Raw genomic sequence first — 461,373 nt, forward strand, 5'->3', positions numbered from 1 at the left:
ATCCAGCAGGGGATCGCGCAGGGCGCCGACGCGATCCAGGTGGACGGCCCCGAGCCGGCGACCTACGCCGAGTCGCTGACCGCTGCCGAGAAGGCGGGCATCCCGGTGCTGTCCGGAGCCGCGGTCGACGTCACCACCACCGACCTGGCCGACGGCCTGGCGGGCCAGACCAGCCAGCCGTTCGGCCTCACCGGCGAGCTGGCCGCGGACTGGATCGTCAAGGACTCCGGCGGCAAGGCCGACGTCCTCTTCCTCACGACGCCGGACGTCGTCGGCTCGGTCTCGGAGCAGGAGGCGTTCGAGGCGCGGATCGAGGAGACCTGCCCGGACTGCTCGCTGACGGTCAAGGGCGTCACGCTGGCCAACTGGGCCAACGACCTCGGGACCACCACCAGCTCGGAGCTGGTGAAGAACCCGGAGCTCACCTACGTCGTGCCGGCCTTCGACCCGATGACCCAGTTCACCAACCCGGCGATCCTGCAGGCCGGCCGCAGCGACGTGAAGGTCGTGACCGTCAACGGCAACCTGCCCTTCCTGCAGGAGCTGGCGAAGGGCTCGTCGATCAAGGCGATGGTCGGCATCGACCTCGACGCGCTGGCCCACCTCGAGGCCGACCAGCTGCTGCGCGCCATGGCGGGCCAGGACACGCTGCCCGACGTCGTCGCGCCGGTGCGGATCTTCGACCAGGACAACGTCGGGGACCTGGACCTGGAGGCGGCCGCCGCCGACGACGGCTCGTGGTACGCCGGCAGCGGCGCCTACGCCGACCTGTTCGCCGGACTCTGGGAGCAGTGAGTCCGATGGGGGCGGTCATCGAGCTGCGCGACGTGCGCAAGTCGTACGTGCCGGGCGTCCCGGTGCTGCAGGGCGTCGACCTCGACGTCCGCGCCGGTGAGGTGACCGCGCTCGTCGGGGCCAACGGCAGCGGCAAGTCCACGCTGGTGAAGATCCTCAGCGGCTACCACGAGCCCGACCGCGGCTCGCGGATCCGCTTCGGCGAACGGCTCGTGGAGGGGCACATCCATCCGGCCCGCGCCCGCGCCGCCGGGGTCCGCTTCGTTCACCAGGAGTCACGGATGGTGGCCGGGATGTCGGTCCTGGAGAACCTCCTGGTCGACCGCCTCGGCACCGCCTCGCTCGGCCGGCTGGACTGGCCGGCCGAGCGGCGCCGGGCCCAGGCCTTCCTCGACGAGCACGGCATCGACGTCGACGTCCGTGACGACGCGGGCGCGATCACGCTGGCCGACGCGGCCAAGATCGCGATCGCCCGGGCCGCCGACCCCGCGAGCGACACCGACCTCCGGGCGCTGATCCTCGACGAGCCGACCGCCGCGCTGGGCCGCGACGACGCCGCCGAGATGCTCGACTGGGTCCGCACCCTGGCGCGCGGCCGCGACGTCGGCGTCCTGTTGATCGGCCACCGGCTCGAGGAGATCCTCGCGACCGCCGACCGCGTCGCGGTCCTCCGCAACGGCAGGATCGTCGCCGACACCCCGGTGACCGAGCTCGATCACGACCGGCTGGTCGAGCAGATCGTCGGCAGGGCGATCGACGCGTACTACCCCGAGCGGGGCGCCGAGACGGGGCAGTCCGTGCTCCAGGTGCGCGACCTGCGCGGCGGGGCGGTGCGAGGGCTCTCGTTCTCGGTCGCGGCGGGGGAGGTGCTGGGCATCACCGGCCTCCCGGGCTCCGGCTTCGAGGACGTGCCCTACCTCCTCATGGATCCCCGGTCCGGTGCGGGCGGCGAGCTGACGTTGGCCGGTCGGGAGATCCGGGTCGCGACGACACCGGTCCGGGCCCGGGTGCAGGCGGGGCTCGCCCTCGTGCCTGCCGACCGCAAGCGACGGGGCCTGGCCACGTCGGTGTCGGTCGCGGGCAACATCGGGCTGCCCCACCTCCGGCGGTTCCGGAGGTGGCCCGGCCTGAGCGCCCGCGCCGAGCACCGGCTCGCCGGCGACGTCGTCCACGAGTACGGCGTCTCGCCGGCCGATCCGGACGCGGTCACCGGCAGTCTCAGCGGCGGCAACCAGCAGAAGGTCGTCATCGGCAAGTGGATGTCGACCCGGCCGCGGGTGCTCGTCGTCCACGAGCCCACCCAGGCCGTCGATGTCGGCGCCAAGGCCGAGATCTTCCGACTTCTCGCCGACGCGGCCGCGGACGGCATGGCTGCCGTCATCGTCAGCGTCGAGTACGACGACCTCGCCCATCTGTGCGACCGGGTGCTCGTCATCGGGTCCGGTCGGATCGTCGCCGAGCTCGCCGGCGACGCGCTCGGACCGGAGTCGCTCGCCACCGCCGCCTACCGCTCGGGGATCGAACCCCTCGCCGAGCCGGCCTCCATGCGTTGAACTAGGAATCGAAGGAACCGAGGAATGACCATGACCACTCAGCACGACAGCGGCCCCGGCCCGGGCCAGGACCTCTACGTCGGCGTCGACACCGGCGGCACCTTCACCGACATCGTGGTGATGGACGCCGTGGGCAGCGTCTATGCGACCAAGGCGCCGACGACGCCCGACTCCCTGGACGTCGGCGTCTTCGACGCCCTCGCCCTGGTCGCCGAGCACCGCGGCGAGACCGTGCGGGAGCTGCTGGCCAAGGTCGTCACCTTCGGGCACGGCACCACGCAGGCGACCAACGCGCTCATCGAGCGCCGCGGACGGCCGACCGGGCTCCTCACCACCCGGGGCTTCGGCGACACGCTGATCATCCAGCGGCTGATGGGCTTCACCGCCGGCGTCCCCGTGGAGAGGCTCGGCGACTTCAGCGAGCGGTCCTACCCCGACCCGATCGTGCCGCGCGACCTCATCGCCGAGGTGCCCGAGCGGGTCGACCACGCGGGACAGGTCGTCCTGCCCCTGGACGAGGAGGCGGTCCGCGTCGAGGTGCGCCGCCTGGTCGACGCAGGCATCGCGTCGTTCGCGGTGTGCCTGCTGTGGTCGTTCCGCCACCCGGCGCACGAGCAGCGGATCGGGGAGATCATCCGCGAGATCGCCGGCCCGGCGGCGTACGTCAGCCTGTCGAGCGAGGTGAACCCGGTGCTCGGCGAGTACGAGCGCACAGCGACCACGGTGCTCAACAGCTACCTCGGCCCGGTCGTCGAGCGCTACCTGGAGAGCCTGGAGGCGCGGCTGCGCGAGGAGGGCCTGGCCGGCCGGTTCAGCGTGCTCAACAGCATCGGCGGCGTGATGAACGCGCGGGACGCGGCCCAGCGCGGCGTCCTCCTGCTCGGCAGCGGCCCCACCGGCGGCGTGCTCGGCTCGCATCACCTGGCCGCGCAGCTCGGGCACCGCAACATCATCACCTCCGACATGGGCGGCACCAGCTTCGACGTCGGCCTCGTCGTCGACGGCAAGCCGGTCGTCAAGGCGGTCACCGAGGTCGCGAAGTACCACGTCGCGACGCCGATGGTCGACATCACGGCGATCGGCGCGGGCGGCGGCTCGATCGCCACGGTCGTCACCGGCAAGCTCCGCGTCGGCCCCGCCAGCGCCGGCTCCTATCCCGGACCGGTCTGCTACCAGCGGGGCGGCACGCAGGTGACCGTCACCGATGCCGACGTCGCCCTCGGCGTGATCGACCCCGACAACTTCCTCGGCGGCCGGATGGCGATCGACAAGGCTGCCGCGGAGGAGGCGATCCGCACCCAGATCGCCGAGCCGCTGGGCATCAGCGTGGTCGAGGCGGCCGCCGGCATCCGCGAGATCGTGGACGCCCGGATGGCCGACACGCTGCGCGAGCTGACCGTCGGCCGCGGGCACGACCCGCGCGACTTCGTCCTCTACGCGTACGGCGGCGCCGGCCCGATGCACTGCGCGGGCTTCGGCGCGGAGCTCGGCGTGGCGTCGATCGTCGTGCCGGCGACGTCGATGGCGCACAGCGCGTACGGCGCACTGAGCGCCGACATCCACCACGGCGCCGAGCGGTCGGAGTCGCTGCGCAGCTCGCGGGCGAGCGCCGCGCCGTGGGAGGAGTTCGACCGCTCGCACGTCGAGGCGATCTTCAAGGAGCTCGAGGCGGAGGTGCTGGCCAAGCTCGCCGGCGACGACGTCGCCGAGGCCGACATCGTGATCGACCGGTCGGTGGACATGCGCTACCGCAGCCAGACCCACGAGCTGATCATCCCGGTGGCCGGCGACCTCGCCGATCCGGACTGCCTGCGCGAGCTGGTGCTGCTCTTCGAGCGCACCTACGAGGAGACCTACGGCAAGGGGTCGGGCTTCCGCGAGGCCGGCATCGAGCTGACCACGTTCCGGGTGGCTGGCATCGGCCGCACGGTGAAGCCGGCCTTCCGCGCATTCGTGCCGCGGACCGATGACGCGGCACGGACCCGGCCGGTGTTCGACGTACGGGCGGGGGACTGGCTCGACGCGGCTGTCGTCGACTGGGACGCGATGGTGCCGGACCGCCAGCTGGCCGGACCGGTCGTTGTCGAGCACCCGACCACCACGGTCTACGTCGCCCACGGCCAGCAGGTGCACGTCGACGCGATCGGCAACCTGCTGATCACCCCCGAGACCACCCCGCAGGGCGGCGCGGCCGCCGGCACGGCAGGAGCAGACGCATGAGCACCACCGCACTCGACCCGATCACCTTCGAGGTGATCCGCAACAAGCTCTCGGCGATCACCGAGGAGCAGGCGATCACCCTCAAGAACGTCTCGGGCTCGCCGGTGGTCACCGAGGCCACCGACTTCAACGTCGGCATCTACCTCGGCGACGGCTCCGTGGTCACGATGGGCCCCCAGGTGCTCTTCCACTCGGGCTCGATGGCCAGCGTCGTCCGCAACATCATCACCGACTGCGAGGACAACCCGGGGATCGAGGAGGGCGACATGTTCGTCCTCAACGATCCCTACAAGGGTGCCCTGCACCAGATGGACGTCACCTTCGTCGCGCCGGTCTTCGCGGAGGGCCGGCGGGTCGCCTGGGTCGGTGCGTGCGCGCACCAGATCGACGTGGGCGGCATGAACTTCGGCAGCTGGAGCCTCGGAGCACGCGGCATCCAGGAGGAGGCCATGCTGCTGCCCGGCATCAAGCTCGTCGAGCGGGGCGAGATCCGGTCCGACCTCTGGGCGATGCTGATGGGCATGACCCGGATGCCCACCACGGTGGGACTGGACTTCAAGGCGATGATCGCGGCCAACAACGTCGCCGCCGGACGGCTCACCGAGCTCTTCGAGCGCTACGGGCTGGAGACGGTGCTGGAGGTGATGGCCCACGAGCTCGACCACTCCGAGCGCGAGCTGCGCCAGGTGCTGGGCGCGCTGCCCGACGGCGTCTTCCGTGCCGTGGACTGGATCGAGCACGACGGTCACGAGAACAAGCTGTACGAGTTCCGGCTCACGGTGACCAAGACCGGCGACGCGCTCGACTTCGACTTCACCGGCACCTCGGAGCAGGCCCCGGGCTTCATCAACTGCACCTGGTCGGGCCTGGTCGCCGGCGTCTTCACCGCGCTGCTGCCCACGCTGGCGCCGAACCTGCGCTGGAACGAGGGACTCCTGCGCCCGGTGTCGATCACCGCTCCGAAGGGCACGGTCGCCAACGCCACGTGGCCGGCACCGGTCTCCAGCGCCACGGTCTCGGCGGTGTGGGTGGTCACCAACGTCTCGTTCGCCGCGCTCTCGCGCCTGGTGACGACCTCGCCGGAGGTGGCGCGGCACGGCGCGGGCGTGACCAAGGGATCGATGAGCGTCATGGTCCTCAACGGCCTCTACCCGGACGGCGACCCCTACGGCACCTTCCTGCTCGACTCCACCGCCGGCGGCGGTGGCGCGTACGGCGACCACGACGGGCTCACGGCCTCGGGCGACTTCTGCGTCCCGCGTCCCGCCATCGCCAATGTGGAGTCGCACGAGGCGGACGGCCAGATCCTCTTCCTCTACCGGGGGATCGTGCCCGACTCGTCGGGTGCCGGCCGGCAGCGGGGTGGGTCGACCGTCGGCCTGGCGCTCACGCCGCACGGCACCGACCAGCTGCAGGCGATGCTGATCGGCCACGGGGTCGAGGTGCCCAACAGCGCGGGCATCTTCGGCGGCCTGGAGGGCTCGTGCAACCGCAACGAGCTGCTGCACCGGGTCGAGGGGGTCTCGCCCGTCGGCCTGGTGCACTCGGCCGCGGACCACGGGGCCTGGGCCGGCGAGCGGGAGGTCATGAACGCCAAGCCGGGCTTCTTCACGCTGCGCCGCGGCGATGTCGTCGCCTACAGCTTCCAGGGCGGCGGTGGGTACGGCGATCCGGTCGACCGCGATCCCGCCCTCGTCGGCCAGGACGTGGCGACCAGGCAGGTCAGCCGCGACTCGGCGTCGGCGATCTACGGCGTCGTGCTCGACGAGCGGCTCGAGGTGGACGCTGCCGCGACCGCCGCGCGGCGTGCCGAGATCCGCGCGGACCGGCTGGGGGAGCCGGTGTCGACCACGGCGTCGACGAGCGACCGGGCCGACCCCGACGGCGCCTGTCTCACACCCGACCTCACGGTGGGCGCGGACGGTCACGTGCGCTGCTCCTGCGGGCACGACCTGGGCGCGGGGCCGGACTGGAAGCGGAGCGCGCGCCGTCGTACCGTCGCGCCGGAGTCACACGGCCCGCTGCTGCGGCTGCACGAGGAGCTCGAGCTGCGCGAGTACGTCTGCCCGTCGTGCGCCCGGCTGCTGGAGTCCAGCGTGTGCCGGACCGGTGCCGCCGACCTGATCACCTCGGAGCTCACATGAGCGCGACCTTCCCGCGGTACGCCGTCCGGACCGAGGTGGTGACCGGGCTGGGCAGCCTGGCCCGCCTCGACGCCCTCGTCGCGGGCTTCGGGCACCGCGAGGTCGCGGTCGTCGCGGACACCGCGCTCGACCGGGCCGGCGTCCTCGACCGGGTGCTCGGCCACGCGCCGGAGGCGATCGTGGTCAGCACGGCCCTGGTCGACCCGGACCCCGACGTCGAGGTGGCCGAGCAGGCCGCAGCCCAGGCCCGGGCGGCCGGCGCGCGCTGCGTGCTCGCCATCGGGGGCGGGTCCGCGCTCGGGGTGGGCAAGGCGGTCGGCATCCGGCTCACCAACGACCAGCGGATCGACGCCTACGAGGGCCGCGACAAGGTGGGCGAGCGGCCGGCGCCGACCATCGCGGTGCCGACCACGGCCGGCAGCGGCAGCGAGGTCTCCAACGCCCTCGTCCTCCACGAGGCCGGGCGCGACAACGAGATCGTCGTCCGCGGGGAGCTCTGCGCGCCGCGAGCGGCGGTGCTCGACGCGACGGTGCTCCGGACGCTGCCGCGCGGTCCGCTCGTCTACTCCGCCCTCGACGCGCTCTCCCACGCGCTGGAGGCGCTGTGGGCCCGCGGCGCGAGCTACTTCACCGCCGCCACCGCGATCCCCGCGGCGCGGTCGATCATCGCGCGGCTGCCCGCCGCGGCCGCGGGGGCCGAGGACGGCCGCAACGCCGCCGGTGCCAACGACGAGGCGCTGCAGGAGCTGCTCGAGGCCAGCTGCGCCGCCAACATGGCCTGCGGCAACAGCGGGCTTGCGCTGGTCCACGCGCTCTCGTCCTCGCCGGCGGTGCGGGTGCCGCACGGGCTCCAGAACGCGGTCCTGCTCCCGCACGTGGCGCGCTTCAACGCGCCGCTGCTGGGCGACGACGTGCTCGCGCTGCTTCCCCTGATCGACACCCTGCTCGACGAGCTCGGCCTGGTGCCGTCGTTCGCCGCCATCGGGCACGGGCCGGTCGACGGCCCGCGCATGCTGGAGGCGAGCACCCGCAACCCGTTCCGCGCCAACAACCTGCGCGCGACGTCCGACGACGACCTGGCCGCGCTGCTCCGCGCGGCCGGCGCCACCTTCGAGGAGGGCCCACGATGACCGATGCGGACCTGCGGATCCAGCTCGCCCAGGCCAACCACATCCTGTTCGACCAGGGCGTGCTCGACGCGTTCGGGCACGTGAGCGTGCGCAGCGCCGAGCGTGCCGACCGGTTCCTGCTGGCGCGCAACATGGCGCCCGTGCTGGTGACGCCGGCGGACGTGCAGGAGTACGACCTCGACGGCATCACGAGCGACCCGGCGCCGTCGTACCTGGAGCGGTTCATCCATGCCGAGATCTATCGCGCCCGGCCCGACGTGCACGCCGTCGTCCACAGCCACTCGGCGTCGGTGATCCCGTTCGGGCTCTCGTCGACACCGCTGCAGGCGCTGTTCCACATGGCCGGGTTCCTGGTCGGCGGCGTCGCCCGGTTCGAGATCCGCGACGTCGCCGGCGACGCGACCGACCTGCTGGTCCGCGATGCCGCGCTGGGGGCCGCGCTGGCCGCCACGCTGGGGGACGCGCCCTTCGCGCTGATGCGCGGTCACGGCTCGGTCGCGGTCGGGGCGTCGCTGCCGCTGGCGGTCTATCGAGCGGTGTACGCCGAGGAGAACGCGGCGCTGCAGCTGCGCAGCCGGCACCTCGCCGACGTCGTACCGCTCACGGACGGCGAGGGCCGCTCGGCCGCGGAGACCAATGCGGGCCAGGTCGGGCGCGCCTGGGACATGTGGCGTCGGCTCGCCGCTCGCCACGACGGGCTCCGGGCGGGCTGAGGCCGCTGGGGCTCAGGCCGGGTCGGTGCCGGCGAGCGTGCTGAGCCACTTGCGCAGCAGGGCGACCTCGGCCCGGCCGAGGTCCTTCTCGGCCCCGGACAGGGCCTGCAGCATCTGGCGGGCCTGCAGGCGTCGGGTGTCCGGGGCGGCCGAGGTCGGTGTCGCCACGCCGGTGATCGCGGCGACCGTGGCGTCGCGCACCTGCGCCGCCAACGCGAGGTCCGGCTCCTCGGCGGTGATGAGGAAGAGGGTCACGCCGACGTTGGCGGCGAGCACGTGGTCGGCCGCCCCCGCGGCCGGCACGGCCAGCCGGCCCTGTGCCTCGGCGTCCCGGCACAGCCGGAGCAGCGCGGCGTGCGGGCCGGCCGCGGCCGCGGGACGGCGGTGCGGGGTCACCTGTCCGTACATCAGGGCGTAGAAGCCCGCGTTGTCGAGGCCGAACCGGACGTGGGCGTCCCAGCCACGCCGGATGTCCTCGACCGGGTCCCCGGTCGGCTCGGTGGCCTTCTTGAGCGACAGGTAGCTCTCGAAGCCGTAGTCGATGACGGCCTCCAACAGGCCGTCCTTGCTCCCGAAGAAGTGGTACAGCGTCGGCAGCTTCACGCCGACCCGTTCGCAGATCGCGCGCAACGGCACGTCCTGGCCCGGTGCGTCGCTGATCAGCGCGGCAGCCGCCTCCAGGAGCTCTTGCCGTGTATCGCTCTTGCGTTCTGCTGTCACATCGATACAGTAGCCACTGAAGAGCGATACAGGAATGCTGTATCGCTGAGATAGGAAGGAAGTGGCCCATGCCCGTCCCCACCCTCGAAGGCAAGAACGTCCTCGTCGCCGCCGGCGCCAAGAACCTCGGTGGCCTGATCAGCCGGCAGGCCGGCGAGGCCGGTGCGAACGTCGCGATCCACTACAACTCCGAGTCGACCCGCCCCGCCGCCGAGGAGACGCTGGCAGCGGTCGAGGCCGCGGGCGGCAAGGGTGTCCTGCTCACCGGCGACCTGACCACGGTCGAGAACGTCGAGCGGCTCTTCGCCGACGCGGCCGCGGCCCTCGGGCCCATCGACATCGCGGTCAACACGGTCGGCAAGGTCCTGCGCAAGCCCATGGTCGACACGACCGAGGCCGAGTACGACGACATGCTCGACGTGAACGCGAAGGCGGCGTACTTCTTCCTCCGCGAAGCGGGCCGCCACCTCGCCGACAACGGCAGGGTGATCACCATCGTGACCTCGCTCCTGGCCGCCTTCACCGACGGCTACTCCACCTACGCCGGCGGCAAGTCGCCGGTCGAGCACTTCACGCGGGCCGCCGCGAAGGAGTTCGCGCCGCGCGGCATCTCGGTCAACGCGATCGCCCCCGGGCCCATGGACACCCCCTTCTTCTACGGCCAGGAGACCCCGGAGAGGGTGGCGTTCCACAAGTCGCAGGCGATGGGCGACCAGCTCACCCGGATCGAGGACATCGCTCCGATCGTGCGCTTCCTCGCCACCGAGGGCGGGTGGATCACCGGCCAGACGATCTTCGCCAACGGCGGCTACACCACCCGCTGACCGGCGACGGCTCACGGGCAGGTCGGTACGGTCCGAGTGTCGATCTGCCCGCGAGCCCGACCGTGGACCCACTACCGAGGAGGACCAGATGACCATCGAGATCCCCGAGCCCGCCGCGTCCATGGTGGCGGCCATCAACGACCAGGACGAGGCGCGCTTCCTCGACTGCTTCACCGCCGACGGCTTCGTCGACGACTGGGGCCGCGTCTTCAGGGGCCGCGAGGCCATCGACGGCTGGAGCAGCCGCGAGCTGATCGGAGCGCGGGGCACCCTGACCGTCGAGTCGGTCAGCACCCCGGAGGACGGAGTCGTCGTGGTGATCGGCGACTGGCGGAGCAGCCACGCCAACGGGCGCAGCCGCTTCGATTTCGCCGTGGCCGGCGACCGCGTCGAGTCGATGACGATCAGCGAGGGCTGACCGGCGCTGCCACCGCCGTGATGTCGGCGTCGTTGACTAGCGTCACTGTCATGAACGAGCTAGGGGGACAACGCTGGGCGGTCACGGGCGCGGCAGGAAACATCGGGCGCGCCCTCCGCGAGTTCCTGTCAACTCAGGCCGTCGAGCTCGTATCAATCGATCTCGCTGAGATCACCGCAGTGTCCATGTCGGATCATCCCGTCCGCGGCGATGTTCGCGATCTCGCCGGTCTGGAGACTGCTTTCGCGGACTGTTCAGGTGTTGTGCACCTGGGTGGCCTCCCCGATGAAGCGGACTTCCACGACCTCGCAGAGGTCAATATCGTCGGCACCTACCACGTCCTCGAAGCGGCGCGACGAGCCGGTGTCAGCCGGGTCGTCTACGCCAGCAGCAACCGGGTGACCGGCTTCTACGACACCGACACGACCGTCGACGAGAGCATGCCCCCTCGCCCTGACGGGTTCTACGGAGCATCGAAGGTCGCAGGTGAGGCGCTGTGTCGTCTTTACGCGGACAAGTTCCACCTCAGCACCATCGTCATCCGGATCGGCAGCTACGAACAAGCGCCGGGATCCGCACGAGAACTACACACCTGGCTCAGTCCTGACGACGCGCTCCGGGCCTTCCAGGCCGCAATGACCGCTCCCCAGCAACACGCCACCTTCTACGCCGTCTCCCAGAACACGCAGCGTTGGTGGAGCCTCGCATCTGCTCGCACGGTCGGATTCGTCCCGGTCGACAACGCCGAAGCTCACGGCGACCACTACTCGGACCTTCCCGCTGGGCAGCCGCAGGGCGGTCTCTACGCCAGCGCGGAATACTCGCTCGACCGGATGCGCACGGACTGACCAGGGACGGGACTGCTTCTTCTCAGGGGCTCTGCTCGAGGTGTGTGAGCAGCAGCTGCGCCACGATCTCGGGCTGCTCCAGCGCGACCGAGTGTCCGGCGCGCGGGACGGTCTCTTCACGTCCTCCCGTGGCCGCCGCGATGTTGCGGCCTGAGATCGGCTGGGGGTAGGCGTGATCCTCGTCGCCCGCGATCGCGAGCACCGGAACCGTCACGCCGTGGAGCTCCTCGTAGATGCGACCCCGGTGGATCACCTGGTAGGCCGCGTCCCCGATCGTGGTGTCCAGCGCCGACATGGAGGAGCGCCAGTGCTCCACCACGGTGTCGTCGCTCGCGAGGCTGGTGTCTCCGAACATGATGTGCAGCAGCGTCTCGACGTTCGCCGCGGCTCCGCCCTGCGCAGCGCGCAGGGCGCGTGCAGCTGGTCGACTTCTGGTCCGACGCCATCGCCTACGAACGCCGGTCCGTCGAGGTCGACCGCGATGGCGAGGACAGCCTGGGTGTCAGCAGGCACGATCCCTCGACCGCGACTCGTTCGTGGACGCTGCCGAGCGGGCGTTCGAGCTCATCGCCCGCGCTGACGCCGGCCGGGCTCACCGGCTCAGGGAACAGGCCGGCGCCCTGGTACGCCACAGTTGTGCGGACCCGGCATACGACCCGGGAGCGCTGGCCCGAGAGCTCAGCCTCTCGTTGCGCACCCTTCAACAGCGACTGAGCCAGGAGGGCAGCTCGCCGGCGGCACTGATCCGCGAGGCCCGACTCGCCGTCCTCGGCGTGAGTGGGACGCCGGCGTCCCGTGCAGGACAGTTTGCAGTATGGTCATACTGCTATGATGGCAAACCAGGCCCCGGAGGGGAGCCATGGCGAGGCATGGCCCGCGAGCACAAGATCGCCGACGACGCCACGTCCACGCGCAAGCATCACCAGGAGACCTCATGAGAGCTTTCGTCGTCCGGCAGTACGGCCCCGACGGGCTACAGCTCGCGGACGTGCCGACCCCTGTGCCGGGACCGCGGGACGTGCTGGTCGACGTGCGTGCCGCCAGCATCAACCCGCTCGACAAGATGGTCCGCAACGGTGAGTTCAAGCAGCTGCTGAAGTACCGGCGACCCTTCGTCCTCGGCCACGACGTCTCCGGCGTCGTCACGCAGGTCGGCTCCGGGGTACGGGCCTTCAAGCCGGGCGACGAGATCTACGCCCGACCGCGAGACCTGAGGATCGGGACGTTCGCCGAGACCATCGCCATCGACGTCGCGGATGTCGCGCTGAAGCCGTCCTCGCTGTCGTTCGAGGAGGCGGCCGCCGTGCCCCTCGTCGCCCTCGCGGCGTGGCAGGCCCTGGTGGAGGTCGCCAAGGTGCGGCCGGGTCAGAAGGTGCTGGTCCACGCCGGGGCCGGCGGTCTGGGCTCGACCGTGATCCAGGTCGCCAGACATCTCGGTGCCCATGTCGCCACCACGGCGCGCACCAAGGACGTCGACAAGGTCCGTGCGCTGGGTGCGGACGAGGTCGTCGACTACACGCAGCAGGACTTCGCCGAGGTGCTGTCCGGGTACGACGTCGTCCTCGACTCGCTCGGGCTTGCCAGCCTTGAGAAGTCCCTGACCGTCCTGGCGCATGGCGGCCTCGCGATCAGCGTCGTCGGACCGCCGGACCCGGACTTCGCGTCCCAGCTCGGGAAGCCGCTGCTCAAACCCGTCATGGCGCTCCTCAGCCGCAAGCTCCGGCGCCGGGCCCGCAAGATCGGTGTGCGTTACGCCTTCTTCTTCATGCGGGCCAGCGGTGCCCAGCTCGCTTCCCTGGCCGCGCTCTACGACGACGGCACCCTGCGGCCCGTGCTCGACCGGGCGTTCCCGTTCGACCGGACACTCGACGCGATGGCCTACGTCGAGCAGGGCAAGGCGAACGGCAAGATCGTCGTGACCCGGTGAGCAGGCTCGCGTCCGAGCACACGGCCACGCCTTCGCCTCGCGGAGGCGGTGGACGCCCGGTTCGACGATCGCGAGCTCGGCCCGCGTGGCGGCGTACCGCTCGTCGTCCAGCACCACTTCACCGAGACGGAACTCCATCCCAACGAGCTTGAGGGGAACCACATGCCATCGGTACTCGTGACAGGCGCCAGCCGAGGAATCGGACTGGCCATCGCTCGGCACCTGAGTGGTCGGGGCTGGGACGTCTACGCCACCGCGCGCTCAGCCGCCGACCTGCAGGACCTCGGCCGGCTGCCGAACGTGCATCCCCTCGAGCTGGATGTCACCGATCGCTCTGCCGTCGCCGGTCTGCCCGACCATCTCCCGGCCCGTCTGGACGGCGTCGTCAACAACGCCGGGATCATCGTCCAGGGTCCCGTCGAGGGGCTGGCGCTCGATGACCTGTCGCGTCAGCTGGAGGTCAACGTGACTGCTCAGATCGCGGTGGTCCAGGCCGTGCTTCCTCGGCTGCGTGCGGCCCAGGGACGGGTGGTGTTCATGTCCTCGGTCAGTGGGCTGATCACGCTCCCGGGCACCGGTGCCTACAGCGCCTCGAAGTACGCCCTCGAGTCCCTGGCCGATGCCCTGCGGATCGAGCTGCGCCCATGGAGGATCCCGGTGTCCCTGATCGAGCCCGGCCCCACGCGCACCGACATGTGGGGCGGAGCTCTCGACGACTACGACCGCATGACGAGTCAGCTCAGCCCTGCCCATCGCGCGCTGTACGCATCGCACCTCGTCGGCAATCGGAAGCTGCTGGGCCGTATGCAGAGGCTCGCGGGCGATCCCGGCAAGGTGGTCAAGGCCGTCGACCGCGCACTCACCTCCAGGCACCCGAGGCGCCGCTACCGGTGCGACAACGTCAGTCGCGCGCAGTTGGCACTCGTGTCCATCACCCCGACCGCCGTCAACGACGCGGTGTTCGCTGCTGCCACCACGTCGAGATGAGCACCACCATGGTCCACTCCGCACCAGCGATGCGTAGCCGCCGACGTCTCCAGTGGACCCTGGGGGTCCTGGCGGCGGTACCGATGGCCAGCGCCGGCCGCGAGATCGTGCTGGGCCCCCGAGGGGTGCCGGGCGGGTCGCCGCAGGTGACGCCCACGGTGGACAGTGCCCTTCGGTACGCCAACGTGTTCAAGTTCGCCGTGGGGCCCGTCGTATGGTCCCAGCTCGGGCGGGTGGAGAGGTCGCCCGCCGTGACCTATGCACTCTCGAGCCTCTTCGTCGGCGGCCTCGCGCGCCTGCTGTCCTGGCGGCAACGAGGACGTCCCCACGCGGTCACCGTGGGCGCGGTCGCCCTCGAGCTCGCAGCGCCACCGTTGCTGGTCGGGTGGCAACGGCGCGCTCGCGCGCACACGATCACATCACGTAGGGGAGAGCCGTCATGAGTACCAGCGAGGGACCGACCATCACGTCGTACGCCGAGGCGCCGACGCGCACCATCACGGCCGGCGAGGTGAGCTACGCCTATCGGGAGCTCGGGCCGAAGGGCGCGATCCCTGTCGTCTTCCTCGTGCATCTCGCCGCGACCCTGGACAACTGGGACCCCCGCATCGTCGATGCGATTGCCGAACGCCGGCACGTGATCGCCTTCGACCAGCGCGGCGTCGGCGCCTCGACCGGGACGGTTCCCGACACCATCGAGGCGGCTGCCGATGACGCCTACGAGTTCATCGCGGCGCTCGGACTGGAGACCATCGACATCTTCTCGTTCTCGATGGGAGGCTTCATCGCCCAGGACCTGATCGTCAAGCACCCGGACCTGGTCCGCAGGCTGGTGCTGACGGGGACCGGACCGCGGGGTGGCAAGGACATCGACAAGGTCGTCGGCGTGACCTACTGGGACATACTGCGCGCCACCCTCACCCGGTCGGACCCCAAGGAGTTCTTGTTCTTCAACCGGGATGCGATCGGGAAGGCCGCTGCGAAGGAGTTCATCGAACGGCTCGAGGAGCGCACGGTCGACCGGGACCGACCGATCACGTTCAAGGCGCTGCGCACCCAGCTGAAGGCGATCCAGAAGTTCGGCCGATCCGCGCCTTCCGACCTGTCGACGTTCCCTGCGTCGGTCCTGATCGCCAACGGTGATCATGACCGCATGGTGCCCACGGCGCTCTCCGAGGACATGCACCGCCGCATCAGCGGCAGCGAGTTGATCATCTATCCCGACTCCGGCCACGGCGGGATCTTCCAGTACCACGAGCAGTTCGCCCCGGTGGCCGCCGCGTTCCTCGCCGACTGACGAGCTGCGACCTCAGGCTCGGGGCCCGTCGCTGGTCCCCGGCGGCGGTCCCATCCAGTGCAGGATCTCCAGCGCGACGCCGATCTCGAGTCCGTTGGTCGCCAGCGGCGCCGGGAGCATGGCCTCGGCACGCTGGATGCGATTGAGGACCGTGTTGCGATGGGTGAACAGGACCCGTGCCGCCCGCGACGCGTTGAACTGCTCGCGGATGTAGGTGCGCAGCGTGGACTGCAGCTCCGGGTCGGCCGTCGCCAGCCGGCCCAGTGACCGAGAGACGAAGTCGCGGGCTCGGACGTCGTCGTGGGTCGCCAGGGCCACGAGCTGTACGTCGGCGAACGTGGCCACCCGCAGTGTGGGGAGTCGCTGGACCAGGCGCTGGGCCTCGACCGCGTCGAGATGGCTGCGCCGGAAGCCATCGACACCGGTGTCGTCGGGCCCCACGGCGATGCGGACTCCCTGGAACTGCGCGGTCGCGGCTTCCAGTGCGCTGGCCTCGACCCGGTCCGCGTTCGCCAGCCAGGTCCACGTCGAGGAGGAGCTGGCGATGACGCTGAGCACCTGACGCGCCCGCGTCGCCGTCCCCACGGCCTCGGCGGCACGCCGCAGGGCGCGCGGATCCGGCTCGCGCGGATCCATCCACAGCACCACAGCCGTGTGGCGACGGTCGAACCGATAGCCCAGGCGCTCGCTCGCACGCTCCGTCGTCATCGGCGCCCCCTCGAGGAGCAGGCTCACGGTCTCGAACCTCTGTGCGTGCGTGCCCCTGGTCAGCTCGGCGCTCTCCGACTCGAGCAGCTCGGTCAGAGCCGCAAGAGTGTCGTCGATGTACCGGTTCAGCGAGCCGACGGCCACGTCCAGGGCCTCCTGGAGGGGCGCCGGGGCGGTGGACACCGTGAACGCCAACCTCATCCAGTTCCTCCACAGCGCGCTCTTCCCCGCGTGGTACGCCGCAGGGAGGTCGTGCGCCACGCCCAGGCGGAAGGCGTCGCGTGCGATGCCGACGACCTCGGTGCTCAGGTTGACCGCGACCGGCTCTCCCGGGTCGCGCAGGAGTGACGCGGCCCAGTGGAGGTTGTGGCCACGAGAGCTGGCCATCACCTCGGCAGACAGAGAAGGCTCCGAGCGGAACATCTCGCGGATGGACGCGAAGACGGCGTCGTGCTGATCCGCCAGCACGGCGGGGGGCTCGTCCAGCAACAGCTCCGAGACGCCGCGGATGATCGCCGCGGCGTCGGGCGACAACCTCGGGGCGCGCCTCACAGCCGCAGCATAGCGGTCCGGCTTGGGCATTGTGCCCAACTGCGCCCGAAGGCTTAGGCAGAGCGCCGTTGTTCGGCCGCCCCGCCGGCCTGAAGGTTGTGATGACCACCACACCGGCCTTCGAAGGGCTCGAGGAAAGAAGCCGCAACATGTCATCCCTCCATAAGCTGACCGTCCTGGGAGCAGGAGTCCTCGGCGGCCAGATCGCCTGGCACAGTGCGTTCAAGGGCAAGACGGTCGTCGTCTACGACATCACCGCCGACGCGCTCGACCGTTGCCGGGCCACGCACGAGCAGTACGCCGAGATCTACCTGTCCGAGGTCGGTGCGAACGAGGTGGAGATCGCGGCGACCAGGCAGCGCCTGAGCTTCACGACCGACCTCGCCGAGGCGGTCGGCGAGGCTGACCTGGTCATCGAGGCGGTCCCTGAGGTGCCCGACATCAAGGCCGATGTCTACCGGAAGATGTCCGGCATCCTGCCGGCGCACACCCTCGTGGCGACCAACTCCTCGACCCTGCTGCCGAGCGACTTCGCGCCCGACACCGGTCGTCCCGAGCAGTTCTGTGCCCTGCACTTCGGCAATGGGATCTGGGCCATGAACTTCGCCGAGGTGATGGCCCATTCCGGAACGGCGCGGGAGACGCTCACGCAGGTCACCGAGTTCGCCATCGAGATCGGCATGGTGCCGATCCCGGTGCTCAAGGAGCAGAACGGCTATGTCGTCAACAGCTGGTTCGTTCCGTTGCTCAACGCGGCCCAGACGCTGGTGACCAACGGCATCGCGCGGCCCGAGGACGTCGACCGCACGTTCATGATCGGCGGGCGGACGATCGGGCCGCTGGGCCTCATGGACATGGTCGGCATGAAGACCAGCTACGACGTCCTCGCGCACTGGGGCAACGAGCTCGGCGACGCGCAGATGACCGCGAACGCGGCGTACATCAAGGAGCGTTTCCTCGACAAGGGCCTGTACGGCGTGCCCACGAACGAGGGCTACTACGTCTACCCGGACCCCGCCTACGCGCGCCCCGGCTTCCTCGACCTTCCCGACATCTCGGTTGTTCCGCACCTCGTGTCTCTCCTGTCGCCGCGCTAGTCCACGCACCCACGTACATGAAAAGAGGAACCGACATGAACCGCGACTCAGCAACGCCCCCGACCTTCGAGCACGTCGACGTGCTGGTGGTGGGCGCCGGACTCACCGGCATCGGGATGGGCTACCACCTCAGGACCCTGCAGCCGGACAAGACGTTCGCCATCGTGGAGGCGCGAGAGGCGATCGGCGGCACCTGGGACCTCTTCCGCTATCCGGGGATCCGCTCGGACGCCGACCTGCACACGTTCGGATTCGGGTTCAAGCCGTGGACCCGCGACAACGCGATCGCGAACGCCGACGAGATCCTGGACTACTTGCAGGAGACCGTCGATGAGTTCGACCTGTCTCAACACCTCCACCTCGGCCACAAAGTGGTCGCAGCGAACTTCTCCACGGAGGAGGCCCGCTGGGTGGTCACGCTCGAGCGAAGCGGTGACGGCGAACGGTTCGACGTTTCGTGCGGCATGTTGTTCTCCGCCGCCGGCTACTACGACGTCGACAACGGCTACACCCCGCACTTCGAGGGGCGCGAGCAGTTCGAGGGCGACATCGTGCACCCCCAACACTGGCCGGAGGACCTCGACTACACGGGCAAGAAGGTCGTGGTCATCGGCAGCGGCGCCACGGCGGTCACCCTGATCCCCGCGATGGCAGAGACCGCCGGTCACGTCACGATGCTGCAGCGCTCGCCGTCGTACGTGCTGCCGGCCCCGCGGCAGGACCCGATCGCCAACACCCTGCGCCGACTGCTCCCGGAGCGGGCGGCGTACGCGGTCACCCGATCGATCAACGTCAACAAGCAGGACCTGCTGTACAAGGCCAGCCGCCGGTTCCCGAAGCAGATGCGGGCGCTCGTCCGTAGGGTCAACATGGGCGCCCTCCCCGAGGGCTACGACGTGGACACGCACTTCAAGCCCAGCTACGCCCCGTGGGATCAGCGGATGTGCGTGGTGCCGGACTCCGACCTGTTCAAGGCCATCTCCAGCGGCGCCGCCTCGGTCGTGACCGACCGCATCGAGCGCTTCACCGCACAGGGGATCCGGTTGGCGTCGGGAGCGGAGCTCGAGGCCGATGTCATCGTCACTGCAACGGGCCTGAACATGGTGCCGTTCGGCAAGATCCCGCTGCAGGTGGACGGCACGAGCGTGAACCTGCACGACCACGTCGCCTACAAGGGCCTGATGGTCAGTGACATCCCCAACTTCGTGTTCACCGTCGGCTACGTCAATCACGCCTGGACGCTCAAGGCCGACCTGGTCGCTCAGTGGTTCTGCCGGCTGCTGGCGCACATGGACCGGAACGGGTTCGCCACCGCCACCCCGGTCGTCGACGACGCGACGATGACCATGGCGCCGCTGATCGACATGGGCACGGGGTACGTGAACCGGGCGATGCACCTGTTCCCGCAGCAAGGCTCGCGCGGCCCCTGGAGGCTCGACCAGGACTACAAGGCGGATCGAACCATCCTGGGCACGGACCCCATCGAGGACTCCGGGCTGGTGTTCTCCGAGGCAGCCGGACACTTCGCCCAAGTGGCCGAGGCCGCTGCGCTCGGCTCATTGGCGGCGAGTACGGCCCGATGAGCACGCCGACCTTCGTCACCGTCGCCGGTCGACGCACCCGTGTGCGCATCGAAGGCGATCCGGCGCGCCCGCCGGTCGTGTTGCTGCACGGCATCGGGCGCAGCCTCGAGGACTGGGGACCTCAGTTCCCGCGTCTTCGCGACACCCACCGGGTGATCGCCCTCGACCTCCCCGGCTCCGGATTCTCAGCGCGGTCACGCCAGCCGACGACGCTGGAGGTCCTGGCCGGCGGCGTACTCGAGACCCTCGACGCCGTTGGCGAACAGCGGCCGGTGCACGCCATCGGGAACTCGCTCGGGGGTGCGGTCGCGATGCAACTCGTCGTCTCCGCGCCCGACCGGGTGGCCAGCCTCGGCCTCGTGAACAGCGCGGGCTTCGGCGCGGAGGTCGCGCTGCCGCTCCGTCTGCTGGCAGCCCCGGTGCTGGGCGGCCTTGCGGTGCGCCGGACCACGCGGGGGAGTGCGCTGATGGCCGAGCGGCTCAGCTTCGCGGACCCGGCGCTGGCGACCTCGGCGCGCGTCGACCACGCCCTGGCGATCGCCGCTCAGCCCGATACCGCGGCGGTGCTGCTCGAGACCGTGCGAGCGCTCGCGACCGTGCGCCGGGTCAGGAGCGACTGGCGCGATCGGCTGACCGGCTCGGTCGCGACGCTGTCCTGTCCCACACTGGTGCTGTGGGGCGACCAGGACCGCGTCCTGCCACCACACCACCTCGAAGCGGCGCGGCGGCTGTTCCCTCATGCGGAGACGGAGCTGTTCGCCGGGGTCGGTCACATGCCGCAGATCGAGTGCCCCGACGTCTTCGCTAGCCGCGTTCTCGCGTTCCTCGCGGACACCGACCGCGCCACATCGTCGGCGAAGCCTCGGGCCCACCCGTCGTCCAAGCGCGGCTCTCGCCGCGGCGTCGCGTCCCCCGCCTGACCGGGCCCTTCGAGGAGACCGCCCGGCCCGGCCGGCCGCCCGGCACCTGCCACAGATGCTCATCGACAACCCGGAGCATTCCTTCGTCGACCCTCTGGCTCTAGAGTCTAACGGATTCCAGTAGCACTCTACGTAAATGCGGAGAACGAGGTGAGATGGTTGCGGACCATGGTGGTGACCGGTGGTGCGAAGGGCATAGGGCGCGAGATCTGCCTGCAGGCCGGGGGTGAGGGCTACCGCGTCGTCGTGGCCGACCTTGACGAGGGTGGGGGCCGCGCGACCGCCGAGGATGTCCGGGGGCGCGGCGGCGCGGCAGCCTGGACGTACGTCGACATGGCGGATCCGGCCTCGGTTCGGGCTCTCGTGGACGGTGTTGTCGCGGCGCATGGCCGTCTCGATGTCCTCGTCAACAATGCGGCGGTGACCCGAGGGCTCGGCTTCTTCGAGGTCGGCGTCGACGACTGGAACCTCTTCTTCGACACGAACGCCCGTGGCTGCTTCTTCGCCATGCAGCGAGCCGCCGAGGTGATGGCCGACCGCGGGGGTGGCGCGATCGTGAACATCGCGAGCATCGCGGGCAAGGGATGGTCGGGTACGTCGAACATCGCCTATGCCAGCACCAAAGGTGCGGTACTCGCCATGACCCGAGTCGCGGCGTCCCAGCTGGGCCACCTGGGCGTCCGCGTCAATGCGGTCTGCCCCGGGGTCACCGACACCGCCCTCCTCGATCAGGTCGTACGCGAACGCGCCGAGCAGGGGGGTGCCCCGGTCGAGGAGCAGCGGGCGGCCCTGGCGTCGCTATCGAGCCTGCGGCGTCTCACCGCCCCGCGCGACATCGCCGGGGCGGTCCTCTATCTGGCCTCCGACGCCGCGCAGGGGGTGACGGGACAGTCTCTCAACGTCGACAGCGGCATCATCTGGGACTGATTACGTAACTACGCATAATCGTATGGGATTGCGTAGAAAGGTGATCTGGTGCCATAGTGGTGCGCGTCACGAGAGGGGTCGCTGTGAAGATCTACGAGCAGGTCTCGGCGTTGCTCGCCAAGCACGGGACCGACACCATGTTCGGGCTGATGGGTGACGCGAACATGTATGTCGCCGGAGCGTTCGAGAACGGTGGCGGTCGCTTCGTGCGTGTCGCCCACGAGGCGGGCGCGGTCGCCATGGCCGACGGGTACGCCCGCATGTCGGGACGGCCCGGCGTCGCCACGGTCACACACGGTCCCGGCGTGACCAACTCGCTCACCGCGCTGATGGAGGCACAGCGCTTTCCCTCGCCCGTCCTGCTCATCACCGGAGACACACCTCCTGAGGCGACGCATCTGCAGCGGATGGACATCGCTGCGGTGTGCGCATCGCTGGGCGTGGCACACGAGTACGTCCACCGTCCCGAGTCGGTCGGGCGCGATGTCGGCCGGGCGGTGCGCCGGCTGCAGGACGGGCCGGTCGTGCTCAACCTGCCGCTGGGCCTGGGCAAGGGAGAGGCGACGCCGGGCGCCGCGACAGTGCAGCCGGCGCCCGCACCGGCTCCCGCGGAGCCGTCCGACCTCGACGCGGCGCTCGGCCTCATCGCTTCCGCGTCCCGCCCGGTCGTGCTCGCCGGCCGTGGAGCACTGGCTGCCGGGCCGCCGCTGCAGGAGCTTGCGGACCTGCTCGGCGCTCCGCTCTTCACCACGGCGCTGGGGCGGGGCCTGTTCGCCGACCACCCGCGTCACCTCGGCATCATGGGCAGCCTCTCGCACGAGCTCGCGGTACAGGTCTTGGCCGACGCCGACTGCATCGTCGCGTTCGGCGCGACGCTCAACAAGTACACGACCATGGCCGGTGAGCTGGTCGCCGGCAAGCACCTGGTCCAGGTCGATACCGATCCGGTGAAGCTCGGGTGGCTCGTCGAGCCGGACGAGGCGGTCGTGGGCGACGCCGCCATCGTGGCCTCACGCATGGTCGAGTCGTTGCGCGAGGCGGAGGTGGAGCCGGCGCGTGCGTGGTCGGCCCAGGCCGAGCAGACGCGACGGTCCGTCGGGGCGTGGGTCCCGGACGACCAGGGGACGGCATCGACCGTCGACGTCCGGATCGCCAGCCGGGTGCTCAACGAGGTGCTGCCGGATCACGCCGCCGTGGTCAGCGACGTGGGTCGCTTCGTCGCGGGCGTATGGCCCTATCTGGATCGTGTCGGGCCGGGCGACTTCACGGCGATGACCGGTTTCGGGTCGATCGGGCTGGGGTTGGCGGCCGGGACGGGGGCAGCCATCGCGCGCCAGGGCCGCGGACCGGTCGTCGTGCTCGTCGGTGACGGGGGATTCATGATGAACGCCTCCGAGCTGTCCACGGCGGTGAGAGAGCGGTTGCCCCTCGTCGTCGTCGTCCTCAACGACGGCGCCTACGGCGCCGAGTACATGAAGCTCGTGGCCGAGGGGTTCGACGCCGCGGCAAGCTACAACGTCTGGCCCGACCTGGCCGAGGTGGCTCGCGGACTCGGTGCCGCCGCCCACACCGCGCGCTCCGCTGACGAGCTCCGCGAGCTCGCGCCCGCGCTGCGCCGCCCGGAGGGGCCGGTCGTGGTCGACGTACGCCTCGACCCCACCCACCACATCCCTTTCTAGAGAAACCCGATCGGAAGAGAACCGTGCCCCCACCGCTACACATCGCCCGCGAGGGCGCTGTCGAGACCTGGACGATCGACGTACCCGATGCCGGGAACGCCGTCTCCGGCGCCGACATCGTCGCCTGCCTCGAGAGTGCCATCGACCGGGTCAACCGTGACGTCGAGGTCGGCGCCGTGATCTTGACCGGTGCAGGCCGGCTGTTCTCCTCGGGCGGCAACGTCAAGGAGATGGCCGAGCGCCGAGGGGTCTTCGCCCTGTCACCGCTCGACCAGCGCCATGCCTATGTCGACACGATCCAGCGCATCCCGCGTGCCATGGTGCGGTGCGAGGTGCCCGTCATCGCGGCGGTCAACGGGCCCGCGGTCGGAGCGGGTTGCGACCTGGCCATGATGTGCGACCTCCGCATCGCGGCCAGCGGCGCCTTCTTCGCCGAGAGCTTCGTCCAGGTCGGGCTGATCCCGGGAGACGGTGGCTCGTGGTTCCTGCCCCGCGTCGTCGGCGAGGCGCGGGCCGCCGAGATGACTCTGACCGGCGACCGGGTGCCCGCCGCCACGGCCCTCGAGTGGGGGATGGTCAACGCCGTCGTAGCGGCCGAGGAGCTCCTGCCGGCCGCCCACGCCCTCGCCGAGCGGATCACCAAGAACCCCGTCCACTCCGTCCGCATGGCCAAGCGCCTCCTGCAGGCCAGCCGGACCGACTCGCTCGACTCGGTCCTCGGCCTGGCCGCGGCCCTGCAGCCCCTTGCTCATGGCGACCCCGAGCACCACGAGCGGGTCGACGCCTGGCGGCGCGCGCGTGCCGACAGGAGCGGCGCATGACCCACCACACGCACGCCGAGACGAGGAAGACGACCACGATGGAGCCAGGTGCCCTGGACGGACTGACGGTGCTCGACCTCACCACCGTGGTGATGGGTCCCTACGCGACCGCCATGCTCGGGGACCTGGGCGCCGAGGTGATCAAGATCGAGTCGCTCGACGGCGACATGTCGCGCAAGATCGGCGCCAGCCGGTCTCCCGGCATGACCGCGCTGACCATGAACCTGCAGCGCAACAAGCAGAGCCTGGCGCTGGATCTGAAGTCGGTGGACGGTCGCGAGGTCCTCGAGCGCCTGGTCGCCCAGGCCGACGTCGTCGTCACCAACCTCCGGCCCCGCTCGAGGAAGTCCCTCGGCCTGACCTACGAGAGGCTGCGGCAGATCCGGCCCGACCTCATCTTGTGCACTGCACAGGCCTACGCAGAGGCCAGCGAGCGACGCGACTACCCGGCGTACGACGACATGGTGCAGGCCGCCTCAGGCGCCGCCGCGCTCGCCGGCCGGATCGACGGCTCACCGAGGTACGCGCCCTACGTCGTGGCCGACAAGGTCAGCGGCCTGCACATCGTCATCGGGATCCTCGCGGCGGTCGCCCATCGGCACTCGACCGGAGAAGGTCAGCACGTCGAGGTTCCGATGGTCGACACCATGATCCACTTCAACCTGGTCGAGCACTTCGGCGGGCACACGTTCGACCCGCCGGCGGGTGACTTCGGCTGGTCGCGGGTGCTCGTCCCGGAGCGGACGCCCTACCGGACCAAGGACGGCTTCGTCTGCATCCTGCCGTACTCCGACGCCAACTGGTCCGACTTCTTCGAGGCCGCCGGGCTCGGTCACCTGGCCGCGGACGTCCGCTTCTCCGACGTCGCGTCGCGCCACAAGCACATGGGCGACCTTCTCGCGCAGGTGCACACGCGCACGCCGCAGCGTACGACCGAGGAGTGGCTCGAGCTGTGCCGCGGACGCAACATCCCTGCCGCCGCGCTGCTCGAGCTGGGCAACGTCATCGATGACGACTACGTGCGCGAGCAGCGCATCGTCACCGCACAGGAGCACCCGACGGAGGGGGCCTACTTCAGCACCATCAGCCCGCTGCGACTGAGCGCCTCACCCGTGCGCCTGCGTCGCCACGCCCCCGCCCTCGGGGAGGACACCGTCGCGCTGCTCAAGCGGGCCTCCTACGCCGACGACGAGGTGCGGGCGCTCCTCGGCGCCGGTGTGGTGCGCGCCGCCAGCGACCCCCCGGAAACCAACGTCGAGGAGGCCGCGCGGTGACCACGACGGCGCACCCCGGTATCGATGAGCGCGCGCTGCTCGAGCTGCGCGGCGAGGTGCGTGACTTCATCGCCGACCAGCTCAGCCGCGGCACCTTCACCCCACGCCCCGACGCCTGGCTGACCGCGTGGTCCGCCGACTTCAGCCGCGCGATGGCCGAGCGCGGCTGGGTCGGCATGACGCTGCCACCGGAGTACGGCGGTGCCGGCCGGTCCTTCCTGGAGCGGTTCGTCGTCACCGAGGAGGTGCTCGTCGCCGGCGCACCCGTCGCCGCGCACTGGGTCTCGGACCGCCAAGCCGGCCCCAGTCTGCTGCGCTTCGGGTCCGAGGAGCTCAAGCGTGAGCTGCTGCCCCGCATCGCTGCCGGTCGCTGCTTCTTCGCCATCGGCATGAGCGAGCCGGACGCGGGCTCGGACCTGGCCAGCGTCCGCACGAAGGCGACCGCGTGCGACGACGGATGGGTGCTGAGCGGCACGAAAGTGTGGACGACGGGGGCGCACCGGGCGGACCACATGATCGTCCTCGCCCGGACCAGCGGTCGCCACGGCGACCGCCACCAGGGACTCTCCCAGTTCATCGTCGCTCTCGACGCGCTCGGCATCCGCGTGAGCCCGATCGTGTCCATGAACGGCGACCACCACTTCAACGAGGTGCTGCTCGACGACGTCCACGTCCCGAGCGGCCGGCTGCTCGGCACCGAAGGGGAGGGCTGGCGCCAAGTGACGTCCGAGCTCGCCTTCGAGCGCAGCGGACCCGAGCGGTTCCTCTCTGTCGCCCTGCTCGTCTCCCACCTCCTCGCCGCGGTGCGGCGCGGTGCGCTCTCGCCGACGGCGGAGCTGGGACGACTGGTGGCGCGCCTCCAGGCACTCCACCACATGTCCTTCGCCGTCGCTCGAACGTTGGACGCGGGGTCGCCGGCCGACGTGCCGGCGGCGATGGTCAAGACGCTCGGGACGACGACCGAAGGGGATCTCGTCGAGCTCGCGGCGCTGCTGACCGCGTGCTCGACCCGGCACGACGATGACCTTGACGCCGCTCTGCGGATCGCGACCGCGCAACTCCCTGGCTTCACGCTGCGGGGCGGCACGAACGAGATCCTGCGCGGCATCATCACGAAAGGGCTGCAGCCATGATCCGGAGCACCAGCGCGAGCTGGGGCGCAGAGGCGGTGGAGCCGGACCTCCGGGATCTGATCACCGCGGTCACCGCGGCTCACAGCGGCGGAGGTGACCAGGACGCGGTGCTGTGGGCCACGCTGCGTGAGCTCGGGCTGTCCGACCTGACGGGCAGTCAGGCGCGGGGCGGCAGCGGCGCGAGCTGGTGGGAGGCCGCCGAGCTCATCGCCGCCCTGGCACGCTCGGCCAGCGAGCTGCCGGTCGGCGACAGCGATCTCGTCGCCGGTTGGATCCTCGACACCCTGAGCACGGATGTCGTGCCGGCGCTGCGGGTCTGCTGGTGGGACGACGACAGCGCCCGCCGGCCGGACCTGCACCCGCTCGTCGAGCGGGTGACGGTCCTCCGGGAGGACACGTCCGGCCCGGTCGTGGCGGACGTCGCTGTCGATGAGGTGCGTGCGCGGCTGGGCTCCGGCGGCTGGGACTCCTCCGTGGAGTGGCAGCCGCTGTCCGCAGAGGTCGCCGAGCTCGCTGTTGTGCGCGCGGCGCTGGTGCGTGCCGTCCAGGTGGTCGGCGCGATGGAGGCGGCCACCGAGATCGTGGTCGAGCACGCGGCGACCCGGGAGCAGTTCGGGCGCCCTCTCCTGAGGTTCCAGGCTGTGCAGGCGCTGGTCGCCGACCTGGCCGCCGAGACTGCGCTGGCGAGGGCGGCGACCGCCGCCGCCGTCGCCGTTGCCGTGCGGGCCGGCGACGACCTGGAGGTCCTGCAGCCCGCCGTCGCCGTGGCGCGCTCGTGCACCGGGCACGGAGCCGCCGTCGTGGCGCGATCCGCACACCAGGTGGTCGGCGCCATCGGGACCACTCAGGAGCACGCCCTCCACCGTCACACCGGCGCCATGCTGAGGTGGCGATCGCAGGCCGGCGACACGCACTCCGCCGACCAGCAGGTACTGGCGCTCGCGCTCGCGGGCGCCAGCTTCAGCGACCTCGACCTCGACCAACCACTGAAGCCCGACCCATCGAACCGGAGGAAATCATGAGTGAGCGTCACCGCATCATCCCCGAGGGCATGCAGGCCCGCACCGTCGCTATCGCCGACGGCGACGAGATTCCCGGGCGTCGCACGTTCGCCCAGTACTTCGACCTCGGAGTCGCCGAGGCGAGCAAGGGCCTGGTCAGCACGCAGGTCACCCGGATGAAGAAGGGCATGTCGGAGGAGACGGGCTGGCACTACCACGACTGCGACTTCCAGTGGCTCCTGGTCACCAAGGGCTGGCTCGAGCTGACCTTCGAGGACGGTGAGACCAAGCGGGTCGACCAGAACGGGATGTGCTTCATCCCCGGTGGATACCGCCACAACGAGACCGGCACCTCGGACGACCTGGAGTTCATCGAGATCTTCATGCCGCCCAACCCGCCCACCGTCAAGGTCGAGTCACCTCTGTGAACGCCGTGGTGGGCCGGGACCGTCGCGGCGCGCTGGTGACCGGTGCCGGTCGCGGCATCGGGCTGGCGACGGCGCAGGCGCTCGCCGAGGACGGCTTTGCCGTCGCCCTGTGCGATGTCCTGCCCGAGGAGGGCCGGCAGGCCGCCGAGTCCCTGCGCCAAGCGGGTCACACAGCGGTGTTCGTCGAGCTCGACGTGCGGTCGTCGGCATCCGTCGCGGCCGGGGTCGAGGAGGCGGCTACCGCGCTCGGTGGCCTCGACGTCGCGGTGAACAACGCCGGCGTGCGTGCCGTCGCCGCGGTGGCCGACCTCTCCGACGAGGACTGGGACCGGGTCATCGACGTCAACCTGACCGGTGTCTTCCGCTGCATGAGGGCTCAGGTACCGCACCTGCTGCCGCGGCAGGGCTCGATCATCAACGTCGCCTCCATCTGGGGTCTCGCCGGGTGGCCGACCCGCTCGGCGTACGTCGCGGCCAAGCACGGGGTGGTGGGACTGACCCGCTCCGCCGCCCGTGAGTACGGCGCGGCCGGTCTGCGGGTCAATGCCGTGGCCCCCGGCCCCATCGGAACGGACGCTGCCGTCGCCACGGTCGGCGGCACATCGCCGGAGATGGAGGCAGTGGTGGGCCGCACGGCGATGGGCCGGCTCGGCCGGCCCGAGGAGGTAGCAGGCGCTGTGGTCTGGCTGGCGTCGGCGCCGTACGTGACGGGCGAGGTGCTCGCCGTCGACGGAGGGTGGGGAGCCTGACATGGACCTGGGGTTCACCGAGCACCACACGGTCCTGGTGACCGGTGGCTCGCGCGGCATCGGCGCGGCCATCGTGAAGTCCCTCGCGGAGGAGGGTGTGCGCGACATCCGCGTGGTCGCCCGCGAGCCGGACTCCCTGGCGGCGCTGGCCTCGCTGATCCGGGAGGACCACGGCATCGAACTCGGCCACGTCGCGCTCGATCTGTCCACCGAGGCGGGCCGCGCTCAGCTGTCCGACGTGATCCCCGAGGTCGACGTCCTGGTCAACAACGCCGGCGCGATCCCGCAGGGTGGCCTCGTCGGTGCCGACCTGACGGCCTGGCGCCAGGGCTGGGATCTCAAGGTGTGGGGCTATCTCGAGCTGACCAAGATGGCCCTCGAGGCCATGACGGCCCGCGGCTCGGGTGTCGTGCTCAACATCATCGGCGTCTCGGGGGAGCGCCCTGACGCGACCTACGTCGCCGGTTCGGCGGCCAACGCCGCGCTCATGACCATGACCAGGGCCGTGGGCGCCTACACCCTGGACCAGGGTGTCCGGGTGCTCGGCATCAACCCCGGTCCGGTCGAGACCGACCGCCTGGTCAACGCGTTGCGCGACCGCGCTGCCCAGGGACTGGGCGACGCCGAGCGCTGGCAGGAGTACGTCGAGGACTACCCGGGCAAGCGCATCGCCACCCCCGAGGAGGTGGCCCACCTGGCGACCTTCCTGGTGTCGCCCCGATCGGCCTACACCAGCGGCACGGTCGTGACGCTTGACGGTGGCATGGCCTGGAGGGGGCGCGCGTTGTGACCCGGGCTGCGACCGACGCTGGCCGGTTGTTCACGCCGCTCCGGATCGGCGCTCACGTCCTGCCCAACCGGATCGTCAACACGCCGCACCAGACCCACCTCGCGCACGGCGGCCGGGTGACGCCCGAGCAGATCGCCTACTACGAGGCCCGGGCGGCCGGCGGCGCCGGCATGATCGTCACGGGCAGCTGGGCGGTGTGGCGCCGGACCTGGACCACGCCTCTGGTCAACCTCGCCGCGGCCCCCGACGCGCATGCAGGGCACGTCGCGCTCGCGGAGGCCGTCCACCGTCACGGCACCGTGCTGGTGGGTCAGCTGCACGACGGTGGTCGGCAGGGCTCGTCGGCCTGGCAGCGCCTGCCGCTACTGGCGCCGAGCGCCATCGCGGACCCTGTCGTGCGAGAGATCCCCAAGGAGCTCGAGCACGACGAGATCCAGGAGATGATCGCCGCCCACGCGAGTGCGGCGGCCGCACTCTGCGACGCGGGCTGGGACGGTGTCGAGGTGTTCGCGGCGCAGGGTTACGCGCTCGCTCAGTTCCTCTCGCCCCAGGTCAACCGGCGCCACGACGAGTACGGCGGCGGGCTCGAGGCCCGGATGCGGGTGGTCCTGGACGTGGTCGCGGCGGTCCGCGATGCCGTCGGCCGGGGTCCCCTGCTCGGCGTCCGGATGAACGCCACCGACCTGGTCGAGGGCGGGCTCGACGTCGAGGACGCCTGCGAGGTAGCGCGGAGGCTGCAGGGCTCCGGGGCTGTCGACTACCTGAGCGTCAGCGCGGGCAGCAACGAGCTGTATCCCTCGTGGATCGCCGACATGGCCGCTCCCCGCGCGACCTTCGCCGAGGCAGCAGCCACCGTCTCCGACGCGGTCGACCTCCCGGTACTGGTCGCCACCCGCATCAGGGATCGCTCCGATGCGGAGCGCGTGCTGAGCGACGGCCGGATAGACATGGTCGGCATGACCCGTGCCCTGATCGCGGACCCCGACCTGCCGCGCAAGCTGCGGTCTGGTCAGGATGCCGCCGTCCGGCCATGTATCGGGTGCAACCAGGGCTGCCTGGGCAGCCTGCTCGCCGGGGGCGCCCTGCGGTGCACGGTCAACGTCGCGGTGGGGCGCGAGACGCTGCCGCCTCCGGTCGTGCGTCGCCGGCGACGGGTTCTCGTCGTCGGCGCCGGCCCCGCTGGACTGCAGGCTGCGGTCACCCTGGCCGAGCAGGGTCACGAAGTGACGGTGTGGGAGCGCGCCGATCGGCCGGGCGGGCAGGTCTCCTGGGCCCGGTTGGTGCCCACCCGTGCTGAGCTGGGCTCGATCGTGGACCACCTTGCCCAGCGCGTCCGCGACCTGGGGATCGATCTCGTGACCGGTCGGGATGCGCGCATCGACGACGTCATGGCCTGCGATGCCGACGTCGTCGTACTGGCGACGGGCTCGGTTCCCGACCGGACCGGCTTCACCAGCGCCCTACCGGCGGTGGCGGCCGTGCCCGGACACGACCGCCCGCACGTGCGCTCGGCGGTGGACGTGCTGGCGGCCGGTCCCCGGGGAGTCAGGGCCGTGGTCGTCGACGACGACCCCCACGGCCAGGCGACGACCGTCGCGGAGCACCTCGGGGCGCTGGGGATCGAGACCCACCTGGTCACCCGGTCCATCCACGCCGGGTCCTGGGCGGGACCCGCGAACCTGGAGCCGTTGCACCGCCGGCTGGCCGCGGCCCGCGTCCGGCTGCACACCTCGACGTGGGTGCAGCGGATCGACGAGGACCATCTCGTCCTGCGTGGCGTCTTCGACGCCCGCACCTGGCGGCTCGACGATGTCGATGACGTCGTCCTCGCTACCGGCAACCACGCCGACACGTCCCTGTACGAGGCGCTGCGGGCCGCGGGCGAGAGCCGGCCGGTCATCCGGCTGGGCGACTGCCTGGCGCCGCGTCGGCTGGATCATGCCATCTGGGATGCCGCGACGATCGACCTGGAGGTCAGCTGTGCTCCGTGAATCCGTGTGCGTGGTCGGGCTGGGCGGCATCGGTCACGCGATGGCGAGCCGCCTCGACGAGCGGGGGTGGACAGTCGTCGGAGTGGAGCCCGACGACGGCCGCCGCACGGCGTGGCTCGAGAGTGGTGCGCGGACGGCCCATCGCGACCTGGGCAGCGTCGACTGGTCCGGGATCGGCCACCTCGTGGTGGCGGTGCGGACCGAGGAGCAGGTGACGCAGGTTCTGGCCGCGTGCGCGGCGGCACCGACATCGCTTCGCATCCTCCTCGTCAGCACCGTGCGCCCCAGCTTCTGGCGGCGACCGCTCCCAGCGCCACTGGAGCTGGGGCGCGTGGTCGAGTGCCCTGTGAGCGGCGGCGAGCGACCCGCTCGCGACGGCACGGTGGCCATGTACGCCGCCGGGTGGCGCGAGGAGGAGGACGGGGCGTTGCTCGCGGACCTGTCCGACTCGATCGTGACCTTGCCCCGGCACGGCGACCCCGCACTCGTGAAGCTCGTCAACAACACCCTCGCCGCCTACAACGCCGCGAACGCAGCTCGCTGCCTGGAGTTCGTCACTTCGCAAGGAGTCGCCGGCGAGGACTTCCTCCGCGCACTCGGCCGGGGGTCCGGTCGCAGCCACGCGTCCGCGATCTTGCACCTGCTCTCGCGCAACCAGCTGGAATTGCTCGAGAAGGACGTACGCCTGCTCCGGGAGGACCACCCACAGGCACCGCGCCCGGCCGAACCGGCGGAACTCGCGGATCTCGTCGCCTCGGCCCTGGGCGAGATCGCCGATCCCGCCGCCGTCGTATGACCCTCGCCCGCAGCGCAAGCAGCTCCCACTCCTGGCCTCAGGGACGGGAGTCCCAGCGCTCCCGGTGCGCGACCAGTAGGTCGGTGAGCTCCTGGCGGCGGTGACCGATCTCTTCCTCGGAGCCCACGATGCTGACGGCACCCGTGGTGCGGCCGGACTCTCGCACCGCGATCGAGACGCCGTCGGCGACCTCGGAGGTGTGGGGGCCGGCGCATACGCCGGTCTCGCGGATCTCGTCGAGGGCGGCGAGGAAACGCTCCACCCGCTCCTCGTCCTCGGGGGGCAGCGAGGACAGGTAGGTCCAGAGGTCGCGGCGGGTGAAGTCGGCCAGCAGCACCCACCCTGCCGAGGTCCGGATGAGCGAGCGCCGGATGAAGTTCTTCGCCAGGTAGTCGTATCGCGGCTCGCGGGAGACGTTGTCGATGTAGAAGACGTCGGTGCTCACGGCGATGGACAGCAGGGTCGTCAGGCCGCAGCTCGCGTGGATCGACTCCAGGACGGCGTGGTCGATACGTGTGACCATGTGCCGCCCCGCGATCAGGTTGAGCAGGTACGGCGCGGTTCCGAGCGAGTAGCGACGATCGCGCTCGTCGAGGTAGCCGGTCGCCGCCAGGCCGTTGACGAGACCCTGGATCGAACTGACCGGTGCGTCCACTGCCCGGGCGAGCTCGGTCAGGGTCATGCCCTGCTCGCTGCGAGCGACGTGCTCGAGGACGGCGGCGAGCCGGTCCACCATTCGATGGCGACGACGTACCGGGGGTCCGGGTTCGGTCGAAGGGTCGAGGGCCACGATGTGTCTCCTGTGTCGACGGGGTAGGGGAGCAGGATAGGCGTTCATCACTCAGATCCGCTATTACGTAGAATAATCGGCTATTGCGTAACCTGGCTCATTCGGGGCATAGTGACGTGACGCATCTGCGTGACCTGCGTCATAAGCCGCGCGGTCACGACCCGAGCAGTGCTCACCCGACCTGGAGGAAACCCGATGAACCGAGTGACGACGTTGAGGAAGCTGACCGCCCCGGTCCTCGTGGCGGGCCTCGCCCTGCCGCTGGCCGCCTGCGGTGGTGAGGCCGGCGGTGGGGCCGAGGACGGCGTCGTCGTCTTCGGCCTCTCGGCGCCCTTGTCCGGCGACGCGGCCGGCTGGGGCAGCGCCTCCAAGTGGCTCGCGGAGAAGGCCGCGGACGAGATCAACGCGGCCGGCGGCATCGAGACCGAGGATGGCTCGGTCGAGATCGAGATCGTCATCCAGGACAACGAGTACACCGCCGCGGGCGGTGCGCGGGCCGCGCAGACGCTGCTGACCCGCGAGAAGGTCGACATGATCGCCTTCAGCGTGGGCACCGCCCCGGTGCAGGCGCTGCAGTCGATGACCGAGCGCCAGAAGGTCCCGATGATGACCTCGGCGTGGGGGAAGGATCTCAAGGGCCCTGACTTCCCCTACACGTTCACCGTCATCAACACCCCCTTCGAGGTGTTGCGCCCGCTGGCTGAGTACGTCCTCGAGGCTGAGGGCGGCTTCGAGAGCATCGCGCTGCTCGGCGTCAACGACGCCACCGGCATCCAGTCCGAGGAGGTTGCCCAGGAGGTGTGGGCAGAGCTCGGCGTCGAGGTCGTCAGCTCGGACTTCTACGAGCACGGCACGACCGAGTTCGCCCCGATCGCCACCAAGCTGCTGCGCACCAAGCCGGACGCCATCGACCTCACGACGGTCACCCCCGGGCCGGCGGGGCTGCTGCTGCAGGCACTCGAGGACCAAGGTTGGGACGGTCCCACCCTGCTCAGCGCGGGGACCGGCGGACAGGCGCTCGTCGAGGCCGCCAGCGGCGCCGCCGAGGGTGTCTACATGGGTCTGGCCGCGGACTTCTCCGACACCAACGCGACCGAGAAGCAGCAGGAGCTGCAGGCCGGTCTGGAGAAGGCCACCGGTGAGGACCTCAACGGCGTGACCATCGGTGCCTACGACGGCGTGATCGCGCTCGCTGCCGCGATCGAGGAGGCGGGCACGATCGAGTCCGACGCTGTGCGCGAGGCGCTCACGGAGATCACCTTCGAGAGCTCGTGGGGCGCCGCCGCCTTCGGCGCCGAGGACGTCTACGGGGCCAAGCAGCAGATCCTCACTCCGATGATCGTGACCCAGGTCCGCGGCGACGCCATCGTCGAGGTCGAGCGCATCGTCCCCGCCGAGCTCGAGTCGCTGCAGTGATCGGCCGCACGAGCACCGCCAGCAGGAGTTGACGCGCGTGGACCTCTTCGTCCAGATGACGGTGAACGGGCTGCAGATCGGTTCGGTCTACATCCTCTTCGCCCTCGGCCTGACCCTCATCTTCGGGGTCATGCAGGTGGTGAACTTCGCCCACGGGGCGCTGTTCGCGATCGCCGCCTACACGGCGTACGTGATCTTGACCTACGGCGCCGACCACCTCCCGGGCGTGCCGGCCTGGCTGCTCTACATCGGCTCGTTCGCGGTGGCGACGGTCCTGCTCGGGCTCATCGGCATCGCCTTGTACTACGCCTTCTTCAAACGCTTCGCCGGCGATCTGATCTCCACCCTCATCGTCACGATCGGATTCGCCCTGGTCGTGGAGGTGATCGTGCGGGAGACGTTCTCGGCCCAGCCGAAGTCGGTGCCGCCTGTCGTCGAGGGTCGCCTCTCGCTCCTCGGCGCCTCGGTCACCTGGGAGCGCGTCGTGATCTTCGTCGTGGCCATCGCGGTCACCGTCGCCGTCGCTGCGTTCGTTCGCACCACGATGACCGGCACGGCCCTGCGAGCCGTCACTTCCGACGCGGAGGCGGCCGCGCTCCAGGGCATCAACGTCACCCGGATCGCGCTCGTCGGGGTCCTGCTGGCCACGACGCTCGCCGCCGTGGCCGGTGTCCTGATCGCCCCTGCCACCGTGGTCACTCCGACCATGGGATTCGAGTTCTTGATGAAGGGCTTCGTCATCATCATCCTGGGCGGCCTCGGCAGTCTGACGGGGGCCATCTACGGCGGCCTGCTGGTCGGCATGGCCGAGAGCGTGGGCACGCAGATGCTGGACCTCACGACGGCCACGATCTTCACGTTCTGCGTAGTCATCCTCGTCCTGCTCTTCCGTCCTCAGGGGTTGATGGGTCATGCGGAGCTCTGAGTGGCTGGTGCCGGTCGGCGTCACCGCGGCCGCGGTCGTGATCGGTCTGGTGACCGGCCTGGGCGATGGGGTGGGGGCCTTGGTAGTGCCGTGGATCTGTATCCACGCCCTGCTCGCCATGGCGATGCGTCTGGTCATGCAGGTCGGTGAGATCAACCTGGCCGTCGGCGCCTTCTACGGCATCGGCGCCTACACCGCGGCACAGATGAACCTGCTCCTCGAGGCGCCGCTCCTGGTCTCAGTCGTCGCTGGCGGCCTGCTCGCCGGAGCCGCCGCCTTGGTGTTCGGCGGGCTGGTGCTGCGGGTCAGCGGGGCGGCCTTCATCCTGGTCAGCTTCGCGGCCAACGAGGTGCTGCGCCTGACGCTGACGAAGACGGAGTGGGTGGGGGGCAACTCCGGGCTGGTGGGCGTCTTCGCCGACCCCCGGGCCGTCGTCACCGCGATGGTCATAGTCACCGGCGTCGTCGCGCTGCTGCTCGTGATGCTTGAGCGGTCCCGATGGGGACGTCAGTTCGCGGTGGTCGAGAACAAGCCGCTCCTGGCGTCCTGCGCCGGGATCAACCCCCGGTCGGTCAAGCTGATCGCGCTGGTCGCCTCCGGCGTGATCTGCGGCGTCGCCGGTGGGCTCTTCGCCCACTACAGCTCCGTCGTCGCGCCTCCTGACTTCTCGTACATGATCTCCATCTCTGTGTTGGCGTTCGTGATGATCGGCGGCCGCGACCACCTTCTCGGGGCTGTCGTCGGTGCTGCAGTGCTGACCTACCTGACGGAGGAGATGCGCATGTTCGGGGCCTACGAGCCCGTCATCTACGGCGGAGCGCTCATGATCGCCATGGTGCTCATGCCCAAGGGCCTCGTCGGTGCCGCGCACGACGTGCTTCGGCGCGTCACCGACTCGCGAAGAGGCTCGTCCAGCGACCCGACGGGTGAGCCTTCACCTGCGCCCCGCGAGAAGGAGCGTGCCTCGTGAGCGCCCCCACTCCCTCGGTGCCACCGGCCCCGACACCCCCTCGTGCCGGCGGGCCGGTGCTGCACCTGCGCTCTGTCAGTCGTGCCTTCGGTGGGCTCAAGGCCGTCGACGACGTGACGCTGGAACTGCACGAGGGTGAGATCCTCGGACTCATCGGGCCCAACGGCGCGGGCAAGAGCACGCTGTTCAACATCATCAGCGGAGTCCATCCGGCCTCCACGGGCAGCGTGGTGCTCGACGGTCGTGACATCACCGGACTCTCCACGCACGCGATCACCCGGCGCGGCCTGAGCCGCACACTGCAGGACCACGGCGTGTTCGCGCCGCTGACGGTGAGGGCGAACGTCGAGGCGGTCCACGGCGCAACGCGTCGCAGCCGCGCCGGCCGTTCGGTCCAGGACCTGCTCGAGGCGTGCATGCTGGCCGACCTGGCCGACACGGTGGCCGGCGACCTGCCCCACGGGTGCGAGCGCCGGCTGAGCATTGCGATCGCGCTCGCGACGTCCCCCCGGCTGCTGTGCCTCGATGAGCCGCTCTCCGGGCTCAACGAGGAGGAGACCTCCGAGGTGCTCGATCTCGTCCGGGACCTTCGCGGCAGCTGGGGCATGACCGTGCTCTTCATCGACCACAACATGCGCGCGGTGATGCGTCTCTGCGACCGTGTCGCAGTTCTCGACCGAGGTCGGAAGATCTGCGACGGCCCACCTCACGAGGTCCAGAAGGACCCCCGGATGATCGAGGCTTACCTTGGCTGACGAAGCGACGAGCGCTGACATCGACGTTCGGTCCATCCGGGTGCGCTACGGACGCGCCCTTGCCCTGGACGGCGTGTCCCTGACCGCGAGGCGCGGCCAGGTCACCGCCGTCATCGGAGCCAACGGCGCCGGCAAGTCCACGCTGCTGAAGGCGATCATGGGGCTCGTCCCCGTCGCCGAGGGATCGATCCGCATCCGGGACGAAGATCGCACGAACGCCGAGACCAGGGATGTCGTGGCCGATGGAACCGCTCTGGTGCCCGAGGGCCGTCGACTGTTCGGTGACCTGACCGTCGAGGAGAACCTCAAGGTGGGTGGCTACCGCGTCCGTCGATCCGGCGGCTCTGCGTTCGACGAGGTCATGGCTCTCTTCCCGGAGCTCGAGCCCAAGCTGCGCATCAGGGCGGGGCACCTCAGCGGGGGCCAGCAGCAGATGGTGGCCATCGGGCGGGCCATGATGAGCCGCCCGCGGATCCTCATGCTCGATGAGCCGTGCGCCGGTCTGGCGCCCATCGTCGTCCAGCGCATCGCTGGCCTGTTCGGGCAGATCGCGCAGTCCGGGACGACGGTGTTGCTCATCGAGCAGAACGCGACAGTGGCACTCGACGTGTCCCACCACTGCTGCGTGCTCGAGACCGGCAAGGTCGTCCTGGCGGGCAGGTCCGACGAACTGCGCAACAACGACTTCGTGGCCCATGCCTACCTCGGCATCTGAGGCGTCGCCGTCACCGGCTGACCAGGTGGCTGCGTTCTGTGCCACGCTCACCGCTGGGCAAGCGTCCGACGCCCTCGCGCTCCTCGCTCCCGACGTCACCTGGTGGGTCGGCGGGTCGGTCCCGGGACTGTCCGGCGTCCGGCGCGGTGCCGACGTGCACGACCTCGTCCGAAACGTCCTCGTGGCCACGACGGACGGCTGCCTCGTCGTCACCCCACGGGCCTGGACGGTGGACGGGCCGCGGGTTGCTCTGGAGGCGCTGGTCGCGGCCCAGCTACGGAGCGGCCGGGCCTATCGGAACGAGTACCACTTCGCATTCACCGTCGGCCGGGCCGGCATCACGTCAGTGCGTGCCTACCTCGACACCGAGCACCTCCGGGCCACCTTCTTCGAGGCCCTTGACTGACCCCTCGAGACCGCTGGCTGCCCGGATGCCGACCAGCACGTCGCGAGGCCCGACGCTCGGTGCTGGTCGGCTGGCTCGAGTCCGTGGGCGCCGTAGCAGGCGACGGTGAAGGCTCTCAGTCGGATCCCTGACGGTTCGCGTGGGCGGGAGGGTGAGGAGCGGTGGCCAGGGCCACCGCATTGGCGTACGCCGCAGCGAGCATGCGGTCGGACAGGTCGGGGTCGGTGACTGCGCGGGCGGCCTGGAGGGACCCGACGAGCAGTGAGAAGAGCCCGATCGCACGCTGCTCGGTCCGTTCCGGGTCTCCGTCGTCGAGGTGACGTGCGATGGCCTGGATCATCGCGGTCGCCCCAGCGGTGTAGGCCTCTCGCACGGTCAGGTCGCAGCGACCGATCTCGTCCAGCAGGGCCGCCGAGGGGCAGCCGCCGGCGAGGTCGTCGCGATGGGCAGGGGAGAGATAGTCCCGTACGTACAGCTCGACCGAGGCGAGCCCGGCAGGCAGGGAGTTCACGACGGCGACCTGGTCCTCGAGCTGTTGTGCCACCACCGACGCGACGAGATCGTCCTTCGACGAGAAGTGGCCGTAGAAGGCACCGTTGGTGAGGCCGGCATCGGCGACGAGGGTTGCGATGCCGGAGCCGTCGATGCCGTCGCTCTTGAACCGGCGCCCGGCCGTCTCGATCATGCGACGCCGGGTCGCCTCCTTGTGCTCCGGGCTGTAGCGCGCCATGAGGGTCCATCTCCTTTCGGGGGCTTGCGGGGATCTTAGCATTACGTCCATACTATTATGATCGTACTGCAAACACGGAACCTGGAGCCTCTGATGGCCTTGCTTGCTGACCCGCTCGACCTGCCGTCCGGCGTACGCCTGCCCAACCGCATCGTCAAGGCGGCGCTGAGCGAGGCCCTGGGCGACGCCGACAACTCGCCCGACGACCGGATCGTCTCCCTGTACCGCCGCTGGGCGCAGGGCGGTTACGGACTCCTGGTCACCGGCAACATCATGGTCGACCGCGCGCATCTGGGGGAGCCGGGCAACATCGTGATCGAGGACGACCGCGCCCTGCCCCAGCTGACGGCGTGGACGAAGGTCGCCCATGACGGCGGCGCCCTGATCTTCGCGCAGCTGAACCACCCGGGGCGCCAGGCCAACCTCCTCGACGTCGGCCACCGCCCCGTGGCGCCCAGTGCTGTCCCGCTGGCGATGCCCGGGGCCACCACGCCACGTGAGCTGACCGGCGCCGAGGTCGAGGACGTCATCGAGCGCTTCGCGACCGCTGCCGCGGTCTGCGAGGAGGCCGGGTTCGACGGCGTCGAGCTCCACGCGGCCCACGGCTACCTGATCACCCAGTTCCTCTCACCGCTCACCAACCTGCGCACCGACGAGTGGGGAGGCACTCCGGAACGGCGGATGCGGTTCCTGATCGAGGTCGTCCGGCGCGTGCGAGCGCGGGTGAGCCCGGGCTTCGCCGTCGCCGTGAAGCTGAACTCCGCCGACTTCCAGCGCGGCGGATTCACCGAGGACGACTCCCATGCCGTCGTCGCCACGCTCGCCGACGAGGCCGTGGACCTGATCGAGGTCAGCGGCGGCAGCTACGAGGCCCCGGCCATGGGCGGTTCCGAGGCGTCCTCGACCCGTGAGCGGGAGGCCTACTTCCTCGACTACGCACGGTCGGTGCGGCGCGAGGCGGGGTCGATTCCGATCGCGGTGACCGGTGGCTTCCGTAGCCGCGCGGCGATGGAGGAGGCGCTGGACGCCGGCGACTGCGACCTCGTCGGCATGGCCCGACCGACGGTCACCACGACCGATGCAGCAGCCGCCGTCCTCGAAGGGCGCACGACCGTGCTCGGGACGCACGAGATCCGGGCCGGGATGCGCCAGATCCTCGGCCGGTTCACCGATCTGAAGGCGCTCGACGGCTTCTTGAACATCAGCTGGAACACCGATCAGCTGCACCGGCTGGCCCGCGGGCAGGAGCCGGACCTGGGTCGTGGCGCGCTGCGCACCGCCGTGGCCATGGTGCGCCGCAACGGCCGGGTCTCGTTCACCTCGCGCCGGGGGCTGAAGTGAGTCGCGTGTACGACCTCACCGACAAGGTCGCCCTCATCACCGGCGGCAATGGCGGGATCGGCGCCGCGACGGCCCGCACCCTGCTCGATCGCGGGGCCCGGGTGGTGATCGCCGACATCGACCCGGCGACGCCCGGTCGCGCCGGCGACCTGCATCCGACCAGCGCCTTGGGCTGCGTTGCCGACGTCCGTGACCCCTCCACGCTCGAGGCCGCCGTCACTCGGGCCGTGGACCACTTCGGGCGGCTGGACGTCGTGATCGCGAACGCCGGACTGCTCGCGAAGGCGGCCACCCTGCGCAACACGCCCACCGCGGACATCGAGGGCACCTTGGCGGTCAACGTGACGGGCGTGGCGAACACGGTGACCGCGGCGCTGCCCCAGGTGATCGCCCAGCAGGGCCAGGTCGTCCTGATCAGCTCGGTCTTCGCCTTCCTCAACGGCATGGGCACCATCCCCTACGCCATGAGCAAGGCGGCGGTCGAACAGCTCGGGCGCGGCCTCCGCGTGGAGATCGCGGCCCACGGCGTCTCGGTGCTCACGGCGTACTTCTCCCTCGTCCAGACCGACATGATCGCCCGCGGTGTCGACGAGGACCCGGTCGTCATGGAGCTGCTCGGTGCGCTCCCCAAGGTGATGCTCAAGCGCATCACCCCGACCCAGGCCGCCGCCAGCATCGCCGACGGCCTGGAGCGTCGATCGGCGCGGGTCATCCGCCCGAGCCTGTGGGGCCCCGTGTCCTCCCTGAGGGGCCTGCTCGGTCCCACCCTCGACACCCGCTTCAGTCGCGACCGCCACATCCTCGACATCCTGGCCCGCTTGGACGCTCGCCCAACGCCCGCGCCGACGCCTGCCGTCACGTCCGCAGCTCCCTCACGAAGGAAGAAGTCATGACCACCACCTGGACGACCACGCCCAACAAGACGGTTGACGTCGACGGCACCTCGTTCGCCTACCGCGAGCTGGGCGAGCCCGGCGGCGTGCCTGTCGTCTTCCTGCACCACCTGACCGCCGTGCTGGACGACTGGGACCCGCGCGTGCTCGACGGCGTCGCCGCGCAGCACCACGTGATCGCCTTCGACAACCGCGGCGTCGGGGGTACCGGCGGCCGAGTGCCGACCGGCGTGGCCGAGATGGGAGCCGACGCCATTGCCTTCATCCGTGCGTTGGGCTACGAGCAGGTCGACCTGATCGGCTTCTCGCTCGGTGGTGGCGTGGCCCAGATGGTCGCGCTCCAGGCGCCCGACCTGGTCCGCCGGATGGTGCTCGCGGGAACCGGGCCGCGCGGCGGCGGCGGCATCTGGAAGATGCCGTTCATCGTCGGGGCTGCCTACACGAAGGCGTTCCTGAGCCGGAAGGATCCGCGTCACTTCCTCTTCTTCCCGCGCACCACGGCGGGCAAGAAGGCGGCCAACGCCTACTTCGAGCGGCTCGCGGAGCGTACGTCCGGTCTGGACAAGCCGATCTCCCGACAGGCGGGCATCGCGCAGGTGCGGGCGATCACCAGCGCCGGCCTGCACCCGGCAGACGACCTGTCGCAGATCAAGATCCCGGTCTTCGTCGCCAACGGCGACAACGACCTGATGGTCGCCAGCGAGCACTCCAAGGACATGGCAGCCCGGCTGCCGGACTCGCGCCTACGGATCTACCCCGACTCCGGCCACGGCGGTGTCTTCCAGTACCACCACGAGTTCGTGCCCGAGGTCCTCGAGTTCCTGGGTGCGAAGTGATGGGTGGACCGGACTTCGTCACCGTCGACGCCTTCGGACGGCCGCCGGGCGGCCGGCTCCGATGGCGACGCGATCTCGCTCGCGCGATCGACAACGGTATCGGCGGCCTGCGTGGCGCGTCGGTGAACTACGCCAACAACGGCACCCACGCGCTCGTGCCCAGCCTCGTGCCGGGTGGGTGCGCCCTGGTGGCTGCCTGGGAGTCGGCGGAGGCGGCCGAGGCTGCCTTCGCCGGCCCGCTGCGCGGGGCCATCGACGGTCCTGGCCGGTTCAGCATGGACAGCGAGCTCGTGCGGGTGAGGATCGACTCCGAGTCCGAGCGCGACAACTGGCACGGCTGGCGGCCCAGCGCCGAGGGGGCCGAGCCGCTCGCCGAGGGCGAGCCCATGGTCGCGATCGTGCACGGCATCCTGCGCCGCGGCCGGCTCGTCGAGTTCCTGCGCAACAACGCGCACGCAGCGAGCAGGGCTGCCCACCATCCCGGGCATCGCGGCAGCATCGACATCTCGTCCCAGCTGCCGTACGAGCACACGTCGATCAGCCTGTGGAAGACCTACGGCCTGGCGCAGGACTTCGCCTACAAGAAGGGCGGGCACGCCAGCGCCATGACGCACGCGCTCAAGCAGAAGACCCACCGCGTCGGCGTCTTCCTCCAGGCCCGGCCCCTGGCCTGCACCGGCACGCTCGGCATCGACAAGCCGCCCTACCCCCGACTCCCGCAGGCGCTGCGCCCAGGACTCTGAAGGAGACCAACCATGCCGTCCTACAACCTGTCGCAGCTGCTCACCCAGACTGCTGACCGCTATCCAGAGCGGGTGGCCGTCGTGTTCGGCACCACCACGATCAGCTACCGCGAGCTGAACGCAGCCTCCAACCAGGTGGCGAACCTGCTCGCGTCCCGCGGCATCGCCCCCGGCGACAAGGTCGCGCTCTCGTGCCCCAACCTGCCCTTCTTCACGATCATCTACTACGGGATCCTCAAGGCCGGCGCGACCGTCGTGCCGCTGAACGTGCTCCTGAAGCGCCGCGAGGTGGCCTACCACCTGGCCGACTCCGACGCCAAGGCGTACTTCGCCTTCGAAGGCACAGCCGACCTGCCGATCGGCGAGGAGGCCTGGCGTGGGTTCCAGGAGAGCGACGGCTGCACGGAGTTCTTCCTGATCGAGTCAGGCGCCGGCGGCTGGACCGACGGCGAGGGGCCAGAGCTCTATTCCACTGCTGTTGCCGCGCAGGCGCCGACCTTCGACGTCGTGGCGTGCGACGAGGACGACACTGCGGTGATCCTCTACACCTCCGGCACCACAGGGCAGCCGAAGGGAGCCGAGCTGCGGCACCGCAACATGCGGGACAACGCGCTCGCCGGCGTCGACCTGTTCCGCTCCGACATCGAGCGCCCCGACACCTATCTGTGCGCGCTCCCGCTGTTCCACTCATTCGGGCAGACCGTGATGCAGAACGGCGCGCTTGCGTTCGGAGGCACCATCGTCCTGCAGCCGCGCTTCGAGGCCCATGCCGCGCTCGAGCTCATGGTGTCCCATCACGTGACCTTCTTCGGTGGCGTCCCGACGATGTACTGGGGGCTGCTGGGAGCACTCGACGAGAGCGTGGACGTTTCCACGCTCGCCAGGAACCTGCGAGTGGCGGTGGCCGGCGGGTCCGCTCTCCCCACCGAGATCCACAAGGAGTTCAAGGAACGGTTCGGGGTCACGATCCTCGAGGGCTACGGGCTTTCCGAGACCTCCCCGGTCGCCTCCTTCTCCACCTACGGCGAGGAGCCCCGCGTCGGGTCGATCGGGGTCCCCATCGCGGGCGTCGAGATGAAGCTCATCAACGACGATCGGTCGGACATCGCCGACCCGACGGGGATCGGCGAGATCGCGATCAAGGGTCACAACGTCATGAAGGGCTACTACGACCGGCCGGACGCCACCGGCTGGGCCATCAAGGACGGGTGGTTCCGCACCGGAGACCTGGCACGCAAGGACGACGACGGGTTCTACTACATCGTCGACCGGTCGAAGGACATGATCATCCGCGGTGGCTTCAACGTCTATCCCCGCGAGATCGAGGAACGTCTCATGGAGCATCCGGCCGTCTCCCTGGTCGCGGTGATCGGTGTGCCTCACGATTCGCACGGCGAGGAGATCAAGGCGGTCGTGGTCAGGAACGACGGCGACCGGACGACCGAGGCCGAGCTCGTGTCCTGGGCCAAGGACCAGCTGGCGGCGTACAAGTACCCACGCATCGTCGAGTTCGCCGATGCGTTGCCCATGACCGCAACAGGGAAGGTCCTGAAGCGCGCCTTGGGTTAGCGACCTGATCGGAGGTCAGAAGCTCGGGCTGAGACCGACGGGCCGAGTGTTGTTCGTGACGTCGGGATCGTCGTTGCCCGCTCCGGTGACCGTCGCGGAACCGGTCGGACCGACGGCGAACATGACGAGGGCGAAGGGAGTCACCGGGAGTCCGGGGACAAAGGGATAGCGACAGGTGACCGTGTCGAAGAAGTACGGCTCGCCGTCGGGGTCGCCCGACTCGATCGGCCCGCAGTCCCACCCGTCGGAGGTTCGTTGGACGAATCCGGTCAGCTCGTCCATCGAGAGAACGAGCTCGATCGAGAACGGCACGGCGGGCGAGCTCGTCTCAGCCCGGATGGGCACGGTGAGGAGCCAGCGGTCCGCCGTGGTGGTGGGCTCCAGGGTCGGCACGTCCATCGCGAGGTCGACCGGCTGCGGGTCGTGCTCGGGCGCGGAGGTCGGCGGCGGTGGGCCCGTCGATGGTCCGGGGGTGGGAGTCGGGGCGACGAACGGCGCCGGCCCTGCAGGGCCACCAGCCGGGCTGCGGGGAGGCGTTGTCGGGCTGGGCGGAGGCGGTGCCGGGGTCGAGGGTAGCGGTGTCGGGGTGGGAGACGGCTCCGTCGGGGTCGGCAGGGTCGGGACGTTGGACCTTGGCGGGCCCGCCGAGGGAGCGTGATGAGCTTCGGGTGGGGCTGTCGTCAGTGCGGCTTCGTGCGCCTGTGGATCACGGTCGCCGGGGGGCGCCAGGGTCCGGGCCAGCACGACGGCTAGCGCGAGGCAGAGGCCAGCGATCGCCACGACGAGCCCCGCGGTCGTGGCCCCGCCCGCCGCGACGCCCGGTGCGACGCCCGGCGTCGCCGGTGTGGCCTCCGACCGTCGGCCCTTCGGCCGCCCGCTCATGACCGGCAGCGACGCTGCGGCGAGCGGGCCGAGGATGGCCGGGCCGAGCAGCGCCCCGAGCTTGCTCGGCGTGAAGGACGCGAGTTCGAGGATCGCAGCACGACAGGAGGTGCACCCGTCGAGGTGCTGGTCGACCTGATCGGTCTGCCTGGCGCCCAACCGGCCGCGTACGTAGGCAGGTATCAGCTGGCGGACGCGCCGGCACGTGGTGTCCTCGGCCAGAGCGAGGTGCTCGGCCAGGTACGCCTGACGCAGGCCTTCCCTGGCTCGAAAGGTCAGCGCAGCGACGGCGTTGGGGGTGAGCCCGAGGAGTACGCCGATGGCGGCGGGCGATTCCTGTTCCACGCAGCTGTGCCAGAGTGCGACCTGCCACCGTTCCGGTAGTGAGCGGAAGGCGCGGGCGAGGACGGACGACTCGTCGCGCTGTTCGGTTTCGTCAACGATGTCCAGGTCGGCATCGACCGTGGCGTAGTCCTCGATCCACACGAAGTTGCTGTCCGCACGGACGTGGGTGACATAGGCGTTGTGGACGGTCCTGAGCAGGTAGGGGCGGAACGCGAAGTCCGGCCCGCCGCCGCGTTGAAGAACCGAGTAGATGCGGGTGAACGCGTCGGAGACGATGTCGTCCGACGACGACTGCCCGACGAGCCTGTCGGCAAGTTGCTTGGCCGCGGCGCTGTGCCGACCGTAGAGAGTCGCGAACGCCGCAGCGTCGCCATCGCGTGCGCGCGTGATGAGTTGAGCGTCGCTCAGTTCATCACGCCTGCCGGCGGACAAGTCAGTCACAAGACACAAGACGTAGCGATCCGCTCCTGCTTACGGAGAAGCCACACGACTTTCAAGATTTGGGACACATGCCGGTGTTGCGACGATTTTCACCCGTCGCGCGTCATCCCGTCGGCCTCCCGGGCGTCCTTCCCACCAGCACGAGTGAGAACGAGGGCATCTCGCCGAGAACCTGAGGGGAGAAGAGGCGTGCGCATGCGAACCTGGACTCGAGAGCCTGGCGGTCGGGCCGAAGGCGGCACCCGAGTGGTCGACCGGAGAATGACCCCCCTCGTGGAGGCATACAGACTCGGCCGCGATCCCCGGCCAGCGGCCGCGGAGGTCGCCGCCCAGTGCGCTCGGGACGGGGAGTCGCTCGACGTCTTCCTGGATGGCTTCAGCGCCTGTCTGGCCGCGGAGGGGATGACCCCGCCTGACAGCGCCACGTGGAGGAGCGTGAGCCTCGCATGGGCGGACGCGTACTCGGCCCGGTACCACCGGATCAGCTGCATCGACGAGGCATCCGGGCTGCACTCGGTGCAGCACCTGCAGAGCCAGGTACGGCTGCTGCTGGCGCGTGAGCCGTCGCGCCCCCTCCTGGCCCACCCCGGCGCCAGCACGTACGTCCTGTTGGTCGCCGAGCTGCCTGTCGAGCTCATGGCCTCTCCGCACTTGGCGATGCTGAAGGACGAGCTGATCTGTCGGACACCGCCAGGGACGGTGCTCGCGGCGTTGTCGGGCAGGCGCTACGCCGCGCTGCTGCACCGCCGGCCGGCAGCAAGCGAGCTGGCCGGACGCATCGACCGCTCGCTCTCGGACCGGCTGGGGGTCACTGAGCGAGGCCATCGTCCCCGGGTGTGGACCGAGGGCCTGCCACACGAGATCGAAGGTGCCTCGCACCTCATCGCGGAGCTGGCTCGATGACCGCGGCCTTCGGGCGGCCGGAGGGCTCATCCGACCGGGTGACGGGCCACCACGGGACAGCCGACCGGGTGCGGGCCCTGGCGACCAGCTATGCGGAGAACGGCGAGTCGCTGGAGGTCCTGTATGCGGACCTGGACCTGGTGATCGATGCGGGCGACCGCGCGGCGCACGACGACCTGCTTCGGTTGGCGGGCAGGACGTGGGCGGACGCGTTCATGACCCGGCTCAACCGACTGACGTGCGCGGACCCCATCACCGGCCTGTCCTCCGTCGACCACCTGACGACACACGTCGAGTGGTTGGGCGGGCGGGGCGGCGGCTTGGAGGACCGGGTGTTGGTGGTCGTCGACGTCGTCAGCAGACGAGACGACGTTGGTCGCCGCAACGAGAAGCAGTTCCGACGAAGGCTGCGGATCGCCGTAGTCGCTGACACACTCGACGCCTGGTTCGGGACCGCGGGTGTCGTGGGGGCCGCGGTGAGCTCTCGTCGGGTCGCTGTCGTGGTCCATCGGCAGGAGGCCCTCGTGATGCGGGCCGCCGACCTGGCGGAGTCGATCACGACCCGGCTTCGGCTGGCCTCGGATGGACACGCGGCGAGAGTCGGTGTCGTGCCGCTGCCAGCAGAGGTGGCCGATGCCGTCTCGATGATCCAGGACCTGGGGCGGCCGCCAGCGGAGCCGGCCCGCGCCGGCTCCGATGACCTCCGCGCCGATTCCGGGACTGTCGGCAGGAAGTTCTCGGGGCCCGCGTAATGGCGGCGCGGTCTCCCCGTCCTTTCGAGGAGCTCGACATGGATCGGGCACGCCCGAACGAAACGTTCCGTCGCTTCATGAGGAGAACCACGTCATGCCTCTCTGCTCCCGTTGGGCCCACGCGCCAGCGGCCGACCTCTGGCGCAAGCTGGTCGTCGCCGTGTCGTGCGCCCTGCTCGTCCTCACGATCGGATTGCCTGTCTCGGCGGCGTCCGCTACCGACGCGGAGGTCCGCGTAGCCGGGGATCCCGCCGCGTCCGACCCGCCTCCCCAGGAGGTGACCGAGTCACCCGCGCCTGAGACGACCGATGTGCCGGAGTCCGAGGGAGCGTCCGAGGAGTCCACCGAGTCGCCGGAGCCGGAGCCGGAGCCGGAGAAGCAGTCCGCGTCGCCAGAGCCGGAGAAGCAGAGCAAGACGCCCGGGCCCGACGAGGAGGGCGAACCGGAGGCCGAGAAGTCCGATGAGCCCCGGAAGCACAACGCGACGGGCCTCATGGCGATGATCCTGGCAGCGCTGGGCGAACCGACGCTCAGCGTCACGCTCGCCCAGAAGACCGGCACCCCGGACTTCGACCCCGACGATGCTCCGGGCCACGACTCGAGCGCCGACAACGACATCGTGCGGACCAACGACACCGTGACCTACACGGTGGGCGTCCGCTACGAGGGTGAGGACCAGACCGACCCCGCGATCACCTTCACCCTCCCGCAGGGCGAGGAGCTCGTGCAGCTGCCGCCGTTCTGCCTGGCCGGATCCTCGGTCACGCCGGCCAGCGTCGGCGATCCTGCCATCCCGGTCACCAGCACGTCCTACCAGTCCCTGCCGACCCAGACCGTGGTCTGCGTCGTGGACGACCAGACCCAGGGCACGTCACTGGACTACGACTTCATCGCCAAGGTCCGCCCCGAGGTCCCCAACGGCACCGACCTCGACCCGGTCAAGGCGACCGCGACCTCCGACCAGGTCACCACGCCGGCCGAGTCCAACACCGTCGAGCACACGGTGTCGGCCGCCGCCCAGTTCGACGTCTCCAAGCGGGGGACCGCGGTCGCGGAGAACACCGGCCCGTACAACCAGGACCCGGGCTTCCAGGAGTGCGAGTTCGACACCAGCAGGACCTGCCGCACCGTCTACTACCCGCTCACGGTCGACGCACCGTCCGGCGGCAAGGGCGTCACGCCGCTGGCCTCTCCGATCACCCTGACCGACGACCTGACCCCGGCCGCGTTCTTCGGTGCCACGGCCTGGGCCCAGGCCGTGGCGACGGTCGGTTCCGAAGCCGCGGCGACAGCTGCCTATGCCCCCCGGCTGAGTGCGTGCCGTGATGTCCAGACGATGTACACCGGGCTGCCCTACAGCCGCGGCAACCCGCCTGACAAGCACACGGTGAGCGACTCCGGCGCGATCGACTGCCAGCAGCCCGGCGGCACCGGCACCCCGGTGAACATCACGATCACCGATGCCGACACCACCGGCTATCACGTCCCCACCACGATCTTCGGGACCGGCGCAGCCATCGACGCCGACACCGGCTACGTGATCTCGTACGAGATCAAGCTGCAGATCCCGGTCGACGCGATCCGCGACCTGGGCGTCCTCGGGGCCGACGGCGTCACCAAGACGCTGCCGACCGAGAACACCTTCGTGGACGTCGAGATGACCGACGTCGCAGGCAACCCCAACACCGGTGAGGTCGTCGCGAACAACAACCGCACCGCTGTGCTGTCCATGCGGCAGTCGGAGGGTGGAGCCGGCGAGGGGTTCGACAAGTTCTTCTCCAGCCCGATCGGCTACGCCAAGAACACGTCCCGCGGTGACTTCAGCTGGATGTCCGGCTACCTCTATGAGGGCCCGCCCGGCTCCGGAACGGTCCACGACGGCAACACCGTCGTGTTGCCCGGACAGCCGGTCCTCAGCAACCTGCAGTTCAGTTCCTGGAACGGCGTGCCGCAGTCGGGCACCGAGTTCTCCCGCACCTACGTGGGCTGTGACGTCTGGGACGACGCCCAGCTCGGCCTGACCCCTGGCAGTTACGCGGGAACGGGTCCGGCAGAGAACCTCCGGCCCTCCAACGGTGATGCCGCCTGGATCTCGTACTTCCGCAACGGCATCGGCACCGACCAGCCGATCACCGACCTGCGCAACCTGAAGATCGAGTACGCCAGTGGCCCGGCCGGTCCGGGAGCAGCGTCCGACTGCTCGACGGGCACCTGGTACGACAGCCCGAGTGCGGTACCCGGTGCTGTGCTGGACGCGGACGGCGTCTATTCCGGGGTCAACCGGGTCCGCGTCTCCTTCAGCTCGGACTACACCGGCAACGGGGACAGCTTCGCGGTCAACCTCGCGATCGGCCAGACCGTTCGGGACGACGCCGGTGACCTCGGTGACGTGATCGGCAACTGGGGCTCGCGCAAGTGGGTCGAAGGACTGACCGACATGGACGGCGTGATCAACGACCCCAAGGCCTACGACACGTCGAGCTACGACCCCGAGACGCACCAGTCGTCGTGGGGCGACCGCCTGACGATCGGTGGTGTCACGGCCCGAATCAACAAGTTCGTCAAGCATCCGGGAACAGGCGAGTTCACCGACAGCGCGGTGCCGCAGTACACGGCCGGCTCGCAGGTGGACTACCGTCTCAACCCGACGCTGACCGCGGACGTGCCGGCGGGTGTGACCGCGGACGCCGTCGTGGAGGACTGCCTGCCGGAGTACCAGCAGTTCGTCTCCTCCAAGCGCGGCAACGGTGACCCGATCACACCGGTCCTGGTGCAGGACGGTGCTCCTGCCGGCTCCGAGCTGGCGTGCCCGGCCGGCCGGATCTACGTCAAGTGGGACCTGGGCGAGAGCGTCGTCAACGAGACCATCGACCCGATCGTCTACACGGTCGAGATCCTCGAGACCGCGCGCAACGCCGTGTACACCAACACGACGCTGGTCAGCTCCTCGAAGGATCCGTCGCCGGCTTCGGCGCGTGACGACGAGGCGCAGATCCAGCTGGTCCTGCCGACCGGCATCAAGATCGCCAAGTCGACTCCGCAGAGCATCGTGGAGATCAACCCCGACGGCGTGCAGACGCCCCGGACGCTGAAGTGGACCGTGGACTTCGCCAACATCGACTCACCGATCGACGTGTCGGACGTCGACGTGATCGACGTGCTGCCGGCACAGGGCCTCGGGGGCACCCACTTCACGGGTGACCTCACGTTCACCTCGGCGGCGGTCTCGGCGGGGACAGGCATCACGATCCTCTACACCGCACAGGCGCCGGCCAGCCTGCACGCAGATCCGGACCACGCGTCCAACGGCGCCGCGGGTGCGACCGTGTGGTGCGACGCCGCCGACGGCGGCGCCGTGATCTCCGGCACCGGGACCGCGGCGGACTGCCCGAGCGGGGAGTCGGACGTGACCGGACTGCGGTTCTTGCGGCCCGGTGACTTCACGCCCGCCGACGCGATGTCGGTCGACATCGTGATGACGCCGACCGAGAACAAGGGTGGCGACGTCTACGAGAACGTGACCGCAGGTCGCGCCCAGGGAGTGACGCAACCGGTCGGTCCTGCCCAGCGGAAGATCGAGATCATCGAGTCGTCGGTCGGCAACCTCGTCTGGGAGGACCTCGACAAGGACGGCATCCAGGACGCTGACGAGCCTGGTGTGCCGAACTTCCCGGTGACGCTGGTCGGTGAGGACCTCGACGGCAATCCCGTCAGTCTGAGCACCACGACGGGCGCCGACGGGAAGTACTCCTTCGAGGGACTGGCCTCGGGCACGTACAAGGTCACCTTCGACCCGAACGCCCTGACGTCGAACACGACGTTCACCACCCAGGACGCGGGGAGCGACGATGCGGCTGACTCCGATGGCGACATCACGACAGGCGAGACCGTCGAGTTCACGCTTGCCCCGAACTCGTCCGACCTCACGTGGGACCAGGGCCTGGTCATCGACCGCAACGTCGACATCACGATCGACAAGCTGCTCGTCGGCCAGACCGCTCCTGACCAGGCTCGCAAGGCGACGGTGACCTACGAACTCGTGGTCAAGAACGCAGGAACAGCTGTCGGTACCTACGACCTGGCCGACAAGCTGAGGTTCGGAGGCGACATCGGGATCGACTCGGTCAAGGCGTCGAACACCGCACCCGGGGACATCGCGACCGATCCGGCCTTCGACGGCGCCGCCCACACCACGCTCGTGGAGGACAAGACGATCGCCGGTGGTGCCACGCACGTCTACAAGGTGACGGTCGAGGCGACGGTCCCGACCAGCGTCACGCAGGCGGCGCGGGACTGTCAGCTGGTCGGGTCGGAGACCGGTACGGGCTACCTCAACGAAGCCCGGCTCACCGTGGACGACGAGGTCCGTACCGACACCGCCTGTGGCGAGGTGCCGCCGGAGAAGCCCGGCGACCCCGGCGTTCCGAGTGTCCCGGGCGATCCGGGCGGACCGGGTGACTCCGGCGGTCCGGGTGACTCGGGCGACGCGGGAGGCTCGATGCTGCCGAACACCGGCGGACCCGGTTGGTGGATCGTCGCGGCCGGCCTGCTCGCCCTGCTCGCCGGTGGATTCCTCGTGAGCCGCCGACGTGAGGAGGACGAGGTCGGCGTCACGCAGCAGCCGAACTGAGCCGAGGGTGGGCCGCCGGCACCATGCCGGCGGCCCACGTCGGGTACGACGTCCGCGCGGCCCGGCCCAGCCGCAAGGCGGGGCCATCCCGGAGTCGCCTTGCGTGCCCGCGGCCACGTCGAACGGCCGCGACCTTCTGGCTGCATGCGGAGCCGAGGTCGGATGCCCAGAGCTCCTCAGGCATCGCCTTGTGGGGATGGGTCATTCGTTCGTCGATCCCACGCGGCCAGGATCATCAACGTCTTCGTGTCGGTGACGTTCTCCATGCGGCGGAGCGTGTTGACCACCGTATGGAGGTGGCCGACGTTGGCCACCTGGAACCGCACCAGCACGTCGGGATCGCCGGCCATCACGTAGTACTGCGTGATCTCCGGTACCCGATGGGCGATGTGCTGCATGCTGTCTCCGCTCGTCTCTCCACTCAGGCGCAGCTCCGCGAAGGCGTCCAGGCCGCCGACATCATCGTCGTTGACGAGCGTGACGTAGCCCTGGATGACCCCACTGGACTCGAGCCGGGCGATACGCCGACCGGTGGCGGCGCTGGAGAGACCGACTCGTCTTCCGATCTCGCTCACCGGCGCGCGGGCGTCGTGCCGCAGTAGGTCGATGATGGCTCGATCGAGTCGGTCCACGTCGTCCCCTCAGTCAAGATCGTGCGTCAGACGATCGCATCGTACGCCCATATCGGGACATCGCCGCTGATGACGGCGAGTTGTGCGCACTTGGTGCGCAGTCATTGCGTCGCAGCGAAGGCCTTGGGAGCGTGATGCCCCGCCGTGGCCGATCGCCGGCGCCGGCGCCTGAACGCGACTTGGAGGCCCGAATGCAGGTAAGTGACGTGCCGGAGCACCTCACCACCGAACGGCTCGTGATCTGCTCCGATGCCGACGCCGGACTGCGGGCGGTGATCGCCATCGACGACACCACCTCGGGTCCCGGCTTCGGCGGCGTCCGCATGCGCTCCTACCCGACCGTCGGAAGCGCGATCGACGAAGCACAGCGACTGGCCGCCGCGATGACCGTCAAGAACACACTCGCCGGCATCCCGTACGGCGGGGCGAAGTCGGTCATCATGACCGACGGCGACCCCGGCGACCCCGGCGACCGAGAGCGACTGATCCGGAGGTTCGGCCAGTTCGTGGCGGACCTCGGCGGTGCCTATCTGCCGGGTGTCGACATGGGGACGAGCCCGGACGACATGCAGCTGATGGCGGAGATGGGGGCCGACACCACCTGTGCGGACGAGGATCCGTCGCCGTGGACCGCGGCCGGCGTGTTCCACTCCATCCGCAGCGCGGTGCGGCACCGGTCGGGCACGGACTCGCTCGAGGACGTCCGCGTGCTGGTCCAAGGCGTCGGGCACGTCGGAGCATCGCTGGCGGCCCAGCTGGCCGAAGCGGGCGCACTCGTGGACGTGTCGGATGTCGACGCCGCGCGTGCCGCGGACGTCGCCCGCGCCGTCGGAGGCGCGGTCGTGGACCCTTCCGGGGTCCTCGACCATCCCTGTGACGTCTACAGTCCCTGCGCCGTGGCCCGGGTGATCACCCGCGAGACCCTTGCGCGGCTCCGGTGCACCATCGTCGCCGGCGGTGCCAACGACACGCTCGACGACGACGCGTGTGCGGACGACCTGGCCGCCGCCGGCATCTTGTTCGTCCCGGACTTCGTGGCGAACTCGGGTGGTGTTCGGTTCGTCCATGTCCGCAGGACCGGTGGCGGCGTGGACGACATCCGGACCGCCGTGACCGCGATCGGCGACCTGGTCACCGACCTGCTGGAGTCCGCGTCCCGCGCTGGCGTCACCCCGGTCGGCGCGGCCCGGGCACGTGCTCAGGAGATCCTGGCGCAGCGCCGGGGCGGCCGGGCCCGGACCCTGGCGCAGGCGTGAGTGAACTGAGCGGCGACGCCCTGGTGCGCCTCTACTACCACACCGTCGACACCGCGGACGCGGCCGCGGTGGTCAGCCTCTTCTCCGAGGAGGCGGCGTACCGGCGGCCCGGATATCCGCCGATGGTCGGTCGCCAGGCCCTGCTGCAGTTCTACGGGAGCGACAGAGTCATCGAGGCAGGTCAACACCGCATCGCCCAGGTGGTCAGTGGCTCCGACCCGACACAGGTCGCGGTGGCCGGCCGCTTCACCGGCCGGTTGAAGGATGGCTCGCAGGTCGACCTGGGCTTCGCGGACTTCTTCACGGTGCGGGACTCACTGATCGTCGCGCGCGCCACCTTCTTCGACTCCCCGGCCGTCTGACACAGTCGGGGCCGTCGCGTACGTCGCCGCCGGCCGGTCCCTGGCGCCGGTCGGCAGGTCCGCCACATCAAAGCTGTCGATCATGAAGGACACTGGTATGGGTGCAGGACCCGCTCCGGGTGCAGATTGGTTCCGTGTCGAGAGCATCGCGCCGGGCATCTCCCGCGTGGAGGAGCCCTGGGTGCATGGGCTGCTCCGGGCCAACATGTGGCACGTCCGCGGCCGTGAGCGCGACCTGGTCGTCGACGCCGGTCTGGGCGTCGTCTCGTTGCGGGAGCACCTGCCTTCGCTCTTCGAGCACGATCCGATCCTCGTCGTGACCCACGCCCACCTCGACCACGTCGGGGCGGCCCACGAGTTCGACGACCGGCGCATGCACGCAGCGTGCGAGATCGACGGTGCTCTCGCGGCCTCCCTGCGCGGCCCGGAGCTCGCCCGGCTGATGGGCCAGGAGTGGGCACTGCCCGAACTGCTCGTCGAGGCGCTGCCGATGCCCACCTACGAGGTCGACGAGTACGCGATCACCGCTGCTCCTGCTACGACCGAGCTGAACGAGGGCGACGTCATCGACCTCGGCGACCGGCAGCTCCGTGTCCTCCACCTGCCTGGCCACACCCCCGGTTGCGTGTGCCTGTACGACGAATCCGACGCCGCCTTGTTCAGCGGCGACGTCATCTACGACGGCGAGCTGCTCGACCAGCTGCACGAGTCCGACATCGCCGCCTATGTGCACACCATGCGCAGGCTGCGGTCGCTGGAGATCGAGGTCGTCTACCCCGGTCACGGCGATCCGTTCGGCGGTGAGCGTATGCGGGACATCATCGACGGCTACCTCCGCTCGCGCGCGCAGCAGCCGCGCTGAGAAGCGTGGCTGCTGGGCGGGACGTCTCGCATTCCGACGACGCGCCGCGGTCGATTTCGTACGGATCGATGAGGCGACGACCAGCACGCGGGCGCGACGGTGGGACCATGAGACTTCGTGAGGTCCAGGGATGAGCCGCTCCGGAGCCTCGCACGACCTGGCGATCGTGGGCGGGCGGGTCGTCGACCCCGAGACCGGGCTGGACGCGGAGCGCAACGTCGGGATCGTCGGCGGCCGCATCGCGAGTGTGACGGCGGACGCGATCACTGCCCGGCACACCGTCGAGGCGCATGGTCTCGTGGTCGCTCCCGGATGGATCGACCTGCACAGCCATGCGCAGACCGTTGCCGGCGGTCGGCTGCACGCTCGGGACGGAGTGACCACTGCACTCGACCTGGAGGGTGGGCTGCTGGACGTGGCCGGCCACTACGCCCGGGCCGGCGAGGAAGGTCGGCCGATCAACTACGGATACTCCACGTCATGGCAGCAGGCGCGGATGCTCCACGTCGGTGCCCTGCCGACCGGCGAGCTGGTCGACATCCTCGGCCACTTCGGTGATCCCGCGTGGAAGCGCACGGCGAGCGACCGCCAGCTCGACCGGATCGAGGAGCATCTGCGCCGGGACCTGGCCGACGGCGCCATCGGGATCGGGCTCCTGGTGGGTTATGCGCCGGGTGTCGATCCCGCCGAGTACGTGCGGATGTCGGCGGTGGCCGCCGACACCGGCACCGCGACGTTCACCCACGCCCGCGACCTGGTCGAGCACGTGCCGCACGCGGTCATCGACGGGGCGGAGGAGCTGGTGCGGGCGGCGGAGTCGACCGGGGCCCACAGCCACTACTGCCACATCAACAGCACCTCGCTGTGGGACATCGACCGCGTGCACGATCTCATCGAGCGCTCACCCGCGCGGGTCACGACCGAGGCCTACCCGTACGGCGCCGCGGCCACCTCGATCAGCGCCGACTTCCTCGCGCCGAACCGACTGCACGAGCACCGGCTCACGCCCGCGTCGATCGTCTACTCGCCGACCGGCGAGCGGATCGCCGACGCAGCGCGGCTGGACCATCTGCGCGCCACCGACCCGGGCGCGGTCGCGATCATCCACTACCTCGACGAGCACGAGCCTCGGGACCAGGAGGTGCTCCGCCGCGCGCTCGGCTTCCCCGGAACCGTCATCGGCTCGGACGCGATGCCGCTCAGCTGGCCGGCGGCAGTTGCGGACCCGCAGGCGTGGCCGCCGCCGGACCTGACCGTGCACCCCCGCGGCGCGGGTACCTTCTCCCGCTACCTGCGGCGGTACGTGCGGGAGCTCGGCACGGTGTCGCTGGTCGACGCGATCCACCAGTGCACGCTCGGACCCGCGCAGATCCTGGAGCCGTTCGTCCCCGCGATGAGGACCAAGGGACGGATCCGGACGGGTGCTGATGCCGACCTGGTCGTGTTCGACCCCGACACGGTCACCGACCACGCGACGTACGACGCCGGCACGCGAGCCTCGACGGGCTACGCCGCGGTCGTGGTCGGCGGTGAGCTCCTGGTCGAGAACGACGTCCTGCGCCTGGACGTGCTGCCCGGCCGCCCGGTCCGGGCGGTCGCGCAGTGAGCGCGTGCGCCTGCGACATCGACGGGCTTCGTCGAGAAGTCCAACTCCGGCACCGCCTTTGGTCGTCGCGGACGGTGCGATTCGATCGCCGGATTCCTAGCGTGGCAGTCCCGGCGGCCTGGCCGACGGACCGAGAGGAGATGACGTGAGTCCCACCGAGCAGATCGAGGGCATCTTCACCGATGCCGAGGTGACCGGTTCCGTCCACGCACGCCACGTCGAACGCGACGACATCGAGGTCGCGGTGAGAGCCGACGACCCGGTCGTGCTCGCTTCGGTCTTCAAGATCCCGGTCGCGTTAGCATACGCCCGTGCGGTGGTTGGCGGGCGTCTCGACGCCACAGAGCAGGTGATCGTGCCCTCGCGCTACCGCGTGGGCGGCATCGGCACGGGTGGTTGTCGAGACGAGGTGCGCATGAGCCTGCGCGACCTGGCCGGTCTCATGCTCACGCTGAGCGACAACGCCGCGACGGACGTGATCCTCGATCGGGTCGGCCTCGAGGCGGTGACCGCGGTGCTCGAGGACCTGGATCTCGACAGCACCGTGATCGGCGGCGGCTGTGAGGCCGTCTTCGGGAGCATGTACGAGGACCTCGGCATCGCGTCGAGCGAGAGCCTCGACGCGGTCGCTGCCGCGACGAACGACGCGACCCTGCCGGCGCTCCGCGCATGTGATCCTCGGCGGAGCGTCCAGCGCTCGACCGCACGCGACATCACCCGGCTGCTGTCGGCGATCTGGAACGACGAGAAGTCCGACCCCCGCGCCTGCGCGATCGTCCGCGACATCATGGCCGACCAGGTGTGGAGCCACCGGCTGACATCCGGCTTCCCCGACGGTGTCGCGGTCGCCGGAAAGACGGGCACGCTGCCCGGCGTCCGCAACGAGGCCGGTGTCGTGACCTACCCCGATGGGACCAGGTACGCCGTGGCGATCTTCCTCCGCTCGACGCGCGTCTCCGATCGGATGCCCGCGGCCGACCGCGCGATCGGCCTCGCGGCGCGCGCGGCGGTCGAGGGGATGCGGCAGTCGTGAGCGCCGCCGCCGACCTCGGCACGGTCAGCGCGACGCGGGTTCTCGACGTACGTGACCTGACCGTCGCCATCGAGGCACACGGCCGCCGGCTGCAGCCGGTCTCCGGGGTGTCGTTGCACATCAGCGCGGGAGAGACGCTGGGCCTGGTGGGGGAATCGGGGTCCGGCAAGTCGATGACAGGAGCGGCCATCATGGGGATGCTGCCGCCCGGCGGGACCATCACCGGAGGCAGCGTCACCCTCGGTGGTCGCGATCTCCGGTCGCTCAGCGAGACGGACTACCGCCAGGTGCGGGGCAACGACATCGCCATGGTGTTCCAAGACAGCCTGACCTCGCTCAATCCCACGCGCACGATCGGGTACCAGATCGCGGAGCCGGTCCGGATCCACCGTGGCGCCTCACGCAAGGAGGCCTGGGAGCGGGCCGCCGAGGTCCTCTCACTGGTGGGGATCCCCCGGCCGGCGGAACGGCTGGGGGACTATCCGCACCAACTGTCCGGAGGGATGCGGCAGCGGGTGATGATCGCGATGGCACTCGCCTGCGAGCCGAAGGTGATCATCGCCGACGAGCCGACGACAGCGCTCGACGTCACCATGCAGGCGCAGGTGCTCACCCTCCTGGACGGCCTCAAGGAACGTCTCGGCATGGCGATGATCCTGATCACCCACGACATGGGAGTGATCGCTGGCCGAGCGGACCGGGTCAACGTCATGTACGCGGGACGGATCGCCGAGGCCGCCGACACCGAGGATCTCTTCGCGGCGATGCGGCACCCCTACACCCACGACCTCCTCGCTTCGATCCCGCTGCTCGACCAGGACCGGTCGGCCAGGCTCTATTCGATCAGCGGACTGCCCCCCGACCTTTCGGAGAGGTCCGCGGGCTGTCCCTACGCCTCGCGCTGCCGGCGCGTCAGCGACGCCTGCACCGCGCTGGCTCCCGAGCTCATCGAGCACATGCCGGGCCACGCCTTCGCGTGCTGGCATCCGATGCCGCCCCAGAGCTCGCCGGTGCTCGTGGCTCGCCGCCAGGCGAACGACAGCCGGCACGAGGAGACCGTCGAGGACGCGACTCCCCCGCGTCTGGCGGTCTCCGGCCTGGTCAAGGAGTACGACGTCCGTCGTGGCTGGTTCGGGGCCTCGGCCCGCCTCAGCGCGGTGGCCGGCGTCAGCTTCGAGATCGCCCCGGGCCAGACCTATGGCCTCGTGGGGGAGTCAGGATGTGGCAAGTCGACCCTCGGCCGCACGATCATCGGCCTCGAACGCCCGACCGCAGGGGAGATCCGGCTCGACGGCCTCGACCTCGAACCGCTCAAGGGCGGGGAGGGCCGACGTAGGCGACGTCCGATCCAGATGATGTTCCAGGATCCCTACGCCTCTCTCGACCCCCGTCTGCGGGTCGCCGCGATCATCAGGGAGCCCCTGCGCCTCGCCGGTGACGCGGACCGCTCCGCGCAGGACGCACGGGTGCGCGACCTGCTCGACGCCGTCGGGCTTCCGACCAGCGTGCTCGAGCGACTCCCGCACGAGCTCTCCGGGGGCCAGCGTCAGCGGGTCGGTCTGGCGCGTGCTCTCGCCGTCCATCCGTCGGTCCTCGTGGCCGACGAGCCGGTCAGCGCGCTCGACGTGTCCGTGCGCTCGCAGGTCCTCAATCTGATGAAGGACCTGCAGGCCGATCTCGGCCTGACCTCCTTGGTGATCTCTCACGACCTGGCGGTCGTGAAGTACCTCGCCGATCGCATCGGCGTGATGTACCTCGGCAAGCTCGTGGAGGAGGGGGCCGGCGAGGACATCTACCAAGCCGCCGCCCATCCCTACACCGCAGGCCTCATCGCCGCGATTCCCGAGCCCGTCCCCGATGTCGAGCGGGCCAAGCCCGCGGCGGCCGTCACTGGGGAGCTGCCGAGCGCGATCGATCCGCCGTCGGGCTGCCGGTTCCGGACCCGCTGTCCGCTCGCCGACGACATCTGTGCGGTCCGGGAGCCGGAGCTGATCGATCTCGGTGCCGGGCACAAGGTCGCTTGTCACTTCCCTCTTCGTGTCGGCTGACGACACATGACGGAGCGAATCGTCAGATCGTCCAAAGACCCCCGTGGCGCAGACCACCAACGATGGACTCACAGTTCACATAGCAGTCGGCCACGGTGCGACTCGGAGAAACCAGTGCCGCGAGACCCCCAGGGTTGGAGAATCAGCATGAAGGCAATCAGGCGATCGAGCATGGTGCGCGCCGGCGTGGCGCTCCTGCTGGCGGGCTCCCTCGCGGCCTGTGGCGGCGGTGGAGGGAACGGCAAGACCCCGACCGTGAGCGGGGACAAGGGCTTCGGGTCGATCCCGGAGGCCGCCGATACCGTCCAGGCCGGCGGGACCGTGGACATCGCACTCTCGCCGGGCCTGGCGCCGAACTACATCTACCCCAACGTACCGGCGGTCTTCAACGGCACGACGGTCGCGCCCTCGCAGCTCTGGCGCCCGCTCTACTGGCGCTCCACCGGAGCCACGGCCGCGGTCAACGACGAGCTCAGCATCGCTGAGCCTCCCGAGTACAGCAGCGACCGGAAGACGATCACGATCGAGCTCAAGGACTCCTACACGTGGTCCGACGGCGAGCCGGTCGTCGCGGATGACCTCGTCTTCTCGATCGAGCTCATCCGCGCCGCGCTGAAGGAGGACGCGTCGAACTGGAGCTACTACACCCCCGGCCAGTTCCCCGACGACCTGGCGTCGGTCGAGGCCACCGACGAGCACACGGTCACTCTGACGCTGACGACCGCGTACAACCCGGGCTACTTCGACGCCTTCGTCCTCGGCAACCTGATCCCGCTGCCGGCCCACAGCTGGAGCAAGGCCTCGGACGACGGCCCGATCATCGACTTCAGGGACCCGGCCAACGCCAAGGCGACCTTCGACTACCTGCACAAGGCGTCGCAGGACCAGAAGTCGTTCGCCACCAACCCGCTGTGGTCGGTCGTCAACGGGCCGTTCAAGCTCAAGGGCTTCGACAGTTCCACCGGTGGCTTCACCCTGGTCCCGAACGAGGAGTACAGCGGACCGCAGGCCGCGCAGGTCGATGAGGTCAACTACCTCCCGTTCACCTCGCCCGCAGCGGTGTTCAACCAGGTCCGAGCCGGCAACCTGACCGTGGCGCTGCTCGACTCGAGCTATATCGACCAACTGCCGACCCTCGAGTCGACCGGCTACAACTACTACGGGATGCCGAAGGAGGGGCAGGTCAACTCCCTGTTCCTCAACTTCGAGAACACCACCAACAACTTCGACAAGATGATCGCCCAGCCCTACCTGCGGCAGGCCTTGCAGCACCTGATCGACCAGCCCGGCTACATCAAGAGCAAGGGGATCTACAACGGCGCCGCCGCGGAGAGCTACAGCCCGGTCTCGGCGGCCTCCGCCAACGCCCCCGGCTTCGGCGACAAGGCGCCGTACCCGTACAGCATCGAGACCGCGAAGAAGCTGCTCGAGGATCACGGCTGGAAGGTGGTCGACCACGGAGAGACCACGTGCGTCCGCCCGGGAGCCGGCGACGACCAGTGCGGCGAGGGCATTCCCGAGGGCCAGAAGCTGAGCTTCAACCTCTTCTACGCCAACAGCCCGACCTCGATCGCGGCCCGCAACACCGCGTTCATCGCGGCCGCCAAGAAGGTCGGCATCACGATCGAGTCGGCGGCCAAGGCCACGAACTTCATGTACTCCAACTACGACAACAACTTCGCCCCGGAGAACAAGGACAAGTGGGCGGTGCAGGACTCGGGCCCGATCAACCTGGGCGGCTACCCGACCGCGAGCCTCATCTGGAGCACCGAGGGTGCCTACAACGCCGGCCACTACTCCAGTGAGGAGGCCGACAGCCTGATGAACGAGTCGATCTCGGGCGAGGACCCCAAGGCGCTGTCCAACGAGGCCACCTTCCTCGGCAAGGATCTGCCGGTCCTCTACATGCCCAACCCGTCGAACATCGTGGTCTGGAAGAAGACGCTCTCCGGTGACCCGGACGCCTTCGCCAACATCACGCAGGGGTTCCTGACGCCCGAGTTCTGGTACTACGCCGGCTAGGCCGTGTCTCCCATTCCTCGGTGGATGCCCAGGTCGTCCCGCGCGTGCGATGGCCAGGCGCCGGCGCGAAGGCATGCTGGGCGCACGTCGAGCGTCGGCAACGCCGCCGGCGTGCGTGCGGGGCGGGCTGGGCACCGCCAGGGAATGGGAGAAACGGCCTAGTTCCACCTACGAGCCCGTCCTCCGGGGTGCCGTCCGCCGGGCGGCACCCCGGACCAGAAGGAGGAAGACACGATGGCCCGCTATCTCGCCCGGCGACTCGCCACTTCGCTGGTCGTCGTGATCGGCATCTCGATCGTCGTCTTCCTGCTCCTGAACGCCATGTCGGGCGCCCCGGGGCGCTCCGTCCTGGGACCCTCCGCATCGCCCGAGGCAGTCGATGCGTTCAACCACAAGGAGGGCTTCGACCGGCCGGTCGTCGTCCAGTACCTCTCCTACGTGCAGGGTCTCGTCCAAGGAGACCTGGGCCGGTCCTACAAGCTCAACCAGGACGTCGGCGAGCTGCTCGCCCAGAACGCCGGCCGAAGCGCGATGCTCTCGCTGGCCGCGCTGCTCCTGGCGCTCGCGGTCGCCGTGCCCCTCGGCATCTACCAGGCTCGCCGCCGCAACAGGCGGAGCGACTCGGCGATCACCGCCGCCACGTTCATGCTGTACGCCAGCCCGCAGTTCTTCCTCGCCGTCGTCGCGATCGAGATCTTCTCCGTGCAACTCCAGCTGCTGCCGGCCCAGGCGTCGCAGTCGCGCTCGGCGTTCGTGATCTTCACCGATCCGCGCGCGATGCTGCTGCCGATCCTGACGCTCGCTGCTGCGAACATCGCGATCTTCGCCCGCTATCAGCGCTCCGCAGCCCTCGACCAGCTCGGCCAGGACTACATCAAGGTGGCGCGCGCCAAGGGTGTCTCCGAAAGGAAGATCGTGCGCAGCCACCTGCTGCGCAACTCCAGCCTGCCGCTCATCACGTTGGTCGGCGTCTCGGTGCCGGCACTGCTGGCGGGGAACCTGGTGATCGAGTCCGTGTTCAACTATCCCGGCCTGGGCCTGCTGTTCATCAACAGCCTGGCTCGCGAGGACTATCCCGTGCTTCTTGCCTACACCCTCATCGGAGGCGTGCTGACCGTGCTCGGCAACCTGATCGGCGACCTCCTCGTCGCGATCGTCGACCCGCGGATCGAGCTGTCATGAGCGCCGGAGCCGACTCCGGTCAGGTGGTCGGGGCCGCCGAGGTCCTCGCCGGGCGGCGACGGGTGGAACTGCTGCGGCGGCTCCGCACCGGATCGCCGTTCGGCGGCACGATCGGACTCGTAGGGGTCGTACTGGCGCTCGCGATCGTCGCGGTGTGCTTCCTCGGCCCGTTGATCTACTCGACCAACCAGGTCGACGTCGACCCCCTGAAGGCGTTCCTGCCGCCATCTGGGGAGCACCCGCTCGGCACCGACTCGCAGGGTTTCGACGTCCTCGGGCGCCTGATGGAGGGGGGCCGGGCGTCGCTCCAGATCGGGGTGTTCGCGGCCCTCGTGGCGACCGTCATCGGCACGCTGTACGGCGCGACCGCTGGTCTCGCCGGGGGGATCGTGGATGCCGTCATGATGCGCTTCGTCGACGTGATGATGTCGGTGCCGTTCCTCTTCGTTGTGCTGATCGTGTCGACCAAGTTCAACTCATCGGCCTGGTCGCTCAGCCTGATCCTCGGTCTCTTCTCATGGCTGATCCCCGCCCGCCTCGTCCGAGCCGAGGTACTCAGCCTCAAGACCCGTGACTACGTGCTCGCTGCCCGCTCGATGGGCGCCAGCGGGCCGAGCCTCGTCTTCCGCCATCTGATTCCCAACTCCCTGGGCGTCGTCGTCGTCAACATCACCTTCCAGGTGGCCGACGCCATCCTCGCTGTCGCCACTCTCGGGTTCCTGGGTTTCGGCTTGAGCTACCCGCACACGGACTGGGGCGGCCAGCTGTCCGCGGGTGTGAACTACCTGCTGTCCGGCTACTGGTGGCTGATCTACCCCGTCGGTCTGTGCCTGGTCGCCGTCGTGCTCGCCTTCAACCTGATCGGCGAGGCCCTCCGCGACACCCTCGATCGTCGCCGCACGCTCTGAGTCTCGCCCCTCGTCGGGGCGCAGCGACCAAAGGACGGTCGTCGTCTCCGGCCCCGCCACTCGACGGTGGAGGGCGGCTCGCAGTTCTTGGGTCAGCGGCGCGCAGGCCCGCGACGCAGGGCACGGCCGGCGAGCAAGCCCGTGGGCGCGCCGTCCCGGAGCGCCGCGACACCGTTGACGAGGACGTGGCGCATGCCCGTCGCGTAGCGCTTCGGATCGGCGTACGTGGCGCGGTCCGCGACGCGGCTCAGGTCGAAGACCGCGATGTCGGCGTGGTAGCCGCGGCGGATCTCGCCGCGGTCCGCAAGCCGGAGGTTGCTCGCGGGCAGGCTGGTCACCCGTCGCACTGCCTCGCCGATGCCGACCAGGCCCTCGTCGCGGGCGTAGCGACCGATGACGCGGGCGAATGCGCCGAACGCACGCGGATGCACCGGGTGATCGGCGAACAGGTCCTCGCTGCTCGGTGCGTCGGAGTCGGAGCCGACCGACACCCAGGGGCGAGTGAAGGCACTGCGGAGGTTGTCCTCGTCGCCCAGGAAGTACGCCGCGTCGGCGTACGGCGCGGCCTCGACGATGTCGAGCAGGGTCTCCACAGGATCGGCATCGCCGCGTTCGCGGGCGATGTCCGCGACGGAGGTCCCGGGCCGGATGCCGAGCTCCGGATGACGGGACAGGATCACGACACCGTCCGCACCGCCGCTCATGCGCCACAGACTCTCCCACTCTCCGCCCTCGCGGATCGCCGCGAGGACGCGCGCGCGGGTCGCCGGGTCGCGCAGCCGGGCACGCAGCCGCTCGATGCCGCCCCGATGGAACTGCGGAGGGATCGAGGCGGTGATGCCGGTGCTTCCCGCGACGTACGGATAGATGTCGGCGGAGATCCGGAGACCCTCGTCGCGTGCGTCCTCGACGAGCGCGAGGATCTCGGGCATCTTGTGCCAGTTGTCCCGACCCGCCGTCTTGAGGTGGTAGATCTCGGCGCGGGCGCCGGTCTCGCGCGCGATCTCGAGGAGCTCTCGGACCGCCTCCTCGAGGCGGTCGCCCTCGTTGCGCAGGTGGGAGATGTAGAGGGCGTCGTGCTCGGCCAGGACGTGTGCGTAGGCGATCAGCTCGCGTGTGCCGGCGTAGCTGCCGGGCGGGTAGATCAGCGCAGAGCCGACGCCCAGCGCGCCGGTCTCGAGCTCGTCGCGGAGCAGGCCGCACGCTCGCGCGAGCTGGTCGTCGTCCAGTGGCTCGTCCGCGAGACCGGCGACGGCCATGCGGAGGTTCGCGGCTCCGACGAAGGTGGCGACGTTCTGGCCGACCCCACGGCGCTCGAGATCGTCGAGGAACTCACGCGACGACGGCCACGCCGTACGGACGGTGGGGGCGATCTCGCCCAGCACGATCATCTCGGGCGTCATCTCGCCGGTGACCGGGCCGAGGGACACGCCCTCGCCGAAGACCTCGGTGGTCACTCCCTGATAGAGGTCGGAGAGGCCGCGCGGGTCCTGCTGGATCGTGAAGTAGGCATGGCTGAGGACGTTGACGAAGCCCGGGCTGACCAGGCAGCTGGTCGCGTCGAGCTCCTCGATGCCCGTGGTGTCGCCGAGCAGACCGTCCCTGGACGTGCCGATCGCGGTGATCCGTCCGTCGAGGATCGCGACGTCGGCGCGGTACGGCGGCGCGCCGGTGCCGTCGACCACCTCGCCACCGCGAATGACGACGTCGACCTTCATGAACGACCACCTTCCGAGGAGCACGGGTGACAGAGGAGCTCATCCTCACGCTGTCACCTTGCCGGGCGGACCGCCTCGTCGACGCGCACGAGTCTGACGCCGACAAGTGTGAGCGGGGGACGAAGCCTCTCGACCGGTGGCCGGGCCATGCTGGACCACCAGACCGAAACCACCGGACGGAGCCACCGCCATGAGTACGCTGCGCCAGACCTTGGGAGGGCTGAGAGTCCCGGAGCAGATCGCGCTGGCACCGGACGGCCGGACGATCGCCACGGTGGTCCGCAGCGTCGACCTGGCGAGCGACGACTATGTCCGCCGGCTGCACCTGGTCGACGTCGCGACCGGCACGATCCGCGCCGTCGGCGAGGGCCGGCGCGACGCGGACCCGATCTGGATCTCGGACTCCGAGGTCGTCTTCGCCCGGCGAGACGTCGCCGCGGCCTCGCTCTGGACGGTGGCCGTCGAGGGCAGTCAGCCACGCCGGCGCGCGGACCTGCCGACCGGCGTGGCGCTGTTCCGCTGCAGCCCGGACGGGCACCGGGTGGCCTGGGTCGAATCGAGTCCAATCCACCCCACGACCGCGGTCCGCGTGGCGCCGTTGGCAGCGACCACGCCTGATGAGGCCCTCACCGTCCTCGAGACCGATGAACGGGTGCTCGACGTCGTCTGGTCGGGCGACGCCGGCCGGCTGGCAGCGATCCTGACCGAGAGCGGAGTCCCGGGAGACCTGGACGTCACTCGCCTCTGGAGCCTCGACCCGGACGGCGTCGAAGCCGCCTTCCCGGTGGGGCCCGAGGGCGGCTACCTCTCCGCGGTGGGGTTCTCCGGGGACGGCGAGATCGTCGGTGTCGGACGGGCAGACCAGGAGGTCGGCAACGCCCACCTCCTGGCCTGTGCTCCAGGCAGACCGCACGACTGGCGCAGCGTCACCGCCGGTGATCGCAACATTCGCCTGCACGGTCCGGCCCCGTCAGCGCGCACGGTCCTCGTCGGCGCTCGCGACGGAGGGCCGACCGCGCTGTTCGAGGTCCGTCTGGACGACGTGACGGCCGCCCCCCGGAGGCTCACCCCGAGCCAGGTCGACGTGCTCGCGTTCACCACGCCGGCGCGATCCGGGCTGGTCGCCGCGATCATCCGCACCCCTGACTCCTACGGTGCCTTGGCCGTCGTCGCTCCCGACGCCGCGGCCGTCACCACGGTAGGGGAGTGGGCGCCGGCCACCCCGCTGCGACGGCCCGTTCCGCACCGTTGGTCGGTCACCGCCGAGCGCTCCGTGCACGGATGGGTGCTCGGCGAGACCACGTCCGGCCGGCCGCAGCCGTTGGTGGTCGACCTGCACGGAGGACCGCACCTGGCGTGGACCGGCTGCGCGGAGGAGGCGCATCTCCATCACCAGGAGCTGGTCCGCCGAGGATGGCTGGTCGTGCTGCCCAACACCAGCGGCAGCGACGGGTACGGCGAGCGGCACCTGCGGCGGGTCGTCGGCGCCTGGGGGGTACCGGATGCGGAGGAGGTCGCGACCATCGTGTCCGCTCTGGTCGCCCGTGGACTCGCGGACCCGGAGCACGTGGCGTTGGTCGGCTACAGCTACGGCGGACTCCTCGTCAATCTGTTGACGACACAGGACCTGCAGGTCGCCGCCGCGGTGGCGGGCGGTTCCATGGCGGATCTGGCGGAGGTGGTCGACGACTCCGCGGAGGGCGCCTATCTCGCCCTTGCCGAGCTCGGGGCGCGCCCGGCCGACGACCCGGAACGCTACCGGCGGCTGTCGCCGATCTCCTATGTCGACCGGGTGCGCACGCCGACCCTGCTCCTGCACGCCGGGGCCGACGAGATCACCCCGGCCCGGCAGGCCCGCCGATGGCACGACGCCCTGCGCGAGCAGGGGGTGCCGACCGAGCTGCACGTCTATCCGGACGCCGACCACGACCTGATCTTCACCGGCCGCCCGGCGTACCGCGGCGACTATCACGACCGCCTGGTCGACTGGCTCACCCGCCACACCGGACCACGGCACGAGAACGGATGACGAGGCCCATGAGCCCCCTGCTCGCCCAGCTGGAGAGCCGGCTGTCCCAGATGATCGATGACATCGCGGAGCTGGTCGCCTGTGAGTCGCCGTCGGCCGACCAGGCAGCCGTCAAGGAGAGTGCCGGCGTCGTCGCTCGCGTCGGGCAACGGGTGCTCGGCCTCGCGCCGGAGGTGATCGAGGCCGACGGCTGCAGCCACCTCCGCTGGAAGACTGGAGAGGGTCGGCCGCGGGTGCTGCTGCTCGGTCACCACGACACGGTGTGGCCCTCCGGCTCCCTGGCGCGACACCCCTTCGCGGTGCGCGACGGCGTGTTGACCGGTCCCGGCTGCTTCGACATGAAGACCGGTGTCGTCATGGCCCTTCATGCGGCCGCCCTCGCCGGTCCCGCCTGTCCGGTCAGCATCCTGGTGACCGGGGACGAGGAGATCGGCTCACGCACGTCGCGACGCCTCATCGAGGAGAGCGCCGCGACCGTGGATGCCGTCCTCGTGCTGGAGGCCGCGGCCGACGGGGGCGCGCTCAAGGTGGCCCGCAAGGCGGTGTCCTTCTACGAGCTGACCATCACCGGCCGAGCCTCCCACGCGGGCCTCGAGCCCGAGCGCGGCGTCAACGCCGTCGTCGAGCTGTCACACGTCATCCAGCGGGTGCACGGCCTGGCCTCGCCGGAGAGGGGCACGTCGGTCGTCCCGACCGTGGTGTCCGGCGGTACGACGAGCAACACCGTCCCGGCGCTGGCGCGACTCGCCGTCGACGTTCGCGCTTGGACGCGGGCGGAGCAGGAGCGCGTGGATGCGGCGGTCCGAGGCCTGACCGCGACCGTGCCCGGCGCCGTGATCACCGTCGGCGGCGGTCCCGACCGACCGCCGATGGAGGAGTCGATGGCGGCCGGTCTCTATGACCTCGCGACCCGGATCGCCGACGAGGAGGGGCTGGGCGAGCTGAGCGCCGCTCGCGTCGGGGGCGGCTCCGACGGGAACTTCACGGCCGGCCTCGGGCGTCCCACGCTCGACGGTCTCGGTGCTGTCGGAGGTGGCGCGCACGCCGACGACGAGCACGTCCTCGTCGACCAGATCCCTGTCCGTACCGCGCTTCTCGTCGCCCTTGTGCGGGAGCTGTGCCAGTGAGCCGTACGAAGCGCGTGCCCGCATCTCGTGGGATCGTACGGAGACGCCGCCCGTCCGCGGACCGGATGCTCGTCGCATGACCTCCACAGTTCCGGCCCCGACCGCGACGCGTGAGCAGGTGCAGCGTGGCGCGTGGCGCGCCGCGGAGGCGGCGGCCCGCCGCTCCGGCGTCGTGATCCGCCGGCTGCGCACCTCCGCGGAGCTCCAGGAGTGCGTCGACCTCTTCGACACGATCTGGCGTCCGCACGACGGCAGCTCGATCATGCCGATCGAGATCCTCCGGGCGCTTTCGTCCGCGGAGAGCTACATCGCGGGTGCTTACGACGGGGAGCGCCTCGTCGGCGGCTGCGCCGGGTTCTGGTGCCCGCCCCCGACCCGCACCCTCTACAGCCACATAGCGGGCGTGGCCGCGGACGCGCGCGCCCGGCACCTCGGCTTCGCCCTCAAGCTGCACCAGCGAGCATGGGCGCTGAGCAACGACATCGACACCATCTGCTGGACCTTCGATCCGCTCGTCCGCCGCAATGCCCACTTCAACGTCGGCAAGCTGGGCGGCTCGGCGCGTACTTACTACGTCAACCACTACGGCGTGATGTTCGACGACATCAACGGCGGCGACGACTCCGACCGTCTGCTGCTGGAGTGGGACCTCGCCGGTCCGCGCGCCGCGGCCTGCGCCGTCGGCGCCCCGCCCGCAACCCCCTCGCCCGGCGTGCCGTCCGTGCTCCGCGCGGATGCCGACGGGCGCCCGGTCGCGGTCGACGCGAGCGCGCCCGAGGTTGTGGTCGCCGTACCGGCCGACATCGAGACCATGCGTCAGCGCCAGCCCGAGGTCGCCGCTGCCTGGCGGCTCGCAGTCCGCGAAGCCCTCAGCCGCCTGTTCACAGAAGGCGGCCAGGTCAGCGCCTTCGACCGGGACACCGGCTACATCGTCACCACAGGAGAAGCCACCACATGAAGATCGACAGCATCGAGCTCCGCCGGATCCGCCTCCCGCTCGTCTCGCCCTTCCGGACCTCGTTCGGCACCCAGACCGAGCGCGAGGTCCTCCTGCTCAGGGTTCGCACCCCCGAGGCCGAGGGCTGGGGCGAATGCGTGGCCATGTCGGAGCTGGGCTACTCGGCGGAGTACACGGACGGAGTCGAGGATGTGCTCGAGCGGTTCTTCCTGCCCGATCTGAGGGCCGTCGACGGCCTGACCGCCCACGGGGTGGCGCCGCTCCTCGCCCATCACAAGGGCCACCGGATGGCCAAGGCCGCGCTGGAGATGGCCGTCCTCGATGCGGAGCTGCGGATCCGAGGCGTCTCGTTCGCGCAGAGTTTCGGAGCGCTGGCCACCCACGTGCCGAGCGGCGTCTCGGTCGGCATCATGGACTCGATCCCGGCACTTCTCGACGCAGTCGACGGCTACCTCCAAGAGGGCTATGCGCGGATCAAGCTCAAGGTCGAGCCCGGCTGGGATGTCGAGCCCGTGCGCGCTGTACGCGAGCGCTTCGGTGACGACGTCCTGCTGCAGGTCGACGCCAACACGGCGTACACGCTCGGGGATGCCGCCCAGCTCGCCAAGCTCGACGACTTCGACCTCCTCCTCATCGAGCAGCCCCTTGACGAGGAGGACATCCTCGGCCATGCCGACCTGGCGAAGAAGATCAAGACGCCGGTCTGCCTCGACGAGTCCATCGTCTCGGCTCACAGTGCCGCCGCCGCCATCCGACTCGGCGCATGCGAGATCGTCAACATCAAGCCGGGCCGGGTCGGCGGCTATCTGGAGGCCCTGCGCATTCATGAGGTCTGCCGTGCCCACGGCGTCCCTGTGTGGTGCGGTGGCATGTTGGAGACCGGGCTCGGCCGTGCCGCCAACGTCGCGCTCGCAGCCTTGCCGGGCTTCACGCTCCCCGGGGATGTCTCGGGATCCGACCGGTTCTACACGACCGACATCACCGCCCCCTTTGTGCTGCGTGACGGGGGACTCGACGTCCCGACCGGCCCGGGGCTCGGTGTCGAGCCGCTGCCCGAGGCACTGGACGAGATGACCGTCAGCGCCCGCGAGCTCGTCCTGTAGCGGTTCGCGTGTCTCCTAGCCACCGCCCACACAGAGGGCTCCTGACTCGCGGGGAACCCTGCCGGGGCGATCGTCGCCGTCGTACGGTGAGGGCGTGCTGAGCTCATCGTCGTCCAGGCCGCCGCGCGCCAGTCTGGCTCGGGTCGTCGAGAACCTCGGCGACACCTTCCTCGAGGTCGTTGCGGGTCGGATCGAGGGAGTCGACGATCTCGGCGGTGTCGTCATCTACGACCCTGCCGATGATCTCGTGCTGCCCGAACGCGCCGTGGTGCTCGGCGTCGGGGTCCACGAGCCCGAGCAGGTCGGTGACCTTCTCGTCCGGCTCGGGCGGCACCAGGCGGCGGCGCTCGTCGTGCGCGCTCCGATCGCCGGCTTGACGGAACTGCGCCGGACGGCCGCCGCCTCCGGCGTCGTGCTCCTCGCCTTGACGAAGGGCGCCTCCTGGTCACAGCTGGCTGCCATGCTGCGGACCCTGCTCAGTGAAGCCGACGTCGGTGACGACGTACCGACCACGCTCGGAGGCATGCCGTCGGGAGACCTGTTCTCCCTCGCCAACGCCATCGCCGCCCTGCTCGACGCGCCGGTCACCATCGAGGACCGCGCCTTCAACGTCCTGGCATTCTCCGGTCGTCAGGACGAGGCGGATGCGTCGCGTGTCGCGACCATCCTCGGACGGCAGGTGCCCGACCGGTTCGCGCGTGCCCTGGAGCGGTCCGGGGTGATCGGCGACCTGTACCAGAGCACGCGGGAGGTGTACCTCAAGCCGGACATGACGGAGTACGACGAGATCGCGATGCTGCGGGTTGCTGTCGCGGTCCGCGCGGGTGACGAGGTGCTGGGCTCGATCTGGGCGGCGGTGCCCGAGCCGCTCAACGCTGGTCGGACGAGGGCCTTCCTGGACTCGGCCAAGCTCGTCGCCCTTCATCTTCTGCGGATGCGCGCCGGCGCGGACGTCGAACGGCGTCTTCGCGCCGATCTGGTCGCCACCGCGCTCGAGGGCGGGACGCGCGCGCCCGAGGCGTTGGGTCGGCTCGGTCTCCTCGGCCAGCCGATGACTGTGGTCGCGCTCGGCCTGCTCCCGTCCGCCCAGACGCAGGACGACCCGACGGGTCAATCCCGTGCCGTCGCCGAGCGCCAGCGGCTCGCCGATGCCTTGGCTGTGCACCTCAGCGCCGTCGCGCCACGAGCCGCGGTCGCCCTGCTGGGGGACGTGGCGTACGGTCTGCTGCCGATCCCGGTCGATGTCGACGACAGTGACGAGCGTGCGCGGCGGCTGATCACCAACTTCCTGGAGCGCACCGGATCGCGTGCCCCGGTGGTCATCGGCATCGGTCCACTGGCCCCCGACGCAGCGCGGTTGGGCCGGTCGCGCACCGGTGCGGACCGGGCGCTTCGAGTCCTGATGAGCCGGGCGGAGCCCGGAGCGATGGCGACGCTGGCGGATGTGCATGTCGGCGCCCTCATACTCGAGCTCGGCGACATGACGATGGCCCGCGGCGACGAGCTCACGGGGCACCTGGCACGCCTCCAGGAGTACGACGCGCAGCACAACGGCAGCTTGGTGGAGACGCTGGAGTGCTGGCTCGACGCCTTCGGTGACGTCTCGGCCGCCGCCGCCGCCGCGTTCGTGCACACCAACACCTTCCGTTACCGACTCAAGAGGCTCGAACAGATCAGTGGCATCGATCTCGACAGCCCGGAGGACCGGTTCGCGGCCATGCTCCAACTGCGCCTCCGGCGCTCGCAGCCGACCCTGCGCTGACCTCAGGCACGCCTTGGTCCGTCGTACGACGGATGAGGCGCCACCTCATCGTTCCGGACGAAGCGGCCGGTCAGTCGCGCGCACGACACTTCTGAATGTGGCATCCGAGGGACGAACCGACAGCCGGGGGACACGGCGCGCGCGAGCTCTGCTGGGGGAGTTCGGACGCCTGCCGACCGGGCCGCAGAACGCCATCACCGACGTCACCGGCGTTCGCGTGGGTCACGCAACGCTGCACGACGACTCCTGCGACATCCACAGCGGCGTGACCGCGGTCGTGCATGACCGGATCGTCGGCGGCGACGGTCTGCCGGCGGGATTGTTCGTGGGCAACGGCTACGGCAAGTTGACCGGCACCACCCAGATCGCCGAGCTCGGTGTGATCGAGACGCCCATCCTGCTCACCTCGACCCTGTCGACCTTTCGAGTGGCGGATGCGCTGATCACCTGGCTACAGCGGCGTGCCCGCAGGCCCTTCACGTCCGTCAATCCGGTCGTCGGGGAAGTCAACGACAGCTGGCTCTCGCCCGGTGGGGACCGGCCGATCGGGGCAGCGCAGGTGTTCCAGGCACTCGACAGCGCGATGGGGGACGGTGTCCAGCTCGGCAACGTCGGCGGGGGTGCGGGCGCCTGCGCGCTCGGCTTCAAGGCCGGGATCGGAAGCTCCTCACGTCAGATCCGGCTACGGGGGCGCACGCACACGCTGGGCGTCCTGGTGCAGGCCAACATGAGCGGCGAGCTGCGGCTCGGGAACCAGCGGATCACTCCGCATGCGCTCGGGCTACCCGCGGCCGGTCCGGTCTCCGCCGAGGGCTCCTGCGTCGTGCTGGTCGCGCTGGATGCCCCGTGCTCGGCGGGCGAGCTGTGTCGGATCGCGCGACGCGCGGTGTTCGGGCTGGGGCGGATCGGCGCGGACTACAGCCACGGCAGCGGCGACTACGGTCTATCGTTCACCACAGAGTCGGAGCTCGCTCCCGCCCTGTCGCCGAGCGACCTCGACACGGCGTTCACCGCCGTCCTCGATGCCGTCGAGGAGAGCGTCGCGGACGCACTCCTCGCGGCGACCACGGTGCGGCTCAGCGACGGCCGCACGGCCTACGCCCTACCGCACGAGGCGATCAACGGTGAGCGGGCATGAGCCTCCTGGGGGTGCTCGGCGGGATGGGACCGATGGCGACGGCCACCTTCTATCGCGACCTCGTCCGGCGTACTCCGGCGCGATCGGACCAGGAGCACATTCCTGTCGTCATCTGGAGCGACGGACGTGTCCCTGACCGGTCCGAGGCCCTGCTCGGACACGGGCCGTCGCCGCTGCCGCAGCTGGTCGAGGGGGTCAAGCAGCTCCAGGCGATGGGGGCCGACCTGATGGCGATGCCGTGCAACACGGCGCATGCCTTCCTGCCGGGTCTGCGGAGGGCCACCGGTGCCGACTTCGTGGACATCGTGCGCGCGACCGTGGCAGCGACCATCGAACGCCACCCGGAGACCCGGCACGTCGGTGTGCTCGGCACACGGGGCACCCGGATCGCCCGCCTCTACGAGACGGCCTGCAGTGAGGTGGGACTGGCGGTGATCCAGCCGACCGAGCACGACCAGAGTGCGCTCGTCGACGAGGCGATCCGTCTCGTCAAGGGCGGCGGCCGTCTGGATCACGCCACCCGCCTGGTCGAGCAGGCGACGCGGTCCCTGGCAGCGGCAGGCGCGGACGTGGCGGTCGCCGCCTGCACCGAGATCCCGCTAGCGATCGGACGCGCGACCGAAGTGCTGCCGATCGTCGACTCGGTGGAGTGTCTCGCCGATGCTTGCATCGAAGCCTGTGCTCCGCGGTGCAGCACCACCACGAGATGATGGGAGACCACTATGGAGGAGCTCAGCGCCACCCTGGCACAGCTGACCGCACGCTGGCGGGTGCCCGGTGCGGCGGTGGCCGTCGTCCATCGCGGCCGGATCATCGAAGCCTATGCAGGGCGGCAGTCGGCGGCTGGCCGGCTGGTCGATGCTGCTTCGGTGTTCGAGATCGGCTCGATCACCAAGTCCTTCACCGCCACGCTCATCATGCAGTTGGTCGACGAGGGCAAGGTGTCGCTCGACGCGCCGGTCCAGCACGTGCTGCCCGAGTTCGCGCTCGCCGACCCGCAGCTGGCGGCACGGGTGACCGTGCGCCATCTGCTGACTCATGCGCCCGGGTTCGACGGTGACGACTTCACGCACACCGGCGACGACGACGAGAGCCTGAGGCGGTATGTCGCCCGACTCGCCCTCGCCACATCGTTCGCTGAGCCGGGCACCCTCTTCTCCTACTGCAACGCGGGCATCTCCGTGCTCGGACGGATCGTGGAGGTCCTGCGCGGCGTGCCGTTCGATCGCGCGTTGGCGGCCCACCTCCTGGAGCCGCTCGGTCTGAGGGACGCCTATCCGGACCCGGCGGCCGCGCCAGCCGACCTGGTCGTGACCGGCCACCGTGAACCCGACGGCACCGCGGTACAGGCAGGTGCGATCGTCCGCGGTCTCGCACCCTCGGGATCCAAGCTGACGATGACCGCCCGCGACCTCGCGACCTTCGGGATGCTGCACCTCGGCGGCGTCGCCGACTCCGACCAGTCAGTCCTGTCGCCCGCCGGGGTGGCGCAGATGCAGGCTCCGCAGTCGGTCGCGGTCCCCTTTCTCGGGCCGAAATGGGGGAGTAGCCGCGGTCTCGGGTGGGATCTGTACGACGTCGATGGCGTGTGCGTCGTCGGTCACAACGGGCACACCACGGGTCAGGTCGCAGCACTGCGCGTCGTACCGGACCGAGAACTGGTGGTCGCCGTGCTCACCAACGGCGGCGCCTCCTACCGGCTCATCGACGCCGTGCTCGCCCATGTGCTCGGCGGCCTGGGCGGGCTACGAGTCCCCGATCCCATGGAGCTGCCGCAGGCGATCCCGGTCGACGCTTCCCCCTATGTCGGGACCTACGCGGGACGCGCTGTGCGGTGGACAGTGGAACCCGGTGCGGATGGCGAGCTCGGACTGTCGATCCACGATGTCGACGGCGCGGGGGATCCCGTCGGGGAAGGGGTTCGGACCGCGTTGAGGAAGCTGCGCGACCACACCTTCGTCGGTGTCGACGACGACTGTGGCATGTACCCGGTGTTCACGTTCCTGGTCGATGAAGCCGGGCGTGCGAGATTCCTGCACAACAGCCGCGCTTACCCGCGCCGCTGAAGCTGGCGCGATCGTCTCCCGGCGGAGTCGTTCTAGGACATCTGGACGAGCCGCGCCCGCCCAGTTCGTGATCGCGACCGAGGCCACGGCGGTGTCGGGTTCCTAGCCTCCTTGGTGTGAACCACTCCGATGACCGCCCGTTGGCCGGTCGAGTCGCTGTTGTCACCGGTGGGGCCGGAGGGATCGGCCGCGCGGTGAGCGAGACACTCGCGGCCCGCGGAGCTACCGTCACCGTGCTGGATCGCGACGCCGAGCAGGCGCAGCAGGTCGCCGCCTCAATCGGCGGCCGAGCACTCGCCGTCGACCTCACGGCCCCCGGGGCCGTCGCCGCGCTGGACCTCGACGCAGACATCCTCATCAACAACGCAGGTGTGCAGTACGTCGCACCGGTCGAGGAGTTCCCACCGGAGACGTTCGCCCTGATCCTCCGCCTGATGCTCGAGGTTCCCTTTCAGCTGACGCGCGCAGTGCTACCAGGGATGTACCGGCGCGGCTGGGGACGGATCGTGCACGTATCCTCCGTCCACGGTCATCGCGCGTCGGCCTACAAGTCGGCGTACGTCAGCGCCAAGCACGGCCTGGAGGGTCTGTCGAAGGTCATCGCCCTCGAAGCCGCCGGCAAGGGCGTCACGAGCAACACGGTGTGCCCGGGTTACGTCCGCACACCACTGGTCGAGAACCAGATCCGGGCACAGGCCGAGGTCCACTCACTACCCGAGGACCGCGTCGTCGACGAGATCCTGCTCCAGCGGTCTGCGAGCAAGAGGCTCGTGGAGCCGGCCGAGGTGGCCGAGCTGGTCGCCTTCCTGTGCGGTCCGCACAGCGCGTCGATGACCGGCGGCTCCCATCTTCTCGATGGCGGCTGGACCGCCAGCTGACTTCGGAAGCACGCCATGTCCCAGGGCCTGCCTCGATGACCTGCCGGGCACTCGGCTCGCGTCGCTGCGGAGGCTCTGTCCTGAGTGCGGGCACGGAGTCGGCCACCACCAGAGCGAGGGCTGCTTCTATGGTCCCGAGGACGTTCGCGATCTCTCATCGCCGGTCTGCGTGTGCAAGCTCAACAAGCAGGAGATCGACCACGGTGACGGACCAAGCGGCAACCTCGTGTGTGGATCTTCCAACGGATGACTTGATCGGGGTCCACTTACGGTCCAAATACCCCTTCCAAACTGTCCCAACTGGTCCAGGCCGACCCGAGGTCGTCCACGTCGGCGATGCGCGCCGCGCAGCAGTCGGGAACGGGGCTGACGACGGATGGACGGGAGCGTCGAGGCCGGGTTGGGCCGATGGCAGGCTCTGGGTTGTGTGTCGGCCCGGTACGGCGAACCTGCAGGTCAGCGGCAAGATGGACGTCGGTTCGACTCGGCTGGGGCCGACCCCGTAGACTCCCGGTTTGGTGGTTCTGCCCCATGGTGAGGCGCGCCCTTCGGGCGGTCGGCACACTGGTGGCGGAGGCGTCGGAGGGCACTAGCTCAACTGGCAGAGCATCGGTCTCCAAAACCGAAGGTTGGGGGTTCAAGTCCCTCGTGCCCTGCAAAGAGATGACGACCAGCCGGCCGGACGGTCGGCGCTGATGAAGAGAAGGTGAGCAGCGTGGCGGATGCTCCGGCAGTCCGTGGGGGCCGCAAGGACTCCTCGGGCGGCAAGCAGCCCGAGAACCGCACCGGCCTGGTGACCTTCTACCGGCAGGTGGTCGCGGAGCTCCGCAAGGTCGTGTACCCGACCCGGGAGCAGCTCGGCACCTACTTCGTCGTCGTCATCGTGTTCGTTCTCGTGATGATCGCCCTCGTGTCCGTCCTGGACCTCGCGCTCGGCAAGCTCGCGTTCGAGGTCTTCACCGGCGCCGACGACATCTGAGCCCGACGCGCCCGCGTCGGCTGACAACTGTTCGTTTTTTCGACAACTGATGGAGCAGCACGTGTCCGAGCAGTACGACCCGGCCCAGGCTGACGAGGCGCTCGCCGAGGCGGCGCTCGACACCGACGTCCCGGGCGTCGATGTCGCCGAGGACACCCCCGTCGAGGCCGAGGAGATCGACGTCGACGAGACCGCCGACCTCGAGAGTGCCGACGAGATCGCCGTCGTCGAGGACGACGCCGACTCCGATGAGGACGACTCCGACGACGCCGATTCTCCCGAGGCCGCCGACTCCGACGAGGAGGCGCCCGAGGCCGCCGCCGAGGACCCGCTCGAGGCGTTCCGCCGCGAGCTGTGGGCCAAGCCCGGCGACTGGTTCGTGGTGCACACCTACTCCGGCATGGAGAACCGGGTGAAGCAGAACCTCGAGAACCGGATCCACTCCCTCAACATGGAGGACTACATCCACGAGATCGTGGTCCCCACCGAGGAGGTCGCCGAGATCAAGAACGGCCAGCGCAAGATGGTCAAGCGCACCGTTCTTCCCGGCTACGTCCTGGTCCGGATGGACCTGACCGACGAGTCCTGGGCCGCCGTGCGGCACACGCCGTCGGTCACCGGCTTCGTGGGCCACAGTCACCAGCCGGTGCCGCTGAGCATGGACGAGGTCGAGAAGATGCTCGCCCCGGCCGTCGTCACCGCGGCTGCCGCCGAGGCGGAGGCCGCCGCGGCGGCGAGCGGTGGCACCGCGGCCACGCCCGCCAAGAAGCCGATCGAGGTCGCCGACTTCGACGTCAACGACTCGGTCCTCATCGTCGACGGTGCGTTCGCCACCCTGCACGCGACGATCACCGAGATCAACGCCGAGGCCCAGCGGGTCAAGGCGCTCGTCGAGATCTTCGGCCGCGAGACCCCGGTCGAGCTGTCGTTCTCGCAGATCCAGCGGGTCTGAATTTCGCCGTCCGCGTCTCGGCGCGGAAGAATGTCTGGGTTGCCTGGGCCATGGTTGCTCCACGGCCCGGTGACGCAGGTGGCAGAGGCGCACGACGTACGCCTCGTCATGACCACGAGAAGAAAGAGATAGAGGAATGCCTCCCAAGAAGAAGATCGCCGCACTGGTCAAGGTGCAGTTGCAGGCCGGCTCGGCCACCCCGGCTCCGCCGGTCGGTACCGCGCTCGGTCCGCACGGCGTCAACATCATGGACTTCTGCAAGGCGTACAACGCCCAGACCGAGTCCATGCGCGGCAACGTCATCCCCGTCGAGATCACCATCTACGAGGACCGGTCGTTCGACTTCATCACGAAGACGCCGCCGGCCGCGGAGCTGATCAAGAAGGCCGCCGGCCTCAAGAAGGGCTCGGGCGTCCCGCACAAGGAGAAGGTCGGCAAGCTGACCAAGGACCAGGTGCGCGAGATCGCGACGACGAAGCTCCCCGACCTCAACGCCAACGACATCGACGCCGCGATGAAGATCGTGGAGGGTACCGCTCGCTCCATGGGCGTCACCGTCGAGGCCTGAACAACTGTGGAAGGGCCGCGCTGGCCCGCTGACCACACCTCCTCTTCAAGTTAGGAACCACCATGCAGCGCAGCAAGACCTACCGCGCGGCTGCGGAGACGTTCGACAAGAACGAGCTCTACGCGCCGCTGGCCGCGATCAAGATCGCCAAGGCCGCCAGCAAGAAGAAGTTCGACGAGACCCTCGACGTCGTCATGCGCCTGGGTGTCGACCCGCGCAAGGCCGACCAGATGGTCCGCGGCACCGTCAACCTGCCCCACGGCACCGGCAAGACCGCCCGCGTCCTCGTGTTCGCGAACGGTGACAAGGCCGACGCCGCCCGCGAGGCCGGCGCCGACTTCGTCGGCAGCGACGAGCTGATCGACAAGGTCGCCGGCGGCTGGACCGACTTCGACGCCGTGGTCGCCACCCCGGACCTGATGGGCAAGGTCGGCCGCCTCGGTCGCGTGCTCGGTCCCCGTGGCCTCATGCCCAACCCGAAGGTCGGCACCGTGACGCCGGACCCGGCCAAGGCCGTCTCCGACATCAAGGGCGGCAAGATCGAGTTCCGCGTCGACCGCCACGCCAACCTCCACTTCATCGTGGGCAAGGCGTCCTTCTCGGAGCAGCAGCTCGTCGAGAACTACGCCGCCGCCCTCGAGGAGGTGCTGCGGCTCAAGCCGTCCAGCTCCAAGGGCCGCTACCTGAAGAAGATCACCGTCTCCACGACCATGGGCCCCGGCGTCCAGGTCGACCCCAACCGCATCAAGAACGTCACGGTCGAGGACGAGGCCTGATCCAGGCATCCAGCAGTACGACGCCCGCCGGCCCCGCAAGGGGACGGCGGGCGTCGCGCATCTCCCCGCCTCCTAGGGTGGCGGCGTGAGGACACTTCTCGGGGCGGTGGTCGTCGCGCTGGCGCTCGCGGGATGCAGTGACGACCCGGAGTCGACGCCGCCGGAGCCGGCCGAGCCGGCGGGCACCACGGCCCCGCCGGGCCTCGAGGAGGTCCCGCCGGGCTACGACGAGAGCCCCGACGGGTCCCTGCCGCCGGCGGACGACGAGCTCGACGGCGCCGCCCTGACCGCCGTCCTGCGCACCCGGTCCTCGGTGCGCGCGGACGGCCACTGCGCTCCGGACCAGGTCGCCGTCACGTTGGAGGGCCTCGACTCCAGCCTGGGGCACCGGTACTCCCGCATCGTCGTGCGCAACAGCTCGAAGGAGACCTGCGTCGTCGAGGGCGTGCCCGGCATCGGCGTGCGGGGCCGGTGGGGGTCGACCTTCGTGCCCGAGGTCGAGCACAGCGACCGCTCCATCAATGGCGACCCCGTCTCCTCGGCGTCGATCCGCCTCGCGCCGGGGGAGCGGGCAGCGAGCGATCTCGAGTGGACCGGCGACCTCGCCGGCGCCGAGGCCGAGCCCGCCTCGCTGGTCGTCGTACAGCTGGCGTCGGGCCAGCTGCCCGCGGCGGTCCCGGCGCGGGTGGGCACCGAGATCCTCGACATCGGACAGTTCACGACGATCCGGCTGACGCCGTTCGTGCCTGCTTCTTGACCGTTGCGCCCGCCCGACCTCAGGCGGTGAGCTTCTCCAGCGCGGCGAGCTCGACACACACCGCGACCCCCGCCATGGCGGCCTCCACCTCGGCGAGCACCGGGAAGGAGGGGGCGAGACGGACGTTGCGGTCGTGGGGGTCGTTGCCGTGCGGGAACGCCGAGCCCGCGGCGGTCAGCACGATGCCGGCCTCCTTGGCGAGCTGGACCACGCGCGACGCCGTACCGTCGAGGACGTCGAGGTTCACGAAGTAGCCGCCGGTCGGCACCGTCCACTCGGCGATGCCGAGGCCGGAGAGTCGCGTCGAGAGGGCCTCCTCGACCGCCGCGAACTTCGGGGCGAGCAGAGCACGGTGCTTGCGCATGTGCGCGCGCACGCCGTCGGCGTCCTTGAAGAACTCCACGTGGCGCAGGTGGTTGACCTTGTCGGGGCCGATGGCCGCGAAGTTGAGGCGCTGCAGGTACCACGCCTTGTTCTCCGGCGAGGCGGCCAGCGCGGCGACGCCGGCGCCGGCGAAGGTGATCTTGGAGGTCGAGGCGAAGATGATCGGCCGGTTCGGGTGACCGGAGGCGGCGGCGAGCCCGAGCGCGTCGGCGCTCTTGGTCTCCTCCTCCGTCAGGTGGTGCACGGCGTAGGCGTTGTCCCACAGGATCCGGAAGTCCGGCGCCGCGGTCGGCATCGCCATCAGCTCGGCGGCGACCTCGGCGGAGCAGACCGCGCCGGTCGGGTTGGAGTACGTCGGCACGATCCACATGCCCTTGACGCTCGGGTCGTCGGCGACGAGCGCGCGGACCGCGACCGGGTCCGGGCCGTCGGGGGTCATCGGGACGGTGAGCATCTCGATGCCGAGCTCGGCGAGCATCGTGAAGTGGCGGTCGTAGCCGGGCACCGCGCAGATGAACCTCACGACCGGCTCCTGGCTCCACGGTCGCGGCGAGTCCGGGCCGCCCTTGAGCAGCAGCGCGGTGAGCACCTGGTGCATCATCGTCAGGCTCGAGTTGCCGCCGGCCACGACGCTCGCGACGTCGACGGAGAGCAGGTCGGCGAAGATCTCCCGCATCTCCGTCAGGCCCTCGAGACCGCCGTAGTTGCGGACGTCGGCGCCGGACCGGTCGCGGTACGTCGACGGCAGGCTCAGCAGGTCGTTGGCGAGGTCGAGCTGGTCGGCGCCGGGCTTGCCGCGGGTCAGATCGAGCGCGAGACCGCGAGCCTTCAGCTCGTCGTAGGCGGCACGCGCGGTCGTCAGGCGCGCGGCGAGGTCGTCGGCGGACAGGGCGGACAGCGGCGGGACGGAGGAGGACATGAGGACCATCGTGCCAAGTCCGGGTCCCACTCCGCCCGCCGGTGTCCGGCGTACGGTCAGGGTGTCGACGGTGAGGCCGCGATCGCCGCGAACTTCACGTCCGTGAACTTCGAGTAGTAGCTGTCCACGCACCAGATCCCGATCGTCACGGGACCCGCGGGGACCGTCACCGTGTCGATCATCGGCGTGTAGTCGTTCCAGCCGCCCGCGAGGTTGCCGGCGTTCCGGGCGACGCTGACGATGGGTTGGTTGGTGCCGTTCACCCGGTAGCCGCAGTGGCCGGTCGCCTGGTACTGGTTGTCGGTGCGGTGCGAGATGCCCACCTGCCCGATCAGCACCAGCCGGCCGGCGGCCGGCATGGTGATGGTCGTCTCGACGCACTTCTCGAATGTCGTGGTGGTGGCCGGCGTGCAGCCACCGACCGGAGAGGACCAGGCGAGCCCCCCGAGCTGCGAGGTCCGGGCTGACGGGACGATGCCCAGCGACCCCTCCGCGATGTCGGCGCCGGTGAGCGAGTCGTCGACGACCTTGCCGCTGTCGACGGCGTTGGGGGCGATCCGGGTGCGGTCGACGGCATTGGGCGCGATCCGGCTCCCTTCGACCGCGTTCGGGGCGATCCGGCTGCCGTCGACGCCATTGGGCGCGAGATCCTTGGTCTTGACCTGGCCGTTCTTGATCGACGAGCTCACCACGCTGTTCTTCGCTGCGACGGCGTAGGCCGTGCCCGAGACGGCGATGGTGAGCGCCAGGATCGCGATGGCCTGGGAGGCGATACCGCGCCCGAGCGACCGGATGATCCGCATCATGGTGAATCCCTTCGTGGTGGTCCCGTCCGCGCCGTCCGGAGGGCGGCCACGCTGACGCTAGGAACCGCCGGTCGTCGCCTCAATCGTGGAAACCACGCAGGATCAACGAGGCCTCGACGAGGGAGCGATGCGCACCGGTCACGGGACGGGCTCGGTGCGCGGCGCGAGGGCCGTCGCGAGCTGTGAGCGCGCGGTGATGCCCAGTTTCTGGTAGGCCCGGCTCAGATGGGTCTCCACCGTGCGCACCGAGGTGCCGGTACGACGGGCCACCTGTTGGTTGGAGAGCCCGTCCGCCGCGAGCCGCGCGGTCGCGAGCTCCGCCGGGGTCAGGGCGCCGTCCTGCGTCCGCCGCCGCCCGCCGACCTTGCCGAGCTCGTCGCCGACCAGCGCGACCCAGCCGTCGGCCCCGATCTCGCTCAGCTCGGCGCTGGCCGCCTCCAGCAGCGTCCGCGCGTGCCCCCACTGGCGCCGGCGCCGTAGCGCGGCCCCCACGACGGTCAGGACCCGCGCGGCGTCGAAGGCCAGGCCCATCGCCCGGAGCTCGTCGGCCGCTTGCGTCGCCACGGCCGCCGCGACCCCCGGCGCATGGGATCCCTCGACGGCGCCGCGGAGTGCGTCGAGCGCCCGGGTGACGGCGAGCGCCCAGGGATGCTGTTGTGCGTCGGCCGCTGCCCGGAGCTGGTCCGCGACGGCCCAGGCCGCGTCGGCCTCCCCGACCGCGAGGCGGGCAGCGGCCAGCTCGAACGCGACCGGGAAGGCCCCGGGGTTCCCGACGCCCTCGCGACGGCACCAGTCCCACACCTCGCCCAGAGCCGTGGCTGCCCGGGACGGATCGCCGGCGCAGGTGGCGACCAGCCCCTCGGTGATCGACAGGTCGAGCAGCACCCAGCCGGAGTCGACCGCGCGGGCGAGCGGCCGAGTCGCGCCCAGCCACTGCTCGGCCTCCGCGCGCCGACCGCGCAGCGCGGCCAGCCGGGCCTGCAGACGCAGGTGGTCGGGACTGTCGAACGCCTCCGCGTAGCCGAACGCCTCCACCACCTCGAGCAGCTCCGTCGCGCGGTCGAGGCGACCGGCGCGCAGCTCCACCTCGGTCAGGAGCATGTTCGCCGCGAGGAAGTCGGCGTGCCCGCCGCATTCCTCGTCCGCTGCGATGCGGGCGGTCAGCAGGCGCCGCGCGCCCGCGACGTCGCCGCGCCAGCAGCGACGGCTCGCCGTCGTGACGTCATCGACCCGGTCGGAGTCGGGGAGGCCGGCCATCGCCCTGGCCCAGGAGGCGCCGAGCGTCGCCTCCGGGTCGAGCTCCACCGCCCGCTCCGCGAGGTGGACCGCGTCCTGGATGTGCCTCACCTGGGCCACCGCCATCACCGTCGCCCGCAGCGACAGGGCCTCGGCGCGGAGCGTGGGCGCGTGCGACGCGTCGGCGATGGCTCGGTCGATGTAGTCCAGGCACCGGGCGATCGACTCGACCTCGCCGTCCGTCGCGAGCAGCCACCCCCGGGCGCGCAGGTCTCCGGCGGGCAGAGCGGTCAGCTCGTGGTCGAGCAGCGCGGTGAGCTCGGCGGTGACCCCGGCCACCGACATCCGCTCGGCCAGGCGCAGGACCCGCTCGGGTCGGTCGGGACAGTCGGGGGTGGTGCGGTCGAGGGTGAGCCGGGCGAGCTCGACGGCCGTCTCCGCGCGTCCGGCGGCAGCCGCCTGCTCGGCGGCCCGGTCGAGCAGAGCGGCGAGGCGGTCGTCGTACCCGTGCGAGCCCAGCGCGCGGTGCCGGACGCCGCGCTCGGTGTCGCCGAGTACGGCGGCGAGCCGGCGGTGCAGGGCACGACGTGTCTCCGGGCCTGCCGCGGTCCACGCGGTGGCCGCCAGCAGGGGGTGCGCGGGACGGACCCGGCCGGTATCCGGGTCGATGAGCAGCAGCCGATCGTCGAGCGCTCGGGCCAGGGTCTCGGCATCCCCCAGCGCGACCAGGTCTCCGTCTCCGAGCAGCGGCTCGGCGGCCGTCGCCAACAGGAGGTCCCGCTCGGGCGCGGGGAGGTGGGCGACGCGCTGGGCGAAGAGGTCGGCCAGGTCCGTGGGGACGGGCAGGGGAGCGCCGAACGGCGGCAGCGGCCGGTCGCGCAGCACCCGGCCGATCTCCAGCGCGAACAGCGGGTTGCCCCGCGCATGATCGGCGACCCTCACGCCCAGCCAGCGCGGCAGGGCCAGATCCAGGCGGCGGACCAACAGCCGGGGCACCATCTCGTGGGAGAGCGGACCGACGTCCACGACGTCCAGCTCCCGACGCTGCAGCACGGACTCGATGGGCGTCGCGCTCTCGCCGCTGCGCCGCGTGAACACGAACCGCAGCCTTCCTCCAGCCAGACTGCGCGCGGCCTGGGCGAGGGCCTGCGTGGACTCCGCGTCCGACCACTGGACGTCGTCGATCGCGATGAGCAACGGGCCCTGCGTCGCCAGCGCCTGCAGCACTGCCGTCGTCCCCCGGGCCACGGCCGTCGCGGTGATCGGCTCGGCCGGCACCTCGCGGAGCATGGCGGCCGCCAGGGCCTGGCGGACCGGAGGGTCGAGTCGTACGTCGTCCAGCTCGATGCCGGCGAACAGGTCGGCCAGGACGCCGAACCCGAACGCCGCGCCCGCCTCGCCCACCCGGGCTCGCAGCGTGCGCCACCCGCGTGCTGCGGCGATGTCCAGCCCGGCCTCCCACAGCGTCGACTTGCCGATGCCGGGCTCACCGGTGAAGGTCAGGCCCGCGATGCCCTGTCCGTCGAGGAGCCGGGCGATCGTCCCGAGCTCGCGTCCCCTGCCGAGCACGTCGGCGTCCATGGCGTCACGGTAGCGATGGTGGACGGAGGGCGGAACCTCTCGACCCTCGCCGATCGGCCCGCGATCCGGCTCGCCACGATTTGGCCCGGGCCCGCGGGCGCCGTACCGTTGCTCCTCGAAACCTAAAGACCGCCGGTTGTCCGGGCTACCAGTCCGGACCGAAGGTTCCGCGAGAGTGGACGGCCTGCGCAGGGGATCAGAGCACCGATGACGCGGTTCCAGCCGCGAGGTCCACGCCCTGAGCGCCTGCGCTCGGGGCGTTCGTCTTTCCCGGACGAGTGCGGAGGTCTTCCATCCGGAAGGAGACCCATGGCGCGGGCAGACAAGCAGGCCGCCGTCGCGGAGATCGCTGAGTCCTTCAGTGAGTCCGCTGGCGCTGTGCTGACCGAGTACCGCGGTCTCACCGTCAAGGAGCTGCAGGACCTTCGCCGCTCCCTCGGTGCGAACGCCAACTACGCCGTGGTCAAGAACACGCTGGCCAAGCTCGCCGCCAAGGAGGCGGGCATCGACGGCTTCGACGACCTGCTGACCGGCCCGACCGCGATCGCCTTCATCAAGGGCGACGTCGTCGAGGCGGCCAAGGGTCTGCGTGACTTTGCCAAGGCGAACCCCACCCTGGTCATCAAGGGTGGCGTTCTGGACGGCAACTTCCTCGACGCGAAGGAGATCGGCAAGCTCGCCGACCTCGAGTCGCGCGAGGTCCTGCTGGGCAAGATGGCGGGCGCGATGCTCGCCTCCCTCAGCCAGGCCGTCTACCTCCTCAACGCCCCGCTCGCCCAGGCTGCCCGGCTCGCCGGCGCCCTGGAGGCGAAGGCCCAGGAGGACCCCTCGATCCTCGCAGGTGGTGCCGGTACGCCGGCCGCCGCCGAGGAGGCTCCGGTTGCCGACGAGGCTGCCGAGGCCCCCGCTGACGAGGCTCCCGCCGCGGACGACGCGGACGCGGCCGCCTCTGACGAGGGCGACACCGCCGAGGCCTGAGGCCCCGGCGTCACCACCACCTGAAACCCGGCCGGCGCGCGACGTACGCACGCCGACCACCTGAGAAAGGAACCGCCACCATGGCGAAGCTCACCACCGACGAGCTCCTCGACGCGTTCAAGGAGATGACCCTCATCGAGCTCTCCGAGTTCGTGAAGCAGTTCGAGGAGACCTTCGGCGTCACCGCCGCCGCTCCGGTCGCCGTTGCCGCTGCCCCCGCCGCCGGCGGTGCCGCGGGCGGTGCCGAGGAGGCCGCTGCCCAGGACGAGTTCGACGTCATCCTCGAGGCCGCTGGTGACAAGAAGATCAACGTCATCAAGGAGGTCCGCGCGCTGACCTCCCTCGGTCTCAAGGAGGCCAAGGACCTCGTCGAGGGCGCCCCGAAGGCGATCCTCGAGAAGGTCAACAAGGAGACGGCCGACAAGGCCAAGGAGTCCCTCGAGGGCGCCGGCGCCACCGTCACCCTGAAGTGACCTGTTCCTGACGGAACACAGTCCGGTCCCGAGGCCGGCAGGGCATCCGCCCTGCCGGCCTCGTGCGTTTTCCGGCGGCAGCCATAGCACTACTCGCGAGTTGGACGCTAGGTTCTACTCGCCAGTAAGGTGCGGGTCTCGATGGCTGGGTCGGCGTGACGCGCGCCACGGTTGCCGCGTAACGTGCGCCACGCGGCTGCGTTGATCCTTCGCAGCGGGGGCTGGCGAGCGGACGTAGGGAGAGGACGAACATGGGCGTCGACGTACAGGTCACGAACCTGACGAAGCAGTTCGGGAAGCAGCTCATCTGGAAGGGCGTGTCGCTCACCCTGCCCGCGGGCGAGATCTCGGTGATGCTCGGCCCGTCCGGCACCGGCAAGTCCGTCTTCCTCAAGGCGCTCATCGGCCTGATCAAGCCCGACGAGGGCTCCATCGTGATCGAGGGCACCGACATCGCGAGCTGCTCCGAGAAGGAGCTCTACGAGATCCGCAAGCTGTTCGGCGTGCTGTTCCAGGACGGCGCGATGTTCGGCTCGATGAACCTCTACGACAACGTCGCCTTCCCGCTGCGCGAGCACACCAAGAAGAGTGAGTCCGACATCCGTGACATCGTCATGGAGAAGATGGACATGGTCGGCCTGCTCGGCGCCGAGATGAAGCTGCCCGGCGAGATCTCCGGCGGCATGCGCAAGCGCGCCGGCCTGGCCCGCGCGTTGGTGCTCGACCCCGAGATCCTGCTGATCGACGAGCCCGACTCCGGCCTCGACCCGGTGCGCACGTCGTTCATCAACCAGCTGTTCGTCGACCTCAACGCCCAGATCGACGCGACCTTCCTCATCGTCACCCACGACATCCACAGCGTCCGGGTGGTGCCCGACCAGATCGGCCTGCTCTACCACAAGCACCTCGCGATGTACGGTCCGCGCGAGATGCTGCTGTCCTCGGACGAGCCGGTGGTGCGCCAGTTCCTCAACGCCCAGACGATCGGTCCGATCGGCATGTCGGAGGAGAAGGACGCCGACCAGCTCGCGGCCGAGAAGGACATGGACCTGCCGCCGCTCCCGCCGATCCCGCTGCAGATGGAGCCGTCCAACGGCATCCCGCGTCGCGCGCAGGCCGCGCCGGGCGCCTGGTGCCGCGCCAACGGCATCACGCCGCCTCCCGGGTCCTTCACCCGCGAGGCGGAGCACGCGTCCGGGAGCAGCGCCGGCTGAGCGAGCAGGACATCGGGGGCACGACGACACGGGATCAGGACGAAAGGGGCGCTAGGTGTCGCTCACCGCTGCACGCGTGGTCGCCCCACTCGGCGCCGCGGGCAAGCTGTTCGCCTTCGCGCTGGACGTGGGACGAGGGCTGTTCCGGCGCCCGTTCCAGGGGCGTGAGTTCATCCAGCAGGCCTGGTTCATCGCGTCGGTCACCATCATCCCCACGGCCCTGGTCGCGATCCCCTTCGGCGCGGTCATCGCGCTCCAGGTCGGAGGCCTGATCAAGCAGTTCGGCGCGCAGTCCTTCACCGGCTCCGCGTCGGTGCTGGCGGTCATCCAGCAGGCGGGTCCCATCGCGACCGCGCTGCTGATCGCGGGCGCGGGCGGCTCGGCCATCGCGGCCGATCTGGGCGCGCGGAAGATCCGCGAGGAGCTCGACGCCATGATGGTGCTGGGCATCGACCCGATCCAGCGTCTCGTCGTGCCCCGCGTGCTCGCCTGCATGCTCGTCGCGGTCTTCCTCAACGGCATGGTCAGTGTCGTCGGCGTCGGCGGCGGCTACGTCTTCAACGTGATCCTCCAGGACGGCACCCCCGGCGCCTATCTCGCCAGCTTCACCGCGCTCGCCCAGCTGCCCGACGTGTGGATCGGCATGATCAAGGCCCTCGTCTTCGGTCTCATCGCCGCGATCGTCGCCTCCTACAAGGGCATGAACGCCGGCGGTGGCCCCAAGGGCGTCGGCGACGCCGTCAACGAGTCCGTCGTCATCACCTTCCTGCTCCTGTTCGTCGTCAACTTCACCCTGAGCACGATCTACCTGCAGGTCGTGCCCCCGAAGACGGGTTAGCTGACATGGCGAACATCAAGGCGATCTACGACCGGCCGATGAAGGGTCTGGACAACCTCGGTCACGAGCTGTCCTTCTACATCAAGGTCCTGCTCGCGCTGCCGCGCTCCATCAAGCGCTACCCCCGCGAGATCCTGCGGATCCTCGCCGAGGTCACCCTCGGGTCCGGCGCCCTCGCCGTCATCGGCGGCACCGTCGGCGTCATCATCGGCATGACCTTCTTCACCGGCGCCCAGGTCGGCCTGTCGGGGTACGCCGCGCTCAACCAGCTCGGCACCGCGGCCTTCGCCGGCTTCGTGTCCGCCTACTTCAACACCCGTGAGATCGCCCCGCTGGTCGCGGGCATCGCCCTCGCGGCGACGGTCGGCTGCGGATTCACCGCGCAGCTCGGCGCGATGCGGATCTCCGAGGAGATCGACGCGGTCGAGGTGATGGCGATCCCCTCGATGCAGTTCCTCGTCACCACCCGGGTGATCGGCGGACTCATCGCGATCGTCCCGCTCTACGTCGTGGGCCTGCTGTCGTCGTACGTCGCGAGCAGGCTGGTCGTCACCCAGTTCTACGGGCAGTCATCGGGCACCTACGACCATTACTTCAACCAGTTCCTGCCACCGGGCGACGTGCTGTGGTCGTTCGGCAAGGTACTGGTGTTCGCGGTGGTCGTGATCCTGATCCACTGCTACCACGGCTACACCGCCTCGGGCGGTCCCGCGGGGGTGGGCGTGGCCGTGGGCCGCGCGGTCCGGACCAGCATCGTGGCGATCAACGTGATCGACCTGTTCCTGTCGATGGCCATCTGGGGTGCCTCGACCACCGTCAGGCTCGCGGGGTGATCGGGCGATGAACCGGATCCTCGCGGCCCACAAGGTGCTCGGTGTGCTCTTCGTGGCACTGCTGCTCCTCGGCGTGTGGCTGACCTACGCCACGTTCACGAAGAAGTTCACCGACTACGACCGGGTCACCCTCAAGACCTCCTCGATCGGCCTCCAGCTGCCCAACCGGGCCGACGTGAAGGTCCGCGGCGTGATCGTCGGCGAGGTGCTCGACGCCCGGTCCGGGGTCAGTGGCGCCGAGCTGACGCTGGGCATCTACCGCGACAAGATCGGCGTCGTACCGGCCAATGTCACCGGCTCGATCGTGCCGAAGACGCTGTTCGGCGAGAAGTACGTGTCGCTCGTGGTGCCCGAGACCGGACCGTCGGGCACGATGCGTGCCGGCGGGACCATCGAGCGGACCGTGGTCTCGACCGAGCTCGAGGAGGTCCTCTCCGACCTCTATCCGCTGCTGCGCACGGTGCAGCCGGCCGAGCTCAACGCGACGCTGACCGCCCTCGCGACCGCCCTCCAGGGGCGGGGTGAGCTGCTCGGCAAGAACCTCGAGACGCTCGACAGCTACCTCAAGCGGATCAACCCGCAGATCCCCGCCCTGCTGGAGGACCTGAAGCTGACCGCCGAGGTCTCCGACACCTACGCCGACATCCTTCCCCAGGTGGCCCAGATCCTCGATGACACCGTGAAGACGACCGGCACCATCGAGGAGCGTGAGGCCGCGCTGACCGCGACCCTGCGTGACATCCGCAGCTTCTCCGACACCGCGCGGTCCTTCCTCGACGCCAACGCCGACCGCCTGAAGCGCGCCGGTGAGCTGAGCACCGAGACCCTGCGGGCCGTCGCCCGCTACGCGCCGACGATCCCGTGCATGTCGGCGGGCATCGTCAAGGCCCAGGGGCGCCTCGCGGAGGCCTTCCGTGGCTTCGAGCTGCACATCGTCCTCGAGACGCTGCAGGACCAGCCGCGGAAGTACACGCCCGCCGACGCGCCGATCTTCGGCGAGGACCGTGGCCCCGACTGCCTCGGCCTGCCGGACATCCCGTGGAGCCAGCAGAACCCGTTCCCGCCGCTGCCGCGCCTCAACGACGGCATGAACGGCGACACCGGCAAGGGCAACCTGCGCCCGGCCCCCGGGAGCACCGGCTACACCGGCAGCCCCGACGACGTGGCCGCCCTGCGCGGCGCGCTCGACCAGGAGTACGCCGGCGCCGGATCCGACCTCAACGTGCTCCTCGCGGGCCCGCTCCTCGCCGGGGGTGAGTCGTCGTGATGCTGCGCGGCCTCGACAAGAAGACCAGCGGCGACCTGATCCGGCTGGTCGTCTTCATGGTGAGCACGGCGCTCGCGACGAGCGTCCTGATCATCACCATCGGCAACCTCTCCTTCGGTGCGACCAAGGACTACGCCGCGGACTTCGTCGACGCCACCGGCGTCAACAAGGGCGACGACATCCGCATCGCGGGCGTCAAGGTCGGCACCGTCCAGGAGATCAGGGTCATCAGCGCCGACCGGGCCCGGGTGACCTTCTCGGTCGACGCGGACACCCGGCTCGACGAGGCGACCCACGCGACGGTCAAGTACCGCAACCTGATCGGCCAGCGCTACATCTCGCTGACCCAGGAGGGAGCGGGCGGGGAGCGGCTGGGCGAGGACGACGCCATCCCGGTCGACCGCACCAGGCCGGCGCTCGACCTGACGGTCCTCTTCAACGGCTTCAAGCCGCTCTTCCAGGCCCTGTCACCCGACGACATCAACAAGCTGTCGTACGAGATCGTCCAGGTCTTCCAGGGGGAGGGCGGCACCGTCGAGGGCCTGCTGTCGAGCACCGCGTCGGTCACCCAGACCCTCGCCGACCGCGACCAGGTCATCGGGGAGCTGCTGACCAACCTCGACTACGTCCTCGACCATGTCGCGGACCGCGACAAGCAGCTGACGAACCTGATCGACAGCTTCCGCTCGCTGATCGGCGGGCTCAACGAGGACCGGGAGGCGATCTTGTCCTCCCTCGACTCGATCTCCGAGCTGTCGGTGCAGACGGCCGCGCTCGTCACCGACATCAAGGACCCGTTCATCAAGGACATCAAGGAGCTGCGCAGGGTCGCCGGGACCCTGGACAAGAACCGCGCCGAGATCGACCGCGCCCTGCAGGTGCTGCCGATCAAGCTCACCAAGATCGGGCGCACGGCGACGTACGGCTCCTGGTTCAACTTCTACCTGTGCCACTTCAAGGCCACCATCAAGGTCCCGATCCTCCCCAACCCGGTCAGCGCCACCTATGGCGCGACCGCCGACCGCTGCACGCTCGGATGAGGGGAGGACGCCTGACATGAAGCCCTTCCGCGAGCGCAACCCCGTGGTGATCGGTGCGGTGAGCATCGCCGTGCTGCTGCTCGGCCTGGTCGCCGCCTTCCGGGCCAACGACCTGCCGCTGATCGGAGGCGGCGACACCTACTACGCCTCGTTCTCCGAGGCGGGCGGCCTCAAGGCCAAGGACGAGGTCCGCATCGCCGGCGTCCGCGTCGGCCAGGTGACCTCGATGGAGCTCGACGGGAACTCCGTGAAGGTCGGTTTCAAGATCAAGACCGACACCCCCTTCGGCCCCGACACCCGCGCCGACATCAAGGTGAAGACCATCCTCGGCTCGATGTACCTCGCCCTCGACCCGGCCGGTGAGGGCCAGCTCGCGGAGGGCGCGGTCATCCCGGTCGAGCGCACCAGCTCGCCGTACGACGTGGTCGAGGCCTTCACGGGCCTGGCCGAGACCTCCGCGGACATCGACACCGACCAGCTCGCCGGCGCGCTCACCACGCTGGCCGACCTGACCCGCAACACCCCCGAGGAGTTCCGCTCGGCGCTCGACGGCCTGTCCTCGCTCGCGGAGACGGTCGCCTCGCGCGACGACGAGATCAACTCCCTGCTGAAGAACCTCAACCGCGTCTCGACCGTGCTCGACTCGCGTGACGAGGACATCGTGGCGTTGATGAAGGACGCCGACACGCTCTTCACCGCACTGCTCCAGCGCAAGGCGCAGATCCATCGGCTGCTGAAGTCGACGTCGACGCTGAGCACCACGCTGACGGGCCTGATCAAGGACAGCCGCGCCGACCTCAAGCCCGCCCTCGACAGCCTCGACTCGGTGCTGCAGGTCGTGAAGAAGAACGAGGACAACCTCGAGGAGTCGATCCGCCTGATGGCGCCGTTCTATCGCGTCTTCGCCAGCACGCTCGGCAACGGGCCGTGGTTCGACACCTACATCTTCAACCTGCCGCCGGTGCCCGGGACGGTGACGCCGTGAACGACTCGGTGAGCAAGGTGCGCCGCTGGCTCCCGCTGGCCGTCATCGGGGTCCTGGTCGTCACCGGCCTGGTCTGGATGTTCGGCAGCTCGGGCAACGACAAGACGGTGACCGCCTACTTCCCGCGGGCGGTCTCGGTCTACGAGGGCAGCGAGGTCCGCGTCCTCGGCATCCCTGTCGGGCGGGTGCGCGAGGTCGTCCCCGAGGGCACCAAGGTCAAGGTCGTCATGTCCTACGACTCCGAGCTCAAAGTGCCGGCCGACGCCGATGCGGTCATCGTGTCGCCCTCCGTGGTCGGTGACCGCTACATCCAGCTCTCGCCGGCCTTCGAGGACGGCGACCGCGTGATGGCCGACAACACCGTCATCGACGCGACCAAGACCGCGATCCCGCTGGAGCTCGACGAGATCTACGGCAGCATCGACAAGCTGACCGTCGCGCTCGGGCCCGAGGGCGCCAACAAGGAGGGCGCGCTGAGCGACCTCCTGGAGCAGACGGCCCGGAACTTCGGCGGCCAGGGCGCCCAGTTCCACCAGACCATCGAGGACTTCGGCCGGCTGAGCGAGACCCTCGACAACAACAAGGACGAGCTCTTCGAGTCGGCCCAGCAGCTCGAGTCCTTCCTCAAGACGCTGGCCGACAACGACACGACGGTGCGCGACTTCAACAGGTCCCTCGGCGACGTGTCGAGCCTCCTGGCCGACGAGCGACAGGAGTTGACGACCGCGCTCTCGAACCTCGGTACGGCGCTCGACCACGTCGCCCGCTTCGTGAAGCGCAACCGCGAGGTGCTCGGTCGCAACATCCGCGACATCAACCGGGTCGCGAAGGTGCTGGTCCGCCAGCGCGGCGCCCTCGACGAGCTGCTGCAGGCCGGCCCGCTCGCGATCACGAACCTCTACCACACCTACAACCCGAAGGACGGCACGCTCGACACCAACGCCAACATCGGGAACCTCCTGCACGAGCTGACCTCCAACCCGAGCGCCGTGCTGTGCGCGCTGGTGTCGGGCGCGGACGCCAAGGGCGACATCTGCGGACTGATCGAGACCCTGCTCCCGCGCGGTGCTCCGTTCGGCACCGGCTCCTGGTACGGCGAGACCTATGACCCGACGCTCAACGGACTGGTGGGGGTGGACCGATGAAGCACCGTTCCGGGCCCCGTCCCGGTCTCCGTCGCGGTCTCCGTCGCCGGCTGCAGGGCCTGGTCGCCCTGCTCGCCGGGGCCGTGCTGCTCACCGGTTGCGACTTCGACGTCTACGAGCTGCCGCTGCCCGGTGGCGCCGACACGGGCAAGGACCCGATCCAGGTCAGCGTCCGCTTCGACGACGTCCTCGACCTGGTGCCCAAGTCGTCGGTCAAGGTCAACGACGTCGCGGTCGGGCAGGTCACCGAGGTGCGTCTCGACGGCTATCGGGCCGTGGTGACCCTCGAGCTGCGCAAGGACGTCGACCTTCCCGACAACCCGGTCGCCTCGATCCGGCAGACCAGCCTGCTGGGGGAGAAGTTCGTCTCGCTCGCGGCACCGCCGACCGGCGCCCAGGGCCGGCTCGCCGACGGCGACGTCATCGAGGACGGCGGCCGCAACCCGGAGGTCGAGGAGGTGCTCGGTGCGCTCAGCCTGGTCCTCAACGGCGGCGGCATCGCCCAGCTGAAGACGATCACGACCGAGCTCAACCTCGCACTCGAGGGCCGGGAGGACTCCGCGAAGTCGGTGCTCACCCAGGTCTCCTCGCTGATGGGCCAGCTCGACCAGCGCAAGCAGGACATCGTCGATGCGATCGAGTCGGTCAACCGGCTCGCGGTCACCGCCAAGGAGCACCAGGACAGCATCGACCTCGCCCTCGAGGAGCTGCCGAGCGCGCTGGACTCCCTCGACCGGCAGCGTGCCGACCTGGTCGCCATGCTCGACGGGCTCACCCAGCTCAGCGACGTCGGCGTCCGGGTCATCAACACCACGAAGGCCGCGACGATCGACACGCTCAAGATGCTCGACCCGGTGCTCTTCCAGATCGCCGAGGCCGGCGACGACTTCGCCAAGGGCTTCAGCACCTTCCTGACGTACCCGTTCATCGACGAGTCCGTGGGCCGCGACCCGCAGGTGGCGCGGAACCTCCACATGGGCGACTACGTCAACCTGTCGATCGACCTGCAGCTCGACGTGGGCAACCTGACCCTGCCGGACCTGCCCTGTCTCCTGGTCAACGAGCTGCCGGACTCGCCGCTCGACCAGCTGATCAACCTGAAGAACCTCTGCGACAGTGCGTGGAAGACGCTCCAGGGCTGCCTGAAGACGCCGCCGGACCCGCAGAAGTGCCTGCTGCTGCCGCAGTACCTCCTCGACGACGTCTGCGCGGCCGTGAAGCTGCTCTGCAACCTCCTCGGCGGTGGCAACAAGAGCACCGCGGCGACCGGCAATGCGCCCGCCAGCAGCAACCCGATCCAGAACCTGCTCTCCAGCGTGCTGAAGGGCGGCGGTCTCGGCCGCCCGGCCCCGGGCGGTCACAGCGACGTCGACACGATGTGGTCGGAGTTCGACGCCGCCTACGACACCGACCTGGTCAGTCTGTACGCCGCGCCGCTGACCCGGTCGGGGGAGCCCGGGCAGCCGGGGCAGCCGACGCAGCAGCGGCAGAGGGCGAGGTCGGCACAGTGATCACCCGTCGCACCCGGATCCAGCTGATGGTCTTCGCGCTCATCACGCTGCTCGGCGTCTCCTTCGTGGGCGCCCGCTACGCCAAGCTCGACCGGCTCGTCGTGGAGCGCAGCTACACGGTGATCGCCCACTACCCGGAGTCCGGTGGCATCTTCACCGGCGCCGAGGTGACGTACCGCGGGGTCGGCATCGGCACCGTCGGCGAGCTCGAGCTGACCGACGCGGGGGTCGACGTCCGGCTCGACATCGAGAAGAAGTGGGACAAGATCCCCAGCGACACCCTCGCCCTGGTCGGCAACCGCTCGGCCGTCGGCGAGCAGTACGTCGAGCTGCAGCCGCAGACCGACGACGGCCCCTACCTCCGCGAGGGCTCGGAGATCGTCGACGTCGCGACGCCGATCGCCACCGAGAAGCTGCTCGGCGACCTGTCGTCGACGGTGGCGAGCGTCGATCGTGAGGCCCTGCGGACGACGGTCAGCGAGCTCGGCCAGGCGTTCGCCGGCACCGGCCCGGACCTCCAGCGGATCATCGACACCGGCAACTCGTTCATCGAGACCGCGGACGAGAACTTCGACCTCACCACCGCCCTGATCCGGGACAGCAACATCGTCCTGCAGGGCCAGGTGGCCTCGGAGTCCTCACTGCGGACCTTCGCCCAGCAGCTCTCGCTGTTCAGCTCCGCGCTCGCCGGCGCCGACCCCGCGCTGCGCAAGGTGATCGACTCGGGCTCGGTCGCCGCGACCCAGCTGCGGACCTTCCTCGAGCAGAACGGCGTCGAGATCAGTGAGCTCCTCGCCAACCTGGTCGCCACCGGCGAGGTCGTCGTCAAGCACCTCGACGCCGTCAAGCAGCTGCTGGTCGTCTACCCGTACGCCATCGGCGCCGGCCAGGTCGTCGTCGGCAAGCGGTCGAAGCAGGAGGGCGGCAGCGGGTTCTGGGACGCGCACTTCGGCCTGGTGCTCGCCCTGACCAGCACCCCCTGCTACGACGGCTACCTCAAGACCCGCCGCAACCCGGAGTCCGACCGGGGCAACGCCCCGATGCCCGACAACGTCGGCTGCACCGAGCCGATCACCAAGAGCAACCCTCGCGGCACGCAGAACCTCCCGCGGGTCGCGCCGGGCGTGCGGGGCTACGACGTCGGCGTGCGCGTGGACGAGAAGACGGGCGAGCTGACCTGGGGCGTGACGGGCCAGGCCGAGGAGACGTCCACCGCGCGGGGTAACGTGGCGCCTCCGTCGCTGGGAGAGGACTCGTGGAAGTGGCTCTATCTCCAACCGCTGCTCGACCCCACGCGTTGAGCCCGTCGCCGAGGCTCGCCGCGTGAGGGAATCCAACGCCACGCTCCGCTGGAGCGTGATCGGGCTGCTGCTCGCCGTCGTCGTCGCCGCGCTCGGAGTCAGCGTGTGGACGCTGGTCGACAAGGGCGCCGGGTCCAACCCCGGCGAGAGGCTCGACTCCCTGATCGACCCGCCCCGCGACGAGACCGCCGACCGCGAGAAGGTGCTCGCGGCCGCCCGGACGTTCGTCCAGCGGTTCAACACCTACGGCCCGGACCTGCTCGACAGCGCGGGCAAGATGCCCGACTACGCCGCGGTCGGCGAGCTGATGACGGCCAAGTTCCGCACCGTGTTCGACAAGAACGTCGGGTATGCCGAGGAGACGGTCAAGCAGACCCAGATCGACCGCGTCGGCACGCCGTACGCCGTCGGGGTGGCCAGCATCGACGACGACTCGGCCCAGCTCCTCGTCGCGGGCGTCGTCGAGTTCTCCTATCCCGACCCCGCCGACAGCGCCCAGCGGATCCCGTTCGAGCCGCTCCGCTTCCGCTACGAGGTCGCCCTGGTCAAGCAGGGTGGCACCTGGCTGGTCGACGACCTCGACGACCTCGACGACGAGCTGCCGTCCTTCGGCGAGGCCTCGATCCCCGAGGGCGGCCCGCCGGCCGGCCAGCCGAGCGGTCAGCCGAGCGGTCAGCCGAGCGGTCAGCCGAGCGGTCAGCCGAGCGGTCAGCCGAGCGGTCAGCCGTCCGGTCAGCCGACCGACGGCACGTCGCCGAGCACGGAGGAGGGCCGATGAGCACCAACCTCTACGACCTCCTCGATGTCGAGGAGACCGCGACCGAGGCCGAGATCCGCGCCGCCTGGAAGTCGGCGATCGCCGACCTGGATCCGACCGAGCGCCGGTTCCGGGCCTACAGCGACGCCGCCGGCGTGCTGCTCGCCCAGCCCCCGCGGGCGGCCTACGCCGCCGCGCGCCCCGCCCCCCCCCCCGCCGCGGCCTATTCCCCCACGGCACAGGTCCGCCGCTCCACCGCCGAAACGGTCGAGCCTGGAGGACAACCCTCACGCCTGCCCGACGAACCTTCATCGGCCACGCATGAGTTTCGCCGGTCGCCCGGCGAAACTGCCTCCGAGCCGCCGTCAGGCCGCCGAGCTCCCGGCACCGTGCCACTGGTCGCCGCTGGCGTCGCCGCGGTCCTGGCGGTGGGGCTCGCCGTGACCCTCGCGCTCCTGCCCGGTGCCCGCGGTGACCACACGGCCAAGGACGTGGCCGAGGGCAACCTCCGCTTCGAGAGGTCGTCCGTCGAGGTCGAGAACGCCGCGGAGCGGATCGTGGCGCCGGCCTTCTCGTACGGCTACCAGACCATGGACGCCGACCTGGAGCGGGTGACCCAGTACCTCACGCCGGAGCTGGCGGCCAAGCAGACCAAGCTGTGGCCGGAGCTGACCGACGAGGCGACGAAGCAGAAGATCGTGGTCGAGGCCGCGGCGGAGGGGGTCGCCCTGACCCGGCTCAGCGCGGACGGCGAGGTCGCCTCCGTCGTGGTGTTCATCCGGCAGGACAGTGTCCGCGACGGTGGGGAGCGGAGCACGTTGCGGATGTGGGCGACGCTGCAGCTCGTGCGGGACTCCGGCAGCGACCAGGGCTGGCTGCTCGACGGCATCTGCGTGGATTCGGACTGCGGCTGACCCGTCCCATCTGAACGCGAGGACGACGCCGACCCGGCGCGTTCGAACGCGACGGACCGATGGTCGAGGGGGCCGGGCACGCGGCGGGGCCGCTTGACCTGAGCGGGTCCGCGCAGCATGATCGGCGGACCGGATTCCACCCGGTCCTCGTTCGGGGACTGAGGGAGCCGCTCCCCGGCTGTGCGAGGTTGCGCAGTCGACGTTGTGGAGCGCTCGTGTGTGGTGTATCGTGGCTCCTTGCGCCTGCCCTCAGATGCGCTTCGGCCTACCCGGTGGCCGATGACGTGGTGGGTCAGGGCGCTCTCGAAGAGTCGAACCCGTCGAAGGACAACTCTTGGCCGCGCGCACCACCCCCGGTAAGTCCCGCATCTCTTTCGCGAAGATCCAGGAGCCGTTGGCGCTCCCGCAGCTCCTCTCCCTCCAGACCGACAGCTTCGACTGGCTGATCGGCAACGAGGCGCACAAGGCCCGGATCGAGGCTCGTATCGCCGCTGGCGTCGACGCCACGTTCAAGTCCGGCCTCGAGGAGATCTTCGAGGAGATCTCCCCGATCGAGGACTTCTCCGAGACGATGTCACTCTCGTTCGAGAGCCCGGTCTTCTACGACCCGAAGTACACCGTCGACGAGTGCAAGGAGAAGGACCTCACCTACTCCGCCCCGCTCTACGTCTCCGCGGAGTTCACCAACAACGAGACCGGTGAGATCAAGGGCCAGACGGTCTTCATGGGCGACTTCCCGCTGATGACCCCGAAGGGCACCTTCGTCATCAACGGCACCGAGCGCGTGGTCGTCTCGCAGCTCGTCCGCTCGCCGGGCGTCTACTTCGAGCGCACCGCCGACAAGACGTCCGACAAGGACATCTTCACGGCCAAGCTGATCCCGAGCCGCGGCGCGTGGCTGGAGTTCGAGATCGACAAGCGCGACATGGTCGGCGTCCGCCTCGACCGCAAGCGCAAGCAGAACGTCACGGTCCTGCTCAAGGCCCTCCAGGCCGTCGCCGAGGACACCGGCGAGGAGTACGACTACGAGGCCGTCATGGCCGACCTGCGTCAGTACGAGTCGATCCAGCTGACCGAGGAGAAGGACAACACCCAGGGTCCTGACGACGCGCTGCTCGACATCTACCGCAAGCTGCGTCCGGGCGAGCCGCCGACGCGCGAGGCCGCGCTGACGCTGCTGAAGAACTACTACTTCAACCCGAAGCGCTACGACCTGGCCAAGGTCGGCCGCTACAAGGTCAACAAGAAGCTCGGCACGCACGAGGCGTTCGACCAGCAGACGATGACGATCGCCGACATGGTCGCGACGATCAAGTACATCGTCCAGCTGCACAACGCCGACGAGTTCGTGACGGCCATCGGCGGCGAGATCCGCCAGGACGCCGACGGCAAGGACCTGCCGGTCAGCGCCGACGACATCGACCACTTCGGCAACCGTCGCATGCGCACGGTCGGCGAGCTGATCCAGAACCAGCTCCGCACGGGCCTGGCCCGGATGGAGCGCGTGGTCCGCGAGCGGATGACGACCCAGGACGTCGAGGCCATCACGCCGCAGTCCCTGATCAACATCCGTCCTGTGGTGGCGGCGCTGAAGGAGTTCTTCGGCACCTCGCAGCTCTCGCAGTTCATGGACCAGACCAACCCGATCGCGGGCCTGACGCACAAGCGTCGCCTGTCCGCGCTCGGCCCGGGTGGTCTCTCCCGTGACCGCGCCGGCATGGAGGTCCGTGACGTCCACCCGTCGCACTACGGCCGGATGTGCCCGATCGAGACGCCGGAAGGCCCGAACATCGGCCTGATCGGCTCGCTCGCGTCGTACGGCCGGATCAACCCGTTCGGGTTCGTCGAGACGCCGTACCGCAAGGTCGAGGGCGGTGTGGTCACCGACCAGGTCGACTACCTCACCGCGGACGACGAGGACCGCTACGTCATCGCGCAGGCCAACGCGGCGCTCGACGCCAAGGGCCGCTTCGCCGAGGACCGGGTGCTGGTGCGCCAGCGCAACGGCGAGGTCGCCGAGGTCCTGGCCGACGACGTCGACTACATGGACGTCTCCCCGCGCCAGATGGTGTCGGTCGCGACGGCCCTGATCCCGTTCCTCGAGCACGACGACGCGAACCGTGCGCTCATGGGTGCCAACATGCAGCGTCAGGCCGTGCCGCTCATCAGGAGCGACAGCCCGATCGTGGGCACCGGCATCGAGTTCCGGGCCGCGGTCGACGCGGGTGACGTCGTGGTGGCCGACAAGGCCGGTGTCGTCAAGGAGGTCTCCGCCGACCTCGTCGAGACGATGAACGACGACGGCACCTACTCGTCGTACCGGCTCGCGAAGTTCAAGCGCTCCAACCAGGGCACCTGCATCAACCAGCGGCCGCTGGTCGAGGCGGGGGACCGGCTCGAGGTCGGCTCGCCGATCGCCGACGGCCCGTGCACCGACAACGCGGAGATGGCGCTGGGCACCAACCTGCTCGTGGCGTTCATGCCGTGGGAGGGCCACAACTACGAGGACGCGATCATCCTCAGCCAGCGTCTGGTGCAGGAGGACGTCCTCACCTCGATCCACATCGAGGAGCACGAGGTCGACGCCCGCGACACCAAGCTGGGCCCGGAGGAGATCACTCGCGACATCCCGAACGTCAGCGAGGAGATGCTCGCCGATCTCGACGAGCGCGGCATCATCCGGATCGGCGCCGAGGTCTCGACCGGTGACATCCTGGTCGGCAAGGTCACGCCCAAGGGCGAGACCGAGCTGACCCCCGAGGAGCGCCTGCTCCGCGCGATCTTCGGTGAGAAGGCGCGCGAGGTGCGCGACACCTCGATGAAGGTGCCGCACGGCGAGTCCGGCACGGTCATCGGCGTTCGCGTCTTCGACCGCGAGGAGGGCGACGAGCTCCCGCCGGGCGTCAACCAGCTGGTCCGCGTCTACGTCGCGCAGAAGCGCAAGATCTCCGTGGGTGACAAGCTCGCCGGCCGTCACGGCAACAAGGGCGTCATCGCGAAGATCCTGCCGATCGAGGACATGCCGTTCATGGAGGACGGCACGCCGGTCGACGTCGTGCTCAACCCGCTGGGTGTGCCGCGACGGATGAACATCGGCCAGATCCTCGAGCTGCACCTCGGCTGGCTCGGCAAGCAGGGCTGGCACATCGACGCCGACCTGCGCGACGAGGACTGGGCCCAGCGCCTGATCTCGATCGGTGCCGACGAGGCCGCGCCGAACACGAAGCTGGCCACGCCGGTCTTCGACGGCGCCCGCGAGGACGAGATCACCGGACTGCTCCGCGTCACGCACAAGAACCGTGACGGTGACCGGATGATCAAGGAGGACGGCAAGGCCAACCTCTTCGACGGTCGTTCCGGCGAGCCGTTCCAGTCGCCGGTCTCGGTCGGCTACATGTACATCCTCAAGCTCCACCACCTGGTCGACGACAAGATCCACGCGCGCTCGACCGGCCCCTACTCGATGATCACGCAGCAGCCCCTGGGCGGCAAGGCCCAGTTCGGTGGCCAGCGGTTCGGCGAGATGGAGGTGTGGGCGATGGAGGCGTACGGCGCCGCCTACGCCCTCCAGGAGCTGCTCACCATCAAGTCCGACGACGTGCCTGGTCGCGTCAAGGTCTACGAGGCCATCGTGAAGGGCGAGAACATCCCCGACTCGGGCATCCCGGAGTCGTTCAAGGTCCTCGTCAAGGAGATGCAGTCGCTCTGCCTCAACGTGGAGGTGCTGTCGCAGGACGGCTCCCCCATCGCGTTGAAGGACGCGGAGGAGGACGTGTTCCGCGCCGCCGAGGAGCTCGGCATCGACCTGTCGCGCCGCGAGCCCAGCAGCGTCGAAGAAGTCTGATCGGGAGGACGCGCGAGCGCAGCGAGCGCCTGTCCTCCCGGAACAGGCAAGCAGCCGCGCGAAGCGCGTCCCCCCGGGACAGTCCCTAGCTACTGACTCAAACAGCAACCCAAAGGAACAAACCTTGCTGGACGTGAACTTCTTCGAGCAGATCCAGATCGGCCTGGCCACGGCGGACGACATCCGCACGTGGAGCCACGGCGAGGTCAAGAAGCCGGAGACCATCAACTACCGCACGCTCAAGCCGGAGCGTGACGGACTCTTCTGCGAGAAGATCTTCGGTCCCACCCGGGACTGGGAGTGCTATTGCGGCAAGTACAAGCGGGTCCGCTTCAAGGGCATCATCTGCGAGCGCTGCGGCGTCGAGGTGACCCGCTCCAAGGTCCGCCGCGAGCGGATGGGCCACATCGAGCTCGCCGCCCCGGTGACCCACATCTGGTACTTCAAGGGTGTCCCGAGCCGGCTCGGCTACCTGCTGGACCTGGCGCCGAAGGACCTCGAGAAGGTCATCTACTTCGCCGCCTACATGATCACCTCCGTCGACGAGGACGCGCGTCACCGCGACCTGTCCGACCTCGAGGGCAAGATCGGCCTGCAGCGCCAGTCCATCGAGAAGCGGCGCGACGCCGGCCTCGAGGACCGCACCAAGAAGCTGGAGGAGGACCTCGCCGCCCTCGAGGCCGAGGGTGCCAAGGCCGACCAGCGCCGCAAGGTGCGCGACGGCGCCGAGCGCGAGCTCAAGCAGATGCGCGACCGCGCCCAGCGCGAGCTGGACCGCCTCGACGAGGTCTGGGACACGTTCAAGACCCTCAAGGTGCAGGACCTCATGGGTGACGAGGTCCTCTACCGCGAGATGAAGAACTGGTTCGGCAAGTACTTCGAGGGCCACATGGGCGCCACGGCCATCCAGAAGCGGCTCCAGGACTTCGACATCGCCGCGGAGGTCGAGAACCTGCGCGAGACCATCGCCACCGGCAAGGGCCAGCGCAAGGTCCGCGCCCTCAAGCGGCTCAAGGTCGTCGACGCGTTCCGCAAGACCGGCAACAAGCCCGAGGGCATGGTCCTCGACGCCGTCCCGGTCATCCCGCCGGACCTGCGCCCGATGGTGCAGCTCGACGGTGGCCGGTTCGCGACCTCCGACCTCAACGACCTGTACCGCCGGGTGATCAACCGGAACAACCGCCTCAAGCGGCTGCTCGACCTCGGCGCGCCGGAGATCATCGTCAACAACGAGAAGCGGATGCTCCAGGAGGCCGTCGACTCGCTGTTCGACAACGGCCGTCGTGGTCGTCCCGTCACCGGCCCGGGCAACCGGCCGCTGAAGTCGCTGTCCGACATGCTCAAGGGCAAGCAGGGTCGGTTCCGCCAGAACCTGCTCGGCAAGCGCGTGGACTACTCGGGCCGTTCGGTCATCGTGTCGGGTCCGCAGCTCAAGCTGCACCAGTGCGGTCTGCCCAAGCAGATGGCCCTGGAGCTCTTCAAGCCGTTCGTCATGAAGCGGCTCGTGGACCTGTCGCACGCGCAGAACATCAAGTCCGCCAAGCGGATGGTCGAGCGGGCGCGCCCGGTCGTGTGGGACGTCCTCGAAGAGGTCATCACCGAGCACCCCGTGCTGCTCAACCGTGCGCCCACCCTGCACCGCCTCGGCATCCAGGCCTTCGAGCCGCAGCTGATCGAGGGCAAGGCCATCCAGCTCCACCCGCTCGTCTGCACCGCGTTCAACGCGGACTTCGACGGCGACCAGATGGCCGTGCACCTGCCGCTGTCCGCCGAGGCCCAGGCCGAGGCACGGATCCTGATGCTGTCGACCAACAACATCCTCAAGCCGTCGGACGGCCGTCCGGTGACCATGCCGACCCAGGACATGATCATCGGCCTGTTCTTCCTCACCACCGAGCGTGGCGAGGCGACGGTCGAGATCGAGGGCGAGACCCGTCTGCGCTCGTTCACGTCCCCGGCCGAGGCGATCATGGCCTACGACCGTGGCGAGATCACGCTGCAGGACCGGGTGCGCATCCGCCTGACCGATGTTGCGCTCGAGGGCGTCGAGGAGGGCGTGGCCACCCTGGTCGAGACCACCCTGGGCCGCACGATCTTCAACGACGCGCTGCCGGCCGACTACCCGTACGTCAACGAGGAGGTCGGCAAGAAGCGCCTCGGCTCGATCGTCAACGACCTCGCCGAGCGCTACCCCAAGGTCGTCGTCGCGGCGTCGCTGGACGCCCTCAAGGACAACGGCTTCCACTGGGCGACCCGCTCCGGCGTGACGGTGTCGATCGCGGACGTGATCACGCCCCCCAACAAGGCCGAGATCCTGGCCGAGCACGAGGCTGCGGCGGCGAAGATCCAGAAGCAGTACGAGCGCGGTCTGGTCACCGACGAGGAGCGCCGTCAGGAGCTCATCGAGATCTGGACGAAGGCGAGCCAGGAGGTCGGCAAGGCCCTGCGCGCCACCTTCGAGGCCAACCCGACCAACCCGATCTACGTGCAGGTGCACTCGGGTGCCTCGGGCAACTTCAACCAGATCAACCAGGTCGGCGCCATGCGTGGCCTGGTGGCCAACCCGAAGGGCGAGATCATCCCGCGGCCGATCAAGGCCAACTTCCGCGAGGGTCTCTCCGTGCTGGAGTACTTCATCTCCACCCACGGTGCCCGCAAGGGTCTGGCGGACACCGCGCTGCGGACCGCCGACTCGGGCTACCTGACCCGTCGTCTGGTCGACGTGTCGCAGGACGTCATCATCCGTGAGGACGACTGCGGCACCGAGCGCGGCCTGCCCAAGGTCATCGGCGTCAAGGACGAGAACGGCGTCGTGGTCAAGGACGAGAACGCCGAGACCGCGGCGTACGCCCGTTCGGCCGCCAAGGACATCGCGCACCCCGGCACCGGCGAGATCCTCGCCGGCGCGGGCGACGACCTCGGTGACGTCAAGATCGCCGAGCTCATCGCGGCCGGCATCGAGGAGGTCACGGTCCGCTCGGTCCTGACCTGCGACGCCCGGACCGGCACCTGCGCGAAGTGCTACGGCCGCTCGCTGGCCACCGGCAAGCTCGTCGACATCGGTGAGGCCGTCGGCATCATCGCGGCGCAGTCCATCGGTGAGCCCGGCACGCAGCTGACGATGCGTACCTTCCACACCGGTGGTGTGGCCTCGGCCGACGACATCACGCAGGGTCTGCCCCGCGTCGTGGAGCTCTTCGAGGCCCGCACCCCCAAGGGTCACGCCCAGATCTCCGAGGCCGCCGGCCGCGTGGCGATCGAGGAGACCGACAAGGCCCGGATCATCGTCGTCACCCCTGACGACGGCAGCGAGGTCAAGGAGTACCCCGTCTCCCGCCGCTCGCGGCTGCTCATCGAGGACGGCGGCCGGGTCGAGGTGGGAGACAAGTTCACCGCCGGCACGGAGGACCCGAAGGAGGTGCTGCGCATCCTCGGCGTCCGCCGCACGCAGCAGCACCTCGTCGACCAGGTCCAGGAGGTCTACCGGTCCCAGGGCGTGTCGATCCACGACAAGCACATCGAGATCATCGTGCGGCAGATGCTGCGCCGGATCACGGTGCTCGAGTCGGGTGAGACCAACCTGCTCCCGTCCGACCTCGTCGACCGGGTCCGCTTCGAGGAGGAGAACCGTCGCGTGGTCTCCGAGGGCGGCAAGCCGGCCTCGGGTCGTCCCGAGCTCATGGGCATCACCAAGGCCTCGCTCGCGACCGAGTCGTGGCTCTCGGCGGCCTCCTTCCAGGAGACCACCCGGGTCCTCACCGACGCCGCGATCAACGGCCGCTCCGACAGCCTGCGTGGCCTGAAGGAGAACGTGATCATCGGCAAGCTGATCCCGGCCGGCACCGGCCTGGAGCGGTACCGCAACATCCGGGTCGAGCCGACCGAGGAGGCGCGCGCCGCGGCGTACGCCGTCACGGGCTACGAGTCCTACGACTACGAGTTCGGCAACCAGGGCCAGGCCGTGGCGCTGGACGACTTCGACTTCGGTTCCTACCAGAACTGAGTTGGAACGGACAACGACCGGGATCCGATCAACCTGCTTGATCGGATCCCGGTCGATGACCGGCCCCTGACGCCCAAAGGCCCTCCCGAGCAGAGCTCGGGAGGGCCTTGGTCCTTTCCTCTCGGGGACATTCCTCTGTGGGGGAGGGGGTTCAGCGCCGGACCCGCTCGGCCGGCGAGACGGAGACGAGATCGGGAAGCCGCGGGGCGGAGGCGGTGACCCGGACGCTGATCTTGCGCCCGCGGTCGGTCCTGCGGATCCGGTACGTCGCCTTGGTGGCCTTCTTGATGGGCTTGTTGTTGCGCAGCCACTGGTAGGAGTACGTGCCGGCGGGTGCGGTGAGCTGGGGCAGGACGGCCCGGAGCCTCGTGCCGACCTCGGCCCTGCCCTTGAGCCCCGCGGGCGTCGTCGCCGTCCACGCTCCGTCGGCCGTGGGCATGGTCGGCGTGGGCGGGGTCGGCGTGGCGGGGTCGGCCCTCCCGGCCGGGCCGACACGGTCACCGCGGGGAGGCTGTTGTTGAACGCGCACGGCAGTGTCTCGGTGCGATAGCCCGGGTGGGCGTAGACCTGCGTGCAGGTGATCCGGGTGCCGACCATGTCCGGCGTCAGCGGGAGGCTGTGGTCGGCGTCCACGTGGAGGACCCCGTCGAGGGTCCACCGCGTCTCGACGTACGACGGGTCCGGCAGGAGCCCCGCGCGAGTGACGGTCAGCGTCTCGCCCGCGTAGGGGATGCCGCTCACGGTGGGGTTCGGGCCGTAGTAGTAGAACTCCTTCAGCTCGTCGGCCATCGCGGTCGGCTGCCCGGTGGCGCCCGTCACCATGCCGGCCAGGATGAGGACGGTCAGCAGACCGCGTCGTCCGGCGGTCCTCATCGGCGCACCTTCCTCGAGGGCGAGACCGACACGAGGACCGTGCCGGTGGGGCTGACGGCGGTGATCCGGAGGGCGATCCTGCGCTTCGCGTCCTTCGTGCGGAGCCGGTAGGTCGCCTGGGTGGCGCCCTTGATGGGCTTGCCGTTGCGCAGCCACTGGTAGGTCCAGCTCTGTGCCGGGGCGGAGACCTGGGGAAGGACCGCGCGGAGCCGCTTGCCGACCGTCGCCTTGCCCCTGACGGCGGCGGCGACGAGGACGCTCCAGGCCGCATCCGTGCCGGCGGACGGTGGCCCGGGGATAGCGGCGACCGTCACGCTGTCGGCTCCGCCGGCGAACGTGCAGGGCAGCCGGGCGTCGGCGTACCCGGGCTTGGAGACCACCTGGTGGCAGGTGATGGTCCGCCCGGCATGCTCCTGGGTGATCAGCAGCCGCGGAGTGGCGGTCTCCGTGACGGTGGTGCCGATGGTCCAGAAGCTCCGGACGACCTCCGGGTCCGGGGTGACGCGGGCACCGGCCATCACGAGCTCCTCGCCGACCCGTGGCGTACCGCTCACCGCGGGCCCGCTCTCGACGCCGAACTCGTGGTTCAGCACGAGGATGGAGCCGACCCTGCCGCTCGGGGTGTCCGGGTGGCCGGCACGCGTCCCGACGGCCTCCACCGCGATCGTCCTGCCGACGTCAGCCGGCCGGGCGGTGTAGGTGGCGCCGGTGCCGACGAGCTCGTCCCCGGCGTACCAGCGGTAGGCGATGCTGCTGGCAGCGGGTTCGAACGTGCCGCCGCTGACACGCAACTGCTCACCGGGCCAGACCGCGCCGGGGTTGCCCTCGATGGTGGGCTGCCGGGTCACCCGCAGCGGCCCGAGCTCGATGAGGAGGTTGCCGACAGCGGGCGTGTACGTCTCTCGGTATCCGTCGGTCAGGGTGCCGAAGGCGCGCACCGAGATGCGTTTGCCGAGCTCGTTTTCCCGCGGCATATACGTGTCGCCCTGGGCCACGAACACGCCGTCGACCAGCCATTCGTACATGAAGTACCCCGGGGTGGGCGCGAAGGCCGCTCCGCCGACACGCAGCAGCTGACCGACGTAAGCCGTGGTGGGGCTCCCCTCGATGACCGGGTTGCTGACGATCGTCAGAGGCGGCTGGTCCACCCAGTAGGCCATCGTCCGCACCCGGGTCCGCCCGACCCGGTCGGTCGAGGTGACGGTGACCGTGTGGCGACCGATCCAGGCCGTGCTGACCGCGGCGCCCGACGGCAGTGACGCGCCGTCGTTGACCGCTGTACAGGAGCCAATGCCCGTAGGGGCGTCGGCGCAGGTGAACTCCACCGTCCGGACGTCACCTGTGTGCAGATCGGCGCCGTCGGTCAGGGTGCCGCCGACCGTGAGCGTCGGGTCGGTGAGGTCGACTCCGACGCCGTACTTCTGTTTGGTCTGGAGACCGTTGGCGTCGGTCGCGGTGATGTTGATCGTGGTGGTGCCCTGCTCGGAGATGGTGAGGTCGAGCGGTTCGAAGTCGGAGTTGTCTCCGCCGGTCTGGGCGCCGGTGAGGGTGTAGGAAAGTCCTTCGATCCCGGCGGCGTCGGTGGCTGAGATGGTGACGTTGACGGGGCCGGGGTACCAGCCTTCCCAGGGGCTTGGAGGGATGGTGACGGTGATCTTGGGTGGGGTGTTGTCGCCGCCTGGTGGCAGGTCGGCGTGTGCGGGGGTGGCGATGCCCGCCCCGGCACAGGCCAGGGCGAGCGTCGCGAGCAGGTGGAGGGTCCGGGGTCGTGGGTTCATCAGCGACCTACCTTCTTCGCCTTGGCGACCGAGACGGTGTCGGGGCGGTGCGCGGTCGACGCCGTGACCTGCACGGTGACCTTGCGCTTGGCGTCGGTCTTCTTGAGCTTGTACGTCGGTCCGGTGGCGCCCGCGATGGGTTTGCCGTTGCGCAGCCACTGGTAGGCGTACGACGTCGCGGGTCCGGACAGCTGCGGGCGGACGGCGCGGAGGCGTTTGCCGACGGTGGCCTTGCCCTTGATCGCGGCGGGCGTCAGCACGCTCCAGGCCGCATCCGTGGTGCCGACGGACGGTGCGGCGACCGTCACGCGGTCGGAGCCGTCGGCGAAGACGCACGGAACGGAGAGCGGCGTGTAGCCGGGCTTGGAGAAGCGCTGCCGGCACTGGATCGTCTTGCCGGCATGGTCACGTGAGAGACGAAGCACCGGCGGGTCCGTCTTGAGCTCCTTGCCGTCGACGGTCCAGATGTTCTCCACGAGCTGCGGCGCCGGCGTCACCCCGGCCGCGACGATGGTCAGCGCCTCACCCTCCCGGGCCGTGCCGATGACGGTCGGTCGGCCGGTGGCCTGCAGCGTGCCGGCCGCTGCCAGGACGTTCCCCACCGTGGGCGTCGTCGCGACCACGTGCTCGGCGCGGTGCCCGGTGGCATACAGGGAGATGCGCTTGCCCACGTCCTCCGGCTTGACCTCGTAGGTCGGGGCGGTCACGGGGGCGTTGTCGCCCACCTTCCAGTGGTAGTCCACCCGGGTCGCGGTCGGCGTGAAGGTGCCGCCGGCCGCGGTGAGGGTCTGGCCGACCGTGGCGCTGGTCGGGTTGCCCGCGATCGAGGGGTTGTCGACGACCTGCAGGAGCGGGTCGACCACGGTGTAGGTGAACGTCTTCTCCGTCCACCGCCCGACGGCGTCGAAAGCGGTCACGTGGACCGCGTACGTGCCGTTGGCGGCGGTCGGGACCGGCTCGCCGAAGCCGAACCTGTCCTGCCCGATGCGGGCCTGGCAGGAGATGACCGCCGTGGGTACGTCGGCGCAGGCGATCTCCAGGCGCCGTTCCTCGCCCCGCCGGATCGGCTGGCCGTTGGCCGCGCTGCCCCCGAATGCGATGGTCGGGTCGGTCAGGTCGAGGCCGACGCCGTACTCCGCGCCCCCCATGCGGCCGCTGAAGTCGGTCGCCACCACCTCGACATCGGTGACGCCCTGCTGGGTGAAGGTCAGGGTGGTGCCCTGGCCGCCGACCTTGCCGTCGTCGTGGTGCGCCCCCCTGCGCACCCATTCGATGAGGCCGACGCCGATGTTGTCCGTGGCGTTGACCGTCATCGTGACCGGCTCCTTGTACCACCCGGCCCAGACTCCCTGTCCGGGGCTGGCCGGGATGCCGAGCTGGACCTCGGGCGGGACGGTGTCCCACAGGCCGGGTTCGGCCTGTGCGGGCGCGGCGGTCGACACCGCCGCGGCCGCGGCGGTCGCCACGACCGCCGCGGCGATGGCACGGCACCTCACGGCTGGACCGCCGTGATCGGGCTGCGGCCGACGGCCAGCCAGATGCCTGCGGCGATCAGGCCGATGATGATCATCGACGGCAGGCCGGGCACGCCGGTGACGAACACAGCCACCAGCAGCGCGCTGGCGAAGAGACCCGCCAGAGCGCCCAGGCCGCGGGAGACCAGCTGCTCGCGGAAGGCCATCCAGGCCAGGCCGTACGCCGAGGCGAGCAGCGGGATGAAGGCGATATAGGGGCTGAAGTCGGTCATGATGTAGTAGTTGTAGAGACCCTCGGCGTCGTAGGTGTCGGCCTCGGGGCCGCCCGGCAGGTAGTTGCCGACGGCGCCGCGCCAGCCATAGGTCAACGTGACCAGAGCGGCCGTGGCGATGACGCCGAACGAGACGGCCGTGGCGCCCGACGAGCCGGGGAAGCGGCGCTCGACCCGGTGCCGCCACACGACGGCGGTCGCGATCAGCAGGAGCGCGAGGAGGTAGCCGACCGCGCCGGAGAGCCGGTACGGGACGTGGTCGAGACCGAGGACGTCCTCGGCGGTGACGGGGTAGTCGAAGTCGGTGCCGTTGGCGTCGGGCCGGCCCTCGAGGAAGAGCGCGATGACGCCGATGACGCCGCACAGTGCGATGAGCAGGGGCCAGGCGGTGAACCCGCCGCGGCCCTCCGGGGCCGTCGGTGCGGGCACGGACGGGGACAGAGGAGTGGTTTCGTTCATGCCCCCAGGCTCGGCGGACCGACGGCCCGGGTGTCAGGTCCCCTCGTCACGATCTCTCGGGCCGTCCACCGGGACAGTCGACCGGGACATCTGCGGGACATCTCCCGGGACATCCCGGGGCGGTCACCGCGACAGGTCGTCGGACTCCTCACCGCCCAGCCCCGCCTCGCGGGCACGGACGATCAGCTGGCCGCGGTCGGGTACGTCGAGCTTGGCGAGTACGCCGTACACGTAGTTGCGCACGGTCTTGCTGCTGAGGACCAGGCGCCGCGCGACCGTGGCGTTGTCGTAGCCGCGGGCGACCAGGTCCACGACCTCACGCTCGCGGTCGGTCAGCTCGGGGAACGGCAGCGTGCCTCGGGTGCGGGCACCGGAGAGGTAGAGCGCGCCGCGCTGGGCGAGCTGCGGCCCGAGCAGGAAGTCGCCGTTGGCGACCGAGCGCACCGCCCGGGCCACCTCGTCGGGGGAGGCACCCTTGAGCAGGAAGCCGCGGGCGCCGGCGCGGATCGAGGCGAACAGCGAGTCGTCGTCGCCGAGCATGGTGATCACCAGTACACCGAGTGTCGGGTCCCGCCGGCACAGCTCACGAGTCGTCTCGACGCCCGAGTCGCCGCCGAGGTCGAGGTCCATGAGGACGACGTGCGGCGTGTGCTCCTCGGCCACGGCGAGCGCCTCGGCGCGGTCCGCGGCCTCGCCCACCACCTCGACGTCCGGCAGCGATCGCAGCAGTGCCGCCATCCCGATCCGGAAGACGGGGTGGTCGTCGACGACCAGCACCCGGATCGGCTCGACGTCGTTCACGGCAGCATCATGACCACATGGGTCCCCTTCTCCTGGCGGGCGCGCACCTCGACGGTGCCACCGAGCTCGGCGGCCCGCTCCCGCATGGACATGATGCCCACCCCGGGGGGAGTGGACCGGTCGATCCCGCGGCCGTCGTCGGAGACCTCGAGTCGTAGGCCGCCGTGCACCGGCAGGGTGAGGTGGACCAGGCAGCGACGTGCGCCGGCATGCCGGGCGGCGTTGCGGATCGCCTCCGCGGCCACCTGGTAGACGACGATCTGGTGGATCCCGTCGAGCCGGTCGGCGTTCGGCGCCTCGACCGAGACCGAGAAGCGCGGCATCGTGTAGCGGTCGGCGAGCAGGGTCAGTGCCTCGGTGAGACGTCCCTCGTCGAGCACGGGGGGCAGCAGCACGCGGGCCATCTGGCGCACGTCGTCGGCGCGATGGCTGAGCTCGCCGACCAACCGCCGCAACAGTACGGCGTCGTCGGGGCTCAGCTGCGAGGTGGCCGGCACCGCGGCGAGGGCCAGCGCGGTGCCGGACAGTGCGGGACCCAGGCCGTCGTGCAGCTCACGGCGCAGCAGCCGCCGCTCCTCGTGACGCACCTCGATGACCCGGGCACGGGCCTCCTCGACGGCCCGGTTCGCCTCGTCGAGGAGGGCGGCGACCGCCACGAGCCCGGAGATCTGGCGCAACAGCCGCACGGTGCGCGGATCGAGCCGTTCGCCACGCGGCGGCACCACGGTCAGCATGCCGACCGTCCGGCCACGTGGATGGAGATCGAGGCACAGCGACCGTGCGTCGTCGTCCGCGGCGCGCCGGCCCGCGGCGGCGACCAGCTCGTCGTGCAGGCTGACCTCGACCCGGGCCAGCCGGAGCGCGCTGCGGAGTGCCTCGACGAGGCCGCTGAGCTGGGGGCTGTCCGGGTCGCCGGCGTCGATCGCGTGGGCCACCCGCTCCAGCAGCGCCGACGGGTCGGCGGCCGACCCGAAGACCAGCCGCTCGACCTGCCCCTGCAGCCAGTCCCGCAACGGCAGCACCGCCAGCGCCAGCGCCGCGACCGCGACCAGCCCCGTCGACTCCGCCCCCCACGGCACGATCAGGCTCAGCGCCCACACGGCGAGGACGTACGCCGCCACCAGGGTCGTGGTGAGCAGCAGGCCCACCAGCGTCCGGGAGATCGCGAGGTCGACGCGCCAGGTCGGCTGGCGCCGGATCAGCACGAACACCGCCGCGAGCAGCATCACCTCGGCGATCGAGAGCAGCACGATGCCCGCGACGAACCAGGTGCCCGCGAGGCTGATGCCGATCTCGAAGGTCATGTACGCGAGCGCGACGACGACCAGGGCGGCGAGCAGCCACGACAGGCCGCGCCGCTGCTCGGCGTCCCCGGAGCGCAGCCGGTGGGCCAGCCAGCCCGCGACCGCCAGGCCGAGGAGGAAGTAGATCGGGATGAGGGCCGAGTCCGCGTCGTAGGCGAGGTCGGCGAGCCCGGTGCCGGCGGACAGCGGGTTCGTCGGCGCGCCGGGCGTCTGGATGAGCAGCCGCAAAGCGCTGGCCACGGCGACCACGGTCGCGCCCGCGACGGCGAACCGCCGGGGCCATCCGGTCGGCGGCCCCGGGCTGAGCAGGAACGGCAGCACCAGCAGCGACACCAGGGTCGACGTCGTCCATCCGGCCAGCAGGATCGGCGCGGCCACCGCGGCGCCCGGCAGGCCGGGCTCCGCCACGCACAGGATCGTCCAGGCGATGCCGGCCGCGGTGGCGGCGTACCCGCCTCCGATGACGAGGAACGCCCACCCGACCGCATGCCGGCTGCGGCTGACGATGAGCGCCCCGAGCGGCCCGTAGAGCAGGCTCGCGACCAGATCGAGCGGGGCCAGCTCGCGGCGCACCTCGTAGTCCGGGTCCGGGACGTGCGACGTCGCCAGGAGGATCCCGAGCGTCGCCGCCGCCAGCAGCACCTGAGATGCGCCGAGGACCGCGGCCACGCGACCGGCGCCACTTCGGGCGTCGCGGTCGCGTGGCAGCGACAGGTCGGGCGCGGGCACGAGGCCCATCATGGTCGCTCCCGCAGCCCGGGGTGGCCGGTTCAGCCGGAGAACGCCAGCACGAAGCCGCCGTCCTGCGGTGTCACCTGGATGTCGAGGTCCCCGTCGGCCGCCGTCACGATCGGTCGGCCGATGCCGTCCTGGTCCCGCACCGCGCCGTACGACGCGAGCGCGGTCTCGTAGCCGGCCAGGATCTCCTCGGCCGTGGCGTCGGTGGCGTAGGACGCCGTCTCCTGGCTGCCGCCGACCGTCTCGGCCGTGATGCACAAGGTGGCCTCGACCGGGGGGTCCGGGAACCCGTCGGGCAGGAGGGCGAGGTCGGCGACGTCGGCCGGGCCGAGCGCCTGGGGGAAGGCCTCGCCGCACTCGTCCGGCACGCCGGCGGGCCCGTCGTCGTCGCCGGTGCCCTCCTCCACGGTGCCGCCCGGGTCGCCTCCGGTCGTCTCCGCGACACCGTCCCCGCCGTCGTCCGCGCCGTCGTCCCCGCCGCCGCAGGCGGCCAGGGTCGTCAGGCTCACCAGCGCCGCCGCGGCCGCCACCGCCGCGCGCAGGCGCGCCGTGGGGGCGGTCCTCATCGCTTCACCTTGACCTTCTTGCTGACCGCGACCGCGTCGGCGTACCCGACTCGGCTCACGGTGACCCGGACGGTGAGCCGGCGGTTGCGGTCCTTCTTCTTGACCTTGTACGTCGCCGCGGTCGCCTTGTTGATCGGCTTGCCGTTGCGCAGCCACTGGTAGCGGATCGCGGTCGGAGCCGGGCTCCACGAGCCCGCTGTGGCGTACAGCCTCTTGCCGACGCGGGCCTTGCCCTTCTTGGCCGTGACGGTCGGGTCGGCGCCCTTCCCGAAGCTGTAGATCGGTCGGACCGACTGCAGGGCCGCCGCGGTCCAGTGCGGTGCGTAGGCGCCGGGGATCACGAGGGCTGCGTCGTTGCAGTCCAGCGGGTCCTCGACCATCCAGATCCCGTCGCCCTCGGCCCAGGCGAGGGAGGTGCTGTCCGGCGAGAAGGTCGGGCTCGAGAAGCTGGCCTGGATCCACTTGCAGGCCAGGGTCGGCCAGATGTCGGGGTTCCCCGCCGTGACCGGGCCGTGAAGGATGTCCCCGTTGACCTGCCAGGTCGCCATGTGCTGCTCGGCGCCCACTCCGCGCACGGTCGCCATCATCGAGCCGTCCCTCGAGAGCGTCGGCTCGAACAGGTCGTGCGGGTCGGTCACGTTGGGCTGCGCGTCGTAGAACCATGCGTTCTGGTTGACGCCGGGGTCGAACATGTTGAGGTCGTCGGTGTTGCCCCCGAGGACCAGCCGGGAGCCGGTGATCCAGGACGGGTCCGGGTAGAACGCGAAGCCGTACTGATGCGGGGAGCTCAGTGCGGTGGACGCGCTGATGGCCGTCGTCCACCGCGTGCGGCACGCGTTGCCGTTGCGCGGGCAGGTGTAGTGCTCGTAGGTGTAGGCGACCCCCGAGCCGTCCGGCGACACCGCGGTGTGGACGACCTGGCCGCCGATCGTCTCCCCGGCCGAGTCCAACAGGTCCGGCGGGTCGAAGCTGTTGAGCTCCGTTCCCCACTGGTCCATCCGAACCACCAGCGGACCGCGGGCGGCGACCACGGTGCCGTCGTCGGCCCCGCTCGGCGTCCGCCACGGGTTCGCCGCGGTGCCGTCGGTCGTCAGGCGTCGTTCGCCCGTCCCGTCCGGCCGCGCGACGTAGATGTCGTAGCCCTTGAGGTAGACGATCGTGCCGGCGTTCGAGGGGGCCGCGACGGCGGCAGGTGTGCCGGCACCCGGCAGGCCGAGAACGCCGGCCACGAGCGCGAGCACGGTCAGGACGAGGAGTCGGAGGGGTCGAGTTGGTCGCATGCCGCCGACCCTGCTCAGCCCGCCGACCCGGGTTCCAGAGACGGGTGGCCCGACTTCCCGGGACGGACGGGGGTCCTGACACAATCGGGGGATGAGCGCAGCAGCCGACCTGAGCACCGACGTCCTCGTCGTCGGTGCCGGTCCCGCCGGGTCCGCGGCGGCCGCTTGGGCGGCCCGGGCCGGGCTCGACGTGGTGCTCGCCGACGCGGCGGTGTTCCCTCGCGACAAGACCTGCGGCGACGGCCTCACCCCCCGGGCGATCGGGGAGCTGGAGCGGCTCGGACTGCGCGACTGGGTGCGCTCGCACACCGTCAACCAGGGGCTCCGGGCCCACGGGTTCGGGCAGACGCTGCACCTGCCCTGGCCGGGCGGCAACCTGCCGGACTGGGGCAGCGCCATCGCCCGCACGGAGCTCGACGACCACCTGCGGACGACCGCGCTCAAGGCCGGTGCCCAGGCTCTCGACGACGCCCGCGCGGTCGACGTACGGACGGACGGCGAGCGGGTCGCGGCCGTCGTGTTCAAGGACGGCCGCTCGGTCGCCTGCCGGCGGTTGATCGTCGCCGACGGCGTCCGCTCGCCGCTGGGCAAGGTGCTCGGGCGCGAGTGGCACCGCGACACCGTCTACGGCGTCGCCGGGCGCTCCTACGTCACCTCGACCCGCGCCGACGACCCCTGGATCAGCTCGCATCTCGAGCTGCGCGGGGAGCAGGACGAGATCCTGTCGGGCTACGGCTGGATCTTCCCGCTCGGCGGGCAGAGCGGCGAGGTGAACCTCGGCGCCGGCACGCTCGCCACCGCGAAGCGGCCCGCCGAGGTGGCCATCAAGCCGCTGATGAGGCTCTACGCCGACCGGCTCCGCGCCGAGTTCGGCCTGGGCGAGGAGCTGCGCGCGCCGACCTCGGCGCTGCTCCCGATGGGCGGTGCCGTCTCCCACGTCGCCGGCCGCAACTGGGCGCTGATCGGCGACGCCGCCGCCTGCGTCAACCCGCTCAACGGCGAGGGCATCGACTACGGCCTCGAGACCGGCCGGGTCGTCGCCGAGCTGCTCGCCGAGTCGGCCGACGTCGACCTGGGGACGGTCTGGCCGCAGCTGCTGCGGGAGCACTACGGTGAGTCCTTCTCGATCGCACGGCGGCTCGCCGCGCTGGTGACCGTGCCGCGCCTGCTGCCCGCCCTCGGACCGATCGGCATGCGCTCCGACCTCCTGATGACCCTCGCCCTGCGCTGGATGGGGAACCTGGTCACCGACGAGGACCGTGACCGCTCCGCGCGCATCTGGCGCTGGGCCGGCCGCCACTCCCTGGCCCGGGACGCGCGGCCCCTGTTCGGTTGAGTCGTCACATCTGACCCGTTGAGTCGTCACTTCTTGCGACCTGCCCGGTCCCTTCCTGCGCCGGTGCCCCTCCGCGCGCCTCGGCGGGCGACCGCATAGGCTCCTAGCAGCGGGACTGACCCCAGAAGTGACGACTCAAGGGGAGAAAAGCGACGACTCAACGGGTCAGATGCGACGACTCAACGGTGCGGATGTGACGACTCAACGGGAGGCGGGGATGGGGCAGCGGGTACAGCGGCTGGCGGCGTACGCCGTCATCGTCCGCGGCGACCAGATCCTGCTCTCCCGGCTGGCGGAGCGGGTGACCAAGCGAGAGCTGTGGTCCCTGCCCGGCGGTGGCGTCGACCACGGCGAGGACCCGCGCGACGCGGTGGTCCGCGAGGTCTACGAGGAGACCGGGCTGCACGCCCAGGTCGGGGAGACCGCCCACGTCCACTCGCTCCACGTCGCCGACTCCTGGCGTCGTGGGCGGCGCGTCGATGCCCACTCGGTCCGGATCGTGTACGAGGGCTGGGTGCCCGCCGACGCGCCCGAGCCGCACGTCACCGAGGTCGACGGGTCGACCGCGGAGGCGGCGTGGCAGCCGATCGCGGCGGTGCTGGACGGCACCCTGCCGACGGTCGGCCTCGTGACCGAGGCCCTGGCGTCGCACGCCGTGCGCCAGCGACAGCGCACCGCCGCCTACGCCTACGTCGTGCAGGGCGACGCGATCCTGCTGACCCGCACCTCGGACCTCGCGCCCGACCCCGGCACCTGGCACCTGCCGGGCGGCGGGATCGACCACGGCGAGTCGCCGCGCGACACCATCCGCCGCGAGCTGTGGGAGGAGTGCGGGCTCGAGGGCGAGGCCGGCGACCTGCTCACGGTCCTCGACCACCACTTCACCGGCACCGCCCCGAACGGCCGCGAGGAGGACTTCCACGCGATCGGGGTCATCTACCGCGCCCAGGTGGGGCCGGGGGAGCCGCGCGTCGTCGAGGAGGGCGGCACGACCGACGCGGTCGCCTGGGTGCCGCTGGCCGACATCGCGGCCCGCCGGCTCAAGGTCTACGGCTCGGTCCGCGCCGCCATCGAGGCGGCCGGCGATACCGTGTCGGCGTGATTCCGGACCTGAACGAGACCGTCTTCACCTACGCCGCGCCGGCGCTGAAGTTCGGCCGCGGCGCCGCCACCGAGATCGGGTACGACGTCCGCGGCTGGGGCGCGCGCCGGGCCCTGCTCGTCACCGACGCGGGCGTGGTGGCCGCCGGCCACGCCGAGACGGTCGCGGGGTCGCTGCGCACCCACGGCGTCGAGGTCGTGACCTACGCCGGCGCTCGGGTGGAGCCGACCGACGCCTCGCTGGAGGAGGCGGTGGCGTTCGCCCGCGGCGAGGGGCCGTTCGACGCGGTGGTCGCGGTCGGTGGAGGCTCGTCGATCGACACCGCGAAGGCGGTCGCGCTGCTGGTGACCAATCCCGGCGAGCTGATGGACTACGTCAACGCGCCGGTGGGCAAGGCGCGGGCGCCCGAGCAGCCGGTGCTGCCGCTGGCGGCCGTGCCGACCACGACCGGCACGGGCAGCGAGTCGACCACGATCTGCGTGATGGACGTGCTCGCCCTCCACGTGAAGACCGGCATCAGCCATCCGGCGCTGCGGCCGCGGCTGGCCGTCGTGGATCCCACGCTGTCGGCGACCCAGCCGCCGGGCGTGCTCGCGGCCGCCGGCATGGACATCCTCTGCCACGCCCTGGAGAGCTACACCGCCCGCTGGTACGCCGACTTCCCGGCCAAGAGCCCGGAGCAGCGGGTGCCGTACTGCGGCTCGAACCCGATCGCCGACCTCTGGTCGGAGCGTGCCCTGGGCCTGCTGGCCGGCGCGTTCCGGGCCGCGGTCGGCGCGGCTCGCGACGGCGACGGCGGGACGGAGGCCGCCGAGCAGATGGCGCTCGCCGCGACCTTCGCCGGCCTCGGGTTCGGCAACGCCGGCGTGCACATCCCGCACGCCAACGCCTACCCCATCGCCGGCCGGGTCCGGGACTTCCGTCCCGCGGACTACCCGCAGGACGAGGCGATGGTGCCCCACGGCATGGCTGTCGCGCTGACCGCGCCCGAGGCGTTCCGGTTCACCTTCGACGCCGCTCCCGAGCGGCACCTGCGCGCCGCCCGGCTGCTGTCGCCCGGTGTCGCCGGCTCGGACGCCTCGGTGCTGCCGGGGGTGATCGCCGCGCTGATGCGCGACATCGGGATCCCCAACGGCCTGGCCGAGGTCGGGTACGCCGCCGGCGACGTCGACGCGCTCGTCGACGGTGCCCTGCAGCAGCAGCGCTTGCTCGCGACCGCGCCGAAGGACGTGGCCGCGGAGGACCTCGCGGCGATCATGACCGCATCGCTCGACCTGTGGTGACAGGCCGACTGCCCGGGGATGTCCGAGCATCTCCGGGCAGTCGGCCTCCCTCAGGTCAGCGGCGGACCTTGACCTTGACCGACGTCGTCGTGCTCGCCGTGGTGTCGGTGCCGCTGAAGGTGACCCACCCGGTCAGCTTCCCGCCCTTGCGGAGCTTGGCCGACGCAGCCTTGCTCAGCCGGACCGTGACGGTGGACTGGCCGCCCGCGCCGACGGTCGCCGGCGCGGTGAAGGTGCGCTTCCCGACCCGCACCTGGACCACGCCGGTGCAGTCGTCGGTGGCGCTGGCGCAGCCGATGCTCAACGCCACGCGTGCCTTGCCCCCGCGCAGCTTCGCCTTGGCACGCGGGTCGAGCACGGTCAGCCGCTTGGCGGCAGCCGGGGTGACGACGGGCGGCTCCGGCAGCGGGTCGAGCGGGTCGACGTCGTCGGGCACCGCGTCGGCGTCGTACTCCAGCCGGGGTGTGACGTCGGTCGGCAGGACCCGCCCGTTCGCGATCTTGTCGAAGGCGTAGGCGAAGCCCATCAGCTCGGCGTCCTGGAACGCCTTGCCCTGGAGCTGGAAGCCGACCGGGTTGCCGTTCTCCGTCGCGCCCGCCGGGAAGATGACCGTGGGCACCCCCGCCGCCGAGGACTGCGGGTCCTTGCGGCCGAAGCTGGGCTGGATCGAGTCGTTGAGGTGGATCTCGCTGAGCTCGGCGGGGTAGAGCACGGCGTCGACGCCGTTGTCGTCCATCCAGCCCGCGATGTTGTCGCGGTACAGCGCGCGGTAGGCCTCGAAGTCACGCTGCTGCTGCTCGGTCATGCCGGTCCCGTCGCCGGTGTAGACCCCGGGGTACTGGTAGGGCACCCGCAGCGGGTTGTTGGTGATCTGCTCCGGCCGGTCGTACGGCGCGTCGGGGTGCGCGGCCAGCCACTGCAGCCAACCCTCGTAGCCGGTGTTGCCGTAGTTGCCGCGGGTCGGCGCGGCGGCGAAGTCGGGGATCACCCGGATCGTCGCGCCGGCCGCCTCGAAGTCGGCGAACCTGGCTTCCAGGACGTCGCTGACCTCGCTGGTCCCGAACGGGTCGTCGAACGCGGTGGCGGGGACGCCGATCACCTTGCCCCGCAGCGCGTCGCCCGACAGGTGCGCCGTCCAGTCGTCGGGGCGGTGGCCGTTGGCGACGTCGTCGAGCACGTCGTCGGGGTTGTCGACCGCCGTCACGTCGAGCAGCAGGGCGAGGTCCTCGATGGACTGCCCGATCCAGCCGACGTAGTCCTGGATCAGGGTGAGCGGCATGGTGCCCGCACTGGACTGCATGCCGTCGGTGCCCCGGAGGGAGTACAGGCTGGCGGCGCCCGAGGGACCCCACAGCGAGTCCCCGGTCTGGGTGCCCCAGGCCGCGGCGGCGAAGCTCGACGCGACGGCGACGGCCGAGCCGCCGCTGGAGCCGATCGGGCTGCGCGAGGGGTCGAAGGCGTTCCAGACCATGCCGTAGCCGTTGGGACTGAAGTGGCCGTCGTTGGCGAACTCGGCGAGGTTCGCCTTGCCGAGGACGATCGCCCCGGCCTCACGCATCAGGCCGACCTGGAAGGCGTCGGTCGGCGGCTGGTATCCGTCGAACACCCGCGAGCCGCCGGTGGTCGGCATGTCCTTGGTGTCGATGATGTCCTTGGCCAGCACCGGGATGCCGAGCAGCGGCCGGCTGTCGCCGTTCCCCCGCGCCTGGTCCGCCGCGCGGGCCTGGGCCATCGCGTCGGGCGCGACGGCGATGACCGAGTTCAGCCCGAGCGGGCCGCGGTCGTAGGCCGCGATCCGGTCGAGGTAGGCCCGGACGATCTGCTGGGAGTTGGTCCGGCCGGCCCTGATGTCGGCGACCAGCTCGGTGATGGACTTGCCCACCACGTCGTACGGCGAGGTGGTGGGTGGGGTGACGGCCGCGGTGGCGCCCCGCGCCTGGTTGACCAGCTCGTTCATCGCGCGCTGGTCGCACTCCGCGCCGCCGAGGCCGAGCGCGCCCGCGTCGAAGTTGGTGACCGAGCAGAGCTCGGCGACGCTGAGCCCGTCGACGTCGGGCACCGCGGCCAGGGTTGCGGCCGCGGCCTCCACCCGGCTGACCTCGGACCCGGCCGGTCGCGTGGCACCGAGCACCGCACGGCCCTCGGGCAGGCCGGTCACCACGTAGCGCAGGAGTGAGGCGCTGTGCCCCGGCGCCACCGTGACGGTGTTGACGAATCCGGGGTGGTTGGCCGCGTCGCCCTCGGTCGGCAGCGGCGTGCCGAACGGGTCGAGGAGGAAGTTGCCCGTCCGGTCGAGCGACTCGGCGCGGTCCGGCGTGCCGAAGACCGTGGCCGACGGGCCGTTCTGACTGGGGTTCCCGGCGGCGGTCGTCGGGGTGGACCAGGACGCCCAGCCGTCGGCGCTGTCGATGATGTCGTCGCCGCTGCCGGTGGCGCTGACCTCGCTCTGGTTCTCGCCGGTGTCGTAGCCGAGCTGGCCGCCGAAGGCGACCTCGAAGGTCACGGCCTCGTGGGTGGTGTTGGTGAACGTGTCGAGGAAGCGGCCGTAGCTCTCGCCCTCGGGGACCACGAGCTCGCGGCGCACGACCACACCGTCGACGTCGACGCCCTTCGTCGTCGTGAAGGTCTCGTGGCCGTCGTAGGTGAGACCGAAGCCGCGCAGCAGCACGCCGTTGAGCCGGCTGGTGCCGTCCTCCACCTCGATCCGCAGCCCGCCGTAGCCCTGCAGCGCGTTGCCGCCGGTGCTGCGGACGCTGCCCGTGTCGAGACCGGGGTTCGCGGCGTCGTGCACGCCCCAGGTGTCGCCGCCGACGGTCGGCACGGAGTTCCACGCGTCCGCGGGCGTCGGGACGGTGGCGAGCAGGCCGGTGGCCAGGGCTCCGGCCGCGACGCCGGGCAGCAGTCGGCGGCGTAGCGAGGCGCGCAGCGTGTGCGGGTCGGGTCTCACGAACTCTCCTTCTGTCGGTCCGACCGGCTCCCGGTCGGGCAGTCGGTCGCTCGGCAAACTAGCGATCGCGTATGTCGGCGTCGTGTCACCGACGTTTCGGTGAATGCACACCAGGAAGCCGTGGTGACGGGCGGGGTGGCTCCACGGCGTCCCGGGCGTTCGGGGACTCCTGCACCTGTCCGCCGGGCTCTCCGCGTCGAGACGGTGGGGGAGACCTATCTAGACCCCCCCAGAACCCCTCGAACGTGGAGAACCCATGACCCACCGACCCGGCCGGATCGCCGGTGCCGGGCTCGCCGCCCTGTGCGCCGGTGCCCTGCTGCTCCCGCTCCCGCACGTCACGCCACACGCGTCCGCGGCGGCGTCGGGCGCCGGCACGATCACCTACATCAAGGACCACAACGTCTGGATCGCCCGGGGCGACGGCACCGGCGCCCGCCCGTTGACGACCGACGGCAGCGCGGGACTGCCCTACCGTGCTCCCAGCCAGTCCGACGGCGGCGTGGTCGCCGCCGTGCGCTACCAGAACATCGTGACCCTGGACCAGCAGGGGCGGGTCCTCGCCGAGATCGACCCGCCCCGACTCCCGAGCTCGCTCGGCGGGACCATGGACGGCAGCCCGGTCAACGCCGCCATCTCGCCCGACGGTGCCCTCATCGCCTACACCTTCTCGGAGCACTCCTGCACCAACGGCTGCGGCTGGCGCACCGCGACGGGGTACGTCAGCACGACCGGCGCGGGCACGCCCGCGGCGTACGGCACCTCCTTCTACAGCGACCCGTCCTGGGTGACCAACCGGCGCACGCTGCAGAGCGGCGGCTACGGCCACCAGGTGATGGTGCACGACGTGGGCGCGGCGACCCAGCAGCACTGGTTCGACGACGGCGAGATCTGGTACCCGAGTGAGGACTTCGGCAACACGGAGGTCTCGCCTGACGGCACCCTGCTCGCCGGCGTGCGGGGATACGGCGACGGCCGCGACATCATGACCTACCGGATCAACGGGAACATCCGCTCGGGCGCCGTCCCGGGGCTGCCCGACGACGCCTGCAACCTCGACGGCGAGCCGTCCGACAAGATCACCGACCCGACCTGGTCACCCGACAGCACCACGCTGGCGTTCGGCGCGGCCGACGGGATCTGGACCTTCGCGGACAACAAGATCCCCGGCTGCACCGGTGCGCTGAGCCTGCTGCTGCCCGGTGGCAGCGAGCCGGACTGGTCCGTCGCGCCGCTCAGCCCGCCGGCCGGCGGCGGGCCGAACGGCGATCAGAACGGCGGCCCGAGCGGCGGTCCCCAGGGAGGCGACGGTGCGGCGATCGCCGCCCTGGCGCCCCCGAAGGCCCGCGGCGCGGCGAAGGTGGGCAAGGTCCTGCGCGCCACCACGGGCAGCTGGTCGACGGGCGTCACGTCGGTGCGCTACCAGTGGCTGCGCAACGGACGCCCGATCAAGAAGGCGACCAAGGCCCGCTACCAGGTCACCCGGGCCGACCGCGGCCGCCGGCTGTCGGTGCGGGTCACCGTGCAGAACGGCACGTCGACCGGCGTCGCGACCAGCAAGGCGAAGCGGGTGCGCTGAGCCAGCGCCGGGCGCGTGGGTTCACCCGTCTACGATCGACGGGTGAACCCACGCCACCGCCGCCTGATCATCCCGGCCGCGCTGGTGGCGCTCCTGCTCATCGTGATCGTCGCGGCACTCCTCAAGTGAGCGTCCGGTGAGCACCCGATGAGCACGCTGTCGCTCGACGAGGGCCTGGCGCGGGTCCGGGCGGACCTGCTGGCCGACGACCGCCTCGTGCGGGCCGTCGCCTCGGGACGCCGCCGCGCCGCCGCCCCGCCGTGGCGGCGGGTCGAGCTGCGCTGGGTGGACCTCAAGACGGGCCGGCACCTCCAGGTCGTGCGGTACGACGCCACGCAGGCGCACACCGCCAACCACCTGCTCGGCGCGGCGGCGGAGGAGGCGGTCGAGGCGCTGCTGTCCGAGCCGTTCGGCAACTGGACGGTCGAGACCGCCGAGCAGCAGCTGAGCCTGCGGGTGACCAAGAAGGGCGACGCCGCGGTGCACACCGCCGCGCGGTCGGGGCAGGCGCCGCTCGAGCGTGGTCACGACCGGGCCAAGGAGCGGCTGCTGCCCGAGGACGAGCCGGTCTTCGCGGCGCTCGGGCTCGCGGACGCCCACGGCCGGATCAAGCCCAGCCGGATGGCGAAGTACCGCCAGGTCGAGGACTTCCTGCGCATCCTCGACCGCTCGGTCGCCGACGCGATCGCCAAGGGCCACCTGCGCACCCCGACCGAGACGGACCCGCTGCGGGTGGTCGACCTCGGCTGCGGCAACGGCTATCTCACCTTCGCCGCGCAGCGCTACCTCCGTGAGCGCCGCGGGCTGCCGGTCCGGCTGACCGGGGTCGACGTGAAGGAGCAGTCGCGTGACCACAACAACGCGGTCGCGCAGCGCCTGGGCATCGAGGCGACCTTCGTCTCCGGCACCATCGGGGAGGCCGAGCTCGAGCAGGCGCCCGACGTCGTGCTCGCGCTGCACGCCTGCGACACCGCCACCGACGACGCCCTGGCCCGCGCGGTCGGCTGGGAGGCGCCCCTCGTGCTCGCCGCCCCGTGCTGCCACCACGACATCGCGGCCCAGCTGCGGACGGCCCCGGCCCCGGCGCCGTACGCCTCCCTGGTGCGCGACGGGATTCTGCGCGAGCGGTTCGCCGACACCCTCACCGACACGCTGCGCGCGCTGCTGCTGCGCCGTGAGGGTTACCGGGTGGACGTGATGGAGTTCGTCGACAGCCGGCACACGCCCCGCAACACGCTGCTGCGCGCGGTGCGGACCGGGCAGCCGGGCGACGGCGCGGAGTACGACGACCTGGTGTCCGCCTGGGGGATCCGTCCCCGACTGGGCGCCCTGCTGGGGGAGCCACGCGGGTGAGGAGGCTGCTCGCGGGGCTGCTGCTCGCGGTGCCTTTCGGGACCGGGTTCCTCGCGCCGGGTGCCGCGCTCGAGCCGGCGCCGGGCGAGCCGGTGTTCCGGTTCACCGATCCCGAGATCACCGAGTCCAGCGGCCTGGTCGCCCGCGACGGCCTGGTCGTCACGGTCAACGACTCGGGGGACGGCAACCGGATCTTCACCGTCGATCCCGCGACCGGGGACACGGTCGGGACCACGCGCTGGCAGGGCGAGGCGCGGGACATCGAGGCCCTCGCCCCGGCCGGCGACGGCGAGGTGTGGGTCGGCGACATCGGTGACAACGCCGGGACGCGGGACCACGTCGAGGTGGCCCGGGTGCCGTTCGGCCGCGGTGAGCGCGAGATCGTCGCGCCGGCGTACCGGCTCACCTATCCCGACGGACCCCACGACGCCGAGACGCTGCTCGCCGACCCCGCGACCGGGCGACTGTACGTCGTGGCCAAGGAGTTCATCGGCCGCCTGTACGCCGCCCCGGAGCGGCTCGACCCCGACGGGCCCAACGAGCTGACGGCCGTCGACGACGTGCTCGGCATCGCCACCGACGGCAGCTTCCACCCGGACGGGAAGCACCTCGTGCTGCGCAACTACGGTCAGGCGGCGATCTACACCTGGCCCGGACTCGACCGGGTCGCCCAGGTCGACCTGCCCAGCCAGCCGCAGGGCGAGGGGCTCGCGATCAGCGAGTCCGGCGAGGTCCTGGTCGGCTCGGAGGGTGCGGGCGCGGAGGTGCTGCGCGTCGACCTGCCGTTCGACCGGCCGTCCGCGTCGCCGCCGGCCTCGCCGTCGCCCTCCGCCTCCCCGTCCCCGCCGCAACCGGACGACGGCAGCGGGCGGGCGCCCGTCGAGGCCGCCGAGCGCGACCTGTGGCCCTGGGCGGTCGGCGGCGTCGCCGGTGTCGTGATCGTGCTGGTCCTGCTGCGTTCGCTGCGGCCGCGGGACTGAACCTGGATCCAGGTTGAACCGGCCGTCGGCGGTTACCTCCCACGCGTGGCCCGGCTGCGTCGTACCTCTCCCGACGAGCCGGGCTGGACCCGGCGTCGGGCCGGTCGCGGCTTCGTCCATCTCGGCCTCGACGGCCGCCTACTGCCTGCCGACGACGCGGCGCGGTGCAGGGCACTGGTCATCCCGCCGGCGTGGACCGACGTGTGGATCAGTCCGCGGCCCAACGGGCATCTCCAGGCGGTGGGCACCGATGCCGCGGGCCGGCGGCAGTACCTCTACCACCCGGACTGGGTCGCGCGGCGGGCCGCCGAGAAGCACCGCCGGGTGGTCGGTCTCGGGCGTCGGCTGCCGCGGCTGCGCGAGCGGGTGCTCGCCGACCTCGCCGACGACGACCTGGGCGCGCGGGCGACCTGCGCGCTCGCGGTGCGGCTGATCGACCTCGGCTGCTTCCGGATCGGCAACGACGTGTACGCCGAGGAGTACGGCTCCTTCGGCCTCACCACCCTCGAGCGCCGGCACGTGCGGCGCTCGGGCGACGTGCTGGTGTTCGAGTTCACCGGGAAGTCCGGGATCGAGCACCACGTCGAGGTCGACGACGCCGTGGCGGTCACGGCCCTCGACCGGCGCCGGCGACGTCGCCGGGCCGACCCGCGGCTGCTCGACGTGACCGGGACCGAGGTCAACGACTACCTGCGCGAGGTGAGCCGGCTCGAGGTCACCGCGAAGGACTTCCGCACCTGGCACGGCACCGTGCTGGCCGCGGCCGCGCTCGCGGAGGCCGCGCCAGGACCGGAGGTGTCGAAGACCGCGCGCAGGCGCGCGATCGCCGGCGCGATGCGGGAGGTGGCCGACTTCCTCGGCAACACCCCGGCGCTCGCCCGCTCGGCGTACGTCGACCCGCGGGTCGTCGACGCCTACGAGGAGGGCCGCACGATCCGGGCCGCGGTCCGGCGCCGCCACGACGACGCGGACGCGCGGCAGGCCGCCCTGGAGCGGGCGACGCTGCGCCTGCTCTCGGGCTAGGGAGCCACTGGTCGGCGGTCGGTGGCACGATCGGTCCGTGACCGAGCACGAGTTCACCGCCGAGCTGTGGCGCTGGCAGGCGCGCGACGAGGAGACCGGCGGCGCCTGGTTCTTCGTCAGCCTGCCGTTCGAGGTGTCCGACGCGATCGACGAGACCGGGCCCAGCAAGGGCTTCGGCAGTGTGCGGGTCGAGGTGAGCGTCGGGTCCAGCACCTGGCGGACGTCGGTCTTCCCGAGCGCCGAGGAGAAGACGTTCGTGCTTCCCGTGAAGAAGGCGGTCCGCACCGCCGAGGGCCTGGTCGAGGGTGGACCGTGCCGGGTGCGGCTCCGTACGGTCGAGTGATGGAGATCGAGCTCGTCCAGGGCGATATCACCGTCCAGGAGGTCGATGCGGTCGTCAACGCCGCCAACCGCGCGATGCGCGGAGGAGCCGGGGTGGACGGGGCGATCCACCGTGCCGGCGGGCCCGAGGTGCTCGAGGACTGCCGGCGGCGGTTCCCGCACGGCCTGGCCACCGGCGACGCCGGCTGGACCACGGCGGGGCGGCTGCCGGCCCGCTGGGTGATCCACGTCGTCGGGCCGAACCGACACGCCGGCGAGACCGACCGCTCCCTGCTGACCTCCTGCTATCGCCGCGCACTCGAGGTCGCCGACGAGCTCGGCGCCCGCTCGATCGCGTTCCCGCTGATCAGCGCTGGCGCCTACGGCTGGCCGCAGGACGACGCCGTCGACGCGGCGTTGGAGACCCTGCGTGCCACCCCCACCGAGGTGGAGGTGGCACGGATGGTGGCCTTCGGGCCCGCGGCGTACGACCTCATCGCCGCGCGGCTCTAGCCCGGGTCCGCTCGGGACGAAGTCCCGATCTCGCGGCGGACCGTCACCCGGCGTACCGGTGGTCGTTGGTCAGGCACCGATCCACCGAGAGGAGCCGACGATGCCACTGGAGCTGACCACTGCGGTCCTGCTGCTGGCGTTCGCCGTCCTCTGTGCGGGCTGGCTGGCCCGTGCGCGCGGTGCGGTCGCCTCGATGCCGGGCATGGGGCCAGACATCGAGGAGTGGCGTTCGGCCGCATTGCGGCACTTCCAGGAGCACCGGAACCTCGAGCGCACCGTCGCCGAGGCCCTGGCCGCTCCGGGCGCCATCCGCGGTCCGGCCCGCACCGAGCTGCTCATCGCGCTCGGTGCGCGCCGGGTCGACACCTACGCCTGAAGCGGGGGATTCCGCTCGGATAGGGTGGCGGACCGTCCCGTCCGTCGAGCGAGGAGCCGTCGCCCATGCGCAGGGTGGATCTGCCCGCACCGTTGCCCGCCGGGTCCCGCATCCTCCACATCGGGCTCCCGAAGACGGGGACCTCCGCGCTGCAGGCGTCCTTCCACGCGGCGCGGGAGGAGCTCGACCGCCGGGGCGTCGACTACGTGAGCAGGGGCGCCAACCCGCTCTCGGCGGCCCGCTTCGCCGCCGGCACCGCGCACGGCGACACGGCGCGGCTCGAGCGGCGCTGGGACCGGCTGGCCGAGGACTTCCGGGCATCGACGGCGCGCTGCGTCGTCTTGTCGAGCGAGGGGTTCAGCGGCGCGACCCCCGACCGCGTCACGGCCATCCGTGACCGGCTCGGCGCGGACGTCACCGTGGTGGTGACGCTGCGACCGGTGGCCGCGCTGCTGCCGTCGATCTGGCAGCAGGCCCTGCGCCGCGGCGGACTGGAGCCGTTCGAGGACTGGCTGGCCGGCGTCCTCGAGCCCGGTCACCCGCATGCCGCCAACATCCGGCGCTACGACCCCGCCGAGATCATCGCCACCTGGGGGCGGCGGTTCGGCGAGGAGCGGCTGGTCTTCGTCTGTGGCGATCCGACGGACCGGATGCTCAACCACCGCGCCTTCGAGAGCCTGCTGGACATCGACGGGGTGCTGCAGCTGCAGCCGGTGCTCAACTCCTCGCCGCCGTACCCCGAGATCGAGATGCTGCGGCACTTCAACCTCGCCAACGGGCGCGGCGAGGACGGTGAGCTGTGGACCCGCGTGCTGCGCCGAGCGGCGCGCCGGATGGGGGACGCGCCGCCGAGCGGGACAGGCACCGAGAAGGTCCGGGTGCCGCGGTGGGCGGCCGAGCGGATCAACGAGCAGACGCGGGCCTCGATCGCGGCGTTGGAGGCCTCCGCGGCCACCGTCGTCGGTGACCCGACCCACCTCCTGGTCGACCCGGAGGACCACCCGGTCGAGACGACCACGCCGGGACAGGTCACCGTCGGATCGGCCGGCTGGTTCGCGGACACGGTGGCCCGGCTCGCGGTCGACGAGGCCGACCAGCGCGCGGCGAAGCAGGTGCGGCGCCTGGAGCGGAAGGTCGCCCGGCTCGCCGAGGCCCGGCGCACGACGACCAGCCTGGACGACGCGTCCGCGCGCGACCTGCTCCGCGCGCTCGCGCGCCGGGTCCGGAGCAGGTCGTCGCGCTAGGGCGCGCTCCCGGCAGCCCGGCTCAGAGCCGGCCGACGACGTGGTCGATGGACGCCGTGAGTGCCTCGACGTCGCTCGGGTCGATCGCCGGGTACATCGCGATCCGCAGCTGGTTGCGGCCCAGCTTGCGGTACGGCTCGGTGTCGACGATCCCGTTGGCGCGCAGCACCTTCGCGATCTGCGCGGCATCGATCGACTCGTCGAAGTCGATGGTGCCGATCACCAGTGAGCGGTGGCTCGGGTCGGCGACATACGGCGTCGTGTACGACGTGCGCTCGGCCCAGCCGTAGAGCGCGTCCGACGAGGCGGTGGTCCGCTCGACCATGCCCTTGAGGCCGCCCTGGCCGTTCATCCAGTCCAGCTGCTCGGCCATGAGGAAGAGCGTGGCGACCGACGGGGTGTTGTAGGTCTGGTTGAGGCGGCTGTTGTCGATGGCCGTCTTGAGGTTGAAGAACGGCGGGATGTAGCGGTCGGAGGCGGCGATCCGCTCGGCGCGCTCGAGGGCCGCGGGGGAGAAGATGCCGAACCACAGGCCGCCGTCCGAGGCGAAGCTCTTCTGGGGGGCGAAGTAGTAGACGTCGCTCTCGGCGAGGTCGACCGGCAGCCCGCCGGCGCCCGAGGTGGCGTCGATGAGGACGAGGGCGCCCTCGTCGATGCCCTCCGGTCGCACGACCGGTGCCATCACGGCGGTCGAGGTCTCGTTGTGCGCCCAGCCGTAGACGTCGACGCCCGCCTCGGCGACCGCGACCGGCCGCGAGCCCGGGTCGGCCGCGATGACCGACGGCGCGTCGAGCCACGGGGCCGCCTTGACCGAGGAGGCGAACTTGCTCGAGAACTCGCCGAACGTCAGGTGCTGCGACCTCTTCTCGATCAGGCCGAACGCCGCGATGTCCCAGAACGCCGTGGCGCCGCCGTTGCCGAGCACGACCTCGTAGCCGTCCGGCAGGTCGAACAGGTCGCCGAGGCCCCGGAGGACCCGGGCGACCGTGTCGCGGACCGGGGCCTGGCGGTGCGACGTGCCCATCAGGGTGTCGCCGGTGGCGGCCAGTGCGTCGAGGTGGCTGGTCTGGATCTTCGAGGGCCCGGCGCCGAAGCGGCCGTCGGCGGGCTTGAGGTCGGCGGGGATCTGGATGTCGGTCACGGTCGAACCCTTTCACGCTGCATGAGTGCAGGACGGGCTGACGACGCTGTCAGAGATCTGGTGTCCGTGACCGCAGGTCTCGCCTGCTGCGCGCCGCGAGGCACGCCCGCTGGCTGCGTTGGCGTCGCTCGACGTGCGCCCAGCATGCCTTCGCTCCGCCGCCTTGCCATCGCACGCGCCTCGCGACGCTCGCGACGACGACACCTGCGGTCACGGACACCGCCCATTGTGACAGGCCGGTCACGGCGATGTTGAATCAGTTTCGCCATGCAAGCCTCCCTCGACCTCCGCCCGGTCGGCTACCTCCACGCCGACGCCGCGACCCTCGTCGCCCGCGTCCAGCGGGAGTACGTCGAGCGGTACGGCTCGCCCGACGAGAGCCCGGTCGACCCGGCGGTCTTCGAGCCCCCCGAGGGGCTCTTCCTCGTCGGGTACGACGGCAGCGCGGGTCCCGCGGTCCCCGTCGCGACGGGTGCCTGGCGCCGGTCGCCGGTGCGGGTGCTGGGCGGTGCCAGCGCGGTGGAGGTGAAGCGGATGTTCGTGGTCGCCGAGCGGCGGGGCCGGGGCTTCGCCCGCGCGATGCTGGCCGAGCTGGAGGACACGGCGCGCGTCGCCGGACACGACCTGGCCGTCCTCGAGACCGGGCTGCGGCAGCCCGAGGCGATCGGGCTGTACCGCAGCGCCGGCTACGAGGAGATCGACGGCTTCGGGTTCTACCGGGACGCCCCGCTGTCGCGCTGCTTCGGCAAGCGGATCTGAGCCTGAGCCGTCACTCGAACCGGGCCGAGCGCTTCCACAGCGCCCGGGTGAGCAGCCAGTAGACCGACGCCCCGTCCGGCCACTGGGTGACCACCCGCCCGGACGGCGAGCGGAAGTAGTTCGGCGTCTGGGCGAAGGAGCTGGCGTCCAGCCGCCGCTTCAGCCACCGGTTGAGCGCCGCGACGTACGACGCCTTGACCTCGACCGTTCGGGCGCCGCGGCGGCGCAGCTCGTCGAGGGTGCGGCCGACGAACAGCGCCTGCTTCTCCATGCCGAAGACGGGGGCGTACCAGTTGGTGTTGGGGCCGTAGAGCATGAAGAAGTTGGGCATCTCGTCGACGGTGATGCCGAGGAAGGCCATCGGGTCGTCGCCCCACTTCTCGGCGAGGACGGTGCCGCCGCGACCGACCACCTCGATGCCACCGAGGAACTCGGCGGCACGGAAGCCGGTGGCGGTGACCACCACGTCCGCCACATGCTCCTCGCCGTTCGCGTCGACCAGGCCCTTCTCGTGCATGCCGACGACCGCGCGCGGCACCAGTGTGACGTCGTCGCGCAGCAGGGCCGGGTAGAAGGTCGAGGAGTGCACCGCGCGCTTGCCGAGGTACGCCGAGGTCGGGGTGAGCTGTGCCTTCAGGTCGGGGTGGTCGGCGAACACCTCGTCCAGGTAGCTGCGGCAGGCGTCGACGAGCGTGGTGTCGACGTCGCTCCCGGGCCGGATGATCCGGCCGCCGAGCCAGCGGCGCTCGAGTCCGAGGAACAGCCGCCACCGGGCGACCCGCCGGTGCACCGGGTGGCGCAGGCGGGCCCGCTTGGCGTCGTCGTACACCCGTCCCGCCTTGGGGTCGACCCAGCCGGGCTGGCGCTGGAAGACGGTGAGGTGGCTGGCCACGCCGGCGAGCTCGGCCACGACCTGTGCCGAGGTGGATCCGGTGCCAACGACCGCGACCCGGCGTCCGGACAGCTCCACGCCGGCCGGCCACTCGGCGGTGTGGAAGATCTCGCCGGCGTACCGGTCCCGGCCCGGCCAGTCCGGGTGACGCGGGACGTTGAGCAGGCCGACCGCGGACACGACGGCGCGGAAGTCACCGGTCTCCGTCGCGCCGGTCGTGACGTCCCGCGCGGTCAGCGACCACGTCGCGGCGGCCTCGTCCCAGACCAGCCGGGTCACCCGGCGGCCGTAGCGGAACAACGGCAGCAGCCCGGCCTCGCGAGCGACCCGCTCGAGGTAGCTGCGCAGCTCCTCGCCGCCCGGGAACTCCCGGCTCCACTCGCCCGGGGCGAAGGAGTAGGAGTACATGACGGCCGGGGTGTCGACCTCGACCCCCGGGAACCGGTTGACCCGCCAGGTGCCGCCGGGGCCGTCGCCGGACTCGAAGACGGTGACGTCGTACCCGCGGCGGTGGAGCTCGCGGGCGGCGGCGATCCCGGCGAAGCCGCCGCCGATGACCGCGACCCGGAAGCCGGTGGTGGTGGATGAGGGCATGCTCGCGCCTCCCGATGACATGGCTGGGTGCCTCTCTGGGCTGGGTGGGACTCGTCGGACGAGGAGGGTCAGAGGACCTTGCTGAGGAAGTCCCGGGTGGCGGCGTGCTCGGCGCCCTCGTTGAGCCGGCTGGCCGGGCCCTCCTCGACGATCCGGCCGTCCTGCAGGAACACGAAGCGGTCGCAGACCTCGCGGGCGAAGCCGACCTCGTGGGTGACGATGATCGTCGTCATGCCGCCCACGACGAGGTCGCGGATCACCTGGAGGACCTCGTTGACCATCTCCGGGTCGAGCGCGGAGGTCGGCTCGTCGAAGAGCAGCACCTTGGGCTTCATGGCCAGCGCCCGGGCGATGGCGACGCGCTGTTGCTGGCCGCCGGACAGCTGGCCCGGATAGGCGCCGACCTTCTCGGCGAGGCCGACCCGCTCCAGGAGGCCGACCGCGTCGGCCCTGGCCTCGCGTCGGGACCGGCCGGCGACCTTGACGGGAGCCTCGATCACGTTCTCCAGCACGGTCTTGTGCGCGAACAGGTTGAACTGCTGGAACACCATGCCGAGCTGCTGGCGCTGGACGGCCTCCCGGCGGGCGGGCAGCCGGTGGACCCGGCCGCGTCGTACGTGGTGGCCGAGCAGGTCGCCGTCGAGCATCACGATGCCGCGTTCGGCCCGCTCCAGCAGGTTGAGGCACCGCAGGAAGGTGCTCTTGCCGCTGCCGGAACGGCCGAGCAGGCAGACCGCCTCGCCGCGGCGTACGTCGAGCGACACGTCGTGCAGGACCTGATGGCCGCCGAACGACTTGCTGATCCCGCGGGCGCTGATCAGCGGCTCGTCGGCGCGCCGATCCGTCGGGAGCGTGGCCGGTCCGTCCACGGCGGTCATGTCGTGCTCCTCGCTGCTCGGGCGCGCAGGCTCACTCGCGCGCCGGCCGATCGCCCGAGCCACCGCTCGAGGTAGAACTGGCCCAGCGAGAGGATGCTGACCAGGATCATGTACCAGAGCGTCGCCACCATGAGCAGCGGCACGACCTCGAAGGTCCGGTTGTAGATCTGCTGCACGGAGTAGAGCAGGTCCGGCACCGAGATGAACGCGACCAGCGCGGTGGCCTTGAGCAGGTTGATCAGGTCGTTGCTCACCGGCGGGACCGCGATCTTCATCGCCTGCGGGAACACGATGCGCCGGAAGATCTGGCCCGGGGGCATCCCGAGCGCGAGTGCCGCCTCCCGCTGCCCGGACGGGACCGCGAGCAGGGAGGCGCGGATGATCTCCGAGGTGTAGGCCGCCTGCTGGAGCCCGAAGGCGAGGACCGCCGACCAGTACGCCGTCATCAGGTCCTTGGTCTCCCAGGACCAGCCGCCGCCGGGCAGGGGGATGCTGAACGTCGGGTAGATCAGCGAGATGTTGAACCACAAGATGAGCAGGACCAGCAGCGGCACCGAGCGGAAGAACCACACGTAGACGCCCGCCGTGGCGCGGAGCACCGGGTTGTCGGAGAGCCGCATGTTGGCGATCAGCACCGAGACCACGAGGGCCAGGCCCATGGACAGGGCGGTCAGCGTGATCGTGTTCTCCAGACCGGTCAGCACCGGGTCGGAGAAGAAGTACGAGCGGACGGTCGACCACTCGAACGCGGGGTTCTCGACGACGCTCCACACCAGTCGGGTGCCGGCCGCGAGGAGGACGACGGCGAGCAGTGCCCGGAGCAGGTGGAGTCGCCGGGCGTGGGGGATCGCGGCGAGCTCCGCCAGGTGCCGGTCCCATGCGTCGGCGCCGCCCGAGGCCGCCGGGGCCGCCGACGTCGTGGGTCCCGAGGTGTCCGAAGTGGCCGCGTCGCGGCCCGGATCGGCCATGGTCTCGGTCACGATGCCGGCTCGGGGTTGAGGACCGATGCGTCGACGGCCATCTTCTCGGCGCCGTACTTCGCGAGGATCTCGGCGTAGGTGCCGTTCGCGATGATCTCGTCGGTGGCCTCGACGAGCTTCTCGGCCATGTCGTCGCCCTTCATCACCGCGAAGCCGATGTCGATGGACTGGTAGATCGGTCCGGTGATCTTCCAGACGTCCGGCTCGGTGGTCACCTGGTAGGCCAGGCCGCTGCTGGTCGCGGTGACCGCGTCGACGCGGTCGCTCTTGGCCGCGAGGTCGGCCGTGGCCTGGTCCGCGAACGTCTGGACGTCGATCGCGTCCTTGCCGTCGGAGGTGCAGGTCTTCGACTGGTCCTGCAGCACCGGCACCGGGCTGGAGCCGGCGGTGACGGCGATCGAGAGCCCGCAGAGGTCGTCCATGGAGTCCCCGATGTCGATGCCGCCGGCCTTGACCCGGAAGCCGTAGCTCTCGATCAGGTTGGTGGCGAAGTCGAACTTCTCCAGCCGTTCGGCGGTGACGTCGACGCCGGGCACCCACTCGTAGGTGCCGCGCTGCAGCCCGAGCAGCGAGTTCTCGAACGAGGCTTGCTCGTTCTCCACCTCCAGCCCCATCGCCTCGCCGAGCGCGGTCGAGAGGTCGGGCAGGAGGCCGGCCAGCTCGCCCTTGTCGTCGAGGTAGCTGTACGGCGGGACGCCGACCTGCTGGGGGATGGCCAGCGTGGTGTCGCCGCCGCCGCCGGCGGCGCCGTCGTCGCCGCTCTCGTCACTGGAGGAGCACGCCGTCAGCGCCGTGACGGCCACGAGGGTGGTGAGGGCGATCCCGGTGATCCGGCGGCGCGGGGTGGGGGTGTTCGACATGGCGGTCTCCCGTGGGTCTCGGTCCGGCATCGGGCTGCCGGATGTCCCCACCGTAGGGAGCGCCGAACGCGCGAGTCCATGTAGGATCCTTCAAAGAATCCCGCAGGTCCTTTGAGGAACTTCCATGGCTGTGTCGGACGCATTTCCGCACACCGACGCGCCCTCCCTGGCGGTGTCGGCCTCGTTGCGCGACCTGGTCCACGCGCTCCGGCTGATCACCGACGTGCGCCTGCTCGGCCGGGTCGATCCCGAGCTCCCGCTGCGCACCCACGTCCTCGTGGACGCGGCGAGCCTGGACACGGAGCCGACGCCGGAGGAGGTCGGCGTGGGCCTGCTCGTCCTCACCGGCGACGGCCCTGGGGCGATCGATCTCCTGGCCGCCGGCCTGGCCGTCCGGTCCGCGGGCGCGATCCTGCTTCGCGATCCCGGCGTGCCGGTTCCCGACGCCCTCCTCGAGGGCGCCGTCGTCGTCGTCCCGCGGGGGCCGGAGTGGTCCGCGCTCCTGGCGGAGGCGCTGCGGGTCGTCGTCGAGCCCCGCCGCCACGACCTGGGCAGCTCTCGGTTCACCCGCGCGCTCGCCGAGCACACCGACCTGTTCGACATCGCGAAGGCGCTGGGCGTCGCGACCGGCACGCTGATCTCCATCGAGGACGAGCGGGCGCGCGTCATGGCGTTCTCGCCGTACAGCGACCAGGCCGACCCGATCCGCCGGCTCGCGATCCTGGGCCGGGAGCCGCCGCAGTGGCACGTCGAGCAGCTGCGCTCCGAGCGCGTCTACGACCGCCTGCGGGTCCCCGGCAAGGTCGTCGAGCTGCCCGAGGCGGGAGAGGTACGCCGCCGCCTCGGCATCGGCATGGCCGACCCGACGACCGGGGTCTACCTCGGCACGATCTGGGCGCAGGAGACCGACGTCGCCTTCGGGCCCGAGCTGGAGGACCACCTGCTCGGCGCCGCCCGGTACGCCGCCCGGCTGGTCAGCCAGGCGCGGCAGATCCACTCGGTCAGCACCGAGCTGGTCCAGCGCCTGCTCGCGCCCGAGGGCCCCGCCCCCGGCGACGACATGCCTCAGCTTCGGGTGCGGGAGCCGGCCAGCTTCGCGCTGATCGGGCTGGAGGCCGTCGACGAGGGCCTGGCCGCCGAGTGGCTGGTCTCGTCGGAGGCCGTGGCGCTGCTGAGCATGCGCGCGGTCTCGCTGGGGGAGCAGGCCATGGTGGCGCCGTACGGCGGCCGGCTCTACGTCCTGGCGCCCGGCCCGTCCGAGGCCGCCCGCGACGTCGCCTGGGCCGAGCGGACCGTCGCCCACCTGCAGGTCCAGCGGCATGCCACCTTCCGGGCCGCGGTGAGCTCGTCGGCCTCCGCCGGCTCGGTCCGCGCCGCACGGGCCGAGATCGAGCGGGTCTGTGCCCGGACGGCGCCCTCGGCCGCCCGGCCCGTCGTCACCCTGGAGAGCGACCGGACCGCGGTCCTGCTCGCCGAGTGCCTCGACGCGCTGCCCCGGGCCTCCCTGCTCGATGACGAGCGGTTCCGCAGCCTCGTCGGGTACGACGCTCGCAGCAGCATCGACCTCCTGGACACGGCGCGGGTCTGGCTGCGCTTCCACGGTGAGTACAGCACGGCCGCGCAGGCGCTGACGACCCACCAGAACACGGTGCGCTACCGGATCGGGCGGCTGGAGTCGGTCGCCGGCTACGACCTGTCCGACCCGGACGACCGACTCCTGCTGGCCCTGCAGCTGAGGTTGCACGACCAGCAGGACTGAGCCGGTCGACCGGCCCGGCCGCTCAGGCCACGTCGCGACGCCGGACCAGCGCGATGCTGGCGACGACGGCGAGGACCACGTAGACGGCGACGGTGATCGCGGCCCGGTCGCCGGAGACCGTGTCGAGGACGCCGGGGGTCTGGTCGCCCGAGGTCGGGTCGAGGCCGATGACGGCGCCGATGAGGGAGCCGGCGGACGTCCCGGGCAGCACCTCGGTGAGGCTCTCGACCCACCCGAGCAGCTGACCCACGCCGCGGAGCAGGTTCTCGACGACCAGCGCCCAGACCAGGCCGAGGCCCACGGAGAGCGCCGGGCCGCGGGCCAGGGTGCCGAGCAGGAAGCCGAGCAGGGCCCACATCTCCAGCACCAGGAAGCCGGCGCCGGCGGCCCCGCCGACCGAGCCGAGCGAGGGCATCACGATGTCCTGCGACTCGCTGGACGCGATGACCAGCGAGATGCCGAGGTCGAGCCCGAAGGTCACGACGAGGGTGCCGACGACGACCGCCGTGAGCGCGGTCACCGAGCCGAGCACGGCCGGCGTGCGGCGCACTCCCTGCGAGAAGAGGGTCTTCCAGGTGCCCCAGCCGTAGCCGTTCCCGGCGACGAGGGCGCCCAGCACCATCATCAGGGCGCCGCCGAACATCGGCATGCCCTGCAGGAAGACCTCGGGTACGGCGTCCGGCAGCATCCGGGCCAGCTGCTCGGCCTGGGTGGTGCCCTCGTCGGCGAAGCCCGGGTCGCCGCTGGTGTAGGACAGGTAGGTGAACAGGTACCCGAACATCACGCTCAGCACCAGCCAGGCGCCGAGGGTGATCCACACGGCCGGCCAGGCGCGCAGGCGCACCAGCTCGGCGCGGGTGCTGCGGGTGGTGGCTGTGGCGCTGGCGATCAGGGTGCTCATCGGACAGACTCCTTCTGGCTCGTCATCTCGAAGAAGACCTCCTCGAGGCTGCGCTCGGCAGCGGTGATCTCGTGGACGTCGATGCCGGCGCCGACCAGCGCCCGGGTGACGTCGGGGGCCCGGTCGGCGGGCAGGGTCAGCAGGAGGGCGCCATCGGCCTCCCGGCGTACGCCGTCGTCGCCGGCCAGCCGCATCGCGACGGCCAGCGCCTCCGGCTCGGGGGTTGCGCGGATCCGCAGCGAGACGCCGCCGCGGAGCTCGGCGACCCCTGCCTCACGCAGCAGCCGACCGTCGTGGATGACCCCGACGCGGTGGCAGATCTCCTGCACCTCCGCCAGCATGTGGCTGGACAGCAGGACGGTCTGGCCGCCGCGGGCGAGGTCGACGACGAGGGCGCGCATGTCGGCCATGCCGGCCGGGTCGAGGCCGTTGGTCGGCTCGTCGAGGATGATCAGCTCGGGGTCGCCCATCAGAGCGGCCGCGACGCCGAGCCGCTGCTTCATGCCCAGGGAGTAGCCCTTGAACCTGTCGTCGCCCCGGCCGGCGAGGTCGACCCGCTCCAGGACCCGCTCCACCTCGGCGTCGGACAGCCCGCGGTGCCGGGCCAGGACGCGCAGGTTGGCGCGGCCGGAGAGGTACGGGTGGAAGCCGGGGCCCTCGATGAGGGCGCCGACGGAGCCGTCGCCCCGTCCGGCCGTGATCCGCGCCGACCCGGAGGTGGGCCGGACCAGGCCGAGCAGCATCCGCAGGGTCGTGGTCTTCCCGGCGCCGTTGGGCCCCAGGAAGCCGTAGACCTCGCCGCGCCGCACGGTCATCGTGACCTTGTCCACGGCGACCCGGTCGCCGTAGACCTTCGTGAGGTTCTCGGTGCTCGCCACCGGTGTGTTCGCTGTCGTTGGGGTGCTCATGGCTCCCACCGTCGTCGGCCGGGGCCGTTCGCGCGTCCGCCGTGCGGAGGTGATGGGGTACGCGATCCTGCGTACGACGGCGGCGCCCGTCGACGTACGCCCGAGGGCGCCGGGCGTTCTAGCCTCGCTGCATGACCCATCCGACCGTCCACCGGACGACGCATCCCACGGTGGCCGAGCTGACCCGCGCCCACCGCTCGTGGTGGCCCTGGGCCGTGCTCGTCATCGTGCTGCTCGGGACCGCGGCCTCCAACGGCAAGAACGACGTGGACCACCCGGTGCCGCTCGGCGTGCTCCTCGTCGTCGTCGCGACCCTGCCGGCCGTGCTGCCGCCGCTGTCCGGTCGGCTCGCTGGGGTCTCGCTCGTCGGGTCGGGCGCGCTGTGCGGTCTCTACTTCGCCCTCGGGTACGCCGACGGGCCGGTCTTCCTCGCGCTGCCGGTCGTCACCTTCCTGGTCGCGGCGGCGGTCCCGGTCGCGCGCTGGCTGCCCGGTGCGCTGGTGGGTGTCGGGCTGCTGGCGGCCGGGCTGTGGGCGCGCTGGGAGTGGCATGCCGACGAGCCGCACAAGAGCCTGTGGCAGGCCATCGGCATGCTCGGCGTGGTGCTGGCCGCGGGCGCCGTGGCGACCGCCACCCGGAATCGGTTCGAGGCGCGCGCCGAGCGGGTCGAGCGGGCCGCGACCGAGGAGCGGCTGCGGATGGCGCAGGACCTGCACGACGGCGTCGGGCACGGCCTCGCGGTGATCGCCATGCAGGCCGGCGTGGCACTGCACGTGCTGGATCGGGACCCGGCCGCGGCGCGGGCCAGCCTCGAGGCGATCCGCTCGACCAGCCGCGAGGCGCTCGAGGTGCTGCGGGTCGAGCTGGCGACGATCGCGGGGGAGTCCGCCCCGCGGCGCCCCGCGGCCGGGGTCGAGGCGATCCCCGCCCTGGTGGACCGGGTGCGGGCCGCGGGCCTGCGGGTCGACGTCGTCGGTGAGCCCGGCGAGGTCGACGCGCCGACCGGCGAGGTCGCGTACGCCGTCGTGCAGGAGTCGCTCACCAACGTGCTGCGTCATGCCGCGGCCGGCGCCGCCACCGTGGCCTGGGAGCGGGGCGCCGGCACCCTCGCCCTCCGTGTCTCCGACGACGGCCGCGGCGGCGCGGTGCAGGATGAGGGCATGGGCATCGGCGGCATGCGGGCACGGGTGACCGCGATCGGCGGCACGTTCCGGGCCGGACCGCTGGAGCACGGCGGGTTCGAGGTCACCGCGGTGCTGCCCGTATGAACCACCCCGCGGAGACGCCGATGAGAGACCCCACGGCGCCGATCCGGGTCGCGCTCGTCGACGACCAGCCGCTGGTGCGGATGGGGCTGGGCACGCTCGTCGCGGCCGAGCCCGACCTCGAGCTCGCCGGTGAGGCGGCCGACGGGCGCGAGGGACTGGCCCTGATCCGTCGTACCCGGCCCGATGTCGTCCTCTGCGACATCCGGATGCCGGTCCTGGACGGCCTCGGCCTGCTCGCCGAGGTCGCGGCCGACCCGGCGCTGGCGGCGGTGAAGGTCGTGATGCTGACGACCTTCGAGCTCGACGAGTACGTCTTCGAGGCCCTCCGCAACGGCGCCAGCGGGTTCCTGCTCAAGGACGCCGAGCCGACCGCGATCCTCGGCGCGGTCCGGGTCGTCGCGGACGGCGGCTCGCTGCTCGCGCCGTCGGTGACCCGCACCGTCATCGATCACTTCGGCGCGAGCCGGCCCGAGCGTCCACACCCGCGGCTCGGCGACCTCACCGAGCGGGAGCGCGAGATCCTCGGCTGGGTCGCCACCGGCAGGTCGAACGGGGAGATCGCCGAGGCGCTGGTCGTCAGTCCCGACACGGTCCGCACCCACGTCAGCCGGGCCATGGTCAAGCTGCAGGCCCGCGACCGCGCCCAGCTCGTCGTGTTCGCGATCGAGTCGGGGCTACGACGCCCGTGAGCGCACGTCGTCCGGCACACCGAGGCCGGGCACGTTGTCGGCGGCGGGAACGGGCGCGCCGATGGTCCGGCGGATCGGCACGTGGCCGCCCCAGACGCCCGCCTCGACGTCCTCCGGGTCGTCGACGGGGCCGCCGGCGCGGGCCTTCATCGACGCCTCGTGGAGCGGTACGGCGAGCACGGCCGTGGCCGCCAGCTCCTTGCGGGTGCTCGGTCGCAGGGTCGCCGCGCGGCCGGGGATCATGTGGTCCACGATGAGGTCGAGGGCGTGCCTCCGCTCGCCGGGGTCGTCGACGAGCCGCGCCCGGCCGATGACGACGGCCGAGCGGTAGTTCATCGAGTGGTGGAAGGCCGAGCGGGCGGCGACCAGGCCGTCGAGCTCGGTGACGGTGACGCAGACGGTCGCCTCCGCGGACTCCCGCAGCCAGCGGGCCGCGACCGAGCCGTGGACGTAGAGCGTGCCGTCCTCGTCGGGGCCGTCGACGTCGAGCGCGTACGCCGCCGGCAGCACGATCGGGTGGTCGCCGATCGTGACGCCGAGGTGGGCGACCAGGCCGTCGGCGAGCAGCGCGAGGAGCTCGGCGCGGTCGGCCACCGCCCGGTTGCGGCCGCGCCGCACCCGGGTGCGGTCGGTGGGCTCCAGTGGCTGGGTGGTCGGCGTGCTCATGGCACCATCGTCGGAGACAAGTGGCCTGTCTGCACGGGCCAGTTCCCACAGTTCTTGGCAGGCCACTTTGCTTCCCGTCCGACTCGACCGTGCCGACCCCCGTCCGCTCGGCACCCAGCTCGCCGACCAGGTCCGGCAGCTGGTGCTCGACGGCGCCCTCGCCCGCCACGACCCGATGCCCGCGACCCGGCGCCTCGCGGCCGACCTCGGCGTCTCGCGCTCGGTGGTCGAGCAGGCCTTCGACCAGCTCCTCGCCGAGGGCTGGCTCGAGGCACGACGGGGCTCGGGCACCTGGGTCGCCGGCGGCCCGGCCGGCCATCACGCGGCACCTGCCCGCCGTCGTACCCCGGCCCGGGAGCGGGCGCTGGTCCTGCTCGACGCCGGCACGCCGTGGATCGACCCGCGCCACCAGGCGGTGTGGCGGCGGGCCTGGCGGGAGGTGTCGGTGGCCACCCCGCCGCGGGGCTACGACGACCCGCGCGGCCTGCCCGAGCTGCGCACGCTCCTCGCGGAGCGGTTGGGGCGTACCCGCGGCCTCGCCGTCGACGCGGACCGGGTCCGGCTCACGGGCGGCACCACCGCCGGGCTGCGGCACCTGCTCGCGGTCCTGCCGCCCGGCGCGGTCGCCCTGGAGGACCCCGGCTACCGCGCGGCGGTCGCTACCGCGCGCGAGGCCGGCCGGAGCGTGCGGGACCTGCCGGCGCTCGACCCGGTGACCGACCTCGCCGGCTGCGCGGCGGCGTACGTCACTCCGGCCCACCAGCACCCCCTCGGCCGGGTGCTGCCCGCGGCCGACCGGCTGCGCCTGCTGGCGACCGCCCACCGCGACGACGCGCTCGTCGTGGAGGACGACTACGACTCCGAGTTCCGCTACGACGTCGCGCCGGTCCCGGCGCTCGCCTCGCTCGACCGCGGCCGGGTCGCCTATCTCGGAACCGCGTCCAAGGCGATCCTGCCCTCCCTGCGCCTGGGCTGGGCGGTCGTGCCCGACCACCTGCTCGACGCCTTCGACGCCCACCGCGCGCTCACCCACGACGTCCCCCCGTGGCCGGTGCAGCGAGCGCTGGTCACCCTGCTCCGCGACGGGTACGTCGACGCCGTCGTCCGCTCCGCGCGCCGGGTCTACGCCGAGCGCGCGCCGCGGGTGGTGGCGGCCCTCTCGCCGTACGCCCAGCTGGCCGGTCCGGTCGCCGGGATGTACTCCGCCTGGCTGCTGCCGCACGCCCGCGCCGTCCGGGTCCACGCCGCCGCCGAGCGGGCGGGGTTCGGGGTCAACCTGCTGCGCGACTACTGCCGCACGGCCCGGCTCAGCGGCCTCGTCGTGGGGTTCGGTGGCCCGACCGACGAGGAGCTGGACCGGGCGCTGGAGGTGCTGGTGGGGGCGCTGCGCTCTTGCAACTAAGGGTTACGTACGCGATATGGGACTGGTGGGGCCCATGTGGTGGACAACCGTGCTGTAACACTTAGTTACAAGCGGCTGGCGCTGATCCGCACCGGCCGACCCGCGACGTAGCCCGCCCCGATCTGGATCACGCCGATCCCGGCGAGCAGGGCACAGGGGAGCCGCCAGCTGCCGCTGGCATCGTGCAGGATGCCGACGAGGAGCGGCCCGCCGGCGGCGATGAGGTAGCCGATGCTCTGCGCCATCGTCGACAGGGACGCCGTGTCGGCAGTCGAGGTCGTGCGCAGGGCGAAGAACGACAGCGTCACCGGGAACACCGCGCCGCCGGCCCCGAGCAGGGCCGCCCACAGCCAGGCGCCGTCGGCGGGGGCGAGCCACAGGCCGGTCCAGCCGAGCATGGTCAGTGCGGTGAGCGCCACGACCAGGTGCCCCTGGTGTCGCAGCCGCACCGCGAGGCTCGGGGCGAGGAAGAAGAACGGGACGCCGATGGTGATGCTCACCGCCAGCAGCAGGCCGGCGGTCTCGTCGCTGAACCCCGCGGCGGCGTACACGCTGGGGAGCCAGCTCATCATCACGTATGCGTAGAGCGACTGGGCGCCGAAGAGCACGGTGACCGCCCAGGCCGTGGGGCTGCGCCAGAGGGGGGTGCGGCGGACCTCGGCGCGGCGCGGATCGCGCCGACGGCAGTACGGCGCCCAGGCGAGCGCCGCGGCGAGGGCGGTCAGGGCCCAGACGCCCAGGCCGACGCGCCAGCTGCCGGCGGCGTTGGCGATCGGCACCGTCGTGGCCGCGCCGATCGCCGAGCCGAACGAGAGCACGGCGGTGTAGGCGCCGGTCATCACGCCGATCCGGTGCGGGAAGTGCTCCTTGACGATGGCGGGGACCAGCACGTTGCCGAGCGCGATGCCGGCGCAGGCGACCGCGGTGCCGGCGACGAGGGCCGGGGTGCCGTCCAGGACGCGCAGCACCAGGCCGACCGTGAGCAGGCCGAGGGCGCCGACCAGGCCGCGGTCGACGCCGATCCACCGGGTGACCGCCATCGCCGTCGCGCCGACGACGGCGAAGCAGAGCACGGGCAGCGACGTCAGCACGCCCTGGGTCGCGGCGGAGACGCCGAGATCGCCGAGGTGGTCGAGCAGCGCCCCGAGCGAGGTGATGGCCAGGCGGAGGTTGAAGGCGACGAGCAGGACGGCGACGACCAGGCCGATCCTCGCCCGGGCGGAGGGGCCGTTCGCCGGGGCGGAGCGGCCGCCGGATGCGCATTCGGGATCGGCGGCGGCATCATGGACGGAGGCGGACATGCGTCTAGGATGACAGACATAGGATGATTGGACCAATGAACGGAGGTCGCCGTGCCCCTCGCCCCCACCACCCCCGCCTCGCTGGTCGACCAGGCCATCGACGGCATGCGTGCGCTGCTCGAGAGCGGTGAGTGGGAGGTCGGCACCCGGATCCCGCCCGAGCCCGCGCTCGCCGCGGCGCTCGGTGTCAGCCGCAACACCGTGCGGGAGGCCGTCAAGGCACTCGCCCACCTCGGTCTGCTGCAGGTCCGCCGCGGCGACGGCACCTATGTCGCCGCCACCACCGAGCTGCAGGCGCTGATGCACAAGCAGCTCGACCGGGTCGAGCTCGAGCACCTGCTGGAGGTGCGGCACGCGATCGAGGTGCGCGCGGCGGCGCTGGCCGCGGTGCGTCGTACCGACGACGACCTCGCCGTCCTGGACGCGATCATGGCCCGCCGCCGCGCCGCGGTCCGCGACGGCGACGGCCCGGGCTCCGTCGACGCCGACGTCGACTTCCACTGCGCCGTCGTCGCGACTGCCCACAACCCGCTGCTCGTCGAGCTCTACGACGGCCTGGTCCCGACCCTGCGCGCGAGCATCCAGCCCCTGACCGATTCCGACGTGCTCGCGGCCGAGCACGACGCGGTGCTGGCGGCGATCCGGCAGGGCGACCCGGTCGCCGCGGCGGCGGCAGGCGAGGAGCTCCTCGACCACGTCGCGCGCTGACGGCACTCAGCGCCGGGTGAGCTGCCCGCCGAGGATCGCGGCCAGCGCGAGGGCGAAGCCGGCCAGCTGGACCGGCCGGAGCGCCTCGCCGAGGACCAGCCAGCCGAGCGCGGCCGCGACGACGGGGGAGAGCAGCCCGAGCAGCGCGGTCGCGACGACCGGCAGCGACCCGAGGCCGCGGAACCAGAGCAGGTACGCCGCCAGCCCGCCGACCGCGCCCAGCCACAGGTAGCCGCCGGCCGCCGATCCGTCGATCGCGGGCGGCGCACCCTCGACGAGGAAGGTCAGGGGCAGCAGCACCAGGCCGCCGGCCGTCAGCAGCCAGCTCACCAGGACGCCGGAGCCCACCCCTTCGGGTCGCCCCCAGCGGCGGGTGAGGACGACGCCCGCGGCCATCGACAGCGCGCCGCCGAGCCCGGCGACGAGGCCGACCGGGTCGAGTGCGGCCTCGGGGCCGATCACCACGAGCGCCACGCCGCCGACGCCGGCCACCGCCCAGCCGACCCGGGCCACGGTCGGGCTCTCGCCGAGCAGCGGGAGCGCGAGGGCGATCACGAGCAACGGCTGGACCGCGCCCACCGTGGCGGCGACGCCACCCGGCAGCCGCTCGGCCGCGACGAAGAGGAGCGGGAAGAAGATGCCGATGTTGAGGGCGCCCAGGACGAGAGAGCGCCACCACCACACGCCCTGCGGCAGGCGGCGGAGCACGACGAGCAGCAGCAGACCGGCCGGGAGGGCGCGCAGGAGGCCGGCGAAGAGCGGATGTCCCGGCGGCAGCAGCTCGGTGGTCACGAGATAGGTCGTGCCCCAGACCGCGGGCGCGAGTGCCGTGAGGGCGGTGAGTCCCGCGGTGCCGGGGGTGGGGGCGGCCCCCGTTGCCGGAGCCGGCGGCCGGAGCTCGGTCGTGGTCATGGCACCAGCATCCGCCGTCCCTACTCATGAGTCCAACACATGCTTTTCATCTGATTGATCGTGAATCAAGATTGATGGATGGAGCTGCAGCAGATGAGGTACGTCATCGCGATCGCCGAGCACGGGACCTTCACCCGGGCCGCGGAGGCCTGCTTCGTCGTGCAATCCGCGCTCAGCCATCAGGTGGCGCGGCTGGAGCAGGAGCTCGGCGTACGCCTCTTCCACCGGACCAGCCGGCAGGTCCGGCTCAGCCCCGCCGGCCGGGCGTTCCTGCCCATCGCCCGGCAGTGCCTGGACGCCGCGGACCGGGCGCGGGCGGAGGTCGCCGCCGTGACCGGAGAGGTGCGGGGGCCGCTGTCGATCGGCGTCATCCCGACGGTGGCGGCGGTCGACGTACCCGCGGCGCTGCGCACGTTCCGTGAGCGCCATCCCCAGGTCCAGGTCCGGCTCACCAGCGGCAACAGTGACACCCACGTGCAGCAGGTCGCCGACGGAGCACTGGACCTGGCCTTCCTCGGGCTGCCGGAGGGATGGGAGATCACCGGCGTCACCGGCCGGCAGCTGGCTCGCGACCAGCACCGGGCCGTGATGGCGCCGGAGCACGCCCTGGCCGGCCGCTCCCGGCTGAGCCTCGCGCGCCTGGCCGGCGAGACCTTCGTCGACTTCCCGGCCGGCAGCACCGGGCGGCTCCAGGCCGACGGAGCGTTCGCGGACGCCGGGCTGCGCCGCGAGGTCAGCTTCGAGACCACCGACATGCTGCTGATGGGACGGATCCTGCGCGCCGGGCTCGCCGTCGCCCTCCTGGCGTCCACCTTCGTCGACCAGCTGCCCGGCCTGGTCGCCGTGCCCGTCACCCGGGCGCCGGTCCGCACCGAGCACGTCGTGTGGAGCCGGTTCGGTCCCGCTCCCGCCGCCGCTGCGTTCCTCGAGCAGGTCGGCATCGTGCTCTGAGCCTCGCGTCCAGGCTCAGGTCCTGGCGGCGGGTGCCGATGGACCTGCGTGTCCGTCGTGCGCACCCTGCTCGCTGCCGTGTTGCTGGCGACGGCGGTGACGGCGGTGACGGGGCTGCCCGGGCTGCCTGTACCCGGCGCGGTCGCCGACGCCGCGCCGATCGAGGACTACGCGGCGTACGAGCCGCCCGTCCGCTGCTCGCCGCGCGACCGGCCCGGCACGGAGGCGCTCGCCCGCTGGACGCTCCGCCGCTTCGGCGGCACGTTCGGCGGCATCTCCCGGGCGTGCGGCAGCAGCCCCTCGGAGCACAGCGAGGGGCGGGCCTTCGACTGGACCGTCGACGTACGTCGACCGGCGGACCGGCGTCGCGTCCGCAGGCTCCTCGCCACCCTCTTCGCCCCCGACGCCGCCGGCAACCCGGCCGCCCTGGCCCGGCGGATGGGTGTCATGTACGTCATCTGGGACGACACCACCTGGTCCTCCTGGCGCCGATTCGCGCCCGCGCCGTACCTCAGCGCCGCCTGCCCGACCAGGCGCGAGTGCTCCCGCACCCTGCGGCACCGCGACCACGTGCACATCTCGCTCACCCGGGCGGCCGCGCGGGGCAGGCTCTCCTGGTACGCCGGGCGGGTCTGAACCCCGTCGTACCGGACATATCGGTCGTGAATTCAGCGGAATCACGACCGATATGTCCGGTACGACGAAATCAGACCGGCCCCGTGCTCACTGGCCCCAGGCGGCGTCCCAGCCCTCGATGTCGCTGGCAGGGCGGGCGGCCGGACCGGTGTAGATCGCCGAGGGGCGGATCAGGCGGCCGGTCCGCTTCTGCTCGAGGATGTGGGCCGACCAGCCGCCGGTGCGCGCGCAGGTGAACATCGAGGTGAACATGTGGGCGGGGACCTCGGCGAAGTCGAGGACGATCGCGGCCCAGAACTCGACGTTCGTCTCCAGCACGCGGTCGGGGCGGCGGGCCCGGAGCTCCGACAGGGCGGCCTTCTCGAGCGCCTCGGCGACCTCGTAGCGGGGAGCGTCGAGCTCGCGGGCGGTGCGGCGCAGGACCCGGGCGCGGGGGTCCTCGGCGCGGTAGACGCGGTGGCCGAAGCCCATCAGGCGCTCGCCGGAGTCGAGCAGTCCCTTGACGTAGCCCTCGGCGTCGCCGCTCTTCTCGACCTCCTCGATCATGTGCAGCACCCGCGAGGGCGCGCCGCCGTGCAGCGGGCCGCTCATCGCGCCGATGGCGCCGGAGAAGGCGGCCGCGACGTCGGCGCCGGTCGAGGTGATCACCCGGGCGGTGAACGTCGAGGCGTTCATGCCGTGCTCGGCGGCCGAGGACCAGTAGGCGTCGATGGCGTGGGCGTGCTTCGGGTCGGCCTCGCCGCGCCAGCGGATGAGGAACCTCTCGGCCAGCGTCCTGCCCTCGTCGACCGTCTTCTGGGGTACGACGGGCAGGTGGAGGTCGCGGGCCGACTGGCCGGCGTACGAGAGGACCATCACGGCCACCCGGGCGAGGTCGGCGCGGGCCTGCTCGTCGTCGATGTCGTAGGTCTGACCGAAGCCGAACGCCGGCGCGAGCATGGCGATCGCCGCCTGGACGTCCACCCGCACGTCGCCGGTGTGGACGGGGAGGCTGAACGCCTCCGCCGGCGGCAGGCCGGGGCTGAAGGAGCCGTCGATGAGCAGGCCCCAGACGTTCTCGAAGGGCACCCGGCCGACCAGGTCCTCGATGTCGACACCGCGGTAGCGCAGGGCCGAGCCTTCCTTGTCGGGCTCCGCGATCTGGGTCTCGAAGGCGATGACGCCCTCCAGTCCGTGGTGTACCTCGGGCATCGGCGAACTCCTTCGAAGCGATGAGTGCAGGTGCGTCCGAGCCGGGCGACCCGCGGGCCACCCGGCATTCTGCCCCACGCCCCTGCGGGGGCGGTCCCTAAGGTGGGTCCATGGCCGCCGACCCGACTTCGCTCTCCGACCTCGCCGCCCTGCGCCGGGAGTACGGCGACCGCGGGCTGGCCGAGTCCGATGTGCCCGACGTGCCGTGGCCGCTGTGGCAGCGCTGGTTCGACGAGGTGGCCGCGGCCGGCGTGCACGAGCCGAACGCGATGGTCGTGGCGACCGTCGACCCCGACGGGGCGCCGTCGGCGCGGATGGTGCTGCTCAAGGGCGTCGCGGCCCAGGGCCCGGACGACGGGTTCACCTTCTTCACCAACACCGGCTCCCGCAAGGGTGCCGCGCTGGGCGCGGAGCCGCGGTGCGCGCTGCTGTTCCCGTGGCACCCGCTGGAGCGCCAGGTCCGGGTGGAGGGGACGGCGCACCCGCTCGCCGCGGAGCAGGTCGCGGCGTACTTCGGTTCCCGGCCACGCGGCGCCCAGCTCGGTGCCTGGGCCTCACCGCAGTCCCAGGTGGTCGACGGCCGGGCGGAGCTCGACCGGCGCTACGGCGAGGCCGAGGAGCGCTTCGCCGGAGCGGAGGTTCCGGTCCCGCCGGCCTGGGGCGGCTATCGCGTGCGGCCGACGTCCTTCGAGTTCTGGCAGGGGCGACCCGGCCGGCTGCACGATCGGCTGCGCTACGCCCGCACGGCCACCGGGTGGGAGGTCACCAGGCTCGCACCCTGAGGCGAGCCGCTGTCGCGGGGCTGGTCGGACCTCTGGGCCGCCGCATAGATCGCGCCGAGCAGGATCAGCACCGCGATCACCCCGACCAGGATCAGCGTCTCGCGCCGGTCGGCACCCCCGACGGGCGGGCGCCCCGGCGTCGGCCGCGCGGTCACGGCGCCGGGCGTGAGATCCGCCTCGGTCTCGGCGTGGGGCTCCCTGTCCGGCCCGGGTACGCCGGGCTCCGGCTCGGGCTGCTCCGGTACGAGGAGTGCCACCGGCTCGAGAACGGGTTCGGCGGCGGACTCGGCGGCGGACTCGGGGGCGGAGCCCGGCGCGTGCCGGCTCGGGCGGTGGCTGGAGCGCCGCCGCCGGCTGCTGCGACGGCGGCGCCGGACCACCTCGTCGCCGAGGCCGGGTACCTGGCCCGCGCCCTCGAGCGGCTCGAACCGGGGAATGGCGTGCTCGGTCACCACGACCCGGCGCAGCGCCTCGTGCTCGTCGTCGGGCAGCTCCGCGGGCGCGACCTGCGCGACCTCCTCGACCCGCGCGACCTCCTCGGGGTCCACGACCTCCTCGGCCGCGTCCTCGGGCGCCACGTCGAACCGCGGCACCTCGTGGGAGGGGATCAGCAGCGAGCGGAACTCGGCATGCGCCCGCGCGCGCTCCTCGGCACGGAGGGCGTCGCGGGGGTCGGTGCGGTCGTCGGCTGCCACGAGGACATCCTCGCGGATCCGGATGCGCCGGCGCCCGCTGACGGGCCAGCTGGTGGGACCGCCGTCTCGAGGACCACGAGGAACGCCTCTCCGGTCGGCCGCCGGACTCGCCACCTGGCTCCCCTTCGTCAGGGTGATTCGGACGACAGCCGCGCCGGGCCCGTCGCGCCGGAGGCACGCAGCGCCCGCGGTCGGGTGCACACCAGTCCCACCACGAGCACGCCGAGCCCGCAGCAGAGCATGACCAGCCAGCCCGCGTGGGTCGCGGCGGCGAGCTCCGCGCCGGGCGGTCCTCCGGTCCGTCCGCCGAGGCGGCCGTCGAGGTGGCCGTCGAGGTGGCCGAGCGCGACGGCGCCGATGACGGCGACGCCGAGAGTGGTCCCGACCTGGCGGCTCGTGGTCGCGACCGCCGCGGCGACGCCGGCCTGCTCCTGCGGCATCCCGGAGACGGCCGTGTTGGTGATGGGGGCGTTGATCGCGCCGAAGCCGGTGCCGAGCGCGACGTAGGCGAGCACCAGGATCGCGTACGACGTGTCTTCGTGGACCGTCAGCAGCACCAGCGCCGAGAGGGCCAGCCCCGTTCCCGCGACGAGCAGCGGGATCCGCGGCCCACGGGCGCCGACGACGCGGCCCGAGAGTGGCGAGGCGATCGCGATCATCGCGGCCATGGGCAGCGTCATCAACCCGGCGTGGAGCGGGCTGAGGCCACGTACGTCCTGCAGGTAGAGCGAGTTGAGGAACAGGAAGCCGCCGAAGGCGGCGAAGCCCAGCACGGCGAGCAGCACGGCCCCGGCGAACGGGACGCTGCGGAAGAGGCGTGGGTCGATCAGCGGCTGGTCGCGGCGCAGCTCGTAGCGCACGAGGGCGACGCACGAGACGGCGGCGGCCGCCAGACAGCCCGTGACGACGGCGGAGCCCCAGCCCAGCCCGCGGCCCTCGATGATCCCGAACGTGAGGGCGCTGAGCATCACGGCGACGAGGACCTGGCCGACGGGGTCGAAACGCCGCGGTCGCTCGGCGCGGGACTCGGGGACGAACATCGCGGTCAGGACCAGGGCGGCAGCTGCCACGGGCAGGTTGACCCAGAAGATCGCGCGCCAGCCGACGGCGTCGACGAGCACCCCGCCGACGACCGGGCCCAGGGCCATCGACAGGCCGGCCATGCTGCCCCAGACGCCGATCGCGCGGGCCCGCTCCCGAGGGCTGGTGTAGGTGGTCGTGATGATCGACATCGCGACCGGGTTCAGCATCGCTCCGCCGACGGCCTGGAGCACTCGGGCCGCGATCAGCACCTCCACGCTGGGTGCCACCGAGCAGAGCAGGGAGCCCACGGCGAAGGTGACCAGCCCGGCCTGGAGGACCCGGCGTCGCCCGAACCGGTCCGCGAGGGCGCCGGCGAGCATCAGCAGGCTGGCGAGCACCACGGTGTAGGCGTCGATCACCCACTGCAGCTGGGTGTAGGTGGCGTGCAGATCGCGTTCGATGGACGGCAGCGCGAGGTTGAGTCCAGTGATGTCGATGCCGACCATGACCAGGCTCAGGCAGCAGATGCCGAGGACCAGCCCGGGACGCGGAGCCGGGCGGTCGCTCATGCGGTGCCCGCGTCGCGCATCTTCGCGAGCAGCCGGGCCAGATCGCGCCGTTCGGCGGCCGAGAGCACGTCGACCGCGGCCGGGACGGCCACGGGGAGCGACCGCACCTCCTCCATCCAGTCACGGCCCGAGTCGGTGATCTCGACGATCTTGGCCCGCCCGTCCTCCGGGTGGGGGCGGCGCGTGACCAGGCCGCGGTCGACCAGGTCCGTCACGATCACCGAGGCGGCCGGGGCGTCCACGTGGAGCAGGTCGGCCAGGTCGCGCTGGGTGAGGGCACGCCGTTCGAGCCGACGCATGGCGCGGTACCGGCTGAACGGGACCTCCAGCCTGCTCTCGAACGTCTCCCGCCACAGATTCTTGTGGTCCATGACCAGCTCGGTCATCGCCAACCACAGCTTCAAGGGCGTCTGATTGCTTGTGCTCATACAACGATTGTATGAACACAACTATATTGAAGTCCAGCGGTCCTCGGGGCCCGGCGGTGCGCGGGATCACCGCCCGGCGTCGTCCAGGGCGGCCTTGGTGAGCGTGCGGCCCAGGTCGAGCAGCTCCTCGGCCCGGTGGAAGTCGATGGTCCGGGCGGCGCTGAGCGGGATGGTGACGAGGACGTCGGGCGGCAGCGCGGCCAGGCGGTAGCGCGTGATCAGGCTCTGCATCGCGTCGAACGACAACGACACCACCTCCGAGGTCCGCACGTCCGGCCGTACGTCGACGGCGTCGGCCACGGGTGCCTCGGCGGGTGCCTCGGGCGGCCGCGCGGCCGGCACGCCCGCGTCGGAGGACAGCTCCGCGGCCTCCAGTGCCGCCTCCGCGTCGAGCTCGCTGCTCTCGCCCCGGCGGAACCGGCGGCGCAGGTCGGCCGCCCACTCCGCCCGGCGCACCGAGAAGCCGCGGGCCGGGGAGGTCGGCTCGTGCGGCTCGCGTGGTCCCTGGAGGGAGACGGCGATCGTGAAGTCGGCGACCGCGGCGGCGGTCGGCTCGAGCGGCAGTGGATTGAGCAGGCCGCCGTCGACGAGGACCCGGCCGTCGACGACGGCGGGGGTGAACAGGCCGGGGATGGCGAAGGAGGCCCGCATCGCGGGGATCAGCGGACCGCGCTGGAACCACACCTCGCGGCGGGCGAGGAGATCCGTGGCGACAGCGGTGTAGGGGATGGCCAGCGACTCGATCGTCACGTCGCCGACGATCTCGTCGAGCGCGGCCATCAGACGCTCGGCCGTGGCCGCACCGCCGCCCGCCCACGTCGGATCGGCCAGCCGGACCACCCGGCGACCGGTGAGCGTCGCGGCCCACGCGGCGAACTCGTCGTCCTTGCCCGCGGCGACCAGGCCGCCCACGACGGCACCCATCGACGTACCCGAGACCGCGACGATCTCGTGACCGCGGTCGCGGATCTCCTGGACCGCGCCGAGGTGGGCGTACCCGCGGGCGCCGCCGGAGCCGAGGACCAGAGCGACGCGTGCCATGGCTCCATTGTGGGTCGGGCGCCGCGACATAGCCCACGAGCGCTCGTGTCGTTGTGCTCACATGGGACCGCGAACCCTCACCAGACTCCTTGTCGCACTCAGCCTCGCCGGGACCGGCCTGGCGGCCTCGCCACGACCGGCCGGTGCCGACGATCCGGCCACCCCCGCTCCGGTCGTCGTCGACCAGCGGTTCACCGCGTCGGACGGGGTCGAGCTGCAGACGACGCTGACCAGTGTCGGCCCGGTGACGGCCAAGCCCACCGTGGTGGAGTTCTCGCCCTACGGCGACAACAGCCGGACGCTCGAGGTGACGCCGGACTACAACTTCCTGCTGGTCCAGATCCGCGGCACCGGCGACAGTGACGGTTCCTTCGACGCGCTCGGCCCGAAGAGCCAGCGCGACGTGGTCGAGGTGCTGCAGTGGGCCTGCGCGCAGCCGTTCAGCGACGGCGACCTGGCCCTCAACGGCTTCTCCGCCAGCGCGATCGTGCTCTACAACTCCTGGCACCAGCAGCTGCCGTGCGTGAAGGCGGCGATCCTGCGCTCCGGCACCCACGAGCTCTACCGCGACCTGCTCGTGCCCGGCGGTGTCCTCAACCTCGTGCCCGGTGCCGGGGTGATCGGCATGATCGGCGCCCCGGCCCTGCTGCAGGGGATCGACCGCCTGCGGCGCGATCCGGCCACCTCGCTCGGCGTGGTCGGCGGGCTCTTCGCCAGCGGCCTCGGCGTGCTCGCGCACCCCCGCCTCGACTCCTGGTGGACCGAGCGCGGCTGGCGCGGCGACGCCAACGACATCCCGGTGCTCATGCTCAACGGGTTCTACGACGTCGAGTCGCGCGGTGTGTTCCAGGCCTTCCAGGCGCTGCGCGACGACGGCGCGCACCTCGTGATGGAGGGCGGGCACGACGGCACTCCGGCCGGCACCGACGGCGGCGCGGGGGAGGCCCGGGCCTGGCTCGACCACTACCTGCGCGGCGAGGACAACGGGATCGAGAGCCGGCCCGCGGTCCGGCTGCTGCTCGCCCACGGCGACCGGGCGGCGTACCTCGATGGTCAGTACACGGTCCGGGACGCCACCGACTGGCCGGTCCCCGGCACCACCTGGACCGAGCTCGCCCTCGGCGCGGGCAAGCGGCTGACGACCGAGCCGTCGGTGACCGCGCGCAAGGAGTCCTACCTGACCCTGCCGACCCTGCCGACCATGTCGGACGTGCCGACCTGGTCGCTGCTGGAGGCCGGTGGCGCGAAGGCGCTCACGGGGACGCTGCCCTTCCTCGGCCACTCCAACGCGGTTGCCGTCGACCACCTGACCGGCCTGACCTACACGACCGATGCTCTGGCGGACGACGTGGCACTGGCGGGTCCGCTCGCGCTCGACCTGCCCCTGGCGACCACGACGCCGGGGTCCGGCATCTGGGCGATCCTCTCCGACGTCGCCCCGGACGGTTCCGCGCACCCCCTGACCGTCGGCCGGCTCTCCACCGACTACCCGAACCTGGTCCCCGGCCGGTCGCTGAGCGACGGCGGCGCGGTGGTGCAGCCCTACGGGGACTACGGCACCGTCGACCGGGCGACGATGGGCAGGTTCCGGCGCTACCAGGTCGAGCTGTGGCCGGTCGGCAACGTCTTCCGGGCCGGTCACCGGCTCCGGATCCAGATCGTCGGGACCTCGCTGTTCTCGCCGCTGTCGCTGCCGGCCCTGCACACCCTCCGGGTCGGCGGCAGCGAGGGTGCCCGGCTGCGGGTGCCCGTGCTCCCGGGCAGCGACCTCGCCGCCGCGCTCGACTGAGGCCGGTCCGGGGCCCGGCACGGACCGGGCTCACCGCTCGACCCGCAGCACCACCGAGTCGACCCGGGGCGGCGGCCGGAAGGCCGCGCGCGGCACGGCCCGGCCGACGTGGAGCCGGTAGCGGCGGGCGTGGCGGGCGCGCGGCGGATCCGCGGCGAGCCGCCGCGCCGTCGCGGACTGCAGCACGAGATCGGCCGAGAGGAGGCGGTCGGTGCCGAGGAGCAGGCGGACCAGCGGCGTGGACAGGGAGTACGGCGGGCTGGCGACCACCCGGAACGGCCGGGCGGGCAGACGGAGCTCGCGCAGGTCGCAGCGGACCACGCGCACCCCGCGGTCGGCGTACCGCGCCCGGAGGGCGGCCGCCCGGCCCGGGTGCAGCTCGACGGCGACCACCTGGGCGCCGGCGTCGACCAGGGGACCGGTCAGCGCGCCGTGCCCGGCGCCGATGTCGAGGACCAGGTCACCCGGCACGACGAGGCTGTCGGCGACGACGCGACGGGCCCAGTCAGGCCGGAGCGGGTGCCATCCCCAGTCCCGCCGCGTCCGCTGCCCGGACACGACGCACCATCACGAAGAGGCTCATGCCCCGACCGTACGGAGTCCCGGTCCGGGAGCGCACCTGATTAAATCTCTTGTGAGTGAGTGCTCACTCATTTACTGTGGCGGGCATGCCACCTCGTGCCGCGCCGCTGTCGCCCGACGACCGTCGGGAGATGCTCATCCGGGCGACCCGACCCCTGCTCTACGAGCACGGGCGGCGGGTGACCACCCGGCTGATCGCCGAGGCCGCGGGGGTCGCGGAGGGCACCATCTTCCGGGTGTTCGAGTCCAAGGACGACCTGGTCGACACCACGATCGCGCGTGCCTTCGAGCCGGGCGACGTGCTGCAGCGGCTCGACGAGATCGACCTCGCGCTGCCGCTGCGCGAGCGGATGATCGCGATGACCGCGGTCCTCCAGCAGCGGTTCCTGGCGATCTTCGGCCTGATGAGGTCCATGGGCTTCGTCGGCCCACCGGACCATCTCACCGAGCGACCCGAGATCAAGGAGGGCCTCGCCGAGGTGCAGGACCGGCTCTACCTGCTCATCGCACCCGACATCGATCGCTTCGACCGCGGTCCGGACCGGGTGCTCCACGTCTGGCGGCTGCTGACCTTCGCCGCGTCCCACGAGGAGATCGCCGACGGCGACCTGCTCACCCCCGTCGAGATCGTCGACACCGTCCTGGACGGTGTGCTGAGGAAGGACTCGCACCGATGCTGATCGGGCTCCTGCGCGACCACCTGCGCCCCTACAAGGGCTGGCTGGCCGCCATCGTCGTGCTGCAGTTCACCGGCACCGCCGCCATGCTCTACCTGCCCAGCCTCAACGCCGACATCATCGACAAGGGCGTCGCCCGGGGCGACACCGGGTACGTCGTGAAGCTCGGCGGCATCATGCTCGCCGTGGCCCTGGTCCAGGCGGCCTGCTCGATGGCCTCGGCATGGTTCGGCGGCCAGACCGCGATGGCGTTCGGCCGCGACCTGCGCAAGGCCGTGTTCGGCCGGATCGGCAGCTTCTCGGCCCGCGAGGTCTCCACCTTCGGCGCCCCGTCGCTGATCACCCGTGCCACCAACGACGTCCAGCAGGTGCAGATGCTGGCGATGATGACCTGCCTGATGGCGGTGACCATCCCGATCATGATGGTCGGCGGAGTGATCATGGCGATGCGCGAGGACCTCGGCCTGTCCTGGCTGGTCGTCGCCGTCGTCCCCGTGCTCTTCGTCTGCATCGGGCTGGTCGTGTCCCGGATGGTGCCGGCCTTCCGCCAGGTCCAGGTGCGGCTCGACGACGTCAACCGGGTGATGCGCGAGCAGATCTCGGGCATCCGGGTCGTGCGTGCCTTCGTCCGCGAGCGCCAGGAGATCCAGCGCTTCGAGCGGGCCAACGAGGACCTGACCGACGTCTCGCTGCGCGCGGGTCGCTGGATGGCGGTGATGTTCCCGCTCGTCATGGGCGTCTCCAACGCCGCGAGCGTCGGCGTCATCTGGTTCGGCGGTCACCGCGTCGACGGCGGCCAGATGGAGGTGGGTGCGCTGACCGCGTTCCTGGCCTACCTGATGCAGATCCTGATGTCGGTGATGATGGGCACCTTCATGCTGATGATGATCCCGCGGGCCTCGGTCAGCGCCGACCGGATCGGCGAGGTGCTCGCCACCGGCACCAGCGTCGTACCGCCGGCACAGGCGGTCACCGAGGTCGCCGTCGCCGGCCACCTGGACCTCGAGGGCGTCGGCCTGACCTACCCGGGCGCGGAGGCGCCGGTGCTGCGCGACGTCACCTTCTCCGCCCGCCCCGGCCAGACGATCGCCGTCATCGGCTCCACCGGCGCCGGCAAGACCACCCTGGTCAACCTGGTGCCGCGGCTCCTCGACGCCACCGAGGGCGTGGTCCGGGTCGACGGCGTCGACGTCCGCGACCTCGAGCCCGAGCTGCTCCGGTCGCGGATCGGGCTGGTGCCCCAGCGGGCCTTCCTGTTCTCCGGGACGGTCGCGTCCAACCTGCGCTACGGCCGGCCGGACGCCACCGACGCCGAGCTGTGGGCCGCGCTCGAGATCGCGCAGGGCGCCGACTTCGTCCGCGCGATGCCCGAGCAGCTCGACACCGCCGTCGCGCAGGGCGGCACGACCGTCTCCGGCGGCCAGCGGCAGCGCCTGGCCATCGCCCGGGCGCTCATCCGGCGCCCCGAGATCTATCTCTTCGACGACGCCTTCTCGGCGCTGGACGTCGCCACCGACGCCCGGCTGCGCGCGGCGCTCGAGCCGGTGACCCGGGACGCCACGGTGCTCATCGTCGCGCAGCGGATCGCGACCATCCGCGACGCCGACCTGATCCTCGTGCTCGAGGACGGCGAGGTCGTCGGCAAGGGCACCCACGACGAGCTGATGCGGGACAACCCGACCTATCAGGAGATCGCCGCCTCACAGGGCATCAAGGGAGAGGAGGTGCCCGCATGAGTGAGACCTCGACGGGCTCGACCACCGGGTCCACGACCATGAAGCAGACCGAGCGGATCGTCCAGCAGGGCGGCCCCGGGCGCGGCCCGATGGGCGGCATGGTCGGGCAGAAGGCCGACGACTTCGGCACGTCCGCCCGGCGCCTGCTCGCGCGGCTGCGGCCGGCGCGGGGGCGTGCGATCGCGGTCGTCCTGCTCGGCATCGGCAGCGTCGCCTCCGTCGTCGTCGGCCCGTGGCTGCTGGGCCGGGCGACCGACGAGGTGTTCAACGGCTTCATCGGCGGCCGGCTGCCCGAGGGCAGCACCAAGGCGGACGCCGTCGCGAACGCCGAGGCCGCGGGCGACGGCGGCTTCGCCGACTTCCTGCGCGGCCTCGACATCGTCCCCGGGCGGGGCGTCGACTTCGACAAGGTCGGCCAGATCCTGCTGATCACGCTGCTCGTCTACGTCGGCGGACAGGTGCTCGGCTGGCTGCAGGGCTATCTCGTCAACGACATCGTCCAGGCGACGGTGAAGCAGATGCGCACCGACGTCGAGGAGAAGGTCCACCGCCTCCCGCTGGCCTACTTCGACCGGCAGCCGCGTGGCGAGCTGCTCAGCCGGGTCACCAACGACATCGACAACGTCGCCCAGAACCTCCAGCAGACGATGAGCCAGCTGCTCACCTCGCTGCTCATGGTGGTCGGCGTGCTCGGCGCGATGTTCTGGGTCTCCCCGCTGCTCGCCGTCATCTCGCTGGTCTCCGTGCCGATCGCGATGTTCGCGACCAGCCGGATCATGAAGCGCTCGCAGACCCAGTTCATCAGCCAGTGGCGCCAGACCGGCCGGCTCAACGCGCAGGTGGAGGAGGCGATCTCGGGGCACGCCCTGGTCACCGTCTTCGGCCGGCGCAAGGCGGTCGAGGACGAGTTCGACGCCGCCAACGAGGTGCTCTACCAGTCGTCGTACCGCGCGCAGTTCATCAGCGGGCTCGTGATGCCGATGATGATGCTGATCGGCAACCTGAACTACGTCGTGGTCGCCGTCGTCGGCGGCCTGCGGGTCACCTCGGGGTCGCTGTCGCTCGGTGAGGTGCAGGCGTTCATCCAGTACTCCCGCACCTTCACCCAGCCGATCACCCAGATCGCGTCGATGGCCAACCTGCTGCAGTCGGGCGTGGCCTCGGCGGAGCGGGTCTTCGAGCTGCTCGACGCGGCCGAGGAGGTCGACCCGGTGGAGGTCGGCCCGGTGGAGGTCGGCCCGGCCGGCAGTGTGGCGCACGGCCGCGAAGCGGCACGTCGCGACGCCCGTGGGGCGAGCGAAGCGAGTCCCGGGCGGCGAGCGACGTCTGCGACACGCTCGGCCCAGACAAAGGGCGAGGTGGGCTTCGAGGGGGTGTCGTTCTCCTACGACCCGGACGAGCCGCTGATCGAGGACCTCTCGCTGGTCGCCCACCCCGGCCAGATGGTCGCCATCGTCGGACCCACCGGGGCCGGCAAGACCACGCTGGTCAACCTGATCATGCGGTTCTACGAGCTCGACGGCGGGCGGATCACGCTCGACGGGGTGGACGTGACGCGGATGTCGCGCGCCGAGCTGCGCAGCCGGATCGGGATGGTGCTCCAGGACACCTGGCTGTTCGAGGGCACGATCCGCGACAACATCGCCTACGGACGCCCGGACGCGACCGAGGAGGAGCTCCGCGAGGCCGCGCGGGCGACGTACGTCGACCGGTTCGTGCACTCGCTGCCCGACGGCTACGACACGAGGGTCGACGACGAGGGCTCCAACCTGTCGGCCGGGGAGCGGCAGCTGATCACCATCGCCCGGGCGTTCCTGGCCCAGCCGGCGCTGCTGATCCTCGACGAGGCCACGTCGTCGGTCGACACCCGCACCGAGCTGCTGCTGCAGCAGGCGATGGCCGCGCTGCGCACCGACCGGACCTCGTTCGTCATCGCGCACCGGCTCTCCACGATCCGCGACGCCGACCTGATCCTGGTGATGGAGCACGGCCGGATCGTCGAGCAGGGCTCGCACGCGGAGCTGCTCGGTCGCGACGGTGCGTTCGCGCGGTTGCACGCGGCGCAGTTCGCCGCGACCGTGGTCTGATGAGCCGGCTCGTCGTTCTCCTGCTGGGCGCCGCCCTCCTCGCCGGGTGCAGCGAGGACGGCGGTGCGCGGCACGATCCGGTCCTCGGTCCGCAGTTCCCGGTGACCGACGTGACGCCGGTGCCCGGTCCGGCGTACTCCGAGCAGGTGCTGAACGGCCGCCCGCACACGCTGGTCCACACGCCGACGCACACCACCCGTCTGCCCAAGGCGCCCGATGTGGTCTGGCGTGCGGACGGTACGGCGATGGTGGTCGGCGCCCATGCGCGCGTGCTGGATCCCGCGACCGGCCGATGGCTCTCGGGCCGGGTCCGGATCGGCGAGTACGGCGTCACCCCGGAGGCTTTGACGACGGTCGGGCTGAGGCACCCCGACCGCGTCATCGTGTACGACGCCGCACTGGGCGCCCCGCGGACCATCGAGGTCCCGGCCGCCGAGGCGGAGACCGACCAGCTCGGCGAGGACGCCGAGTTCCACCTGTATGGCCGGCCCTACACACTGGGCGGCGTCACCTTCGTCGAGTGGGGCGTCAACAGCGAGAACGACCTGCTCACCGACCACGGGCTGTTCCGGATCGAGGGCGACCGGATCAGCCAGGCCCTGCGCAACGAGCCCCTGGTCCGGCTGTGGCCCAGCGCCGACGGCGGGTCGCTGCTGGCGATCATGCAGGACAACGGGGAGGACGAGGACTGCGGCGGCTGCTCGGTCGAGCAGAAGGTCGTCGAGCTCGATCCGCGGACCGGCGAGATCGCGGCCGACTACGGCATGCCTCCCGGCTACAGCAGGGCCTGGCGGATCAGCGGCCTGGACAAGGTCGGCACCACCGTCGTGGTGCAGTTCGTCGTCCGGACCGGCGATAGTGGCGACGCCTACCAGACCTGGACCTACGACGGGGTCTGGAGGCGGCTGGCCGAGGCGGGCGACACCCGCACCCGGTTCCAGGTCGGCGGAGAGATCGCGTGGTCCGGCGACACGAGGGAGGCGAACCCCCCTTACGGCCTGACCTGGACCCCGGCCTCGGGGAGCGTGGAGGTCATCCGCGACCGCAGCACGCCGTGCCCGACCGACAAGACGGACTGGACGGCCTGCCCCACCGTCTCCCTCCCCGGCTCGTTGCTGCCGCTGGACCGGTCGTGATCAGCAGTCGAACTGGAAGTACGCCGGCTCGCCGCCCGTGACCGCGATGGCGGAGATCGGGGTCCCGGCGGTGACGTCGTCGGCCGGGGCGTCGAGCAGGAACCCGAGGTACGGGAGTCCGTCCTCCTCCCCCGGCGGATAGACCGACGACTGGTCGAAGCCGTCGTCGACAGGCTCGGTGAGGTCGGGGAACGCCGCCGCCAGCTCGCCGTACGTCGAGCCGACCCGGAGGTCGCCGTGGTCGGTGACCGGGCCGGGCGCGGTCACCCAGAGCTGGGTGATGGTCGCGTCGTCGTCGGTCAGCACCCGCAGTCCGGCACCGTCGGGATCGTCCTTCCAGTGGATCAGCTCACCCGCGCAGATCGCGGCTCCGTCGGCGAACAGCCCGGTCGCCTCCCACTCGGCGCGGGTCATCCCGACCTGTGCGTCGCCGATCGCGGCCGGCCGGATGACCAGCGCCGGCAGGTCGGCGGCCGGTGCCGGCGGGGTCGGCTGCTCGGAGGCCGGGGGCGTGACAGCCGTGGTGGCCGGCGTCGACGGCCCCGGGGCGGACGGCGCGGCCGGGGCGCTCATGTCGGGCTCGTCGGGGTCGTCGGAGCCGCAGCCCGCGAGCGTGGTGAGGCCGAGCGTGAGCAGCAGGGTGAGGGTCGAGGTACGCCGGGTGAGCGGGCTCGTCATGCCCTGCGCCTACCCGGTTCGCGACGCACCAACCGAACTTGTCGCGGACGCGGTCCCGCGAGGACGAATTCGGTCGTTGCGTGCGGCACCGTCAGCGGCGCAGCACCTTGCGGGCGTAATTCCCGTTGTGCGCGGCCGCTCCCCGATCTACCGTTGTCGCACACGGGAAAGGAGGTGGTCCGAAGAATGATTTCTCATCGGATGCGTGAGGTGGCTGCTCGCTAGCAGCCCAGCCGTTCTGAAGGCTGCGCGCGAATCCAACGCAGCCACCCGACCCGCAGGTGAGCCCGGACCATCCACCGGGCAGGGTCCCGTCCCGGGACCACACCTGCGGGTCGCTGCATTTCCGGCGGGGTCGGTCGGCGGCCGCCTCGTCACGGTATGTAGGTGAGCCGCCGCCTCTGGAGCGGGCCTCCGCTACAGAAGTTCCGTTTCGTCTACATCCCGTGATGAAGCCGGCCGCCCGGCACCAGCACCCGGTGTCTCCCGCGTCACAGAAGGTTGTCGTAGATCAACCAATGCACATATGGTTGATCTACGACAACTATTCGAGTGACGACGAGATGAGATGACGACTCGATGACGACAGCTCCGTCGGCTACCGCCGAACCGGGCCAGATGACCCACCGCGAGATCATGGAGGCCCTCACCGGGCTGCTGCTCGCGATGTTCGTGGCCATGCTCTCCAGCACCGTGGTGAGCAACGCCCTCCCCGCTATCGTGACCGACCTCCAGGGCAGCCAGACCGGCTACACGTGGGTCGTGGTCGCGACGCTCCTGACGATGACCGCGACCACCCCGATCTGGGGCAAGCTCGCGGACCTGTTCAGCAAGAAGCTCCTGGTGCAGGTGGCGCTGGTGATCTTCTCGATCGGCTCGGTCGTCGCCGCGGTGGCGCCCAGCATGAGCGTGCTGATCGGTGCGCGTGCCTTCCAGGGCCTCGGCGTGGGTGGCCTCACCGCGCTGGTCCAGGTCGTGATCGCCTCGATGGTCTCGCCGCGCGAGCGGGGCCGCTACAGCGGCTACATCGGCGCGGTGTTCGCCACCGCGACGGTCAGCGGCCCGCTGCTCGGCGGCCTGATCGTGGACAGCCCGATGGGCTGGCGCGGCTGCTTCATCGTCGGCATCCCGATCGCCGCCATCGCGTTCGTCGTGCTGCAGAAGACCCTGCACCTGCCGACGATCAAGCGGGACGTGCGGATCGACTACGTCGGTGCCACCCTGATCATGGCCGGCATCAGCCTGATCCTGGTCTGGGTCAGCCTCGCGGGCACCAACTTCGACTGGATCTCCACCACGTCCGCCGCGCTCGTCGTCGGCAGCCTGGTCCTGATCGGCGCCGCCCTGTGGGTCGAGGCGAAGGTCGCCACCGAGCCGGTGATCCCGCTGCGCCTGTTCCGCGACCGCACCACCACGCTGGCCACCGCCGCCTCGGTGATGATCGGCGTCGCGATGTTCGGAGCGACGGTCTACCTGAGCCAGTACTTCCAGCTCGCCCGCGGCATGAGCCCGACCGAGGCGGGCCTGATGTCGGTCGCGATGGTCGGCGGCCTGCTGGTCTCCAGCATCGTGAGCGGTCGGATCATCACCCGGACCGGGCTGTGGAAGCGGTGGCTGGTCGGCGGCATGCTCTTCGTCATCGCCGGCATCGCGCTGCTCGGCACCATCGACGCGACCACCTCGCTGTGGGTGATCGGCGGCTACATGGCGCTGACCGGCATCGGCCTCGGCGCCACCATGCAGAACCTGGTGCTCTCGGTGCAGAACAACGTGGCGATGGAGGACCTCGGCGCCGCCAGCTCGGTGGTCGCCATGTTCCGCTCGATCGGCGGCTCCGCGGGTGTGGCCGCCCTCGGCGCCGTGCTCGCCCACCAGGTCACCAGCGGCGTCAAGGACGGCATCACCAGCCTGGCCAAGGCCGGCAAGATCAGCCAGGAGCAGCTCGCGGCGATGCAGCACTCCACCGGTGACATCCCCAAGCTGGCCGACCTCCCCGCGCCGATCCGGTCGGTCTACGAGGCGTCCTTCGGGGAGGCCGTCGGCCACCTGTTCCTCGTCGCCGCGCCGTTCGCGGTGGTCGCCTTCCTCTGCATCCTGTTCATCAAGGAGGTCCCGTTGCGCACGACGAACGGCCCGACCGGGCCCACCGGTGCGACCGCGCCGACCGTCGCCGAGTCCGAGGTGGAGGCCGCCCTGGTCGTGGCCGGCGAGGCGACCGACTACCCGCCCTTCGAGGTCGAGGGCGGCGACACCCGCAAGGACGATCGGCGATGAGCCAGCCCGCGACGCCCACGCTCACCCGGGATGACGCGCTGGCCGACCTCGAGGCCGAGGTGGGCGTGCTGATCCGCCGGGTCCGCCGGGTGATCGCCGAGCGGGCACGCGCCGTGCACCCGGAGCTGATGCCCTCGTCGTACCTCATGCTCGGCTATGTCCGTGATCACGGTCCGCTGCGGGCCTCCGCGATGTGCGCGGTCTTCGGGATCGACAAGGGCGCGGTCAGCCGACAGGTGCAGCACCTGATCGACCTCGGCCTGGTCGATCGCTCGCCGGACCCCGAGGACGGCCGGGCGACCCTGCTCAGCGTGAGCCAGGAGGGCGCCGAGCGGCTCGCCGCCGTCGCCGCTGAGCGGCGGGAGCTGCTCGCGGAGCGGTTGGCGGACTGGCCCGCCGAGGAGCTGAGCGACTTCGCGGCCTCGCTGCGGCGCTACAACGACGCGCTCGGCATCCCGGCCGACCGCTGACTCTCGGCCCCGTTGCGGTAGTCCCGGCCCAAAGCACCAGAAACCGGCGTCGGACGGTGCTTTTGAGCCGGGACTATCGCAGTCGGTTCAGCGGATCCAGACCGCGGTGTCCGGCGGCAGGGTCTCGCCGGGCAGCGGTCCGCTGCTGATCAGCACCTCGCCCGCCGGCAGCGGGGCGGGCTCGTCGCCGGCGTTGAGGACGATCGCCACGTCACCTCGCAGGACGACGAGCAGGTCGTCGTCGGCGATCGCGGTGGTCGCCTCGTCGGCCCCGGCGAACACGGCCCGCCGCGCGGCGAGGGCATGCTGGTAGAACGCCAGCGTCGAGTCCGGGTCGCCCAGCTGGGCCGCGACGCTGAGCGACTCCCAATCCGCGGGCTGGGGGATCCAGGGCTGGCTCCCCGGCGGTCCGCCGAAGCCGTACGGCGGCGCGTCGCCCGACCACGGCAGCGGGACCCGGCAACCGTCCCGGCCGGGCTGGCCGGTGCGGAACCACGACGGGTCCTGGCGCGCCTCGGGCGGCACGTCGACCTGCTCGAGGCCGAGCTCCTCGCCCTGGTAGAGGTACGCCGAGCCGGGCAGCGCCAGCATGGTCAGGGTCGCGGCGCGGGCGCGGGCGAGCCCGACCGGCCCCCCGCCGTACCGGGTCGGGTGCCGCTCGACATCGTGGTTGGACAGCACCCAGGTCGGCGCCGACGCGGCGGCCGCCACAGCGGCGATGGAGTCGTTGATGACCCGGGCGAAGGCCCTCGCGGACCAGGGCGTGCCGAGCCAGCCGAAGTTGAAGGCCTGGTGGAGCTCGTCGGGACGGATGAACATCGCCATGGACTCCGCGGTCTGGGTCCACGCCTCGGCGACGGCCATCCGGTCGCCGGGGTAGGAGTCGAGCACGCGGCGCCAGCGGCGGTAGACCTCGTGCACCTCGGGCTGGTCCCACATCGGCTCGTCGTTGAGCACCCGCTCGACCATCGACTCCGCGAGCTTGGCCGGCTGCTCCGGGCGCTTCTGGTCGCGCAGCGTGGCCTCCTTGTAGAGCCCGTGCGCCACGTCGACCCGGAACCCGTCGACCCCGCGGTCCAACCAGTTGCGCAGCACGTCCTCGAACATGTCGCCGACCTCGGGGTTGCGCCAGTCGAGATCGGGCTGCGAGGTGTCGAAGAGATGCAGGTACCAGGCGCCGTCCGGCACCCGGGTCCAGGCCGGGCCGCCGAAGATCGAGTCCCAGTTGTTGGGCGGCTCGGCGCCGTCCTCCCCGCGGCCGGGGCGGAAGATGTAGCGCGCCCGCTCGGGGGAGCCGGGCGCCGCGGCGAGGGCCGCCTGGAACCACGCGTGCTGGTCGGACGTGTGGTTGGGCACCAGGTCGACGATCACCCGCAGGCCCAGGCCGTGGGCGGTCTCCAGCAGCAGGTCGACGTCGGCCAGGGTGCCGAACAGGGGATCGACGTCGGTGTAGTCGGCGACGTCGTACCCGTGGTCCTTCTGTGGCGAGGTGTAGAACGGCGTGATCCACAGCGCGTCGACCCCGAGATCGCGCAGATAGGGGAGTCGCGCCGTGATCCCGGGCAGGTCGCCGACGCCGTCGCCCGCGTCGCTCCCGGCCGGCAGTCCGTCGGCGAAGCTGCGCACGTAGACCTGGTAGACGACCGCGTCCCGCCACCACGGGCGGGCGGCAGGGGCGGTCACGCGAAGTCCCGCGGGTCGACGGTGAACCACACGTGCTCGGCGGTGGCGACCACCTCGTCGTCGGGTCCGTAGAGCGTCGCGGCGGTGAACGTCCTGCGTCCATCGATGCCGCGCTGCTCGCCCACGACGACGTACCGCTCCGACGTGCGTGGCAGGCTGCGGACCTCCGCGGTCATCCGCCCCAGCACCGACGGGCGGCCCTCGAGGTCGCTCGACCAGCCGCCCGGGCAGTCGAGGGCGGCCCAGGCGACCGGCACGGCGCTGTCGTACGGCGTCCAGGTGGCTGCCACCCGGTCACCGCCGACCGCTCCGGGGAAGATCCGCAGGCCGTCGCCGACGCGCCGGTCGGGGCCGCACACGTAGCAGGTGGGGAACGGATGGGTCCGGTGGCCGGGGTAGTGGGCCTCCGCGTCGGCCGCCACCGTCGCCGGGACCGGCGCCACGGGCGCCGGCCGCGACTCGGCGTACACCGCCTCGGCGACGACCTGACCGTCGTGGGTCAGCGTGGCGCCGGCGGCGGTCGGCAGCACGGGCATGGGTCGGTCGAGGGGAGGCGGCTGGCGCAACGTGACGGTGACGGCGGTGCCGAGGCCCTGGGCGGGCAGCGTCGCGGCAAGGGCGCCCGCGGTCCAGCCGCCGTTGCCTGAGCGGGGCGGCCCGTTGAAGCGGTGCGGGACGATCAGCGGGGGCAGGGAGGTCACCGGGCCAGCATGGCAGGCGGGTGGTGTGCACCCTTTCTCTTAATGGGTCAGAATAGAGAGGTGAGCGATCTCATCGACACCACCGAGATGTATCTCCGCACGATCTACGAGCTGATCGAGGAGGGCATCATCCCCCTGCGGGCGCGCATCGCCGAGCGCCTGCACCAGAGTGGGCCGACGGTGTCGCAGACGGTGGCTCGGATGGAGCGCGACGGTCTGCTGACCGTCGAGGGCGACCGGCACCTCGAGCTCACCGAGGAGGGAAACCGCCTCGCCACCCGCGTCATGCGCAAGCACCGCCTCGCCGAGCGCCTGCTCACCGACGTGATCGGCCTCGAATGGGAGCTGGTGCACGAGGAGGCGTGCCGCTGGGAGCACGTGATGTCCGAGACCGTGGAGCGCCGGCTCATCGAGCTGCTCGGCCACCCGACCGAGTCGCCGTACGGCAACCCGATCCCCGGTCTCGCGGAGCTCGGCCAGAACGCCGTCGGTGAGAACTTCATGGCCGACGTCGAGCCGCTCTCGAAGGCCGCCGGTGCCGAGAGCTCGCGCGCCGTGGTCCGCCGCATCTCCGAGGAGATGCAGAAGGACGACGCGCTGATGAGCGCCATGCGGCGGGTCGGTGCGCTGCCCGACAAGACCATCACGATCCAGGCCACCTCCGACGGGGTCCTGGTCGGCTCCGGCGGCGAGACCGCGGAGATCTTCCCCGAGGCGGCCGATCACATCTTCGTGAAGCGGCTGTAGCGGCCGGTGTCGGGCGGGGCCTACATCCCGTGATGAATCCGACAGTCCCGCACCGCTGCCAGCGCGGGTAGCCAGTCGCCGGTGCCCACCTCGAGCTTGTACGACGCCAGCTCGTCGCCGCGGGTCGGGCCGCGGTTGACGATCACCACCGGGACCCCGCGCTGGGCGGCCCGCCGGACGAACCGCAGCCCGCTCATCACGGTCAGGCTGGAGCCGGCGACGAGCAGCGTGCCGCCGGTGTCGGCGAGCGCCTCGACCGCGGCGTAGCAGCGCTCCACCCGGGGCCTGGGGACGTTCTCGCCGAAGAACACCACATCAGGCTTCAGCGGGCCGCCGCAGTCCTCGCAGGCCGGCACGACGAAGTCGGAGGTGTCGTCGAGGTCGACGTCGCCGTCCGGACGGGACGCGACGTCCGCGTGCCGCGCGGCCCAGCCGGGATTGGCGTCCTCGAGTCGCCGCTGCAGCACGCTCCGCGGCGTCGTACGACGGCAGGCGAGGCAGATCACGTCGGCGATCCGCCCGTGCAGCGCGACCAGGGCGGGTGTCCCCGCCGCCTCGTGAAGGCCGTCGACGTTCTGGGTGATGACGAGCTCGGCGCCGAGTGCGGCCACGGCGCGGTGGCCGGCGTTGGGCGCGGCGCGGCGCATGCGGGACCAGCCGAGGTGGCTGCGTGCCCAGTACCGCTGCTGGGCGGCGGGACCCGACACGAACTCCTGATAGGTCATCGGCATCCGCGCGGGGGCGCCGGGCCCGCGATAGTCCGGGATGCCCGAGTCGGTGGAGAGTCCGGCTCCGGTCAGCAGCACGAGTGGTCCGGACGCACACAGGTCGAGCGCGGCCCGCTGGTCGGAGCGCTCGCGGGGGCGCTGCCCGGGCCGCTGGCCGACGAGGGTCACCGGTCCAGGGTACGCAACGGGACGAACACGTAGCGGCCGTGCCGCTCCACCCGCAGCATCTCCCCGGCCACCGGTCCGACCAGCACGCCACCGGGCCGGATCTGGCGGACCAGGGCGTTGGGCAGCGCGGTCGCGTCGGCCGACACCAGCACCCGGTCGTACGGCGCCGCCGCGGGCCAGCCGAGCACGGCCGGGTCGGCCTGGTGCAGCTCGGTCCGGCGCATCCGGTCGAGGTTGACGCGAGCCATCGCGAGCACCTCCGGGACCAGCTCGACCCCCACCACGAGGCCGGTCGGGCCGGTCAGGCGGGCGAGCAGGGCGGTCGACCACCCGGACCCGCATCCCACGTCGAGTACCCGGTCGCCGGGCTCGACGCCGAGCAGGGTGAGCATGGCCCGCACCGTCGAGGGCTGGGAGTTCGTGACGCCGTACCCCAGGGGCAGGGCGCGGTCCACATCGGCGTACGCCCGCTGGTCAGGTGGCAGGAAGCCCTCACGCGCGACGGCGTCGAAGGCGGCGGTGATCCGGCGATCAGCCGTAGCGGAGCCGCGCACGCGCGCGCGCCTTCTCGGCCTCGGCCTCCCGGTTCTTCGGCGGAGCCGTCGTCACCAGGTCGTCGAGGAGGTGCCGGGTGATGTGGGCGATCTCCGCCACGGCCCGGTCGAAGACCTCCTGGTTGGCCTGGCTGGGCTTGGTGGTCCCGCTGACCTTGCGGACGAACTGGAGCGCCGCCGCGGTCACCTCGTCCCCTGTGGCCGGGGGCTCGAAGTTGTTGAGCGGTCGGATGTTGCGGCACATGACTCCACCGTACGACGCGGCGGGGCCTCACAGCTCGAAGAACTGCGCGTCCTCCCCGGTCACCAGCACCACCCGCCCGTCGGGCAGGGGGACGGTCCGCACCCGGTCGACGTCGTCGCCGTACTCCACCTGGACCCGGCGCTCGTGCAGCTCGCCGCGGGCGAGCTTGACGACCGAGAGGTAGCCGACCCGGCGGCTGCCCTGCTTCTGGACGACGGTCAGCACCGTGCGCTGCTCGGGGAGCCAGGTGAAGGCGCGCGGGTCGCCGCCGGCCAGCGGCTGGGTCCGCGGGCCGTAGCCGAGGACGTCGAGGCGGGTGACCTTCGTGGTGTCGCGGACGTCGAACAGGCCGATCTGGGCGCCCCAGGATCCGGTGCCGTCGGGGCCCTGCGGTCCCTCGCCGACGCCGATCAGGCGGGCTCGCCCGAGCGGGTGGAGATAGGAGGAGAAGCCGGGGATCTTCAGCTCGCTGAGCAGGCGGGGGGCGGTGGTGTCGGTGAGGTCGACGGCATAGAGCGGGTCGACCCGGCGGAAGGTCACCACGATCGCGAGGTCGTCGAACCAGCGCACCGACTGGATCTCCTCGTTGCGGCCCAGCCCGTCCAGCCGGCCACGCTCGACCAGGTCCTGACCCTGTCGCTCCAGGGTCAGCACCGAGCTGAAGTCGCCGGTCTCGCTGGTCGGGCCGACGGCGACCCGGAGCACGCCACCGGCCTCGTCGATCGACCAGCGGTCGCGGATCGCGCCCTCGACCTCGCCCGACGCGACGTGGGTGGCCCGGGTGCCGTCGAGCGCGAAGTCGAAGAGGTACGACGATCCGCCGGTCTCGCCCGGCACGAACCCTGGCATGCCCGCCCGGTCGCCGCACCAGTCGAGGCAGCCCCAGCCGCCTGCGCCCGCGGTGGCGAGGTAGAGGTGATCGGCGGACTCGTAGGCGATGTCGGTGAGCCCGGCCAGCCCGATCGCGTCGAGGGACCCGGGCTCGCCGGCGTCGAAGCCGACCACGCTGGTGGTGCCGAGGGCGAGGTCGTCGGAGGGCAGGGCGACGTCGCGGCAGTCGACCAGCTGCCCCGCCTTGCCGGCGTCCACGGCGACCGTCGGGAGCCAGTCCGCGAGGGTGCTGTCCTCGACGACCTCGCGGTTGTGGTCGAGGGCCTCGTCGGGGCTCGTCTTGCCCGTGGGTTGCACGAAGTCGAGGTCCGGCAGGCCGTTGGCGAGGACCAGGCGCACGGTGTCGCCGTGCTGGCGCACCGAGAGCCGCCCGGCGTCGTACCTGACGTCGTCGACGACCTTGGGCGCGGCCGGGTCGGCGAGCGAGACGGTCAGCACCCGGGTGCCGCGGATCCCGGTGCGCCCGGTGGGTCCCTTGACATCGCCGATCGCGACCACGGTGTCGCCGGCCAGCAGGAGCTCGGGGTCGGTGATGCCGGGGAGGTCGACGGAGGAGAGCTTGGCGGTCGAGGAGCCGGTCACGTCGTACACGTCGAGGCGGTCGCGCCGCTGGACGACCATCAGGCTGCCGTCGGTCTTGACCGTGTCCGGCTCGTCGACGCCGGCCTCCTGCACGTTGGTGCCGGTCTCGCTGCTGGTCTGCCGCTCGGTCTGGGGCGCTTTGGCGGCCGAGCCGGTCGCGAAGTCCGCCTGCGGGACCGGAAGATTGTTCCGAAGGAGGTTGTCGCTCGTCGCGCCTGACTGCAGGCCTGCGGTGGGGAACATGCCCCAGCCCGACGGACCGACGACCTCCAGCCCCCGCCGGACGTACGACGCCAGCAGATCGTCGCACGACGCCGCCGCCTCCAGGTCGGCCTGGAAGGCGACGTGGCGCGGCAGCCGGTCGGGGCCGGCCGGGCCGGCGCCGGGGCCGCCGCCCGAGCCTCCGGCCAGGCTGCCGACGACGAACGCGCCCGCCAGCGCGGTCGCCGCGCCCGCGGTCAGCAGAGGGCGGACGACGAGCCGGCGGCGCCGGCGGCGCTCCTTCGCGGTCGCAGCGAGGATCGCGCCGACGGGTGCCGGGTCGGTGGGGTAGTCGTCCCAGAGGTTCTCGAGGTCGGTCATGACGGGCTCCGTCCGGTGAGGTCGAGCAGGTGGTCGTCGTCGGCGAGGTGGGCCAGCGCTCGGGAGAGGCGGCTCTTGACCGTCCCGGCCGGGATGCCGAGCGCCTCGGCGGTCTGGCGCTCGGTGAGCTGGACGAAGTACCGCAGCACGACGACCTCCCGGTTGGGCTTGGTCAGGGCGCCCAGCGCGCGATGGACGGCGTCGGCCAGTGCCACCCGGTCCGAGGCGTCGGGCGCCGCCGTCCGCGGCCCGTCGACCGGGGCGTCGTACTGCCGGTCCTTCCACCAGCGGGTGCGGCGGCTGTCGCGCAGGCAGTTGAGCAGCATCCGGTAGACGTAGGCGTCGCGGTTCTCGGCGCTGCTGACCCGGCTCCAGCCGGTGTAGCAGCGCACCAGCGTGGTCTGGGCGAGGTCCTCGGCCTCGTGCGGCCGCGCCCCGAGGAAGACGGCGGCACGGACCAGGCTCGACCAGCTCTGCTGGACGTAGTCGGCGTACGCCGCCTCAGGGTCGGGCGGGGTGTCGGGTTCCACAAGGTCTCCTCGCTGTGCTGAACCTATGACGGGCCCAGGGGCCGGAAGGGTTCCATCGCTCTCCCGAGGGGTCTCCGCGCGACGTCCTCGACCTCGACGAGAGCCGATGGAAGAGTGGGGGCATGGCAGACAGCGCGCGCCCCTACGACGTCGTCCTGTTCGGAGCCACCGGCTTCACCGGGGGACTCACCGCCGACTACCTCGCCGCGCATGCGCCCGCCGGGCTGCGCTGGGCGCTCGCCGGCCGCAACGAGCAGAGGCTCGCCGCGGTCCGCGACCACCTCGCGGCGACGAACCCGGACCTGGCATCCCTGCCGCTCCTGGTCGCCGACGCCGCGGACGCCGACGCCCTGGCCGAGGTGGTGGCGACGACGAAGGTGGTGGCGAGCACGGTCGGTCCCTACGTCGAGTACGGCGGCCCGCTCGTGGCCGCCTGCGCCAACGGGGGCACCGACTACGTCGACCTCACGGGCGAGCCGGAGTTCGTCGATCGGACCTATGTGGAGCACAACGCCGCCGCCGAGGGATCCGGTGCGCGACTGGTGCACTCGTGCGGCTTCGACTCGATCCCCCACGACCTGGGCGCGTACTTCACGATCGGCGAGCTGACGAAGGAGGTCGGTGGAGAGATCACGACTCCGGTGACGATGCGCGGGGTGGTGCGCAGCAGGGCCGGCTTCTCCGGCGGCACCTTCCACTCCGCGCTCACCGCCTTCTCCCGCGCCCGGCAGATGAAGGAGGCGTCGACGGCGCGCCGTCGGCTGGAGCCGCGTCCCGAGGGCCGCCGCTCCCGCGCCACCGCGGGCCGCCCCCGCCGCGACCACGACCTCGGCTACTGGCTGCTCCCGCTGCCCACGATCGACCCGTTCGTCGTCGCCCGCAGCGGCGCCCGCCTGGCGTCGTACGGGCCGGCGTTCAGCTACTCCCACTACGCCGGCACCAAGACCCTGCGGTACGCCGCCGGCGGCGCGGTCGGTGTCACGGGACTGACCCTGGCCGCCCAGGTCCCGCCGCTGCGCAACGCGCTGCTCAAGCGGGTCCCCCAGGGCGAGGGGCCGTCGCCCGGCCGGCGCGAGAAGTCCTGGTTCACCGTCGACTTCGTCGCGGAGACCGCGGGGCGGAAGGTGCGCACCCGCGTGTCCGGTGGGGACCCGGGCTACACCGAGACCGCCAAGATGCTGGCCGAGTCCGCGCTCTGCCTGGCCCTCGACGACAACCCCAACGTGGCCGGACAGGTCACCACGGCCACCGCGATGGGCGAGGCGCTGCTGGGACGGCTCCAGCGGGCGGGGATCACGTTCGAGCGGCGCTGACCTCCGGCGAGCACGACGACGGCCGACCGGTCTCCCGGTCGGCCGTCGTCATCCCACTCGTCCCCACTCAGCGGCGCCCGCGCGCCAGCCGTCGCCCGGCCAGCACGGAGCCGGCGGCGGTCATCGCGCCACCGCCCGCGAGGAGCCAGGCGAGCTGACCTGCCTCGTCCTGCACGGCACCGGCACCGGCGTCGATCCGGGTCGGGACCGGGACGTCCGCGGGGGCCTCGACCTGCGGCTGCGCGGCGGGCTCGTCCCTGGTGTCCTTGGTCTCCTTGCCGCCGGGGACGTTCTTGCCGCCCTGGTCGACAGGGGTGTCGGGCTTGTCCTGCGGGTCCGGGATCGCGATCTCGCCAGGACCCTCGGGCCGAGGACCGTCGCCCGGGTTCGGGCCGGCCTTGTCGTCGGGACCCTGCGGTCCCGGGTCGTCGCCGGGCTCGGGGTTCGTGATCTCGCCGGGGCCGTCGGGCCGCGGGTCGTCGCCGGGCTCCGGGTTCGTGATGTCGCCGGGGCCCTGTGGGTTCGGCTGCGGGTCGCCCCCGGGCAGCGGCAGTGCGATGGTGCCGGGCCCGGCCGGCGTCGCGTCGGCATGTGCGGCGCCGACGATGCCGGCGACGCCGCCGACGGTGAGCGCGGCGGCCGCGAGCGGCGTGGCGACGAGGAGGCGGAGGGCGGTGCGGGTGGTGGTGCTCATGACGGTGCTCCCTGGGTCTGGTCGGGCGGTGCCCGGTCTCGTTGTTCGACGGGGGTAGGAGCAGGCGGGGGAGGAGACCTTGCAGGTTTTCCGGAGATCTTCCGCTGCAGGTCCCGTCGCCCGCATCGGTTGCCCGGCCGCGCGCCCGCTTCGGTACGCTCCTGCCGGCGTCGGGGGGCGCGCCATGGGGAGATGTCCGCGCGCCGGCGGAGGGGGACGACGACGCGCGGGTCCAGGGAGAGGGAGCCGTCGATGGGCCGTGGGAGCACACGTCGTACGTCCGAGCGGGGAGCGAGCGCCCTGCTCGTCGCGCTGTTCCTGTCGGTGGCGATGGTCGCCACGGCGTTCGCCGTGGACCTCGGCCTGCAGCGGGTGCTGCGCCGCGACCTCCAGGCGGTCGTCGACGTCGTCGCGCTCGATCTCGCGCGCGAGCTGACCGGCAAGAAGGCGGGGGAGTACGCCGCCGCGGACCGCGCGGCGCTCGACGCCGCCAAGCAGGCCAGCCTGCGCCGCAACGACCGGCTCGTCGGCGGAGAGGTGCCCGCGTCCGCCGTCGGCTGGGAGCTGGTGGCGCTCCACGACGGCGCCTGGCGACCCGCGGCCGCCACCGAGATCCCCGGTGGCGTGCGGGTGACGGCGCGCTCGGACGTCGCCTTCGCGTTCGGTGCCGTCACCGGGGTCGAGCAGGGCGGCTCGGTCCGCACGGCCGTGGCATCGGCGCGGGCCGCCGCGTGCCTGCGGGTCGGCTCGTACGCCGCCCAGCTGGACACCCAGCGCTCCTGGCTGCTGGACCCGCTCCTCGGGGACCTGCTCGGCTCCGACCTGGCGCTCGCGGTGCTCGACCCGGATGCGGGGCTCGCCGGCGTGAGCCTCAACCTGCTCGACCTGATCGAGGAGCTCGACCCGCTCGTCAGCGCCGACATCTCGGCCGCCTCCTTCACCGAGGTGGCCGGTGTCGCCGTGGGCCTGTCGGAGCTGATGCTCGCCGCGATCCACGCACTGGAGCGCCAGAGCGGACACCTCGCCGAGATCGACCTGCTCCGCGACGTCTACGGCGGCATCCAGGCCAACCTCCCGGCGGTCGGGATCGAGCTGAGCGACCTCGTCCGGCTCGCGACCGCCGACGACGCTGCGGCGAACCTGGACCTCAACCTGTTCGACCTCGTCGCCGGGTCCCTGGCGATCGCCAACGGCACCAACGTCGTCAAGCTCCCCCTGTCGGTGCGGCTGCCGCTGCCGCTCGGCCCCGGCGGCACCAGCCTGGTCGACCTGTTGGCCTCGGTGAAGATCGGGCAGAAGCCCGTCGTCGACTGTGTGAAGGCGGAGAGCTCGCAGATCGAGATCGACCTGACCGGCGACGCGCTCGCCCTCGACCTCGGCCTGGTCGCCGTCCGGGTCCCGCTCTCGATCCGGCTCACCCTCGCCGACGCCAGCGCCACCGTCAGCGACGTGGAGTGCCTCCCGACGGGCAAGCGGATCGCGATGCTCATCGACAGCGGCCTGCTCGGCGTCGACGTCCGGCTCGGCCAGCGCGCCGACGACCCGGCCTCACCGAAGCTGAGCGTCTCCCTGCTCGGCCTCGGCATCCCCGGCTGGAACGGCGTCGAGGTCGTCAGCGGGACGGTGGCCCTGTCGAGCGGCCCCAACCCGAACCGGCCGACCCGCGGCGAGCATCTCGACATCATCGACGAGAACTACGACGTCAGCGTGCCGATCCGGCAGGGCGGTCTCGGCGTCCCGGACCTCTTCTTGTCCGTCAACAGCCTCAAGCTGCTCGGCGGCCTGGGCCCGCTGTCCGACCTGCTGGCGTTCCTCGGGATCCCGAGCCTCCTGCAGTGGGTCGTCGACCTCGTGCTCCAGGGCGTCGTCAACCCGCTCAAGAACGGTCTCGACAGCTGGCTGCTCGCGCCGCTGCTGACCGCCCTCGGCGCCGATGTCGCCGGGGGCACCGTCACGGCGGTGAAACCGGTGGAATGCGGCATGCCCCGCCTGACCGGCTGATCCTCAGCGAGCGGAGCCGGTCGGGATCGTCTCCGAGAGGTGGGCGTAGACCACCGTGTTGTCGGGGTAGCCGTCCGGCGTCCGGGTGCCACCGCAGGTGATCAGCCGGAGCAGCGTCGCGTCGACGTCGGGCCAGATGCGGTCGTAGGGCAGCTCCTCCTTCGGCACCTGCTCCACGCTGTCCACGACGAACACCGCGACCGCGTCCGCGCGGTGGACCCGGACCTGGTCGCCGGGCTCCAGCGTGGCCAGGTCCCAGAACACGTCCGGACCGGCGGGGCCGTGGACGTGGGCGACCACGACCGCCCCGCCCGGCTCACCGGGCCGCGGACCGAGGCGGTACCAGCTCGCGTCCCCGAAGTCAGGGGTGTCGAAGGACCCGTCGGCCCGCAGGCCGCGCCCCTCCAGCCGCTCGTCGACGCCGATCGTGGGGATCTCCAGCCGGGTCGGCGCGGGAACCCGGGTCGCCGGGGTCGTCCCCGGCACCCGGGGTACGTCGGCGGCGGGCTCCACCGCGACGCCCGTCCTGGGCGCGGGTGGGCCGGCGGACGTGCGGTCCGCGGGGTCGGCACCGGTCAGGTCGAGCACCCCGAGGGTGCCGGTCGCGAGACCGAGCAGCAGCCCGATCGTCGCCAGGACCATGCCTGCCGAGCGGGGCCATCGTGTCGTCGTACCCATGTCGCGCTCCCTGCCCCTGTGCCGTGGTGGTCACGGGTAGGAGCAGGACGCCGGCCGGACCTTGCAGCTTCTCGGGATCGGGTCGGGCTCGGGTCGCGGTCCGGTCGCGGCCGGGTCAGCCCGGGCAGGGGTCGACGGGGAAGCTCGTGGAGCGGGTCGTCGTGTGGCCGGCCTTGTCGACGGCGGTGACGGTGGCGGTGACGGTGCCGCCGATGGGGAAGGGCCCGATGGTCGCGGTCCAGGTGCCGCCCGACGGCGACAGCGCCTTCTGGCCGGTGCCGCTGTCGCCCGACCAGGCGACCCGGACCGACTGCAGTCCGGAGGCGTCGCTGACCGTCGTGGTCAGGGTGCGGCCGGTGCAGTCGGGACCGCTCACGTCGATCCCGCCGATGACGGGCGGCCGGTCGACGGTGACCTGGACGGACAGGAGGAGGGTGCCGCCGGACCAGGTGACTGCGACGGTGCCGGTGCTGCTGCCCTCGCCGAGGCTGGACCGGTCGGCCGTGATGGTCAGTCCCGCGCCGGCCCCCGGGTCCAGGGACCCGCTCCCGCGGGAGACCGACAGCCAGGCCACGCGCGGCTTCACGGTGTAGTCGACGGCGGTGCCGCCGGCGTTGCTCAGCCGGACCGAGCCCGCCTTCCTCGTCCCGAGCCGCAGCGTGCGGCTCGACACCTTCAGCTCGCCGGGCGCCGCGACCGTGGCCTCGGTCGTGGCCGCGGTCGTCGCCTCGGTCGTCGCCGGGGCCTCCGTCGGGGTGGTGGGCGCCGTCGGGGCGGGCTCGTCGGTCGCGGTCGCCGCGGGGACGGACGGCTCGCTCGCCGTCGTCACGGGCGCCGCCGGCGACACCGTCGTGACGTCCGCGCCGGTTGCCGGATCGGTCGCCACGGCGGGGTCGGTGCCGTCCGGCCACCACGCGAGGACCGCGACGCCACCCAGGACCAGGAGGACGGCGACCAGGCCGGCCAGCAGCGCGCGCCGCGTCGCCCCACCACCGCGACCGCCGCCCGCGGCCGCGGGCACCCGGGCCGCGTCGTCGGCGTAGTAGGCCACCAGTCGCTCGTCGTCGAGCACCCGGTCCCGGAGCGCGGCGGGGGCGGCGAACGCCGGCACCCCGGCGAGGAGGGCGAGCGGGCTGACCATGAGCCGGCGCCGGGTCTCGCAGACCTCGCAGTTGTCGATGTGCCGGGCGACCCGCTTGCGGATCAGCGGCGAGAACCGCCCGTCCCAGCCGGTCAGCACGCCGGTCAGGTCCGCGCAGAGCTCGCTGCCGCGGCGGGCGACGAGGAGTGCCCCGAGCGACCGCTCGACCTGGTCGCGCGCGCGGCTGAGCATGACGTAGGAGTTCTGCGGCGTCACGTCCATCGCCGCGGCCAGCTCGGCGCCGTCGAGCCCCTGACGCAGGTGCAGGTCGAGGAGTGCGCGGTCGCGGTCGTTGAGCCCCTCGATCGCCGCCCAGACCAGTTCGCGCAGCTCCTCCTGTGCGGCCGCGTCGGCGACCAGCTGCTCCGGGCCGCTGCCGTGGTCAGGCATGGCTTCCAGCCATTCGTCGTCGTGCGCCTCCCGGGCTCGGCCCCGCAGGGTGCGCAGGCACTCGTTGCGGACCACGGAGTAGAGCCACGGCCGCAGCCGCGAGGGGTCCCGCAGCTGGCCGACCTTCTCCGCCATCACGACGAACGCGTCCGCGACGCAGTCCGCGGCCTCCTCCCGGTTGCGGAGCATCGAGTACGCGAAGTCGTGCAGCCGGTCGGCGTACCGCTCGTAGACCCCGGCGAACGCCTGCCGGTCGCCGGCGAGGACGCCCGCGACCAGGGTCGCGTCGTCCGCGAGCGGGCCCGAGGCTGTCATGGCGTGATCGTAGGGACACAGAGGTGTGAGCGCCTACGGTTCCCGATCTTGCAGTTAATCGGGCCGAGCGTGTCGCAGATCGTGGGACGCCGCACGGTCCTCGCTGCGCTCGGACCGCGGGCGCCCCACGATGCGGCTTCGCCGCCATGCGCCACGCTGCCGGCCAGGGCGGACCGCGGGCGGACCAGGGCTGGCCGGGACGCTGGACGGTGCCCACAACATTTTGCCGCCAAGCCTGTGGGTTCTCCACTGTCACCGGCCTGGCGCGAGATGGAAGGGTCGAAACCGTGCCAGTGGTCTCTCGAATTGCCATCGTCAACCGCGGGGAAGCAGCGATGCGGCTGATCCACGCCGTGCGTGACCTCAACGCCCGTCACTCGAGCGAGATCGAGCAGATCCGCACCATCGCTCTCCATACCGACGTCGACGCCGGGTCGGCGTTCGTGCGCGAGGCGGATGAGGCGCACCTGCTCGGGGCGGCGGCCGACCGGCCCTACCTCGACCACGCCGTGCTGGAGCGGGCGCTGACCGAGACCCGGGCCGACGCGGCCTGGGTCGGCTGGGGCTTCGTGGCCGAGGACCCGGCCTTCGCCGAGCTGTGCGACCGGCTGGGTGTCACCTTCATCGGACCTTCGCCCGCGGCGATGCGCAAGCTCGGCGACAAGATCGGCTCCAAGCTGATCGCCGAGGAGGTCGGCGTGCCGGTGGCGCCGTGGAGCGGCGGCAGCGTCGACAGCCTGGAGGAGGCGCTGGCCAGCGCCGAGAAGGTCGGCTACCCGCTGATGCTCAAGGCCACCGCCGGCGGCGGCGGGCGCGGCATCCGCAAGGTCACCTCCGACGCCGAGCTGACCGACGCCTACCAGCGGACCCGGGACGAGGCGGAGCGGGCGTTCGGCAGCGGCGTGGTGTTCCTGGAGAAGCTGGTCACCGACGCCCGCCACGTGGAGGTCCAGGTGATCGCCGACGGGCAGGGCACCGCGTGGGCGATCGGCGTGCGCGACTGCTCGGTGCAGCGCCGCAACCAGAAGGTCATCGAGGAGTCCGCCTCGCCGCTGCTCGACGACGCACAGGCCGCCGACCTGCGGGGGTCCGCGGAGCGGCTGGCCAACGCGGTCGGGTACGCCGGCGCCGGCACGGTCGAGTTCCTCTACCACCCGGGTGAGCGGACCTTCGCCTTCCTCGAGGTCAACACCCGTCTCCAGGTCGAGCACCCGATCACCGAGGAGGTGACCGGGACCGACCTGGTCGCCCTCCAGATCCAGGTCGCCCGTGGTCTCCCGCTGACCGGCGACCGGCCGACCGAGCGCGGCCACGCCGTCGAGGCGCGGCTCAACGCGGAGGACCCCGACCGCGACTTCGCGCCCGCCCCCGGCCGGATCAGCCGGCTCGAGTTCCCCGCCGGCCCGGGCATCCGGGTGGACACCGGCGTCGCCGAGGGCGACACCATCCCCGCCGACTTCGACTCCATGATCGCCAAGGTGATCGCGTGGGGCGCCGACCGTGAGCAGGCGCTGGCCCGCCTGCGTCGCGCGATGGGCGAGACCACGGTCGTCATCGACGGTGGCGCCACCAACAAGAGCTTCATCCTCGACCTCCTCGACCAGCCCGAGGTCACGACCGGCACCCCCGTGTGGGCGGACACCGGTTGGATCGACCGGGTCCGCGGAGAGGGCCGGCTGCAGGCCGCCCGGCACGCCGGCGTGGCACTCGTCGCCGCCGCGATCGAGGCCTACGACGAGGAGGAGGGTGCCGAGATCGCGCGCCTCCTGCAGACCGCCCAGGGCGGCCGTCCGCAGGTGCAGCACGACCCCTCCCGCACCATCGAGCTGAAGCTGCGCGGCGCGACGTACGCCCTCACGGTCCGGCAGACCGGGCCCGCCCGCTACCAGGTCACCGTCGCCGGCGGGGGCGAGGCGCGCACCATCACGGCGACGCTGGACCGGATCGACGAGGTGCACGGCCGGCTGACGGTCGACGGCCACCGGTTCCGGCTGGTGACCTCGAGTCACGGCCCGGTCCACCTCGTCGAGGTCGACGACGTCATGCACCGCGTCAGTCGCGACGAGGGCGGCATGGTGCGCTCTCCCGCGCCCGCACTCGTCGTCTCCACCCCGGTCGCCGTCGGCGACGAGGTCGCTGCCGGGCACCCGGTGCTGGTGCTGGAGTCGATGAAGATGGAGACCGCGCTGCACGCGCCCTTCACCGGCCGGGTCAAGGAGCTGCTGGTCCGGGTCGGGAGCCAGGTGGAGACCGGCGCGCCCCTGGTGCGGCTCGACCCGACCTCCGACGCCGACGAGGACCAGCAGGCGCACGCCGGTGGTCACGACGACCTGGACCTGCCGGTCCCCGAGCCGGTCGCGGCCTCCGGGCGCAGCGCCGAGCGGCTGGCCGAGCTGAGCAGCCAGCTGCTCGGGTACGACATCGACGCCGAGCAGCGCCGCGTGCTGCTCGCCGACTACCTGGCGGGTCGCGACGAGGACGCGTCGGCGGACACCCTGCGGGCCGAGATGGGCCTGCTGGCGCTGTTCACCGACGTCGCCGAGCTCAGCCGCAACCGCCCGGCCGGGGACGAGCCGCCGGCCGAGCTGCGCGTGCACAGCTCGCGGGAGCACTTCCACACCTACTTGCGCAGTCTGGATCGCGAGCGGGGAGCCCTCCCGGACCACTTCTGCGACAAGCTGCTGCGGGTGCTCGCGCACTACGGCGTGACCGACCTGGAGCGCACGCCGGAGCTGGAGCGAGCCGTCTTCCGGATCTTCCTGGCCCAGCAGCACTCCTCCGACGTCGAGATCGCGGTGGGTGTCCTGCAGCGGTGGCTGAGCGCCCCGCCGCCCGAGGAGCGGGCCGCCGCCCGGGCACTGCTGGAGCGGATGGTGCGGGCCACCCAGCTCCGGTTCGCGGTGGTCGGCGACCTGGCCCGGTCGATCCGGTTCGGCTGGTTCGACCAGCCGCTGGTCGACGACGAACGACGCACGGTCCTCGAGGGCGTGGCCGCGGAGGTGGCCGCGCTGGCCGACGCGGACGCGACCGACCGGGACGCCCGGATCGACGCGCTCACCGCGATTCCCGAGCAGCTGGTGGGCTTCCTGCGCGACCGCCTGGTCGACGGGCTTCCGGCCCGCGAACCGCTGCTGGAGGTGCTGATCCGCCGGCACTACCTGGAGTACGACCTCCACGACCTGACCGTCACCGACCCGGCCGAGCACGCCGGTCGTCCGGTCGTGTTCGCCGAGTACGCCACCGACCAGAAGGGCGCGACCCGGGTCGTGTCCACCATCGGTGACGTGACCGAGCTCGCCGACCCCGCCGGTGCTCTCGGCGCGGCGATCAGCTCGGTGCTGACCGCCGACCACGACCCTGACCACGCAGTCGTGGAGATCTACCTGCGCTGGCCGGACGCGCCCGCCGACGCCGACGTCGCGTCGGCCGAGGTGGCCCGGATGCTTGCCGGCCAGGAGTTCGCCGGCCGCGCCCGCCGGGTGTCGGTGGCGGTCTGCCCGGCCGCCCCCCAGCCGGTCGACTACTTCACCTTCCGTCCCGAGAGCGACGACGCGGCTCTCGTCGAGGACAGGTTGATCCGCGGCATGCACCCGATGGTCGGTCGCCGGCTCAACCTGTGGCGCCTGCGGGAGTTCCACGTGACCCGGCTCGCCGCGCCCGACGACGTCCTCCTCTACGAGTGCGTGGCCCGGGCCAATCCCGCCGACCGGCGCTTGGTGGCCGCCGCGCAGGTCCGCCAGCTCGCCGTCGTACGCGACGACGAGGGACGGGTGATCGCACTCCCGCACGCCGAGCGTGCCGTCGAGAACTGCCTGGAGTCGATCCGGCGGGTGCGCACCGCCCGCGGCCGGGAGGGCACCAAGCTCGACGTCAACCACGTATGGGTGACGGTGTGGCCGCTGGTCGAGGCCGACCTCGACCAGCTGACGGCGCTGCAGGGCAAGATCACGCCGCTCAGCGACGGTGCCGGGATCGAGGAGGTGCTGGCCGAGGGCCGGGTGGCCGGACCCGACGGCACCCCGACGCCGGTGGCGATCCGGTTCCATGCCAAGCCCGGAGCCGGGGTGGTCGCCGACATCGTCGCGCCGCCCACCGAGCCGCTGGCCCCCCTCGACGAGTACGCCGGGAAGGTGCTGCGCGCACGCCGCCGCGGCCTGGTCTATCCCTACGAGCTGCAGCCGGTGCTGGCCGGCGGGGGCACCGTGGTCGAGCACGACCTGGACGCGTCCGGCGTCCTCGTGCCCGTCGACCGGGCGCCGGGCCAGAACACCGCCGGCATGATCGTCGCCGTCGTCACCACCCCGACCCCGCTGCACCCCGAGGGCATCACCCGCGTGGTCCTCTGCGGCGACCCGCTCAAGTCGCTCGGCGCCCTGTCGGAGCCCGAGTGCGCTCGCGTGATCGCGGCCATCGACCTCGCGGAGGCGATGGGCGTGCCGGTCGAGTGGTTCGCGGTCTCGGCCGGTGCCCGGATCTCGATGGAGAGCGGCACGGAGAACATGGACTGGGTGGCCGCGGCGCTGCGCCGGATCGTGCAGTTCACCCAGGAGGGGGGCGAGATCAACATCGTCGTCGCCGGGATCAACGTCGGCGCCCAGCCGTACTGGAACGCCGAGGCCACGATGCTGATGCACACCAAGGGCATCCTCGTGATGACGCCGGACAGTGCGATGGTGCTGACCGGCAAGCAGTCCCTCGACTTCTCCGGTGGGGTCTCGGCCGAGGACAACCACGGCATCGGCGGCTACGACCGGGTGATGGGCCCGAACGGACAGGCGCAGTACTGGGTGCCCGACCTCGCCGGCGCCTTCGGCGTGCTGATGGCGCACTACGACCACTCCTATGTGGTCCCGGGTGAGGCCGGGCCGCGGCGCGCCCCGTCGACCGATCCCGTCGACCGTGACATCACGACCCACCCCCACCCGGGCGACTTCACGACGGTCGGCGAGATCTTCTCGCCCGAGCACAACCCCGATCGCAAGCGGCCCTTCGACATCCGGACCGTGATGCGGGCGCTCGCCGACGCCGACCACGACATGCTCGAGCGGTGGGCCGGCATGGCCGACGCCGACACCGCCGTGGTCGTCGACACCCGGATCGGCGGCTACCCGGTCAGCCTGGTCGGCATCGAGTCGAAGCCCGTTCCCCGGGCCGGCTTCCCCCCCACCGACGGGCCGGACACCTACACCGCGGGCACCCTCTTCCCGCGTTCGTCGAAGAAGGTGGCGCGCGCCATCAACGCGGCCTCCGGCAACCGGCCGCTCGTGGTGCTGGCCAACCTGTCCGGCTTCGACGGCTCCCCGGAGTCGATGCGCAACCTGCAGCTGGAGTACGGCGCCGAGATCGGCCGCGCGATCGTCAACTTCCGCGGCCCGATCGTCTTCTGCGTGATCTCCCGCTACCACGGGGGTGCGTTCGTGGTGTTCTCCAAGCGGCTCAACCCGGAGATGACGGTGCTGGCGATCGAGGGCTCCTACGCCTCGGTCCTCGGTGGCGCTCCCGCCGCGGCCGTGGTGTTCGCCGCCGAGGTGGCCAAGCGGGCCGCGGCCGATCCCCGGGTCGCCGCGCTGGAGGAGCGGATCGACTCCCTTGCCGGGACCGGCACCGACGCCGGTGTCGACGGTGAGCGCGGCAGGCTGGTCGTCGAGCTGGCCGACCTCCGTGCCCAGCTGCGCGCGGACAAGATCGCCGAGGTCGCCGCCGAGTTCGACGGCGTGCACGACATCCATCGCGCCGTCGAGGTCGGCTCGGTCGACGAGGTGATCGCCGCCCGCGACCTGCGCCCGAAGGTGGTCGGGGCGATCGAGAAGGGCCTGCGCCGAGCCTGAGCCGTCATCCGATCCCGAGGTAGTTGAGCCAGAGCCGCGTGAGGTCGTCGGCGGCGGCGTCGACGTCCTCGCGGTGCCCGAAGACGTACCAGATGTAGGCCAGCCGCTCGGTCATCGCGCCGAGCACGAAGGCGGCCGTGGCGGGGTCGACGTCGGGCGAGACCTCGCCGGCGGCCTGCCAGCGGGCGATCGCGCGCTCGGTGCGGCTGCGGTAGTAGCGGTTCCGCTCGGCCAGGACGTCGGGGAGGTCGGGCTGGCCGAGGGCGGCCGCCTCGACGCTCTTCCAGAAGCCCGCGTTCCGTTTGAACGAGCTGAGGTAGAGCAGGTTGGTCTCGCGGATCCGGTGGGCCGGGTCGACCGATCCGCCCGACCGGCTCGGCACGAGCTCGCCGTAGACCTCGTCCTCCACGGTGATCAGCAGCTGCCGGAACAGGTCGTCCTTGTTCTCGAAGTGCAGGTAGAACGTGCCGGCGGCGACACCGGCCTCCTTGGTGATGTCCGAGACCCGGGTCTTGTGCAGGCCCTTCCGCTCCAGGACGCGGCGTCCGGCGCGGAGCAGGGCGCCACGGGTCCGGTGGGCCTGGGTGGTCTGGGGAGTGCGCTCGGTGGTCATCGGACGCCGCCGTCCGGGGTCATCCGCAGGATTGAGGTCCAGGCGCCGGTGATCACCGCGGTGGCCTCTTCGAGGTCGGGCCGCTCGGACCCGGCGCACCACTGCTGCACGGCCTGCTCGGTGAGCGCGATCAGGGCGTCGACCACGACGGCGCCGGCGACGCCCGGGTCGATCCAGCCCTGCTCGGCCCAGAAGCCGAGCTCGTCGGTGAGCGTGCGGGTCAGCGGGTCGGGCTGGTCGCGCAGGGCGGTGGCGACCTGGACGTTGCCGAGCGCGGCGGCGTTGATCATCCGCCACGTCGCGGCGCCCTCGGCGAGCCGGGCGACCTGGAGCCGGACCACCTCGCGCAACCAGGCGCGGGCGCCCTCGGCATCGGAGAACCGGGCCCGGGGGACCTGGGCGGCCAGCCCCCGGCGGGACTGCTCGACGACCTCGAGGAAGAGCCCCTCCTTGGTGTCGAAGTAGGTGTAGAAGCTCCCTGCCGCGACGCCGGCGCGCTTGGTCACGTCGGTGACCCGGGCGCCGTGCAGGCCCTTCTCGGTGAAGACGTCGACGGCAGCGTCGACCAGCGCCTGCCGGGTCGGAGGGAGGGTCACCGGGCCGCCTCTCGGGGACGTGGATGGTCGATCGGACTGCCCGAAGGCTAGCCAGTGCGCGGGCTCGATGCCATGAATGAACTGCAATTCAGAGTATCTGAATTCCTCGTCACCCGCTGTGGCGGCACATGACGAGGGGTCAGATTCGGCCTGTGGCGGGAGATTCTTGCTGCTCGGATCGACCCGTTGTGTCCCTTGACACACTCTTGGGCGGCGCGGTAGGACTAGCCACATGAACGGAAATTCAACGCCGTACGACGGCCGCCGGGTGCTCGTGACCGGCGGTGCCCGCGGTCTCGGTGCCGCCGTCGCCGCGTCCTTCGCCGCGGCCGGCGCGCGGGTCGCGGTGTGGGACGCCCCCGGGGCGATGGAGCTCGGCTACCCGCTGTCCGGGCCCGACGAGCTCGCCCGGGTCCGTGGCGTCCTCGGCGCGAGCGGGCACGTCGCCTCGGTCGACGTGCGCGACGTCAACCAGGTCCGGGCCGCGCTGCCCGCGACCGTCGCCGCGCTCGGCGGGCTCGACGTCGTCGTCTGCGCGGCCGGGGTGCGCACGGCCGCGACCGCGGCGACGATGAGCGACGCCGCGTGGGACGACGTGGTCGACACCAACCTGCACGGGACCTACCACGTGCTCCGCGAGGCACTGGCCCACCTGGAGGGGTCCGGCCGCGGCCGGATCGTCGTCATCGCCGCCGAGGAGGGCCGGCGCGGCGCCTTCGGGCTGAGCCACTACGCGGCCGCGGCGTGGGCGCAGATCGGGCTCGCCAAGTCGCTGGCCCACGAGGTCGCCGAGCACGGCATCGCCGTCGGGGTCGTGTGCCCCGGCGTGATGGACACCGCGATGAGCGACGACCCGTCGTACTGGGCGGTGCTCCAGGCCGGCCGCGACGGCTCGCAGGCGGTGGCCGGTCCCGACCGCGCCGCGGCTGAGCACGCGCTGCGCGTGCGCCACCCCAGCAGCGCGACCTACGTCGACGTCGACGCGGTCGTCCGCGCCGTCGAGCAGCTCGTCGCCGAGCCCGGCCTCGACCGCACCGGCGCCGTCATCGACGTCTCGGCCGGCCTGGCCGCCACCAACACGGCCTGAGCCGCCCGCACCCCGAGGACGAGGAGAGACAACGATGAGGAACTTCGACGGCCGGACCGCCCTGGTCACCGGCGCCGCCAAGGGGCAGGGCCGCTCCCACGCGATCGCGCTCGCCCAGCGGGGCGCCAACCTCGTGCTGGTCGACATCGCCGCGCAGATCCCCTGCGCGTCGCGGATGGGCACGCCCGAGGAGCTCGACGAGACCGCGCGCATCGTCGAGTCGCTCGGCGCGCCCTGCCTGACGCTCAAGGCCGACACCCGCAGCCCCGAGCAGATGCGCGACGTCGTCGCGGCCACCGTCGACAGGTTCGGGCGGGTCGACGTGCTGCTCGCCAACGCCGGCATCGCCGCCTTCGGCGCGGTCCGGGAGATGGCCGACGACGTGTGGCGTGACGTCGTGGACGTCAACCTCGGGGGAGTGGCGGCCAGCATCCGCGCCGTCGCCCCGGTGATGGCCGAGCAGCGCGCCGGCCGGATCGTCGCGACCGCCTCGGCGGTCGGACGCGAGGGCGGTCCCAACAATGCCAACTACGCAGCCTCGAAGTGGGGTGTGATCGGACTCGTGAAGTCCGTCGCGATCGAGCTGGCCCCCTATGGCGTGACGGTCAACGCGATCTCGCCGATGTCGGTGTCGACGGACATGTGCCACAACGACCTCACCTACGGGCTCTTCCGCCCCGACCTGTCCGCGCCGACCACCGACGACGTCCGCGCCACCTTCGCCACCCTCAACCCGATGGCGGTGCCGTGGCTCGAGGTCGGCGACGCGACCGAGGCCGTCCTCTTCCTCGCCTCCGACGAGGCCCGCTACATCACCGGCACGGCGCTCGACGTCGCCGGTGGCTGGAACGCCTTCCACAGCGCCTGACGCGCTTCCCCGCACCGCACCTCGCCCGACGACCACCAAGGAGCCTCCCCGTGACCTTCGACCCGACCGACAAGCTCTCCGACCTCGCCGCCGGCGGCCCGGCGCTGTTCTTCCCCGACCCGCCGGCCCAGGTCACCTTCAACTTCGACCAGGGCATCGCGGCGGAGGAGACCTTCCCCCTCGACGACTTCCGACGGCTGATGGGCGAGGTCCTCGACCGCGACGGCGGCCGCGCGCTGGAGTACATCTCGTTCGGCTACGAGGAGGAGACCGACCAGATCGTCTACCTGCCGTCGTACATCGAGCTGATGCTGGGGCACACCGGGCTGCGCGAGGAGGTCGCCGCGTGGATCTCCAAGACCCAGGGCGTCCCCGGCCTCGGCGCCGACAACCTGATCCTCACCTCCGGCTCGGTGCAGGCCATCGCGCTCGCGGTCAACGCGCTGGTCAACCCCGGTGACGGCGTCCTCGTCGAGAAGGCGACGTTCCCCTACGCCATGCGCTTCATGCAGATGCGCGGGGCCGACCTGCGCACCGTCGAGATCGATGAGCACGGCCTGGTCATCGAGTCGTTGGTCGAGCGACTCGAGGAGATGCGTCGCGACGGCGTGACGCCCAAGCTGCTCTACGTCATCCCGACCTTCCAGCTGCCGACCTGCGTGGTCATGCCCGAGGACCGCCGGCGCCGGCTGCTGGAGGTCGCCGAGGAGTACGACTTCGTCATCCTCGAGGACTCGATCTACGCCGACCTGCGCTACGGCGGCGACCCGGTCCCGTCGCTGCTGAGCATGGACACCGACGGCCGGGTGATCCAGAGCCACGGCTTCTCCAAGGTGCTCGCGCCCGCGCTGCGGATCGGCTGGATCACGGCCCCGGAGCCGCTGATCCACGCGCTCGCGTCGGTCCGCCAGGACCTCGGGGTCAGCCAGTGGATCTGCCGGATGCTCGCCCAGTACCTCCAGGAGGGGCTGCTCGACCCGCACATCGAGCGGGCCAACGCGGTCTACCGGCGCAAGCGCGACCTCGCCGTCGCGGCGGTGCGCGAGCACTGCGGCGGGCTGGTCAGCTTCGAGGTGCCCGACGGCGGCTACTACCTCTGGCTCAGGATCGCCGACAACGTCGACTGGGAGAAGGCCCAGCACGAGGCCGCGATGAACGGCGTCTTCTGCCGTCCCGGCGAGAAGTTCCTCGGCCAGGAGGCGGGCCAGGGCTACCTGCGCCTGGCCTACAGCCACGCGCCCGACCACGAGCTCGAGCGCGGCATCAAGGCCCTCGGCGAGGCGATCGTCGCGCACGCGCGCTGATCGGTCACTGACTCGCTGACCACCTGCTGTCCCCGGCGCCCGCGCCGGGGACGGAGCTCGGGCGCCCGAACGACCCCGACAACCGACCCCAACGAGAGGAATGCCCGTGCTTCCCAACAACCTGAACCGAGCGCGCCGCCGGCGCGCGGCGCTCGTCGCCCTGGTGGTCGCCGCCACGGTGGCGCTGGCCGGCTGCAACAGCTCCGACTCCAGCACGGACGACGGTCCAGCCGCCGGCGGTCCCTGGCTGGACGAGGCCAAGGCCGCCGCCGAGACGGCCGTGAAGGTCCCGACCGAGATCGCCGTCAAGGCGCTCGGCCCGGTCGAGCCGCCGGCGTCCATGACCGTCTACTTCGTGGGCTGCGACCAGTCGATCCCGGGCTGCGTGGCCCAGGTCGAGGGCGTGCGCCAGGCGACCGAGGCGCTCGGCTTCGACCTGGAGGTCTGCGACGCCAAGAGCGACGTCGCGTCGTTCCAGAACTGCATGAGCCAGGCGGTCAACGCCAAGCCCGACGTCATCGTCAACAACGCCCGGCCCTCGGCCGACGCGTCGGAGGCCTATGCCGAGGCGCACGAGCTGAAGATCCCGGTGATCGGCCAGTTCACCGCGCAGCTCCCGGACCCCGAGAAGGGCAACACCGTCGAGGTCGGCAACGTCTGCCAGATCGAGGGCGAGCTGCTGGGGAGCTACATCGTGTCCGAGTCGGGCGGCAAGGCGAACGTCGCGATCTTCGCCGACACCGTCTACCAGTGCAACGGCCAGCGCGCCGACGGCGTCAAGGCCGTGCTCGACACGTGCCCGAGCTGCACGGTGAGCGTCGACCGGTTCAGCGTCGCCACGGCGCAGACCGACCTGCCGCCCGCGCTGCAGGCCAAGATCCAGTCGAACCCTCAGCTCAACTGGGTGGTCAGCACCCCCGGCTTCTCCGGCGTGATGGCGGCGGACGCCGTACGCCAGGCGGGCAAGGAGGATGGCATCTCCGTCGGCACCTTCGACGGTGACGAGCCCACCCTCGCGCTGGTCCGCCAGGGAGACATCATCAAGGCCGACGTGGCCTCCGGCGTCTACGAGAACGGCTGGACCGTCGTCGACGCGGCACTGCGGCTCAAGGCCGGGCAGACGATCCCGGACAACATCGAGAACCCGACCCAGCTGCTGATGACCCAGGACAGCGCGCCGAAGAGCGGCACCTACGAGGGCGCGGACGGCTTCCGGGACCAGTTCACGGCGCTCTGGGGCGTCAGCTGAGTCCAAGGTGACGAGAGCGGAGACCACGATGACCACGGACGACACGGCAGCCCTGGAGCTGCACGGGATCGTCAAGACCTTCCCCGGGCAGCGGGCCCTCGACGGTGTCGACCTCACCGTCGCACGCGGAGAGATCCACGCCCTGCTGGGCCACAACGGCTCCGGGAAGTCGACGCTGATCAAGGTGCTCTCCGGGTTCCACCAGCCCGACGACGGGCGCTGCTCCGTCGCCGGATCACGACTGCGGTTCGGCGACGGGGTGGCGGTCAGCCGGGCCGGCGTCCGCATCATCCACCAGGACATCGGCCTGGTCGACGAGCTGTCGGTGCTGGAGAACCTCCGGCTCGGCGTCGGCACCTATCGCGCCGGCACGCTCGGCGCCATCCGCTGGCGCGGCGAGCGGTCGGCGGCCCGCGCCCGGCTCGACGACCTCGGTCTCGGGCACCTCGACCCCGACGCGGAGGTGGCCGGACTCTCGGCGGTGGAGCGGACCGAGGTCGCGGTCGCCCGGGCGATCGACGACCCCGACGCGATCCGGGTGCTCGTCCTCGACGAGGCCTCGGCCGCGCTGCCGGAGGAGCAGGTGCAGCACCTGTTCCGGCTGGTCCGCACGCTCGCCGCCCGTGGCGTCGGCGTCGTCTACGTGACCCACCGTCTCGAAGAGGTCATCGACCTCGCCGACCGGGTGACCGTGCTGCGCGACGGCGTGGTCGTGCTTCAGGAGAGTGTCTCCACTCTCACCCGCGAAGATCTCGCCCGGGTGATCGCGGGCAGCGAGGTCGGGGCCGTGCACGAGACCGACCGCGCCACCGGCCGTACGACGGGCGCGCCGGTGCTCACGCTCCACGACGTCGTCGCCGGGCGCGAGCTCGCCGGAGCCAGCCTGTCCGTGCGTGAGGGCGAGGTGCTCGGCGTCGCCGGCCTGGCCGGCTCCGGGGTGCACGAGGTGGTCCGGCTGCTGCAGGGCCGGGCGCCGCTGCACCGCGGCACCGTCGCGGTCGCCGGCGCGCCGGTGGCCCGACCGGGGGTCCGGTCGTTGCGGCGGCTCGGCGTCGCGGTGCTGCCCGGCGAGCGCGACCAGAAGCGGATCACCGGGATGACGGTGGCCGAGAACATCACGATCGCCGACCTGTCGCCGTACTGGCGTGGGGGGCGGTTCCGCCACCGCGCCGAGCGCGCCGAGGCGGTCGCGCTCGTCGAGCGCTACCGGATCCGCCCGCCCGACGTGCAGCGGCCGATCGAGCTGCTCAGCGGCGGCAACGCCCAGAAGGCCTACGTCGCACGCCTCCTGCGCACCGCGCCGCGCGTGCTGGTGCTGGAGGAGCCCACGCACGGCGTCGATGTCGGCGGCACCGCCGAGATCCTGCGCCTCCTCGTCGAAGCGGCACGCAACGAGGGCACCGCCGTCCTCCTGTGCTCCTCCGACACCGACGACCTCGCCGCCACCTGCGACCGCGTCCTGGTGCTGCGCGACGGCGTCGTCGCCGACGAACTGACCGACAAGGAGATCACCCGTGAGCGAATCGTTGAGCTCTGCTACGCAGCAGGTTGAGGAGGCGCCCGCGGCGCGGCCCGCCGAGCACCGGGCGGGCCGGCTCGGCCTCGACCTGCTCGACCGCTGGGCCGGACCGCTGCTGCTCGTCGCGATGATCGTGGCGTTCACGATCGCCTCGCCCGGTGTGTTCCTGACCAGCAGCAACCTGCTGGCGGTCGTCAACAACCAGACCATCACCGCGGTGGTCGCGCTCGGCCTGCTGTTCCCGCTCGCCGCCGGCGTCTTCGACATCTCCATCGGTGGCGTCCTCACGCTGTCGGTGATCACCTCGGCCTGGACCTTCCAGCAGACGGCCGGCTCGATGCCGGTGCCGCTCGCCATCCTGATCACCCTGCTGGTCGGCTCCTCCGCGGGCCTGGTCAACGCGCTGCTCGTGGTGCGGCTCGGCATCGACCCGTTCATCGTCACGCTCGGGTCGGGCTCGATCTTCCTCGGGGTCTCGCAGCTGGTGGCCAACGGCCAGGTGGTCTCACGTGACATCCCGACGGCCTTCACCGACCTCGGCCGCGGTGAGCTGTTCGGGATCCCGAACCCCATCGTGCTGGTCGTCGTCCTCGCGCTGATCGTCTTCTACGTGCTGGAGATGACCCCGCTGGGACGGATGATCTACGCCACCGGCTTCGGCCGCGAGCAGTCCCGGCTGGCCGGTGTGCCCACCGACCGGATCCTGGTCCTGGCGTTCGTCGTGTCGGGCTTCTGCGCCTCGCTCGCCGGCCTCGTCTACACCTCCCGGATCGGCACCGGGCAGCCCGACGTCGGCGCGCAGTACCTCCTGCCGTCGTACGCCGCGGCCTTCCTCGGCTCGACGATGATCAAGCCGGGCCGGTTCAACGTCCCGGGCCTGCTGGTCGGCCTGGCGATCCTCGCCATCGGCATCAACGGCCTGCAGCTGCAGGGGATCCCGTTCTGGGTGATCTCGACCTTCCAGGGCGGCGCGCTCATCCTCGCCGTCGTCCTCACCAAGCTCCGCAAGCTCTCGGTGCGTGCGGACGGCTGACCGCCTCCGCTCGTCGTACCGACCACCAGAGAAGGAGAACGACATGGGCAAGCTCGACGGCAGGACCGCACTGATCACCGGTGCCGCGCGCGGTCAGGGGCGCTCGCACGCCCTGACCCTCGCCGCGGAGGGGGCGAACGTGGTCGCGGTCGACCTGTGCGCCGACCTCGCGACCATCCCGTACCCCCTCGCCACCCCCGAGGACCTCGCCGCGACCAAGGCGCAGGTCGAGGCGCTCGGCGGCGCCTGCCACACCGTGCGCTGCGACGTCCGTGACACCGAGGCGATGGAGGCCGTCGTCGCCGACGCCGTCGACCGGTTCGGGGCGCTCGACATCGCCGTCGCCAACGCCGGCGTGTGCGGCTTCGCGAAGTTCTGGGACCTCGACGACGCCGCGTGGGACGAGATGATCGGCGTCGACCTGACCGGGGTCTTCAAGACGATGCGCGCCGCGGTCCGCCCGATGCTCCGCCAGGGACACGGCCGGATCGTGGCCACCTCGTCGATGGGCGGCCGGATGGGCAATCCCAATCTCGCCCACTACGTCGCCGCGAAGTGGGGCGTGATCGGCCTGGTCAAGACGCTCGCCCTGGAGGCGGCCTCGTCGGGCATCACCGTCAACGCCGTCTGCCCGGCCACCGTCGACACCGCGATGGTCCACAACGACGCGCTCTACGGGCTCTTCTGCCCCGACCTCGACGCCCCGACGCGCGAGCAGGTCGAGCCGGCGTACGCCGCGATGAGCCCGATGGGGGTGCCCTGGGTGGCGCCCGAGGACATCTCGAAGGCCGTGCTCTACCTGGTCTCCGACGATGCCCGCTACATCAGCGGGACGACGATCGACGTCAGCACCGCCGCGTCCGCGGGCATGCCGTGAGGGGCTACAACCCGCCGCACCTGCGCTTCGACGGGATGTCGCAGGCGGTGCGCAGCGGGGACTTCGTCGTCCTCTCCGGCCAGGTGGCGCTCGACGCCTCGGCGCGGATCGCCACCGACGATCCCTACGAGCAGGCCCGGCAGTGCTTCGAGAACATCGGGCTCGCCCTCGCCGAGGCGGGCGCGACGCTGACGCAGGTCACCAAGCTCGTCTGCTACCTCACGGACGCGGCGCACTTCGCGTCGTACAGCAAGGCGAAGGGGGAGGTGTTTCCCGTCGACGGCGCCCCGGCGAGCACCACCGTCGTCGTCTCGGCCCTGCTCGACCCCCGGATGCTGCTCGAGGTCGAGGCGTGGGCGTACGTCGGGGAGAGCTCCGGATGACCGACCGGACCGGCTCCGCGCGCGTCGAGCGCGTCCCGCTGAGGCGGTCGCGGTGCCCCGCCAGCAAGCGGTGATCACCCTCGCCGAAGCGACCGCGGTGCTCCGGCGCGCCCTGGCCGAGGCGGAGCGCCTCCAGGTCCCGGCGGCCGTCGTGGTCACCGATCCTGCCGGAGAGCCGGTCGCGACCGCCCGGATGGACGGCGTATCCGGGCTCGTCGCCGCCGCTGCCCGGGGCAAGGCGCTCACCGCGGCGGCGCTGGGGATGCCCACCCTGCTGTGGGAGGAGCGCGGCCGAGCCGAGCCGTCGTTCGCCGCCGCCGTCGGCACCGTGCCCGGGTTCACCCCTCTGGGTGGGGGCGAGCCGGTCCGGGCCGCCGAGGTCGTGGTCGGTGCCGTCGGCGTCAGCGGCGGCACCGCCGAGCAGGACGCCGCGATCGCCCGCGCCGCCGCGGAGGTGGCTCAGTGACCGAGCACTGAGCGCCGCAGGACGGGGAACGGGTCCTGCTCGTCGCGCCGCCCGCGGGGGCCGTCGCCCTCCGGGGCGAGCATCCGGCCGCTGTCGTCGCGGGTCCACTCCCGCACCGCGAAGCGCTCCCGGATCCGCCAGCCGGCGTCGGTGCGCACGAAGTGGTCGACGTAGCGGAAGCCCGACGTGAAGTTCTTCCGCGGGTCGCCACCTGGCGTGCCCCAGTGCACCGCGGTCCCGTAGGTCTCCGCGACCGCCTGGTCACCGTCGACCTCGGCGAGGTGGTTGGCGACCAGGTGCATGGTGCCGTCGAGCGCGGGAAGGAGCCCGCGCAGCCAGGCGACGTAGTCGTCGGCCGGGCCGCTGAAGCCCGTGTGGTGGTCGACCCCGTCCTCGGCGTACACGGCTCGGATCCCGTCGAAGTCGAGACGGTCGACCGCCCGGCAGTAGCGGAGCACGGTCTCGTGGATCTCGCGCCGGTCGGCATCGGTCATCGGGCCCTCCTCGGAGGCTCAAGGACCGGATGGTCCCTCGGTGAGCACGGCAATCCTCTCAGCGACGTCGCCGCGACGGAATGCCACGAGGCCCCCGGTCGGACGACCGGGGGCCTCGCGGCTGGTGCTCGACCTACTCGAGCGTGAGCATGATCAGCCCGGCCGGGTACCGGTCGCGGGCCGAGACGTAGACCCGGTGGCGGACCGGGTCCACGGAGACGCCGTAGACCTTGTTGCCGAACTTGTGCGCGGACAGCCGGGCGACCTCGCTGAGATCGCCGGCATCGAGGACGGTGACGCCACTGGCGTCGAAGTTCTCGTTCTGCTCACCCAGGTAGACCCGGCCGAGCTCCGGGTCGACCGCGACCGAGCGCCACATCGGCGCCGTGCGGGCGGCCTGGGCCACCTCGGCGTAGGTCTCGCCGTCGAACACCCGCAGCCCCACCGTGGCAGCAGCGCTGTCGCTGTTGGACACGTAGAGCCGGTCGTGCACGGCGTCGTAGGCGACCCCGTGGCTGCGCCAGGTCGCGTCGGGGATCGCGACGCTCTGCAGGATCGCGCCGGTCGTCGTGTCCATCACGACGAAGCCCGTGCCACGGGTGGCGCCGAAGACGCGCCCGCGCTCGAGGTCGACGTCCATGCCGCGGACGTTGGCGCCGAAGTCGAACGGCCCGCGCTTCAGCGCGCCGGTGGTGCTGTCGACCACGACCCACTGGGCGCCGAGGGCGACGTAGAGCTCGCCGGCCTCGCTGTCGATCGCCACATCGCGGACGCCCTCGCCCAGGGCGATGTCGCCCTGGACGCCGTCGACCAGGCCCGGGATGCTCAGCGCGAGCACCCGCACCCTGGTGTCGGTGGCCGGATCGACGACCCGCACCCGGGCTGGCCGCTGCTCGTTGCCGACGAACAGGTGGCCGGTGGCCGGGTCGACGACCGAGCCGACCGGCTTGTCGTCCACCGCCTCCTCCTCGGACTCTTGGTCCGGTGAGGGCAGCACGGTCAGGGGAGTGGCGACGTAGTCGTCCCCGACCGGCTCCGGGTCGACCGGATCGACCGGACCGCCGGTGCCGTCCCCCGGCACCGGCCCGGGCAGCTCGCCGTCGACCAGGCGCTGGCTCACCGTCACGGCGACCGGGGTGAGTTCGTCGCCGGGTGGGTTGAGGCGGTGGTCGCGGTTGGCGACGAAGACGCGTTGGCGCTCTTCGTCGACGGCGATGCCGTAGCCGTCCTTGCCGTAGTCCTTGCCGGTCTTGTCGACGAGGAGGTCGCCGTCGGCGAGGTCGTAGACGGCGAAGCCGCCGGTCTTGTCGTCGGTGCCGGTGAAGCCGACGTAGACGAGTCCGTGTTCGGAGTCGATGTCGACTTGGCGGGCGTTGGGTCGGGTGGTGGTGTCCCAGACCTTGGCGAAGCCGCCTGCGGCGTTGAAGAGCTCGACGTTCTTGATGGTGTCGGTGTCTTCGAAGTAGGCGACGGCGAGTTTGCCGTTCTTGGGGTCGGCGGCGACGTAGTAGGCGCCGACGGTGCCGTTGACGGTGCCGATGGAGGCTCCGGTGGTGGCGTCGAAGACCTCGACTCCGCGGGCGGGGATGGCTGCGTAGACGTAGCCGAGGGTGGGGTCGATGTCGAGGGAGCGGTTGGACTCGCTGATGGCGTAGGGGCCGCGGACGACCTGGCCGTAGTTGTTGTCGGCGAGGGAGACGACGACCCAGTTCTTGTTCTGCTGGCCGACGTAGAGGAGCTTGTTGGTGTCGTCGATGCCGAGGTCGCGGATGTTCTCGGGCAGCGTCATCGTGTGGAGGACCTCGTCGGTGGCGGGGTCGATCTCGGTGATGGTGCGGCCGTTCTGGTCGCCGAGGAAGAGGGTGTCGCGTTCCTGGGAGAACGCCGCACCGGCGGGGAGCCGCACCGTCGCAGGATCCACCGACCTCAGGTCGCCGAGTACGCCGTAGTCCGGGGTGTCCGGTACGACGCGGCGGCTCACCGTCACGGCGACCGGGGTGAGTTCGTCGCCGGGTGGGTTGAGGCGGTGGTCGCGGTTGGCGACGAAGACGCGTTGGCGCTCTTCGTCGACGGCGATGCCGTAGCCGTCCTTGCCGTAGTCCTTGCCGGTCTTGTCGACGAGGAGGTCGCCGTCGGCGAGGTCGTAGACGGCGAAGCCGCCGGTCTTGTCGTCGGTGCCGGTGAAGCCGACGTAGACGAGTCCGTGTTCGGAGTCGATGTCGACTTGGCGGGCGTTGGGTCGGGTGGTGGTGTCCCAGACCTTGGCGAAGCCGCCTGCGGCGTTGAAGAGCTCGACGTTCTTGATGGTGTCGGTGTCTTCGAAGTAGGCGACGGCGAGTTTGCCGTTCTTGGGGTCGGCGGCGACGTAGTAGGCGCCGACGGTGCCGTTGACGGTGCCGATGGAGGCTCCGGTGGTGGCGTCGAAGACCTCGACTCCGCGGGCGGGGATGGCTGCGTAGACGTAGCCGAGGGTGGGGTCGATGTCGAGGGAGCGGTTGGACTCGCTGATGGCGTAGGGGCCGCGGACGACCTGGCCGTAGTTGTTGTCGGCGAGGGAGACGACGACCCAGTTCTTGTTCTGCTGGCCGACGTAGAGGAGCTTGTTGGTGTCGTCGATGCCGAGGTCGCGGATGTTCTCGGGCAGCGTCATCGTGTGGAGGACCTCGTCGGTGGCGGGGTCGATCTCGGTGATGGTGCGGCCGTTCTGGTCGCCGAGGAAGAGGGTGTCGCGTTCCTGGGAGAACGCCGCACCGGCGGGGAGCCGCACCGTCGCAGGATCCACCGAGCGGAGGTCCTTCTCGTGGCGGTACTCGAAGGTGCCACCCGGATTGCCGGGGTTCTCCGGGTTCTCGGGGTTCTCCGGGTTCTCGCAGCCCAGGCACGGACCCGGGTCGGTCGGGTCGATGACCTGCGGCTCGGTGTCGTCGGTGACCGCCTTGCCGTGCTCGTTCTTCACGATGGTCAGGCCGTCGTAGTACTTGCCGTCGGCGGTGCGGGACTCGTAGCGCAGCCGGCCGTCCTCGACGGTGACGAGCTGGTAGAGCTGCAGGCCGCCGCCCATCCGGCGCAGGTGCGCGCCGTTGGCGTCCCACACCCGCGGGCCGGGCTTGTACTGCTTCTCGCCGACGTTGGAGACGACATAGACCGGACCGTCGTACGACAGGTCGGCGTCCCAGCTCTTCGGCAGGTCCTCCTCGGCGGCGTCGGTGTTGCCACGGCCGTAGCCGTGGTCGTGGCCCTGGAGGACCAGGTCGACGCCGTACTCCTCGAACACCGGCAGCCAGGCCTCACGCACGGCCCGGTTGTTGCGGCCCTCGTCGAGGGAGAACACCGGGTGGTGGAAGAAGACCACCGTCCACTGGTTGGGGTTGTCCTTCAGCTGCTCCTCGAGCCAGGCGGTCTGGATCGCGAGCGGCTCCGCCGCGCTGGCGTTGCTGTTGAGCGCGATGAAGCGCACGCCCTGGTAGTCGGTCGCGTAGACGGTGCCGTCGAGCATGTCGTACGCCGCGCCGGTGCCGGACGGCCCGTTGTCCGGGTAGGTGAACTGGGCCGAGAACTGCTCCGACAGCTCGGCGCCCTCGTACTCGTGGTTGCCCGGCGCCATCATGAACTGCTTGGTGCCCAGGCCGTAGCTGGTGGCCTCGTAGACCTCGCCCCACTGCTCGTCGCTGTCGTGGTCGTTGACGAGGTCGCCGGCCTGCAGCACCATCCGTGCCTGCGGCGCGTCGCGGAAGGCGTTGCGGACGACCCGCGAGGCCTGCGACTTGATGCCGTTCTGGATGTCGCCGAAGTAGATGAACGAGAACGGGTCCTCGCTCGCCGACTCGGTGGTGAAGTGCTGCCACTCGCTCCAGTTGGTGCCGTCGCCGACCCGGTACTGGTAGGTCGTGCCGGGGTCCAGGCCGGTCATCCGCGCGCTGTGGAAGGTCTCCGTGTAGCCGAGATCGGTCGTCACCTCGGTGTCCCGCTCGGAGATGAAGACCCGCTGGTCGTTCTGGTAGGTCAGGCTGGAGGCGACCCGCAGCTCGGCCTTGGCCTCCCGCACGGCGGTCGACGTGCGCCACACGACGTTCTGGCTGGTCTTCGGGTCGTCGGTGGGGGTGAGTGTGATCCGGTCCGGGACCACGCTCGGCTGGTAGGTGACGGCCGGGTCGGCCGCGGCAGCCGCCGCGGACGGCACCAGGCCGGGCACGGCGACCGCGGCCAGCGCCGGGGCGGCGCCGGCCAGCACGGCCGACGCGACCAGGGCGCCGAGGGGCCGGCGGGTGCGCCGGCGCAGGGACTCGAACATGCGTCGTCCTCTCGGAACGAGGGAGATGTCGGTGGAGGAGGTGGCGGGCTCGCTCATCGCTTGCTCACCACCGTCTTGGTGACCGTCGCCGAGGCGACCGCGGCCGTTCCGGCGTAGACCACCCGGACCTTGTGCTTGCCCACGGCGAGGCGGGGCAGCCGGAGCGTGAGCCGGCCGTCGGCGGCGTCACGCAGCTGCTTGACCTTGACCGTGCGACCGTCGACCACGAGGGTCACGGTGGCGCCGGGGGTGGTGATGCCGGGTACGTCGACGACGACCTTGACCTTGGCCCGGACGCCGGGCCTGACCTGCTTGGGCAGCTTCTTGAGCTTCAGCGTCGCGACGGCCTGGGCCGGCGTGGTCGGCTGCTGCGACGTGGGCGGGACGGTCGGGTGCTCGGTGGGGTTCTCGGTCGGCTTCGCGCCGGGTACGGCGGCCTCGGGCAGGTCCGGGCGGCCGATGCCGTCGCGCGTCGAGCCGGGACCGGACGCGCGTGGCGTGTCGTCGGTCGTGACGAGCTTGGTGCCGTCCGTGCCCTTGGCGATGGTGAAGGCGTCCACCATCTCGCCGGAGACGTTCCAGCTCTCGACGTGCATCTCGCCGTCGGTCACGTCGACCAGCTGGTAGAGCTGGGTGTTGGCCAGCGAGGTGCGCAGGTGCGCGCCGTTCTGGGTCCAGTTGTTGTCGTCGGTCGGGTCGATCACGTAGTACTTCGGCCCGGCGACCGAGACCAGGTAGACCGGGCCCGTGTGGCTCGTGGCGGCGCTCGCGCCGGCAGGGAGCCCCGACTCGTTGGCGGTCAGGTTGCCGCGGCCGTAGGCGTGGTCGTGGCCCTGGGCGACCAGGTCGACGTCGTACTGCTCGAAGAGCGGCAGCCAGGCGTCGCGGATCGCGGCGTTGTTGCGTCCGGAGCTCACCGAGAACACGGGGTGGTGGAAGGTCACGACCGTCCACTGGTTCGGGTTGTCCGCCAGCACCGACTCCAGCCAGGCGGTCTGCGCCGCGAAGGCCTCGGGGTCGCCGGGGAAGTTGCTGTTGAGCGCGATGAAGCGCACGCCCTGGTAGTCGGTGTAGTAGACGTTCTCGGCGTACAGCTGGGTGATCCGGTCGGTGGCCGTCGGCCCGTTGCGCGGGTACTCGAACTGTGCGCCCCAGTGCTCGGCGAGCTCGGGGCCGGGGTAGTACTCGTGGTTGCCGGTCGCGGCGACCACGTTCATCGAGCCGTTGGACCAGCCGGCGGCACCGAACCACTCGCCCCACTCGGCGTCGGAGTCGTCGGTGTCGATCAGGTCGCCCGCGTGCAGCACGGCCTTCGCGTAGGGCCGGGCCTCGTAGGCGGCGCGGAAGGTCCGCGAGACGTAGGACTTGATGTCGTTCTGCGCGTCGCCCTGCACGATGAACGAGAACGGCTCGTCTCCGGCGGTGGCGGTCTCGAACTCGAGCCACTCGCTCCACGTCGTCTTGTCGCCGACCCGGTAGAGGTAGGTCGTGCCGGGCGTCAGGCCGGTCAGCGTCGCCGAGTGGTGGCTCACCTCGTAGCCGAGGTCGGCGGTGAAGGTCGTCGAGGTGGCTTCGATCTCGCTGGTCTCCTTCGCGACCCCGGTGCCGGCGAGGGTCAGCTGCACCTTCGGCGCGCCGGCCGCGGTGGACGTGCGCCACGAGACGCTCTGCGAGGTGCTCGGGTCCTCGGTCGGGGTGAGCACGATCCGGTCGGGGACGACGAGCGGAGCGTGCACGGTCTTCGGGTCGACGGCCGGCGGGGCCAGACCGCCGGCGGCGTAGACGATGCCCGCGCCGGCGGCGATCGCGAGGGCGAGGCCGCCGACCACGATGGCGGGCCGCTTCGGCCTGTGCCAGCGGGAGCGGGGCTGTCGGTCTGAGGAGGTCATGGGGGTCCTCTCGGAGCCGTCGCGGAGACGACGGCATGCGGGCATGGGGCTGTGATGCGACTCCCGAGACAGCACGCAGTCCCCGGCGCACAGGGGTGCCCGGGAGCTGCGAGACGCCCGGAAGCTAGCAGCGCCGAGCTAACTCTTGGTGACCCTTTTCGAGCGCTCAGGCGGGGCGTCACCCGCCGTTCACCGAGAATGAACGGAGACTTCCCTCAGCGCTCGGCGCCGGTTATCGGAGTGATCGGGATCGAGGGCCGCGGCGCGAAGGCGAAGGACGCGCCGGTGCTGAACCGGGTGACGGCGACCTCGTCGGCCTCGGGGGCGGGCTCGGCCCGGCGTACGACGCTCGCCCGCCAGCCCTGCTGCTCCGGGAGCGCGGCGACCTCGACGTCGAGGTGGGGATCGAGGGCGCGGACGACGGCCTGCAGGGCTGCCGTCCGGTCGGGACCGCACAGGGCGATCCAGGCGGAGTCCTCGTGAGCGGGGGAGGGGTGCACGACCAGCGTGCCGTCGGCGACTGACGCGTCGACGTACGCCGCCGGGTTGAGCAGCGGGTGCACGGCGAGCAGGCGCGTGGCGGCCCCGACCGTGTCATCGGCGCGGTCCAGACCGAGGGCGCGGGCGAGTCGTTCGGCGCCGATGCCGGCGACGCCGACCAGCTGCTTGCGGCGGATCCGCTCCAGCTCGTCGTCGGTCTCGGTGCGCTCGGCGACGGCGAGGGTGAACGCGCGGTCGAGCAGGTGCATCTGGAGGCAGACCTCGTCGGCGATCCGGACCAGGGCGGAGTGGGAGAACGCGGCGAAGTCGAGGTCGGAGAGCAGCGGCCCGGCGTAGTCGGCGGCGCCCTCGTCGGACGGGTCGATCGGCGCCAGCTCGAGGGTGGCCGCGCGGGAGCGCTGGTTGACGGCGAGGGCCGGCACCGGGTCCGGCTCCGGGTGGGACTCGTCGATCCGCACCGTCCAGGCGCAGTGCGCGCCCTGGTGGTCGGGGCGCCGCGGCGGACGGTGGATCGGGCGCACCTGGGCGTGCGGGTTCGTCGCGAGCGCGGTCGCGTCGAAGGTCGGGTCCTCGATGTCGTGGCACATCCCTCGGACGTAGTCCTCGCCCATCGGCTCGACGTCCATCAGCGCGCCGCAGTGGTCGAGCCGGAACTCGCCGTGCGACGGGTCGTGCACGGTGTAGCGGAAGTCCATGAACTGCGGGGGAGCGCCGATGTCGAGCTGCAGTCCCTTGAAGATGGTGACGACGTCGCCCTCGCCGGGTACGTCGGGCGCGTACCCCAGCGCCCGCTGCATCCGGCGCGTGTAGATCGGGCTGGCGGCGGCCCATTCCTCGATCGCGATCTGCAGCATCTCCTCGCGTCCGAACGCGGAGATGCACCAGGCCATGCCGGAGCGGTCGATCAGCTGGCCCATCAGGAGCAGCTCGGGGACCAGTGTCGCCAGCTCGGCGCGGGTCAGGTCGGCGTACCGGCTGCGTCGTACCGGACCTTTCTGTCGCGAATCGCCCGAATTCGGAGCAGGAATGTCCGGTACGACGTTCACGAGAGCCCCAGGCGGGCGGCCATCTTGTCGAGATAGGCCAGCACCTTGTCCTCGTCGGAGTCGGGGACGCCCCAGATCAGCTCGGAGGCGCCGGCGGCCGTCCAGTCCGTGAAGTCCTCCTCGGTGGGCCGCTTCGCGACCAGGACCCGCACGTCCGGCCGGCCCTCGCGGCCGGCGTCGGCCCACTCCTTGCGGAGCAGCTCGGCGCCGGCGGCGACGTCGGTGGAGGTCGGGGTGGTCATCCAGCCGTCGGCGTGGGCGGCGATCCACTTCATCGTCTTCGGCCCGGCGCCGGCGCCGATGATCACCGGAATCCGGCCCTGCGGGGGCTTCGGGTAGGCCCAGCTCGGGCCGAACGAGACGAACTCGCCGTCGTACGACGCCTCGTCCTCGGTCCACAGTGCCCGCATCGCGCCGAGGTACTCCGCGAGCACGGTGCGCCGCTTCGCCGCCGGCACGTGGTGGTCGGTCAGCTCGTCGGTGTTCCAGCCGAAGCCGGCGCCGATGGTGACCCGGCCGCCGGAGAGGTGGTCGAGGGTGGCGAGCGTCTTGGCGAGGGTGATCGGGTCGGACTCGACCGGCAGCGCGACCGCGGTGGACAGGCCGATCCGGGTCGTGACCGCGGCGCACGTCGCGAGCGAGACCCACGGGTCGAGGGTGCGCAGGTAGCGGTCGTCGGGCAGCTCCTCGCCGCCCGTCGGGTGGAGGGCGTCGCGCCGGACCGGGATGTGGGTGTGCTCCGGCACGTAGATGGTGTCGAAGCCCCGCTCCTCGGCGGCCTGGGCCAGGCGGGCCGGCGTGATGCCGCGGTCGGAGGTGAAGAGGACGATCCCGTTGCGCATGCGCCAAAACTAGAACGAGTTCTAAGAAATGTCTTGCGTCCGCCGCGAACGTCTCCTATGTTGGACAGGTGTCCAGTCAGGTGTTCGAGACGCCGCGCCAGGGATTGAACCCCCGTCAGGCCGAGACGGTGGAGAAGCTGCTCGCCGCCGGGCTCGACGAGCTGCGCACGGTCGGCCACGAGGCGCTGACCGTCCGCACGGTCGCGCAGCGGGCGGGGGTGTCGCCGGCGACCGCGTACACCTACCTCGCCTCCAAGAACCACCTCTTCGCCGAGCTGTTCTGGCGTCACCTCAGCTCCGCCGAGGCGGTCCTGCCACCCGACGGGGGTACGGCGGTCGAGCGGCTGCAGGCGACGATGCGGGCGGTGACGGCGCGGATCGTGGCGGAGCCCGAGCTGGCCGCGGCGGTCACGCCCGCGCTGCTCGGCACCGACCCCGACGTCGCGCGGCTGCGGCTGCGGATCGGCGCGGAGTTCCTCTCCCGGTTCGAGGCGGCGCTCACCGAGCCGGGGCGGCCCGCCGACCCCGCGGTGCTGGAGGTCCTGGTGCTGACCTTCTCCGGCGCCCTGCTCCAGGCGGGCATGGGCCTGATGACCTACGACGAGATCGCCGAGCGGCTCGTGTCCGCGGTGGCCGTGATCCTGCGAGGCAACTCGTGACCGCCCCGCGGCCGGGGTCTGGGGCGGAGCCCCAGCGGGGGTCCACGGGGGCGGAGCCCCTGTGTGTGGTCTTCGACCCGTACGACTACGACTTCCACGAGGACCCGTACCCGACGTACCAGCGCCTGCGCGACGAGGCGCCGGTCCACCACGCGACCGGCGACGACATCTGGGTCATCTCCCGCCACGCCGACGTGTTCGAGGCACTGCGCGACGACGAGGTCTTCTCCAACCGGATGGGCGTCTCCCTCGACGCCACCGCCTGGAGCCCCGACGCCCACCGCGTGATGTCCTTCCTCGGCCTCGACGGTGCCGAGCAGTCGCGGGTGCGCAGGCTCGTGTCCGCGGCCTTCACGCCGCGGCGGGTGCGTGAGCTGACGCCCGAGGTCGAGTCGCTGACCGAGCGCTACCTCGACTCCGCCCTCGCGATCAACGCCGAGGCGGGCGAGACCGACTGGATCAAGGACTTCGCCGGCAAGCTCCCGATGGACGTCATCTCCGAGATGATGGGCGTCCCGGTGCCCGACCGCGACGAGGTACGACGCCTCGCCGACCTGGTGGTGCACCGCGAGGACGGCGTCCGCGACGTGCCCCAGGCGGGCATGGAGGCCTCCATCGAGCTGATGACCTACTACTCCGACATGGTCAAGCAGCGCCGTGCCAGCACGACCGACGACCTGACCTCCGCGCTGGTCGCCGCCGAGCTCGACGGCGAGAGGCTGCGCGACGGGGAGATCATGGCGTTCCTCTTCCTCATGGTGGTGGCCGGCAACGAGACCACCACCAAGCTGCTGGGCAACGCCCTCTTCCACCTCTCCGCCGACCCGGTCCAGCGTGACCAGGTGCTCGCCGACCCGGCCGGCCCGGACACCCTCGTGGTCCCGTGGATCGAGGAGACCCTGCGCCACGACACGTCGAGCCAGATGCTGGCGCGCTACGTCGTCGAGGACCGCGAGCTCGCCGGCGTCACCATCCCGGCCGGCGCCAAGGCGCTCGTCCTGCTGGGCTCGGCCAACCGCGACGAGCGGGTCTTCACCGACCCGACGACCTTCGACATCCACCGCGACCGCTCGGAGCTCTCGCAGATCCTCAGCTTCGGCACCGGCAGGCACTTCTGCCTCGGCGCCAACCTCGCCCGGCTCGAGGCGAAGGTCGTCCTCAACGGTCTTGTCCGCCGCGTCGAGCACCTCGAGGTCCACGCCGAGCGGGCGGTGCGGGTGCACTCGACGAGCGTGCGTGGGTTCGCGTCGCTGCCGGTCACCTTCCGCGAGCGGAGCGCCTGATGCCCAAGCCCGTCCACCCCGACCGTCGGCCCGCGGTGATCGCCGGCGCGTCCTCCGGGATCGGCGCCGAGACCGCGAAGGCGCTGGCCGCCGCCGGCTTCCCCGTCGCCCTCGGCGCCCGTCGCGTCGACCGGCTCGAGGACCTGGCGAGCGAGATCCGGACCGCCGGGGGCGAGGCCTTCGTCCACGTGCTCGACGTCGCGTCGACGGAGTCGGTCGAGAAGTTCGCCGCCGCGGTCGTGACCGAGCTCGGCGAGGCCGAGGTGGTCGTGTGCAACGCAGGCCTGCTCGCTCCCGGGGGAGTCGTCGAGTCCACCACGGAGGAGCTCGCAGCGGAGTTCGACGTCAACGTGCTGGGGGCCCACCGCCTGATCCGCGCCTTCGGTGCGGGGATGGTGGAGCGGCAGCGCGGCGACCTCGTGTTCGTCTCCTCCGACACCGCCGTGCGTGCCCGCCCCTTCATGCGCGGCTACAGCGCCACCAAGTCGGGCCTCGAGGGACTCGTCGAGGCGTTGCAGATGGAGCTCGAGGGCTCCGGGGTGCGCGCGTCCGTCGTACGACCCGGGCCGACCTGGTCGGAGATGGGCTCCGACTGGGACGCCGAGGCCGGGGCGAAGGTCCTCACCGAATGGATCAAGTGGGGTCACGCCCGGCACTCCCACTTCCTCAAGGCCACCGCGATCGCCGACGCGATCGTCACGGTCGTCAGCGCGCCGCGCGGCGTGCACATCAGTCCGGTCGACGTGAATCCCGAAGCACCGCTGGAGAAGAGATGACACTCGCTGCGATCCCCGAGGTCTCCACCGTCCTCGATGACCGGGACCCGTCCGTGCCGGAGATCATCCGGGGCACGGGCCACCTCCCCGAGATGCGGGTGGACCCGATCGGACTGTTCCACCGCGTCCGCGACGAGTGCGGCGACATCGGCCGGTTCCGGCTGGCCGACAAGCAGGTCGTGCTCGTCACCGGAGCCGAGGCCAACGAGGCCTTCTTCCGCGCACCCGACGACGTGCTCGACCAGGCTGCGGCGTACCCGTTCATGACGCCGATCTTCGGCAAGGGCGTCGTCTTCGACGCCTCGCCCGAGGAACGCCAGCAGATGCTGAAGAACCAGGCGCTGCGCGGCGACATGATGCGGGGGCACGCGCAGACCATCGAGGCCGAGATCCGCCGGATGGTGGCCGACTGGGGCGACGAGGGCGAGATCGACCTGCTCGACTTCTTCGCCGAGCTGACCATCTACACGACCTCCTCGTGCCTGATCGGCAAGCCCTTCCGCGACCAGCTCGACGGGTCCTTCGCCGAGATCTACCACCGCCTCGAGCACGGTACCGACGCCATCGCCTACGTCGACCCGTACGCCGACATCGAGAGCTTCCGGATCCGCGACCAGGCGCGCGCGGAGCTCGTCGCGAAGGTGCAGGCCATCATCGACGCGCGGATCGCCCGGGGCGGGGTGCCCAAGGACGAGCGCGACCTGCTCGACGTGCTCATCGCCGTCGGCATGGACGCCGACCACATCACCGGCATCTTCATCTCGATGATGTTCGCCGGCCACCACACCTCGTCGGGCACGGCGTCCTGGGCGATGATCGAGCTGCTGCGCAATCCCGCCGTCATGGCCGACGTCGTCGCCGAGCTCGATGCGCTGTACGCGGACGGGGCCGAGGTCTCGTTCCAGGCGCTGCGGTCGATCCCGGTGCTCGAGTCCGCGCTCAAGGAGACGCTGCGGCTGCACCCGCCGCTGGTGATCCTGATGCGGGTCGTGCAGGAGGACTTCGAGCTGCTGGGCCGCACCATCCCCGCCGGCACCGTCGTGGCGGCGTCGCCACGGGTGTCCAACCGCATCGAGGACGACTTCCCGAAGGCCGACTCCTTCGACCCCGGCCGGTACGTCGACCCGCGCCAGGAGGACCTGCAGAACCGCTGGACCTGGATCCCGTTCGGCGCCGGCAAGCACCGCTGTGTCGGCAATGCCTTCGCGATGATGCAGATGAAGGCGATCTTCTCGGTGATCCTGCGCGACTTCGAGTTCGAGGCGGTGCAGCCGCTGGACTCCTATCGCGACGACTTCACGAAGATGGTCATCCAGCTGGCCCAGCCCGCCAAGGTCCGCTACCGCCGTCGGGCCGAGGAGACGTCATGAGGGTCGTCGCCGACGCCGGCCTGTGCCAGGGGCACCAGCTGTGCCAGGGCGAGGCCCCCGACGTCTTCGGCTTCGACGCCGACGCCGACGTGGTCGTCGTGCTCGACCCGCACCCGGCCGAGGAGCGACGTACCGATGTCGCCACGGCCGTGAAGTACTGCCCCGCCTTCGCCCTGTCCGTCGAGGAGGACCGATGAGTGACCTGACCCGCGCCGAGATCGAGGAGTTCTGGGAGACCTGGCTCGACGTCAACCGCCGCGCCGAGGAGAGCGGCGACTGGCGGGTGATGGCGGAGTGGTTCGCCGAGGACGCCACCTACGGCTGGATGTACCACCCCGACGAGCACTTCATGGCCGTCGGCCGCGACCAGATCCGGGACTGGGCGATCGGCATCGAGATGGACGGCCTCGACGGCTGGCACTACGACTACGTCTGCACGATGATCGACGAGAAGAAGTCGATGATCGTGGGCTTCTGGAAGCAGCGCTCCGGCATCCTCGACGACAACGGCGAGGAGTACGAGATCCTCGGGATCGGCGGGTCCTGGTTCGGCGTCGAGCGGCAGACCACGGGTGCGGACGCCGGGCAGGTCAAGATCGCCTGGCAGCGCGACTGGTTCGACCTGCCGTCCACCGCCCACACCTTCCTGTCGATCGTCGAGGCCGGGAAGGCGCCCGACACGCTGCTCAAGCGGATGTCCGTCACCGGGCACGACGTGCCCGGGCACTACCACCTGAAGGACCTGCCCTCCACCGTGTGGCCGCCGCCCGTCGAGGCGGGGGAGTACGTCACCCAGGCGCCCGCGCCGGAGGGCGCGTCGTGAGCACCCTTCCTCCCGCCGCCCAGCAGCTGATCGACGGCAAGCTGGTCGCGGCATCCGACGGGTCGACGTACCCGATCCTCAACCCCGCTTCCGGTGCCGAGATCGGCGTCGCGCCGGACGGCACGGCGGCCGACGTCGACGCCGCGATCGCCGCGGCCCGGCGTGCGTTCGACGAGAGCGACTGGGCGACCGACCGCGACCTGCGGGTGCGCTGCCTGCGCCAGCTGCACGCCGCGCTGCTCGCCGACGCCGACGCGTTCCGCGCGCTGACCACGGCTGAGGTCGGCATGCCCGGCTTCATGATGGGCGCGGCCGGCTTCGACGTCCCCGTGGAGGGCCTGGCGTGGGTGACCGACCTGGTCGAGTCCTACGCCTTCGAGACCGATCTGGGGGTCGCGTCGCCGATGGGCATCGCGTCGCGCCGGACCGTGCGGCGCGAGCCGGTCGGTGTCGTCGCGGCGATCACTCCCTGGAACGTGCCGACCCAGATCAACCTCGCCAAGGTCGGCCCGGCGCTGGCGGCCGGCTGCACCGTCGTGCTCAAGCCGGCGCCCGACACCCCGTGGGTGGCCGCCGAGCTGGGGCGCCTGGTCGCCGAGCACACCGACATCCCGCCCGGCGTCTTCAACGTGGTGACGCCGCGGCCCAACGAGGTCGCCTCCGTCCTGGCCACCGACCCGCGCATCGACATGGTCTCCTTCACCGGGTCCACCTCGGTCGGCAAGGCGATCATGGCCGCCGCCGCACCGACTCTGAAGAAGGTCTTCCTCGAGCTCGGCGGCAAGTCCGCCGCGATCGCCCTCGACGACGCCGACGTCGCCGCGGTCGCCGGCGGCACCGCCTTCGCGGCCTGCATCCACGCCGGCCAGGGCTGCGCCATCACGACCCGGCTGATCGTCCCCCGGGACCGGTACGACGAGGCGGTCCAGGTCGCCGCCGCGACGATGGAGTCGATCGGCGCCCGCGACCCGCACGACCCGGGCGCGATCTGCGGCCCGGTGATCTCGGCGGCGCAACGTGACCGGGTGGCGGCGTACTTCTCGGTGGCCCTGGAGGAGGGCGGGACGTTCGCCACCGGCGGCTCGGTCATCGACCGGCCCGGCTACTGGGTGCAGCCCACGGTCGTGGCCGGACTCGACAACTCCTCGCGCCTGGCACAGGAGGAGATCTTCGGCCCGGTGCTCGTCGTCATCCCGCACGACGGCGACGACGACGCGGTGCGGATCGCCAACGACTCGGCGTACGGGCTCTCCGGCTCGGTCGACTCCGGTTCGCTGGAGCGGGCGCGCGCCGTCGCCGCCCGGATCAGGACCGGCACCCTCGCCGTCAACGGCGGTGTCTGGTTCAGCCCCGACGCGCCGTTCGGCGGGTACAAGCAGTCCGGCATCGGCCGGGAGATGGGCGTCGCCGGGTTCGAGGAGTATCTCGAGGTCAAGACGATCGCGGAGCCGGCGTGAGGGGGTGGGAGTTTCGCCGGTCGACCGGCGAAACTCGCACCTGGCCGACGAAGTTTCATCGGCCAAGCGTGGGTTTCGCCGGGCGACCGGCGAAACCTGTGACACCTGAGGAAGTTGTGAAATGAGATTCCAGGACAAGGTCGTCGTCGTGACCGGCGCGGCCCAGGGCATCGGCGAGGCCTACGCCCGCGCACTGGCCGAGAACGGTGCGGCGGTCGTCGTCGCGGACCTGAACGAGGAGGCGGGCGCCAAGGTCGCCGCGTCCATCGAGGAGGACGGCGGCCGGGCGATCTTCGTGTCGTGCGACGTGTCCTCCGCCGAGTCCGCGGAGGTGCTCGTCCGCCGGACCGTCGCGGAGCTCGGCGGCATCGACCACCTGGTCAACAACGCCGCCATCTACGGCTCGATGGAGTTCAACCTCCTCATCAGCGTCGACTGGGACTACTACCGCAGGTTCATGAGCGTGAACCTCGACGGCGCGCTGGTCATGACGCGGGCCGTCTACCCCGAGATCGCGAAGCGCGGCGGGGGCGCGATCGTCAACCAGTCGAGCACGGCGGCGTACCTGTACTCCGGCTTCTACGGCCTCGCCAAGGCCGGCATCAACAGCCTCACCCAGCAGCTCGCCCACGAGCTCGGCGGGCAGCGGATCCGGGTCAACGCGATCGCTCCCGGCCCCACCGACACCGAGGCGACCCGCACCCAGGCCGGTGACGCCGCCAAGGACATCGTCCGCAACAGCCTCGCCATCAAGCGGATGGGCTCGGTCGACGACATGGTCGGCGCGCTGCTCTACCTCCTCTCCGACGACGCGTCGTGGGTGACCGGCCAGATCCTGGCGGTCGACGGCGGCCAGACCTTCCGGCTATGAGCTCCCCACGACGTTCGTCGCGTCCCCGGCTTCACTCCGCCGGCGGACCACGCCCCGTTCACCCGAAGGGACCCTGATGCGCACGCTGCGAGTGGGGTTCGTCGGCCTGGGCAACATCGGCAAGCCGATGGCGCTCCGGCTGGCCGCCGCCGACGGCATCGACCTCCAGGTGTACGACGTCGCGCCGGGTCCCGTCGCCGACCTGGTCGCCGCGGGGGCCACCGCGGCGGCGTCGGTCGCCGAGCTGGACGCCGAGGTCGTCTGCGTGATGGTGCGCGACGACGACCAGGTGCGCTCGGTCGCCGCCGACGTGCCGCTCGACCGGGTGCTGGTCGTCCACTCCACCGTGGCGCCCGGGACCCCGGCCGAGCTGGCTGCTGCCGGCCACACGGTCCTCGACGCACCGGTGTCCGGGGGAGCGATGGGCGCCGCCGACGGGTCGCTCGCGCTGATGGTCGGCGGCGACGCCGAGGCCTTCGCCGCGGCCCGGCCGGTGCTCGACGTGCTCGGCAGCAAGGTCGTCCATGCCGGCCCGATCGGCGCCGGGACGAAGTTCAAGCTGGCCCGCAACCTGATGCACTTCGTGGCGTTCACCGCCGCGACCGAGGCCCAGCGGCTGGCCGAGGCCGCGGGCTTGAGCATCAAGGACCTCGGCGAGGTGGTCCGCCACACCGACGCCATCACCGGCGGGCCCGGCGCGATCATGCACCGCGAGACCACGGCCGAGCTCGACCCCGCCGACTTCTGGCACGGCGTGTTCAGCAACGTGAACTCGCTCGGGGTGAAGGACCTGGGGTTCGCGATCGCGCTCGCGCACGAGCTCGGCGTCGACGTACCCCTGGCGGAGCTGGCGATCGAGCGTCTCGGCCCCGGCCTCGGGCTGCCTGTGGAGGACGCGAACGGCGAGGGGAGGAACGTGTGAGCCTTTCATCGACCCTGCCCCGGGGCCACAATGAGAGGAAGGTCGATGTGTCCCAGCGTGCGTCAGGAGCGGCGATGTCGGAAGCGCCCGTCGACGGAGTGCAGCGGTTGCGCATGTCCTGGGAGGAGTACGAGCGGCTCCCCGAGTGGCCGCGCACGGAGTGGGTCGACGGCGAGGTGCTGGTGATGTCGCCGCCCGCCCAGCCGCATGCGTCGGCGGTGGCCCGCCTCATCATGGCTCTCGGGCGCGCCTTCCCCGATCTCGAGATCGGCACCGAGGCCGGCCTCTGGCTGCCGCGCAACCGGCTGCGCGGACCCGACGTGATGATGGCCGAGGGTCGCACCGACGAGACCCACCGGACCACGATGCCGCTCCTCGTCGCTGAAGTGCTCTCGCCCAGCACCCGCAGCGAGGACACGATCCGCAAGTCGATGGAGTACGCCGAGGGCGGCGTGCCGCGGTACTGGATCGTCGACCCCGACCTGTGCACCATCGACGCCCTGCTCAACGTCGACGGCGCCTGGGAGACCGAGGCTCACCTCGACGATCGTGACCCGGTCGCCGAGATCGTGATCGGCGACCACGGCAGCGTCATGCTCGACCTCCGGGAGATCCTGCGATGACGGAACCTGCCGACAAGTTCGACGATCTGCCGGAGCTGCGGGCGAAGGGCCTGCGGAGGATGGAGCAGGTCTACGGCTTCGACATGGCCGACGGCGAGGGCGACTTCTTCCGCTACACCGCCGACCACCTGTTCGCGGACGTCTGGAACCGGCCGGGCCTCTCCGACCGGGACCGGCGGCTGTTCCTGATCGGCCTGCTCGTCGGCCAGCGCGCGAACGACGTGCTCGGCATCCAGGTCCCGGCCGCCCTCGCCAACGGCGAGCTCGACGCCGAGGCGCTACGCGAGCTGGTCATCCTCGCCTGCCACTACGACGGGTGGCCGAACGGGTCGCGGCTGAACTCGGTCGTCGAGGACGCGATCGCGAAGGCCCGGCGGGCCGCCGATCGTGACCGGGACGACGCCTCCTGACAGGTGTGTTGTTAGCCTCGGGAACGATGACTCGCGACGTGGCGCAGGCGGTTCCGGACCGCAAGGCGGAGCCGGTGACCCCGGCCGTCCTCGACTCCTTCCTCAACACCCCCGTGACCCGACCCGACGGCGGGGCCGGCATCTGGCGTGTCCCGACCGCCACCATCGGCGACGAGGAGCTCGAGGTCGCCCGTGACTGGCTCGACGAGGGCGAGCGGCAGCAGGCGTCGTCGTACGTCCGGGCCGAGCTGCGGGTGGCGTACGAGATCGCGCACGCCGCCGCCCGGCTGGTCGTCGGCGCGGCGACGGACACGCCACCGGAGAAGGTGGTCTGGGGCCGGCACCCATGCCCCGGGTGCGGAGAGCCGCACGGCCGGCCGCGCGCCGAGGGAGCCGGGGTGGAGTTCTCGCTGAGTCACACGCCGGGGCAGATCCTCGTGGCCGTGGCGGACGTGGCGGTCGGCGTCGACGTCGAGCGGCACCCCGACGACCCCGTCGCGCTCGCCAAGCTGCTCCACCCGCGTGAGTCCGAGGAGATCGAGGCGGCCGCCCAGGGCACGCTCGACGGTGGTCGCGCGACGGTCCGGTTCACCCGCGCGTGGTCGCGCACCGAGGCCTACCTCAAGGGACTCGGCATCGGGCTGGGCCGCGACCCCCATCTCGACTACCTCGGCACCGACGAGGCGTCCAGCCGCCGCCTCGGGTCGTGGACGGTGCACGACGTCGTCGTCCCGGAGGGGTACGGCGCGGCGCTGGCCGTCCTCTCCTGAGGGCCGGATCTGGCGACGCTTCGTCGGATTCGTGCGGCACTGGGGCCGTCGAAGGTTAAATCTTCCGCCCGAACCGGAGTTTTTGCCGGAAAGCATGCACCTGGGACTTTGGTCCTCCCTAGGCTGCGGAGTGGGTTTCCGTCTGTCCCCTCCTACTCGGGAGGCGTGGGCGCTCGGAAGAGGGCACGTTGGACCTGGTTCGCGGTGGGGCGTGGACGCCGGCCCGACGTCCCCCTGGCCTGTCGGCTGCCCGCTCCACACCTTTTGCAACCGTCGTGACCCCCCTCGGCGCGACACACTGGGGGTTTCCGGATCATGTCCAATTTCGCGCGCCGTCCTCGGCGCCACGCCGAGCCGGAGCAGGGCCCGACGGCCCGCCGGTGGCGACCCACGATCACACTTCTGTTGCCGGCCGTCGTGCTGGCCAGCGCCGCGCTCGCTGGCCCGGCGCTCGCCGACGACGCCGACCCGGCGCCGGCTTCCGACCCGGGCCAGTCTGCCCAGACGACCCAGGCCGAGCCCGCCCCGGAGCCCGAGGCGGAGCCCGCTCCGGAGCCCGAGCCGGAGCCGGAGCCGAAACCTGAGCCCGCCCCCGCCCCCGCCCCCGACCCGAAGCCCGAGCCCGCCCCCGACCCGAAGCCCGAGCCCTCCGCGGAGCCGGACGCCGCAGACGCAGGCGAGGCCACCGAGGAGAAGGCGGACGAGAAGGCAGGCGAGCAGGCGGGCGAGGAGTCGGCCCAGAAGCCCGACCAGGAGCAGGCCGTGACCGCCGCACCGTCCGAGCAGGCCACCCCGGCCGCGGAGTACGCCACCGTCCAGGCGGCCGCGAAGGCCGGCGACGACCCGGGCATCGTCGTGCCGCAGGCGGTGAACACGAAGAAGGTCGTCGTGTGCAAGTACGTCAGCACCCCGCCGGGCTACTCCCACCACGTCATCGTCCCGTCGGTGAGCTCGCTGCAGGACTGGACCCCCGCGATGGGCTTTCCGTCGTTCGCCTTCGCCGACGCGCACGACTCGATCGTGATCCGCTACCTCGACGACAACGAGATCCCCGGTCAGGTGCCGAACAGCGCCTGCCCGACGATGGTCAGCCCGCCGATGCTGACCCTGCTGAACCCGTGCGGCGCCAACAACACGAGCTGGGCCGACCCGGCCGCCTCGCCGGCGTACTCCTGGGTGCGCAACGCGAACGGCTCGATCACCTTCACGGCCAGCCCGGGCTATCTCTTCCCGTCGACCACCACGGCCGGGCTGACGAGCTACACGAGCCCGCCGCCCCCGGCGGACACCGACCCGGTCAACCAGAACTGCACCGTGGATACCGTGATCACGCCGCCCGTCCTCCAGATGGACGACCCGTGCGGCGTCGGCAACGCGGTCTGGCTCAACCCCGGCAACACCGCGGCGTACACGGTCGCCATGGACACGCCGGCCGCCGGACAGGTCACGCTGACCGCCAACGCGGGCTTCACCTTCGCCGGGCCCGCGCCGACGTATGTCTACGGCCCGCCGGTGGAGACCAATGTGGCTGCGTGCCCGACCGTCGTGCAGCCGCCGGCGGTGCCCACCGTCAACCCCTGCGGCCCGAACAACATCGCGTTCGGCACCGTGCCGGCCGGTCCGTGGACCTCGTCCCTCGACCCGGACGACGGGTCGGTGACCCTCACCGCGACGGGCAACAACGTGTTCCCCGGCGGAGCGACGCTGCACGTCTACAACCTCCCCGCCGACAACGACCCGGCGTGCCTGGTCGCCCCGGCCCTCGCGCCCAGTGACCCGTGCGGCGTCGGCAACGCCGCGTGGATCCCTCCCGTGGAGACGCCGGACTACTCCGTGTCCGTGGTCAACGGCGTGATCCAGCTGATCGCGAAGCTCGGCAAGCTGTTCGTCGGCGACCAGCCGACCTACACCTATCCCGCCGCGGCGCCGGTCGACTCCGGCGTGGTCTGCGCGGTCGGTGGCGTCCAGGAGACGCAGCCGGCGAAGTCCGACGACGCGCCCGGCACGCCAGGGGCAGTCGGCGGCGTGCAGGCCACCAGCCTGCCCAACACCGGCGGCCCCGGGGGCTGGCTGATGCCGTTCGGCGTCCTGCTGGTGCTTGCGGGTGCCGGTCTGGTCCTGGCGCGGCGCAACCAGATGGGCTGAGGCCCGCGGGCGGATCGCTCGCAGCGACGGAGCCCGTGCCGAGGACGTCCTCGGCACGGGCTCCGTCTGTCAGTGCTCAGGAATGGCTCGGCGACCGGTGGCGCGCGATCGCCACGACCGCGAGAAGAAGTACGACGAACCACAGGACTCCGGCGGCGATCCACATCACGTAGAGATAGACGCCGTGGCGGCCGGATCGGTTGCCTCCGGGCACGGATCAGGCCGTCACCGGATCGGTCAGATGACCGATTCCCCGCCGATCGGGCGTGGCTACGTTCGGGCTCCCGCCACCGAAGGAGCCCAGCATGGTCCGCGTCGCCACCTGCAACGTCGAGTTCCGCGAGGTGTCCGGCTTCGCCGACTTCGCCGATCACCTCCGCGAGGTCCTCGACCAGGCACAGGGCGCGGACCTGGTCGTCCTGCCGGAGGCGGTCACGTTCGAGCTGATGACAGCGGCGCCGTCCTGGCCCGATGCCACCGACCTCGCTCCGGTCGTGGCCACGGCGGCGTACGGCGACGCCTTCCGCGACCTCATGGCGCAGGAGGCGGCCGCGCGGGGGCAGTACATCCTCGCGGGCAGCCACCTGGTCGCCACGGGCGAGGGCACCTACCGCAACGTCGCCGTCCTCGTCGACCCCGCGGGGAGGGTCGTGCACGAGCACGCGAAGACCCACCTCTTCCCGGCGGAGCACACCCTCGACATCGTCGAGGGCGACGAGATGGCGGTCGTGGACCTGCCGTTCGGCAAGGTAGGCATCCTGATCTGCTACGAGTCGCAGATCCCCGAGTGCGCGAGCACCCTGGTCGAGCAGGGGGCCCAGATCCTCCTCTGCCCCTCGCTCACCCTGACCCGGGCCGGCTTCTGGCGCGTGCGTCACTCGCTGGCCGCGCGGGCCATCGAGAACCAGGTGTACGCCGTCCACTCCGGCGCCGCCGGCCCGGCGCGGGGCGTCTGGCCCGGCTCCCGCGCGACGAGCGCCGTGCTCGGACCGTGCGACGGGCCGCTGCCGGACAACGGTGTCATCGCCGAGACGGCCGAGGACGTCGACGGGGTCGTCGTGGCCGAGCTCGACCTCGCCCTGCTGGAGACGCTCCGTGAGAGCGGCGCGACCACCACCTACCAGGACCGCCGCCGACGCGCGGACCTCTACCGCACCTGGCCCTCCCACGTGCACGCCTGAGCGACCCGACCCGACCCACGACCCGACAGGAACACCATGCAACCGACCGTCTGCCTGACCTTCGACTTCGACGCCATCTCCGTCTGGCTGGGGACGCTGGGGCTGGCCACGCCCACCTATGTCTCGCGCGGTGAGTTCGCGGCCAACGTCGCGACGCCCCGGATCCTCGACCTGCTGGAGCGCGAGGGGGTGACCAGCACCTGGTACATCCCTGGGCTGGACGTCGACACCTACCCCGACGTCTGCAAGCGGATCCGCGACGCGGGGCACGAGATCGGCCATCACGGCTACGCCCACGAGGGCCCCACGAGCCTCGACGAGACGGCCGAACGCCGGGTGCTGGAGCGCGGACTCGATGCCCTCGACCGCGTGCTCGGGGTGCGGCCGGCCGGGTACCGGTCGCCGGCCTTCGACCTGTCGGCGAACTCCACGCGCCTGCTCGCCGAGTACGGCTTCCGCTACGACAGCAGCATGATGGCCCGCGACTTCGAGATGTACCGGTGCCGCACCGGCGACGTGATCACCACCGACGGCATCACCTTCGGTCCGGAGCTGGATCTCGTCGAGGTCCCGGTCTCCTGGACCTTGGACGACTTCCCGTTCCTCGAGTTCGCCCTGATGCCGCCGATGGTGATGCCGGCCTCGACGGACGTCGAGGGGCTGACCCGGCGCTGGCTCTCCGATCTCGACTTCATGGCCGAGGAGGTGCCGCACGGTGTCTTCACGCACACCTTCCACCCGCAGTCGATCGGGCGCGGCAGCCGGATCAAGGTCCTCGAGCGGATGATCCACCGTGCCAAGGAGCACGGTGCCCGCTTCAGCACGGTGACGGATGCCGTCGACGCCTGGCAGTCGCGGCCGGCCGGGTCAGCCTGACGCCGGCGCCCGGAACCGTGCGGTGGCGTACGGCGACGGCGCGATGATCCGGTGCCGGCCGTGCTGGACCTGGAACACCAGGTGGGCCGCGCCCAGGGACGGGTCGACCGCGCTGTCGGGGTAGACGCGGTTGGTCTGGTCGGCGGAGCCGAGGTGGTAGGGACCGTTGACCCCGCGATGGGTCAGCGTGCGCAGCCGGCCGACCACCTCCGAGAAGCGGTCCGGGGAGTCGCTCTGCGTCCAGGCCTGGGCCAGCAGGCCGACCGCGTCGAAGTGGACGCCGGCGCTGGAGTGGCCGGCCCGCTCGCCGAAGGTGCGGGCGAAGCTGTGCGCGAACCGGCGGCCGAGGTGGTCGTCGTACTGACCGGTCAGCGTCGCCCACACCACCCCGTCCGCGGCGGGGCCGAGGGACTCGCAGACGCCGCCGATCGAGGGGGCGTAGAGGGCGTAGACCAGCAGGTCGTGGGGCTGGGGCAGCAACCCCAGGAAGGCGGACGTCTCGGGCCCGGAGAAGCAGGCGAGCATGACCGCCGCCGGATCGACGGTCGCGATGCGCGCGACGACGGCGGGCCAGTCCGGCCGCATCGCGTCGATCGGCACGACCGTGACCTCCCACCCGCGGCGCAGCGCCTCCTCGGCCGCCCGCTCGGGGAAGGTCTGCAGGTCGGTGTCGGCGTTGTCGATGACCAGGAGCCGACGGGAGCGCGGATGCCACCGGCCGGTGTCGGCCAGCAGGTCGAGCGTGCGCAGGAAGCCGTGGCCGTAGATCGTCTGCGGCCCGCTCAGCTGGAAGACGTTGCCGAACCGGGAGGGGTCGTCACGGACCACCTGCGCCGCGGAGGAGGATGTCGAGTGGTGCAGCACCGGGCAGCCGGTGTCGGCCGCCGCCGCGAAGATCGCGGCGACGTCCGCCGGCGAGCGGCGGTACGTGTAGGGGAAGGACACCGCGTCGACGTCCTCGCCCATCAGCCGCTCCATCGCCGCCCGCATGGACGCCGTCGAGGTCACGTCCGCGGCGACAGTGACCTCCTCCACCGGGCGCCCCCGCACACCGCCGGCACTGTTCAGGCCGGCCACCGCGAGCTGGCCGCCCCGCCGCATCTGCCGGGCGTCGTCGGCACAGTCGGGGTTGAGCGGGATGACGGCGCCGATCCGGAGCGGTCGGAGGCGACGTACCGGCCGGCGAGGAGCAGCGGTGGGCAGCGGATCCTCCCCGCGCGCCGCGGCCTCCAGCCGGATCGGGCCCAGGGGAGCGCAGCCACTCAGGTCGGCGCCGGGTATCGGGAGCGTGAGCAGGTCGAGCTCCTGGGCCAGCGCCGCTGCCGCGGCCCGGTTCGACACCCCCAGCTTGGCCAGGAGGTGCTCCACGTGGGTGGCCACGGTGCGCCGGCCGACGACCAGCCGCTCGGCGATCCCGGGATTGGCCAGCCCTGCCGCGATGAGGGTCAGGACCTGGAGCTCACGCCGGTTCAGGCCCGCGAGCCGCTCGGTGTCGGCCCGGTGGAGGTGCACGGTACGCCGACCGTCCGACCGCCGCGGGCCGACGGAGACGGCGGTCGCGCTCCTCGCCGGCGTCGGGTCCGACTGTGACTCCGGCTCCAGCCAGACGAACCGGATCGCCCCGATACCTGAGGTCGTCGCGGCGGTGCGGAGGTGGCCGGCCAGGCCGGAGAGCTCGGAGAGAGCACCGGCCGGCCGCGCGCTCAACCGGCCGTCCGGGTCGGTCTCGACCGTCGCTGCGAGCCGCCGGGCATCCATGCGCTCACCCTAGGCGAGGGACGGGAGACGCCGCCTCCAACTGCAGCATGGCGGACTCGTCCTCGGTGCCAGCCGGCCAGCCGACCGAGCTCGGCCGCGAGCTCCCGCGAGCCACTGTCCGGGCGACAGCGGCTCGCGGGAGGAAGAGGTCGGCTCAGCGGGTCGTGCGGACCACCACGGTGCGTGTCATCGCGGATGTGCCGATGTGGAGGGTCACGGTGAGTCTGTGCTTGCCGATCCGGACGTTCTTGCCGACCTTCAGCTTGAGGGTGACGACCCTGCTCTGGCCTTCGTCGAGGATCTTGACCCAGCCGGCCTTGGTGCCCTTGATCGCCTTGGCTCCCTTGCCCTTGGCGTGGGCGCGCAGGAGTGCGGTGATCGGGGCGGTGGTGCGGTTGTTCAGCAGGAACCGGACCTTGACCGTGTCGCCACGCTGTGCCGTGGCCTTCACCTTTCCGGCCGCGGAGAAGCCGACGGTTCCGGGCGGACCTTGGGGCCCGGTGATCCCGGGGTCGCCCTTGTCGCCCTTCGGGCCGGTGGCGCCGTCGGTCCCGTCGGTCCCGTCCGCGCCGTCCTGCCCCGGAGCCCCGGTGGGCAGGCTGGTGGACGTGCCGGTCAGTGCCGTTCGGGTGGCGCCGCCGGGGACGTCGCTCCTCACGACGAGGGTGGCGGTGGAGGTGGCGTTCGCGCGGGAGGGGGCGAACCGGACCCGTACGGCACAGGTCTCGGTCGGGGCCAGGACTTCGTCGGCGCAGGTGTCGCCGCTGATGAGGAAGTCGTCGGCGGAGAGGCCGTCCTGGTCGGTGGTCCGGATCTTGTCGATGTGCAGGACGTTGGATCCGGCGTTGGTGACCGTCACTGTCCGGGCGGTGCCGACCGTGTGGGCGGCTTGGGCGTCGAAGGTGCCTGGGTCGCTCAACGCCGCTTGGGTTCCGGCGGGGCCGGCCAGGGCGACCACGTCGGTGCGGGCCTTGGCGGACCAGTCGCCGTCCTTCTTGTTCTCCACGCCGCCGTAGAGCACGTCGTAGCCCTGGTCCATGATCAGCCGGACCTCGGCACCTGGCGTGAGCCGCTCGGGCATCTCGCCGATGCCCTCCCAGGCGCCCTGGTTGTCGGTGAACGTGGGCTCGAGGTCCAGGGGCAGCTGCGTGCCCAGCCGTTGCGGGGCGATGGCGGGGTCGCCGTTCCAGGCCCACAGCGTCTGCGGGGAGGCGGTGCGGGAGCCGCCGCCGATGGCCGAGAGGATGAGGTACTCGCCGCGTTCGTTCTTCCGGATCTCTCGGATCGAGTCGCCGCCGAGGTCGAGGAGGATCGGCTCACCGAAGGTGGCCCGGCTCGCGGTTCCGGAGGTCAGGGCCTCCAGATTGGTCAGCGGCACGATCAGCGCTCGGCCGCCGGCGACCCGTCCCTCGAGGGGGGAGCGGAACGCGAGGTAGAGCGCGGAGCCGTCGGGGGAGAACTCGGCGCCCTCGATGTTGAACCCGTCGACCGGGTTGGGGGTCGTGTTGGTGGCGGTGGCCGCGCGGAGTCCGAGCCGTGCGCCGCGCGCGTCGTCCCAGGCGACCAGGTCGGAGCGCAGGCTGCCGTAGCGGACTCCGACCGGGGTGAGGGTCGCACCGGCGCCGCTGCCGGCGAGCTTGGTCTCGTAGATCGAGTGCCGGGAGACCTGGACCTCGCCGTCCTTGTTGTTGCCGTGGGAGCCGAGCCACCAGATCCGGTTGCCCTTGCGGGCTGCGGCCTCGGCGTCGATCTCGATGTCTCCGTTGCCGGCCGGTGGCAGGTCGCCGAGAGAGAACTGTGCCACCTCGCGGCCGGAGGTCTCGCCGTCGTAGAGCCGCACCTCGTAGTTCTCGTCGTCGACGACCATCAGGTGCCCGTCGCCGACCGCGATCGCCGAGGAGGCGTCGGAGGAGCCGAGCAGCGTTCGGCTGGTCGGTGTCGTCGCTCGGGAGGCTCTGTAGACGAACCCGAACGTGGACGTCTTGCCCGTGGTGCCGGTGACCGTGAAGGTGAGGTCGATCTGGCCGTCGGTCGGCCGCTGGGGGGCGATCGCGATGCTGCGGTGGGCGCCGGTGCCGGTGATCTCGACGTCGGCGGCGGTGACGGCTGCCGGGTCCGCGCCTCCGGTCACGCTGATGCCGGCCAGCTCGAGCCGGATCCGGGTGGGATCGACCAGCGCGCCCGAGGCGTCGAGCTGGGCGAGGTGGACCGGGATCGACGGATTGGTCGGGTCCCCGACCACGCCGGCCGGCGCTGACCCGCCCGTCTCGATTTCGCCGGGAGTGAGCTGGACGTAGGAGGAGGGGCCGTCGAGGGCCTGGGCCAGCGCCAGCTCCGGCTCGGCCGCGGTGATGGCGAGCGGCGCCGAGGTGCTGCTCACGCCCGTCGCCTTGCAGGTGACCTTTGCCTGGAGCCGGTGGCCCAGGTCGGTCACCGAGGCGACGTAGCCGGGCGTGCTGCTCGGCCCTCCCATCGGGTTGACGGTGGTCGAGTCATCGAAGTGGGTGTTGCCGGCGAACGGGTCGCCGTCGCGCAGCCACTGGTAGCTGAAGCTGGCGGGCGTCGTGCACGGTGAGCCGGTGAACGTACTGCCGGGGTCGGTCACCTGGAGCAGCTGGCCGACCTGCGGCGTGCCGGTGACCTGCGGACCGGTCGCGTCGCCCGGATCGACCGGCGGGGTGGAGAAGTGCACGGTCCAGTTCGGGGTCACTGGGACGCTGCCGGCGGTGGGGTCGGTGACGGTGAGCAGGCCGGTGGCGGGGTCGTAGGACCCGGCCGTCGGGTCCACGGCTGGGACGGTGGCGTCCCCGGTCTTCAATGGCACGGTGACGCCGCCGTCGCGGTAGGCGCCGGCGTACACCGACTGGCCGCTCGCGCGGGCGCCGGTCAGCTTGTTCTTCGGCCACGCCGCGAACGCGGAGAGGTCGGTGATCCGGTTGTTTCCGAGCAGCAGCCCCTGACTGGCGGTCAACGAGACGTTGCCCAACTTGCCGCCGCTCTCCCCGTACGCCGCGAGCGGGGACGCGTCGGTGATCCGGTTGCCACTGAGGTCCAGCGTGGTGAGCAGTGCCTTGTCGAACTTCCCGACCAGCGGCGTTACGTCGGTGATCTTGTTGCTGCCGGCCCGCAGGGCGGTCAGCTTCGGCGCCGCCGGGATGCCGTCGAGGCTGCGGACCTGGTTGCCCGTGATGGTGAGGACGGCCAGGTCGGACATGCCGGCGAGCGGTGTGAGGTCGCCGATCTGGTTGGTGCCGACGCTCAGCGTGGTCAGGCCGGTCAGGCCGGTGAGCGGGGTGAGGTCGCTGATCTGGTTGTTGTTGAGATTCACGGATCGCAGCGAGTTCAGGCCCACCAGCGCAGACAGGTCGCTGATCCGGCTGAAGGGCAGGGTCAGCGTGGCGAGCCGGGACAGACCGGCCAGCGGGCTGAGGTCGGTGACCGTGTTGGGATCGGTGACCATCAGCGCTCTCGTGGCGAGCGAGGTGAGGTTGGTGAATGCCTCCAGCCCGGTCAGGTCGCCGAGCGGTCCGATGCTCGAGGCATCGATGGCCGTGACGCTCAGCGCGTCGGCCTCGGTCACGTCCTGGTCGGCGGGGTGGCCCAGCCGGGCGTTGATCGCGGCCTTGAGGTTCGCGTCGGGGATGGCGACGATGTCGCCGGGCGCGGCGTGCGCGGACGGCGCCGCGAGCATCGCGCTGAGCACCGCGACCAGGACGACGAGGAGGGCCGGGGGACTGATGGGGTGGAGGCCGGTGGCTCGGTCGTGTTCGTCGTGTCGCTCGGGGCGGTGCCGTGCTGTTCGTACTGCCCGCATGCGGACGCACTCCTGACTGGGTGAGGGGAGACGGGACGGAGCGCGAGAGCACCGTCCCGAGCCACCCGGCCCCACGCGCACAGGCCCTGAGGCAAGCAGCGGAAGATGTCGACCGGCCGGCCCGCGAGGTGAACAAGGAGCCAACGACAACCGCGGCTCACAGGAGCCGGGTGAGTCGGCCGGAGTGTGCCCGCCGTGGTCATTGAGGGCGGCCGTCGTCGGAGTGACATCAACCCGACACCCAATCGTCACGCGACGGCCCACGAAAACCCCGGCCGGGGCTGTTCACATATTCGTGAGCCGAGTCGGATGGCTGTTCAGGCCGAGAAGGCTCACCGATCCCCACCCCCGGGGACGGCCGCGTCGCACCCCACGCCAGGTTGGAGTCCAGGTGAGGTGCCACGCGGCCGGGTGTCACATCCCTTCCGCAAAAAGGAGCAACATCTCATGCTAACGAACCACACGGGCCGCCGGCTTCGCCGGACCGGCCTCGCCGCCGCTGCGGTCCTCTCCGTCAGTGGCGGCATGCTCGCCGCCGGCTTCGCCTCGCCCGCCTCGGCCTCCGTGGCCGGCGTGGTGATCAACGAGGTGGAGTCCAACGGCGACACCACCGACTGGGTCGAGCTCTTCAACCCGACCGGGTCCCCGATCAGCCTGTCCGGCGCGGTCCTCTCCGACGCCGACGACACCCACGCGTTCCCGCTCAGCGGCACCGTCGCCGCCGGCGGCTACGCGGTCTTCGACGTCAGTGTCGGCACCGACGGGTTCGGTCTCGGCGCCCCGGAGGACATCCGCCTCATCGACGGCAACGACCCGGCCACCGATCCCACCATCGACTCCTACTCCTGGGCGTCCCACGCCCCCACGACGTACGGTCGCAACTGGGCGGTCGATGACGACAGCGACGGCCTCGGCGACTTCCAGGTCACCGACCACGCCACCCGCGGCACGGTCAACGTGTTCCCGGGCGGCTCGATCGGAGACATCGACGGCGTCGTGCTCAACGAGGTCGAGTCCAACGGCGACACCACCGACTGGATCGAGCTCTACAACACCACGGGCGCCCCGATCGACATCAGCGGCGCGCTGCTCTCCGACAACGACAATGGCCACGTCTTCACCGTCCCGGCCAGCACCACCCTCGCCGCTAACGGCTACGCGGCCTTCTCGGTGGACAGCGCCTTCGGCCTCGGGGCCTCGGACTCGGCCCGGCTGTTCGCCCCCGGTGACGTCGCCCTCGGCACGGTGATCGACTCCTACACCTGGACCACCCATGCGGTCGTGACCTACGGCCGGGACTGGACCGTCGACGCCGACCTCGACGGCCTGGGTGACTGGAAGCCCACCACGGCGAGCACGTTCGGCGTCGTCAACCAGTTCGCGTCGGGCTCGCCCGTCTCCTTGGCAGGGGTGAAGATCAACGAGGTCAAGTCCACCGGCGACGACGTGCACGGCGACTGGGTCGAGCTGAGGAACACCAACGGCAGCGGCAGCGTCAACCTCGCGGGGGCCATCCTGTCCGACGCCAGCGACAACCACGTCGTCCGGATCCCGTCCGGCACCACGCTGGCCGCCGGGCAGGTCATCGCGCTCCGGGTCGACGACCCGGCCCTTCCGGGCAACTTCGGCCTCGGCGACGCCGACGCGGCGCGACTGTTCCGCTCCGACACCAGCAACCTCACCACGCCCGCGCCCGGTCAGCTCGCCGACTCCCGGTCGTGGACCACGCACGCCCGCACCAGCTGGGGCTTCGACTCGGGTTCCGCCGTCGAGACCAATGTGCCGACGTACGGTGCTGCCAACGACTACTCCACCCCGACCGTGCCCGACGCTTCGTGGGTCGTGCTCAACGAGATCGAGTCCTCGGTCTCCGGTGGGCAGGACTTCGTCGAGCTGAAGAACACCGCCTCGACCGCCATCGACGTCACGGGCATGGTCCTCTCCGACAGCGACAACACCCACGCCTACGTGATCCCGTCGACCTCGCCGATCGCGGCCGGCGGGCTGCTGACCATCGAGATCGACACCGTCACCGGCGGCTTCGGCCTCGGCTCCGACGATGCCGTCCGGCTCTACCGCTCCGGCGCGACCGTGGGCACCTCGATCCCGCTCGACCACCACGAGTGGACCGTGCACGCCACCGGCACCTACTCCCGCACCGCGGGCGGCCTCGGCGACTGGGCCGACTGCACCTCCACGAAGAACGCGGCCAACGCCTGCTGACCAGCGCGGCACCGCCGTACCACTGAGCGCGGATGCCGCCGGGACGATCTCCCGGCGGCATCCGTCAGTCGTCTGGGCCGTGGCACTCAGGCCCGTCGGCGGTCGGGACACGCGGGCTCGGCGAGATCGGCCTCCGGGATCCGGATCCGGAGGCGACGCAGCCAGGCCGGGGTGGACTCGGGCCCCCGCTGCTGCCCGACCTGCGGCGGCAGCGGCCGCCAGGACCGAGGCAGCGGGTCCACGGCACACCACGTCGGAGCAGCGCGTCCGGCCCGCTCGAACTCGTGACCGACAACGGCGGCGAGCAGCGTGTCCCACTCGAGGCTGTCCGTCGGCACCGGTGCCGCGTTCCAGGCGTCGAGAGTCACCGTGTCGTCGGCCTGCATCGCGGCCCGTAGTTGCGCGCGTGCCGCCAGAACGGTGGCCCATGCGTGCTCGATCTCGCCACGCCGGACGCTCTTGCGGATGGCCAGCGCAGCCGTCGGGGTCGACAGGAGGTTGCGTTCCGCAACCGCGGCCAACGCCTGGCCCAACCGCAGACACCGCACGTACGCGCGGGCGACGGGTTGCACCGTGCCGGACAGCCACTCGGAGAAGCGACCCGGACGAGATCCTACGGCGAAGGCGAACTGCGACTGCGTCAAACCGCTTGCCGCGACCACGCGCCGCAACTGGGCGATCACCTCGCGGCTGTCGTCATCGAGATCAGACGAACGGTGCACGAATCAGCCAACTCCCCCCACGCGGTCGGTGTCATGTGGACGGCGACAACGAACGACGGCGAAGTGCCCAGCGTACGGGACCCGTCTGGGCCAGGCATTGAGCAACGCTCCAAGCGTGGCGATTCGGTGGACACGGCGTTGAGAACGGTGTGCCGCCAGAGTGGCGCATCGCTCCGGGAGGACGAGTCGCGGTGCATGCCGGGACCTCACGCGCACTGACCTGCTTGCGGAGGCTGGTCCGCCGGGGTTCATGTCGATCACAGCACCGCGAGTACCGGCGGGTCTCGTAGTAAGCAGCGATGGTCACGACCGTGCGTAGGCCTGAGTCGTCCAGATTCTTGCGGGTGTCCGCAGCCCAGCCATCGGCTCGACGTCGAGACGGTGAACGGCTGGGAAATTCGGCAAGGGGTCAGAAGTCGGGCGCGTTCAATGCGCCTATGCGAGTTCCCATGTGGTTGACAGGCTCGGCGAGAGGGCCGCGCGTCGCTGTGCGAGTCGTCGCGGCAGTTCTTGCGATCTCTGTGCTTCTCGCGGCGGCTCCGGGCTCGGAGGCGATCCAAGCGGCTGGTGGACCGGGGCCGGGCGCGGAGCAAGGGTCGGCATTGGGTCAGCTCTCAGTTGACCGGCGGAAGCCCCCTTCGCCCGCGCCGATCGACGCTGACTCGTTGAGTGCTCCGACCGGCGCCAAGGTCGACCGTCCTCGGCTCGATGCGCAGTCGGTGCGTCGGGCGAATGAACTGAGGGAGGGGATGGAGGAACAGCGTCCCCGACCTCTGGAGGAGCCTCGTGCCCTTCGGAAAGCGAAAAAGGCGGATGTCGAGGTCAGAGAGGCCGTCGACGGCAACGACTTCACAGTGCTCGAGCCAGGCGCTCCTGAGTTCGAAGCACGCTTCGGGGAAGCCGACGCCGACCCCGCTCCGCTGGCCGATCCGTCATCTGCGGTCGACCCGCAGGCTCGGTCGAGGGCAGCGTCGGCGGCGCCACTGTGCACCGGGTTCGCCTGGTGCGCCGAGTACACGGTCGGTAGCAGTTGGGCGTTCCCAACGCCGTTCCAGGCTGGCCGAGTCAATGTCATGGTCAAGAACGTCGGCACTACGGCGTGGGCGGCCGGCCAGGTGGCGCTGGGGTATCACGTCTATGACAGTGCTGGGAACGTGGTGCAGTTCGTCAATGCGATGACGACCATCGACGTGAATGTGTACTCAAATTCTGCCATATCGGTGAGCGTTGTGTTGTTGCCACGGCAGTCCGGGTCCTACAAGTACGTGTTCGACCTTTATCGGATGTCACCGATTCCGTCGAAGTGGTTCAGCCAGCTCGACAGCCCGGTGCCCGCATCGACGGCGTACATCATTAACGTCGCGCATGTCCCACCGATTGGGTGGTTCTCGAATCCACAGTTCACCAACGTCACCTTCGATACACAGGCACCCAGTTTTTCCGTCTACACACAGAAGGACCCGTCGGTCTCCGCCGCCGTTATGATCGGGGTCTGCCGGAAGGATGTCGCCGACAGTTGCGTCAATTCGGGTTGGCTCGCCATGCCGGACAACAGTGGCGGAGCGGTGAACTGGACCGTTCCAGACGGACACGTGTATTGGAACAAGAACTACATCGCCTACTTTCGCATCCAGGACGGCCACGGCGGTCCAGTCATTGACTACCCCAGCCAGATGCTGGATTTCGTGGCAAGCGTGCCCCAGCCCGTTGGCGCTCATCTAGGCTCAGACCCTTCTCAAGTCGACGACAACGGAGTCGGGCTCTTCGTCGGCAACTACGTCCACCGGGCGGTCGACCTCGAGATCGCGGGCGCGCGACAGACCTTGGCCGTTCCGCGCACCTACAACAGTGCCAGTCACGAGGTCGGGGCTTTCGGGTACGGCTGGACTTCGATGCTCGACGCCCGATGGACGCCTTCGTCCGACGGACGATCGTTCGAGGTCAGATTCCCGGACGGCGCGGTCAAGAAGTACGCGCGCAATCCCGACGGCACCTGGGCCGGAGGCTTCGGTGAGCCGCTGAACCGACGCATCTTCGCCGACGATCGCCAGATCACGTTCGGAAAGACCACCTACAAGTTCGATCCTCAAAGCGGCGGGCTGCAGTACATCCGATCCGGCTACGACGACGTGATCAAGATCAACCGCAACGCTGGTGGCATTCCGACCAGCATCGAGGAGGGCACCTCCGGTCGCCGGATCTACCTCTCCTGGACTGGCCAGTTGGTCACCGGCATGTCGTCGGGCCCCAACGGAACCGGCATCGCGTGGACCTTCAGCTACAAGACGCTGAACCGTCTGCACCGGGTCTGCGACCCCAGAACCTCATGGCCGTGTCTAACCTACAACTACACCTACGTCCCTGTGGCGGACGACGGGCTGGAGATCGTCGAGATCGACGCGGTCGGAACCGACGACATCACCATCGCGTACAACGGACGGCAGGTCTCCTCCATCGAGCAGCCTGATGGTGCCCAGTCGATCTACACCCACGCCACGATTCCTGGTGTGCCGGTCGGTGACGTGTTCGCGGTCGCCAGGCAGGTCACCATTCTGGGTGAGCGCTTGACTAGGCGGGTCTCCTTCAACCGGACGGGCGCGATCCTCGAGGACACCGACAACATCGTCAACGGTGCGAAGTCGACATCGCAGCCGTTCACCGAGCGGACCTCGTACGTCTACAACGTGTTCGGTCAGTTGACGGCGGAGATCGACAAGAACTCGAACCCGACGGAGTTCGGCTATGACGGGGTCACCGGTGCGGTCAATGTCGTGCGGGTCTACCGCGACAACGAGGTTCGTGCGACTGAGTACCTGCACTACCGGCCGGATGTCTATCGCCCGACCGATCCGCTGGTCGGCAACCTTCTGCGCGTGCGCAACCAGGCGTCTAAGGACGTCGTGTACTCCTATCGCGACGATTCCACGGGCTTTCTGGCCACCAAGACGGAGGCAGTCGGCGATGACGACACCGCCACGACCACCTATGAGTACACCTGCCTCGATGACGAAGGCGGGTTCGCTCCCGCGGTGGTGAACGACCCGACGGCCGGTCCCGGCGAGACCCAACCCTGCTCCCTGATCTCCGCGATAACTCAGCCGGGCAGTCGACGGACCGAGTACGAGTACAACCGATTCGGAGATGTCACCCGCGTCACCACGCCCACCGGGCTTCGGACGGACACATGGAGGGATGACTTCGGCCGCGCGCAGAAGGTCACCGAGTCCTCGCCGGAGAATCCCGGCGGAAAGACGATCGACTACACCTACAACTCGATCGGGCAGGTGACCTCAGAGACCTGGAGTCCGGTGGCTGATCCCATCACCGGCGCCCAAGCCAGATACCGCGCAACGTATGCCTACAACCCCACCGGGACGTTGGCGTCCAAGGTCGAGACCGACATCGAGTCGGAGGCAGCGACACCGCCGACGCGCACGACGGAGTACGCCTATGACGTACGCAATCGCGTCAGCGAGGTTTCCCAGGGCGGGACCGTCCTCAGTCGTCAGGCCTACAACGGCTTCGGGCAGGTCACGGATGCCTGGGACGCGAACAACAACCACCGACGCCTCAGCTATTGGCCGCGCGGCGAGCTCAAGGAGGAGCAACTGGTCGGCTACGTCAATCCGCAATGGGTGCAACCAGCCGGCGCCGAACGCACGATCGTCCTTCGTTCGATGGCCTACGACGCCGGCGGACGTCTCATCGACGTACGAGACGGTGCAGGTGGCCGGACGCTCTATGACTGGACCCAGGATGACCGTGTTCGACGCGAGCGTCGCCTGAGAGACACATCGACGTTCATCACGGCCCACGAGTACTCCTACGATGACGCCGGCAACGTGGCCTCAGACAAGAGGACAGCCGACAACGGCTCGACCCGGACGATCACGATGAGCTACGACGACGCCGATCGCATGACCAGGCAGATCGTCGACGTCAGGACTACGACCAACCCGAACGGGCTGAACTACACGACGCAATACACCTACGACCCTCAAGGCGATCTCACCGAGCGGTCGATCGACGACGGCACCCGCCGCGAGTCCGAGCGGCTGACGTACCGACCTGATGGCCGACTGCGCCACAGCACGATCGAGAACGGAGCGGTAGATCTCACGACCGCCTACACGGTCGGCGGCGATGGGCGGCTCCGTGCCGTCACCGACCCGCGCGGCACCGTCGAGGGAGCCCCGAGTGAGCCGCACACCTCTCGTTTCGCCTTCGACAAGTGGGGGCGACCGACCACGGTGCGGCTCCCTCAAGCCGCGACATTCGACGGCGCATCGGTCGACCACCAGATTGACGACCAGTCTCAGACCCTGATCGCCTACGACGTCTTCGGCCAGCCCCGGGCTGAGCGGCGAGCAGATGGCGGCATGACGGTATACGAGCGCGGAGCGCGCGGGGAGTTGCTGCGCGAGGTCGTCTTCGCCGACGACTCCACGGCGGACAGTTCGAGCGCCCTCGCGGTCACGAGCTATCAGTACGACGCGAACGGCAACGTCACTGTTGAGACCGATCCCGAAGGCAACACGGTCACGTTCACCTATGACGCCTTGGACCAGGTCGTGCAGGTCACGCAACAGCAGACGCCGCTGGTCGATGCGTATGCACCGACCGACCGCTACGCTTATGACGACGCCGGCCGGCTCGTCTACCACGTCGATCCAGTCGGGCTCCGCACCGCCTACGAGTACGACACGCTCGGCAACCAGGTCCGCCAGACCGCGACCGAATCGGTAGGTGTGCCGACGGCCCAGGACATCGAGACCGTCAGAACCTTCGACGACTTCGGCAATCGTCTGACGACGAGGGTCACGGGGACCGGCGTCACGGAGACCTTGACCTATGACGCTGCCGACCGGCCGGCAACACGTACGGTGACCGGACTCGGCACGACGACCTTCAAGTGGGACCTGGCCGGCCGGCTCGTTGAGGAGCGAAGTCCGGCACCCGAGTCCATCGTCCAGGTCCACGACTACGACCTCGCGGGCCGCCGCGCGTCAATCACTCGACGATCGGTAGCAACCGGCAACGCTCAGAAGACCGAGTGGTCCTACGACGCGGCGGGCAATGCACTCGCGGAGACCGACGCCCGCGGGAACCAGACGGCCTTCGAATGGGATGCTCGCAATCAGCTACGGCGCACTATCGAGCCCGAGGTCGACACCGGCTCCGGTGCCGGGAACACAGTGGTGCGACCGACGACCTCCTTCGGCTACGACGCCGTCGGCAACCGGACCCAAGTCACCGACGCCAACGGCAACACGACCCTCACCCGCTACGACTCGAGATCGCTTCCCACCTCGGTCCTCCTGCCGGCCGCGGGACCGCACGTGTCCGAGGCCGACCGGTCCTACACCTACGCCTACGACCGGCGCGGACTGCCCATCGAGGAGACGGTACCCGGCGGTGTCTCGGTCACCAGCACCTACGACAAGCGGGGCAATCTGATCAACCAGGCCGGTGTCCGCGGCGCGACCACCTCGGAGCGACTCCTCAGATACGACGGCGCGAACCGCATCATTGCCGTCAGCCGCCCCGGCACGGAGGCGATCGAGTACACGCGCGACCTACGCGGCAATCCGATCAAGGCCTTCTACACCGACGACGAAGACCCGGAGTTCAAGCCCACGCTCGCTCGAGCGACCTACGACAGCCTCAATCGCACGACATCGACCGAGGTCACCGGCGCCGACCTCAAGACCACCTACACCTACAGCGGGGCCTTGCTTGCCTCGACGACCGACGTGTCATCGGGCGTCACCCAACGCTGGATCTACGACGCCGCCGGCCGCGTCATGCAGAAGAGATCCGTCAGATCGACCTCGCCGGACGTGTTCCCAACCGCTGTGGAGACCATCAGCTACGACTCACTCGGCAGGCTCCGAGCGCAGTCACTGTCGGACGGCGCAGACACCGGCGTCGGCGAGATCCGCTACACCTGGGACGCCAACGACAACCTTCTCAGTCGGGTCGCATTCCGTGGGCTCCGCAGCTCCGCAAGCGACTTCCGCTACGTCTACGACGCGGCAGATCGGCTGATCTCGGTCCACGACATCTCCAACACCGTCAACCCAGACGGCAGCGTCGACGCGAGTAGGACCACCGGCCAGGACTACATCTGGGACCCCGCCGGCAACCGCACCACGACGAAGCCATGGAGCGGTGATCCCGCTATCAAGAGCTACGGCCCGAGTCATGACTTCAGCTACGACACCCGCAACCGCCTGACCCAATGGAACAGTTCATCATACGAGCGCAGCTACGCCTACGACGCTGACGGAACGCTGCGACAGACCACGGTGCTTGACGACGAAGAGTCCACCTCGTCCGACACCCGGTTCGATGCCTTCGGACAGCTCGTCCAAGACGGCTCCGTTGCCTATCAGTACGACGCCCTCGGCCGGCTGACCCAGGCGTTCCGGCACTCGGGGACCAACGGGATCGACCACTTCTCCTACCAGATGCTCGACCGGGAACCGACCGTGATCGGTCAAGGCTCCACCCAGTGGATCGTGGGGCGAACCCCGGGCGGCACGCCCCGTGTCCAACGAAAGGGCACCGACGAAGCCACCAACCCCACCATGGGACTGCTCACCTCGCCCCATCGAGACGTCATCGGCTCCTACTCGATAGCCAACGCCCAGCTGACAAGCACCACGAGCTATGGCGCCTTAGGAGAGAAGCGCGCGTCCAGTGGACAGGCAGGCCCCGTGGGCTGGCAAGGTTCCTACCGCGACCCCACGACCGGCCGCACGCGAGCCGACAGCCGCTGGTACGACCCCGCCATGGGCCGCTTCATCTCCCCCGATCAGAACCCGCCCCCGATCACCTCCGCGGCATCTGCGAACTCCTACGGCTACGGCGACGGCAACCCGACCAGCTCCTATGACCCCGCCGGCACCTGGGCAGTACCGAACTTCATCAACGGCAGCACCCTCGGGGACATCGGGCGCCTCATCGCGGGCGGTGTCGATGACGTCGCAACCGCCGGGGCCAGGCTCGCAGGCACCCCAGCTGTCACCTGGGGCACCCGCCTCATCGGGCTCGGCGCCACCGCCGCGACCGTCGTCGCGGCAACAGCGACCGTCGCCGCAGTCGCGGGAATCGCCTACCTCGCCTGGCAACTGAGCCAACCACAGAACCTCCCCGACGTGCAGATCTCCCCACCGGCGACAGCCGCCCCCCAGGTGACCGCGCAATCCGTGACCAGCTCCTCGGCCAGCACGTCGAAGACAGCGAAGAGCAACTGGTCGGACGGCACCAGCCTCTATGTCCAGACGAAGACGACAACGATCACCAAGACCACCACCGTCACCACCTACACCGACGGCACCACCAAGAGCCAGACCACCACCGGCTCACCACAGGTCCAGGTCTTCACCAAGTCCCAGCCGCTCATCGACCTGACCAACGCCATCCCGGCCCGCGGCAGCCCCACCGTCTCCGGCCCCCAACCACCGGCCCGCACCGACCCCGCACAAGCAACCTGCAGCGGCGCCGCCGTCGGCGTCGTCTGCCCCGCCTCACCCACCCAATCAAGCCTGCCCGCCATCCCCACAGCACCCGACCGCCAACTCGCCGGAGCCAGCGGAGGCAACAACCCACCCACACCGCCCACACGATCCGGTCCTGCGGAATGCCCCGACCCATCCGACGAAGGCAACGCCGCCAACACCGGGGGCTACAACAACGCCCTCCGCGGCCCCGACGGACGTTTCAGCACCAACCCAAACTCCGCGAGATCCAACGCGTCCCCGTCTTCGTCGACTCACGGCAACGCACTTGCCAGCGATGCTCGAACGTGGCTGTATCGTCGGCTGTCCAACGCTGGTGAGTTCAAGAAGTGGGGAATCACGAGCAACCTACGGGGCCGGTACGGCACTGCGGATCTGGGTTCCGACATCATGGTGCCCATGACGTCCGGCAGCCGCCTGCATATGTCGAATCTTGAGCGGTGGCTGGTCGAGAATGACCCAGGCCCCGACAACCACGAGCCCTGGGCAGGAGATGGCTGTTGAGCTCGCCACAGCCGTCAATTGCCGTCGGCGGGGTACTTGGCGATTCTGACAGCAAGAGCCTGAACTGGGCCCGTGCGATCGGGGAGCTTTCCCGTCAGGTCGAACACGCGCAAGCCGCAACCGACAGCCCTCTTCGCCTCAGTATCGAGTTCCATGTCGGCGGAAGGTTGGCCTCTGTTGACTGGAGCGGCGTCCGAACTGGTCGTTTCAACCGACGCCGCGCTCAGTTGATAGTCCAAGCCGCCGTCCCCCCTTTTTCGGAGGAGGACGAGCGCGCGGTGCTGTTGCGACTCCTCGTCGACGCCGTCGACCAAGCCGAGGCGTTTGCCGTCAGACAAGGAGTTGCTGACTCACTGACTGAGATTCGAATCATCGTCGAGCACGTGATCAGCCAGTGATCAGCTGCCTGAAGCGGTCGTTACGCTGCACAAACGCACCTTGAACCGCCCCGGTTTGATGCCGCTGCTGTTGAGTCCGGAAGGATGAACAGCATGCGAAGAAGATCGATCCTGCCCCGGCTCCGCAGTCGTCTCGTTGACGGCGTTGCGGTAGGTGCATCGATCTGGCGCAGGAACGCGAGGAACTCCTCGTGGCAGTGTTTCGGCTTCAGCGCTGCGGTCACCTTTCCGGTCTTGATCTCCCGGGCGGCGAACAGCGTGGTGGTGCCCCGGCGCGGTAGTAGTCGTGTGACCGCCGCTCGATCGTGCCCTCCTGTATCGGCAGGATCGGCACCGTGCGGTCCAGCGTCTGGATCTGAGACTTCTCATCGACGCTGAGCACGATCGCGTTGCTGGGGATGTCATCGTTGGTGCCCAGGTAGAGCCCGCGGATATCGCTCACCTTCCCCACCAGCTCGGGTCGGTGGAGAACCGGAACGACTCCGCCTTCCACGGCTTCACGCCGTAAGCCCGCCAAGCACGAGCCACCGAGGTGTTGGAGATCCTCAACCGCTACCCGAGCAGCGGCGAGGGCCAGCGCGTCACCCGGAGCCTCTTCGGCGGAGGCTTCAACGTCTCGGCCACGATCGCCCGATGGTCCAGCTCACGAGGCCGGCCCGAACGCTCACGGTCATCGAGGCCGGCCAAGCCACGGGCTTCGTAACGATCACGCCATCGGATCACCGTCGTGCGACCAGCCCCGACCCGCTCGGCGAACTCGGAGTTCGGCACGCCGTCGGCTGCTGCCAGCAGGATCATCCGCACACGCGTGGCCAGACCCGCGCCGACCGTCCGCGATCGAAGCCATCCCTCCAAGGCATCTCTGTTGCCATCACGAAGCGGGAGCGCTGCCGCCGGGTGGTTCGCCACACAGCCACGACTTCAGAGCGTCAACCGTTTCAGAACTTGCGCCAGGCATCACTTGCGTCCCACGTTGCGCCCGTGTCCGGGCCGCTCCTCGGTGCTCGACCGGAGGAGCCCGCAACGCTCCGCCAGCACGGCGGCCTCGGTGCGGTTGCTCGCCGACAGCTTGCGCAGGATGCTCTCGACGTGGGTGGTCACCGTGCGCGGTGCGAGGACGAGCTCCTCGGCGATCTGGGCGTTCGACAGGCCGTCGCGGATCAGGGCCAGCACCTGGCCCTCCCGCGCGCTGAGCCGGGCGGCGTCGAAGCGGGCCAACGTCACGGCCCACTCGGTCAGCACCGGCCGGGCGGCGACCAGGGCCGCCTTGGTCTCGGCATCGATCAGCGGGTCCCGCACGCTGACGTGCAGGAGCGCGACGTCGAGTCCCGCCGGTGACTGCAGGACGATCGACGTCCCGTTGCGGAATCCGGCCGGGCCGTACACCGACTGCGCCTCGTAGCTCTCCCGGAACCGGGGAATGTCCTCCCAGCAGTGGAGGGTCTCCGGTCGCCGGAAGACGAACTTGAGGGCGTCGCAGTGCCGCGTGTAGCGGGCGGTCGTGTGGTGCCGGGCGGTCTCCGGCGGGTACTCGAGGTTGAGCATCTCCCGATGGGAGCCGTCCTCGGCCGAGACCGCCATCAACCCGATGGCGGAGGCCTGGGTGCTCCGCAGCATGTTCTCCCCGAGTCGACGGCATTTGTCTCCGGTCGAGCTGGCCGATGCCAGCTCCAGGAGATCGTCGAAGCTCGTGTGATGCACGTCACCCAGTGTAAGGGTCCATTGTTTCGACCGTGTTGCTGTCCAGGTGCGCCTTCGGGGCGCTGGCCGGGCGGCGCGGCAAAAGGACCACTCCTGAGTCCAATTACGTCGATCTACCGATACCGGCGGCTCATCAGGTCTCCTAACGTCCGGCTCACGGGCTTCGAACTCGGGGCCACGGGACACGAGGAGAAACCATGCGCCGCACTTCCTCCCACCGGATCGCCGTCGCGACCGGCCTTCTCGCCGCCGGGGCGGGACTGACCGCCTGCAGCCAGCAGGACGAGGCGCTGGCCGGCTGCGAGACGTCGTACACGATCGGCTTCAGCCACCCGGTCGGCGAGGCCGCGGCGCCGAAGGCGATCAAGCGGATGGCCGCCGACTACGCCGAGGAGAAGGGCTGCATCACGTTCCTTCTCGACAACACCACGGCCAGCAACCTCGAGAGCCAGCGGACGACGGTCGAGGGCTGGATCACCCAGAAGGTGGACGCCATCTTGCTGTTCCCCGTCGACCCGTCCGCCTTCGCCAACCTGCAGAGCCAGGCGCAGGAGCAGGGCACCGCGTGGCTCACCTACGCCACGCCGATGGAGGGTGAGGACGGCGGCGTCGGGTTCGACAGCGAGCAGGCCGGGGCCATCATCGCCGACGACATGTCCGCCTGGATCGAGGAGCACTACCCCGACGGCGGCATCTCGGCCGCGGTCACCACCCTCAAGGCGCTGACCACGATCACCGGTCGCTGGGAGAAGCCGGAGGCGGCTCTCGAGGAGCTCGACGTACCGGTCGTCTCGATGCAGGACTGTGCCGACCAGACCTGCGGCCTCCAGATCGCCGAGGACGCACTGCGCGAGAACCCTGACCTGCGGGTGTTCATCGGCCTCAACGACGACGCCGCGCTCGGAGCCCAGAAGGCCTTCCAGAACGCCGGTCTCAGCGCGGACGAGGTCTACATCGCCGGTTCCGACGGCGCGCCCGAGGCGCTGGAGAACATCAAGGACCCTGGTGACGGTGCCTTCCGCACGACGGCCGCACTCGAGGTGCAGTCACTCGCCCAGGACATCGTGGACAACTCCGTCGCCGCGATCACCGGCGAGGGGGAGACCAGCTCCCTCACCCCGGCCGTCCTGGCGAAGACGGGCGACGAGGCCACGATCGACGAGCTGCTCAGCCAGCTCCATGGCTGACGTTCCCGGCGAGCCGGCCCGATCCGGCCTGACGATCGCGAACCTTCACAAGTCGTACGACGAGAACCGCGTGCTCAAGGGCATCGACCTCGTCTTCGGCTTCGGTGAGGTGCACGCACTGCTCGGTGCCAACGGGGCGGGCAAGTCCACGCTCCTGGGCTGTCTCAGCGGAGCCGTCCACCCCGACCGAGCGGACATCCGGATCGGGGAGAGGTCCTACGACGGCTTCACCCCGCGCCGCGCGTTCGACGCCGGCATCGCCATCATCTATCAGCACTTCCAGCTGATCGGGCCGCTGTCGGTCGCCGACAACATCTTCCTGGGACGCGAGCTGCGACGTCCCGGAGGCACGGTCGATCGGCGCCGTCAGGAGCGCGAGGCCGGCGAGGTGCTGGCCGAGCTCGGGCTCGACCTCGATCCGCGCGCGCCCGTCGGCGGCCTGAGCGTCGGTGCCCAGCAGATGGTCGAGATCGCCCGCGCCGTCCGGCTCGACCCACGTGTGCTGATCCTCGACGAGCCGACGGCTGCCCTCGGCGCGCACGAGGTGGCGGCGCTGCTGGCACTCGTGCGGCGGCTCGCCACGCGCGGGATCGCCGTCGTCTACGTCACCCACCTGCTCGGTGAGGTCCTGGAGGTCGCGGACCGTGCGACGGTCCTGCGTGACGGCCGGGTGCACTGGACGCGGCCGCGATCCGAGCTCACCCTCGCCGGCCTGGTCGAGGGCATCTCACCCGACGCCGCGACCGATCGCGAACGGAAGCGGGCCGCGCTCGGGTCCGACGTGGTGCTGCGTCTGGACGGCGCCTGCTCGGGCTTCACCGGTCCGCTCGACCTGGACGTCCGGGCGGGCGAGGTCGTCGGCGTCTTCGGGCTGCTGGGCTCGGGACGCACCGACCTGCTCGAGTCACTCGCGGGCGTGCGGTCGCTGCGCGGCGGCGCAGTGCGGATCGACGACACGCCGGTCCGGCTCGGCTCGCCCCGCGCCGCCCAGCGCAGCGGTGTCGCCCTCGTTCCCTCGGACCGCAAGGCGCAGGCCCTGTTCGGCACCATGACCGCCGTCGAGAACATGCTGATGCCCCACCTCGGCCGGCTCGCGGGGCGTCGTACCGCGCTGCGCAGCCGCCGACGGGAGCACGACGTCTTCGCCCGGATGGTCGACACCGTCGACCTCGTCCCGCCGCGCGCCGCCCAGCCCGCCGACGGCTTCTCGGGCGGCAACGCGCAGAAGATCGCGGTGGCCCGCTGGACCTGCGGGCTGGGGAGCCCCCGGCTGCTGCTCCTCGACGAGCCGACCCAGGGCGTCGACATCGGAGCCCGCCACGACCTCTACGCCCTGGTCCGCTCCTGGGCCGCCGACGCCGGGGCGGCCGTGCTGTTCTCGACCAGCGACCCGGAGGAGGTGCTGGCCCTCGCCGACCGCGTCGTCGTCCTGGTCGAGGGCCGGGTCACCCACGTCGGGCCGGCCGACCTCGAGGAGTCCGCCCTGGTCGCCCTCGCCCAACCCGCCGTCACCGAGAGGAGCGTCGCCTCGTGACGACCCCGCCCGCCAGCACCCCTGCCGGCACCCCCACCGCCCTGGTCGTCGCCGAGCCGGAGCCCGCGCCGCGCCGCCGTCGTACGGCGCGGACCAGCGTGGTCGTGAGCTGGGTGATGCCGGCCGCGACCGTGCTGCTGATGGCCTACTTCTCGGTCGCGACCAGCAACTTCCTGACCTTCGACAACCTCGCCGCGGTCCTCACCCAGAACGCCGCGGTGTTCATCGTCGCGGCCGCGGCCGCCATGCTGCTCATGGCCGGCTACGCCGACCTCTCGGTCGGCTCGATGATGGCGCTCGCCGGGGTGAGTGCCGGCCTGGCCTTCACGCACCACGGCGTGGTGGCGGGGCTGGTCGTCGGCCTGCTGGTCGGCCTGGCCGTCGGCACCCTCAACGGCGTGCTGATCGGTGTCCTCGAGATGTCGCCGATCGTCGTGACCCTCGGCGGCCTCGCCGCCTGGCGCGCGCTGGCCCAGTACCTCGCCCCGGACTCGGTCTTCGGGTTCCCCGACGCCGTCGGCGACTTCGCGATCGGCCGCTTCCTGGGGCTGACCTGGATCGCCTGGATCGCGATCGTCGTGTGCGTCGTCGCGGTCGCCGTGATGGCGCTGCTCCCGCTGGGCCGCCACATCCAGGCGATCGGCGTCAACGCGCGTGCCGCGTTCCTGGTCGGGATCCGGGTCAAGGGCACGATCCTCGCCCTGTACGCCGTGGTGGGGCTCGCCGTCGGGCTCGCGGCGCTGCTGCAGGTCGCCCGTCTCGACAGCGCGCCGTCCGGCACGCTCGGCGTCGGCTTCGAGGTCACCGTCCTCACCGCCGTGCTGCTGGGTGGCATCCCCTTCACCGGTGGCCGCGGCAGCATGTGGCGGGTCCTCGTCGGCGTCTGGCTGATCGCCGTGCTCAAGAACGGCCTCACCCTCCTCAACTACGGCCCCGAGGTCGCGGGCATGGTCACCGGCGCCGTCCTCGTCGTGGCCGCCGCGCTCGAGGCCGTGGCCGTCGCCGCGCGTCGCCGCGGCTGACCCCGCAACCGTTCCGCACCGTCCCCCGGCAAGAAGGAGCTCCGTCATGTCCACCCTCCCCGTCCGCGCCTACGCCGACGCCCTGTCCTACGAGCGTGGCCGCGAGCTGCGGCTGCACGTCGACGCCACCGGACCGGTCGACGTCCGGCTGATCCGGATGCGCAGCTCCGACGCCGCCGACACCACGCTCGACAGCGACGTCGCCTGGGCCGCCGCCGGCACCTACGACGCCTCCCCCCAGGAGACCTGCGTCGGCTCCTTCCTGATCGGCGAGCTCGCGCCGACGGCGCCGACGGACAGCTCGGCGCTCAGCCTCGGCGCCTTCGTCTGGTCCGCCGACCACGCCGCCGCCCCCGTTCAGGCCCTGGTCTCCCTGGCCAACGGCCCGACCCTGGAGCTGCGCGACGGCTGCCCGGCGGTCGTCGACGCGGCCGGGACCGTGCTCGCCACCGGCCCGAGGATGGCCGACCACGTCTGGCACCTGGTGGTCGCCAGCCTGGAGCCGGACGCGATCCGGCTGACGGTCACGCCGGTCGACCGCGTGCGCGGCCGGACCGAGGAGGTCGTGGTCGCCGGCGCGTTCGGGCCGTTCACGCCGCGCGGCCCGGTCACCGTCGGCGCCCGCGGTGGCCATGGCGTCGTCCCCGGGGAGAACGGTGCGCGCGGCCTGGCCGCCGACGGCTTCAACGGCAAGGTGGAGGACCCGTTCGTCTGCGCCGGCGCGGTCGGCGCGGACCAGGCGGCCGCGGTCGTCAGCGGCGATGTCGAGCTGTCCGACCTCGACCTGATCGCCGCGTGGGACCTCTCCTTCCGGCACGGCGAGGACCCCGGCCTCGCGGCGGCCGTCGCCGCCCGCCAGCCGCACGGCACGCTGGTCAACGGGCCCGCTCGGGGCGTCACCGGCCGCCGGTTCACCGGCCGCGCCCTGGACTTCAACGACGCCCCTGGCGAGTACGCCGCCGTGCACGTCCACAGCACCGACCTGAACGACGCGGGCTGGGACTGCGTGCTGGCGGCCGCGCTGCCCGAGGACCTCGAGAGCGGCGTCTACGGAGTGGTCGTCGAGAACGCGGACGGCTCCGACGTCGTACCGATCACCGTCGTGCCGCGCGCGGACGACCCACGCAACAAGGTGCTCGTGGTGCTGCCGACGTTCACCTATCTGGCGTACGCCAACGAGGCGCTCTTCAACGGCCTCGACCCGACCGCGATGACCGACCAGGAGGTCGTCGTCGAGACCGAGGACCAGGCTCACGTCGGCGACGCCTCCTTCGGCTTGTCGATGTACGACACGCACCCCGACGGCAGCGGTGTCCTGCTCTCCTCCGCGCGCCGGCAGATCGTCAACATGCGCCGCGGCTACCGGATGTGGCTGGTCGATGCCGGCCGGTCGTTCTCCTCCGACATGTACCTGGTCGAGTGGCTCGCCCGGCGCGGCATCGCCTGCGACGTCGTCACCGACCTTGAGGTCCACGAGCGAGGGGCGGCCTACCTGGCGCCGTACGCGGCGGTGATCTCCGGCTCCCACCCGGAGTACACCTCCGAGGAGATGCTCGACGCCCTCACCGACTACCGCGACGGCGGCGGCGGGCTGCTCTACCTCGGTGGGAACGGCTGGTACTGGGTGACCGGCGTGCTCAGCACGGCCCCTCTCGTCACCGAGATCCGCCGCGGTCACGCGGGCATCCGCTGCTGGGAGTCCTATCCCGGCGAGCTGACCTTGATGTCGACCGGGCTGCCGGGTGGACTGTGGCGGCACCGCGGTCGCGCTCCGCAGGTGCTCTCCGGCGTCGGCTTCGCCGCGCAGGGGTGGGGGCGCTCCGAGCCGTACCACCGTTCCGATGCCGCCGCCGACCCGCAGTGGGCATGGGTGTTCGAGGGGATCGATGAGGATCCGATCGGCGCCTATGGCGCGGTGATGGGTGGCGCGGCCGGCGACGAGATCGACCGCGCCGACGTCAGCCTCGGCACCCCCGAACACGCGGTCGTGCTGGCCTCGTCGCGCGGTCACTCGAACTTCTACCAGCGCGTCCTGGAGGAGATCGGGATGAACCTGCCCGACCACGGCGGCGGGGAGCAGGACCCCGAGGTCCACGCCGACATCGTCTACTTCCGCACGCCCGAGGGCGGCGAGGTCTTCAGCACCGGCTCCATCGCCTGGTCCGGAGCGCTGCTGGAGAACGGCACCGAGAACGGTGTGTCCCGGATGACGGAGAACGTGGTTCGCGCCTTCGTCGACCGGAGGGCGGACGACGACTGAGCGGGACCCGTCGACGCCGCCCGGGACTTCCTGGCCGTATCCAGTGGTGACCCTTTCTCGCTAGAGTCGGTCCACTGCGAGAGAGGACCCCCCGGTGGCTGACACCATCCCGAATCTCACAGGCGGCTCGGGCGACACCGCTTCCGCCGAGCCTGCCCACGGCCGAGCGCCGGTGGCGCAGACCGCACCCTCGTCCCTGCCACCGACGCCTGGTCCCCTGAAGGTACGCCGCGGCCGGCGGCTGCGCGGAGGCGTGAGCATCCAGACCAAGGTGCTCGCGATGATGCTGCTGTCGAGCATCCTGGCCGCCGCGGTCGTCGGCTTCTTCGCCTACCGCACGGGCACCTCGAGCCTCGAGGACGAGGCGTACGAGCGGCTGACCGAGCTGCGCATCGAACGAGCCCGTCAGGTCAGCGACTACCTCGAGGACCTCAAGAACACGGTGGTGGTCGACAGCAAGGGCTACGGCGTGGACGCGTTGCTGGCCTTCGACGCGGCGTACGAGCAGCTGCGCGACGTCACGGTGACGCCCGCTCAACAGGCGGAGGTCCGTGACTACTACGAGGGAGTCTTCGTCCCGCAGCTGCAGGAGACCTCGCACGGAGTGGTGCAACCGGAGTCCTTCATCCCGACGTCACCCGCGCGGACCTATCTCCAGGCGGAGTACACGGCGGTCAGCGACGACTGGGACGAGCGGATCGCGGTCGACGACGCCGGCGACGGCTCGGCCTGGTCGGCCGCACACGCCCGGTGGCACCCCCTCCTGAGAGACCTGGTGGTCGGGTACGACCTCGACGACCTGATGCTGCTCAACGACGAGGGCGATGTCGTCTGGACCGCCTACAAGGGAGTCGATCTGGGCAGCAACATCAAGCGCGGCGAGTACCGCGGCGGCGGCCTCGAGGAGGTCTTCGACGCGGCGATGCGGTCCAACTCGGTCGACTTCACCGCGGTCAGTGACCTGGAGCTGTACCAGCCGTCGTACAACGCGGCCGCCGGTTTCGTGTCCTCGCCCATCGTCGACGCGCAGGACGAGCTGATCGGCGTCCTCGTCGCGCAGGTGCCGATCGAGGTGCTCGACGGATTGATGAACCCCCGCGACGAGGCCGGCGACGTGCTGGGGCTCGGTGAGACCGGCGAGACCTATCTGGTCGGACCCGACGGCCTCCTGCGCTCGAACTCCCGGACCTTGATCGAGGACGCGGACCGCTACGCCGAACGCGCGCGGGAGAACGGACTTCCCCAGGACGAGGTCGACCACGCCGTGTCCGTCGACAGTGCGGTCATGATCCAGACCGCCTCACCCGACGTCCGCTCGATCCTCGCCACCGGCAAGGAGGGCACGCGCGTCATGTCGACCTATCTCGGCTACGACGCCCTGACCTCCTACGGTCCGGTCGAGATCGAGGGCCTGGACTGGGTCGTGGTCGCCACCATGGACGAGGACGAGGCGTTCGAGCCGGTCGACCGCTTCGCCCGCAACGTCCTGATCGCGATGGCGGCGGTCGCCCTGCTGGTGTGCGTCGCCGCGGTGCTCGCCGCGCGCCTGTTCACCGCGCCGTTGGACCGCCTGCTCGCCGGCGTGCGGAAGGTGGCCGGCGGCGAGCTCGGGACTCAGGTCACTCCGTCGTCACGCGACGAGTTCGGCGATCTCGCCATGGCGTTCAACGACATGAGTGCGAGCCTGCTGACCAAGCAGGAGCTCCTCGAAGCGCAGCAGGCCGAGAACGAGCGCATGCTGCTGGCCCAGATGCCGGAGCCGGTGGCGCGTCGCTATCGCAGTGGCGAGACCGCGATCTCGGGCGAACATCCCAACGTCACGGTGGTCTACACGGAGATCGAGGGTTTCGACGAGTTCGCCGGCGACCGCCGTGCCGAGGACGCCCTCGATCTGCTCAACTCCCTGGCACGCGGCTTCGACGACGCAGCCAGGCAGGCAGGCATCGAGAAGGTGCGGAGCCTGGGCACCGGCTACATCGCGGCGTGCGGTCTCGTGGTCGAGCGGGTCGACCACGCGCGCCGGGTGGTCGACTTCGCCACCGACGTCGCCACCATGATCACCCGCTTCAACGCTCAGCACGGCGCCCGGCTCGCCCTGCGAGCCGGCATCCACAGCGGCCCGGTGCGGAGCGGGCTCGTCGGCGCGGGCGATGTGGTCTACAACCTCTGGGGAGAGGCCGTCGGACTCGCCTACCGCATCCGGTCCATCGCCGGCGAGCCAGGCATCTACCTCACCGACGCGGTGCGCGAGCGACTCGGCAACGGTGCGCCCGCCCTGGAGGAGTCGGGCTCGGTGGACGTCGCGGGACGCTCGACCCAGATCTGGCGGTTGACGCCGACCAAGGACTGACCGATGGACGTCCTGGGAGAGTCCTGGTTCTGGTGGGCCGTCGGCCTCATCGTCGGCCTGCCGGTCGGGCTCGTGGTGCTCTCCGAGGTGCACCTGTCACTCGTGCGGCGCGGCAACGCCTTGGCCCGGCCGGTCAACCGGCTGCGGGTCTGGCTGATTCCCACCGGGGCACTGCTCGTCGTCCTCACGCAGGCCGCGACCTTGGACGACGAGGACGTCGGCGTGCGCGTCGTCGCCACCCTCGTGGGGTTCATCGCCGTCTCGGTCGCCCTCGGCATGCTCAACGCCGCCCTGTTCGGCAACGCGAGCGACGGCACGTGGCGCGAGCGCCTGCCCAGCATCTTCGTCGACCTCGGTCGGCTCGTGCTCGTCGTGGCCGGCGCCGCCCTCGTCGCCTCCCTGGTCTGGGGCCTCGACATCGGCGGCCTCTTCGCGGCTCTCGGCGTCGGGTCGATCGTGATCGGCCTCGCGCTGCAGAACGCCGTCGGCTCGGTGGTCTCCGGTCTGCTCCTGCTCTTCGAACAGCCGTTCCGGATCGGTGACACCCTCGACGTGGACGGCATCCAGGGCCGGGTCGTGGAGGTGAACTGGCGCTCCACCCACGTCGACACCGGCGTCGGTATCCAGGTGATCCCCAACGCCACGATCGCCGGAGCCTCGTTCGCCAACCTGAGCCGACCGACCCCGGCCCACGATCTCGTCGTGGAGTGCGCATTCGACCCGGCGGACGATCCCGCGGCGGTCGTGTCCGTCCTTCTCGAGGTCGCCCGCCGGCTACCGCTCCTCCAGCCCGGCGGCGCGCCCGACGCCCAGCCCTCGGGCGGTGGCGGGTACATCGTCCGGCTGCCCCTGCTGACCGTGGCCGACAGCGGCGCCGCCCGGTCTCGCTTCTTCCTCTGGCTGTGGTACGCCGCCCAGCGCGCCGGCCTCAGCCTCGACGGCCACGCCCCCCGCTCCGCCCCGACCGCCGAGGTCGAGGATGCGGTCCGTCGCAGCACCCGTGCGCTCGCCCTGTCCGACGAGGACGTCGACCTGCTGGTGGCGGCGTCACGCATCGCCACGTACGGCCCCGACGAGACCGTGCTGGCGGCCGGGACCATCCCCGAGGTGTTGTCGTTCGTCGCCCGCGGCCGGGTCGACCTGCTCGCCCGCGGCCCGGAGTCGGCCACCCGGGTCGGGGGACTGGAGCCCGGCGAGCCCTTCGGCGAGTCGGTCCTATCGCGCACTCCGACCCCATTGGAGCTGCGCGCCGACGGTGTGTGCGACGTGCTCGAGATCGACCGCGCGGCCGTCGACCGCCTCGTGCTCGCCAACGCCGACGCCGCCCGCCGCCTCCAAGCCGTCGTCGACATCCGCAACCGCCAGGCCCGACCCCCACGAGCACCGGATTCCGTCCCGCGCCCCGCAGGCGTGCAACGTGGCTGAGGCCCTGCACAGCGAGCGCGGCTACCCGGGCAGGGTGACCAGGAATCGGCAGCCGACGTCCCGGGGGCGGTTCTCCACGGTGACGTGTCCGTCGTGGGCCTCGACGATGCCCTTGACGATCGCGAGGCCGAGCCCGCCGCCCCGGGCCTGCCCGTCGGGGGTGCGGGCGGGGGCGGCCTGCCAGGCGACGTCGAAGACGCGCGCGATGTCGTCGGGCGGGAGGCCGCCGCAGCCGTCGCTCACGGCGATCTCGACGTGGCCTCCGGCCAGGCGACCGTGGACCTCGACGGCCCCGCCGGTGCGGGTGTGCCGCACGGCGTTGGCCAGGAGGTTGTCGAGGACGCGAGCGATGCCGGCCGGGTCGGCCGACACCTCCAGACCCTCGTCGACAGCTCCTTCCACTCGTACGCCGCGTGCCTCGGCGACCGGCGTGATCGCGGCGATCGCCTCGCTGACCAGGTCGGCGAGCAGGACCGGCTCCGGAGCGATGACGAGCACCCCCGCCTGGATGCGGGCGAGCTCGAAGAGGTCGTCGACCATGCCGCTCATGCGGTCCACCTCCGCCCGGATCTGTCGGTGGTAGCGCCCCGGATCGGTGGTCAGGTCGTCCTCGAGTGCCTCGGTCATCGCGCGGATGCCGGCCAGCGGCGTGCGCAGGTCGTGCGACACCCAGGACACCAGCTCACGGCGCGCCTCCTCCAGCCGTCGTTCGCGGGCGTGGGCCTGGCGCAGGCGGTCGCGGGTGCGGTCGAGCTCGTCGGCCAGCGAGCGGAGCTCGGCGGTCCCCGGTGTGCCGCCTCCTGCCTGCTCGGGCGTCGTGGCGTCGAAGACGCGTACCTGTGCGCGGACCTCCTCGGACCAGCGGGCGATGGCGGCTGCCACGATGAGGGCGATGCCGATGGCGCCGACGGCCGCCACGGAGGTCACGACCGACATGACGAGGAGGTCGTGTGCGGAGATGAACATCAGGCGGGCGATCGCGGTGGCGCCGAGAGAGGCGCCGGCCACGGGTACGACGGCGACCAGGGCGAGCTGCCAGCGGATCGAGCGGCGTCGTACCAGCCGGCCGACGGCGAGGCCGAGCGCGCCGGCCAGGATCGCGCAGGCCGCGGCGACGGCGACGATCGCCGCGGCGTCCGCGAAGGTCATGATGCTGCCTCCGCCGCCGGGTCCCATCGATAGCCGACGCCCCACACCGTGACCAGCCGGACGGGACGGCGCGGGTCCGGCTCGACCTTCTCGCGCAGGCGCCGGACGTGCACGGTCACGGTGGACTGGTCGCCGACGCTCCATCCCCAGACCTGCTGCAGGAGCTGCTCACGCGAGTACGCCGTGCCCGCATGTGAGACGAGGAACCTCAGCAGCTCGAACTCACGGAGGGTGAGGGAGAGCTCCGCGCCGGCGCGGCTCGCCGCGTGCCGGGCGACGTCGACGACCAGGTCGCCATCGCTGAGGACGTCGGGCTCATCGGTGCGTCCGGTGGTCCGGCGCAGGACGGAGTCCACGCGCAGGGCCAGCTCCCGGGGACTGAAGGGCTTGCCGACGTAGTCGTCGGCGCCCAGCTCGAGGCCGTGGACGCGGTCGGCCTCGCGTCCGAGCGCCGTGAGCATGATGATCGGGATGTCGCCGATAGCGCGCAGGCGCCGGCACACCTCGCGGCCGTCCAGGCCGGGAAGCATGACGTCGAGCACGACGGCGTCGACGCCACCGGCACGCACGACGCTCAGCGCGTCCTGGCCGTCGCCGGACTCGACGACGTCGTGCCCGCGTGCCCGCAGGTAGGAGCTCACCACCTCGCGGACCGGGAGATGGTCATCGACGACGAGGATCCGTGCCACGGGTGCTCCTTCCTCGTGCTCCTCCGGACAGTATCCGCGACGCTGCCAGTGCCGCGCCCGCGCCGACGATCCCGATCGCCAGGACGCCCCAGCCGAGGCCGTAGTCCCGCCCGAGGAGCGTCGGCATCGCGGGGTCGGCGCCGAGGCCGACGAACACCGGGATCGCCGCGAGCGTGACGGGGCCGAGCAGGACCAGGACGGCGACCGCGGTCCTGGCGACCGGGTCGCGCCCGTAGCGCCGGACCAGCCAACCGAGCGCCAGCACGACCGGCACCAGCAGCAGGTCGTGAGCGACAACCGCCCCACCTGCCCACACCAGGACCGCTCCCCCCTGGGCGAGGCTCTGCGTGGACAGGAGCAGCCAGCCGCCGTACCCGATGGCGGCGGTCCCGACGACGACCAGCGCGGCCCTCATCCGAGGACCTCGATGCGGGCGAGCCACTTGGTCTGCGTGACGCCCGGGCGGTTCGGCGCGATGAGTCGCGCGGGGAAGCCGTGGTCGAGCGAGAGCGGGGCACCGTTGAGGCCGAGCGCGACGAGGGTGAGCGGGTCGGACGCGAACGGGGCCGGGAGCACGCTGAATCGGCCGCCGCGTCGGCGTTGGAGGGAGTGGAAGGCGACGTCGGCGCCTCCGGTGGCCTCGACCAGTCGCAACAGGTCCCACAGCCGGACCCCGCTCCACGTGCCGACGGCGCTCCAGCCCTCGACGCAGGCGATGGGCAGGTCGACCGTGCGCTGGGGCAGGGAGAGGAGCTCGTCGCGGCCCAGCCGGATGACGCGATCGCGGTGCCGTAGCTCGCAGACCCAGCCGGGATCGGTTGCCTCGGCGACGACGCCGGCCGCGCGAGCGGTCCGGTTGACCGGCACGCCTTGGGGACCTCCGGCGCGGCGCGCCGAGAGCACCGCCAGGCGGTCCAGGCCCGGCAGGGTGCCACCGGCCGAGGCGACGGCGGCGGTGCCGGCGGCGAGCCAGGTCAGGCGGAGGAGGCCCCGGCGGTCGACCGGCGCCGCCGGGCGATCCGCCTCCTGCGGAGCCGTCTCGTCGAGGTCGCGGGCGAGAGCGTCGCGGATGACCGGGAGCTTGACCGCGACGTGGACGAGGAGGGCGCCGGCGGCTACCCAGGCGACGGCGTAGTGGGCGCGACGGAAGCTGAACTGCCACGGATACCACTGCGTAACGTTCACCAGCCCGGTGGTCACCTCGAAGAGCGCGGCACCCACCAGGAGGGCGATCGACCCACGCTCGAGGACCGTCAGAACGACGGCTCGCAGCTCGCGGGGAGGCCGCTGGAACAGCCGCGGGTAGACGGTCCACAGCTTGACGAGCAGCAGCGGTACCGCGGCAGTGCCGGACAGCACGTGCAGCGCCTGGGTCACCTGGTAGCCCCACACGGGCCGAGTGGGCAGGGGAATCGGCTGATGGGCGGCCTGCGCGTAGTGGCTGAGCAGACCCGTGACGAAGGCGAGCGCGAAGCAGACGCCCAGCCAGCGTCCGACGCGCGCGGCGACGCGGACGTCGTGCAGCCGTGAGGGAAGATCCCCGGGCCGGGGGACACGGGGCCTCACCGGGCCACCCCGAGCACGGCGCACCAGCGCCCGTCGTACCGGTCGACGGCGCGCACGGTCAGGTTCGCGCGGTTCGCGAGCGCCGCGAGACCGTCGACACCCACCCGCCCCCAGGGGAAGTACGTCGTCGACGCGCATGGGCAGGCCAGCTGGACGTCGGCCGAGCCGGTCGGCCGGCCGGGGGGCTCCACCTCCGCCACGATCCGCCCGCCTCCGCGCACCAGAGCGCGCATCCGCGTCAGCAGGGCCAGCGGATCGCCGCCGATGCCGATGTTCCCGTCGGCCAGCAGCACCGTGTCCCACCTGCCCTCGCCGGGCACGCGGTCGAAGACGTCGCGGTGCAGCGCGGAGCCACCTCGACGCCGGGTCTGGGCCACGGCCTCGTGGACCACGTCGATGCCCAGGACGGGGCGCCCGGCGAGGGCGAGCTCCTCGGTGAGCCTCCCGGGCCCGCATCCGACGTCGATCGTGGCTCCGGCGCAGTGACGCAGGAACAGGCGATCGACGAGGTCGGCGCGCCGGCGCCAGTCCTCGACCGGCAGGGGAACGGGGGTGCCGTCCACCGTGCGGACGGTGCATGTCTCTCCCCGCAGGGCGTGGGCGAAGACGACCTCGAAAGGCGCAGCGGGACCGGTCACGGCCGCACCGCCGCCACGAGGAGGCCCGGGTGCGACGCCGCGACCGCTCGGAGGTCGGCCAGATCGTCGATGTCGCGCAGGACCGGGGCGTCGGCGACGGTGAGGCCGATGTCCTCCAGGGCGCTCCGGGTCGCCGCGCCGGTCCACTCGGTGGACATCGGCACGGTCGCGACGGCGGCCGCACGGCACGGTTCCCGGAGGCCGAGCAGCCACCAGCCGCCGTCCTCCGCCGGTCCGAGCACGCCGTCGTGCTGGTCGAGGAGCGCCGCCGCGTCGACCAGCAGACCCGGCGTGGCCTGAGGGGTGTCCATGCCGACCTGCACGACCGGCCCCCGCAGGACGGCGAACGCGGCGGCGATCCGCTCGCCGAGGCTGCCTGCTTCCTGGGGGACCACCGACCACCCGCTGAGGGCACGGCGGAGACGGACCCCGTCGACGGCGTCCGTGAGCTCGCCGTCGAGGGCAAGGCGGCACCGCCCGGGCCCGACGGCGCTCGCACACGCCGCGATGGTGTCGAGCAGCGCAGCCGCCGCGACCCGCGCGGCCGTGGCCGCCCCGATGTCGGCAGCGAGCCGGGTCTTCACCCGCCCCGGGACCGGGGACTTCGCCATGACCAGGATCGTCGTCATCGCTCACCCCGGCGAGTCGTGGCGAGCACGCGGAGGAAGTCACGGCCCGCCCGGAACGTGCCGGAGACGGATCCCGAGACCTTCGAGCGGGTGCCGGGTGTGCGGGGGTGATAGGCCACGTCGCGCTCGACGATGCGCCACCCGGCCCGTGCGGCGCGGTCGACGAGCTCGACCGGATAGCCGAAGCGCCGGTCCTCGATCCCCAGCGCGAGCAGGTCGGCGCGGCGCGCCACGCGCAGCGGACCGAGGTCGTCGAGGGCGACACCGGTGCGTCGTCGTACGGTCGCCAGGACCAGCGCGTTGCCCAGCCGGGCCGTCCAGGGCGGCCGCATCCCGGTCGTGCGGTCACGCCGGCCCATCGCGAGGTCGGCCTCGCCGTCCCGCACCAGGGCGAGCAGCGGGAGCACGTCGGCGGGATCGAAGGAACCGTCGCCGTCCATGACGGCGACGAAGGTGGCGGTCGCCGCGCGCACGCCGGCGTCCACGGCTGCGCCGTAGCCGGGCCTCGGTTCGTCCACCACGAGAGCGCCGGCCCGCGCCGCGACCGCTGCCGTCTCGTCCGTCGACCCGTTGTCGACCACCACGACGCCGAGCCCACGGGGGACCCGGGGCAGCAGCAGGCGAAGGGCCGGGGCCTCGTCGCGGCACGGGAGGACGAGCTGGCAGTCGAGCACCCGTCCAACCTAGGGATCGCGAGCCGCTGTCACGGCGCTCAATCCTTACGGTCCCGTGACGACGCCCGGCGGTGGCCGCCGAGCGGCCTAGGGTCGACGACATGGCGGCGACGGGCACGACGGACGTCCGGCGGGCCGCGCTGTCCGGGACGGTGATGGCCGCGGCTCTGGTGGCGGCGGCCGTGCTCGTGCCCGCTCTCACCGGATGGGACGTGCGGGAGCGAGCCGACGACATCGCCGGCCTCCCGCCGCTGCACGGCTACCCGGAGGCCAAGCTCGGCCCCGGGACACCGCTGGCGATCCTGGTGGGCGTCGTCGTGGTGGGCGTGGGCCCGCGGGCGGCACGTCGGCTCGGTTGGCGGCGACTGCTCGCACTGAGCTGGGGAACCTCGGTGCTCTGGCTGCTCGCGCTCGCGCTCGTCGACGGGACGTCCGGTCTCTCGCGCGTGCTCGGCAACCGGCACGAGTACCTCCCCACCGCGCGCTCGGTCACCTCCGTGCCCGACCTGCTGGCGTCGTACGTCGACCACATCCCCTACGACTCCGCGGACAACTGGCCGACCCATGTCGCGGGACATCCGCCGGGAACGCTGCTGGTGTTCGTGCTGCTCGTCCGCCTCGGGCTCGGCGGCGACCTGGCCGCCGGCGTCGTGGTCTCCGTCGTGGCCGCCACGGTGCCGGTCGCGGTGCTCGTGACCCTGCGGGCACTCGGCAGCGAGGACCTCGCTCGGCGGGCCGCGCCGTACCTGGTCGTGACGCCGGCCGCGGTCTTCCTCGCCGTGTCGGCCGATGCGGTCATCGCGGCGGTGGTCGCGTGGGGGCTGGCCGCGCTCGCGCTGGCCACGCGGGGACCGTTGCGCCGGGCATGGCCCTGGGCGGTGGCGGCGGGTGTTCTGCTGGGGTACGCCGTGCAGATGTCCTACGGCATGCCCTTGGCCGGAGCCCTGGCGCTCGCGGTGCTGGTGGCTGCCCGGTGCTGGTGGCCGCTGCCGGTCGCGGCGCTGGCGGCGCTGGCCGTGGCGCTCGCATTCGCCGCGATGGGCTTCGCGTGGTGGGAGGCGCTGCCGGTGCTCCAGGACAGGTACTGGGACGGGATCGCGGCGCAGCGGCCCGCCGCGTACTGGCTCTGGGGGAACCTCGCGGCCCTCCTGCTCTCGGGAGGCATGCTGCTCGGCGGCTCCGTCGCGGCTGCCTGGGCTTCCCGCCGGGCCGAGCCGGTCGTCGTGCTCCTCGTGGGGGCGGGACTCCTGGCCGTCCTGGCCGCCGACGGGACCTTGATGAGCAAGGCCGAGGTGGAGCGGATCTGGCTGCCGTTCGTGCCCTGGCTGACCGTCGGCCTGGCGCTCCTGCCGGTGTCCTGGCACCGCCGGGCGCTCACCCTCCAGGTCCTTGGCGCGCTGCTGGTGCAGCACCTGCTCTATACGACGTGGTGAGCCTCAGCACGGATCCAGGCTCAGTCACGCAACGGCGCGGTGGCGAAGGCCGGCAGGCCCGTGTCGGGATCCACCTCGGCACGGAAGCCCAGCTCCGCCGCGGCCCGCTCCGGCGAGGCGACGACGTGCCGCACGTCCCCGAGGCGGTACTCGCCCGTGATCACCGGCGCGAGCGGGCACACGGCGCCGCGCGCGACCAGGGTCGCCACCTCCGCGATCGTGACGGGATGTCCCGACGCGACGTTGAGCGCACGGAAGGTTCCCGGGGCCGCGGTCGCGACGGCGACCGCCGCGAGCACGTTGGCCCGCGCCACGTCGTCCACGTGCACGAAGTCCCGCTGCTGCTGGCCGTCCTCGAAGACGCGCGGTGGCTCGCCACGCTCGAGGGACGAGCGAAACATCGCTGCCACCCCGGAGTACGGCGTGTCGCGGGGCATGCCCGGACCGTAGACGTTGTGGTAGCGCAGTGCGACGACGGCGGCGTCGGCCTGGCGCGCCCAAGCCTGGGCGTAGTGCTCCTGAGCCGCCTTGCTGGCCGCGTAGGCGTTGCGGGGGGCCAGCGGGGCGTCCTCGTGGACCAGACGCGAGGTGAGCGGAGCCCGACAGTCGGGGCATCGTGCGGAGAAGTCGCCGGCTGCCAGCGCGTCCGGCGCACGCACCGGTGGCATGACCTGGCCGTGCCGGTCGCACGCGTAGGCGCCCTCGCCGTAGACGACCATCGAGGACGCGAGGACCAGTCTCCGGACGCCCGCCTCGGTGGCGGCGGCGAGCAGCGCCGCGGTGCCGAGGTCGTTGTGCGCGGCGTAGAGCGGGAGGTCCGCGGTCGTCGTACCCGCGCCGACGACGGCGGCCTGGTGGCACACGACGTCGATGCCATCCATCAGGCTGCGCCAGTTGTCGGCGTCGCGGACGTCGAGCACGTGCGTGCCCGCGTCGGGAGTCGGGTCGTGGTGGGCCGTGGGCAGCAGGGCATCGACCCGCACGAGCTCGTGGCCGTCCGCGACGAGCGCGCGGTCGACGGCGGAGCCGATGAAGCCGGCCGAGCCGGTCAGCAGGACGCGCATCCTCAGCCCGGTACGTCGTAGGTCAGCGCGATGTCGTCGGCCCACGTCGAGCAGGTGCAGCCGGCAGGATCCTCCAACGAGGACACGGCGCTCGTCAGCAGGTCGCCGAGCCGGGCCAGGTTGGCCTCGAAGCGTGCGAACACCTCCGCCTGCCCGACGCCCTGGCCGGTCTCGACGCCCGCGTCCAGGTCGGTCACCAGTGCCAGGGAGGCGTAGCACATGCGCAGCTCCCGGGCGAGGACGGCCTCGGGGTGCCCGGTCATGTTGACGAGCGTGCCGCCGGCTGCGGCGTACTGCCGTGACTCGGCCCTGGTCGAGAACCGCGGCCCCTCGATGACGACCATCGTCCCTCCGTCCCGTACGCCGGGACCCGCGGCGACGAGCGCCCCACGAACGCGAGGACAGTAGGGATCGGCGAAGGGCACGTGGATCGCGCCCGACTCGACATAGGTCTGCGCCCGCCCCTGGGTCCGGTCGACCAGTTGGTCGGGCACCACGAGATCGCCCGGCCCCAGCCGCGGGTCCAGGCCGCCGACGGCACACGGCGCCAGAACCTGGCGAACCCCGAGGGAGCGCAGCGCCCACAGGTTCGCGCGGTAGTTGATCGCGTGCGGCGGGAACCGGTGCCCCGGACCATGCCGCGACAAGAAGGCGACCCGACGGCCGCCGATCGTCCCCACCGCGATCGGGGCCGTCGGGGCGCCGTACGGCGTCGGCACCTCCTGGTCCTCGCCGTCCTCGATGAACGAGTAGAAGCCGGTTCCACCGATCACCGCGACGTCGGCCATCGGCCGAGCATCCCGCGAAGAGTCGCCGCCATGCGCCCCACCCTGACAGCGAAGTCCCGGTGAGGACCATGTCATCGAGCATCCGTCACAGATCGTTAAGAACCGTTGCGCCGCACGCTCCTCCGGCGTGCCGGACATGGGCGAGCCGCAAGGTCGGCAGCCGGCCCGGCTCGTCGACCCGCGCGAACGCTCGGGTGCCCCAGGCAAGAGTCGAACTTGCGACCTTTCGCTTAGGAGGCGGCTGCTCTATCCACTGAGCTACTGGGGCGTGGGGACCATCTTGTCAGGTCCCGGCCGACGCCTCCGGATTGGGTCGAGGCGCGGCGAACGGCGACAATGGGAGCGACTCGCCGTTCGACCTTGGTGCGGTCCGTACGGTGGGCGTGGTACCACGATGTGCCGATCGGCCGCTGACTCGGCAGCGCAGTCGAGCCCATGACCATCCGCCGCGGGCGGCCACACGACCAGGTGATGCATGACGCAGGACGTTGAGACCGTGCGCGCCGAGACGACGCCCGGGAGCCGCGCCCGCCGGGTGCCGACCTCGCGAGCCGACCGCGACCGCCGCCGTCCGCGCGGCGACCGGGGTCGTCGGGGCGGCGGGGGCCGTCGGGTGGCCGGTGGCCGGCGCAAGGCGCCGCAGCCCGGCAAGACCGTCTTGAAGGTGATCCTCGCGAGCCTGCTGTCGCTCGGCCTGGCGACCGGTCTCGGCGTCGTCCTGATCTACAACAACTGGAACGGCAACATCGACCGGCAGGACGTGTCGAAGCAGCTCACCAACCGCCCGGCCAAGGAAGAGGTGGCGGGCCCCAAGGAGCCGATGAACATCCTCGTGATGGGCTCCGACACCCGCGCCGGCGAGGGCAACGGCATCGACGGCGAGGCGACCAACGGGCTCTCCGACACCACGATCCTCTTCCACCTCTCGGCGAACCGCGAGTTCGCCTACGGCATCTCCGTCCCGCGTGACACGGCCGTGATGCGGCCTGAGTGCACCAAGGAGGACGGCAGCAAGATCCGTGCGGCGTCCGGGTACGAGAAGTGGAACGCGGCCTTCGCGTACGGCGGCCCCGCCTGCACCATCCAGCAGTTCGAGCAGGCCACGAAGATCCGCGTCGACAACTACGTCGTCGTCGACTTCAACCAGTTCAAGGACATGGTCAACGCCCTCGACGGTGTCGAGGTCTGCATCCCCGACGACATCGACGACGAGGTGCGCAACATCCACCTCAAGGCGGGCACCCGCGAGATCAAGGGCAACGAGGCGCTCACCTACGTCCGGGCCCGCTACCGGATCGGCGACGGCACCGACCCGAACCGCACCCGGCGCCAGCAGGCGTTCATCGGCTCGATGATCAACAAGGCGCTCACCGCCGGCATGATCGCGCGACCCGACCGGATGATCAGCTTCATGAACGCCGCCACGTCGTCGCTGCAGACCGACTTCAAGGGCATCGCGCAGATGGCCGACCTCGCCGTCACCGCGCAGGGCATCGGCGCCGACAACATCAAGTTCATCACCACGCCGTGGGTCTACTCCGACAAGGTGAGCTCCGGCATCGAGTGGACCCCCGACGTGGAGCGGCTGTGGCAGCTGGTCCGCCGGGACAAGCCGCTCACCCCCGAGTTCCTCAAGGACGCGCTCAGCGCCGGCGACAACCCGGACGGCTCGCCGTCGGTGGGTGGGCAGCCGGGCGACACCGGGTCCGAGCCGGAGAGCCCGTCCAGTCCGGCCAGCCCGTCCGGCACTCCCGACGGCACCCCGAACGGCACCTCGAACGGCACGCCGGGCGGTACGCCGGGCACCGACTCCCCGATCCCGCCCCCGACCCCCGAGGGCCTGAGCGCCTCCGGCCGCGAGGCCGCCGGCCTCTGCACCTGAGGAAGCTGGGGCGAGACGCGATGGGCGAGCAGCGGGAGACGGAGTGGGAGCGGCGGCGTCGGCTGGCCGAGATCTTCGGCGACGTCGAGCCCGCGGTGACCTCCGACGAGCGGGACGACGCACCCCCGCAGGCGGGGGAGAGCGCGAGCGAGCGCTGGCTCAAGGCGCAGGTCCCGCCGCACCACGGCGACTGAGCCACGGACAGGGCTGAGGGCCCCGAGCCGGTTCGCGCAGGCGCCGAGAACATGCCGAGGGCCGGTGGGGGAGTCCCACCGGCCCTCGGGCCGTTCGTAGCGAGCGTCGCTCAGCGGGTGGCGAGCGAGTCGCGGATCTGGGTGAGCACGTCGAGCTCGGTCTCGCCCGGCTCGGGGTCGGGGAAGAACCGCTCCTTGGCCTTGGTGTAGGGCGTGACGACGAGGAAGTAGACGACGGCGGCCAGGATCACGAACGAGATCACCGCGTTGAGGAACGCGCCGAACGAGTTCTCCGCGTTGGTGAAGACGTCGCTGGCCGAGTCCGGCATCTGCGCGGTGAGCCAGGCGACGAAGGTGGTGACGACGGTGCCGAAGGAGGCACCGATGATGAATGCGACTGCGATGTCGACCAGGTTGCCCTGGAGCAGGAACTTCTTGAACCCGGACATGCTCTCTCCTCTTTCCCGAGACGAGTGGTGGAGGTCGGGATCCTCTCTTGGCTCCCGAAAACTAACTGCGACTCCATGTATAAGTCACGTATTCGGCTGCGGCCGCCGTCGTGACGTGGTAGACCGCATCCGAATCTAGGGCCAGGACGACGAGGCGGCCAGGAAGCGCGCCGTCGTCGGCCGACGCGCGGTCGGGCACGGCGAGGACGGTCGCGTCGCGCGCGAGCATCCGGGTGCTGCCCGCCTGCGGATCGGTGCCGAGCAGGCTGATCCGGTCGCCCGCGGTCAGCAGCGCCACCTGGCCGGCGTCGGAGAGCCGGACCGGGACGGTCGTCGTGCCCGCCGGCTGGGCCGTGCCGAGGTCCGGCCCGACGAGGCGTACGTCGGTGACGGGCTCGCCGGCGCGCAGGGGAGCGGCGAGGCGGCGGCCGACCGGGTCGGCGGCGGCTCCGTCCGGTACGGCGCCCGGCGGGATCCGCACCGTGGCCAGGTCGCCGGCTCGCAGCGCCTGGCCGGCCGGCAGGTCGCGCGCGGCCACCAGCATCGCCGCGGTGGCGGGCGGAGGGGGCGCGAGCGAGCGGAGGGCGACGGCGGCCGCCACGCCCAGCAGCAGGGCGGCGATCAGCCGTCGTCGGCGCAGCACCCGTCGTCGTACCTCGTCGAGGGCGTCGCGGACGCGGCGCAGCGGCCTGCGCGGGGACGGGTGCCGGGGATCACGGGGCTCCATGCCGGCGACCGTAGGCCGCCGCGGCGCCGGCCGCCGGCGTCCTCCACAGGGTCGGTGACCTCAGCCCCGGATCAGGCGGACGAGGCCGCCGAGCTCGAGCTGGAGGAGCCGGTCGAGCCGGACTTGTCGGACGAGCCGGTCGAGCCGGACTTGTCGGACGAGCCGGACTTGTCGGACGAGCCGGACTTGTCGGACGAGCTCGCCGCCGGCGCGTCGCTGGAGCCGCCGGAGCCGCCGGGGCCGTTCGCCGAGGCCTTGCTGTCGGTCTTGTAGAAGCCCGACCCCTTGAACACGACGCCCACGGAGTTGAACAGCTTGCGCAGCTTGCCGGCGCACTCGGGGCACGTGGTGAGTGCGTCGTCGCTGAACTTCTGGACCTGCTCGAAGGCGTGTCCGCAGGCGGTGCACTGGTACTGGTAGGTGGGCATCGACGATCCTCGCTCGGCACTCTCGCGCTAGCACTCTTGCTGGGCGAGTGCCAATGCTACGTCAGGGCCGGGCAGCACGGCACAATGGCGCCACCATGGTGGACCACGACCCGAGCGACGCCGTCGCCGACGCCCCGGCCGCGAAGCCCTCCTCCTGGCCCCGGTGGCTGCGCTGGACCACGGCGATCGGCGTGCTCCTCGTGCTGGCCCTCGTCGCCGGCGTGACGACCACGGTCGTCGTCGTGCGGAGGTCCTGGCCGCAGACGGGCGGGGAGCTGTCGATCAGCGGGCTCGAGGGCGATGTGCGGGTCGTGCGCGACGACTACGGCATCCCGCAGATCTACGCCGACTCCACCCACGACCTGATGCTGGCCCAGGGCTTCGTGCACGCGCAGGACCGCTTCTTCGAGATGGACGTACGACGCCACGCCACCGCCGGCCGGCTCTCCGAGCTGTTCGGGGACTCCGGCCTGGAGACCGACCTCGTCGTACGCACCCTCGGCTGGCGCGACGTCGCGGAGCGGGAGCTGGCCCTGCTGCGGCCGGCGACCCGCAGCGCGCTGGACGCCTACGCCGAAGGGGTCAACGCCTACCTGGAGGGCCGGTCCCCCTCCGAGATGGCGCTGGAGTACACGCTCCTCGGCCTCACCGGTCTCGACTACCAGCCGGAGAACTGGACCGCCGTCGACTCCGTCGCCTGGCTCAAGGCGATGGCCTGGGACCTGCGCGGCAACCTCGAGGAGGAGATCGGCCGCGCCGTCGCCACCGCGACGGTCGGCGCGGACCGGACCGCCGACCTCTACCCCGCCTACCCGTACGACGAGCGCGCGCCGATCGTGCAGCAGGGCGGTGTCGTCGGGAGCGGTGACGCCCGGGTGTTCGACCAGGACGCACCCGGGTCCGGCCCGGCCGCCCGGCGGCGCTCGCCACTCGGCGGCGACACGGGCACGGGCACCGGCACCGTTGCCGCACTTGCGCGGGTGCGCGACGTCCTGGCCGGCGTACCCGCCCTTCTCGGCCAGGGTGACGGCCTCGGCAGCAACGCCTGGGTCGTCGACGGCGACCACACCGACACGGGCGCGCCGATCCTCGCCAACGACCCGCACCTCGGCATCTCGCTGCCCGGCGTGTGGACCCAGGTGGGGCTGCACTGCCGGACGGTGTCGCCCGAGTGCCCCTACGACGTCGCCGGGTTCAGCTTCTCCGGGGTGCCCGGGGTCGTCATCGGCCACAACCGGGACATCGCCTGGGGGTTCACGAACCTCGGTCCCGACGTGACCGACCTCTTCGTCGAGCGGATCGAGGGCGACACCTGGGAGTACGACGGCCGGCAGCTCCCGCTGTCGACGCGGACCGAGCGGATCGAGGTCCGTGACGGCGAGGACGTCGAGCTGACGGTGCGCTCCACCGGCCACGGTCCGCTGCTCTCGGACCTGGCGCGGTTCGCCGACGAGGACGGTATCGAGATCACCGAGGACGGGCTGCTCGACCAGGTCGAGGGCGTCGCCGCGGCGCAGGACGCCGGACCGACGGGGGAGGACGCGATCTCCCTGGCCTGGACGGCGCTGACCCCGCGCCCGACCGTCGACGCGCTGCTCGCCTTGAACCGGGCGGGCGACTGGACGTCCTTCCGACAGGCGCTCTCCGACTTCGCGGTGCCGGGGCAGAACGTCGTGTACGCCGACACCGAGGGGCACATCGGCTACCAGGCGACCGGCCTGGTCCCGGTCCGCGGCCCCGGCAACGACGGTCGGCTGCCCGCCGCCGGCTGGCAGAAGGACACCGACTGGACCGGTGCGTTCGTGCCCTACGACGCGCTGCCCAGCGTGCTGGACCCCGAGTCCGGGATCATCGCCACCGCCAACCAGGCGGTCGCCGACCCGAGCCGCTACCCGCCGTACCTCACCTCCGACTGGGACCAGGGCTACCGCTCCGACCGGATCAACCGGCTGCTCGCCGCCGACGACGAGCTGAGTGTGGAGGGCATGGCGGCCATCCAGCTCGACGACCGCAGCGCGATCGGCGAGGCGCTGACGCCGTACCTCCTCGACATCGACCTGCCGGACGGCTACTACTCCGACGGCCAGCGGCTGCTGCGCTCGTGGAACTACCAGGAGGACGCCGACAGCGCGGCCGCGGCGTACTTCAACGTCGTGTGGCGCGAGGTGCTCGAGCGGACCTTCGCCGACGAGCTGCCCGAGGTGATCCGGCCCGACGGCGGCGACCGGTGGTTCGCGGTCGTCAGCGCCCTGCTGCCGCGCGGGAAGAGCCGGTGGTGGGACGACGTGCGCACCGACGACAAGGTCGAGCGGCGCAGCGACATCCTGCACGACGCCATGATCGCGGCCCGCGACGAGCTCACCGTCCTGGAGTCGCCCAGCGCCGACGAGTGGACGTGGGGTGACCTGCACGAGCTCGAGCTGCGGTCCTCGACCCTGGGGGAGTCCGGGATCGGCCTCGTCGAGCGGATCTTCAACCGCGGCGGCTGGGAGGTCGGCGGCGGCAGCTCGCTGGTCAACGCGACCGCGTGGGACGCCCGCAGCGGCTACGAGGTCGCGACCGCGCCGTCGATGCGGATGATCGTCCCGATGGACGACCTCGACGCCGCCCGGTGGATCAACCTGACCGGCGTCTCCGGCCACGCGTTCCACCCCAACTACACCGACCAGACCGACCTGTGGGCCCGCGGCGCGACGCTGCCCTGGGTGTTCTCCGAGAAGGCCGTGACCGACGCGGCCGACGACTCAACCCAGCCTGCGGATCCCCCCGGGAGTGGCGGCGGCGGTGACGGGCAGGTCGTGCGGCTCGGTGGGTACGTCGGGCAGCACCTCGTCGTCGTACAGCAGGACGCAGGTGAAGGTGCCGACCGGAACCCGTGCGAGCGCCCGGTCGTAGGAGCCGCCGCCGCGGCCCAGCCGCAGACCTGCCGAGGACGCAGCGAGACCGGGAACGAGGACGACGTCGGCGGTCGCGACCACGTCGACGCCGAGGGTCGGGCCGACCGGCTCGAGCAGGCCGCGGCGGGCCGGTGCGAGCGAGGTCGGACCGTGGTAGGCGGCCCAGTCGAGGTCGTTGTCAGGCAGCAGCACCGGCAGGATCACCCGCTTGCCGGCGTCGACCAGCCGGTCGAGCAGGACGGTGGTGCCGGGCTCGGTGCCGACCGAGACGTACGCCGCCACGGTGGCGGCGCGGCGTATCTCCGGCGACGCGAGCAGGTGCTCCGCGATCGCCCGGGCGGCCTCGCCGACCTCGGTGAGCGGCCGGCGCCGGCGGGCGGCCAGCAGCTGGTCGCGGGCCGCGACCTTGGCCGCTCCGTGGCACCGATGTGGACCTGTCACAGGACCAGCCTACGATCGGCGGTATGGGTATGAGTGGTCGCAGTGGCGGCCTCGAGAAGGCGCGGGCGAAGATGCTCGACGCAGGGGTCGACCCCGTCGCCGTCGACACCTTCGCGCACTACTACCGACTGCTCGAGCACGGCGAGACCGGCATGATCCCGGAGTCGACGATCGCCCCGGTCGACATGGAGAGCCTGGCCGACGTGGAGGTCGCCGACGATGTCGCGGCCGACGCGATCGGCAAGACGGTCGCGATCAAGCTCAACGGCGGGCTCGGCACCTCGATGGGCATGGAGCGGGCCAAGTCGCTGCTGTGCGTGCGCCGCGGCCTGTCCTTCCTCGACATCATCGCCCGGCAGGCGCTGCACCTGCGCCAGAAGTACGACGCCCGGCTGCCGCTGCTCCTCATGAACTCCTTCCGCACCTCGGCCGACACCCTGCACGCGCTCGGTCGCTATGGGGACCTCCCGGTGGAGGGGCTGCCGCTGGAGTTCCTGCAGAACAAGGAGCCCAAGCTCCTCACCGCCGACCTGACGCCGGTCAGCTGGCCCAAGGACCCGGACCTCGAGTGGTGTCCGCCCGGGCACGGCGACGTCTACACCGCGCTGCGGGGCGCCGGCCTGATCACGCGGATGATCGAGCAGGGCTATCGCTACGTCTTCGTGTCCAACTCCGACAACCTCGGTGCCGTCCCGGACCCGCGGATCGCCGGGTGGTTCGCGGCGTCGGGAGCACCGTTCGCGATCGAGGCGGTCCGCCGTACCCCCTCCGACCGCAAGGGCGGTCACTTCGCCCAGCGCAAGGCCGACGGCCGGATCGTGCTGCGCGAGACGGCGCAGACCCTGCCCGAGGACCTCGAGGCGCTCGCCGACCTCGACCGGCACCGGTTCACCTCGACCAACAACCTCTGGTTCGACCTGCACGCGATGAAGACCGTGCTCGACGAGCGCGAGGGCATCCTCGGGCTCCCGCTCATCCGCAACGTCAAGCCGGTGGACCCCGCCGACCCCGCCTCGCCGGAGGTGGTCCAGATCGAGACCGCCATGGGTGCCGCCATCGAGATCTTCGACGGCGCCCGGCTGATCGAGGTCGGCCGCGACCGGTTCATCCCGGTCAAGACCACCAACGACCTGCTGGTCCTGCGCTCCGACGTCTACGAGATCGGCGCCGACTTCGCGCTCACCCAGATCGCCACCGACGTCCCGTACGTCGACCTCGACACCGGCTACTACCGGACGATCCACGAGTTCGACCAGCGCTTCCCCGACGGTGAGCCGCTGCTGTCCCAGTCCACGTCGTTGCGGGTCCGCGGTGACTGGACCTTCGGCCGCGGGGTCCGGGTGGTCGGCGACGTGGAGCTCGAGGGCCGCGGTCCGCAGCGGGTGGCTGCCGGCGAGGTGCTCGGGAGCCCCGCCGCCGGACAAGGCGCGGATGACTGACCCGTCCGGTGGCGGGCCTACGTCCGTCGCGGACCACCGGGACCGGGTACGTGCCGGCGTCGCGCAGCTGACCCGGTCGGACCTCCTGCCGCCGGGCGAGGCGCTGGGCCGGGTCCTCGCCACCGACGTGGTGGCGGCCCTCTCCGTGCCGCCGTTCGACCACGCGGCGATGGACGGCTTCGCGGTGCGTGCGGCCGAGGTGGGCGCGCCGCCCGTCGAGCTCCCCGTCGCGGGGGTGGTCGCCGCGGGCGACACCGCGCCGCCGTCACTGCCGGCGGGTACGGCGTACCGGATCATGACCGGGGCGCCCGTCCCTCCGGGCGCCGACCTGGTCATCCCGTTCGAGTGGACGACCGGCAGCGACCCGGTCCGCCTCCTGCGGACCGCCGCCGCCGGCCGGCACGTCCGGCGCGAGGGCGAGGACGTGCGGGCGGGGGAGGTCGCGCTGGCGGCCGGCACCCGCGTCGACGCCGCGCAGATCGGGCTGCTCACCTCGGTGGGCGTCGTCGAGGTCGCGGTCCGCCCGCGGCCGCGACTGGCGGTGATCGCCACCGGCGCCGAGCTGGTCGGCGGCCAGATCCCCGACAGCAACACCCAGATGCTGCTGGCGGCCGGCCGCACCGCGGGCGCGGTCGCCGCGTCGCACGGCCCGGCCCCCGACGATCCGGACGCCTTCCGGGCGATCCTCGCCGAGGCCGCCGAGGTGAGCGATCTCGTTGTCACCACCGGTGGCATCTCGGCCGGCGACCACGACGTCGTCAAGGCGGCGCTGGGCGCGGAGGACGACTTCTGGTTCGGGCCGGTGGAGCTGAAGCCCGGGCGCCCGCAGGGATTCGGGCGGGTGCGCGCGAGCGACGGCCGCCGGGTTCCGGTCCTCGCCCTGCCCGGCACGCCGATCGCCGCGTACGCCGCCTTCCTGCTGTTCGGCCGCGAGGCGCTGGCCCGGCTCGGCGGCCGTCCCGCCGCCGGGACGAGACGGGCCCGGCTCGGCGTACCCGTCACGGCGGGGGACCGCACGGTGGTGCTGCCCGGCCGCTACGACGAGAATGGTCACGTCGTCCCCCTTCCCGGTCATGCCGGGCACTCCCAGCGGCTCCTCGCCCAGGCCGAGGTGCTGATGGTCGTGCCCCCCGCCCGATGCGAGCTGGAGGCCGGGCGGACGATCGAGGTGCTGGTGTGAGCGAAACCGAAGGAGCCCCATGGCTGACGAGCAGGCCCGGCTGACCCACGTCGACGCCTCCGGTGCCGCGCGGATGGTCGACGTGTCGGCCAAGGACCTGACCCATCGGGTCGCGACGGCGTCGGGGCGGGTGCTCGTGTCGCGCGAGGTCGTCGGCCTGCTGCGCGGGGACGGGGTGCCGAAGGGCGACGCGCTCGCGGTGGCGCGGATCGCCGGGATCATGGGGGCCAAGCAGACGCCCGCACTGATCCCGCTGTGCCATCCGCTCTCGATCTCCGGGGTGACGCTCGACCTGACCGTCGCCGACGACGCCGTCGAGATCGCCGCGACCGTCAGGACGACCGACCGGACCGGCGTCGAGATGGAGGCGCTCACCGCGGTGTCGGTCGCGGCGCTCACCGTCGTCGACATGGTGAAGGCCGTCGACAAGGCAGCGGTCATCACCGACGTCCGGGTCGAGACCAAGACCGGCGGGAAGTCGGGGGACTGGTCGCGATGAACCACCCCGTGGGCGGCGGCTCGACGGACTACCTGGCGGTGGTGGTCGTGGCGTCGAACCGCGCCGCCGCCGGCGTCTACGAGGACACGACCGGTCCGCTCATCGTCGATGCCCTGCGCTCGTGGGGGTTCGTGGTGGGCGACCCCGTCGTGCGGCCCGACGGCGAGCCGGTCGGCGCGGCGATCGCCCTCGCCGTCCACGACGGCGCTCGGGTCGTGCTCACCACCGGTGGCACCGGCCTGACGCCCACCGACCGCACCCCCGAGGTGACCCGTCCCCTGCTCGACCGCGAGGTCCCCGGTCTGGCCGAGGCGATCCGGGCCGCCGGGGTCGCGAAGGGCGTGCCGACCGCCGTCCTCTCGCGCGGCCTCGCAGGCGTCGCCGGCCAGGCGCTCGTCGTCAACCTGCCCGGCTCCCGCGGCGGGGTCAAGGACGCGCTCGCGGTGCTCGAGCCGGTCCTGCTGCACGCCGTGGAGCAGATCGTCGGGAGCGACCATTGAGCGAGGCCCGGCCCGGCGAGAGCCCGCGGGAGCGGATGGTCGTCGGCGTTCCCGGACGCGCCTGGCCCAACGAGCTGATCTCCGGCACCGACCCGGTCGTCCGGCTCCGCCCAATCGCCCGCGGCGACGCCCGTGCCTGGCGGACCGCCCGCCGCCGCAACGCCATGTGGCTCGGCCCGTGGGACGCCACCGCCCCACCCGGGTCCGACGCCCGGCCGACCTCCTTCCGGGCACTGGTCAAGCGGCTGCGCCGGGCCGCGCGACGCGGGACGACGTACCCGTTCGTCGTGGAGGTCGACGGGGTCTTCGCCGGCCAGGTCAGCGTCAACAACATCGTGCGCGGCTCGGCGCAGTTCGCCTCGGTCGGCTACTGGATCGACCAGCAGTACGCCGGACGCGGCGTCATCCCGCGCGCCGTCGCGATGGTGATCGACCACTGCTTCTTCCTCGGCGGCCTGCATCGCATCGAGATCTGCATCCGTCCCGAGAACACCAACTCCCTGCGGGTCGTGGAGAAGCTCGGGATCCGCGAGGTCGGCTATGCGCCGTACTTCCTGCACATCGACGGCGAATGGCGCGACCACCGCATCTTCGCGGTCACCCGCGAGGAGGCCCCGCGCGGCGTCCTGATCCGGCTCGAGCGATCCGCCGGAGGCGATGCGTAGGGTGATCCGCCGGGGGAACCCCGCAAATCACATGCGTCACAGGAATCAATCTGTGACACACCGATAGACATGCGCCCCGTCCTGAGGTAGCGCTCCTAACCTCTCGGTGTGGACCTCAGCTCACTGATCTTCGTCGCCTTGTTCGTGGCGTGGGCTGTCTACCTCGTCCCGAAGGCGCTGCGGCACCACGAGGAGGACGCCTCCAGCCGCTCGGTCGAGGGCTTCTCCGACCGGCTGCGTGTGCTCGCCCGACGGGACGCGGTGTCGTCCACCGAGGCCGAGCTCATCGAGAAGGATCGTCTGGTCGAGACCGCGGCCTTGGCCGACGTGCCGGCTGACGATTCAGCCAGTACGACGGCCGCCGGATCCGGCGAGAAGGCCGAAGCGGAGCCCGCGGCGCCCACCCCTGCGCCGCGCGCCTCCCGCCCGGTCGACCGCCCCGCGGCCCGCCGCGCTGCCGCCCGGCGCCGCCGGGTCTTCAACCTCCTGCTCCTGGCGGTCGTGGTCGTCGCCGGCCTCGCGATCGGCAAGGTCGTCGCCTGGGTGTGGCTCGCCGCGCCCGCCGGGCTGATGGTCGTCTGGCTGGTGGCCTGCCGGCTGATGGTCACGCGCGAGCGCGCCGCCCGCTCCAGCCAGGTCCGCAGGCGCCGTACCACTCTCGCCGACGAGGTCATCGCCGCGGAGGACGCCTCCTCCGGCCCCGACGCCGAGGACGGCCCGTTCGGCAAGCTGCGTGACGACACCGACGAGATCCCCGTGGTCACGGCCGAGGTGCTCGACGAGCCCGCCGCCGAGTCCGGCGAGTCTGCCCGGCCCGTCGAGGACGGATGGACCCCGGTCCCCGTGCCCCTCCCGTCGTACGTCGCCAAGGCGCCGGCCGGTCGCACGGTCCGCACCATCGACCTCGACTCCACCGGCGTGTGGAGCTCCGGCCGCAACGAGGCCGACTCCCAGCTCGCTCGCGAGGCCGACGCCCAGCGTGCCCAGGCCGACGCGGCCACCGAGGACGAGCAGCGCCGCGCCACGGGCAGCTGACCCACCCGCTCCCGGATGGGCGGGCCGTGGCCGGGTAACGCCCCGCCATGACCGAGGAGAGCGCCGCCGACCGGCAAGCAGCCCAGCAGGCGCGCGAGCAGGAGAAGAAGTACGACGACTCCGCGACCGCCGTCTCGCCCGACACCCAGTTCGCCGATCCCGACGAGATCATCGACGACAGCCCGTTCGCGGACGCGTCCGCCCGTGGCCAGTCCACGACCTTCGAGGACCCGCCGAAGCCCCGCGCGAGCTCCGACCCGGACCACGGCCCGCACGGCGACGAGCACCCCCGTCCCGCCGGCCACGCCGACGAGGACCGCGACTGACCATCCCGATTCGGACCGCATGCGACCCGGGTGCTACCGTTTCTCCTCGCTTGGGGGTGTGGCGCAGTTGGTAGCGCGTCTCGTTCGCAATGAGAAGGTCAGGGGTTCGAATCCCCTCACCTCCACCAAGCAGCAAAGAGCCTCTGGCCAGCCGAGACGCTGGCTCGAGGCTCTTTCTCGTCGTTGCGGCTGACGCGCTGGCACTACCTCTGGCGCTCGCCCAGGCGCCCCTCATAGCGGCCGCCCCGGGGCCAGCACCGTGATGGCCGTGACGTCACTCAGCTCCCGCGATCCGCGTGTACGCGATGCCGTCAGCGGCCATCGACGCGTTCCGTGCCACGGACGTAAGAGGGCACCGGCGGGCGATGTCATGTCACCCACTTGGGGGGCAAAATCGGCCGTTCGGAGAGACGGTGGTCGCGGTGGCGCTTCGGCTCAGCCATTCTCAGCGCAGGGTTTGTCCAGATCGCCGGGCGAACGAGCGTGACCGGTCGAAGCGGTGACCAACTTCTTCGGGCTTAGGCGTCATGTTCTTCAGCTCCGGTGGTCTCACACTCTGAGGACCTGCCGAATGGGCGGTAGGTCGCCCGAGGGGAATCGAGGCGAGTAGATGCAAACGATCCGTCCGTTCAGAGCGCGCAGGAGCGCCGTTGCGCTGGCGAGCGGCCTGGCCGTGGTCGTCAGCGGACTGGCGTGGGTGGCGACGACGCCGACCCCGGCAGCAGCCGGACCCGGCGACGGCACGCTCACTGTCGCTGTCGCGCGTGACGTGAGCGGTGACGGCGTCTACGACCCCATCATCGATCCGCCCCAGGCCGGCATCGAGGTCAAGGTCACCGACTCCGCAGGCAACGTGGCCAACGGGGTGACCAACGCGGCCGGCGAGGTCGTCATCACCGCCGCCTCGGCCTTGGTCGGCGGCAGGTACCGGGTGGAGACGGCGGTTCCGGCTGCACTGTCCTACCTCCAGCCCGCTCCGGCGTCCGCGTCGGGAGCGGCCAACGCATTCCGGAGCGTGACGACCTTCGTCGACGTCAGCGGCGGCGCCGCCGAGACGGTGCGGGTCGGCGTCTGGAACCCTGCCGACTACGCACCGGTGGATCCGGACTACGTGGTGGCGATCCAGCCGTCCCGATCGTCTCCGGGCACCTCACGCTCGCTGGTCCGCACGAACTGGGCGCACCGGGGTGACGGCAACGGGGGCACGACGACCCCCAACACCCAGAATGTCACCACACTGGCGACCAAGGCCCAGACCGGCTCCGTCTTCGGCCTGGCCGCCGAGCGTGACGAGCGCCTGTTCAGTGCTGCCTACGCCAAGGCGTTCGTGCCGTACGGTCCGGGCGGCTCGGGTGCGGTCTACGTCACCGACCTGAACTCCGGCTTGCCGAACGCCAGCCTGTTCGTGACGATCCCGAACGCGGGGTCGACCGCCCACGGCAACATCGCGGGCGGACGCGACGACGACTACTACGCCGCGGCCGGCACCGAGGGGCTCGGCGGCATGGCGATGTCCGAGGACCAGTCCACGCTGTACGTCGTCAACCTCAACGACCGTCGGCTCTACGAGGTCGACGCCACCGGGGCGACCGGCACCATCACCGGGTCGACGGCCATCGCCGATCCCGGCTGTGTCGGCGGCCAGTGGCGGCCGGGCGCAGTGACCGTGCGGGACGGGGAGGTGTACGTCGGCGGCGTCTGCGACGGTTCGGTGTCCGGAGACCGGGCGGACCTGCGAGCGTACGTGCTCCGCCTCGACGGCGGCTCCTTCGACACCGTGCTCTCGCAGCCGCTCGACTTCGTCCGGGGCGCGGCCGAGAACGGCGGCACGGCCGTGTCGCGGCAGTGGAACACCTGGCGCACCGCCTGGTCGCGCACGGGTGTCGACGGTCTGCCCGTGACGCCGACGGCGGGATCCAGCTACAACATCAAGTACCCGACGCCGTTCCTGACCTCCTTGGAGTTCGAGACCGACGGTTCGCTGTTCCTCGGCTTCCGGGACCGTCACGCGGACCAGATCGGCTCCAGTGGCTTCGAGCCCGGCGTCACCGTCGACCCCGTTCTGGTGAATGCCATCACGGGCGGTGACGTCAACAAGGCCTGCATCAACCCCGACGGCAGCTACTCGTGGGAGGGCGTCAACGGCTGCCCGGACAACACCACCAGCACTCCGGACGGTGGCCAGGCGGCAGCGGTCAGCGAGTTCTTCGCCGGCGACTGGATCTCCCTGAGCGGAAGCACGACGACCGGCAACCATCAGGAGGTCGCCCAAGGTGGTCTCGCCTACGCGCCGCGCAACGGCGAGCTGGGCAGCATCGCGCTGGACCCGACCGGCCTGGTCGGCACGGGCGGCATCGGCTTCTTCGACACCGCGACCGGGCAGGGGCCCGGCGGAGCGCCCACGACCCGCGGCTGGCTGATCAACACCTACCCCGAGTCCTTCGGCAAGGGCAACGGCCTGGGTGATCTCGACCTGCTCGCCGGTCTCGCGCCGGTCCAGATCGGCAACCGGGTGTGGTTCGACGCGGACAAGGACGGCGTCCAGGACCCCGACGAGCTGCCGATCCCCGGCGCGACGGTGACCCTGCTCGACTCCACCGGCGCCGTGGTCGCGACGACGACCACGAACGCGGACGGTGAGTACTACTTCGGTGGCGACGGAGCCGCCTACCAGGTGGTGCCCGGAGCGTCGTACACGGTGCGGTTCGATGTGAGCACGGCCGACACCTCGGGGCTGCCGTTCTCGCCGCCGACCAGCGCGCTGAGCTACACCACCTCCAACAGTGGGGGCGACGACAGCCTCGACTCGGACCCGACGCCGGTGAGCCCCGGCATCGCCGAGGTCGCGATCACCGCGCCGCTGGCTCCTGGCGGCGTGGATCACACGATCGACGCCGGCGTGGTCCTCCCGCCCTCGGTCTCGGTGGGTGACTACGTGTGGGTCGACTCGGACAAGGACGGTCGTCAGGACGACGGCGAGCCGGGAATCCCGGGTGTGGTCCTGGTGCTGACCGGACCTGACGGTCAGCCGGTGACCGATGTGTTCGGCAACCCGGTGGGTCCGACGACGACGGATGCGAACGGTGGCTACACCTTCGACAACCTGCCGCCGCTGCCTGCTGGTCAGCACTACACGGTGACGATCGACCAGACGGCGCCGTCGACCCAGACCGCGTTGGAGCCGTACGTGCCGACGCAGTCGGGGCAGGGTGACACCGCGGGCGACTCGTCGACGTGGACGGCGGAGTCCTCGGACCTGACCGACGACGGTGACCGGGACCCGACGCTGGACTTCGGGTTCGTGCCGGCATCGGTGTCGGTGGGTGACTACGTGTGGGTCGACTCGGACAAGGACGGTCGTCAGGACGACGGCGAGCCGGGAATCCCGGGTGTGGTCCTGGTGCTGACCGGTCCCGATGGTCAGCCGGTGACGGACGTCGACGGCAACCCGGTGGGTCCGACGACGACGGACGCGAACGGTGGCTACACCTTCGACAACCTGCCGCCGCTGCCTGCTGGTCAGCACTACACGGTGACGATCGACCAGACGGCACCGTCGACCCAGACCGCGCTGCAGCCCTATCAGCCGACACAGGCGGGGCAGGGTGATCGTGAGGGTGACTCGTCGACCTGGTCGGCCGAGTCGTCGGACCTGACCGAGGACGGTGACCGGGACCCGACGCTGGACTTCGGGTTCGTGCTCGCGCCGCCCAAGCAGGGGCAGCCGACGTTGACGACCGCCACCTCTGACGCCAAGGCGCTGGTCGGCGCCGAGCTTCACGACTCGGTGACCATCACCGGCTTCACGGCGGGCGGCACGTCGACGGGATCGGCCACGCTCTACGGGCCGTTCTCCTCGCCCTCAGCGGCGATGTGCACGGCGGACACCCGGGTCGGCTCGGTTCCGTTCACGCCGGCCAACGGAACAGTCCGTACGCCGTCGGTCACGGTGACCAAGCCCGGCTACTACACCTGGGTGGCGTCGATCACCGCGGACCAGTTCAACAACGCGACCACCCACGCCTGTGGGCTGGCTGCGGAGACCAGCCTGGTCCACCGTCCGGAGAACAAGGTGCGCCACATCGACACCGGCTTCAACGGGGTCGACCCCGGCGCGGCCGGCCGAGCTGCGCTCCCGGGCTCGCCGAAGCGGGTCAAGGTGCCGGCCCTCGGTCTGAATGCCAAGGTGACGCAGGTCGGGCTGACCGACGTGCGGGCCAACGTCCCCAAGAGCCGCAACCTCCTCGGATGGCTGCAGACGTCGGCTCGACTGGATGACGCGATCGGCACGACCGTCGTCGTCGGGCACGTGTCCGACAACCGCGACCGTCCGGGGGCGTTCTACGACATCAAGCGCCTCAAGGCCGGGAAGACCGTGAAGGTGAAGGGCAGCGATGGCAAGACCTACCGGTACAAGGTGGTCACCAAGAAGCGGTTCAGCAGGGCCAAGCCGCTGCCGGAGAGCCTGTTCTCGATGACCGGCGCTCCGCGGGTGCTTCTCGTGACGTGCACCAACAAGGTCACCCGACCCGATGGTCACTTCCACTACCGCGACAACCTGGTGGTCACGCTGAAGCCGGTGAAGAAGAAGTAGAGAACGGGCCACGGGTGCCGAGCCTGGTGCGCTGATCCTGTGGTCTCCTTCAGGAACAGACAGCTCCGGCTCCGGTAGAGGACCCGGTAGCCCAAGGGTGGCCCCGACCGCATCGATCCGGTCGGGGCCACTGCCCTTGCCCGGGCGGGCCCGGGCCGATGGCCTATTGTTGCCGGTGCAATCTGTTCCGTCGTGTGACGGCTACCGGCCACGCGATCGCATGATAGTCGACTCCTTCAGATCGGTGACTCGGATGTCTGTTGAGTTCGCTGACGGCGAGCGCTCCAAGAAGGAGATGATCGCCGACGAGCTGCGCCGCGAGATCGGGTCGGGGCGCATCCGACCGGGGGAGAAGCTCTCGGAGGCGAGGTTGGCCGCCCGTTTCGGCGTGAGCCGGATGCCGGTCCGTGAGGCGCTCAAGGAGCTGGAGACGGCCGGGTTCGTGTCGGTCGAGCAGCGCCGCGGCACCTTCGTGAAGCAGATGCGCAAGCACGACATCCTGGACCTCTTCGAGGTGCGGGAGGCGGTCGAGGGGATGGCGGCCCGGCTGTGTGCGACCCGCGCCGGCAACGAGCTCCTCTCCCGCATCGACGAGGTCATGGCCGAGATGCACCGCGTCGTCGAGGCCGGCGACATCGACGTGTACGGCGACGTGGACGCGCGGTTGCACGCGCTGATCGCGGAGGGCTCCGGCAACGACCGGCTGCGGGAGCACTACCGGTTGCTGGTGCAGCACATCAACCGCGGCCTGCTCTCCTCGATCGTCAGCCAGCGCGCGGGACGGGTCACGCGGTCCTTCGATGAGCACGTGCGTCTGGTCGCGGCGCTGCAGTCCCGCGACGGCGACGCCGCCGAGGCCGCGATGCGGAAGCACGTCCGCAGCGGCCGCGCCGAGCTCCAGGACGAGGTCGCGGCGAAGTTCGCCCCCTGACGGCAAGGGAAGCGAGCCGCTCCCGCATCGTCAACTGACATGTCAGTTCCTGGGGGACTCCCCTCCAGGCACTTCGGCGACTCGGGCCGAAGCTGCCGCTCGTCCCAGTGTTAGCGGGACGTTACGTCTGCGTTGCGGGCGAATTCAACCGTTGACAACTGGTATGTCAGTTCTCCATAGTTGGCTGCACCGGCCGATTCCGAGGCAGCAAAGCCACGTGTTCTGACATACCACCCAGGTCTCCGCGCCGGCCGTCATCCATCCGCCCCGGCGTCTGCCGGGACGCTCGAAAGGCATGCCATGCGCATCAAGCTCGCTGCGATCCCGCTCGCGGTCACCCTGCCTCTCTCGCTCGCCGCCTGCTCCGGCTCCTCAGCCGACGACGCGTCCTCCGACGACGCGATCCAGGTCGGGTTCCTGGCGCCCGCGCCGCGCAACGACGGCGGCTTCACCCAGTACGCCCTCGCCGGCGTCGAGAAGGCCGTCGAGGCCGGCGGGATGGAACTGACCTCCATCGTCGACAACGCCGCCGAGTCCCAGGAGCAGATCGAGGGTCTGCAGACGCTCGCGGCCAACAACGACATCGTCGTCGCGGACGGAGCGGTGCTCAACAAGGCCGTGGCCGTGGTCGCCCCGAAGTACCCCGATACGCACTTCATCCTGGTCGCCTCCGACCTCGAGGAGTACGCCGAGAACGTCAGCTCGGTGACCGTGGCGGTCGGACTCGATGCCCTCGTCGCCGGCGCGGTGGCCTCGATGCGCTCGGAGTCGAAGAAGATCGGGATGATCGCCGGCCCCGAGGTCCCGTCGTCCACCGCCTGGTACTACGGCATGAAGCAGGGTGCGGCCATCGAGAACCCGCAGACCGAGGTCTTCCAGGCCTACACCAACGACTACAACGACGTCGGCAAGGCCAAGCAGGCGGCCGAGGCGATGATCGCCAACGGCGCCGACCAGCTGCTCTCCGATCTCGACAGCGGCTCCGAGGGCATCTACCAGGCCGCCGGCGCGGCTGAGGGCATCGAGGTCTACAACGTCTTCGCGCTGCACTGCGACGAGAACCCGAACATCGTGGGCTCCGGCGTGGTCAGCTGGTCCGACGTCCTCGAGAGCACGGTGACCGAGGCGGCCGCCGACGAGCTCCCGGCCGGCGCGATCAGCTTCGGCCTCAAGTCCGGTGCGCTCTCCTTCCAGTTCTGCGAGGGCAAGGCGAGCGAGGAGGAGATCGCCCTCGTCGAGGACATCACCGGGCGCATCTCGGACGGCTCGATCACGCCCGAGGAGGGCGTCCTGCTGCCGCGGCCGAGCTATGACTTCGAGCAGCGCTGATCCGATGTCGACGACGACATCCGGCGCCGACCCGCGGGCGGGAACGCGCTCATCCGCCCTCCGGCTCTCGGGGGTGACCAAGCGGTTCGGCGGGTTCACGGCCAACGACGCGGTCGACCTCGAGGTCGGCTGGGGCGAGGTGCACGCGCTTCTCGGTGAGAACGGCGCCGGCAAGACGACGCTGATGCGGATCGTGACCGGCCTCTACCAGCCCGACGAGGGCACGATCGCCGTCGACGGCGAGGAGGTCGCCTTCCGGCGGCCCGAGCAGGCGCTGCGCGCGGGGATCGGGATGGTGCACCAGCACTTCACGCTGGTGCCCACGCTCACCGAGCTGGAGAACCTGGCGATGGGGCCGTCGCTGCTGCCCCTGAGGGACGGACGACGTACGGCGCTCGAGCGAGCGACGAGCGTCGAGTCGGAGACCGGCCTGCGGATCACGCCCGACCGCCGGGTCGCCGACGCCTCCATCAGCGAGCGCCAGCGCCTCGAGATCGTCAAGCTCCTGTGCCGCGGCGCCCGGATCCTGATCTTCGACGAGCCGAGCGCCGCGCTCACCCCCGACGAGTGGGAGGACCTCGCACGGCTGATGCGGCGCCTGGCCGACGACGGCCACGCGGTCGTCCTGATCTCGCACAAGATGTCGGAGGTCTTCGCGGTGGCGGACCGGTTCACCGTCCTGCGCGGCGGCGCGGTGGCCGGCTCGGGGGCCATCGCCGAGACCACCCGCGAGGACCTCGTCGAGCAGATGGTCGGGGAGTCGGTGGAGATCCGCCGCGAGCGCGGTCCGGTCCAGGCCGGCCGCCCTGCCCTGGCGGTGCGCGGCCTCTCGGTGCTGCGCGACGCCGACCAGCCGCGCGGTCCACGCGCGCTGGACGACGTCGGCCTGGACCTGCGGGGCGGGGAGATCCTCGGCATCGCGGGCGTCGCCGGCAGCGGGCAGGCCGAGCTGGTCGAGACGCTTCTCGGCCTGCGCATCCCCGTCGCGGGGGAGATCGAGGTCGCCGGCAGGCCCTATGTCGACCGCTCGCCCTCCTCCTTCTACGCCGCCGGCGGCTCGCTGGTCGCCGAGGACCGGCACCACGTCGGGATGTTCGGCTCGATGACGCTGTGGGAGAACATCAACGTCCGCGCGCTCCGCCGGCCCCCACTGGTCCGCCGCAACGTGATCGATCCGGCGGCCGCACGGCACCGGGCCCGCGACCTGATGGCCGAGTTCGAGGTCCGGGCGACCAGCGAGAACCAGGCGATGGGGCGCCTCTCCGGCGGCAACCAGCAGAAGGCGGTGCTGGCCCGCGAGCTGTCGACGCAGCCCGCACTGGTGGTGGCCGTCCAGCCGGTCCGCGGCCTGGACGTGCGCGCCACGGAGTTCGTCTATCGCCGCCTGCTCGACCAGCGGGCGCGGGGCGGCGCCGTGCTCCTCATCTCGATGGACCTCGACGAGGTCCTGTCGCTCTCCGACCGGATCGTGGTCCTCGCGCACGGCAGGGTGCAGGGCGTGCTCGACGCCGCCGACGCGACCCGCGCGCGGATCGGCGCCCTGATGACCTCACGGGAGGCGTCATGACACCGCCGTCCGCCGCCGCGCTGCGAGCCCTCGGCCTGCGCCTGCTGACCCAGCTCGCAGTGGCGCTGGTGACACTCCTGATGGCCGCCCTGATCCTGCTCGCCATCGGGGTGTCGCCGACGGTCGCCGCCGACGCCTTCTGGGCCGGCACCTTCGGCAGCCCGACGAACGCCGGCACCACGCTGACCCAGGCGGTGCCCCTCTTCCTCGTCGCCCTCGGCTGGATCGTCACCGACAAGGCCGGACGGCTCCAGGTCGGCTTTCCCGGCCAGGTCGTGATCGGCGGCTGCGCCGCCGCCGCGGTCGGCCTGCAGTGCGAGAACGTCCCCGCGCCGCTCGCGGTCATGCTCTGCGCGGCCGCCGGCATGCTCGGCGGAGCACTGTGGGCCGGGATCGTCGCCTGGCTCTGGGCCTCCCGCGGCGTGCTCGAGATCGTGTCGTCGCTGCTGCTGAACCTGGTGGCGATCCAGGTCCTCGCCTGGCTGGTCCGCGGCCCGCTGCAGGGATCCCTCGACCAGCAGCCCCAGTCGGCGGACTTCCCCGAGTCGACCCGGTGGCCCGCGTTCCCGTCGGTGCCCGGTCTCACCCTGTCCTACGACGTGCTGCTGATGCCGGTCCTGGCGGTCGGGCTCATCGTGGTCCTGTCCCGCACCTCCTTCGGCTTCTCGCTTCGGGCGTCCGGCGGCAACGTGACCGCGGCCCGGTGGCAGGGGATCGACCCGGTGCGGACCGGTGTCCGCGCGATCGCGCTCTCCGGTGCCTTCGCCGGCCTGGCGGGTGCGGCGCTGCTGTTCGCGGGCTCCGCGCCGTGGCTGAGCGAGGGCTTCGAGGCAGGCATCGGGTTCAACGGGATCGCCGTGGCGCTGCTGGCCCGCAACTCGCCCGTCGGCGCGATGTTCACCGCCGTCGTCTTCGCCTCCCTCAACGTCGGTGGCACGTCCCTGCAGAGCCTGCTCGACGTCCCGTCGACGCTCACCTCGGTGCTCCAGGGCGCGGTGATCGTCCTGGTGCTGGTCGCCGCGGCGGTCGCGGTCCGGCGGCGGAGCACGACTCCGCCCGAACCGGCTCCGGCGCCCGCCGAACCCTCCGGGCGCGTGACCGCGGCCGCCGGACAGGGGGCCTGACATGGGCATCTTCGACGTGGCCTTCCTCGTGTCGGTGCTGACCATCGCGGCCCCCGTCCTCCTCGCCGCCACGGGCGAGCTCGTCTCGCAGCGAGCGGGCGTGATGAACGTCGGGCTCGAGGGCATCATGCTCGCCGGCGCCTTCAGTGCCTACGCCGCCATGACGGTGACCGAGAGCCTCCTGATCGGCTTCCTCGGCGGCATCACCGGAGGTCTCGTCGGGGCCGTGCTGATGGGCGCGCTGGTCATCGAGGCCAAGGTCGACCAGATCGTCGCGGGCATCGCCATCGGCGTCCTCGGCTACGGTGTCACCGCGTTCCTCGACCAGCGCCTCCTGCCCGAGCCGCACACGTTCGAGCCGCTCGAGCGGCTCGCGATCCCGGGACTCTCCGCGATCCCGGTCCTCGGCGACGTGGTCTTCCGCCAGGACCTGTTCCTCTATGCGACGTTGCTGATCGTGGCCGGCACGGCGTTCGCGCTCTACCGGACCACCTGGGGCATCAACCTGGCCGCGGTCGGGGAGACCCCGGTCGCGGCCGACGCGGCCGGCGTGAGCGTGCGGGGTGTCCGCTGGGCCGCCGTGCTTGTCTCCGGAGCGATGGCCGGCGCCGCCGGCGCGTACGTCTCGGTCGGTGACGTCGGGGTGTTCCGCGAGGACATGACGGGTGGCCGCGGCTATCTGGCGATCGCGGCCGTCCTCTTCGGCATGTGGCGGCTGCGGGGAGTGGTCCTCGCGGTCACGATCTTCGCGTGCACGGACGCCGTGCAGCTGCGACTCCAGTCCATCGACGCCATTCCCCGCGAGGTCTGGCTCGTCGCCGCGCTCCTGCTGGTCCCGGTCGTGGTGCGCGCCCTGGCGTCCGTCCGGTCCGTCCGCGGCGGGCCGCTGCATGCCGCGCTGCGGCCGGGGCCGGCCGGAGGCGTGCTGATCGTGCTCCTGCTGGCTGTGTTCGCGGTCCGGCCGCCCGACATGAGCCTGCCGGCCTCCCTGTGGCTGGCGATGCCGTATGTCCTCGCGCTGGTCGCCCTCGCGGCTGCCGGAGCCTCCCGTCATCAGGCGCCCTCGGCGCTCACCATCCCCTATGTGCGAAGCGAGGCCTGACGTGATCACCGACGTCCACACCCACTACTGGACGCCCGAGCACCAGAGCCCGCCGTGGACCGACGGACTCTCCCGCGTGGCACGCAAGCACGCCGCGGTCGAGATCGACCGGGTGACGGTGGACAGCTATCTGCGTCAGGTCTCCCCGGCGGAGCGGACCATCGTCTTCGGACTCCAGGCCGCCGCGGCCGGGATGTGGGTCCCGAACGACGCGGTCGTCTCGTTCGTCGAGGCCGTCGGCGGCCAGACCGTCGGCTTCATGTCGGTCGACCCCACCCGGGCGGACGCGGTGGAGGAGGTCGAGCGGTGTCACCAGGACCTCGGCCTGGTCGGCATCAAGCTCGGCCCGATCTACCAGGGCACCTCGCCCCTGCACCCGCTCTATCTCCGAGTGTTCAGCGCCGCGGAGCGGCTGGGGCTCCCGGTGATGATCCACCAGGGAGCGATCTTCACCGACAGCGGCCGGCTACGCGACGCGAGCCCGGCGCTGCTCGACGACATCGCGCTCGCCTTCCCGCGGCTGCGGATGATCATCGCCCACCTCGGGCACCCGTGGATCTACGAGACCGCGGTGGTGATGCGCCGGCACCCCCACGTCTATGCCGACACCTCGGCGCTCCCGAACCGCCCCACCGTCCTGGCCCACGCCCTCACAGCGGTCAAGGAGTACGGCGTGCTCGACAAGGTGCTGTTCGGCAGCGACTCCCCGATGGTCGGCGCCGCGAGTGCCGTGGAGGCGCTGCACCGGATCGCCGCGCACACCCAACGCCACGCCATCACGCCGATCACCGACGACGACCTGCACGACCTGCTGCACCGACCGTCGTTCGACCTGCTGGGCATCTCGGCGCCGTCGGCGCCGATTCCCCGCCCCGAGGACTCCATCACCCCCACCCCCGAAGGGACCACCCGTGACCACGCCCACCGCTGACTCGGCTGCCTCCGCCGATCCCGCCCCGTTCCTCGACGGCGAGGCGGTGCTGCGCGGCGACCTCCCCCGCGAGATCGACATGGCCCCGATCGAGTCGGGGACGCCGGTCGCCTACGAGCGGGTGGTGTCCGACACCGCCGACGGCTTCTTCGCGGTCTGGGCCTGCGATGCCGGGGTGTACCCCCGGCACAAGGACCGCCGCGGCTCCTTCATGTACTTCACGGAGGGTGCCGGCACCATCGTCGACAGCGACGGAACCACCCACGAGCTGACCGCGGGGTCGATCCTGGTGCTGCCCTACAGCTGGATCGGCCACTGGGACATCCGCCGGACGATCCGCAAGGTCTACCTGCACAGCACGCCGGTGGCTCCGCTGCCCACCGAGCCGGTGCCCTCGACCTTCGTCGACGCGGCGACCGTGGCCGGCCCGCTGCCCGACGGCGGCCTCGTCGCCTTCGACGGCCCCGACGGTCGCTGCCTGGTGACCGAGGAGCCGGTCGGCGACCGGCGCTACGACGGCGACGACCGGGCCCGCTTCCTCCACGTGCTCTCCGGCGCGGCGCGCCTGGAGGGCGATGACGGCACGGTGCGCCGGCTCGACAGCGGCAGCGTCGTCGCCCTGACCGCCGACTGGAGCGGCGCACTGACCGTGACCGAGCCGCTCCGGCTCCTCACCGTCATCACCATCACCACCCCCGCCCCGTGACCCTGACGCCGACCCCGACAACAGCAGGAGCATTCGCATGAGCAAGCTCGTCCCCGACGATCCGTACGCCGCCTGGACCCCCGCCCCGGGCCTGGACGTGACCAGCGCCGACCTCGTCCACGGCGCGGAGGTCCCGCTGCCCTTCCGCGATCCCGAGATCGGGGGGAGCCACATCTCGCCGCAGCTGTCGTGGAGCGGGTTCCCGGAGGGGACGAGGAGCTTCGCGATCACCTGCTACGACCCGGACGCGCCGACAGGCGTCGGCTTCATGCACTGGGCCGTCGCGAACATCCCGGCCGATGTCACCTCGCTGGCCCGCGGCGCGGGCACGGCCGACGGGATGCCCGCCGGCAGCCTCACCTTGCCCAACGACGTCCGGATGCGCCAGTACGTCGGCCCGAACCCCCCGCCCGGCTCCGGACGCCATCGCTATGTGTTCCTCGTCCACGCCGTGGACGTCCCGGTGCTGACGATCCCGGCCGACCTCACGCCGACGGTGCTCGGCTTCAACCTCCACTTCCACACCCTCGCTCGCGGGCACCTGACCGGGTGGGTCGACTCGGTCACCGCCGGCTGAGACATTCGTCAGCACAGCCAGAGTTCAGGAGAGTCATCATGAGCACCACTGCCTCGCGTCGTGCCGAGATCGCAGGTGCGGGCTTCGCCGGCCTGACCGCGGCGATCGCCCTGGCCCGCACCGGCTGGAGCGTCCGCGTCCACGAGCAGAACGACACCCTGCGCGACTTCGGCGCCGGGATCCTGCTGTGGCGCAACGCGATGCTCGCTCTCGAGGTGATCGGCGTCGCGCCGCGGATCAGGGCGGAGGGCGTCGTACCCGACGCCTACGCGACCAGCCTGAACGGCGAGGCGTTCGACCCCGAGCTGGCCGGCTACCCGTACTGGGCGATCACCCGGCCCCGGCTGCACGCCATCCTCGTCGATGCCGCCCGCGAAGCGGGGGTCGAGCTGGTCACCGACTCGCGGGCCGTGGCGGCCGAGCCGTCCGGCGTCCTGGTGCTCGAGGACGGCACCCGGATCGCCGCCGATCTCGTGCTGGCCTGTGACGGCGCCGGATCGGCTGTGCGCAACTCGCGTCCGGAGCTGGCCCAGGAGCGCAAGAGGTACCAGGACGGTGTCTGCCGGGTGCTGGTGCCACGGCCCGAGGAGTTCCGCGGCGAGGAGTGGGACCGGGTCATCGACTTCTGGACGCTCGAGCCGGACGCGATGCGGATCCTCTTCATCACGACCGGCCCCGACACGATCTACCTGGGCATGATGGCCACCACCGACAACGAGAGCGCCTCCCGGATCCCGATCGACCCCGAGGTGTGGTCGGCCAGGTTCCCCCACCTCGCGCGGGTGATCGAGCTGGCCGCCGAGGCCGAGGGCGGGCGTCACGACGCGTACCAGACCAACCGGGTCGAGCCGTGGTCCGCGGGCCGGGTCGTGCTGGTCGGCGACTCCGCGCACGCCATGTGTCCCGCGCTCGGCCAGGGCGCGAGCGTCGGCATGGTGAACGCCGTCGAGCTCGCCCACGTGCTCACCGAGCACGACGATCTCGACACCGCGCTCGCAGCGTGGGAGGAGCGGCAGCGGGCGATGACCGACGCCGCCCAGGCCCGCAGTGCCTACATGGCGGAGACCCGCACCCTGGCCCGGGGGAACGGGTTCACGCCCGAGGTCATGGAGACCGCGAACTTCGAGCTCGCGGCCGCGACGGACGAGCACCTCGCGGTCTACCCCGTTCCGCTCGTCGCGACGGATGCGCCGTGACGGAGGGATTCGGCCCGCCGTCGACGATCCGGCTCGGCGACGTCGAGATCACCCGGATCCAGGAGTACGCCGGGCCGAGCACCGGCACCCCGGGGATCCTGTTCCCGGACGCCGAGCCGTCCTACTGGAGCGACAACGCGGACTGGCTCGACCCCGCGTTCTACGACGCCGCGTCGGGGACGCTGCGCACGGTCCTCAACAGCTGGCTGATCCGCAGCCAGGGGCGGCTGATCCTGCTCGACACCGGCGCGGGCAACGGCAAGGAGCGCCCGTACGCCCCGGTGTATGCGCACTTCGACAACCCGTACCTCGACCAGCTCGCCGCCGTCGGCGTCGCGGCCGAGGACATCGACGTCGTGATCAACACGCACCTGCACGTCGACCACGTCGGCTGGAACACCCGGATCGAGGGGCGCTCGTGGGTACCGACCTTCCCCCGCGCGACGTACCTGATGCCGGCGGCCGACGTCAGCTTCTGGAACCCGCTCGAGAACCCGCGCGCTCCGGGCGACGGCAATCAGAACGTCTTCGAGGACAGCGTGCGGCCGGTCCTCGACGCCGGCCTGGTGCGACAGTGGCGCGACACCCTCCGGCTCGACGAGAGCCTGGTCCTCGAGGCGCAGCCGGGGCACACGCCGGGCTCGTCCGTGCTCCGTGTCGAGAGTGGCGGCACCGGAGCGCTGTTCGTCGGCGACATCCTCCACTCGCCGGTCCAGGTCGCCGCCCCGGACGTCAACAGCTGCTGGTGCGAGGACCCGCCCCGGGCGCGGTCCGCACGGCGCCGGGTGCTCGGTGAGGCGGCCGAGCGCCGGCTGCTCGTCTTCCCCGGCCACTTCGGGGGCCACTCCGCCTGCACCGTGCGGGCCCAGGGCGACGGCTTCGCCGTCGACGGCTGGGCCGACCTCGGCCTGATCTAGATCCCCTTCCCCTTCCACGAAAGGAAACCACCATGAACAACGACCTCTTCGAGACCGGACTGGCCAACCGCCGCGCCGTCCTCGGCGCCGACTACGTGGACGCGTCCCTCGCCGCCGCCACCGACTTCTCCCGCGACCTGCAGGAGTACGTCACCCAGTACTGCTGGGGCGACGTGTGGAACCGGAGCGGGCTCTCGTTCCGGGACCGCTCCCTGGTCAACCTCGGCATGCTGACCGCGCTCAACCGCGGCCACGAGCTCAAGGCGCACGTCCGCGGCGCCCTCAACAACGGCGTGACCCGCGACGAGGTCAAGGAAGTGTTGATGCAGACGGCGTTCTACTGCGGCGGTCCCGCCGCCCTCGAGAGCTTCCGCCTTGCCCAGGAGGTCTTCACGACGATGGATGCCGAGGCCGCCGCCAAGGAGTCCGGCGCGTGACCCTGCCCGTGATCGGCTTCGTCGGCCTCGGCAACATGGGCCTGCCCATGGCCGACCGTCTCTGCGCCGCCGGCTACCCGCTCGTGGTCTCGGACGTCGCACCGGGGGTCGCGGCGACCTTCGCAGACGGGCATCCCGGCACGGTGGCCGCGACCGGCCCGGCCGACGTGGCCGACTCCGACATCGTGATCCTGATGCTGCCGAGCTCGGCGGTCGTCGAGGCCGTGCTCGGCGGCACGGAGGCCGCCGCGGGACTCGCGGAGGCGCTGCGCCCGGGCGCGCTGGTGGTCGACATGGGCTCCTCGGAGCCGGCGCGCACCCGTGCCCTGGCCGCGCGGCTGGCGGCTCTCGACGTACGCCTGGTCGACGCACCGGTCTCCGGCGGCGTTCGGGGCGCGACCGCCGGAACGCTCGCGGTGATGACGGGGGGCGCGCCGGAGGACCTCGCCGAGGTCGCCCCGCTGTTCGCGCACCTGGCCGGGACAGTGGTCCACGTCGGTCCGGTCGGCGCGGGCCACGCGGCCAAGGCCCTCAACAACCTGGTGTCGGCGGCCAGCGTGTCGGTGACCGTCGAGGCACTGCGGGTGGCCGAGGGCTTCGGCATCGCGCCCGAGACGATGACCGAGGTGCTCAACGGCTCCTCCGGCCGCTCGAACACCAGCGAGAACAAGGTGGTCCAGTTCATGACCAGTGGGACCTTCCGCTCCGGCTTCGCGCTGCAGCTGATGGCCAAGGACGTCCGGATCGCGCTCGACCTCGCGCGCTCCCTCGGCTGTCGCACCGACGTCTCGGACCGGGTGGAGCAGCAGTGGAGCGCGGTGGCCGCCGACGTGCCCCCGGCCACCGACCACACCGAGATGTACCGCCTCGTAGGAGGAGCCCGATGACGACGATGCCCACGGACCCGCCCGCCGACGGACTGGGCGACGGACTGGGCGACGCACTGGGCGACGCTCAGGAAGCCGTCGACGAAGCGTGCCGGGCCGCCGCCGCGGCGGCGTACGGATGGCGACACACCGAGGCGTTCGCCCGCGGCCGGGTGCTGATGGCCATCGCGCGCCGCATGCTCGCCGATCTCGACGAGCTGGTGGCGACGGAGTGCGCCGAGACCGGCAAGCCGGCCGCGCTGGCGGAGGCGGAGATCCGTGGAGCGGCCGACTACTTCGAGTTCTACGCGTCCCTGGTGCATCTGCCCAGCGGCGACGTGCTCGACGTACGTCCGGATCTCCACGTCTACACCATGCGCGAGCCGTACGGCGTCGTCGGCGTCATCACGCCCTGGAACCTTCCGCTCAACCAGGCGGCGCGTGCCTGCGCCCCGGCCCTGGCCGCCGGCAACGTGGTCGTCGTCAAACCGGCCGAGACCACGTCCGGCACCACCCTCGCCCTGGCCCGGATGGCTCTCGAGGAGGGGCTGCCACCCGGCGTGCTCACCGTGGTTCCCGGGCCAGGCTCGACGGTCGGCACCGCGATCGTCGAGCATCCGCTGGTCCGCAAGGTGGCGTTCACCGGCTCCGTGCCCGTCGGGCAGAGCATCGGCCGGATCGCCGCCGAGCGGATCCTGCCCCTCACCCTGGAGCTCGGCGGCAAGTCGGCCAATATCGTCTTCGCCGACGCCGACCTGGACTTCGCCGCCGCAGAGGCCGTGCGCGCCTTCACCGGCAACGCGGGACAGGTGTGCTCGTCGGGGACCCGGCTGCTCGTCGAACGCAGCGTCCACGACGACTTCGTCGCGCGCGTGGTGGCCCTCGCGCGCAGGCAGCGCCCGGGGCACGAGCTCGGCCCGATGATCACGGACAAGCAGTTCGAGACGGTCCAGCACTACTTCCAGGTCGCGGCGGAGGACGGCCTCGTGCCGGCCACGGGCGGCACGGTCGCGGTCGCTCCCGGGCTGGCCGAGCGGCGGTACGTCGAGCCGACCGTCTACGTCGGTGTCACCAATGACATGCGCATCGCCCGGGAGGAGGTGTTCGGCCCGGTCCTGGCGGTGATCGCGTTCGACACCGAGGACGAGGCCGTCGCCATCGCCAACGACTCCGACTACGGCCTCGTCGGGGGCGTGTTCACCGCCGACATGTCCCGCGCCTTCCGTGTCGCGCACGCCATCGAGGCGGGACAGGTCTACATCAACTCGTGGTCGACGCAGTCGGTGCAGATGCCGTTCGGTGGACACAAGGCGAGCGGCTACGGTCGGGAGAAGGGGATCGAGGCGCTCGCCCACTATTCCCAGGTCAAGAGTGTCAGCGTCCGCATCGACCCGGCGCCACCACGGACGGCCGCGCGTTCGTCGTGAGCACGACGGTGTGGAAACCGGCATCTCGGCGCAGGAGCCGGACGGCGCCACCACGGCGTCGTACTGCTCGGAGTAGGCGAACCGACTCGTGCCAAGGGGGTTACGGGACGTCGTAGCGTGCTCGCATCTCCTCGCCCGCTGCCGGGCCGGCACGGAACGCGAAACGCGGGTCGGATACGGGCAGCCCGGTGACGGGATCGATCGTCTCCGGTTCCACCTCGCGGCCGGTCTCTGTGTCGACGAGCACCATCGCACGCTCGGACGGAGCGAGCTGCTCGTTCCTCCACGCGGCCATCGCCACCAGGATCGGCCGCAGCGAGCGTCCGAGGTCGGTGAGCACGTACTCATGCCGGACCGGTCGCTCTTGGTAGGCGCGTTTGGCGAGGATGCCGTTGTCGACCAGGGTCTTGAGTCGCGTCGTGAGCATGCTCGAGGACAAGCCGATGTTGGCCTCGAACTGATCGAAGCGGGTGTACCCGTCGAAGCAGTCGTGCAGGATCAGGATCGTCCACCACTCGCCGACGTAGGACATCGCCGTCGACAAGGGGCACTCGCGGTCCTCGGCTCGGACGTGCGCAGACACTCGGTTCCTCCTCCGGATGGGTGGTCGGGCCGCGGCGTTCGACGACCGCGCCTGTGACTGCTAATCTAGCAGCGACAATGACTGCGAAAATAGAAGTAACTGCTTCGGGTGCGGAGCCGATCTTGTCGACGCCCCGAGCGATCGTGACGGGCGGGGAGCCGAGACCGTGCGGCGGAACCATCCGCACCGCCTGACCAGCCCACGCGCCCCCCCACGAAAGGGAGAACCCCATGACCGACACCTTCGCCGACTATGCCCCCTCGGCGCTCCCGGCCCCCGTGCTCGCCTACCTGGACGCCCATGACGAGAACCGTCACGCCGACGCCGCGGCGGTCTTCGCGCCCGACGCGACCGTCCTCGATGACGGGAACATCTACGAGGGCATCGAGGCGATCACCGCCTGGATCGAGACAGCCGCGACCGAGTACACCTACACCAGCACCCGCGTCGGCCAACAGATGACCGACGACGCCCACGCGGTCGTTCAGATCAGGCTGGACGGGAACTTCCCCGGCGGCACCGTCACCCTCCGCTACCAGTTCGAACTCCACGCGGGACTCGTCAACCGGTTGGCGATCGAGGTCTGACCGTTCCTCGGCTGATGAGTGGTTCAGCCCCAGAACTGGTCCTCGACCGCCTGGTTCTCGCCGATCAGCCAGATCTCCGCGATCCGGTCGCCCTCGACGCGGAACACGTCGACCCCGTGTTGGTCGAGATCTGCACCTCCGTCGCGCCGGGCCGCGAACCGCACCGTCGTTGCCACCAGGTTGCCGCTCTCGGTGGCCGACTCGGTCTCCAGGGTGAACGTGCCGCCGCTGAGCTCCATGAACCTGCCCAGGTGCGCCACGACCGCCTCGGGTCCCACATGGTCACCCGAGAGCTGATTCGTCCCGGGCTGGTGCCACACGACATCGTCGGTCAGGCTGGCGGCCAGCGCCGCCATGTCCCCGGCCGCCACTGCGGCCCCGTACCGTCCCACCACGTCAATCGCCGACATGCTCTTCCTCCCGGTTTCTCGTCGATAGCCTGAGACTCCAGAGTGGCGAGACAGGCGCGGTTACTTCAACGTCACCGCCCAGGAGGAGACCATGACCCGCGAATGGACGGTGTTCTCCGCCCAATGCCCCTCGCGCCAATCGCTCGCGCGCATCGCGAACAAGTGGACCGCGATGATCATCATCCTGCTCCACGAACAGCCCCTGCGATTCGGCGAACTCCACCGCGGAGCGGACGGCATCACCAAGAAGGTCCTCGCCGACACGCTCCGTGCGCTCGAGCGTGACGGCATGATCGACCACGCGACCCACTCCGACGGCCACGGCCGCTACGAGCTCACCGAGCTCGGCCGCACTCTGCACGAGCCATTGCGAGCGTTGCAGGTCTGGGCGGAATCCCACGTCGAAGACGTGCTCGACGCACAAGACCGCTACGACACCGCCGCAGACGAGCAGACTCTCGGCCACTGACCGCACGGCCCAACGCCACCTTGTTGAGGCGACCCGTCCGGCGCCGGGTGTCGAACTTTGATCCAACTGAACCCATCTCTAACGGATCTCCCCCGTAGAACCGCTTAGTTGACGCGGACGCCTTGTATGTTCCGACGACGCTGCCAGCGTTCATTGGAGGTTTGTTCAATCCCGCTGGCGGCGTGACCTGGCTCACGATGAAGTGACCCAGCGAAGCAAGGAGTGGCCATGGCCGACCACGCGGACTCCTCGATCACCATCGAGCAGCACGGCGTCGACACGATTCCCGACCGCGACCGGACCGGACGACCACGAGACGTGGTCAACATCCTGATCGGGTCGAACCTCTGTCTCGGCGTCGTCATCTTCGGATGGCTGCCGGCCACCTTCGGCCTGAGCTTCTGGGAGAGCGTGACCGCGCAGGTCTTCGGGACGCTGGCCGGCTGCCTGCTCGTGGCCCCCCTGGCGCTGGTCTCCTTCCGCACAGCGACCAACCTGTCGACCAGCAGCGGCGCGCAGTTCGGCGTGCGTGGCCGGCTGCTCGGATCCGCGATCGGCCTCGTCCTCTCCCTTGGGTACGCCGCGCTCACCGTGTGGACCGGCGGCGCGGCCGTCGTCGGACCGCTCCAGCGCCTCTTCGGCACCCCCGACGGCAACGGCGCCTACGCTCTGGGCTACGTCGTGCTCGCGGCGGGCGCCGTGCTGGTCGCGGTCTACGGCTACCGCCTGCTCGCCAGGATGAGCGCCTTCCTCGCCGTCATCATGACCGCGCTGATGATCGCCGGCGTGGTGGCCTTCGCCCCGCAGTTCGACACGGCTCCCGTGCTGGACGACGGCTACCTGCTGGGGGACTTCTGGACCACCTGGCTGCTCGTCTTCGTCGCGGTGGGGATCTCCGGCCCGATCGCGTTCATCACCTTGCTCGGCGACTACACCCGCTATGTCTCGCCCAGCCGCTACTCCCAGCGCACCGTGCTGGCCGCCTCCACCGGCGGCATGATCGCCGGGGTCCTCATCGCCCAGCTCTTCGGCACCTTCACCTCGTTCGCCGCCCGCGACGCCGACGACTACGTCGGCGGCCTGGTCGCGGCCGCGCCGTCGTGGTTCCTCGTCCTGCTGCTCGTCAACGGCGTCTTCGGCACCGTGGGCAACGCGGGCGTGCTGTTGTACTCGATGGGTCTCGATCTGGACGCCATCGTGCCGCGGGTGACGCGGGTGCAGGCGACGGCCGTGGCCTGCCTGGTGTCGACGGCCCTGGTCTTCGTGGGCTACTTCCTGTGGGACGCCGCGGACGCGGTCACCGCGTTCGTGCTGCTGATGACGGCAGCCGGCACCCCGTGGGCGGTGATCACCCTGATCGGCTTCCGGCGCAGCCGCGGTGTCTACGACGCCGACGCGCTGCAGGTCCTCAACCGACGTTCTCGAGGCGGCGTGTACTGGTTCACCCACGGCTTCTCGATCCCTGCCGTCGTCTCCTGGGCGCTCGGTACGACGGTGGGCCTGCTCTCGGTCGACACCACGATCTGGCGCGGTCCGCTCATCGACGCGACCGGCGGGGTCGACATGAGCCCGTTGCTGGCCGGCATCACGGCGGCGGTGTCGTACCTGGTGCTGAGCAGGCAACAGGCCCTCGTCCCGGCGCCCACGGGGCCCTCCCTCGAGCCGTCGGCAGCCGGGACTGACGGCTGATCGAAACTCAAAGAAACATGTGAGTCGAATTCAGCGGATCGTGATCGCTGACGCATGTCGGCGGCGGCCGGCGGCGCCGCTCCGGCCTTCTCTCTCCTACGATGGCGGGCATGACCACCGCCCGGGCCGCGTCCAAGCGCGAGCTGACCCGCGCCCAGATCCTCGACGCCACCGTCGCCGTGATCGCCCGGGAGGGCACGGCCGGGGTGCGGATCGACGCCGTGGCCGCGGCCGCCGGGGTGTCGACCGGGCTGATCTACTACCACTTCTCCAGTCGGCAGGTACTGGTGCGTGCCGGGCTGGCCGAGGCGCTGGAGCGCTACCCGTCCCAGCCTCGTTCGCCCGGGGGGCGGGAGCCGCTCACCCACCTCGTGGAGGAGCTGCAACGCCACATCGGCCTGCCCGAGGACGACGGCGAGAGCCGCGGGCGGGTCCGCACGGCGGGCCTGCAGGCGGCCGTCTTCGACCCCGAGCTGCGCCCGGCCCTCACCCACTCCACGGAGCTCTGGGAGGCGGTCGTCGCCCGGCTGGTGGGCCGGGTCCGGGGAGCGAAGGCGAACCCGGTGGCCGACGCGAGCACGGCGGAGATGCTCACCGCGATCGGCGACGGCGTGCGCCAGCGGGTGCTGTCCGGCACGCTGCCCCGCGCGGACGCCGCGCGGCTGATCGCCTCGATCGTGCCCGTGCTCGTCGCCGGCGGTGCGGCATGAGCACCACGGGGGACGAGTCGAGTCGGGGCCGGATCCTCGCCGCCACCTGCCAGGTGATCGGAGGGCAGGGCATCGCGTCCTTCGCGATCAAGGACGTGGCCGAGGCGGCCGGGGTCACCCCCCAGCTCCTCTACTACTACTTCCCGAACCGGGAGGCGCTGGTCGCGGCGGCACTGGAGTACGCCAACGACCAGGCGCCGTCGGTGAACCTGCTGCCCGGCGACACCGGCGGCCGGGGGTTCGACGCGGTGCGGACGGCGCTGCTGGCCGAGTTCGACGAGGCGCCCAGCGTGCGCAACCTCAACGTGCTGTGGAACGAGGTGGCCACCCTCTCGACCCAGTACCCCGAGCTCCAGTCGACGCTGGAGCGGGTCACCGCCGGGTGGGACCAGCAGATCACCGTCGGGGTGCTGCGAGGCATCGTCGACCGGTCGTTGCGAGGTGACCTGGAGCCCAGCCTGATGGCCCAGGTGCTGACGTGTGCCGTCGAGGGACTCAGCCAGCGATGGCTCGCCGGTGTGACCAGCGGGGAGCAGGCGCGGGCAGCGCTCGAGCTCGTCCTCGCGGCGCTGGCCGGACCGGTCCCGGACGGGGCCTGACGGGTGCTCGTCCAGGAGCTGGTCCGCGCGCGGCACCTCGACCTGAGGGTCGAGGTGGAGGCGGACCTCGGGCGCTCCGTGCGCTGGGTGCACATCATCGAGGTCGCGGACCCGGGCAGGTTCCTGCGCGGTGGGGAGGTGGTCCTCACCGCCGGGGTGTGGCGCTCGAGCGGGGTCACCGCCGACCACTTCGTGGCGGAGGTCGCCGCGGCGGGCGCGGCTGCCATCGGCTACGGCCTGGTCGACCCGGACGAGACCTGGCCCGACGACATCGTCGTCGCCGCCGCCGAGCACGGCCTGACCTGCTTCGTCGCGCCGGTATCGACGCCCTTCGTCGCCATCGTCGAGACGTTCGTCGCCAGCAAGCGCGCCGAGTGGGAGGCGCCGCTGCGCCGCCAGCTGGACCACCACGAGGCGATGGTGTCCGCCCTGCGTGCCGAGCGCGGCGTCATGTCCGTCCTCCGGGCTCTCGGCCGGCTCCTCGGCCGGCCGGTCGCGCTCCGCACCCACGGCGTCCTGTACGGCGAGCCGCCCGAGCCCTCCCACGCGGCCCCGCTGATCGGCACCGGCCTCGCCGATGCGTCGCTGCTCCTGCCCGAGCCGATGGCGGAGCTGGAGGTGGGCGCCCAGGCGGCCGTCTCGACCGCGATGCCCTTCCTCGCCCTGGAGCTCGAGCGCGAGCGAGCGCTGCGGGCCACGGAGCAGCGCTACGCGCTCGAGGTGCTCGACTGGATCGAGGCGGGCAGTGGTGACCAGGCCGCGATCGGGCACCGGCTCGAGCTCCTCGGTGTCTCCTCGGCCCAGCCGGTGGCGGCTCTCGTCATCCGGGGCCTCGGGGTCGAGGAGGTGGCGGCTTTCGTCGGTGCCGGCGACCTGGTGGTGGAGCGGGCGACGGAGATCGTCGTCGTGACCTCCCGGCCGCCGGAGGCCGGACCCGTCGCCGGCTACGTCGGTGTGGGGCAGGCAGGTGCGGTCGAGCACCTGAGGCTGAGCATCCTCCAGGCGCGCCGGGCGGTCGAGGTGCTCGTCGCGCGCGACCGGCACGGTTGGCTCTCGCACGACCAGCTCGCGAGTCCGACGCTCCTGCTCGACCTGCAGGACCCCGCGCTCCTCCGCGCGACCGGGGAGGCCGTGCTCGGCGAGCTGATCGCCGCCGATGCCGGGCGTGGCACCGACCTGCTGCACAGCCTGGCGGTGTTCCTCGACCACGGCGGCCGCTGGCAGGAGACGGCCGACGAGCTGCACGTGCACATCAACACCCTCCGGCACCGCCTGAAGCGGGTCGAGGAGCTCACCGGCCGCAGCCTCGCCTCCACGGCGGACCGGGTGGACCTCTTCCTGGCCCTGCGCCTGCACCGCTGAGCCGGTCCTCGGCTCGGCCCCGCGCCCTGTGGCGGAGGCGCTGTCGAGTGCGCCCGCGTTCCTGGAGACGCATTCAGAGATTCCTATTGACCCGTTCAGTTTTCTGTGACTAAGGTCATGCAACCGTCGCGTCGGCGGTTCTGGAGAGCGGAGGAAGATGGTGGGAGTCCACGAAGCTCGTGTCCGGCCGAGGAGCCGGTTCCGAGCCCTGCCCGGGACGGCGGCGGTCGCCGCGCTCGCGGTGCTCGCGGTGCCCGCGCTGACGGCGCCGGCGCAGAGCCGGCCCGAGCAGGCGCCGCAGGCGCAGGCGGCCCCGACGCCGGTGACCAAGCAGGCCGCGGCGCGCAAGGCCGCGCTGAAGATCAAGATCCCGGGCGGCCAGAACGTCCAGGTCGCGCCGGGACAGTCGACCGACGTCAAGGTCAAGGTCGTCAACAGGACCGACCGGCCCGCGCGCAAGGTGCGCATCCAGGTGCAGACGGCAGCGGACATCGTGGCGGTCCCCGCCACGCTCCGGGTCGGGCGGATCAAGGCCAGGCGCGCCCGCTCCGTCACGGTGCGGCTGAGCCTGCCGGAGCTCGCCGAGGGCTTCAGCCCGGTGACCTTCACGGCCAAGGGCGTGCGCACCAAGTCCAAGAAGCGGACCATCCAGTTCGGCCCGGTCTCCAACCTGCCGGCGATGACCCCGTCCGCCGACACCGTGTTCCTCGACGGCAAGGTCGTCCAGTACCGCGGCACCGGTGCCGCCTTCGCCCGCGCCGTCGCCGTACGCGACGGACGGATCGTCTACGTCGGCAGCAACCTGCAGGCCCGCCGGTGGATCGACAGCCACACCAAGGTGGTCCCTCTCGGTGGCCGGACCCTGATGCCCGGTCTCGGTGACGGTCACCTGCACGGTGTCCGCGCGCCGCAGTGCGACCTCGGCTACGAGGGCGGCACCATCGAGACGGTCCTCGGCAAGATCAAGGACTGCCTGCAGCGGGCCGATCAGGCCCCGCACCTCGCGAGCAACAACCGGCTCAGCGTCACCAACTTCATGGGCGAGGGCATGCTCCCCGCGGGCACCCGCCTGGACCGGCACATCCTCGACCGGCTGAGCAAGACCCCGGCGGAGGACCCCTTCGGCACGGGCACGACCCGCCCGATCGTGGTCGGCCACATGGACGGCCACAAGAGCTACACCAACACCCAGGCCATCGTGAACGCCGGGCTCGACGAGGACACCCCCGACCCGAGCGACGGGTTCATCGGTCGGGGCGAGGACGGCTACCCCAACGGGCAGTTCGCCGACTTCAGCGCCAACTGGGGACCGTCGCTGCCCAGTGCGCCGGATGCGGCGTACCTCGGGCTGGTCGAGAACATCGAGCGGGCGAACAGCTACGGCATCACCCAGGTGTTCCGGCCGGGTGGCAGCCAGGCGGACCTGGACCGCGCGAAGCGGCTCGCCGACGAGGGCAAGCTGACCGTGCACCTCAACCAGGGCCTGTCGGCCTCCGACGTCCGCGGGGTCGACGCGGCCGAGGCCGCGTCGATCGTCGACGGCCTCAACGCGCGGCGCGACCAGTTCGACGGCTACGCGAACCCGGCCAGTCCCGGTGAGCTCGCGGTGGACTCGGTGAAGATCTTCTGCGACGGCGTCCCGGAGTTCCCGGGACAGACCGCCGCGATGGAGCAGCCGTACCGCGTCAACGTCGGCACGCCGGAGAACCCGCGTTGGGTGTCGGGCGACAGGCGCGGCGAGGAGCCGTCGTGCGAGGACGGCACGGTCGGCTTCACCGAGCTCGACCAGGAGCACTGGACCATCCACGTCCACTCGCTCGGCAACCGCTCGACGCGGGTCACTCTCGACAACTTCGAGCGGGCGAAGGCGCAGAACCCCGCCTGGGACCGGCGCCACACCATCACGCACCTGCAGTTCGTCAACGAGGAGGACGTCGCGCGCTTCAAGGAGCTCGACGTGGTGGCGAGCATGTCCCTGCAGTGGGCTCAGCGTGACGCCTGGTCGACGGAGGGGATCGAGGGCTACCTGACGCCGAAGATCCTGTCCCGGCTCTACCCGGCTCGTGAGCTCCTCGACGCCGGGGTGACGGTTGCCGCCGGATCGGACTGGCCGGTCACCGACCTGATGCCGTGGACCCAGATCGAGACCGCGATCGACCGCACCGGTGAGGTCAGCGCGGCCAAGGCGATCTACCCGGGCGCCCTCAACCCGGCGCAGGGCATCAGCCTGGTCGAGTCGCTCAAGGCGTCGACCCTCGGGGTGGCCTTCCAACTGCACCAGGACGACCGGACCGGGTCGATCGAGACCGGGAAGCTCGCGGACCTGATCGTCATCGACCAGGACCTCTTCAGCATCCCGACCGAGAAGATCTCCGACACCAAGGTGCTGCTCACCATGCTCAAGGGCCAGGTCGTCTACTCCAGCCCGACCACCCCCTTGAACTGATCCTCCACCCCGACGTCGCGGGGACGAGCGGACTGCTCGTCCCCGCGATGCCGCCAGCACGAGACGAGACGTTGCTCTGATGTCGCTCAACCGGAGACGAGCCGCGATCGCCGGCGGTGCCGCGGTTCTGGTCGTCGTTCCCGCTGCCGTGATCCTCGCTCGCGGGGAGTCGCCGCCCCCGGCGGACTCCCCGTCCGGCGGCCCCACCGTCGCGGTGGAACGGGCGGAGGTGGCGCCGGACGACCTCCCGGACCTGGTCTTCGCGGCCAACCAGGCCGAGGGCTTCCGCCTGCTCGCGGTCGAGCCCGACGGCACCGGCCGGGTGGACCTCACCGGGACGCGGGGCATGTACCCGGCCTGGTCGCCGGACGGCAGGCGGCTCGCCTATGTCGGCGAGCACGAGGCCACGACCGGCACCCAGCTCGCGGTCCGGGTGATCGAGGAGGACGGGACGATCCGGACCGTCACCACAGGAACCCAGGTTCCGTCCAACCTCACCTACCGGACCGGGGCCGAGCTCTACTACGAGGCGTCCCTGCAGGCGACCTCCGGCGCCACCGGGATCAGCTCGACGACCTCCATCGACGCCGTGGCCACCGACGGCGGCAACCAGCGCACGGCCGTCTACGAGCGCGGCGCCACCTACCACCCGGCCTGGTCGCCCGACGGTGAGCGACTCGCCTATGTCAGCTCGCGGCCCCGTGCCGCCTGCGGCGCCGAGGGGCAGGAGCGGCAGCGCTGCGACCAGCCCCTCGTCGTACGGACGGGGGAGCGGAGCGTCGATGTCGTCGACCGCGGCATCGCCGCCAACCCGGCCTGGTCACCCGACGGGGAGCGGATCGCCTTCTCCTGGCGGGAGGGCAGGCGGCTCGCGATCTGGCTGGTCGAGCCCGGCGGACAGCCGGTGCGCGTGACCGAGGGCCGCGGTGAGGACGAGCCGACCTGGTCGCCCGACGGCAGCAGCATCGCCTTCACCCGGGACTGCGACGTGTGGGTGCAGGAGGTGGAGGGCGGTGTCGCCCGCAATGTCACCACGACTCCCGACATCTGCGAGATCTCTCCGGCCTGGCGCCCTGGGGGCGAGCGATGACCGCTCAACAGGTCGCCGAGCCGCCCGGCGAGACCGCCCGGCGCAGCCGCGGCGCAAGGCCGGCCTGGGTTCCGCTCGTCGTGGTGCTGACCCTGGTCGCGGTGCTGCGCGCGGTCGACGTCCCGGCCGTGGGCTGGCTCAACAACTTCCTCCTGGTCTATGTCGGCCTGCTGGTCGAGGCGGTGCCGTTCGTGCTGCTCGGCGCGGCCGCTGCCGCGGCGATCGAGGTCTACGTCTCGCCCGAGGCCTTCGGGCGCCTGGCCCGCGCGCCCCGACCGGTCCAGGTGGCCGTCGCGAGCTGCGGCGGCCTGGTCCTGCCCGTCTGCGAGTGTGGCTCCGTGCCGGTCGCCCGGCGACTCCTGCTGCGTGGCCTGACCCCGGCGGCAGCCATCACCTTCATGCTGGCCGCACCGATCGTGAACCCTGTGGTGATCCTGTCGACCTGGTTCGCGTTCCGCGGCCGCACGAGTGAGGGGCTCATGGTCGGCGGCCGGGTCGCCCTCGGTCTCACCATCGCCGTCGTGACCGGTCTCGTCATGGCCCGGGCGCTCCAGCGCTCTCCCGTCGCCGGGATCCGTGACGCCGTGGGTCACGAGCACGAGCACGGCGCCACCGGGAACCGGCCGCGGCTGTTCGCGGAGCACACGGGCGCGGAGTTCCTCGGGATGATGAAGTACATGCTGATCGGGGCGGGTGTCGCCGCGGCGCTGCAGACGTTCATCCCGCAGCGGAGCATCGACACGGTCGCCGGCGCGACGCTGCTGGCGATCCCGGCCATGATGGCCTTCGCCTTCGTCCTCTCCCTCTGCTCCGAGTCCGACGCCTTGTTCATCGCGTCGTTCGTGCAGTTCAGCCCGGCCGCGCAGCTGGCGTTCCTCGCCTTCGGGCCGATGGCCGACACCAAGCTCTCCGCGATGTACGTCGGCGCACTCGGCCCCGCGCACGCCCGTCGCCTCATCGTCACGGTCACCGTGACCACCCTCGTCCTGTGCCTGTGGCTCCAGGCCGCCCTGGTGGTGCTGTGAGGTCCTCCATGCCGTTCCAGACATCTGCCGTCCTCGCCTCGTGGGCGGCACTCTTCGTCTACCTCGAGCTCTCCGGCCGCTGGTCGGAGTTCCTCGCCGCGCGGGTCGCCTGGATCGTCCCCGTCGCCGCGGTGCTGTTCGGCGTCGCTGCCCTCGGCCAGGCTGCCGTCGCCCTGTGGGGCGGACGGAGCGTCGTCACCTGGTCGGGCGCGAGCCTGTGCGCGGCAGGTGTGCTGCCCGTGCTCCTGGTGATGGCGGTGCCGATCGACCCGCTGTCGAGCTTCGCCGCGGACCGACGCTCGGCGTACTCCAGCGCGACCTTCGCCTCCGTCGCCCCGCCGAAGCACGGCGAGAGCCTCACCTTCCAGCAGCTGGTGGCCGCGAGCGCGTCCGCCGAGACCCGCGCGGCGCTCGCGGACCGGGCGGGCGAGGCGGTCGAGCTCGTCGGCCTCGTCACCGCACCGGACGGCGAGGGGTTCCTGCTGACCCGCTTCGTGGTGGCCTGCTGCGTCGTCGACGCGACCGTCGCCCAGGTCGAGGTGCGCCCGGCGGCGACCGGTCCGCTCGAGGAGAACGCCTGGGTCCGGGTGTCCGGCCGGCTCGCACTCGGCAGCGACGGCGTCCCTCGCCTCGACGACGCCAGCGTCGAGGCGGCGGATCGGCCGGACCCGCCGTACCTCTACCCGGGCGGCTAGGGAAGGGCGCCCCACCCGGCAGAGGTGGGGCGCCCCGTGCATCCTGCCGCCGGCGTCAGCTCGGGTCGAGGAGGATGCCGTCGGCCACGACGTAGCCGTTGGCGTTGTCGTTGACCTGCACATAGCTGCCGGGGCCCAGCGAGTACGTCCCGAGCAGGACCCACTGTCCGCCGGTGGTCTGCTGGTTCTTGGTCACGACGGAGGTCCCGCCCGTGTGGGCGATGGTGAACGGCGTGTTGGTCGCCTGCCCCGGCGCCGCGATCCACCAGGCGTAGACCTTGTAGGACCGGGTGTGGGACATGCGCGGTGTGAACCGGACCGAGCTCGTCCCGGTGCCGGCGGTCTTGTAGCGCACGGACGGCCCGAACACCTGCGGTCCGTTCGACGCTGGCGAGCCGGGCGTCCAGGTCCCCGTCATGGTGACGCCACGGTCGCGGTCGTCGATCACGATCTGATCGGCGGCGTTGGTCTGGCCGAGCGCACCTTGGTGAGTGAGCCATTTCGCCAGCCAGGCCTCCGCCGCGCGCGCCGCCACCCACTCCTCACGACCCTGGTAGATGTCCTCGCCGTCGGCCCGATAGAAGCGGCCGTCGCTCGGCGCGCCGCCGGCGAGCGGGCGCTGCTGCATCGCCAGGACGTGCTGCGCGTGCAGGTCCTCCCACGTACCGGCCTTCTCCGCGACCAGGTCGTCGAGACCGAAGGCACGCACGATCGTGTCGAGGGTCGAGAAGGCTGCGTGCCGCAGCGGCCCCGCCTCCCAGCCGTGCGGGTAGTAGAGGGTCTCCGTGCCGTCGACGTAGATCGTGCCGTTCGGGTTGTTGGCACCCGGGGCCTTGTACGACGGGCTGTCCGGGCAGGGCAGCGGCAACGGGGCGGGCCACCAGTGCTTGTCGACCATCGCGTCGTACTGGAGGTTCGCGCCGTGGAGGGCGTTGGCCGGGACGGGCCTGCCGGCCAGCGCGGGCACGAAGGCACCGCTCATCGACTCGGTGATCGTCGTCATGTAGTCGGGGTGGTACTGGGAGTGGTTGAGCAGCGCGCCGTCGTCGTCGACGTTCGAGCCCTCGAGCCAGTCACGGAGCGGCCGGCCGCGCACGTCGGTGGCATCGGTCAGGTCGGCGGGTCGCGCGAAGGCGCCCACGCTGAGCTCGTTGGCCTTGTACGTCCATCCGGAGCGGCGGCTGTGCTGAGGCATCAGGACCGGCGCGAGGAACAGCAGACGCGCGTTCCACGCGCTCTCCTCGGCCGCCGTGTCGCCGCAGGGCCGGGCCAGGGCGCCGGTCCGGTCCTTGAGGTACGGAGCGTGCCAGCCGATGAAGCGGTTGGCTTCGTACTCGACCATCTTGCGGACCTGCTCGCGGTCACCGGTGCCCAGGTCGTCCCACAGCAGCCAGCCCGCGGTGCCGGCGAGAGCCGTCCAGTAGGCGGTCTGCCAGCCGTATCCCCAGCCGCCGGCGGTGTTCACCCGGTGCCGGTGGGCGAGCGAACGGACCAGCTTGGTGGCGATCGCCCGTGCGTCGGCCTCGGGGACTCCCGTGACGGCGGGGTCGTACTGGCCGGTCTGCAGCGCGACGGCCAGCGCGTACGCCTCGCTGGCGGGTGGGCGGATGTTGTTCTCCACCACGCCGCCGAAGTCCAGATAGGTCCCGGTCTGAGCGTCGAAGTCCTTGGCGGTCGTCCACCAGGTGGTGAGGGCGTACCGGTTGGCGTTGGCGAGGATCGACGACGCCCGCAACGAGTCTCCGTCGGTCGGCAGGCCGGCTGTGAAGGCGCTGGGGTCGAAGCCCGTGACGAAGGTGTCGTCGGCGGCCTGGGCGGAGCCAGGGTGGAGCGTGAGGGCCGCCGCCACGCAGGCGGTCAGGGTGGCACCAAAGCGCCGGCGCCGACGCTGCGCCGCGCTGGACGGTCTGGTCCGAGGTGGGCCGTCCCCCGGCGGCGATCCGCCGGTTGCTGCGGCCTCCCTCCTCGGCAGCCGAGCAAGGTGGGTGAAGGCCAGCTTCGTTCTGGTTCTGACGGTGGTCATCGCAGTGACTTCTCCTTCGGGGGTGGGATGGCGGGTGCGGACTGACGTCGAGGGCTCCTACGAGGCCCAGCGGAGGATCAGGGCGTCGCGCTGGCGGGCGAGGTGCAGCAGCTCCTGCCTCGTCGGCTCCGGGAGGCCGCCGAACGGGGCGCGAACGCGGTCGCTGCGGATGATGCCGCCCTCCCGCATGAGGACCTTGGCCGCGTTCAGGCCGCACTGCCGGTTCTCGTAGTGGATCAGCGGCAGGATCTCCTCCCACCGCTTGGTCGCCTGCTCGACGTCACCGGCGTGGAAGGTGCGGATGATGTCGCCGAGCTGGTCGGGTGCGACACAGCTGCTCATCGAGCCGACCACGCCCGCCAGCAGGTCGGGGATGAGCGTGATGGCTTCCTCGCCGTCGTACACGCCGGGCAGCGCGTCGCCGGCGGCGGTCCGCAGGCGTCGTACCTTGTCGGCTGTCCTCGGCATCTCGATCTTCGCGTACCGGACCTGCGGGATCTCCTGCGCGAGCCGGGTCAGCAGGCCGACCGACAAGGTGGTGGTGCTCAGCGGTGCGTCCTGGATCATGATGTCGATCTCGAGGCCGTCGGCGACGCGCTTGAAGTACTCGAGGACGTCGTCCTCGTCGACGCGCATGGTGGCCCCGAAGAAGGGCGGCATCAGCATCACGAGGGCGGCGCCCCGCTCCTGGGCGGCCAGGCTGCGCTCGTGCGCGATGCGGGCGCTGTAGTGGCTGGTGGTGACCATGACCGGGATCCGCCCGGCCGCGTGGCCGATCGTGGTCTCCATCACGGCATGGCGCTCGTCGTCGGACAGCGAGAACTGCTCCGAGTAGTTGGCGAGGATGCAGATCGCGTCCGACCCGCCGTCGACGAGGTAGTCGACGACCCGCCGCTGTCCCTCGTGATCGAGATCCTCGTTGTCGAGGAAGACGGTCGGTGCGACGGGGATGATGCCTCGGACGAGGTCGGTCATGTGAGCTCCAGGATTCCGTTGATACGTCGGGGGACCGCTTCGTCGACGTCGTCGCGAAGCTCGGGGGGCAGGACCGAGGCGGGTGCGTTCTGGAAGGCGATCGGATGCACCCACCGGGCGATCGAGCTCGCTCCGACCGAGGTCGATGCCGACGTGCTTGCCGGGTACCGGCCGCCGTGGTGCATCCCCCAGGCGACGGCCACCCCGGTCGGGTAGCCGTCGAAGACGAGGCGACCGCACCGCTCGCGCAGCCATGCCGCGATCGCCGCCAGGTCCGGGTCGGTGTCGCCGGCGGAGTGGACGGTGCCGGTGAGGGCGGCAGGGAACCGCGACAGCACGTCCCGCACCTCCTCTGTCGACCGGTACCTCATGACCAGCCCGAACGGCCCGAAGTACTCCTCGATCAGAAGCGCGGCCGTCGTGGTGTGCATGTCACTCGGCCGGGCCTCGGCAAGGACCGGCGCGACCTGACGACCGGTGGCCGCGCCCGCGAAGCGGAGCGCCACGGCCGGGTCGTCGAGCAGCTGCGCCAACCCCGAGCGGAAGGCGGTCGTGATGCCGTCGTTCAGGAGATGTCCGGCTCCCACGTCGCCGAGGACGGTGACCAGCCGGTCGACGAGCCGGTCGCCGGCGGGACCGCTCGGGACGAGGAGCAGACCGGGCTTGGTGCAGAACTGCCCGGTGCCCATCGTCAGGGAGGCCGCCAGGTCGGCGGCGATCTGCTCGCCGCGCTGCTCGGCGGCAGCCGTGGTGACGACCAGCGGGTTGACGCTGCCCAGCTCGCCGTAGAAGGGGATCGGCTCCGGGCGCGCGGCCGCCAGGTCGAAGAGTGCGCGGCCGCCGGCGATCGATCCGGTGAACCCGACCGCCCGGATGCCGGGGTGCCGCACCAGCGCTGTGCCGGCGTCCAGGCCGAAGACGAGCTGGAAGACGCCGCTCGGCGCACCCGCCCGGAGGAGGGTCGCGTCGAAGACCTCTGCGACCAGGCGCGACAGCGCGGGATGGGAGCCGTGCGCCTTCACGATCACCGGGCAGCCCGCGGCGAGGGCAGATGCGGTGTCACCCCCGGGGGCGCTGAACGCGAGGGGGAAGTTGCTGGCGCCGAAGACGGCGATCGGGCCGACGGGGACGTTCATCCGTCGCAGGTCGGGCAGCGGTCCGGCCGGGGTGGCCCCAGCATGTTCGATCGAGACGTCCAGGTAGCTGCCCTCCAGCGCGACTCTCCCGAGGAACCGGAGCTGGTAGCAGGTCCGGGCGAGCTCGCCGGTCAGCCGTGGGACGCCGAGCGCGGTCTCGCGGTCAGCGGTCTCGACCAGCTCGTCGGCACGGGACTCGAGCGCAGTGGACAGGTCGTCGAGAAGGCGCGCTCGGCCCGCCCGGCCCTGGGAGGCCAGCCACGGGACCGCGGCGGTGGCCCGGGCGACCGCCGCGTCGACCTGGTCCGCGGTCGTCTCGACGGCGGCGCGGCCGAGCGTCTCGCCGGTGCGCGCGTCGACGGATTCGATCGTCTTCATGAGAGGGCTCCTGGGTCAGGCCGCGAATCGGACGCCGAGCCCGGCGTCGACGCAGAACTCCGCGCCGGTGACGCCCGAGGCGCGGTCGGAGAGCAGGAAGGCGATGACCTCCGCGACCTCGCGAGGATCACAGATCCGCCGGAGGGGATGGGCGTCCAGGACGGAGCGCTCGGCGCTCTCGCTGTCGTCCTGCCGGTCGAACCACTCCTGCACCAGGGCCGTGCGGGTCCAGCCGGGGCTGACGGCGTTCACCCGGATGCCCTCGGGCGCGAGATCGAGGGCAAGGCTCCGGGTCAGGCCGATCACCCCGCTCTTGGCCGCCGCATAGGGGAACATCCCCGTGGTCGTCAGCCGGGCGTGGATCGAGGCGATGTTGACGATGGACGCCGACCGCGGTCCGGCGCCGGCCGAGGCCTCCGAGGCCCGGCTCCGCAGGTGCGGCAGGGCGTGCTTGCTGGTGAGCCAGACGCCCTTGAGGTCGACTGCGAAGACACGGTCCCACTGGTCGGTGGTCATCTCGGCGGCGTCGAAGTACGCCGCGACGCCGGCGTTGTTGACCAGTCCGGAGACCGGCGCACCGACCTCGCGCGTCGCCCGTTCGAACGCCGACTGCAGCTGGTCCTCGGCAGTGACGTCGCAGGTGTGGGTGAACAGGCGAGTGCCGGTGGCGAGCTCGGCGAGTGCCTCCCGGTCGGTGTCCAGCGCGACCACCGTCGCGCCTCGTTCCAGCAGGAGAGCGGTGGTCGCCGCGCCGATGCCGTTGGCGGCGCCCGTCACCGCGATGACGTGCCCGTCCAGCTCGGGCTGCGGGTCGGCGGTCACACCGGTACCTCGCTGCCACGCTGCCGGACGGAGAGCTCGCGGCGACGTTGCGCGCCCGACAGTGCTCGGGTGCGGCGTCGCAGATTCCACTCGTCCAATGCCACGGCGATCAGGAGCACCCCGCCGCGCGCGACGTACTGGTAGAAGGAGTCGACCTGGAGGATGTTCAGCCCGTTGTTGACCACGCCCAGGACAAGGACACCGAGGACGGTGCCGCCCATGGCGCCGATCCCGCCGGCGAGAGCGACACCACCCAGGACACATGCCGCGATGGCGTCGAGCTCGAGGCCGGCCGCCGCGAGGGGTTGCGCGGAGCCGAGACGAGCGGTGAGGACCACCGCGCTCAGGCCGCAGAGAGCACCCGACGCCACATAGAGCCCGATCCGGTAGCGGGTGAGGGAGATGCCGGCGAGCCGCGCCGCGTCCGGGTTGCCGCCCATCGCGTAGATATTGCGGCCGACCCGGGTGCTCTTGAGCACGAAGGCGACGGCGGCGAACACGACCAGCATGACGACGAGCGGAGCCGGCAGGCCGGCGATGCGTCCTGACCCGATGGCGAGGAAGCGCGGGTCGGCGGCGGAGACCGCGATGCCGTCGGAGAGGATGAAGGCGAGCCCGCGGAAGACCGACAGGGTGCCGAGCGTCGCGATCAGCGGATTCACCCCGAGGCCGGCGACGAGGAGCCCGTTCACCAGGCCCGCGAGGGAACCGGCCACGATCGCCGCGACGACCGCGCCCTCCGCACCCCAACCGGCCTCGAGCGCCTTCCCGGCTGCGATGCCGGCAAGCGCCACGGTCGAGCCGATCGAGATGTCGATGCCGCCTCCCAGCATCACGATGGTGGAGCCGGCGGCCACGATCCCGACGATGGCGATGCTCGTGCCGATGTTGAGGATGTTGTCGCGCGTGAGGAAGAACTCCGAGGCGGAGGACAGGTAGACGCACAGCGCGATCAGGGCGACGACGACGCCGGCGCGTTCGCTGCTGCGCAGCGCGCTCGCCCGTGCGGTGAGGCTGGTGAGGACACTCATGTCAGGACCTTTCCGGAGGAACTGTTCGAGACGGTGGCGAGCGCGAGCTGCATGACCGCCTCCTCGGTGGCCTCGTCTGCGTCGAGCTCGCCGGCGACGGCGCCGCCACGCATGACGTAGATGCGGTCGGCGAGGCCGAGCAGCTCGATGAGCTCGGACGAGGCGACGAGCACGGCGACCCCGGAGGCGGCGAGCTCGCGCACCAGGGCGTAGATCTCGGCCTTGGCGCCGATGTCGATGCCGCGCGTCGGCTCGTCCAGGACGAGGATGTCCGGCCGGTGCGCCAGCCAGCGGGCGAGTACGACCTTCTGGGCGTTGCCGCCGGACAGCGTGCGAACCGGCCGCGACGGCTGAGCCGGGCGGACGGCCAGGCGTTTCATGTACTCGTCGACGATGCGCCGCTCGCCACGGCGGTCGTTGAGGATGCCGAGACGCTTGGGGGCGCAGCGCCCGATCAGGATGTTCTCGCTGACACTGCGGTCGAGGAAGAGAGCGAGCTTCTTGCGGTCCTCGGGGCAGACCGCGAGGCCGCGGTCGATGACCCGTGCGGCGCTCCTGGCCTCGAGTGGACGCCCGGACACGCGGATGCTGCCGGCGACGGCCTGTTCCTGGCCGGCGAGTGCGCGGACGAGGCGGCTGCGGCCCGACCCCACCAGACCGGCGAGCCCGACGATCTCGCCGCGACGGACGTTGAGGCTGACCGGCCCGACACTCGGAGTCGTCAGGCCCTCCAGCTCGAGGGCCACGTCACCAGGTTCCTGCCGGTCCTGGCGTGCGAACACGTCCGTGAGGTCGCGTCCGATCATGTGCTTGATGAGCTGTTGCTCGCTGACGCCCTCGGCGTCGAGCTGGGTGATCAGGCGGCCGTCGCGCAGGACGGCGTAGGCGTCGCTCATCGCGAGGACCTCCTCCATCCGGTGCGAGACGTAGAGGATCGCGACGCCGCGGCCCCGCAGCTTCTCGATCACCGCGAAGAGCTGGCTCGCCTCGGTCGCCGAGAGGCTCGAGGTCGGCTCGTCGAGTGCGAGGACCTGTACGTCGTCGACGAGCGCCTTGACGATCTCGACCATCTGCCGCTGCGCGACTCCGAGCGAGCCGACCTTGGCGCGCGGGTCGAGGGGGACCCCGATCCTCGTGGCGGTGTCGCGACACAGCCGCTCGACGTCGCCACGACGCACGACCCCGTAACGGGAGGGCAGGTGACCGAGCAGCACGTTCTCGGCGACGGTGAGGCCGGGCGCGAGCTGGGGTTCCTGGTGGATGACGCGGATGCCGGCGGCGCGGGCGGCCGACGGGGTGGGCAGCTCGATCGGCGTGCCGTTGAGGACGATGCGACCGGTGTCGGGTTGCTGCTCGCCGCCGAGGACGGAGAGCAAGGTCGACTTGCCGGCGCCGTTCTCGCCGAGCAGGGAGGTGATCTGGCCGGCCCGGACGTCGAAGGTGACCTCGTCGAGGGCGACGACACCCGGAAAGCTCTTTCCGACGGACTCGAAGGAGATCGCTGGAGCTGTCATGTCTGTGTGATCCTTGGCTAGGTCGGGAGGGCGGCGAATCCAGCGCCGCCCTCCCGACGTCCGGTTCAGCCCGAGAAGACTTCGGCGTGGTTCTCGGACGTCACCTCGACGCCCGGCACGAGGGTCTCGAGCGGGATGTCCGTCCCGTCGAGCAGGAAGTCCGCCATCAGCTGAGCGGCGACCTCACCGTGCTTCCTCGAGTCGGCGAACAGGCTGCCGCAGTACGCCGGCGTCCCCTTCTCGAACTCCACCTTCGCGAGTGCGCCGTCGCCGAGACCGACCCCACACGAGTCCGCATCCAGATCGGCAGCCTCGAGCGCGCGCACCGCTCCGACGACCCCCTCCTCGTTGCACGAGTAGACCAGCCAGTGCTTCACGTCCGGGTGGGATGTGATGAGGCCCTGCATCGCCTGCAGGCCGCCGTCGGTGTTGGCGCCTGCGTAGTTGGCCTCATGGACCTGGTCCTCGGTGAGACCGGGAAGGTTGGCGAGCACGCCTTCCTTGGATGCATCCGTGCGCTCGGTGCAGACGCTGACCTCGTTGAAGGTGAGGGCAGCGACACCGATGTCGGCGACGTCCCAGCCGTTCTCCTGGGCCGAGGTGGCCAGCATCTTGCCGACGGCCGTGCCGATGTCGGTGGTGGCCATGCCGACGAAAGGCACCGGGTTGCCGTCCGCGTCCTCGATCGGGTCGTCGACCGCGATCACCGGGATGTTCTTCGTCTTGGCCTGAGCCATGACCGCGGGCCCGAGCTCCTGATCCTGGATGACCAGGATCACGCCGCCGGCGTCCTGGCTGAACGCGGTGTCGAGGCTGGACTGCTGGACGCTCGCGTCGAACCGCGAGTCCAGCGTGGTGACGTCGAGGCCGGCGGCCTTGCCGCCTTCTTCGACGCCCTTCTGCTCGTTCTGGAACCAGCCCTGATCGAGTCGCTTGACGACATAGAACACCTTGTTGTTGGTGTCCTCGCCGCCCCCCGACGGTGACCCGCTGTCGGCGCCGCTGCTGCAGGCAGCGAGCAGCAGGGTCGTACCGAGACAAACCGCGAGCGTCGCTACCGGGGCACTACGTGGCCTCATCACTGAGGACCTCCTTCCTGTGCGCCGGGCGCAGTGCCCGGTCGCCGTTGGGTTGACGAGATTTCGCCAATCTGGATGTCGCTCCCGAGGGCGGACGACTGCTGGATCGCCTCGAGCAGCTCGACGCTGCGCGCGGCGACCTCGACGGGGGAGTTGTTCTCGGTGCTCGCGCCGACGATCAGGTCGATCAAGCGCTGCGGGGGTATGTCGCACCGATAGGCACCCGCGCCGGCCGGAGCGTCGATCTCGATCCGTCTCCCGTCGTGGCGACGGACCTCGGCGCGCTCCCGCTCGATGTCCAGGAGCAGGACTCCCTCGCTCCCGAAGACCCGCAGGTCGATCTGGAACTTGTCGTCGTCCGGCAGCGTGGCGGCGCCGGCGACGGACCCGACGGCGCCGTTCGTGAACGCGACGTCCGCGGCGACGTACATGTCGACGGCGGCCTGCCCGAACCCTTGCCTCGCGGTGACCGACGCAGCCCGCAGCCCGGTCAGCCAGAACATGAGAGCGGTGGAGTGGGTGAGCTGCCCGTGCGTGTAGCCGCCACCGCGCGCCGGGTCCTGCCAGGTACGACGATCCGGCTCGACCAGTGAGGGCGTCCATCCGGAGGGCACCGGACCGGCGCCGCCGAAGAAGCCCTTGGTCGGAGACGCCATGAAGCTCTGCACGAACTCGATCTCGCCGAGCACTCCGTCGTCCAGAAGGCGCTTCGTCTCGACGACGAACGGGGTGTAGTGCCAGCCGTAGGGCACGAGGAAGTGCACGCCGGTCGCCGCGACCTGCTCGACGAGGCGCCAGGCGTCGACCGCGTGCAGCGTCATCGGCTTCTCGCACAGCACGTGGAGGCCACGGTCGAGCGCGGCCGTCGCGTGCGCGAGGTGGAGGTGGTGCGGTGTCGTCACGAGCACGGCGTCGAGGTCCTGCTCCAGGAGCTCCTCGACCTGCTCGGTGGCGTGCCGGAAGCCGAAGCGCTCCTGGACCTCCAGCAGGAGGTCGCGGTCGGGCCGGCACACCGACACCAGCTCCACATCGGCGCGGTCGGCGAGGAGGGGGAAGTGGTTGGTCGTGGCCCACCAGCCGGCGCCGATCGCACCGACCCGGACCCGCCCCGGTGCACTCACGACCTGGTCCAGGTGTGGTGACCGGTCGACGGCACCTGCCGGGTGACGACGCCGCGGGACTCGAGGTCCTCGAGGTGCCCGAGCACGGGATAGACCAGGTACTGCGCCGACACCGGGTCCCACGGACCGAGGCGCGGGTGCGACGCGCGCACGATGTCCATGAGGGTGAGGGGAGCCGACGCGCCGGTCACGATGTCGCCGACGACGGCGTCCACCCGGTCGGCGTAGGCCAGGCTGCCGGCGAGGAACTCGGCCCCCGAGGTCAGGTCGTGGAGCGGGTAGTGCGCGGTGGCCAGGATGGCCGGGCGCAGGCCGGTGAGGGTCCCGATCGTGGCCCGGTAGTCGGGCACCTTGCGGTAGGTCGGGGGGAACGCCGGGTGCTGGTCGGCGGTCAGCACGCTGTCCGAGAGGACGGCGTCGCCGATCATGAGCGTGTTCGTCGTCAAGTCGTGGACGGCCAGGTGGCCGTCGGAGTGGCCGGGGACGTGCAGGACCTGCACCGTGCGGCCGCCGAGGTCGAAGGTCTCGCCGCCGTCGACAGGCAGGTCGACGGTGGTGGTGCGCGTGACGCTGCGGATGAACGTCTTCGTGTCGTCGGGCTCGTCGAAGCCGTGCGGCGCGGCGAACTCGCCGTACCGCTGGGCGATCATCGTCTCGACGTTCTCGACCAGATGGACGTCGCCGCGACCGACCAGCAGCTTCGCGTCCGGCGCCGCGACCCGCAGTGCGGCATTGCCGCCGACGTGGTCGAAGTCGCCGTGCGTGTTGACGACGTAGGCGAGGCGCTCCGGTGCGTGGCCGATGCTCCTCAGGTACGGGAGCAGCGAGCCGGCGACGGACTCGTCGAGGCCGGTGTCGACCAGCATCGACGACGCGTCGCCGATGATGAGATAGAGCGCGACGTACCGCTCACCGAGCGGGGCCTCGATGCGATGGATGCCGGGACTGATCTCCACGATTCCTCCTACCGGCCCTGGAAGTCGGGCGTGCGCTTCTCGGCGAACGCGGTACGGCCCTCGGCGGCGTCGGCGGTCGTGAAGCAGTACGTGAACATGTCGTTCTCGTAGGCCAGGCCGACGTCGAGGCTGGTGGACTGGGCGACGCGGACCAGGTGCTTGCTCAACTGGGTCGCGATCGGGGCGCTGGCCGCGATCCGTGTGGCCAGGTCGTCGACGGCCGCGTCCAGGTCCTCCGGCTCCGTCAGCCGGTCGACCAGGCCGTTGCGGTGCGCCTCGGTGGCGTCGACCAGGTCGCCGGTGAACAGCATCTCCATCGCCTTGCCCGGGCTCACCACGCGGGGCAGGAGCTGGGTGTTGCCGGCGCCGCCGTGCCACCCGAGCTTGATCTCGCCGGCACCGAAGCGTCCGGTCACGTCGGAGTAGCGGATGTCGCTCATCAGGGCCATCTCGAGGCCGCCGCCGATGCAGTAGCCGCGGATCTTGGCGATGACGGGCTTGCGGATCGCCCAGATGGCCCGGGCGTAGTCGACGCGGTTGCGCAGCTGCCAGTTGGACCCGTAGCCGTCCAGGACCGAGATGTCGCTGCCTGCCGAGAACGCCCGGGCTCCTGTGCCGGAGAGGATCACCACGCGGATGTCGTCGTCGACGTTGATCTCGTCGACCAGGTCGAGGAGCTGCTTGCCCATCGTCGGCGTCATCGTGTTGAGCTTGCCGGGCCGGTTGAGCGTGATGCGGGCGATCGGACCGTCGAGCGCGACGAGCAGATCGTCGGAGAGCGCGGTCGGGTCGGTCGGGTCGTTGCCGCTGGGTGCGGTCGCCGATGCGGTTGACATCGATCCTCCTGTCAGATGACGCCGCGGGCGCGCAGCCCGTCGATGGCGTGGGTGTCGTGGTCGAGAACGCCGCGGAGGATCTCCTCGGTGTGCTGGCCGAGCAGCGGGGGAGGGGTCCGCACCGATGCCGGGGTGTCCGAGAGCTCGATCGGGATGCCGGTCAGGCGCAGGGGTCCGATCGTGGGGTGGTCGACGGTGACGATCAGCTCGCGGGCGACGACCTGCTCGTCGGTGCAGAGGCGTTCGTAGTCGTAGACCTCGCCGACCCATACGTTGACGGCGTCGAACGCCTCGATCCACTCCGCGGTGGTCCGGGCCGGCATGGCGCGGTGCACGCGGCGGTAGATCTCGTCGCGGTGGGTGTGGCCGTCGTCCCAGCTGGTCATGGCCTGCAGGACGGGATCCTCGATGGCGATGCCGACCTTGTCGACGGGCGCCATCGCCAGCACGATCCACCCGTCCTTGGTCGGATAGGCCCCGTACGGCGCGTTGACCCAGGCGTGGGCCAGGGGCTCGGCGGATCGCTCCGGGAGGATCTGCAGGTTGAGATGGGTCGCGAGCTCCTGGCACTGGCAGTCCATGACCGTCGAGAGCATGTCGACCGCGACCTTCTGCCCCTGACCGCTGGACTCGCGGTGCCACAGCGCGGACATGATCCCGATCGCGGCCTGGTAACCGGTCATCACGTCGACGGCCCACAGCGCACCGGGCTGGGGCGCGGTGTCGGCGCCCCCGACGGACCACATCGACCCGGAGTACGCCTGCACGACCAGGTCCTGGCCCGGGCGGGCAGCGGCCGGCCCGGTCTCGCCGAACCCGGTGATCGAGCAGTAGACGAGCCGAGGGTTGATCGCGGCGAGCGTCTCGTAGTCGACGCCGAGCCGGGCTGCTGTGCCGACGCGGTAGTTCTGGAGGAAGACGTCGCTGGTGCGGACCAGCTCGTAGAGGAGCTCGCGGCCCTCGTCCGACTTGAGGTCGACGGTGAACGACCGCTTGTTGCGGTTGATGCCCAGGAACGCCGTGGTCTCGCCCTCGAGGGCGGCGTTCGCGAAGCCGTGGCTGCGCGTCCACTCACCGTGGCCAGGCGGCTCCACCTTGATCACGTCGGCACCCAGGTCGGCCAGCCGCATCGCGCAGATCGGCCCGGCAAGCATCTGGGAGGCGTCGAGGACGCGCAGTCCAGCCAGTGGTCCGGCCGCGGCCGCGGGGATCTCGTCGGTCACGGCGCTCATGCGTCGGCACCCTGCTCGAGGAGGAGGCGCTCGCCGGTGATGCGCAGCGCGGAGCCCTGACCCCAGACGTTGACCTCGGTGGGCAGGGTCCGGTACATGATCACGTCGTCGACATTGGTGACGCCGGCGTAGGTGCACGCGGAGACTCCCCAGAAGTCTCCGTCCGGATCGATCCTCGACCGGGTCGCCTCCCACGCGAGGTCGGCGGTGGGCCGGTACGAGTCGTCGAGGAGGCCGAGCCGCAGCGCCTTGTAGTAGGCCGCCCCGAAGAACGAGGCGGTCGACGACTCGAGGTACGACTCCTTGTCGTGCAGGAGGGTGTGCCAGAAGCCGGTGCTGTCCTGGTGCCCCCGCACCGCGTCGGCCATCGCCGTCATCTCGGCGAGCGCCCAGGGGTAGCGGGGGTGGTCCGTCGGCAGCAGGGCGAGGGTCTCGATCATCCCGTAGAGAGCCCAGCCGACGCCGCGGCCCCACCCGTAGCCGTGGAGCATCCGCATGCCGGTGTCCCACGAGTGTCCGAGGAAGGGGCCGGTCTCCGGTGCCGCAAGCAGCCGGGTGTGCGACGACCACTCCTCGAGGGCCCGGTCGAAGTACGCCGGATCGCCCGTCGTGTGCGCGAGCCGCGCGTAGAAGGGCGGCACGTGGTAGATCGTGTCGACCCAGACGGTGTGCCGGTACATCGGGATGTCGGGCCGGTACAGCGGAGCGCGGGCGGAGCGCGGAGCCTGCTCGCCCAGCCACCGGGCGAGCCGTCCCGCGGCCTCCTGCAGCGCGACGTCATCCGTTCGCTCGGCCACCCGCAGCACAGCGGAGCCCGGGGTCAGGTGGTCGACCCAGGTCAGGGGGCGGTCCGCCCACGTGCGCAGGAACCGCTCGCAGAAGGCGAGCGTGCTCGGGTCGTCGAGCAGCTCGGCCGCGTCGAGCAGGCCGTCGATGGCGATCGCGTCGCCCCAGAACCAGACGGTGAAGTCGTACTCCGTGGTTCGCGAGACCAATGCTCGGAGGAGCTCGGCAGTGCCGCTGTGCACGGCGACTGTCGTGGCGGTTGTCATGGTCGTGGATCTCCTGACGTGTCGGTGGCAGATGCGGTGGTCGAGACGAGGCGCGCGGGACGGCGCCGGATCGCTCGTAGGGATCTCGGGGGTCGAGCTCGGTGTCGGCAGAGCCGTTCAGCGACGCGGAGGAAGAGGGTGGGGCATCATCCGGCGTCGAAGTCGACTCCGGGAACGACGCTGGTGATGTCGTCCCTGGTGCGACCGATCAGTCGCTCACATGCGCCGGCAGCCGGCTCGGGCTGACGAGAGGCGATGTGGTCGAGCACGGCTGCGTGCAGCGGCATGGCCGTCTCGCTGGAGTGCGCGACCTGGATCGTGATGTCGCGGCTCATGCGCAATGCGGACGCGATGGTCGCGTTCATCTGCAGCAGGAGGGGGTTGTGGCAGCCGACCAGGATCCCCGTGTGGAAGCGCAGGTCCGCGGCGATGAACGCCTCGTCGTCCTGCGCCTCCATCGCCGCAGTCATGTCGGCGAGGGCGTCGCGCATGTCCGCGATCTCTTCGGGAGTCGCGCGCCGAGCCGCCAGCCGCGCGGCAGCGGGCTCGACGATGGTGCGCACCTCGACGAGCGAGCGCAGCAACCCGCGCTGGTCGCCGTTCGTGGCCTGAACCTGCCACTCCAGGATGTCCGGATCGAGCAGCGCCCAGTTCTCGGGCCCCGTCGCACGCGTGCCCACCTTCTGCTTGGTCTCGACGAGGCCCTTGGCGGCCAGGGCCCGGATGGCCTCCCGCAGGACCGTCCGCGAGACGCCGAACTCGCCGAGCAGCTCGGCCTCGGTCGGCAGGACCTCTCCCGTGGGGTACTCGCCCTCGACGATGCGACGCCCGATGGCGGATGTCAGTTGGTCCGAGAGGTTGCGAGATAAAAGCATACAATAATGAAACATGACTTTCTGGACTGTGTCAACCGTCACACCTGGCCCGGCTCGACGATGCGCTGCCAGCCGTTGGATCGGGTGCCCGTACATCGGAGGATGTACGAGGAACCGATCCAGCGACCGATGATCGAGGCCGTCGCGCGATCTAGCGTCGATCGACGTGACCACCTCGCCATCGATCCCACCAGCCGCTGTCCGTCCGCTCCGCCGGATCGGCGCCGTGACCGTGACCGTTCTCGGCGCCCTCGTCGGCGTGGCCGCCGGTGGCCTGATGATCCTGCTGGCGGCAGCCGTCGCGCCGCATCCGGTGATCTTCCTCGGCGCCGGTGCCGTGGCCCTGTTCGTGGTGACGGCGGCGCTGGTGCGCGCGGGTCTGGCGTTGGCCCGTGCCCGCCGTGGCTGGCGGACCGCGTTGATCATCGGTGCGGGCTGGACGGCGCTGATCGGCATCGGCTTCGGCCTGGTCTTCCTGCGGCCGTTCCCGGCGATGCCGGACCAGCCGGTCCCGGCCGACGTCCGGTTCTGGAAGCTGGCCGACGGGACCCGGCTGGCCTATGTCGCCAGTCCGGCCACGGCGGCGGCGCGTCAGCCGACGCCGGTGATCTTCCTGCACGGTGGTCCCGGCACCCCGGGCGAGGGCCTGCCGTTCGGGACGACCGAGTTGAACGCGGCCGGCTACGACGTCTACAGCTACGACCAGATCGGGGCCGGCCGGTCCACCCGGCTGACCGACGTCACCGGCTACACGGTCGCCCGCAATGTCGCCGACCTCGAGGCGGTCCGGGAGCGGATCGAGGCCGAGCAGGTGATCCTGATCGGTCAGTCCTGGGGTGGCTCGCTCGCGGCGCAGTACCTGGCGGCCCACCCGGACCGGGTGGCGAAGGTGGCCTTCACCTCGCCCGGCGAGATCTGGCCGAAGGCCCATCCCGACACGGAGGTCTCACCCTGGGGGGCGCTGACGGGAGCCAACGAGAAGCGGTACGACGAGCTGATGTCCGATCCGCGCTTCCTCCTGCAGGCGGTGCTGCTGGACAACAGCCCGCAGGCAGCCCACCACCTGGTCGGCGACGCCGAGTCCGACGCCCGGCTGCACGAGATCGCCGTGACCGGTCGCGACCTCGGCGGCTGTCCGGGTGGTCCGCCCGGTGCGGGAGAGGTGCATCAGAACCCGCAGGGCTTCTACGCCAACCAGCTCACCAACGCCGACTTCGACAAGATCGACGACCCGCGGCCGGTGTTGCGCACGATCCGGACGCCCGCCCTGGTGCTGCGGGCCGAGTGCGACTACGTGCCGTGGATCGACACCCGCGAGTACCGAGACACCCTGCCCGAGGCGACGATGGTCTACCTGCCCGGAGCCGGTCATGGCATCACCGACGACGCCGGTCCGGCCTACCTGCGAGCGATCCTGGGCTTCCTGGCCGGCGTCCGGCTGGACGGCTACACCGGCGCCGACGACCCGGCCCGGTGATCAGGACCGGTGGCCAGGTCCGGTGATCAGGTCCGGTGATCAGGACCGGCCGGGACCGACCAGCCCGGACCGATAGCCGATGATCACCAGCTGAACCCGGTCCCGCGCACCGAGCTTGGCCAGGATCCGGCTGACGTGGGTCTTCGCGGTGGCGAGGCTGATGTGGAGGTCGGCGGCCAGCTCGGCGTTGCTGCTCCCTTCGGCGACCTTGACCAGGATCTCCCGCTCCCGATCGGTCAGCTCGGTCAGGGACGGGTGCGGCGTGGCCGGGGCGGCGGGCGGGGTCCAGGTCTCGGCGATCCGGCGGGCGATGGCCGGCGCCAGCAGGGCCTCGCCGGCTGCCACGGTCCGGATGCCCTGCAGCAGGGCCGGAGCCTCGAAGTCCTTCAGCAGGTAGCCGCTCGCGCCGTACCGCAATGCGGCCAGCACCGAGTCGTCGCCGTCATAGCTGGTCAGCACGATGATCCTGGTCGCGGCCAGCTCCGGGTCCTCGGCGATCACCTTGGTCGCCGCCAGGCCGTCGCCGCCAGGCATCTTGAGGTCCATCAGGATCACGTCCGGCCGGAGCTGCCGGGCCAGCCCGACGGCCGTCGGCCCGTCGCCGGCCTCGCCGGCGACCGCGAGGCCGGGCTCGGCCTCGATCAGCGACCGCAGCCCGGACCGGGCCAGCTGGTGGTCGTCGACGATCAGCACGCTGATCATGCCCGATCCTCCCGGGGTACGACGGCGGTCAGCCGGAAGCCGCCGTCGGGGCCGGTGTCCAGGTGGAGCGTGCCGCCGACCAGGGCGAGCCGTTCGCGCATGCCACGCAGGCCGTACCCCTCGACCGGTCCGCCGGACGGCGGGCCCGCGCCGTCGTCGGTGACGCTGAGCGACAGCCGGTCCGGCTGCCAGCCCAGCTCGACCTGCACCGTGCCGGCCCGGGCATGCCGCCGGGCATTGGTCAGCGCCTCCTGGGTCACCCGGTAGAGGGTAAGGCCGGCCAGCGGGTCGCAGCTGCCGGGTTCGCCGCTGATGGTGAGCGTGGCCGGCGGCCCGTCGGTCGCGCTGGCCCGCACGAGGGCGGCCAGGTCGTCCAGGCTCGCCACCCGGTCGGGCTCGGCACCGGTGCTGCGCAACAGGCCCAGGAGCTCGCGGATCTCCCGGGACGCGCCGACGCTGGCGCTCCGGATCCGTTCCAGCGCCGCCCGGGCCGCTGCCGGTTGGTCGTCGTACAGGTGCAGGCCGATGGTGGCCTGCATGGACACCGTCTCGATCGACTGCGCGATCACATCGTGGAGGTCGCGGGCGATCGCCGCCCGCTCGTCGACGACCCGGCGCTCGATCGCCTGCCTGTGCGCGGCCCGGTCGGCATCGGCCCTGGCCTGCAGCAGGGAGCGGCGGAACCCGATCGCGCGGCCGACGGCGAATGCCGACGCCAACCAGCCGACGGTGGCGATCACGTCGCTCGGCTCCTGCTCCAGCCACCATGCCGCCGTGAAGGCAGGGGCTCCCGCGACCACGGTCCAGGCCGCGGCCCGCCAGTACCGATCCAGCGCCCCGACCGTGCCGATGGCCGTCGCGAACGCGAGCAGGAACGGGCCGTCCAGCATGGCCGCGACCGGCGCCAGCTGGCCGGCGAGACCGAACAGGCCGATCAGTACGACGGTCGGCACGGGGAACCGACGCCGCCACACCAGCGGCAGGCTGCACGCCAGACCGAACCCGGCGGCCAGGAGCTGCTCTCGCACGGTGGCCGGGCGGCCGAGCAGGGTGGCCACGCCCAGCAGCCAGACCAGCAACGCCAGCATGGGATCCGCTCCTCGGCGAAGGCGCGGCCAGACGGTCATGGTGCGCCGAGTCTAGGGCGCTCGACGGCTCGGCCGAGGTTGACAATCCAGAGACAGACCTCGCTAATATCGCCATATGACGATGAATGTCGGGTCGGGCAATCCCGCGGACCACGTCGGCGACCCGGACCGTCGTCGGCGGTTGGTACGCCGCGCGCAGCTCCTCGCGACCGCGTCCGTCGCCTACAACGTCGTCGAGGCGGTCATCGCGGTGAGTGCCGGACTGGTCGCCGGGTCGGTCGCCCTGGTCGGCTTCGGCCTGGACTCGGTGGTGGAGGTCAGCAGCGGCCTGATCATCCTGTGGCAGTTCCGCCACCCGCTCCCCGAGTCCCGTGAGCGCCGGGCCCTGCGGCTGATGGCGTTCTCGTTCTTCGCCCTCGCCGCCTACGTGGGCGTCGAGTCGATGCGTGCCCTGGCCGGCGGGCACGACCCGGACATGTCGACGGTCGGCATCGCGCTGGCGGCGGCGTCCCTGGCGATCATGCCGTTCCTGTCCTGGGCGCAGCGCCGCACCGGGAAGGGCCTCGGCTCCAACGCCGTGGTCGCGGACTCCACCCAGACGCTCCTGTGCACCTACCTCTCGGCCGTCCTGCTGGCCGGCCTGCTGCTGAACGCGACGCTCGGCTGGTCCTGGGCGGATCCGGTCGCCGGCCTCGTGATCGCCGCGGTCGCCGTGCGCGAGGGGAGGCAGGCGTGGCGCGGTGAGGGCTGCTGTGGTGTCAGCGGCGCGGTGCCCACGACCGCCGGTGGTTGCGACGACGACGGCTGCTGCGCCACGGCGGAGGGCCGGTGACGCGGGGCAGCACGTCCGAGCGCGCCGGCAACCTCCCCGCTGCGGTGCTCAGGCGCCCGCCCCGGAGGCGGATGCGACGGCCCGCTCGACGCGCCGCCGCACCTCCTCCGGCGAGCCGGTGCCGTCGACGGAGTGCCGCAGGCCGCGCTCGCCGTATGTCTCGAGGAGGGGCGCGGTCTGGTCGCCGTACACCGCCAGCCGGTGCCGGACGACGTCCTCGGTGTCGTCGCTGCGACCGCTGACGGCCGAGCGCCGCAGGATCCGGGACACGAGCTCGTCGTCGGGGACGATCAGCTCGACGACGCCGTCGACGGCCGTGCCGCGCGCCTCGAGCAGGGCGTCGAGCGTCGCCACCTGGGCGTGGGTGCGCGGGTAGCCGTCGAGCACGAACGCCCGCGCGGCGTCGGGCTGTCCGAGGCGGTCGCGCACCATGTCGTCGGTCACCGCGTCCGGGACGTACTCGCCGGCGGCGATGTACTTCTCCGCGAGCCGGCCGAGCTCGGTACCTCGCGCGATGTTGTCGCGGAAGAGGTCACCGGTCGAGATGTGCGGGCCTCGGACGAGAGACGCGAGGGCGCCGGCGTGGGTGCCCTTGCCCGCGCCCGGCGGTCCCATGATCAACAGGCGCATCAGTCGTCCGAGCCCGGCGCGGGTGTGGACATGCCGGCCGCGATCAGGTCCATGACCGAGCTGTCGGCCAGTGTCGTCGCGTCGCCCACCGCGCGATGCTCGGCGACATCGCGGAGCAGCCGCCGCATGATCTTGCCGGAGCGGGTCTTGGGCAGCTCGGGGACGACGACGACCTGCTTCGGCTTGGCGATGGGACCGATCTCGCGGGCCACGTGGTTGCGCAGCGCGGCCGCGACCTCCTCCTCGGCGGCGTCGACCGAGTCGCGCAGGATGACGAAGGCGACCACGGCCTGCCCGGTGGTGTCGTCGGTGGCGCCGACGACGGCGGCCTCGGCCACGGAGGGGTGGGAGACGAGAGCCGACTCGATCTCCGTGGTCGAGAGGCGGTGTCCGGAGACGTTCATGACGTCGTCGACGCGGCCGAGCAGCCAGATGGCGCCGTTCTCGTCGCGGCGGGCGCCGTCACCGGCGAAGTACATGCCCTCCCAGCGGGACCAGTAGGTGTCGCGGTAGCGCTCGTCGTCGCCCCAGATCGTGCGCAGCATCGACGGCCAGGGCTCGCGGACCACCAGGTAGCCGCTCTCGCCGTTCGCCACCGACCGGCCCGCGTCGTCCACGACGTCGGCGGTGATGCCGGGGACCGGGGCCATGGCCGACCCCGGCTTGGCCGCCGTGACGCCGGGCAGCGGACTGATCATGTGGCCGCCGGTCTCGGTCTGCCACCACGTGTCGACGATCGGGGTCGTGCCGCCGCCGATCTGCTCGCGGTACCAACGGTGCGCCTCGGGGTTGATCGACTCGCCGACGGAGCCGAGGATGCGGAGGCTGGAGAGGTCGTACTGCGCGGGGATCTCCTCGCCCCATTTCATGAACGTCCGGATCGCCGTCGGCGCCGTGTAGAAGGTCGTGACGCCCTTCTCCTGGATGATCTCCCACCACCGCCCGCGGTGCGGCGTGTCCGGGGTGCCCTCGTAGAGCACCTGGGTGGCGCCGTTGGCGAGCGGTCCGTAGACGAGGTACGAGTGGCCGGTGACCCAGCCGATGTCGGCCGTGCACCAGAACACGTCGCCGGGCTTGTGGTCGAAGACCCCCCAGAACGTGTACGCGGTCTGGACGAGGTAGCCGCCGGTGGTGTGCAGGATGCCCTTGGGCGTCCCGGTCGTGCCGGAGGTGTACATGACGTAGAGCGGGTGCTCGGCGTCGAAGGCCTCGGCGACATGCTCGTCCGACGCCGCGGCCACCGCCTCGTGCCACCACAGGTCGGTCGCGTCGTCGAACGGGACGTCCTGGTCGGTGCGGCGTACGACGAGCACGTGGTCGACGGGGTTGTCGGCGGGGTTGTCGGCGGCCAGCTTGGCCAGGGCCTCGTCGACGGCCGGCTTCAGCGGCGACGCGGTGCCGCGGCGATACCCGCCGTCGGCGGTGATGACGATCTTCGCCGCGCAGTCGGCGATCCGGCTCGCGAGTGCGTCGGAGCTGAACCCGCCGAAGACGACGGTGTGCGGCGCGCCGATGCGGGCGCAGGCCAGCATCGCGACGACCGCCTCGGGGATCATCGGGAGATAGAGGGCGACCCGGTCCCCGGCCCGTACGCCGAGGTCGGTGAGGACGTTGGCGGCACGGCACACCTCCGCCTGGAGCTCGGCATAGGTGATGTCCCGGCTGTCGCCCGGCTCCCCGACGAAGTGGAGGGCGACCCGGTCACCCGCACCGGCGGCCACGTGGCGGTCGACGCAGTTGTAGGCCGCGTTGAGCCGCCCGCCGACGAACCACTTCGCGAAGGGCGGGTTCGACCAGTCCAGCACCTCGGTGAACGGCTCGGCCCAGTCGAGCCGGCCCGCCTGCTCGGCCCAGAAGCCCAGCCGGTCCGTGGCCGCCCGCTCGTACGCGTCGGCCTGCAGGTTCGCCTCCCGGGCGAGCTCGGTGGGCGGGTCCAGCACGGTCGGGTGGTGCGCCATGGTGTCGGTGTCGTGGGACATCTGCTTGCCTCCGTGGGGTGCGCCCGCGAGAATCACGGGTGCGTCGTGGTCTGCGCCACATGCTCAGGTGCCGCGTCTCCGGCCGGCACGTTCGAAGGTAGGTACTGGTGTCCGTGGATCTCATGCGCCCGAGCGATGTCGCCCTGATCAGGCAGGCCAGTCGCGAGGTCCGCCGGTCGATCCGCGGAGCCGTCTCCTTCGCCGGTCTCTGCGACCAGGGGCAGGTACGGGTCACCGCGGTGGCCGGCGCGGCGACCCGGAAGCTGAGCTCGATCGTGCTCATGCCCTCGCGCGGCCTCGGCGGCCGCAGCTGGGAGGTCAGGCGTCCGCTGGTGGTGGACGACTACGCCACCGCAGACGAGATCACCCACGACTTCGACGAGCAGATCCTCAGCGAGGGCATCGTGACCCTCGCCGTCGCCCCGATCATCGTGCGGCGGCGCATGCGCGGCCTGTTGTACGCCGGGACGCGCTCACCTGCCGGAGGCCGTGAGCTGGTCCGCTGCCTGGAGCGTCAGGCGGGGCAGGTCGCGCACGAGCTCGACGTGCGGGACCAGGTGGACCTCCGGCTGCGCATGCTGCTCGCCGCCGAGGCGATCCGCACGGTGCCGGCGCGGGTCGACGGCGGCCGCGTGGGCTCCGACGAGAGCGCGGCGCGGGCGAGCGAGCCGGCGACGGAGCTGACGCCGCGCCAGGTCGAGGTCCTCGCCCTGGTGGAGCTGGGTCTCCGGAACAGTGAGATCGCCGCGCACCTGGGGCTCTCCCTCCCGACGGTCAAGAGCTACCTCCGTGCCGCGATGGCCCGGTTGCACGCGAGCACGCGGCAGGCGGCCGTCATCGAGGCGCGCCGTCTCGGACTGATGTCCTGACCCGCTGACGACCCCTGACGGCGGCCGGTCGTCTCGGACGGACCGGGCCGGTGGATCCGGCGTGCCCCCACCCGTACCTACGTATTTCACCCGATGTGAGCCTCCGTCCCTCCTCCCTAGCGTGTGCGGCATGTCACAAGTGCGCTGGCATCCGCGCCTATCTGGAGGAAGCATGGACGAACTACTGGACGCGGGGGCGGCCTCGATCGCGAGCGCGGTGCGTACCCGCAAGGTGTCTCCCGTCGAGGTGCTCGATGCGACGCTGTCGCGGATCGAGCGGATCAACCCGCTGCTCAACGCCGTCACCTTCGTCGCGTACGACGAGGCGAAGTCCCGCGCCGTCGAACTGGAGCGCCGGATCGGAGCCGGCGAGGATGTCGGCGTCCTGGCGGGCGTTCCGACGCTGATGAAGGACCTCTTCGGCCACAAGCCCGGCTGGCCGGCGACCCTGGGGCAGGTCCCCGGGCTGGTCGGTCGCAAGGCGACGGGCTGGAGCGTCTTCCCGTCGCGGATGGAGGCGGCCGGCGCGATCGTGGTGGGTCAGACGAACAGTCCCGTCTTCGGCTTCCGTGGCACCACGGACAACGCGGTGAGCGGCCCGACGAGGAACCCCCACGACCTGGACCGCAACGCGGGCGGGTCCTCCGGGGGCAGCGCGGCCGCGGTCGCGGGCGGCGTGGTCCCGGTGGCGGGGGCCACCGACGGCGGTGGCTCGATCCGGATCCCGGCGGCCTGGTGCGGAGCGGTCGGCTTCCAGCCCTCCGCGGGCACGATCCCCTTCGTCAACCGCCCGAACGCCTTCGGGCACGGGCTCTTCCTGTACGAGGGACCGATCACCCGCAGCACCGAGGACTGCGCGCTGGCCCTGTCGGCGATGGCGGGGCCTGACGTCCGGGATCCGCTGAGTGTCGGCGCGCCGCGACCTCGCTTCACCGACTGCCTGGGGGAGCGGTCGCTGCGGGGGGTCCGGATCGGCTTCACGCCGGACTTCGGCATCTTCCCCGTCGAACGCGAGATCGTGCGGACCTTCCACGAGGCCGTCCGCGTCCTCGAGTCCCTGGGTGCGGAGGTCGAGGAGGTGACGTTCGACTGGAGGCACAGCCACACCGAGCTCACCGAGACCTGGTGCCGGACCACGGCGGTCGGTGCCTACGAGGGGATCCGTCAGCTCCTCGACGAGGGATACGAATGGGACACCCTCGGGCCGCTGCCCACACAGCTGACCGAGCGGGTGCTGCGGGTGCCCGAGCTCGGCGTCGACAGCCAGATCGAGGACGCGCGGACCCGCACCCGCGTCTACGACGAGATGCTCGGGGCCTTCGCGACGTACGACCTCGTCGTCTCGCCGACGGTGGCCGCGATGCCCGTGCCGAACAGCGATGACGGCGACACGGTGGGGCCGTCCAGCATCGAGGGCGAATCGGTCGACCCGCTGATCGGCTGGTGCATGACCTATCTGACCAACTTCACGGGCAACCCCAGCGCATCCGTGCCGATGGGCACCGTCGGCGGTCTGCCGGTGGGCCTGCAGGTCATGGGCCCGCGGTACGGCGACGCCGAGGTGCTCCGGGCGATCTCGGCCTTCGAGCTGGCCCGGCCCTGGCCGCGCGTGACGGTTCCCATCCCACTTCGCAAGGAGACCAGGCCATGACCCTTCCCGCCTCCGGGATCACCGACGTGATCTCCTCCGCCGAGCACGATCACTCGGTGCTCTCCGACGAGTACGAGAACTCGCCCGTCCCGGCCGCCGCGCGACGGTCCCTGATCTCGAACGTGCTGGTGTGGATGGGCTTCCCGATGATCCTCACCTGCGCCGTGTCGGGCGGTCTGATCGTCGCGGCACTCGGCCTGGCCCAAGGAGCCCTGGCTATCGCGGTGGGCAACGTGGTCCTGTTCGCCTACACCGGACTGATCGGGATCGTGTCGACGCGGCACGGCCTGAACTTCCGTCTCCAGTCGGCCTTGACCTTCGGGAAGGACGGCTCCACGATCATCACCGGGGCCATGGCGACGATCGTGGTGGGGTGGTTCGCCGTCCAGGTGGCCTTGACCGGCGAGAGCATGGCGGCGGCCTTCGACATCGACGTCGTCGTCGTGACGCTCGTGGCGGGGCTGCTGTACACGGGATTCACGGTCCTCGGTGTCAGGGCGCTGACCCTGATCGGCTACGTGTCGATCCCGCTGTTCCTGATCTTCGGCGTCTGGGCCGCCGTCGAGTCGACAGCCTCCGCCGGCTGGGCGGAGGTCGGCTCCTTCGACGGCAACGGGTCGCTGACGTTCGGCTTCGCCGTCACCATGGTCATCGCCCTGTTCGTGGACGGCGGCACGATGACCGGTGACTTCAACCGCTGGGCGAAGAACACCCGGCACTCCCTGATCTCCACGGGGGGCGCCTTCCTGTTCGCCAACACGGTCTCGATGCTCCTGGGCGGCCTCATCGTCGCGGCCACTGGATCTGCCGACGATGCCAACTTCTTCGGGAGGTTCGCCGACCAGGGCGGTGTCCTCGCGGTGCTGGCGATCCTGCTCCTGTTCCTGAACCTGGGCAGCGTGTGCGCACACAACCTGTACCTCTCCGCGGTCGGGTGGGCGAGCCTGACGCGGCGGAGCATGCGGGTGACCGCCTCCGTCATCGGGGTGCTCGGGATCGCCATCGCGATCTCCGGTGCCTGGAACCACTTCAGTACCTGGCTCTCGCTCCTCGGCGTCCTGGTGCCGTCGTTGGGCGCCGTGATGATCGTCGACCAGCTCGTCGTCCGACGGGTCGGCTGCGAGGTCGTCTCCTCCGGCTACCGGATCCACGCCTTCGCGGGCTGGGCGGCCGGAAGCCTGTGCGCGGGCCTCGCGGAGGCGTTCGCGCCCCAGCTCTCCACGGCGGTGGTGGGCATGGTCGCGGGCGCCGCGGCCTACGGCGTCATCCACCAGGTGTTCTCGCAGCGGCCGGAAGGGCGGTTCCTCGACGCCGAGCAGAAGGTGACATGACGCCACCGGCAGCATGGTCCGTGTCCACCTCCAGCTGCGTAGAGTACGAGCGGCGCACGGAGGTGGACATGGGCAGCGCGTACCCCGCGACTCAGGCGATCGAGGCCGCTTGGCGCGTCCCGGGGATCGTGGCCGGAGTGGCGTCGGCCGCCGATCGGGCCGAGGCGGTGTTCGACGAGTTGCGCCACGTCATCCCCTACGCGGCCATCCAGCTGGCCCGGTGGGACTACGCGAACGACACGCATCGGGTGATCGCGAGCCGGGGCTACTCCGCCGCGGTGCTCGCGTCGCTGCACAGCGAGCGGTACCGCAACGACCGGGTCTGGTCGGTCATCGCGAAGAAGCCCGGCCCGGTCTTCTGGGAGGACTGCCCCTTCGATCGGAAGGGATCGGGCTTCTACTCGACGGTCCTCGAGCCGAACGGGTTCGGCGAAGGCGCGACCATGCTGATGCGCTCCCACGAGGGCGGCTATCTCGGCATGCTCACCGTCAACATCGAGGACACCCGGGCTCCCGTCGAGGGGACCCGATCCCTCCTCGGCGTGGCCGGTGCGGCCCTGCTGCCTCTCGTCGCACCGGACCGGAACGCCCACGCACTGGTGTCGCAGTGCGCGCCCGACGCCGACGCCGTTGCGGTCAAGGACGCGGACGGCGGCTGGCAGCCCCTGCGGGACTGGCCGATGCCGCCGATCGATCTGTTGACGTACGTCGACGAATCACCGTCCCTCCGGCCCCGTGCCCGGTTCCCGTGGTTCGACGAGCGCGAGCACGGCCGCGGGGTCAGTGCGCATGTCCAGCTGCTGCCTACGGGCGATCGCACCTATCCGACGGTGCTGACGCTCCAGACGGCACGGACCCCGTTCGGCCTCACCCGCCGGGAGGTCCAGATACTCTCCCTCGCGGCCGGTGGCCTGTCCAACGCCGACATCGCCACGGCACTGCACCTCAGCACCCGCACGGTGAGCACCCACATGGACCACGTGCTGGGCAAGCTGCAGGTCACGTCGAGGACGGCGGCCGCGATCAAGGCGGTCGACCACGCCCTCTTGTCGTCGCACCCCGGGACGTGCGCGGGCCCGTCGGCAACGGTGCCGACTACGCGGAGGCGCGGCGGGTAACGACCGGTGATGACCGGTGAGCACTCCGACGCCCTGTATAGACCTGCCGAGGACGTGGAGACCTCGCCGTGACGCAGCAGCCGCTCGCGACGCCTCCTCCGCAGGTGGTGGCCTTCGGGACGCTGTCGGTCTCCTTCGACCGGCGCGTGCTCGCGCCGCGGACGTGGACCACGTCCCAGTCACGATGGGCCCGTGAGCTCCTCGACGACGCACCGTCCGGCGCCGTCCTGGAGCTCTGCAGCGGCGTCGCCCACATCGGTCTGCTCGCGGTGCACGGGACCGACCGCCGGTTGGTCTGCGTCGATGCGGATCCGGTGGCGTGCGAGTACGCCGTGGCCAACGCCGCAGCGGCGGGACGGGCCGGGCTCGTCGACGTACGGCAGGAGCCGCTGGGCTCGTTCTCGGCCGACGAGCTGTTCCCCGTGATCATCGCCGATCCTCCGTGGGTGCGTTCCGAGCTCGTCGGCTGCTTCCCCGCGGATCCGGTGGCGGCCATCGACGGCGGTGCCGACGGCCTGGATCTCGCCCGCGCCTGTGTCGCCGTGATCGATCGCTGCCTGCACGCCGAAGGGAGGGCCCTGCTCCAGCTGGGGTCCTACGCCCAGGCCGACCTGCTGCAGGCCGAGCTCCCGGACTCGCTGGTGCTCACCAAGACGCGGGCGGAGCCGGGGCGGGGGCTCGTGGTGAAGCTGGTCCGTCCTGACGCGGCCGAGGAGGTGGACGGTCGGGGCCACCACGCCAGGAGGGGCGACCCCAGCCGGTAGGTGCTTGCCCACCCCGACCAGGGCCTCGCCGACGCGGAGCATCGACTCCGCCTCCACTACCCGTCGGCGCGTCGGTCAGACGGATCCCGGTCGGAACTCCGGTGGGATCTCCGGACGTGAGGGACGTGCCCGGGCGATGCCTCAGCCCTCGACCCGAGCGCCGGCCTGCCGGGCCAGCTCCGGCGCGAGGTCGACCGCCTGGTCGTGCGAGAGGACGACGCCGGTCAAGGTGCCCGCCCAGACCAGCTCGCCGATCTCGGCCGCGCGCAGGTCGAGGGCGCTGACGGACGACTGGTGCACCACCAGCCTGTCGATGCGGCTGCCGGGGAGGGCGACCCGCTTCCCGGTCGCCTCCGACAGGTCGAGCTCGTCGATCTGGGAGTCGGCGACGGTGACGTCGACGAGCTCGGAGCCGCGCAGGTTCACATAGCTGGCCTTGACGCCACGGAGCGCCACGCAGCTCCACGTGGACGTGTAGGACTCGAGCACGCCGATCCTGCCGCCGTCGAAGATCACGTCGCGCCAGCGAGCCCGCCAGCCGCGGAGGCTCACCAGCTCCGGCCGCTCCCAGCACACGTCGCGCAGGGTGGACCGCTGCGCGTCGACGTTCTCGAACCGGGCGCGGGCCACCAGGCACGACCGCAGGGTCGCGTCGGCCAGCGCGAGGAGCGAGCCCGCGGGCTCATCGAAGCGGAGCCCGTCGAGATCGGCGTGGGCGACCAGCTGGTCGGTAGTCCCCGCGGACAGGTCGCCGAGGTCGGGGCGAGGTGCCTGCGGGGCTGGTGAGCGGCTGGTCATTCGACTCCTAGGTGTGTGGGACATCGCGTCAGGAAGGCTGACCGCCAGCCGCCGGGGCGACGTCGATCCGAGCTGAGGTCAGTCCGTCACGGTGCTCGGCCGGGCGCCGTACAGCAGGTCGGCGTACTCCCGGTGCCGGCCGATCCAGCTGGTGATGAAGGGACAGACCACCAGCGCCTTGACGCCGCGGGCGCGCACCTCGTCCAGCGCGGCCCGGGCCAGGGCGCTGCCGACGCCCTGCCCCTCGTAGGCCGGGTCCACCTCGGTGTGGGTGAAGACCATCAGCTCGTCGGTGAGCTGGTACTCGGCCCAGCCGGCCAGCGCGCCGCCGACGTGGGCCTCGAAGCGCTTCCGGTCGGGCTGGTCCGCGATCTCGATGTCGGTCATGGCCGGGCTCCTCGGGTGGCGGCGGATTCGTCGGGGTTCGCCGCCAGCCTCCCAGATCGGCCGCGCCGGGCAGGGTCCGCGTCGCGGCGGACACGTGTTTCTCCGCCCCGGGTTCGCGGGCCCGAGCGGTTGGGTAGGGTCCCTGGGTCAGCTCGGCCGAAGTAGGGGGATGCGGGATCGTGGCGACTGCGTGGGGGATCGCGCCGGTGGAGGGGCGAGGCCGGAGGCTGGTGCCGACGGCGCTGGCGTTGCTCGTCGCCGTGACGTTGCTGGTGGCCGGGCAGGGCACCCTCGTCCCGGCCGACGCGGCAGCGGCGCCTCAGGCCGTGCCTGCGGCCGTCCCGGTGGTCGCGTCGGCCGAGAAGCCCAACCCGCGCTACGTCGTGAAGCCGGGGATCACGTTCAACCACCCGTTCCGCAATGGGAAGCGCGGCAAGATCCACCGCCGGATCGTCAAGGCGCTCAAGAACGCGCCGGCCGGCGCCACCGTGCGGGTGATCACCTGGAACTTCGACTCGCCCTATCTCGCGAGCAAGTTCATCGCCGCCCACCAGCGCGGCGTCTCGGTGCAGATCATCATGTCCCGCGGCCTCGCCCGGTCCCAGGGCGGCAACCCCGCGCGCTCGTACCCGATGATGCTCCGCGCCTTCGCGCAGGGGGACAAGAAGCGTCCGCCGGAGCTGAAGAGCTGGATCCGCACCTGCAAGCAGACCTGCCGCGGCAAGCGCGGCTCGATGCACTCCAAGCTGATGCTGGTCAGCCGCTCCGGTGCCACGAACTGGGTCGTGATGCAGGGCTCCGGCAACTTCACCGGCGCCGCGGCCGTGCAGCAGTTCAACGACTGGACCACCGTCACGGAGAACAAGGCGCTCTACGACGGCTGGATGCAGATGTGGGACCAGGCCACCCAGGACCGGAACTTCCCCGCGATGCGGTTCACCACGGACAACATCACCACGATGTTCGCGCCCCACAAGGGCAACGTCGACCCGGCGCTGAGCGTGCTCAACAAGGTGCAGTGCACGGGTGCCACCAACGTCCCGGGCGGGCGCACCAAGGTGCGGATCGCGAACGCGGTGTGGGGTGAGGAGCGCGGCGCCCGGATCGCCCGGAAGGCCCGGGAGCTCGACCGCGCCGGCTGCGACGTCGAGATCGTGTTCATGATGATGCAGCGCCGGATCCGCGGCATCCTCCGCGGGATGCGGGCCAAGCAGATGGTCTACATCTACGGGGAGGAGGCGGACAAGTTCAAGGACCGCTACGTCCACATGAAGGGCCTCGCCGTCCAGGGCAACGTCGACGGCCGCCCCGACGGCAACGTGGTGCTCTCCAGCAGCGAGAACTGGACCCGGCTCGGCTGGCACTCCGACGAGGAGAACATCATCATCCGCGGCGACGCGGCGATGACGGCCAAGTACGTCAAGCACGTCGACATGATCTACCGCCAGGCGCCACGCACGCTGAGCAACTACGTCAACTCCGCCGATCCGGATCCCGACCCGCGCAAGCGGTACTCGGACAGCGAGTACCTCGGCCCGAAGGAGTACCCGTTCCACGAGCTCGAGGCCGAGCTGTCCTGACCGACTGCGGGGCCCGCTGGCGTGGTCTGGGAGTCTGGGGCCCGTGACGGAAGCAGTCCTCTCGGTGCGTGGGCTCACGCGCTCGTTCGGCGACCACCGCGTGCTCGCCGACCTCGACCTCGACGTACCGGCGGGGTCGGCCGCCGTCCTGGTCGGGCCCAATGGCGCGGGCAAGTCCACGGCACTGCGCTGCATCACCGGCGCCGACCAGGCCGACGGCGGCACCGTGGAGGTGCTGGGGGAGGCCCTGGACGAGCGTTCCGCCACGATCCGGGCCGCGCTGGCCGTGGTGATGGACGACCTCGACTTCTTCCCCGACCTCACCGTGGTCGAGCACCTCGACCTGTTCGCCCGTGCCCACCGCACGGACGACGCGGACGCCGTGGTCGACGACGTGTTGGAGGAGGTCGGGCTCACCGCCCAGTCCGGCCAGCTCCCGACCTCCCTGTCGTCGGGACAGCGGCGCCGGCTCGCCCTGGCCAGCGCCTTCGTCCGGCCCCGGCGGCTGCTCGTGCTCGACGAGCCCGAGCAGCGGCTGGACTCCGACGGCCTCGACTGGCTGGTGACCCGGCTGCTGGCCGAGAAGGCGGCCGGACTGGCGATCCTGCTCGCCAGTCACTCGCCGAGGCTGGTCGAGGCGGTCGCCGACGACGTGGTCAGCCTGGCGCGGCCCGCGTGAGGTGGCCCTGAGGTGCTCGTGACCACCGAGTCGGCCGAGCTGTGGGCCGACGTCCGGCACTGGCGCCGCAGCCGTCGCACCCTCTCCGTCGGCGAGGCGCTGCAGGACCTCTACATCGGGGTGTTCGCGGTGCTGATGCTCGGCTCGATGCTGATCAGCGTCCTGGTGAACCTGGCCGACGTCGGCGACAGGGCCTGTGTCGCGGCCGACTGCGCGGCGGCTCGCTCGCTGCTGCCCTGGCTGGTCGTCGGGACGGTGCTCGCGGTGCTCTGGTCGCTCGCGCGGATGGTGGGGCCGGTGGCGGTCAGCCCCGGTGTGGCCGGCTGGCTGATGCCCGCCCCGGTCGACCGCGGCGAGCTGCTCCGTGGACGTGCCCGTGGGACGACCCTGCTCGCCGCGGCCCTCGTCGCCCCGGTCGCCGCGGGCGCCGCCACCCTGGCCGGGTTCGAGCTCCCGGCGCTGGTGCTGTTCGCGGCGGGCGCGGCCGGCCTGGCGTCGTACGGCGTCGGGGCGCTGGTGCACGCCCAGGCGGTGGACCATCGGCGCCATCCGGCGCTCCTGCTCGGCCCGGTCAGCCTGGTCGCGGTCGCCATCGGCCTGGCCACGATCGCCTTCTCCGCCGAGCCCTCCTTCTCCGCGACGAGCGGGGCCCGGCTGCCCGCGCTGGTCGGGACGCTGCTCCTGTGGGCCGGCGTCGTCGCGGTCCTCGTCCGGGCCCGCGCCCTCACCGCGCGCCTGCGCCGCCGTGACGTGGCGCCCGGTGGCGTGCTCGTCCCGGGACTCGGCGGCGCCCTGGCCACGCTGGACCTGGCGCTGATGTTCGACGTCCTCGTCGCGCACGCGACCAGCCGCCGCGGCACGGTGCGGCCACGTCGCGGCGGACCGCTGGGGCTCGCCGCGCTGGCCTGGCGCGACGTGATCCGCCTGCGCCGGCACCCCGGTCGCCTGCTGCTGCTGGCCGGGTCGCTGCTGGTGCCCTACGCCGTGGCCGCGGTCGGTGGCCGCGTGGTGGTCGTCCTGGTCGAGGTGCTGGTCTGCTTCGTCCTCGTCGTGCCGTTCTTGGTCGCGCTGCGGGTGCTGACCCGGTCGTCGGGGATGGTGCGGATGTTCCCGACGGCACTCGGCCCGACCCGCGCCGCGACGGTCGCGGTCCCCGGCGTCCTGCTGCTCGCGCACGGCCTCCTCAGCGCTCCGGCGCTGGGCCGGACCCTCGACGCGCCGGGGAGTGATCTCGTCCTGCTGGGCGCGGCGTCGGGTCTCGGCGGGCTGGCGGCCGGTGTGCGGTGGGTGACCGGCCGGCCTCCGGACTACGGCCGTCCGCTCGTCTCCACGCCCGCGGGCGGCGTGCCGACGAACCTCTACGGCAGCGCGTTGCGCGGCTTCGACATCGCCGTGCTGACCGCGCTGCCGATGCTGCTGGTCCCGACCGCCGGCGGCGCGCTGGTCAGCGCGCTGCTGTCGGTCGGCGTGATCAGCTATCTGTGTGGGAGGAAGTGACGCGGGACGCGTCTCCCGCCGTGGACTAACCTAGCACTTGCTTGGTATCGGATCTATGATCGTCGCCGGAGTGACGACGAAAGGCGATCCCGTGGCGTACAGCATCGACATGACCGGTCAGGTGGTGCTCGTGACCGGCGGTGGCCGGGGCGTGGGCGACGGCATCGTGCAGGCCTATCTCGAGGCCGGTGCCCACGTGGAGATCTGCGGCCGCAGCACGCCCGAGTCGCTGCGTGAGGTCGACGGCCGCCGGGTGCACTTCTCGCCCGTCGACGTGCGCGAGGCCGACCAGGTCGCGACGTGGGTCGAGGACGTCGTACGACGTCATGGGCGGCTCGACGTCGCCGTCAACAACGCCGGTGGAGCGCCGTACGCGGACTTCGGTGCCGCGTCCCCGCGCTTCCACGCGAAGATCAACGACCTCAATTTCATGTCCGCGGTTTTCGTGGCCCTCGCGGTCCACCCGCATCTGCGGACGGCCGGCGGGTCGATGGTCAACATCACCTCGATCTCCGCCCGGCGACCCAGCCCGGGCACGGCGGTGTACGGCGCCGCGAAGGCGGCGCTCGAGAGCCTCACCACGAGCCTCGGCATCGAGTGGGCGCCGGACGTCCGGGTCAACGCGGTCAGCTGCGGCCTGGTCGAGACGCCCGGCTCCGCCGACCACTACGGCGACGCGGCGCAGTTCGCGCGCGTCGCCGCCACCATCCCGCGGGGTGTGTTCGCCCGTCCGCTCGAGGTGGGCCAGGCCTGCGTGTTCCTGTCCTCGCCGCTCGCCACGCACATCACCGGCGCCGTGCTCAACGTCGACGGCGGGGGCGAGTGGCCCGCCTTCCTCCAGCACACCCCCAACGCCTGACGCCGCCTGACCCCCGACCAACAGGAGCAACCGTGCCCGAAGCAGTCATCGTCTCCGCCGCCCGCTCGCCGATCGGCCGCGCCTACAAGGGCTCGCTGCGCGAGTTGCGCCCCGACGACCTGGCCGCGCAGATGGTCGACGCGGCGCTGTCCGCCGTCCCCGAGCTCGACCGGAGCCAGGTCGAGGACCTGATGCTGGGCTGCGCGCAGCCCGCGGGCGAGCAGGGCTACAACATCGGCCGGATGGTCGCGATGCGCCTCGGTCTCGACGGCGTGCCCGGCACGACCGTGCACCGCTACTGCGCCTCGTCGCTGCAGGCCGCCCGGATGGCGCTGCACGCGATCCGCGCCGGCGAGGGCGACGTCTTCGTCGCGGCCGGTGTCGAGTGCGTCTCCCGCTTCGAGCACGGCAAGGCAGACGGCATGCCCGACACCCGCAACCCGCTGTACGCCGACGCCGCCGCGCGCGCCGCCGCGCGTGCCGCCGCCCGGGAGCCGTGGGTGGACCCGCGCTCGGTCGGCGAGCTGCCCGACGTCTACCTGGCGATGGGCGAGACGGCGGAGAACGTCGCCCGCCATCGCAACGTCTCGCGCGAGGACCAGGACGCCTACGCCGTGCGCAGCCAGAACCTCGCGGAGGCCGCGGCGCAGCGCGGCTTCTGGAAGACCGACATCACGCCGGTCACCCTCGTCGACGGCACGGTCGTCGACACCGACGACGGCCCGCGTGCCGGGGTGACCCTGGAGAAGGTCGCCTCGATGGCGCCCGTCTTCCACCCGGAGGGCACGGTCACCGCGGCCAACTGCTGCCCGCTCAACGACGGCGCCGCCGCGCTCGTCATCATGAGCGACACCCGCGCCGCCCGGCTGGGCATCACGCCGCTGGCCCGCGTCGTCTCCACCGGTGTCTCCGCGCTGAGCCCCGAGATCATGGGCCTGGGCCCGGTCGAGGCCAGCCGCCAGGCGATCGCCCGCGCCGGACTGTCCGTCGGCGACATCGACCTGGTCGAGATGAACGAGGCCTTCGCCGCCCAGGTGCTGCCGTGCGTCGACGAGCTCGGCCTCGACCTGGACCGCGTCAACGTCAACGGCGGGGCGATCGCCCTCGGGCACCCGTTCGGCTCCACCGGTGCCCGGATGGCCACCACGCTGATCCACGGCCTCCAGGAGCGCGACGCCCGGTACGGCCTCGAGACCATGTGCGCCGCCGGCGGACAGGGCATGGCGATGGTGCTCGAACGGCTCGGCTGACGGCGCGCTCGGACCGGCTGCGGAGGCATCGCCTCCGCAGCCGGTCTTTTTTTGCGGACTCCTTGTCAGAAAGATCCGGGGTGTGCGAATTTAGGTATGGCAAACCTAACCTGTGGTCGCTCGGGCGACCGCACCGGACCCCGGTCCGGTTCGTTCCCAGGAGATCACCACCGATGACAGCGACGAGGCGCACCCCATGGGCGCCGCCCGAGCGTTCCCGCCCCACCCCCCGCCGTTCCCACCGAGACCGACGAGCCCGCCGAGGCCGCCGAGGCCGCCTGACCGCCGCGGCCACCGCCGCCGGCGTCGTCCTCGGCCTGATGGTGGCCGGCGCGCCACCGGCCGCCCACGCGGCGGAGAGCCCGATCGCCGACGCCACCTTGGACTGGGGCATCAAGGCCTCCTTCCGCAACTACATCGAGGGCCCGATCGCGCACGGCTCGATCTCGGTGTCCGACGGCGCGAGCCGCAACGCCGACGGCACCTTCCGGTTCGCGGACGGCGCCGGCACCTTCGACGACGCGGGCAACCTCACCCGGGTCACCTTCGCCGGCGTGGTCAGCTTCGACGGCCACGACGGTCAGCTCGACCTCGACGTCCGTGACGTCCGGGTGGACCTGAACGGCGAGCAGAGCGTCGTACGTGCCGACATGACGAGCAAGGACATGACCTCCGGCGAGGTCGTGGAGTACTCCGACGTCGTGGTGGCGACCCTCGACCCCGAGGCGGGCAGCTACACCGACACGGGCGGCACGTCGACGTGGTCCGCGATCCCCGCGCGGCTGACCGCGGTGGGCGCCCCGGCCTTCGGCGGCTTCTACGCCGGCGGGACCGAGCTCGACCCGGTCGCCTTCGACTACGCGGGGCCGGGCGGCCGACCGGTCGTCACCACGGAGAGCTGGGACCCCCAGGGTCAGCCCTCCTACGCCAACACCAGCGTCCTCCACGACGACTTCCAGGGGACCGGTCTCACCTACGACACCGATCACGACTGGCTGTGGACCCGCAACTACAACACCGGCCAGGTCGTCGCCCTGGACGCGACGACGCTGGGGAAGAAGGTGTCCGTCACCGTCCCCGGCCAGAACCCGCGCAATGTCGTGTACTCCCCGCAGTTCGACCGCGCCTACGTCATCGACACCGTGGTGACCGTCATCGGCCAGGACGAGGAGGGCGCCTGGAAGGTCCTGGACACCCTGCCGGTGCCGGGCACGGGCGCGAGCAACGACATCGCGGTCAACCCGGCCACCGGTGAGGTCTGGGCCTCGTGGCAGCAGGGGAGCGCCGCGTTGCGCGTCTATGCCCTCCAGCCCGACGGCAGCCACACGTACCGCGACATCGCCTATCCCGAGGGGTCGACGCCCGGCACCGTGCTGTTCTCGGGCAACGGGCACGGCATCGCGATCGGCGCCATCTACCAGGCCCAGGCGGTCGGTGCGTTCCGCATCGTCGGCGAGGCCGGCGCGGAGACGATCGTGCCGGCCGACGGCGTCAACGTCGGCAGCGGGTACGGCGTCCTCGACGACGGCACGCTCGTGCAGGCGGCTACGGACTACACCGACTACCCGGTCGTCCGGTCCGGTGTCCTGCGCTGGGAGCTGACCGACGACGGGTACGTCGCGTCCGACCCCCTCATCCCGTTCGCGACCAGCCCCGACGTGGGCGGCGGCCAGTCCAGCATCCGGGGCAGCGGCGACCTGCTCGCCCTGGCCAGCTCCAACTCGCGCGAGCTGCGCATGTACCTCGACGGCCGGCTGAGCAAGCCACGCGGCTTCGGCACGACGATCGCCGGGACCGTGGTCCACGACGACGCGGTCTACGTGCTGTCGGCGAACAGGTACGTCCACCGGCTCGAGCTGGCCGGAGCCACGCCCCAGCTCGGCACCGAGCCCACGGACACGACGGTGACCCTCGACGCCGGGCAGTCCGAGAGGCCCGCGACCTTCCGGACCGCGCTCGCGGACGGCTCGACCGGGGACCTGCAGTGGCAGGTCAAGGCGCCGGGCGCACGACGGTTCGCCGATGTCGAGGGCGAGACCGGGCCCGCGCTCGAGCTGACCGCGGGAACGGCCGACGACGGCACCCAGGTCCGCGTCGTGGCGAAGAACGCGATCGGCACCGTGGTCTCGGCCGTCGCGACGCTCACGGTCCGGTCCGCGCCCTCGATCGTGGCCGCGCCGCGCTCGACCACGGTCAGTGCGGGCACGCCCGCCGTCTTCACCGCCACCTTCACCGGGCTCCCCGCGCCGGAGCTGGTGTGGGAGCGGCAGGTGAACGGGTTCTGGCAGCCCATCGCCGAGGACGACCAGAACGTCGTCCTCGCGGAGGGCTCCCTGATGGTCCCCGACACCGACGTCGCGCAGAGCGGCACCCGGTTCCGGGCCAGGGTGAGCAACGGCGTCGGCACGGTCCGCTCCGGAGTGGCCACGCTGACGGTCACCCCGGCGGTCTCCATCCCCGAGGACGGGCTGGCGCTGGACGGTGTGAGCCTGGAGTGGTCGGGCAACAAGGAGGTGCAGTCGGCGCCGCCGGTCGGCGGGTCGAACTACCTCTCGGCCGGTGTCTCCGACGGCGACCAGGCGACCTATCGGGCCGTGGACGGGGATGTCGCGGTCGTGCATCGCGACGCCGCGGGCGTCGAGTCCCCGGCGTCGTACGGGACCCGCGCGGCGCCGGCCGCCGGAGCGGTGACCCAGCTCGTCCGCCTCTCCGGTGGACAGGCGAGGCTCGAGGCCGACGGCTCCGCATCCGTGGCGTGGGACGGCTCGTTCAGCGTCAACTTCTACGGCGGCATGGTGCCCTTCACGCTCACCGACCCGCACCTGTCCGTCGAGGCCGACGGAACCGGCACGCTGAGCGCCGACCTCGCGGGCTATGCCGCGACCATGGAGAACCCCGACGACCGTACGCCGCTCGACCCCGTCGAGGACGTGACGATCGCGACCTACCAGGGCATCGAGCTGGATCCGGCCGGCAAGGTGACGATCACGGCCGACTACGCCGGTGTCGAGCTCGACGTCCCGAGCGGACAGACCCCGCAGGACCGCAGCAGTGCCGGCTGGGGCTCGTGGCCGCAGGGCTTCGCGGACTTCCAGTTCGCGACCGGGCTGTCCTCCTACTGGTACTCCTCGGGAAGTGCCGCCGATGGGAAGAAGGCGCCCCTGCCGTCGGTCGTCGACTTCACCGATGCCGAGCAGGTCGCGGGCGCGGGCGCGCCCGTGATCACGGGCCAGCCGGCGTCGGTCTCGGCGAAGGTCGGCGACCCGGTGGCGCTCCAGGTGACCGCGACGGGGACCGGCCTGGCCCACCAGTGGCAGCGCCGGATCGGCTCGTCGTGGATCTCGGTCGAGGGCGAGACGACGGACCGGCTCGTCATCGCCGCCGTCGAGGCCGCGGACGCCGGTGCCCGGTTCCGGGTCAGGGTGTCCAACGCGAGGGGATCGGTGGTCTCCGAGCCGGCGACCCTGTCGGTCGTCCCGACCGTCCAGCGGGCCACGGTGAGCTTCACCAAGGTGAAGGTCGCGAAGGCGCCGACGCGCGGCAGGCCCGGTCGGCTCCGGGTGCTGCTGGCCGCCTCCGACGGCACCCGGGTCGACGGCACGATCCGGGTCGTGCTGAAGAAGGGAAGCGTGACCAGGAAGGTGCGCGCCACGGTGGTCGACGGCCGCGCGGTCGCCGCCCTGCCCCGGCTGCCTCGTGGGACATGGCGGGTCACGGTGAGGTCGAAGGCCTCGGCCTCCTACGAGGCCGCCACCACGACCACCAAGGTCACGGTCGCCCGCTGACGGCGATGCCTGACAGACGGATCTCCCGGGTGCCGGTCATGCCGGCACCCGGGAGACCTGCTCGGGAGACCTGCCGCCACCTGGTGGCGTCGTTCAGAACATGCCTGTGGACGACCTCGACGCGCTTCCGGTCCGAGGCGGCAGGTTCGGGGCGTGAGAATCCACAGGACTGCGCTCAAGCACGGGTGTCCGCCTGACGCGATCGTCCACGCCCTCTCGACGTCCGCGCAGCGCGTGCTGATAGGCGAGGACCCGGATAGGTGGCTCTACCTCGGTGTCGACGGATCAGGGAGGCTGCTGGAGATCATCACCCTTCAGGGAGATGATGGAGACGAAGTCGTGATCCACGCGATGAAGCTGCGCAAGAAGTACGTACCGAGAGGAGGGCGACGATGAACTTCGAGATCACCGACCACGTGCCGGGGTTGAGCGACGACCAGGTCGCGCGCGCAGCGGCCGAGGCCGAGGCCGGCTACGACCTGAGGGGTCGGCCGTCCGAGCCCAATCCGCACCTCGGCCGGGTCCAGTTGGTGCCGACCGACCTCTTGGACGCGGTCGAGGAGCGCGCGGCCAGGGACGGGCAGTCGCCTGAGGCAGTCGTACGCCAGGCGCTCGCCGCCTACCTGCGGACTGCTTGAGCCGCAGCCGTCGTGCCGCGTTCCGGCGTCACTTGTTCGCCTTACGCGCTCGGCTCGTGATCTGCGCTCCTTCGTCGCGCGATCACTCGCCTCGCAGAAAGCGAACAAGTGACCCGCCCCGACTGCACGGTCAGAGCGGAGTCACCCGCGAGGGCAGGTCACTTGTTCGCTTTACGCGCTCGGCTCGTGATCTTCGCCCGCTCGTTGGCGTCGAGGACGACCTTGCGGATCCGGACGGTCTCGGGCGTGATCTCCACGCACTCGTCCTCGCGGCAGAACTCCAGGCACTGCTCCAGCGACAGCTTCCTCGGCGGGATGAGCTTCTCGAAGTTGTCGGAGGTGGCGGACCGGATGTTGGTCTGCTGCTTCTCCTTGGTGATGTTGACGTCCATGTCGTCGGCGCGGGAGTTCTCGCCGATGATCATGCCCTCGTAGACCTCCGTCGCGGGGTCGACGAACATCGTGCCGCGCTCCTGCAGCGAGGTCATGGCGTACGCCGTGGCGGCACCCGACCGGTCTGCGACCAGGGAGCCGGACTGGCGCGAGCGGATCTCGCCGGCCCACGGGAAGTAGCCCTCGGAGATCGAGTGCGCGATGCCGGTGCCGCGGGTCTCGGTGAGGAAGTCGGTGCGGAAGCCGATCAGGCCGCGCGCCGGGACGACGAACTCCATGCGCACCCAGCCGGTGCCGTGGTTGGTCATGCCCTCCATGCGGCCCTTGCGGTTCGCGAGCAGCTCGGTGATCGTGCCGAGGAACTCCTCGGGGGCGTCGATGGTCAGGCGCTCGAACGGCTCGTGCACCTTGCCGTCGACGTCCTTGGTGACCACCTGCGGCTTGCCGACGGTGAGCTCGTAGCCCTCGCGGCGCATCTGCTCGACGAGGATGGCCAGCGCCAGCTCGCCGCGGCCCTGCACCTCCCACGCGTCGGGGCGCTCGGTCGGGAGGACGCGGAGCGAGACGTTGCCGACCAGCTCGGCGTCGAGGCGGTCCTTGACCAGGCGGGCGGTGACCTTGTGGCCCTTGCCGCCCTTGCCCACGAGCGGGGAGGTGTTGGTGCCGATCGTCATCGAGATGGCCGGGTCGTCGACGTGGATGAGCGGCAGGGCGACGGGGTTCTCCGCATCGGCGAGGGTCTCGCCGATGGTGATCTCCGGGATGCCGGCGACGGCGACGATGTCACCGGGGCCGGCGGACTCGCCGGGCTTGCGCTCGAGGCCCTCGGTGATGAGCAGTTCGGTGATCTTGACGTTCTTGACGTCGCCGTTGCGACGCATCCAGGCGACCTGCTGGCCCTTCTTGAGCGTGCCCTGCTTGATCCGCAGCAGCGCGAGGCGACCCAGGAAGGGGGAGGCGTCGAGGTTGGTGACGTGGGCCTGGAGCGGCGCGCCCTCGTCGTACACGGGCGCGGGGATGGTCTCGAGGATGGTGCGGAACAGCGGCTCGAGGTCGGTGCCCTCGGGCAGCGTGCCGTTCTCGGGCTTGGTCAGCGAGGCGATGCCGGCCTTGCCGGAGGCGAAGACGACCGGGAAGTCGAGCGCGTCCTGGCTGTGGTTCTCGTCGAGCAGGTCCATGAAGAGCTCGTACGTCTCGTCGACGACCTCGTCGATGCGGGCGTCGCCGCGGTCGGTCTTGTTGACCACCAGGATCACCGGCATGTCGGCGTTGAGCGCCTTGCGCAGCACGAAGCGGGTCTGGGGCAGCGGGCCCTCGGACGCGTCGACGAGCAGGACGATGCCGTCGACCATGGACAGGCCGCGCTCGACCTCGCCGCCGAAGTCGGCGTGGCCGGGGGTGTCGATGATGTTGATGACCATGTCGCCATCGGCCATCTCCTGCGCCGACGGCCCGCGGTAGTGCACCGCGGTGTTCTTCGCGAGGATCGTGATGCCCTTCTCGCGCTCGAGGTCACCCGAGTCCATCACGCGCTCGGCGACACCCTCGGCCTGGTGCGCGGTGAACGCTCCGGCCTGGTGGAGCATCGCGTCGACGAGGGTGGTCTTGCCGTGGTCGACGTGGGCGACGATGGCGACGTTGCGGAGATCGGTACGACGAGTCTGGGACACGAACGACCAGCCTACTGGCGGGGGACCTCCCGGCTCACATCGTCGCGTTCGCCCTAGAATCGCCCCATGCAGACCATCGGCCTTGTCGGCGGCATGTCCTGGGAGAGCAGCGCGGCCTACTACGAGGCGCTGAACCGCGGCGTCGAGGAGCGACTCGGCGGCCTCCACTCGGCCACGACGGTGATGGCGTCGGTCGACTTCGCCGAGGTCACCGCGCTGCAGGAGGCCGAGGACTGGGACGGCGTCGCCGTGATCCTGCGCTCCGCCGCGGAGTCCGTCGAGCGGGCCGGTGCCGACTTCCTGATGCTCTGCACCACCACCTTCCACCGGGTCGCCGAGCAGGTCCAGGACGCGGTCTCCATCCCGCTGCTGCACCTCGGTGACGTCGTCGCGGAGGCCTGCAAGGCCGAGGGTGTCGAGAACGTCGCGCTCCTCGGCACGAAGTTCGCGATGTCGCGGACGTTCTTCACCGACCGGATCGCCGGCCACGGCCTCGGCGTCCTCGTCCCCGAGACCGGCCACCACGACGAGCTCAACCGGATCATCTACGACGAGCTCGTGCACGGGAAGGTCGTCGACGACTCCCGCCGTGCCGTCGTCGGCATGATCAGCGAGCTGTGGGACGCGGGCGCCGGCGGCGTCATCCTCGGCTGCTCGGAGCTCGAGCTGCTCATCCGCCAGGCCGACTCCGAGATCCCCGTCTTCCCGTGCACCACGCTGCACGTCACGACGGCGCTCGACCGCGCGCTGGCCTGACGGCCGGCCGATCGACTGACCGATCGACTGACCGATCGACTGACCGGTCCCCGGCGCTACGTCGCGGCGAGCACCATCCGCTTGCCGCGCAGCTCGTCGAGGAACGCCACGATGTCGTCACGGCAGGCCTCGGCGGCGACGTCGTACTCCGCGGCGACGAGCGCGCACAGCTCGCCCAGGTCGCGGGGCTCCGCGAGGTGGCGCCACAGGGCCGCGGCGACGCCCTTGACGGAGTAGTACTCGCCCTGGGCGAGTCCCATCATCACGAACTCCTCGCCCATCTCCACGGCCTGCAGGGTGGGGTCACGCATCCACCGCTCGGCTCGCTCCGCTGGTCGCATGCTGCTCCTCTCGGTCGATGTGGGCGAGGATCGCGTCGGCGGAGGACGCGACCGAGTCGACCCCACGGGGGCGGTCGACCCGGGCGAGGCGGGCGACCCGGGCCAGTCCGGCGCTGCGCGCCAGATGGGTACGCCGGAGCTCGCCGACGAGGATCTCGTTGCGGTAGCTGTGCTCGTGCAGGCTGGTGAAGGCGGCCGCCCCCGCGACGGGTACGACGCGCAGCGGGCCGTCGTGGCGGTCGAGGACGTAGATCCACCGCACGGGCACGGGTTCCGGACTGCCGGCGGAGCGCTCCAGCGGCACGTGGAACTTGTCGAAGCCCTGGCCGACCCGGTCCAGGCCGGACGTGGGGAGGCCGAGCCGGTCGAGTGCGTCCCGCCAGAGCTTGATCCGGGGCCAGCCGGGGAGCGCCCGCCCGGCGGCGTCGATCGGGACGACGTCGTCGCTGAGGACGAGGTGCCCGCGGCGGTGCATCTCGGCGGCGAGGGTCGACTTCCCGGCACCGGAGTGGCCCAGCACGACGGCGCAGGCGCCATCGACGACGAAGGCGTTGCCGTGCAGGACGAGGAGGCCGCGCTGGGTCAGGAGGACGCCGAGCGCCGAGCCGAGGAGGAACAGCCGCAGCGCGTCGGCGGAGGCACCCGCCGCCGGCGCGACGGTGATCCGGGCACCCCGCTCGCAGACATAGCGCCCGATCCCGGGGACGTCGATCCCGATCCGGTCGCCGTCGACCCAGAACCCCCGCGGGAGCGGGAGTGCCTCCGCGGACGGGGGGAGCGGGCTCCCCAGCCGGACCACGACGTCCGGCCGCGCCGGCCGCGCCGGCCGTGCGGGGGCCAGGTCGGGCAGCGGGAGCTCGCTGTCGATGAGGAGTCCGTATCCGGCGTACATGATGAGGAGGGGCTCAGGGCTGCCAGCTGAAGGTGCCGACGGGCGTCCACGCACGCGTGGAGCCGCCGGTGACGGTCACCGGCCGACCGGCGCCGGCCGAGGAACCGACCGGGGAGCCGACCGTGACCCACGCATGGGCCCGCAGCTCACCGGCATCGTCGCGGCGGAGGCCGAAGACGACCGTGTGCGGCACCCGGGCGCCGCGCAGCAGGATGCGCGCGGTCAGGGCCTGCGGGTAGCAGTCGGACGTCCACGGGGTCCGTACGGCGGCATGCCCGATGGCCCGTCCGACCGCCCGGGCGCGCGCGACCTGAGGTGCGCTCGCGTCCGGGGACGCCAGGGGCCCCGACCCGCCCGGCGCGGCCGGCTCGCCGAGGAGGCGACGGACCACGCCGAACGGCAGGACGACCGTCAGCAGGCGGGTGGCGCCCAGCAGGCACCACGCGACAGCGACGGCGAGCCTGAACCTGTGAGAGGTCAGCTGCCGAGCCCGAGGGTGATGTCGATCTCGATGTCGATGTCCTGGGTCGCCGTGAGGCTCAGGGTCTCCAGGGTGGGGGCGACGTAGGTCAGCTTCATGGGAGCTCCATTGGGTGCAGGACGGAGAGGAGGGAGTGGCTCCGTCGCCGGTGCAACGCGGCTACCCGCGCGCAGGACACGGCCTGGTCCCCGGTTCAGCCGTTTTTTAACCTTCCCGGCCGTCCCGTTCCTCCGACACGGCCGCGGAGCGCGTGCCACGCTCGCGCAGTGACCGCCGACGTCCTCGACCTGCTCTGCCGGTTGGCGAGGAGCGCCCTCGACGCCGAGGAGGGGCATGGCGTCGAGCCGGTCCGCATCGGCGAGGCGTCCGCGGGCGACCTCCTGGACGGGGTACGCCGGCACCGGGTGCCGGAGCTGATCCACGCGCATGCGGGGGAGCTGGGCCTGTCCGGCGAGGTGGTCCGGATCCTGGGCGCGATGGTCGACGGATCGCGGCCGCGGCGGATGGTCCACGCGTTCGAGACGGTGCGCGCCTGGCAGCTCCTCGACGCGGCGGGGGTCGACGCGCTGGTCGTCAAGGGGATCCCGCTGGCCGTGCTGACCACCGGCCGGCCCGGCTCGCGCGGTGCGGGGGACATCGACGTGCTGGTCCGGCCCGGGGCGGCGGAGGAGGCGCACCGCCTGCTGAGCGGGGCCGGCTGGGCGCTGCACGAGCAGTGCCGGATCGAGCCGGGCATGTGGGCCTGGCGCCACGTCCAGCGCTGGGGACACACGCTCACCTATCTCGGCTCGGGTGCCGATGTCGACCTGCACTGGCGGCTCGACGCCATGCCGGGCGCCCAGCCGGACCCCGCCGTGCTGATGGAGCGGCGTACGACGGTCGAGGTCGGCGGTGTGCAGGTGCCGACTCTCGCCCCGGCCGACGCCTTCCGTCACCTCGCCGGGCACCGCGAGGGCTGGATCTGGCTGCGCACCCTGGTCGACCTGCGCCGCCTGGCCCGGGACCCGGAGGTGTTCGCGCAGGAGCTGCCGGCGCCGGCGCTCGCCTCCCTGGCCGCGGCACGCGCGACGGTCGGGCTGCCGGACACGGTGCCCGGACGGGTGCTCGCCGCCCTGGACCGGGTGCCGGACGCCGTGCTGGCCCGCGCCCGGGCCCGCCACCGGCAGCCCGTGGCGCCCTGGGGCGGGGCGAGCACCGCTCGTGACTTCCGCGACGGGCTGGCCTCCTCCACGGGCCCTCGCGACCTCCAGCAGCTCGCGGTCGGCCTCGTGCTGCCGCCGCACGCCGCCCTGCCGGTCCGCTCCGCCACGGCCTGGGGTGGTGTGCCCCGCGCGTTCGCCCTCCGGGCCCAGCGCCTGGTGCGCCGCTGACCCGGCGAGATCGGGCTCAGGTCCGGTGCACCTTGTGGGTCGCGGCCTGGGCGCGGGGCCTGATCACCAGCTCGTCGATGTTGACGTGTGCCGGGCGGGTGGCGACCCAGGCGATCGCGTCTGCCACGTCGTCGGCGACGAGCGGGTCGGGGACCCCCGCGTAGACCGCGTCGGCGCGCTCCTGGTCACCGGCGAAGCGGGTCAGCGAGAACTCGTCGGTGCGCACCATCCCCGGCGCCACCTCGCAGACCCGGACCGGCTGGTCGAAGAGTTCCAGGCGCAGCGTCTCGGTGACGACCTTGGTGCCGTGCTTGGCGGCGGTGTAGCCCGCGCCGCCCTCGTAGGCGTCCCGGCCCGCGGTCGAGCCGACGTTGACGATGACGCCCGCGCCGCTCGCGACCAGGGCGGGCAGCAGGGCCTTGGTGACCTGCATCAGGCCGAGCACGTTGACGTCGTACATCCGGCGCCACTGGTCGGGGTCCGCCGTGGCGACGGGCGCGAGGCCGAAGGCGCCGCCGGCGTTGTTGACGAGCACGTCGAGGCGGGGGCCGACGGCGGCGGCGAGTCCCGCGACCGACGACTCCGAGGTGACGTCGCAGACGACCGCCCGGCCGCCGATCTCGGCGGCGAGCGCCTCGATCCGGTCGGCGCGGCGGGCCGCGCAGACGACCTCGAACCCCTCCCGGGCGAGGTGCCGCGCGGTGGCGGCGCCGATGCCGCTGGAGGCCCCGGTGACGACGGCGATGCGGGTGCTCATGGACCCATCTTCGTGGATCGGGAATGCCGGGCACACTGGCAGGGTTGACCGATCGACCGGCATTGGGTGGACACAGCGGGAGGTGCGATGGGGGAGACGATCGGTCGGGTCGCCATGGTCAGCCTGCACACATCCCCGCTCGACCAGCCGGGGACCGGTGACGCGGGCGGCATGAACGTCTACGTCATCGAGCTCGCCCGGCGCCTCGCCGACTGCGGCATCGAGGTCGACATCTTCACCCGGGCCACGAGCTCGCGGCTGGACGCCGTCGTACCCGTCCGCGAGGGAGTGACGGTCCACAACGTGCACGCGGGCCCCTTCGAGGGGCTGACCAAGGACCAGCTGCCCGGCCAGCTCTGCGTCTTCGCCCGCGAGGTGCTGCGCGCCGAGGCCGCGCACCCGGCCGGCCACTTCGACATCGTCCACTCCCACTACTGGCTCTCCGGCCAGGTCGGCGCGCTCGCCCGCGACCGCTGGGGCGTGCCGCTCGTGCACTCCATGCACACCATGGCGAAGGTCAAGAACGAGGCGCTCGCCGTCGGGGACAGCCCCGAGCCGCAGGCCCGGGTCATCGGCGAGGAGCAGGTGGTCGAGGCCGCCGACGTGCTCATCGCCAACACCGATCTCGAGGCCAAGCAGCTGATCAACCTGTACGACGCCGACCCGGGCCGGGTCGAGGTCGTCCACCCCGGCGTCGACACCGAGGTGTTCCGCTCCCTGACGCCGGCCGCCCGGGCCCGTGCCCGACGTGAGCGCGGCCTCGCCGGCGACGCGCTGGTCCTGCTCTTCGCCGGCCGGATCCAGCCGCTCAAGGCGCCCGACGTGCTGCTGCGGGCCGTCGCCGAGCTGCTCACGCGGCGCCCGGACCTGCGCCCGCGGCTGGTCGTCCCGGTCGTCGGCGGACCGTCCGGCAGCGGTCTGGAGCGGCCCGCCGCGCTCGCCAACCTCGCCGCCGAGCTGCGCATCGACGACGTGGTGCGCTTCGTGCCGCCCGTGCCGCAGCACGAGCTCGCCGACTGGTACGCCGCCGCCACCCTGGTCGCGGTGCCGTCCTACAACGAGTCCTTCGGCCTGGTCGCGGCGGAGGCCCAGGCGTCCGGCGCGCCGGTCGTCGCCGCGGCGGTCGGCGGCCTGACCACCGTCGTGCGCGACGGCCGCAGCGGCCTGCTCGTCGACACCCACGAGCCGCACGACTGGGCCGTCGCGCTGGAGCGGGTCGTCGCCGACCCGGCCTACCGCGACCGGTTGGCGGCCGGCGCGCTGGAGCAGGCCCGGCAGTTCTCGTGGGAGGCCACCGCCGCGCATACGGTGGAGGTCTACGAGCGCGCCCACGCGCTCCTGCGGCAGGAGGCCCGCGTCGGATGACCCACCCGGACCCGAACGGCCCGGCGGACGTCGTCCGTGCCTGGCTCGACGACAACGAGATTGCCTTCGAGGAGACCGAGGAGGGCACCTTCAGCTTCTCGCTCCCGGGGGAGAAGAAGCTGCAGACCCCGGTCCGCCTCGACCTCGGGCCGCACGCGCTCGGGGTGCATGCCTTCGTGTGCCGCCGGCCCGACGAGGAGTTCGAGCGGGTCTACCGCTGGCTGCTCGAGCGCAACATGAGGATGTACGCCGTCGCGTTCGGCATCGACCACCACGGCGACATCTACCTCGACGCCCGGCTGCCGCTGTCGTCGGTCACGCCCGAGGACCTCGACCGCCTGCTGGGCTCGGTGCTCAGCTATGCCGACTCGGCGTTCAACACCATCCTCGAGCTCGGCTTCGAGTCGTCCATCCGCAAGGAGTGGGCGTGGCGGATCGAGCGCGGCGAGTCGACCGCCAACCTGGAGGCGTTCCGGGGCTGGCTGGAGGCCGACGCGCCGGACTAAGAGGTCCCGCCAGTAGGTGCCGCCTGCTGCGCGCCGCGATGCACGCACGCTGGCGGCGTTGCGGCCGCTCGAAAGGCGATCCAGCCTGTCTTCGCGTCCGCGCCTTGCCATCGCACGCGCCTCGCGACGCTCGCGACGTCGCCACCTACTGGCGGAACCTCTGAATGTCGGCGGCCGACCCTACGGTCGGCACGTGACCAGCATCGCCGACCGCAGGGCAGCGTTCCGGGCACTCCACGAGCGCGGCTGCTTCCTGCTGCCCAATCCGTGGGACCCCGGGTCCGCCCGCTATCTCGAGCATCTCGGCTTCGCCGCGCTGGCGACCACCAGCTCGGGCGCCGCCTGGAGCCGTGGGCGTCCCGACGGATCCGCGACGCGCGACGAGGCGCTCGAGCACCTGGCCGACATCGTCGCCGCCACCGGCCTGCCGGTGAACGCCGACTTCGAGAACGGCTACGGCGACACGGCCGATGAGGTCGCCGCCAGCGTGGCCCTCGCCGTGGAGACCGGCGTCGCGGGCCTGTCGGTGGAGGACGCCCTCGGCGGCGAGCCCTACGCCCTCGACGTGGCGGTGGAGCGCATCAGCGCGGCCCGGGAGGCGATCGACGCCAGCGGTCACGACGTACTGCTCGTCGGGCGGGCCGAGGGCTTCATCATCGGCCGGCCCGACCTGGCCGAGGTCGTGGCCCGGCTGCGCGCCTACGCCGCCGCCGGTGCCGACTGCCTCTACGCGCCCGGCGTCGGCGATCCGGCCGCGATCCGCGCGATCGTCGAGGCGGTCGCGCCCAAGCCGGTCAACGTCCTGGTGGGCGGCCCGAGCCCGGTGACGGTCGCCGACCTCGCGGCGCTCGGCGTACGCCGGATCAGCGTCGGGGGCGCACTGGCCCGCTCGGCCTGGGGCGGCTTCGAGCGCGCTGCCGCGGGCCTGGTGGAGGGGCGGTTCGACGGCTTCGACGGATCCGCGGCCGGCGCCGACCTCAACGCCCTGTTCCGCAACGGGCCGGAGGCGGACCAGCAGCGCTGATCCGCCTCCGGTGTCCCCGGTGGGCCGGCTGGCTCAGCGGCGTACCTTCCACTTCACGACGGTCGGCGTGGTCTCGACCTGGCCGGAGGTCCCGACCGAGCGGATCTTGACCTTGTGCTTGCCGGGCGCGAGCTTCTTGACCTTGAGCGGCGACGAGCAGGCCTTCCAGGCCTTCGCGTCGACCTTGCACTGGAAGGTCACCTCGGCCTTGTCGGCGGTGAAGCCGATGGTCGCCTTCCGCTTCGTGGTGACCTTCTTCGGCTTGCTCGTGATGGTGGTGTTGCCGGGCGCATCGGTCTTGACGACCAGGTCGACGCTCGTGACGAAGCCACCGTCCGGGTTGCTGTCGTCGGTCACGAAGAGCCGCCAGGTGCCGTTCGGCGCGCTTCCGTTGAAGACGCTGAGCGCGGCGCCGTACGGTCCGGCGGGGGCGGGCGGGGTGAAGGCCTCGGCGTTGTCGTTGTTGGTCGGCCGGTACGTGCCGGTCGGACACGGTCCGGCCGTCGGCATCGCCGGTGCCGAGTCGTCGAAGCGCCAGTCGACGTCGTTCACGTCCCCGGTCCCGCAGGTGTCGGACACGAGCAGCGTGCTGGCCCCGGTCGGGCCGACCAGCAGGACGTCGAGGTCGGTCGGCCAGGTGTGGCTGACCCCGTTGAGGCGGACATCGAGGTCGGTGATGCTGCCGGCCTGGCCGCTGACGTCGAGCTGGTACGGGTAGGGCGCGGCGTTGCCGGTGACCGGGACGTCGATCACCGAGGACTCGGTCGTGATCCGCACCGAGAACCCGCCGTTGATCGTCCCGACGTCGCCCCCGGCGTCGTCGACGACGTAGAGGGTCCACGAGCCCACCGGATTGCGGCCGTCGAAGGCGGACAGCGACGCCGCGACCGTGAGTCCGGCCGGCGTGTTGTCGCCCTCCGCCACGTTGGTGGGCCGGAACGAGCCACTGGCACAGCCGGCACCCGGCAGGCCGGCGGCGGCCTCGTCGTCGAACGTGAACGTGCCGTTGACCGGTCCACCGCCACAGGCGTCGGACATCAGCTTGACGGCCTGGTTGCCGTCGCCGGGTGCGCGGAGGTAGACGTCCAGGTCCGCGGCGAAGGTGTGCGAGAGGTTGGTCAGGACGACATCGACATCGGTGATGCTGCCGCCGAACGGTGAGACCGTCACGGACCTGGTGACGGTGGCGACGTCCGCGATGGCGATCGGCGCGCTGTTGGTGAAGGTCCCGGATGCTGCCTGGGCGGGACTTGCGGTGGCGAGGCCGGCGAGGCCTCCGAGAGTGATGACGCCTGCGGTCATCAGCGCGAGACGGCGCATGGCTGGACCTTTCCGAGGGAGTGAGGTGCTGACCTTCTCCAGACCCCCGGACCCCCGGCCGTGATACGTCGACTTTCGCTGGGCGCCCCGTCACCCGCCCGTGTGGAGTCGGCTCGCCTGCCGGGTCAGGTGATCGCGCTCAGCGGTGTTGCTCGCCCGTCGCGCGGCGATCGCGTAGCGGCGGGCCGCCTCCTCCCGGTCGCCGGCCCGCTCGTGCAGCCAGGCCGCGACGGCGTCGCGTCGGGGGAGGTCGTCCGGCAGGCCCTCGACCTGCCGCAGGCCGGCCAGCGGTCCGTCCACCTCGCCCACCGCGACGGCACGGTTGAGCGCGACGACCGGGCTCGGGGCGAGACGCAGCAGTTCGTCGTACCACTCCAGGATCTGCGGCCAGTCGGTCTCCTCCGCACTCGCGGCGTCGTCGTGGAGCGCCGCGATCGCCGCCTGGGCCTGGTACTCGCCGAGGGCGTCGCGCGCCAGTGCCGCCTGCAGCACGGCGACACCCTCCGCGACCATCGCGGTGTCCCACCGTGAGCGGTCCTGCTCGGCGAGGGGGACCAGCGCCCCGGCAGGGGTACGCCGGGCCCGGCGGCGGGCGTGGTGCAGCAGCATCAGCGCGAGCAGGCCGTCGACCTCGGGGTCGTCGGTCGCGGCCGCGAGCTGGCGGGTCAGGCGGATGGCCTCCTCGGCCAGGTCGACGGTGCCGGTGAAGCCCTCGTTGAAGACGAGGTAGAGCACCCGCAGCACCGCGCCGACCTCGCCGGGACGGTCGAAGGGCTCGCCGCTGACGGTGCGCTTGGCGCGAGAGATCCGCTGCGCCATGGTCGCCTCGGGCACCAGGAACGCCTCCGCGATCTGGGCCGTGGTGAGGCCGCCGACGGCCCGCAGCGTCAACGCGATCGCCGACGCCGCGGTGAGGGCCGGGTGGCAGCAGCGGCTCAGCAGGAGCAGTGTGTCGTCGGCCTGCTCGACCGGGCCGGGCTCGGGCTCCAGGTGGACCCGCAGCTCGCGACGCTCACGGGCGTACGACGCGCGCTGGGCGTCGACGAGCTTGCGGCCGGCGACCGTGATCAGCCACGCACGCGGGTTGTCCGGCCGGCGCTCCGGCCAGTGCCGCAGCGCCTCGATCAGCGCCTCCTGGACGGCGTCCTCGGCCGCCGCGAAGTCGGCTCCGCGGCGGACGAGGACACCCAGGACCTGCGGCGTCAGCGCGCGCAGGTCCACGCCCAGGTCGGTCATTCCGTGACGACCGGCGGCTCGCCGTAGAACGGACGCACCTCGATCCACTCGTGGATCGGCCTCCCGCCCGGGCCCGGTGCCGAGGAGAGCCGCGCGGCGGCCTCGTAGGCCCGCTCCTGGCTGTCGACGTCGATGACCATCCAGCCGGCGATCAGGTCCTTGGTCTCCGCGAACGGCCCGTCGGTGACCGGCGGGCGGCCCTCGCCGTCGTACCGGACGAAGGTGCCCTCGGGCGAGAGCGCCTGCTCGTCGACGAACTCGCCGCGCTCGCGCAGCTCGTCGGCGACCTGCCGCATGAAGTCGATGTGCGCGGTGACCTCCTCCGGCGCCCACTGGTCCATCGGCACGAGGTCGTCCTTGGCGATCGCGTGGTCGCCGCGGTAGTGCTTGAGCAAGAGGTACTTCGTCATGGTGCATCTCCTCAGGTTCCGAGGCGGCCATCTTGCCGCCTTCACCTGGGAGACGGAGTCGCCGACGTCTTCTCGACATCGGCCGGCCCACCTATCCGAAGAGTTTCTGGATGCGGCCGATCCCCTCCTGCAGCGCGTCGTCCCCGAGGGCGTAGGAGAACCGGAGGTAGCCGGGTGCGCCGAAGGCCTCGCCGGGGACGGCAGCGACGTCGGCGTGGTCGAGGATGTAGGAGGCCAGCTCGGAGGAGGTCGCGATCTCCACCCTGCCGTGGGTCCGTCCCAGCAGGTCCTTGACCGAGGGGAACGCGTAGAAGGCGCCCTGCGGCTCCGGACACCGCACGCCGGGCACGTCGTTGAGCATGTCGACGACGGTCCGGCGCCGGCGCTCGAAGGCGGCCTTCATCTGCGCGACCGCGTCGAGGCCACCGTCGAGCGCCGCGGCGGCGGCGATCTGGCTGACGTTGCCCACGTTGGAGGTCGCGTGGGACTGCAGGTTCGACGCCGCGGCGACGACGTCGCGGGGGCCGATGATCCAGCCGACCCGCCATCCGGTCATCGCATAGGTCTTCGCCACGCCGTTGACGACGATGCAGCGCTCGCGAAGGTCGGGGCGGACGGCGGGGAGGGAGGCGGTGGCGAGACCGTCGTAGACGAGGTGCTCGTAGATCTCGTCGGTGACCACCCACAGGTCGTGCTGCACGGCCCAGGCGCCGATCGCCTCGATCTCCTCGATGGTGAACACCGCACCGGTGGGGTTCGACGGCGAGGTCAGCAGCAGCGCCTTGGTGCGCTCGGTCCGGGCGCTCTCGAGCTGCTCGACGGTGACCTTGAAGTCCTGGGTCTCGTCGGCGAACACCTCGACGGGGATGCCCCCCGCTAGACGGATCGACTCGGGATAGGTCGTCCAGTAGGGCGTCGGCAGCAGCACCTCGTCGCCCGGGTCGAGCAGGGTGGCGAACGCCCCGTAGACCGCGTGCTTGCCGCCGTTGGTGACGAGGACCTGGCTCGCCTCGATCTCGTACGACGAGTCGCGCCGGGTCTTGCGCACGATCGCGTCCTTGAGCTCGGGGAGTCCGCTCGCCGGCGTGTAGCGATGGAACCGGGGCTCCCGGCAGGCGGCGACGGCCGCCTCGACGATGTGGGCGGGCGTGGGGAAGTCCGGCTCGCCGGCGCCGAACCCGATGACGGGCCGGCCCTCGGCGCGCAGGGCCTTGGCCCGGGCGTCGACCTTGAGGGTGGCGGACTCCGCGATGGCGCGGACGCGGGCGGAGATCCGGGGGCGCTCCAGGCTCATGGGGGCCACCCTAGGGCTTGTCGGCAGCAAACTGAACCATCGGTTCATTTTCGTGTGGTGCCACTCCGTCACTGGCCCGGCGACCGGCCGGGCAATCCGCCCGCACCTATTGACACAGGCGGTGGGCGAGATCACTATTTCGGATCAACGGTTTATCTAATGAACCAGCGACCGCAAATCGGGCGTGGTTGCCTGGTCGACTGAAAGGTGAGGCGATGGCGCGATTTTCGCACGCACTCCGGCGCACCACGGTGCTCGTCGGCCTGTGCGTCGGCGCACTGGTGATCAGTGCCTGTGGCGGACTCTCCGGTGGCAGCGAGCCGGACGGCGACGAGAACCAAGTCCTCCGGATCGGCATGGCCTCTGACGCACAGAGCCTCGATCCGCCGAACTTCGTCCTCGCGGGCGACTTCACCCGGGACAACCTCGTCTACGAGACCCTGGTGCGGCTGACCAACAGCGGTGGGTTCGAACCAGGCCTGGCGACCGCCTGGGAGCAGGCATCGCCGACCGAGTGGGACTTCACCCTCCGCGAAGGCGTGAAGTTCCACGACGGCACGGACTTCGACAGCGCGGCGGTGAAGCAGAGCCTCGAGCGGGCCGCCACCCAGTCGCAGGGCAAGGGCTTCCTCGGCGTCATCAAGGAGGTGCAGACCCCGGACCCGATGACGGCGCGGATCGTGCTCACCAAGCCGTTCTCGAGCATCCTGAACAACCTGACCGTCCTCGTGGCGGCGATCATCAGCCCCAAGGCGCTGGCGGAGAAGGACGACAAGCAGCTGGCCAAGGAGCCGGTCGGCACCGGTCCGTTCACCTTCGGCGAGTGGGTGCCGGACACCACGATGTCCTTCGAGGCCAACCCCGACTACTGGGGCGCCAAGCCGAAGCTGGACAAGGTCGAGTTCGTCCCGATCCCCGAGGCCAGCACCCGCTTCAGCGCGCTGCAGGCCGGCGACATCGATGTCATCGAGAACCCCCCGCCGGACCAGCTGAAGGACCTCGGCGACGACTTCTACGCGATCACCGAGCCGAAGGCACGCCCGATCTTCCTCGGCTTCAACCTCCAGACGGTCCCCGACCCGCTCGTCCGCAAGGCGGTCGCGCACGCGATCGACCGGGGCGCGATCGTCGACGACGTCCTCGAAGGCGTCGGCAACGCCGCCGACGCGGGCCTGGTGTCGCCGGAGTTCTTGGAGAACGACCCGCCGATCAAGCTCGACTACGACCCGGAGGAGGCCAAGCGCCTGCTCGCGGAGGCCGGGGAGCCGAACCCGCAGCTGACGCTCACCCTGCCCTCGGCGCGCTACCTCAAGGACAAGGAGATCGGCGAGGTCGTCCAGCAGCAGCTCGCCGAGGTCGGCATCGAGCTCAAGCTCGACGTCCAGGAGGCGGGCACCTGGTACCAGTCGCTCCTCGACCACAAGACCGAGATGTACTACCTCGGCTGGGGCATGAGCTCCGGCGACCCCGGTGACATGCTGGTCAGGGTCTTCCGCAGCGACGCCGTCAACAACATGTCGCAGTTCAAGGATCCGGCGGTCGACCAGCAGATCGACTCGCTCGCCACCCTCGAGGTCGGCAGCGACGAGCGGAACCAGGTGATGCAGGACGTCCAGCGGCAGCTCGTCGAGGGCGACGCCGTGGTGATCCCGATCTACCACATGGTGAACTCCTTCGCGGCCCGCAAGGGGGTCGAGGACTTCCACACGACCACCTCCGAGCTCATCGACCTGAGCAGCACCACGATCGACTGAGCGGGTTGGGGGTGCCGGACTCCGCCCGGCACCCCTGCCTCTCCCCTCCGTTCCCCGAGCGCACGAGAAAGAGAAGCGAATGGTCTCCCCCCAGCCGTCCCGAGCACAGGTCGTGATCATCGGCGGCGGCATCATCGGTACGAGCGTCGCCTACCACCTGACCAAGCTCGGTGTCACCGACGTGGTGGTGCTCGAGCAGGGCAAGCTGTCGGGAGGGACGACCTGGCACGCGGCCGGCCTGGTGGGTCAGCTCCGGCCGACCGACGCGATGACGAAGCTGATCCAGTACTCGACGCAGCTCTACGCGACGCTCGAGGAGGAGACCGGCCTCGGGACCGGATGGAAGCGCTGCGGCAGCCTGTCGGTGGCCCGGACCGAGGAGCGGATGACCTCCCTGCTCCGCACCCAGGCGACGGCGCGGGCGTTCGGTGTCGAGGCGCACCGGCTCACGCCGGAGGAGGCGGGCGCGAAGTGGCCCCTCATGCGCACCGACGACCTGGTCGGCGCGGTCTGGCTGCCGGGTGACGGCAAGGCCAACCCGACCGACCTCACCCAGGCCCTGGCGCGCGGTGCCCGCAGCCGCGGTGCCGTGGTGTGCGAGGAGACCAAGGTCGTCGGCATGGACCTGCGCGAGGGGCGGATCACGACGGTCCACACCCAGCACGGGCCGATCGAGTGCGAGACCGTGGTCAACTGCGCCGGCCAGTGGGCGGCCCAGGTCGGCGCGATGGCCGGCGTCCGCGTGCCCCTGCACTCTGTGGAGCACTTCTACATCGTCACGGACCCGATCGAGGGGGTCGACCGGGACCTGCCGGTGATGCGGGACCAGGACGGCTACATCTACTTCAAGGAGGAGGTCGGCGGCCTGGTGATGGGCGGCTTCGAGCCGGACGCCAAGCCGTGGGTGGGACCCCATGAGATCCCCGACCCCTTCGTCTTCCAGCTGCTCGACGAGGACTGGGACCAGTTCGCGATCCTCATGGAGAACGCGATCACCCGGGTCCCGGCGCTCGAGCGGGCCGGCGTCAAGAAGCTCTACAACGGTCCGGAGAGCTTCACCCCGGACAACAACTTCATCATGGGGGAGTCCCTCGAGGTCCCCAACATGTACGTCCTCGCCGGCTTCAACTCCACGGGCATCGCCTCCGCCGGCGGCGCCGGCATGGCGATGGCGGAGTGGATCGTGGCCGGCGAGCCGGAGCGCGACCTGTGGCCGGTGGACGTCCGTCGCTTCGCGCCGTTCAACAGCAACGAGTCCTGGCTGCGCGAGCGGACCAAGGAGACCCTCGGCCTGCACTACGCGATCCCGTGGCCGAACCGCGAGCCGGAGACCGGTCGCCCGTTGCGGCGCTCGCCGATCCACCACCTCCTCGACGAGCAGGGCGCCGTGATGGGCAGTCGCAACGGCTGGGAGCGTCCCAACTGGTTCGCGCCCGAGGGCACACCCCGCGTCACGGAGTACTCCTTCGGCCACCAGAACTGGCGTCCCCTCGTGGACGCCGAGCACCGCGCCACCCGCGACGGGGTGGCCCTCCTCGACCAGACCGCGTTCGCCAAGTTCCTGGTGCGCGGACCCGGGGCCGAGGACGCGCTGCAGTACATCTGTGCCAACGACATGGCGGTGGCGCCCGGGACGACGGTCTACACCGGGATCCTCAACGACAGGGGCGGCTACGAGTCGGACGTGACGGTGACCCGGACCGGCCCGGAGGAGTACCTCCTGGTGACCGGATCCGCGCAGGCCGCGCGGGACGAGCACTACCTGAACCGCCACCTGCCCACCGGCTCGCGGACCGAGATCGTCGACGTGACGTCGTCGTACGCGGTCCTGGGGATCATGGGCCCGCAGTCGCGGACCCTGCTCTCCCGGTTGACCCGGAGCGACCTCGGCAACGAGGCCTTCCCGTTCTACACGAGCCAGCGCATCGACATCGGCCCGGTGCCGGTGCGGGCCACCCGGGTCTCCTACGTGGGCGACCTCGGCTGGGAGCTCTACATCCCGACCGAGTACGCCGTGACGGCCTACGAGCATCTCGCCGACGCCGGGGCCGATCTCGGCCTCACCGCAGTGGGCCACTACGCGGTCGACGCCATGCGCATCGAGAAGGGCTACCGGGCGTGGGGACGCGAGCTCACCCCGGACCGGACGCCGGTCGAGGCCGGCATGACCTTCACCTGCAAGCTGGCCGGCGGGATCGACTTCCGCGGCCGTGAGGCGGTCGAGAAGACCAAGCAGGCCGGTCCGCGCAGCCGCCTGGTGTCGTTGACGATCGACGCCCCCGAGGCAGTGCTCTGGGGCGGTGAGCTCCTGCTGCGCGACGGCGAGCCGCGCGGATTCGTCACGTCGGCGGCGTACAGCGCCGTCCTCGGTAGGTTCGCCGCCATGGCGTACGTCGAGCCGGAGGTCGAGGTCGCCGATGCCGACTACGTGCGCGCCGGCCGCTACCAGGTCGAGGCGGCGGGGATCGTGTTCGACGCCGAGGTGGGGCTCAAGGCGCCGTTCGACCCGACCGGCTCGCGGCTGAAGGGCTGAGGGCGATGAGCGAGAGCAACCTGACCGCGCCCCAGCGCACGGCCGCACCGGCCTCCGACGAGATCGTGATCTCCCTGTCCTGCGTGGACCGCCCCGGCATCGTGCGCGCGGTGGTGGACTTCTTCTACCGTCACGGCTGCGACATCGTGGAGAGCAACCAGTTCGGCGACACCGGCTCGGGCCTGTTCTTCATGCGGGTGCAGATGCGGGTCTCCGAGCGGACTCCGGCGCTGGGCGACCTCGACGACGCCTTCGCCGACATCGCCGCGGAGTTCGCCATGGACTACCGCCTCGCCGAGCTCAGCCGGCCGATGCGCGTGCTGATCATGGTCTCGAAGTTCGACCACTGCCTGCAGGACCTGCTCTACCGCTGGTCCAGCGGGCTGCTCCCGATCGACATCCCCGTGATCGTGTCCAACCACCCCGACCTCGAGCCGATCGCGGCCTGGTACGGCATCGACTTCGTCCACATCCCCGTGACCCGCGAGACCAAGCCCGAGGCCGAGGCCGCGCTCCTCGAGCTGGTCGACAGCCATGACGTCGACCTCGTGGTGCTCGCCCGCTACATGCAGATCCTGTCGACCGAGCTCTGCAAGGAGCTCGACGGCCGGGCGATCAACATCCACCACTCCTTCCTGCCGAGCTTCAAGGGCGCCAACCCCTACCGGCAGGCGCACGAGCGCGGCGTGAAGCTGGTCGGAGCCACGGCCCACTACGTCACCTCCGACCTCGACGAGGGCCCGATCATCGAGCAGAACGTCGCTCGGGTCGACCACCAGGCCTCGGTCCAGGACCTGGTGGCCCTGGGCCGGGACACGGAGGCGCACACCCTCGCCCGAGCCGTCCTGTGGCACGTGCAGCACCGGGTCCTGCTCAACGGTCACCGCACCATCGTCTTCCGCTGAGCCCCGAGGCCGGGAGAGGCGACCACGTGAGCACCGACCGCGAGCACAGCCTGCTCGCCACCGTTCGGACCGACCTGTTCTCGGCCTGACCCGCGCCCGCGCCCGATCTCGAAGGACCCCCATGGTTGCCAGGATCCTCGACGGCCAGGCCGTCGCCGCCCAGCTGCTCACCGACGTCGCCGCCCGTGCCGCCCGCTTCGCTGAGCGCGTGGGCCGCGCGCCGACCCTGGCCACGGTGCTGGTCGGCGACGACCCGGCATCGCACACCTACGTCCGGATGAAGCAGAACCGCTGCCGGCAGGCCGGACTGGACTCGGTCCGGGTCGAGCTCGGCGCGGGCACGACGACCGACGAGCTCGTCGACCGGGTCGGTGCGCTTGCCGCCGATCCCGGCATCGACGGGATCCTCCTGCAACATCCCGTGCCGGACGGCGTCGACGAGCACGCCGCCTTCGAGGCGATCGGTGCCGACAAGGACGTCGACGGCGTCACCCTCGCCAGCTTCGCGGCGATGTCCTTCAGCGAGCCGGGCTTCGCCTCCTGCACGCCGGGCGGCATCATCCGACTGCTGGAGGCCTACGACCTGCCTCTCGCGGGTCGCCACGCCGTCGTGGTGGGCCGCAGCCGGATCCTCGGCAAGCCCGTCGGCATGCTGCTGCTGGAGCGCGACGCGACCGTGACGTTCTGTCATTCGCGCACCGTGGATCTGGCGGACCGGGTCGCGGAGGCGGACATCGTCGTCGCGGCGGTCGGCCGCCCGGAGCTCGTGCGCGGCGGGTGGATCAAGCCCGGCGCGGTGGTCGTCGATGCCGGCTACAACCCGGGCAACGTCGGCGATGTCGAGTACGAAGCCGCCGCGGCTCGCGCCTCCTGGATCACCCCGGTTCCCGGCGGCGTCGGGCCGATGACGATCGCCACCCTCCTGGCGCAGACCATGGACGGCGCGGAGCGCCGGGGCCGTTGAGTCGTCACATCTGACCCGTTGAGTCGTCACCTATGACCCTTCGAGTCGTCGCTTCTGACCTGTTGAGTCGTCACCCAAAGCGTCGCGGCGACGGGAACTGACGACTCAACAGGTCAGAGGCGACGACTCAACGGGTCAGAACCGACGACTCAACGGTGCCCCGGTCAGAGAGCGCTGGTCACGCCGGAGGCGGCCGCGGCGGTGACCGGGAAGTGGCAGGCCGACCAGTGCGTGGCGCCCTGGCGGGCCAGCAGGGGGATGGTGCTGACGCACGGCGTGGGTACCCTGCTGCCGTCGTCGAGCTGGGTCACCTCGGAGTCCGACAGGCCGGAGGCGATGGCCGTGGCGTGGAAGCAGCGGCGGTGGAAGGCGCACCCGGACGGCGGGTTGGCGGGGTTGGGCGGGTCGCCGCGGAGCACGATGCGCTCGCGGGACCGCTCGACCGTCGGATCGGGCACCGGGGCGGCCGAGAGCAGCGAGACGGTATAGGGATGCCGGGGCGCCGTGAACAGGTCGTTCTTGTCGGCGACCTCGACCAGCCGACCGAGGTACATCACCATCACCCGGTCGCTGACGTGCCGGACGACGGAGAGGTCGTGGGAGATCAGGATGTAGCTGAGGTCGAACTCGGTGCGCAGGTCCTGGAGGAGCTTGAGCACCTGGGCCTGGATGGATACGTCGAGGGCGGACACCGGCTCGTCGAGGATGAGGAGCTCGGGGGTGACCGAGAGAGCGCGAGCGATGCCGATGCGCTGGCGCTGCCCGCCGGAGAACTGGTGCGGGAACTGGTGCGCGTGGGCCGGCAACAGACCCATCCGCTCCATCAGCTCGCTGACGATCTCCTGCTTCTCCGCCCGGGTCTTCGTGGACGAGGTGAGGGGCTCGGCGATGGTCGCCGCGATCCGTTGACGGGGGTCGAGGGAGGCATAGGGATCCTGGAAGACGACCTGTGCCCGCTGCCGGAACCGGCGCAGGTCGCTGCCGCCGAGGCCGGTGACCTCCTGGCCGTCGACGACGACGCTGCCGGAGGTGGGCTCGATCAACCGCAGCAGCATCCGGCTGAGCGTGGTCTTCCCGCAGCCGGACTCGCCGACGAGGCCGAGCGTCTCGCCGCGCCGCAGGTCGAAGGAGACGTCGTCCACGGCCGTGACGGCTGTGCCCGACCGGCTCCACCGTCCGGTCCGGCCGAAGCGCTTGGAGAGGTGCTCGACGTGGAGGACGGCGTCCTCCCCGGCGACGAAGGGCAGGTCCTGGATCTCGGAGCTCGTGGTGGTCATGCGCCGACCCCCTCACGTACGGCTGGCACGGGTAGCAGCTCCTCGGCGTGGTGACAGGCGGTGAGCTGGCTCTCCGGGGTCAGCCGGCGCAGCGGGGGCACCGCCTCGAAGCAGGCGGTGCGGTCGCGGGCGACCGAGCATCGGGGATGGAAGCTGCAGCCGCTCGGCAGGCTCCGGATGCTGGGGGGCTGTCCGGGGATCGCGCTGAGACCGGCGTCGTCGGCGTCGGGACGGGGTGTCGAGTCGCGTAGGGCTCGGGTGTAGGGGTGGAGCGAGGACTGCAGGATCTGCTCCACGGTGCCGCGCTCGACCACGCGGCCGCTGTACATGACCGCGACCTCCTCCGCGTAGCGCGCGACGACGCCGAGATCGTGGGTGATGATCACCAGCGACATGCCGAGCTCGGTGCGCAGGCGGTCCAGCAGCTCCATGATCTGGGCCTGGACGGTGACGTCGAGCGCCGTGGTGGGCTCGTCGGCGACGAGGACCTGCGGGCGCAGCGCGATGCCCATCGCGATCATCACCCGCTGGCGCATGCCGCCGGACAGCTGGTGGGGGTAGTAGTCGACGCGCTGGGCCGGCTCGGGGATGCCGACCAGGCCGAGCGTCTCGATCGCCTGGGCGCGCGCGGCCTTGCGCGAGACCTTGTCGTGATAGCGGATCACGTCGCCGATCTGCTGGCCGATGGTGAACGCGGGGTTCAGGCCGGCGAGGGCGTCCTGGAAGATCATGCCGATCGACTTGCCGCGCAGGCGGCGCTGCTCGGCGGTGTTGGTGGTGTCGAGGGTGCGGCCCTCGAAGACGATCTCGCCGGACTCCACGACCCCGCCGGCGGGCAGGAGCCCGAGCGCGGACAGGAAGGTCATCGACTTGCCGGAGCCGGACTCGCCGACGACGGCCAGCGTCCGGCCGCGGTGACACTCGAGGGTGACGTCGTTGACCGGGAACACCGGCCCCCGCTGGGTGTCGATCCGGCTGCGGAGGTTCCGCAGCTCGAGGACGACCCCGGATGTCTCGACGTGGACGGACATGGTCTCTCCCTGGCCGGATCAGATCACGATGTGGTTCACTAGGCAAACCGTTGGATCAACATAACCGTAGTTCTGGAGCCCCACAAGCGTAGGCCCGGAAAAGATCGGAGATCGATGGCCATCACGCCGTTCCGCGACGTCGGACCTCTGGTCGCACCCCGAGGGATCGCCGTCGTCGGCGCCTCCCCGCGGGGCAACCGCGGCAGCCGGGTCCTCGAGAACCTCGCGCGCTTCGGGTACGCCGGCCAGGTCGTCGTCGTGAACCCCGGCCACGCCGAGGTCCTCGGGTGCCCGACGGTGCCGACCGTGCGCGATCTCCCCGACGGGATCGACCTGGTGGTGGTCGCGGTGGCCGCCGAGCGGGCGGTCGACGTGGTCCGCGACGCCGCGGAGCGCGGGATCCGCGGGATCCTGGTGATCGGCAGTGGCTTCGGGGAGGGCGAGAACGGCCGGGAGCGTGGCGCGGCGCTGGCCGAGCTGGTCGCGAAGCACGATCTGGTCGTGTGCGGCCCGAACTGCTACGGCGTGCTGGACGTCGCCGGCGGCACCGCCGCCTACTCCGGCCGGATCGTCGACCCGCTCGAGCCCGGCAACGTCGCGCTGGTGATGCAGTCCGGTGCCCTCACCCACGCGGTCACGGACTCGGCCCTGGGCCGCGGGCTGGGGCTGTCGGCGATCGTCACGACCGGGAACGAGGTCTCGGCGACGGTCAGCGACTACGTCGCCTGGTACGCCGAGGACGAGATCACCGAGGTCATCGGCGTCTTCGTCGAGGGCCTGCGTGACGCAGACCGGTTCGCCGCCGCCTGCCGGCTCGCACGGGAGCGGGGCAAGGCGGTGGTGGTCCTGGCCGCGGGCCGGTCTGAGACCGGTCGTCGCGCGGCGATGGCCCACACCGGCGCGATCGCCGGCGCGGCCGCCGCCCTCGACGGCCTCCTGGCCTCGGCCGGTGCGACCAGGGTGGACGACCTCGACGAGTTCCGCGAGACCCTCCTGCTCTTCTCCGCGTTGGCCGGACGCCCGGCCGCGACCGCCGCAGGGGTGGGGGCGCTGTCCATCTCCGGCGGAGCGTGCGGACTCACGGCCGACATGGCGGACGACCTCGGCGTGGAGCTGCCCGCGTTCGGGCCGGAGGCGGCGCACGCCCTCCTCACCGGCCTGCCGGACTTCGCCGTGGTCAACAACCCGCTCGACGTCACGGGCGCGGCCGCCGAGGATCCCGCCCTCCTCGCGGGCGCCCTGCGCGCGGTCGCCGACGACCCGGCCGTCGGGGTGATCGTCTTCGCCATGAACGTGGGCCTGGCCGGCCCGGGCCAGGAGGAGTTCTACCGGGGCCAGGCCCGGATCCTCGCCGAGGCCGCGCGCACCTCCGCCAAGCCGATCGTCCTGGCGGCGATGACCGGCGGCGCCCTCGACCCGGGGATTGCCGAGGTGACCCGGGCGGCGGGCGTACCGGTGCTGCTCGGGATCCGTCCGGCCCTGTCGGCCCTGCGCTCGTGGCTCACCTGGCCGGCCCGGGCCGGGCGGCCGTCCACGCCGCGCGTGCCGGACCAGGACTGGCCCTCGCCGGCCCCCGTGGCGGCGGGCGCCGAGGCGCTGGCGGCGCTGGCGGCGGCCGGCATCCCGGTGGCCCCCTTCCGGCTCGTGACCACGCCCGAGGAGGCCGCCGTCGCGGCGGCCGAGCTCGGCGGGCCCGTGGTGCTCAAGATCGAGTCGCCCGACATCGCGCACAAGACCGAGGCCGGCGGTGTGCGCCTGGGAGTGCAGCCCGCCGCCGCGGCAGCCGAGGCCGAGGCGCTGCTGGCCGCCGTGGCGAGGGCCGAGCCGGACGCCTGTGTCGACGGCATCCTGGTCCAGGCGATGGTGGCGGGGGAGCGCGTGGAGTGCCTGATCGGCGTCACCACCGACCCGCAGGTCGGACCCTGCCTGTCGATCGCGCCCGGTGGCGTCCTCGCGGAGCTCCTCGGCCCGGTCGCGTCGCGCCCCGTGCCGGTGAGCGCCGCCGAGGCCGAGGAGCTGATCGACGGCACGGCGCTCGGGGCCCTGCTCGCCGGCTACCGAGGTGCCCCGGTCATGGACCGGCAGGCCCTGGTCGACGCCGCGCTGAGCTTCTCCCGGCTGGCCGCGGCGCTGCCCGGTCTCGCCGCCGCCGAGATGAACCCGGTCCTGGTCGGCGAGCGCGGCGCGGGCGTCGTCGCCGTCGACTGCCTGCTGATCCGTGAGGACGACGCCGCCGGCGCGTGAACGCACGAGCGCCGCGGCGCCACACCCGAGGGTGCGGCACCGCGGCGCCGGCCGCTGGTGGGAGGTCTCAGCGGATGTGCGGGATCACCTCGGTGGCGAACCGCTCGATGTTGCGGTGGACCAGCTCCTTGGGCATGCCCGGGAAGTTGAGCCGCACGATCAGGTCCGTCACGCCGAGCACGTCGCGGTGGTAGAGGCAGTCCTCGATGACGTCGTCGGGACCCCCGACGATGAAGCGGTTCCTGGTCAGGTCGCCGAAGTCGCTGATGTTGGCGCCGCTCTCGCCGGGGACGTTGTCGCCCATGCCCCAGGAGTAGTACGCCTTGTACTTGGCGCCGATGAACGGCTCGGCCTCGCGCAGGGCGCTCTCCTTGTCGTCGCCGACGTAGAGCTCCACGCACTTGGCGAACCGGACGTCCTTGCTCAGACCTGCCTCCGCGCGGGTCTGGTGGAAGAGGTCCACCTGGCGCTTCATCTCGCCCCATTCGGTCATCGAGGTGGCGATCCAGGCGTCCGCGTGGGTGGCGGCGCGCTGGATGGCCTTGTCCGCGGTGGCCCCGAACCAGATCTGCGGCCGCGGGCTCTGCAGCGGCTTGGGCGCGATGCTGACATGGTCGAGGGTGAAGTGCTTGCCCCGGAAGGAGACGTCGTCCTCGGTCCAGAGCCGCTTGAGGATCTCGACGCCCTCGGTGAGGCGGCCGACGCGGTCCTTCTTGTCCAGCTGCATCGCGGCGAACTCCTGGTCGCGATAGCCCAGGCCCACGCCGAGGATCAGCCGTCCGCCGGTGATGACGTCCATCGTCGCGTACTGCTCGGCCACGTCGACCGGGTTGAGCATCGGCAGCAGCAGCAGGTTGGTGCCGACGTTCATCTCGCCGGCCTCCGCGGCCAGCCGGGCCAGCAGCGGGGTGGTCTGCAGGTACTGCTCCGGGTGGCTCAGGAAGTGCTGGCCGAGCCAGACGGCGTCGTACCCGGTGTCGCGGATCAGCTTGGTCTGCTCGATGAGACCGGTGACCGCGGCGGCGATGTCCTCGCCGGCCGAGTACTGGGATCCGAGGAAGACTCCGACGTCCATCGCGGCCTCAGAGGACGCCGCGAGCGACGTCGTCGCTCAGGGTGCCGTAGAGCTCCGGACGACGGTCCCGGAAGAACGTGTAGCGCACGCCGTGCTGGTCGACCTGGTCGAGGTCGAGCTCGGCGGTGAGCACGAACGGGCCCTCGCCGGCAGGGCCGGCGGCGAGCTCCTCGCCCATCGGCGAGAAGATCCGGCTCGCTCCGAACATGTGGCGCGGTCCCTCCGTCTCCTCCAGCCCGCCCTTGTTGGAGGCGACCACGAACAGTCCGTTCTGGATGGCCGCGGTCCGCAGCTCGCCGCCCCAGGAGTCGGCTCGGTTCGGGCCCCAGGCCGCGACGGGGACGAACATGATCTTCGAGCCCTGCAGGGCCAGCACCCGCCACGCCTCGGGGAACGAGCGCTCGTAGCAGATGAGGATCGAGACCTTGCCGTACTCCGTCTTGAAGGTCGCCAGGCCCGGCCCCTCCTTGAAGTAGTACCGCTCGTTCAGGCCGGGGGAGTACGACCACTGGTCGGGGATGTGGTTCTTCCGGTAGACCCGCACCTGGCGCCCGTCGGGGAGGTCGCCGGGGATCAGGTTGCCCTCGCGGTCGATCACGGCGGCGCTGTTGTAGAACTCGCCCTTGACCTCCCCCTTCTCGTAGAACGGGAAGATGACGTAGGCGCCGAGCTCCTTGGCGAGCTCCTGGTGGCGGCGTACCGACTCGCCGTCGATCGGCTCCGCCAGCTCGAAGTGCTCGGGCGTGTTGTAGCCGCAGAAGTACTGGGTGTTCGAGAGCTCGCTGAACAGGACGAAGTCGGGCTTGAAGTCCTTGGTGGCCTCGGCCACCAGCGCCAGGTTGGCATCGACGTTCTTCTGGGGATCGGTGGTCGCCGGTCCGTTCTGGATCAGCAGTACCTTTGCCTTCATTGCTGGGACTACCTCTTCTTCTTCCTCATCAGGGGTGGGGTCGCCGTCCGTGGAACCGGATCAGCGGTGGATGAACGTGCCGGTGGGCTCGCCGACGAGCTCGCCGTCGAGGGCGACGGTGACGCCGCGGACGAGCGTGCGGACCGGCCAGCCGCGCAGGCTCTGGCCGTCGAGGATGCTGTAGTCGCAGAAGCTGCCCAGCTCCTCGTGGCGCACGGTGCGCTCCAGGTCGAGGTCGCAGATCGCCAGGTCGGCATCGGCACCCGGACGGAGCGTTCCCTTCTGGGACATGCCGAAGATCGACGCCGCGTTGCCGGAGAGGACCTGGGCGATCCGCTGCAGCGTCATGCCGCGGCGGTGGTGGCCCTCGGAGAGCAGGACCGGGAGCGTGGTCGCCATGCCCGGGAAGCCGGCTGCGGCGGACCAGATGTCGCCTTCCTTCTTCGCCCGCGGTACGGCGCAGTGGTCCGTCCCGACGGTGTCGACCGAGCCGTCGATGAGGCCCTGCCACAGGGCCTCGACGTCGTCGGCGCTGCGCACCGGCGGGTTGATCTTCGCCATCGACCCGACCGCGCTGTCGTAGGTGTGCGTCAGGTAGTGCGGGCAGGTCTCGACCCAGGCCCGGCTGCCCGTGGCGCGGACGTGCCGGGCGGCGTCGAGGGACTCGCGTGAGCCGATGTGGACCAGGTAGACGGTCGCTCCCACGTGGTCGGCGAGGAAGGCGACCCGGCGGATGTTCTCGGCCTCGGCGAAGGCCGGACGGGCCTTCGACCACGCGCGCAGGCCCTGCTCACCGGCCTCCCGCACCTGGCGCATCGACCGGTTGACGATGTCGGTGTTCTCGGCGTGGATGCAGGCGACGCCGTCGATGTCGGCGATCTTGGCCAGGCCTTCGAGCAGCAGACCGTCGTCGCACTCGTTGACCATGCCGACCGTCGCGCCGTCGGCTCCCCGGTAGGCCATGTAGAACTTGTGCGAGGTGACGCCCTGGCCGGCGTACTTCTCGATCTCCTCGACCTGGGTCTCCGCGAGCATCCCGAAGTGGATGCCCACGTCGACGTGGGCGGACTGGTCGATCGCCGCGACGAGGTCCGGCAGCTCGCCGTACGGCGCGGGGGCCATGCCCTGGTACTGCCGGTAGAACGACAGGATCGAGGTCACCCCGCCCAGCGCGGCGGAACGTGTCTCGCTCGCGAGGTCGGCCCCGAAGGACTGCGCGTAGCCGAAGTGCGTGTGCGGATCGATGACGCCGGGGAGGACGACCTTGCCCCGCGCGTCGATCACGTCGCGTGCGCTGACGGGAACCGCCGGATCGACCCAACCCGCGATCCGGCCCTCTCGGATCGCGAGCGTAGCCTGGCGCTGACCCCAGAGGGGATCGACCAGTTCGGCGCCCGTGATGGCCATGTCGAACTCCATGCGCACCTGGCCTTCCTCCCGGTGGAACACCGGGGTAGTGGTTCACTGACTGAACTGCAAGGCTCAGTCAGTGAACCAACAGGCCTGGGGCGTGTCAATGGATTCAGCCGATCCGTCCGCCGGTTCCCGACCGGATCCGCGCTCCTGACCGGTCGATCGGCACCCGGTCCGCCCGAACCTCTTGACAGCGGTGGGCGTCGTGGCGTTCATTGTGCCAAAACGAATCGATGGTTCGATGTTCGAACCGGGGCGGGATGGTGAAGCCAGTGTTCGAGGACATCCGGGTGGAGCGCGACGAACAGGTCGCGGTGATCACTCTGGCACGTCCGTCGGCGCTGAACGCGTTGCGTCAGCAGACGGTCTCGGAGCTGACCCACGCGATCGAGGATGTCGAGTCGGACACCGCTGTCAAGGTCGTCGTCCTGGCCGCCGACGGCGAGCGCGCCTTCTCCTCCGGGGTCGACCTGGTCAACGACCCGGCGCCGACGAACACCATGGAGGTCGACGCGATCGCGCAGCGCAACGCGCGCATGATCGAGCGGCTGTGGTACCTCGACAAGCCGCTGATCACCTCGGTCAAGGGCGTCGCCCTGGCGGCGGGCTGCAACCTGGCGCTGATCGGTGACCTCACCATCTGCGGCCGGTCCGCGTCCTTCGGCGAGCCGGAGATCCGGCACGGGACGATGTCGCCGCTGCTGCTCCTGCCGTGGCTCACCCACTTCAAGCTGATGAACCACATGTACCTCACCGGCGACAGCGTCGACGCGGAGGAGGCCTACCGCCTCGGCCTGGTCAACCGCGTGGTGGAGGACGACGCGGTCGATCGTGAGGCGCTGGCCCTGGCGCACCGGATCGCCAACGCGCCGCTCCTGACGTTGCAGTCGGTCAAGCGATCCGTGCGGATGATGCTCGACACCCAGGGCTTCAAGGGCCTGCAGATGGGCCACCGCTTCGCCGACACCCTCGTCCTGGACTCGACCGGTCTACCCGAGCGTGACCGCCTGCGGGAGATCCGGGCCAACGACGGCTTCCGGGCCTTCCTCGAGGCCCGCGACACGCCGTACCGGACGAGCTGACGAACCCGAGCCCCCGGACAGGAGGAGCCATGGCTCTCTACATCTGCAAGCGCGTCGCACAGCTGGTGCCGCTGCTGCTGGTCATCGCGTTCGTCGTCTTCGTCGCGCTCTCGCTGGCGCCGGGCGACCCGACGACCCTGCTGCTGGGCCAGAACGCGACACCCGACGAGGTCGCCCGCCTCAACCACGAGCTCGGGCTGGACCGCTCGGTCGTCGTGCAGTACCTCTCCTTCGTCGGCGATGCCCTGCGCGGGGACCTCGGTGAGTCCTACCGCAGCGGTCGAGACGTCGTCTCCGAGCTCGGCCGGACCGCGTCCGTCAGCGCCACTCTCGCCGTCACGGCGATGGTGCTCGCCGTGACGATCGGCGTCGGCGTCGGCATCCTGACGGCGGTCAAGCAGTACTCGTGGATCGACAACGTGGTCCGGGTCGGCGTGCTCGCGCTGGTCTCGATGCCGGTGTTCTGGCTGGCGATCCTGCTGATCATCGCCTTCTCGGTGAAGCTCTCGATCTTCCCCGCCTTCGGCTGGGGGACCTACGGCCACCTGGTCCTGCCGGCCGCGGCGCTGTGCACGTACCCCCTGGCCGTGATCACACGGCTGACCCGCTCCAGCATGTTGGAGGTGCTCGGCAGCGACTACGTCCGCACCGCCCGCGCCGCCGGCATGCCGGAGCGCACGGTCGTGCTGAAGTACGCGCTGAAGAACGCGCTCGGGCCGGTGCTGACCGTCGTCGGCCTCCAGTTCGGCGCCCTGATCGGCGGCGCGGTGCTGACCGAGACGATCTTCGGCATCCCGGGCATGGGTCGGCTGATGGTCACGGCGATCGAGGGACGTGACTACCCGATCGTCCGTGGTGCGGTGCTGTTGGGGACGGTCGTGTTCGTGGTGCTCAACCTGGCTGTCGACGTGCTCTACAAGTGGGTCGACCCGAGGCAGAGGGGACTCTGAGATGACGCAGGAGGCTACGGGGATGACGCTCCCGTCGGCGGAGCCGACGCGCTGGGCGGAGACCTGGCGCACCTTCGCCCGCAACCGCGCCGCGGTCGTGGGCCTGGTCGTGCTCGCACTGCTGGTGCTCGTCGCGGTGCTCGCGCCGTGGATCGCCCCGCACGACCCCGCCGCGCAGCATCTGGAGCTGCGTCGGGCGGGCCCGAGCGGTGATGCGTGGCTGGGGCGCGACGAGTTCGGTCGCGACATCCTGAGTCGCGTCATGATCGGTGCCCGCTCGACCCTGCTCGCCGCGGTCGGCTCGGTCGCGCTGAGCGGCATCGTCGGCACCCTGATCGGTGTCGTCGCCGGGTACCGCGGCGGTGTCGCGGACAGCCTGCTGATGCGCGCGATGGACCTGGTGCTGTCCTTCCCCTACTTCCTGCTCGCGATCCTCGTCGTCGCGGTGGCCGGGCCCAGCCTGCGCAACGCCGCCATCGCGATCGGCATCACCTACATCCCGCAGTACGCACGGGTCGTGCGTGGGGCGACCTTCGAGGTGATGGGCAAGGAGTACATCGAGGCTGCCCATGCCTCGGGCGTCCGCGGGCCGCGCATCGCCTGGCGGCACGTCATCCCCAACATCAACGCGCCCATCATCGTCATCACGACGGTCGGGCTCGCGTTGGCGATCGTGGGCATCTCCTCGCTCAGCTTCCTCGGGCTCGGGGCGCAGCCGCCGAGCCCGGAGTGGGGCGCGATGCTGGCCAGCGGACGGCAGTACGTCGCCTCCGCGCCGCACATCAGTGTCTTCCCCGGCGTGGCCATCCTGGTCACCGTGCTGAGCCTCAACCTGGTCGGCGACGGCCTACGGGACACCTTCGATCCGACCATGCGGTGATGCCGATGACGACGTGCCGCCCGCCCTGCCGACAGGGCGGCATGTTGGTGGACCTGCGCTAGTGTTCGGCCGACATCACCATGGAGGGACCTCATGGCAGCCAACGAATCGGGACTCGTGCGTCGCACGATCTGGGTCCTGCGGGCCGTCGCCGCTCATCCGAACGGCGTCGGTCTCAGCGAGATCGCGCGGGAGTCGGGTATCCCGAAGGCGACCTGCTACCGCGTGCTCAGCGTCCTGGAGAGGGAGAGCTGGCTGACTCTCGACCCCGACACGCGCCGCTACAAGGTGTCCCTCGGGCTGCTGTCGATCGTCGGCGGCTTCCTCGACAGCAACGGCGGCTACCGGCACATGCGCCAGGTGCTGTCCGACCTGGCGGCCGACACCCAGGAGACGTGCGGCTTCGACGTGCTGCACCCGCCCAACGTCATGGTCGTGGCGCAGGCCGCCGGACCGCGGCTGATCGGGCAGACCATGAAGCCGGTGCCGCGGACCCAGCCGGTCTGGTCGACCTCGACCGGCAAGGTGCTGCTGGCCATGCTCGACAAGGCGAAGCTCGACGAGTACGTCGACGACATCGAGCGCCACGGCCCGGAGTCCCTCGGGGGTGGCGAGGCGTTCGTGGCGATGCTGCAGGCGATCCGGGAGCGTGGCTACGCCCACTCCCGCGACGAGCTCGAGGAGGGTGCCACCTCCGTCGCGGCGCCGGTGCGGGTGGGCGACAGCTACCCGTACGCCGTGTGGATCGGCGGGCCGAGCTTCCGGCTCACCCCGGAGTGGGTGGCCGAGGTCTCGCCCCGTCTGCTGGAGGCCTCGCGCAAGCTCGGCGAGCTGCTGACCTACACCGACCTGCAGCTGCCGACCGACCTCCGGGTGTGAGCGGCGCGGGCTGAGCCCGCCACCCGAGCCACCCGAGCACGACAGCGGCCCGCCGGCCCGTCCGGCAGGGCCGCTGTCGTGCTGCCGGCGCGCGGGCGGGCGGGCGATGCTCCGTCGATGTCGGGCGTGTATCGGCGATGTATCCGCGAAGTCACTTGACAAGGTCTCGCCGCATCGCCAGTATCTGGACCAACGGTTCAACTAACGAACCGGCAACGCGAGAGGTGGAGACATGACCATGAAGGTGCGGAAGACGGTCCGACACCTGGAGGTGACCGAGCGGGAGAACGGCCAGGACGTGTCGCCCGCTCACCGGCTGGCCTTCGTCGGGATCGTCATCGAGAACCCGTACGGCGCCGGATACGTCCAGGACCTGGTGACCCTCGCCGACGAGATCGCCGAGGAGATCGGCAAGCTCACCGGTCCCGCCTGCGTCGAGCTCCTCGGGGCTCCGGTCGAGGCCTTCGGCAAGGTCGCCCTCGTTGGCATCGGCGGCGAGGTCGAGCACGGCTCCGCGCTCATCCACAACCTGCGCTTCGGCAACGTCTTCCGCAACGCGGCCGAGGGCAGCGAGCTGCTGCCGGCGGCGGAGAAGGTCGGCCTGCCGGGCGACCCGATCGACGTACCCCTCAAGCACAAGAACGACGCCAAGACGCGCTCGCACCACCAGACGGTGACGCTCCAGGTGCCCGGTGCCCCGCTGCCGAACGAGATCCTCGTCGGCTGCGTCGCGGCCAGCTCGGGCCGCCCGCTGTCCCGTCTCGCGACCTTCGGTGCCGAGACCGCGGCGAGCTGACGGCCATGACGACGAGCGAGGTGGCCACCGCCTGGGACGCCGACCGGATCCGCGCCGCGGACAAGGCGTACGTGATCCACTCCTGGTCCAACCAGGGCGCCGTCAACGCGACGCCGATCGCCGGTGGCGAGGGTGCGTGGTTCTGGGACCACGAGGGCAACCGCTACCTGGACTTCCAGTCCCAGCTGGTCAACATGAACCTCGGCCACCAGCACCCCAGGATCGTCGAGGCGATCCGGGCCAAGGCCGCGGAGATGTGCTACATCGGGCCCAACTACGCGGAGCAGTCGCGCGCGCAGCTCGCCGAGCTGATGGCGGAGGTGACGCCGGGTGACCTGAAGATGTCCTTCTTCACCACCGGCGGGGCTGCCGCCAACGAGAACGCGATCCGGCTCGCCCGGCACGTCACCGGACGGCAGAAGGTCGTGGCCCGCTACCGCAGCTACCACGGTGCGACGGCCGGCGCGATCGCGCTGACCGGAGACCCGCGCCGCTGGCACGCGGAGCCGGGCCCCACCGGGGTCGTGCGGATGTTCGACCCGTACACCTACCGCTGCCCGGCCGGGCACCCCGACCCCTGCCCCGTCTGCTCGGGAGCTCCGCACCTCGAGGAGATCCTCCAGTACGAGAACCCGAACACGGTGGCCGCCGTGATCCTCGAGACCGTCACCGGCACCAACGGCATCCTGCCGCCGCCGCCCGGCTACCTCCAGTCGATCCGGGAGGTGTGCGACCGCCACGGCATCATCTTGATCTTCGACGAGGTCATGGCCGGCTTCGGGCGCACCGGCGAGTGGTTCGCCTGCGACAACTGGGACGTCACGCCGGACATCCTGGTCACGGCCAAGGGCCTCAACTCGGGCTACGTGCCGCTGGGCGCGATGACCGTCAACGAGCGCATCTCGGACTGGCTGATGGGCAACAAGTTCTGGGGCGGCCTGACCTACGCCGGCCACCCGCTGGCCTGCGCGAGCGGGGTCGCCTCGATCGAGGCCATGCGGGAGGAGCGGATCATCGAGAACGCCCGCGAGATGGGCGCCCGGCTCAACGCCGGGCTGCACCGGCTCGCCGAGCGGCACCCCTCCATCGGCGAGGTGCGGGGGCTCGGCCTGTTCCAGGGGCTCGAGCTGGTCCGCGACCGGGTCACCCGTGAGCCGCTGGTGCCGTTCAACCCGGTCGGTGAGGCCGGCGCGCCGATGCAGGCCGTGGTGGCCGCCGCGAAGAAGCGCGGCCTCTACCTCTCGGCCAACAACAACGTGCTGCGCCTGACGCCGCCCCTGGTGATCGGCGCCGAGGACATCGACCTCGCGCTCGACATCCTCGACGACGTCCTGGTCCACGCGGACGCCGCCGGTGTGTCCTGAGCGCGCGCTCCTAGGCTGACCGTGCGGGCGCATCGCCGGGCTGCCGCGGCGCTGCGGGAGCTCGGGGTCGACACGATCTTCGGCCTGATGGGCGAGGGCAACCTGCGTCCGCTCATCGACTTCGACGGGCTCGGCGGCTCGGTGGTCGCCACCACCACCGAGGGCGCCGCGGTCAGCATGGCGGACGGGTACGCCCGCGTGGGGCGGCGGCTGGGCGTCGCGTCGGTCACCCACGGTCCCGGTGCGACCAACGCGCTGACCGCGCTGACAGAGGCGGTCCGGGCCCGGACTCCGCTGCTGCTGCTGACCGGTGACACACCGCCTCGCGACGACCACCTCCAGCGCTTCGACCTGCGGGGGCTGGCCGATCTCGCCGGAGCCGGCTACGTGCGGGTCGGCGACGCGGCGCAGGTCGCCGCCGAGGTGGCCCGCGCGGTACGCCGAGCCGAGACGGAGTGCCGGCCCGTCGTCCTCGACCTGCCGGTTCCCCTCCAGTGCATCGACGTCGCCGAGGGCCCGCCGCTGAGGCCGGTGCCCCCGGCCCGGCCGGCGGCGCCGGGGGAGGAGGAGCTCGACCGGTCACTCGGCATCCTCGCCGGTGCTCGACGACCTGTCGTCCTCGCCGGGCGGGGAGCGCTCGATGCGAAGGACGAGATCCTCACACTGGCGCGGAGTCTGGGTGCGCCACTGGGTACGACGCTGCTCGGCAAGGGCCTGTTCGCGGGGGAGCCGCTCGACCTCGGGGTGATCGGGACCCTGGGCTCCGTCCTCGCGCTCGAGACGGTCCGGTCGGCGGACTGCCTGCTGGTGCTGGGAGCCGGGCTGAACCGCTACACGTCGGTCGACGGTGCGCTCCTGCAGGGGCGGGCGGTGGTCCAGGTGGACCGGGATCCGTCGCGGATCTCGAGCGCGGCCGAGATCGGCATGGTCGCCGACGTACGCGAGACGGTGACCTCGATGAGCGAGCTGCTCGCCGCGGCCGGGCAGGAACCCGCCGCGGCGCACCGCGGTGACCTCGCCGAGCTCCTCGTCGCCGAGGCGGCCCGGCCGGTCACGAGCGCGGACGGGCCGGCCACCATGGACCCGCGCACGGTCATGCGCTGGTTGGATCGGTTGCTGCCGGCGGACCGGGTCGTGGTCACCGACACCGGACGGTTCGTCTACGCGCCCTGGCGGCTGCTCTCGGTGCGGAGCCCGCAGGACTTCGCGCACACCTGCAACTTCGCCTCGATCGGGCTGGGCCTGGGGACCGCCCTCGGCGCGGCCGTCGGCTCGGGGCGTCCGACCGTGGCGGTGGTCGGGGACGGGGGCGGTGTGATGAACCTGGTCGAGCTCGCGACCGGGGTCCGGCTCGGCCTGCCGCTGCTGGTGGTGGTCTGCAACGACGGGGCCTACGGCATGGAGTACCGGCACCTGCGCAACGAGGGCGACGATCCGACGCCGGCGCGGTGCACCTGGCCGGACTTCGCCGAGGTCGCCCGCGCGCTGGGTGCCCGGGCGGCGACGGTGCGCACCGTCGCCGATCTCGACGGCGTGGCTGCCGAGATCGCCGGCCTGGGCGCGGACGGCGCCGGCCCGCTGCTGCTGGACGTGCGCTGCGACCCGGACGTGGACATGGCCGACCTCGCCTGAGGCGAGCTCGCGCCGAGGGTGTTGACAGGCCCGGCGGATGCCTCCATATTACGAACCAATGGTTTAACTAATGAACCGCGAAAGGACGTCCATGACATCGCTGCCCTTGGGAATCCACGTCGGCGAGCGGCTCAGCCTGGAGCAGACCTACTGGCAGGCCCAGATCGCCGACGAGAACGGATTCGAGTCCGTGTGGGTCGCCGAAGGGCGACTGTCCCGCGACGGCATCGTGCCCGCGGCGATCATCGCCAGTCGGACCGAGAACGTGAAGATCGGGACCGGCGTCCTCAACAACAAGAGTCGCAACGCCGCACTCATGGCGGTCACCTTCAAGACCCTGGACGAGGTCGCCCCGGGACGGGCCATCCTCGGCATCGGCGCCTGGTGGGAGCCGCTGGCCACCAAGGTCGGCCAGCCGATCTCCAAGCCGATCAAGGCGATGCGGGAGTACATCGGCGTGTGCCAGGCGCTGTTCCGCAACGAGAACGTCGAGTTCGAGGGCGAGTTCGTCCAGATGCGGGGCGTCCGCTTCGACTCGATGTACCGGGAGAACAAGCCGGTCGACATCCCGATCTACATCGGGGCGGTCGGGCCGAGGATGCTCGAGCTCGCCGGCGAGATCAGCGACGGCGTCCACATGGACTTCCTGCTGCCGCCGTCCTACATGGAGGGCGCGCTGGCCGCGATCGACCGCGGCCTCGCTAAGCGGACCGACGGGCGCACCTCCATCGACCTCACCCAGATCGTGTCCTGCAGCGTCAACGACGACGACCCGCAGGAGGCGATCGACGCCTGCAAGGCCTTCCTGACGCTCTACCTGTGCCAGCAGCCCCACATCGCCGAGCACTGTGGGGTCGACCGGGAGCTCGTCGACCGGCTTCAGGAGATCGCCGGCTGGCCGGCCACCCCCGAGCAGATCAAGAAGGCGATGGCGCTCGTGCCCAACGAGCTGGTGCAGAACGTGACCGCGTGCGGCACCACCGACCAGGCGTTCGAGAAGCTCGTCTCCTACCACGAAGCGGGCGTGCGCTGCCCGGTCATCTCGACCCTGGGTGACAAGGAGCGCACGCTCACCCGGCTCGCCCAGGCCGCGCGGGCCTGACCTCGACCTCGACGGGAGAACCTCGTGATGAAGCTCGCCGCAGTCCAGCTCAAGGCCGGTGACGACCGGTCGGAGACCATCGGCCGGGCGGCCGCCCTCGTGGACGACGCCGCCGCGCAGGGCGCCCGGATCGTCCTGTTGCCGGAGATGTTCGCGGTGCCGTTCGTGCAGCCCGAGCCCGACCCGGACTACTTCGTGCACGCCGAGTCGCTCGACGGGCCGTCGAACGCGATGGCCGCGGACGCCTCGCGCCGCCACGGGATCACCGTGGTCTCCTCGGTCTTCGAGGCCAGCGCGGTGCCCGGCGTCTACCACAACACCGCCTGCACCTATGTCGGCGGCGAGCTGCGCTCGGTGTACCGCAAGTCCCACCTGCCGTTCTCCAACGGCTTCCCGGAGAAGTTCTACTTCCGTCCCGGCGAGACGCCGCCCGAGGTCGTCGACACCGGCGAGACGCGCGTCGGAACGGTGATCTGCTACGAGCGCCACTTCCCCGAGCTGAGCCGGACGGTCGCCCTCGGCGGCGGCTCGGTGCTCTGCGTCCCGGTCGCCTCGGCCAGCGCGCCGATGAAGGAGGTCTTCCAGCTGGAGCTGCGGGCCCACGCCGTCTTCAACTCGATGTTCGTCATCTGCGCCAACCGGCACGGCGTGGAGGGCACCAAGGAGTACTTCGGCCTCTCCGCCGTCTACGGACCCAACGGCGAGGTCCTCGCGACGGCTCCCGACGACGCCGACGGACTGGCGCTCGCCGAGGTGGACCTGGCCCAGGTGGACGAGATCCGCCGTCGCCGGCCCTTCCTCCGCGACCGCCGACCCGAGCTCTACGGCAGGGTGAGCGCGGCCCAGATCGCGCCGACGGAGCTGTCCTGACCACGCTCAGGGCCGGCGTGACGGTGTCGGTCGCCCCGGCCGACCAGCTGCGTGGCCCGTACCCCTGACGGGTCCCTCAGGCCCGCGGGTCCTGACCGGGCACGGCCGGTGCGGTGACGGCCTTGCGGCCCCGAGCCCGGCGCGCGACGCCGACTCCGAGCAGCGCGAGCGCGCCGCCGGCGTACGCGACCGCGGGCGGGACCTCGTCGAGGAACACCAGCCCCAGCACGATGGTCAGTGGCGGCACCAGGTAGGTCGTCACGCCGAGCGCCGAGGCGGTCATGTGGCGCAGGGCGTAGGCGTAGGTTGTGAACGCGATCGCGGTGGGGAACACGCCGAGGTAGACCAGCCACAGCGTCGACGACACCGGTGCGTCACCCACCTCGCTGACCAGCCGGCCCGCCCACGGCAGGCAGGTCACGACGCCGACGGTGCAGGCCAGCCAGGTGACGTGGACCGCGGACAGGTCGGCCACCAGCGGCTTCTGCAGGATCACGCTGACGGCGTACACCACCGCCGGCACCAGGCACAGCACGACGCCGAGCAGGTCGCCGGTGTTGTCCCCGCCCGAGGTGGACAGGCCGATCACGACCACGCCGGAGAACGCCAGGGCCAGCCCGGCGGCGAGCTGGGCGGTGAAGCGCTCGCCGAGGAAGAGGGCCGCCAGCACGGCGATGAGGACCGGGGCGACCTGGATCAGCATCGCCGCCGTACCCGCGTCGACCCGCTGCTCGCCGGCGTTGAGGGAGAGGTTGTAGATCCCGAACCAGAGCACGCCGATGGTCACGATCGAGACCCACTGGCGCCGGCTCGGGCTGGGCAGACCCTGGGCCAGCGCGACCGGGGCGAGCGCCAGCGCTCCCGCTGCCAGCCGGCCCAGCGACAGCGCGCCCGCGGAGAAGTCGTGGGCGAGGTGCCGGATGGCGACGAAGGCGCTCGCCCACAGCACCAGGGTCACCGCGACCGCGACCAGGGGCAGCAGTCCGCTCGTTCCGGGCGCCCGACCCCCGCCTGCGCCGGGAGCGGGGATGGGCACGGCGGGATCGACGGCGGTCACCCGTTCACGCTAGAGGGTGGGCGAGCCGGGGTCGCGCGATTTTCAGACGTCGAACTTGTAGCCCAGGCCGCGCACGGTGACGAGGAACTTGGGCTCGCTCGGCTCCGGCTCCAGCTTGGCGCGCAGTCGCTTCACGTGGACGTCGAGCGTCTTGGTGTCGCCGACGTAGTCGGAGCCCCAGACCCGGTCGATGAGCTGACCGCGGGTGAGCACGCGGCCGGGGTTGCGCAGGAACATCTCCAGCAGCTCGAACTCCTTGAGCGGCAGTCGCTGCTCGGTGCCGTCGACCGTCACCACGTGCCGCTCGACGTCCATCCGCACGGGCCCGGCCTCGAGGGTGTCGGGGAGCAGCTCGTCGCCGATGCCGCGGCGCAGGACCGCGCGGATCCGGGCGACCAGCTCGCGGGGGGAGTAGGGCTTGGTGACGTAGTCGTCCGCACCGAGCTCGAGCCCGACGACCTTGTCGACCTCGTCGTCCTTGGCGCTCACCATGATCACCGGCACGTTCGAGGTCTGGCGGATGGTCCGGCACACCTCGGTGCCGGGGATGCCCGGCAGCATGAGGTCGAGCAGCACGATGTCGGCGCCGTTGCGGTCGAACTCCTTGAGCGCCTCGTTGCCGTCGGCCGCGATCGCGACCTCGAAGCCCTCCTTGCGGAGCAGGTAGGCGAGGGCGTCGCTGTAGCTCTCTTCGTCTTCGACGACAAGTACCCGGGTCATCGGGGTTCCTCCTGATCTTCGGTGCGTCCGCCCGGCGCTTCCGGGCCGGCCGCGAGCTCGGCGAGCCGCATGTACGGCCCGTCCTCGTGGTTCGGGTGCTGCGGCAGGATCAGCGTGAACGTCGAGCCCTGCCCCTCGACGGACCAGACCCGCACCTCGCCGCCGTGCGTGGCCGCGACGTGCTTGACGATCGACAGGCCCAGACCGGTGCCGCCGGTCGAGCGGTGGCGCGCGGGGTCGACGCGGTAGAACCGCTCGAAGATCCGCTCCACCTCGGCCTGCGGGATGCCGATGCCCTGGTCGATCACCGAGATCTCGACGCTGTGGCCGGCCCGCTTGCGGGTCACCACGACGCGCGAGCCGGGCTCGGAGTAGGCGACGGCGTTGGCCACCAGGTTGGAGACCGCGGCGCCGACCTGCTTCTCGCTGCCGAGCACCTTCAGGCCCGCCTCGCCCTCGGCGATGACCTGGATGTCCTTGGCGCCGGCGTTCATGTCGACGAAGTCGACCGCGGAGGCGACGACGTCGTCGATCGAGACGGGAACCGGCGAGTTGAGGGGCTCGTCGCCCTGGAGCCGCGACAGCTCGATGATCTGCTGGATCAGCCGCGAGAGTCGGTCGCTCTCGGTGAGCATCCGCGACGCGAACCGGTAGACGGCGTCCGGGTCGTCGGCGGCATCCTGCACCGCCTCGGCCAGCAGCCGCATCGCGCCGACGGGCGTCTTCAGCTCGTGGCTCACGTTGGCCACGAAGTCGCGTCGTACGGCGTCGACCTGCCGTTCGCGGGTGCGGTCCTCGACGAGCGCGAGGACCAGTCGCGAGCCGAGCGGCGCGACGCGGGCGGTGACGTGCCGCGGCGAGCCCGCGGCGCGCGGCACGATCAGCTCCGTCTCGCGGATCTGCCCGTCACGGCGCACCTTCCGGATCAGGCCGCCGAGCTCGTCGGAGAGGAGCGTGGTGCCGCGGACGAAGCCCATGGCGTACGCCGGGGCCGATGCCTTGACGACCGAGTCGGACTCGTCGACGACGACCGCGCTGCTGCGCAGGACCGAGAGGACACCCGCGACGCCGTCGGGGAGCAGCGGCTCCTCGGGCTGGTGGAAGACCCGCTGCTGGCGGTCGCTGAGATGCCAGGCGAGCATGGCGCCACCTGCCACGAGGGCGCCGAGGAGCGCGGCCAGGAAGGCCTGCGTCGTCGGATCCACGCCTCGATCGTACGGCGCATCGCGGGTCGCGCTCCGCATCGCGGCGGCCGGGCTTCGCGATGTTCACCCTGCGTTCACCGCACCTCGCTTGATGGACACCTCGCCTCCGTAGGCTCGGGGCCATGCGTGATGCCTATACCGACCAACTCGACGCGATCTTCGACGACCTCGCCGGAATCTCCCGCCGCGTCCAGGTCGCGGTCGGCGAGGCCACCCGGGCCCTGATGACCGGCGACTCCTCGATCGCGGAACGGGTGATCAGCGGGGACGTCGAGATCGACCGGGCCCGCGAGAAGGTCGAGGACTCCGCCTTCGCCCTGCTCTCCCTGCAGCAGCCGGTCGCCGGCGACCTCCGCACGGTCGTCGCCGCACTCCGGATGGTGGCCGAGCTCGAGCGGATGGGCGACCTCTCCGTCCACGTCGCCAAGATCGCCCGCCTGCGGGTCCCCGACGTCGCCGTCCCCGACGAGGTCCGCCCGACCGTGGCCCGGATGGCCGAGGTCGCCGAGGACATGGTCGGCCGGGTCACCGAGGTGATCTCCGGACGCGACGTCGAGGCCGCGATCGCGCTCGGTCGCGACGACGAGGAGATGGACCAGCTGCGCCGCCGCAGCTTCACCGAGCTCCTCGGCGACGAGTGGACCCACGGCGTCGAGGCCGCGGTCGACATCGCCCTGCTCGGCCGCTACTACGAGCGGATCGCCGACCACGCCGTGTCGGTCGCCAACCGGGTCATCTTCGTGGTCACCGGCCACAACCCGGCGCCCGTTGCCTGACCGACCCGGCGCAGACTGACTCTCATACTGCGCTGACCCGGCGCAGATTGAGGCCGGAAATGCGCCGACCCGGCGCAGATTTAACTGCGGGTGCGTCCGCCGAGTTCAATCTGCGCCGGGTCAGCGCGTTCTGGAGTTCAGTCTGCGCCGGGTCAGCGTCGATCCAGATTCAGTCTGCGCCGGGTCAGCGGCCCTGGTTGGCGACGGCGGCGGCAGCGGCAGCGGCAGCGGCCGGGTCGAGGTAGCGCCCGCCCGGGACGACCGGGGCGAGGGTGTCCTCGTCGAGCTCGTAGACCAGCGGCATCCCGGTGGGGATGTTGAGGCCGGCGATCTCGGCGTCGCTGACCTGGTCCAGGTGCTTCACGATCGCGCGCAGGCTGTTGCCGTGGGCGGCGACCAGGACGGTGTGGCCGGCCCGGAGGTCCGGCACGATCCCGGCGTCCCAGTAGGGGAGCAGACGGTCGATGACCTGCTTGAGCGCCTCGGCGCGGGGCAGCTCGTCACCGAGGTCGGCGTAGCGCGGGTCGCCGGCCTGGGAGTACTCGTCGTCGTCGGCCAGCGGGGGCGGCGGCGTGTCGAAGGAGCGGCGCCAGAGCATGAACTGCTCCTCGCCGTACTCGTCCTTGATCGCCTTCTTGTCCTTGCCCTGCAGCGCGCCGTAGTGGCGCTCGTTGAGGCGCCACGAGCGCCGCACCGGGATCCAGTGGCGATCCGCCGCGTCGAGCGCGAGCGCGGCGGTGTTGATCGCGCGGCGCTGCAGCGAGGTGTGGACGACGTCGGGCAGGATGCCGGCCTCCGCGAGGAGCTCGCCGCCGCGGACCGCCTCGCCGCGGCCCTTCTCGGTGAGCGCGACGTCGACCCAGCCGGTGAAGAGGTTCTTCGCGTTCCACTCGCTCTCGCCGTGGCGGAGCAGGACCAGCGGGAACGTCATCAGTGCGCCCCGCCGCCAGGGCTCGGAGCCTCGTCGGCGCAGCTGAAGCTGGCGTCGTGGCTCTCGTCGCCGGCCTCGTGGGTGGCCCCGTCAGTGGCCTCGTCGGTGGTCTCGGCGGCCTTGCTGTCACCACCCTTGGCGGACGCGGTCTCGCTCGGCAGGTCGGTCGGGATCTGGGTGTACTGGAAGCACGGCTTGACGACCGGTACGTCGAGGCTGAGCGTGGTGCCGTCGCTGAAGGTCAGGTCGAGCGGCACGACCTGACCGGCCGTGAAGTCGCCGGTCAACGGCACCACGGACTCGGTGGCCAGGTTGACGAAGCCGCGACCCGCGACCTCGACCGGATCGAACGAGCCGGCGACGATGCCCGCGGACGACGACACGGCGTCGAGCGAGGCGTCCTCGCGCAGGTTGTTGGACAGTGAGCCGATCAGCCGGCCCTCGCCCTGCGCGGTCGCGAGGATCCGGATGCCGAGCGCGTCGACGTCGCCGGAGCGCTCGTTCACCCCCCCGGCGATCGTGTTGACCCGATCGGTGGGGTAGTCGAATCCGCAGGCGCTCAGGGCAGTGGCGGGAACGACCGCCAGCAGCAGTCCGGCGAGCGCGGATCGGCGCAGGTGGGGCATGTCGGCGAGCCTCCGGGTCAGTTGGGTCGAAGCGGCCTCACTCTAGCGTCGGTCAACGGCTGAGGCCGACCCGGGCACCGACCACGACCAGCAGCACCGCGACGACGACCGTGTAGACGGTCGAGAGCGCCAGGAGCCGGGTCGCGCCCAGCTTGAGCCCGAGCTTGAGCGGCAGGTAGGTCCAGCCGTCCTCGTGGTCGGCCACCAGCCCCCACACGGCACGCGTGAAGTGGATGCCGATGCCGAGCAGCGCCGCGAGGACGACGATCGCCGGCTCGGGAGGGCTGCCCACGGCCTTGCCGCCCCAGCCGCCATAGGAGAGGTAGGCCGGCAGCAGCGCGAACGACACCGCCCAGGACCACCAGGACAGGAAGCCGGTGCGCAGCACGATGTTGCCGAGCATCGCCACGACGACGGAGGCGCCGTAGAAGGCGCCCGCCTTCGCGCCGGTCGTGGTGGCGAGGGGGAGGAGCAGCAGGAAGCCGACGATGACGGCGTACCAGGCGGTGCCGGGATCCAGCCGCCCGGCGGCGATCGGCTTGCCGGTCAGGCCGTGCGCCTCGTCGCGCTGCCGGTCGACGATGTCGTTGTGCCAGCCGAGGATGGTCTGGCCGACGAGCACCGTCACCAGGACCACGCCCGCCTCCCGCGCCGGACGACCGGCGATCGCGGCGACCAGGCCCATGGCGAGCGCCGTCGTGATCGCCTGCTTGGCGTGCGCGGCCTGCAGGAGCTGGAGAGGTACGACGTCGGCCGGGTTGCGGCCGCCGAACAGCCAGCCGGTCAGGCCGGAGCGGTCCGGGACGTGCGGCAGGGGCGGGTGCGGGTCCTCGGCGTCCTCCGGCTCCTCGGCATCGTCGGTGCCGTCGGGTTCCGGGGCGGCCTCGGCGTCCGCGACGTCGGCCGTCTCCGGAGCATCCTCGAGGTCGGCCTCGAGGACGGCCTCGGCCGCCGTGGGGGTCTCCTCGGAGAGCTCCTCGGGCCTCGCCTCGGCCGGGGTTCCGTCCCCGGCGGAGCGGCCGCGCCGCCAGCGCTGCGTCTTCGCCATGGCGAGCAGTATTGACCACCGCCGAGCCACATGGGGGTGGGCCCGCCGAATCGGATGGACCTGCCGCCGTAGCCCTCCGGGTGATCTCCATCATGGGGCAGCAGCCCCGGACCATCACAGGTTCGGTCACTTGTCAAGCCGCTGATTGTGCCCCTGACCTGCGCAAACGCATTCGGAGAGTCCTTGATGGCGTGGTAAGATAGGCCACCCTAGGAAGGGGTTTTGCTCATATGACTTTCACCGTCGGCGAAACGGTCGTCTACCCCAATCACGGGGCCGCGGTCATCGAGAACATCGAGATGCGGACGATCAAGGGCCAGGAACGGCAGTACCTCGTGCTTCGGATTGTCGCTCAGCAGGACCTCGTGGTCCGCGTTCCGGCTGACAACCTGGATCTCGTGGGTGTTCGGGATGTCGTGGACAAGGACGGGCTGGACCGGGTCTTCGGGGTGCTCCGCGCGGAGCATGTCGAGGAGCCGACCAACTGGTCGAGGCGCTACAAGGCGAACCTCGAGAAGCTCCACAGTGGCGACGTCATGAAGGTGGCGGAGGTCGTCCGCGACCTGTGGCGCCGTGAGCGTGACCGCGGACTGTCGGCGGGCGAGAAGCGGATGCTCGCCAAGGCTCGCCAGATCCTGGTCTCCGAGCTCGCGCTCTGCGAGAACACCAACGAGGACAAGGCCGAGACGATTCTCGACGAGGTGCTGGCCTCCTGAGCCACTGAGGCCTGTGCTCCGCAGGCCGTTGGCAACGCAACGCCGACGACGTCATACGGTGGGTTCCGATGAACCCGCATCCGTATGACGTCGTCGGCATCTCGGCGCCCGTCGCGGGGCTGGTGGTCGAGGAGGGCCGTGGCTCCCTGCCGTTCCGCCTGATCCACGGCGAGTCGCTGGTGGCTGCGGCTGCCTGGGCCGCCGGCGAGGCCGGGGTCGACCTGCTCGACCAGACGGTCCCCTGGGACGTGGTGGTCGAGCTCGAGCAGCCGCTGCTGCTGCACGACCCGCTGTGCCCGATGACCCCGCCCGAGTTCCTCCGTCGCTGCGCCGAGCGTGCGTCCGTCGAGGACCGGATCATGGTCGGGGTGCGCCCGGTGACCGACACGGTCAAGGAGGCGCACGGCGCGCCCGACGGCGAGACCGACGGCGAGACCGTCGGGGCCAGTGTCGACCGCGACGGCCTGGTCGCCGTCTGCTCCCCGGTCGTGCTGCCGTCGTCAGTGGTCGCGGACCTGCTCGGCGACGGCGGGCGGCTGCCCGCCACCGACTTCGTGGCGCTCGTCGCCGCGCTCCGGCAGCGGTACGGCGCCGACCGGGTCGTTCTCGTCGAGGCACCGCCGACGGCCCGCCGGGTCGCCTCGGACGCCGACCTCCGGGTGCTCGAGGCGCTCACCGACCCGCGCTGAGGCGCCGCTCACCGCCGGGTGCGCGGGTCGTGGGTGGGGTCAGGGTACCGAGGCGGGCAGCCCCGGTCGGCGGCGTCCGGGCGCAGCTCGTAGTGCCAGGGCTCGTTGTCGTAGATCCGGCACAGGCCGTACCGCGCGCCGTGGGTCGCCAGCCACGCGGCGGCGTCGGCGGGTCCCACGTCGACGGCGTCGCCCGACACGTGGGGCGAGGTCTCGGGGGTGGCGACCCAGCGCGCTGCCTCCGCGCGCGAGCCGTAGGTCGCGACGGCCTCGTCGAGGAGCCGTTGCTGGTACTCCGGGGACCGCCAGCCGCTGTTGACCACGATGTCGACGTCGTCGTCGACCGCATCCGTCGCGGCCCGCCGCAGCGCGCGCAGGAGGTCCGGGTCGAGCTCGGTCACACCGGCGTGCGCGTCGTCGTACGCCGAGGTGCCGTCGGGAAGCTCGCCGTCCCCGACGGGGGACGCGGCGTCCGACGACGGCGTGGACATGACGACGCGCGAGCCGGCGACGCCGATCAGTGCCACGAGGAGCAGGACGAGGGGGACGACGGCCGGCCGGAGGCGGTGTCGCGTGGGCCGGGAACTGGGGAAGGAGGCCATGGCGCCCAGTCAAGGCAGCGCGGCGTTGTCAGGGCGTATCGGCTTTTCGATATGCCGGCGATATGTGGCGGCTCGTAGCATCGACCAGGTGCGGGTGCTGATCGTCGAGGACGAGCCTCTCCTGGCCGAGGCCGTCCGCGACGGGCTGCGCCTGGAGGCGATCGCGGCCGACATCGCCGGCGACGGCGACACGGCGCTGGAGCTGCTGAGCGTCAACGCCTACGACATCGCCGTCCTCGACCGCGACGTCCCCGGCCCCTCGGGTGACGAGATCGCCCGGCGCATCGTCGCCTCCGGCAGCGGGATGCCGATCCTGATGCTCACCGCGGCCGATCGTCTCGACGACAAGGCCTCCGGGTTCGCGCTCGGCGCGGACGACTACCTGACCAAGCCCTTCGAGCTCGGCGAGCTCGTCCTCCGGCTCCGCGCGCTCGATCGCCGGCGCGCGCACCATCGTCCGCCCGTCCGGGAGATCGCCGGCCTGCGGCTCGACCCGTTCCGCCGCGAGGTCTACCGCGACGACCGCTATGTAGCCCTGACCCGCAAGCAGTTCGCGGTGCTCGAGGTGCTGGTGGCGGCCGAGGGAGGCGTCGTGAGCGCCGAGGAGCTCCTGGAGCGCGCCTGGGACGAGAACGCCGACCCGTTCACCAACGCCGTCCGGATCACCGTGTCGGCGCTGCGCAAGCGGCTCGGAGAGCCGTGGGTCATCGCCACCGTGGCGGGCGTCGGCTACCGCATCGACCCCCACGGTGACCGCGGGGGAGCAGCCGGTGGATAGGCGGCCCGGCCTGAGTGTGCGCCTCCGGCTGACGCTCAGCTACGCCGGCTTCCTGCTCCTGGCCGGTGCCCTGCTGCTGGCGGTGGTGTGGCTGTTCCTGCTGCGCTACGTGCCTGACGTCGCCGTGACCGTCCCGGTCCGAGACGTCGCCCCCGGCGACCCGAGGCGGTCGCCGTACCTCTTCGTCCCCGGCCGCTCCGACCTGTGGGAGGCGTTCGCTCCCAAGGCCGTGGGGGCGCTGGGCTTCCTGTTGGTGTGCGGCCTGCTGGGCGGGTGGCTGCTCGCCGGGCGGATGCTCGCGCCGCTGGCCCGCATCACCGAGGCCACCCGGACGGCCGCGACCGGCTCCCTCTTCCACCGCATCCAGCTGCCCGGACGCCGCGACGAGTTCCGCGAGCTCGCGGACGCCTTCGACAGCATGCTCGCGCGGCTCGATGCGCACGTCGCGGAGCAGCAGCGGTTCGCCGCAAACGCCTCGCACGAGCTGCGGACGCCCCTGACGATCACCAAGACCCTGCTCGAGCTGGCCCGCAAGGACCCGACCCGCGACACCGGCCGGCTCGTCGAGAGTCTCCACGCCGTCAACACCCGGGCGATCGACCTCACCGAGGCGCTGCTCCTGCTCAGCCGCGCCGACCGACGCTCGTTCGCCCGCGAGGACGTCGACCTCTCGCTCGTCGCCGAGGAGGCCACCGAGACGCTGCTGCCGTTCGCGGAGGCCCGAGGCGTCGTCCTCGAGACCTCCGGCGACATCGCCGTCACCCGCGGTGAGCCGGCGCTGCTCCTGCAGCTGACGACCAACCTCGTGCACAACGCGATCGTCCACAACCTCCCTGAGCAGGGCAGCGTCCGGGTGCTCACCCGCCGTGAGCCGACGGCGGTGGTGCTCACCGTCGAGAACACCGGAGCGCACCTGGACCCCGACCTGGTCGCCACCCTGGCCGAGCCGTTCCAGCGGGGGAGCGAGCGTACCCGCGTCGACCGGGCCGGCCACCCGGGTCATGCCGGCGCCGGCCTCGGCCTCACGATCGTCGCGAGCATCGTCGAGGCCCACGACGGCACCCTCACCCTCTTCGCGCGGCCCGCGGGCGGGCTCCAGGTGACCGTGCGCCTGCCGGCACCCGCCTAGAGCAGCCGCTCGGCGACCCGGAGGTCCTCGGCGAAGGTGACCTTGAGGTTGGCCGGGCCGGAGGGCACGGCGCGCACCTGCGATCCGGGCGGCGCGAACTGCGAGAAGGCAGCCGCGGTGTCGGTGCCGTCGAAGCCGGCCGCCGCGGCGGCTGCGTAGGCCTCGAGCAGCGGCCCGGCCCGGAACGCCTGCGGTGTCTGGACGCCCACCAACCGCGTGCCGGCGCCACCGGGTGACGGAGCCGTCGCCGGATCGCGCGGCAGCAGGCCTGCCAGCTCGACGGTGGATACGGCGCCGCCGTACCGGCGTGCGGTCGTGATCGTCGTGGCGAACAGCCCCGCGTCGGCCAGCGGCCGGGCGCCGTCGTGGATGGCGATGACGTCGATGCTCCCGTCGTCCACGCGGGGAGCGAGGGCGGCGAGGGCCGCCCGCTCGGAGTCCTGACGGGTGGCACCACCCTCGACGAGCAGCACCTCGCGCTCCCCGATCACGGGCAGCAGGGCGGTGCCGACGTCGGCGCGCTCACCGGGCCGGTGGACGACCACGACCGGGTCGACGCCGGGCACGCCGAGGGCGGTGCGCACCGACCAGGCCAGTACGGCATGTCCGCGCAGCGGCAGCAGGACCTTGTTGAGCTCCGCGCCGACCCGACTGCCGCTCCCGGCGGCGAGGACGACGACGGCGGCGGTCGGTGGGGTGCTCACCCCGGTGAGCGTAGTCAGGCTCGGGCCGGGAGCCGGGCGAGCGCCCGGTCGACGAGGGCGAACAGCTCGCCGCTGACCAGCTCCCGGCGCTCGAACGGCAGGTAGTGCCCGGCGCCGGGCGCGACCAGGAGCCGGGCGCCGCGGATGCCGCGGGCGATCTTGCCGGCGTGCTCGGGCGGCGTGAGCAGGTCGCGGCTGCCGACCAGGACGGTGGTGGGGATGTCGTCGAACGCCGCCAGGTTGCCGATCCGGTCGTGGCTCATCATGTCCTTGAAGAACCCGGACATGGTCTCCGGGCGGGCGTGGACGAGCTGGTCGACGGCGTGGGCGATGTCGCGGGCCCGGGCGGGACGGCCGAACAGGAACCGGCGCGCGACCTGGCGCTCGATCGTCGGGAACCTCTGGCGGCGGCTGAGGCTCAGCATCCGCGAGCGGTTGGCGAGGATGAACGGGAGCCGGTCGCGCAGCACCGCTCCGGCCACGGCCGGCAGGCCGAGGGTGATCTTGTCGAGCTCACCGCTCGTCGTGCTGACGAACAGGGCGCCCACGATCCGCGGCATCAGCTCCGGCCGCTCCTCGGGGATCGCCGTGATGGTCATGCCGCCGACCGAGTGGCCGGCGATGACGAGCGGACCCTCGGGGGCGCAGGTGTCGACGACCAGGCCGAGGTCGCGGGCCAGGTGGGGGATGGTGCAGGCGGCCTCGGGGGCGCGGTCGGACCGCCCGTGTCCGCGGTGGTCCCACGTGACCACCCGGACGTCGCGCCCGTAGCGGGCCAGCAGGTCGGTGACCTGGTAGTGCCAGTCCGACTCGTCCGCGGTCCAACAGTGGGAGAGCAGCACCGTCAACGGCGCGTCGGTGCGGCCGTGGACGGTCACCTGGATCCGCAGGCCGTCCTCGGTGATCACGGTGTGGTCGGACATCAGTGCCTCCTCGACGTCGCTCTCGGCGCCCACCCTGCCACGCGACCCGCTGGAGCCGCAGGAGGAGCCGCAGGAGGAGCGGCAGGAGGAGCGGAGGTCAGGAGGAGAGGAGCGCGGTCGCGATCGCCGCCACGCCCTCGCCGCGGCCGGTCAGGCCGAGGCCGTCGGTCGTGGTGGCCGACAGGGACACCGGAGCGCCGAGTACGTCGCCCAGCGCCGCCTCCGCCTCCGCGCGACGGGGGCCGACCTTCGGTCGGTTCCCGATCACCTGCACCGCCACGTTGACGACCGCGAAGCCCGCCGCCTCGACCCGGCGCCGGGTCTCGCCGAGCAGGGCGGCCCCGCTCGCGCCGGCCCACGCGGGCTCCGCCGTACCGAAGTTGCTGCCGAGGTCACCGAGCCCCGCCGCCGACAGCAGCGCGTCGCACGCGGCGTGCGCGGCGACGTCGGCGTCGGAGTGTCCGTCGAGCCGCATGTCCTCGTCCGGCCAGTTCAGTCCGCCGAGCGCGAGCGGCGGGTCCTGCGGACCGCGGGGGACCAGCCGATGGACGTCGGAGCCGATGCCGATGCGCAGGTTCACTCACCCGATCATGCCCGAGTCCGTGCCCGCGCGAGCGACCCGTGCGGGAGAATGGGGCAGGTGAGGACCTCCCGCGCCTGGTGGCCACTGGCCGGACTGCTCGCCGGGGCCGTCGGCCTGGGCCTGAGCTATGCCGTCGCCGCGCTGCTGCACGTGCGGGACTCGCCGGTCGTCGCGGTCGCCGAGGGCGTCATCGCGCTGACCCCCGGCCCGGTCGCGAAGTGGGCGATCGACACCTTCGACACCGCGGACAAGAAGGTCCTCGTCGCCGGGATCCTGATCCTGCTCGCCGTCGTGTTCGGGTGGGTCGGACGGCTGGCGCACCAGCGGTGGTGGGCGGCGGTCACGGGGTTCTCCGTGCTCGCCGGCATCGCTGTCGTCGCCGTGCTCACCAAGCCGACGCCGGGTCTGATCGACCTCGCGCCGATCGTGGCCGGGCTGTTGGGCTGGCTGGTCGTGCTGGCCGTCCTGGCCGAGTGGCTGCGCCGCTGGGAGCTGGTGGAGGACAGCGAGGACCCGGCCGCCGAGCCGATGCACACCCGCCGCCGCTTCTTCACCGCCGCGGGCGGGGCCGCCGCGCTCGCGGTGGCCGGTGGCCTGGTCGGCCGGATCGCTGGCAGCGCGCGCCGCCGGGCCGAGCAGAGCCGGCGGCTGCTGCGGATCGAGGGCACCACCGCGCCCGCCGTACCCGACGGCGTGGGGAACGGCGTCGAGGGCGTCTCGCCCTGGCAGACCGCGAACGACGACTTCTACCTGATCGACACCGCCATCATCAAGCCGACCATCGCGCCCGCCGACTGGGAGCTGCGGATCCACGGGATGGTCGAGCGCGAGGTCCGGCTCTCGTACGCCGACCTGGTCCGTCGCGAGATCACCCAGGACTGGATCACGCTCAACTGTGTGTCCAACGAGGTCGGCGGCGACCTGATCGGCAACGCGTGGTGGAGCGGCATCCGCCTGGCCGCGCTCCTCGCCGAGGCCGGCCCGCTGGCCGGCGCCGACGCGGTGCTGCAGACGTCCGAGGACGGGTGGACCTGCGGTACGCCGCTCGCGGCGCTGACCGACGAGCGCAACGCGATGCTCGCCGTGGCGATGAACGGCGAGCCGCTGCCGATCGAGCACGGGTTCCCGGTTCGCACGATCGTGCCCGGGCTCTACGGGTACGTGTCGGCCTGCAAGTGGGTGGTCGACATGGAGGTCACCCGGTTCGACGACATCACGGCGTACTGGACAGACAAGGGCTGGTCCGAGCAGGGCCCGGTCAAGATCGCCTCGAAGATCGAGGTGCCCGGCGACGGCGCCGACGTGCCGGCCGGGGAGGTCGTCTGCGCCGGGGTCGCGTGGCTCCAGCACACCGGGATCGCCGGCGTCGAGGTGCAGGTCGACGGCGGCCGCTGGCAGCCTGCCACCCTCGCGGCCGCACCGAACCTCGACACCTGGGTCCAGTGGCGGGCCGTGGTCGACGTCGAGCCCGGCGACCACCAGCTCCGGGTCCGTGCCATCGACACCCGAGGTCGCACCCAGACCGGCGCGGTCGCGGACGTCCTGCCGGACGGCGCGACCGGCTGGCACACCATCGACTTCAGTGCTGGTTAGGCGCGAGCGTGTCGCAGATCGTGCTCGCCGCCCGGGGCCTCGCAAGCTCGGCCCCGCGGGCTTCGCACGATGCGGCTTCGCCGCCGTGCGACACGCTGCCGCGCACGCGGTCGAGTTGCGACGTGGTTGCGTCCGCATGGCGGCAAGCCGTTCGGCTCGTGGAACTCCTCCGCTCCTGCGTCGCCTTCGCTTCCCGCGATGACCGACTGCGCCGCGCTGCCGTGCGCCAGTCGGCAGCTCACCAGTTGCCGGCAGGCGAGGGCGGCAACGGGTGAGCGGCGTCGTGGACGACGTATGCCGCGCCGCCGGACGCCTGCAGCCAGACCCTCTCGAGCTGAGCTCGGGAGTAGACCCGCCGGACGCCGTCGTTGCCCGGAGCGGCGGGGTCGTTGACGATCACGTCGCCGGCGGCGGTGAAGCCGACGATCACCAGCAGGTGCCCGTTGGACGAGGAGATCGGGGCTCCGGTGAGCTCGCCGCGGGCGAAGGCCAGGGAGATGACCGGCGGGATGCCGGCCTGGACGAGCAGCTCGGCATCGGTGAGGTCGCGTAGCCGGGTCACGAACGCCTCCCCGGCGGCCCCCACCCGCCGGGCGGCGTACGCGGTGTTGAAGGGCCAGTTCCCGGTCCCTCGATACGCGTGGTCGTAGGTCAGGCGGGCGGTCGCGTCCACCCACGGGTCGGGGTGCCCGGCCGGCACCCAGCCGTAGCTGCCGGGACCGGGCAGCCGCCCGTAGTAGCCGAGCACCATCGCGGTCGACGTCGGCGAGCACCACGCCTCGCCGCCGCCGCCCCATTGCGGGTAGTGGCCGGAGTGGACCATCTGGGAGTAGCGCGGCACCGCCAGCTCCACGCCGCGCGCGGCCATGGGCGCGGACGTGGGGCCCGCGGTGGCGGGCAGGCGGGAGGTCATCGCCGTGACGAGGTCGATGCGCGGCGCCTTGCGGCCGCGCTCGTGGTGCACCGCGACCCGCAGCCGGTACGACGCCAGGCCCGCTGTCTTCCAGGTGTCGGTCACGACCCGGGTGCCGTCGTCGGCCTGCGTGCCGCCGGAGCGGCGCTCGACCACCTTGTCCTTGGCGGCCCAGCGGGCGAGCACGTCCCACGACGTCTTCGCGCCGCCGGCGGACCGGCCGCGGACCTCCACCTCGATCCAGCTCGAGCCGGGGGTCCGGGCGGACCAGGACGCGATCAGCTCCGTGAAGTCGAAGCCGGGGGAGACCCACCGGCTCTTCCAGCGCGCGACCTGGTAGGTCCGGCCGTGCTTCGCGCGCGTCTTCGCCGGCTTCCACGGCCCGGGCGCGGCGAACCGCTCGAGGTCGACCTGCCGGTCGGACACGGCCGCGGCGGCGACCGCCTCGGCGTCGGCGCCCACGGCATCGCCGGAGCGGCCGAGGACGACGGCGAAGACGCCCGTCAGCAGGCAGGCGGCCATGACGAGGGAGGCGAGGGACACGGCGGGATGGGGGAAGGGCCGGCGCATTGGCCCACGGTATGTCACTTCCGTCACTTGCGTCACACCGTCGAGGGGTGCGTCACACCCGCGGCAGATCCGTTTCGCCCCATGCCCCCCGGGAAGGGTGGCGCTCGTGCCCAGACCCCTTCGCCTGCTCGTCCCACTCCTCTCCGCCGCCCTCCTCGCCCTCGCGATGGTGCCGCTGTCCGCCGGCCCCGCCTCCGCCCGGCCGACCGTCGTGGGCGTCGCCGTCGACGACCAGGGCAAGCCGTTGGAGGGCGTCTACTGGGACATCTACAGCCTCCAGGGCGGTCGGTGGACCGGTCTGCAGTTCGGTCCGAAGCTCACCGACGCGAACGGTCGCTTCAGCTTCACCGGCGGGGACGTCGGCCTGAACATCGGCACCAAGTACCGCATCTGCTTCAGCGACACCTTCTACGGCTTCGGCGACGGCGGGGAGTGGACGCCCGACGTCCGGCACCGGGACACCTGCTGGCGCTCCGACGCGACCGTGTCGACGTCGGTGGAGACGGCGAGCGACTGGACGGCGACGGACGGGCCCACGACGTTCACGCTGACCCTGCCCACCGTCGGCCTCGGGATGGCGCCCGTCGAGCCGTTCGTCGTCGGTGCCTACGAGGTGGGCAAGCCGCTCACCGCCGTCGGGCTCGAAGGATGGCGACCGACCACTGCCAACCGGACCTACCAGTGGTACCGATGGGCCACCAACACCACCCTCGAGAAGATCGCGGGCGCCACGGCGTCGACGTACACCCCCACCTCCGCCGACGCCGGCAAGCGTGTGATGGTCGACGTGACCGGCACCTTGGCCGGCTACAAGACCGCCGTCCTCCGGTCGGAGGGCAATATCGTCGGCTCGGCGCACGCCCAGCTCTCGTCGGCCCTGAAGCTCACGGGCACGGCCGCGCCCGGACAGACGTTGACGGCGAGCTTCGGCCCGCCCGCCGGCAGCTACTACAGCGAGATCAGCTGGTACGTCGACGGCGTACCCCAGGTCGGCTTCACCCGGTCCAGCACGACCAGCGCCACCTTCCCCGTGACCGCGGCGATGGCCGGTGCCAACGTCGAGGCGAGGGTGATGGTGTACCTCAACGACGGCGGCGGCAACTTCATCGACGGCAGCCGGATGGACGGCCGGGCCGTGCGCCAGGTCCAGGGCGTCCGCCCGCCGCAGCCGCTTCCCCTCAAGGCGCAGCCGACCGTCGCCACCACCCCGGTGTCCGGTGCGACCGCGGTCGGCGCCACCCTCACCGCGCCGAGCGGCCTCACCGCCGACCCGGCGGCGACCACGACGTACCAGTGGCTGCGCGGCGGTGCTCCCGTCCCCGGGGCGACCACCTCGAGCTACCAGCTGCAGCCCGCCGACGTCGGGAGCCGGATCTCGGTCGCCGCGACGGTGGCCCGCCCGGGCTGGTGGAGCGGCTTCCTCCGCACCTCGGCCACCTCCGAGGTCGTCCAGGGTGTGCTGCCGGCGGGCCAGGTCAAGGTCAAGGGCGGTGCCAAGGTCGGCGCCAAGCTCAAGGCGAAGGTGACCGGTTGGGACGGTGTCACCCTGAGCTATCGGTGGTTCCGCAACGGCGAGGCCATCAAGCCGGCCAAGGCGGCCGCCAAGGCGTCGTACAAGCCGACGGCCAAGGACCGCGGCAAGCGGATCACCGTCGTCGTCACGGCGACCAAGGCGTCGTACCTGCCGGCGACCGTTACCTCGAAGGCGAAGCGGGTCAAGCGCTGAGCCCCGCGCGCGGGTCCGGCGACAATGCCTGCCGGACCCGCGCGGATCCCTAGACTGGGCGCCGTGACCATCCGGCTGTACGACACCGCGACCCGCGAAGTGCGTGACTTCGTGCCCCTGCGCGAGGGCAAGGCGGGGCTGTACGTATGTGGCCTGACGGTCCAGAGCGAGCCCCACGTGGGTCACGTCCGCTCGGCGGTGAACTTCGACGTGCTCCAGCGCTGGCTGCGCCACCGCGGCTACGAGGTCACGTTCATCCGCAACATCACCGACATCGACGACAAGATCCTGGCGAAGTCGGCCGACCAGGGCCGGCCCTGGTACAACCTCGCCTACGCGATGAAGATCGAGCTCGACAAGGCGTACGCCGCGCTCAACGTCGCCCCGCCGACGTACGAGCCGGCCGCGACCGGGCACATCCCGGAGATGGTCGAGCTGATCGAGCGGCTGATCGAGCGCGGCCACGCCTACCCCGCGGCCGACGCCAGCGGTGACGTCTACTTCGACGTCCGCTCGTGGGCCCAGTACGGCGAGCTGACCCACCAGGGCGTCGACGACATGGAGCCGGCCGCCGACGCGACTCCCCAGGAAATGGCGGAGCGCAAGCGCGACCCCCGTGACTTCGCGCTCTGGAAGGGCCGCAAGAACTCCGAGCCGGAGACCGCGTCCTGGCCCAGCCCGTGGGGCCGCGGCCGCCCGGGCTGGCACATCGAGTGCTCGGCGATGGCCGGCAAGTACCTCGGCGAGGCCTTCGACATCCACGGCGGCGGCGTCGACCTGCGCTTCCCCCACCACGAGAACGAACAGGCCCAGTCGCGTGCGGCCGGCGGCGCCTTCGCGTCGTACTGGATGCACAACGCCTGGATCACCACCGCCGGCGAGAAGATGAGCAAGTCGCTCGGCAACACGCTCAGCATCCCGGCGGTGCTGCAGCGGGTGAGCGGCGCGGAGCTGCGGTTCTACATGGTCGCCGCGCACTACCGCTCCCATGTCGAGTTCAGCTTCGAGGCACTCGACGAGGCGGCCGCGGGCTACCAGCGGATCGTCTCCTTCCTCGACCGGGCCGGTGGCCCGGAGGCCGGCGCGCTGCCGCAGGCGTTCGCCGCCGCGATGGACGACGACCTCGGTACGCCGGCAGCGGTGGCCGTCCTCTACGACACCGTGCGCGAGGGCAACCGCCAGCTCGCCGCCGGTGACGACGCTGGCGCGGTCGTGGCCACCGCGGGCGCGGTCGCCGCCATGCTCGACGTCCTCGGTGTCCACCCGGCCGACCCGGCCTGGGCCGGCGCCGGCGCCTCCGGGACCGAGGAGCGGCTCACCGCCGCGGTCGACGCTCTGGTCGCCGGGCTGCTGGACGAGCGCACGCAGGCCCGCGCCGACAAGGACTGGGCCCGTGCCGACGCGATCCGCGACCGGATCAAGGCGGCCGGCATCGAGGTCACCGACACCCCCGACGGACCCACCTGGAGTATCAACTGATGGCCGGAAACTCGAGTCGCAAGGGCGCGATCCGCAAGTCGAGCAAGAAGCCGAGCGTCGGCTCCGGCGGCAAGGTCCGCCGTGGCCTCGAGGGCCGGGGGCCGACGCCGAAGGCGACGGAGCGCGAGTACCACAAGGCGCACAAGGTCGCCGAGGCCAAGAAGCGCGCCGAGAAGCGCGGCGCCGCGGGCCGTGGGCCACGCCGCAAGACCGGCGGCGACGAGTGGATCGCCGGACGCAACTCGGTGGTCGAGGCGCTGCGCGAGCGGGTGCCCGTCACGTCGGTCTACGTCGCCGAGGGTGCCGAGCGCGACGGCCGGCTGCGTGAGGTGTTCCGCATCGCGGCCGAGCACGGCATCGGCCTGCTCGAGGTCAGCCGCGGCGAGCTCGACCGGCTCACCGACGGTGCCGTCCACCAGGGGCTCGCCGCCCGGATCCCGGCGTACGAGTACGCCCACCCGGACGACCTGCTCGACGCCGCCGACGAGATCGGCCAGAAGCCGCTCGTCGTGATGCTCGACTCGATCACCGACCCGCGCAACCTCGGCGCGATCGTCCGCAGTGCCGCCGGCTTCGGCGCGCACGGCGTCGTCATCCCCGAGCGTCGCGCGGCCTCGATGACCGCCGCCGCCTGGAAGACCTCGGCCGGTGCGGCCGCGCGCTGCCCGGTCGCGCAGACGGTCAACCTGACCCGGCAGATCAAGGCCTTCCAGGAGGCCGGCTGCTTCGTCGTCGGTCTCGCTGCCGACGGCGACCTCACGCTGCCCGAGCTCGTGGCGGACGCCGACCTGGTCGGTGGACCCCTCGTGCTGGTCGTCGGCTCCGAGGGCGAGGGCCTCTCCCGGCTGGTCGCCGAGACCTGCGACCGCCTGATGTCGATCCCGATGGCCGGCGTACTGGAGTCGCTCAACGCCGGCGTCGCCGCGTCGGTGGCCCTGTACGCCGTCGCGGAGGCCCGCGCCGACACGTGATCTCGACCCGCCGTCTCCTCGCGGTCCTGGCCCATGCCGGGGCCTGGGCGGTGCTGTCGGTCGCGATCGCGGCCGCGATCTTCGTCAACAGCGAGCGGACCGTCGAGATCGCCAGCCACGAGGCGACGCTCAGCCCCGACTTCTCCGGCGAGGTCGTCGCCCGGATGGGACCGGTGCTGCCCGATCTCCGGATCCCGTCGGGCACCTGGGTCGGCGTGGAGGTCGAGCTCGGGAAGACCGACGCCGCCACGCTCGAGGAGCTGACCGGCCGGTACGCCGCGATCGCCTCCCAGCCGGAGGGACAGATCGCGGTCGCCGAGCGGACGGTCGTCGCGATGGCGCTCGCCGCTGCCGTGCAGGGTGCCGTGCTGGGAGGCGTCCCCCTGCTCGTGTGGGCCGCCGTCGGGCCCACTCGACGGCGGGAGCTCTACGCCGGGCTGCGCACCCGCGGCGGCATCGCCGTGTCGGGCCTCGTGGTCGTGCTGGTCGTCGTGGCGGTCATCCCCTACGGCTGGGGTCGCACCGACCCGCCGGCCGAGCACTGGACGGCGCTGCACGACTTCCTCGGCCCCGAGGTGCCGTTGCCCGCCGAGGCTGCCGACGTCGAGGTGATGTCCGACGCGACGACCGCCCAGTCCCGGCGCCTTATCGAGAGCGGGATCAGCAGCTACCAGAAGAGCGTCGAGTTCTACTCCCAGGCCGCGGACAACGCCGCCGCGCTCGAGCTGCGCCAGCCGGAGGAGGGGGAGACGGTCGTCCTCCTCGTCTCCGACCGGCACGACAACGTCGGCATGGACAAGGTCGCCCGGGCGATCGCCGATGCCGGTGGCGCCACGGCCGTGTACGACGCCGGTGACGACACCTCGACCGGCAGTCGGTGGGAGGCGTTCTCCCTCGACTCGCTGGCCGCCACCTTCGAGGACTTCGACGGCCGGTGGGCCGTCGCCGGCAACCACGACAGCGGCGGCTTCGTGCGCTCGCACCTCGAGGACCTCGGCTGGACCTACTTCGACGACGAGGTGATCGACGGGCCCGGCGACTCGCGGATCCTCGGGATCGACGACCCGCGCTCCAGCGGGCTGGGGGACTGGCGCGAGCAGACCGGTCTCAGCTTCGGTGAGGTGGCCGAGCTGCTGGCCGATGCCGCCTGCGCCGCCGACGAGGACGGCGACCGGGTCGGCACGCTGCTCGTCCACGATGCCAATATCGCCAAGCCCGCTCTGGCCCGCGGCTGCGTCGACCTCGTGCTCGGCGGTCACGTCCACGTGCAGACCGGGCCCACGGAGGTCACCGCTGAGGACGGCCGGGTCGGCTACACCTACACCCTCGGGACGACGGGCGGCGCGGCGTACGCGATCGCCATCGGCAGCAAGCTGCGCCGTCCGGCCAGCATCGGCCTGGTGACCTACCGCGACGGCCGGCCGGTCGGTATCCAGTCGGTCACGCTGCAGCCCAACGGCCGCTACGAGGTCGACCCGTGGGCGGAGCTCACCTACTGACACCTCGTCGGTGCGCCAACATAAATACCTTGAAAAATGTTGTGGCGCAGTGGATCCCTTGGTAACTTGCTTTTATGTTTACCTCTACCATTTCGCGAATTGGCCGCAGGATCACAGGCCTTGGTGCTATCACCCTCAGTCTGGTGATCTTGACTCCTGCTGCCTCTTTCGCTGGGACCAGTCAGTTCGCCAAGTACCAAAGTTTTCAAGGAAACTGCACAGGCGCGAACTACGAAGCGTGGGCGTACTTCGAGCAGTCTGGTGACAAGGTGACGGCAACCGACATGTGCGTCGATGGACACTCGGCTGTGACGAAGTGGAAGGCGGGCAACCTTGGTGATCCGAAACTGCTCTGGGCAAGCGGCGGTGCCGGAGACAGCGTTACGATCTCGCGTCCCGAGATTCCAGAGGGTGCGGATGTATTCATCAAGGCGTGCATCGGAGAATTTGGGTCAAAGACAGTGATCGACTGCACTGAATGGAAAGTGGGAGTCGCGTAGATGTAAATAGCTGACCTGGCCCCGGCAGCATGTCGACCCCGGCGACGAAGGTCGCCTGCACGGAGGGCGCGACCAACACGTCGATCGTCAAGATCGTCTCGGTCGGCAAGGCGGGCGAGAAGTGCGCGAACGGCTCCCAGCCGCTGGAGAACGTGACCCGCAAGACGCTGCTCTGCCTCGGCCCGGCCGCCTGAGCCGCGTCGTTCCTCCCAACGCACCTGACGAACGGGCTGTGAGCTGGCGCCGAGCGCGACCCGTTCGTCAGGTGCGACGGGGAACGGCCCGAGGTGCTGCCCCGCCAGGCGGGCCCTAGGCTGTTCTCCACGATCCCCGGTTGGTCTGCCGGCAGGGCCCGCCTGACTTTGAATCAGGACAAGCGACGTAGGTTCGACTCCTACCCGGGGAGCCAGACAGCGGAGTATCCGCAGGTCAGCGAGCGTGTGGCCGTGGTGAGTACGAATCATCACGGCCACACTCACACTCGCAGTCTCACGGGATTCTCACGCGATGCACGCTGCTGCCCCGCTCAGCGGGCTGCGGCGAACACCTCTCCGACGGCAGCGGCGGCGCTCGCGGCCCCGCTCTCACTGGGCTTCACGTAGAACGCGAGGTGCGTCGCGACGGTGTGCCCAAGGACGGCGGCAGCGTCGGCCGGGGCTACCCCAGCGCGGTGCATGAGCGTCGCCAGCGAGTGCCGCAGCGCGTGTAGGCGGATCACGGGCAGGCCGCTGGTCGTGCGCAGGCTGCGCCACCGCAGCGCGTAGGTCTCAGGGTGGATGCCCTGGCCCAGCGCGTTCACGATCACGAGTCCGGTGTCCTCGTACGCCGCGCCCACCTTCAGTCGGTCGGCAGCCTGCCGGGCTCGCAGGCTGCGGAGCGCTGCCACGGTGCCCGGGGCCATGACCTCCGCCGCGACCGTCCTGGTGCTCGCGTCGCTCTTGGTGTCGTCGAGGGACGTTGCGCCTCCCCGGCCAATCTTGACCCGGCTCGACTCCACCAAGACGGTGCCAGCGTCGAGGTCAACCGACGACCAACGAAGCCCCAGCACCTCACTGCGGCGTAGCCCGCACGTGGCCAGCATGAACGCGGCGTGTGCCCAGTCGTCGCAGGTGGAGGTGACGTGGGAGCGGAACGCGAGCAACTGCCCGGGCTCCCAGATCTGAACCGGAGCGCTGTCGCCCTTCCGCTTGCGGCGCGGCTTAACATCGGCGGCGACGTTGCGCCGCAGCACGTCTGTGCTCACGCCGTACTGGAGACACTGCCGCAGGCTCCCCAGCGCGTACACCAGCGATCGGTGAGACAGCGGCCGACCCCTGCGCCCTCCCTCGGTCGCCAGTGCCTCCATGATGCCCTCAACGTCGCGACGGGTGATGCTCTGCGCTGCCCGCCTGCCGAGCCTGTCGAGCACCGGGGCAAGGGCGTCGGCGTACCCGGAGCGAGTGACCTCGCGAACGTCCCGCTTGCTGGCGAGCCAGTCGGTAGCAAGCGTCTCCAACGTGACCTTGCTCGGCTGGGTGTAGTCACCCTCGGCAAGCCGGGCACGGGTCTCGGTGACGAACGTCCGCGCCGCCGCGAGGCTGTCGCGGGTGGCGGTGATCTGCTTGCGGGGCGCGCCCTTCGGGGCCACGTCCAAGGTCACCCGGAAGCGGGGTCGCCCCTGCTTGTCGAACACGAGCCTGATCGGCTCGTCCTCTCTGGGTCTGGTGATCCTTGCCATTGCTGTTCTCCTCTCGTTGCCCGGCTTGGGTGCCGGGGTCTGGGTGTGGGTCAGTTGGGGGTCATCGGAGGTCAGTCATCGGGGCTGATGTATCCGCGCTCGCGTGCCTGCTGGAGCCAGGTCCGAACGCGGGTACGGGTGAGGGCTCCGCCGCCCCTGGAGGTGACGCCCTCGGTGCCTAGGACAGTCCAGACATCGCGAGCAGCGAACGGGTTCCGGCTGCCTTTGACAGACCTGTAGATGTCGGCGACGTGGCGAAGGAGTCGATCGTGCTGCTCGGCGGCAGGCCCATCGGGGGCCGTGTATCGCTTGGCGGGCTGACCCTGTCGCTGGCCGATGCGCTTGGCGGCCTCGCGTGAGCCCCAGATTGCGGTGCCCCATGGGACAGACTCGACAACAGCGCGGGTGACCGAGGCGGGGTTCGCCCACTCCGGTCGCGGTTCGCCAAGGGTGCCGCCGACCGAGGTCAGGGTGACCGAGGCGGGTACGGCGTTGCCTTTGCGGTCCGTCGCCCAGTCGACGATGACGGCCCAGTCCTTGCCGTCGCGGTCGGTGTGGCGAGCGACGGTGCGGTTCTCCCACCCGTTGGAACTCTGGCCCTCCTGCACGCGACGTGCCCACTGAGCGCCGAGGTCTGCTGCCCATCGGGCGAGGTCCCGTGCTGTCTTGTCCGTTCCCATGTCATAAACGATACATCACGCCGTGAACTGTGCCGGATATTTGAACCTGGGTCCGGCGACCGCCGCACGGATGAGCACGAACGATGGAGAGCGCAGGGATGATGAGCGCGAACGAGACTCAGGTGTTGAGGGACGAGCGGTTCGGGCTGCTCTCCGAGGTGCGAGACAGGGCCACCGTGCCCGTGTGGAGCCACGACGGACCGAGTGCGGCTCGGCTCCTCGGTTTGGGGAGGTCGGCCGCGTACGAGGCCGCACGGAACGGCGAGATGCCGGGGGTCGTCCGCATCGGAGGCGCGGTGCGCGTGAGTGTCCCGACGCTGCTGGCGGCGCTGGGGGTCGAGCAGTGACCAGCGTCCTGACTCCTCAGCACTGGCTCGACCGCGCTGAGCACTGCGAGTTCGATGGGCTGGCTGAGACCTACCGCGAGGTGGCTCGGGCGCTCACGCCGCCGGTCGAGGCCAATGAGGTGCTGTCGCGGTCGGCTGTTCTGGTCGAGGTCGCCCGCGACGAGGACGAGCCTGAGCGGTCGGCCTTGCTGGCGACTGCTGGGGCGCTGGTCGCAACGTTGAGGCGGGTGCTCCGGTGAGCGCGTTCAACGCGTTCGACTGGTTCCGGGCCGTGCGCGCCGCGATCAGGTCAGGTCAGCCGGGGATGGTGCCTGCCGTGATGATGACGGCGTTCGTGCTTCAGGACTACTCGGACTACGGCACGGGGGAGCGGGCTCGACCGATGGCATCGACGCTGGCATGGGAGACGGGCCAGGACGAGCGCACGGTCCGGCGTCACCTTGGGGCAATGAGGGACGCGGGTCTGATCGAGCAGATCCGACGCGGTGGAGGTGCCGGTGCATCGGCTCGGGGCACGGAGTGGAGGCTCCGGATCCCTGTCGCAACTGCGGACACTAGTGACCTGAGTACGGGAACTCCGGACAGAACTCCGGACAGAACTCCGGACACTGGTGGCCTACAAATCGAGAACATCGAGAGCACCGAGATTCCTCATCTTCCTTTCTCAGACGCGAACGCGAACGCGAGGAGGGACGAGGGAGGAGGACCCGGCGCTGACGCGCGGGGCCGCGACGCGGGGACGTCCCCGGAGTCGGAGCTGCTGGTCAAGGCTGGGCTCCCTGTCGAGGACGTCGCTGAGTTCGTCGCGTACATCCGCACCAAGCACGCGGTGAAGTTCCCGGAGAAGTGGCTACGAACTGCGGCGGAGCGGAACCTCCCCGAGGTCGTCGCGGAGTGGAGGGACGAGCGCGACGAGGCGGCCAGCAACGAGGCATCGGCGCAGTCTGGTCGAGTCCTGGGGTACGCCCGCTCGCGTGGACTGACGCCGTATTCGTCGGAGCCACTGTGGCTTGAAGCCTGGGCGGTGGCAGGAGCAGTCAGCCGAGGGACCGAGACCGAGGCCGAGGCGCTGATGAAGATCGACGAGATCGTCACACGTCGAAAGGGAGTGCCCACGGACGAGTCCGTCGTCGCGGAGGTCGATGTCGAGGACCACCGCTCCGCCGGTCAGGACGTCGACCTGTGCCAGTTGGAGACGGCGCGCGAGGACCGGGGATCCATCGGTGTGAGGGGAGAAACGGCGTGAACAGGAAGATCGAGCCGGTGCACATCCGGGTCACCGGTCCGCGTGAGTCCGTGGTCCGGGCGATGCAGGTCATTCAGGCCGCGCTGGATGCCGAAGGGTTCCCGGAGGTCAGGCCGGAGCCGAGTCTTCGGCTTGTCCGAGGCGGTGCAGCGTGAGCATCTGGCGATGCTCGGGAGGCTGCGGTCGGTCAACGCCGCCCGGCTCGGCCTGCTCATCCTGCACGGTCTTCCGACAGCGCTTCATGGGCGGCTGGGACCCGTTCGCATCGTTCGGCAGGTCCGAGGCCGTCGAGAACGAGAACGGCGCTCAGATCCTCGTTCAGGGTGAGGGCGGTGAGGTCGCGTGAACTCGGTGTTGTGGGCGTTGGCCGACGCGCTGGACATCGTGCCGACGCCGCCTGATGCGAGGGTGGCCGCGATGTTGACCGGCTGGTGGTCGCGACCGCGACTGATCGGCTGCGCGGCGCTGCGGAAGGACTCCACGGCCCCATGGTTCGTCTGCGCTCCTGACCCGACTGTGCTCTGCGGAGCCTGTGCGGCTGAGCGTCACAAGACCGAGCGCAGGTGCATGTTCTGCCACGCCGAGGTGGCGCCCACCGACGAGGTCGCAGTCATCCACGAGATGAAGAACGCCACGGTCGTCGTGCTCGGCCGAACCCACCAGACCTGTCAGGAGGAGAAGTGATGAACCTCGACTTCCGGGGATGGACTCCCGACAAGTTCGGCGTCATCCCCACCAGACCCACAGGAGGAACCATGCCGCGACCGACGAGGGCCACGAAGCCCACGACCGGGACGAAGCCGACGAGGCGGAAGATCACCAAGCCCAAGGCGGCCAAGCCCACGATCACCGGGGCGGAGTACACCCCGTTGACACCTGGGCAGCGTCTCCAGATCGAGAAGGACCATCCGCCGCGTGAGTGGAAGGGCGATGCCCGCGAAGTCGAGACCGCCCCCTGCGGGGTCTGTGGCGGGCCTGTCTCCACCGCGACGATGCGCTACTCCGCCCCGTTCGCGATCCACCCGGAGTGTCACGGCCTGTCCAGTGTCGCGAGCCGTCTCTGCGCCGCTGCCCCGATCGTCCTCGGTGCCGCGATCACCCGTGAGGACGCACGGGTCATCGCCTCCGCCGTCGATGCGCCCGCATACCAGAACCTGCCTACCTCGCAGCCGGTGATCGAGTCCGGCAGGGTGCCGCGTCCGTGGGCTCACCTCGACAAGCGCGAGATCAAGCGGGCCGTGAGTGCCCTTCCCCGGCTGAGGAAGGAGGCCGGGCTCGACCCGGTCCGGTGCAGCGATGGGCCGTGCGCCTGGTGCGGAGTCCGTGAGGCCATCGGATGGATCCGCCACGGCCACAAGTGGTCAGACGGACAGCCCGCCCCGTTGTGTGGTCTGTGCACAGACATGTACGAGCGCTACGGCTCCAGTCCTGTCGAGCCGATGTACCTCTCCGACTACACCAGTCAGCGGCGCATCGGCTACGACGCGATGGTCGGGCGCACGCCGAGCATGGGCAGGGGAGCCCCCGGTGGGTTCCGTCTCTACGCCGAGGTTGCCGACGCCGCCCGCGACGGATACGTCGAGTCCTGGGGCTACATCCCCGCCGAGCAGCGGCCCGGCACTACCGAGCACGGCCTTGCCCAGGCCCGCCACCGAATCGAGGACCAGCAGCGCAGGGCCGACGAGCAGGCGCGGCGACAGGCTGCCGAGCAGGCCGAGGCGCAGGCTTGGGGATGGGGGCACCGATGAGTGACGGACTCCTGCCCGAGCGCGAGCCGCCCGAGCCTTCGCGTCGCGTCCGGGCCGACGCACTGGAGCGAGCCGAGCAGGCATGGCGCATGCGGACTGCCGGTCTGAGTTGGTCGGAGGTCGCGACCCGACTCGGATACAGCGACCGCAGCAACGTGATCAGGCTCGTGAGGGAGGTCTTCGAGGAGCTGCCCGAGCCCGACCGTACGGAGTTGCGTTCGCTCTGGCGTGACCGTCTGGAGCGTGTCTGGCGGCAGGGGATGATCGACGCTCACCAGCAGCGTCCCGGCGCGATCACCGCGCTGGTCAGGATCGCGGAGGCAGCCATGCGACTCGACGGCCTGAACGCCCCTGCCGAGGTGGTCGTTCACGCCCCTACCGAGCAGGAACTAGAGGCATGGGTCGCACTCGTGTTGGACACCGGCGCACCGGTGTTGGAGGAAGGCGACATCTTCGGCGCGTAGCCCGCTAGGTCTGGCGGGTCGGGAGGACGTGACCGCTGGGTAGCAGGTGCGGCAGATGCTCTGCCGTCATCGCGTGCACCTCCCACGCGATCTGACGAAGGCTGGCGGGTACCGGGGACGCCTTCGGCTTGTCCTCACCCACGTAGATCTGCAGCGCGTTGTGTCGGGTCAGCGAGTGGTGGTCGCCGTCGATTGACCGGTCGACGTGCGCACCACCGCCCATGTCGGCAACGGCCTTGACGAGTTTGCGTCGTGAGAAATGTGCGCCCGTCGCGTCACGAATGACCGTCTGATCCCACCAGTCTGTGAACCCCCGACCTGTGCCACCTGGGCGAGGGACAGGGCGATTCCTTGTCACGTACTTCACCTGGACCTGCCACGGAAGACGAGGCAAGTCGCCGAACTGATCGAAGCGAGGCGTCCACGCTGGTGAGCCGTCGAATGCGCCCAGCATGAGCAGGGACGTCTTGGGCAGCAGGTCGCCGTCCATCACGTCTGACCCGGATGCGACCCACCACGATTGATCCAGTGCGCCGAAGTGCTCCAGCAGTGCCTTGGTGCGCCCGGAGGTGTGATGCAGGAGGATGCGCAAGCGCAGCGCGATGTTGAAGTGCTCGGCCTCGTCGCCCTCGTCGTATCGTGCACATGCGCCGAGCAGCAGAGAGAACTGGGTTCGGCCAGCCTCGATCAGGTCGTCGTCCGTCAGGTCCACGCGCATGCTGGGCACGTTAGCCGTGGGCGAATCGCTCGGTCTCTCGTTTCCTGGACACAGGGTGCTTCCATCGACCGTGACTTGGGGACATGTGGAGTGTCAGTTAGTTGTCGGACAGCTGGCGCTCGCTGCTATTGGACCGACGAGAACTTGAAGGCGAACGTCGGTGTCCGTAGGCCGTTGCTGTCCACGATCGAGTTCTCCGAGATGCAGTAGGTCCCATCTTTCTGGAACGCGCCACTGAACGTCACCGATTGCCCCTCGGACAGCCCTGCTACCTGCCCGTAGACATCGGACCCGGCCTCGATCCCGGTGTCGAAGAGTCCGGCGTCGGCCTCGATCGCGATTCCCTTTGCGAGTTCGATCTTCAAGATCGCGTCGTCGCCGCCGAGCGTGTCGGAGATGGTGACGACTGTGCCCTTCCATTCCTCCACCTTCAGGCTGGTCGGAAGGATCTCGCACAACTTGTCTCCCAGGGAGACCTTGGCTTGGTTCACTTGGGCTCCGTTGTCGGCCTCGGACGATTGTGCCGCTTGGACAGCCGCGACGAAGTCTGCCTGGGCTTCTCGTCCGACAGGTCGGTTCGCGAGAGTTCCGATCACGACGATGATGGCGATGAGTGTGACGGCGCCGATCGCGATGGCACCACCAGTGCGCAGGCCGCGACCACGCTTCCCGCTCGCGCCTGCTGGGGCGGGGGGCGTTGGAGCTGATTCGGTGAAAGGCGCCCATGCCTCGCCGGTGAAGACGTGGCCGTTCTTCACGTCGCCGGGGTAGTAGGGCGGCCTCGCCGTTGTGGGCAACCGGCGCAGCGGGACCCATCCGGCCCTGGTCAGTACGTGACCGTTCTCAACGGTGCCCATGTGGCGGGAGACGTCCTGGCGGGCGTCGTCGTTGGGGGGAGGCGTCATCGGTCGTGCTCCGGCTCTGCTTGACGGCTCAGGGCGAGCCGTGCGAGTGGTGTCGTGCTATGTATAGCGTGGTCTTGTGGAGCGTGTGACGACAACTTGAACTTGTGCGTTCACCGGGCAAGCAGTCGCGGCCTCCGCTGACTGACTACCGGGCGGCGTTCGGGCAAGACCTACGCGCGATTCGTGAACGTGTCGGCGTCAGCCAGGAGGCGCTGGCGCACGCCATCGGCATGAGTCGTCGCTATCTGTCCGGGATCGAACGCGGGGAGGCCAACCCCACCCTGGATCAGATCGTGCGACTTGCGGATGGCCTCGGCGTCGAGCCAGGAGAACTACTGCCCGCGCGTGCTAACCCGTCGGCGCCTTGAGGTAACAACCAGTCCGTATGGGCGGAGGTCCGGCGCATCCGACGGGTCGCCTAGCGCTACCCGCGAGCGCGCCTCCGGGGGAACCGGGGAGCCGGGGGACTCTCACAGCGGTTCTCACAGAAGGCCCAGCACGGGCCGTCACTCTGCGGCACGGTCGGCCGTGGATCGGCGCTCAGGGGCGGACTGGACGGCACCTCCGATCACCCGTCAGCACGGGCGCTCTCATCTTTGAATCAGGACAAGCGACGTAGGTTCGACTCCTACCCGGGGAGCTACGGCATCGGCTGCGGCGACGAGGTCGTCCGCGGAGGCGTGGCGCCGACCATCTGGGTGACCAGCTCGACGTGCTGGCGCGCGAGGTCCGCCGCGCCGAGCCGGCCGGTGGGGCGGAACCACTTGCCGGCGTTGATGCACAGGTCGAGGATCGACTTCGCCGTGATGTCGGTGTCGGCGCCGACGGCCGCGAGGGTGAACTCGCCGTCGGCGATCCCGCGTTCGAGGCACTCCTCGAAGAGGCGGCGGATCCGCTTCTGCTGCTCGAGCACGTCCGTGGCCCGCTCGGGCGGCAGGTGTCGCCACTCGGTCTGGCTGACGAGGCCCTCGAGCTGGCGCTCCGAGTGGAAGATCGAGATCGCTCCCACCAGGGCCCGGAGCTGGGTGGTCGCGTTGTCGTCCGCCCCCCGGAGGGCCTGTTGGAGGGATGCGACGGAGTCGTTGAGCGAGCGCATCAGGATCGCGTAGAGGACGTCCTCCTTGGACCCGAAGTGGTTGTACAGCGATCCGGCGGTGACGTGGCAGGCCTGCATGATCTGGCGGACCGAGGTCGCGGGATAGCCGTTCGTGAAGAACAGCTCCGTGGCCACGTCGAGTACGCGTTGGGCGGTGTCCGTGTGGCGCGCGTCGGTCTTGGCGGTTCTCACGGGCACCACCCTACCCGAATGCATGAACGTTTGTTGACGTACCTTCGTCGCACCTGGTAAACAAACGTTCATGCATTCTGTGACGCCCTTCACCCCGGGGTCCGCGGTCGTCGACCTGTGCGACGTCGTCCTGCGCCGCGAGGGGTGGCGTGCCTACCTGGGCGCCCTGCTGACCGCCGCCCCGCGCTACGGCGAGGTGTTCGCGGGGCGCTTCGCCGCCATGTCCGGCCGCTCGTCCCGGGACGTCCTGGCCGCCTTGGCCGAGGACCCGGCCGCGGCGATCGAGGATCTGGCCGAGGTCGCGGCCCGCGCCTTCGACCCGCAGGCGCGGGCGGCCGAGCTCGAGGAGCACGACATCGTGCAGGTGATCCACGGCGGCCCGTGGCCCTGTGCCGGCGGCACCATGAACGACCACGTCGCCGACGTCGCCCGGCTCAGCGATCGCTTCGTCCCGTGGGCCGGCGTGTCGTTGGCCGATCCGGCGGCCGCGGTCGCCGAGGCGGTGCGGACGATCGACGAGCTCGGGATGTCGGGGCTGTCGGTGATCCCCTTCCTGGACGGCGTGGACCCCAGCGACCCGGCGCTGGACGGCCTGTGGTCGACCGCCGCGGAGCGGGACGTGCCGGTCTGGATCCACAGCGGACAGAACTTCTCGTCGTCGCCCATGGCGATCAGCGGGCCGCAGGTGATCGACGCGCTGGCCGTCCGCCATCCGCACCTGCGCATGGTGCTCGGACATGGGGGATGGCCCTGGGTCCTGGAGGCGGTCGCGCTCCTGCAGCGTCATCCCCACGTCTACCTGGAGTTCTCCTCCCACCATCCGCGGACGATGGCCGCCGCGGGGTCCGGCTGGGAGCCGCTGTTCCTCCACGGCTCCCGATCGGTGCGGGACCGCGTTCTCTTCGGCTCCACGAGCTGGACCCACACGCAGGGCCTGGCCGCGGTCGTCGAGTCGGTGTCCGCCCTCCCGATCGCGCCCGACGTCCGCGACGCATGGCTGCGTGGCAATGCCGCGAGACTGCTGGCCCGCGCCGTGGAGACGGTCGGATGAGGCAGCTCGATCAGCGCCGCGTGGTCGTCACCGGCGCGCTGGGCGGCATCGGCACCGCGGTCACCGCGCGTCTGCTCGCCGACGGCGCCCAGGTGCTGGCCGTCGACCACCCGGACGTCGTACGCCGGGACCGGGGGCCGAGCTCGCCGGGACTGCACGTCGTCGGTGTCGACCTGAGGGACCCGCACGCGTCGACGGAGGTCGCACGGCAGGGGCTCGAGCGGCTCGGCGGGGTCGACGCGCTCGTCAACAACGCCGGGATCGAGCTGAGGGCGCCGCTGGCCGACCACCTCGACGAACGGTGGGACGCCGTCTTCGACATCAACCTGCGGGCGCCGTTCCGCCTGGCCCGCGACCTCGCCGACCTCCTGGCGGCCGGCCGCTCGCCCGCCGTCGTCAACGTGTGCTCGATCGCGGTGACGGGCTTCGCCGGGCAGGTGGCGTACGACGCCAGCAAGGGCGGCCTGCTCACGCTGACCCGTTCCCTGGCGGTCGAGCTGGGGCCCCGAGGGGTCCGGGCCAACGCGATCTGCCCGGGCTTCATCGACACCCCGATGCTCGACGAGGGCGAGCTGCGCGCCCTCGCCGAGCGGGTCGCCCGAACCCTGCCGTTGCGACGTCTGGGACGTCCTGCCGACGTGGCCGGCGCCGTCAGCTGGCTCCTCGGCGACGACGCCGGCTACGTCACCGGCCAGTCACTTTTCATCGATGGAGGAATGAACCGCCAATGACCACCTTGCACGACGACTCCGCCCTCTCGACGCTGCGCACGCACGAGCCGCACCCGGGGGTCCGCTGGATCGCCCTGAACCGCCCGGAGCGGCGCAACGCCATCGACCGCGAGCTCGGCGAGGAGCTGTACGCCGTCCTCGAGCGGGCGCTCGCCGACCGCGAGACGCGGGTCGTGGTGATCACGGGCGAGGGCCGGTCCTTCTGCGCCGGCGACGACCTCGGCGCCGTCGAGGAGCACCTCCGCGGCGAGTACGCGCGCTCGCCGGTGATCGGTACGACGCCGGACCCGATGTACCTGCGCATCATCGAGATGCTGGTGACCAGCCGCGTCCCGGTCATCATGGCGATCAACGGCGACGCGGCCGGTGCCGGAGCCGAGCTGGCCTGCGCCGGGGACGTCCGGATCGCGAGCTCGCGCGCCCGCCTCGGCAGCGCGCTGATGAACGTCGCGCAGGCCGGCGGGCTCGTGATGATGTCGCGGCTGGTCGGCGTCGCGCGGGCCACCGAGATCTACCTGTCCGGCGCGCTGCTCGATGCGACCGAGGCCGAACGCCTCGGCATCTTCACGAAGGTCGTCCCGCCCGAGGACCTCGCCGGTGCCGCTCTCGCCGAGGCGCAGCGGCTCGCCAGCGCGCCGACCGCGGCGATCGGCCTGTTCAAGGAGCTGCGCGAGCAGACGATCGGGCAGCCGGTCCAACAGGCGCTGCGCCTGCAGAACGCCGTCCACATCCGCAACAACGCCGAGGTCGTCGACGCGCTCGAGGGCGCCACGGCCTTCATCGAGAAGCGCCGTCCGCGCTTCGTCGGGAAGTAGAGGGAGGAACGCCATGAGCGAGAACATCTTCGGTCGCTTCGACGGTCACGTCGTGATCGTCACCGGTGCGGCGTCGGGCATCGGAGCCGCGTCGGTGACGCTCTTCGAGCGGGCCGGCGCCACCGTGGTGGGCCTGGACCTGCGGGACGGTCCCGGGATCCGGTCCTGCGACGTGTCCGACCCGGCCGCGGTCGACGCGGCGGTGCGCGCCGTCGTGGCCGAGCACGGCCGGCTCGACGTCGTCCACGGCAACGCGGGGATCAGCATCCCGGGACGGCCGCACTCGATCTCCGATGACGACTATCGGCGGGTGATGGGCGTGTGCTGCGACGCGAACTTCTATCTCGTGCGCTCCGGGGTGCCGCACATGCGGGAGCGGGGCGGCGTCTTCGTCTTCACCGCGTCGATGTGCGGCGTCGGTGCGACCCCGAGGTCCTCGGTCTACAACATGGCCAAGCATGCGGTGATCGGCCTGACGCGGTCGGTGGCCGTCGACTACGGGGCCCAGGGCATCCGCGCCGTGGCGATGGTCACCGGACCCACGCACACGGCCATGGCCGACGAGCTGTGGCCGGAGGACGGCCCGGCGCGCAACGGGTTCCTCAGGGCGACGCCTGCCGGGCGGCTCAGCCGCCCGGAGGAGCAGGCCCGGGCCGCGGTCTTCGCCGCGCTGCCCGAGTCGTCGTACATGAACGGCGGGGTGATCACGGTCGACGGCGGCGCGACCGCCGGCTGGAACGAGATGGGCCTGGGGATGCTCGCGACGGCAGGTCCGGCATGACCGCCGCGTCCTGGCTCGGCGACGTCGACACGACGATGCGCGACGACGTCGCGTTGAGGGCCGACGTGTGGCACCACGGTGAGCCGCGTCCCGCGGTGCTCTTCCGGACGCCGTACGGACGTCGAGCGATCACCTCGGACGTGCTGCGGCCGATCGACTGCGTCCACGGCGGATTCGCCGCCGTCTGCCAGGACACCCGGGGCCGCTTCGACTCCCAGGGCGACTGGGAGCCGATCATGTGGGACCAGGAGGCGCTCGACGCCTACGACACCGTCGAGTGGGTCGCCCGGCAGGAGTGGTGCGACGGTCGCGTGATCCTCGCCGGCACGTCGTACGGCGGCATCGTCTCGTTCCTCGGCGCCGCTCAGCGACCGCCGAGCCTGGCCGGCGTCGCCGCGGCGATGGTCACCTCGGGCAGCCGTGACCTGCGGGAGCTCGGCGGTGCGATGCGCCTCGAGCAGGTCGTCAGCTGGCTGCTCTTCATGGCCGCGGACTGGATGCGGCGGCACCCGGACGACGTCGATGCCGCGACCGTCGCCACCCTGCACGCGCTGCTCCTCGACCCGGAGCCCGCCCTGACGGCCCTGCCGCTGTCGACCGGTCCGCTGTCGCGGCTCCGGGGCTTCCCGCTCGACGTCCCGGCCCTGCTCGCCGGCCAGGTGCCGACCACGCCCGAGTGGGAGGCGGCGGCGATCGAGGTGCCGGTGTTCGTCACGACGGGCTGGTTCGACGTCTTCAGCTCCGCCACGATCGACGCCTTCCGCGACGCCGTGCGCGCCCATCCCGACCTGCCGCACCGCCTGGTCGTGGGGCCCTGGGCACACACCGGGCCGCTGCCGCATCACACCGGTGAGCTCAACTTCGGCATCGTCGCCTCGGCCGGAGCGGCGACCCTCGCGGCGCAGCAGCTGGCGTTCTTCAAGGATCCCGCGGCGGTCGAGTCGCGGCACGAGGTCAGGTACTTCCTCATGGGGGCCGACGAGTGGCGTACGGCCGACGCCTGGCCGCCGCGGGCCGCGCGGCCCCGCCTGCTCCACCTGGACGCGGGCACGCTGGGGGACGAACCCGGACCTGCGGACGCCGTCGACAGCTACGACCACGACCCGCTCGATCCGGTGCCGAGCCGCGGTGGCCGGGTGATCCACCTCGGGCGCTCCACGCCCGGCCCGATCGACCTGCGCTGGCAGCTCGCCCGTCCGGACGTCCTCAGCTATCTGACCGCGGCGCTCGAGGAGCCGCTGGACGTCGTGGGCGCCGTGCACGCGGACCTGACCGTCTCGGTGGACCAGCCGGACGCCGACCTCGTCGTCCGCCTGGTCGATCGCCGACCCGACGGCCGGGTGTACCCCGTGGCCGAGGGCGTGGTGCGGCTGAGCCATGCCCTCGGCCGCCCCGCCGACGGCCCACCGACGCGGGTGCGGGTCGACCTCGGCTACACGGCACAGCGCTTCGGGCGTGGTCACCGGCTCGGCCTGCTGGTGACGAGCAGCGCCTTCCCGCACCTCGACCGCAATCTCCAGACCGGCGAGCCCTCGAGCACCTCCGCCGAGGCCCGCACCGTCTCCGTCGACGTCCATCTCGCGGAGTCGACGCTCTCCATCGACGTACTCACCCAGGAAGGACGGCGCTGACATGTCGCTGTGGAACCTCGAGCGCTCCGACGGCGTGGTCGAGCTGGTCTACGACAACCCCCCTCGGAACTTCCTCACGTTCGCCGCGCTGGAGGAGCTCGGCACGCGCCTCACGGAGCTCGCCGACGATCCGGACACGGCCGTGATCGTCTTGTCGAGCGCCGACACCGAACGCTTCGTCGCGCACGCCGACCTCGACGAGCTGAGCCGGCTGGCCGACGGCCCGGTGCCGGAGGCGCGAGCGTGGTACACGACCATGCGCCTGATCGAGACCATGCCGCAGCCGGTCATCGCCGCGATCGACGGCCAGGCCTGGGGCGGAGGCCTGGAGCTGTCGCTGGCGTGCACCCTGCGCTGGGCCAGTCCGCGCGCCCACTTCTCCGCGATCGAGACCGCGCTGGGCATCGTCCCGGGTGCCGGCGGCTCCCAGCGCCTGATCCGGCTGATCGGACGGGGACCCGCGACGGACCTCGTGATCACCGGCCTGCGGGTCGACGCCGCGCGGGCCGCCCAGCTCGGGATCGTCAGCCGCGTGTTCACCGGCGACTTCCGGGCCGAGGTCCTGGCGGCCGCGACCGAGCTCGCCCGCCTGCCGCGTGCCGCGGTGGCGGCGGCCAAGCGGGTGGTGCGCGAGGGCGCCGAGCTGGGCCTCTCCGACGCCCTCCGGCTGGAGGGCGGCGCCTTCGGCGAGCTCCTCGCGACGCCCGAGTCGCTGCGTCTGCAGCAGGCCGCTCGTGAGCGCTACGCCGCGTCGGCCACCGGCGATCCGGTCGGCTTCGCGGGACTCGGGGAGTCGGCATGAGCGGGCTCGCCGTCATCACCGGGGCGAGCCGGGGCATCGGTCGCGCGGTCGCCGACCAGCTGGCGCGGGACGGGTACGACATCGCCGTGGGCTACTTCGCCCGGGCCGACGCCGCGCTGGAGGTGGTCGAGGCGGTCGTCGCGGAGCGCGGGGTCCGGGCGGCGGCGTACCAGGTCGACGTGCGCTCACCGGAGTCGTGCCACCGGCTCGTGGTCGACGCCCGAGCGGCGATGGGCCCGGTGCGCGCCATCGTGTCCAACGCCACCGGGTTCGGCGCGGACCATCCCGGCCTGGGGGCCTCCCTGAGCGTGCCCGTGGCGGTGTACCAGGAGATGTTCGCGGCCCGTCTCGGCGCGCTGCTGAGCCTGGTCGACGCCGCCGGCGGCGACCTGGACGGCGGCGGGAGGGTGGTCGCGGTGACGAGCACCGGCACCCACCGGCACGTTCCCGGCTATGCGCCGATCGCGGCGTCGATGGCCGCGGTGGAGAGCGTCGTCCGCTACCTGGCCGCCGAGCTCGGACCGCGGGGCATCACCGTCAACACGGCGGTCGGTGGCGTCATCGACACCGACGCGCTGGCCGAGATCACGGCCGATCCCGAGCGCCTCAAGGAGGCCGTACGGCGCGCGACGCCGCTGGGCCGGGTGGGACGCACCGACGACATCGCCGCGGTCGTGAGCTTCCTGTGCAGCACCTCCGCCGGCTGGGTCACCGGCCAGTCGCTGATCGCCGACGGCGGCAACTCGCTCCGTTAGCGGCTCGGGCCGCACCCGACAGATCCCAGCGCCGAGCGCTGTCAAGGAAGGAAGGAACCATGAGGAAGCTCATGACACTCAAGCAGGCGGGCGTGGCGATGGTCACCGCGCTCACCCTGGCCGTCACCGCCTGCGGCGGCGACGGTGACAGCGGCGGAGGGGACGAGCGGCTCGACGTCGCCGTACCGGCCGACGCGTCCTCTCTCGACCCGATCCTCGGCAGTGCGGGAGGCGACCATGTGATGCTCTACCCGATCTACGAGACGTTGATCGGCTTCGACGCCGAGATGCTGCCGCAGCCCGGCCTGGTCGAGTCCTGGTCCCAGACCAGTCCGACGGAGCTGACCCTCACGCTGCGGGAGGGACTGACCTTCCACGACGGCACCGCACTGGACGCCGAGGCGGTCCGGTTCAACCTCGAGCGCGCCCGGGGGGAGGGCTCGAACGTCGCGGTCGATCTCGCCTCGATCACCACGATCCGGGTCGACGACCCCCTCACCGTCACGCTCGAGCTGGCCGAGCCGGACGCCTCCCTACTCATGGTGCTCGCCGATCGGGCGGGCATGATGGTCTCGCCGGCGGCGGTGGAGAAGAGCGACGGCGACGTCAGCGACAACCCGGTCGGTGCGGGCCCGTGGTCCATCGTGAAGTGGAACCGGGGCCAGTACCTTCGCGTCGAGCGGTTCGACGACTACTGGGACGCCGAGGCCACGCGCGTGCCCGAGCTCCAGTTCAACGTGGTCGCCGACCCGACGACCCGAGCCACCTCGCTGCGGTCCGGCAAGCAGGACGTCGCCCTGGGCTACGCCCCGGCCGACGCGGCCGAGCTGGACGGGAAGTCGGAGGTCCAACTGGTCAGGACGCCGCGCCTGTGGGTGGACGAGGTGTACTTCGACATCGGCTCGACGGAGCTGAAGGACGTGCGGGTCCGCCGCGCGCTGAACCTCGCGATCGACCGCGAGACCATCGTGAAGAGCGCCTACTTCGGCCTGGGCAGCCCGGCGTCCGGCCTGTTCCCGGACAGCTACTGGGCCGCTGACGGCGAGCTGGCCTACGACTTCGACCCCGACCAGGCCCGCGCCCTGCTGGCGGAGGCCGACACGTCGGACCTGACGTTCGACATGCTGCTCAGCGCCGACGCCGGCACCGTCCGGATGGGCGAGATCCTCCAGCAGCAGTGGGGCGACGTCGGTGTCACGGTCAACCTGAAGCCGCTCGAGGGCGTCCAGGCCGTCAACGCCTACTTCGTCGACCACGCGGAGCCGGCACTGCTGTCGGCCTTCACCGGCCGCCCCGACCCGAAGATGGCCTTCGACGTGCTCTTCTCGGAGAGCAGCTTCTACAACGTGTCGGGACTGGCGACGCCGGGCCTCGCGGAGGCGCTGGAGAGCACCGACGCGTCGTTGGAGAACGACCAGCGGGCACCCGGCTTCCAGGAGGCTGCTCGCGCGGTCTTCGAGAACGCGTCGTTCCTCCCGATCTCCTTCCCCGACAACCTGATCGCGCTGGACGAGGACGTCTCCGGCTTCGAGGACAACCTCCTCGGCAAGCCGAAGTTCCTCGGCGTCTCGCTGGACTGACCCGACCGACAGGACTGACAAGCAGGTGCTGACATGAGTGGAGCGTTGCTCAGCGTCGATGGTCTCGACGTCTTCTTCGGCGCGCACGGAACGCAGGTCCAGGCGCTGCACGGCGTCTCCTTCGACGTGGCGCCGGGTGAGGTCGTCGGCCTGGTCGGCGAGAGCGGGAGCGGGAAGACCGTCACCTCGCTGGCGCTCATGGGCCTCCTGGACCCGCGCACGTCGCGGGTCCAGGGGGAGGCACGGCTGCGGGGAGAGCCGTTGTGGAGCGAGGCGGGACGCCTGCGTCCGCATGCCGAGGTCCCGATGGCGATGGTCTTCCAGGAGCCGATGACGGCCCTGGACCCCGTCTTCCGGATCGGCCACCAGCTCGTCGAGACCCTGCGCCGGCGTCAGGGGCTGAACCGCCGCCAGGCGACCGCGCGGGCGGCCGAGCTGCTCGACCAGGTCGGCATCCCCGACCCGCGTGCGCGGCTGCGGGCCTATCCGCACGAGCTCTCGGGCGGGATGCGGCAGCGGGTCGTGATCGCGCTCGCGCTGGCCTGCTCGCCACGCCTGCTGATCGCCGACGAGCCGACCACGGCGGTCGACGCGACGATCCAGGCTCAGCTGCTGGAGCTGATCGCGGGGCTGGCCCGCGACGAAGGGATGGGGGTCGTGTTCGTGACCCACGACCTCGGCGTCGTCGCGCAGATGTGCCACCGCATGATCACCATGTACGCCGGCCGGGTCATCGAGTCCGGCCCGGTCGTGGAGGTGCTCGCCCGCCCCCTCCACCCCTACACCTCCGGCCTGCTCGCCGCCCTCCCGGCTCCGCGCCACCGCGGTGGTCGTCTGCCCACGATCCCCGGCGCCGTACCGGCGCCCGGGACGGTCGCGGAGGGCTGCGTCTTCGCGGACCGGTGTGCCCACACGCGGTCCGCGTGTGAGGTGACCCCCGACCTGCGCCCCGTGCCGGACGGTCGGTCGGTCCGGTGCGCACGCGCCGAGGAGCTGCGCCTGACCGGGAGCAGGTCATGACCGCGCTGATGCGACTCGACGACGTCTCGGTGCGCTTCCCCGTGGGACGCCGGCGGAGCGTCTCGGCGGTCGACGGAGTGAGCCTGGACGTCGTCGCGGGCCAGACGCTCGGCCTGATCGGGGAGAGCGGCTCGGGCAAGTCGACACTGGCCCGCGCGATGCTCGGCCTCGTCCCGACAGCCACCGGATCGGTCTCCTGGATGGGCGAGGACGTGGCCGCGATGTCGCGCCAGCGCCGCCGTGCCTTCACCGGCGAGGTGCAGATGGTGTTCCAGGACCCGCACAGCGCGCTCGACCCACGGCGGAGGGTGCGCCAGAGCGTCCGGGAGCCGCTCGACGTCCTGGGCCGCGGCGCCCGCGACGAACGCGACGACCTGGCGCGGAGGGCACTGGCGGACGTCGGGCTGCCCGCCCACCTGCACGACCGGTACCCCCACCAGCTCAGCGGTGGCCAGAAGCAACGGGTCAACATCGCCCGGGCCCTGGTCACCCGGCCGCGGCTGCTCGTGTGCGACGAGTCCGTCGCCGCGCTGGACGTGGCGCTGCAGGCGGAGATCCTCAACCTGCTCGGCGACCTGAAGGACGAGTACGACCTGACGGTCGTGTTCATCAGCCACGACCTCGGCGTGGTCGGCCACATCTCCGACCGCGTAGCGGTCATGTACCTCGGCAAGCTGGTCGAGACGGCCATGGCCGACGTCCTGCTGGACACGCCGCGCCACCCCTACACCGAGGCGCTGCTGTCGGCGAGACCCGATGTGAACGAGACGGGGGCGGGTGAGCGCATCATCCTGCGCGGCGACGTACCCAGTCCGCTGGCGCCGCCCACCGGGTGTCGCTTCCACCCCCGGTGCCTGCATGCGACGCCCGCCTGCGCGACGGACCTGCCAGTGCTCGTCCCCGTCGAGGACGGCGGCGCCTCGGCCTGCCTGCGGGTCGCGGAGCTCTACGGCCCGGGCCCGGTCGACACGTCGGTGATGGGAGGTGCCCGATGAGGATCGTGTCCGCGGTGGCGTCCCGGCTGGTCTGGACGGTGCCCACCCTCCTGCTCGCGACCCTGGTCGCCTTCCTGCTGCAGCAGCTCATCCCGGGCGACCAGGCGGTCGCGCTGGCCGGCGAGTACGCCACGGACGAGAAGCTCGCCGCGATCCGCGCCGACCTGGGCCTCGAGCAGCCGGTGCTCACCCGCTACCTCGACTGGATCGGCGGCGTGGTCACCGGCGACCTCGGGACGTCGTACCGCACCGGGCAGCCGGTGGCCGAGATCGTGCTCGACCGACTTCCGGTGACCCTGCTGCTGACGCTCCTCGCGCTGCTCATCGCGATCGCGATCGGCGTCCCCAGCGGGGTCGCCGCGGCGCAGCGGCCCGGGACCTGGGTCGACCGCCTGTTCACGACCGCGGCCACCGCGGGCATCGCGATCCCGAACTTCTGGCTGGGCATGATGCTGATCGCCGTGTTCGCCGTCCAGCTGGGCTGGTTCCCCGGGCCGGGCGGGGTGGACTTCGCCGACGACCCCGGGAACGCGCTGCGCGCGCTGGTCCTGCCGTCGGTCGCCCTGGGCATGGTCGGGTCGGCCGAGATCTGCCGGCAGGTGCGCTCCGCGATGATCGAGAACCTGGGCTCCGACTACGTGCGGACGCTGCGGGCCACCGGCCTGTCCCACTGGTCCATCGTGTGGCGCCATGCCCTGAAGAACTCGAGCCTGCCGCTGGCGACGATCCTGGGGATCCAGGTGTCGCACCTCGTCGGCGGCGCGGTGGTGGTCGAGGCGGTCTTCGGGCTGTCCGGCATCGGATCGCTCGTCGTGGAGGCGACGAACCAGCGCGACTACATCGTCATCCAGGCGGTGGTGCTGCTGGCGGCGGTCATCGTGCTGGTCACCAACCTCGTCGTCGACATCTCCTACCGCCTTCTGGACCCGAGGATCTCCTGATGTCGACGACGCTCAGCAAGCCCGCCCGCAAGCCCACCCGTACGGCGCCGCGCCGGTCGGCGGTGATCTGGCTCAGCTACGGGATCCTCGTCGCGGTCGCCGTCGTCGTGCTCCTGGCCGATGTCCTCGCGCCCCATGCGCCGAACCAGCAGGACCTCACCTCCGTCCTCCTCGGGCCCAGCGCGGAGCACCCCCTGGGCACCGACGACCTGGGCCGCGACGTCCTCAGCCGGCTGCTGCACGGCACCCGGGTCTCGATCCTCGCGGCCCTCCTGGCCGTCGGGATCGCGCTGGTCGTGGGCTTCCCGCTGGGCATCCTGGCGGGCTACGTCGGCGGGTGGCCGGACGCGGTCCTGATGCGCCTGCTCGACACGGTCATGGCCTTTCCGGCCCTCGTGCTCGCGATCGGCATCACCGCGATGCTGGGTCCCGACATCACCACCGCCATGGTCGCCGTCGGCGTCGTGCTGACGCCGGTGGTGGTCCGGCTGACGCGCGCGCAGACGATGGCGGTGGCGGGCCAGACCTACATCGAGGCGGCGTCGTCGTTCGGTGCCCGGGGTGTGCGGCGGATGATCCTGCCGCACGTCGTGCCGAACGTGGTCCAGCCGATCGTCGCGCAGGTCGCGGTGCTCATCGGCTTCGCCCTGATCGCCGAGGCCAGCCTGAGCTTCCTGCAGCTCGGCGTCCAGCCGCCCACGGCGTCCTGGGGCACCATCCTGGCGCGCTCCTACACGTTCCTCGAGCGCGCGCCCATGAGCATCTTCGTCCCGGGCGCGGCGATCGCACTGACCGTCTTCGCCCTCAACATCGTGGGTGAGGAAGTGCAGCGACTCCTGGACCCCCGCCGCCGGTGACCCGGACGTGCGCACCGGCCACCCCACCTGCATCATCGACAACGAACGACGGGAGACCCATGAACTCGAGTTGGCTGACCAGCACCGCGGCAGTGCTGCCGCAGGCTCTGCGGCGCCGTGCGGCGGAGCACCCCGACCGCACCCTCGTCGTGTTCGAGGACGGCGGCCGGTGGACCTACGGCGAGACGCTGTGCGAGGCGGAGAGGGTGGCCCACGCACTGCGTCGCATCGGCGTCGCCCCAGGAGACCGTGTCGTCTCCTGGCTGCCCACGGGGCCCGACGCCCTGCGCGTGTGGTTCGGCGTGAACCTGCTGGGGGCCGCGCTCGTGCCGCTCAACACCGCCTACCGGGGCGGGCTGCTGGAGCACTCCATCGCGCTGTCGGGTGCGTCGGTGGCGGTCGTGCACGTCGACCTCCTCGACCGGCTGGAGGCGGTCGACCACGCGGGCCTGACGGACGTGGTCGTCGTGGGCGGGCGGGGGTCCGTCGGCGGGCTGCGGGTGCACGACGCGGCGGTGCTGGACAGCCCGCCGCCGCAGGAGCCGGCCGCGTGGCCGGACGTGATGCCGTGGGACCCGTACGCCGTCGTACTGACCTCCGGCACGACGGGGCCCTCGAAGGGCGTCGTGTGCTCCTATGCGCAGCTGTCGGCGTGCGCGGAGGCGGCGTTCGCCGGTGACTTCGGCGCCGACGACCGGTACCTGGTGACCCTGCCGCTGTTCCACGCCGGGGGGACCATCGGCGTCAACGCGGCGGTCGTGCTGGGCGGGAGCATCGTGCTGTCGTCCGGCTTCCGGACCGGGGACTTCTGGGACTTCGTCCGAGCGACCGGGCCGACGCACGTGACGCTGCTGGGGGTGATGGCGACCTACCTGAGCAAGCAGGAGCCCTCCTCCGCGGACGCCGACCACTCGCTGCGCAGGGTGTTCATGATCCCGCTGTCGGACGCGGCGACCTTCGCCGAGCGGTTCGGCGTCGAGGTCGTGGCGATGTACAACATGACCGAGGTCTCGATCCCGATCGTGTCCGGCCCCAACCCCGTCCAGGACGGCACGTCCGGCCGGGCCCGGCCGGGGATGGAGGTCCGGATCGTCGACGAGCACGACCTCGAGGTCCCGGACGGGACGGTCGGCGAGCTCGTGGTGCGCGGCGCGGAGCCGTGGACCATCGCGACGGAGTACCTCGGGCGGCCGGAGGCGACCGCCGCGGCCTGGCGCAACGGCTGGTTCCACACCGGGGACGCCTTCCGACGGGTGGCGGGCGAGTACTTCTTCGTGGACCGGATGGGCGACACGATCCGTCGCCGTGGCGAGAACATCTCGTCGTTCGAGGTGGAGAACGAGATCGTCGCGCACCCCAGTGTCTCGGAGGTGGCGATCGTGGCGACGCCGAGCCCCGACGGGGAGGACGAGGTGCTGGCCGTCCTGGCGCCGGCGCCCGGGAGGTCCATCGACGTCGCGGAGCTGATCGAGTTCATCCGGCCCCGGATGGCGCACTTCATGATCCCGCGCTACTTCCGGGTCCTCGACGAGCTGCCCAAGACGCCGACCAGCAAGATCCAGAAGCACACCCTGCGGGCGGCCGGGATCACCGCCGACACGATCGATCGCGAGGGCCTGGGGATCAGGATCCGCAAGGAGCGCATCGGCGAGCAGCGGTTGAGTCGGCCCCTCTGACCCCTTGAGTCGTCGCCTCTGACCTGTTGAACCGTCGCATCGTGTCGGTACGACGGCGCGTTGGTGACGACTCAAGAGGTCAGATCTGACGACTCGACAGGTCAGATCCGACGACTCAACGGGGGTCAGGCCGAGCGCGGCAAGGACATCGCCCGGCCCTCGGGCGTGAGGTAGGCACCGTCGTCGAACAGGATGACCCCGTTGCAGAGCCGGCACCAGCCCTGCTCGCTGTGGTCGGCGGTCACGTGGGCGGTGCAGCAGGCGGGGTCCCCGGCAGCCGGACACTCGGGTGAGTGGTCACACATCGTCGTGCTCCCTTTCGGTCGTTCGCTTCTCCAGCTCTCGTGATACGCCTGATCGGCCGCGGATGCACGCGCTTTCGCCGAACTGTTAGGAAACTGCCGGGGTGGGGAAATCCCCACCCCCGACCGGCGGTCCAGGACCATCGAGCGCGGCGTCCGCCGTCCCTAGCGTCGATGACATCAGATCCCTCACCCCGGGGAGGCCCGGGACAGCCCAGGAGCAGCCATGTCAGAGACCGCCCTCGAGGTCCAGGACCTCACCCGCACCTACGGCGCCGGCGACAACGCCGTCACCGCGCTCGCAGGCGTCGACCTCGCCTTCCGCCGCGGCAGCTTCACCGCCGTGATGGGGCCGTCCGGCTCCGGGAAGTCGACCTTCCTGTCCTGCGCCGCCGGCCTGGACCGGCCGACCGGCGGCCGGGTCCTCGTCGGCGGCACCGACGTCACGGACTGGGACGAGGAGCGGCGCACCCGCCTACGCCGTGAGCGGATCGGCTTCGTCTTCCAGGGCTTCCACCTGCTGCCGTACCTCTCCGCCGCCCAGAACGTCGCCCTCCCCAGTCGCCTCGCCGGCAAGCGGCCGGACCGGGAGCGGGTGCGCCACCTGCTCGACCGGGTCGGTCTCGCCGACCGGGCGCACCACCTGCCCGGCAGCCTGTCCGGCGGTCAGCAGCAGCGGGTCGCGATCGCCCGGGCGCTGCTGAGCGCACCCGACGTGCTGCTCGCCGACGAGCCGACCGGAGCCCTCGACTCCACGACGGCCCGGCAGGTGCTCGGCCTGCTGCGCGGCAGCGTCGTCGACCTCGGCCAGACCGTGGTGATGGTGACCCACGACCCCGTCGCCGCGTCGTACGCCGGCGAGGTGGTCTTCCTCGTCGACGGCCGGGTCGCGGGCCGGATGGCCCACCCCACCGCCGATGCCGTCGCCGGCCAGATGGCCCACCTCGATGAGCTGGTGTCGGCATGAACGCCGCGATGAACGGCCTGGCCCTGCGCAGCCTGCGGCACCGCCCGCGCGCCGCGATCGCCACCTTCCTCGCCGTCCTGCTCGGCACCCTGCTGATCGGGTCCTTCGCCACCTTGGCCGAGTCGTCGTCCGGTGCGCCCGCGCCGGACGACGGGACCCTGGTCATCCTCGGCGCCGTCGTCGGTGGCTGGGGGGCGCTCATCGTGCTCTTCTCCGTCGCGTCGACGGTCGGCATCACCACCACCCAGCGGGCGGCCGAGATCGGCCTGCTGCGCACCATCGGCGCCACACCCCGCCAGGCCCGACGCCTGATCGCCCGCGAGACCGGCGCGATCGCGCTCGCCGCCGCCGTGATCGGCGCGCTCGCCGCCTCGGTCGGCGGACGGCTGCTCTTCGACCTCATCCGGTCGGGCGGACTCGTCTCCGACGGCACGCGGTACGACGCCGGCCCGGCGTCGGTCGCCGGCGCGGCGGTCCTCGTGCTGGCCGCCGCCGCGATCGCCGCCGCGGTCGCCGCGCGGCGCGCCACGCGCGGTCCGGCCGGTGTCCTGGTCCGCGAGAGCGGCGGCGAGCAGGGCCGGATGCGCTGGTGGCGGGTGGCGATCGCCCTGCTGCTGGTCGGCTACGGCATCGCGATGGCCGTCGTCACCGTCGCGGTGACCGCCCATGCCGACGACCCCTACGCCGCGATGTCCACGAGCGGCTCCAGCTCGATCCTGGTCGGCCTCGGCCTGGCCGTGCTCGCGCCCGTCCTGCTGCGGTGGGGGGCCGGCCCGGTCCGGCTGCTGGCCGGCACGTCGGCGACGGCCCATCTGGCGTCGTACAACACCGTGCGGCGGGCGCACCTGCTCGCCGGGGTCCTCGCTCCCGTCGTCGTGCTCACCTCGGCCGCGGTCGGCACCCTCGTGCTCGTCGACATCGACGCCCGCACGCTGCCCGCGGGGACGCCGGACAGCGACACCATCGCCCTGCTGAACAATGTCGTCGTGGGGATGCTCTCGCTGTTCGCGGCGATCATGGTCGTCAACGCGTTCGTCGCCACCGTCGCCCACCGGCGCGAGGAGCTGCTCCGGCTCCGGCTGCTCGGCGCCACGTCCCGGCAGGTGCGTGGATCGGTGGTGGCGGAGGCCGGCATCGTCGCCGCGATCGGCGTGGTGCTGGGAACCCTGGCCGCGGCCACCACCGTCGTCCCGTTCGCCGTCGCGCGCGACGAGGGCATGGTTCCCGACGGCGGCCTGTGGCTGGTGCCCGCGGTGGCCGCCGCGGTCGTCGTGCTGACCCTCGGCTCGGCGCGCGGCGCGGTGCGCAGCGCCGCACCGGAGCCGGTGTGATGACAGACTCGGCCACGATGGACGTGCTGGCGCCGCTGCGGCCGCTCCGGCCGAGCCCGGTGACCGCCGCCGGGCTCGGGGAGCGGTTGCGGCTGACCCTGCTCTCGGCCGGGTACGCCGTCTCGTTCCTGCCGTCCCTCGCGCTGGTCATCCTCACGCTGCTATGCATCCCGCTCGGGCTGGTCGGCGTCGGTTTCGTGCTCGCGTTCGCGACCGTGCCCGCGACGGCGATGCTCACGGCCGCGCACCGGCAGGTCAGCGGCCGGCTGCTGGGGGAGCCGATCCCGGCCCGGTACGCACCGACCGGCGGCACCCTCGCCGTGACCTGGCCGGTCCGCTGGCTGCGCGACCCGGCCCGCTGGCGGGACTTCGGCTTCCTCTGCTTCTCCGCGACCGGCGGGTTCGTGATGTCACTGCTGCCCGTGGCGCTGCTGACCACGCCGCTCACCTGGCTGATCCTGGCGTTCACCGCGGGGGAGTGGGTGTGGCTCCTGCTGCTCCTGCTCAGCGGCCCGATGCTGCTCGTCTGGTGGTTCGTGACGGAGCCGCTCGTGGCCGCCCGGGCCCGCGCCGAGCGCGGGATCCTCGGCCACGACCGGGTCACGGAGCTCGCCGAGCGGGTCGAGCGGGTCGAGGAGTCCCGCGCCGAGACGCTGGACCACTCCGCCGCCGAGGTGCGCCGCATCGAGCGCGACCTCCACGACGGCGCGCAGGCCCGGATCGCCTCGGTCGGCATGAGCGTCGGTCTGGCCGAGAAGCTGCTCCAGACCGACCCCGAGGGCGCGGCGGCCCTGCTGCGCGAGGCACGTGAGACCACCATGGACGCCCTCGACGACCTGCGCTCCGTGGTCCGCGGCATCCACCCGCCCGTGCTCGCGGACCGCGGCCTGGCCGGCGCGATCGAGGCCCTGGCGATCGCGCTGCCCGTCCCGGTGGCGGTCGCGGTCGACGTGCCCCGGCTCCCCGCCCCCGTCGAGTCCGCCGCGTACTTCGCGGTCGCCGAGTGCCTCGCCAACACGATGAAGCACGCCGCGGCGAACCGGGCGTGGGTGAGCGGGACGTACGCCGAGCAGCGGCTCCGCCTCGTCGTCGGCGACGACGGGCGCGGTGGCGCCGACCCCGACGGATCCGGGCTGGCCGGCGTCGCGCGCCGGCTCGCCGCCTTCGACGGCGCCCTCGCGATCGACAGTCCAGCTGGTGGGCCGACCACGGTCCGGATGGAGGTGCCGTGCCCGCCGGCGTGACCACCCTGAGAGCGGTGCTCGCCGAGGACCAGGCGCTGCTGCGCGTGGGCCTCACCCGGATCCTCGAGTCCGGTGGCGTCGAGGTCGTCGAGGCGGTCGACAACGCGCCCTCGCTGGCCCGGGCGCTGACCCGCGACGACATCGACATCGCGGTGGTCGACGTACGCCTCCCGCCGACGCACACCACCGAGGGCCTGGAGGCCGCGACCACGGCCCGGGCAGCGCGGCGTGCCTTCCCCGTGCTGGTGCTCAGCCAGTGGGTCGAGCCGCTCTACGCCCGGGACCTGCTGGCCGGCGGGGAGGGCGCGATCGGGTACCTCCTCAAGGACCGGGTCGCCGACGTCGACGGCTTCCTCGCCGCCGTGCGCCAGGTCGCCGGCGGCGGCACCGTGCTGGACCCGGAGGTGGTCGCGGCGCTGGTCAGCGCCCGCAGCCGGCCGCTCGACCGGCTCACCGACCGGGAGCAGGAGGTGATGACGCTGATCGCCGAGGGCCGGTCCAACGCCGCGATCGCCGCCCGCCTGGTCGTCACCGAGAAGGCCGTCGGCAAGCACATCAACAGCATCTTCACCAAGCTCGACCTGCCGCAGGCGGCCGACGACAACCGGCGGGTGCTGGCGGTGCTCGCCTGGCTCGACGGTCGCTGACCGACGCCCTCTAGGGTGGCTGACGTGACCGAGCACGTGACCGAGCAGCTGACCGTCATCGTCCTCGCCGCCGGCGGCGGCACCCGCATGAGGTCGAAGACCCCGAAGGTGCTGCACCGGATCGGCGGACGCAGCATGATCGGCCACGTCCTGGCCGCCGTCGGCGCGCTCGAGCCGACCCGGGTGGTCACCGTCGTCGGCCACCAGCGCGAGCTGGTCGGCCCCCACGTCAACGGGCTGCACCCGGACACCGTGCTGGCCGTGCAGGAGGAGCAGCTCGGCACCGGGCACGCCGTACGGGTCGCCCTGGAGGCGCTCGCCGACGCGCCGCGGGAGGGCACGGTCCTGGTCGCGTACGGCGACACCCCGCTCCTGGAGGGTGCCACGCTCCGCGCGTTCACGGCGTCGCACCGGCGCGCCGGCGCCGCGGTCAGCATCCTGAGCGGGATCGTCGCCGACCCGTTCGGGTACGGCCGTGTCGTCCGCGACGGCACCGGCGTCGTGCAGGCGATCGTCGAGGAGAAGGACGCCTCCGACGCCGAGCGCCTGATCACCGAGATCAACTCCGGCATCCTCGCGTTCGACGCCGCCTTCCTCGCCGAGACCATCGGGCGGATCGGCAACGACAACGCCAAGGGCGAGTACTACCTCACCGACGCCGTCGGGCTGGCCCGCGCCGCCGGGCGGGTCGTCACCGCCCACCCCGTCGAGGACGCGCTGCAGACCGAGGGCGCCAACGACCGGGTCCAGCTGGCCGACCTCGGCCGGGAGCTCAACCGCCGCATCGTCACCCGCTGGATGCGCGAGGGTGTCACCGTGATGGATCCGGCGACGACCTGGATCGACGCCGAGGTCGAGCTGGCGCCCGACGTCACCGTCCTCCCCGGCACCCAGCTGCTCGGCGCGACCGTCGTCGCCGAGGACGCGGTGGTCGGCCCGGACACCACGCTCGAGGACTGCGAGATCGGCGCCGGCGCCCGCGTCGTACGCACCCACGGCCAGCTCGCCGTGATCGGGGCCGGGGCGACGGTCGGACCGTTCGCGTACCTCCGGCCCGGCACGCTGCTGGGGGCCGGCGGCAAGATCGGCACCTTCGTCGAGACCAAGAACGCGCAGATCGGCGATGGCGCCAAGGTCCCGCACCTGTCCTACGTCGGCGACGCCGAGATCGGCGAGGGCAGCAACATCGGCGCCGGCACGATCTTCGCCAACTACGACGGCGTCGCCAAGCACCGAACGACCGTCGGGAGGCACGCGAAGACCGGCTCCAACAACACCTTCGTCGCGCCCGTCGTGATCGGCGACGGCGCCTCGACGGGCGGCGGGACCGTCGTCCGCCGCAACGTGCCGCCGGGCGCCCTCGCGGTCAGCACCTCGCCCCAGCGCAACCTCGAGGGCTGGGTCGTCTCGCGGCGCGCGGGCACCGCCCAGGCGGAGGCGGCGGAGGCCGCTACGGCGGACGCCGCGGGTGAACGGTCCGAAAACGGACCCGGACTTGGGGGCGACGCGGGGGAGCGGGCAGAATCCTAGGTACCACCAGCGGCGACCAGGGGGAGTCACAGACGTGAGCGGTCTGAAGCGGACGACCGAGAAGAACCTGATGGTCTTCTCCGGACGGGCACACCCCGAGCTGGCCGACGAGGTCGCCCAGATCCTCGACCAGGAGCTGGTGCCGACCTCGGCGTACGAGTTCGCCAACGGCGAGATCTACATCCGCTACGAGGAGTCGGTGCGCGGCTGCGACGCCTTCGTGCTGCAGAGCCACACCACTCCGATCAACGAGTGGATCATGGAGCACCTGATCATGGTCGACGCGCTCAAGCGCGCCTCGGCCAAGCGGATCACCGTGGTCATGCCGTTCTGGGGCTACTCGCGCCAGGACAAGAAGCACCGCGGCCGCGAGCCGATCTCGGCCCGCCTCCTGGCCGACCTGTTCAAGACCGCGGGCGCCGACCGGATCATCACCGTCGACCTGCACGCCGACCAGCTCCAGGGCTTCTTCGACGGCCCGGTCGACCACCTGATGGCGCTGCCGATCCTCACCGACTACATCAAGGAGAAGTACGGCGACCAGGAGCTCGCCGTCGTCTCCCCCGATGCCGGCCGGATCAAGGTGGCCGAGCGCTGGGCGGCCCGCCTCGGCGGCGTACCGCTGGCGTTCATCCACAAGACCCGCCGCACCGACGTCGCCAACGAGGTCGTCGCCAACCGGGTCGTCGGTGACGTCAAGGGCCGCATGTGCGTGCTGACCGACGACATGATCGACACCGGCGGCACGATCGTGAAGGCCGCCGAGGCGCTCATGGCCGACGGCGCGGCCGGCGTCATCATCGCCGCCACCCACGCGATCCTCTCCGACCCCGCGGTCGACCGGCTCAAGAACTGCTCGGCCACCGAGATCGTCATCACCAACACCCTGCCGGTGCCGTCGGAGAAGCAGTTCGACAAGCTCACCACGCTGTCGATCGCGCCGCTCGTCGCCCGGGCCATCCGCGAGGTCTTCGAGGACGGCTCCGTCACCTCGATGTTCGACGGCCACGCGTAGTTAACGGCGTTCGCAAATTGCTGCGGTTTGGGACCAAACCGCAGCAATACGCCGTACGAGCATGCGGTCTGTGCCCAATCGGTGCGTGATCGCGGCGACTCCGCGCGGCACGGAACGCTCTCAGTTCGACCGCTGCAGGACACTCCGTGGCCGGGTCTTGGAGACCCTTCGTTCATCTGACTCCGATGGTCTTCGCTGGTTCACGCAACCACGGAGGATCGATGAGTGTCACAGTGGGCCGCACGGCCCGTCGCGGACTGGTGGGTACGACGGCCGGAGCACTGCTGCTCGGCACGCTCGGAGTGGTGGCAGGGGCGAGCGCGACGGCGGCGTCGCCCGACGGCGACCGGGCGACGTACCTCGGCAAGAGCCTCTACACCGGTGAGTTCCACTCGCACACCTCGGTCAGCGACGGCGTGAAGATGCCGGTCGACGCGTTCGACCACGTGCACTCCGAGACGGAGGCCGACTTCTTCACCGTCTCCGAGCACGACGTCATGTGGGACCTGCGCAACGGCGACGACTTCGTCGACGACTGGCGTGACGCCGACTCGCAGGAGTGGCGCCAGGTGCACGAGGACGCGTTCGCCTTCAACGACGCGCAGGACGACCTCGTCGCGGTGCCCTCGATCGAGAACACGTGGTACGACGGCACGGGCCACATCAACGTCTTCAACGCCGACTGGAAGGCGACGGCCCGGGCCACGGAGAAGGGCAGCGTCGACGGCTTCGGCAATGCGTTCGGCACCGGCGACATGAAGTACGACATGTACACCTTCTTCGCCCGGATCAAGCAGGATCCCGACGCGATCGGGCAGTTCAACCATCCCAGCGCCCACGGCAAGGGCCACTTCTTCGGCTTCAACGGCCTCGACCCCGCCGTCGACGAGTCGATGGAGCTGATCGAGGTGAAGAGCCCGGCGCAGCTCGACGAGTACATCGGTGCGCTGGACACGGGCTGGCACATCGGTCCGGTCTGGAACGGCGACGAGCACTCGGCCACCTGGGTCAGCGGCAACCAGGCGATCAGCGGCGTGTGGGCGCGCGAGCACTCGCTCGAGGGCCTCTACGGGGCGATGCGGGACCGCAGCACCTACAGCAGCCAGGACGGCAACCTCGAGCTCGCCTTCGGCGGCAACGAGGAGCTGATGGGCTCGATCCTTCCCGCAGACACGACGACGGTGAGCTTCGACGTGCGGCTCGAGGACCCCGACGAGCGCGACGCGTTCACCAAGGTCGAGCTGGTCACCAACGGCGGTGCCGTCGCCCACGACTTCCCCGGCATCGCGGGCCGCACGCTGACCCTCGAGCACGAGCAGGCCGTCGCCGAGGGCGACTGGTACTTCGTGCGCGCCACCCAGGCCGACGGCCACGTCGTCGTCTCCGCGCCGATCTGGGTCGGCGAGACGACCCGCGGTGCCAACTACGCGCCCGAGATCAGCGTCGCCGACGGCTTCGCGAGCACGGCGGCGTACGGCGCGACGATCGAGCTGCCGCAGGTCACCGCGACCGACGACTCGGGTCTCGACCCCACCGTGACCTTCGAGGTGTACGACGCGGCCGGCGTCGTCGACGTCACCGACGGCGCGTTCCGTGTGCGCGGCTACGACGACCACTTCGTCGTCGTGAAGGCCGAGGACGGTCAGGGCAACATCGGCTCCGAGCTGCTGCGCATCGTGGTCGACCAGGACACCCTCGACCCGGACGGCGTCTTCCAGTACTTCGGCAGCACTGCGGTGGTCACCGAGCAGCCCGGCGGTGCCGGGATCGCCGTGTCCACCGACCGTTCCATCGACAAGGTGTACGCGCAGGTCCTCCCGGCCGGCCGCGACGACTGGTCGAGCGCCGAGGTGCTCACCTCGACCAACGACCGGGCGTACGAGGTCAACACGATCGGCAACGACGAGCCGGGCTACCAGCACTCGATCACCGGCCAGACGCTGCGCAGCCACGAGTTCGACCTCACCGAGCTGACCGACGGCGAGCGCTACCAGTACCGGTTCGGGGTGGCGGTCGGCGGCGCAGCCCCGGCACCGGCCGCGGCCGCCGCCTGGACCGAGGTCCGCGGGGCGTTCGTCGCGGGCGGCGCCGGCAACGAGCCGATCTACGCGATCGGTGACCTGCAGGCGACCAGCCACGACGCCGGCGACCTCGGCATGCTGCGCGACGTCCTGGCCACCCTCCAGGAGAAGACGCCCGGCGGCCGGACGCTGCTGCAGACCGGCGACCTGGTCGACAACGGCGGTCGCGGGCAGTACTGGGAGGAGGCCTTCGAGCACGTCTTCGACGGCCTCGACGTCCAGTACGCGCCGGTGGCCGGCAACCACGAGACCTACGGGGACCTGGACTACAACGCGCACTCCGAGGAGCGCACGGCGATCTTCGGCAACATGTTCGACACGCCGAAGAACGGTGCCATCGGCGAGTCCAACTACTCCTTCAACCGCGGCGACGTGCACATCGCGGTGCTCAACTCGGTGCACGACATGGACAAGCAGCTCGACTGGCTCGCCAAGGACATCCGCGCCTCGGACCGGAAGTGGAATGTCGTCACCGGCCACTACTCCTACTACGGCGGCTCGCACGGCGACGACGGCCCGCTGGCAGCCGACCGGCCGAAGCTGACCGCGGCGTTCGAGAAGCTCGGCGTCGACCTCTACATCGGCGGCCACGACCACATCTACAAGCGCTCCACCATCTACGACGGACGCCTCGCGGCGACGCCCGCGGAGGAGGCGCTCGGCACGACCTTCGTCACGCTCGGCTCGGCCGGGCCGAAGTTCTACGACAACGTCGTGCACTGGTGGGACGACGTGGTCTTCGACGAGAACGCCCAGCTGGGAACGGTGCTCGAGGTCACCGACGCCGGGCTGGAGCTGACGACGTACACGGTGGACGGCCGCGAGGTCGACACCTACACCGTCACGAAGCCCACCGACCACTGGCGGATCACCTCCACCGACGTGGTGGACCGCCGGCTCGAGGGCGTCGGCGTGATCAGCACCGAGGGCGCGCCGTCGTCGACGACGCTGGTCGCCGCGACGTACGACAGCACCGGGCGGGAGCTGCGTGACCTCCGCACCGTCGACGTCGCGCTCGACCACCAGGGCTCGGAGCAGTTCGCCACCTTCGGCACCCCGCTGCCGGTGAACCCGAGCGACACCGTCGAGGTGTATGCGTGGGACAGCCTGGCGGGTGCTCGTCCCATGACGGCGCCGATCGTGGCCCGCGAGGGCATCGAGGGCGAGGGCACCGCGGCGGACCCCTACCTGATCACGTCGGGGGCGGACCTGGCCAAGGTCGCCAACGACCCGGGCGGGCACTACCGCCTGACCACCGATCTCGACCTGACCGGCGAGACGCACTCGCAGATCGACCGTCTGGTGTCGTTCACCGGCGTCCTCGACGGTGCCGGGCACACGATCACCGGGTTCACCACCCCCGGCACCGAGGGAGTCGGCCTGTTCGCCGACAACGACGGCACCGTTCGCAACCTCTCGGTCGTGGGCGACGTCGAGACCGAGCGGGGCACGGTCGGCCTGGTCGCCGACGTCAACCACGGCCTGATCGAGCAGGTCCGCACCTCGGGCTCGATCACCGGCTCGACCCGGGTCGGCGGCGTGGTCGGCGACCACTACGGCACCATCCGCGACGCCTACTCGACCGCGGACGTCACCACGACCGGCCTGTACGCCGGCGGCGTGGTCGCGATCGCGACCGGCGGGTCGATCAGCGAGCGGCTGCTGTCGACCGGCGCGGTGCGTGCGCAGGGGCGCAACGCCGGCGGCCTGGTCAGCTACGGCTACGAGAACACCGTGGTCTCCCAGTCGGTCTCCCTCAACGACATCGTCCAGGCGTCCTCGTTCTCGCACGCCGTCGTGGGCCGGGTGGCCGACGGTCAGATCGCCGACCTGTCGCGCAACTACATGAGCTCCGGCGTCACCGTGACGGGGGAGAGCCTCACCGACCCGCCCGCTGCTGACAACTGGAAGGGCGAGGTCGTCCGGGCCGCCGACCTGCGGACAGCGGCCTGGTTCACCAACCTCGGCTGGGACCTCGACGGGGTCTGGGAGTGGCACGCGAAGGCCAAACGGCCGCTGCTCCGCAACGCTCCCGAGGAGATCGACGACTCGGCCGTCGCGCCGAGCCTCGCCCAGGACGAGGACGGCTTCTACCTGATCGCCGAGCCGGCTCACCTGGCCCAGGTCACGGAGTTCCCGGAGGAGAGCTACCGGCTCGCCGCCGACCTCGATCTCGGTGGGATCGACGTACCGCAGCTCGCCACCCGGCGCCCGTTCAACGGCGTCCTCGACGGGGCCGGCCACGAGATCCGCGGCTGGACGTCGCCGGCCGGCGGCCTCTTCGCCGTGATCGGAGCGGACGGAGCCGTGCGGGACCTGGGGATCGTGGACGTGCGGATCGACAAGCCGACGGCTCGGGCCGGCGCCCTGGTCGACACCCTGCGCGGCACCGTGGAGCGGGTCTGGACCTCGGGAGAGGTCATCGCCAAGGAGTACGCCGCGGGCGTGGCCGGCGACTCGTTCGGCACGATCCGCGACGCCTACTCCACCGCGACGGTGCGCACGTCGGGCGGCAACTACGCCGGCGGCATCGTCGGTGTGGCCGACTCGCCGAGCCTGACCGAGCGGGTCTACGCCACGGGTGTGGTCACCGCGACGGGCACGTCGGGCGGCGGCATCAGCGGCTACGCACGCAACAGCGCGACGGTGGTGCGCAAGGCGTTCGCGCTCAACCCGTCGGTCACCGGGACGACGACCACCCAGCGGGTGGTGGCCCGCGCGGCCAACGGCCAGACCCCGACCCTGGCGGACCTCTACGCCGCCGAGTTCGTGGTGGCCGGCGTGCAGTCCGCGCCCGACACCGGGCCGACCACCTTCAACGGCGCCACCGTGTCCGCGGCCGACGCCGCGCGGGAGTCGACCTGGGCCGACGGCCTCGGCCTCGACTTCGAGCAGACCTGGGCATGGGACGACAACGGCGACCGGCCGGTGCTGCGCACCGCCACCGAGGAGGTGCCCGAGGCGCCGGGGCCGACCGCCGAGCAGGACGAGGACGGGGCGTGGCTGATCGCTACCCCGACGGACCTGCGGGCTCTGGCGACCCATCCGGACGAGCGGTTCCGGCTCGCGGCCGACATCGACCTGGCCGGGACCGTGGTCCGGGTGCCCACCTTCCGCGGCTCCCTCGACGGTGCGGGCCACGAGATCCGCGGCCTCCGGTCGAGCGAGGGTGGGCTCTTCGGGGTGATCGACACGGCCGGCGTCGTGACCGACCTGGTGCTGGTCCAGGTGGAGATCAGCAAGGCCGGCAACAAGGCGGGCGGCCTGGTCGACACCCTGCGGGGCACCGTCGAACGGGTCGGGGTGTCCGGGGCCGTGAGCGCTCCCTCGTACGCCGGCGGCATCGCGGGCGACTCGTTCGGCACGATCCGCGACGCGTGGTCGACAGCAGACGTGACGACCACGACCGCCGCCTACGCCGGCGGGATCGTCGGCGTCGCCGACGCGCCGAGCACGACCGAGCGGGTCTACGCGACCGGTGCGGTCCGGTCGGGTGCCGCCTCGGCAGGTGGGCTCACCGGCTATGCCCGCAACGCCGGGACCGTCGTACGGCATGGTGTCGTGCTCAGCCCGGTCGTCACGGCCACCACGAACGCACACCGGGCGATCGCGCGGTTCGCCGGCGCCGAGCCGGCCACGCTGGGCGACCTGTGGGCCGTCGACACCCTGGTCCCGGCCGTGCAGGTCAGCACCGAGGTGGGACCGACCACGCGCAACGGCGGGTCGCTCACCGCCGCCGAGCTGGCGCAGGAGTCCACCTGGTCCGGGATCGGCTTCGACCTCGAGCAGGTCTGGCAGTGGGACGCCGATCTCGCCCGCCCGGTGCTCCGCGTCCCGGCGCCCCCCGCCGCCGGGTCCGTCGGCCGCAACCGTCCGGCGCCGGGTTTCGCGACCCGCGCGGCGACGACGGCACCCGAGGCCGACGCGCCCGGTCACACGCTGGTCGCCGGTGCGGATGGTCTCGTGACACTGGCACTCGACCTGGGGCCGGTGGCCGCGGGCGGCGAGGTGGGCGTCGTGGTGCTGCGCTCGGCCGCGGACCCGAACGCTCCCGGTGTCTCCGACGTCGCCTATCTGGGGCAGCGCACCCTCGACGCGGACGGGCGCGTCACCCTCGACCTGGTGCTGCCGGACGAGCCGGCCGCCTACCGCCTGGTCGCCGGGTCCTCCGCGGGCGACGTCCGCTATGTCGCGCCGCTGGACCCGGACGTGCCCGTCGACCCGACCACCTCGGCGACGGTCAGTGCCGGCGACCTGGAGGTCGGCGTCGGCAGCACGGCGACGCTGACGGTGCGGGTGGCCGGCGCCGATGGGGCTCCGACCGGGACGGTACGCGTCCTCGCCGGCGCGACCGTCGTGGGTGCAGCGCAGCTCGCGGACGGTGCGGCACACGTCGTACTCCCGGCCCGGTCGCTGCCGGTCGGCACCCATCAGCTGCGGGTGGCCTACGACGGCGACGGGACCTACGCCGTGGCCTCCACCACGGTCCGGGTGCGGGTCACCAAGGCCCAGGCGGAGGTCCGGGTGCTGAAGGTGAAGCCGAAGCGGATCGAGGTCCGCCGGACCCGGCCGGTCCTCCGGGTGCGCGTCGACGTCCCCGCCGGCGTCACGGCCGACGGCACCGTGACGGTCAGGATCCCCGGTGCCAAGAACGTGCGGGCCGTCGTCAGGAACGGCGTGGTGAAGCTGCGGCTGCCGACGTTCCAGCGAGCCGGCACGCGGAGGCTGAAGGTCGTCTTCGCCGGGAACGCCGAGGTCGAGAAGGCGAGGGCGGTCGTCACGATCAAGGTCCGCCGCTGAGCGGACCGGGCTCAGGCGTCGTCCAGGCTCCGCACGAACGCGCCGAACCCGGGCAGCGTGAACCGCACGAGGCCGTGCCCGACCGGCTCGATCACGCCCTTCTCGATCAGCCGCTCGCGGGGGACGCTGATGGCGCGGGAGTCGACCTCCATGCCGGCCGCGATGGCCGCCCGGGTGACATTGCCGTCACCCGCGGCGGCCATGGCCGCGAGGAAGCGCTGCTCCAACCGGGACGCCGCGCCCCAGCGGGCCCGGTGCATCGCGGCGAGCTGGTCGCGGGCCACCGGCAGGCCGCGCTTCACGGCGGCGAGGGTCAGCCGGTCGCCGGTGCCGGGAGCGGCCGCGTCCCAGGTGGTGCTGCCGAGCAGCTGGATCAGGTAGGGATAGCCGCGCGACTCGGCGACGATCGCCGCGAGCGCCGCCTCGGACCAGCCGACGCCCTCGGCGTCGGCCGGTGCGACCAGCGCCGCGCGGGCGTCGTCGTCGGAGAGCACCTCGAGGGAGACGAAGCTGCTGCGCTCGCCGAAGGTCGCGGCGCGGGTGAGCGCCTCGGGGGTGACCGGCAGCCCGGCGGCGACCGTCGCTAGCGGGTTGTCCGTGCGCTCGCCGTCGAGGTTCTGCAGCGTGTTGAGGAGGACCGCCATCTCGTCGGCCGAGGCGGTGTGGAGCTCGTCGAGGAGCAGGAGCAGGCCGGCACCACCCTGCTGTCGAACGGACGCGGCCGCCTCGTGCAGCAGCGACTCCAGAACGCCGATGGCCGCGTGCGGAGGAGCGGCCGCCTCCTTCCGGGACAGCTCGGCCTGCACCTTGGCGCCCGGGATCCCGACCTCGACGGTCAGTCGCTCGAGCTGGCCGCGCCAGCGGTTGCCGGCTGCTCCCGCCGGGACGGCATCGGCGCGTTCCAGAGCACGCGCGATGCCGTAGGCGATCTCGGCGAGGACCGGCTGCTGGCGCGAGCAGGCCACCCAGGCGGTCACGAACCCGGACTCCACCGCGCGACGCTGACCCGCCCGCAGCAGGGAGGTCTTGCCGATCCCGCGGGGCGCGTGGAACACCAGGAGGGGACCCCCGAGCTCGCCGTACGTCGCGACCCGTGCGAGCAGGTCCTCGATCCGTCGCATCTCCACGGCCCGGCCCGCGAGGATCCGCGGCACCTGTCCGGGGGTGTAGGGGTTGCTCGGCATGGCCTGGCCTCCGTGCTGTGATACGGCTTTATACTTCGCGTAAGTATAAGTCAGTATCAACCGGTCGTCCCGGACGACGTCCCCTCGAACGCCGCGTCCCGCTCTCGTCCACCTGCCCATCGTCGTCCTCCACAGCCGGCCGTCTCCTCGGTGGCGTCAGTCGCCCGGATCGAGATAGCGTCGCGAGCGCGTCCCCGGTCCGGGCGCTGCACATCTCGGGAGGACCCATGCGCACCCACCGCACCGCCGGCGGCCCACCGGCCCTCGGCCTGCTCGCCGCCACGCTGGCCCTGCTCCTCTCCGCGGCCGCCTGCACCGGCGACGACCCCGACCCCCGCGACCCGTCCTCGACGTGGAGCCCGACCGGGACGATGGACCTGCCCTCCCCGACGGCCACCGAGCCTGCCGAGCCCACTGAGCCGGTGCTCCCGGACGCAGCGAAGCAGGCGAGTGAGGACGGCGCCCGCGCGTTCATCACGTACTACTGGGACCTGATCAACTACGCGCAGGTCACAGGCGATGTGAAGGCACTCAAGGCTGCCTCGGGACCGAGCTGCGAGGGATGTCTTGACGGGATTCAAGGTATCCGCGATCTGTACAAAGACGGCGGCCACGCCGAGGGCGGCGACTACGCAGTCAGCTTCGAGAAGGTGAACCGACTGAAGGGCAGTTCGAGTCTCCTGGCCTTTGAGGCTCTTCTGACGGTCGCCAACACGGAGCAACTGCTGGTAAGCGGAGACGGTTCCGAGCAGCGCTCTGCCGCAGGTTCAGCTCGGATGGCAGTCGCGACGCAGTGGACCGACGATTCCTGGCAGATGGAAGTCATGGATCCGCAATGAGGGCCGCTGTCATCGGGTCTGTTCTGGCGATCTTGGTTGCTATTCCTATCGACATGTCCAGTGCCGACCCGATGCCCGATCCGACAACAGACGCCGGCGTCTCCAACAACGGGCTCTGGGTAGACAGCACGCGCAATGGCGACCAGCCGCCTCAGCAGGGCTGGGTTCCGGGGACGGGATCGGCAGCAGAGCCTGCTGCAGGCGGCTTTGCCTGCCAGGGCGCCGAACAGGTCGCCGGCGAATTCGTGGATCACGCCTTCTGCACGGCCGACCGAGACGACCTGCCTGCGATTACTGCAGCCGACGTCCAGAGGGCCTTCGCAGAGCTCAAGCTGCCGGCCGGGACCCTCACCATCCAGCCGCCTGACGGGTTGACCCTGGTGAACTTCAAGACGAACTTCTACACCACCAGCACCACACCGATCAGCACGAGCCTCACCCTGCTCGGGCAGCAGGTCACCCTCGAGGCCACCCCGGCGTCCTTCGCCTGGAACTTCGGCGACGGCAAGTCCACCAGCACCACCGAGCCCGGGGCGCCCTACCCCGACCTCACCATCACCCACAGCTACCTACGCAAGGGCGACTACCTGCCCAGCCTGTCCACCACCTACACCGGCCGCTACCGCATCGCGACCGGACCGTGGCAGACCATCCCCGGCACCGTCACCATCGACGGACCCGGCCAACCACTGCAAGCGGTCGAGGCACAACCCAAGCTCGTCGGCTACTAAGCCATGGCGGCTAGGCCGCATAGTCCAGGAACAGCTGGGTGACCATGATGTCGACCCGGCTGCCTGTCCCACCGCTGCCGCTGTTGGTGCTGTTGGCGGTGGGGGTCGGAGTGATCCGTCTGGTGCCGGTCGGGTCGATGAGGTAGTGGGCCCCGTAGGGATCGCGCCAGATCACGATCCCGGGGAATGGATGTCGGGCTTCCCACCCGGTGTGGGTCTTGATCCGGTGGTGGGTCCGGGTCAGGGGTCCGAGGTTGTCGACACTGGTCGCGCCACCCTGGCTGTGGGGGATCGCGTGGTCGAGGTCCATGCGGCGGGTGGTGTTGGTGGCGTAGGGGAACACGTCGGCGGGGTGGATCAGATGCACTGCTTCGCGGAGGCGGGAGGGGATCTCGTAGGCATCGACCGGTGCCATCCCGGCCGGGTCGAGCACCGGGGTGACCTGGACCTTCGCGGCCGTGGCGTCCAGCAGCTCCACGACCCGGCCGATCGTGAGTGGCCCGTGCCCCTCCACACGCGCGATGGGTGTCTCGGGCGCGAGGTGGAGGTAGACCTTGGCCCGCACCTTGACCGGACCCACCGACAGATCGGGACGAGCCGCTGGGTTCAGCAGGAGTGCTGCGGCCGCGACCCGGCGGTCGTTCACGACACTGTCGGGCATCGACTCGGTCAGCTTGTCCGCGACCGCGGCCACCGCGGCGTCGATGCCGGCGATGGTGAGGGCATCGGCCTTGATGGTGAAGGTCGCCATCGCGTGCTTGTTGACCCGCGAGGACCGGGCACACCGTTCCCGCGCCGCAGCGTCCTCACGCTCGCGGGCCAGCTCGGGGGCCGCGGCCGCGACCTTGCCCTCGACCAGGGCCTCGAACCGGGACCACGCCAGACGACCGTCCGCGACCTCGACCACCTCGGCATCGACCCACCCCGCCTCGTCGGGGCTGAGGTCGCGGGTGGCGTCGGCGACGTGACGCGCATGCGCCACCCGGACCGTGCCGGCCTCCACGCCGGCCCACAACCGCGGGAGCCGTAGCTGCAGGTCGACGGCGTCTGCGATCAACCGCCGCGCACCATAGGGACTGGTCTGGACCCGGGCCCCGAACACCGCTGCGGCGTGCTCGGTGACCAACGGCGTCCCGACCCCACCCACACGACGAGCCCGCACCCTGCCCCGACGATCACCGGCCGGGAGCCGGTCCGGGGAGTGGAGTACCGCCCACTGATACGCCGCCCTCAAGATCTCCCGCTCAGCTGACAGGCGCGCAGCATGCTGGGCCTCGACAAAGTCGAGAACCCCCGCCGCCGACAGGTCCTCCAGACCCACCACCACCCGACCACTGACCATGCCCCAACCCAACAACAGGGGTACGACACAACCCCGGACGACCTCACACAGGCTTGCCCGGCAGCACCGCGAGGCCGTCTCCGCTCACCAGGTCGGGGTCCGGCGCCCGGCCGGAGGCGAGCATGAGCAGCTCCTGGATCGGGCCGGTGACGGCGGGTCCCGTGCCGCGATCCCAGGCGACGTCGGTGGCGACCAGGCGCACGCTCCGGACGAGGCGGCCGGTCCCCATCAGCGGGGCCAGCCGGCGCACCCGGTCCGCGGCGACCACGGCCGCCTCGACAGGCATGGTGCGGTGCCGGCCGAGCGGGCGCGCGATGTCCTGGTGGTGCAGAAGTGCGTCGATCAACGGCTCGACCGACGTGGTGGTCGGGACGTGGTGGGTGCTAGCGGCGTACCTCTCGAAGTCGCCGAGGATGCTCTCCCTGGTCGCATGCGCACCGAGCCGCTTCACCTCGCGGAAGATCATCGTGTTGTAGCCACGGCCGAGATTGCGGGCCAGCATCCCGGGCATCGCGGCCCACCCGATCTGGGGCGTGGAGATCACGTGCGCCGCGACGTCGTGGACCGTCCAGCCCGGGCAGAGCGTGTCGTGTGCCCAGCCGTCGTCGTCCAGGCCGGCCAGGAGATCGGCGAGCGCGGCGCGCTCGGCGTGAATGTGCGCCCAGATCGCGGCCTTGTCCATGGCGACCTCCGATGGTCAGCGTCCCTGACTGATATGGTCAGCCTGCCTGATCACTTCGTCAAGGGGGAGGGCGCGACATGCGCGAGCCGCACCCGGCGCTGCTCATGTTCATCGGCGCGCGGTACGTCGAGCAGCGGGTCTCCGGCGCCGTGATCGCGGCCGGCTACGGCGACCTGACGCCCGCGATGGCGCGGGTGGCCGCCCGGCTGAGCGAGGACGGGATCCGCGTCACCGACCTGGCCGAGCAGTCGCGGATCACCAAGCAGAGCGCGAGCGTGCTGGTCGACCAGCTCGAGCGGGCGGCGTACGTCGAACGGGTGCCCGACCCCACCGATGCCCGCGCCCGACTCGTGGTCATCGCGCCGCGCGGGCGCGAGGTGCAGCGGGTCGCGCGGCGCGAGGAGCGGGCCGTCGAGCGCGAGTGGAGCCGGCACCTGGGGGCCGAGCGCCTGGCGGCGTTGACGGACGCCTTGCGGGACCTGCGGGAGATCACCGACCCCTACCGGTGACGATTTCGCGCAGCCTCGCCGCCGCGGGTAGTCTTCTCCGGTTGCCTCGGCGAGGGAGCACCTGCTTCTGTGACTCCGTGATCGACTGGGCCGGCTCGTCCTGACGACGCCGCGCGCCCTGCCGGTCACCGGGTGAGGGAAGCGCGGCGTTCCTCGTCTCCGGGTGCAGCGACCACCACCACGCGACGAGCAGGAGACTCCCATGAGCACCGAGAAGATCAAGGCCGAGGTCCGCACCGAGTTCGGCAAGGGCGCCGCCCGCCGCATCCGCCGCGACAACAACGTCCCCGCCGTCGTCTACGGCCACGGCAACGAGACGATCCACCTGACCCTCCCGGGCCACGCCACCATGATGGCGCTCAAGCACGGCGGCGCCAACGCGCTCCTCGAGCTCGACATCGACGGCACCTCGCAGCTCGCCCTGACCAAGCAGGTCCAGGTCGACCCGGTCCGCCGCGTCCTCGAGCACGTCGACTTCGTCGCTGTCGTCAGTGGCGAGAAGGTCACCGTCGACGTCCAGGTCATCATCGTGGGCGAGGCCCTCCGTGGCACGCTGGTGGTCACCGAGAACACCTCGGTGCAGGTCGAGGCCGAGGCCACCCACATCCCCGAGTCCTTCGAGGTCAACATCGACGGCGCCGAGGCCGGCACCCAGTTCCTCGCGGGCCAGCTCGACCTGCCGGAGGGCACCACCCTGCTCACCGACCCCGAGACCCTCGTGGTCAACGTCACCGAGCAGGTCGCGGCGGAGCCCGACGCCGAGAGCGCCGAGAGCGCCGGCGAGGCCTCGGCCGCTGAGGGCGGCGACAGCGAGTGACCTTGAGCCGGCTCAGGTGGTTCCTGGGCCGACTCATCTCCCCGGCGCGCACGTCCGCGCCGGGGAGCACCGCCGCATCCGACGCCGAGGAGACCAACGTGGCTGACGCGAACAGCGCCGACGTCTGGCTCGTGGTCGGCCTCGGCAACCCCGGCCCGTCGTACGCCGGACACCGCCACAACATCGGCTACCTGGTGGTCGAGGAGCTGGCGCGCCGGATGGGCAGCGGCTTCCGGGCCCACAAGTCGGGACGGGCCGATGTCGTCGAGGGCAGGCTGGGGCCGCTCGGTGCCGGCACACCTCGGGTGGTGCTGGCCAAGCCCCGCTCGTACATGAACGAGTCGGGCGGGCCGGTCAAGGCCCTCGCCACCTTCTACAAGGTGCCCGCCGAGCGGGTCATCGCGATCCATGACGAGCTCGACATCGACTTCGGCACGCTGCGCATCAAGAAGGGCGGCGGCGACAACGGCCACAACGGCCTGAAGTCGATGCGCTCCTCACTGGGCACCGGTGACTTCTTCCGGGTCCGGGCCGGAATCGGCCGCCCGCCCGGCCGCCAGGATGTCGCCGACTTCGTGCTCTCCAACTACGCGACCAAGGAGCGCAAGGAGCTGCCGTTCCAGGTCGACTCCGCCGCCGACGCCGTGGAGTCGCTGATCGCCGACGGTCTCGAGAAGACCCAGCAGCGCCACAACCGTTGACTCGTCGGATCTGACCCGTCGAGACGTCAGATCTGGCTGCCGAGGCGCGCGAAGTGACGACTCAATGGGTCAGAACCGACGACTCAACAGGTCAGAACCGACGACTCAACCGAGGTTTGGGGCGCCCTCGCGGAGGATCAGTAGGGTGACCGTGTGACTTTCGAGCCCGGTACCCCCGATCCCGACGTCGTCGCCGACGACCACCGTCTCGCGGCCTGGCTGGCCGAGGAGGCCGGCCGCCGGCTGCTGGAGGTGCGCGCCGAGGGCCTGGAGGGCAAGGACCTCAAGGACGCCGGCGACCGGGCCGCCCACGAGCTGCTCATGCAGCTGCTGGCGACGTACCGGCCCGACGACGCCGTCCTCTCCGAGGAGGCGCTCGAGGACGCCGCCGACAAGGACGCGCGGCTGCGCGCCGCCCGCGCCTGGATCGTCGACCCGCTCGACGGCACCCGTGAGTTCTCCGAGCCGCCGCGCGACGACTGGGCGGTGCACGTGGCGCTGTGGCAGGAGGGCGAGCTGGTCGCCGGTGCCGTCGCCCAGCCGGCGCTGGGCGAGACCTTCAACACCGGCACCCCGCCCGTCGTGCCGCCGCGGACCTCGCAGCGCCCGCGGATCGCGGTCTCCCGCACCCGCCCGCCCGCGTTCGTCGAGGCGCTGGCCGCCGAGCTCGACGCCGAGCTGGTCCCGATGGGCTCGGCCGGCGTGAAGATGATGTCGGTGGTCCGCGACGTCGCCGACGCCTACGTGCACGCGGGCGGCCAGTACGAGTGGGACTCCGCCGCACCGGTCGCCGTCGCGCGGGCCGCCGGCCTGTTCACCTCGCGGGTCGACGGCAGCGAGCTGGTCTACAACCAGGCCGACGTCTACCTGCCCGACGTGATCGTGTGCCGTCCCGAGCTGTCCGAGAAGATCCTCGCGTTCATCGCCGCGAACGGCACCGACTGAGTCGTGCGGGGAAGCGATGGCTGAGACCGACACCGAGGAGCGGAGGTCGCGGATCGACTGGCCCGCGACCTTCGCGGGTGCCGCCGCGGCCGTGACCGTCGCGGTGCTGCTCTCCACGCTCGGCGCCGCCGGCACCCTGATCGGCGCCGCTCTCGGCAGCGTCATCGCGACCGTCAGCTCCGCCCTCTACAAGCAGGGCATCGAGTCCAGCCGCCGCCGGATGGCCGAGGTGCAGGCCGCGGCGCTGCAGCGGGTCAACCTCGCCGACCAGAACGTACGCCGCGCGGCACGGCGGAGCGACCCGGAGGCGGCCGAGCGGGAGCTGGACCGTGCCCACCGCCATCTCGACGCGGCCGGGGAGGAGCTCGCCGAGGAGCCCGCCGCCGCTGAGTCGCCGGAGCGGAGCCGGTGGGCAGACCTGCAGTGGAAGCGGATCGCGGTGCTCGCCGCCGTGGTGTTCGTGCTCTCCCTGCTCGCGATCAGCGCCGTCGAGCTGGTCGCGGGCAAGAGCGTCTCGACCATCACGGGCGGCACGGACGGCAGCGACCGGACGTCGCTGACCGGTGTCTTCGGCAAGGGCGGCAAGGGCAAGGACGAGCAGCGGAAGCAGCCGCCCGCCGAGGAGACCCCGGCTCCCACTCCCACGCCGACGCCCGACCCGACCCCCACCGAGACCCCGACGGGTCCCGTGCCGTCCGAGCCGACCGCCCCGGCGACGCCGAGCGACACGCCCTCGGTGACGCCCACCCCCAGTGATACGGCGACCCCGACACCGACCCCCGCCCCGACCCCGACCCCGTCGCAAGGAGCGAGCCCGTGACGTCGTACATCTCCCACACCACCGTCGACTGCGCCGACGCCTACCAGCTCTCCGAGTGGTGGAAGCCGGTCCTCGGCTACGTCGACATCGAGGGCGACCCCAACCTGCCCGGCCACGAGGAGTGCATGATCCGCGACCCCGAGTCGGGCCATCAGGTGCTCTTCATCGAGGTCCCGGACGCCAAGCTCGGCAAGAACCGGCTGCACTTCGACATCCGTCCCCGGACCGGAACCCGCGACGAGGAGGTGGCCCGCCTGCTCGCGCTCGGGGCGACCCAGGTCGCCGACCACCGCGAGATCCGTGGCGACGGGACCGGCTGGGTCACCCTGGCCGACCCGGCGGGCAACGAGTTCTGCGTGCTCCGCTCGGACGAGGAGCGCGGCGCGAGCTGACGCTCAGAAGACGTTCAACGGCCGGAACTGGACGGAGATCCGCGGCCCGGCCGAGGCGACCTTCGGCACGGCGTGCTCCCAGGTCCGCTGGCAGGAGCCGCCCATGACGACCAGGTCGCCGTGGCCCATCTCGACCGCGAACGCCTCGTCGCGGCGGTCCGGGTCGCGCGGGCGCAGGTGCAGCCGGCGCGGGTCGCCGACGGAGACGATCGCGACCATCGTGTCGTCGGTGGAGCCGCGGCCGATGGTGTCGCCGTGCCAGGCGACGCTGTCGCGCCCGTCGCGGTAGTAGCAGCAGCCGGCGGTGCGGAACGGCTCGCCGAGCTCGTCGGCGTACCGCGCCGTCAGCCGCTCCCGCGCCGCCGCCAGGGCGGGGTGGGGGAGCTCGTCGCCGATCATGTAGGTGAAGACGAGCCGGGGCACGTCGACGACCCGGTCGTACATCGCCCGCCGCTCCGCGCGCCACGGCACGTCGCGCACCAGGGTCGCGAAGACGTCGTCGGCGTCGGGCAGCCAGTCGCGGGCGACATCGACCCAGGCACCGGCGCTGAGCCGCCTGCGCTCGGTGGCCGCCGCTGTCGCCGGGGTGCCGGTCTCGAACAGGCTGGTCTGGAAGTCGACCGTCATGGGTCGAGGATACCTCGTGTTCGAACAGATGTTCGTACGTCCGGGTGTGGGGCGTGCGCGGTCTGTCGGGGCGAGTGCCGCCCGGTCAGTCTGCCGCTCCGCGGCTGAGGCCGCCGAGGGGCGCGACCGCGACCCCCGACTCCTCGCACACCCAGGTCGGATCGGGGCCGCCGAGGTCGGGCTCGATGTGCAGGGCGTGCACGGCGCTCCCGTCGCACCGGGTGCACACCGGCCACAGCCCCTCCTGGGCCTGCCGGCCGAACCGGTCGGCGAGGGCGTCCTGCACGTCCTGGGCCACGAGCCCGGCGATGAACGGCGCGCCCTCGGGCCACTGGCCGAGCCACCAGCGACGCTCCGAGCAGGCGTCCTCGAGCACCGTCACGGAGTCCGGCGTACCGAGGGCGCGGGCCTGCAGGTCGGCCAGCACCTGCGCCCGGGCCTGGAAGATCACGCTGTCGTCCACAGCTCCATTGTGCGCGGCGCTCGGTGAGCGTCGGCCGGCCCGGTCGCCTAGGCGGGCAGACCCGCGAGCTCCCGCGCGACGTTGACCCGCGCCGGCTCCTCCCACCGGGTGCGGCCGTGCGCGGTGCGGAACAGCTCGGGGGCGGCGGTGAGGGCCCGCAGCACCTCCGCCCGACCGGCGGCGAACACGTCGTCGGTCAGGTGGGCGTACTCCGAGCGCACGGCCGCGACGTACTCGTCGTAGCGCTCCCGGGGGGCCGCCAGGATCGAGAGGTCCGCGTCGGACAGCGCGCAGCCGTTGGCGTCCGCGGGCTCCGGGCGGTGGCGCTCCGTCAGCCGCACCAGCCGGGCCACCTCGGCGACCGTCGCCGGATCGGTGTGCGTCGGCAGGGCGTCCTCGGCCCAGGTCGCCGAGCGCTCCTCGGCGTCCCGCTCGCCGTCGTAGACGGCGTCGTGGAACCACGCCGCGAGCAGCACCGGCGTCCGGTCGTACGACGTCCCGGCGGCCGCGAGCTCGTCGAGCCGCGCGAGCACCTCCGCGAGGTGCCGGGTGCCGTGGTGCCCGCGGCTCGGGTCGGCGTACGCCGCCAGCAGCTCGTCGCGCAGGGCCTCCGCGCCGGACAGCGGCCAGGGCAGGTCGGTCAGGTCGGGATGGTCGTCCTCCATCCCGGTATTCAAACCGACCGCCCCGGCCGCTGTCACCGGCACCCCCTCAATCACCCTTGACGTTCACGATCTGGCGCAGCACGTGCCGCACCTCGACGAGATCGGCCGCGTCGGCCATCACTCGGTCGATGTCCTTGTACGCCGCCGGGATCTCGTCGATGAACGCGTCGGTGTCGCGGTACTCGATGCCGGCCATCGCCTCCCGCAGCTGCTCGCGGGTGAACGTCCGGCGGGCCCTCGACCGGGAGTACTCCCGGCCGGCGCCGTGCGGTGCCGAGTTGAGCCCGACCGGGTTGCCGAGGCCGCTGACGACGTACGACGCCGTCCCCATCGACCCGGGGATGAGGCCCGGCCGGCCCCGCTCCGCGTTGATCGCGCCCTTCCGGGAGAGCCACACGTCCCGGCCGAAGTGCCGCTCCCGCTCGGTGTAGTTGTGGTGGCAGTTGATCTCCTCGGCCCGCTCGACGTCGTCGGCCGAGCCGAGCCCGACCCACTCCGCGAACTGCCGGACGACCCGGTCCATCATCTCCTCACGGTTGAGCAGCGCGTAGCGCTGCGCCCACCGCATCTCCCGGATGTACGCCCAGAACTCGTCGGTGCCCTCGGCGAGGTAGGCCAGGTCCTTGTCGGGGAGCTGGATCCACCACTTCTCGCACAGGTCGCGAGCGATCTGGATGTGCTTCTGGGCGATCTTGTTGCCGACGCCCCGCGACCCCGAGTGGAGGAACAGCCAGACCCGCCGCTCCTCGTCGACGGTCACCTCGATGAAGTGGTTGCCGGACCCGAGCGTCCCGAGCTGCAGCTCCCACCGCTGCGCGTACCGCGCGGGCTCGAAGCCGGCCTCCTCGGCCGCGCGCGTGAGCTCGTCCAGACGCCGCTGGGTGTGCTCGCGGGTGATGCTCCGGTTCGCCGCGCCGGCCGAGAGCGGGACCGCCCGCTCGATGGCCTCCCGCAGCGGTCGCCGGTCGGCGGGCAGCTCGTCGGCGGTGAACTGCGTGCGCACGGCGATCATGCCGCAGCCGATGTCGACGCCGACCGCGGCCGGGATGATCGCGCCGAGGGTCGGGATGACCGAGCCCACCGTCGCGCCCAGGCCCAGGTGGGCGTCGGGCATCAGCGCGAGGTGCGGGTGGATGAACGGCATCCGGGCCGTGGTCATCGCCTGCTCGCGGGTGCCCTGCTCGAGGATCGAAGCCCAGCTGAGGAGCTTCGGGGTGATCTTGTCCATCGATGGTTCCTGTGTCGTTGCCCTTCTCGTGTCTGGTGGCCGCACGGTGCGACCGGCAGAGAACGCTAGGGCCCGGGAAATGCGTTGCGCACGCATTTCCCGGGCCGTAGAAGAGCACCGGTCCGGGCCGGAGAGGGTCAGTTGATGACCGGCACATTGGCCAGCGCCTCGCCCAGCGCCTCGTCGGACAGCGGGTCGTCCTCGAGGCTGCCGCCGAGGAAGCTCGCGTAGGCGCCCAGCTCGAGCAGGCCGTGGCCGGACAGGCCGACGACGATGACCGGCGAGGTGCCGGCCTCGGTCGCGGCGAGAGCCTCGCGCCGCGCCTGGGCGAGGGCGTGGGACGACTCCGGCGCCGGGACGATGCCCTGGGTGCGCGCGAACTCGACAGCGGCCTCGAAGCACTCGCTCTGGTGCAGCGCGGTGGCCTCGATCAGGCCCTCGTGGACGGTGTGCGAGACCAGCGGCGCCATGCCGTGGTAGCGCAGGCCGCCCGCGTGGATCGGTGAGGGCACGAAGTCGTGGCCGAGGGTGTACATCTTCATCAGCGGCGTCAGGCCGGCCGTGTCGCCGAAGTCGTAGCGGTACTCGCCCCGGGTCAGCGTCGGGCACGAGGTCGGCTCGACCGCGAGGATCCGCGGCGCCTGGTTGCCGGCGAGCTTCTCACGCAGGAACGGGAACGCCAGGCCCGCGAAGTTCGAGCCACCACCGGCGCAGCCGATGACGAGGTCGGCCCCGGACTCGCCGGCCTTGGCGAGCTGGAGCAGCGCCTCCTCGCCGATCACGGTCTGGTGCAGGAGGACGTGGTTGAGCACCGACCCGAGGGCGTACTTCGCCTCGGGGTCCTGGGCCGCGACCTCGACCGCCTCGGAGATCGCGATGCCGAGCGAGCCGGGGTGGTCCTCCGCGAAGGCCTTGCCCGACTCGGTGAGCCGGCTGGGGGAGCGGTGCACCGTGCCGCCGAAGACCTCGATCAGGGTGCGCCGCTGGGGCTTGGTGTCGAAGGACGCCCCGACCTGCCACACCTCGCAGCTGACGTCGAACAGCGAGCTCGCGTAGGACAGCGCGGTGCCCCACTGGCCCGCACCGGTCTCGGTCGTGAGGCGGTTGATGCCGTTGAGCTTGTTGTAGTAGACCTGCGGGACCGCGGTGTTGACCTTGTGCGAGCCGGCTGGCGAGACGCCCTCGTACTTGAAGTAGATCCGGGCGCTGGTGCCGAGCTTCTCCTCCCAGCGCCGGGCGCGGTAGAGCGGGCTCGGCCGGTACTGGCGGTAGACCTCGAGCACCGGCTCCGGGATCTCGACGTACCGCTCGGCGCTCACCTCCTGGGCGATCAGCTCCGGCGGGAACAGCGGCGCGAGGTCGTCCGGTCCGACCGGCTCGTGGGTCGCCGGGTGCAGCGGCGGAGGGGGAGGCGTCGGCAGGTCGGCGACGATGTTGTACCAGTGCGTCGGCTGCTCGTCCGGCTCGAGGGTGTGCATCACCTGGTCGTCGCTCATGGGCGTCCTCTCGGGAAGGGAGTCATCGGGGTGGTCGGATCCTAGGCCGTGCCCGGCACCCGGCGGGGTGCGGCCGGACGTCGGGCCGCCTCGTCCCGCGGACGGGCCGCGCGCCGCCGTCACGTCGTAGGGCAGGATTCGGTGTGTGAGTGCAGACGACGCCCGGGCCGAGCTCCACCGACTCCGGTCGAGCATCGACAACCTCGACGCCGCCCTCGTGCACCTGCTGGCGGAGCGCTTCAAGTGCACCGAGACGGTCGGTCGCCTGAAGGCGAGCGCCGGCATGCCGCCGGCCGACCCCGCCCGCGAGGCGGTCCAGATCGCCCGGCTGCGGTCGATGGCGGAGAGCTCGGGCCTCGACCCGCACTTCGCGGAGAAGATCCTCAACGTGATCATCGCGGAGGTCATCCGCAACCACGAGCAGTTCGCCGAGGAGAACGAGGACTGAACGCTCAGCGTCCCCGTCCGCCATATGCTTAACTTCGGTTAACGAAATGGCGGAGGAGGGGACGGATGCTCGTTGCCGCGTCCGACCTGGACGCCCTCCGGCTCTCGTTGGGCGATGGAGCGCAGACCGGGATCAAGCTCCTCATCGCGGTCTTCCTGCTGGGGGTCGCGCTCGACGTCGAGCTGGCCGACCTCCGTGCCGTCGTACGACGCCCGCTCGTGCTGATCGGCGGCCTCGCGGCGCAGTTCGCGGTGCTGCCGGTGCTGACCCTGCTGTTGTGCCGGGCGCTCGACGTCGGGGGCTCGGTCGCGCTGGGCATGCTGCTCATCGCGTGCTGCCCCGCCGGCAACCTCTCCAACCTGCTCACCCACCGTGCGCACGGGGACGTCGCCCTGTCGATCGCGCTGACGACCTGCTCCAACCTGCTCGCCGTCGCTGCCACGCCGGTCGCGTTCGGATTCTGGGCGGCGCGCTACCCGGCCGCCGACGCGCTGCTGAGCGACATCCGGCTCGACCCGGTCGAGATGGGCGTCGAGGTGGCGCTCCTGATCGGGCTGCCGTTCGCGATCGGGATGGTGGTGGCCGCGCGCCGACCCCGGGTCGCGGCCCGGTTGCGCCGACCGGTCGAGATCGCCGTCCTGGTCACCCTGCTGCTCGTGGTCGTGGCCGGACTGGCCACCCGCGGCGGCGTGATCGTGGCCCACCTGGACGAGGTCGCGGTGCCCGCGATCATCCAGAACGCCGTCGTCCTCCTCGTCGGGTATGTCGTGGGCCGCGCCTTCCTGCTTCCGCCGACGGGGGTGCGGGCGATGACCTTCGAGACCGGCATCCGCAACACCGCGCTCGGGCTGGTCCTGGCGCTGGCGTACTTCGACCAGCTCGGCGGGGTCGCGCTCGTCGTCGCCTTCTGGGCGCTGTGGGACGTGTTGACCGGTCTGCTGCTCTCGTCGTACTGGCGCCGCCGGGTCCCGACCGCGGAACCGGTCACGGAGCCGGCCGGATGACCCGGCTAGGGCGTCAGCGCGCGCGGCAGGTTCGCCGACCCGCGCTCGACCAGCGACTCCAGTCCGCGCCGGGTCGCGGCCGCGTCGCCGGTGCCGACCGCGGTGGCGAGGCTCGCCTCGAACTCGGCGTGGAAGGCGGTGGCGCAGGCGAGTGCCGCCCGGCCACGGTCGGTGACCCGGACCGCGCGCACGCGCCGGTCACTGGTCTCGGCGCGCTCCACGTAGCCGGCCCTGAGCATCGGGTCGATCGCCTTGAGCGTGCCGGGACTGCTCAGCCCCATCCGCTCGGCCAGGTCGCGCAGGCTCAGCTCCTCGTCGCCGAGCGTGCGCAGCACCCAGCCGCTGCGGACGGTGAAGTCCTCGAACCCCGCCTCCTCGAGCCGCTCGTGCAGAGCATCGACGAACACCACGCCCGCGAGGCTGAGCAGCACGCCGAAGTCCGTCACCCGAGCATCGTAGGAGTCCGTCCGTGAGTGAGCTGCCCACCGGGCCCGTCATCGCGCGCACCGCGGCCGACTCGACGCCGTACCACCCGCCGCGGCCGCGCCCGGCCGGTCGGCCGAACGTGCTGGTCGTGCTGCTCGACGACATCGGCTTCGGTCAGCTCGGCACCTTCGGCGGGGAGATCGACACCCCGAGCATCGACCGGATCGCGGGGCAGGGGCTGCGCTACAACAGGTTCCACGTCACGGCGATGTGCTCGCCCAGCCGGGCCTCCCTGCTGACCGGCCGCAACGCGCATGCGGTCGGCATCGGCTTCCTGGCCGACATGCCCGGTGGATATCCCGGCTACAGCGGCCGGATCCCCGCGTCCGCGGCCACCCTGCCCCGCATCCTGCGCGACGCCGGGTGGAACACGATGGCCGTCGGCAAGTGGCACCTGACGCCGCGCAACGACCGCACTGCCGCCGGGCCGTTCGGCACCTGGCCGCTGGGCCAGGGCTTCGAGCGCTTCTACGGCTTCCTCCACGGCGATGCCAACCAGTGGACGCCGACGCTCTACCGCGACAACTCACCCGTCGAGCCGCCCGCGACGCCCGAGCAGGGCTACCACCTGACCGAGGACCTGGTCGACGAGGCGATCCGGCTGGTCAAGGACCAACAGCACGCCGCCCCTGACAAGCCGTTCCTGATGTACCTCGCCCCCGGCGCCGGCCACGCGCCGCACCAGGCGCCGGAGGAGTGGATCGCGGCGTACGCCGGGCGCTTCGACGACGGCTGGGAGGCGGTCCGCGCGCGCACCTTCGCCCGGCAGGTGGCCGCGGGCGTCGTCCCCGAGGGCACCACGCTGCCGCCGCGGCCGGAGTGGGTGCAGGACTGGGCGGGGCTCGGCGCCGCGGAGCGACGCCTCTTCGCGAGGTACGCCGAGGCGCACGCCGGCTTCGTCGCGCACTTCGACCACCACCTCGGCCGGCTGATCGACGCCTTGGCGGAGACGGGGATCCTCGACGACACGGTGATCGTGGTGACCTCCGACAACGGGGCCAGCGCCGAGGGCGGCCGGATCGGGTCGCTCAACGAGCACCGCTTCGGGTTCGGCGTCGGCGACGATCTCACGGACAACCTCGCCGCCATCGACGACATCGGAGGCTGGCGCGGCTACAACCACTACCCGTGGGGCTGGGCCTGGGCCGGGAACACCCCGTTCCACCTGTGGAAGCGCTACTCCTGGCTCGGCGGGGTCCGGGTGCCGATGGTCGTCAAGCCGCCCCGGGGCGCGGCCGGCCCGGGCGCGGTCCGCGAGCAGTGGTGCCACATCGTCGACATCGCGCCGACCGTGCTGGACCTGTGCGGCGTCCCCGTGCCGGAGCAGGTCGACGGTGTCGCTCAGCAGCCGATGGCCGGCGCCTCGCTGGTGGCGACGATGGCCGACGCCGCGGCTCCGTCGCCGCGGACCACGCAGTACTTCGAGATGCTCGGCTCCCGCTCGATCATCCACGACGGCTGGAAGGCCACCACCGACCATGTCTCGTCGGGTGTCGACGACGAGCGGCTGATCCCCGGCAGCCGCGACTTCGCCACCGACCGCTGGTGCCTGTTCCGCATGGACGAGGACTTCTCCGAGGCCCACGACCTCGCCGACGAGCACCCCGACGTGGTCGCCGACCTGGCGGCACGGTGGGAGGCCGAGGCCGCGGCCAACCAGGTCTTCCCGATGACCGACGGCCTCTACGGCCACCTGCCCGGCATCGAGCCGCCGCTGTGGCCCGTGCCCGATCGGCTGGTCGTGCGTCCCGGCGGCAACCCGGTGGCCGACGAGGCGGTGCCGTCGCTGGCATTGGGGGCGCTGGTCGAGGCGGACGTCCTCGTCCCGGAGGCGGGAGCGGAGGGGGTGCTGGCCGCGATCGGCGACTGGTCCAACGGCTGGGCGCTCGTCGTCATCGACGCCCGCCCGCGCTTCCTGCTCAACGTGACCAGCACGCCGTACGCCGTCAGGTCGGCCGCGCCGCTGACGCCGGGGCGGCACACCGTCGGGTTCCGCCTGGTCGCGGCCGACGGGGTGCTCCTGGTCGACGGCGTCGAGGTCGCCCGGGCACCGCTCGCGCAGGGCATGGGCGCGAGCGGCATCCAGATCGGTGGCGGCGGGCTCAGGGTCGGCCACGACGCCGGCTTCCCGGTCGGCGACGACTACGCGCCGCCCTTCCCGTGGACCGGGGGGCTCCGGTCGGTGACCTTCACCGGCGGTCAGGCGCTGGCGGACCTCGACGCCGAGCGGGTCCGGCTGGCGGCGGTGCTGCGGTCGGAGTGAGCGGAGAGGTGGTCGCGCAGCAGCGCGGCGACCTCGGCCGGAGCCTCGTACGGTGCCAGGTGGCCGACGCCGTCGAGCACCGCGAGCCGTCCGTCGGGGACGCCGTCGGCGATCTCCGCGAGGACCGCGGGCGGGGTGGCGACGTCCTCGGCGCCGGCGACGGCGAGCAGCGGAGCCCGCACCGCCGCGAGGCGCGCGCGGACGTCGAAGCCGCCCAGCGCCTCGCACACCCGGGCGTAGCCCTCGGGGTCGACCGCGGCCAGGTCGGCCATCGCGGCGTCGCACCGGCCGTCCGCCGCGGCCCGGATCGAGGACCCGAACCAGCGGGCCGGCGAGGTCGCGAGCATCGGGGCCATGCCCTCGGCGCGGACCAGGGCGGCCCGATCGTGCCAGCCGGCCGGCGGGCCGAAGGCGACCGCGCTGCACAGCACGGTCAGCGAGGTGACCCGGTCGGGACGGTCGAGGGCGAGCTGGAGCCCGACCGCGCCGCCCACCGAGTCGCCGGCGTACGCGAACGGGGTGGCGTCGCCGACGACCTCCTCGACCGCCTCGAGCACGGCAGCGGCGAGACCCGCCATGGAGAAGCCCGGCGTCAGCCGGTCCGCCGCCGGGCCGGCGCCGTGGCCGGGCAGGTCCCAGCCGAGGACGTACCGGCCCGGCAGTGCCGTGGCGACGGTCCCCCAGAGCCGGTCGGCCGTCGTGCCGAGTGAGGGTCCGACGACGAGGACGGGCCGGCCGGGCACACCGGCGAGATGGCGCACGACGACGGACGGCGGCATGACGGCCTCAGATCGCCGACGGGTGCGCGGTCAGCGGGGTGACCTCGATCCGCATGTAGGGGAAGAGCGGCAGGCTCGACAGGATCTCGTGCAGCCGCGCGTTGGACGCGACGTCGAAGACGCTGATGTTCGCGTAGTGCCCGACGATGCGCCACAGGTGTGCCCACTCACCGGTGCGCTGGAGCTCCTGGGAGTACGCCTTCTCCCGCGCGAGCACGTCGTCCCGCTGGGCGGGGTCGAGGTCGCGCGGGAGGTCGACGTCCATCCGGACCTGGAACAGCATCAGGCGGGGTCCAGCACGAAGCCGTAGTCGACGGTGACCGAGCCGTCCGCCTGGGGCTGCGGCGCGAGCATCAGCTCGGGCTTGACGGCCGAGGCGATGTCGTCGTCGTTGTGCTCGTCGCCGGGGAAGTAGAGCTGCGCGGTGAGCAGCTCGTGGCCGGGCGCGGACACCTTGACGTGCAGGTGCGCGGGACGCCAGGCGTGCCAGCCGGCGGCGGCGATCAGCTTGCCGCAGGAGCCGTCGGTCGGGATCTGGTACGGCGCCGGCTGGATCGTGTGGATCTCGAAGGCGCCGTCGGCACCGACCCGGAAGTTGCCGCGCAGGTTCCACTCGGCGATGCCCGGGGCGAACTGCGAGTAGAAGCCGTCGCTGTCGGCGTGCCAGAGCTCGATGAGCGCGCCGTCGAGCGGCGTCCCGTCGGTCGAGGTGACCGTGCCCGTCCACACCAGCGGCGTGCCGGCCTCGCCCTCGCGCATCTCGATGGTGCCCTTCGCGCCCTGCTCCGGGGCGCCGGGGACGTAGTACGGGCCCTCGATGGAACCCTTGTTGCCCTCGCGGTGGGAGGTGTTGACGTCCTCGACGACGTGCTCGAGCCACACGTCGAGGAAGAGCGGCCACTCGCCGTCCTCGCCGACGCCGATCATCCACGCCTTGAGCGCGTTGAACTCGTCGTAGGTGACCAACTCGTCGCGGACCGTCTGGTAGACGGCGTCGAGCACGCGGCGGGCCAGGCGGTCGACCCGCTCGGGCGGGGTGTCCTTGACCGCGGCGTAGGGCGACTTGTCGGAGTGGAAGCGCTCGGTGGCGCTGGCGCCGGACGCGGCGGCGGTGGCGACCTCGGTGGTCATGGCGGTGTCCTCTCGGGTTGGGTGACGCGGTGCGGCTGGGTCAGCTGTCGGTGCGGTAGCGGCGAAGCTTGTCTTCGTCGATGGCGACGCCGAGACCGGCGCCGGGTCGGAGGGCGAGCTCGCCGTTCTCGATGCGCAGCGGCTCGGTGAGCAGGTCGTCGCTCATGTCGAGGAAGTTCGACAGCTCGCCGGCGTGCAGGCTGCTGCGCTGGTGCGCGGCGCCGAAGGCGACGGTGCAGATCGAGCCGAGCTGACCGTCGATCTGGTTGCCCATCACCACCTCGAGCCCCAGGCCCTCGGCGAGGTGGAGGACCCGCTGCGACCCGGTGAAGCCGGTGCGGGCGGTCTTGATGGACAGTGCGGTCGCCGAGCCGCCGAGCACCTCGCGGGTCACCTCGGCCGGCGTCGTGGCGGACTCGTCGGCGATGAAGGGGACGTCGAGCTGGGACACCAGCCACCGCCGACCGAGTACGTCGTCCGCGGGACTGAGCTCCTCGGCGAACGCGAGGTCGAGGTCGGCCATCTGGCGCATCGCCCGCGCGGACTCGGACGCGGTCCAGCCGCGGTTGCCGTCGACGTACAGGACGACGTCGGGGCCGAGCCCCTCGCGCAGCGCGCGGACGACGTCGACGTCGAGGGATGCCGGGCGCCGGCCGACCTTGACCTTGAACGTCGTGATCCCGTGGACGTCGCGCATCCGCTCGGCCTCCGCGACCATCGCCGCCGGCTGGTCGAAGCCGAGCATGTGCGAGACCCGCATCCGGTCGGTGTAGCCACCGAGCAGCTCGGAGACGGGCAGGCCCAGGGTGTGCCCGAAGGCGTCCCACACGGCCATGTCGATCGCGGCCTTCGCGGTCGGGTTGCCGACGGTGCGGCCGAGCAGCGCGGCCAGCCGCTCCCGGTCGGTGAGGGCGAGGCCGACGACCTGCGGGGCGAAGATGGTCTCGATCACCGCGATGATGCCGCGCTGCGTCTCCCCGTAGGTGAACGGCCGCGGCGGCGCCTCGGCGATCCCGACCACACCGTCGTCGGTGTGCACGCGGACCAGCACGTGCTCGGCCACGTGGACTTCCCCGCTCGCGAACCTCAGCGGCTTCACGTAGGGGATCCGGAACGGGATCGCCTCGATGGCGGTGATCTTCATGGAGTCCTCAGCTCGTGGGGCTCGTCGTGGGGGAGGGCTGTGCCGGGGCGCCGAAGAAGCCGCCGCGGTCGAGGACGTCGATCGCGCCGGCCACCAGCGCCGACGGCTCGTCGGCCCGCCAGGCCAGGGAGAGGTCGATGGTCGTGGCGTCGGCGACGTCGCGGAACACCACGCCCTGGAGCTGCATGCTCCGCACCGACTCGGGCACCAGGGCGACACCGAGCTGGGCGGCGACGAGCGCGAGCAGGGCGGCGGTCCCCGGCGCGCGGTGGATGATGTTGGGGGAGAAGCCGGCCCGCAGGCAGCTGGACACCATCGCCTCGTTGACGGCCGAGCGGGTGTCGGCGTACGCGACGAACTCGTCGGCGGAGACGTCGGCGACCCGGAGGCCCGGCTCGGCCACCAGCCGGTGGTCGGCGGGCAGGGCCAGCACCAGCGGCTCCTGCAGCAGGCTGCGGGTCTCGATGCCGGGCTCGGCCACCGGGCCGCGCAGCACGCCGAGGTCGAGCCGGCCGTCGAGCAGCCGCTCCACCTGGCCGGGGGTGAGCAGGTCGGCCTGGACCTCCAGCGCGACGGCCGGCAGCGCCGAGCGGATCATCCGGGAGAGCCGGGCCAGCTGGGTGAACGCGCTGGTGCCGGTGAAGCCGACGCGCAGCAGGCCGCTGCTCCCCTCGGCGATGCTGCGGGTGCCGATCACGCAGGCGTCCAGGTCGCCAAGGATCCGGCGCACCTCACGGTGGAAGAACTCACCGGCCGGCGTCAGGCCGACCTGGCGGGTGGTCCGGGCGAGGAGCAGGACGCCGAGCTCGGCCTCGAGGCGCCGTACCGCCTGGGAGAGTGCCGGCTGGGCCAGGTGGAGGCGCTCGGCGGCCCGGCCGAAGTGGCAGGTCTCGGCGACCGCGTCGAAGTAGCGCAGCTGCTTGAGATCCATCGGGTCACCTCCGTCCGGTGTGGCGGGCCGCCCGGGACGGCCTGTGGTCGCCGTCACGGTTCCCGGTCACGCTAGATCCGAGGGATTGAGTTGCACAAAGACCAATAGTCCGCAGATTCATAACTCAGGATTATGAATCTGCAGACCGTGCTGCGCCACCGAACCGCGAGCACCGGCGATCCGCCGGCTGAGCGCGCTATCCGCTGACCAGCGCGCGCAGGACGCCGAGGGTGCGCAGCAGATGGGCCTCGGTCCGGTCGCTGCGGTGGGCCACGGCGAGCTCGACCGTCGGGACCGGCCGGGTGAGCGGGACGTAGACGACCCCGCTCAGGGCCAGTGCGCGGACCGGCTCGGGGACGACGGCCACGCCCAGGCCGCCGGCCACGAGCGTGACCAGGGTGGAGGTCTCGCCGACCTCGTGCCGGATCCGCGGCGCGAGGCCCGCCTCCGCGAACAGTGCGCGGACGATGTCGTACATGGCGGAGCGACGGCCGGCCGAGTGCACGATCAGGTCCGCGTCGGCGAGATCGGCGACGCGCAGCCGGCGCCGGGTGGCCAGCCGGTGCCCGATCGGTACGGCGACCACGAGTCGCTCCTCGCGCAGGAAGGCCACGGTCAGGGAGCCGTCGCCGACCGGCGGGCGCAGCAGGGCGAGGTCGATCCGGCCCTCGCGCAGCGCCTCCACCTGCTCGGCCACGAGCATCTCGCCGTGGAACGCGAAGTCGACGCCGGGCAGCTCCTCGGCCAACCGCCGGGAGAGCTCGGGCAGCAGGCTGTAGGTGGCCGAGCCGACGCATCCGATCGCGATCCGGCCGACCACGCCCGCGGCCACCCGCCGCGCCTCGTCGGCCGCGCCGTCGACCTCGGCCAGGATCGCGCGGGCGCGGACCAGGTAGGCCGTCCCCGCGGCGGTGAGGTCGACGCGTCGGGTGGTCCGCTCGAAGAGGGTGACGCCGAGCTCCGCCTCGAGGCGCCGGATCTGCTGGGAGAGCGGCGGCTGGGCCATGTGCAGGCGCTCGGCGGCGCGACCGAAGTGCCGCTCCTCGGCGACGGTCACGAAGTAGTGCAGGTGACGCAGCAGGTCCATCTCGCTCCCTCCATTCATATGCGAAGTCGTCTCAAATGGGTCAGATATTGATCCTTCACACTATCAACTTCCGGACCTACGGTCGGTTCCGTGAGCTCCTACGTCTACGCAGCCGTCCGCACCCCCTTCGGCCGGTTCAACGGCACGCTCGCCGGAGTCCGCAGCGACGACCTCGGCGCAGCCGTCGTGGCAGCGGCGCTGGAGAGGGTTCCCGACCTCGACCCGGCCGCGATCGGCGACGTCGTCTGGGGCAACGCCAACGGCGCAGGGGAGGACAACCGCAACGTCGGCCGGATGGCGGCACTGCTCGCCGGGCTGCCCGTCAGCGTCCCCGCGACCACCGTCAACCGGCTGTGCGGGTCGAGCCTGGACGCCGTCATGGCCGGCTCGCGCACCATCGAGACCGGCGACGCCGACATCGTGCTCACCGGTGGCGTGGAGTCGATGACCCGCGCTCCCTGGGTGCTGCCCAAGCCGGACCGCGCCTTCCCGGTCGGTGACGCCACGGCGGTCTCGACCGCGCTCGGCTGGCGCCTGGTCAACCCGGCGATGCCGAAGGAGTGGACGGTCAGCCTGGGTGAGGCCAACGAGCAGCTGCAGGAGCGGTTCGGGATCTCCCGGGAGCGCCAGGACGCCTTCGCCGCGCGCTCCCACCGGCTCGCCCACCAGGCCTGGGAGGACGGCTTCTACGCCGACCTCGTCGTGCCCGTCCCCGGCGTCGACCTGACCCGCGACGAGGGCATCCGCCCCGGCAGCACGCCGGAGTCCCTCGCGGGCCTCAGGCCCGTCTTCCGCAAGGACGGCACGATCACCGCCGGCAACGCCTCGCCGCTCAGCGACGGCGCCTCCGCCGTCCTGCTCGGCTCGGCGGCCGCCGCCGACCGGATCGGGACGGCCCCGCTGGCGCGGGTGGCCGGCCGCGCGGCGTACGCCCTGGAGCCGCAGGCGTTCGGCTACGCCCCGGTCGAGGCAGCCAACGCCGCGCTCGCGCGCGCCGGCATCACCTGGTCCGACGTGGGCGCGGTCGAGCTCAACGAGGCGTTCGCCGTCCAGTCGCTCGCCTGCGTCGACGCCTGGCTCGCCGATGGACTGGTCGACGCCGAGATCGTCAACCAGCGCGGCGGCGCGATCGCGCTCGGTCACCCGCTCGGCGCCTCCGGCGGCCGGCTGATCGGCACGCTCGCCAAGGTGCTGCGTGAGACCGGCCGGCGGTGGGGCGTCGCCGGCATCTGCATCGGCGTCGGCCAGGGCCTGGCCGTCGTCCTGGAGAACGAGGAGGCGCGCTGATGGCCCGCACCGCGGTGCTGGAGTCGACCGACGAGGCCGTGGCCGGGATCGAGGACGGATCCACCGTCCTGGTGGGGGGATTCGGCCTCGCCGGCATGCCCTTCGACCTGGTCGACGCACTCATCCGGCAGGGCGCGAAGGACCTCACCATCGTCTCCAACAACGCCGGGAACGGCGAGGTGGGCCTCGCCGCGCTGCTCAAGGCGGGCCGGGTGCGCAAGGTCGTCTGCTCGTTCCCGCGGCAGGCCGACTCCTTCGTCTTCGACGAGCTCTACCTGTCCGGCCGGATCGAGCTCGAGGTCGTCCCGCAGGGCAACCTCGCCGAGCGGATGCGTGCCGCCGGTGCGGGGATCGGCGCGTTCTACAGCCCGACCGCGGTCGGCACGCCGCTCGCGGAGGGCAAGGAGGTGCGCGAGATCGACGGACGCACCTACCTGCTGGAGTACCCGATCAAGGGCGACTACGCGCTGATCTCCGCGTACCGCGCCGACCGCCTCGGCAACCTCGTCTACCGCAGGACCGCCCGCAACTTCGGCCCGGTCATGGCCGCCGCGGCCACCACCACGATCGCCCAGGTGGGCTCCGTCGTGCCGACGGGTGACCTCGACCCCGAGGCCGTCGTCACGCCCTCCATCTACATCGACCGCGTGGTCGCCGTGGAGGCCCGTCACTACACCGTCCAGGGGGCACGATGACCACGCTCGACGACCGGTCCGCCACGATCGAGCACCTGGACCGGGGGCCGCTGACCATGGACGAGCTGGCCGAGGTGATCGCCCGCGACATCCCCGAGGGCTCCTTCGTCAACCTCGGCATCGGCCAGCCCACCAAGATCGCCGACCACCTGCCCCGGGACCATCACGGCTCGGCCACGGTGATCCTCCACACGGAGAACGGCATGCTCGGCATGGGCCCGGCCGCGCACGGCGACGACGTGGACGCCGACCTCACCAACGCCGGCAAGGTCCCCGTCACCGAGCTGCCCGGGGCGTCGTACTTCCACCAGGCCGACTCGTTCGCCATGATGCGCGGCGGCCACCTCGACGTCTGCGTCCTGGGCGCCTACCAGGTCGCCGCCGACGGCGACCTGGCCAACTGGCACACCGGCAGGTCCGACGCCATCCCTGCCGTGGGTGGCGCGATGGACCTCGCCATCGGCGCCAAGGACGTCCTGGTGATGATGACGCTGTTCGGCAAGGACGGCTCGCCCAAGCTCGTCCCGACCTGCACCTACCCGCTGACCGGCGTCGGCTGCGTCAGCCGGGTCTACACCGACCACGGCGTGTTCGAGGTCGGCGGTCCCACCGTGGTCGTCCGCGAGACGTGGGGGATCGGCGTCGCGGAGCTGCGCGAGCGGCTCGCCGTGCCGCTCGCGACGCGCTGAGAAGTTCCCCGGTTCGCCCGTGGCGAACGCCGGAACACGCGAGGCGTCGTACGCATTGGAGGGGCATGACGAACCCGATCCAGCTTCCGGTGCTGTTCCTCTCCGATGTGGTGGTGCTTCCCGGGATGGTGGTGCGGGTCGAGCTCGACGAGCCCGCCCGAGCCGCCATCGACGCCGCCCAGCTGGCCGCTCACGAATCCCGTGAGCAGGCACAGGTCCTGGTCGCCCCCCGCCTCGAGGACCGCTACGCGTCGTACGGCGTCGTCGCGAGCGTCGAGAAGGTCGGCCGCTTCTCCGGCGGCGAGCCCGCCGCCGTGCTCAAGGCCGGCGGCCGGGCGCGCATCGGCAGCGGCGTGACCGGTCCCGGCGCCGCCCTGTGGGTCGAGGTCGAGCCGGTCGACGGCGGGGCCGTGGACGACGACGTCCGCGCCCTGGCCGAGGACTACCGCAAGCTCGTCGTCGGGCTGCTCCAGCGCCGCGAGGCCTGGCAGGTCGCCGACCAGGTGACCCGGATCGACGACCCGGCGACGCTCGCCGACACGGCGGGCTACGCGCCCTATCTCTCCGACGACCGCAAGCGCCGTCTCCTGGAGACGCCGGAGGTCGGTGACCGGCTGCGGCTGCTGGTCGAGTGGACCCGCGACTTCGTGGCCGAGTCCGAGGTGAGCGACAAGATCGACGCCGACGTCCGCGAGTCGCTGGAGAAGAACCAGCGCGAGTTCCTGCTGCGCCAGCAGCTCTCCGCCATCCGCAAGGAGCTCGGCGAGGGCGACCCCGAGGGTGGGGACGACTACCGCGGGCGGATCGAGGCGGCCGACGTCCCCGACGCCGTCCGCGAGGCGCTGCTGCGCGAGGTCGACAAGCTGGAGAGGTCCAGCGACCAGAACCCGGAGGCCGGCTGGATCCGGACCTGGCTCGACACGGTCCTCGACCTGCCCTGGTCGGTGCGCACCGAGGACGACACCGACGTCGTCGCGGCGCGCGGCGTGCTCGACGCCGACCACCACGGGCTGGACGAGGTGAAGGACCGGATCACGGAGTACCTCGCCGTCCGGGCCCGGCGCGCCGAGCGCGGGCTGGAGGTCGTCGGCGGCCGCGGCTCCGGCGCCGTGGTCCTCCTGGCCGGCCCTCCGGGCGTCGGCAAGACCTCGCTGGGCGAGTCCGTCGCCCACGCCCTGGGCCGCAAGTTCGTTCGCGTCGCCCTCGGCGGTGTCCGCGACGAGGCGGAGATCCGCGGACACCGGCGCACGTACGTCGGCGCGCTGCCCGGCCGCGTCGTGCGGGCGATCAAGGAGGCCGGCTCGATGAACCCGGTCGTGCTGCTCGACGAGGTCGACAAGGTCGGCAGCGACTATCGAGGCGACCCGGCCGCGGCGCTGCTCGAGGTCCTCGACCCCGCGCAGAACCACACCTTCCGCGACCACTACCTCGAGCTCGACCTCGACCTGTCCGACGTGCTGTTCATCGCGACGGCCAACGACATCGGCTCGATCCCGGCGGCGCTGCTCGACCGGATGGAGCTGGTCTCCATCGACGGCTACACCGAGGAGGACAAGGTCGCGATCGCCCGCGACTTCCTGGTCCCGCGCCAGCTGGAGCGGGCCGCGCTGGCTGCCGACGAGGTGACCATCAGCGACGAGGCGCTGCGCGAGATCGCGGCGAACTACACCCGGGAGGCCGGCGTGCGCCAGGTCGAGCGGCTGCTCGCGAAGGCGTTCCGCAAGGCGACCGCCCGACTCGTGTCCGGCGAGGTGGCGCGGGTCGACATCGGCGTGGACGAGCTGGTCGACCTGATCGGCCGGCCGCGGTTCACGCCCGACCTCGAGGAGCGCACGTCGGTTCCCGGGGTCGCGACCGGACTGGCCGTGACCGGCATGGGCGGCGACGTCCTGTACGTCGAGACCTCGGTCGCCGCGGGTGAGGCCGGGCTGACCGTCACCGGGCAGCTGGGCGACGTGATGAAGGAGTCCGCGCGGATCGCGCTCTCGTGGGTACGCTCCCACGCCGTGGAGCTGGGCATCCCCGCCGACGCCTTCGAGCGGTCTATCCACGTGCACTTCCCCGCGGGCGCCGTACCCAAGGACGGGCCGTCGGCCGGCGTCACCATGGTCACCGCGCTCGTGTCGCTGCTGACCGGTCGCCCGGTCCGTTCCGACATCGCGATGACCGGCGAGGTCACGCTGTCCGGCCGGGTGCTCCCGATCGGCGGCGTGAAGCAGAAGCTGCTCGCCGCCCAGCGCGCCGGCGTCGCCGAGGTGTTCATCCCCGAGCGCAACCGGCCCGACCTGGACGACGTCCCTGAGGAGATCCTCTCGGCACTGACGGTCACCCCTGTCGGCGCGGTCACCGAGATCCTGGAGCGGGCGCTGGTCGTAGCGGACGCCGGGGCCGCAGCGGCCTGACGAGGACGTTCTCCACAGGCTGGAGGTCCATGTTCGGCGATCCCGCGGAATCCGCGGATGATCGTCGGCATGGACCTTCAGTCATCTCGGGAAGTGAGGCACGATGGTGAGCATGGCCGCGGTGGAGATGTTGACGCGCGAGGACCTCGACGCGATGCCGGACGACGGCAACCGCTACGAGCTCATCGACGGTGAGATCGTCGTGTCGCCCTCGCCCCGCTCGCGTCATCAGTACGCCGTCGTCGAACTGATCTACCTGCTGCGTGCCGCCTGCCCGGACCGCCTTCGCGTCACCACCGCACCCTTCGACGTGGTGCTGAGCGAGTTCGACGTGGTGCAACCCGACGTCCTCGTGCTCGACCCGGACGAGGCCGACGACCGTGGCCTCAACGGCTCGCCCCTGCTCGCCGTCGAGGTGCTCTCGCCGACCACCCGGCGGCGCGACCTGACGGTCAAGAAGCGGCTCTACGAGCAGGCGGGGGTCGCCGCCTACTGGGTCGTCGACGTCGAGACCGAAGGGCTCGCCCTGACGGCGTGGGAGCTGCGCGAGGGTCGCTACGAGGTCGTCGCCGCCATCGCCGGCGACGAGGAGTGGATCGCGACCGTGCCCTTCGAGGTCACGGTCGTCCCGTCACAGCTGATCCGCTGAGAGATCCTCCGCGTCGATGATCCGGTAGGCGTAGCCCTGCTCGGCGAGGAACCGCTGCCGGTTCTGGGCGAACTCGGCGTCGACGGTGTCGCGCGCGACGATCGTGTAGAAGTGCGCGACCTTGCGCTCCCCGTCCGGGCCCGGCTCGCCGGGCCGGAGCAGCCGGCCGAGCCGCTGGGCCTCCTCCTGGCGTGAGCCGAACGACCCGGAGACCTGGATCGCGACCTCGGCGCTCGGCAGGTCGATGGAGAAGT

Annotated in this window: 406 protein-coding genes, 4 tRNA genes and 2 pseudogenes (2 of these 412 running past the window's edge); 270 read left to right on the top strand and 142 right to left on the bottom strand. The window is 71.5% G+C overall.

Annotation, left to right across the window (positions count from 1 at the left end; translation table 11 throughout):
* The 6 genes in view from KVF89_RS14645 to KVF89_RS14670 are tightly spaced (at most 30 nt apart) and all read left to right on the top strand, a layout consistent with a single transcriptional unit that may run on beyond the window.
* On the top strand, positions 1–795 hold the 3' portion of the coding sequence (locus KVF89_RS14645) for a sugar ABC transporter substrate-binding protein (RefSeq protein ID WP_257426544.1). It extends 363 nt beyond the left edge of the window; only the last 795 of its 1,158 coding nucleotides appear in the window; the start codon falls outside the window, past its left edge; its stop codon occupies positions 793–795.
* A 5-nt stretch (positions 796–800) separates the two neighbouring features.
* Positions 801–2,348, top strand: coding sequence for a sugar ABC transporter ATP-binding protein (locus KVF89_RS14650; RefSeq protein WP_257427611.1), 1,548 nt, complete (start codon positions 801–803; stop codon positions 2,346–2,348).
* A gap of 30 nt (positions 2,349–2,378) precedes the next feature.
* Positions 2,379–4,568, top strand: coding sequence for a hydantoinase/oxoprolinase family protein (locus KVF89_RS14655; protein ID WP_257426546.1), 2,190 nt, complete (start codon positions 2,379–2,381; stop codon positions 4,566–4,568).
* The gene (locus tag KVF89_RS14660; RefSeq protein ID WP_257426548.1) at positions 4,565–6,712 is read left to right on the top strand and encodes a hydantoinase B/oxoprolinase family protein; all 2,148 of its coding nucleotides are present in this window, start codon (positions 4,565–4,567) and stop codon (positions 6,710–6,712) included. The genes KVF89_RS14655 and KVF89_RS14660 overlap by 4 nt, the downstream gene beginning before the upstream one ends.
* Positions 6,709–7,842: an iron-containing alcohol dehydrogenase family protein gene (locus tag KVF89_RS14665; protein WP_257426550.1), complete on the top strand. Its 1,134-nt coding sequence runs from the start codon at positions 6,709–6,711 to the stop codon at positions 7,840–7,842. Before KVF89_RS14660 ends, KVF89_RS14665 begins: the two co-directional genes overlap by 4 nt.
* Positions 7,839–8,555, top strand: coding sequence for a class II aldolase/adducin family protein (locus KVF89_RS14670; RefSeq protein ID WP_257426552.1), 717 nt, complete (start codon positions 7,839–7,841; stop codon positions 8,553–8,555). Before KVF89_RS14665 ends, KVF89_RS14670 begins: the two co-directional genes overlap by 4 nt.
* Before the next feature lie 12 nt (positions 8,556–8,567).
* Here the strand turns inward: KVF89_RS14670 and KVF89_RS14675 are convergent, their stop codons facing one another.
* Positions 8,568–9,275 (bottom strand): TetR/AcrR family transcriptional regulator, encoded by a 708-nt coding sequence (locus tag KVF89_RS14675; RefSeq protein ID WP_257426553.1) that lies wholly within the window; start codon positions 9,273–9,275, stop codon positions 8,568–8,570.
* 68 nt (positions 9,276–9,343) lie between these two features.
* Between KVF89_RS14675 and KVF89_RS14680 the strand changes: the two genes are divergently transcribed.
* The 3 genes from KVF89_RS14680 to KVF89_RS14690 all read left to right on the top strand — a co-directional run bounded on the left by KVF89_RS14680 (position 9,344) and on the right by KVF89_RS14690 (position 11,365).
* Positions 9,344–10,099 (top strand): SDR family oxidoreductase, encoded by a 756-nt coding sequence (locus KVF89_RS14680; protein WP_257426555.1) that lies wholly within the window; start codon positions 9,344–9,346, stop codon positions 10,097–10,099.
* An 88-nt stretch (positions 10,100–10,187) separates the two neighbouring features.
* Complete coding sequence (locus KVF89_RS14685; protein WP_257426557.1) at positions 10,188–10,517, top strand: Cif family virulence factor; 330 nt, start codon at positions 10,188–10,190, stop codon at positions 10,515–10,517.
* 50 nt (positions 10,518–10,567) lie between these two features.
* Positions 10,568–11,365, top strand: coding sequence for an NAD-dependent epimerase/dehydratase family protein (locus KVF89_RS14690; protein ID WP_257426558.1), 798 nt, complete (start codon positions 10,568–10,570; stop codon positions 11,363–11,365).
* A gap of 22 nt (positions 11,366–11,387) precedes the next feature.
* Here the strand turns inward: KVF89_RS14690 and KVF89_RS14695 are convergent.
* A pseudogene (locus KVF89_RS14695) lies at positions 11,388–11,786 on the bottom strand (alpha/beta hydrolase); the annotation flags it as partial.
* 513 nt (positions 11,787–12,299) lie between these two features.
* Here KVF89_RS14695 and KVF89_RS14700 point away from each other — a divergent pair.
* Genes KVF89_RS14700 through KVF89_RS14715 form a run of 4 tightly spaced genes read left to right on the top strand, consistent with a single transcriptional unit; the run spans position 12,300 to position 15,576 of the window.
* Positions 12,300–13,292, top strand: a complete 993-nt coding sequence (locus KVF89_RS14700; RefSeq protein WP_257426561.1) for an NADP-dependent oxidoreductase — start codon at positions 12,300–12,302, stop codon at positions 13,290–13,292.
* A 48-nt stretch (positions 13,293–13,340) separates the two neighbouring features.
* Positions 13,341–14,279: an SDR family oxidoreductase gene (locus tag KVF89_RS14705; RefSeq protein ID WP_257426562.1), complete on the top strand. Its 939-nt coding sequence runs from the start codon at positions 13,341–13,343 to the stop codon at positions 14,277–14,279.
* Complete coding sequence (locus KVF89_RS14710; protein WP_257426563.1) at positions 14,276–14,722, top strand: DUF4345 domain-containing protein; 447 nt, start codon at positions 14,276–14,278, stop codon at positions 14,720–14,722. The genes KVF89_RS14705 and KVF89_RS14710 overlap by 4 nt, the downstream gene beginning before the upstream one ends.
* Positions 14,719–15,576: an alpha/beta fold hydrolase gene (locus tag KVF89_RS14715; protein WP_257426564.1), complete on the top strand. Its 858-nt coding sequence runs from the start codon at positions 14,719–14,721 to the stop codon at positions 15,574–15,576. Before KVF89_RS14710 ends, KVF89_RS14715 begins: the two co-directional genes overlap by 4 nt.
* 12 nt (positions 15,577–15,588) lie before the next feature.
* On the opposite strand, the gene KVF89_RS14720 is transcribed toward KVF89_RS14715, so the two are convergent.
* On the bottom strand, positions 15,589–16,836 hold the full coding sequence (locus KVF89_RS14720; protein WP_257426565.1) for a PucR family transcriptional regulator: 1,248 nt from the start codon (positions 16,834–16,836) through the stop codon (positions 15,589–15,591).
* 149 nt (positions 16,837–16,985) lie between these two features.
* Here KVF89_RS14720 and KVF89_RS14725 point away from each other — a divergent pair, with 149 nt between their 5' ends.
* The 14 genes from KVF89_RS14725 (at position 16,986) to KVF89_RS14790 (ending at position 32,025) form a co-directional block, all read left to right on the top strand.
* A complete protein-coding gene (locus tag KVF89_RS14725) occupies positions 16,986–17,933 on the top strand; it encodes a 3-hydroxyacyl-CoA dehydrogenase (RefSeq protein WP_257426567.1) in 948 nt (315 codons plus the stop codon).
* Positions 17,934–17,968: 35 nt separating this feature from the next.
* Complete coding sequence (locus KVF89_RS14730) at positions 17,969–19,516, top strand: flavin-containing monooxygenase (protein ID WP_257426569.1); 1,548 nt, start codon at positions 17,969–17,971, stop codon at positions 19,514–19,516.
* Positions 19,513–20,436: an alpha/beta fold hydrolase gene (locus KVF89_RS14735; protein WP_257426570.1), complete on the top strand. Its 924-nt coding sequence runs from the start codon at positions 19,513–19,515 to the stop codon at positions 20,434–20,436. The genes KVF89_RS14730 and KVF89_RS14735 overlap by 4 nt, the downstream gene beginning before the upstream one ends.
* A gap of 150 nt (positions 20,437–20,586) precedes the next feature.
* Entirely contained in the window at positions 20,587–21,363 is a 777-nt protein-coding gene (locus KVF89_RS14740) for an SDR family NAD(P)-dependent oxidoreductase (protein WP_257426573.1), read from the top strand.
* An 83-nt stretch (positions 21,364–21,446) separates the two neighbouring features.
* Positions 21,447–23,042: a thiamine pyrophosphate-binding protein gene (locus tag KVF89_RS30425; RefSeq protein ID WP_257426575.1), complete on the top strand. Its 1,596-nt coding sequence runs from the start codon at positions 21,447–21,449 to the stop codon at positions 23,040–23,042.
* A 23-nt stretch (positions 23,043–23,065) separates the two neighbouring features.
* The gene (locus KVF89_RS14750) at positions 23,066–23,863 is read left to right on the top strand and encodes a crotonase/enoyl-CoA hydratase family protein (RefSeq protein ID WP_257426577.1); all 798 of its coding nucleotides are present in this window, start codon (positions 23,066–23,068) and stop codon (positions 23,861–23,863) included.
* Positions 23,860–25,137, top strand: coding sequence for a CaiB/BaiF CoA transferase family protein (locus KVF89_RS14755; protein ID WP_257426579.1), 1,278 nt, complete (start codon positions 23,860–23,862; stop codon positions 25,135–25,137). The genes KVF89_RS14750 and KVF89_RS14755 overlap by 4 nt, the downstream gene beginning before the upstream one ends.
* A complete protein-coding gene (locus KVF89_RS14760; protein WP_257426581.1) occupies positions 25,134–26,270 on the top strand; it encodes an acyl-CoA dehydrogenase family protein in 1,137 nt (378 codons plus the stop codon). The genes KVF89_RS14755 and KVF89_RS14760 overlap by 4 nt, the downstream gene beginning before the upstream one ends.
* On the top strand, positions 26,267–27,292 hold the full coding sequence (locus tag KVF89_RS14765; RefSeq protein ID WP_257426583.1) for an acyl-CoA dehydrogenase family protein: 1,026 nt from the start codon (positions 26,267–26,269) through the stop codon (positions 27,290–27,292). Before KVF89_RS14760 ends, KVF89_RS14765 begins: the two co-directional genes overlap by 4 nt.
* Positions 27,289–27,699 carry a cupin domain-containing protein gene (locus tag KVF89_RS14770; protein WP_257426585.1) on the top strand — a complete coding sequence of 137 codons (411 nt, stop codon included), beginning with the start codon at positions 27,289–27,291 and terminating at the stop codon, positions 27,697–27,699. The genes KVF89_RS14765 and KVF89_RS14770 overlap by 4 nt, the downstream gene beginning before the upstream one ends.
* Positions 27,696–28,448, top strand: coding sequence for an SDR family NAD(P)-dependent oxidoreductase (locus tag KVF89_RS14775; RefSeq protein WP_257426587.1), 753 nt, complete (start codon positions 27,696–27,698; stop codon positions 28,446–28,448). Before KVF89_RS14770 ends, KVF89_RS14775 begins: the two co-directional genes overlap by 4 nt.
* Position 28,449: 1 nt before the next feature.
* Positions 28,450–29,238 carry a short-chain dehydrogenase/reductase gene (locus tag KVF89_RS14780; RefSeq protein ID WP_257426589.1) on the top strand — a complete coding sequence of 263 codons (789 nt, stop codon included), beginning with the start codon at positions 28,450–28,452 and terminating at the stop codon, positions 29,236–29,238.
* Between the two features lie 26 nt (positions 29,239–29,264).
* Entirely contained in the window at positions 29,265–31,229 is a 1,965-nt protein-coding gene (locus tag KVF89_RS14785; RefSeq protein ID WP_257426590.1) for an FAD-dependent oxidoreductase, read from the top strand.
* Complete coding sequence (locus tag KVF89_RS14790; protein ID WP_257426592.1) at positions 31,219–32,025, top strand: NAD(P)-binding domain-containing protein; 807 nt, start codon at positions 31,219–31,221, stop codon at positions 32,023–32,025. Before KVF89_RS14785 ends, KVF89_RS14790 begins: the two co-directional genes overlap by 11 nt.
* Positions 32,026–32,062: 37 nt before the next feature.
* Here the strand turns inward: KVF89_RS14790 and KVF89_RS14795 are convergent, their stop codons facing one another.
* Positions 32,063–32,758, bottom strand: a complete 696-nt coding sequence (locus tag KVF89_RS14795; RefSeq protein WP_257426593.1) for an IclR family transcriptional regulator — start codon at positions 32,756–32,758, stop codon at positions 32,063–32,065.
* A 252-nt stretch (positions 32,759–33,010) separates the two neighbouring features.
* On the opposite strand from KVF89_RS14795, the gene KVF89_RS14800 reads away from it, so the two are divergent.
* From KVF89_RS14800 to KVF89_RS14825, 6 genes are all read left to right on the top strand, one after another.
* Positions 33,011–34,231, top strand: coding sequence for an ABC transporter substrate-binding protein (locus KVF89_RS14800; protein WP_257426594.1), 1,221 nt, complete (start codon positions 33,011–33,013; stop codon positions 34,229–34,231).
* Between the two features lie 37 nt (positions 34,232–34,268).
* Positions 34,269–35,156, top strand: a complete 888-nt coding sequence (locus tag KVF89_RS14805) for a branched-chain amino acid ABC transporter permease (RefSeq protein WP_257426595.1) — start codon at positions 34,269–34,271, stop codon at positions 35,154–35,156.
* Positions 35,143–36,126 carry a branched-chain amino acid ABC transporter permease gene (locus tag KVF89_RS14810; protein ID WP_257426596.1) on the top strand — a complete coding sequence of 328 codons (984 nt, stop codon included), beginning with the start codon at positions 35,143–35,145 and terminating at the stop codon, positions 36,124–36,126. The genes KVF89_RS14805 and KVF89_RS14810 overlap by 14 nt, the downstream gene beginning before the upstream one ends.
* The gene (locus KVF89_RS14815) at positions 36,123–36,881 is read left to right on the top strand and encodes an ABC transporter ATP-binding protein (RefSeq protein WP_257426598.1); all 759 of its coding nucleotides are present in this window, start codon (positions 36,123–36,125) and stop codon (positions 36,879–36,881) included. The genes KVF89_RS14810 and KVF89_RS14815 overlap by 4 nt, the downstream gene beginning before the upstream one ends.
* A gap of 73 nt (positions 36,882–36,954) precedes the next feature.
* A complete protein-coding gene (locus KVF89_RS14820) occupies positions 36,955–37,596 on the top strand; it encodes an ABC transporter ATP-binding protein (RefSeq protein ID WP_257426599.1) in 642 nt (213 codons plus the stop codon).
* 25 nt (positions 37,597–37,621) lie between these two features.
* Positions 37,622–38,002, top strand: coding sequence for a nuclear transport factor 2 family protein (locus tag KVF89_RS14825; protein WP_257426601.1), 381 nt, complete (start codon positions 37,622–37,624; stop codon positions 38,000–38,002).
* A 115-nt stretch (positions 38,003–38,117) separates the two neighbouring features.
* Here the strand turns inward: KVF89_RS14825 and KVF89_RS14830 are convergent, their stop codons facing one another.
* Entirely contained in the window at positions 38,118–38,732 is a 615-nt protein-coding gene (locus KVF89_RS14830; RefSeq protein WP_257426603.1) for a TetR/AcrR family transcriptional regulator, read from the bottom strand.
* A 93-nt stretch (positions 38,733–38,825) separates the two neighbouring features.
* On the opposite strand from KVF89_RS14830, the gene KVF89_RS14835 reads away from it, so the two are divergent.
* Genes KVF89_RS14835 through KVF89_RS14855 form a run of 5 tightly spaced genes read left to right on the top strand, consistent with a single transcriptional unit; the run spans position 38,826 to position 44,114 of the window.
* A complete protein-coding gene (locus KVF89_RS14835) occupies positions 38,826–40,073 on the top strand; it encodes an NADH:flavin oxidoreductase/NADH oxidase family protein (RefSeq protein WP_257426605.1) in 1,248 nt (415 codons plus the stop codon).
* Positions 40,074–40,078: 5 nt separating this feature from the next.
* Entirely contained in the window at positions 40,079–40,966 is an 888-nt protein-coding gene (locus tag KVF89_RS14840; protein ID WP_257426606.1) for an SDR family NAD(P)-dependent oxidoreductase, read from the top strand.
* On the top strand, positions 40,963–41,802 hold the full coding sequence (locus KVF89_RS14845) for an alpha/beta fold hydrolase (protein WP_257426607.1): 840 nt from the start codon (positions 40,963–40,965) through the stop codon (positions 41,800–41,802). The genes KVF89_RS14840 and KVF89_RS14845 overlap by 4 nt, the downstream gene beginning before the upstream one ends.
* Positions 41,802–42,545: a hypothetical protein gene (locus KVF89_RS14850; RefSeq protein WP_257426614.1), complete on the top strand. Its 744-nt coding sequence runs from the start codon at positions 41,802–41,804 to the stop codon at positions 42,543–42,545. The genes KVF89_RS14845 and KVF89_RS14850 overlap by 1 nt, the downstream gene beginning before the upstream one ends.
* A 12-nt stretch (positions 42,546–42,557) precedes the next feature.
* A complete protein-coding gene (locus KVF89_RS14855; RefSeq protein WP_257426615.1) occupies positions 42,558–44,114 on the top strand; it encodes a long-chain-fatty-acid--CoA ligase in 1,557 nt (518 codons plus the stop codon).
* A 15-nt stretch (positions 44,115–44,129) separates the two neighbouring features.
* Here the strand turns inward: KVF89_RS14855 and KVF89_RS14860 are convergent, their stop codons facing one another.
* Positions 44,130–45,782: a sigma-70 family RNA polymerase sigma factor gene (locus tag KVF89_RS14860; protein ID WP_257426617.1), complete on the bottom strand. Its 1,653-nt coding sequence runs from the start codon at positions 45,780–45,782 to the stop codon at positions 44,130–44,132.
* Between the two features lie 435 nt (positions 45,783–46,217).
* On the opposite strand from KVF89_RS14860, the gene KVF89_RS14865 reads away from it, so the two are divergent.
* The 3 genes from KVF89_RS14865 (at position 46,218) to KVF89_RS14875 (ending at position 52,067) form a co-directional block, all read left to right on the top strand.
* Positions 46,218–46,685 carry a hypothetical protein gene (locus KVF89_RS14865; RefSeq protein WP_257426618.1) on the top strand — a complete coding sequence of 156 codons (468 nt, stop codon included), beginning with the start codon at positions 46,218–46,220 and terminating at the stop codon, positions 46,683–46,685.
* On the top strand, positions 46,682–47,437 hold the full coding sequence (locus tag KVF89_RS14870) for a hypothetical protein (protein ID WP_257426619.1): 756 nt from the start codon (positions 46,682–46,684) through the stop codon (positions 47,435–47,437). The genes KVF89_RS14865 and KVF89_RS14870 overlap by 4 nt, the downstream gene beginning before the upstream one ends.
* A 94-nt stretch (positions 47,438–47,531) precedes the next feature.
* Positions 47,532–52,067 carry an SdrD B-like domain-containing protein gene (locus tag KVF89_RS14875; protein ID WP_257426622.1) on the top strand — a complete coding sequence of 1,512 codons (4,536 nt, stop codon included), beginning with the start codon at positions 47,532–47,534 and terminating at the stop codon, positions 52,065–52,067.
* Positions 52,068–52,243: 176 nt separating this feature from the next.
* Here the strand turns inward: KVF89_RS14875 and KVF89_RS30430 are convergent, their stop codons facing one another.
* On the bottom strand, positions 52,244–52,699 hold the full coding sequence (locus KVF89_RS30430; RefSeq protein ID WP_257426624.1) for an Lrp/AsnC family transcriptional regulator: 456 nt from the start codon (positions 52,697–52,699) through the stop codon (positions 52,244–52,246).
* Positions 52,700–52,890: 191 nt separating this feature from the next.
* On the opposite strand from KVF89_RS30430, the gene KVF89_RS14885 reads away from it, so the two are divergent.
* The 9 genes from KVF89_RS14885 (at position 52,891) to KVF89_RS14925 (ending at position 63,978) form a co-directional block, all read left to right on the top strand.
* Positions 52,891–53,955 carry a Glu/Leu/Phe/Val dehydrogenase dimerization domain-containing protein gene (locus KVF89_RS14885; protein WP_257426625.1) on the top strand — a complete coding sequence of 355 codons (1,065 nt, stop codon included), beginning with the start codon at positions 52,891–52,893 and terminating at the stop codon, positions 53,953–53,955.
* Entirely contained in the window at positions 53,952–54,317 is a 366-nt protein-coding gene (locus KVF89_RS14890; protein WP_257426626.1) for a nuclear transport factor 2 family protein, read from the top strand. The genes KVF89_RS14885 and KVF89_RS14890 overlap by 4 nt, the downstream gene beginning before the upstream one ends.
* 97 nt (positions 54,318–54,414) lie before the next feature.
* The gene (locus KVF89_RS14895) at positions 54,415–55,179 is read left to right on the top strand and encodes an MBL fold metallo-hydrolase (protein ID WP_257426627.1); all 765 of its coding nucleotides are present in this window, start codon (positions 54,415–54,417) and stop codon (positions 55,177–55,179) included.
* A 130-nt stretch (positions 55,180–55,309) separates the two neighbouring features.
* Entirely contained in the window at positions 55,310–56,785 is a 1,476-nt protein-coding gene (locus KVF89_RS14900) for an amidohydrolase family protein (RefSeq protein ID WP_257426628.1), read from the top strand.
* A 145-nt stretch (positions 56,786–56,930) separates the two neighbouring features.
* Positions 56,931–57,818, top strand: a complete 888-nt coding sequence (locus KVF89_RS14905; RefSeq protein WP_257426629.1) for a serine hydrolase — start codon at positions 56,931–56,933, stop codon at positions 57,816–57,818.
* On the top strand, positions 57,815–59,866 hold the full coding sequence (locus KVF89_RS14910; RefSeq protein ID WP_257426630.1) for a dipeptide ABC transporter ATP-binding protein: 2,052 nt from the start codon (positions 57,815–57,817) through the stop codon (positions 59,864–59,866). Before KVF89_RS14905 ends, KVF89_RS14910 begins: the two co-directional genes overlap by 4 nt.
* Positions 59,867–60,013: 147 nt before the next feature.
* Entirely contained in the window at positions 60,014–61,888 is a 1,875-nt protein-coding gene (locus KVF89_RS14915) for an ABC transporter substrate-binding protein (protein WP_257426631.1), read from the top strand.
* Between the two features lie 234 nt (positions 61,889–62,122).
* Complete coding sequence (locus KVF89_RS14920; RefSeq protein WP_257426632.1) at positions 62,123–63,070, top strand: ABC transporter permease; 948 nt, start codon at positions 62,123–62,125, stop codon at positions 63,068–63,070.
* A complete protein-coding gene (locus tag KVF89_RS14925; protein ID WP_257426634.1) occupies positions 63,067–63,978 on the top strand; it encodes an ABC transporter permease in 912 nt (303 codons plus the stop codon). The genes KVF89_RS14920 and KVF89_RS14925 overlap by 4 nt, the downstream gene beginning before the upstream one ends.
* A gap of 92 nt (positions 63,979–64,070) precedes the next feature.
* Here the strand turns inward: KVF89_RS14925 and KVF89_RS14930 are convergent, their stop codons facing one another.
* A complete protein-coding gene (locus tag KVF89_RS14930; protein ID WP_257426635.1) occupies positions 64,071–65,696 on the bottom strand; it encodes an N-acyl-D-amino-acid deacylase family protein in 1,626 nt (541 codons plus the stop codon).
* 190 nt (positions 65,697–65,886) lie between these two features.
* Between KVF89_RS14930 and KVF89_RS14935 the strand changes: the two genes are divergently transcribed.
* The 15 genes from KVF89_RS14935 to KVF89_RS15005 all read left to right on the top strand — a co-directional run bounded on the left by KVF89_RS14935 (position 65,887) and on the right by KVF89_RS15005 (position 80,789).
* Positions 65,887–67,725, top strand: coding sequence for a prolyl oligopeptidase family serine peptidase (locus KVF89_RS14935; RefSeq protein WP_257426636.1), 1,839 nt, complete (start codon positions 65,887–65,889; stop codon positions 67,723–67,725).
* Positions 67,726–67,733: 8 nt separating this feature from the next.
* Positions 67,734–68,852: a M20 family metallopeptidase gene (locus KVF89_RS14940; protein WP_257426637.1), complete on the top strand. Its 1,119-nt coding sequence runs from the start codon at positions 67,734–67,736 to the stop codon at positions 68,850–68,852.
* Positions 68,853–68,928: 76 nt separating this feature from the next.
* The gene (locus tag KVF89_RS14945; RefSeq protein WP_257426638.1) at positions 68,929–69,810 is read left to right on the top strand and encodes a GNAT family N-acetyltransferase; all 882 of its coding nucleotides are present in this window, start codon (positions 68,929–68,931) and stop codon (positions 69,808–69,810) included.
* Positions 69,807–70,913 carry an o-succinylbenzoate synthase gene (menC, locus tag KVF89_RS14950; RefSeq protein ID WP_257426639.1) on the top strand — a complete coding sequence of 369 codons (1,107 nt, stop codon included), beginning with the start codon at positions 69,807–69,809 and terminating at the stop codon, positions 70,911–70,913. The genes KVF89_RS14945 and menC overlap by 4 nt, the downstream gene beginning before the upstream one ends.
* 94 nt (positions 70,914–71,007) lie before the next feature.
* Positions 71,008–72,675 carry a PucR family transcriptional regulator gene (locus KVF89_RS14955; protein WP_257426641.1) on the top strand — a complete coding sequence of 556 codons (1,668 nt, stop codon included), beginning with the start codon at positions 71,008–71,010 and terminating at the stop codon, positions 72,673–72,675.
* Positions 72,676–72,772: 97 nt separating this feature from the next.
* A complete protein-coding gene (locus KVF89_RS14960) occupies positions 72,773–73,813 on the top strand; it encodes a P1 family peptidase (protein ID WP_372497917.1) in 1,041 nt (346 codons plus the stop codon).
* Positions 73,810–74,523, top strand: coding sequence for a cysteate racemase (cuyB, locus tag KVF89_RS14965; RefSeq protein WP_257426642.1), 714 nt, complete (start codon positions 73,810–73,812; stop codon positions 74,521–74,523). Before KVF89_RS14960 ends, cuyB begins: the two co-directional genes overlap by 4 nt.
* A gap of 12 nt (positions 74,524–74,535) precedes the next feature.
* Positions 74,536–75,879 (top strand): serine hydrolase domain-containing protein, encoded by a 1,344-nt coding sequence (locus tag KVF89_RS14970; RefSeq protein WP_257426644.1) that lies wholly within the window; start codon positions 74,536–74,538, stop codon positions 75,877–75,879.
* Between the two features lie 116 nt (positions 75,880–75,995).
* Positions 75,996–76,757 carry a 3-hydroxybutyrate dehydrogenase gene (locus KVF89_RS14975; RefSeq protein ID WP_257426646.1) on the top strand — a complete coding sequence of 254 codons (762 nt, stop codon included), beginning with the start codon at positions 75,996–75,998 and terminating at the stop codon, positions 76,755–76,757.
* Between the two features lie 583 nt (positions 76,758–77,340).
* Positions 77,341–77,413 (top strand) — tRNA-Trp (locus KVF89_RS14980).
* A 59-nt stretch (positions 77,414–77,472) separates the two neighbouring features.
* The gene (gene secE / locus KVF89_RS14985) at positions 77,473–77,736 is read left to right on the top strand and encodes a preprotein translocase subunit SecE (RefSeq protein WP_257426647.1); all 264 of its coding nucleotides are present in this window, start codon (positions 77,473–77,475) and stop codon (positions 77,734–77,736) included.
* A gap of 46 nt (positions 77,737–77,782) precedes the next feature.
* Positions 77,783–78,688 (top strand): transcription termination/antitermination protein NusG, encoded by a 906-nt coding sequence (gene nusG, locus KVF89_RS14990; protein ID WP_257427613.1) that lies wholly within the window; start codon positions 77,783–77,785, stop codon positions 78,686–78,688.
* A 136-nt stretch (positions 78,689–78,824) separates the two neighbouring features.
* Complete coding sequence (gene rplK, locus KVF89_RS14995; protein ID WP_257426648.1) at positions 78,825–79,256, top strand: 50S ribosomal protein L11; 432 nt, start codon at positions 78,825–78,827, stop codon at positions 79,254–79,256.
* A 62-nt stretch (positions 79,257–79,318) separates the two neighbouring features.
* The gene (gene rplA / locus KVF89_RS15000) at positions 79,319–80,032 is read left to right on the top strand and encodes a 50S ribosomal protein L1 (RefSeq protein WP_257426650.1); all 714 of its coding nucleotides are present in this window, start codon (positions 79,319–79,321) and stop codon (positions 80,030–80,032) included.
* Positions 80,033–80,117: 85 nt separating this feature from the next.
* Entirely contained in the window at positions 80,118–80,789 is a 672-nt protein-coding gene (locus KVF89_RS15005; RefSeq protein ID WP_257426652.1) for a DUF4232 domain-containing protein, read from the top strand.
* A 19-nt stretch (positions 80,790–80,808) separates the two neighbouring features.
* Here KVF89_RS15005 and KVF89_RS15010 read toward each other — a convergent pair whose 3' ends face one another.
* The 3 genes from KVF89_RS15010 to KVF89_RS15020 all read right to left on the bottom strand — a co-directional run bounded on the left by KVF89_RS15010 (position 80,809) and on the right by KVF89_RS15020 (position 85,715).
* Positions 80,809–82,092 (bottom strand): aspartate aminotransferase type Ic, encoded by a 1,284-nt coding sequence (locus tag KVF89_RS15010; protein ID WP_257426654.1) that lies wholly within the window; start codon positions 82,090–82,092, stop codon positions 80,809–80,811.
* A gap of 56 nt (positions 82,093–82,148) precedes the next feature.
* Positions 82,149–82,898, bottom strand: a complete 750-nt coding sequence (locus tag KVF89_RS15015; protein ID WP_257426655.1) for a hypothetical protein — start codon at positions 82,896–82,898, stop codon at positions 82,149–82,151.
* Positions 82,899–83,036: 138 nt separating this feature from the next.
* A complete protein-coding gene (locus tag KVF89_RS15020; protein ID WP_257426657.1) occupies positions 83,037–85,715 on the bottom strand; it encodes a helix-turn-helix transcriptional regulator in 2,679 nt (892 codons plus the stop codon).
* A 309-nt stretch (positions 85,716–86,024) separates the two neighbouring features.
* On the opposite strand from KVF89_RS15020, the gene rplJ reads away from it, so the two are divergent.
* The 15 genes from rplJ to KVF89_RS15095 all read left to right on the top strand — a co-directional run bounded on the left by rplJ (position 86,025) and on the right by KVF89_RS15095 (position 106,818).
* Complete coding sequence (rplJ, locus tag KVF89_RS15025) at positions 86,025–86,693, top strand: 50S ribosomal protein L10 (protein ID WP_257426658.1); 669 nt, start codon at positions 86,025–86,027, stop codon at positions 86,691–86,693.
* Positions 86,694–86,773: 80 nt separating this feature from the next.
* Positions 86,774–87,166 (top strand): 50S ribosomal protein L7/L12, encoded by a 393-nt coding sequence (rplL, locus tag KVF89_RS15030; protein ID WP_257426660.1) that lies wholly within the window; start codon positions 86,774–86,776, stop codon positions 87,164–87,166.
* A 251-nt stretch (positions 87,167–87,417) separates the two neighbouring features.
* Positions 87,418–88,380: an ABC transporter ATP-binding protein gene (locus KVF89_RS15035; protein WP_257426662.1), complete on the top strand. Its 963-nt coding sequence runs from the start codon at positions 87,418–87,420 to the stop codon at positions 88,378–88,380.
* Positions 88,381–88,435: 55 nt separating this feature from the next.
* Complete coding sequence (locus KVF89_RS15040) at positions 88,436–89,218, top strand: MlaE family ABC transporter permease (RefSeq protein ID WP_257426664.1); 783 nt, start codon at positions 88,436–88,438, stop codon at positions 89,216–89,218.
* Between the two features lie 5 nt (positions 89,219–89,223).
* Positions 89,224–90,051, top strand: a complete 828-nt coding sequence (locus tag KVF89_RS15045; RefSeq protein WP_257426666.1) for an MlaE family ABC transporter permease — start codon at positions 89,224–89,226, stop codon at positions 90,049–90,051.
* Positions 90,052–90,058: 7 nt separating this feature from the next.
* The gene (locus KVF89_RS15050; protein WP_257426674.1) at positions 90,059–91,318 is read left to right on the top strand and encodes an MCE family protein; all 1,260 of its coding nucleotides are present in this window, start codon (positions 90,059–90,061) and stop codon (positions 91,316–91,318) included.
* Entirely contained in the window at positions 91,318–92,358 is a 1,041-nt protein-coding gene (locus KVF89_RS15055) for an MCE family protein (RefSeq protein WP_257427614.1), read from the top strand. Before KVF89_RS15050 ends, KVF89_RS15055 begins: the two co-directional genes overlap by 1 nt.
* Before the next feature lie 16 nt (positions 92,359–92,374).
* Positions 92,375–93,343: an MCE family protein gene (locus tag KVF89_RS15060; RefSeq protein WP_257426676.1), complete on the top strand. Its 969-nt coding sequence runs from the start codon at positions 92,375–92,377 to the stop codon at positions 93,341–93,343.
* On the top strand, positions 93,340–94,488 hold the full coding sequence (locus KVF89_RS15065) for an MCE family protein (RefSeq protein ID WP_257426678.1): 1,149 nt from the start codon (positions 93,340–93,342) through the stop codon (positions 94,486–94,488). The genes KVF89_RS15060 and KVF89_RS15065 overlap by 4 nt, the downstream gene beginning before the upstream one ends.
* Positions 94,485–95,999 (top strand): MCE family protein, encoded by a 1,515-nt coding sequence (locus KVF89_RS15070; RefSeq protein ID WP_257426680.1) that lies wholly within the window; start codon positions 94,485–94,487, stop codon positions 95,997–95,999. The genes KVF89_RS15065 and KVF89_RS15070 overlap by 4 nt, the downstream gene beginning before the upstream one ends.
* Positions 95,996–97,300, top strand: coding sequence for an MCE family protein (locus KVF89_RS15075; RefSeq protein ID WP_257426682.1), 1,305 nt, complete (start codon positions 95,996–95,998; stop codon positions 97,298–97,300). Before KVF89_RS15070 ends, KVF89_RS15075 begins: the two co-directional genes overlap by 4 nt.
* 22 nt (positions 97,301–97,322) lie before the next feature.
* Positions 97,323–98,078 (top strand): PT domain-containing protein, encoded by a 756-nt coding sequence (locus KVF89_RS30435; protein WP_257426684.1) that lies wholly within the window; start codon positions 97,323–97,325, stop codon positions 98,076–98,078.
* Positions 98,075–98,971: a hypothetical protein gene (locus KVF89_RS15085; RefSeq protein ID WP_257426685.1), complete on the top strand. Its 897-nt coding sequence runs from the start codon at positions 98,075–98,077 to the stop codon at positions 98,969–98,971. Before KVF89_RS30435 ends, KVF89_RS15085 begins: the two co-directional genes overlap by 4 nt.
* A gap of 334 nt (positions 98,972–99,305) precedes the next feature.
* On the top strand, positions 99,306–102,815 hold the full coding sequence (gene rpoB / locus KVF89_RS15090) for a DNA-directed RNA polymerase subunit beta (RefSeq protein WP_257426686.1): 3,510 nt from the start codon (positions 99,306–99,308) through the stop codon (positions 102,813–102,815).
* Positions 102,816–102,939: 124 nt separating this feature from the next.
* The gene (locus KVF89_RS15095; protein ID WP_273475318.1) at positions 102,940–106,818 is read left to right on the top strand and encodes a DNA-directed RNA polymerase subunit beta'; all 3,879 of its coding nucleotides are present in this window, start codon (positions 102,940–102,942) and stop codon (positions 106,816–106,818) included.
* Between the two features lie 151 nt (positions 106,819–106,969).
* Here KVF89_RS15095 and KVF89_RS15100 read toward each other — a convergent pair whose 3' ends face one another.
* From KVF89_RS15100 to KVF89_RS15135, 8 genes are all read right to left on the bottom strand, one after another.
* Positions 106,970–107,257, bottom strand: a complete 288-nt coding sequence (locus KVF89_RS15100) for a hypothetical protein (protein ID WP_257426688.1) — start codon at positions 107,255–107,257, stop codon at positions 106,970–106,972.
* Positions 107,258–107,687: 430 nt separating this feature from the next.
* Positions 107,688–109,469, bottom strand: a complete 1,782-nt coding sequence (locus tag KVF89_RS15105) for a hypothetical protein (protein ID WP_257426689.1) — start codon at positions 109,467–109,469, stop codon at positions 107,688–107,690.
* Positions 109,469–110,965, bottom strand: coding sequence for a hypothetical protein (locus KVF89_RS15110; RefSeq protein ID WP_257426690.1), 1,497 nt, complete (start codon positions 110,963–110,965; stop codon positions 109,469–109,471). The genes KVF89_RS15105 and KVF89_RS15110 overlap by 1 nt, the downstream gene beginning before the upstream one ends.
* Positions 110,962–111,675 carry a hypothetical protein gene (locus tag KVF89_RS15115; protein WP_257426692.1) on the bottom strand — a complete coding sequence of 238 codons (714 nt, stop codon included), beginning with the start codon at positions 111,673–111,675 and terminating at the stop codon, positions 110,962–110,964. Before KVF89_RS15115 ends, KVF89_RS15110 begins: the two co-directional genes overlap by 4 nt.
* Before the next feature lie 123 nt (positions 111,676–111,798).
* On the bottom strand, positions 111,799–112,476 hold the full coding sequence (locus KVF89_RS15120; protein ID WP_257426693.1) for a response regulator transcription factor: 678 nt from the start codon (positions 112,474–112,476) through the stop codon (positions 111,799–111,801).
* Positions 112,473–114,521, bottom strand: a complete 2,049-nt coding sequence (locus KVF89_RS15125) for a sensor histidine kinase (protein WP_257426695.1) — start codon at positions 114,519–114,521, stop codon at positions 112,473–112,475. Before KVF89_RS15125 ends, KVF89_RS15120 begins: the two co-directional genes overlap by 4 nt.
* 29 nt (positions 114,522–114,550) lie before the next feature.
* Positions 114,551–115,084 (bottom strand): hypothetical protein, encoded by a 534-nt coding sequence (locus tag KVF89_RS15130; RefSeq protein WP_257426697.1) that lies wholly within the window; start codon positions 115,082–115,084, stop codon positions 114,551–114,553.
* Positions 115,081–116,364, bottom strand: coding sequence for an immunoglobulin domain-containing protein (locus tag KVF89_RS15135; protein WP_257426699.1), 1,284 nt, complete (start codon positions 116,362–116,364; stop codon positions 115,081–115,083). The genes KVF89_RS15130 and KVF89_RS15135 overlap by 4 nt, the downstream gene beginning before the upstream one ends.
* A gap of 91 nt (positions 116,365–116,455) precedes the next feature.
* Between KVF89_RS15135 and KVF89_RS15140 the strand changes: the two genes are divergently transcribed.
* The 3 genes from KVF89_RS15140 to KVF89_RS15150 all read left to right on the top strand — a co-directional run bounded on the left by KVF89_RS15140 (position 116,456) and on the right by KVF89_RS15150 (position 120,085).
* A complete protein-coding gene (locus tag KVF89_RS15140) occupies positions 116,456–117,700 on the top strand; it encodes a geranylgeranyl reductase family protein (protein WP_257426700.1) in 1,245 nt (414 codons plus the stop codon).
* Positions 117,701–117,917: 217 nt separating this feature from the next.
* Positions 117,918–118,802: an NUDIX domain-containing protein gene (locus KVF89_RS15145; protein WP_257426702.1), complete on the top strand. Its 885-nt coding sequence runs from the start codon at positions 117,918–117,920 to the stop codon at positions 118,800–118,802.
* Complete coding sequence (locus KVF89_RS15150; protein ID WP_257426703.1) at positions 118,799–120,085, top strand: hydroxyacid-oxoacid transhydrogenase; 1,287 nt, start codon at positions 118,799–118,801, stop codon at positions 120,083–120,085. Before KVF89_RS15145 ends, KVF89_RS15150 begins: the two co-directional genes overlap by 4 nt.
* A gap of 55 nt (positions 120,086–120,140) precedes the next feature.
* On the opposite strand, the gene KVF89_RS15155 is transcribed toward KVF89_RS15150, so the two are convergent.
* A complete protein-coding gene (locus tag KVF89_RS15155) occupies positions 120,141–123,032 on the bottom strand; it encodes an amidase (RefSeq protein ID WP_257426704.1) in 2,892 nt (963 codons plus the stop codon).
* 256 nt (positions 123,033–123,288) lie between these two features.
* Here KVF89_RS15155 and KVF89_RS15160 point away from each other — a divergent pair, with 256 nt between their 5' ends.
* From KVF89_RS15160 to KVF89_RS15195, 8 genes are all read left to right on the top strand, one after another.
* Complete coding sequence (locus KVF89_RS15160) at positions 123,289–124,611, top strand: hypothetical protein (RefSeq protein WP_257426705.1); 1,323 nt, start codon at positions 123,289–123,291, stop codon at positions 124,609–124,611.
* Between the two features lie 147 nt (positions 124,612–124,758).
* Complete coding sequence (locus KVF89_RS15165) at positions 124,759–125,964, top strand: class I SAM-dependent methyltransferase (RefSeq protein WP_257426706.1); 1,206 nt, start codon at positions 124,759–124,761, stop codon at positions 125,962–125,964.
* On the top strand, positions 125,961–126,944 hold the full coding sequence (locus tag KVF89_RS15170; RefSeq protein WP_257426707.1) for a hypothetical protein: 984 nt from the start codon (positions 125,961–125,963) through the stop codon (positions 126,942–126,944). Before KVF89_RS15165 ends, KVF89_RS15170 begins: the two co-directional genes overlap by 4 nt.
* A gap of 45 nt (positions 126,945–126,989) precedes the next feature.
* On the top strand, positions 126,990–127,967 hold the full coding sequence (locus KVF89_RS15175; protein WP_257426709.1) for a DNA topoisomerase IB: 978 nt from the start codon (positions 126,990–126,992) through the stop codon (positions 127,965–127,967).
* 37 nt (positions 127,968–128,004) lie between these two features.
* Positions 128,005–128,310: a DUF1905 domain-containing protein gene (locus tag KVF89_RS15180; protein ID WP_257426710.1), complete on the top strand. Its 306-nt coding sequence runs from the start codon at positions 128,005–128,007 to the stop codon at positions 128,308–128,310.
* The gene (locus KVF89_RS15185; RefSeq protein WP_257426711.1) at positions 128,307–128,801 is read left to right on the top strand and encodes an O-acetyl-ADP-ribose deacetylase; all 495 of its coding nucleotides are present in this window, start codon (positions 128,307–128,309) and stop codon (positions 128,799–128,801) included. Before KVF89_RS15180 ends, KVF89_RS15185 begins: the two co-directional genes overlap by 4 nt.
* A gap of 100 nt (positions 128,802–128,901) precedes the next feature.
* Complete coding sequence (locus tag KVF89_RS15190) at positions 128,902–129,177, top strand: hypothetical protein (protein WP_257426713.1); 276 nt, start codon at positions 128,902–128,904, stop codon at positions 129,175–129,177.
* A 65-nt stretch (positions 129,178–129,242) separates the two neighbouring features.
* Positions 129,243–130,421 (top strand): hypothetical protein, encoded by a 1,179-nt coding sequence (locus KVF89_RS15195; RefSeq protein ID WP_257426715.1) that lies wholly within the window; start codon positions 129,243–129,245, stop codon positions 130,419–130,421.
* Positions 130,422–130,443: 22 nt separating this feature from the next.
* On the opposite strand, the gene serC is transcribed toward KVF89_RS15195, so the two are convergent.
* Entirely contained in the window at positions 130,444–131,562 is a 1,119-nt protein-coding gene (gene serC / locus KVF89_RS15200) for a phosphoserine transaminase (RefSeq protein WP_257426717.1), read from the bottom strand.
* A 267-nt stretch (positions 131,563–131,829) separates the two neighbouring features.
* On the opposite strand from serC, the gene KVF89_RS15205 reads away from it, so the two are divergent.
* Complete coding sequence (locus KVF89_RS15205) at positions 131,830–132,321, top strand: GNAT family N-acetyltransferase (protein WP_257426718.1); 492 nt, start codon at positions 131,830–131,832, stop codon at positions 132,319–132,321.
* Positions 132,322–132,331: 10 nt separating this feature from the next.
* On the opposite strand, the gene KVF89_RS15210 is transcribed toward KVF89_RS15205, so the two are convergent.
* From KVF89_RS15210 to KVF89_RS15225, 4 genes are all read right to left on the bottom strand, one after another.
* The gene (locus KVF89_RS15210; protein WP_257426720.1) at positions 132,332–133,807 is read right to left on the bottom strand and encodes a flavin-containing monooxygenase; all 1,476 of its coding nucleotides are present in this window, start codon (positions 133,805–133,807) and stop codon (positions 132,332–132,334) included.
* A gap of 68 nt (positions 133,808–133,875) precedes the next feature.
* The gene (locus KVF89_RS15215; protein ID WP_257426721.1) at positions 133,876–134,685 is read right to left on the bottom strand and encodes an amino acid ABC transporter ATP-binding protein; all 810 of its coding nucleotides are present in this window, start codon (positions 134,683–134,685) and stop codon (positions 133,876–133,878) included.
* Positions 134,682–135,665 carry an amino acid ABC transporter permease gene (locus KVF89_RS15220; RefSeq protein WP_257426723.1) on the bottom strand — a complete coding sequence of 328 codons (984 nt, stop codon included), beginning with the start codon at positions 135,663–135,665 and terminating at the stop codon, positions 134,682–134,684. The genes KVF89_RS15215 and KVF89_RS15220 overlap by 4 nt, the downstream gene beginning before the upstream one ends.
* Positions 135,662–136,525 carry a transporter substrate-binding domain-containing protein gene (locus tag KVF89_RS15225; protein WP_257426724.1) on the bottom strand — a complete coding sequence of 288 codons (864 nt, stop codon included), beginning with the start codon at positions 136,523–136,525 and terminating at the stop codon, positions 135,662–135,664. The genes KVF89_RS15220 and KVF89_RS15225 overlap by 4 nt, the downstream gene beginning before the upstream one ends.
* A gap of 124 nt (positions 136,526–136,649) precedes the next feature.
* Between KVF89_RS15225 and KVF89_RS15230 the strand changes: the two genes are divergently transcribed.
* On the top strand, positions 136,650–138,284 hold the full coding sequence (locus KVF89_RS15230; protein ID WP_257426725.1) for a helix-turn-helix domain-containing protein: 1,635 nt from the start codon (positions 136,650–136,652) through the stop codon (positions 138,282–138,284).
* A 22-nt stretch (positions 138,285–138,306) separates the two neighbouring features.
* Here KVF89_RS15230 and KVF89_RS15235 read toward each other — a convergent pair whose 3' ends face one another.
* Complete coding sequence (locus KVF89_RS15235) at positions 138,307–139,185, bottom strand: ABC transporter permease (protein WP_257426727.1); 879 nt, start codon at positions 139,183–139,185, stop codon at positions 138,307–138,309.
* The gene (locus KVF89_RS15240) at positions 139,182–140,093 is read right to left on the bottom strand and encodes an ATP-binding cassette domain-containing protein (RefSeq protein WP_257426729.1); all 912 of its coding nucleotides are present in this window, start codon (positions 140,091–140,093) and stop codon (positions 139,182–139,184) included. Before KVF89_RS15240 ends, KVF89_RS15235 begins: the two co-directional genes overlap by 4 nt.
* A 131-nt stretch (positions 140,094–140,224) precedes the next feature.
* Here KVF89_RS15240 and KVF89_RS15245 point away from each other — a divergent pair, with 131 nt between their 5' ends.
* Complete coding sequence (locus tag KVF89_RS15245) at positions 140,225–141,361, top strand: sensor histidine kinase (protein ID WP_257426731.1); 1,137 nt, start codon at positions 140,225–140,227, stop codon at positions 141,359–141,361.
* Between the two features lie 20 nt (positions 141,362–141,381).
* A complete protein-coding gene (locus KVF89_RS15250; RefSeq protein WP_257426733.1) occupies positions 141,382–142,050 on the top strand; it encodes a response regulator in 669 nt (222 codons plus the stop codon).
* Here the strand turns inward: KVF89_RS15250 and KVF89_RS15255 are convergent.
* Positions 142,036–142,716 (bottom strand): pyridoxamine 5'-phosphate oxidase family protein, encoded by a 681-nt coding sequence (locus KVF89_RS15255; protein WP_257426735.1) that lies wholly within the window; start codon positions 142,714–142,716, stop codon positions 142,036–142,038. The two genes, KVF89_RS15250 and KVF89_RS15255, sit on opposite strands and share 15 nt — an antisense overlap.
* A gap of 67 nt (positions 142,717–142,783) precedes the next feature.
* Here KVF89_RS15255 and KVF89_RS15260 point away from each other — a divergent pair, with 67 nt between their 5' ends.
* Positions 142,784–144,118 (top strand): aminotransferase-like domain-containing protein, encoded by a 1,335-nt coding sequence (locus KVF89_RS15260; RefSeq protein WP_257426737.1) that lies wholly within the window; start codon positions 142,784–142,786, stop codon positions 144,116–144,118.
* Between the two features lie 65 nt (positions 144,119–144,183).
* Here KVF89_RS15260 and KVF89_RS15265 read toward each other — a convergent pair whose 3' ends face one another.
* Positions 144,184–145,419: a CynX/NimT family MFS transporter gene (locus KVF89_RS15265; RefSeq protein ID WP_257426738.1), complete on the bottom strand. Its 1,236-nt coding sequence runs from the start codon at positions 145,417–145,419 to the stop codon at positions 144,184–144,186.
* Between the two features lie 51 nt (positions 145,420–145,470).
* Here KVF89_RS15265 and KVF89_RS15270 point away from each other — a divergent pair, with 51 nt between their 5' ends.
* On the top strand, positions 145,471–146,127 hold the full coding sequence (locus KVF89_RS15270; RefSeq protein ID WP_257426740.1) for a FadR/GntR family transcriptional regulator: 657 nt from the start codon (positions 145,471–145,473) through the stop codon (positions 146,125–146,127).
* 6 nt (positions 146,128–146,133) lie between these two features.
* On the opposite strand, the gene KVF89_RS15275 is transcribed toward KVF89_RS15270, so the two are convergent.
* Positions 146,134–147,039, bottom strand: a complete 906-nt coding sequence (locus KVF89_RS15275; RefSeq protein WP_257426741.1) for an EamA family transporter — start codon at positions 147,037–147,039, stop codon at positions 146,134–146,136.
* A 78-nt stretch (positions 147,040–147,117) separates the two neighbouring features.
* On the opposite strand from KVF89_RS15275, the gene KVF89_RS15280 reads away from it, so the two are divergent.
* Positions 147,118–147,990 (top strand): LysR family transcriptional regulator, encoded by an 873-nt coding sequence (locus KVF89_RS15280; RefSeq protein WP_257426744.1) that lies wholly within the window; start codon positions 147,118–147,120, stop codon positions 147,988–147,990.
* A 48-nt stretch (positions 147,991–148,038) separates the two neighbouring features.
* Complete coding sequence (locus KVF89_RS15285; RefSeq protein ID WP_257426745.1) at positions 148,039–148,626, top strand: VldE C-terminal domain-containing protein; 588 nt, start codon at positions 148,039–148,041, stop codon at positions 148,624–148,626.
* A gap of 87 nt (positions 148,627–148,713) precedes the next feature.
* Here the strand turns inward: KVF89_RS15285 and KVF89_RS15290 are convergent, their stop codons facing one another.
* Positions 148,714–149,817 carry a citrate synthase 2 gene (locus tag KVF89_RS15290; RefSeq protein WP_257426746.1) on the bottom strand — a complete coding sequence of 368 codons (1,104 nt, stop codon included), beginning with the start codon at positions 149,815–149,817 and terminating at the stop codon, positions 148,714–148,716.
* A gap of 110 nt (positions 149,818–149,927) precedes the next feature.
* On the opposite strand from KVF89_RS15290, the gene pdxH reads away from it, so the two are divergent.
* Positions 149,928–150,599 carry a pyridoxamine 5'-phosphate oxidase gene (gene pdxH, locus KVF89_RS15295; RefSeq protein ID WP_257426748.1) on the top strand — a complete coding sequence of 224 codons (672 nt, stop codon included), beginning with the start codon at positions 149,928–149,930 and terminating at the stop codon, positions 150,597–150,599.
* On the opposite strand, the gene KVF89_RS15300 is transcribed toward pdxH, so the two are convergent.
* From KVF89_RS15300 to KVF89_RS15315, 4 genes are all read right to left on the bottom strand, one after another.
* Positions 150,551–151,294 carry a hypothetical protein gene (locus KVF89_RS15300; protein ID WP_257426750.1) on the bottom strand — a complete coding sequence of 248 codons (744 nt, stop codon included), beginning with the start codon at positions 151,292–151,294 and terminating at the stop codon, positions 150,551–150,553. The two genes, pdxH and KVF89_RS15300, sit on opposite strands and share 49 nt — an antisense overlap.
* Before the next feature lie 128 nt (positions 151,295–151,422).
* The gene (locus tag KVF89_RS15305) at positions 151,423–152,886 is read right to left on the bottom strand and encodes an MFS transporter (RefSeq protein ID WP_257426751.1); all 1,464 of its coding nucleotides are present in this window, start codon (positions 152,884–152,886) and stop codon (positions 151,423–151,425) included.
* The gene (locus KVF89_RS15310) at positions 152,883–153,314 is read right to left on the bottom strand and encodes a MarR family winged helix-turn-helix transcriptional regulator (RefSeq protein ID WP_257426753.1); all 432 of its coding nucleotides are present in this window, start codon (positions 153,312–153,314) and stop codon (positions 152,883–152,885) included. The genes KVF89_RS15305 and KVF89_RS15310 overlap by 4 nt, the downstream gene beginning before the upstream one ends.
* A gap of 66 nt (positions 153,315–153,380) precedes the next feature.
* Entirely contained in the window at positions 153,381–154,355 is a 975-nt protein-coding gene (locus tag KVF89_RS15315; protein ID WP_257426755.1) for a patatin-like phospholipase family protein, read from the bottom strand.
* A 61-nt stretch (positions 154,356–154,416) separates the two neighbouring features.
* On the opposite strand from KVF89_RS15315, the gene KVF89_RS15320 reads away from it, so the two are divergent.
* Complete coding sequence (locus KVF89_RS15320; protein ID WP_257426762.1) at positions 154,417–156,144, top strand: CocE/NonD family hydrolase; 1,728 nt, start codon at positions 154,417–154,419, stop codon at positions 156,142–156,144.
* Positions 156,145–156,174: 30 nt separating this feature from the next.
* Here the strand turns inward: KVF89_RS15320 and KVF89_RS15325 are convergent, their stop codons facing one another.
* Positions 156,175–156,702, bottom strand: coding sequence for an rRNA adenine N-6-methyltransferase family protein (locus tag KVF89_RS15325; protein ID WP_257426765.1), 528 nt, complete (start codon positions 156,700–156,702; stop codon positions 156,175–156,177).
* 110 nt (positions 156,703–156,812) lie between these two features.
* Between KVF89_RS15325 and KVF89_RS15330 the strand changes: the two genes are divergently transcribed.
* Genes KVF89_RS15330 through KVF89_RS15345 form a run of 4 tightly spaced genes read left to right on the top strand, consistent with a single transcriptional unit; the run spans position 156,813 to position 162,362 of the window.
* Positions 156,813–157,406 (top strand): TetR/AcrR family transcriptional regulator, encoded by a 594-nt coding sequence (locus tag KVF89_RS15330; RefSeq protein WP_257426767.1) that lies wholly within the window; start codon positions 156,813–156,815, stop codon positions 157,404–157,406.
* Entirely contained in the window at positions 157,400–159,139 is a 1,740-nt protein-coding gene (locus tag KVF89_RS15335; protein WP_257426769.1) for an ABC transporter ATP-binding protein, read from the top strand. The genes KVF89_RS15330 and KVF89_RS15335 overlap by 7 nt, the downstream gene beginning before the upstream one ends.
* Complete coding sequence (locus KVF89_RS15340; protein ID WP_257426771.1) at positions 159,136–161,226, top strand: ABC transporter ATP-binding protein; 2,091 nt, start codon at positions 159,136–159,138, stop codon at positions 161,224–161,226. Before KVF89_RS15335 ends, KVF89_RS15340 begins: the two co-directional genes overlap by 4 nt.
* Entirely contained in the window at positions 161,226–162,362 is a 1,137-nt protein-coding gene (locus KVF89_RS15345) for a hypothetical protein (RefSeq protein WP_257426773.1), read from the top strand. Before KVF89_RS15340 ends, KVF89_RS15345 begins: the two co-directional genes overlap by 1 nt.
* On the opposite strand, the gene KVF89_RS15350 is transcribed toward KVF89_RS15345, so the two are convergent.
* Positions 162,363–163,040: a hypothetical protein gene (locus KVF89_RS15350; RefSeq protein ID WP_257426775.1), complete on the bottom strand. Its 678-nt coding sequence runs from the start codon at positions 163,038–163,040 to the stop codon at positions 162,363–162,365.
* A gap of 579 nt (positions 163,041–163,619) precedes the next feature.
* On the opposite strand from KVF89_RS15350, the gene KVF89_RS15355 reads away from it, so the two are divergent.
* A complete protein-coding gene (locus KVF89_RS15355) occupies positions 163,620–165,314 on the top strand; it encodes an MDR family MFS transporter (protein WP_257426777.1) in 1,695 nt (564 codons plus the stop codon).
* Positions 165,311–165,784 carry a MarR family winged helix-turn-helix transcriptional regulator gene (locus tag KVF89_RS15360; protein ID WP_257426779.1) on the top strand — a complete coding sequence of 158 codons (474 nt, stop codon included), beginning with the start codon at positions 165,311–165,313 and terminating at the stop codon, positions 165,782–165,784. Before KVF89_RS15355 ends, KVF89_RS15360 begins: the two co-directional genes overlap by 4 nt.
* An 87-nt stretch (positions 165,785–165,871) precedes the next feature.
* Here the strand turns inward: KVF89_RS15360 and KVF89_RS15365 are convergent, their stop codons facing one another.
* Both KVF89_RS15365 and KVF89_RS15370 read right to left on the bottom strand, forming a co-directional pair.
* Positions 165,872–167,467, bottom strand: coding sequence for a glycoside hydrolase family 13 protein (locus tag KVF89_RS15365; protein ID WP_257426781.1), 1,596 nt, complete (start codon positions 167,465–167,467; stop codon positions 165,872–165,874).
* Positions 167,464–168,168 (bottom strand): hypothetical protein, encoded by a 705-nt coding sequence (locus KVF89_RS15370; protein WP_257426783.1) that lies wholly within the window; start codon positions 168,166–168,168, stop codon positions 167,464–167,466. Before KVF89_RS15370 ends, KVF89_RS15365 begins: the two co-directional genes overlap by 4 nt.
* 60 nt (positions 168,169–168,228) lie before the next feature.
* Here KVF89_RS15370 and KVF89_RS15375 point away from each other — a divergent pair, with 60 nt between their 5' ends.
* Entirely contained in the window at positions 168,229–168,915 is a 687-nt protein-coding gene (locus tag KVF89_RS15375) for an iron-dependent transcriptional repressor DtxR (protein WP_257426784.1), read from the top strand.
* Positions 168,916–168,935: 20 nt separating this feature from the next.
* Here the strand turns inward: KVF89_RS15375 and KVF89_RS15380 are convergent, their stop codons facing one another.
* Genes KVF89_RS15380 through KVF89_RS15400 form a run of 5 tightly spaced genes read right to left on the bottom strand, consistent with a single transcriptional unit; the run spans position 168,936 to position 173,194 of the window.
* Positions 168,936–169,811 carry a Sir2 family NAD-dependent protein deacetylase gene (locus KVF89_RS15380; RefSeq protein ID WP_257426786.1) on the bottom strand — a complete coding sequence of 292 codons (876 nt, stop codon included), beginning with the start codon at positions 169,809–169,811 and terminating at the stop codon, positions 168,936–168,938.
* The gene (locus tag KVF89_RS15385; protein WP_257426788.1) at positions 169,808–170,365 is read right to left on the bottom strand and encodes a protein-L-isoaspartate O-methyltransferase family protein; all 558 of its coding nucleotides are present in this window, start codon (positions 170,363–170,365) and stop codon (positions 169,808–169,810) included. The genes KVF89_RS15380 and KVF89_RS15385 overlap by 4 nt, the downstream gene beginning before the upstream one ends.
* On the bottom strand, positions 170,343–170,609 hold the full coding sequence (locus KVF89_RS15390; RefSeq protein ID WP_257426790.1) for a DUF2277 domain-containing protein: 267 nt from the start codon (positions 170,607–170,609) through the stop codon (positions 170,343–170,345). The genes KVF89_RS15385 and KVF89_RS15390 overlap by 23 nt, the downstream gene beginning before the upstream one ends.
* 27 nt (positions 170,610–170,636) lie before the next feature.
* A complete protein-coding gene (locus tag KVF89_RS15395; protein ID WP_257426791.1) occupies positions 170,637–172,664 on the bottom strand; it encodes a beta-propeller domain-containing protein in 2,028 nt (675 codons plus the stop codon).
* Entirely contained in the window at positions 172,661–173,194 is a 534-nt protein-coding gene (locus KVF89_RS15400; RefSeq protein WP_257426793.1) for a SigE family RNA polymerase sigma factor, read from the bottom strand. Before KVF89_RS15400 ends, KVF89_RS15395 begins: the two co-directional genes overlap by 4 nt.
* Positions 173,195–173,316: 122 nt before the next feature.
* Here KVF89_RS15400 and KVF89_RS15405 point away from each other — a divergent pair, with 122 nt between their 5' ends.
* On the top strand, positions 173,317–174,507 hold the full coding sequence (locus KVF89_RS15405; RefSeq protein WP_257426796.1) for a saccharopine dehydrogenase family protein: 1,191 nt from the start codon (positions 173,317–173,319) through the stop codon (positions 174,505–174,507).
* Positions 174,508–174,574: 67 nt separating this feature from the next.
* Here the strand turns inward: KVF89_RS15405 and KVF89_RS15410 are convergent, their stop codons facing one another.
* Positions 174,575–175,201: a hypothetical protein gene (locus KVF89_RS15410; RefSeq protein ID WP_257426797.1), complete on the bottom strand. Its 627-nt coding sequence runs from the start codon at positions 175,199–175,201 to the stop codon at positions 174,575–174,577.
* A gap of 252 nt (positions 175,202–175,453) precedes the next feature.
* Here KVF89_RS15410 and KVF89_RS15415 point away from each other — a divergent pair, with 252 nt between their 5' ends.
* A complete protein-coding gene (locus tag KVF89_RS15415) occupies positions 175,454–177,202 on the top strand; it encodes a Tad domain-containing protein (protein ID WP_257426798.1) in 1,749 nt (582 codons plus the stop codon).
* Positions 177,203–177,205: 3 nt separating this feature from the next.
* Here the strand turns inward: KVF89_RS15415 and KVF89_RS15420 are convergent, their stop codons facing one another.
* Complete coding sequence (locus KVF89_RS15420) at positions 177,206–177,880, bottom strand: sortase domain-containing protein (protein WP_257426799.1); 675 nt, start codon at positions 177,878–177,880, stop codon at positions 177,206–177,208.
* Positions 177,881–177,995: 115 nt separating this feature from the next.
* Positions 177,996–179,726 carry a sigma-70 family RNA polymerase sigma factor gene (locus KVF89_RS15425; RefSeq protein WP_257426800.1) on the bottom strand — a complete coding sequence of 577 codons (1,731 nt, stop codon included), beginning with the start codon at positions 179,724–179,726 and terminating at the stop codon, positions 177,996–177,998.
* Between the two features lie 293 nt (positions 179,727–180,019).
* On the opposite strand from KVF89_RS15425, the gene KVF89_RS15430 reads away from it, so the two are divergent.
* Positions 180,020–185,554 (top strand): ATP-binding protein, encoded by a 5,535-nt coding sequence (locus KVF89_RS15430; RefSeq protein ID WP_257426802.1) that lies wholly within the window; start codon positions 180,020–180,022, stop codon positions 185,552–185,554.
* A 4-nt stretch (positions 185,555–185,558) separates the two neighbouring features.
* Here KVF89_RS15430 and KVF89_RS15435 read toward each other — a convergent pair whose 3' ends face one another.
* Entirely contained in the window at positions 185,559–186,167 is a 609-nt protein-coding gene (locus tag KVF89_RS15435; protein WP_257426804.1) for a TetR/AcrR family transcriptional regulator, read from the bottom strand.
* Positions 186,164–186,763 carry a TetR/AcrR family transcriptional regulator gene (locus tag KVF89_RS15440; RefSeq protein WP_257426806.1) on the bottom strand — a complete coding sequence of 200 codons (600 nt, stop codon included), beginning with the start codon at positions 186,761–186,763 and terminating at the stop codon, positions 186,164–186,166. Before KVF89_RS15440 ends, KVF89_RS15435 begins: the two co-directional genes overlap by 4 nt.
* A 232-nt stretch (positions 186,764–186,995) precedes the next feature.
* Between KVF89_RS15440 and KVF89_RS15445 the strand changes: the two genes are divergently transcribed.
* The 9 genes from KVF89_RS15445 (at position 186,996) to KVF89_RS15485 (ending at position 195,549) form a co-directional block, all read left to right on the top strand.
* Positions 186,996–187,850 carry an SDR family NAD(P)-dependent oxidoreductase gene (locus KVF89_RS15445; protein ID WP_257426808.1) on the top strand — a complete coding sequence of 285 codons (855 nt, stop codon included), beginning with the start codon at positions 186,996–186,998 and terminating at the stop codon, positions 187,848–187,850.
* Positions 187,851–187,884: 34 nt separating this feature from the next.
* Positions 187,885–188,718 (top strand): mycofactocin-coupled SDR family oxidoreductase, encoded by an 834-nt coding sequence (locus KVF89_RS15450; protein WP_257426809.1) that lies wholly within the window; start codon positions 187,885–187,887, stop codon positions 188,716–188,718.
* 50 nt (positions 188,719–188,768) lie between these two features.
* The gene (locus KVF89_RS15455) at positions 188,769–190,022 is read left to right on the top strand and encodes an aminotransferase-like domain-containing protein (RefSeq protein WP_257426810.1); all 1,254 of its coding nucleotides are present in this window, start codon (positions 188,769–188,771) and stop codon (positions 190,020–190,022) included.
* 106 nt (positions 190,023–190,128) lie between these two features.
* Positions 190,129–191,271 carry a sugar ABC transporter substrate-binding protein gene (locus KVF89_RS15460; protein WP_257426811.1) on the top strand — a complete coding sequence of 381 codons (1,143 nt, stop codon included), beginning with the start codon at positions 190,129–190,131 and terminating at the stop codon, positions 191,269–191,271.
* A gap of 28 nt (positions 191,272–191,299) precedes the next feature.
* Positions 191,300–192,823 (top strand): sugar ABC transporter ATP-binding protein, encoded by a 1,524-nt coding sequence (locus KVF89_RS15465; protein ID WP_257426812.1) that lies wholly within the window; start codon positions 191,300–191,302, stop codon positions 192,821–192,823.
* Positions 192,786–193,823: an ABC transporter permease gene (locus KVF89_RS15470; protein ID WP_257426815.1), complete on the top strand. Its 1,038-nt coding sequence runs from the start codon at positions 192,786–192,788 to the stop codon at positions 193,821–193,823. Before KVF89_RS15465 ends, KVF89_RS15470 begins: the two co-directional genes overlap by 38 nt.
* A gap of 43 nt (positions 193,824–193,866) precedes the next feature.
* Positions 193,867–194,700, top strand: coding sequence for a mycofactocin-coupled SDR family oxidoreductase (locus tag KVF89_RS15475; RefSeq protein WP_257426817.1), 834 nt, complete (start codon positions 193,867–193,869; stop codon positions 194,698–194,700).
* Positions 194,697–195,083, top strand: coding sequence for a RidA family protein (locus KVF89_RS15480; RefSeq protein ID WP_257426819.1), 387 nt, complete (start codon positions 194,697–194,699; stop codon positions 195,081–195,083). Before KVF89_RS15475 ends, KVF89_RS15480 begins: the two co-directional genes overlap by 4 nt.
* A gap of 52 nt (positions 195,084–195,135) precedes the next feature.
* Positions 195,136–195,549 (top strand): GlcG/HbpS family heme-binding protein, encoded by a 414-nt coding sequence (locus tag KVF89_RS15485; protein WP_257426821.1) that lies wholly within the window; start codon positions 195,136–195,138, stop codon positions 195,547–195,549.
* Here KVF89_RS15485 and KVF89_RS15490 read toward each other — a convergent pair.
* From KVF89_RS15490 to KVF89_RS15510, 5 genes are all read right to left on the bottom strand, one after another.
* Positions 195,543–196,043 (bottom strand): nuclear transport factor 2 family protein, encoded by a 501-nt coding sequence (locus KVF89_RS15490; protein WP_257426823.1) that lies wholly within the window; start codon positions 196,041–196,043, stop codon positions 195,543–195,545. The genes KVF89_RS15485 and KVF89_RS15490 overlap by 7 nt on opposite strands.
* A 133-nt stretch (positions 196,044–196,176) precedes the next feature.
* Positions 196,177–200,391, bottom strand: coding sequence for a fibronectin type III domain-containing protein (locus KVF89_RS15495; protein ID WP_257426824.1), 4,215 nt, complete (start codon positions 200,389–200,391; stop codon positions 196,177–196,179).
* The gene (locus tag KVF89_RS15500) at positions 200,388–202,223 is read right to left on the bottom strand and encodes a fibronectin type III domain-containing protein (RefSeq protein ID WP_257426826.1); all 1,836 of its coding nucleotides are present in this window, start codon (positions 202,221–202,223) and stop codon (positions 200,388–200,390) included. Before KVF89_RS15500 ends, KVF89_RS15495 begins: the two co-directional genes overlap by 4 nt.
* Before the next feature lie 215 nt (positions 202,224–202,438).
* Entirely contained in the window at positions 202,439–203,770 is a 1,332-nt protein-coding gene (locus KVF89_RS15505; RefSeq protein WP_257426828.1) for a hypothetical protein, read from the bottom strand.
* Positions 203,767–204,612 (bottom strand): LLM class F420-dependent oxidoreductase, encoded by an 846-nt coding sequence (locus tag KVF89_RS15510; protein WP_257426829.1) that lies wholly within the window; start codon positions 204,610–204,612, stop codon positions 203,767–203,769. The genes KVF89_RS15505 and KVF89_RS15510 overlap by 4 nt, the downstream gene beginning before the upstream one ends.
* A gap of 68 nt (positions 204,613–204,680) precedes the next feature.
* Here KVF89_RS15510 and KVF89_RS15515 point away from each other — a divergent pair, with 68 nt between their 5' ends.
* The 15 genes from KVF89_RS15515 to KVF89_RS15585 all read left to right on the top strand — a co-directional run bounded on the left by KVF89_RS15515 (position 204,681) and on the right by KVF89_RS15585 (position 218,778).
* A complete protein-coding gene (locus tag KVF89_RS15515; protein ID WP_257426831.1) occupies positions 204,681–205,271 on the top strand; it encodes a TetR/AcrR family transcriptional regulator in 591 nt (196 codons plus the stop codon).
* A 65-nt stretch (positions 205,272–205,336) separates the two neighbouring features.
* Positions 205,337–206,554: a cytochrome P450 gene (locus KVF89_RS15520; protein ID WP_257426833.1), complete on the top strand. Its 1,218-nt coding sequence runs from the start codon at positions 205,337–205,339 to the stop codon at positions 206,552–206,554.
* Positions 206,554–207,330, top strand: a complete 777-nt coding sequence (locus tag KVF89_RS15525; RefSeq protein ID WP_257426835.1) for an SDR family oxidoreductase — start codon at positions 206,554–206,556, stop codon at positions 207,328–207,330. The genes KVF89_RS15520 and KVF89_RS15525 overlap by 1 nt, the downstream gene beginning before the upstream one ends.
* The gene (locus KVF89_RS15530; RefSeq protein WP_257426837.1) at positions 207,327–208,700 is read left to right on the top strand and encodes a cytochrome P450; all 1,374 of its coding nucleotides are present in this window, start codon (positions 207,327–207,329) and stop codon (positions 208,698–208,700) included. The genes KVF89_RS15525 and KVF89_RS15530 overlap by 4 nt, the downstream gene beginning before the upstream one ends.
* Positions 208,697–208,897, top strand: a complete 201-nt coding sequence (locus tag KVF89_RS15535; RefSeq protein WP_257426838.1) for a ferredoxin — start codon at positions 208,697–208,699, stop codon at positions 208,895–208,897. Before KVF89_RS15530 ends, KVF89_RS15535 begins: the two co-directional genes overlap by 4 nt.
* On the top strand, positions 208,894–209,523 hold the full coding sequence (locus KVF89_RS15540) for a hypothetical protein (RefSeq protein WP_257426840.1): 630 nt from the start codon (positions 208,894–208,896) through the stop codon (positions 209,521–209,523). Before KVF89_RS15535 ends, KVF89_RS15540 begins: the two co-directional genes overlap by 4 nt.
* Entirely contained in the window at positions 209,520–210,980 is a 1,461-nt protein-coding gene (locus KVF89_RS15545; protein WP_257426842.1) for an aldehyde dehydrogenase, read from the top strand. Before KVF89_RS15540 ends, KVF89_RS15545 begins: the two co-directional genes overlap by 4 nt.
* Before the next feature lie 121 nt (positions 210,981–211,101).
* Positions 211,102–211,851 carry an SDR family oxidoreductase gene (locus KVF89_RS15550; RefSeq protein ID WP_257426844.1) on the top strand — a complete coding sequence of 250 codons (750 nt, stop codon included), beginning with the start codon at positions 211,102–211,104 and terminating at the stop codon, positions 211,849–211,851.
* Positions 211,852–211,927: 76 nt separating this feature from the next.
* Positions 211,928–212,773 (top strand): NAD(P)-dependent oxidoreductase, encoded by an 846-nt coding sequence (locus tag KVF89_RS15555; protein ID WP_257426845.1) that lies wholly within the window; start codon positions 211,928–211,930, stop codon positions 212,771–212,773.
* Between the two features lie 74 nt (positions 212,774–212,847).
* Complete coding sequence (locus KVF89_RS15560; RefSeq protein ID WP_257426847.1) at positions 212,848–213,396, top strand: Uma2 family endonuclease; 549 nt, start codon at positions 212,848–212,850, stop codon at positions 213,394–213,396.
* Positions 213,393–213,806 carry a carboxymuconolactone decarboxylase family protein gene (locus tag KVF89_RS15565; protein ID WP_257426850.1) on the top strand — a complete coding sequence of 138 codons (414 nt, stop codon included), beginning with the start codon at positions 213,393–213,395 and terminating at the stop codon, positions 213,804–213,806. Before KVF89_RS15560 ends, KVF89_RS15565 begins: the two co-directional genes overlap by 4 nt.
* Positions 213,807–213,832: 26 nt before the next feature.
* Positions 213,833–214,576 (top strand): 4'-phosphopantetheinyl transferase family protein, encoded by a 744-nt coding sequence (locus tag KVF89_RS15570; protein ID WP_257426851.1) that lies wholly within the window; start codon positions 213,833–213,835, stop codon positions 214,574–214,576.
* Between the two features lie 315 nt (positions 214,577–214,891).
* Complete coding sequence (locus KVF89_RS15575) at positions 214,892–216,721, top strand: LPXTG cell wall anchor domain-containing protein (RefSeq protein WP_257426853.1); 1,830 nt, start codon at positions 214,892–214,894, stop codon at positions 216,719–216,721.
* A 305-nt stretch (positions 216,722–217,026) separates the two neighbouring features.
* Complete coding sequence (locus KVF89_RS15580; protein WP_257426854.1) at positions 217,027–217,902, top strand: nitrilase-related carbon-nitrogen hydrolase; 876 nt, start codon at positions 217,027–217,029, stop codon at positions 217,900–217,902.
* 36 nt (positions 217,903–217,938) lie between these two features.
* Positions 217,939–218,778 carry a polysaccharide deacetylase family protein gene (locus tag KVF89_RS15585; protein WP_257426857.1) on the top strand — a complete coding sequence of 280 codons (840 nt, stop codon included), beginning with the start codon at positions 217,939–217,941 and terminating at the stop codon, positions 218,776–218,778.
* Here the strand turns inward: KVF89_RS15585 and KVF89_RS15590 are convergent.
* Both KVF89_RS15590 and KVF89_RS15595 read right to left on the bottom strand, forming a co-directional pair.
* Positions 218,770–220,536, bottom strand: a complete 1,767-nt coding sequence (locus tag KVF89_RS15590; protein WP_257426859.1) for an ABC transporter substrate-binding protein — start codon at positions 220,534–220,536, stop codon at positions 218,770–218,772. The genes KVF89_RS15585 and KVF89_RS15590 overlap by 9 nt on opposite strands.
* A 154-nt stretch (positions 220,537–220,690) precedes the next feature.
* Complete coding sequence (locus KVF89_RS15595; RefSeq protein WP_257426860.1) at positions 220,691–224,350, bottom strand: leucine-rich repeat domain-containing protein; 3,660 nt, start codon at positions 224,348–224,350, stop codon at positions 220,691–220,693.
* Between the two features lie 447 nt (positions 224,351–224,797).
* Here KVF89_RS15595 and KVF89_RS15600 point away from each other — a divergent pair, with 447 nt between their 5' ends.
* Positions 224,798–226,573 carry a lamin tail domain-containing protein gene (locus KVF89_RS15600; RefSeq protein ID WP_257426862.1) on the top strand — a complete coding sequence of 592 codons (1,776 nt, stop codon included), beginning with the start codon at positions 224,798–224,800 and terminating at the stop codon, positions 226,571–226,573.
* Between the two features lie 86 nt (positions 226,574–226,659).
* Here KVF89_RS15600 and KVF89_RS15605 read toward each other — a convergent pair whose 3' ends face one another.
* Entirely contained in the window at positions 226,660–227,295 is a 636-nt protein-coding gene (locus KVF89_RS15605; protein ID WP_257426864.1) for a hypothetical protein, read from the bottom strand.
* A gap of 665 nt (positions 227,296–227,960) precedes the next feature.
* Here KVF89_RS15605 and KVF89_RS15610 point away from each other — a divergent pair.
* Together KVF89_RS15610 and KVF89_RS15615 are read left to right on the top strand one after the other, a co-directional pair.
* A complete protein-coding gene (locus KVF89_RS15610) occupies positions 227,961–235,322 on the top strand; it encodes an RHS repeat-associated core domain-containing protein (RefSeq protein ID WP_257426866.1) in 7,362 nt (2,453 codons plus the stop codon).
* On the top strand, positions 235,319–235,720 hold the full coding sequence (locus tag KVF89_RS15615) for a hypothetical protein (protein ID WP_257426868.1): 402 nt from the start codon (positions 235,319–235,321) through the stop codon (positions 235,718–235,720). The genes KVF89_RS15610 and KVF89_RS15615 overlap by 4 nt, the downstream gene beginning before the upstream one ends.
* Before the next feature lie 220 nt (positions 235,721–235,940).
* Here the strand turns inward: KVF89_RS15615 and KVF89_RS15620 are convergent, their stop codons facing one another.
* The 3 genes from KVF89_RS15620 to KVF89_RS15630 form a co-directional block, all read right to left on the bottom strand.
* Positions 235,941–236,162, bottom strand: coding sequence for a hypothetical protein (locus tag KVF89_RS15620; RefSeq protein ID WP_257426870.1), 222 nt, complete (start codon positions 236,160–236,162; stop codon positions 235,941–235,943).
* A 110-nt stretch (positions 236,163–236,272) separates the two neighbouring features.
* Positions 236,273–236,629 carry a helix-turn-helix domain-containing protein gene (locus KVF89_RS15625; RefSeq protein ID WP_372497923.1) on the bottom strand — a complete coding sequence of 119 codons (357 nt, stop codon included), beginning with the start codon at positions 236,627–236,629 and terminating at the stop codon, positions 236,273–236,275.
* Positions 236,630–236,677: 48 nt separating this feature from the next.
* Positions 236,678–237,421, bottom strand: coding sequence for a helix-turn-helix transcriptional regulator (locus KVF89_RS15630; protein WP_257426873.1), 744 nt, complete (start codon positions 237,419–237,421; stop codon positions 236,678–236,680).
* A gap of 197 nt (positions 237,422–237,618) precedes the next feature.
* Between KVF89_RS15630 and KVF89_RS15635 the strand changes: the two genes are divergently transcribed.
* The 6 genes from KVF89_RS15635 (at position 237,619) to KVF89_RS15660 (ending at position 247,199) form a co-directional block, all read left to right on the top strand.
* The gene (locus KVF89_RS15635) at positions 237,619–238,608 is read left to right on the top strand and encodes a sugar ABC transporter substrate-binding protein (protein WP_257426875.1); all 990 of its coding nucleotides are present in this window, start codon (positions 237,619–237,621) and stop codon (positions 238,606–238,608) included.
* Complete coding sequence (locus KVF89_RS15640) at positions 238,601–240,142, top strand: sugar ABC transporter ATP-binding protein (protein ID WP_257426877.1); 1,542 nt, start codon at positions 238,601–238,603, stop codon at positions 240,140–240,142. Before KVF89_RS15635 ends, KVF89_RS15640 begins: the two co-directional genes overlap by 8 nt.
* Positions 240,139–241,164 (top strand): ABC transporter permease, encoded by a 1,026-nt coding sequence (locus tag KVF89_RS15645; protein ID WP_257426879.1) that lies wholly within the window; start codon positions 240,139–240,141, stop codon positions 241,162–241,164. Before KVF89_RS15640 ends, KVF89_RS15645 begins: the two co-directional genes overlap by 4 nt.
* Before the next feature lie 46 nt (positions 241,165–241,210).
* A complete protein-coding gene (locus KVF89_RS30090; RefSeq protein WP_273475505.1) occupies positions 241,211–243,424 on the top strand; it encodes a N,N-dimethylformamidase beta subunit family domain-containing protein in 2,214 nt (737 codons plus the stop codon).
* 253 nt (positions 243,425–243,677) lie between these two features.
* Positions 243,678–245,774, top strand: a complete 2,097-nt coding sequence (locus KVF89_RS30440) for an adenylate/guanylate cyclase domain-containing protein (protein ID WP_257426881.1) — start codon at positions 243,678–243,680, stop codon at positions 245,772–245,774.
* Between the two features lie 3 nt (positions 245,775–245,777).
* Complete coding sequence (locus KVF89_RS15660; RefSeq protein ID WP_257426882.1) at positions 245,778–247,199, top strand: mechanosensitive ion channel family protein; 1,422 nt, start codon at positions 245,778–245,780, stop codon at positions 247,197–247,199.
* A 21-nt stretch (positions 247,200–247,220) separates the two neighbouring features.
* On the opposite strand, the gene KVF89_RS15665 is transcribed toward KVF89_RS15660, so the two are convergent.
* From KVF89_RS15665 to KVF89_RS15695, 7 genes are read right to left on the bottom strand one after another with little or no spacing between them, the layout of a single operon-like run.
* Positions 247,221–248,348: a sensor histidine kinase gene (locus tag KVF89_RS15665; protein ID WP_257426884.1), complete on the bottom strand. Its 1,128-nt coding sequence runs from the start codon at positions 248,346–248,348 to the stop codon at positions 247,221–247,223.
* Positions 248,345–249,037 carry a response regulator transcription factor gene (locus KVF89_RS15670; protein WP_257426885.1) on the bottom strand — a complete coding sequence of 231 codons (693 nt, stop codon included), beginning with the start codon at positions 249,035–249,037 and terminating at the stop codon, positions 248,345–248,347. The genes KVF89_RS15665 and KVF89_RS15670 overlap by 4 nt, the downstream gene beginning before the upstream one ends.
* A complete protein-coding gene (locus KVF89_RS15675; RefSeq protein ID WP_257426887.1) occupies positions 249,012–249,452 on the bottom strand; it encodes a hypothetical protein in 441 nt (146 codons plus the stop codon). Before KVF89_RS15675 ends, KVF89_RS15670 begins: the two co-directional genes overlap by 26 nt.
* A complete protein-coding gene (locus KVF89_RS15680; protein ID WP_257426888.1) occupies positions 249,449–250,603 on the bottom strand; it encodes a molybdopterin-dependent oxidoreductase in 1,155 nt (384 codons plus the stop codon). Before KVF89_RS15680 ends, KVF89_RS15675 begins: the two co-directional genes overlap by 4 nt.
* Positions 250,600–251,241, bottom strand: a complete 642-nt coding sequence (locus tag KVF89_RS15685; RefSeq protein WP_257426890.1) for a methyltransferase domain-containing protein — start codon at positions 251,239–251,241, stop codon at positions 250,600–250,602. The genes KVF89_RS15680 and KVF89_RS15685 overlap by 4 nt, the downstream gene beginning before the upstream one ends.
* Positions 251,238–251,870, bottom strand: a complete 633-nt coding sequence (locus KVF89_RS15690; protein WP_257426892.1) for a TIGR04282 family arsenosugar biosynthesis glycosyltransferase — start codon at positions 251,868–251,870, stop codon at positions 251,238–251,240. Before KVF89_RS15690 ends, KVF89_RS15685 begins: the two co-directional genes overlap by 4 nt.
* Complete coding sequence (locus KVF89_RS15695) at positions 251,867–252,544, bottom strand: glycosyltransferase family 2 protein (protein WP_257426893.1); 678 nt, start codon at positions 252,542–252,544, stop codon at positions 251,867–251,869. Before KVF89_RS15695 ends, KVF89_RS15690 begins: the two co-directional genes overlap by 4 nt.
* 101 nt (positions 252,545–252,645) lie before the next feature.
* Between KVF89_RS15695 and KVF89_RS15700 the strand changes: the two genes are divergently transcribed.
* Positions 252,646–253,977: a hypothetical protein gene (locus KVF89_RS15700; RefSeq protein WP_257426894.1), complete on the top strand. Its 1,332-nt coding sequence runs from the start codon at positions 252,646–252,648 to the stop codon at positions 253,975–253,977.
* Positions 253,978–253,997: 20 nt separating this feature from the next.
* Here the strand turns inward: KVF89_RS15700 and KVF89_RS15705 are convergent, their stop codons facing one another.
* The 3 genes from KVF89_RS15705 to KVF89_RS15715 all read right to left on the bottom strand — a co-directional run bounded on the left by KVF89_RS15705 (position 253,998) and on the right by KVF89_RS15715 (position 256,097).
* Positions 253,998–255,041, bottom strand: coding sequence for an NAD-dependent epimerase/dehydratase family protein (locus KVF89_RS15705; protein ID WP_257426895.1), 1,044 nt, complete (start codon positions 255,039–255,041; stop codon positions 253,998–254,000).
* 2 nt (positions 255,042–255,043) lie between these two features.
* Complete coding sequence (locus tag KVF89_RS15710) at positions 255,044–255,829, bottom strand: S-methyl-5'-thioadenosine phosphorylase (RefSeq protein WP_257426897.1); 786 nt, start codon at positions 255,827–255,829, stop codon at positions 255,044–255,046.
* 195 nt (positions 255,830–256,024) lie between these two features.
* Positions 256,025–256,097, bottom strand: a tRNA-Arg gene (locus tag KVF89_RS15715).
* A 207-nt stretch (positions 256,098–256,304) separates the two neighbouring features.
* Here KVF89_RS15715 and KVF89_RS15720 point away from each other — a divergent pair.
* Entirely contained in the window at positions 256,305–257,711 is a 1,407-nt protein-coding gene (locus KVF89_RS15720; RefSeq protein WP_257426899.1) for an LCP family protein, read from the top strand.
* A 20-nt stretch (positions 257,712–257,731) separates the two neighbouring features.
* Positions 257,732–257,905 (top strand): hypothetical protein, encoded by a 174-nt coding sequence (locus KVF89_RS15725; RefSeq protein WP_257426901.1) that lies wholly within the window; start codon positions 257,732–257,734, stop codon positions 257,903–257,905.
* 110 nt (positions 257,906–258,015) lie between these two features.
* Here KVF89_RS15725 and KVF89_RS15730 read toward each other — a convergent pair whose 3' ends face one another.
* The 3 genes from KVF89_RS15730 to KVF89_RS15740 form a co-directional block, all read right to left on the bottom strand.
* The gene (locus KVF89_RS15730; protein WP_257426902.1) at positions 258,016–258,354 is read right to left on the bottom strand and encodes an MscL family protein; all 339 of its coding nucleotides are present in this window, start codon (positions 258,352–258,354) and stop codon (positions 258,016–258,018) included.
* A 61-nt stretch (positions 258,355–258,415) separates the two neighbouring features.
* Positions 258,416–259,081 (bottom strand): SAF domain-containing protein, encoded by a 666-nt coding sequence (locus KVF89_RS15735; protein WP_257426904.1) that lies wholly within the window; start codon positions 259,079–259,081, stop codon positions 258,416–258,418.
* A gap of 71 nt (positions 259,082–259,152) precedes the next feature.
* Positions 259,153–259,509, bottom strand: a complete 357-nt coding sequence (locus KVF89_RS15740) for an FmdB family zinc ribbon protein (RefSeq protein ID WP_257426906.1) — start codon at positions 259,507–259,509, stop codon at positions 259,153–259,155.
* Between the two features lie 95 nt (positions 259,510–259,604).
* Between KVF89_RS15740 and KVF89_RS15745 the strand changes: the two are divergent.
* Positions 259,605–262,226, top strand: a pseudogene (locus KVF89_RS15745) (penicillin acylase family protein); the annotation flags it as partial.
* 27 nt (positions 262,227–262,253) lie between these two features.
* Here KVF89_RS15745 and KVF89_RS15750 read toward each other — a convergent pair.
* A complete protein-coding gene (locus KVF89_RS15750; RefSeq protein WP_257427616.1) occupies positions 262,254–262,847 on the bottom strand; it encodes a 5-formyltetrahydrofolate cyclo-ligase in 594 nt (197 codons plus the stop codon).
* Positions 262,848–262,876: 29 nt separating this feature from the next.
* Between KVF89_RS15750 and KVF89_RS15755 the strand changes: the two genes are divergently transcribed.
* The 22 genes from KVF89_RS15755 to KVF89_RS15860 all read left to right on the top strand — a co-directional run bounded on the left by KVF89_RS15755 (position 262,877) and on the right by KVF89_RS15860 (position 286,195).
* Positions 262,877–264,286: a UTP--glucose-1-phosphate uridylyltransferase gene (locus KVF89_RS15755; RefSeq protein ID WP_257427617.1), complete on the top strand. Its 1,410-nt coding sequence runs from the start codon at positions 262,877–262,879 to the stop codon at positions 264,284–264,286.
* Positions 264,279–265,466, top strand: a complete 1,188-nt coding sequence (locus tag KVF89_RS15760) for a molybdopterin molybdotransferase MoeA (RefSeq protein WP_257426908.1) — start codon at positions 264,279–264,281, stop codon at positions 265,464–265,466. Before KVF89_RS15755 ends, KVF89_RS15760 begins: the two co-directional genes overlap by 8 nt.
* 19 nt (positions 265,467–265,485) lie before the next feature.
* A complete protein-coding gene (gene moaC / locus KVF89_RS15765; RefSeq protein ID WP_257426910.1) occupies positions 265,486–265,965 on the top strand; it encodes a cyclic pyranopterin monophosphate synthase MoaC in 480 nt (159 codons plus the stop codon).
* On the top strand, positions 265,962–266,465 hold the full coding sequence (locus tag KVF89_RS15770) for a MogA/MoaB family molybdenum cofactor biosynthesis protein (RefSeq protein ID WP_257426912.1): 504 nt from the start codon (positions 265,962–265,964) through the stop codon (positions 266,463–266,465). The genes moaC and KVF89_RS15770 overlap by 4 nt, the downstream gene beginning before the upstream one ends.
* Before the next feature lie 35 nt (positions 266,466–266,500).
* Positions 266,501–267,130, top strand: a complete 630-nt coding sequence (locus KVF89_RS15775) for a GNAT family N-acetyltransferase (protein WP_372497936.1) — start codon at positions 266,501–266,503, stop codon at positions 267,128–267,130.
* Between the two features lie 108 nt (positions 267,131–267,238).
* Positions 267,239–268,165, top strand: coding sequence for a divisome protein SepX/GlpR (sepX, locus tag KVF89_RS15780; RefSeq protein ID WP_257426915.1), 927 nt, complete (start codon positions 267,239–267,241; stop codon positions 268,163–268,165).
* Positions 268,166–268,212: 47 nt separating this feature from the next.
* Positions 268,213–268,491, top strand: coding sequence for a hypothetical protein (locus KVF89_RS15785; RefSeq protein ID WP_257426917.1), 279 nt, complete (start codon positions 268,213–268,215; stop codon positions 268,489–268,491).
* 52 nt (positions 268,492–268,543) lie between these two features.
* Positions 268,544–268,619, top strand: a tRNA-Ala gene (locus KVF89_RS15790).
* A 482-nt stretch (positions 268,620–269,101) separates the two neighbouring features.
* Positions 269,102–273,085, top strand: a complete 3,984-nt coding sequence (locus tag KVF89_RS15795) for an SdrD B-like domain-containing protein (RefSeq protein ID WP_257426919.1) — start codon at positions 269,102–269,104, stop codon at positions 273,083–273,085.
* A 253-nt stretch (positions 273,086–273,338) separates the two neighbouring features.
* On the top strand, positions 273,339–274,016 hold the full coding sequence (locus tag KVF89_RS15800; RefSeq protein ID WP_257426921.1) for a GntR family transcriptional regulator: 678 nt from the start codon (positions 273,339–273,341) through the stop codon (positions 274,014–274,016).
* Between the two features lie 300 nt (positions 274,017–274,316).
* Positions 274,317–275,345, top strand: coding sequence for a BMP family lipoprotein (locus tag KVF89_RS15805; RefSeq protein ID WP_257426923.1), 1,029 nt, complete (start codon positions 274,317–274,319; stop codon positions 275,343–275,345).
* 73 nt (positions 275,346–275,418) lie between these two features.
* Positions 275,419–276,912, top strand: coding sequence for an ABC transporter ATP-binding protein (locus tag KVF89_RS15810; RefSeq protein WP_257426925.1), 1,494 nt, complete (start codon positions 275,419–275,421; stop codon positions 276,910–276,912).
* Positions 276,909–278,036 (top strand): ABC transporter permease, encoded by a 1,128-nt coding sequence (locus KVF89_RS15815; RefSeq protein WP_257426927.1) that lies wholly within the window; start codon positions 276,909–276,911, stop codon positions 278,034–278,036. The genes KVF89_RS15810 and KVF89_RS15815 overlap by 4 nt, the downstream gene beginning before the upstream one ends.
* Before the next feature lies 1 nt (position 278,037).
* Entirely contained in the window at positions 278,038–279,138 is a 1,101-nt protein-coding gene (locus KVF89_RS15820) for an ABC transporter permease (RefSeq protein WP_257426929.1), read from the top strand.
* Between the two features lies 1 nt (position 279,139).
* Complete coding sequence (locus KVF89_RS15825; protein ID WP_257426930.1) at positions 279,140–280,069, top strand: amidohydrolase family protein; 930 nt, start codon at positions 279,140–279,142, stop codon at positions 280,067–280,069.
* Complete coding sequence (locus KVF89_RS15830; protein ID WP_257426931.1) at positions 280,050–280,775, top strand: cupin domain-containing protein; 726 nt, start codon at positions 280,050–280,052, stop codon at positions 280,773–280,775. The genes KVF89_RS15825 and KVF89_RS15830 overlap by 20 nt, the downstream gene beginning before the upstream one ends.
* A 37-nt stretch (positions 280,776–280,812) precedes the next feature.
* Positions 280,813–281,352, top strand: coding sequence for a YbhB/YbcL family Raf kinase inhibitor-like protein (locus tag KVF89_RS15835; protein WP_257426933.1), 540 nt, complete (start codon positions 280,813–280,815; stop codon positions 281,350–281,352).
* Between the two features lie 38 nt (positions 281,353–281,390).
* Complete coding sequence (locus KVF89_RS15840) at positions 281,391–282,548, top strand: FAD-dependent oxidoreductase (RefSeq protein WP_257426934.1); 1,158 nt, start codon at positions 281,391–281,393, stop codon at positions 282,546–282,548.
* Positions 282,545–283,465, top strand: a complete 921-nt coding sequence (locus KVF89_RS15845) for an MBL fold metallo-hydrolase (RefSeq protein WP_257426936.1) — start codon at positions 282,545–282,547, stop codon at positions 283,463–283,465. Before KVF89_RS15840 ends, KVF89_RS15845 begins: the two co-directional genes overlap by 4 nt.
* 32 nt (positions 283,466–283,497) lie before the next feature.
* A complete protein-coding gene (locus KVF89_RS15850; protein ID WP_257426937.1) occupies positions 283,498–283,902 on the top strand; it encodes a carboxymuconolactone decarboxylase family protein in 405 nt (134 codons plus the stop codon).
* Positions 283,899–284,789: an NAD(P)-dependent oxidoreductase gene (locus KVF89_RS15855; RefSeq protein WP_257426939.1), complete on the top strand. Its 891-nt coding sequence runs from the start codon at positions 283,899–283,901 to the stop codon at positions 284,787–284,789. The genes KVF89_RS15850 and KVF89_RS15855 overlap by 4 nt, the downstream gene beginning before the upstream one ends.
* On the top strand, positions 284,786–286,195 hold the full coding sequence (locus KVF89_RS15860; RefSeq protein WP_257426941.1) for an aldehyde dehydrogenase family protein: 1,410 nt from the start codon (positions 284,786–284,788) through the stop codon (positions 286,193–286,195). The genes KVF89_RS15855 and KVF89_RS15860 overlap by 4 nt, the downstream gene beginning before the upstream one ends.
* Positions 286,196–286,295: 100 nt before the next feature.
* Here KVF89_RS15860 and KVF89_RS15865 read toward each other — a convergent pair whose 3' ends face one another.
* Entirely contained in the window at positions 286,296–286,778 is a 483-nt protein-coding gene (locus KVF89_RS15865; RefSeq protein WP_257426942.1) for a winged helix-turn-helix transcriptional regulator, read from the bottom strand.
* Positions 286,779–287,008: 230 nt separating this feature from the next.
* Between KVF89_RS15865 and KVF89_RS15870 the strand changes: the two genes are divergently transcribed.
* Entirely contained in the window at positions 287,009–287,365 is a 357-nt protein-coding gene (locus KVF89_RS15870) for a nuclear transport factor 2 family protein (protein ID WP_257426944.1), read from the top strand.
* A 23-nt stretch (positions 287,366–287,388) separates the two neighbouring features.
* Here KVF89_RS15870 and KVF89_RS15875 read toward each other — a convergent pair whose 3' ends face one another.
* A complete protein-coding gene (locus KVF89_RS15875) occupies positions 287,389–287,775 on the bottom strand; it encodes a nuclear transport factor 2 family protein (RefSeq protein ID WP_257426946.1) in 387 nt (128 codons plus the stop codon).
* 91 nt (positions 287,776–287,866) lie between these two features.
* Here KVF89_RS15875 and KVF89_RS15880 point away from each other — a divergent pair, with 91 nt between their 5' ends.
* The 9 genes from KVF89_RS15880 (at position 287,867) to KVF89_RS15920 (ending at position 297,860) form a co-directional block, all read left to right on the top strand.
* The gene (locus KVF89_RS15880; RefSeq protein ID WP_257426948.1) at positions 287,867–288,244 is read left to right on the top strand and encodes a winged helix-turn-helix transcriptional regulator; all 378 of its coding nucleotides are present in this window, start codon (positions 287,867–287,869) and stop codon (positions 288,242–288,244) included.
* 228 nt (positions 288,245–288,472) lie between these two features.
* Complete coding sequence (locus KVF89_RS15885; RefSeq protein WP_257426949.1) at positions 288,473–289,933, top strand: purine-cytosine permease family protein; 1,461 nt, start codon at positions 288,473–288,475, stop codon at positions 289,931–289,933.
* Positions 289,934–290,043: 110 nt separating this feature from the next.
* On the top strand, positions 290,044–290,643 hold the full coding sequence (locus KVF89_RS15890; protein ID WP_257426950.1) for a TetR/AcrR family transcriptional regulator: 600 nt from the start codon (positions 290,044–290,046) through the stop codon (positions 290,641–290,643).
* Positions 290,640–291,242, top strand: a complete 603-nt coding sequence (locus KVF89_RS15895; protein ID WP_257426952.1) for a TetR/AcrR family transcriptional regulator — start codon at positions 290,640–290,642, stop codon at positions 291,240–291,242. Before KVF89_RS15890 ends, KVF89_RS15895 begins: the two co-directional genes overlap by 4 nt.
* Before the next feature lie 3 nt (positions 291,243–291,245).
* Complete coding sequence (locus tag KVF89_RS15900) at positions 291,246–292,604, top strand: helix-turn-helix domain-containing protein (RefSeq protein ID WP_257426954.1); 1,359 nt, start codon at positions 291,246–291,248, stop codon at positions 292,602–292,604.
* A gap of 157 nt (positions 292,605–292,761) precedes the next feature.
* Positions 292,762–295,050, top strand: a complete 2,289-nt coding sequence (locus KVF89_RS15905; protein WP_257426956.1) for an amidohydrolase — start codon at positions 292,762–292,764, stop codon at positions 295,048–295,050.
* A gap of 79 nt (positions 295,051–295,129) precedes the next feature.
* Positions 295,130–296,140 carry a TolB family protein gene (locus KVF89_RS15910; protein ID WP_257426957.1) on the top strand — a complete coding sequence of 337 codons (1,011 nt, stop codon included), beginning with the start codon at positions 295,130–295,132 and terminating at the stop codon, positions 296,138–296,140.
* Entirely contained in the window at positions 296,137–297,165 is a 1,029-nt protein-coding gene (locus KVF89_RS15915; RefSeq protein ID WP_257426959.1) for a permease, read from the top strand. Before KVF89_RS15910 ends, KVF89_RS15915 begins: the two co-directional genes overlap by 4 nt.
* A gap of 8 nt (positions 297,166–297,173) precedes the next feature.
* Positions 297,174–297,860: a TIGR03943 family putative permease subunit gene (locus KVF89_RS15920; RefSeq protein ID WP_257426961.1), complete on the top strand. Its 687-nt coding sequence runs from the start codon at positions 297,174–297,176 to the stop codon at positions 297,858–297,860.
* Positions 297,861–297,915: 55 nt separating this feature from the next.
* On the opposite strand, the gene KVF89_RS15925 is transcribed toward KVF89_RS15920, so the two are convergent.
* The 13 genes from KVF89_RS15925 to KVF89_RS15985 all read right to left on the bottom strand — a co-directional run bounded on the left by KVF89_RS15925 (position 297,916) and on the right by KVF89_RS15985 (position 313,064).
* Entirely contained in the window at positions 297,916–299,709 is a 1,794-nt protein-coding gene (locus KVF89_RS15925; RefSeq protein ID WP_257426963.1) for a golvesin C-terminal-like domain-containing protein, read from the bottom strand.
* Between the two features lie 231 nt (positions 299,710–299,940).
* Positions 299,941–300,858, bottom strand: a complete 918-nt coding sequence (locus tag KVF89_RS15930) for a dihydrodipicolinate synthase family protein (RefSeq protein WP_257426965.1) — start codon at positions 300,856–300,858, stop codon at positions 299,941–299,943.
* Entirely contained in the window at positions 300,855–302,372 is a 1,518-nt protein-coding gene (locus tag KVF89_RS15935) for an aldehyde dehydrogenase (NADP(+)) (RefSeq protein ID WP_257426967.1), read from the bottom strand. The genes KVF89_RS15930 and KVF89_RS15935 overlap by 4 nt, the downstream gene beginning before the upstream one ends.
* Positions 302,373–302,387: 15 nt before the next feature.
* Positions 302,388–303,194, bottom strand: coding sequence for an SDR family NAD(P)-dependent oxidoreductase (locus KVF89_RS15940; protein ID WP_257426968.1), 807 nt, complete (start codon positions 303,192–303,194; stop codon positions 302,388–302,390).
* Entirely contained in the window at positions 303,191–304,225 is a 1,035-nt protein-coding gene (locus tag KVF89_RS15945; RefSeq protein ID WP_257426969.1) for an ABC transporter permease, read from the bottom strand. Before KVF89_RS15945 ends, KVF89_RS15940 begins: the two co-directional genes overlap by 4 nt.
* The gene (locus tag KVF89_RS15950; protein ID WP_257426970.1) at positions 304,222–305,739 is read right to left on the bottom strand and encodes a sugar ABC transporter ATP-binding protein; all 1,518 of its coding nucleotides are present in this window, start codon (positions 305,737–305,739) and stop codon (positions 304,222–304,224) included. The genes KVF89_RS15945 and KVF89_RS15950 overlap by 4 nt, the downstream gene beginning before the upstream one ends.
* 65 nt (positions 305,740–305,804) lie before the next feature.
* Positions 305,805–306,818 carry a substrate-binding domain-containing protein gene (locus KVF89_RS15955; RefSeq protein ID WP_257426972.1) on the bottom strand — a complete coding sequence of 338 codons (1,014 nt, stop codon included), beginning with the start codon at positions 306,816–306,818 and terminating at the stop codon, positions 305,805–305,807.
* Positions 306,818–307,939 carry a Gfo/Idh/MocA family protein gene (locus KVF89_RS15960; protein ID WP_257426973.1) on the bottom strand — a complete coding sequence of 374 codons (1,122 nt, stop codon included), beginning with the start codon at positions 307,937–307,939 and terminating at the stop codon, positions 306,818–306,820. Before KVF89_RS15960 ends, KVF89_RS15955 begins: the two co-directional genes overlap by 1 nt.
* On the bottom strand, positions 307,936–308,895 hold the full coding sequence (locus KVF89_RS15965; RefSeq protein ID WP_257426975.1) for an MBL fold metallo-hydrolase: 960 nt from the start codon (positions 308,893–308,895) through the stop codon (positions 307,936–307,938). Before KVF89_RS15965 ends, KVF89_RS15960 begins: the two co-directional genes overlap by 4 nt.
* Positions 308,896–308,903: 8 nt before the next feature.
* A complete protein-coding gene (locus KVF89_RS15970; protein ID WP_257426977.1) occupies positions 308,904–309,731 on the bottom strand; it encodes an enoyl-CoA hydratase/isomerase family protein in 828 nt (275 codons plus the stop codon).
* An 11-nt stretch (positions 309,732–309,742) separates the two neighbouring features.
* Positions 309,743–310,963: a CaiB/BaiF CoA transferase family protein gene (locus tag KVF89_RS15975; protein ID WP_257426979.1), complete on the bottom strand. Its 1,221-nt coding sequence runs from the start codon at positions 310,961–310,963 to the stop codon at positions 309,743–309,745.
* Positions 310,960–312,015, bottom strand: coding sequence for a glycoside hydrolase family 88 protein (locus tag KVF89_RS15980; RefSeq protein ID WP_257426980.1), 1,056 nt, complete (start codon positions 312,013–312,015; stop codon positions 310,960–310,962). The genes KVF89_RS15975 and KVF89_RS15980 overlap by 4 nt, the downstream gene beginning before the upstream one ends.
* Positions 312,016–312,161: 146 nt before the next feature.
* The gene (locus KVF89_RS15985) at positions 312,162–313,064 is read right to left on the bottom strand and encodes a FadR/GntR family transcriptional regulator (RefSeq protein ID WP_257426981.1); all 903 of its coding nucleotides are present in this window, start codon (positions 313,062–313,064) and stop codon (positions 312,162–312,164) included.
* 52 nt (positions 313,065–313,116) lie between these two features.
* Between KVF89_RS15985 and KVF89_RS15990 the strand changes: the two genes are divergently transcribed.
* A complete protein-coding gene (locus KVF89_RS15990) occupies positions 313,117–314,367 on the top strand; it encodes an alpha/beta fold hydrolase (RefSeq protein WP_257426982.1) in 1,251 nt (416 codons plus the stop codon).
* A gap of 39 nt (positions 314,368–314,406) precedes the next feature.
* Here the strand turns inward: KVF89_RS15990 and KVF89_RS15995 are convergent, their stop codons facing one another.
* Both KVF89_RS15995 and KVF89_RS16000 read right to left on the bottom strand, forming a co-directional pair.
* The gene (locus tag KVF89_RS15995) at positions 314,407–315,069 is read right to left on the bottom strand and encodes a response regulator (protein ID WP_257426984.1); all 663 of its coding nucleotides are present in this window, start codon (positions 315,067–315,069) and stop codon (positions 314,407–314,409) included.
* Entirely contained in the window at positions 315,066–316,157 is a 1,092-nt protein-coding gene (locus tag KVF89_RS16000; protein ID WP_257426985.1) for a sensor histidine kinase, read from the bottom strand. The genes KVF89_RS15995 and KVF89_RS16000 overlap by 4 nt, the downstream gene beginning before the upstream one ends.
* 121 nt (positions 316,158–316,278) lie before the next feature.
* Between KVF89_RS16000 and KVF89_RS16005 the strand changes: the two genes are divergently transcribed.
* A complete protein-coding gene (locus tag KVF89_RS16005; RefSeq protein WP_257427618.1) occupies positions 316,279–316,989 on the top strand; it encodes a cation efflux transmembrane domain-containing protein in 711 nt (236 codons plus the stop codon).
* 48 nt (positions 316,990–317,037) lie between these two features.
* Here the strand turns inward: KVF89_RS16005 and KVF89_RS16010 are convergent, their stop codons facing one another.
* Entirely contained in the window at positions 317,038–317,619 is a 582-nt protein-coding gene (locus KVF89_RS16010; RefSeq protein WP_257426987.1) for an adenylate kinase, read from the bottom strand.
* On the bottom strand, positions 317,619–319,598 hold the full coding sequence (acs, locus tag KVF89_RS16015) for an acetate--CoA ligase (RefSeq protein ID WP_257426989.1): 1,980 nt from the start codon (positions 319,596–319,598) through the stop codon (positions 317,619–317,621). Before acs ends, KVF89_RS16010 begins: the two co-directional genes overlap by 1 nt.
* Positions 319,599–319,705: 107 nt before the next feature.
* Here acs and KVF89_RS30445 point away from each other — a divergent pair, with 107 nt between their 5' ends.
* The 5 genes from KVF89_RS30445 (at position 319,706) to KVF89_RS16040 (ending at position 325,331) form a co-directional block, all read left to right on the top strand.
* Positions 319,706–320,467 carry a helix-turn-helix transcriptional regulator gene (locus tag KVF89_RS30445; RefSeq protein ID WP_257426990.1) on the top strand — a complete coding sequence of 254 codons (762 nt, stop codon included), beginning with the start codon at positions 319,706–319,708 and terminating at the stop codon, positions 320,465–320,467.
* A gap of 172 nt (positions 320,468–320,639) precedes the next feature.
* On the top strand, positions 320,640–322,118 hold the full coding sequence (locus tag KVF89_RS16025; RefSeq protein ID WP_257426991.1) for an amidase: 1,479 nt from the start codon (positions 320,640–320,642) through the stop codon (positions 322,116–322,118).
* Complete coding sequence (locus KVF89_RS16030; RefSeq protein ID WP_257426992.1) at positions 322,115–323,449, top strand: cytosine permease; 1,335 nt, start codon at positions 322,115–322,117, stop codon at positions 323,447–323,449. The genes KVF89_RS16025 and KVF89_RS16030 overlap by 4 nt, the downstream gene beginning before the upstream one ends.
* 68 nt (positions 323,450–323,517) lie before the next feature.
* Complete coding sequence (locus KVF89_RS16035) at positions 323,518–324,567, top strand: helix-turn-helix transcriptional regulator (protein WP_257426994.1); 1,050 nt, start codon at positions 323,518–323,520, stop codon at positions 324,565–324,567.
* Positions 324,568–324,635: 68 nt separating this feature from the next.
* Positions 324,636–325,331 (top strand): class I SAM-dependent methyltransferase, encoded by a 696-nt coding sequence (locus KVF89_RS16040; protein ID WP_257426995.1) that lies wholly within the window; start codon positions 324,636–324,638, stop codon positions 325,329–325,331.
* 141 nt (positions 325,332–325,472) lie between these two features.
* Here the strand turns inward: KVF89_RS16040 and KVF89_RS16045 are convergent, their stop codons facing one another.
* Entirely contained in the window at positions 325,473–326,129 is a 657-nt protein-coding gene (locus tag KVF89_RS16045) for a pentapeptide repeat-containing protein (RefSeq protein WP_257426997.1), read from the bottom strand.
* 78 nt (positions 326,130–326,207) lie between these two features.
* Positions 326,208–326,516 carry a GNAT family N-acetyltransferase gene (locus KVF89_RS16050; protein WP_372497926.1) on the bottom strand — a complete coding sequence of 103 codons (309 nt, stop codon included), beginning with the start codon at positions 326,514–326,516 and terminating at the stop codon, positions 326,208–326,210.
* A gap of 179 nt (positions 326,517–326,695) precedes the next feature.
* On the opposite strand from KVF89_RS16050, the gene KVF89_RS16055 reads away from it, so the two are divergent.
* From KVF89_RS16055 to KVF89_RS16090, 8 genes are all read left to right on the top strand, one after another.
* A complete protein-coding gene (locus KVF89_RS16055) occupies positions 326,696–328,096 on the top strand; it encodes a phospholipase D-like domain-containing protein (RefSeq protein ID WP_257426999.1) in 1,401 nt (466 codons plus the stop codon).
* 43 nt (positions 328,097–328,139) lie between these two features.
* Positions 328,140–328,775, top strand: coding sequence for an ABC transporter ATP-binding protein (locus KVF89_RS16060; RefSeq protein ID WP_257427000.1), 636 nt, complete (start codon positions 328,140–328,142; stop codon positions 328,773–328,775).
* Between the two features lie 12 nt (positions 328,776–328,787).
* A complete protein-coding gene (locus KVF89_RS16065) occupies positions 328,788–330,272 on the top strand; it encodes a DUF6297 family protein (protein ID WP_257427001.1) in 1,485 nt (494 codons plus the stop codon).
* 91 nt (positions 330,273–330,363) lie between these two features.
* Positions 330,364–331,131 (top strand): SDR family oxidoreductase, encoded by a 768-nt coding sequence (locus KVF89_RS16070; RefSeq protein ID WP_257427003.1) that lies wholly within the window; start codon positions 330,364–330,366, stop codon positions 331,129–331,131.
* A gap of 32 nt (positions 331,132–331,163) precedes the next feature.
* On the top strand, positions 331,164–332,381 hold the full coding sequence (locus tag KVF89_RS16075; protein ID WP_257427005.1) for an acetyl-CoA C-acetyltransferase: 1,218 nt from the start codon (positions 331,164–331,166) through the stop codon (positions 332,379–332,381).
* 173 nt (positions 332,382–332,554) lie between these two features.
* On the top strand, positions 332,555–336,166 hold the full coding sequence (locus KVF89_RS16080; RefSeq protein WP_257427007.1) for an HtaA domain-containing protein: 3,612 nt from the start codon (positions 332,555–332,557) through the stop codon (positions 336,164–336,166).
* Positions 336,167–336,319: 153 nt separating this feature from the next.
* Positions 336,320–336,562, top strand: coding sequence for a hypothetical protein (locus KVF89_RS16085; protein ID WP_257427009.1), 243 nt, complete (start codon positions 336,320–336,322; stop codon positions 336,560–336,562).
* Entirely contained in the window at positions 336,559–336,804 is a 246-nt protein-coding gene (locus KVF89_RS16090) for a ribbon-helix-helix domain-containing protein (protein ID WP_257427011.1), read from the top strand. Before KVF89_RS16085 ends, KVF89_RS16090 begins: the two co-directional genes overlap by 4 nt.
* A 158-nt stretch (positions 336,805–336,962) precedes the next feature.
* On the opposite strand, the gene typA is transcribed toward KVF89_RS16090, so the two are convergent.
* Positions 336,963–338,867, bottom strand: a complete 1,905-nt coding sequence (gene typA, locus KVF89_RS16095) for a translational GTPase TypA (protein WP_257427013.1) — start codon at positions 338,865–338,867, stop codon at positions 336,963–336,965.
* A gap of 66 nt (positions 338,868–338,933) precedes the next feature.
* Here typA and KVF89_RS16100 point away from each other — a divergent pair, with 66 nt between their 5' ends.
* On the top strand, positions 338,934–339,623 hold the full coding sequence (locus KVF89_RS16100; protein WP_257427015.1) for an aspartate/glutamate racemase family protein: 690 nt from the start codon (positions 338,934–338,936) through the stop codon (positions 339,621–339,623).
* 56 nt (positions 339,624–339,679) lie between these two features.
* Here the strand turns inward: KVF89_RS16100 and KVF89_RS16105 are convergent, their stop codons facing one another.
* The 3 genes from KVF89_RS16105 to KVF89_RS16115 are packed head-to-tail and all read right to left on the bottom strand — an operon-like array spanning position 339,680 to position 341,337.
* Positions 339,680–339,934 (bottom strand): PqqD family protein, encoded by a 255-nt coding sequence (locus tag KVF89_RS16105; RefSeq protein ID WP_257427022.1) that lies wholly within the window; start codon positions 339,932–339,934, stop codon positions 339,680–339,682.
* Positions 339,927–340,856, bottom strand: coding sequence for a phosphoenolpyruvate carboxykinase (ATP) (locus KVF89_RS16110; RefSeq protein ID WP_257427024.1), 930 nt, complete (start codon positions 340,854–340,856; stop codon positions 339,927–339,929). The genes KVF89_RS16105 and KVF89_RS16110 overlap by 8 nt, the downstream gene beginning before the upstream one ends.
* 13 nt (positions 340,857–340,869) lie before the next feature.
* Entirely contained in the window at positions 340,870–341,337 is a 468-nt protein-coding gene (locus tag KVF89_RS16115; protein ID WP_257427620.1) for a lasso peptide biosynthesis B2 protein, read from the bottom strand.
* A gap of 266 nt (positions 341,338–341,603) precedes the next feature.
* Between KVF89_RS16115 and KVF89_RS16120 the strand changes: the two genes are divergently transcribed.
* Positions 341,604–342,707 carry a nucleotidyltransferase family protein gene (locus tag KVF89_RS16120; RefSeq protein WP_257427026.1) on the top strand — a complete coding sequence of 368 codons (1,104 nt, stop codon included), beginning with the start codon at positions 341,604–341,606 and terminating at the stop codon, positions 342,705–342,707.
* 16 nt (positions 342,708–342,723) lie between these two features.
* Here KVF89_RS16120 and KVF89_RS16125 read toward each other — a convergent pair whose 3' ends face one another.
* Positions 342,724–343,464: an SDR family NAD(P)-dependent oxidoreductase gene (locus tag KVF89_RS16125; protein ID WP_257427029.1), complete on the bottom strand. Its 741-nt coding sequence runs from the start codon at positions 343,462–343,464 to the stop codon at positions 342,724–342,726.
* An 87-nt stretch (positions 343,465–343,551) separates the two neighbouring features.
* On the opposite strand from KVF89_RS16125, the gene mshA reads away from it, so the two are divergent.
* From mshA to KVF89_RS16140, 3 genes are all read left to right on the top strand, one after another.
* Positions 343,552–344,829: a D-inositol-3-phosphate glycosyltransferase gene (gene mshA, locus KVF89_RS16130; RefSeq protein WP_257427031.1), complete on the top strand. Its 1,278-nt coding sequence runs from the start codon at positions 343,552–343,554 to the stop codon at positions 344,827–344,829.
* Entirely contained in the window at positions 344,826–345,335 is a 510-nt protein-coding gene (locus KVF89_RS16135) for a type III secretion system chaperone family protein (protein ID WP_257427033.1), read from the top strand. The genes mshA and KVF89_RS16135 overlap by 4 nt, the downstream gene beginning before the upstream one ends.
* A 193-nt stretch (positions 345,336–345,528) precedes the next feature.
* The gene (locus KVF89_RS16140; protein ID WP_257427034.1) at positions 345,529–346,359 is read left to right on the top strand and encodes an isocitrate lyase/PEP mutase family protein; all 831 of its coding nucleotides are present in this window, start codon (positions 345,529–345,531) and stop codon (positions 346,357–346,359) included.
* Positions 346,360–346,392: 33 nt separating this feature from the next.
* On the opposite strand, the gene KVF89_RS16145 is transcribed toward KVF89_RS16140, so the two are convergent.
* From KVF89_RS16145 to KVF89_RS16160, 4 genes are all read right to left on the bottom strand, one after another.
* On the bottom strand, positions 346,393–347,679 hold the full coding sequence (locus KVF89_RS16145; RefSeq protein WP_257427035.1) for a proprotein convertase P-domain-containing protein: 1,287 nt from the start codon (positions 347,677–347,679) through the stop codon (positions 346,393–346,395).
* 90 nt (positions 347,680–347,769) lie between these two features.
* Positions 347,770–348,915, bottom strand: a complete 1,146-nt coding sequence (locus KVF89_RS16150) for an RNA polymerase sigma factor (RefSeq protein WP_257427037.1) — start codon at positions 348,913–348,915, stop codon at positions 347,770–347,772.
* The gene (locus tag KVF89_RS16155; protein ID WP_257427039.1) at positions 348,912–349,325 is read right to left on the bottom strand and encodes a YciI family protein; all 414 of its coding nucleotides are present in this window, start codon (positions 349,323–349,325) and stop codon (positions 348,912–348,914) included. Before KVF89_RS16155 ends, KVF89_RS16150 begins: the two co-directional genes overlap by 4 nt.
* Positions 349,326–349,416: 91 nt before the next feature.
* Positions 349,417–350,619 (bottom strand): pyridoxal phosphate-dependent aminotransferase, encoded by a 1,203-nt coding sequence (locus KVF89_RS16160; protein WP_257427041.1) that lies wholly within the window; start codon positions 350,617–350,619, stop codon positions 349,417–349,419.
* Between the two features lie 215 nt (positions 350,620–350,834).
* On the opposite strand from KVF89_RS16160, the gene KVF89_RS16165 reads away from it, so the two are divergent.
* The 4 genes from KVF89_RS16165 (at position 350,835) to KVF89_RS16180 (ending at position 356,775) form a co-directional block, all read left to right on the top strand.
* Positions 350,835–352,373, top strand: a complete 1,539-nt coding sequence (locus KVF89_RS16165; RefSeq protein WP_257427044.1) for an ABC transporter substrate-binding protein — start codon at positions 350,835–350,837, stop codon at positions 352,371–352,373.
* 79 nt (positions 352,374–352,452) lie between these two features.
* A complete protein-coding gene (locus KVF89_RS16170; protein WP_257427045.1) occupies positions 352,453–354,906 on the top strand; it encodes a GcvT family protein in 2,454 nt (817 codons plus the stop codon).
* 5 nt (positions 354,907–354,911) lie between these two features.
* Positions 354,912–355,811 (top strand): formyltetrahydrofolate deformylase, encoded by a 900-nt coding sequence (gene purU, locus KVF89_RS16175; protein ID WP_257427046.1) that lies wholly within the window; start codon positions 354,912–354,914, stop codon positions 355,809–355,811.
* 121 nt (positions 355,812–355,932) lie between these two features.
* Positions 355,933–356,775 carry a bifunctional 5,10-methylenetetrahydrofolate dehydrogenase/5,10-methenyltetrahydrofolate cyclohydrolase gene (locus KVF89_RS16180; RefSeq protein ID WP_257427049.1) on the top strand — a complete coding sequence of 281 codons (843 nt, stop codon included), beginning with the start codon at positions 355,933–355,935 and terminating at the stop codon, positions 356,773–356,775.
* Positions 356,776–356,939: 164 nt separating this feature from the next.
* Here KVF89_RS16180 and KVF89_RS16185 read toward each other — a convergent pair whose 3' ends face one another.
* The gene (locus KVF89_RS16185) at positions 356,940–358,052 is read right to left on the bottom strand and encodes an ABC transporter ATP-binding protein (protein WP_257427051.1); all 1,113 of its coding nucleotides are present in this window, start codon (positions 358,050–358,052) and stop codon (positions 356,940–356,942) included.
* Positions 358,049–359,083 (bottom strand): ABC transporter ATP-binding protein, encoded by a 1,035-nt coding sequence (locus KVF89_RS16190; protein WP_257427052.1) that lies wholly within the window; start codon positions 359,081–359,083, stop codon positions 358,049–358,051. The genes KVF89_RS16185 and KVF89_RS16190 overlap by 4 nt, the downstream gene beginning before the upstream one ends.
* Positions 359,084–359,197: 114 nt before the next feature.
* Between KVF89_RS16190 and KVF89_RS16195 the strand changes: the two genes are divergently transcribed.
* On the top strand, positions 359,198–361,327 hold the full coding sequence (locus KVF89_RS16195; RefSeq protein ID WP_257427053.1) for an acetate--CoA ligase family protein: 2,130 nt from the start codon (positions 359,198–359,200) through the stop codon (positions 361,325–361,327).
* A gap of 67 nt (positions 361,328–361,394) precedes the next feature.
* On the opposite strand, the gene KVF89_RS16200 is transcribed toward KVF89_RS16195, so the two are convergent.
* Genes KVF89_RS16200 through KVF89_RS16210 form a run of 3 tightly spaced genes read right to left on the bottom strand, consistent with a single transcriptional unit; the run spans position 361,395 to position 364,731 of the window.
* A complete protein-coding gene (locus KVF89_RS16200; protein ID WP_257427055.1) occupies positions 361,395–362,402 on the bottom strand; it encodes an LLM class flavin-dependent oxidoreductase in 1,008 nt (335 codons plus the stop codon).
* Positions 362,403–362,409: 7 nt separating this feature from the next.
* Entirely contained in the window at positions 362,410–363,312 is a 903-nt protein-coding gene (locus KVF89_RS16205) for a carbon-nitrogen hydrolase family protein (protein ID WP_257427057.1), read from the bottom strand.
* A gap of 60 nt (positions 363,313–363,372) precedes the next feature.
* Positions 363,373–364,731 carry a dihydroorotase gene (locus KVF89_RS16210; RefSeq protein ID WP_257427621.1) on the bottom strand — a complete coding sequence of 453 codons (1,359 nt, stop codon included), beginning with the start codon at positions 364,729–364,731 and terminating at the stop codon, positions 363,373–363,375.
* 254 nt (positions 364,732–364,985) lie between these two features.
* On the opposite strand from KVF89_RS16210, the gene KVF89_RS16215 reads away from it, so the two are divergent.
* The 9 genes from KVF89_RS16215 (at position 364,986) to KVF89_RS16255 (ending at position 374,280) form a co-directional block, all read left to right on the top strand.
* Positions 364,986–365,807, top strand: coding sequence for an enoyl-CoA hydratase/isomerase family protein (locus KVF89_RS16215; RefSeq protein ID WP_257427059.1), 822 nt, complete (start codon positions 364,986–364,988; stop codon positions 365,805–365,807).
* Between the two features lie 29 nt (positions 365,808–365,836).
* A complete protein-coding gene (locus KVF89_RS16220) occupies positions 365,837–366,757 on the top strand; it encodes an ABC transporter permease (RefSeq protein WP_257427061.1) in 921 nt (306 codons plus the stop codon).
* A gap of 22 nt (positions 366,758–366,779) precedes the next feature.
* Complete coding sequence (locus KVF89_RS16225; RefSeq protein ID WP_257427062.1) at positions 366,780–367,637, top strand: ABC transporter permease; 858 nt, start codon at positions 366,780–366,782, stop codon at positions 367,635–367,637.
* Positions 367,638–367,730: 93 nt separating this feature from the next.
* Positions 367,731–368,516 (top strand): IclR family transcriptional regulator, encoded by a 786-nt coding sequence (locus tag KVF89_RS16230; protein WP_257427064.1) that lies wholly within the window; start codon positions 367,731–367,733, stop codon positions 368,514–368,516.
* A gap of 232 nt (positions 368,517–368,748) precedes the next feature.
* On the top strand, positions 368,749–369,312 hold the full coding sequence (locus tag KVF89_RS16235) for an amino acid synthesis family protein (protein WP_257427066.1): 564 nt from the start codon (positions 368,749–368,751) through the stop codon (positions 369,310–369,312).
* 5 nt (positions 369,313–369,317) lie between these two features.
* Positions 369,318–370,676: an aminotransferase class III-fold pyridoxal phosphate-dependent enzyme gene (locus tag KVF89_RS16240; protein ID WP_257427082.1), complete on the top strand. Its 1,359-nt coding sequence runs from the start codon at positions 369,318–369,320 to the stop codon at positions 370,674–370,676.
* 21 nt (positions 370,677–370,697) lie between these two features.
* Positions 370,698–372,308 (top strand): thiamine pyrophosphate-binding protein, encoded by a 1,611-nt coding sequence (locus KVF89_RS16245; RefSeq protein WP_257427084.1) that lies wholly within the window; start codon positions 370,698–370,700, stop codon positions 372,306–372,308.
* Between the two features lie 91 nt (positions 372,309–372,399).
* Positions 372,400–373,410, top strand: coding sequence for an LLM class flavin-dependent oxidoreductase (locus tag KVF89_RS16250; protein ID WP_257427086.1), 1,011 nt, complete (start codon positions 372,400–372,402; stop codon positions 373,408–373,410).
* Between the two features lie 27 nt (positions 373,411–373,437).
* Entirely contained in the window at positions 373,438–374,280 is an 843-nt protein-coding gene (locus KVF89_RS16255; RefSeq protein WP_257427088.1) for a carbon-nitrogen hydrolase family protein, read from the top strand.
* Positions 374,281–374,356: 76 nt separating this feature from the next.
* On the opposite strand, the gene KVF89_RS16260 is transcribed toward KVF89_RS16255, so the two are convergent.
* Genes KVF89_RS16260 through KVF89_RS16270 form a run of 3 tightly spaced genes read right to left on the bottom strand, consistent with a single transcriptional unit; the run spans position 374,357 to position 377,262 of the window.
* Positions 374,357–375,337, bottom strand: a complete 981-nt coding sequence (locus KVF89_RS16260; protein WP_257427090.1) for a DMT family transporter — start codon at positions 375,335–375,337, stop codon at positions 374,357–374,359.
* Between the two features lie 42 nt (positions 375,338–375,379).
* A complete protein-coding gene (locus KVF89_RS16265) occupies positions 375,380–376,057 on the bottom strand; it encodes a response regulator (RefSeq protein WP_141004123.1) in 678 nt (225 codons plus the stop codon).
* Positions 376,054–377,262 carry a sensor histidine kinase gene (locus KVF89_RS16270; RefSeq protein ID WP_257427095.1) on the bottom strand — a complete coding sequence of 403 codons (1,209 nt, stop codon included), beginning with the start codon at positions 377,260–377,262 and terminating at the stop codon, positions 376,054–376,056. Before KVF89_RS16270 ends, KVF89_RS16265 begins: the two co-directional genes overlap by 4 nt.
* Positions 377,263–377,384: 122 nt before the next feature.
* On the opposite strand from KVF89_RS16270, the gene phoU reads away from it, so the two are divergent.
* Positions 377,385–378,038, top strand: a complete 654-nt coding sequence (gene phoU / locus KVF89_RS16275) for a phosphate signaling complex protein PhoU (protein ID WP_257427097.1) — start codon at positions 377,385–377,387, stop codon at positions 378,036–378,038.
* Positions 378,039–378,222: 184 nt separating this feature from the next.
* Here phoU and KVF89_RS16280 read toward each other — a convergent pair whose 3' ends face one another.
* The 3 genes from KVF89_RS16280 to KVF89_RS16290 are packed head-to-tail and all read right to left on the bottom strand — an operon-like array spanning position 378,223 to position 380,643.
* Positions 378,223–378,969, bottom strand: a complete 747-nt coding sequence (locus tag KVF89_RS16280) for a phosphoglyceromutase (RefSeq protein ID WP_257427099.1) — start codon at positions 378,967–378,969, stop codon at positions 378,223–378,225.
* Complete coding sequence (locus KVF89_RS16285; RefSeq protein WP_257427101.1) at positions 378,969–379,595, bottom strand: copper chaperone PCu(A)C; 627 nt, start codon at positions 379,593–379,595, stop codon at positions 378,969–378,971. Before KVF89_RS16285 ends, KVF89_RS16280 begins: the two co-directional genes overlap by 1 nt.
* Before the next feature lie 52 nt (positions 379,596–379,647).
* Positions 379,648–380,643 carry a UbiA family prenyltransferase gene (locus tag KVF89_RS16290; protein WP_257427103.1) on the bottom strand — a complete coding sequence of 332 codons (996 nt, stop codon included), beginning with the start codon at positions 380,641–380,643 and terminating at the stop codon, positions 379,648–379,650.
* Positions 380,644–380,873: 230 nt separating this feature from the next.
* Here KVF89_RS16290 and KVF89_RS16295 point away from each other — a divergent pair, with 230 nt between their 5' ends.
* On the top strand, positions 380,874–381,359 hold the full coding sequence (locus KVF89_RS16295; protein ID WP_028654642.1) for a CarD family transcriptional regulator: 486 nt from the start codon (positions 380,874–380,876) through the stop codon (positions 381,357–381,359).
* 68 nt (positions 381,360–381,427) lie between these two features.
* Complete coding sequence (locus KVF89_RS16300) at positions 381,428–382,048, top strand: glycosyltransferase family protein (protein ID WP_257427108.1); 621 nt, start codon at positions 381,428–381,430, stop codon at positions 382,046–382,048.
* Positions 382,049–382,056: 8 nt separating this feature from the next.
* Here KVF89_RS16300 and KVF89_RS16305 read toward each other — a convergent pair whose 3' ends face one another.
* Positions 382,057–382,650 (bottom strand): M15 family metallopeptidase, encoded by a 594-nt coding sequence (locus KVF89_RS16305; RefSeq protein WP_257427110.1) that lies wholly within the window; start codon positions 382,648–382,650, stop codon positions 382,057–382,059.
* An 88-nt stretch (positions 382,651–382,738) separates the two neighbouring features.
* On the opposite strand from KVF89_RS16305, the gene KVF89_RS16310 reads away from it, so the two are divergent.
* Positions 382,739–383,428, top strand: a complete 690-nt coding sequence (locus tag KVF89_RS16310) for a response regulator transcription factor (protein ID WP_257427112.1) — start codon at positions 382,739–382,741, stop codon at positions 383,426–383,428.
* Positions 383,421–384,557, top strand: coding sequence for a sensor histidine kinase (locus tag KVF89_RS16315; protein ID WP_257427113.1), 1,137 nt, complete (start codon positions 383,421–383,423; stop codon positions 384,555–384,557). Before KVF89_RS16310 ends, KVF89_RS16315 begins: the two co-directional genes overlap by 8 nt.
* Here KVF89_RS16315 and KVF89_RS16320 read toward each other — a convergent pair.
* The 3 genes from KVF89_RS16320 to ispF all read right to left on the bottom strand — a co-directional run bounded on the left by KVF89_RS16320 (position 384,554) and on the right by ispF (position 386,764).
* Entirely contained in the window at positions 384,554–385,261 is a 708-nt protein-coding gene (locus KVF89_RS16320) for an IspD/TarI family cytidylyltransferase (protein WP_257427115.1), read from the bottom strand. The genes KVF89_RS16315 and KVF89_RS16320 overlap by 4 nt on opposite strands.
* Positions 385,262–385,275: 14 nt before the next feature.
* Positions 385,276–386,184 (bottom strand): alpha/beta fold hydrolase, encoded by a 909-nt coding sequence (locus KVF89_RS16325; RefSeq protein WP_257427116.1) that lies wholly within the window; start codon positions 386,182–386,184, stop codon positions 385,276–385,278.
* Positions 386,185–386,281: 97 nt separating this feature from the next.
* Positions 386,282–386,764 carry a 2-C-methyl-D-erythritol 2,4-cyclodiphosphate synthase gene (gene ispF, locus KVF89_RS16330; RefSeq protein ID WP_257427118.1) on the bottom strand — a complete coding sequence of 161 codons (483 nt, stop codon included), beginning with the start codon at positions 386,762–386,764 and terminating at the stop codon, positions 386,282–386,284.
* A gap of 60 nt (positions 386,765–386,824) precedes the next feature.
* Here ispF and KVF89_RS16335 point away from each other — a divergent pair, with 60 nt between their 5' ends.
* Positions 386,825–388,360, top strand: coding sequence for a molybdopterin-dependent oxidoreductase (locus KVF89_RS16335; RefSeq protein ID WP_372497928.1), 1,536 nt, complete (start codon positions 386,825–386,827; stop codon positions 388,358–388,360).
* A gap of 238 nt (positions 388,361–388,598) precedes the next feature.
* Here the strand turns inward: KVF89_RS16335 and KVF89_RS16340 are convergent, their stop codons facing one another.
* Positions 388,599–389,843, bottom strand: a complete 1,245-nt coding sequence (locus KVF89_RS16340; protein ID WP_257427123.1) for a C39 family peptidase — start codon at positions 389,841–389,843, stop codon at positions 388,599–388,601.
* Positions 389,844–389,949: 106 nt separating this feature from the next.
* Between KVF89_RS16340 and KVF89_RS16345 the strand changes: the two genes are divergently transcribed.
* The 7 genes from KVF89_RS16345 (at position 389,950) to KVF89_RS16375 (ending at position 396,427) form a co-directional block, all read left to right on the top strand.
* On the top strand, positions 389,950–391,569 hold the full coding sequence (locus KVF89_RS16345; protein WP_257427124.1) for a hypothetical protein: 1,620 nt from the start codon (positions 389,950–389,952) through the stop codon (positions 391,567–391,569).
* Between the two features lie 63 nt (positions 391,570–391,632).
* Positions 391,633–393,048, top strand: coding sequence for a cysteine--tRNA ligase (cysS, locus tag KVF89_RS16350; protein ID WP_443690001.1), 1,416 nt, complete (start codon positions 391,633–391,635; stop codon positions 393,046–393,048).
* Positions 393,048–394,019, top strand: coding sequence for a 23S rRNA (guanosine(2251)-2'-O)-methyltransferase RlmB (gene rlmB / locus KVF89_RS16355; protein WP_257427128.1), 972 nt, complete (start codon positions 393,048–393,050; stop codon positions 394,017–394,019). The genes cysS and rlmB overlap by 1 nt, the downstream gene beginning before the upstream one ends.
* Positions 394,016–395,518 carry a metallophosphoesterase gene (locus tag KVF89_RS16360; RefSeq protein WP_257427129.1) on the top strand — a complete coding sequence of 501 codons (1,503 nt, stop codon included), beginning with the start codon at positions 394,016–394,018 and terminating at the stop codon, positions 395,516–395,518. The genes rlmB and KVF89_RS16360 overlap by 4 nt, the downstream gene beginning before the upstream one ends.
* Before the next feature lie 143 nt (positions 395,519–395,661).
* Positions 395,662–396,018: a hypothetical protein gene (locus tag KVF89_RS16365; RefSeq protein WP_257427131.1), complete on the top strand. Its 357-nt coding sequence runs from the start codon at positions 395,662–395,664 to the stop codon at positions 396,016–396,018.
* A gap of 29 nt (positions 396,019–396,047) precedes the next feature.
* Positions 396,048–396,212 carry a hypothetical protein gene (locus KVF89_RS16370; protein WP_257427133.1) on the top strand — a complete coding sequence of 55 codons (165 nt, stop codon included), beginning with the start codon at positions 396,048–396,050 and terminating at the stop codon, positions 396,210–396,212.
* Positions 396,213–396,345: 133 nt separating this feature from the next.
* A tRNA-Gln gene (locus KVF89_RS16375) sits at positions 396,346–396,427 on the top strand.
* A 117-nt stretch (positions 396,428–396,544) separates the two neighbouring features.
* Here KVF89_RS16375 and KVF89_RS16380 read toward each other — a convergent pair.
* Both KVF89_RS16380 and KVF89_RS16385 read right to left on the bottom strand, forming a co-directional pair.
* On the bottom strand, positions 396,545–397,735 hold the full coding sequence (locus tag KVF89_RS16380) for a site-specific integrase (protein WP_257427135.1): 1,191 nt from the start codon (positions 397,733–397,735) through the stop codon (positions 396,545–396,547).
* A gap of 71 nt (positions 397,736–397,806) precedes the next feature.
* Positions 397,807–398,415, bottom strand: a complete 609-nt coding sequence (locus KVF89_RS16385) for a hypothetical protein (protein WP_257427137.1) — start codon at positions 398,413–398,415, stop codon at positions 397,807–397,809.
* Between the two features lie 125 nt (positions 398,416–398,540).
* Between KVF89_RS16385 and KVF89_RS16390 the strand changes: the two genes are divergently transcribed.
* From KVF89_RS16390 to KVF89_RS16415, 6 genes are all read left to right on the top strand, one after another.
* Entirely contained in the window at positions 398,541–398,762 is a 222-nt protein-coding gene (locus tag KVF89_RS16390; RefSeq protein WP_257427139.1) for a helix-turn-helix domain-containing protein, read from the top strand.
* Complete coding sequence (locus tag KVF89_RS16395; RefSeq protein WP_257427141.1) at positions 398,759–399,001, top strand: hypothetical protein; 243 nt, start codon at positions 398,759–398,761, stop codon at positions 398,999–399,001. The genes KVF89_RS16390 and KVF89_RS16395 overlap by 4 nt, the downstream gene beginning before the upstream one ends.
* The gene (locus tag KVF89_RS16400) at positions 398,998–400,008 is read left to right on the top strand and encodes a hypothetical protein (protein WP_257427142.1); all 1,011 of its coding nucleotides are present in this window, start codon (positions 398,998–399,000) and stop codon (positions 400,006–400,008) included. The genes KVF89_RS16395 and KVF89_RS16400 overlap by 4 nt, the downstream gene beginning before the upstream one ends.
* A gap of 342 nt (positions 400,009–400,350) precedes the next feature.
* Positions 400,351–400,692, top strand: coding sequence for a hypothetical protein (locus KVF89_RS16405; RefSeq protein ID WP_257427145.1), 342 nt, complete (start codon positions 400,351–400,353; stop codon positions 400,690–400,692).
* Positions 400,692–401,756 carry a hypothetical protein gene (locus KVF89_RS16410; RefSeq protein ID WP_257427147.1) on the top strand — a complete coding sequence of 355 codons (1,065 nt, stop codon included), beginning with the start codon at positions 400,692–400,694 and terminating at the stop codon, positions 401,754–401,756. Before KVF89_RS16405 ends, KVF89_RS16410 begins: the two co-directional genes overlap by 1 nt.
* Positions 401,753–402,220 carry a hypothetical protein gene (locus KVF89_RS16415; RefSeq protein ID WP_257427149.1) on the top strand — a complete coding sequence of 156 codons (468 nt, stop codon included), beginning with the start codon at positions 401,753–401,755 and terminating at the stop codon, positions 402,218–402,220. The genes KVF89_RS16410 and KVF89_RS16415 overlap by 4 nt, the downstream gene beginning before the upstream one ends.
* Positions 402,221–402,224: 4 nt before the next feature.
* On the opposite strand, the gene KVF89_RS16420 is transcribed toward KVF89_RS16415, so the two are convergent.
* Positions 402,225–402,938 (bottom strand): hypothetical protein, encoded by a 714-nt coding sequence (locus KVF89_RS16420; protein WP_257427151.1) that lies wholly within the window; start codon positions 402,936–402,938, stop codon positions 402,225–402,227.
* Between the two features lie 125 nt (positions 402,939–403,063).
* A complete protein-coding gene (locus KVF89_RS16425) occupies positions 403,064–403,843 on the bottom strand; it encodes a hypothetical protein (protein WP_257427153.1) in 780 nt (259 codons plus the stop codon).
* 104 nt (positions 403,844–403,947) lie between these two features.
* On the opposite strand from KVF89_RS16425, the gene KVF89_RS16430 reads away from it, so the two are divergent.
* Positions 403,948–404,211 (top strand): helix-turn-helix domain-containing protein, encoded by a 264-nt coding sequence (locus KVF89_RS16430; RefSeq protein ID WP_257427155.1) that lies wholly within the window; start codon positions 403,948–403,950, stop codon positions 404,209–404,211.
* A 272-nt stretch (positions 404,212–404,483) separates the two neighbouring features.
* Here the strand turns inward: KVF89_RS16430 and KVF89_RS16435 are convergent, their stop codons facing one another.
* Positions 404,484–405,131: a TetR/AcrR family transcriptional regulator gene (locus KVF89_RS16435; RefSeq protein WP_257427157.1), complete on the bottom strand. Its 648-nt coding sequence runs from the start codon at positions 405,129–405,131 to the stop codon at positions 404,484–404,486.
* Between the two features lie 70 nt (positions 405,132–405,201).
* Between KVF89_RS16435 and KVF89_RS16440 the strand changes: the two genes are divergently transcribed.
* The 13 genes from KVF89_RS16440 to KVF89_RS16500 are packed head-to-tail and all read left to right on the top strand — an operon-like array spanning position 405,202 to position 418,766.
* The gene (locus KVF89_RS16440; RefSeq protein ID WP_257427159.1) at positions 405,202–406,182 is read left to right on the top strand and encodes an amidohydrolase family protein; all 981 of its coding nucleotides are present in this window, start codon (positions 405,202–405,204) and stop codon (positions 406,180–406,182) included.
* Positions 406,179–406,913, top strand: a complete 735-nt coding sequence (locus KVF89_RS16445) for an SDR family NAD(P)-dependent oxidoreductase (RefSeq protein ID WP_257427161.1) — start codon at positions 406,179–406,181, stop codon at positions 406,911–406,913. The genes KVF89_RS16440 and KVF89_RS16445 overlap by 4 nt, the downstream gene beginning before the upstream one ends.
* Entirely contained in the window at positions 406,910–407,728 is an 819-nt protein-coding gene (locus KVF89_RS16450) for an enoyl-CoA hydratase/isomerase family protein (RefSeq protein ID WP_257427163.1), read from the top strand. The genes KVF89_RS16445 and KVF89_RS16450 overlap by 4 nt, the downstream gene beginning before the upstream one ends.
* Positions 407,729–407,741: 13 nt before the next feature.
* Entirely contained in the window at positions 407,742–408,509 is a 768-nt protein-coding gene (locus tag KVF89_RS16455) for an SDR family NAD(P)-dependent oxidoreductase (protein WP_257427164.1), read from the top strand.
* Positions 408,506–410,140 carry a CocE/NonD family hydrolase gene (locus KVF89_RS16460; RefSeq protein WP_257427165.1) on the top strand — a complete coding sequence of 545 codons (1,635 nt, stop codon included), beginning with the start codon at positions 408,506–408,508 and terminating at the stop codon, positions 410,138–410,140. The genes KVF89_RS16455 and KVF89_RS16460 overlap by 4 nt, the downstream gene beginning before the upstream one ends.
* 1 nt (position 410,141) lies before the next feature.
* Positions 410,142–410,942: an enoyl-CoA hydratase/isomerase family protein gene (locus KVF89_RS16465; RefSeq protein ID WP_257427167.1), complete on the top strand. Its 801-nt coding sequence runs from the start codon at positions 410,142–410,144 to the stop codon at positions 410,940–410,942.
* Positions 410,939–411,697, top strand: a complete 759-nt coding sequence (locus KVF89_RS16470) for an SDR family oxidoreductase (RefSeq protein ID WP_257427168.1) — start codon at positions 410,939–410,941, stop codon at positions 411,695–411,697. The genes KVF89_RS16465 and KVF89_RS16470 overlap by 4 nt, the downstream gene beginning before the upstream one ends.
* Positions 411,698–411,756: 59 nt before the next feature.
* Positions 411,757–413,277: an ABC transporter substrate-binding protein gene (locus KVF89_RS16475; protein WP_257427169.1), complete on the top strand. Its 1,521-nt coding sequence runs from the start codon at positions 411,757–411,759 to the stop codon at positions 413,275–413,277.
* A gap of 33 nt (positions 413,278–413,310) precedes the next feature.
* Positions 413,311–414,297, top strand: coding sequence for an ABC transporter ATP-binding protein (locus tag KVF89_RS16480; protein ID WP_257427170.1), 987 nt, complete (start codon positions 413,311–413,313; stop codon positions 414,295–414,297).
* Entirely contained in the window at positions 414,294–415,292 is a 999-nt protein-coding gene (locus KVF89_RS16485) for an ABC transporter ATP-binding protein (protein WP_257427171.1), read from the top strand. The genes KVF89_RS16480 and KVF89_RS16485 overlap by 4 nt, the downstream gene beginning before the upstream one ends.
* On the top strand, positions 415,289–416,233 hold the full coding sequence (locus KVF89_RS16490) for an ABC transporter permease (protein ID WP_257427172.1): 945 nt from the start codon (positions 415,289–415,291) through the stop codon (positions 416,231–416,233). Before KVF89_RS16485 ends, KVF89_RS16490 begins: the two co-directional genes overlap by 4 nt.
* On the top strand, positions 416,233–417,090 hold the full coding sequence (locus KVF89_RS16495; RefSeq protein WP_257427173.1) for an ABC transporter permease: 858 nt from the start codon (positions 416,233–416,235) through the stop codon (positions 417,088–417,090). The genes KVF89_RS16490 and KVF89_RS16495 overlap by 1 nt, the downstream gene beginning before the upstream one ends.
* Positions 417,091–417,149: 59 nt before the next feature.
* On the top strand, positions 417,150–418,766 hold the full coding sequence (locus tag KVF89_RS16500) for an AMP-binding protein (RefSeq protein WP_257427174.1): 1,617 nt from the start codon (positions 417,150–417,152) through the stop codon (positions 418,764–418,766).
* Between the two features lie 125 nt (positions 418,767–418,891).
* On the opposite strand, the gene KVF89_RS16505 is transcribed toward KVF89_RS16500, so the two are convergent.
* Positions 418,892–419,071: a DUF5999 family protein gene (locus tag KVF89_RS16505; RefSeq protein ID WP_257427175.1), complete on the bottom strand. Its 180-nt coding sequence runs from the start codon at positions 419,069–419,071 to the stop codon at positions 418,892–418,894.
* Positions 419,072–419,294: 223 nt separating this feature from the next.
* Between KVF89_RS16505 and KVF89_RS16510 the strand changes: the two genes are divergently transcribed.
* From KVF89_RS16510 to KVF89_RS16540, 7 genes are all read left to right on the top strand, one after another.
* Positions 419,295–420,035: an ABC transporter ATP-binding protein gene (locus KVF89_RS16510; RefSeq protein ID WP_257427176.1), complete on the top strand. Its 741-nt coding sequence runs from the start codon at positions 419,295–419,297 to the stop codon at positions 420,033–420,035.
* A complete protein-coding gene (locus KVF89_RS16515; protein WP_257427177.1) occupies positions 420,032–421,366 on the top strand; it encodes an FtsX-like permease family protein in 1,335 nt (444 codons plus the stop codon). Before KVF89_RS16510 ends, KVF89_RS16515 begins: the two co-directional genes overlap by 4 nt.
* Positions 421,366–422,610, top strand: coding sequence for a sensor histidine kinase (locus KVF89_RS16520; protein WP_257427178.1), 1,245 nt, complete (start codon positions 421,366–421,368; stop codon positions 422,608–422,610). The genes KVF89_RS16515 and KVF89_RS16520 overlap by 1 nt, the downstream gene beginning before the upstream one ends.
* A 5-nt stretch (positions 422,611–422,615) precedes the next feature.
* Entirely contained in the window at positions 422,616–423,257 is a 642-nt protein-coding gene (locus KVF89_RS16525; RefSeq protein WP_257427622.1) for a LuxR C-terminal-related transcriptional regulator, read from the top strand.
* 24 nt (positions 423,258–423,281) lie between these two features.
* Positions 423,282–424,787 (top strand): bifunctional UDP-N-acetylglucosamine diphosphorylase/glucosamine-1-phosphate N-acetyltransferase GlmU, encoded by a 1,506-nt coding sequence (gene glmU / locus KVF89_RS16530; protein WP_257427179.1) that lies wholly within the window; start codon positions 423,282–423,284, stop codon positions 424,785–424,787.
* A 34-nt stretch (positions 424,788–424,821) separates the two neighbouring features.
* Complete coding sequence (locus KVF89_RS16535; RefSeq protein ID WP_257427180.1) at positions 424,822–425,802, top strand: ribose-phosphate diphosphokinase; 981 nt, start codon at positions 424,822–424,824, stop codon at positions 425,800–425,802.
* A 221-nt stretch (positions 425,803–426,023) separates the two neighbouring features.
* A complete protein-coding gene (locus KVF89_RS16540) occupies positions 426,024–432,683 on the top strand; it encodes a metallophosphoesterase (RefSeq protein WP_257427181.1) in 6,660 nt (2,219 codons plus the stop codon).
* 11 nt (positions 432,684–432,694) lie between these two features.
* On the opposite strand, the gene KVF89_RS16545 is transcribed toward KVF89_RS16540, so the two are convergent.
* Entirely contained in the window at positions 432,695–433,867 is a 1,173-nt protein-coding gene (locus KVF89_RS16545) for an ATP-binding protein (RefSeq protein WP_257427182.1), read from the bottom strand.
* A gap of 227 nt (positions 433,868–434,094) precedes the next feature.
* On the opposite strand from KVF89_RS16545, the gene KVF89_RS16550 reads away from it, so the two are divergent.
* Both KVF89_RS16550 and KVF89_RS16555 read left to right on the top strand, forming a co-directional pair.
* A complete protein-coding gene (locus KVF89_RS16550; protein WP_257427183.1) occupies positions 434,095–434,706 on the top strand; it encodes a DUF6318 family protein in 612 nt (203 codons plus the stop codon).
* On the top strand, positions 434,703–435,437 hold the full coding sequence (locus tag KVF89_RS16555; RefSeq protein WP_257427184.1) for a PKD domain-containing protein: 735 nt from the start codon (positions 434,703–434,705) through the stop codon (positions 435,435–435,437). Before KVF89_RS16550 ends, KVF89_RS16555 begins: the two co-directional genes overlap by 4 nt.
* 10 nt (positions 435,438–435,447) lie before the next feature.
* Here KVF89_RS16555 and KVF89_RS16560 read toward each other — a convergent pair whose 3' ends face one another.
* Both KVF89_RS16560 and KVF89_RS16565 read right to left on the bottom strand, forming a co-directional pair.
* The gene (locus tag KVF89_RS16560; protein ID WP_257427185.1) at positions 435,448–436,584 is read right to left on the bottom strand and encodes an HNH endonuclease signature motif containing protein; all 1,137 of its coding nucleotides are present in this window, start codon (positions 436,582–436,584) and stop codon (positions 435,448–435,450) included.
* Between the two features lie 238 nt (positions 436,585–436,822).
* Positions 436,823–437,461, bottom strand: coding sequence for a maleylpyruvate isomerase family mycothiol-dependent enzyme (locus tag KVF89_RS16565; RefSeq protein WP_257427186.1), 639 nt, complete (start codon positions 437,459–437,461; stop codon positions 436,823–436,825).
* A 77-nt stretch (positions 437,462–437,538) separates the two neighbouring features.
* Here KVF89_RS16565 and KVF89_RS16570 point away from each other — a divergent pair, with 77 nt between their 5' ends.
* The 6 genes from KVF89_RS16570 to KVF89_RS16595 all read left to right on the top strand — a co-directional run bounded on the left by KVF89_RS16570 (position 437,539) and on the right by KVF89_RS16595 (position 441,645).
* Positions 437,539–437,970: a MarR family winged helix-turn-helix transcriptional regulator gene (locus tag KVF89_RS16570; RefSeq protein WP_257427187.1), complete on the top strand. Its 432-nt coding sequence runs from the start codon at positions 437,539–437,541 to the stop codon at positions 437,968–437,970.
* 202 nt (positions 437,971–438,172) lie between these two features.
* Complete coding sequence (locus KVF89_RS16575) at positions 438,173–438,787, top strand: 50S ribosomal protein L25/general stress protein Ctc (protein ID WP_257427188.1); 615 nt, start codon at positions 438,173–438,175, stop codon at positions 438,785–438,787.
* A 98-nt stretch (positions 438,788–438,885) separates the two neighbouring features.
* Positions 438,886–439,488 (top strand): aminoacyl-tRNA hydrolase, encoded by a 603-nt coding sequence (gene pth, locus KVF89_RS16580; protein ID WP_257427189.1) that lies wholly within the window; start codon positions 438,886–438,888, stop codon positions 439,486–439,488.
* Between the two features lie 153 nt (positions 439,489–439,641).
* The gene (locus KVF89_RS16585; protein ID WP_257427190.1) at positions 439,642–440,433 is read left to right on the top strand and encodes a 3'(2'),5'-bisphosphate nucleotidase CysQ; all 792 of its coding nucleotides are present in this window, start codon (positions 439,642–439,644) and stop codon (positions 440,431–440,433) included.
* A gap of 16 nt (positions 440,434–440,449) precedes the next feature.
* Complete coding sequence (locus KVF89_RS16590; RefSeq protein WP_257427630.1) at positions 440,450–441,253, top strand: hypothetical protein; 804 nt, start codon at positions 440,450–440,452, stop codon at positions 441,251–441,253.
* Positions 441,250–441,645 carry a VOC family protein gene (locus tag KVF89_RS16595; protein ID WP_257427191.1) on the top strand — a complete coding sequence of 132 codons (396 nt, stop codon included), beginning with the start codon at positions 441,250–441,252 and terminating at the stop codon, positions 441,643–441,645. The genes KVF89_RS16590 and KVF89_RS16595 overlap by 4 nt, the downstream gene beginning before the upstream one ends.
* Positions 441,646–441,648: 3 nt before the next feature.
* Here KVF89_RS16595 and KVF89_RS16600 read toward each other — a convergent pair whose 3' ends face one another.
* The 5 genes from KVF89_RS16600 to KVF89_RS16620 form a co-directional block, all read right to left on the bottom strand.
* Complete coding sequence (locus KVF89_RS16600; protein WP_257427192.1) at positions 441,649–442,272, bottom strand: alpha-ketoglutarate-dependent dioxygenase AlkB; 624 nt, start codon at positions 442,270–442,272, stop codon at positions 441,649–441,651.
* Positions 442,273–442,357: 85 nt separating this feature from the next.
* Positions 442,358–442,735 carry a DUF8819 family protein gene (locus KVF89_RS16605; protein ID WP_257427193.1) on the bottom strand — a complete coding sequence of 126 codons (378 nt, stop codon included), beginning with the start codon at positions 442,733–442,735 and terminating at the stop codon, positions 442,358–442,360.
* 47 nt (positions 442,736–442,782) lie between these two features.
* The gene (locus KVF89_RS16610; protein ID WP_257427194.1) at positions 442,783–443,400 is read right to left on the bottom strand and encodes an HD domain-containing protein; all 618 of its coding nucleotides are present in this window, start codon (positions 443,398–443,400) and stop codon (positions 442,783–442,785) included.
* A gap of 46 nt (positions 443,401–443,446) precedes the next feature.
* Positions 443,447–444,628, bottom strand: coding sequence for an RtcB family protein (locus tag KVF89_RS16615; RefSeq protein ID WP_257427195.1), 1,182 nt, complete (start codon positions 444,626–444,628; stop codon positions 443,447–443,449).
* Between the two features lie 137 nt (positions 444,629–444,765).
* Positions 444,766–446,124: a TrpB-like pyridoxal phosphate-dependent enzyme gene (locus tag KVF89_RS16620; protein WP_257427196.1), complete on the bottom strand. Its 1,359-nt coding sequence runs from the start codon at positions 446,122–446,124 to the stop codon at positions 444,766–444,768.
* A gap of 145 nt (positions 446,125–446,269) precedes the next feature.
* Between KVF89_RS16620 and KVF89_RS16625 the strand changes: the two genes are divergently transcribed.
* Entirely contained in the window at positions 446,270–446,572 is a 303-nt protein-coding gene (locus KVF89_RS16625) for a chorismate mutase (RefSeq protein ID WP_257427197.1), read from the top strand.
* A gap of 65 nt (positions 446,573–446,637) precedes the next feature.
* Positions 446,638–447,576, top strand: coding sequence for a bile acid:sodium symporter family protein (locus KVF89_RS16630; RefSeq protein WP_257427198.1), 939 nt, complete (start codon positions 446,638–446,640; stop codon positions 447,574–447,576).
* Positions 447,577–447,581: 5 nt separating this feature from the next.
* Here KVF89_RS16630 and KVF89_RS16635 read toward each other — a convergent pair whose 3' ends face one another.
* Complete coding sequence (locus tag KVF89_RS16635; protein WP_257427199.1) at positions 447,582–448,022, bottom strand: MarR family winged helix-turn-helix transcriptional regulator; 441 nt, start codon at positions 448,020–448,022, stop codon at positions 447,582–447,584.
* Between the two features lie 23 nt (positions 448,023–448,045).
* On the opposite strand from KVF89_RS16635, the gene KVF89_RS16640 reads away from it, so the two are divergent.
* Entirely contained in the window at positions 448,046–450,325 is a 2,280-nt protein-coding gene (locus KVF89_RS16640) for an arylsulfatase (RefSeq protein ID WP_257427200.1), read from the top strand.
* On the opposite strand, the gene KVF89_RS16645 is transcribed toward KVF89_RS16640, so the two are convergent.
* The 6 genes from KVF89_RS16645 to KVF89_RS16670 all read right to left on the bottom strand — a co-directional run bounded on the left by KVF89_RS16645 (position 450,262) and on the right by KVF89_RS16670 (position 455,397).
* Positions 450,262–451,104, bottom strand: a complete 843-nt coding sequence (locus KVF89_RS16645) for an alpha/beta fold hydrolase (RefSeq protein WP_257427201.1) — start codon at positions 451,102–451,104, stop codon at positions 450,262–450,264. The two genes, KVF89_RS16640 and KVF89_RS16645, sit on opposite strands and share 64 nt — an antisense overlap.
* A gap of 7 nt (positions 451,105–451,111) precedes the next feature.
* Positions 451,112–451,387: a muconolactone Delta-isomerase gene (catC, locus tag KVF89_RS16650; RefSeq protein ID WP_257427202.1), complete on the bottom strand. Its 276-nt coding sequence runs from the start codon at positions 451,385–451,387 to the stop codon at positions 451,112–451,114.
* Positions 451,387–452,235 carry a catechol 1,2-dioxygenase gene (gene catA, locus KVF89_RS16655; RefSeq protein WP_257427203.1) on the bottom strand — a complete coding sequence of 283 codons (849 nt, stop codon included), beginning with the start codon at positions 452,233–452,235 and terminating at the stop codon, positions 451,387–451,389. Before catA ends, catC begins: the two co-directional genes overlap by 1 nt.
* A gap of 40 nt (positions 452,236–452,275) precedes the next feature.
* Positions 452,276–453,379, bottom strand: coding sequence for a mandelate racemase/muconate lactonizing enzyme family protein (locus tag KVF89_RS16660; protein ID WP_257427204.1), 1,104 nt, complete (start codon positions 453,377–453,379; stop codon positions 452,276–452,278).
* Between the two features lie 7 nt (positions 453,380–453,386).
* A complete protein-coding gene (locus KVF89_RS16665; RefSeq protein WP_257427205.1) occupies positions 453,387–454,310 on the bottom strand; it encodes a LysR substrate-binding domain-containing protein in 924 nt (307 codons plus the stop codon).
* A gap of 196 nt (positions 454,311–454,506) precedes the next feature.
* A complete protein-coding gene (locus tag KVF89_RS16670) occupies positions 454,507–455,397 on the bottom strand; it encodes a LysR substrate-binding domain-containing protein (RefSeq protein ID WP_257427206.1) in 891 nt (296 codons plus the stop codon).
* 90 nt (positions 455,398–455,487) lie between these two features.
* On the opposite strand from KVF89_RS16670, the gene KVF89_RS16675 reads away from it, so the two are divergent.
* From KVF89_RS16675 to KVF89_RS16695, 5 genes are all read left to right on the top strand, one after another.
* Positions 455,488–456,684, top strand: a complete 1,197-nt coding sequence (locus KVF89_RS16675) for a thiolase family protein (RefSeq protein WP_257427207.1) — start codon at positions 455,488–455,490, stop codon at positions 456,682–456,684.
* Complete coding sequence (locus tag KVF89_RS16680) at positions 456,684–457,379, top strand: 3-oxoacid CoA-transferase subunit A (protein WP_257427208.1); 696 nt, start codon at positions 456,684–456,686, stop codon at positions 457,377–457,379. Before KVF89_RS16675 ends, KVF89_RS16680 begins: the two co-directional genes overlap by 1 nt.
* Positions 457,376–458,068 (top strand): 3-oxoacid CoA-transferase subunit B, encoded by a 693-nt coding sequence (locus tag KVF89_RS16685; protein ID WP_257427209.1) that lies wholly within the window; start codon positions 457,376–457,378, stop codon positions 458,066–458,068. The genes KVF89_RS16680 and KVF89_RS16685 overlap by 4 nt, the downstream gene beginning before the upstream one ends.
* A gap of 65 nt (positions 458,069–458,133) precedes the next feature.
* Complete coding sequence (lon, locus tag KVF89_RS16690; protein ID WP_257427210.1) at positions 458,134–460,470, top strand: endopeptidase La; 2,337 nt, start codon at positions 458,134–458,136, stop codon at positions 460,468–460,470.
* A gap of 112 nt (positions 460,471–460,582) precedes the next feature.
* Positions 460,583–461,119, top strand: coding sequence for a Uma2 family endonuclease (locus KVF89_RS16695; protein ID WP_257427211.1), 537 nt, complete (start codon positions 460,583–460,585; stop codon positions 461,117–461,119).
* On the opposite strand, the gene KVF89_RS16700 is transcribed toward KVF89_RS16695, so the two are convergent.
* Positions 461,102–461,373: the final stretch of a DNA repair helicase XPB gene (locus KVF89_RS16700; RefSeq protein WP_257427212.1), read on the bottom strand. Its footprint extends 1,393 nt past the window's final position; only the last 272 of its 1,665 coding nucleotides appear in the window; the start codon falls outside the window, past its right edge; the stop codon is at positions 461,102–461,104. The genes KVF89_RS16695 and KVF89_RS16700 overlap by 18 nt on opposite strands.

It is taken from the genome of Nocardioides carbamazepini (assembly GCF_024614185.1).
Lineage (GTDB): Bacteria > Actinomycetota > Actinomycetes > Propionibacteriales > Nocardioidaceae > Nocardioides > Nocardioides carbamazepini.

Bases quoted from the DNA above. Each gene is read 5' to 3' on its own strand.
- KVF89_RS14650 (WP_257427611.1), top strand. From the start codon at position 801: ATGGGGGCGGTCATCGAGCTGCGCGACGTGCGCAAGTCGTACGTGCCG.
- KVF89_RS14655 (WP_257426546.1), top strand. From the start codon at position 2,379: ATGACCACTCAGCACGACAGCGGCCCCGGCCCGGGCCAGGACCTCTAC.
- KVF89_RS14660 (WP_257426548.1), top strand. From the start codon at position 4,565: ATGAGCACCACCGCACTCGACCCGATCACCTTCGAGGTGATCCGCAAC.
- KVF89_RS14665 (WP_257426550.1), top strand. From the start codon at position 6,709: ATGAGCGCGACCTTCCCGCGGTACGCCGTCCGGACCGAGGTGGTGACC.
- KVF89_RS14670 (WP_257426552.1), top strand. From the start codon at position 7,839: ATGACCGATGCGGACCTGCGGATCCAGCTCGCCCAGGCCAACCACATC.
- KVF89_RS14680 (WP_257426555.1), top strand. From the start codon at position 9,344: ATGCCCGTCCCCACCCTCGAAGGCAAGAACGTCCTCGTCGCCGCCGGC.
- KVF89_RS14685 (WP_257426557.1), top strand. From the start codon at position 10,188: ATGACCATCGAGATCCCCGAGCCCGCCGCGTCCATGGTGGCGGCCATC.
- KVF89_RS14690 (WP_257426558.1), top strand. From the start codon at position 10,568: ATGAACGAGCTAGGGGGACAACGCTGGGCGGTCACGGGCGCGGCAGGA.
- KVF89_RS14700 (WP_257426561.1), top strand. From the start codon at position 12,300: ATGAGAGCTTTCGTCGTCCGGCAGTACGGCCCCGACGGGCTACAGCTC.
- KVF89_RS14710 (WP_257426563.1), top strand. From the start codon at position 14,276: ATGAGCACCACCATGGTCCACTCCGCACCAGCGATGCGTAGCCGCCGA.
- KVF89_RS14715 (WP_257426564.1), top strand. From the start codon at position 14,719: ATGAGTACCAGCGAGGGACCGACCATCACGTCGTACGCCGAGGCGCCG.
- KVF89_RS14725 (WP_257426567.1), top strand. From the start codon at position 16,986: ATGTCATCCCTCCATAAGCTGACCGTCCTGGGAGCAGGAGTCCTCGGC.
- KVF89_RS14730 (WP_257426569.1), top strand. From the start codon at position 17,969: ATGAACCGCGACTCAGCAACGCCCCCGACCTTCGAGCACGTCGACGTG.
- KVF89_RS14735 (WP_257426570.1), top strand. From the start codon at position 19,513: ATGAGCACGCCGACCTTCGTCACCGTCGCCGGTCGACGCACCCGTGTG.
- KVF89_RS14755 (WP_257426579.1), top strand. From the start codon at position 23,860: ATGACCCACCACACGCACGCCGAGACGAGGAAGACGACCACGATGGAG.
- KVF89_RS14765 (WP_257426583.1), top strand. From the start codon at position 26,267: ATGATCCGGAGCACCAGCGCGAGCTGGGGCGCAGAGGCGGTGGAGCCG.
- KVF89_RS14770 (WP_257426585.1), top strand. From the start codon at position 27,289: ATGAGTGAGCGTCACCGCATCATCCCCGAGGGCATGCAGGCCCGCACC.
- KVF89_RS14780 (WP_257426589.1), top strand. From the start codon at position 28,450: ATGGACCTGGGGTTCACCGAGCACCACACGGTCCTGGTGACCGGTGGC.
- KVF89_RS14800 (WP_257426594.1), top strand. From the start codon at position 33,011: ATGAACCGAGTGACGACGTTGAGGAAGCTGACCGCCCCGGTCCTCGTG.
- KVF89_RS14810 (WP_257426596.1), top strand. From the start codon at position 35,143: ATGCGGAGCTCTGAGTGGCTGGTGCCGGTCGGCGTCACCGCGGCCGCG.
- KVF89_RS14830 (WP_257426603.1), bottom strand. From the start codon at position 38,732: ATGGCGCGCTACAGCCCGGAGCACAAGGAGGCGACCCGGCGTCGCATG.
- KVF89_RS14835 (WP_257426605.1), top strand. From the start codon at position 38,826: ATGGCCTTGCTTGCTGACCCGCTCGACCTGCCGTCCGGCGTACGCCTG.
- KVF89_RS14845 (WP_257426607.1), top strand. From the start codon at position 40,963: ATGACCACCACCTGGACGACCACGCCCAACAAGACGGTTGACGTCGAC.
- KVF89_RS14850 (WP_257426614.1), top strand. From the start codon at position 41,802: ATGGGTGGACCGGACTTCGTCACCGTCGACGCCTTCGGACGGCCGCCG.
- KVF89_RS14855 (WP_257426615.1), top strand. From the start codon at position 42,558: ATGCCGTCCTACAACCTGTCGCAGCTGCTCACCCAGACTGCTGACCGC.
- KVF89_RS14870 (WP_257426619.1), top strand. From the start codon at position 46,682: ATGACCGCGGCCTTCGGGCGGCCGGAGGGCTCATCCGACCGGGTGACG.
- KVF89_RS14875 (WP_257426622.1), top strand. From the start codon at position 47,532: ATGCCTCTCTGCTCCCGTTGGGCCCACGCGCCAGCGGCCGACCTCTGG.
- KVF89_RS14885 (WP_257426625.1), top strand. From the start codon at position 52,891: ATGCAGGTAAGTGACGTGCCGGAGCACCTCACCACCGAACGGCTCGTG.
- KVF89_RS14895 (WP_257426627.1), top strand. From the start codon at position 54,415: ATGGGTGCAGGACCCGCTCCGGGTGCAGATTGGTTCCGTGTCGAGAGC.
- KVF89_RS14900 (WP_257426628.1), top strand. From the start codon at position 55,310: ATGAGCCGCTCCGGAGCCTCGCACGACCTGGCGATCGTGGGCGGGCGG.
- KVF89_RS14915 (WP_257426631.1), top strand. From the start codon at position 60,014: ATGAAGGCAATCAGGCGATCGAGCATGGTGCGCGCCGGCGTGGCGCTC.
- KVF89_RS14920 (WP_257426632.1), top strand. From the start codon at position 62,123: ATGGCCCGCTATCTCGCCCGGCGACTCGCCACTTCGCTGGTCGTCGTG.
- KVF89_RS14925 (WP_257426634.1), top strand. From the start codon at position 63,067: ATGAGCGCCGGAGCCGACTCCGGTCAGGTGGTCGGGGCCGCCGAGGTC.
- KVF89_RS14930 (WP_257426635.1), bottom strand. From the start codon at position 65,696: ATGAAGGTCGACGTCGTCATTCGCGGTGGCGAGGTGGTCGACGGCACC.
- KVF89_RS14935 (WP_257426636.1), top strand. From the start codon at position 65,887: ATGAGTACGCTGCGCCAGACCTTGGGAGGGCTGAGAGTCCCGGAGCAG.
- KVF89_RS14940 (WP_257426637.1), top strand. From the start codon at position 67,734: ATGAGCCCCCTGCTCGCCCAGCTGGAGAGCCGGCTGTCCCAGATGATC.
- KVF89_RS14945 (WP_257426638.1), top strand. From the start codon at position 68,929: ATGACCTCCACAGTTCCGGCCCCGACCGCGACGCGTGAGCAGGTGCAG.
- menC (WP_257426639.1), top strand. From the start codon at position 69,807: ATGAAGATCGACAGCATCGAGCTCCGCCGGATCCGCCTCCCGCTCGTC.
- cuyB (WP_257426642.1), top strand. From the start codon at position 73,810: ATGAGCCTCCTGGGGGTGCTCGGCGGGATGGGACCGATGGCGACGGCC.
- KVF89_RS14970 (WP_257426644.1), top strand. From the start codon at position 74,536: ATGGAGGAGCTCAGCGCCACCCTGGCACAGCTGACCGCACGCTGGCGG.
- rplK (WP_257426648.1), top strand. From the start codon at position 78,825: ATGCCTCCCAAGAAGAAGATCGCCGCACTGGTCAAGGTGCAGTTGCAG.
- rplA (WP_257426650.1), top strand. From the start codon at position 79,319: ATGCAGCGCAGCAAGACCTACCGCGCGGCTGCGGAGACGTTCGACAAG.
- KVF89_RS15010 (WP_257426654.1), bottom strand. From the start codon at position 82,092: ATGTCCTCCTCCGTCCCGCCGCTGTCCGCCCTGTCCGCCGACGACCTC.
- KVF89_RS15015 (WP_257426655.1), bottom strand. From the start codon at position 82,898: ATGATGCGGATCATCCGGTCGCTCGGGCGCGGTATCGCCTCCCAGGCC.
- KVF89_RS15020 (WP_257426657.1), bottom strand. From the start codon at position 85,715: ATGGACGCCGACGTGCTCGGCAGGGGACGCGAGCTCGGGACGATCGCC.
- rplJ (WP_257426658.1), top strand. From the start codon at position 86,025: ATGGCGCGGGCAGACAAGCAGGCCGCCGTCGCGGAGATCGCTGAGTCC.
- rplL (WP_257426660.1), top strand. From the start codon at position 86,774: ATGGCGAAGCTCACCACCGACGAGCTCCTCGACGCGTTCAAGGAGATG.
- KVF89_RS15035 (WP_257426662.1), top strand. From the start codon at position 87,418: ATGGGCGTCGACGTACAGGTCACGAACCTGACGAAGCAGTTCGGGAAG.
- KVF89_RS15045 (WP_257426666.1), top strand. From the start codon at position 89,224: ATGGCGAACATCAAGGCGATCTACGACCGGCCGATGAAGGGTCTGGAC.
- KVF89_RS15050 (WP_257426674.1), top strand. From the start codon at position 90,059: ATGAACCGGATCCTCGCGGCCCACAAGGTGCTCGGTGTGCTCTTCGTG.
- KVF89_RS15055 (WP_257427614.1), top strand. From the start codon at position 91,318: ATGCTGCGCGGCCTCGACAAGAAGACCAGCGGCGACCTGATCCGGCTG.
- KVF89_RS15060 (WP_257426676.1), top strand. From the start codon at position 92,375: ATGAAGCCCTTCCGCGAGCGCAACCCCGTGGTGATCGGTGCGGTGAGC.
- KVF89_RS15070 (WP_257426680.1), top strand. From the start codon at position 94,485: ATGAAGCACCGTTCCGGGCCCCGTCCCGGTCTCCGTCGCGGTCTCCGT.
- KVF89_RS15085 (WP_257426685.1), top strand. From the start codon at position 98,075: ATGAGCACCAACCTCTACGACCTCCTCGATGTCGAGGAGACCGCGACC.
- KVF89_RS15100 (WP_257426688.1), bottom strand. From the start codon at position 107,257: ATGCCCACGGCCGACGGAGCGTGGACGGCGACGACGCCCGCGGGGCTC.
- KVF89_RS15105 (WP_257426689.1), bottom strand. From the start codon at position 109,469: ATGAACCCACGACCCCGGACCCTCCACCTGCTCGCGACGCTCGCCCTG.
- KVF89_RS15115 (WP_257426692.1), bottom strand. From the start codon at position 111,675: ATGAACGAAACCACTCCTCTGTCCCCGTCCGTGCCCGCACCGACGGCC.
- KVF89_RS15125 (WP_257426695.1), bottom strand. From the start codon at position 114,521: ATGATGGGCCTCGTGCCCGCGCCCGACCTGTCGCTGCCACGCGACCGC.
- KVF89_RS15130 (WP_257426697.1), bottom strand. From the start codon at position 115,084: ATGAGGACCGCCCCCACGGCGCGCCTGCGCGCGGCGGTGGCGGCCGCG.
- KVF89_RS15135 (WP_257426699.1), bottom strand. From the start codon at position 116,364: ATGCGACCAACTCGACCCCTCCGACTCCTCGTCCTGACCGTGCTCGCG.
- KVF89_RS15140 (WP_257426700.1), top strand. From the start codon at position 116,456: ATGAGCGCAGCAGCCGACCTGAGCACCGACGTCCTCGTCGTCGGTGCC.
- KVF89_RS15145 (WP_257426702.1), top strand. From the start codon at position 117,918: ATGGGGCAGCGGGTACAGCGGCTGGCGGCGTACGCCGTCATCGTCCGC.
- KVF89_RS15160 (WP_257426705.1), top strand. From the start codon at position 123,289: ATGACCCACCGACCCGGCCGGATCGCCGGTGCCGGGCTCGCCGCCCTG.
- KVF89_RS15165 (WP_257426706.1), top strand. From the start codon at position 124,759: ATGAGCACGCTGTCGCTCGACGAGGGCCTGGCGCGGGTCCGGGCGGAC.
- KVF89_RS15190 (WP_257426713.1), top strand. From the start codon at position 128,902: ATGCCACTGGAGCTGACCACTGCGGTCCTGCTGCTGGCGTTCGCCGTC.
- KVF89_RS15195 (WP_257426715.1), top strand. From the start codon at position 129,243: ATGCGCAGGGTGGATCTGCCCGCACCGTTGCCCGCCGGGTCCCGCATC.
- KVF89_RS15205 (WP_257426718.1), top strand. From the start codon at position 131,830: ATGCAAGCCTCCCTCGACCTCCGCCCGGTCGGCTACCTCCACGCCGAC.
- KVF89_RS15210 (WP_257426720.1), bottom strand. From the start codon at position 133,807: ATGCCCTCATCCACCACCACCGGCTTCCGGGTCGCGGTCATCGGCGGC.
- KVF89_RS15215 (WP_257426721.1), bottom strand. From the start codon at position 134,685: ATGACCGCCGTGGACGGACCGGCCACGCTCCCGACGGATCGGCGCGCC.
- KVF89_RS15225 (WP_257426724.1), bottom strand. From the start codon at position 136,525: ATGTCGAACACCCCCACCCCGCGCCGCCGGATCACCGGGATCGCCCTC.
- KVF89_RS15230 (WP_257426725.1), top strand. From the start codon at position 136,650: ATGGCTGTGTCGGACGCATTTCCGCACACCGACGCGCCCTCCCTGGCG.
- KVF89_RS15235 (WP_257426727.1), bottom strand. From the start codon at position 139,185: ATGAGCACCCTGATCGCCAGCGCCACAGCCACCACCCGCAGCACCCGC.
- KVF89_RS15240 (WP_257426729.1), bottom strand. From the start codon at position 140,093: ATGAGCACCCCAACGACAGCGAACACACCGGTGGCGAGCACCGAGAAC.
- KVF89_RS15245 (WP_257426731.1), top strand. From the start codon at position 140,225: ATGACCCATCCGACCGTCCACCGGACGACGCATCCCACGGTGGCCGAG.
- KVF89_RS15250 (WP_257426733.1), top strand. From the start codon at position 141,382: ATGAGAGACCCCACGGCGCCGATCCGGGTCGCGCTCGTCGACGACCAG.
- KVF89_RS15255 (WP_257426735.1), bottom strand. From the start codon at position 142,716: ATGAGCACGCCGACCACCCAGCCACTGGAGCCCACCGACCGCACCCGG.
- KVF89_RS15265 (WP_257426738.1), bottom strand. From the start codon at position 145,419: ATGTCCGCCTCCGTCCATGATGCCGCCGCCGATCCCGAATGCGCATCC.
- KVF89_RS15275 (WP_257426741.1), bottom strand. From the start codon at position 147,039: ATGACCACGACCGAGCTCCGGCCGCCGGCTCCGGCAACGGGGGCCGCC.
- KVF89_RS15280 (WP_257426744.1), top strand. From the start codon at position 147,118: ATGGAGCTGCAGCAGATGAGGTACGTCATCGCGATCGCCGAGCACGGG.
- KVF89_RS15290 (WP_257426746.1), bottom strand. From the start codon at position 149,817: ATGCCCGAGGTACACCACGGACTGGAGGGCGTCATCGCCTTCGAGACC.
- pdxH (WP_257426748.1), top strand. From the start codon at position 149,928: ATGGCCGCCGACCCGACTTCGCTCTCCGACCTCGCCGCCCTGCGCCGG.
- KVF89_RS15305 (WP_257426751.1), bottom strand. From the start codon at position 152,886: ATGAGCGACCGCCCGGCTCCGCGTCCCGGGCTGGTCCTCGGCATCTGC.
- KVF89_RS15310 (WP_257426753.1), bottom strand. From the start codon at position 153,314: ATGAGCACAAGCAATCAGACGCCCTTGAAGCTGTGGTTGGCGATGACC.
- KVF89_RS15315 (WP_257426755.1), bottom strand. From the start codon at position 154,355: ATGGCACGCGTCGCTCTGGTCCTCGGCTCCGGCGGCGCCCGCGGGTAC.
- KVF89_RS15320 (WP_257426762.1), top strand. From the start codon at position 154,417: ATGGGACCGCGAACCCTCACCAGACTCCTTGTCGCACTCAGCCTCGCC.
- KVF89_RS15330 (WP_257426767.1), top strand. From the start codon at position 156,813: ATGCCACCTCGTGCCGCGCCGCTGTCGCCCGACGACCGTCGGGAGATG.
- KVF89_RS15335 (WP_257426769.1), top strand. From the start codon at position 157,400: ATGCTGATCGGGCTCCTGCGCGACCACCTGCGCCCCTACAAGGGCTGG.
- KVF89_RS15340 (WP_257426771.1), top strand. From the start codon at position 159,136: ATGAGTGAGACCTCGACGGGCTCGACCACCGGGTCCACGACCATGAAG.
- KVF89_RS15345 (WP_257426773.1), top strand. From the start codon at position 161,226: ATGAGCCGGCTCGTCGTTCTCCTGCTGGGCGCCGCCCTCCTCGCCGGG.
- KVF89_RS15350 (WP_257426775.1), bottom strand. From the start codon at position 163,040: ATGACGAGCCCGCTCACCCGGCGTACCTCGACCCTCACCCTGCTGCTC.
- KVF89_RS15355 (WP_257426777.1), top strand. From the start codon at position 163,620: ATGACGACAGCTCCGTCGGCTACCGCCGAACCGGGCCAGATGACCCAC.
- KVF89_RS15360 (WP_257426779.1), top strand. From the start codon at position 165,311: ATGAGCCAGCCCGCGACGCCCACGCTCACCCGGGATGACGCGCTGGCC.
- KVF89_RS15390 (WP_257426790.1), bottom strand. From the start codon at position 170,609: ATGTGCCGCAACATCCGACCGCTCAACAACTTCGAGCCCCCGGCCACA.
- KVF89_RS15395 (WP_257426791.1), bottom strand. From the start codon at position 172,664: ATGACCGACCTCGAGAACCTCTGGGACGACTACCCCACCGACCCGGCA.
- KVF89_RS15405 (WP_257426796.1), top strand. From the start codon at position 173,317: ATGGCAGACAGCGCGCGCCCCTACGACGTCGTCCTGTTCGGAGCCACC.
- KVF89_RS15410 (WP_257426797.1), bottom strand. From the start codon at position 175,201: ATGAGCACCACCACCCGCACCGCCCTCCGCCTCCTCGTCGCCACGCCG.
- KVF89_RS15415 (WP_257426798.1), top strand. From the start codon at position 175,454: ATGGGCCGTGGGAGCACACGTCGTACGTCCGAGCGGGGAGCGAGCGCC.
- KVF89_RS15420 (WP_257426799.1), bottom strand. From the start codon at position 177,880: ATGGGTACGACGACACGATGGCCCCGCTCGGCAGGCATGGTCCTGGCG.
- KVF89_RS15425 (WP_257426800.1), bottom strand. From the start codon at position 179,726: ATGACAGCCTCGGGCCCGCTCGCGGACGACGCGACCCTGGTCGCGGGC.
- KVF89_RS15435 (WP_257426804.1), bottom strand. From the start codon at position 186,167: ATGACCACCGAGCGCACTCCCCAGACCACCCAGGCCCACCGGACCCGT.
- KVF89_RS15445 (WP_257426808.1), top strand. From the start codon at position 186,996: ATGAACGGAAATTCAACGCCGTACGACGGCCGCCGGGTGCTCGTGACC.
- KVF89_RS15450 (WP_257426809.1), top strand. From the start codon at position 187,885: ATGAGGAACTTCGACGGCCGGACCGCCCTGGTCACCGGCGCCGCCAAG.
- KVF89_RS15465 (WP_257426812.1), top strand. From the start codon at position 191,300: ATGACCACGGACGACACGGCAGCCCTGGAGCTGCACGGGATCGTCAAG.
- KVF89_RS15475 (WP_257426817.1), top strand. From the start codon at position 193,867: ATGGGCAAGCTCGACGGCAGGACCGCACTGATCACCGGTGCCGCGCGC.
- KVF89_RS15490 (WP_257426823.1), bottom strand. From the start codon at position 196,043: ATGACCGATGCCGACCGGCGCGAGATCCACGAGACCGTGCTCCGCTAC.
- KVF89_RS15495 (WP_257426824.1), bottom strand. From the start codon at position 200,391: ATGAGCGAGCCCGCCACCTCCTCCACCGACATCTCCCTCGTTCCGAGA.
- KVF89_RS15500 (WP_257426826.1), bottom strand. From the start codon at position 202,223: ATGACCTCCTCAGACCGACAGCCCCGCTCCCGCTGGCACAGGCCGAAG.
- KVF89_RS15510 (WP_257426829.1), bottom strand. From the start codon at position 204,612: ATGCGCAACGGGATCGTCCTCTTCACCTCCGACCGCGGCATCACGCCG.
- KVF89_RS15525 (WP_257426835.1), top strand. From the start codon at position 206,554: ATGCCCAAGCCCGTCCACCCCGACCGTCGGCCCGCGGTGATCGCCGGC.
- KVF89_RS15530 (WP_257426837.1), top strand. From the start codon at position 207,327: ATGACACTCGCTGCGATCCCCGAGGTCTCCACCGTCCTCGATGACCGG.
- KVF89_RS15535 (WP_257426838.1), top strand. From the start codon at position 208,697: ATGAGGGTCGTCGCCGACGCCGGCCTGTGCCAGGGGCACCAGCTGTGC.
- KVF89_RS15540 (WP_257426840.1), top strand. From the start codon at position 208,894: ATGAGTGACCTGACCCGCGCCGAGATCGAGGAGTTCTGGGAGACCTGG.
- KVF89_RS15550 (WP_257426844.1), top strand. From the start codon at position 211,102: ATGAGATTCCAGGACAAGGTCGTCGTCGTGACCGGCGCGGCCCAGGGC.
- KVF89_RS15555 (WP_257426845.1), top strand. From the start codon at position 211,928: ATGCGCACGCTGCGAGTGGGGTTCGTCGGCCTGGGCAACATCGGCAAG.
- KVF89_RS15560 (WP_257426847.1), top strand. From the start codon at position 212,848: ATGTCGGAAGCGCCCGTCGACGGAGTGCAGCGGTTGCGCATGTCCTGG.
- KVF89_RS15565 (WP_257426850.1), top strand. From the start codon at position 213,393: ATGACGGAACCTGCCGACAAGTTCGACGATCTGCCGGAGCTGCGGGCG.
- KVF89_RS15570 (WP_257426851.1), top strand. From the start codon at position 213,833: ATGACTCGCGACGTGGCGCAGGCGGTTCCGGACCGCAAGGCGGAGCCG.
- KVF89_RS15575 (WP_257426853.1), top strand. From the start codon at position 214,892: ATGTCCAATTTCGCGCGCCGTCCTCGGCGCCACGCCGAGCCGGAGCAG.
- KVF89_RS15580 (WP_257426854.1), top strand. From the start codon at position 217,027: ATGGTCCGCGTCGCCACCTGCAACGTCGAGTTCCGCGAGGTGTCCGGC.
- KVF89_RS15585 (WP_257426857.1), top strand. From the start codon at position 217,939: ATGCAACCGACCGTCTGCCTGACCTTCGACTTCGACGCCATCTCCGTC.
- KVF89_RS15590 (WP_257426859.1), bottom strand. From the start codon at position 220,536: ATGGATGCCCGGCGGCTCGCAGCGACGGTCGAGACCGACCCGGACGGC.
- KVF89_RS15595 (WP_257426860.1), bottom strand. From the start codon at position 224,350: ATGCGGGCAGTACGAACAGCACGGCACCGCCCCGAGCGACACGACGAA.
- KVF89_RS15600 (WP_257426862.1), top strand. From the start codon at position 224,798: ATGCTAACGAACCACACGGGCCGCCGGCTTCGCCGGACCGGCCTCGCC.
- KVF89_RS15635 (WP_257426875.1), top strand. From the start codon at position 237,619: ATGCGCCGCACTTCCTCCCACCGGATCGCCGTCGCGACCGGCCTTCTC.
- KVF89_RS15640 (WP_257426877.1), top strand. From the start codon at position 238,601: ATGGCTGACGTTCCCGGCGAGCCGGCCCGATCCGGCCTGACGATCGCG.
- KVF89_RS30090 (WP_273475505.1), top strand. From the start codon at position 241,211: ATGTCCACCCTCCCCGTCCGCGCCTACGCCGACGCCCTGTCCTACGAG.
- KVF89_RS15660 (WP_257426882.1), top strand. From the start codon at position 245,778: ATGGACGTCCTGGGAGAGTCCTGGTTCTGGTGGGCCGTCGGCCTCATC.
- KVF89_RS15665 (WP_257426884.1), bottom strand. From the start codon at position 248,348: ATGACCTTCGCGGACGCCGCGGCGATCGTCGCCGTCGCCGCGGCCTGC.
- KVF89_RS15675 (WP_257426887.1), bottom strand. From the start codon at position 249,452: ATGAGGGCCGCGCTGGTCGTCGTCGGGACCGCCGCCATCGGGTACGGC.
- KVF89_RS15690 (WP_257426892.1), bottom strand. From the start codon at position 251,870: ATGACGACGATCCTGGTCATGGCGAAGTCCCCGGTCCCGGGGCGGGTG.
- KVF89_RS15700 (WP_257426894.1), top strand. From the start codon at position 252,646: ATGGCGGCGACGGGCACGACGGACGTCCGGCGGGCCGCGCTGTCCGGG.
- KVF89_RS15705 (WP_257426895.1), bottom strand. From the start codon at position 255,041: ATGCGCGTCCTGCTGACCGGCTCGGCCGGCTTCATCGGCTCCGCCGTC.
- KVF89_RS15710 (WP_257426897.1), bottom strand. From the start codon at position 255,829: ATGGCCGACGTCGCGGTGATCGGTGGAACCGGCTTCTACTCGTTCATC.
- KVF89_RS15720 (WP_257426899.1), top strand. From the start codon at position 256,305: ATGACGCAGGACGTTGAGACCGTGCGCGCCGAGACGACGCCCGGGAGC.
- KVF89_RS15725 (WP_257426901.1), top strand. From the start codon at position 257,732: ATGGGCGAGCAGCGGGAGACGGAGTGGGAGCGGCGGCGTCGGCTGGCC.
- KVF89_RS15730 (WP_257426902.1), bottom strand. From the start codon at position 258,354: ATGTCCGGGTTCAAGAAGTTCCTGCTCCAGGGCAACCTGGTCGACATC.
- KVF89_RS15735 (WP_257426904.1), bottom strand. From the start codon at position 259,081: ATGGAGCCCCGTGATCCCCGGCACCCGTCCCCGCGCAGGCCGCTGCGC.
- KVF89_RS15740 (WP_257426906.1), bottom strand. From the start codon at position 259,509: ATGCCCACCTACCAGTACCAGTGCACCGCCTGCGGACACGCCTTCGAG.
- KVF89_RS15755 (WP_257427617.1), top strand. From the start codon at position 262,877: ATGAGTGGTCGCAGTGGCGGCCTCGAGAAGGCGCGGGCGAAGATGCTC.
- KVF89_RS15760 (WP_257426908.1), top strand. From the start codon at position 264,279: ATGACTGACCCGTCCGGTGGCGGGCCTACGTCCGTCGCGGACCACCGG.
- moaC (WP_257426910.1), top strand. From the start codon at position 265,486: ATGGCTGACGAGCAGGCCCGGCTGACCCACGTCGACGCCTCCGGTGCC.
- KVF89_RS15770 (WP_257426912.1), top strand. From the start codon at position 265,962: ATGAACCACCCCGTGGGCGGCGGCTCGACGGACTACCTGGCGGTGGTG.
- KVF89_RS15775 (WP_372497936.1), top strand. From the start codon at position 266,501: ATGGTCGTCGGCGTTCCCGGACGCGCCTGGCCCAACGAGCTGATCTCC.
- KVF89_RS15785 (WP_257426917.1), top strand. From the start codon at position 268,213: ATGACCGAGGAGAGCGCCGCCGACCGGCAAGCAGCCCAGCAGGCGCGC.
- KVF89_RS15795 (WP_257426919.1), top strand. From the start codon at position 269,102: ATGCAAACGATCCGTCCGTTCAGAGCGCGCAGGAGCGCCGTTGCGCTG.
- KVF89_RS15800 (WP_257426921.1), top strand. From the start codon at position 273,339: ATGTCTGTTGAGTTCGCTGACGGCGAGCGCTCCAAGAAGGAGATGATC.
- KVF89_RS15805 (WP_257426923.1), top strand. From the start codon at position 274,317: ATGCGCATCAAGCTCGCTGCGATCCCGCTCGCGGTCACCCTGCCTCTC.
- KVF89_RS15815 (WP_257426927.1), top strand. From the start codon at position 276,909: ATGACACCGCCGTCCGCCGCCGCGCTGCGAGCCCTCGGCCTGCGCCTG.
- KVF89_RS15820 (WP_257426929.1), top strand. From the start codon at position 278,038: ATGGGCATCTTCGACGTGGCCTTCCTCGTGTCGGTGCTGACCATCGCG.
- KVF89_RS15835 (WP_257426933.1), top strand. From the start codon at position 280,813: ATGAGCAAGCTCGTCCCCGACGATCCGTACGCCGCCTGGACCCCCGCC.
- KVF89_RS15840 (WP_257426934.1), top strand. From the start codon at position 281,391: ATGAGCACCACTGCCTCGCGTCGTGCCGAGATCGCAGGTGCGGGCTTC.
- KVF89_RS15850 (WP_257426937.1), top strand. From the start codon at position 283,498: ATGAACAACGACCTCTTCGAGACCGGACTGGCCAACCGCCGCGCCGTC.
- KVF89_RS15860 (WP_257426941.1), top strand. From the start codon at position 284,786: ATGACGACGATGCCCACGGACCCGCCCGCCGACGGACTGGGCGACGGA.
- KVF89_RS15870 (WP_257426944.1), top strand. From the start codon at position 287,009: ATGACCGACACCTTCGCCGACTATGCCCCCTCGGCGCTCCCGGCCCCC.
- KVF89_RS15875 (WP_257426946.1), bottom strand. From the start codon at position 287,775: ATGTCGGCGATTGACGTGGTGGGACGGTACGGGGCCGCAGTGGCGGCC.
- KVF89_RS15880 (WP_257426948.1), top strand. From the start codon at position 287,867: ATGACCCGCGAATGGACGGTGTTCTCCGCCCAATGCCCCTCGCGCCAA.
- KVF89_RS15885 (WP_257426949.1), top strand. From the start codon at position 288,473: ATGGCCGACCACGCGGACTCCTCGATCACCATCGAGCAGCACGGCGTC.
- KVF89_RS15890 (WP_257426950.1), top strand. From the start codon at position 290,044: ATGACCACCGCCCGGGCCGCGTCCAAGCGCGAGCTGACCCGCGCCCAG.
- KVF89_RS15895 (WP_257426952.1), top strand. From the start codon at position 290,640: ATGAGCACCACGGGGGACGAGTCGAGTCGGGGCCGGATCCTCGCCGCC.
- KVF89_RS15905 (WP_257426956.1), top strand. From the start codon at position 292,762: ATGGTGGGAGTCCACGAAGCTCGTGTCCGGCCGAGGAGCCGGTTCCGA.
- KVF89_RS15910 (WP_257426957.1), top strand. From the start codon at position 295,130: ATGTCGCTCAACCGGAGACGAGCCGCGATCGCCGGCGGTGCCGCGGTT.
- KVF89_RS15915 (WP_257426959.1), top strand. From the start codon at position 296,137: ATGACCGCTCAACAGGTCGCCGAGCCGCCCGGCGAGACCGCCCGGCGC.
- KVF89_RS15920 (WP_257426961.1), top strand. From the start codon at position 297,174: ATGCCGTTCCAGACATCTGCCGTCCTCGCCTCGTGGGCGGCACTCTTC.
- KVF89_RS15930 (WP_257426965.1), bottom strand. From the start codon at position 300,858: ATGACCGACCTCGTCCGAGGCATCATCCCCGTCGCACCGACCGTCTTC.
- KVF89_RS15935 (WP_257426967.1), bottom strand. From the start codon at position 302,372: ATGAAGACGATCGAATCCGTCGACGCGCGCACCGGCGAGACGCTCGGC.
- KVF89_RS15945 (WP_257426969.1), bottom strand. From the start codon at position 304,225: ATGAGTGTCCTCACCAGCCTCACCGCACGGGCGAGCGCGCTGCGCAGC.
- KVF89_RS15950 (WP_257426970.1), bottom strand. From the start codon at position 305,739: ATGACAGCTCCAGCGATCTCCTTCGAGTCCGTCGGAAAGAGCTTTCCG.
- KVF89_RS15955 (WP_257426972.1), bottom strand. From the start codon at position 306,818: ATGAGGCCACGTAGTGCCCCGGTAGCGACGCTCGCGGTTTGTCTCGGT.
- KVF89_RS15970 (WP_257426977.1), bottom strand. From the start codon at position 309,731: ATGTCAACCGCATCGGCGACCGCACCCAGCGGCAACGACCCGACCGAC.
- KVF89_RS15975 (WP_257426979.1), bottom strand. From the start codon at position 310,963: ATGAGCGCCGTGACCGACGAGATCCCCGCGGCCGCGGCCGGACCACTG.
- KVF89_RS15980 (WP_257426980.1), bottom strand. From the start codon at position 312,015: ATGACAACCGCCACGACAGTCGCCGTGCACAGCGGCACTGCCGAGCTC.
- KVF89_RS15995 (WP_257426984.1), bottom strand. From the start codon at position 315,069: ATGATCAGCGTGCTGATCGTCGACGACCACCAGCTGGCCCGGTCCGGG.
- KVF89_RS16000 (WP_257426985.1), bottom strand. From the start codon at position 316,157: ATGCTGGCGTTGCTGGTCTGGCTGCTGGGCGTGGCCACCCTGCTCGGC.
- KVF89_RS16005 (WP_257427618.1), top strand. From the start codon at position 316,279: ATGAATGTCGGGTCGGGCAATCCCGCGGACCACGTCGGCGACCCGGAC.
- KVF89_RS16010 (WP_257426987.1), bottom strand. From the start codon at position 317,619: ATGCGCCTGTTGATCATGGGACCGCCGGGCGCGGGCAAGGGCACCCAC.
- acs (WP_257426989.1), bottom strand. From the start codon at position 319,598: ATGTCCCACGACACCGACACCATGGCGCACCACCCGACCGTGCTGGAC.
- KVF89_RS16025 (WP_257426991.1), top strand. From the start codon at position 320,640: ATGGACGAACTACTGGACGCGGGGGCGGCCTCGATCGCGAGCGCGGTG.
- KVF89_RS16030 (WP_257426992.1), top strand. From the start codon at position 322,115: ATGACCCTTCCCGCCTCCGGGATCACCGACGTGATCTCCTCCGCCGAG.
- KVF89_RS16035 (WP_257426994.1), top strand. From the start codon at position 323,518: ATGGGCAGCGCGTACCCCGCGACTCAGGCGATCGAGGCCGCTTGGCGC.
- KVF89_RS16045 (WP_257426997.1), bottom strand. From the start codon at position 326,129: ATGACCAGCCGCTCACCAGCCCCGCAGGCACCTCGCCCCGACCTCGGC.
- KVF89_RS16050 (WP_372497926.1), bottom strand. From the start codon at position 326,516: ATGACCGACATCGAGATCGCGGACCAGCCCGACCGGAAGCGCTTCGAG.
- KVF89_RS16080 (WP_257427007.1), top strand. From the start codon at position 332,555: ATGACAGCGACGAGGCGCACCCCATGGGCGCCGCCCGAGCGTTCCCGC.
- KVF89_RS16090 (WP_257427011.1), top strand. From the start codon at position 336,559: ATGAACTTCGAGATCACCGACCACGTGCCGGGGTTGAGCGACGACCAG.
- KVF89_RS16100 (WP_257427015.1), top strand. From the start codon at position 338,934: ATGCAGACCATCGGCCTTGTCGGCGGCATGTCCTGGGAGAGCAGCGCG.
- KVF89_RS16105 (WP_257427022.1), bottom strand. From the start codon at position 339,934: ATGCGTGACCCCACCCTGCAGGCCGTGGAGATGGGCGAGGAGTTCGTG.
- KVF89_RS16110 (WP_257427024.1), bottom strand. From the start codon at position 340,856: ATGTACGCCGGATACGGACTCCTCATCGACAGCGAGCTCCCGCTGCCC.
- KVF89_RS16125 (WP_257427029.1), bottom strand. From the start codon at position 343,464: ATGAGCACCCGCATCGCCGTCGTCACCGGGGCCTCCAGCGGCATCGGC.
- mshA (WP_257427031.1), top strand. From the start codon at position 343,552: ATGGGGGAGACGATCGGTCGGGTCGCCATGGTCAGCCTGCACACATCC.
- KVF89_RS16135 (WP_257427033.1), top strand. From the start codon at position 344,826: ATGACCCACCCGGACCCGAACGGCCCGGCGGACGTCGTCCGTGCCTGG.
- KVF89_RS16145 (WP_257427035.1), bottom strand. From the start codon at position 347,679: ATGCGCCGTCTCGCGCTGATGACCGCAGGCGTCATCACTCTCGGAGGC.
- KVF89_RS16150 (WP_257427037.1), bottom strand. From the start codon at position 348,915: ATGACCGACCTGGGCGTGGACCTGCGCGCGCTGACGCCGCAGGTCCTG.
- KVF89_RS16155 (WP_257427039.1), bottom strand. From the start codon at position 349,325: ATGACGAAGTACCTCTTGCTCAAGCACTACCGCGGCGACCACGCGATC.
- KVF89_RS16160 (WP_257427041.1), bottom strand. From the start codon at position 350,619: ATGAGCCTGGAGCGCCCCCGGATCTCCGCCCGCGTCCGCGCCATCGCG.
- KVF89_RS16165 (WP_257427044.1), top strand. From the start codon at position 350,835: ATGGCGCGATTTTCGCACGCACTCCGGCGCACCACGGTGCTCGTCGGC.
- KVF89_RS16170 (WP_257427045.1), top strand. From the start codon at position 352,453: ATGGTCTCCCCCCAGCCGTCCCGAGCACAGGTCGTGATCATCGGCGGC.
- purU (WP_257427046.1), top strand. From the start codon at position 354,912: ATGAGCGAGAGCAACCTGACCGCGCCCCAGCGCACGGCCGCACCGGCC.
- KVF89_RS16180 (WP_257427049.1), top strand. From the start codon at position 355,933: ATGGTTGCCAGGATCCTCGACGGCCAGGCCGTCGCCGCCCAGCTGCTC.
- KVF89_RS16185 (WP_257427051.1), bottom strand. From the start codon at position 358,052: ATGACCACCACGAGCTCCGAGATCCAGGACCTGCCCTTCGTCGCCGGG.
- KVF89_RS16190 (WP_257427052.1), bottom strand. From the start codon at position 359,083: ATGTCCGTCCACGTCGAGACATCCGGGGTCGTCCTCGAGCTGCGGAAC.
- KVF89_RS16195 (WP_257427053.1), top strand. From the start codon at position 359,198: ATGGCCATCACGCCGTTCCGCGACGTCGGACCTCTGGTCGCACCCCGA.
- KVF89_RS16200 (WP_257427055.1), bottom strand. From the start codon at position 362,402: ATGGACGTCGGAGTCTTCCTCGGATCCCAGTACTCGGCCGGCGAGGAC.
- KVF89_RS16205 (WP_257427057.1), bottom strand. From the start codon at position 363,312: ATGAAGGCAAAGGTACTGCTGATCCAGAACGGACCGGCGACCACCGAT.
- KVF89_RS16210 (WP_257427621.1), bottom strand. From the start codon at position 364,731: ATGGAGTTCGACATGGCCATCACGGGCGCCGAACTGGTCGATCCCCTC.
- KVF89_RS16215 (WP_257427059.1), top strand. From the start codon at position 364,986: ATGGTGAAGCCAGTGTTCGAGGACATCCGGGTGGAGCGCGACGAACAG.
- KVF89_RS16220 (WP_257427061.1), top strand. From the start codon at position 365,837: ATGGCTCTCTACATCTGCAAGCGCGTCGCACAGCTGGTGCCGCTGCTG.
- KVF89_RS16225 (WP_257427062.1), top strand. From the start codon at position 366,780: ATGACGCTCCCGTCGGCGGAGCCGACGCGCTGGGCGGAGACCTGGCGC.
- KVF89_RS16230 (WP_257427064.1), top strand. From the start codon at position 367,731: ATGGCAGCCAACGAATCGGGACTCGTGCGTCGCACGATCTGGGTCCTG.
- KVF89_RS16235 (WP_257427066.1), top strand. From the start codon at position 368,749: ATGACCATGAAGGTGCGGAAGACGGTCCGACACCTGGAGGTGACCGAG.
- KVF89_RS16240 (WP_257427082.1), top strand. From the start codon at position 369,318: ATGACGACGAGCGAGGTGGCCACCGCCTGGGACGCCGACCGGATCCGC.
- KVF89_RS16250 (WP_257427086.1), top strand. From the start codon at position 372,400: ATGACATCGCTGCCCTTGGGAATCCACGTCGGCGAGCGGCTCAGCCTG.
- KVF89_RS16255 (WP_257427088.1), top strand. From the start codon at position 373,438: ATGAAGCTCGCCGCAGTCCAGCTCAAGGCCGGTGACGACCGGTCGGAG.
- KVF89_RS16265 (WP_141004123.1), bottom strand. From the start codon at position 376,057: ATGACCCGGGTACTTGTCGTCGAAGACGAAGAGAGCTACAGCGACGCC.
- phoU (WP_257427097.1), top strand. From the start codon at position 377,385: ATGCGTGATGCCTATACCGACCAACTCGACGCGATCTTCGACGACCTC.
- KVF89_RS16280 (WP_257427099.1), bottom strand. From the start codon at position 378,969: ATGACGTTCCCGCTGGTCCTGCTCCGCCACGGCGAGAGCGAGTGGAAC.
- KVF89_RS16285 (WP_257427101.1), bottom strand. From the start codon at position 379,595: ATGCCCCACCTGCGCCGATCCGCGCTCGCCGGACTGCTGCTGGCGGTC.
- KVF89_RS16290 (WP_257427103.1), bottom strand. From the start codon at position 380,643: ATGGCGAAGACGCAGCGCTGGCGGCGCGGCCGCTCCGCCGGGGACGGA.
- KVF89_RS16295 (WP_028654642.1), top strand. From the start codon at position 380,874: ATGACTTTCACCGTCGGCGAAACGGTCGTCTACCCCAATCACGGGGCC.
- KVF89_RS16300 (WP_257427108.1), top strand. From the start codon at position 381,428: ATGAACCCGCATCCGTATGACGTCGTCGGCATCTCGGCGCCCGTCGCG.
- KVF89_RS16305 (WP_257427110.1), bottom strand. From the start codon at position 382,650: ATGGCCTCCTTCCCCAGTTCCCGGCCCACGCGACACCGCCTCCGGCCG.
- KVF89_RS16325 (WP_257427116.1), bottom strand. From the start codon at position 386,184: ATGTCCGACCACACCGTGATCACCGAGGACGGCCTGCGGATCCAGGTG.
- KVF89_RS16340 (WP_257427123.1), bottom strand. From the start codon at position 389,843: ATGCGCCGGCCCTTCCCCCATCCCGCCGTGTCCCTCGCCTCCCTCGTC.
- rlmB (WP_257427128.1), top strand. From the start codon at position 393,048: ATGGCCGGAAACTCGAGTCGCAAGGGCGCGATCCGCAAGTCGAGCAAG.
- KVF89_RS16370 (WP_257427133.1), top strand. From the start codon at position 396,048: ATGTCGACCCCGGCGACGAAGGTCGCCTGCACGGAGGGCGCGACCAAC.
- KVF89_RS16380 (WP_257427135.1), bottom strand. From the start codon at position 397,735: ATGGCAAGGATCACCAGACCCAGAGAGGACGAGCCGATCAGGCTCGTG.
- KVF89_RS16385 (WP_257427137.1), bottom strand. From the start codon at position 398,415: ATGGGAACGGACAAGACAGCACGGGACCTCGCCCGATGGGCAGCAGAC.
- KVF89_RS16410 (WP_257427147.1), top strand. From the start codon at position 400,692: ATGAACCTCGACTTCCGGGGATGGACTCCCGACAAGTTCGGCGTCATC.
- KVF89_RS16415 (WP_257427149.1), top strand. From the start codon at position 401,753: ATGAGTGACGGACTCCTGCCCGAGCGCGAGCCGCCCGAGCCTTCGCGT.
- KVF89_RS16420 (WP_257427151.1), bottom strand. From the start codon at position 402,938: ATGCGCGTGGACCTGACGGACGACGACCTGATCGAGGCTGGCCGAACC.
- KVF89_RS16425 (WP_257427153.1), bottom strand. From the start codon at position 403,843: ATGACGCCTCCCCCCAACGACGACGCCCGCCAGGACGTCTCCCGCCAC.
- KVF89_RS16440 (WP_257427159.1), top strand. From the start codon at position 405,202: ATGCATTCTGTGACGCCCTTCACCCCGGGGTCCGCGGTCGTCGACCTG.
- KVF89_RS16445 (WP_257427161.1), top strand. From the start codon at position 406,179: ATGAGGCAGCTCGATCAGCGCCGCGTGGTCGTCACCGGCGCGCTGGGC.
- KVF89_RS16450 (WP_257427163.1), top strand. From the start codon at position 406,910: ATGACCACCTTGCACGACGACTCCGCCCTCTCGACGCTGCGCACGCAC.
- KVF89_RS16455 (WP_257427164.1), top strand. From the start codon at position 407,742: ATGAGCGAGAACATCTTCGGTCGCTTCGACGGTCACGTCGTGATCGTC.
- KVF89_RS16460 (WP_257427165.1), top strand. From the start codon at position 408,506: ATGACCGCCGCGTCCTGGCTCGGCGACGTCGACACGACGATGCGCGAC.
- KVF89_RS16465 (WP_257427167.1), top strand. From the start codon at position 410,142: ATGTCGCTGTGGAACCTCGAGCGCTCCGACGGCGTGGTCGAGCTGGTC.
- KVF89_RS16470 (WP_257427168.1), top strand. From the start codon at position 410,939: ATGAGCGGGCTCGCCGTCATCACCGGGGCGAGCCGGGGCATCGGTCGC.
- KVF89_RS16475 (WP_257427169.1), top strand. From the start codon at position 411,757: ATGAGGAAGCTCATGACACTCAAGCAGGCGGGCGTGGCGATGGTCACC.
- KVF89_RS16480 (WP_257427170.1), top strand. From the start codon at position 413,311: ATGAGTGGAGCGTTGCTCAGCGTCGATGGTCTCGACGTCTTCTTCGGC.
- KVF89_RS16485 (WP_257427171.1), top strand. From the start codon at position 414,294: ATGACCGCGCTGATGCGACTCGACGACGTCTCGGTGCGCTTCCCCGTG.
- KVF89_RS16490 (WP_257427172.1), top strand. From the start codon at position 415,289: ATGAGGATCGTGTCCGCGGTGGCGTCCCGGCTGGTCTGGACGGTGCCC.
- KVF89_RS16495 (WP_257427173.1), top strand. From the start codon at position 416,233: ATGTCGACGACGCTCAGCAAGCCCGCCCGCAAGCCCACCCGTACGGCG.
- KVF89_RS16500 (WP_257427174.1), top strand. From the start codon at position 417,150: ATGAACTCGAGTTGGCTGACCAGCACCGCGGCAGTGCTGCCGCAGGCT.
- KVF89_RS16505 (WP_257427175.1), bottom strand. From the start codon at position 419,071: ATGTGTGACCACTCACCCGAGTGTCCGGCTGCCGGGGACCCCGCCTGC.
- KVF89_RS16510 (WP_257427176.1), top strand. From the start codon at position 419,295: ATGTCAGAGACCGCCCTCGAGGTCCAGGACCTCACCCGCACCTACGGC.
- KVF89_RS16515 (WP_257427177.1), top strand. From the start codon at position 420,032: ATGAACGCCGCGATGAACGGCCTGGCCCTGCGCAGCCTGCGGCACCGC.
- KVF89_RS16520 (WP_257427178.1), top strand. From the start codon at position 421,366: ATGACAGACTCGGCCACGATGGACGTGCTGGCGCCGCTGCGGCCGCTC.
- KVF89_RS16540 (WP_257427181.1), top strand. From the start codon at position 426,024: ATGAGTGTCACAGTGGGCCGCACGGCCCGTCGCGGACTGGTGGGTACG.
- KVF89_RS16545 (WP_257427182.1), bottom strand. From the start codon at position 433,867: ATGCCGAGCAACCCCTACACCCCCGGACAGGTGCCGCGGATCCTCGCG.
- KVF89_RS16550 (WP_257427183.1), top strand. From the start codon at position 434,095: ATGCGCACCCACCGCACCGCCGGCGGCCCACCGGCCCTCGGCCTGCTC.
- KVF89_RS16555 (WP_257427184.1), top strand. From the start codon at position 434,703: ATGAGGGCCGCTGTCATCGGGTCTGTTCTGGCGATCTTGGTTGCTATT.
- KVF89_RS16565 (WP_257427186.1), bottom strand. From the start codon at position 437,461: ATGGACAAGGCCGCGATCTGGGCGCACATTCACGCCGAGCGCGCCGCG.
- KVF89_RS16570 (WP_257427187.1), top strand. From the start codon at position 437,539: ATGCGCGAGCCGCACCCGGCGCTGCTCATGTTCATCGGCGCGCGGTAC.
- KVF89_RS16575 (WP_257427188.1), top strand. From the start codon at position 438,173: ATGAGCACCGAGAAGATCAAGGCCGAGGTCCGCACCGAGTTCGGCAAG.
- KVF89_RS16590 (WP_257427630.1), top strand. From the start codon at position 440,450: ATGGCTGAGACCGACACCGAGGAGCGGAGGTCGCGGATCGACTGGCCC.
- KVF89_RS16600 (WP_257427192.1), bottom strand. From the start codon at position 442,272: ATGACGGTCGACTTCCAGACCAGCCTGTTCGAGACCGGCACCCCGGCG.
- KVF89_RS16610 (WP_257427194.1), bottom strand. From the start codon at position 443,400: ATGGAGGACGACCATCCCGACCTGACCGACCTGCCCTGGCCGCTGTCC.
- KVF89_RS16615 (WP_257427195.1), bottom strand. From the start codon at position 444,628: ATGGACAAGATCACCCCGAAGCTCCTCAGCTGGGCTTCGATCCTCGAG.
- KVF89_RS16620 (WP_257427196.1), bottom strand. From the start codon at position 446,124: ATGAGCGACGACCAGGTGATGCACACCCTCGAGCCGGACGAGCAGCCG.
- KVF89_RS16630 (WP_257427198.1), top strand. From the start codon at position 446,638: ATGCTCGTTGCCGCGTCCGACCTGGACGCCCTCCGGCTCTCGTTGGGC.
- KVF89_RS16645 (WP_257427201.1), bottom strand. From the start codon at position 451,104: ATGCCGCCGTCCGTCGTCGTGCGCCATCTCGCCGGTGTGCCCGGCCGG.
- catC (WP_257427202.1), bottom strand. From the start codon at position 451,387: ATGCTGTTCCAGGTCCGGATGGACGTCGACCTCCCGCGCGACCTCGAC.
- catA (WP_257427203.1), bottom strand. From the start codon at position 452,235: ATGACCACCGAGGTCGCCACCGCCGCCGCGTCCGGCGCCAGCGCCACC.
- KVF89_RS16660 (WP_257427204.1), bottom strand. From the start codon at position 453,379: ATGAAGATCACCGCCATCGAGGCGATCCCGTTCCGGATCCCCTACGTG.
- KVF89_RS16665 (WP_257427205.1), bottom strand. From the start codon at position 454,310: ATGGATCTCAAGCAGCTGCGCTACTTCGACGCGGTCGCCGAGACCTGC.
- KVF89_RS16670 (WP_257427206.1), bottom strand. From the start codon at position 455,397: ATGGACCTGCTGCGTCACCTGCACTACTTCGTGACCGTCGCCGAGGAG.
- KVF89_RS16680 (WP_257427208.1), top strand. From the start codon at position 456,684: ATGGCCCGCACCGCGGTGCTGGAGTCGACCGACGAGGCCGTGGCCGGG.
- KVF89_RS16685 (WP_257427209.1), top strand. From the start codon at position 457,376: ATGACCACGCTCGACGACCGGTCCGCCACGATCGAGCACCTGGACCGG.
- lon (WP_257427210.1), top strand. From the start codon at position 458,134: ATGACGAACCCGATCCAGCTTCCGGTGCTGTTCCTCTCCGATGTGGTG.
- KVF89_RS16695 (WP_257427211.1), top strand. From the start codon at position 460,583: ATGGCCGCGGTGGAGATGTTGACGCGCGAGGACCTCGACGCGATGCCG.